Below are 449,129 nucleotides of genomic sequence, written 5' to 3' on the forward strand. Positions count from 1 at the left end.
TGGTGGCCGACCTCGCGCGCGACTTCCACGACACCGACGTCGAGGTGAGCTGGGATCCCCCTCAGGAGCCCTGGTCATGGACGGCACAGGTCACCCTCGCGCCCGGAGCCGAACCGCCTCCGCCGGAAGCAGAAGGTTGAACGCGGGCTCAGGGCTCGTTCTTCATCAGGTCATCCTTCATGGCGTCCCGTAAGGCCTGATGGGCTTGCTTGTAGGCAGTCCGTGTCCGCGTGTACTCGCCGCTTTCCGCTGCCGCCACTCGCGACGGCGCCGTGATGCCGATCTCGAAGCGAAGACTGATGCACGGCTCGATGGCGTCCCACACGGCTTTGCTGCGGTGAGCAGCAGGCCGTTCGGTTTCGCGCACTTGGGCACCGCATTCGTGCCTGGCCTTCGCCACTGCAGCGAGATACGCGCCGCAGAGAACACGCTTGGCCTCCGTGCGGTGGTCGACCCGCTGGCGCTTCCATCGCCAGTACTCAAGGACGACCGCCGACAGAGTGGCTATGCCCCCACCAACAACCGTGCTGATCAACGCAGTCCACTGCATGTTCCCCCCGCATCGCTGTGGTTCCGCCGAGCGATCCGATACAGACGGGCGGCCCCCGTCCCGCCGCGAACGGGGCCGCCCTCGTCCACGTGCCCGCCTCGACCGGACAGTGGAGTCTCCAGAATGACCTGGCCCACCGACATCTGGCGAGCGGCCGCACCCGGCCCCGGGGGCGGCGCGGGCGTCAGGGGCCGGGGGCCAGGAGGAGCGCGGCCAGGGCCGCCAGTACGAGGACGGTGTCCGGCTGTTGGGACTGGGCCCACATGAGGACGGTGCTCAGGGCAGCCAGCCACTCCAGATCCGACTTCGAGCGGGGACCTTCCGGAAACGCGGGTTCCGACACGAGACCACTCCCTAGCATTGACCGGGGAGCCGGGTGGCTCCCACCCACAACCCTCGCCCTGACCACGGGTGTTGCCGCTACTGGCACACGTTGCCAACCAGCGGCAACACCCGAAATCAGTTCAAGGAGCGCCGACTTGGCCGACCATTCATCCCCGCTCCAGCCCCTCGGCGAGGGCGTGCCGGAAGACGCCGCCCGGCTGGCGGCGGCCCTCCGGGAGCTCTTCTCGTCCCTCGGCCTCTCCGTGCGCCGATACGCCTCGCGCACCCACCGCAACGCCGGGGCGGTCTCGCGGTACCTCAACGGCACCAGGGTTCCCCCGTGGGACTTCGTCACCGAACTCTTCATCGAGGTGGCGAAGCAGAAGAAGGCCCCGCTGCGGCAGGAGGCCATGGAGCTGATCAAGGAGGCCCACCGCAACGCCCTGAAGGTGAGCAACAAGCGGCTCCACGAGGTCCAGACGCTCCAGGACCAGCTGGAGGAGGCGGACGCGCGGGTGCAGCAGGCGGCGATCCGGGAGCAGGTCCTCATGGAGGGACTGCAGCTGAGGGAACAGCGGATCGCCGAGCTGGAGACGCGGCACGTCGAGCTGTCGGCCCGCCGCGACAAGGAGATCCGCGAGCGCGAGGGCACGGTCGCGGAGCTCGCGCCCGCCCGGGAGACCGACTCCGACGAGCTGGCGCGGCTGAAGTCCGAGGTGGATCAGCTGCGCGTGGAGCTGCAACGGGCCAAGGAGTCGAGCGCCGCCGCCGAGGAGCGCTGCCGAGCCCTGGAGGAACGCCTGGCGGCAGCGGAGGAGCAGGCCCAGGCGGGCCGCGATGCGATGGAGTCCGACAGGCTGGAGGAGGCGCAGCGCTCGGCGGAGGAGGCGAAGGCACTCGCCGACGAGCTGAGGCGGCAGCTCGATGACCTCACGGCCAAGGCCGCGCCGCCTCCTCCGGCACCCTCCGTCGACTTCCGGCGGGTCCGGTGGGAGAGGACGGAAGAGGAACAGCGGGAGCTGGCGGGTCGCCCCATCGACGTGACCATCCTCGAATTGATCAAGCATGCGGTGAAGGACGAGTTCGGTGACACATTCGCGCTGGCCGCTCCGATTGCGAGGTGGTCGCCCCCGGAGACTCTCCGGGAGATCTGCCGGAGGCTCTGGGGCAGGGGGTACGACTTCATGGCCACGGAGCTGGCAGGTCACGCGGCAACGGAGATGGGCCTGCAGTCGCTACTCGATTTCCTCCTGCTCGCGGCCGACGGAGACGACGCCCGACAGGTGCGCTACCTGACGGATCGGGTGCTCTACCACTTCGCCTATTTCCGCGAGGCCTCGGAAGTCGTCACCTTCATGGACATGCTGGACGAAGCGGGCTGGGCGCCGTGGGTGATCCAGATCAAGAAGAACTGCGCTTCGGACCGGAAGCCGGTCAGACTCGCGGAACTTCTGCGCGTGTTGGACGCGGACGCCGCATACGCGCTGATCGATACGATCGCAGCAAGCCGTGCGGCCAAGGAGATGCCGCTGCTCCTCGTACACATGGAAGCGCTCCGGCTCGACGCGTATCTGGAGCGGCTCCTGTCCCGGCTGGCGGATCAGCGCCCCGGCGAATACGCCGGCTTCCTGGAGGCCATGGAGCTGGCCAAGGAGTAGGAGCCGGAGCCGTGGGGCCCAGCGGTCAGCGGGAGGCTTCGCAGGCCGAGTTCGCCGCGTCCTTGCTCGCGCCGACCGCGACGAGGCTGGAGACGCAGCTGGTCTGGTTGCCGATCTGGCCCTCGTAGCACGCCTCCGCGGCGCCGTCCGTGGCCTTCGGGGCGTGCTGGGCGACGTACTGCTCGCAGGCCTTCACGTCCGCCTGGGCGGACGGGGCCAGGGTGACGGCGCCGCCGACGGCGAGGGCCAGGCCGGCGAGGATGCTGGGGATACGAGCCGACGGACGCATGCGGATGCACCTGCTCTCTCGGTCGGTCACGCGATCCGCGGGTGCGCCGGACCACGGGCGGGGGCGGCGGCGCGGAGCGGGGACTCCGGGGCGGGCGACCGGCTCGACGCATCGGTCGCCCTCGCCCTTCCGACGCTAGAACACCACCCCGGTGCGTGCACTTCGGCCGCTCAGGAGGGTTCGTCGTCCCAGCCGGGGGTCGTGGTCGTGCCGGCGAGCCAGTCCCGGCGCAGGATCGCGTAGCCGACGGCGTCGTGGACCGCGCTGCCGTCGGCGGCGGGCCATCCCTCGCGATAGTGGGCCTCCTTCACATAGCCGCACCGCCGGAAGGTGCGCCGCATCGCCGCGTTGTCCTGGCGCGTGGTGCCCTCGATCCGCCGGATCCCCGGGAACTCGGCGAACAGGTACGCCGTCAGCCAGTCCAGGGCGTGGCCGCCGACGCCCCGCCCCCGGTAACGGGTGCGAATCCGCAGGTCGAAGACGGGCGTGCTGTCGCCGAGGTCCATGAGGCGAATGAGCCCGAGGGTGTCTTCGCCGTCGGTGATCCAGAAGGTCCTGGTGTCGTCGCCGTCGAAGCGGCCGTCCGCGATCCAGCGCCGGGCCTGGTCGGCCTCGACCACGGCCGCGCCGTGGAACGGCCAGGTGTCCGCGGTGAGGAAGGCGACGAGGGCGTCGGCCTCGGAGGCCGCGCAAGGGTCGAACCGCCGGTATGTGAGCTCCACGGCCGCACGCTAGGGCCGATACCCGCCGGCCCCAAGCGGTTTTCGGACGGGAACTCCGGCGGGCTGCCCTCCGGATGTTCCGGTCCGGTAACAACTGCACACCGTCCGACTCCGCAGAGTAAGGTCGGAGCCAAGGGCTCTTTGAACGCGTTCAGCGAGTCGTGACCACGGGGGAGGACGAAAAGTGAACGGGGCAGCGAAGGGCGCCGTCATCGGCGGTGTGTTCCTGGCGATGCTCGGCGGAGCCGGGTACGGGGTGTACACCCTGGTCGGGGACAGCGGCGAGGGGGCCGACTCGGACACCACCGTCCAGTCCGGCAAGGGCAGCGGGCCGGTCGGCGAGAAGGAGGCCGCCAAGACCGCCAAGGCCTTCCTGGCGGCCTGGGCGGCAGGGGACGAGCGGGGAGCGGCCGACCTGACCAACAACGCCGCCGCCGCGCAGACCGCGGTCGGGGAGTTCAGGACCAGGGCGTACGTGTCCAAGGCCGTGATCACCCCCGGCGAGGCGAACGGCGCCACCGTGCCCTTCAAGGTCGAGGCGGAGATCACCTATGAGGGCACCACCAAGCCCCTCGCCTACGACTCCCAGCTGACCGTCGTACGCGGGCTGACCAGCGGGAAGCCGCTGGTTGACTGGCAGCCCTCGGTGCTCCACCCGCAGCTCCAGAAGGACGAGAAGTTGCGCGCGGGCGCCCCCGCGACCCCGCCCGTGAAGGCCGTGGACCGCAACGGCGAGGAACTGACCGCGGAGAAGTTCCCCTCGCTGCGCCAGGTCCTCGACGAGCTGCGCCAGAACTACGGCAGCAAGGCGGGCGGCAAGCCCGGGGCCGAGGTGTGGATCGAGCCGGCCGCGAAGGAGGCGCCCAAGCGGACGCTGCTGACCCTCGTCGAGGGCGAGCCGAGCACCCTCAAGACCTACCTCGACGCGAAGGTGCAGGCGGCGGCCGAGCAGGCGGTCGTCAAGTTCCCCGAGGCCTCGGTGGTCGCCGTCAAGCCGAGCAACGGGCACGTCCTGGCCGTCGCGAACCACCGCAAGGACGGCTTCAACGCGGCGATGCAGGGCAACCGGGCGCCCGGCTCCACGATGAAGATCGTGACGGGGGCGATGCTGCTGGACCGCGGCCTGGTCGCCGCCGACAAGCCGGCAGAGTGCCCGAAGGAAGTGTCCTGGGGCGGCCGCGCCTTCCACAACCTGAAGAACTTCGACCTGCCGGCCGGCACGAACTTCTCGACCTCCTTCGCCCGGTCCTGCAACACCGCCTTCATCAAGCAGATCAAGCCCGTCGACGACGACTCCGCGCTGCCCAAGGAGGCCACGGAGGTCTTCGGCATCGGCCTGGACTGGAAGACGGGCATCAAGTCCACCGACGGCAAGGTCCCGCCGGCGACGGGCGCGTCGGCGGCCGCCGCGTACATCGGGCAGGGCCAGATCACGATGAACCCGCTGAACGTCGCGTCCATCACCGCGACCGCCCGCACCGGCGTGTTCCGCCAGCCGCTGCTCGTCTCGCCCGAACTGGACGGCAGGACGGTCGCCACGGCCCAGCGCCGGATGAAGCCCTCCGTGCAGCAGCAGCTCGTCTCCATGATGAAGCTGACGGCGACCAGCGGCACCGCCCGCGAGGCGATGGCCCCGGTCCGCGGCTCGGACAAGGGCGCGAAGACCGGCTCGGCGGAGGTCGGCGGCGCCGGGGACAGCCCGGACAGCTGGTTCACCGGCTTCAGCGGCGACGTGGCCGCGGCCGCGATGGTCGAGGGCGGCGGCCACGGCGGCGAGGCGGCCGGCCCGATCGTCGCCCAGGTCCTGAACGCGGGCTGACGCCGAGCCCGATCGCAACCCGGCGCGGCCCCCGTACGGCCCCGTCCCGCTCCCGGCCCCGCCCGGGCGCGCCGGGACCGAGCCGGGCCGACGGTCCGGCCCGAGCAGGGCCGACGGTCCGGCCCGAGCAGGGCCGACGGTCCGGCCCGAGCAGGGCCGACGGTCCGGCCCGAGCAGGGCCCCGGGCCCGCCGGGGAGCGGGCGTCTCGCGTGGGGTGGCCGGGCCGCGCCAGCGTCCCCGCATGACGACCACCGCGCACCCCCGATTCGCCGAGGCCCTGGCCGCGCTCGGCATCGACGCCGAGGTACGGGCCTTCCCGGAGGCCACCCGGACCGCGGCCGAGGCGGCCGCCGCGATCGGCTGCGGCTCGGCCAGATCGTCAAGTCGCTGATCTTCGCGGCGGACGGCGTCCCCGTCCTGGTCCTCATGGACGGGGCCTCCCGCGTGGACCTCGCGGCGGTCGGCCGCGAGCTGGGCGCGGCCCGGGTGACGCGGGCGGACGCGGCCGTGGTCCGGGAGACCACGGGCTACGCCATCGGCGGGGTCCCGCCGTTCGGGCGCCGTACGCGCACCAGGGTGCTGGCCGACCGGTCACTGCTGGCCCACGACACGGTCTGGGCGGCGGCCGGGACCCCGCACACGGTGTTCCCGATGGCTCCCGGCGAGCTCGTCCGGCACGCCGGGGCCACCGTGGCCGACGTACGCGAACGGCGCGCGGACCTCGCAGCCGTCAGAGGGCTGACTTCAGGGCCCGTACCAGGGCCTGGGCCCGGGGGTCGGCGGTGACCGACTTGGCCAGGGCGTTGGTGACGTAGCCGAAGCCGATGCCGGCGTCCGGGTCCGCGAAGGCCAGCGAGCCGCCTCGGCCCGGGTGGCCGAAGGAGGCGGGCGAGAGCAGCGGTGAGGCCGGGCCGTGCAGCATGTAGCCGGCGCCGAAGCGGGTGTTCACGACGAGCACCCGGTCCGGGCCCGCGGAGTGCTCGCGGGCGGCGATCCCGGTGGTGGCCGGGGTGAAGATCCGTGCGCCGTCCTCGACCACGCCGATGGTGGCCCCGTAGAAGCGGGCCAGGGCGCGGGCCGTGCCGATGCCGTTCGAGGCGGGAAGCTCGGCGGCCCGGTACGCGGGGGCGTTCTCGTCGGGCAGCGGATCGATGGCGGCGAAGGCGCGGCGGGTGAGGGAGGCGGGGTCGGCGTAGGCCTCGGAAACGTTTCTGCGCGGGCGGGTCCTCAGCATGCCGGCGCTCTCCGGCGGCTCGACGGGGGCCACCCGGCCCACCCGGCCGGCGTCGGCCTCGGCGTCCGGCAGGCCGATCCAGAAGTCCAGGCCGAGCGGCTCGGCGATGTCCTCCGCCAGGACGGAGCCCAGCGTGCGGCCGGTCACCCGGAGCACCAGCTCGGACAGCAGCCAGCTGTAGGTCTGGGCGTGGTAGCCGTGCCCGGTGCCGGGCTCCCAGAAGGGGTGCTGCGCGGCGACGGCGCGCGGCCCGGACACCCCGTCCGCGGCTTCGGCGGCGGTCAGTCCCCGGTCCAGGGCCGGTATGCCGGCACGGTGCGCGAGCAGGTCCCGTACGAGGATCCTCTCCTTGCCGCCGGCCTTGAACTCCGGCCAGTAGGCGCCGACCGGGGCGTCCAGGTCGAGCAGCCCGCGCTGGTGCAGGAGCAGCGGGACGGCTGCGGCCACGCCCTTGGTGGCGGAGCGGACGATCTGCGCGGTGTCCTCGGTCCACGGGTCGGTGCCGTCGGCGTCCCTGGTACCGCCCCACAGGTCGACGACCTTGCGGCCGTCGCGGTAGACGGCGACGGCGGCGCCCCGGTCCCCGAGCACCTCGAAGTTGCGTACGAACGCGTCCCTGACGGGCTCGAAGCCCTCCGCCACCACACCCTGGATGTCCACGTGCGGTGCAACAACCTCGGACCGGTCCTTATGCCACCGATACCGAACGCGGGTCGAAGCCGAAGGGGAGCTCCAGCCGGTGGGCGCGCATCAGCTTCTCGTCGCACAGCAGGTCCTGGGTGCGGCCGTCCGCCGCGATGACCCCCTCGCTGAGGATCACCGAGCGCGGGCACAGCTCCAGCGCGTACGGCAGGTCGTGCGTCACCATCAGCACGGTCACATCGAGCGAGCGCAGGATGTCGGCGAGCTCGCGGCGGGAGGCCGGGTCGAGGTTGGACGAGGGCTCGTCCAGGACCAGGATCTCCGGCCGCATGGCCAGTACGGTCGCCACGGCCACCCGGCGGCGCTGCCCGAAGGAGAGGTGGTGCGGCGGCCGGTCGGCGAAGTCGGCCATGCCGACCTGCTCCAGGGCGGCCCGGACCCGCTCCTCCAGCTCCGCGCCCCGCATGCCGGCGGCCGCCGGCCCGAAGGCCACGTCCTCCCGCACGGTCGGCATGAACAGCTGGTCGTCGGGGTCCTGGAAGACGATCCCGACCCGGCGCCGGATCTCGGCCAGGTTCCGCTTCTCCACCGGGAGCCCCGCGACGGCCACCGAGCCGACGCCGCCGGTGAGGATGCCGTTGAGGTGCAGCACGAGGGTGGTCTTGCCGGCGCCGTTGGGGCCGAGCAGGGCGACGCGCTCGCCGCGCCCGACGGTCAGGTCGACGCCGAACAGGGCCTGGTGGCCGTCCGGATAGGCGTACGCGAGCCCGGCGACCTCGAGCGACGGGGCGGGCGGAGGCGTGGGAGAGGGTGCGGGCGAGGGCGAGGGGGTGCTGGTCACAGGGTCCATCCCATCAGACAGACGGCGAGGGCCGTCACCGGGAGGACGGCCGCGTAGGCCCACTGGCCGCGTGTGGCCACGGCCTCGTCGATGACCGGCATGGAACCGGCGTAGCCGCGGCTGACCATCGCCAGGTAGACCCGTTCGCCGCGCTCGTAGGAGCGGATGAACAGCGCGCCGGCCGTCTTGGCGAGCACCCCCCAGTGCCGGATTCCGCTCGCCTCGAAGCCGCGTGAGCGGCGGGCGATGGACATCCGGCGCAGCTCGTCGCCGATCACGTCGCCGTAGCGGATCATGAAGGAGGCGATCTGCACGAGCAGCGGCGGCAGCTTGAGCCGCTGCAGGCCCAGCAGGAGGGCCCGCAGCTCGGTCGTCGAGGCGAGCAGGACGGACGCGGCCACGCCGAGGGTCCCCTTGGCCAGGACGTTCCAGGCGCCCCACAGACCGGAGACGCTGAGCGACATGCCGAGGACCTCGACCCGCTCGCCCTCGGCCACGAAGGGCATGAGCACGGCGAAGGCGACGAAGGGGATCTCGATCAGCAGCCTGCGCAGCAGGAAGCCGGCCGGGATCCGGGCCACGGCCGCGACCCCGGCGAGGAGCAGTGCGTACAGGCCGAAGGCCCACACCGCCTCCCGCGGCGTGGACACGACGACCACGACGAAGCCGAAGGTCGCGGCGAGCTTGCAGTGCGGGGGCAGGGCGTGGACCGGCGAGCTGCCCGGGCGGTAGAGCCTGTGGGCGTGGCCGGCACCCATGTCAGGCGACCGGGGCGGAGGTGGAGGCGGCGGTGGGCTCGTCCGAGGAACGGCGGCGCACGGCCCAGAAGACCCCGGTGCCGGCGACGACGGTGACGCCGACGCCGATGACTCCGGCGAGGCCGCCGGACAGGCGGGCGTCGTCGACGTCCTTGACGCCGTAGTCGGCGAGCGGCGAGTCGGCTGCGGCGTGCTCCTCGACCTTCTCGTCGATGCCCTTGTCGGCGGCGACCTTCTCCAGGCCGTCGGGGTTGGCGGAGGCGTAGAAGGAGACGAACCCGGCGAGGACGAGGGCGGTGACCAGGCCGGTCGCCCACACCTTCTTCGTCGAGCCGCCGGCGGCGGCGGGAGCCGGGGCGGGGGCGGCGGCGGGCGCGTCGACGAGCGCGCCGTCGACGCGCAGCTTCAGCGGCGCGGACAGGCCGCGGGCCCCGTGCACCAGGTCGGGACGTACGGCGATCACGGCGCCGACGGTCGCGGCGGTGATGAGCGCCTCGCCGATGCCGATGAGGACGTGCACGCCGACCATGGCGGTGAGGACCTTGCCGAGGGGCACGTCGGTGGTGCCGCCGACGGCGTAGACGGCGGTGAAGGCGGCGGCCGCGGCGGGCACCGAGAGCAGGGCGGCGACGAAGCCGGCCGCGGTCACGGAGCGGCGGGTGGGCGGCAGGATGCGCAGCAGCCCGCGGAAGAGCAGGTGCGCGGTGACGACGGTGACGACGCCCATGACGGTGATGTTCACGCCGAGGGCGGTCAGGCCGCCGTCGGCGAAGAGGATGCCCTGCATGAGCAGGACGACGGACACGCACAGCACGCCGGTGTAGGGGCCGACGAGTATCGCCGCGAGCGCGCCGCCCAGCAGGTGGCCGCTGGTGCCGGCGGCGACCGGGAAGTTCAGCATCTGCACGGCGAAGATGAAGGCGGCGACGAGGCCGGCGAGCGGGGCGGTCCGTTCGTCGAGTTCGCGGCGGGCGCCGCGGAGGCTGACGGCCACCGCCGCGGCTGCCGCCACTCCGGCGGCCACCGAGACGGGTGCGTTGATGAATCCGTCGGGCACATGCATGGAGTGGGCTCCGCTTCTTATACGGTCTTTAACCGTTCAAGAATAGTGCCCAGTTGCAAACCGTTGGCAAGAGCGAGTGCATCACAAATAGTCGCGCGCGTTTTCGTGGGAATGTGCGAGGCTGGAGGACAAACGGACGGATATGTTCCGATTCGAGGAGTCTGGTCGATGTCAGCCCCCGCCGAGAATCTCCCAGCGACCGCGACCGCGGCCCCCGTCGAAGAGCGGGTCCGCGCCCGTGTGATCACGGACGACCCCCTCTACCGGGCGATCCCCGTTGCCCTGCGCTTCGCCCCGGCCGAGCCGCTGGCCGTGCGGATCGTCTTCCCCGCCGATCTGTCCCCCGAGGGGACCGACAACGAGTGGGTCTTCCCCCGGGCCCTGCTGGAGGCGGGCCTCCAGGCGCCTACGGGGACCGGGGACGTGCGCGTCTGGCCCTGCGGCCGCGTCCAGGCGGTCGTCGAGTTCCACTCCCCCGAGGGCGTCGCAGTGGTCCAGTTCGACATCGCCGCGCTGCGCCGCTTCCTGCGCCGCACCTACGCCGCCTCCGCCTCCACCCGATAGGCGCAACGGGCCCGGCCCCGTACCCCCGGTCGACCGGGGGTACGGGGCCGGGCCGCCGTTCTGACGCGGTGGTCAGGCGTTGACCAGCTCGCGGTCCTTGTCCGGGCCCTCGCCCTCCGCGGACTCGGTGGCGAGGTGCTTGCGCAGGCTCTCGCCCTCCACGTCCACGTTCGGCAGCAGCCGGTCCAGCCACTTCGGCAGCCACCAGGCCTTGTGCCCGAGCAGGGCGAGCACCGCCGGGACGATGGCCATGCGGACCACGAAGGCGTCGAAGAAGACCGCGACGGCCAGACCGAAGCCGATCATCTTGACCATCTGGTCGCTGGCTCCCATGAAGCCCGCGAACACCGCGATCATGATGACGGCGGCGGCCACGACGACCCGCGCGCTGTACTGGAAGCCGGTGACCACGGCCTGGCCCGGGCGCTCGCCGTGGACGTACGCCTCCCGCATGCGGGTGACGAGGAAGACCTCGTAGTCCATGGCCAGGCCGAAGACCACGCCGACCATGAAGATCGGCATCATCGACATGATCGGACCGGTCTGCTCCACCCCGAAGACCGAGCCGAGCCAGCCCCACTGGAAGACCGCGACGACCGCGCCGAGGGCCGCGACGACCGACAGCAGGAAGCCGAGGGCCGCCTTGAGCGGGACCAGGATCGAGCGGAAGACGAGCATCAGCAGCAGGAAGGCGAGGCCGACGACGAGTGCCAGGTAGGGCAGCAGCGCGTCGTTCATCTTCTGCGAGAAGTCGATGTTCATCGCGGTGGCGCCGGTGACGAGGACGTCGTCGCCGCTGCCGTCGCGGATCTCGTGGACCAGTTCCTCGGTGTGGGTGGAGGAGGGGCGGTCCTTCGGGACAACGGTGATCACCGAGGCGTCGCCTGCCTCGTTGGGGTTCGGCGGCATGACCGCGGCGACGCCCTCCAGGCCCTTGATCCGGTCGACGGTGGAGTCCGCGAGGGCCTTGTCGCCGTCGACGACCACCATCAGCGGGCCGTTGAAGCCGGGGCCGAAGCCCTCGGACAGCAGGTCGTACGCCTGGCGCTGGGTGGTGGAGACCGGCTGGGCGCCGTCGTCCGGCAGGCCCATCTCCAGCTTGCTCGCCGGGATGGCGATGATGCCGAGGCCGATCACACCGGCCAGCAGCACCATGACGGGGCGGCGCAGGACGAAGCGGGCCCAGCGGGTGCCGCCGTTGGCCTTCTTCTCGGCTCCGGCGGGCTTGCCCTTGCCGAACAGCCTGCTCTTCTCGCCCGCCGGCAGGACCTTCTTGCCGGCGAAGCCGAGGATGGCCGGGACCAGGGTGAGCGCGACGAGCACGGCGATGACCACGGTGCCCGCGGCCGCGACGCCCATCTTGGTCAGCATCGGGATGTTGACGACGGCCAGGCCCACGAGGGCGATGACCACGGTCAGGCCGGCGAACACGACGGCGGAGCCGGCAGTTCCGGTGGCCCGGCCCGCGGCCTCGTCGCGGTCGCGGCCGTCGGCGAGCTCCGCGCGGTAGCGGGAGACGATGAAGAGGGCGTAGTCGATGCCGACCGCGAGGCCGATCATCGTGGCCAGGGTGGCGGTGGTGTTGCCGAGGTCCAGCACGTTGGCGAGCGCGGTGATGGAGGAGACGCCGATGCCCACGCCGATGATCGCCGTCAGCAGCGGCAGACCGGCCGCGACGAGCGAGCCGAAGGTGATCACGAGGACGATCGCGGCGACGAGGATGCCGATGATCTCGCCGGAGCCGGTCTCGGGGGCCACCATCAGCGCGTCACCGCCGATCTGGACGTTCAGGCCCGCGGCCTTGGCACCGTCGCCGGACTCCTTGAGCGCGTCGCGGGTGGCGTCCTTCAGCTCCATACCGCTGACGGTGTACTTGGCGCTGACGTAGGTGGTGGAGCCGTCCTGGCTGACCGCCTGCACCTCGTACGGGTTGACCACGGAGGCGATCTGCTCCGCGCCCGGACCGGTCTTCAGCCCGTTGACGATCTTCTCGACCTCGGCCTTGGGGCCGGGGTCGGTGACCTTCGCGCCCGCGGGGGCCTTGACGACGATGCGCGCGGTGGCGCCGTCGGCGGCCATGCCCGGGAACTTCTTGTCCAGCAGGTCGAAGGCCTTCTGGGCCTCCGTGCCGGGTATCGAGAACGATCCGGAGGTCGGGGCGGCCGCTGTCGCGGCGCCGAAGCCGGCGGCGAACAGCAGCGCCACCCAGAGGAGGGCGACGAGCCCGCGGCGCCTGAAGGCGCCCCGGCCGAGTCGGTAGAGGAAGGTGGCCACGTCGGTGGTTCTCCCGTTCAGGTCGTGGGATGGATCCGGAGGGATCAGGGCGTGGGGAGCCGGCCCGACGACGAGAGCGGCGTGTCAGGAGCAGCAGGGCGGCATCGTTGCCGTGGACGGGGGACGGGACTGGGACTGAACCGGAGAGGTTCAGACGCCGAGGGCGGGGAAGACCACGGCGTCGATGAAGTCACCGAGGAACGCCCGGTCCACCGGCCGGTCCTCGATCAGCGGGAGCGCGATGAACGCCCCGATGAGCATGTGCGGTACGAACTCCAGGGCCGGGCACCCCGGGACGATCTCGCCCCGGTCCACCGCGCGCTGCAGCATCACCTGCAACCCGGTGATCTCCGGGTCGACCAACAGGTCCCGCAGTGCCTTGTGGAGCTCCGGGCTCTCGTGGACGGCATGGGCCAGACCCCGCATCAGCGCGGTGTCCTTGGCCATCTGCGCATCGTCCGAGTGCTCCACCATGAGCGCGAAGTCCCCGCGCAGGCTGCCCGTGTCGATCTCGCGCAGCGAGACGGGCTGCGTACACCGCAGGGCCTTGGCGACCAGCTCCGGCTTGCTCCCCCACTGGCGGTAGAGGGTGGCCTTGCTGGACTTCGTACGGGCGGCGACCGCGTCCATGGTCAACGCCTCGTAGCCGACGTCACGCAGGAGATCGAGGACCGCCTCGTGCAGTTCGGCCTGCCGTTCGGGGGTGATCCGGGTGCGCCGGGCCGCCATCGCCTCGGTCATCTCCGCGCCTCCATCCGAACGAAACTGTTCCGTACGCTTCCTACGATACCCCTCCCTCAAGCGAAACGAAACCGTTCCGTTTCGCTCGCGGGGGTGGCATGGATCACCAGTACGAGTTGCCGCGCCCCCCTCACGCGGAAAGCATTGGGGGGTGAGTCACGACGTCGCGTACCTCCGGTTCCCGCACCTGCACGACGACCTCCTGTGCTTCGCCACCGAGGACGACCTCTGGGTCGCCCCGCTGGTCCCCGACGGCCGGCCCCCCGGACGTGCCTGGCGGGTCACCGTCGACCGGACCCGGGTCGGCCACCCCCGCTTCTCACCCGACGGGCGGCACATCGCCTTCACCACCTGGCGAAGCCTCGACCCCGAGATCCACCTGGCGCCCGTCGACGGCGGCCCGGCCCGGCAGCTGAGCCACTGGGGCGCCACCGACACCCGCGTCTGCGGCTGGGACCCCGACGGCAACATCCTCGCCGTCTCCTCGCACGAACAGCCGTTCTCCTACTTCTCCTGGGCCTACAAACTGCCCACCGACGGCAGCCCCGGCGGGCGCCTGCCCTGGGGCCCCGTCTCCGACATCCAGGTCGCCGACATCGACGGCGAGCACCGCAGCCTGCTGCTCACCGGCAAGCCGCCGCACGAGCCCGCCGCGTGGAAGCGCTACCGGGGCGGCGCCATGGGCCGGCTCTGGCTGCACGGGCGCCAGCTCCTGGAGGACCTCGAAGGGCACCTGGACGCCCCGATGTTCGTGGGCGGCCGGATCGCCTTCCTCTCCGACCACGAGGGCATCGGCAACCTCTACTCCTGCCTCCCCGACGGCACCGACCTGCGCCGGCACACCGACCACGACGAGTTCTACGCCCGGCACGCCTCCAGCGACGGCTCCCGGGTCGTCTACCAGTGCGCCGGGGACATCTGGCTCGTCGACTCCCTGGCCCCCGACGCCACCCCGCGCAAGCTCCAGGTCCGCCTCGGCGGCCCGCGCGCCGGCCGGCGCACCTACCAGGTGCCGGCCGCAAGCCACGTCGACTCCCTCTCCGTGGACGCCACCGGGCGGGCCAGCGCGGTCGTGGTACGCGGCAGCCTGTACTGGCTGACCCACCGCGACGGGCCGGCCCGGACCATCGCCGACACCCCCGGCGTGCGGGTACGGCTGCCGGAGATGCTCGGCAGCGGCGGACAGGTCGCCTACGTCACCGACGCCGAGGGCGAGGACGCGATCGAGATCGCCTACCTGCCCCGGGCCTCCGGGGAGCGGCAGCCGCGCCGGCTGGCCTCGGGCGAGCTGGGCCGCGTGACCGAACTGCTCTCGGACCCGGACGGCGAGCGCCTCGCCATCGCCTCCAACGACGGGCGGCTACTGCTCGTCGACGCGTCGGAGGAGTCGAACGGCGAGGTCACCGAGCTGATCCGGTCCATCAACGGCCCCGTCACCGACCTGGCCTTCTCCCCCGACGGAAGCTGGCTGACCTGGTCGCATCCCGGCATCGGGCGCTCGCTGCGGCAGATCAAGATGGCCCGCATCTCGGGGCCCGGCGCACGTACCGTCGTCGACGTCACCAACGGCCGCTTCGCCGACGAGAACCCGGTCTTCACCCGGGACGGGCGCTACCTGGCCTTCCTGTCCTGGCGCGGTTTCGACCCGGTCTACGACGTGCACACCGGCGACCTGTCCTTCCCGCTGGGCTGCCGCCCGTACCTGGTGCCCCTGTCCTCCGCGACCCCCTCGCCCTTCGCGCTCTCGGCCGAGGGGCGGCCCGCGGCGGGCGGCCTGGACCCGGTCGAGGGCGAGTCGGAGAACGCGGGCGACAGCGGCGCCGTGACCGTGGAGGTGGAGGGGCTGGAGAGCCGCGTCACCCCGTTCCCGGTGAGCGCGTCCAAGTACTCGGCCCTGTACCCGGTGCACGGCGGCGGACTGGTCTGGCTGCGCTGGCCGATCTCGGGCGCGCTCGGCGAGACCTTCGCCAACCCCAACGACATCAGCGGCAGGCCCACGCTGGAGCACTTCGACCTGACCAAGGCCCGCAAGAGCGAACTGGCCTCGGGACTGGACTGGTTCGCGGTCAGCGGCGACGGCACCCGGCTCGTGGTCAACGACGACGGCGATCTGCGCGCCGTCCCTGCCACCGAGTCGGGCGACAGCGACTCGACGGTCTACCTGGACCTGCGGCGCATCCTGCACGAGGTGGACCCGGCGGCCGAGTGGCGCCAGGCCTTCGAGGAGGCCGGGCGGATCATCCGCGCCTACTTCTGGGAGCCGAACATGTGCGGCATCGACTGGGACGGCGTACTGCGCCAGTACCGCCCCCTGGTCGAACGGATCGCCTCCCCCGACGAGTTCGCCGACCTGCTGCGCGAGGTCCTCGGCGAACTCGGCACCTCGCACGCCTACGTCTCCCCCGCCCGCCGCAACGAAGGCCCCCCGCACTACCAGCGGGCCATCGGCCTGCTCGGCGCCAACCTGGTCCCCCGGGACGGGACATGGGTGGTGGCCAAGATCCTGCCCGGAGAGTCCTCCGACTCCAAGGCCCGCTCCCCGCTCGCCGGCACCGGCATCCGGGAGGGCGCGGTGCTCACCCACGTCGACGGCCGGCCCGTGGACCCGGTCACCGGCCCCTACCCGCTGCTCGCCGGCGCCGGCGGCACCACGGTCGAGCTGACCTTCCAGCCGGCGGAGGGCTCGGGCCGCTCCCGCCGGGTCGCCGTCGTCCCGCTGATCGACGAGCGGCCGCTGCGCTACCAGGACTGGGTGTCCAAGCGCCGCCAGGTGGTCCGGGAGCTCAGCGGCGGGCGGTGCGGCTACCTCCACATCCCCGACATGGGCGGCTCGGGCTGGGCGCAGTTCAACCGCGACCTGCGCATGGAGATGTCCCGGCCCGCGCTGATCGTGGACGTACGCGGCAACGCCGGCGGCCACATCAGCGAGCTGGTGGTGGAGAAGCTCACCCGCTCCATCCTCGGCTGGGACCTGACACGTGACGCCCAGCCCGTCAGCTACGCCTCCAACGCACCCCGCGGCCCGATCGTGGCGCTGGCCGACGAGGCGACCTCATCGGACGGCGACATGATCACGGCGGCCTTCAAACTGCTGGGCCTGGGACCGGTGGTGGGCCAGCGCACCTGGGGCGGGGTGGTCGGCATGACCGGCCGGCACACCCTCGGCGACGGAACGGTGATCACGGTGCCGATGAACGCCGCCTGGTTCCCCGAGTACGGGTGGTCGGTGGAGAACCACGGCGTGGAGCCGGACTTCGAGATCCTGCGCACCCCGCTCGACTGGGCGGAGGGGCGGCACGCCCAGATGGACGACGCCGTCCACCTGGCACTGGAGCTCCTCGAACAGGACCCGGCCGCGATGCCGCCCGGCTACACGGACGTGCCCGACCGGCGCCGTCCGAAGCTGCCGCCCCGGCCGTGAGGGGCATGCGGAAAGGGGCGCGGCCGCCGGTGGCGGCCGCGCCCCCTCGCGGGCGTCCCGGTCAGCGGCTCTGCGTGCGCTCCCGCTCGTCCGCCGCGCCGCCCGCGCCGACGAGTCCCGTGGAGACGCCCGACAGCCGGGGCTCGAAGCGCTTCATCTCGCGCTGCCCGACCGTCGCGATGATGCCGGGCAGGTAGCCGCGCACGCCCTGCATCCCGCGCAGCCACCACTGCGCGTACACGTGCGGCGAGCGCCGCTCGATGCCCGCGACGATCCGGTCGACGGCCGGCCCCAGCGGGTAGGTGCGGTTCGACGGCCACGGCAGCCGCTGCCGCAGCTCCCGCATGACCTCGTCCTGGTCGGCGCCGCGCACCATGTCCGTGTCGGTCCACGAGAGGTAGCCGACGCCGACGCCCACGCCCTTGTACCCGACTTCGGCGCGCAGGCAGTGGGCGAAGGCCTCGACGCCGGACTTGGAGGCGCAGTAGGCGGTCATCATCGGCGCCGGGGTGATGGCGGCGAGCGAGGCGATCTGGAGGAAGTAGCCGCGGCTCTCCGTCAGCACGGGCAGGAAGGCCCGGGCGGTGACGGCACCGCCGATCAGGTTGACCTCGATCACCCGGCGCCAGGCGTCGGGATCGGAGTCGGCGAACGGGCCGCCCGCGGCGACGCCCGCGTTGGCGACGACGATGTCGACCTTCCCGAAGCGCTCCTTGACCTCCTGCGCGACGCGCGCCATCGCCTCGTGGTCGGTGACGTCGGCGTACCAGTGCTCGCTGTCGGTGTGCAGGCGCTCGGAGACCTCCTTGAGGGCCTCCGGCTCCAGGCCGACGAGCGCGATCCGCGCGCCCCGGGCCGACAGCTTGCGGGCGAGCAGCTCGCCGACCCCGCGGGCGGCCCCGGTGACGACGGCGACCTGGCCTTCCAGACTCCTGCGAGCACTCACGGTGTCTTCTCCTTCTCGGTCGTGTCGAGAGCGTCGAGATAGCGCGCGGTCAGTTCGGACACGGCCCGGGTGACGGCCTCGGGCGCCTCGACCGGGGTCATGTGCCCGATGCCGGTGAGCTCGGTGAGGCCCACGCAGTGCGGCAGCGCCGCGGCGAGCCCGCGGGCGTGGACGACCGGAGTGAGCCGGTCGGCGGTGCCGCCGATCACGGCGGTGGGAACGGTCAGCCGTGCCACGTCGGCGTCCAGGTCCAGCCCGGCCAGCACCTGGGACCAGGCGTGCCGCACCCGGGTGGGGCAGGCGTGGACGATTGCGGCGCACGCCTCGACCCGGTCGGGCGCGGAGCCGGGGCCCATGGTGGCGTACTTGAGGACTGTGCGGGCGACGGGCGTGACCGGCCCGAGCGGGGCGCGCGATCCGAGGACCGCGCCGGTGATACGGGTCCGCACCCGCCCGGCGCGCCCCGGCAGCACCGTGGCCTGCTCGACCAGCCGGGAGCTGCCGGTGCTGCACAGCAGCGCGGCGGCGGCGTGCTCGGCGAACTCCGGCCGGGCCGCGGCCGCCATGATCGTCATGCCGCCCATGGAGTGCCCGGCGACGACCGCGCGCTCCCCCGGGGCGAGGGCGGCGCCGAGCACCGCCACGAGGTCGTCGGCGAGCGCGGTGGTGCTGTGTTCCCGGGCGGCGGGGCTGCGCCCGTGTCCGCGCTGGTCGTAGGCGACGACCCGGTGGGTGGTGGCCAGGGCCCGTATCTGGGCGGCCCAGAACGCCGTGGAGCAGGTCCAGCCGTGGGCCAGCACCACGGCCGGCGCGCCCTCGTCCCCATGCACCTCGACGTGCAGTCGGGCCCCGTCGGCGGAGACGGCGACGAGTTCGCGGCGGGCGGTGGGCGGGGCGTAGGGACCGGAGGTGACGTGCGCAGCCCGGCTCACGCGGCACCCTCGGCGGCCGTACCCACCCCGGCCTCGCCGGCGGTCGAGGCGCGGGGGTCCGGGGGCAGCACCTCGGGCAACGGCGCCGCAGCGGTGGCGGCCGCGACGACCACCGGCTCGCGCTCCCGTACGCGCACCACCTCGTACTCCGCCAGATCGACGCTGCGCGTCTCCCGGCGGAACTCGCCGGTCGTGCCCGGCCAGACCGTCGTGTTGCGGCCGTTCGCGTCCAGGTACCAGCTGGTGCAGCCGCCGGTGTTCCAGACCGTCCGCTCCATCCGGGCCTGCACCTGCCGGTTCCACTTGTTCACGGCGGAGGGGCGGGCGGCGAGCGCGACCTTCCCGCCCAGCATGCCCAACTGCCGCAGGTAGTCGGCCATGTAGTTCAACTGCGACTCGATCATGAGGATCATCGAGCTGTTCCCGAGCCCGGTGTTGGGGCCGATGATCGTCATCCAGTTGGGGAAGCCGGCCGCGGTCGCCCCGCGCAGCGACTGCATCCCGTCCTTCCACTGGTCGGCGAGGGTCCTGCCGTCCGCACCCACCACCCGGTCGGCGATCGGCATGTCCGTGACGTGGAACCCCGTACCGAAGACGATCGCGTCGACCTCGGTCTCGGTCCCGTCGGCCGCGACCAGGACCGAGCCCCGGATCTCCTTCAGCCCGGAGGCGACCAGGTCCACGTTGGGCCGTGCGAGCGCCGGGTAGTACTCGCTGGAGAGCAGGATCCGCTTGCAGCCGATGCGGTAGGAGGGCGTCAGCTTGGCACGCAGCTCGGGGTCCTTGATCGACCGGGCCATGTTGGCCTTCGCGAGCGCCTCGACGAGTCCGAGCTGGTTCGGCCGCTTGGTGAAGGCGCTGACCTGGAGTTCCCGGATGCCCCAGAGCAACCCCCGGCGCGCGGCCCGGGTGAAGGGCAGTTGCCGGTGCAGCCAGCGCTCCACCGTCGAGATCGCCCGGTCGGTGCGCGGCATGACCCACGGCGGGGTCCGCTGGAAGAGCGTCAGGCGCTCCACGTCGGGGGCGATGGCCGGCACGATCTGGATCGCGGAGGCCCCCGTACCGATCATGGCGACGCGTTTGCCGGCGAGGTCGTAGTCGTGGTCCCAGCGCGCGGAGTGGAAGACCTTGCCGGGGAACCCGGCGAGCCCGGCCACCTCGGGCAGCTTCGGCTCGGACAGCGGCCCGGTGGCCGAGACCACCACGTCGGCGGTCAGCTCGCCCTGCGCGGTCTCGATCTCCCAGTGCAGCTCGTCCGCGTCCCAGCGCATCATCCGGACCTCGGAGTCGAGCCGGATGTGCCGGCGCAGCCCGAAGGTGTCCGCGACGTGCTCCAGGTACTCCCGGATGGCGGGCTGCCCGGAGAAGGTCCGCGGCCAGTCCGGGTTCGGTGCGAAGGAGAAGGAGTACAGGTGCGACGGGACGTCGCAGGCGCACCCCGGATAGCTGTTGTCCCGCCAGGTTCCCCCGACCGAGTCGGCCCGCTCCAGTACGACGAAGTCCGTGATCCCCTCGCGCCGCAGCCGAACGGCGGCCCCGAGTCCGCCGAATCCGGACCCGATCACCGCCACTCGTACGTGCTCGCGCCCCTCGCGCCCGCCCTTGCCGCCCATGCCCGCCGCCTTCCGCCTCATCCGCAGTTCCAGCCACGCAACGCCGCAACGCACCACACCATCGAAACACTGCCAGCAATCACTGGCACAATCGGGAGGGTAGAGCAGCGCCGTACTCATGGGTAGGGGGCGGACCCGGAAAGTTACCGCCGGTACGCCATAGGCTGCGTCTGTGGCGAGGGATGAGATGCAAGCGAAGCCGGTGCGCGAGTACCGCACCGAGGAGCTGGCCGAAGCGGCCGGCATACCGGTGCGCACCCTGCGCTTCTACCGTGAGCGCAAGCTGCTCCCGCCGCCCCGGCGCGAGGGCCGCATCGCCTGGTACGACGACCACCACCTGGCCCGGCTGCGCACCATCGCCGGCCTGCTGGAACGCGGTCACACCCTCGGCGGCATCGCCGAGCTGACCGCCGCCTTCGAGAACGGCCGCGACGTCGGCCAGCTGGGTGAGCTGCTCGGCATCGGCTGGTCGGAGGAGACCCCGGTCCGCCTCACCCCGGAGGAACTGGCCGACTACTTCGAGGGCGAGGTCACCCCGGAGAACCTGGCGGCCTCCCTCGACCTCGGCTACCTCGCCGTCGACGGCGACGCGATCGTCCACGTCAGCCGCCGCCTGCTGGACGTCTCCTCGGCGCTGGTCCGCGAGGGCGTGCCGCTTGCCGCGGTCCTGGAGACCGGGCGCCGCGTCCGCGAGCACGCGGACGCGATGGCCCTGCTGTTCACCGAGCTGATCTCGGACCACATCTCACCGGAGGCGCTCACCCGGCTGCGCCCGCTCGCCAAGAGCGTGGTCGAGGCGGAACTGACGATGGCGATGGACCGCCTCCTGGCGTCCACCGCCCCGCCCTCCGGTCAGGCGCCGAGCTCGTAGACGACGGTCACGGGCGCGTGGTCGGACCAGCGCTCTGGATGCGTCTCGGCCCGCTCGACGAAGGCCTTGACGGCCTTGGCGGCCAGCCCCGGGGTCACGACCTGGAGGTCGATCCGCCAGCCGGCGTCGTTGTCGAAGGCCCGGCCGCGGTAGGACCACCAGGAGTACGGGCCCTCGGTGTCGGGGTGCAGCTCGCGCACCACGTCGACGTAGCCGGCCTCCGTGTAGACCTTCCCCAGCCACTCGCGCTCCTCGGGGAGGAAGCCGGCGTTCTTGCGGTTGGTCTTCCAGTTCTTGAGGTCGGCCTCCTGGTGACAGATGTTCCAGTCACCGCAGACCACGACCTCGCGCCCTTCCGCGGCGGCCCGCACCTTCAGCCCGGCGAGGTAGGTCAGGAACTCCCCCATGAACCGGTACTTCTCGTCCTGCTTCTCCGTGCCCGCCTCACCGGAGGGCAGGTAGAGGCTGGCCACGGTCACTCCGGGCAGGTCGATCTCCAGGTACCGGCCGGCGGTGTCGAACTCCTCACTGCCGAACCCGACCTGCACCCGCTCCGGCGCGCGCCGCGTGTACAGCGCGACCCCGGCCCGCCCCTTCGCGGCGGCCGGCGCGAAGACGGTGTGCCAGCCCTCGGGAGAGCGCACCTCCTGCGGGATCTGCCCTTCCTCGGCCCGTACCTCCTGCAGGCAGACCACGTCGGCGTCGGATCCCGCCAGCCACGCCCCGAAGCCCTTCTTGGCGGCGGCCCGAATCCCATTCACATTCACGGAGGTCACAGTGAGCATCCCAGCACCATAGCGGGAGGGTTCCGTACGATGTTCGGATGTCTCATGGGATCGACTTCCGCACCGTGCCGTACGATCACCCGGACGCGGTCAAACTCAACGACCGGGTGCAGCTCGAATACCAGGAGCGGTACCAGGGCGAGGGCGACGCGACCTTCCTGGATCCGGCGATGTTCGCCCCGCCGCGGGGCCTGTACATAGTGGCGTACGACACGACCGGCGCCCCGGTGGCGACCGGTGGCTGGCGCACCCAGGAGAAGAACGACGAGGGCTACTCGGACGGCGACGCCGAGCTGAAGCGGATGTACGTCGTCCCGGAGGCCCGCGGCCTGGGCCTGGCCCGCCGCATCCTCGCGACCCTGGAGGCGGACGCCCGCGCGGCGGGCCGCCTGCGGATGGTCCTCGAAACGGGCGACCAGCAGCCGGAGGCGATCGCCCTCTACCTCTCCGAGGGCTACACCCCGTCGCCGAAGTTCGGCTTCTACCGCTTCTACGACTCCAGCCGCTGCATGGCCAAGCCCCTCCAGGCGCCCGCGGCGGCCGCCTCCCAGCCGTAGCGGGGGCTACCGCGGGAGCCAGACGGCCGGGTCCGTCCCCCACCGGGACGGGCCCCCGGCCCACTCCCCGAAGGGGCTGGCCGCGTGCCGCAGCACCCCGTACCCCGACCCGGTCTCGCTCAGCCACGGCTCGGCCGCGTACGGCGGAGCCCCGGCGCCCCCCGCGGCCCGAGCGCCGGCCAGACCGCGGACCAGCCACGAACCCGTCCCGGCCAGGGAGAACCGCAGCCCCCGCCCGCCGCCCTCGGCCAGGGCCCGCATCACACCGGCCGCCACCAGGTAGCCCGTCCCGTGGTCGAGCGCCTGCGCCGGCAGCACGCCCGGCGCCCCGTCCGGCCCCGCGCACGCGCCGGCGATCCCGTAGCCCGCCTGCACCAGCGAGTCGAATCCCCGCCGCCCGGCCCACGGCTGCGGTGCCCGCCACCCCCATGCGCACAGCTCGGCCACCACCAGCCCCGGCCACCGCTCCAGCAGGTCCCGCGAACCGAACCCGTGGCGCTCCAGCGCCCCCGGCCGGTACCCGCTCACCACCACGTCGGCCTCGGCCAGCAGCCCCTCGAAGACCGCCCGGTCCGCGGGCCGCGCCAGGTCCAGCAGCGCCGACCGCTTCCCGAAGCCGGTGTCCGCGTACGCGTCGTCCGCCTCCGGCAGGCCCGGCGTATCGATCCGCAGCACGTCCGCGCCCAGCAGGCCGAGCGTGCGTGTGGCGACGGGCCCGGCGATGACCCGCGTCAGGTCAAGCACCCGCACCCCCGTGCCGGGCCGACCCGGCGGGGCCGCGCCGAGCACCCGCCCCCGCTGCCCCGTGGCGGGTACGGACTCCACCAGCGGCTGGGGATCCCCGTACCGCCGTGCCACGGCGACGGCGAGACCGCCCGCCCCGTACACGAGTTCCTGCACCTCGACGGCCGTCCGTCCGGCGACCGCGGCGCGCAGCGCCTCCGGCGTCGGGGAGGGCAGCCCCAGCGCCCGTACGAGCGCGGCCTCGTGGTGCGGGTAGTTGGCGTGCGTGCGGACCCAGCCGTCCGCGGCCCGCCAGAAGCCGGACAGCGGAGCGAACGTCACCGCGGGCCGGCCCGCCACCCTGAGATGGCGTTCACTGACGAAGGCCGTGGCCACCGCCGCCTCGTGCACCACGAAGGGACGGGGATCCCCCGCCGCGCCCCCGGCCCGCACCGCGGCGAGCTCCCCCGCCGCCAGTCCGCAGGCCGCGACCGTGGCGCGCGCCAACTCCCGCACCGGAAGCGGCCCTTCCGCGAGGTTGCCGGCCCCCTCGAACCGGACTCGTCCCACGAGCTCCGGCGCGCCACCGACGGCCTCCCACGCCTGGGCCGTCCCGCCGTCCCGTTCCCCACCGATCGCCATGAGCGCATCTTCGCCCAACCGCCCCCGAAAACGCCGAAATCCCGCCCGGTCTTTCGACCGGGCGGGATTTCGTGACGTTCACGAGAGCTACTCGCGAACTGTCGTCTGTGGACCTGTGGGGATTTGAACCCCAGACCCCCTCGATGCGAACGAGGTGCGCTACCAGACTGCGCCACAGGCCCTTGCGACGTGTGAAACATTAGCACCCCTGCGCCGGTGCTCCAAAACGCGTTTCCGCGGGGGTCCGCGCAGGTCACCGATCACTCGTTCGCGGCGCGCGGGCGGTCTTCGCTCTCGTACTGGTCGAACAGCGGAGTGCGGCCGCGGCCCTGGCCGCGGGGGCGCTGGGGGGTCCGGTCCTGCGCGTCGTCCTCGGCGGGAGCCGGGGCGGGGACCGCCGGCTGGGCGCGCAGGCGGGGCTCCGTCGGCTCGGCCGTGCTGGAGCGGGTCGCGCTCCAGGCGTCCGGGGTCACGGGGCCCGTGGCGCGGGGGGCGACCGGGGCCGTCACGTAGGTCGGCAGCGGAACCGGGACCGGCTCCCAGCTGTCACCCCGGACGGGGCCGCGTTCGCGTTCGCGCTGCTGGTCCACCCACTCGGCGTGGTCGGTCTGCTCGACCAGCGCGCGCCGTCCGGCTTCCTGGGGGGAGACCGGTGGAGCAGGGTCCGGTTCGCCGGCCGCGGCCGCACCCTCCTCGGGGTGGCGGCGGCGCGGGCGCTCCTCGCGCAGCTGCCGTGCGGCCGCCTCGGCGCGCCGCCGGTCCATCGTGAACTCGTAGCGCCGGCGCTCCTGGACCCGCAGGTGGGCGATGTACGTGCTCAGCAGGAGGGCGGGAACGGCGGGGGCCCACAGGTAGCGCAGGCCGCCCACCGCCGCGACGACGGCGCCGGCGGTGAAGACCAGGAAGAGGAGTGCGGTGGTGCGCCGGCGGCGCGCGAGGACCTGGAGGCGTTGTTCGCGCCGGGCCCGCTCCGCGCGCTGCTCCCGCTCGGCGGCCGCCTTGCGCGGCTCCGCCCTGGTCGGGGACACACCGATGGCCCGGGCGTCGGCTTCGACGGAATTGACCGTCTCCGTCGCGGCGTCCGGGTCCGCGGGGGGCTCCGCCTCCTCGTCACCGCGCTCACGCAGCCCCTTGGCGTAACGGCGCTCCATTCCCGCCCGGCCGGAAAGCAGCCGAATGGCGGTGGAGAAGCGTTCCGTCGGACGGGCTTCGTTCAGCTCGTCCTGCCTCCGGAGCCACATGGGCACCAAGTAGGCGGCCCAGGCCCCGACAATGACTGCGTAGATGAGGCCGCTGCTGCTCACACCTCACACCGTAGAGGGGCGCGGGCGAGGGGATCGGCCAATTGGGCCGGTGTGTCGCGCGATCTCGCTGATATCACGGACTTTTTTTGTGATTCTTCGGATCAGGTTATGGGCGAATCGGTTACCTCGGGCCATTAATTCGAACAGATATTCGTTTATCGCGCGGGCGGACATCCGCGGGCCGACCCTATTTCGGCGGGGACTGCGAGTGGCGCGCGCGGTGCCAGCGGCGCAGCAGCCCCTCCGGCACCTCCTCCGCCGTGATCGCGTACACGAGGTGGTCGCGCCAGGCGCCGTCGATGTGGAGGTAGCGCGGACGCAGCCCCTCCTCGCGCAGGCCCAGCTTCTCCACGACCCGCCGGCTCGGCCCGTTCTCGGGGCGGATGCACACCTCGATGCGGTGCAGGCCGACCTTCCGGAAGCAGTGGTCGACGGCCATCGCGACCGCCGTGGGCATCACGCCGCGGCCGGCCACGTCGCGGTCCACCCAGTAGCCGATGTGCCCCGCGCACATCGACCCCCAGGTGATCCCGGCCACCGTCAGCTGGCCGACCAGCCGCCCCTGGTACTCGATGACGAAGGGCAGCATCCGGCCCGCGTTCGCCTCCGCCCGCAGGTGACGGACCATCTGGCGGTACGTGGGCCGCTGGATCACCGGCCCCCAGGGCGCGGGCGGCGGGATCGTCGCCTCCCACGGCCGGAGCCAGTCGCGGTTGCGCCGGTTGACCTCGCGCCAGTCCTTCTGGTCGCGCAGTTTTATCGGCCGGAGCGTGACATCGCCGTCGGTCAGGACCACCGGCCAGGTGGGGCCGTTCAGCTCGCGCTCCCGGTGGGTCCCGCCGGCCTGGGGTGGTCGCCGCCACGGATCTGGTCCACCGCGTGCGGCAGGATGCGGGACAGGACGGCGAGGCCGTCGCGCACCCCGCCCGTGGAACCGGGCAGGTTGACGATCAGGGTGCGCCCGGCGACGCCCGCCAGGCCCCGGGACAGGGCCGCGGTCGGCACCTTCGCCAGGCCCTCGGCGCGGATGGCCTGCGGGATGCCCGGGACCTCGTAGTCCAGGACCCGCGCGGTGGCGTCCGGGGTGCGGTCGGTCGGCGAGATCCCGGTGCCGCCCGTGGTCAGGATGACGTCGTAGGCGGCGGCCACGCCCTCGCGCAGCGCCTGCTCGACGGGATCGCCGTCCGGGACGACCCGAGGGCCGTCCACCGCGAAGCCGAGCTTCTCCAGCGCCTCGGCCAGCAGCGGGCCGCCCTTGTCGGCGTACACGCCCTGCGAGGCCCGGTTGGAGGCCGTCACGACGAGCGCCCTGCCGAGGGACCCGTCCGGGGCCGCACCGGCCTCCGGCGCCGCCGCCGCGCGGTGGCTGTGCACCTCCCCGCCGCGCGGGGCGTTCACGAGCGGGCCCAGTCGCCGGACTTGCCCCCGGTCTTCTCCTCCACCCGGACGTCCGTGATGACGGCGCCCTTGTCGACCGCCTTCACCATGTCGATGACGGTGAGTCCGGCGACCGCGACGGCGGTCAGCGCCTCCATCTCGACGCCCGTGCGGTCGGTCGTCTTCACGGTGGCGAGGATCTCGACGGCGTCGTCGGCGACCGACAGGTCCACCTTCACGCCCGAGACGGCCAGCGGGTGGCACAGCGGGATCAGGTCCGGGGTCCTCTTCGCCCCCATGATCCCGGCGATGCGCGCGGTGGCGAGGGCGTCCCCCTTGGGCACTCCCTCGCCGCGCAGCAGCTCGATCACCCGGGGGGAGACGAGTACGCGTCCACTGGCGCGCGCCGTCCGGGTGGTGACGTCCTTCGCGGAGACGTCGACCATCCGGGCCGCACCGGCCTCGTCGATGTGGGTGAGCCTGCTCTCGGTACTCATTGCTGTGCCGCTCCGCTCTGGGCCCCCGGGGGCCTGTGTGGTGCGACACACGCTACCCGCACAGGCCGCCGGAGGGGCGCGCCGGGGGAACGGGGCCGGGCGCGCGGAAACGGATGCCGCGGATCAGCCGAGCAGGACCACTTCCAGCTCGGTGCCGGGCTCCACCGAGGTGACGTCTTCCGGTACGACCATCAGCGAGTCGGCGTGCGCCAGTGCGGCGATCAGGTGGGAGCCCGATCCCCCGACCGGACTGACCGTGCCGCTCTCGGCGTCGTACTTTCCGCGCAGGAACTGGCGGCGGCCGGCCGGGGAGCCCAGTGCCTTGTCGGCCTTGAGCACGGCCCGCACGCTCGGCCGCCGGACCTCGGACTCCGGCAGCCCCATGAGGGCGCGGATCGCGGGGCGCACGAACAGCTCGAAGGAGACGTACGAGGAGACCGGGTTGCCGGGCAGCGCCAGCAGCGGGGTGTGGTCGGGGCCGATCGTGCCGAAGCCCTGCGGCTTGCCGGGCTGCATGGCGAGCTTGCGGAAGTCGATCCGGGTCGCGTCCACCTCCACGTCGTCCTCGCCCTGGCCGGCGGAACCGGACGACGGGACCGAGCCGACCGAGGAGAGCGCCTCCTTGACCACGTCGTAGGCGCCGACGCTGACCCCGCCCGTGGTGACCAGCAGGTCGGCCCGGATCAGCTGGTCCTCGATGGTGGAGCGCAGGGTGTCGGCGTCGTCCGCGACGGCGCCGACCCGGTAGGCGATGGCTCCGGCGTCCCGCGCGGCCGCCGCCAGCGCGAAGCTGTTGGAGTCGTAGATCGTGCCCGCGGTGAGCGGCTCGCCGGGCTGGACCAGCTCGCTGCCGGTGGACAGGACCACCACGCGCGGGCGCGGGCGCACCCGGACGGTGCCGCGCCCGATGGCGGCCAGCAGGGCGATCTGGGGCGGGCCGAGGACGGTCCCGGCCGCGAGGGCGAGGTCGCCCGCCTGGACGTCGCTGCCGCGCGCGCGGACGTGCGCCCGCGCCTCGGCCGCGCGGTGCACCCGCACCTCGCCGCCCGCCTGCTCGGGGGCGGCGCTGGCCGGGGTCATCCCGGCGGCGGCGCCGCCTCCGGTGCCGCCGTCGGTCCACTCGACCGGTACGACGGCTTCCGCACCGGGCGGCAGCGGGGCGCCGGTCATGATCCGGGCGGCCTCGCCGGGGCCCACGGTGGGCAGCTCGCCGCTGCCCGCCGCGACGTCCCCGATGACCGTCAGCACCGCGGGGAACTCCTCGCTCGCACCCTGGACGTCGGCCGTGCGGACGGCGTAGCCGTCCATGGAGCTGTTGTCGAAGGGCGGGAGGGCGACGGGCACGGTGACGTCCTCGACCAGGACACAGCCCTGGGCGTCCAGCAGCTGGAGCTCGATCGGCTCCAGCGGCCGGACGGCCCCGAGGACGTCCGCGAGGTGCTCGTCCACGGACCACAGACGGTGGCCAATGTCCTGCGGTGCGGAACTGCTCAAGGTGCTACATCTCCTCCGTGACGTAACGGTGAAGCCAGGTGCGGAACTCGGGGCCCAGGTCCTCGCGCTCGCACGCGAGGCGGACGATGGCCCGCAGGTAGTCGCCGCGGTCCCCGGTGTCGTAGCGACGGCCCCGGAAGACCACGCCGTGCACCGGGCCGCCCACGCTCTCGTCGGCGGCCAGCTTCTGCAGGGCGTCGGTGAGCTGGATCTCCCCACCGCGGCCCGGCTCGGTCTCCCGCAGTATGTCGAAGATCGCGGGGTTGAGGACGTAGCGGCCGATAACCGCGAAATTGCTGGGGGCGTCCTGGGGCTCCGGCTTCTCGACGAGGCCGGTGATGCGGACCACGTCCGCCTCGTCGGTGGCCTCGACGGCGGCGCAGCCGTAGAGGTGGACGCTGGCCGGGTCGACCTCCATGAGGGCGATGACGGTGCCGCCGGTGCGGGCGTGGATGTCGGCCATCTGACGCAGGAGCGGGTCGCGCGGGTCGATCAGGTCGTCGCCGAGGAGGACGGCGAAGGGCTCGCGGCCGACGTGCGGCTCGGCGCACAGCACCGCGTGCCCGAGGCCCCGCGGGTCGCCCTGGCGGACGTAGTGCATGGTCGCGAGGTCGCTGGATTCCTGGACCTTCTTCAGGCGGTCGTCGTCGCCCTTGGCGATGAGGGCCGACTCCAGCTCGTAGTTGCGGTCGAAGTGGTCTTCCAGGGCACGCTTGTTACGCCCAGTGATCATGAGGACGTCGTCGAGCCCGGCCGCCACGGCCTCCTCGACCACGTACTGGATGGCCGGCTTGTCCACAACCGGGAGCATTTCCTTCGGGGTCGCCTTGGTCGCCGGAAGGAAGCGGGTGCCGAGGCCAGCGGCCGGAATGACGGCCTTCTTGATCACGGGGTGCAACATAGTCATGGCCAGAACGATAGTGGGTCCTGCCGAACGCCCGACGAAGTCGTGGTTGGTAGGTCCATATATGCCCTGATTCGAAGGAAATTTGATTCTCGTGGCAGAGAACCCGCCCACCGAGTCCGCCAAGTCCGAGCTGCGCCGGGAACTCCTCGCGGCCCGTCGCGCCTTGTCCCCCGACGCCCGCCGCACGGCGGCCGCGGCGCTCGCCGTCACCGCCCTCGAACTGCCCGAACTGGCCGGTGCGCGCACGGTGGCGGCGTACGTCTCGGTCGGCGGCGAGCCCGGCACCCGCGCACTCCTCGACGCCCTGCGCGCGGCCGGCAAGCGGGTGCTGCTCCCCCTCCTGCTGCCCGACAACGACCTCGACTGGGCGGCGTACGAGGGACCCGGCAGCCTCGCCGAGGCCGCCCACCCGGGCAAGATGCGGCTGCTGGAGCCGTCCGGCCCCCCGCTCGGGCCGGACGCGGTGACGCAGGCCGACGCGGTGCTGCTGCCCGGGCTCGCGGTGGACGGGCGCGGCATGCGGCTCGGCCGCGGCGGGGGCAGTTACGACCGGGTGCTGCAGCGGCTGGAGCGGGCCGGGGCGCACCCGGCGCTCGTCGTGCTCCTCTACGACGACGAGGTGGTCGCGCGGGTCCCGGAGGAACCGCACGACCACCCCGTCCAGGCGGTGGCCACCCCGTCGGGGGTGCGCCGCTTCAGTTCGTGACCCGGCTCACGACCCGGCCGGCTTGAGGGTCAGGGTGTCGACCGTGGCCTTCTCGACGGCGTCCTTGCCGAAGGGCCACTCCAGCAGCTCGCCCTTGGCCCACATCTGCGTCTGGTCCGTGTAGTGCGCGTTGTACGCGTGGCCCGAGGCGCCGGTGAGGTTGATCCAGCGGGACTTGTCGAGGTCGTTGAGGTTCACGACCATCCGCATCGACGGCACCCAGGTGACCCCGTAGCCGCTGGAGGCGTTCCAGCCGGTGGCGTTGACGGTCGCCTCGCCGCCGCCCACGTTCCACGGGCCGCGGTTGAGGAGCCACTGCATGAAGCCGGGGCCCTCGGTGCCGATCGTCTGGTTCTTCAGGTTCAGCTGGTGCAGCCGGCCCCAGCTCCAGGTCGACTGGTCCTTGCCGAGCTTGGCGGTCAGCTCCCAGCGGGCGTCCGCCATCGCCCGCGCGAACAGCTCGTCGCGGGTGGTGGCGGCCGGCTTGTTCAGGCCCTTGGCGGGTGCGCTCCACCACGGCGACTTCTCGTCCTTGACCAGGCGGCGGACCACCTCGAACCAGCGGTCGCCGCCGTCGGGCTGCGCCGAGTCGGCGTCGCGGGTGCCGCATTCGCGGACGGTCTTGGCGAGGTCGTCGGCCGGGCCGCTGCCGTTGCCGAGGACGTTCATGCAGCTGTCCTCGATCCGCAGCTCCTTGGGCATCTTGTCGCCGAAGGCCAGCTTGAGGATGTTGCGCCAGACCGCGTTGAAGTAGGCGGCGGCCGCCGAGTCGGACTCCTGGGTGTAGTTCCAGCCGTCCAGCAGCTTCTGCGCCTCGCGCACGCCGGGGTCCGACACCTGGATCTTCGACAGCATCGGGGTCAGCAGCGCGGCGATCTCGCTGCTGTTGTCCATCTGCATGGTCCGCATGTCGTCGGTCGAGATCTTCCCGCCGTCCTTGATCTTCGCCTCGATGAGGTCGTTGATCCGCTGGCTGCGGGCGCCGTAGCCCCAGTCGGTGGTCAGCAGGTGCGGGTACTTGCCCGCGCCGGTCCCGTTCTCCGCGACGGCCTGGTTGGCGGTGACGATGTAGCCGCGCGAGGGGTTCTGGTCCCAGGGCAGCTCGTTCTGCGGGATGTAGCCGGCGTTGCCGTCCCGGGCGCCCTTCCAGGCGTACTTGGAGTCCCAGCCGGGGGCGGGCATCCGGCCGTCGCCCTGGCCGCGGACCGGGAGGCGGCCCGGGGCCTGGTAGCCGATGTTGCCGGTGGCGCCCTTGTTGTCGGCGTAGATCAGGTTCTGGGACGGCACCTCGAAGTCCGCGGCCGCCTTGCGGAAGTCGTCGAAGTTCTTGGCCTGGTTGAGCTTGAAGACCGCGTCCATGCTCTTGCCCGGGTCCAGCGCGGTCCAGCGCAGGGCGATGGCGTAACCGTCGCCCCGGTCGGGCGCGGAGCTGTCGACGGGGGCGCGGGTGCCGACCGTACCGAGCTCCGTGCTGCGGTCGGAGACGAGCGGGCCGTTGTTGGTGGTGCGGACGGTGATCTTCTTGCTGGCGCCGCCCGCGATCTTGATGACCTCTTCGCGGGAGGTGAAGGGGAGCACCCGGTTGTCGTAGACGTAGCCCTCGGGCTTGATCTGCTCGAGGTAGAGGTCGGTGACGTCGGCGCCGAGGTTGGTCATGCCCCAGGCGATGTCGGTGTTGTGGCCGATGATCACGCCGGGCATGCCGGAGAAGGTGTAGCCGGCCACGTCGTACTTGCACTGGGCCGAGACGGCGCGGCAGTGCAGGCCCATCTGGTACCAGACCGAGGGCAGTTGCGGCGACAGGTGCGGGTCGTTGGCGAGCAGCGGCTTGCCGGTGGTCGTGTACTTGCCCGAGATGACCCAGGAGTTCGAGCCGATGCCGCTGCCGTTGGGGCCGAGGATGGCCGGGACCTTCTCCAGGGTGTCGGCGAGGGCGCTGAGCTGGGTGCGCAGGCCCACGGTCGCGCCCTGGGCGGTGGCGTTGCCGGCGAGGCCGGTCGCGTCACCGGCGGCCGGGGCGGTGGAGGCCTGGTTGGCGACGGCGCCGCCGGAGCCCGACCCGCTGCCGGAGCCGCTGCCCGAACCGGAGCCGCTGCCGGAGTTCCCGGTCTGGCCCTGGGGGGTGTACTTGCCGCCGTCGACCTTGCCGCCCTCGACGATCGGCTTGTTCCGGTCGAACGGGTAAGGCGGGTAGAGCTCGGCGATCTGCGCCTGCGAGAGCTTGCTCGCCATCAGCGCGCGGTCGATCTCGTCCTGCATGTTGCCGCGCAGGTCCCAGGCCATCGCCTTGAGCCAGGCCACCGAGTCCACCGGGGACCACTGCTCGGGCTGGTAGCCGTCGCTGAGCTTGAGGGCGGCGTGCTCGACCGAGAGGGTCTTGCCGGACTTCCCCTTCAGGTACGCGTTGACCCCGTCGGCGTAGGCCTGCAGATTCTTCTTCGTCTCGGCGGAGAGCCTGGTGTCGTACTCCTCCTGCGCGACCTGGCGCCAGCCCAGCGTGCGCAGGAAGGCGTCGGTCTCGACCTGACCGGCGCCGAACATCTCCGAGAGCCGCCCCGAGGTCATGTGGCGGCGTACGTCCATCTCCCAGAAGCGGTCCTGCGCGTGCACGAAGCCCTGCGCGCGGAAGAGGTCGTCGTCGCTGTCCGCGTAGAGCTGGGGAATGCCGTTGGCATCGCGCTTCACCTCGACCGTCCCCTTCAGGCCGGGCACGTCGAGGGAGCCGGTCGTCTGGGGGAAGGAGGCGCGCACGCCGTCCACGCTCCAGTACGCCCCGTAGCCGAGGCCCGCGACGAGTCCCAGGACCAGTACGAGCACGATCAGACGGGCGCGTCGTCCCTTCTTCTTGGCGGGAGGAGCGGTTTCGTTGGCGGGCATCGCTGTCCTTAGAGGGGCAGGGTGGTCCTGGGAGTGCTGGGAGCAACCATAGGCGCAGGACCGACTCCGTTGATCCGCCAGGGGTGGAGGCCGTGTGGAGGGCCTGTATCCCGCGCAGGTCCGGGAGGCGGTCCGCAATGGATCTACAACGGGTCCCGCGGTCCCGAGGACAGGGGCGAACAGCCGTTTCACAATGTGGTTATCGCGTAAAGGGCGCGTCAAAGATTAGGTAAGGTAACGAACTACTTGCCGAACTTGTCGCCTGGAGGATCGATCCGCCGGGCGCATTGAGGAGGGCCGCCCGCTGACTGTCCACACGCTCAATGAGCTTCTGCTGGTCTGCTCGCTCGTACTGCTCGTCGCCGTGGCCGCGGTGCGGGTCTCGTCACGCAGCGGCCTGCCCAGCCTGCTCATCTACCTCGGCATAGGCGTCGCCATAGGCCAGGACGGCATCGGGAACGTCGTTTTCGACAATGCCGAGCTGACCCAGGTCATCGGCTACGCCGCCCTCGTCGTCATCCTCGCCGAGGGCGGTCTGGGCACCAAGTGGAAAGAGATCAAGCCGGCCCTGCCGGCCGCGATCATGCTGTCCCTGGTGGGTGTGGCGGTCAGCGTGGGCGTGACGGCGGCGGGTGCGCACTACCTCGTCGGACTCGAATGGCGCCAGGCGCTGCTGATCGGCGCGGTCGTCTCCTCGACCGACGCGGCGGCCGTCTTCTCGGTGCTGCGCAAGGTCCCGCTGCCGTCCCGGATCACGGGCGTCCTGGAGGCCGAGTCCGGCTTCAACGACGCGCCCGTCGTGATCCTGGTGGTGGCCTTCTCCACGGTCGGCCCGGTGGACGACTGGTACGTCCTGATCGGCAAGATCGCCCTGGAACTCGCGATCGGCGCCGCGATCGGGCTGGCCGTCGGCTTCCTCGGCGCCTACGGCCTGCGGCACGTGGCCCTGCCCGCCTCCGGCCTCTACCCGATCGCCGTGATGGCCATCGCGATCGTGGCGTACGCGGCCGGCGCGATGGCGCACGGCTCCGGCTTCCTCGCGGTGTACCTGGCGGCGATGGTCCTGGGCAACGCCAGGCTCCCGCACTGGCCGGCCACGCGCGGCTTCGCCGACGGGCTCGGCTGGATCGCCCAGATCGGCATGTTCGTCCTGCTGGGCCTGCTGGTCACGCCGCACGAGCTGGTCCGCGACTTCTGGCCCGCGGTCGTCATCGGCCTGGTGCTGACGATGGTGGCGCGGCCCCTGGAGGTCTTCCTCAGCCTGCTGCCCTTCCGGATCCCCTGGCAGGAGCAGGTCCTGATGTCGTGGGCGGGCCTGCGCGGCGCCGTGCCCATCATCCTGGCGACCATTCCGATGGTGTCCGGGATCGAGGGCAGCGACCGCGTCTTCAACATCGTCTTCGTGCTGGTCGTCGTCTACACCCTGGTGCAGGGGCCGACCCTGCCCTGGCTGGCGCGCAAGCTGGACCTCGGACAGAGCATGGAGACCGCGTCCGACCTCGGCATCGAGTCGGCGCCGCTGGAGAAGCTGCGCGGACACCTGCTGTCCTTCGCCATCCCGCAGGCCTCGCGGATGCACGGCGTCGAGGTGAGCGAGCTGCGGCTGCCGCCCGGGGCCTCGGTCACGCTGGTCGTCCGGGACGCCAAGAGCTTCGTACCGGCGCCGTCGACGGTGCTGCGGCGCGGGGACGAGCTGCTCGTGGTGGCCACGGACCCGGTCCGGGACGCGGCGGAGGCGCGGCTGCGGGCGGTGGCCCGGGGCGGCAAGCTGGCGGGCTGGCTGGGGACCGGAAACGGGCACGCACCACATTAGAGCGGCGTTCTAATTCGGTCGGGTTCGGTGAGATCTGACCGCCCTTATCCGGATATATGGCTTTCTTCATCTGCGAAGCTCCCGTTAATCGCAGGTGAAGACACGGATTGTCGGCGCAATCACAGGGCGTGATATCGCCCTTCCCTGTACGATGAAGGCACAACAGATCGAACCAACTCTGCCTGACGCAGAGCTGGCGCGACCGCAAAGCGGCCGTGGCACCCTCCCGCAGTGGGCGCCCAGGTATCACTCGGTTCTGCGCAAGAGGACAGCTCTCGGGGCTCCCACCACGTACGGGTGCGACCGCTCACAAAGCACGGCACCGTCCGCAGACGGGGAGTTCTACCAGGCAGCGGAAAGGCAAGGCCGTGACATCCGCGGTCACGACCGACACGTCCGCCCGCCCCGGCTACGGGCAGCTCCTGCGCACACCCGGCGCCCTCGGCTTCGTACTCCCCGGCTTCGCAGCCCGGCTCCCCTTCGGCATGCTGACCATCAGCATCCTGCTGCTGGTCCAGCACACCACCGGCTCCTACGGCAGCGCCGGCATCGTCGCCGCCGTCACCGGTATCTCGATGGCCCTCTCCGCCCCGCTGATGGGCATCTTCACCGACCGGTTCGGCCAGAGCGCCGTGCTGGTTCCCGTGGTCCTCGCGCACTCCGCCGCCGTGGGCGGCCTCGCCGCCCTCGCGCTGGCCGACGCCCCCGTCTGGGCGCTGGCGCTGGCCGCCGTGCCCACCGGCGCCTCCGTGCCGCAGGTCGGGCCGATGGTCCGGGCGCGCTGGGCCGCCAGGCTGGAGGGCTCGCCGCTGCTGCCGACGGCCGCCGCCTTCGAATCCGTCACCGACGAGTTCACCTTCGTCGTCGGCCCGGTCCTGGCGACCGCGCTGTGCACCGGCGTCCACCCGGCGGCCGGCCTGGTCACCGAAGCCACGCTGACGCTGATCGGCGGTCTGCTCTTCGCGGCCCGTCGTGCCTCCCAGCCCACGACGCACGCCCCGTCGGCCTCCGGCGAGAAGCGCGCCTTCGCGCTGTCCCACCCGGGCCTGCGCGTCCTGATCTTCGCCTTCCTCGGGATCGGCGCCGTCTTCGGCGGCATGCAGGTCTCGCTCGCCGCCTTCTCCAACGAGATCGGCAACCCCGGCGCCAACGGCCTGCTCTACGGCGTCTTCGCGGCCGGCAACATGATCGCCGGCATCGCCATGGGCGCCGTCGCGTGGAAGATCGGCCCGCGTCGCCGGCTGATCCTCGGCTACGTCGGCCTCACCGCCGCCGCGTCCGTCCTGTGGGCCGCGAACTCGATGATCCTGCTGGGCGCGCTCGGCCTGGTCGTCGGCCTGTTCATCGCCCCGGCCCTGATCACCGGCTACACGATGGTCGAGCAGCTGGTCCCCGCGAACGCGCGGACCGAGGCCTTCACCTGGCTGACCGGCTCGATCGCCTTCGGACAGGCCGTCGCGGTCATCCTGGCCGGCCGCCTGACCGACGCGCACGGGTCCTCGTACGGCTTCCTGGTGCCGATGGCGGCCACCGCGCTGGCGCTGGCCACCCTGCTGGCGCTGCGCGCGAAGCTGGCCCCGAAGGCTCCGAGCCGGATCGTGAACGCTTCCGCATCCGCTTCCGCTCCCGCGTCCGTGACCGAGGACGCCGCCCGCGCCGAGATCACGGCTTCGGCCACCCCCTCGCAGGCGCCCGCGCCGACGTCCCGTAACCGGGTGAACGAGCGTGGGATGGGTCACCGCGTGCCGGTGACGGTGGACTGATCCGCCGGAATACGTCACCATGGAGCGTCGTTAGCACTCATTGAGTCAGAGTGCCAGGAGGAAATTCGTGCCGACCTACCAGTACCAGTGCACCGAGTGCGGTGAGGGCCTTGAGGCCGTGCAGAAGTTCACCGATGACGCGCTGACCGTGTGCCCGAACTGCGACGGACGCTTGAAGAAGGTGTTCTCCGCGGTCGGCATCGTCTTCAAGGGCTCCGGTTTCTACCGGAACGACAGCCGCGGCGCCTCGTCGAGCAGCACCCCTGCATCGAAGCCCGCGTCGAGTTCGTCGTCGTCCTCGACGTCGACCGCCGCAGCCGCTCCCGCCGCCTCGTCCTCCTCGACGTCGTCGAGCACGAGCAGCAGCTCCACGTCGGCCGCCTGACCGCTCTTTGCCGAGGCCCCGCCCGCCCCTACCGGGCAGCGGGGCCTCAGGCATGCCCGGTTAGGGTGAGTGACATGGTGAACGCAGAGATCGGTGTCATCGGCGGCTCGGGCTTCTACTCCTTCCTGGAGGACGTCTTCGAGATCCAGGTGGAGACCCCGTACGGCCCGCCCAGCGACTCCCTGTACATGGGCGAGCTCGCCGGCCGACGGGTGGCCTTCCTGCCCCGGCACGGGCGCAGCCACACGGTCCCGCCACACAAGATCAACTACCGGGCGAACCTCTGGGCCCTGCGCTCGGTCGGTGTCCGCCAGGTGCTCGGCCCGTGCGCGGTCGGCGGCCTGCGGCCCGAATACGGGCCGGGCACGCTGCTCGTTCCCGACCAGCTGGTCGACCGTACGCAGAGCCGCGTGCAGACCTTCTTCGACGGGGTGCCGCTCCCGGACGGCTCGGTTCCGAACGTCGTGCACACCACCTTCGCCGACCCGTACTGCCCGGTGGGCCGGTCCGTGGCGGTGGCCGCGGCCCGCGGGCGGAACTGGGAGCCGGTGGACGGCGGCACCATGGTCGTCGTCGAGGGGCCGCGCTTCTCGACGCGCGCCGAGTCCCGCTGGTACGCCTCCGCGGGCTGGTCGGTGATCGGCATGACGGGGCACCCGGAGGCGATCCTCGCCCGTGAGCTGGGGCTCTGCTACACCTCGATGGCGCTGGTCACGGACCTGGACGCGGGCGCCGAGACCGGTGAGGGCGTCTCTCACACGGAGGTGCTGAAGGTGTTCGGCGAGAACGTCGGCCGCCTGCGCGAGGTCCTCTTCGACGCGGTGGCGGCGCTGCCCCCCACGGCGACCCGAGACTGCCTGTGCACGCACGCGCTGGACGGCTGGGACCTGGGCATCGAGCTCCCGTAGCCCGGGCCGTCCCCTCGGGGCAGTCCCGTGGGGGCTGTCCCCTCGGCGCTGTCACATCCGGGGCGGCTGTCCTGTCTTCCTCTGTGAAGGCCCAGTCGGGACAGACCGCTCCGGGAGATGACCGTCATGCCGCGTATCTCGCTCACCCCGCCCCGCACCCTGCTGATGCGCATCGGTGCCTGGTACTCGCGCCGCACCTACGGCAAGGTGCTCGACCCCGGCCAGGCCTACGGGCACAACGCGCGCGTGCTGTTCTCGTACGTCCGCCTCGAACAGCGGGCGGCGAAGTGGAACGCGCTGGACGCCGGTCTGAAGCACCTCGCCGTGATGGCGGCGGCGGCCCGCATCAACTGCTCGTGGTGCATGGACTTCGGCTACTGGGAGGGCCACGAGCAGGGGATGGCGGCGGAGAAGATCGAACGGGTACCGCAGTGGCGGGAGGCCCGTGAGGTGTTCACCGAGCCTGAGCTGCTGGTCATGGAGTACGCCGAGGCCATGACGGAGACCGAGCCGACGGTCACCGACGAGCTGGCCGCTGCACTGATCGCGCGGCTCGGGGAGGCGGCGTTCGTCGAGCTCACCGCGGTGGTCGCGCTGGAGAACTGGCGCTCGCGCGTCAACAGCGCCTTCGGCCTGACCAGTCAGGGCTTCTCGGAGTCCTGCCGGGTGCCGGCGAAGCGGTGACGCCGACCGGCAGCGGCCGGCCGTGCCGACCGACCGACCGACCGATCGACAATGACGGCGTGAACAACGACTTCTCCGCCTCTGAGGGCCGGGTCATCGTCGCCCTCGACTTCGCCGACCGCCGCTCGGCCGAGGCGCTCGTGGAGCGTCTCGGCGACGCCTGCGGCTCCTACAAGATCGGTCTGGAGCTGCTGACCGCGGCGGGCCCCGGACTCGCACGGGAACTGGCCGGGCGCGGCCACGAGGTCTTCCTCGACCTGAAGCTCTTCGAGATCCCGAACTCGGTCGCGGGCGCCGTCCGGGCCGCCGGCGCGCTGGGCGCGTCGATGGTCACGGTGCACTCCATGGGCGGTACGGGGATCATGGCGGCGGCGGTGGAGGCGGCGCGGGAGTTCCCGCGGCTGCGGGTGCTCGCGCTGACCGTGGTCACCAGCATGACCGGGAGCGACCTCGCCGACATCGGCGTCGGTGCGGGCCCGGAGGAGCAGGTGGTGCGGCTGGCCCGGCTGGCGGTGGGCGCGGGGTGCGACGGGGTCGTCGCCTCGCCGCAGGAGGCAGGGCCGCTGCGGGCGCTGCTGGGTCCGGAGCCGCTGATCGTGACGCCGGGGGTGACGCCGGGGCCGTTGGAGGGAGGGCTGGGCGGGGTGGGTGGGCACGCGCGGCCGGGGACTGCTGCGGCGGCCTTCGCGGCCGGGGCCTCGCACGTCGTGGTGGGCCGCTCGGTGGCGCGGGCGGCCGATCCGGTGGCCGCGCTGCGGCAGGTCCGGGAGGCCCGTGGGGCGGAGGCTCTTCGCTCGGACGGGTGACGGGGTTTTCCACAGGCTGGGGACCGTCCACAGGCGTGAGCGGGACGGGCGGGGAGGCCGGATCGTGGGGTGTGCCCGGACGGTGGGTCCGGGCACAGGAACTCGATCCGTCTGGTGGTGCTCGCCATGTCCCGTACGTCCGCGGCCTTTTCGTCCGCTCCTGCGACCTGCTCTCCGGCCTCGGCTCCGGCCTCGGCTCCGACCTCCACTCCGGCTTCCTCCACGTGCCCCCCGTCGCGCCCCGTGCCGCCGTTCCCGCCGCTGCGGGTGGGGCGGGGATCGGGGCGGCTGCGCCGGGCCGTGCGGCGCCGGCGGCGGGCCGCCTCGGCCGCCCTGGCCGTCGTCGCGGCGGCGCTGGCCGTGGGAGGGACCGAGGCTCAGGCCTCCCTGGGCGCGCCGCCGCCCGTGGTGAAGCCGCCGCCGGCGGCGGAGCGGATGGTCTCGGCGCCCGTGCGCATCGCGGACGCCGCGACGGTGCGGCTGCTGCGGCCCGGGAACCGGGTCGACGTGGTCGCGGCGGAGCGGGCGCAGCCGCCGAGGGTGGTGGCGGCGGGGGCCAGGGTCGCCGAAGTCCCCGATGCCGACAAGGGCGTTGGGGACGGCGGGGCGCTGGTCGTCCTGTCCGTGCCGCGGGACACCGCCCGGGCCCTGGTGGGGGCGGGCGCGACGGCGCGGCTGGCGGTGACGTTGTGCTGATCCGTACGCACCATCAGTCCATTCACCTCAAAGTGACGGCCGATTGGACACACCTCTCCCGGACTGCCGTAGCTTTCGGAACCGTTGGCTCCGTGTTTGGCTTCCGTGAAGAAGGACGCAGTGATGGGCGAGAAGAAGAAGGAAAGCGTGCTGGCGGGCTTCAAGGCCTTCCTGATGCGCGGCAACGTGGTCGACCTGGCCGTGGCCGTGGTGATCGGCGCCGCGTTCACGAACATCGTGAACTCGGTGGTCAAGGGGATCATCGGCCCGGTGGTGGGCGCGGTGGGCACGAAGAGCCTGGACGGCTACAAGTCCTGCCTGAAGGCCCCCTGCGCCATCGGCCCCGACGGGCAGCCGACCGGTGTCGAGATCCTCTGGGGGTCGGTGCTGAACGCCACGCTGACCTTCGTGATCACCGCGGCGGTCGTGTACTTCCTGATGGTGCTGCCGATGGCGAAGTACCTGGCGCGCCAGGAGGACCGCCGCAAGGCCCGCGAGGGGGTCCAGGAGATCGTCGAGATCACCGAGCTGGAGGTCCTCAAGGAGATCCGGGACCACCTGGTCGCGCAGCGCGCGGGTGGCGGCGGCGGTGTCGGCGGTCAGCCGGGTTCGCGCGACACCTTCTGACCGCGCCGGACGCCCCGGCCGGTCAGATGTGGTGCGGCGGCTTCTCGTCGAGGAAGCGGGCCAGGTCGGCCGGGCTTCCGCCGGTGGGCGGCCGCTCGCCCCAGCCCCGGTCGGTGTCGTCCGACGACTGCTGGTCCAGCGGGTCGTCGAAGACGATCCGCGGCTTCGGTCGGGGCGGCCGGGCCTCGGGCGCGGGGCGCGGGGGCTGCGGGTCGGAGGCGGGGGTGCTGCTCATGCCTCCAGGGTACGGCCGCCCCCGGAGGCGGCCCCGCTCAGCTGGGCGCCTCGGCTCCCTTGCGGGCGTAGAACCACCAGCAGACTGCCAGGCAGGTGGCGTAGAAGCCGATGAACAGCCACAGCGCGCTGGTGACGGCCATGGCCGCGAACATCGCCGGGATGAAGAAGAAGCCGTAGGCGGCGATGGCGGAGGAGAAGCCGGTGACGGCGCCCGCCTCCATCTCGGACTGCTTCAGGGCCGCCGCCTGCGCCTCGGGCCCCTTGCCCTCGGCCTCCCGCATGTGCTGGTCCCGGAAGATCACCGGGATCTGCCGGAAGGTCGAGCCGTTGCCGAGGCCGGAGAAGGCGAAGGCCGCCAGGAAGCCGATGAAGAAGGCCCAGAAGCTGCCCTGGTCCCCGCTGTGCGGAAGCGCGAAGATCACCACCACCAGAGAGGCCGCCATGCCGACGAAGGACAGCAGGGTGACCCTGGCGCCGCCGAACCGGTCGGAGAGCCAGCCGCCGGCCCAGCGCATCAGCGCGCCGATGAAGGGACCGATCCACGCGTAGGTGGTCGCCTGGTAGCCCTGGGACTCGAAGTTGTTCTTGATCAGCAGGGGCAGGCCCGCGGCGAAGCCGATGAAGGATCCAAAGGTGCCGACATAGAGCCAGGTCATCAGCCAGTTGTGCTTGCGCTTGAAGATGATCTTCTGCTGGCTGAAGGGGGCGGCGGCGACCTTGAGGTCGTTCATCAGGAACCAGGCGAGCAGCGCCATGACGACCAGCAGCGGCACCCACAGGAAGGCGCCGTTCTGCAGCCAGATGTCGGTGTCCTCCTTCGCGTCGCGCTGCGGACCGCCCGCCGGGGCGCCGAGCACGGCCGCGGTGACCACCAGTGGGGCGACCAGCTGGACCACGCTCACGCCGAGGTTTCCGAGGCCGCCGTTGAGGCCGTTGGCGCTGCCCTTCTCCCGTTTGGGGAAGAAGAAGCCGATATTGGCCATGGAGGCGGCGAAGTTCGCGCCGCCGATGCCGCAGACGGCCGCGATCAGGGCCAGCTCCCAGTAGGGCGTGCCGTTGTCCTGGAGCGCGAAGCCGAGCCAGAGCATCGGCACGACGAGGATGATCGTGCTGAACGCGGTGAACTTCCGCTCGCCGAAGTTCGGCCCGATGAAGGTGTAGAGGATCCGGAAGGTGCCGCCGGTGATGCCGGGGATCGCGGTCAGCCAGAACAGCTGCGACTGCGTGAAGCCGAAGCCGACGTCGTTCAGTTTGACGACGGTGACCGACCAGACCTGCCAGACCACGAAGCCGAGCATCAGGGCGGGGATGGAGACCCACAGGTTGCGCTGGGCGACCCGTTGGCCGGTGGTCTCCCAGAAGCCGTCGTCCTCGGGCCGCCAGTCGCCGATGGTGGCACCCGGTTTGTAGGTCTCCCGGCGGTGCGAGCGCACCGTGCCGGGGGTGGGTGGGGGCGAGGGTATCGACATGGTCATCGGTCCTTGGGGTCGAGGAGCCACAGTCCGATCACGACGAGGAAGGACAGGACCAGGAATCCCGCACCCCACCAGGCCGTGCCGGTGTTGCCCTCCATCCACTCGTTGACGGTGACGGTCAGCGCCCACAGCTGTCCGACCACGACGGTGAGGGCCAGGAACAGACGGGCGTTCAGCTTCGAGGACCGCTCCGGCTCCTGCTCGGTGCCGGCGCCGGGGCCGGGGCCCGTGTGCCGGATCCGCGGATCTCCGTAGCCGCTGGTGGGGCGGATCTGCGGATAGCGTTCCCGCACGGGCCGGTTGAGCCGCGGCTGGGCGCTGCCGGGCCGGTAGTCCGGGCGCGGGGGGATCCGGTCGCCGCTCATGTCCGTTTCCTCTCGGTCGCCGCGGCCCGGTCGACGCCGGGACAGCCCAGTTGCCGGGCCATCTCGGGGCGGGAGTCGCCGAGCTGCCGGCAGAGGGCCTCCCGGGCCGTCTCCCCGGACCGGGCGGTGGCGATGGCCCACACGCTGCCGTCGGCCTGCTCGGTGAGGAAGATCCTGGGGAGCGGGCGGGGCGGGGGACCCGCTGTCACCTCACCGGTACGGGCATCGAAGACGCCCTCGTGGCAGGGGCAGTACAGCTCTCCGTCGGCGCCCCGGTCCTCGCGCCACAGCACGGCGCAGGCCAGGTGGGTGCAGACGGCGGAGTAGCCCACGAGCGTGCCGTCGGAGAGACGGACGGCGAGGGCCCGGTCCTCGTCCTCGGGGTAGCGGAAGGCCACGGACTCGCCCGGCAACAGCTGGTCGGCGACCCTCTTCGGCGCGGGCATCGACTCGCTGTCGCCGTGCCGGTGCAGGATGCCGGCGGCGACGCCGACACCGCCGATGGCCAGTCCGCCGGAGACGGTGGCGACGATCCGCAGGTAGTCGCGGCGGGTGGTGAGGGAGTCGGCACTGATCCGGTCCCGCAGCCGTTCGGCGGCCTCGTCGCCGTCGGATTCCGGTCCCGGTGCGGGAGGAGGCTGTTCGGTGACGCTCATCGGACGTCGACTCCATTCACCTCGACGACGGGCAGCCCGCCGGGGACGGGCCACTGGACCTTGTCGGCGGGGACGACCATGGCCACCCCGGTGCTGACCACCACGTCGCCGAAGGCGAAGGAGTCGGCGACCTGGACGCCGGGGCGCTCGGCCTGGAGCTCCTCGAGGGTTCCGTAGAAGAGGGCGCCGGTGGGGCAGACGGTGGCGCACATCGGGGCCAGGCCGTAGGCGGTGCGGTCGTAGCAGAGGTTGCACTTCATCTGGAGCTTCGCCTGGAGGTCGATCTTCGGGACGCCGAAGGGGCAGGCGTTGACGCAGTTGGCGCAGCCGATGCAGCGGGTGGTGTCGGCCTGTTGGACCACTCCGTCGGCGGTCACCAGGATCGCGTCGGCGGGGCAGACCTCGGCACAGGGTGCGACCGGGTCCTCGCAGTGCATGCAGACGGTCGGGAGGGAGGCGACGGACACGCCGGCATCGGTGTAGTCCAGGTGGATCATCGACTTGCCGCGGTGGGAGTCGCATTCGCTGCAGGCGGAGACGCAGGCCTGGCAGCCGATGCAGCGACCCGGGTCGATGAAGATCGTGCGGCCCATCATGGCGGGTCAGCTCCTCTCCGCCGTGCCACGGCCCTGCGAGGACGTGGGGGGCAGGGGGTCGGTGCGGGAGACCTGGGCCTGCGGGTAGGCCTCGTGGCCGGGTGCCGTGGGCGGTGCGGGGACCTCGTCGATCTTCTCGGCGGGCTCGATGCGGGCGGCGCAGACCTTGTACTCGGGGATCTTCGACCGGGGGTCGAGGGCGTCGATGGTCAGGGCGTTCGCGGCCGTCGGCACGGGCCAGTGGTACGGAATGAACACGGTGTCCGGGCGGATGGCCTCGGTGACCAGTGCGGGGAAGACCTCGCTGCCGCGGCGGGTGACCACCCGCACCGGGTCGCCGGTGCGGTAGCCGTGCGAGGGGTGGACCTCCACCCAGGGGCGCGGGGTCTGTTCGACGAGGCCGCCCAGGCGGCGGGTCTGGTTGCCGGAGAGGAAGTGCGCGACGGTCCGGCCGGTGGTGAGGGAGAGGGGGTACTCCTCGGTGTAGGGGTCCATCGGCGCGTGCCACTCGACGACCTGCAGGTGGACCTTGCCGTCGGGGTGGTAGGTCCTGCCGCCCTCGAACAGCCGGGGGGTGCCCGGGTGGTCGGTGCTCGGGCAGGGCCACATGATGCCGCCGGTCTCCTCCAGGCGTTCGTAGGTGATGCCGTAGTAGTCGTTGACCGTGCCGGCCGAGGCGACGCGGAGTTCGTCGAAGACCTCGCGGGAGCCGGCGAAGTCGAACTTGTCGCCGGCTCCGAGGCGTTTGGCGAGTTCGCACATGACCCAGGTGTCGGTGCGCACGCCGGCGGGGGGCTCCTGGGCCTTGTTGTGCTTGACGACGCGGGCCTCGGTGTTGGCCATGACGCCCTCGTCCTCGGCCCAGACGGTGACGGGGAAGACCACATGGGCGTTGGTGGCGGTCTCGGAGAGGAAGAAGTCGAACTGCGCGTGGAACTCGAGGGTGTCGTAGCCCTGCTTGACCACGCCGTAGTTGGGGAGGGAGACGAAGGGGTTGTTGCAGATGCCGATCAGGCCGCGGATCTCCCGGCGCTGCATCTGCCAGACCATCTCCATCATGGAGGTTCCGGCGGCGGGGAGTTCGGACTCCTCGATGCCCCAGATCTCACAGATCTGGCGGCGGTGCTCCGGGTTCGTGATGGAGCGGCCGCCGGGGAGGAGGTCGGCCTTCTGGCCGTGCTCGCGGCCGCCCTGGCCGTTGCCCTGGCCGGTGATGGTGCCGTAGCCGGCGCCGGGCCTGCCGAGGTTCCCGGTGGCCACGCACATGTTGATGATGGACAGGCAGTTCTCGACGCCCTGGGAGTGGTGTTCGACCCCGCGGGCGTGGAAGGCCATGGCCTTCTCCGCTCCGCCGAACATCCTGGCCACCTGGACGATCTGCTCGGCGGGGACGCCGCAGATGCCGGCTGCGCGCTCGGGCGGGTAGTCCTGGACGGTCTCCTTGACCTGCTGCCAGCCGGTGGTGTGGGCGGCGAGGTACGCCTCGTCGGTCAGCCCCTCGGCGACGATCACATGGAGCACGGCGTTGAAGAAGGCCGAGTCGGTGCCCGGCTTGAGGGCGACGTGGACGTCGGCGGTGCGGGCGACGGCCGTCTCGCGGGGGTCGACGACGATCAGCGAGGCGCCCCGGTCGCGGGCGCCCCAGAGGTACTGGGTCATCACCGGGAAGCACTCCCCCACGTTCGACCCGGCGATCAGCAGGCAGTCGGTGAGGAGGATGTCGGAGAAGGGGTTGGCGGCCCGGTCGATGCCGAAGGAGAGCTTGTTGGCGCCCGCGGCGCTGACCATGCACAGCCGGCCGTTGTAGTCGACGTGCCGGGTCCCCAGGGCGACCCGGGCGAACTTGCCGACCAGGTAGGTCTTCTCGGAGTAGAGGCTGGCGCCGCCGAGCAGGCCGAAGGCGTCCTTGCCGTGGGCACTCTGGATGCGCCGGACCTCGGAGACCGTGAAGTCGAGCGCCTCCTCCCAGGACACCTCCGCGAAGGTGTCCTCGCGGGAGCGGCGCATCAGCGGCGCGGTCAGCCGGTCGGGGTGGTTGACCTGCTGGTAGGCGTTGATGCCCTTGGGGCACAGCCGCATCCGGTTGATGTCGTGGTTGCGGGGCTCCACGCCGAAGACCTTGCCGCCGGAGTCCACGCGCAGGTACATCCCGCACTGCACGCCGCAGAAGCAGCAGTGGGTGGGGACGAGGGTCTCGCCGTTCTGGTCGGCGTGCCAGCGGTCGGCGGGGATGCCGCCCGCGTCGCGGAAGTTGCGGGTGCCGGGCGGGGCGATGGAGGGGTCGAGCGGGATCGGCGCGGGCCGGGACGCGGACTCCGCAGGGTCGGTCGCGGTCACTTGAAGCCCTTCTTCACTTGGCTCAGGTAGGCATTGCCGCGCAGCACCCGCTTGCAGCGCGGGCAGTATTCGACGAAGGCGTTGTAGTCGAGCTTCAGGTCCTGCATCGTGCCGCGCAGGTTCTCCACGTACGGGGTGGTGTCGATGGGCTCCCCGCAGCGCTTGCACGCGAAGACCTGCTCGTCCTGGCGGGCCGTGTACTTGAACAGCTGCATGCCGACGGCGGCCGGGCGCTGGACGATGTGGAAGAACTTCCCGAAGGGGATGTAGATGAGGGTGAAGACCACCGAGACCATGTGCAGGATGGCCAGGAACTCGTAGCCCCCGCCGTGCAGGAAGATCGACGAGAACGTCAGCAGCAGCCCGGTCACCGAGATCACGATCAGGCAGATCAGCGGCAGCAGGTCGTAGGCGAAGCGCTGGCCGGTGATGGCGCCGCGGTCCTTCATCCGGCGCCACAGGAAGTAGCAGGCGCCGGGGATGACCAGCACGGCGGCGATGTCCAGGCCGTGGAACATGAGCCAGCCCACGATGTTCAGCGCGTTGAAGCCGAGGACCTTGAACCCCCAGATCCGCATCTCGTAGCCGGGGCCCGAACCGCTGTCGGAGGTGAAGGTGAACCAGCCCCAGGTCAGCGGGAAGGTGATGAGTGCGGCCAGGATGCAGCCCCAGAAGATGAGCTGGTGGGCGATCCAGCGGGCGCGTGAGCGGGCGCCGAGGAACTTCTGGAAGCCGAGGTAGGTCGCGATCATCCTCGGCAGCGCCGTGGGCGCCTTGCGGAAGTTGTCGGCGGAGAAGAAGCTGCCGAACCCCTTCCTGAACAGGCGCCGTGCGCCGGGTGCGGAGACCCAGACCGTGTACCGGTAGGCCACGCCGAAGGCCAGGAAGACGGTGGCGACGGCATACGGCAGCAGCGCCGAGTCGAAGTCGCGCAGGAGCCGGCTGCCGAGCACGATCGCGGCGACGAGCAGGAGCGAGACGACCGCGCCGGCCAGGGTGGCGCGCGCGGTCACCGACCGCCGTGCGCCGGGTCCGGGCGGGCTCGGTGCCGGCGGGGTCTCAGCGGCCTCGGCGGCTCCCGGCGTCCCGGGAGGCGGAGGCGGGACGGCGAGGGCTTCTGATGGCTCGGGCACAGCCCCACGCTAGGTGATCTATACAGTTTCAGCCCGTTATGGGGTGTTCAGGGTTAGGCCGAACGGGGTCTGCTGCCGTCATACCGCCGTCAGGCCCCGCGCCTCGAAGACCGCCCTGGCCGCCGCCGTCTGCCCGGCCGTGGGCGCGGGGGTGTCGTGGAGGGTGAAGTCCATGCCCAGCGCCTGCCACTTGCCCTCGCCCAGCTTGTGGAAGGGCAGGACGTCGACCCGGGTGACGTTGCCGAGGGATCCGGCGAAGGCGGCGACGCCGTCGACGTTCTCGGGGGCGTCGGTCAGGCCCGGCACCAGCACGAACCGCAGGTTCACCTCCGTGCCCAGGTCCGCCAGGCGCCGCGCGAAGTCCAGGGTGGGCGCGAGCGGACGGCCGGTGACCTTCCGGTACGTCTCCGGGTCCCAGGACTTGATGTCGAGCAGCACCAGGTCGACGTCGCGCAGCAGCGCGTCGGTGGCCCGCGCGCCGAGGAAGCCGGAGGTGTCCAGGGCGGTGTGCAGGCCCAGCTCGTGCTTCATCCGGTGCAGCAGCTCGCCCGCGAACACGGGCTGGAGCAGGGGCTCGCCGCCGGAGACGGTGGCTCCGCCGCCGGAAGCGGCGATGAACCCGCGGTACTTGGCGGCTTCCGCGATCACGTCGTCGGCCGAGGTGCGCCGGCCGCCGCGCATCCGCCAGGTGTCGGGGTTGTGGCAGTACAGGCAGGTCAGCGGGCAGCCGGCGAGGAAGGTGGTGAAGCGGGTGCCCGGCCCGTCCACACCGGTGGACAGGTCCCAGGAGTGCACCGAGCCCTCGCTGGGCCGCCGGGTCACGGCGGCCGCCGGGGTGGCGGCGCGGCTGGGGTTCGGGCCGAGGAGGACGGTCATGGCGGGCACTCCTGTTCCTGCGGACACGGCCTAGAGCGAGCCGTGGAAGGTGCGGCCCAGCACGTCGAGCTGCTGGTCGCGGGTCAGCCGGACGAAGTTCACCGCGTAGCCGCTGACGCGGATGGTCAGCTGCGGGTACTTCTCCGGGTGCTCCATGGCATCGAGGAGCGTGTCGCGGTTGAGCACGTTCACGTTCATGTGGAAGCCATCGCTGACCATGTAGCCGTCGAGGACGCCCGCCAGGTTCCCGATCCGCTCCTGCGGCGTGCGCCCCAGGCCGTCCGGCGTGACGGTGCTGGTCAGGGAGATGCCGTCCTCGGCGTCCTCGTACGGCAGCTTCGCGACCGACAGGGCCGAGGTGACGTAGCCGTGCGTGTCGCGGCCGTTCATCGGGTTGGCACCCGGCGAGAACGGCTCGCCGGCGCGGCGTCCGTCCGGGGTGTTGCCGGTCTTCTTGCCGTAGACCACGTTCGAGGTGATGGTCAGCACGGACTGGGTGTGCTCGGCGCCGCGGTAGGTCTCGTGCCCGCGCACCTTCCTCATGAACTCCTCGACGAGCCACACCGCGATGTCGTCGGCGCGGTCGTCGTTGTTGCCGTACGCCGGGTACTCGCCCTCCACCCGGTAGTCGACGGCGAGGCCGGTCCCGTCGCGCACCACCGTGACCCTGGCGTGCTTGATCGCGGAGAGCGAGTCGGCGGCGACCGACAGCCCGGCGATGCCGCATGCCATGGTCCGGCGCACGTCGCGGTCGTGGAGCGCCATCTCGATCCGCTCGTAGGCGTATCGGTCGTGCATGTAGTGGATGACGTTCAGGGCGTGGACGTAGGTCGCGGCGAGCCATTCCATCTGCGCGTCGAACTTGGCGAGCACCTCGTCGTAGTCGAGCACCTCGGAGGTGACGGCGCCGGTCTCGGGGCCGACCTGCTCCCCGGACTTCTCGTCGCGGCCGCCGTTGATCGCGTAGAGGAGGGTCTTGGCGAGGTTCACCCGGGCGCCGAAGAACTGCATCTGCTTGCCGACGGGCATCGCCGAGACGCAGCACGCGATGGCGGTGTCGTCCCCGAACCGGGGGCGCATCAGCTCGTCGGACTCGTACTGGACCGAGGAGGTGTCGATCGACACGCGGGCGCAGAACTCCTTGAATCCCCGCGGCAGCCGGGGCGACCAGAAGACCGTCATGTTCGGCTCGGGGGCCGGGCCGAGGTTGTAGAGGGTCTGGAGGTAGCGGAAGGAGGTCCGGGTGACCAGCGGCCGGCCGTCCTCGCCCATCCCGGCGATCGATTCGGTGACCCAGGTCGGGTCGCCGGAGAAGAGCTCGTCGTACTCCGGAGTGCGCAGGAAGCGCACGATGCGGAGTTTGATGATGAAGTCGTCGACGAGCTCCTGGGCCTGCTCCTCGGTCAGGACTCCGGCCTCGATGTCGCGCTGGAGGTAGACGTCGACGAAGGTGGAGGTGCGGCCCAGCGACATGGCGGCGCCGTTCTGCTCCTTCACGGCGGCCAGGTAGGCGAAGTAGAGCCACTGGACGGCCTCTCGGCCCGTGGCCGCCGGCCGGGAGATGTCGTGTCCGTAGGAGGCTGCCATCTGCTTGAGTTCGGCGAGCGCGCGGATCTGCTCGGCGAGCTCCTCGCGCAGCCGGATGGTCTCCTCCAGCGAGCGGTTGCGCGCGGGGAGGGGGTTCAGCTCCTCCTTCTCCTCCTCCTTGAAGGCGATGAGGCGGTCGACGCCGTAGAGGGCCACGCGGCGGTAGTCGCCGATGATGCGGCCGCGCCCGTAGGCATCGGGCAGGCCGGTCACGACGCCGGCCTTGCGGGCGGCGCGGATCTCGGGGGTGTAGGCGTCGAAGACACCGGCGTTGTGGGTCTTGCGGTACTGCGTGAAGACCTTCTCCAGCTCCTCGGAGACCGGGTAGCCGTACGTCTCCAGGGCGCCGGCGACCATCCGCCAGCCGCCGTACGGCATGATCGCCCGCTTGAGCGGGGCGTCGGTCTGCAGGCCGACGATCAGGTCCTTGTCGCGGTCGATCCAGCCGGGGGCGTGCGCGGTGATCGTCGACGGGATGTCGTGCGCGACGTCGAGCACGCCCTTGCGCCGCTCCTCCGGGAACCTGTCCGTGATCGCCTTCCACACGGCGGTGGTGCGCGCGGTGGGGCCGGCGAGGAAGGAGTCGTCGCCCTCGTAGGGGGTGTAGTTCTGCTGGATGAAGTCGCGTACGTCGACGGTGTCGCGCCACAGCCCGCCCTTGAAGCCCTCCCAGGCCCCGCCGTTCCTCGTGGTCTCCGCAGGGGTGGCAGTCATCGTCCGCACCTTCCCATCAGCTTCGTCGCGTGCCTCCATTCCACGCGTTTTGATCGATCATTTGCCGCCGCGTTGGTCCCCTCTTGCGGACCGAAAGTCCTGCGGATTCCGGCGGACGGTCAGGCGAACCCGCCCTGACCTGGGATGTCACTGAGGGCGAAAGCCCTGCGCGCGCTTGTGAATCCATTCACGACATTCGCCCTCACGCCTCGTCGTCAGCGCCGGCCGAGGGCGTTTCCGCCGCCACATAAAGGATGTCGCGGGCCTGCTCCGCGGCGCGGGCGAGGCTTTCGGCGACGAAGTCGAGGAAGCGGGCGACGTTCTCCAGGCGGACGGCGGCCGGGGTGCCGGGGCCGAGGACACCGGCGCCCTGGCGTGCGATGTCGACCTGCTGGTTGAGGGAGCGGACGCTGGCGACCATCGACTGGTACCAGAGGTTCTCGTCGATGACATAGCGCTCCCGGCGGCCCTCGTCGCGCTCCCGGCGGACGAGGGCCTGCCCCTCCAGGAAGGCGATCGACTTGGAGATGGACGCCGGGCTGACCTGGAGGCGCCGGACGAGCTCGGCGGCGGTCATGCTGCCGGAATCGGCGGTGAGGAGGCAGACCATCACCCGCGCGGTCATCTTGTTGGACAGACCCGACTGCATCATCACGGTGGTGAACTGCTCTTCGTACTCGGCCACGGCCTCGGGGTCGCGGCCGTGCGGCAGGGCGGCCCGATCCGCGTCCCGGGGTGCGGCGACCTGGCGCCGGCGGGCACGGCGCTCGGTGGCGCGGTGGGCCTGGTCCGCGCGGTAGCCGGAGGGGCCGCCGTTGCGCATGACCTCGCGGGTGACCGTGGAGGTCGGACGGTCCAAGCGCCTGGCGATCTCGGCGTAGGCGAGGCCGTCGGCCACCCCCAGGGCGATCTGCTGGCGTTCCTGCTGAGTGAGCCTGCCTCCCGGCATCGCGGTCTCCTTCTGTGGCCTGTGAGGCCTCCACCATAGCGTTCACCCCTAGTCCATTGCAACGCAACACGTTTCACCATTGCTTTAACCGCGAAACCGTTGCAACGATTTCCCTGCCTTGACCTGCAATTTCAACAGTTTTACGCAACGACACAGTTGCCGACGCTGCGAACGCAACGTAGCTTTTCCCCTATCGGAAACAGCGGCCCGCAAGGCGCCGCTGACGGACAAGGAGAAGCACCATGCAGAAGTTCGCCACCACCGCCCCCATCGCCGCCGTCCTCGACATCCCCGCCGGACGCATCCGCTTCATCGCCGCCGACCGCACCGACACCACCGTCGAGATCCTCCCGGCCGATGCCGCCAAGGGCCGCGACGTGAAGGCCGCGGAGCAGATCACGGTCGAGTACGGCGACGGCGTCCTGCGGATCGAGGCCGCGGAGCCGAAGAACCGGATCCTCGGCACCCCCGGGGCCGTCGAGGTGACCGTCCAGCTCCCCGCCGGCTCCCGCGTCGAGGCCAAGACCGCCAGCGCCGAGATCCGGGGCGTCGGACGGCTCGGCGACGTCACCCTCGACAGCGCGCACGGCGAGGTCAAGTTCGACGAGACCGCGAGCGCCCGCCTCACCCTCCAGGCCGGCGACATCACCGTCGGCCGCCTCGGCGGCCCCGCGGAGATCAGCACCCAGAAGGGCGACCTGCACGTCACCGAGGCCGCCCACGGCACGGTCGTCCTGCGGACGCAGGCCGGCGACATCTCCATCGGCGCCGCCCGCGGAGCCGACGCCACCCTCGACGCCGGCACCTCCTACGGCCGCGTCCGCAACGCCCTCAAGAACACCGGCGGCGGCACGGCCCTCGCCATCCACGCCACCACCGCCTACGGCGACATCACCGCCCGCAGCCTCTGACCCGCAGCCCCCGACCCGCAGCCCCCGAAGGAGCTCCCCCCATGACCGACCCGGCCATCGCAGCCCGCGGGCTGCGCAAGTCCTACGGCGACAAGACGGTCCTCGACGGCATCGACCTGGCCGTACCGGCCGGCACGGTCTTCTCCCTGCTCGGCCCGAACGGCGCCGGCAAGACCACCGCCGTCAAGATCCTCTCCACCCTCGTCACCGCCGACGCCGGCGAACTGCGCGTGGCCGGCCACGACCTGGCCGCCGACCCGCAGGCCGTGCGCGCCGCGATCGGCGTCACCGGCCAGTTCTCCGCGGTCGACGGACTGATCACCGGCGAGGAGAACATGCTCCTCATGGCGGACCTGCACCACCTGTCCAGGCGGGAAGGGCGCCGCGTCACCGGCGAACTCCTGGAGCGCTTCGACCTGGTGGAGGCCGCGAAGAAGCCCGCCGCCGCCTACTCCGGCGGCATGAAGCGCCGCCTCGACATCGCCATGACCCTGGTCGGCGGGCCGCGCGTGATCTTCCTCGACGAACCGACCACCGGCCTCGACCCCCGCAGCCGCCACACCATGTGGCAGATCATCCGCGAGCTCGTCACCGGCGGCGTCACCGTCTTCCTCACCACCCAGTACCTGGAGGAGGCCGACCAGCTCGCCGACCGCATCGCCGTGCTCCACGACGGCAGGATCGCCGCGGAGGGCAGCGCCGGCGAACTGAAGCGGCTCGTCCCGGGCGGGCACGTCAGGCTCCGCTTCACCGACCCGGCCGCCTACCGGTCCGCCGCCGGAGCCCTGACCGGGACCACCCGCGACGACGAGGCCCTGTCCCTGCAGATCCCCAGCGACGGCAGCCAGCGCGACCTGCGCTCCGTGCTCGACCGGCTGGACTCCGCCGGCGTCGAGGCCGACGAGCTGACCGTGCACACCCCCGACCTCGACGACGTCTTCTTCGCCCTCACCGGCGGCACCGCCATCCCCGACCAGCCCAAGGAGAACGTCCGATGAGCTCCCTCCCGCTCGCCGTCCGCGACTGCTCGACGATGCTGCGCCGCAACCTCCTGCACGCCAGGCGCTACCCGTCCCTGACGCTGAACCTGCTGCTCACCCCGGTCATGCTGCTCCTGCTCTTCGTCTACATCTTCGGTGACGTGATGAGCGCGGGCATGGGAGGCGGCGGCGCCGACCGCTCCGAGTACATCGCCTACGTCGTCCCGGGCATCCTGCTGATGACCATCGGCTCCACCGTGATCGGGGCCGCGGTGTCCGTCGCCACCGACATGTCCGAGGGGATCGTCGCCCGCTTCCGCACGATGGCGATCCACCGGGGCTCCGTCCTCGTCGGGCACGTCGTCGGCAGCGTGCTGCAGTCGGTCGCCAGCGTGGTCCTCGTCGGCGCGGTCGCCGTCGCCATCGGCTTCCGCTCGAAGGACGCCACCGCCCTGGAATGGCTCGCGGCCTTCGGCCTCCTCGCCCTGTTCGCCCTCGCCCTGACCTGGATCGCGGTCGGCATGGGCATGGCCAGCCCGAACGCCGAGGCCGCCAGCAACAGCGCGATGCCGCTGATCCTCCTCCCGCTGATCTCCAGCGCGTTCACCCCGATCGAGGCGATGCCGGGCTGGTTCCAGCCGATCGCCCAGTACCAGCCCTTCACCCCCGCCATCGAGACCCTCCGCGGCCTCCTCCTCGGCACCGGGATCGGCAACAACGGCTGGATCGCTCTCGCCTGGTGCCTGGGCCTCGCGGTCCTCGGCTACCGCTGGTCGGCCTCGAAGTTCGGCCAGGACCCGAAGTAGCCCGTGACCGCCGCACCCGGGGGCGGCGTACTCCGACACCGTCGGAGTACGCCGCCCTTCCGCGTTGCGCGGGCCCGGCAGGATCCGGGAGAGGCGGCCTAGCTCGGGGCCTCGGCGCCGGGGCGGGCGTAGAACCACCAGGCCACCACGACGCAGGACGCGTAGAAGCCCACGAAGCCCCACATCGCGCTCGTCACCGAGAAGTTGGCGAACATCGCCGGGATGAAGAAGAAGCCGTAGGCAGCGATGCCGGCCGTGAAACCGGTGACGGCACCCGACTCGATCTCCGCCTGCCGCAGGGCCGCCGCGTACCTCGGGGTGCCCTCCGTCAGGCCCTTCAGGTGCTGCCCCCGGAAGATGACGGGGATCTGCCGGAAGGTCGAGCCGTTGCCGACGCCCGAGAAGAAGAAGGCCGCCAGGAAGCAGAGGAAGAAGCCGGTGAAGGAGCCCTGGCCGGAGCCGGCCGGCAGGAAGGTGATCACTCCGATGATCGAGGCGGCCATGCCCACGAACGACAGGATGGTCACGCGGGCGCCGCCCAGCTTGTCGGCGATCCAGCCGCCCGCCCAGCGGGCCAGCGCGCCCAGCGCCGGGCCCATCCACGCGTAGGTCGCCACGGAGTACGCCGGGAAGGTGGTCTTGATCAGCAGCGGGAGGGCCGCCGCGAAGCCGATGAAGGAGCCGAAGGTGCCGACGTACAGGTAGGTCATCAGCCAGTTGTGCTTGCGCCTGAAGATGATCTTCTGCTGGCTGAAGGGGGTGGAGGCGACCTTCAGGTCGTTCTGCCCGAACCAGGCCACCGCCGCCAGCACGACCAGGACCGGCACCCACACGAAGGCGGCGTTCTGGAGGTAGATCTCCGAGCCGTTCGCCTTCTTCTGGCCGGCGCCGATGGCCAGGACGGAGGAGGTGATCAGGATGGGGGTCAGCAGCTGGACCACGGAGACGCCGAGGTTGCCCAGGCCGCCGTTGATCCCGGTCGCGTTGCCCTTTTCCTGCTTCGGGTAGAAGAAGCCGATGTTGGCGAGCGAGGAGGAGAAGTTCGCGCCGCCGATGCCGCACAGTGCCGCGATCATGACCATCGTGGCGTACGGGGTGGAGGTGTCCTGGACCGCGAAGCCCAGCCACAGCAGCGGGACGACCAGGACGATCGTCGAGAGTGCGGTGAAGCGGCGCTGGCCGATCCGCGGGCCGAGGAAGGTGTAGAAGATGCGCGCGGTTCCGCCGGTGAGGCCGGGAACCGCCGTCAGCCAGAAGAGCTGGGACTGCGAGAAGCCGAAACCGACGTCCCCCAGGTTGGTGGCGGTGATGCTCCAGACCTGCCAGACGACGAAGGCCACCAGCAGCGCCGGCACCGCGATCCACAGGTTGCGGGTGGCGACCCGCTTCCCCATGGAGCGCCAGAAGACCGGGTCCTCGGGCGACCACTGGGTAATGGTGCGGCCGGGGCGGTACTGCGCCTGATCGGCGAGCGGCGGCCGCTGCACTGCTTCCTGGGTGGCGGTACTCATGGCGGGGTCCTGAACTGCGAGGGGAGTCCTGACGTATCCACCTTCCGGGAAGGGCACCGTCCCGCGGCAGAGCAGAAGGCACCGCGGGCGACGGAACAAGGTCCCGCCGCCCCCAGTGCGTTGGTCCGGCCGTCTCCGGGCCGTGTGGGCCACCTCGCCCGCCCGCAGGCACGGCGCCATCCCGGGCACAGCGTCCGCCCGGGGCACAGCCGCCGCCCGGGGCAGCGCGCCTGAGCTGCGGCGCCTCACCGCCCTGGTCTCCTGGCCGGTATGGCCTACACCCCCATGACCGCCCGCAGCCGGGACGAGGACCACCGCGCGTCGACCCCGCTGGAGCTGTTCTTCGACCTCTGTTTCGTCGTCGCGGTCGCACAGGCCGGCGCCCGGCTCGTGCACGCGCTCGCGGAGGGCCATCCCGGCACCGGGGTGATCGGCTACTTCTTCGTCTTCTTCGGCGTGTGGTGGGCCTGGATGAACTTCACCTGGTTCGCCTCCGCCTACGACTGCGACGACGTGCCGTACCGGATCGCGACGCTCGTCCAGATCGCCGGCGTCCTCGTCTACGCGGCGGGGGTGAGCGAGGCCTTCGACGAGAACGACTGGACGATCGCCGTCGTCGGCTACATCATCATGCGCGTCGCGCTCACGGCGCAGTGGCTGCGGGCCGCCGCCGGTGAGAGCGGCTCCGCCCGCACCGCGGCCCTGAAGTACGCGGCCGGGCTGGTGATCTGCCAGGCCGGCTGGGTGGCTCTGCTCTTCGCGCCGGACGACGCCAAGCGCTGGCTGTTCCTGGTGCTGGTCGCGGCCGAGCTGCTGGTCCCGGTGATCGCCGAGCGCGGCCACCAGACGCCGTGGCACGCCCACCACATCGTCGAGCGGTACGGGCTGTTCACCATCATCGTGCTCGGCGAGACGATCGCGGCGAGCACGGTGGCCGTGAAGTCCGCGCTCGACGAGCACGAGGCCCTCGACCTGCTGCTGCCCCTCGCCGGGGGCGGGCTGCTGATCGTCTTCGCCGCGTGGTGGATCTACTTCGCCGTACCGATGCACCAGCACCTGACCTCCAACCGGGAGGCCATCCCGTGGGGTTACGGCCACCTGCTGATCTTCGCCTCGGGCGCGGCGATCGGCGCGGGCATCGAGGTCGCGGTCGAGCACGCGGTCGGCAAGGCGCACATCTCCCAGGTCTCCGCGAACGCCTCCGTCATGGTCCCGGCCGCGGCCTTCCTCTTCATGGTGTGGCTGCTGCACTCGCGCCACTTCAAGCGCGGCCTCGCCCAGCAACTGGTGCTGCCGGTCGCCGCCCTGGTCACCCTCGCCTGCACCTGGACGGGTGCCTACGCCGTGCTCTACGCGGGACTCGTCGCGGTGGTCACGGTCACCGTCGGCGTGGTCCTGGCCGGGCGGCGGGGCGGCGAGGCCCTGTAGCGGCCGCGGCGGCAGGGGCGGCCGAACCGTCACTCCCGCGCCCCCGCCGCCGTTCTCCAGCGCAGAACGAGCAGGACGATCCGCACCGACTGGAGGCCACGGCCATGACACTCCCGCCGCAACGCCACGGCACCGACCCCGGCAGGGAGCTGGCCGAGCCGGGCTTCTGGCAGCAGCCGCCCGCCCACCGGCTGGCCGCCTTCGCCCGCCTGCGCGCCGCCGAAGGCCCCGTGTTCGTGCCCGAGGGGTCCGGCCACTGGGCCCTCGTCCGGCACGCCCACGTGCAGGAGGCCAGCCGACTGCCCAAGGTCTTCGCCAGTGCCCCCGGTGTGACCACCCCGGAACCGGCCCGCTGGGTCCGGGCCCTGTTCGGCGACTCGATGGTCAACCTCGACGGCCCGGACCACGCCCAGCTCCGCAAGATCGTCCAGCGGGCCTTCACCCCGCGCCTGCTGGCCGCCGCCGAGGCCGACATCCACGCCGTGGCGGCCCGCATCGTCGACGACGTACTGGCCGACCGGCCGGACGAGTTCGTCTCGGCCGTGGCCTCCCGGCTGCCGCTGGAGGTCATCTGCAACATGATGGGCATCCCGGAGCACTTCCGCGCCGAGATCGCCGACCGGGTCAACCACGCCTCCGAGAACATCGGCGTGGAGCGCGGTCTGGCCTCCCGGCTGCGGATGCCCGGTCGCGGGCTGCGCGCGCTCGCCCGGATGCAGCGGATGGTGGCGGGCATCGGCCGGGAGCGGCGCAGGAACCCCACCGACGACCTGATCTCGGCGCTGGTCTGCGCGAACGTCGACGGCCAGGCCCTCGGAGCCCGCCAACTCGGCGCCTTCTTCTCCCTCTTGATGGTCGCCGGGGTGGAGACCACCCGCAACGCCATCACCCACGGGCTGACCCTGCTGACCGACCACCCCGACCAGCGGGACCTGCTGCTGTCGGACTTCGAGACGTACGCGGACGGCGCGGTGGACGAGATGATCCGGCACTCGACGCCGATCATCCAGTTCCGCCGGACGGTGGTCGCCGAGCACACCATGGGCGGCCGCGTCTTCCGGCCCGGCGAGAAGGTGGTCCTGTACTACGCCTCCGCCAACCGCGACGAGGCGGTCTTCCCCGACCCCGACGCCTTCGTCATCACCCGCTCGCCCAATCCGCACCTGGGCTTCGGCGGGGGCGGACCGCACTTCTGCCTGGGCGCGCACCTGGCCCGGGTCGAGATGAAGGCGCTCTTCCGCGAGCTGCTGACCCGGCCGGTCGGGCTGCGCGCGGTGGGCCTGCCGGACCTGGCGGGCTCGAACTTCGACAACCGGGTCCGCTCGCTCAGGTTCGCCTTCGAGCGGCCCTGAGGCGGGCCCTGCGCGGGACCCCACGGGAGGAGGGGCCGGCCACCGGGCAGGCTGGGAGCCCGGCGGCCGGAGCGGGTGGGGCGGTGGCGGCCGCCCGGCGAGCGGCTACTTCTGCAGGCGCCGCACGGAGAGCACGCAGTGGGCGCTGCCCGTGAGGACCTCCTCGTCGCCCGCGAAGGCCTGGAGGGTCTTCGCGTCGACCGGCCGCCCGGGGACCGCCTCAGGCCAGGCGCGCGTGGCGAAGAGGAAGTACGCCTGCCCGCTCTCGTCCGCCGCGGCGACCCACTCGTCGGGGGCGGTGCACTGCGCGTTCATCCCGGGCAGGGTGAGCGCGATCTGGTTGCCCTCCAGCAGGATCTGCACCGGGAAGCCTGCCGGGTTGCGGGTGCCGTCCATGACGACGTCGCCGATGGGCAGGCCGATCTCCTCCAGCAGCCCGCGGGCCGCCGCCTCGCCCGCCTCCCGGCCGCCCGGGCCGTCGCCCAGGGTGTAGGCGAGGAGGTACGGGATGTCGTGCGCCTCGGAGGGGTCGCCGATCCAGGCGAGCACCGAAAGGGTGCCGAGCTGGGACCGGTCGATTTCGGCTTGAGTAGAAGTCATGCGCCGCACCCTAGTGGTCCCGCGCCCGGGCCTTTCACGGCCTTTCACCCGGGCGGGCTAGACGGCCCAGAAACCCTCTCCGGTATTCGCCCTGATGTTCGCGTCCTGGTATTCGAGCCGCACAATGCGCGCGTTTTCCGGGATTTCGAACACCACCCACCCCTCTGCCCGCTCACCGACCTCCAGGGAATCGAAGACGATCGGTTTGCCGGTCGTCAGCTCACCGGTGGGCACCACCGGGTGGCGCTGTCCCGCGCCGTCGTGCGCCCACATGCGTCCGAGAGCCCCGTACGAGGCACCGCCCACGTTGACGAAGGACATCGAGGCGGCCACCCAGCGCTTGCCGGCGGGCGGGGCGAAGTTCTTGTCGGCACTGATCGCCGGGTCCACGTAGGCGCCGAGCACGACTTCCAGGTGACGGCCGACCTGCGTGCCGTGCACCCGTACGGCGTCACCCACATGGGCATCCTTCGTGCCCGGCCGTACGGGACCCGCCTCGCCGCCCGGAGCACCGTCGTCCACCGGGACGGCCGGCGCCGCGGCCGGGGCGAGGGCGGCTCCCTCGGGGACGCTCTGGCAGGCGGAGGCTCCGAACAGCAGCAGCGGGAGGAGGGCGAGGGCGGGGAGGGCGGGCTGGCGCATGCAAGATCCCTTCGGGGACGTATTGCGGCCAGTTTCACGCGCCCGGGCAGGCAATTGCACACACCGACACGAGTGCGGGGAGCGAGTGCGTACGCCCACCTGCCAGCACAATGCGTTCCGGTGGAATACCGCCGCCCGCACCCCCTGGAGGAAGAATGCGCGTCTCCCCCCGCCGAATGGCCCTTGCGGCCTTCTCGGCACTGGCCGCCACCACGTTGTTCTGCGCCCCGGCCGGCGCCACCGTTTTCAATCAAGGTATTTCCGTACATCACGACGCGTACGTCGCGGGCGACGGCACCGTCACCCTTTCCGGGTCCTACCACTGCGAGCAGGCTTCACCCACGGGGGCGATGCAGATCAAGGCGACCGTCGAGCACGAGGGCGGCCGGCTGAGCATCGGCGCGGAGCAGCCCGTCTGCGACGGCACGGAGCGCCGGTGGGTGGCCACGGCCCCGGGCCACTGGGTGAACGTGCGCCCGGGCGACGCGGTGGTCACCGCCGAACTCCAGGAGATCCACCTCTCGGGCCTGATGCCGAGGTCGGTCACCACGGTCGCCCAGGACAGGCAGGACGTCGAGGTCCGCAGGCACTGAACCCGTGCGCGGCCGTGGCGTCTTCCCGGTAGCCGCCGCTACCGGGACCGGCACTCGGGCGCGACGCCCGTCATCGACATGAAGGCCACCGCCTGGCACCCGGGGTCCGCGTGCGGCCGTCCCGTCGTCCAGTCCACGACCGTCGGCACTCCGGCGGCCAGCAGCAGCACGGCGAGGATGCCGGTCACGGCACCCTTGCTCAGCCTGCGCACAGCGCGTTCCGTTCCATGGTCGGCATCATCGCCCCGGCATCCGCCGCCCACAACTCGGCGTGTCCGGCCGGTCACCCCGCGCTGCGGGGGCTGTCGGCGACGTCGAACTCGCACCACACCGCCTTGCCGTCGCCCCGGGACTCCACGCCCCAGTGCGTGGCCAGGGCGTCCACCAGCAGCAGCCCGCGCCCCGTGGTGGCGGCCTCGCCCGGGCTGCGCCGACGCGGCCACACGCTGGAGCGGTCCTTGACCCACAGCCGGATCCGCCGCACCGGCTCCGGCAGCACCTCCATGGTCAGCACCGCCCCGCCGTCGGTGTGCAGCAGGGCGTTGACCAGCAGCTCCCCCGCCGCGAGCTCCACGTCGTCGGCGAGTTCCGGCACACCCCAGTCGCGCAGGGCCTGGCGCAGGGCGTAGCGGGCGTCCGAGAGGCCTTCCGGGTCCGCCTGGTGGATGTACTGGTGGATGCGCGGCGCCCGGTGGGTGCCGGGGTCGGGGGCCCGGCGCAGCACCAGCAGGGCCACGTCGTCCCCGGAGCCCCAGCGCTCCCACAGCCGGTCGGAGAGGTGGTCGGCGAGCGCGCCGGCGCCTTCGGGGCCGCTGCGCACCGCGTGGGCGAGGGCGTCCATGCCCGCGGTGATGGTCGTGCCGGGCTCCTCCACGAGGCCGTCGGTGCACAGCACGAGCGTCTCGCCGGGGACCAGGTCGAGCTGGGTCTCGGGGAACTCCTCCTGCTCGAAGGCCGAGGCCAGGCCCAGCGGCAGACCGCCGCGCACGTTGGGCCAGCCCGTTCGCCCGTCCGTGTGCCGGATCAGCGGGCCGAGGTGGCCCGCGCGGACCGCCCGTACGCCGCCCGTCTCCAGGTCCACCTGTGCGTACATGCAGGTGGCGAAGCGCTCGGTGTCCAGCTCGGCGAGGAAGCGCGAGGCGCGTGCCAGCACGGTGGACGGCGGGTGGCCCTCGCCCGCGTACGCCCGCAGCGCGATCCGCAGCTGGCCCATGATGGCCGCCGCGTGCGTGTCGTGGCCCTGTACGTCGCCCACCACGATGCCGACCCGGTTGCGGGGCAGCGCAATCACGTCGTACCAGTCCCCGCCGACCTCCCGCCCGCTCCACGCGGCGTGGTAGCGGACCGCGATCTCCCCGCCGGAGATCTCCGGGATCCGGCGCGGCAGCATGGCCGCCTGCAGGCCCGTCGCGAACTCCCGCTCCTGGTCGAACAGGAGCGCCCGCTGCAGCGACTGGGCCACGATGCCCGCCAGTCCCAGGCACAGGTTGCGCTCCTCCGGGCTGAACTCCTCGCGCTGCCGGTAGAAGAGCACCAGTCCGCCGATGGCCTTGGCCTGGGCGATCAGCGGCAGGTAGGCGGCGGCGTCGAACCGGATGCGGTTCAGGTAGTCCGCGAGGAGCGGGAACTCGCCGCCGAGTTCGCTCAGTGAGGTGACGAAACGTGCCTGCCTGGTCAGCACCGCGTGCGAGAGCGGCAGCGACCCGTCCATCCGGGTGAACCGGCGCTCGCTGAGGATCTCCAGCGACTCCCCGCTCAGCGCGATGATCTTCATGGTGCCGCCCTCGACCAGCCCCAGGGCCAGCCCGTCCGCCCCGAGCCGCTCCAGCGCGCCCGCTCCGGTCAGCGCGGCCGTGACGTCGTCGACCGTCACCGCCCGCGACAGGGCCTCGGTGGTCCGCTGCACGATCGTCGTCTGCTGGGCGCGCGCCGCCTCCAGCTTGCGCAGCAGCGTCGCGTGGGCCAGCTCCGCCGCCGCGTCCCGGACGATCCCGGCGATGTGCAGCGCCTGGCCCCCGGCGTCCCGCACCACCCGGCCCGTGGTGTGCGTCCACTGGTCGCGGCCGTCGCGCCGGTGCACCGTGAAGTACGCGCCGAACGTCTCCCCGCCCTCCGCCAGGACGCCGGCGATGGTCGCGCGCAGCCGGGCCGCGTCCTCGGGCCGCACGCGCAGCGCGGCGCCCTCCGCGGTGCCGTCGTACTCCTCCGGCTCCAGGTCGAACACCGCCATGGCGGCCGCGTCCAGCGCCACCGTCCCGGTGCCCAGGTCCCACTCGAAGCTGCCCATGCCGTTCAGCGCGAGCCGCTCCCCGGCGTCGGTCACGGGGGTCCGCCGGGCCGGCCCGGGTCCGTCGCGCTCCGCCGCTGCCACCGTCCGCACCCCCTATCGGCCGGGCCAGCAGGGCTGGGAGATCAGCCGCTCCCACTCCTCGTCGGGATGCCCCGGAAGGGTGCGCCCGGCTTCCCGCCAGCGCTTGACGACGGAGAGGTAGATCGTGGCCTGGTCCGTGGCGGCGGCCGTCGCGTACGGACCCGGGTGCGGGCCCGCGTACGGTCCCTGGTGCGGGCCCCCGTACGGCCCCGGGTACGCGGACCGGTCGTGCCCGGCGGTCATGCCCGTGGCGGACTGTTCGCCGCGGCTGGCGGGAATGCGTACCCAGCCGCGGCCCTGCGCTCGCTCCGTGCTCATCACGGACCCCTTCTCACTGCGGATCTCACCGCAGGTACGTCTTCGGATGCCCCGGGGGTACCCCCGGGGCCGGCCCGGGGGAAGCAGCCCGGACGAGCCGGGCGACACCGGGGGAGCCCGGCCGCGGACCCCGGGCACCGAGGCGCTTGCGGACTCCTCTCACCAGTCTCCCCGCCGTGAAGCCCGCGCCGTGCACGAATCGCATGGAAGGGCCGAATGAGGGAGCCGCCAGCAGCCCCGCGAAGAACAGTCCGGGCCACGAGGACTCGAAGCCGGGGTCCAGTTCCGGGGCGCTGCCGCCGCCCACGGTCGTCAGCGCGGCGCGCAGCCCCGCGTCGAGCATTCCCAGCCGGGCCAGGTCCGGAACGAAGCCGGTGGCCGCGATGACGTGGGCGACCTCCAGGACCACCGATTCGCCCGCGGGCGTGGTCAGCCCGAGCCGTGTCCGGTCCCCCGCCACCACCGCCCGGTGCAGCCGGTGCCCGAGCAGCGCCGGCACGCGCCGCTCGAAGCGGTCCCGCAGCCACCAGGCGCCGGCCGGGCCCAGCGCGGTCGCCGCGATCCGCTCCCGGGTGTGCGCGGGCAGCCGGCGCACCGCCCAGGGCAGCTCCGACCACGCCCAGCTGCGCCAGCCCGTGCCGAGGCCGCTGTGCGGCTCGCGCAGGGCGCGCAGCGCGGGCCTGCTCAGCGGCTGCGGGACGGTGTTCCAGTTCAGCCGGGACCGCCGGGCCACCAGACACGGCCGCGCACCCTGCTCGGCCAGCAGGGCGGCGGTCTCCAGGGCCGCCTGCCCCGCGCCGAGCACGGCGACCTCGCGGCCGGCGAAGCCGGAAAGGTCCCGGTGGCCGCTGCTGTGCGAGTAGTGGGCGGGCGGGAGGCCGGCCAGCGCCTCGGGGTGCCGGGTGAAGGGCATCACCCCGACCGCGACGGCGACCGTGCGGGCGAGCAGGGGCGGTCCCTCGGCGGTGCGGACGCGGAAGCCGTCGCCCTCGGGGGTCACCTCCGTGACGGTCACCTCCTCCACCTGCGGCCCGGCGTGCCGGGCGAACCACATCCCGTACGCACTGAACGTGCCGATCGGCAGCGGAGTGCCGTGTTCCGCCACGGTGCCGAGGGAGGCGCAGTACTCGGCCAGGGTGTGCCGCCCGTCCGGCGCGGACAGGTTGGAGGACCACGGCTCCGACTTCAGATACATGCCCTCGGGCATGTGGTCGCGCCACGAGGCCATGGGCCGCCCCAGCACCCGTACGCCGAGACCCGCGCCGGCCGCGTGGGCGGCGATCGACAACCCGTACGGGCCCGCGCCGATCACCACGAGATCGTCGATCCGCGTCACGACCGCTCCTCCAGCACCTTGGTCACCTGCCCGGCCCCGACCGCCGGTCCGGACCCGGTCAACGGGTCACCAGTTCGTCCGGCTCGGCCGAGGCCTCCGGCGGGACGGGGCGGGAGACCGCCCCGGGAGTGGTCACGCCCGGCTGCTCCCGCCCGCGCTGCCGGGGCGTACGGACGACCGCGCGCGCGGTGCGGCGGCCCTGCGCCGGCACGCCCCGCAGGACCCGGACGCCCTTGGCCGCGCCGCGCCCCAGGAACGCCGCGAGCATGGCCAGGAACGGCCGGAGGTCGTCCGACGCGAACCAGGCCGCCTCGACCTGCGCCCGCTCGGCGACCTGCCCCCGCTCGGCGACCTGCCCCCGCTCCGCGGCCGGTCCCGGCTTCGGGGGCGCGGGGTCCGCCGCCCGGCTGCGGCGCGGCAGCGAACGGCCCCGGACCGCCGCCAGCAGCGCGTAGTTCTCCGCGACGAAGACGCGACCCGCGCCGCCCGAGGGCCGCGGGACCCGTTGGCCCGTCAGATCCAGGTACATCGCCTGCACCACGTCCAGTCCGGCCGTGTCCGTGAACAGCCTGAACTGTGCGCCCGGGCGGGGGTTGAAGTCCACCAGCCGGAAGACCCCGCGCTCGTCCCGGCGGAAGTCCAGGTCCAGGATCCCCTGGTAGCCGAGGCGTTCGGCGAGCCGCAGCGCCGCCTCCTCCACCGCCGGGTCCGGCAGCCACCGCCCCACCGCCGTCAGCCCCGTGCGCACCGGCCAGGACAGCTCCTTGCGGCCCGATCCGGCGAGCAGCGGATGCCCGCCGCGGGTGAAGGCGCCGTGGAAGAACCAGTCGGTGTCCGGACCTGCCGGAAGGAACCGCTGGAGCAGCAGCCGGCTCCCCGCCTCCGCGGAGCGCTCGTACAGCCGGCGCGCCTCGGCCGCGGTGTGCACGAGCGTGGTGCTGCGCAGCCCGTCCGCCTCGGAGGGGAGCAGCCAGGGACGGCTCCACTTGGCCACCACCGGCAGGCCCAACCGCCAGGCCGCCTCCGCCGCCTCGGCCCCGCTCGCCGGGACCACGGTCTCCGGATGCGGCACGTCCCACCGCGCGCACAGGCGCGACAGCTCGGCCTTGTCCGCCACCCGGGCGGGCAGGTTGTCGGGCTGATGGGGGATCCGGAATCGCTCGCGGAGCACTGGGGCGACCCGCGACACGGCGATGGCGCTCAGGTCGTCCATCGCGATGAGCACGGCCGGGCGGCCGATCAGCTCCGACACCCCGGTCAGGCACTCCAGCAGTGCCTCGGGCGCCTCCGGGTCCAGCCCGCCGACGGGCCCGGGATGCACAGCGCGCAGGTACCGCGAACGCCCCATGGGACCTCCCCCGGCCTCGACGACGGCATGGACCTCCACGCCCTTGCGGCCAAGGGATCTGACGGCGCCGAGGGTTCCGTGGTGGAACGGATTGCGGTCGAGTCTGAGCACAACGGCGGGCACATGGTTGGCGAACGCGTGCATGGCAACGGTGTCTTTCACCTAGTCGGACCAAGCGGGGGTGGTGTGCAGCTGCTAATGGCCTACGCGGCAGTCACCGAACAGGCCATTCGTCAGATCTGATGCCTAACGTCTTTGGCAAGCACACCGATTCAGGAAAGCTCGGGAGACGCCATGCCCACACCACGCCGCCGACTGGCGAGCACCTGCATCGGTACGGTCACGGCCGGACTGCTCGCCACCGGGGCCGCCCTCGCGACGCCGGACGAGCACCGGACCGAGGACTCCGGCGCCGCCATGGGCGCCTATCTCGACTACGGGCCCGACGGGGTGGCCCGTATCCCGCACCTCTCGCGCTGGCTCGGCGGGAGGCAGATCCGGGTCGGCCACACCTATCTCCCGGGCGACCAGTGGGCGGGCATCGAGGGCCGGGTCTCCTTCCTGGAGGACTGGGCGCGGTGGCGCCTGGCGGACGACGACCGGATGTTCGTCCTCAACGTGCCCATGCAGGCGCGCAACGAAGCACGGGTGCCCGACCAGCAGGTGGCCCGGCTGATCCGGGCGGGCGCGCAGGGCGAGTACGACGAGCACTTCCGCAGGCTCGCCGAGCGGCTGGTGTCGCTGGGCGTGCCGGACACCGTGATCGTGCTCGGCTGGGAGATGAACGGCATCACCTACACCCACCGCTGCCGCCCCGATCCGGCGAACTGGAAGCTGTACTGGCGGCGCATCGTCACCGTGATGCGCGCCGTGCCCGGCCAGAAGTTCAAGTTCGACTTCGCCCCGAACCGGGGTACGGACGCGATCGGATGGACGAAGTGCTACCCGGGCGACGACTACGTCGACATCATCGGGATGGACTCGTACGACCAGGGTCCCGGGGAGGACTTCGACGACCAGATCTCCCAGCCGTACGGGCTCCAGAAGCACGTCGACTTCGCACGGGCACGCCGCAAAGCGATCTCGTACCCGGAGTGGGGCCTGTTCCGGCGCGGCGACAACCCGGAGTACGTGCGGCGCATGCTGCAGTGGATCGCGCAGCACAAGCCGCTCTACCACACCATCACCGACTACTGTCCGCACGGCGTGTGGCAGTGCAAGCAGAACCCGGAGTCCGCGAAGGTGTTCCGGGACGCGCTGACGCCCGAGGTGCCCGGCCCTGTGGTCCCGACGCCGGTCGTGCCCACGCCCGTGGTGCCGACCCCCGTGGTGCCGACCCCGGTCGCGCCGAGTCCGGCCGTGCCCACGCCGCAGGTCCCGACGCCGGAAGTCCCGACCCCGCAGGTCCCCACCCCTCAGGTCCCGACGCCGGAAGTCCCGACCCCGCAGGTCCCCACCCCTCAGGTCCCGACGCCGGAAGTCCCGACCCCGCAGGTCCCCACGCCCCAGGTCCCGACCCCGCAGGTCACCGAGCCCGCGCCGGTGGAACCGAGTCCGGTCGTGCCGAGCCCGGCGGCGCCGAGCCCCGAGGTGCCGACTCCGGCGGCCCCGAGCCCGCTCGTGCCGACGCCCGTCGGCCCGAGCCCCGAGGTCCCCGAGCCCGTCACCCCCAGCCCCGAAGTGCCGAAGCCCTCGCCCGTGACTCCCTCGCCCGTGGCAACGGCGCCCGTCACGCCGGGCCCGGTCGTGCCGAAGCCCACGCCCACGCCCACTCCGACCCAGCCCCTGCCGCAGCCGCAGCAGCCGCCCCTCAACAGCAGGCAGTGGTGCGTACCGATCAACTTCGGCGGGTGGCTGTCCGAGCTCGTCGGCAAGCAGTCGGTCTGCATCAAGATCGACCTGGGCGACGACTTCGGCTTCTGGCCCTTCTAGACGGGTCATCGCACCCGCAGTTCGTTGAGCCGCGCCCGCCAGTCCCTGGCGGCCGGCAGCGCCTCGCGCAGCGCGTCGACCGCCCGCTCGCGCCCCGTCACCTGCGACTCGTGCAGCCGCAGCAGGGGCGCGAGCGCGCTCGTGGCCAGCAGGAAACGCTGGTTGACGACCGCCTGGGGACGCCAGTGGTTCTTGTACGGCTCGTTGCCCCGCAGGAAGCTCACCACCGGCCGGCCCTCCGCCAGCGCCCGCCGCGCCTCGTGGCGCAGCAGCAGCGTCGCCACGTCCACCTTGCGCGCCCGCAGGTCCGGGTCCGCCCCGTAGAGGTAGCCGCCGCTGAGTCCCGCCGACAGCAGGGTGACGTTGGCCGCCACCACCTTCCCGTCCAGCCGGAACTCCGTCAGCCTGCCCTCCCCCGCCCGCACCATCCGGCGGGTGGCCCGGGTGAGGTGCTCGGCGAAGCGGGGGCGCAGGTGCTCCGGGGTCACGCCGCGGCCGCGCCACTGCTTCTCGTGCAGCCGCAGCAGGTTCCGTACCGCGCGCGGCACTTCCTGTTCGGTGGCCTCGTGCTCCTCGATCCCGGCCGCGTCGGTCTTGCGCAGCTTCGCCCGGACCCGCTGGGCGCCGGAGGCCGGCATCCGCTTGACCAGGTCGTCGAACGGCAGGGTCGGCAGCTCCATGCACGTGGAGTCGGCCAGCCTGCTGCCGGTCCCGGGCCACTGCCTGAACAGCTCCTCGGCGGCGGCCCCGGGACGGACCTCCCGCAGGTCGACCACCGCACTGCGGGCGGCCCGGTGCAGACCGTGGGCCAGCGCCGGGACGACCTGGGCGGCGTGCTCCGCGGCCACGAGCACGTCGAAGTAGTCGGTGATCGGGCCGCCGAGGGGCACCAGCAGCGGAATCGGCCGGTGCACGAGCATCAGGGCGGCCGCGCCGACCAGTTCCCCGCCGCGCCGGACGAGGACGATCCGCAGCCGGCCGTCCTTCCCGTACGACAGCCACCAGGAGTGCAGCCAGGCGTGGCTCTGGAAGGGGGTGGCGGTGGGACAGGCGCGGACGAGCCGGTTCCACGGCTCTTCCAGCGCGGCGAACTGCCGGGGGTCTCGGCACAGCGTCACCGACAGGGCCCCGGCGGAGCCCGAACTCATCGCACGGACTCCTTCTCCTTGGCCGAGGCCGGCTCACCCTGGGCGGGGAGAGTGGCGTACTCCTCGGCGACGTGCTCCGCGACCGGCTCGGCCACCGGTCCGGCCGCGGGCGCGGCAATGCCCTCCTCGGGGCGTCGGGCGCGGCCGGGCCGGGCGAGCAGCCACAGGCCGCCCAGCAGCCCGCCGGCGCACAGCCCCACGGCACCGCTGATGGCGGCGGACGGGGAGGCGGGGTCGGTGGGGGCCACGGCTTGGTTGAAGAGGAGGAGCTGGACGCCGGTGTTCTTGGCGGCCTGGTTGCTGCTCAGCGAGAGGGCGTCGGCGACGGCGTTGGCGATGTCGGCGGCCTCGGCGGGGCTCTTGGAGGTGCCGGTGATGGCGATCATCGGAGACTCGGGCGAGGTCTCGGCCCGCACCTGCGTGCGCAGCTCCCGCGCGGTGATGCCCGCGCGGGGCTGCGCGTAGGCGAGGGTGGAACTGCTGGTGGCGATACGGGCGTAGGCCTGCGCGAAGCCGAGGGCGGTGGCGGGCTCGGTGGTGTCGTCGGGAACGGCGACGACATAGCTGGTGGCGGCGTACTCGGGGGCCTTGAGCACCCCGTACGCGCCGCCGGCGGCCAGCCCCAGCACGGCGCAGGCGGGCAGCGGCCACCACACGGGGGGCCGGCCGAGCCGCCGCCTGGGCCTCTTCCCGGAGCGGTGGTCGGCCTTGCGCTCCTGCTTCCTCTCGGGGTTCTCCGGCTTCTCTGACTTCTTCGCGGCGGTGTCGGCCATGGTCGTGCTCGCTTCCTGGAGGGAGGTGGGTTCCTTCGGGTCCCGGCCGGGACCCCTTCGGGGGTGGGGATCAGCCACGGGCGCCCGGCGTCTGCCGGGGGGAGCCGGGCCCGGGCACGGTCAGCCCCGCCGCCGGTCGCGCCGCGGGGTCCGGGGCCGGAGCCCCGGCCGGGTCCGCGCCCGGATCCGTGAGGGGGCCCGGCACCCGCGGTCCCGGCGCGGCCGAGAGGGCGAGGTCGTACACGTCCAGCAGCCGGCGCGCGCTGCCGGCGATGTCGTAGCGGCGCACGACGGGCGGCGGGGGCAGCCGGCGCGCACCCGCCTCCATGTGGCCGCGCAGCGCCGCGACGAGTTCCTCCGTGCCGGTGCCGATACGGCGCGCCCCCGGGGCCTCGGCGGCGGGCAGGTCGTCGATGGCCGGGCAGGTCACGTGCAGGACCGGAAGTCCGGCGGCCAGGGCCTCGACGACCGCGAGCCCGAAGGCCTCCTCCCGCGACGGCGAGACGAAGACGTCCATGGCGGCCAGCAGGGCCGGGATGCCCGGGGTGCGGCCGTCCGCGCTGTCCCCCAGCGGGTCCCGCTCGCCCAGCAGGTGGATCCGGCTCTGCGCGCCGAGCTCGGCGGCCAGCCAGCGCAGCCCCGCCCGCTCCGGGCCGTCACCGGCCAGCAGCAGGTGTGCGCCCGGCAGCGCGGCCACGGCCCGCACCAGCACGTCGAACCGCTTGCCCGGGACCAGCCGCCCGACCCCGCCGACCACGAAGGCCCGCTCGGGCAGTCCGGTGCGGGCCCGGGTGGCCCGGCGGACGCCCTCGTCGAAACGGAAGCGGACGGCCTCGATGCCGTTGGGCACGACGTGGACCCGCGCGGCCGGCACCCCCCAGCCCTCCAGCCGGGCGGCGACGGTGTCCGACACGGCCACCGTCGCCGCGCCGAGCCGCTCGCTGGCCAGGTACAGCGCGCGGACCCCGCCCGTGAGGGGCCGGCCCTCGATCTCGCCCTCGCCGAGGGAGTGCTCGGTGGCGACGGTCGCCCCGGTGCCCGCGAGGCGGGCCGCGAGGCGCCCGTACACGCAGGCCCGGTACAGGTGCGTGTGGACGAGGTCGTACTGGCCGCGCCGGATGAACCGCACGAGCCGGGGCAGCGCCCCCAGGTCCCGGTTGCCGCGCATCCCCAGGTGCACGACCCGTACGCCGTCGGCGCGCAGCCCCTCGGCCACCGGCCCGGGATTGGTCAGCGTCAGCACGTCGCACCGCATGGGCATGTGCCGCAGCAGCAGCCGCAGTTGCTGCTCGGCGCCGCCGACGCCGAGGCCGGTGATGATGTGCAGGGCCTTGACGGCCTCGATCTGCTTCACCGGTACACCGCCCGCCGCAGCTCCCCGACCCGGTGGCGCACCTGCTTGACCCGCAGCCGGGTGCCGCCGTCGGCCTGGCTGACGTGCGTGCGCGGCAGGGCGTGCGGGCCGGCGAGCCGCCCGGGGTCGATGGCGCAGGCGTAGCCGTAGCCGGCCGCCCGCGTCGCGTCGACGACCCGGGCGTCGAGGTGCCCGTACGGGTAGCAGAAGCCCTCGGGCAGGGTCCCGGTCAGCTCGCGCAACAGGTCGCGGCTGCCCCGCAGTTCCTGCTGGAGCACGTCGTCGGGGGTGGCGGTGAGGTCCTGGTGGAGGAGGCCGTGCGAGCCGATCTCCTGCCCGGCGGCGGCGACTTCGCGGATTCCCTCGGCGGTGAGCAGGGACTTGCGCGGTCCCAGCGGGTCCCACACGTTGTCCACGCCGAGCCGGCCGGGCAGCACGAAGAGGGTCGCGGTGCAGCCGTGGCGCTGGAGCAGCGGCAGCGCGTGGGTCAGGAAGTCGGTGTAGCCGTCGTCGAAGGTCAGGCCGACGAGCCCGGCTCCGCGTCCGGCCGCCCGGGCCCGCAGCAGTTCGCCGACCGACACCCCGCGCAGGCCCCGGGAGCGCAGCCACAGCAGCTGCGCGTCCAGGGCGAGGGGGGTGACGGTGATGCCGTACGGGTCCTCGGCGGGGTCGGTGAACTCGGCGACCGAGTGGTACATCAGGACCCACGGCGAGGCGGTCCGGCGGGCGGGGACCACCGCGGCGGCGGGCGCCGTGTCGGTGTCAGCGGGCATTGCGGAACCTCTGCGTGAACTGGGAGATCTGACCGGGCAGGGCGGTGACTTCGAGGGCGCGTATGGCCATGCCGGTGGCGCCGAACATGGCCGGGACGAGCAGGCAGCCGAGTGCGGCGCTGAGCAGCGGATCGGGGATCATCGGCCCGGCGATCCAGCCGGTGGCGCAGGCGGCGACGGCGGCCACCGCGAGCCGTCCGATGCTGACGGAGACCCGGCGGACGTGGATGGCGATGATCCGCGGGCCGAGGCCGGTGAGCAGCAGGGCGGCGGCGGTGGAGATGCCGGCGGCGTTGGCGGCGGCGATCCCGTAGGTGCCCCACCAGCGGACGGCGAAGGCTCCGGCCACGATGTTGACGAGCAGTCCGGCACCCATCGCGAGCGCCGGGAACCAGGTGGGCCGGGCGGTCGAGAAGAAGGGCCGGGACAGTGCCCCGACGAGGCAGTGGCCGAGCAGTCCGAGTCCGTAGACCCGCATGACGGAGGCGGTGGCGAGGGTGTCCTGGTGGGTGAAGGCGCCCCGTTCGAAGAGGACCTGGATGATCTGGGGGGCGTAGCCGATGACGAGCGCGGTGCCCATCAGGACGGCGAGCGAGGCCAGTGCCAGGTCCCGCTCCACCCGTCGGCGGGCCTTGTCCCGCTCGCCGCCGGCCATGGCCTGGGCGACGACGGGGAAGGTGACGGTGCAGATCATCAGCGACAGCACCATCGGCATCTGCGCGACCTTCTGCGCGTAGTTGAGGTGGGAGATCGCCCCGGACGGGAGCGAGGCGGCCAGGAACCGCTCGACGAGCACCTGTGACTGGCGGAAGACGGCGAACAGGATGACGGGGGCGATGACCCCGAAGGCGATGAGGGTGGGGCGGTCGCGGTCGCGCTGGCTGCGCGGGGCGGCGGCGCGTTTGGCCCGGGGCGGGCCGAATCCCACGTTCCTGATGAAGGCGGGGAGTTGGACGAGCGCCATCAGCAGTCCGCCGACGGCGACGCCCGCGGCGGCGGCCCGCACGCCCCAGAGGGTGTGGAGGGCCACCATCGTGCCGATGATGCCGATGTTGTACGAGACGTAGATCGCGGCGGGCGGCAGGAAGGAGCGGTGCGCGCGCAGGGCGGCGCTGAAGTAGCCGGCGACTCCGAAGGAAAGCACGGTCAGCGCGGTCAGCCGGGTGCACTCGACGGCCAGTGCGGGGTCGGGCAGGCCGGGCGCGAGCACGGCCACGACGGCCGGCGCGGCGACGACGAGGACGGCGGCGACGGCGGCCAGGAGCACGACGAGCCGCGGCAGGGTCGCCCCGACCAGCATCCTCACGGGGTCCTGCGCGCGGGCCTCCCTGCGGGTCAGCCCGGCCCGGCTGGCGGCCCGCCGGGCCAGGGCGTGGCTGAAGGCGGGGACCATCAGCAGCGCCATGGCGTCCTCGATCAGCAGCGTCGAGGCCATCTCCGGGACGGTCCAGGCGATGAGGAAGGCGTCGCTGTCGTGCCCGGCGCCGAAGAGGTGCGCGATGGTCTGGTCGCGCACCAGCCCGAACAGGGCCCCGGCGGCGGTGAGCCCGGCGGTCACGGCGGCGGCCTTGGCCAGGAACCGCCCGAGCGGAGCGCCCGCCGCGGGCTCGGCCGGCCTGCTCCCGCCCGGTCCGGCGGGCTCGCCGGGCTCGCCGCGGCGGCGGGCACGCCGGAACCGGCTTCCGTCGGGGGTGGCGGACACGGCGGACTCCTGCCCGCGACGCTCGCCGTCGAACCGGCTCCCGTCGGGGGCGGACCGTACGGATGCCGCGACGCGGCGCCGGGCGGCCCCGGGCCGCACCCCGCCGGGCGCGGCGGCCGCATCCCCGCGCCGCACCCCGCCGACGGCGGACACGGCGGGCGCGGCGGCCTCGGAGCCCGGCCGGCCGCCGGCCGATGGCGGGGCTCCGGGCGCGTCGGCGGCGCCGCTCGCGACACGCGCCGCCACCCGCACGCCGCGATCGGCCGGGGCCCCGCCCGGAAATCCCGCGGAGCCGAACCGCGGTTCCCGCACGGCGGGCCCGCCGCCCGGCAGACCCCCGGCGACGAATCCCGGGTCCGCCGGTACCGGCGCCGCCGGGTGGGGTGTCGCCCGGTGGCCGTCGTGGCCCGGCCGACCGGGGGCCGCCGGGCCCGGACCACCGCCGCGCGCCTCGGCCGCGGACGCATTCGCTGCGTACCCTGCGGAACCCGGGACGCGGGTGGGGCCCGCCCCGGCCTGAGGGCCGGGGGCGGGCCGCCAGGGCGTGGTGCCCGTCACCGGCCGCTCGAACTCTCGGGGACCGGGCCCCGTGTCCCGATGCCCGCGCCGATGCCGGTGCCGGTGCTTCCGGACGCCCTCCCCCGGACAGCCGCCGGGCCGGAAACGGTGCCCGAGGCGACGCCACGCCCGCGCAGCGGATCCGCACCACCCGGGGAGGGAAGCGCCCACCAGGCCGCCAGGCCGACGATCACGCCGGTCAGGACGGTGGACGGGCCGCCGATGTCCGCGTAGAGGAAGTCGGTCAGCTGCCAGACGAACAGCCCGGTCGCGACCAGCCCGCAGTCCCGCATGCGCGCCCCCGCGCCGGAGGCGAGCCGCCGCAGTCCGGCGACCAGCAGGGCCGCCCAGCCGCCCGCCAGCGCGACCAGCCCGATCAGTCCCTGCTCGCTCAGGATCAGCAGGTACATGTTGTGCGGGGAGAGCAGCGGCTGGCGGATGTACGCCTGGCCCGCGCCGGCGGTGTCGCTGCCGGAGGAGAGCCCGAGCGAGGAGTGGCCGTCGCGGTGGGCGGGAAAGCCCTTGAGTCCCACGCCCGCCGCCGGCCGCTCGCGCCACATCGACTCGGCGGCGGCCCACATCGTGTAGCGGTCGGTCACCGACTGGTCGGGGGCACTGGAGACCTGGGTGATGGAGTTCAGCCGCTCGGCGACCATCTCGGAGCCGACGCCGAGCCCGCCCACCAGGACCACCCCGGCCGCGGCCAGCGCGGCGAGCACCGTGAGCGCCCGCCGGATCCCGGCCAGCGCCATCACCAGCAGGGCCGCGCCGAGGGTGGCGATCCAGGCGCCGCGGCTGAAGGAGAGGACCAGCGGCAGGACGAGCACCAGCGCGCAGCCCGCGGCGATGCGGCGCAGGCGCGTCGGCAGTCCGGGGGCGAGCGCGGCCGCGGTCGCGACGATCAGCCCGTAGGCGACGACCGTGGCCATGCCCATCACGTCGCCGGGGCCGAAGGTGCCCACGGCCCGGATGTCCTCGCCCTGGTAGGAGGCGCCGGTGTGGGTCGCGTACTGCACGACCCCGACCGCGCCCTGCACCAGCGCCAGGACCACGAAGCAGCCGGCCGCGATCCGGAACTCCCGCGCGTCGCGCACCAGCAGCACCACGGCCGCCGGGACCAGCACGAAGACCTGGAGGTAGCGGACGAAGCCCGGCAGGGCCGCGTACGGGTCCCCCGCGGTCACCGTCGCGACCGCGAGGCCGACGGCCGGCGCGCCGAGGACGAGGACGCCGAGTGGGGTCAGCGCCCGCACCCGGCCGCGCAGCGCCTGCACGGCGCAGACGAGGACCAGCAGCAGCGAGGCGGCGTCGGCCGGGCCCACCTTGCCGGATGCGGTCGCGTCCCCGGCCGGCAGCGGGGCGAGCAGGAACAGCACGGTCGCGGCGAGCGGCAGCAGCGGCCAGTGCCGGCGCAGCATGCCCGCCGCGTCCGGCCGGGCCCAGTGTCCGGGGGCGGCGAGGCTCATCAGCTGCCCCCCAGCCGGAAGCGGAAGAAGGAGGCCGCGGTGCGGGCGAGGATCCACAGGTCCTGCCACAGCGACCAGGTGTCGATGTAGTGGTTGTCGAAACGGGCCCGGTCCTCGATGGAGGTGTCCCCGCGCAGGCCGTTGATCTGGGCGAGGCCGGTGATCCCGACGGGCATCCGGTGGCGGGCCTCGTAGCCGGGGTGCACGGTGGAGAACTTCGCGACGAAGAAGGGCCGTTCGGGGCGGGGCCCGACCAGGCTCATGTCGCCCCGTACGACGTTCCACAGCTGGGGCAGCTCATCGAGGGAGGACTTGCGCAGGAAGGAGCCGACCGGGCTCATGCCGCGGTCGCCCGCGACCGTCCAGCGGGTGGCGGCCTCGTGCGCGTCGGCACGCAGCGTACGGAACTTCAGGAGGGTGAAGGGGCGCCCGTACAGGCCGACCCGCTCCTGACGGAAGATCACCCCGGGCCCGTCCCAGAGGCGTACGGCCGCCGCGCAGAGCAGCATCACGGGCGCGGCGCCCACCAGGGCGACCAGGGCGAGCACGGAGTCGATGGCGCGCTTGGCCCAGCGCTCCAGCGGCCGGGCGGGGCGCGGCAGCAGCGGCTGAACGGCGTACCCCCACAGCTGGTCGGCGGGGTGGGCCGACCGCATGCCGGTGACCTTGGCGGTGCCGGCCGGGTCCGCGAGCCACAGCCGGCAGCCGTGGTCGTGGAAGAGCCTGACCAGGGAGGCGGTGCGCTCGTCGGCCTCGGGCGGACGGGTGAACACCGCGTGCCGGACGGTGTTCTGGATGACCGCGCGCCGGATGTCCTCGTGGGTGGACAGGAGCGGGAGGGTCCCGGTGTCCCCGTCTCCGGGGGCCGCGGTGTCTGCGAGTCCGACCGGGCGCAGGCCGAACTCGGGGCGGCCGTGCAGGGCGGCGGCCACCGCGCTCGCCCCGGCGCCGGGTCCGACCACGAGGGCGGAGGCGGGCCGGCGTACGGCGGCGCGGCGGTGCAGCTGGTTGACGACGCCGCGGCCCGCGCAGACCAGTACGGCCTGCAGGCACACGGCGGTGAGCAGCGCGGTCCAGCCCATGGCGCGCCCGGGATCGAAGGCGGCCGCGACGGCGGCGGCCGCGCACCACAGGACGGCGGAGCGCCCCACCAGGGCGGGCAGTTCGAGGAGGGCGGAGGGGGCGAGGCGCGGCCGGTACAGGCCCGCCTGCGCGTGCAGGGCGACGAGCAGGGCGGGCAGCGCGGCGGCTGCCGGCGCCGCCGCCAGGACGGGCAGCGCCGGTCCGGGCAGGGTGGCCGCGGTGAGTACGGCGGCCAGGGCGTCGGCGGTGAGCAGGGGGAGCACCCGGCTGCGGCGGCGGACGCGCTGCGGGCGTACGGCGGACCGGGCCCGGTCGACCCGGGGTCCGCGCGGCGGGTGGATGGCGGTCGCGGAACGGCGGGCTGCTGCGTGGGGCGCGGGCGCGAAGGCGCTGCCGCCGGGCCCTGTGCCGCCCTGCCCGGAGTGCCGGGCGGGTGCGCTGTCCATCGTCATCGGCTGATGCGCTCCTGGTTCAAGGGCCGGGGCCTGCCCAGCAGTTCGTGGTACAGGCCGCTGACCGCGTCCGTGGTCCGCCGCACGTCGAAGTCGGTCCGGGCGTGCTGCCGGGCCTGCTCCCCCAGTTCGGCGAGGAGCCGCGGCTCGGCGAGCAGCCGTCCCAGGGCCTTGGCCAGTGCCGTCGGGTCCTCCGGCGGCACCAGGCACAGGCGTCCCTGGCCGGGCGGCAGGCTCTCCCGGGCACCGCTGACGTCGGAGACCAGGACCGGCCGACCGCAGGCCATGGCTTCGAGCGGGGCGAGCGCCATGCCTTCCCACCGCGACGGCAGTACAACGAGATCGGCGGCCCGAAGCCACGGTCGGATGTCGGCTGCGGCGCCCGCGAAGTGCACGGCGGTGCCGGACAGCGCCGCGGTGCGCCGCAGCCGTTCGGTGTCGGGTCCGTCGCCGACGAGGGCGAGGCGGGCCGTGGGGACGGTCGCGAGCACCTCGGGCCAGGCCTCCAGCAGGAGGTCCTGGCCCTTCTGGGCGCAGATCCGGCCGACGCAGACGGCGAGCGGCCCGTCGGCCGGGAAGGAGGGCGGCAGCGGCAGTGCGGCGCGGGACTCGGCCCGGTCCTGGCCGGGGTCCGGTGCGCCGGGCCGGAAGTGGTCGAGGTCCACGCCGTTGCGGATCACCGTCCAGTGGGCGGTGATGCCCTCGCTCTCGCCCGCGCGGCGTTCGGCCTCGCTGACGCAGAGCACCCGGTCGGCCCAGCGGGCGCCGTACCTCTCCCAGCGCAGGGCGAGCGCGGCGGTGGCTCCGCCGACGGCGTCGAAGGACCAGGCGTGGGGCTGGAAGACGGTGGGCAGTGTTCCGCGTGCGGCGAGCCGTCCGGCCAGTCCGGCCTTGGCGCTGTGTGCGTGCAGCAGGTCGGGCCGGACCCGGCGCAGCAGCCTGCGGGCGCCGGCCACTTCGGCGGGCAGCCCCGGGCCGGGGGAACGGCCGGCCCGCCAGGTGAACACCTCGGCCCCGGCGGACCGGGCCGCGTCGCCGAGCGTGCCGCCGGGCGGGCAGCCGACGACGGCGCGGATGCCCTGCGCGGTCTGGGCGCGGACGAGGTCGGTGACGACCCTGGCCACACCGCCGTCGACGGGCTGTACGAGGTGGAGGACGGTCGTGGGCTGTGCCGCCCGGGAGTGCGTGGGCACGTGGAGTGGTCTCCTGCGTTCAGCGGCGCGCGTCTGTCTGAACGAAGAGCACACCGAGGAAATAACCCTGACTTTCACCCGTGAACCTGAAGTTCAGGCTGCGGGCACCACCGGACAGGGCGGGACTCAGGTCGAACACGTCCGCGTCATATCCGAGATTATTCATATGATCTGGCTGTCGCACGAAAGATTGGCCGCCGAATTCCGTGATCGTGGAATTCATGACGTCGTTGAAAGGGTTCTCGCCGTCACTGAGGCTCACCCGGCGGCCGCTGTCGGCCGTCACGGTGAGTGAGTCCCCGAGGGTGCCCCGGTCGCCGTCGTACGCGACCACGCCGGCCCGGCCCGCCGAGCCCGCGGGCGCGTCCACTCCCTCGATCTCGACCGTTCCGTCGCCGGCCCGGGCGGCGAGCGACTCGAAGCCGTCCCACAGGGAGATCCGGCGCAGCGGCTCCTGCGGGTGCTCGTAGGCGACGACGAGCGTCCAGCCGCCCCAGGCGCCGACCTCGGAATGGCCCATGGCGATGTTCAGCTGGGAGACCGTCCACATCCCGGCGCCGCCCTTGCGCACCAGCGGGGTCACGTCCGCGGAGGCCTGGTAGGCGTCGCTGCCCGCGTCCGTGCGGTGGCCCATCACCGTGTCGGCGAGGACCTCCTTGTACGCCCCGCCCGGCTCGGCGACCAGCACCCGGCCGTTGTCCTGCGGCGGCTTCTGCTCGCCCACCCGCAGGTTCCCGCCCCAGTAGAGCCGGGCGTACGAGACCTTCGCGCCCTGGGGGACCTTGAGCTCGGCCCGGGTGGAGTTGTAGGTGTCCGGGTCCTTGTCGACCTCGCTGTAGAACATCTCGAACTCGCTGTTGACCCCGGCCGCGCCCCGCTTGACCTCGGCGCACGGCTCCGCCTGCGGGGACTCCTCCTTGCGGCAGCTGATGCCCGAGTTGGAGGCGCGGACCAGCCCGCCGTGCTGCACGGCCTGGTAACGCTGGGTGAACGGGACTCGGGGCAGCTCCTTGGGCGCGGGCGCCGCTGCGGCCGCCGCGGGAGCGTTCACGGAAAGTGCGAGGCAGGACAGCACGCCGAGTGCGCCGAGGATTCTGCCGGAGGAACCCATGACCCTGTCTCCATTTTCGATCAAGGGGACAAAACAGGAGTGAACTTTGTCAGAAATCGGGCTGGAAATCACGTCGGACTCGCTCGTACGGCCTTTTGGGCGATAGCACGCACCCTCGCAACGGGCGGGTCGTTATGAGGAGCACCATTGTTCGAACCGAAAGGAAATACGCAGATGAAGAAGAGGCTGGTGCGCGGCACCACCATCGCCGCCGCGGGTGTCGCCGTGCTGATGGGCGGCGCGGGCCTCGCCTCCGCACACGGCGGCGGCGCCACGGCCGAGGGGCTCGCCGCCGGCTCCCCCGGTGTGGCGAGCGGCAACCTGGGCCAGATCCCGGTCCACGTACCCGTGAACGTCTGCGCCCTGACCGTGAACGTGGTCGGCGCACTGAACCCCGCGTTCGGCAACACCTGTGTGAACGCCTGAGCGTCAATCGCGCCGCCCGAAACGGCTGCATCCGGGTGAAGCCTCGCAACCCGCGCCGGGTCGCGGCCGTTGATCCGGGTGCTCCACTACCGGGCAATCCTGCAAAAAAGGGACGACAATGATCAAGAAGATGATGGCCTCGGCCGCGGTTGCCGCCTCGGTCGTGGGCATGGGTGCCGCGATGGCCCCGCAGGCGATGGCGGTCGGCAACGACAACGGCATCAACACCGTCAACGGCAACAACTCCGCGCAGATCTACGGCAACCAGGCCACCTACGGCAACATGAGCCCGCAGATGGCGCTCATCCAGGGCTCCTTCAACAAGCCCTGCATCGCGCTCCCCGCGAAGGCCAACGTCCAGTCCGTGCTGGCCCTGGTCAACGTCGGCGTCCAGGACATCCCGGTCCTGTCCAGCCCGCAGAACCAGCAGTGCACCGAGAACTCCACCCAGGCCAAGGGCGACGAGGCTCTCTCGCACATCCTCAGCAACATCCCGGTCCTCTCCGGCAACGCTTCGGCCGGCAGCTGACCGCACCCCGCGCCTGCGAGGCCGTCGCACCTTCGGGTCGCGGCGGCCTCGCCGCATGTCGGGCGGATCCCCACCCCGGAATTGGCGGCGCAAATCACCGTCCGATCTCCGTCCGAATTCTCCCGGGCATCGGGGTGAATTTCCGGGCGATCGCCGAAAATGCGCGGTTTCTTTTCCCTCGTCTGCTCGTTGTCAATTCTGCAGCGGATACGCCTCTGCGGGAAGGATCGAAAAGAAAATGACGTACAAGAAGGCAGTGGTGCTGGCCGCCGGCGCTCTGATGGCCGCCGGTGCCGCCTCCCCCGCCATGGCCGACTCGGTCGCCGGCGGCACGGCCGCGGGCTCCCCGGGCGTCGCGTCCGGCAATGTCGCCCAGATCCCGGTCAACATCCCGGTCAACGTCTGCGGCAACAGCGTCAACATCGTCGGGCTGCTGAACCCCGCGTTCGGCAACACCTGCGTCAACGCCTGACGCAGCGCGTGCGCCCGCAAGGGCAGACCTCCTCGCAGGTGGCCTCGGAGTGCACGGCGGTGCACTCCGAGGCCACCTTCGATTCACCACCGGCGCCTGCCGGTAGACAGGGAAGGACCCATGCGACAGGTACTGAGCCGACAGGTACTGGGCAAGGGCATGCTCACGGCGGCAGCCGCGTCGAGCCTGTTGTCGATCGCGACCGGGGCGGCCTACGCGCACACCGGTGCCACGGCCGAGGCCTCGCATTCGCCGGGGGTGCTGGCCGGCAACAGCGTCTCGGTACCCATCACGTTCTCCCCGAACGTGTGCGGCAACAGCGTGGACGGCGGTGCGGCCCTCAACCCCGCGATGGGGAACACCTGCGTCACCGGCGGCGGATCGCACACCGGCGCGGGCCACGACTACGAGCGCTACCTGAGCCCCGAGCAGGCCGAGGCCTTCGAGCGCTACCTCGACGAGCGCGCCGGCCGCCACGCGGTCCCCGAGCAGCGTCAGGAGTCGCGCCCGTACGAGGTGCCGCGGCAGCAGGTGGCACGGCCGGAGCAGGCACGGGAGGAGCAGGCACGGCCGGAGGCCCCTAGGAAGCAGGGCCCCCGCCACGCCAAGCCGCGCCACGAGGAGCCGCGCCACGAGGGCGGCTACGGCGGTCCCGGCGGACAGGAGAACCGGGAGGAGGAGTGCGACGACCACCCCGCACCGCCTCCGCCGGCGCACCACGCCCCGCCCGCACCCGAGCACCCGCACCCGAAGCCGGAGCCGGTGGAGTACCACCCGGCCCCACTGCCCGTCCCGGAACCGGTCCAGGAGGCTCCGGCCCCGCCCGCCGAGCAGCCCGTACCGCTCCCGGCGCCCGCCCCGCAGCCCCCGGCCGAGGAGGCCCCGAAGCCGCTGCCCGCCCCGCAGGCGCCGGCCGAGGAAGCCCCGCACACGCTGCCCGCCCCGGCGCCGGGCCCGGCGCCCGTGGCCGAGGAGGAGGCGCCGCCCGCGCCGCCGCGCGGCAGCCACCCCGTGGTGCGCCCGGCCCCGGCACCCGGCCCCGAGGCGGCGCCGCCGGCGGACCAGCCGCCGGCCGCCCCCGCCGGGGACACCCCCGTCCACGTACCGCCGGCACCCGCCCCCGCACCGGCGCCCGAGCCCGCGCCCTGGGACGCGCCCGCACCGGTTCCGGCTCCGGCCCCCGCCCAGGCGGATGCGCCCCAGCTGGCCGAGACCGGCGCGGGTCAGCCCGCGGCCGCGGCGGCCCTCGCCTCGGCGCTGATCCTGGGCGGCGCCATTCTGTACCGCCGCTCGCGCATCGCCTGACCGGCAATACCGGTAATCGGAAGAAATGCCGGCCGGAGAATCCCTCGTCGGATTCTCCGGCCGCTGTCATGTACCCGCGCTTTCGCGTTTCCAGGGCGCCCGGGAATCGTTACGCATGGTGAAAGCGGCGCCGGTCGCCGCCCACGCCTCTGTCCACGAAAGAAGAGGATTTCGATAATGAAGCTCACGAAGGTCGCCGCTGTCGTCGTCGGCTCCGTCGCCGCCCTCGGCGCCTCCGGTACCGCGTTCGCCGCCGAGCCGACGGCCGCGATGCCCCCCATGAGCCTGACCGGCGGGGTGACCCAGACGCTGGACTCCTTCGTCCCCGTCACCGAGAACCTTCCGCAGACCGTGGGCAACGGCCTGGCCGAGCAGGGGGACACCGTCAACAAGGTCGTGGGCACGGCCCAGAAGGTCAACAAGGTCCGCAACGACGTCCCCGGCACCGTCCTGGGCCTCGCGAACGGCGCCACCCAGGCATCGCCGATGCTGGGCGGCGTACAGCTCAACGGCGGCAAGGGCTGAACCACCCCGGCCGACTAGATCCGGCGGGGCTGCCGTCCGCACCCGCCGACAAGACTGTGGGCGCCACCGGCAAGGCCGGGGCGCCCACGGTCAGTTGTACGACCGACGTCAGTCGTTGACGCAGACGTTGCCGAACGCCGGGTTCAGCAGGGCGATCACGTTCACGGTGTTGCCGCAGACGTTGACCGGGACGTGGACCGGGACCTGGAGCAGGTTGCCGGAGAGGACGCCGGGGGAACCCACGGCCGCGCCCTCGGCCGACGAGTCGGCGACGGCGGAGCCGGCGGCACCGGCCGCGGCGAGACCAGCGGTGGCCAGGACCAGGGCGGCCTTCTTGGCAGAGTTCATGGGAAGTGCACCTTCTGTTCGACGTTCCGCCCCGTTCCGGGGCTCACACCGAGCGAAACGTTCCACGCTCCCAGACGACACGGTTTCGCGCACGATCAGACCTGTTCGGCTCAATCGCCGTCACCGTGTTGCCGTTCCGGGCCCGTTACGGGAGGGCGGGGAGCTGTACCTCCGGGAGTTGGACGTCGGGGATCTCCGGCACGACTTCGACCGGCGCCGCCGGATCCGGCAGCGCCGGCGGGGTGAGCGGCACCTGCGGGAGCTCGACCCCGGGGATCTCGGGGAGCTGCACGCCCGGGAGGCTCGGCAGGTTGATCTCCGGCAGCTTGATGTCCGGCAGCTTGATCTCGGGGAGCTTGATTTCCGGGATCTTGATCTCCGGCAGCGTGACGCCCGCCGGCAGCAGGGCCTTGATCTGCTCCAGGAGCCCGTTGACGAGGTCGTCGATCGGGCCGGCCGGGGCCGCCTTGGTGGACACCGCACCTGAACCGGCGTCGACAGCGCTCGCGGGTGCCGCCGCGCCGGTCAGTATGACGACGGCGAGCGCCGAGGGGACGAGGAGGCGGGCGCGGGACGGCTTCGTGCGGTGCATTGGGGTTCCTTCGCGTGGGGACACGGGGACACGGGAGCGGCCCGGATCGGACCGCTCCTTACTCACCGTGGGAACACCTCTCACGGAGCGCAACAGGAACCCGGGCGACTGGGGCCCCGTACGGGCTTCGCGCACGTGTCCGCAGGCGGCTCACCCGGGGCGGGGAAAACATCGGGACGCGCGGGCCGTTTGAGTGAAGCAGCGGAACCAACCCCCTGGCTGGGCAGTTGACCAGGGCGCTCCATCAGCGGGCACTCGTGCGACAAAAGGATCAAGATGTTCAAGAAGTTCATGACCGCCGCCGCGGTTTCCGCCGTTGCCGTCGGCGCGGGCGCTGCGGCTGCGGCCCCGGCCATGGCCATCGGCAACGACAACGGCGTCAACACCGTCAACGGCAATGGTGCCCAGCAGATCTACGGCAACCAGAAGACCCACGGCGACCAGAGCCCGCAGCTCAGCCTGGTCCAGGGCTCCCTGAACAAGCCCTGCATCGGCCTGCCGGCGAAGGTCAACGCCCAGTCGCTGATCGCCGCGCTCAACATCGGTGTCCAGGACATCAACGTCCTGTCCAACCCGCAGAACCAGCAGTGCACCGAGAACTCCACCCAGGCCAAGGGCGACGAGCCGCTCTCCCACATCCTGGACAACATCCCGGTCCTGTCCGGCAACGCCTCCGTCGGCAGCTGATTTCCGCTCCCCCCGCCCCGCGCGGGGGTCCGGGCCGACGAGCCCGCGGCAGTGCGTGACAGGGCCCCGGCAGCGTCCAGCTGCCGGGGCCCTCGCACGTGCCGCGCACGCGGCGGTCAGCCGGTCCAGAAGTCCCACCACCGGGTGAGGACCAGCATCCCGATCACCCCGGTGTGCAGGGCGGGCGGGGCCCAGCCGAACTCGGTGAAGAAGACCCGCAGCGGGCCGGGGGCGGGGAGCACCCGCGTACGGACGTTGTGCGCGGTGACCGCCCAGAACATCAGCAGCGTCGCCACCCAGGCCAGGCAGCACCACAGGCAGAGCGCGTTGATCTCGTAGAGCGACTGGACCATGAGCCAGCTGCAGAAGCCGACGCCGAAGAGCGTGCCGGCGTTCAGTCCGAGCCAGAACCAGCCACGGTGGCGGGCGCCCGCCAGGAGGCCGGCGCCGACGCAGACCACGACGGCGTAGCAGACCAGCCCCAGCATGGGATTGGGGAAGCCGAAGGCCTGCGCCTGCTCGCTCTGCATCACGCTGCCGCAGGAGACCACCGGGTTGAGGCTGCAGGCGGGCTTGAAGTTCGGGTCCTCCAGCAGGAGGAACTTGTCGAGGGTGATCACCCAGGAGGCCAGCACCCCGGCGGCGCCGGTGACGGCCAGCAGCCAGGCCAAACCCCTTGGTGCGGCGTCCCGTTCGTCTGCGTCTGCGCTGCGGGGCCGCCCCTGTTGGCGCGGGAGGCCCACTGTATTCGTTGCCATGTGGCCCATATTCCCCCGTCTCCACCCAGAGCGGACCCAACCATGCCCATCCGTATGCAAGTTGACCTGAAGGTGTGGCGGGAACCTCCGATGCTTCCCGGACGTTTTACCGAACCCCGGACGTGATGTCAGAGCCAGGGGTTACGTTGAGCTTCCGCTAAGTGACAAGCTGCGACGGCCTGGAGACCCACCTTGAGCGATCCGTACGAGACAACCGAGGCGCACCTCGACCGACTCCTCGGCCGCGCCCTCAACTCCTTCGACCTGCCGGACAGGCTGGTCGAGCGCCTCGGCACGGCGCTCGCGCACAGCTCGTCGCTCTACACCACCCACCACAGTCCGGCGGCGGGCGTCTGGCGGGAGACGCACCGGCACACCTACCTGCTGGCCGACGGCGGTTCCGTCTCGCTGTGGGAGCTGTCGTACCGGCCGGAGGGCGACGGCGCCGTGCGGCACGAGGTCTTCGCGAGCAAGGCGGAGACGTGCCTGGCGGTGGCCCGGCTGTTCGGGGAGTCCGCCGCGGGGGCGGTCCCGGATCCGGTGCCGCTCGCGGGCGAGGAGGATCCGTACGACGACACGTCGGCGCTCGGTGCGCTGTTCGCCTCCGCGGCTCCGGTGCCCCGGCACCGGGAGTACGTGGTGGAGGATTCCGCCGACCACGCGCGCCGGGTGCTGCGCCGCGCGGAGAATCCGGACCGGCCCGGCGAGCGGGTGGCGGCGCTGCTGCGCGCGGCGTACGGGCACCAGATCACCCAGGCGTTCGGGACGCGGCAGGCCCTGCCGAACGGGCGGGACGCGGGCTTCAGCCTGTACGAGCACGCCTTCGTGCTGCTGGACGGGACCGAGCTGAGCCTGTGGGAGGTCGAGCACACGGCGACGCCCGACGGGCGGCACATGTGCGAGGTGTACGAGAGCGAGGCCGTCGCGCGCGGGGCGATGGAGCTCCGCGCCCGGGTCGGCTGAGCCTCCTCCCCCGTCCCGCCTCTTCACCTCCCGGCCGCGTCAGGGTGTCCCGGGGTCGGTGAGCGGGAGGTCCAGGGGCAGGTCCCGCGTGATGCGGACCTGGTCCGGCCGCAGGTCCGAGGGGGCCGGCATGACGGAGCCCGGCAGCCGGCCGGCGGCCGCGCCGTGGGCCACGGCCGAGCGGAGCGCGCCGGGTCCGTCGCCGCCGGCGATGAGGAAGCCGGCCAGCGCCGCGTCGCCCGCGCCCGCGGCGGCGCGGGCCGCCCCGGCGGGCTCGGCGGCGCCGTGGCAGACGCCCTGCTCGCTCACCAGGAGCAGGCCGTTGCGGCCGAGGGAGGCCAGGACCGCTCCGGCGCCCAGGGCGAGGAGTTCCTGCGCCGCCCCGACCGCCTCGCCCAGGGTGGACACCGGGCGTCCCACGGAGGCCGCGAGCTGGGACGTGTCCGACTTGATCACGTCGGGCCCGGCCGGCAGCGCCGCGCGCAGGGCCGGGCCCGAGGCATCCAGGGCGACGCGGACGCCCGCCGTGCGGGCCGCGGCCACCAGGTCGGCGTACCAGTCGGGCGGGAGGCCGCCCGGGAGGCTGCCGCAGCCGGCTACCCAGGAGGCGCCGGCGCGGGAGGTGCGGACGGTGTCCAGGAGGAGGTCGGACTCCTGCCGCGAGAGCTCGGGTCCGGTGGCGTGGATCTTGGTGAGGGTGCCGTCCGGTTCGGCGAGCGAGATGTTCGAACGGGTCTGGCCGGCGATGGAGACGGCCGTGACGTTCACGCCCTGCCCGCCGAGGAGTTCGGCGAGGAGGACGCCGGGGGCTCCGCCGAGCGGGAGGACCGCCGTCGTGGGGACGCCCGCGGCGGCCGCGGCGCGGGAGACGCCCACGCCCTTGCCGCCGGGGTCGGTCCGGTCCCCCGCGGCGCGCAGCACCCGGCCCCGGTCCAGCGAGGGGAGCTCGTAGGTCCGGTCGAGGGAGGGGTTGGGGGTGACGGTGAGGATCATACGAGCACGACTTCCGTACCGGCGGCCTCGATGGCCGCTTTGTGAGCGGGGGCGAGCCCCGTGTCCGTGAGGAGGAGGTCCACGTCCGCGAAGGAGCCGAAGCGCGCGAAGTGCTCCTGGCCGGCCTTCGTGGAGTCGGCGAGGAGGACGACACGGCGGGCGGCGGCGATCGCGGCGCGCTTGACGGCGGCCTCGGCGAGGTCGGGGGTGGTCAGGCCGCCTTCCGCGGAGAAGCCGTTCGTGGCGAGGAAGGCGACGTCGGCGCGGATCTCGGCGTATGCGCGCAGCGCCCAGGCGTCGACGGCGGCACGGGTGCGGTGGCGGACGCGGCCGCCGACGAGGTGCAGGTCGATGCCGGTGTGGTCGGCGAGCCGGGCGGCGACGGGCAGCGCGTGGGTAACGACGGTGAGGGCGAGGTCAAGGGGGATCGCGGTCGCCAGGCGGGCCACCGTGCTGCCGGCGTCCAGGACGGCGCTGCCGCCGTCGGGGAGCCGCGTCAGCGCGGCGGCGGCGATGCGGTCCTTCTCCGCGGCGGCGGTCGCCTCGCGCTCGGTGAGGTCCGGTTCGAAGTCGAGGCGGCCGAGGGGGATGCCCCCTCCGTGCACCCGGCGGACCAGACCGGCCCGGTCCAGGGCGGTGAGGTCGCGGCGCACGGTCTCGGCGGTGACCTGGAAGCGGTCGGCGAGGGAGAGCACGTCGACGCTGCCCGCCTCGCGGGCGAGGCGGAGGATCTCCTGGCGGCGCTCCTGTGCGTACATGTGGATCTGCGTCCGTTCGATGCCCGGGGCTGTGACTTTCCCCCACCGTACGCATATTTACGGACAGAAACAAAGAAAAACGGACATGCCCACCCAGGGCGGGCGGGCATGTCCGCGGCGAAGGCCGAGGTCAGGGCCTAGACGGCGGGCACTTTCTCGGGGGTGTTCGCCGTGTGCTCGGCGGCGCCTTCGCGCTCCTCCATCGGGATCGCCTTGCGCGGCAGCATGAACATCACCGCGGAGATCACGACCAGCACGCCCACGACCCACCAGAGCGCGCCGCGGAAGGCCTCGACGTAGGGCGGGCCGAAGACCATGTCGTCCTCGATCAGCCCGAAGAAGACCACGGAGGTCAGGGCGAGGCCCAGGGCGTTGCCCATCTGGCCGGTGGTGTTGATCAGCCCGGAGGCCGAGCCCGCGTCCCGGCGCGGCACCTCGGACAGCGTGGTGTCGTTCAGCGGGGCGACGATCAGGCCCATGCCGATGCCCATGAGGACCAGCGGGGCGGCCATCTGCCAGGAGGCGATCTCCATGCCGTAGTGCTCGGACTCCCAGATGTAGAGGACCAGGCCCGCGGCCATGACCAGGGCGCCCGCCTGGAGCACCTTGCGCCCGAAGCGCGGCACGAGCTTCTCGACCGAGAGGCCGGCGGCCACGGAGACGGCGATGGAGAAGGGGATGCCGGTGGTGCCGGCACGCAGGGCGCTCCAGCCGAGGCCCATCTGCATGTAGAGCGTCCAGACCAGGAAGAAGATGCCGGTCGCGATGCCGAACGTCAGCTGGACCGCGATGCCGCCGGCGAAGCTCTTGACCTTGAAGAGGGAGAGCTCGACGAGCGGGGAGCCGTCCTTCTTGATCTTGTACTTCTCGTACGCGATGAACGCGGCGAAGACGAACGGCGACGCGATCATGAGGGCGAAGCCCCACGCCGGCCAGTCGTTCTCGCGGCCCTGGGTGAGCGGGAAGATCAGCATGACGAGGGCGAGGGTCGCGAGGACGACGCCGACCAGGTCCAGCCGCAGGGCCTGCGGGGCCTTGGACTCACTGATGAACTTGCGGCCCAGGATCACGCCAGCGATGCCGACGGGCAGGTTGATCAGGAAGATCGGGCGCCATTCGAGACCGAAGAGGTTCCACTCGGTGAGCAGCGCGCCGAGCATGGGGCCGGAGACGGCGCCGAGGCCCACGATCGCACCGAACATCCCGAAGACCTTGCCGCGCTCCTGCGGCGGGAAGGTGACGTGGATGATCGCCAGGACCTGCGGCACCATCATGGCGGCCATGCCGCCCTGGAGGATGCGGGAGGCGACGAGCATGCCCGGGTCGGCCGCGATGCCGCAGAGCAGCGAAGCCACGGTGAAGCCGGATATGCCGATGAGGAAGAGGCGCTTGCGTCCGTAGATGTCACCGAGACGGCCGCCGGTGATGAGCCCTGCGGCGAACGCGAGCGCGTAGCCTGCGGTGATCCACTGGATCGCGCTGGTGGACGCGCCGAAGCTCTGACGCAGGGTGGGTATCGCGATGTTGACGATCGTGACGTCGACCAGGTCCATGAAGGCCGCGGTCATCACGATGGCGAGCGCCAGCCAGCGGCGGCGGTCGGGGGGTGAGCTGGGTGCGTCGTGGGCTGCGTCGTTCCGCTCTTCTTGTACGGGCCCGTTCTCTCTTTCGGGCGATGTCTTGGACGTCTCGGTGGTCATGAGGAGAAACCTAGACGGGATGTAGGTCAAGGAGTGTCCTATTTCGCTGGCAATCTGGATCACATGACCGACACACCGGCACGGCTGCTGTCCCTGCTGTCCCTCCTGCAGACCCCGCGCGAATGGCCCGGGAGCGAGCTGGCGGAACGGCTGCGGGTGAGCTCGCGGACCATCCGGCGCGACATCGAGCGGCTGCGGGAGCTCGGCTACCCCGTGGAGGCCACGCTCGGGGCCGAGGGCGGCTACCGACTGGTGGCGGGCGCGGCGATGCCGCCGCTGCTGCTCGACGACGAGGAGGCCGTGGCGATCGCGGTGGGGCTGCGGGCGGGGGCCGGGCACGCGATCGAGGGGGTCGAGGAGGCCTCCGTACGCGCCCTGGCGAAGCTGGAGCAGGTCCTGCCGTCGCGGCTGCGGCACCGGGTGGGCACGCTGCAGTCCGCCACGATCGCCCTGACGCGGGGCGACGGCGCCAGCGTGGACCCGCGGACGCTGACAACGATGGCATCGGCGGTGGCCGGACCGGAGCGTCTCCGGTTCGCCTACCGGGCGCGCGACGGGGCCGAGTCCCGGCGGCTGGTGGAGCCCTACCGGCTGGTCAGCACGGGCAGCCGGTGGTACCTGGTGGCCTACGACATGGAGCGGGAGGACTGGCGGACCTTCCGGGTGGACCGGGTGGCCGAGGCCTTCGCGACGGGGGCGCGCTTCGCGCCGCGGGAGCTGCCGATGGACGCGGAGGAGTTCGTACGGCGGGGGCTCGGCGCACACGGTTCGCGGGCGTACGCGGTGGAGATCGCCTTCGAGGCGGGAGCGGCCGAGCTGCCGGAGTGGCTGCGGGCGGCCGTCGTGCCGGGCGGGGCGACGCCGGCCCTGGTCCGCTTCGAGAGCCGGGACGCGCCGGAGTGGCTGGCGGCCCGGCTGGCGCTGACGGGGCTGGCCTTCTCGGTGCGGGAACCTGCGGCGCTGCGGGCGGCGGCCGGCACGCTGGCCGCGCGGCTCTCGTCGGCGGTGGCGCCCGGATAGGTGGCGGCGGCCCGGGCGGCGGCGGGGCGCCCGGGCAGGGGGGAGCCCCGGCGCCTGGGGGGGATAGGCACCGGGGCTCGTTCAGGGGGCTCGACGGCGGGCTAGGCCACGGCGTCGAAGCCGGTGTCGCGCGCCATCCGCTTCAGCTCCAGCAGCGCGTGCTTCTCGATCTGGCGGATCCGCTCACGGGTCAGGCCGTGCTGCTTGCCGACCTCCGTCAGGGTCCGCTCGCGGCCGTCGTCGATGCCGTACCGCATCTTGATGATCGACGCGGTGCGCTGGTCGAGCTTGCCGAGCAGGTCCTCCAGCTCCTCGCTGCGCAGCAGCGAGAGGACGGACTGCTCGGGGGAGATCGCAGAGGTGTCCTCCAGGAGGTCACCGAACTGCGTGTCGCCATCGTCGTCCACGGACATGTTCAGGCTGACCGGGTCGCGCGCCCAGTCCAGCACGTCGCCGACGCGCTTCTCCGTCGAGTCCAGCTCCGCGGCGATCTCGGCGTGTTCGGGGTCGCGGCCGTTCTCCCGGTTGAACTCGCGCTGGATCCGGCGGATCCGGCCGAGCTCCTCGACGAGGTGCACGGGGAGGCGGATGGTGCGGGACTGGTCGGCGATCGAGCGGGTGATGGCCTGGCGGATCCACCACGTGGCGTACGTGGAGAACTTGAAGCCCTTGGTGTAGTCGAACTTCTCCACCGCGCGGACCAGACCGGCGTTGCCCTCCTGGATCAGGTCGAGGAGGGGCAGGCCGCTGCGCGGATAGCGCCGGGCGACGGCGACGACGAGGCGGAGATTGGAGCGGATGAAGACTTCCTTGGCCCGCTCCCCTTCGGCGGCCAGCGCCTCCAGCTCCTCGCGGGAGGGCTTGTCCCCGTCACGCTCTATCGCGCCGTCGAGGATCTGCTGGGCGTAGACACCGGCCTCGATGATCTGGGAGAGCTCCACTTCCTTGGCGGCGTCGAGGAGCGGGGTGCGCGCGATCTCGTCCAGGTACATGCCGACCAGGTCGCGGTCTGCGATCTCCCCGCCCACAGCGCGTGCGCTGCTCGTGGACTGACGGCGGGCGACGGCGCGGGTTGCCATGCGTGCTCCCTTGCGAAGAGTTCGGTCGCGGTGCGGCTGTCGGTCGGCCACCGTGGTGCGGTGGTCGCCCTCGGACACTCTCCCGAGTGCCCGCATCCGAAGGAAACAACGACTGGAATCGGGACAGAATTCCCACGCTGGTCCCTCTTTTCCGAGATCTTGCAGTATCCTGCCCCGCCACGAGAGGGGGACGAATGTCGCACGATCGCGAAGAGGTGCAGGTCAGGCCCGGAATGGGGCCCGGCCCGACATCGCCCGTGGACTTGCGCCCATGAGACGACCGTCACGCTCGGCGTCGGCGCCATCACTCGGAACAGCGCCGCGCCGGCTGCACTCCCACCCCTGAGGACGGCCACCGCGGGCTTCTGGTTGCCTGGACTGACGAGCGAATGCCCGAATATGCCGCAACCAACCCTTTCCGGGCCGGGTCGGGCGCCCTAGTGCTGTGACCGGAAAGGTTCACCGTGTCGCGGCGCCCGGCACGGCACCTCGCCGCGTTGTCGGACCACGCGAGTACGTCCGGTACGGGCCGCGGCCCTCCGCCTTGCGATCCACCGCACCGGACACCGCGACCCGGCAAACCTGCCCGGCCACAGCACTAGCCGAACTGGAGGGAGCGCTTCGAGAGGCCCATCCAGAAGCCGGACACCGGGTCGCGGCGGGATGCGAGGTCGCCGGTGGCGTCGGCGGCGCCGAGGGTGACGAAGAGCGGGGCGAAGTGTTCCGTACGGGGGTGGGCCAGGCGGCCGGAGGGGGACCTGGCCTCGAAGTCGAGCAGGGAGTCGACGTCGCCGGCGGCCAGCGCCTCGTGGCCCCACGCGTCGAACTCCGCGGACCAGCCCGGGACTCCGGGGCCCGTGTGGCGCAGCGCGGCCAGGTTGTGGGTGAAGAAGCCGCTGCCGACGATGAGGACGCCCTCGTCGCGCAGGGGCGCGAGCTTGCGGCCGATGTCCATCAGGCGGCGCGGGTCCAGCGTCGGCAGGGACATCTGGAGAACCGGTATGTCGGCCTCCGGGAACATCTCCACCAGCGGGACGTACGCGCCGTGGTCCAGGCCGCGGTCCGGGATGTCCTGGACCGGGGTGCCCGGGGCGCGGAGCAGCGCCCGGACCGACGCGGCGAGCGCGGGGGCGCCGGGGGCGTCGTAGCGGACCCGGTAGTAGTGCTCGGGGAAGCCCCAGAAGTCGTGGACGAGCGGGACCGGTTCGGTGGCACCGAGGGCCAGGGGGGCCTCCTCCCAGTGGGCGGAGACCATGAGTATCGCCGCGGGGCGGGGCAGGTCCGCCGACCAGGCGGCCAGTTCGCCCGGCCAGACGGGGTCGTCGGCGAGCGGCGGCGCCCCGTGGCTGAGGTACAGCGCCGGCATGCGCGCCGCCTGCGGGGTCGCGCCCGTCGGGGCCTGGGGGGCGGGGGCCGGGGTCATGGGGCGCTCCTCCGTCGTCGTACAGGGCTGCCTCGAAAAGACTAACCCCGCTTGGTTCAAATTTGAACCAAGCGGGGCGTCCAGTCATTCCCGCGGGCGTGCGGCCCTGGTCAGTGGGCGATCACCGGGACCTTGATCGCGGCGTCCTCGGCGGAGCCGGCCCCGGAGGCAACCGGGTCGCCCGCACCCGGACGGCCGGTGTTGATCAGCGTCAGGGCGATGGCCGCGCTGGCGGCCAGGATGCCCACCGCCCACCAGATGGCGGAGGCGTAGCCCTCGACCATGGCCTGCGCCTGCACCAGCTGGGCCGCGGCACCGCCACCGGCGGCCTCGGCCGCGTGGTCGGTCAGGTACGCGGTGGTCGCCGAGGCGGCGATGGTGTTCAGCAGCGCCGTACCGATGGCGCCGCCGACCTGCTGCGAGGTGTTGACCATGGCGGAGGCGACACCGGCGTCGGCCGGGTTCACCCCGTGCGTGGACAGGGACATGGCCGGCATGAAGGCCGTGCCCATGCCGAGGCCGAGCAGCAGCTGCGCCGGCAGGATCAGCGCCGGGTACGAGGATCCGACCTCCAGCTGGGTCAGCAGCAGCATGCCGACCGCGGCGACCAGGAAGCCCGGGCCCATCAGCAGGCGCGGTGCGACGCGGGTCATCAGCCGGGCGCCGATCTGGGTGGAGCCCAGGATCATGCCCGCGATCATCGGCAGGAAGGCGAAGCCGGTCTTGACGGGCGAGAAGCCCTTCACGACCTGGAGGTAGTAGGTGAGGAAGAGGAACAGGCCGAACATCGCGATGACGGCCAGGCCGAGCGAGAGGTAGACACCGCCGCGGTTGCGCTCCAGCAGGACGCGCAGCGGCAGCAGCGGGGACTTCACCTTGGACTCGACGAAGACGAACGCCGCCAGCAGGGCCGCCGAGGCGATGAACATGGCCACGGTGACCGCGTCCGACCAGCCGGCCGACTCGGCGCGGGTGAAGCCGTACACCAGGGCCACGAGCCCGGTGGTGGACAGGACCACACCGGGGATGTCCAGCGGGGCGCGGTTGCGGGAGCCGGCGGGCTCGCGGATGACCATCCAGGCACCCACGGCCGCGACGATCGCGAAGGGGATGTTGACGAAGAAGGTCCAGCGCCAGTTGAGGTACTCGGTGAGGAAGCCGCCGAGGATCAGGCCGACGGCGCCGCCGCCGCCCGCGATCGCACCGTAGATGCCGAAGGCCTTGGCGCGCTCCTTGGCGTCGGTGAACATCACCGCGAGCAGGGAGAGGGCCGCCGGTGCGAGCAGTGCGCCGAAGGCCCCCTGCAGAGCGCGGGCGCCGAGCATCATGGCCTCGCCGTTCGCGGCGCCGCCGAGCGCGGAGGCCAGGGCGAAGCCGATGAGACCGACGACGAAGGCGTTCTTGCGGCCCCACTTGTCGGCGATGCGGCCGCCGAAGAGGAGCAGTCCGCCGAAGGCCAGCGCGTACGCGGTGATGACCCACTGGCGGTTGCCGTCGGAGATGCCGAGGTCGGTCTGGGCGGAGGGGAGGGCGATGTTCACGATGGTCGCGTCGAGGACGACCATCAGCTGGGCCAGGGCTATGAAGACGAGAGCCTTCCAGCGGCTGGGATCGGCAGCCGACGGGAGCGTCGCGGCTGTTTTCGGCATGGGGGTACCCACTTCACTGTGCGGAATGACTGGAAAAGGCTAGTTCGTAAGGTTTTGCGGTGTCACATGGTTTTCAACGTGGTCTACAGCGCGGTCCTCAGCGTCAGGTCCTCCAAAGTGGCCGCCGAACCGGGCAGTTCGGAGCGTGCCGGGGCCTTCAGCCCGTCGAGGAAGAGCTGGAGATGGCGGTGGGCGAAGCGGTCGGTGTCGAAGCAGGCGGTGCCCGGGAGGGGGCGGCTGAGCTGGGAGAGGGCGACCATCAGGTCGCCGACCCCGATGTCCGCGCGGACCAGCCCCGCCTCCTGGCCGGCGGCCAGCAGGGTCTCGACGGCCGCCGCCAAGGCGGTGCGCGCCGCGAGGAGTTCGGGGTGGTCGCGGTCGAAGCCGTCGGCGAGCATCGGGCACAGGGCGCCGATCCGCTCGTCGGCGGCGGCGTGCGTGAACCGGCACAGCGCGGCGAAGGCGTCGGACTCCTCCGCCAGCGAGGCCTCGGCCGAGGCCGTGACCCGCTCCGTGGTGAAGAGAACGACGTGGTGGACGAGGGTGTCGCGGTCGGGGAAGTGCCGGTAGAGGGTGGCGTTGCCGATGCCCGCCCGGCGGGCCACCTCGTCGAAGGGGGCCGCCGAGCCGAATTCGACGAAGGCCTCGCGGGCCGCCGCCAGGATCCGCTCGCGGTTGCGGACGGCATCGGCGCGGGGGCGCGGTACGGCGCCGCCCCCGCCGGAAGCGCCGGACCGGCCGGCCTTGGGGGCCGCCGGGTCCCCTGCCGGGACGTACGGGGCCGCCGCGGCGGTCGTGGTGGGGCGCTTCATTCCGGGGCCTCCCTGGGGCGGTGACGAGCAGTTCGGGACGTACGGGCCGGCTCGCCGAAACGGGGAGCAGCTCCCCGCTTGGCGGGACTCACGTACAAACGGGGAACCGCTCCCCGGTTATTTCACTCCTGCGTGTGAGCCGGGTCACGCTGCCGAGGGTGGCCCGTCACCGTTTGGCCTCTCCCGACGCGCGGGCGCGGCGCGCCCGGCGGAGGGTGAATCGCACAGGGCGCAGACCGGACAGGGCCGGCTGCCGCGGACCCGAAGGCGATCTCCATGACGCAGACCCGCCGCCGGATACGCAGACCACGCCTGACCGGCGCGTACATCGGACTGACCGCGCTGGCGATCGGCGTCACGGCGACGGCGAGCACGGGGATATCCGGCCGCGGCCAGTCCGCTGCCGGACCGGTGGCCACGACCGTCGAATCGGCGCTCGCGCCGTGCCGGATCGCCGGGACGATGGGCGTGCAGATGTCCGAGGGCATGCCGACCCCGCCCGGGTACTCGCGCTCGACGGGAGAGGTCCGGGCGCTGAACCTGATGATCGACTTCCCCGATGCCAAGGGAGAGGGCACGGCCCTGGACCGGATGGCGGAGTTCTTCCCCCAGACCTCCGACTGGTTCCGTACCAGTTCCTACGGCCGGCTGGCCTACCGGGCCGAGGCTCCGATAAGGACCTGGCTGCGGATGCCGATGCCCTTCGCGGCGTACGGGATCGAGCGCGGGTCCTCGTACGAGCCGGGCTACCGGCAGCTCGTGGAGCACATCGCGAAGGCCGCCGACTCCGAGGTGGACTTCAGCCGGTACGACCTGATCAACATCCTGGTCACGCCGAACGCCGGGCCGTCCGCCCTGGACACCGTCCTGTCGGTGACCTTCTCGGGCAACGGTGAGGCGCCGATGGCCGACGGGGTGCCGCTGTCCAACACGTCCTTCGTCTACAGCCGGCAGGACGACGGCTCCGGGACCTACCGGGAGACCGGCTACCGGGTGCTCCCGCACGAGAACGGGCACGTCTTCGGGCTGCCCGACCTCTACACCGCCGACGGCGGGAACACGGTCGGGCACTGGGACATCATGAGCGAGGACTGGGGTGCCAACAACGACCTGATGGGCTGGCACAAGTGGAAGCTGGGCTGGCTGGACAGCACGCAGATCTCCTGCGCGTCGAAGTCCGGCACCAGCGACCACATACTGACCCCGCTGGCGGTGGAGGGCGGCATGAAGCTGGCCTTCGTCCCGCTGTCGGAGAGCGTCGGCTACGCCGTGGAGGTGCGGACGAGGGCCGGCAACGACGAGGCCGTCTGCCGGCCCGGCGTCCTCATCTACAAGGTGGACTCCGACGTGGACACCGGGCACGGCCCCGTGACCGTGTCGGACAGCGCGAACGCGAGTGGCGGTTGCACCCGTCGGCCCAACGTGCACGCCGAACTGTCGGACGCCCCGTTCCGGCCGGGTGAGACCTTCACCGACGAGAAGGCCGGGATCAGCATCTCGGTGGTGGGCGAGCTGCGCGACGGCAGCTACCAGGTCCGCATCATCCGCCCGTAGCCCGGGGCCCGGGCCGCACACGGCGCGGCCCCGGCCCCTTCGCATTGCGGGCGCAGGCTCCCGGGCACAGGTCAGTGCGCGAGGGCCTCGCGCAGGACGTCCACGACCGCGCCGCGGTGTGCGTCGGCGAGGAGGAAGAAGTGGTCGCCGTCGAAGCGGCGGACCCGGCAGGGCCCGGTCGTGTGGTCGGCCCAGCCGTCGAGCGGCTCGTGCGGGACCAGCGGATCGGCCGTACCCCCGATGACGTGGAGGGGCACGTCGAGCCGTACGTCCTCGAAGCCGACGGCGGCCTCCCGGCTGAGGTCGATGTCGGCACGCAGGACGCGCGTGACGTGGGCGAGCATCTCCGGATCCTGCATGACCCATTCCGGCGTGCCACCGCCGTCCCGCAGCAGCCGGACGGCGTCCTCCTCGCTGCTGGTGGCGTGGGCGCGGCGCCGGGTCCGGCCGGGCACCTGGCCGCTGACGACGGCGGCCCGGCAGTGCGGGCCGAGCAGCTGCGCGGTGCGGGCGGCGAGGAGCGCCCCGAGGCTGTGGCCGAAGACCACGGTGGGCAGCGGGTCCCGGCCGAGCACCTCGTCGGTGACGGAAGCCAGCACCTCGTCGAGGCGGCAGCCGGGGGTCTCGCCGAAGCGGCGCTCCCGGCCGGGCAGCGAGAGCCCGAGCACCTCGACGTCGTCGGGCAGCGGTTCGACGAGGGGGAAGAGGGTGTTGGGGCCGGCGCCGGAGTGCGGGAACAGGAGCAGGCGCAGCCTGGGCGCGGCGGTCGGCCGGAGCCGCAGCTCCGGCCACCAGGGGGCGGTGGAAGAGGACTTCATCGTGGTCACGTCGTCCGTCCCGGTCACGGGCAGTGGATGATCTGGCCGGCGTAGGACAGGCCGCCGCCGAAGGCGAAGAGCAGTACGGGCGCCCCCTTCTTGATCTCGCCGCGCTCGATGAGCTTGGAGAGCGCGATCGGGATGCTGGCGGCCGAGGTGTTGCCGGAGTCCACGACGTCCTTGGCGACGACGGCGTTGACCGCGCCGATCTTGCGGGCCAGCGGCTCGATGATGCGCAGGTTGGCCTGGTGCAGGACGACCCCGCCCAGGTCCTCGGGCTTGACCCCGGCCCGCTCGCACACCTCGATCGCGACCTTCGGCAGGGCGGTGGTGGCCCAGCGGTACACCGACTGGCCCTCCTGGGAGAAGGTGTGGGACGGCGCCTCGATGCGGACGGCGTGGCCCATCTCGGGCACGGATCCCCACACGACCGGGCTGATCCGCGACTCCTCGGAGGCGACCACGACGGCCGCTCCGGCTCCGTCGCCGATGAGCACGCAGGTGGTGCGGTCCGTCCAGTCCGCGAAGTCCGTCAGCTTCTCCACGCCGATGACCAGGGCCTTCGTGGCGGAGCCGGTCCGGATGCTCTGGTCCGCCAGGGCCATCGCGTGCGGAAATCCGGAGCAGGCGGTGTTCACGTCGATCGCGGCCGGAGCCTTGGCGCCGACGGCCGCCGCGACGCGGGCCGCCATGTTGGGAGAGCGGTCCTGCGCGGTGCAGGTGGCCACGATGACGAAATCCATGTCCTCGCCGGTCAGCCCCGCGTTGGCGAGGGCGTTCGCGGCGGCCTTCGCGGCCATGTCCGCAACCGACTCGTCCTCGGCGGCCACCCGGCGGGTCTTGATCCCGACCCGGCTCTGGATCCACTCGTCGCTGGTTTCGACCATCTGCTCCAGATCGGCGTTGGTCAGAACCTTCGCCGGCTGATAGTGCCCGAGGGCTAGGACGCGGGACCCGACCATCAGTGTTTCTCCTCGCTCCATGGACCCTGACCCGGATCCGGGTTGACCGATGGTCAGCCTATGCAGCGAGCCGACCGCGCTCATATGACTTTCGGGGATCGGAGAAGGGCTCCGGAGAACGACTCCGCCCCGGCCCCTTCACGGGGACCGGGGCGGGACCGCGTACATCCGAGCGGCTCAGTCCCGCCGGGACCCGGACAGCGCGGGCTCGGACTCGGACTTGGAGCCGGCCGTGGACGGAGCGGCGGCCGCGGCCGCGGGCACGGTCGCCGGACGGCGGCGGTCCACCGCCTTCTGCACGCGCCGGCCCAGGCGCTGCATCGGCATCTCGACCAGGCGGTACATCAGGTGGCTGACGGCCACCACGACGCCGAGGAAGATGGCCGTCCAGGCGATCTTGCCGAGCGTCGAGGACGGCTGCGGCGGAATGCCCAGCAGCGGTTCGATGGTGCGCAGCAGCGGGATGTGCAGCAGGTACACGGAGAAGCTGATCGCGCCGAGCCACGTCAGCACCTTCGGGAAGCGGCGCTCCCGAAGGAGGAAGCCGACGCCGAACAGCACCCAGGCCGCGAGGTAGGCGACCGACCAGGCCTTCCAGCCGGAGGACCAGGTCAGCTCAAGGACCTTGCCGTGGTTGTAGAGCCGGCCGACCAGCACGCCCGCGACGATGACGAACCCGCAGGCGAGCAGGGCCGGGACCCGGGCGAGCTGCCCGTGCTGAGCCCGGTAGACGACCGTACCGGCGAACATCGTCGCGAAGATCATCCAGGTCTCGAAGGCGGGGGCCCGGCTGTTGAGCGTGACCAGGACCAGGCCGATGCCGCCGAGCAGCAGCGCGCCCGCCCCGGTCAGCCTGCGGTTGCCGCTGAGGACGCCCGCCAGGCCCAGGAGCACGATCGGCGTCACGATCAGCAGGAGCTTGCGGGTCGAGCCGAGTTCCGCGTTCAGGAGCTGGATGCCGACGGCCGTACCGGTCAGCAGCGCCACGCCGGCCATGCCCACCGCGATCGGCCCGCTGTGCCGGTGCAGGCCACGGGTGAACAGGGCGGTGACGAGGAAGTAGAAGACCATCTCGTAGCAGAGCGTCCAGGTGACGTTCATACCGTTGATCACACCGAGCAGGTCCTGGAGCATCAGGCCGTTCGCCACCAGCGAGGCCAGGTTGTCCCCGGTGCGCAGCAGCGCGACCGAGCCGTCCCCGGCCGGCAGCATCAGCATCGACAGGACGAACGCGGCGATCAGGGCCGGGTAGATCCGGAAGATCCGGCCGATCCAGAAGGCGCGGACGTCCCCCCGCCGCTCCAGCGAGGCGGGGATGATGTAGCCGCTGACGATGAAGAAGAGCATGACGCCGAACAGGCCCATGTCGAAGTTCCGCCAGACCGCGCCCCCGAAGGGCAGCATCCGCAGGACGTCGAAGTGGTGAAGTGCCACGACCAGCGCGGCGATGCCGCGCAGCGCGTCCAGCCAGCCGAGCCGGGCGCCCGGCGTGGCTGCCCGTGGCACATCGGACGCGTCGGACGTCCGCCGGGTGAGTTTGGGTATGAGCTTCACCGCAGGGACGATATCCGACGCCCGCCGCCCGACCACCGCCCACGGGGCCGAGTGCAGGTCACAGGCCCCCGCCGCACCACAGGGGAATCGGGGCGACCTCGGCCAACCTGATCCGCTAGGCTGTCAGCGGTCACGAGGCGGTCTCCGCCGAGGCCCCGCCTTCGTGGGGCTTGACGGAAACCCCAAAGGCCCAGGTCAGAGGCTCACTGCGGAAGCTGCCGGAAACGCTCCGCTCCCCATCTCGAAACGCTCAGCACATCACTGCAGCTCAGAGGCCTATCGACGGCACCGTCGACACCCAACTCACCGGATGGCCGAGACGGCCCTGTCAGCCCGTCTCGGCCATCCGCCATTCAGGGCACCAGGGATAAGGCGCGTCGAGGCTCCGACGCGGGCCGCTGGCCGTCGCCGTCGCCCATCGTCATGGTCAGGCCGAAGAGCATCTTGTTCACGTGTGAAAGCTGGCTCGCTTAACTCCTACCTCCCCTGTCCAAACATGATCAAATAGCGCCATGGTGTGGGACGAATGGGAAAAGGCAAAGGTGGATGTGGCTGGCGAGCGCCAGGTGTCTATGCGCCTCAACCAGGTGACCAGCGGACCTGGTGGCGGTCAGGCCGACCTGGTCGTACACCAGAATGACCTGGGCGAAGTGGGTCATGAGGCTTTCCTGCTGCATGGCCAACTGCAGAAGCAGGCCGACATCGCCGGCGCCGGTGCCGACGGCTCAGGAAGCGGCTCCACGTTGCGGGCCGCAGCATCCTTGAAGACGGCCGGCTTCTCACTCGGCGGCGAGCTGGAGACCACGGTGTCCGTGTGGACCTCTCAGGTTAAGACGGTCCTGCAGGCATGCGCCCACATCTCGAACCACCTGGACTACTCCAAGAAGGCGCACGCCGCGGACGACGAGGCCATCGCGGCCTCGCTACGCAACCGCGACGGCTCGGCCGTGTCCGTCTCCCGTATCGACGAGTACCTCAAGTAGGGAGCACGGCATGGACTACTCGGACCTCATGGAACTGGACCTCACGAAGCTGGGATCCGCCGTTCAGGACTGGAAGCGGACGGCCGACGCTCTGCAGAGCCTGGGGGGACAGGCGCGCGACGGGGCAAAGGCCAAAGCCGAGAAGGCCCGCTGGGAAGGTGTGAACGCCGGTGTGACCCGCGCCTTCGTCGGCAAGACGGTCAAGGAGATAGAGGACCTCCACGCGGAGGCCAAGAGCATCTTCAGCGTCCTCCAGGACGCCCACTCCGAACTGGTGGCCATCCAGCAGCAGGCGAAGAACGTGACCGCCGACGCCAAGGAGGCAGGCTTCAACGTCCGTGTGGGGCACGGCGGAGCGGTGACGATCGAGGATGCCCTGGTCTGCGAGGTGGACGGTCCCGGCCAGCGCAAGCAGGACCTCATGCGCTGGTACGCCGACACCCTGAGCGGAGTGGTGAGCCATGCGGCCGAGGTCGATGCCGCTGCCGTACGCGCTTTGCGCGGCAGCCACGGCGCGGATCCGCACAACGCCGGCCAAGCAACGTACACCTCCCTCGACCAGGAGATGCTCCCCCGAGCACTGAAACTGGCCGGGCTCGGCGAAGAGGCCAACACCAAGCAGCGGAAGGAGCTGCAACGGCTCTGGCAGTCACTCGGGCCCGAGACCCGGGCCCAGTTGTGGACCCGGCACCGAGACGACCTCCTTGCCGCCGGCCTGCTCCGGCCTCAGGTCAAGCAGGTCTCCGCGGACGACGGCGCCGGACCGTACGACGTCGAATCCCCGGGGCTGTCGGACTACTGGAAAGAGATCCAGGCCAACGGCATCTCGAACTCGGGCGACGCCATGGGCAAGACCGACGCCGCCCGGCACATGGACCACTACCTCAACGGCAGCGGCAAGACGCTCGATCTGGACGTCGACCGCATGCTCGCCGACGACCCGTCGATCCGAGACGCGGTGGCGAAGATCCGGGCCGCAGAGCAGGACGAGTGGCGGCAACAGGCGCTGGAAGCCTTCGAGAAATCGGGCGGCAAGCCCGTCGCCATCCCCGTGGAATCCAGCAGTACGGGATACGAGCACGAAAAAGGGCCGGACGGCACGAACAACTGGTACCTGGCCGTAGGCAGCGGCATGACCAATACGACCGGGGTGGTCACCGCCGTCCCCGGCCCCGACGGGAAACCGCAGGTCAGCATCGACTATCAGGTCAATGTGTGGGACCGCTACAACTGGGACGAAACGAAGGCCACGCCGATCGGACCGACCACCGTCACCGACGCCGACATGGCCCGCATGCACACAACGGGACTGGCCAGGGAGTTCGACATGCGAGGAAGCAGCTCGGTACAACGGCACGACCTGTCGGCAGGAGGATCCTGGCCCGCACCCGAGGACACCGGGCGGAGCGGCACCCGCACGGACATCGGCCGCAATTCGGCCGCCCGATGATCCGCGCACGACGACCGGGGCGCACCCCGGCACTCGCCGTGGCAACGGTCCTGCTCGGCGCACTCGCCGCCGGATGCTCTGGAGCGTCCGGCGGTAACGGCAGGGAGACCGGCCGCTCCGCAGCCCCGGGGACGTCCGACTGGGTCGAGGGAGCCACCGCCGAGTCCGTCGCCCGGACCCTGCACGTGGAGGTCCCCGCGACAGCGACCCAGACCGCTGCGGCGCACCGCAGGGGGTTCCAGGACGACGGGTTGATCCTGTCCTTCGTCCTACCCGCAGAATCAGTCGACCCCTTCCTCACACAGCTGAAGCCGGAGCAGCCCCTCAGACTGCGCGAGCAGCCCTTCCCCGCGGAGGCAACACCGGCTACGCCCTTCGCACGCCTGGGGCTGCCGGAACCGGATTCCCTTCCCAAGGTCAGGGAAGGGCAGGTATGCGCTCCCTGCAAGGGCGACCTGAACTGGCTCAAGATCGCGGTGGCACAGATCGACGAACGGAGCAGCCGCGTCTACCTGAGAGCGGTCGACTGACGTCCGTAGGAATCCACGGTGCGGCAGACGCCCAGACGTCCGAGGAGACCGCGACGGCGTGCCTACCGGTCACGGCCGCCTTCGCGTCCCCGGGCACAGACAGGGCCAAAGCCACCCGGGGCGCGAAGCGGATGCCGCGGGACCTTGCTGAGTAAGCCTGCCGCGATCGCAGAGAAGATCGATGCAGTGAATCCTTCAACCAGCATCGGTGCCAGGTTGTGGCTCTGGGAGTGCTTTGCCGAGTCGCTCGCTGCCGCGTGTCGACCGACCGCGTCCGCCCCTCCGGAGATTGCAAACGCTGTTAACGGACGCGAGATCTCAGCAGAGGTGGCAACCGCGCAGGATGTCGTCTACGAGTGGATCCTCCGAAGCTAAGAAATCGATCTTGAGCACCTCTCTCTGCCTCTCCCCCGCTAGAAGTGCGGCCGGTCAAGGCTGCTATTGGTGGGCGAAGTCTGACAGCTCAGGCGCGAGGCCGGCCTAGGCCCCCGGAGACGCACTCCGGGGGCCTAGGTGTATCGGCCGGGCTTGGTTCCTGCTGCGTTACCGACGAGGCTCCATGAGCAATCGAGACTAGAGCAGACGAAGGCCCGGCGTACGGAGGAAGTGGGCCATTTCAGCCCACTCGAATAGACATGCAGCCAGAATGGCGGGTGCTGTGGGAGCGGAGAACTCCCAGCCACCGCCCCTTCTCACGCCCCGCACGACACCGTCTTCCGCCAAGCTCATGGCCAGGCCTGTCGTCGTAAACGCGAGCTCGCCGCGGTCCCCCCGGAGGCAGACCGAACGCTTCGACCAGAGGTAGGCAGACGAGACCGTGACTCGACAAGGCCGACCCTCCACACTACCGGCCACACCCATCCGAAGTCGCTTGCGGACCGGATATCCCGGCGCTGCCAGCCCGTGGACTTCCAGCCGCTGCCCAGCCCGGAGGGTTACGACCCAATCCTCCCACGCCTCTCCGGCCGATTCGGCGCGCCCGCGGTCCCCAGGCCCCCTGGTCAGGATTACAGAACCCAGAGGCGTATGACCGCTCGCATACACAGCCTCCTGGTGTGCAGGCGCCCGCCAGGTGGTCAGGGAGACGTCTCTCTTCAGTTCCACGTGCCATATCCTCGCGTCTGTGCTCGACCGGTTACTTCCAGGGCCCTGTACGCAGCGTGGCCTACCGCTTTCCCCCCTTGGACCAGCCCTCGGCCCACGACTGGTGCCATCTGTCGGACCCCCTGAACTCCAACCCCAAGCGGGCCTGCGCCCATGATCTGACGGAATCCTCCCTGGAAGCCGCCGCCTACGGCAGACCCAACGAGATACTTGGCCGCTTCACCACCGGACGTCTCATGCCCCATTGCCTTGTCGGCAATCAAGTGTGCAGGAGTCCCAACCAGCACCCCCACCGCCGCACCTGCGATGATGGCGCAGCCGATACCGGCCGTTCCGGCACAGATCGCAACTGCAGCGAGGCCTGCTCCGAAACCGACGCCGATACTGATGGCTCGATGGACAATTCGGCCCTTGTTCTTGTCCCACCAGCTCTGCTTCGGTGGAGCCTTCGCCGCCTTCTTAGCAGTGGGGGCGTTGTAGCCGTAGGACGACTTGCAGCTGGATTCGAAGCGGCACGCCCTCTGGTAGCTCTTCTTGCGGGCCACATACTTTGCATCGAGCGTGCCGCCAGCGATGGCGACTTCCTTCTCGTAATTGTGGCCGTAGTCGTATGCGTTGCTGCCGTTGGTGCATTTGTACATGCCGCTCTGGCACTCCGGGAGGGCCTCACCCGTCGGATCCCACTCGGTGAGCGGGCTGTTGTTGCCGTACTGGTAGCCGTTGTGCTGGCGCGGGTCGTCCGCCACCATCAGCGGGTCCACGGAGAGGAAGCGGCCCATCACCGGGTCGTATTCGCGGGACTTCAGGTGGATGAGTCCGGTGATCTTGTCCTGCGTGCCTCCGACGAAGCCCCGTTCTCCGGGCCACGAGGCCGGCCCCGAGCCGCGCTCCTCGCCGAAGGGCTTGGTCGCGCGGCGCTGGACCTGGAGGGTCGCGGCGTCGACGGCGGTGGTGCCGGTGTTGTGGTGGTCGGCGGCGACGTAGGAGATCTTGCCGTCGGATGTCCGGACGATGGTGGTGCCGCCGGGGGCGGCGTAGTAGCGCGTGCCGGACACCGCGTTCGTGCTGGTGTTGAGGATCAGTTCGTTCGAGCCGAGGTAGAGCGTGGTCTTTCCCGGATCCTTGCGCAGCAGCCGATTGCCATCGGCGTCGTAGAGGTACGTGGACGTGCCGTCAGCGGTTGTCGCCGAGGCGAGTTTGCCTTCAGGCGTCCAGGTCAGTGTCTGTGTGGTGTCCGCGGCACCAGGGCGGGTGAGTGTGTTGCCTGCCGCGTCGTAGGTGGTCGCCTTGCTGACGGAGGGACCTGCCCCTGTGTTCTTGGTGGTGGAGGTCGGGGCGTGGGGGCGCGAGGAGCCGGGCGCCGGGTAGGTGTGAGTGGTGGTGACGGTCTTGGCCGGGTCGCCGGCGGTGTCATGGTCGGTGGATGAGGTGCGGTTGCCGGTCACGTCGTAGGTGAAGGACTGGTGGTATGGCGCGATGCCGCCGATCTTGCCCGGCTGCGGAGCGGCGTTGGCACAGGCGCCGATGCCGGGGACGGACGGTCCGGGCTGGGTCGTGGTGGTTCCGGTGTCGGTCCAGGCCTGAGTCAGGCGGCGCAGGTAGTCGTGCGTGAAGCACTGGGTCTCGCGTGCGGCGCCCTGGGTGCTGGTGACCGAGGTGACATCGCCGACCGGGTTGTAGGTGTAGTCCGTGATGTCAACAGGTGACCCGGAGTCCTGTTTCTTGAGCTGAGTATTCAGGAGACGTCCGGTGGCCGGGTCGCGGGTCTGGGTAAAGCTGACCTGCCGCGGGTCGTCACCGAAGGTCGTGCGCTGCACCATGCCGAACTCGTCGTAGTCGGTGAAGTTGACGTAGGCGACGTTGTCCGATCCGTAGGAGACCGGCAGGCCGTTGACATTGCGTCCTGTGCTCAGGCGCTCCTCGGGGAGGCCGCCCATGGCGGGCAGCGTGGTGCGGCGCTCCAGCCCCGTGATGGGGTCGTAGGTGGTGGCGGAGGTGTAGGTGCCGGTGAGCGCACCTTCGCCTGCGGGCACCGTGAGTTTGGTGCCGGTGGACCGATACCCGGTGTCGTAACCAGTGGTTTCCTGCCGCCAGGGCTTGCCTTCCACCCAGCTGGTGGAGGCGGTGAGCTGGCCAGGGAGCAGGGTGTCGTACTCGTACGTGGCCAACTTCGTGCCGTCGAAGGTGTTCAGGTTGCGGGATGTGGGGCGGCCGAGAATGTCGTAGCTGGTGAAAACTTTAGTGCCGCGCGCATCCTCTGTGGATACGGGACGCCCGGCGTCGTCGTACGTGACGCTCGAGGCGCCCTTGTCGGGATCCAGCGAGCGGATCTGGCGGCCGCGGAGATCGTATTCGTAGGTCCAGACGTTCCCGGCCGGGTCTGTGATCCGGGTGAGCTTCCCGTCGAGGTTGTACGCGTACCGGGTGCTGTCGAAGTCCCCCTCGGGCTTGGCGGACTTGTACTTGCGCCGCTCGACCGTGTGCCCGAGGGTGTCGGTGATGACGCTGCCGGCCGTTTCTCCCTTCGGCGGTGTGGTGTCGGTGCGGTCGGCGCCGGGGTAGGCGGTGGTGGTGCGCCACTGCTCGATCGCCTTGGCCGAGAAGGTCTTGGCGACCGGACGGCCGATTCCGTCGTAGAAGGTGCCGTTCTGGGCCGGAACCATGTTCTCGTCGGCGATGAAGCGGGTCTTCACCGGGTCTGATGTGGTGTTGAAGTACTGCTCGTTGGTCTTGAAGGCACGGCCATGGCTGTCGTAGTACGTGTCAGTGATCAGACGGCTGGTTGCCGCTCCGTTCTGCGGGGTCGATTGGACCTGGACCTGCTGTCCGAACGCGTCGAGGATTGCGATGGAAGTCGCGTAGGACTGGTTCGAGCGGAGCGTCCGGGTGGTGACGGAACTCGCGGCCGTGTTGGTGAGGTCGTATTCGAAGACCTTGCTGGCGCCGGCGCTGCGTGCGCGGCCGGGGAGCCAGACGCCCGTGGTCCTGCCGAGCGGGTCGTAGGCCACCTCGGTGGTGCGGTTGTTCTGGTCGACGGTCTTGACCGGCACGGCACGCAGCGGGTGCAGGGTCGTCGTGGTCGTCCAGTCCTTGGCGTTGGTGACCTTGACCGTGGTGGCGGGAGCGGGCCCGGCCGGCTCGTAGACAGTGGTGGTCTTGGCGCCGACGGCATCGGTGGCACTGGTGACGCGACCGTAGGCGTCGTAGGTGGTGGCGCTTTTCACGCTGTACTTCGGCCGCCCGGACTCGAAGCGGTCCAGTTCCTCAGTACTGGTGACCTGGCCGGATCCGGTGAGAGTGCCGTGGGGCTGGCCGTCGTAATAGGTGCGGTTGCGACCGAGGGTGTTCGCCTCCGTCGCGTCCGCGGTGCAGTCGCTGCTGCGGGTCTCGACGGTTTCGGAGACGCGGTCGATCATCCAGGCGCCGGTGTTGCGGGCGTAGGACGTCACGGTGCATGTGTCCGGGAAACCATCGGCTCGGTCCAGGGTCCATTGCTCCGTGCCGTAGGCGTCGTCATACTTCACGGTCTCCGAGGTGGTCTGCCACGTCTTGTCGGCACGCAGCTTCTTCTCCTGGGAGGAGCCCTCTCGTTGCATCTGGGCCGTGAGAGCGGGAAGTTTCGTACCGCGGCTGTGTGTCGCGGTGGCGCCGGAGAGCCACGGCTCGTTCTGGGTCACGGTGACGAGTTCGCCGCCCTCGGAGGCGAAGGTCTGGGTTTCGCGAAGGGTGCCGGCAAGGGGGTTGCTGTCCTTGACCGTGTTACCTGTGAGGCCGGTGAATGTGGCGGTGCGCTTGCCGCCGTCGGCCTTGACGTCTCCGTCCATGCCGCGCAGGTAGAAAGCCGCAGTCTTGGAGACGGCGTCGGGGGCGGTGCCAGCGCGGGTGATGACCTGTTCGTATCCGCGGAACTGGTTCCAGGTCCGGCGCTTGTCCTCGGTCAGCTCCTCGTCGTCCCGGTGCCAGGCGGCGCCGCCGACGTACTCGTACCGCGTCTCTTGGGGGCGGGAACCGCCGAAGGGGTCGATCTCGGTGACGCGGGTGACGACGTACTTGTGGAACCAGTCCAGGGTCGGATCATTGGGACTCTTGTCGTCCGGGTTCCAGTAGACCGGGAAGCACCGCGTGGTGTTCGCGTCCTTCGAGGACGGCAGGCCGGCTCCCCGCGCGCAGTCCGGGTCCGCGTATCCGACGTCGATGACCTGGCCGGTTTCGGAGGTGATCCCGACGATGCGGCGCCGGTTCAGCGCGGGCCTGTTGTCGACACTGGAGTCGACGCGATTGTTCCTCAGCTTGCCCGTGAAAGTGACGGGCTTGGTCTCGAACTTGGTCTCGCCGTCGTAACCGGTGCGGGTCAGCGAGGAGAGCCACAGGGCGGGCGCCGTGTGGTCCTCGGGGTTGGGGAACTCGTGCTTGAGCTCGTAGAGGTCGACGTTGTCGTAGCCGCCAGCGGTGTTCAGGACCTGGGTAGTGATCTTGGTGAGGCGCTTGGTGGTCCAGAACGTGGCGGAGTAGTTCTCACAGGTGCCCGTGCCCGCGCACTTCTGGTCGAAGGGGACATCGGGCCACTTGGTTGCGTTTGCCTTGGTCAGCTTGGCCGAGGCGCAGTCGAAAACGTCCTTCTCGGGAAGGCAGCGCTCGGAGGTGCCGAAGAGCACCTGGGCGGTCGGCTTGACGGTGTCCGCGTCGGCGAGCTTCGAGCCATATGTGATCTTGGTCAGACTGCCGCCTCGGATGTACGGGGTGAGGTCGCCGTTGGGCGTCGCAGCCGATGCCCCGCGCTTGTAGTGATTGGTTTCCGTGTCGTACCAGTGGGTGATCAACCCGCCGCGCGGGTCGACCACGAAGTCCAGATTCCAGCGCCAGGCCTGCTGGCACCAGGACGCGGCAAAGGTGGACTGGTGGCACTCCTCGCCGGAGTTGTTGCCGTAGACCGGCGTGGTCCAGGCAGAGTTCGTCGCCGGAGCGGTCGTACTGCCCGGCTTTCGGCCCACGCCGAAGTAGTACTGGGTACCGTCTGCGGTGGTGACCTTCCAGTACTCACCGTTGTTGTCGCCATTGACCGCGCCGGTCAGCCGTTCGACCTTCGATGCGTCGTCGTCCTCGAGCCGCCAGGTGCCGGTCGCGTCATTCCGCACGAGGGTCGAGGACTTGCCGTTGAGGGAGAGGGTGGCGTTGTGGCCGGCCAAGCACTGCTCGCTCGATTCGGCCTGGCCGTCCTTGGCGCATGGCTTGAAGGCTCGTTCGACGAACCCGGGAGAGTAGTCCCATCCTTCGCCGATCCATGAGGCCTGGTTGTTCGTGGCAGCGGTGCGACCGTCAACTGACTGGGAGTTGTAGGCGAGGGAGACAGCAGGCTTGGCACCGCCCAGCCCGTCGGGAACGTTGATCGGGTACGACCAGGAGAAGCCGCCCGCGTTGCTGCCACTGGTCCACTTGCCGGAGGGGGCAAGGCTGGTGGCCGTGTAGGTACCAGCCGGGCCGCCCGGAGCCGCTGATGCGGCGATCACGGTTGCCCCGCCTGCGGCGTCCGAGGCGCTGCTGGCGCGTTCGCCGCCCGCTGGTGAGGCGCCCTTGAGAGTCACTTCCGTGCTGAGCAACCCGGCTCGGTTGCCGTCCTTCGCGGTCGGCAGGGGTGTCTGCGTACGGCACTCCGCCCGCTCGGGAGACGTCAGCGCGCACTCGGGCAGAGCAACCAGGCGAGCCCGGGACAGCCAGTCGCCGCCGAAGGCTCCCGCAACGTACGAGGCGTCCACCGAAACCCTGACAGGGCCGCCCTTCGACGCTTCCCCGACTGGTCGGACTGCGAGCAGCAGCCCTTGCACACCAGCCTTCTCCGCCCCCGACCTGTCCGTGACTTGCACGGCGGCCTTACCGGTGCGCAGCGCGTCCTTGTCCCGCGCCGAGCTCACCCAGACGGGAGCAGCACCCGCGCGGCTCGGGTCTGCGGCGGGAGGTGCCGCTACGCCAGAGGGCGCAGGCGCGGCGAGAAGATCGCTGCGCGGAGGAACGGACGCCACCGCCCCCAGGTCCACTTCCGCCCGTGAAGCGGGTGGCCAGTACACGTCCACCGGCCGCCATGCTCGCGCCCCGTCACCCTTCGGATTTTTAACTTCCGCTTTAGGGGCATTCTTCCCGGCGACCGATTCGGTCTTCTTCAGGCCGCCCGGTGACCAGCGACGCTGCTCTGTGGGCTGCCACTGCGCGGCCTCGGCCGTGCCTGTTCCGACAACTAACGAGAGCGCCACTAATACCGGAATCGCGACGCTCTGTTTAATCTTCGATTTTCTTCTAACTGGCTGAAATCCAGCCGCTGGCACCGACACGGCATTCCCCCCACGGTCGCCGAGTGGATCAATTGGCCTGGCAGCCTAGCGTGTTAGCAAATCGCAAAATCGAGAGCAATTCAGACAAGGGGTGCCCCACCGGCGTGCACATAGACGAAAGATGACCGAAAGTTGCCCGTCAGGCTGCAGGGTGTCTCGATCGCGTCAGTCAATTGATCCCGATTACGGAAATAAGAGCCAGGGAATCTGCGATTCCAGATTCGCACCCGCAGCGGCTGGGAGTAAAGGGCTGTTAGCGTTCACGCCCAGTTGACAGCCATCTATCAGACCGGGGAGTTTGCCGTGGGGGGCACACTGAGAGAGAGGCGACCAGCCAGTCGGCCGATCGCCGTTGCAGGGATGGTCTTGCTGGCCCTGACCATCACATCCGTGGGCGGAGCGCCCACCGTGTTAGCGGCATCCGGAGTGGGCACATCGGCAGCCCCCGCCGCCCAAACGCCACCAAAGCGGCCTAGTACCGAACGGGAGCGAGCAGAGGAGGCCGCCCTCGCGGAGGCCAAACGCACCGGAAAGCCCGTACCCGTGGCGGCAGCGACGACCGAGACCGACACCGTGGTGGCCAATCCGAACGGTTCCCTCGGCCTGACGCGCAGCGTCACACCCCTGCGCAGCAAGCGCGACGGCAAGTGGGTCGATCTCGACGCCACCCTCGTCAAGGCGACCGACGGCACGCTCCGTCCGAAGGCTTCAGTGGGCAGCCTGACCCTGTCGGGCGGAGGCACCACGCCGCTCGCCACGCTGGACCAGGACGGCAAGCAGTTGGTGCTGACGTGGCCTGAGCCGCTCCCCACCCCTGCGTTGGAGGGCGACAGCGCCCTCTACCGCGAAGTGGTGCCGGGCACCGATCTGAAGGTGACGGCCGACAAGGCCGGCGGAATCTCGCAGATTCTCGTGGTCAAGTCGGCGGAAGCCGCCAAGCATCCGAAGCTCGCCAAACTGACCACGGGACTCAAGGGCCAGGGCGTGACCGTTTCCTCCGATGGCCACGGCAACCTGAAGGCCTCCGACACCTCCGGCCGTACGGTCTTCCAAGCACCCACCCCGACGATGTGGGACTCCACTGCCCCGGTCCGGGCGCCGCTGACCAAGTCCTCCGGCTCCACCACATTCTCCGAGTCGGCCAAGAACACGGCGCCGACCGGTGCGGACGACGAGCCTGCAAAGTCCCTCTCCGGTACCGACGGCCCCGGGGACTTCGCAAAGGTGTCCCGACTCCGGACCGAGCTGGGCAAGGAGTCTCTCGTCCTGACCCCTGACCAGGCCTTCCTGACGGACCCCGCCACTGCGTACCCGGTCTACATCGACCCGGCCTGGCAGCCCACCAGCCGCGGCACGCAGCACTGGGCATGGGTACAGGAGGCGTACCCCACCACCGTCAGCTACGACGATTACGGCGACACCTACGACCCCGGCGTCGGCTACCAGCACTGGCGGACCAGGACCGGGCTGGAGCGCTACTACGTCCAGCTCGACACCAGCGACCTGGGCGACAAGAGCATCAAGAAGGCGTCCTTCTTCGCCACCCAGTCCTATGCGGCGGACGCGACGTGCAGCAGGACCTACAACGTGGACCTCCACTCCACCGAACCGCTGCTCTCCGACATCACCTGGAACACCCAGCCGCGCGACTGGGAGGTCCTGCGCACCACTGCCCTCAACAGCGCCGGCGGCCCCGGCTGTCCCGGCTCCACGACCCGCGGCGAGTGGGACGTGCGCGACCACATTGCCGCCAACCACTGGCGCGGCAGCGTCACCTACGGCCTCTTCGCCTCCAACGAGTCGAAGAGCAGTGGGAACAGTTCCTTCAAGCGGTTCACTCGCGACAAGAACAATCTGCCGTTCCTGTACGTCGAGTACAACCGGCGCCCGTACAACCCATGGGAGCTGGGTACGTACCAGACTCCGAAGAACCCGAACGGCAACGGCTGTGGCTGGGTCGGCGCCACCAACTACGCCGGCCTCGTCCTCGGCGCATGGATCGGCGACCCGGATGGGCAACCCAACGACGCGCGCTTCGTCGTCCGCGACACCGCGGACTCCAGCCTCGCCTTCGACAGCGGCTGGGTCGGAGCCGCAAGCGGAACGCACTGGGTGTCCGCCCACCCCACCAACCTCGCGGACGGCCACACCTACAAATGGGACGTCCAGAGCGGCGACGGCGACATGACCTCCAACTGGGTCACCGGGTGCACCTTCACCATGGACACCCAGCCACCGTCGGTTCCCGTGGTGACCTCAGCCGAATACCCGCCGTCCGGCACCCTGCCAGGCTCCACGCAGCGTATCGGCCAGCCGGGGACCTTCACGGTGAAGTCCACCGACTCCCTCAGCGGAGTCATCTCCTACGAGTGGGCTCTCAACGGAACCATCCCGGTGGGCGGCGCGAATTCGGTCGACGTCAGCGCTGATGAAAGCGCCACCATCAGACTCACCCCCACGACCTGGGGCACCAACATCCTTCGCGTCCAGTCAGTGGATCGCGCTGGCAACCGCTCGCAGCAGCACACGTACGCCTTCTACGTACCCGACAACCCGAACGCCAAGACGACCCTCGGCGACATCACCGGCGACGAACGGGTCGACTTCATCGCCCCCACCGACAACGGCGATCTCGTCGTCTACCCGACCGCCGTCGACCCGGCCGCCGGCGGCGTCATCGCCTCCAACGCGGCCAACAGCCCTGGGGGCAAGGGCTGGGGCAAGGGCACGCTGACCACCCACCGCGGCGGCAACGGCATCCGCATCGACGACCTGTGGGCCTACCGCGACGGACAGCTCACGCTCTACCGCAACTCTCTCACCCAGGGCGGGCTCGCAGCCAATGGCGGCCTCTACTACCACGCTGCCAAAGCCATGCCCGTCCAGCGGCCCTACACAGAGGACTGCACCGTCGCCGCGACAGGCCGGCCGTGCGGAAGCGAGTACGCCGAGAACTGGACCCGGGTAAACCAGATCCTCGCCGTCGGGGACGCGCTGCCGGAAGCAGGTGTCGCACCTCGTAATGACCTGCTCACGGTGGAGAACGACGGTACGAGTAGCTCGCTGGTGTTGTTCCAGGGCGCCGGTGCAACGGGCGAACTGCGCGATCCGGTGGTACTCGTGCTCAGCCCCTCCGGTTGGGACAACCTCACCCTGCTGGCCCCTGGCGACGCTACCGGCGACGGGCTTCCCGACCTCTGGGCCCGCAACAACATCACCGGCGACGTCTACCAGTACGCGAACGTCGCCGGAAACCCTGCAGCCCTCGGCGACCACACCAGGCGCACCAAGATCGGCTCTGGCCTCAAGGCGGCCGACCATCCCGTCGTCGGCTCGTCGGGCGACACCAGTGCTGATGGCATTCCCGACCTCTGGGCCCTGGACAGCCTCCACCGGCTGCGGACCTGGGACGGAGCCGCGACCTCCGGAAAGGTCACCGGACTCGGGACCGGCCGCACCATGGGCGACGCCCGTATCTCCAGCTCTCACTGGAGGCTGAACGAAGGCACCGGAAGTGCGGCCGCCGACTTGCGCGGCAGGAACCACGCCACGCTCAGCACCACTGGCGCCACCTGGGCCGACGACACCGTGGCGGGCGCGGCTACCAAGGTCGTCGCCCTCGATGGCACAGGGTCCGGAACCGTCACCACTGCCACCTCCGGTCTCGACACTTCCCGCAGCTTCACCGTCTCCGCCTGGGTCAAGTCCAAGGAGAAGTCTGTCGTCCTCAGCCAGGACGGGCAGCGCTCCAGCGGCTTCGCGATCTGGCACGACCAGGACGGCACGTGGCAGTTCGGACTGTCGAAGAAGGACGACGACAACTGGGACTACGACCGGACCCATGTCGTCAACGACGCCGCCAAGGTCCGAGTCAACGAGTGGACCCAGCTCACCGCCACCTACGACGACCGGACGGGACTGATCGCCCTCTACGTCAACGGCACCCTCGTCGGCACGGGCCACCACGCCAAGGGCAATGCCTGGAACGCCACCGGCTCTCTGGTCCTGGGCCGCTTCAAGAATGCCGGCCAGCCCTCGTCCTTCTTCCAGGGGCGCATCAGCAACGTGACGATCTTCAACCACTCCAGCGTCCCCTCGGCCACCGGCACCACCCTCGTCTCCGCGGTCAGCGCCACCAAATGCGTGGACGACAACCACGGAAGCACTGCTGAGGGCAACCGCATCCAGATCTGGGACTGCAACGCCGACCCGGGCGCCCCCCAGCTCTTCGATATCCGTGAGAACGGCGAGATGCGCGTGGTCGGCAAGTGCGTGACCGCCGCAGGCGGTGGCATCGCGAACGGAACCCCCGCCCAGCTCTCGGCCTGCGACGGAACCGGGGGCCAGCAATGGCTCCCCACCGCCACGAGCGGCTTCTACAACCCGCAGTCCGGCCGCTGCCTCGACCTTCCGAACGCACGGATCGACAACGGCAACCAGCTCGTGTTGTTCGACTGCAACAGCTCCAACGCACAACGCTGGCATGCCTTCGGTCTGGCCTCTCCTCTGGGAGCTGCCGGCTGACCCCTGACGGATGCCTTGGGCCCGCTGTCTCCGGTTTCACCTGGGGCAGCGGGCCGCTTCCTGCCTGCGGAAGCCGTGGACTCCTCCCTCACCCAGCTGAATCCGGAGCAGCCCCTCAGACTGCGCGAGCAGCCCTTCGTCGCGGAGGCAACACCGGCCACGCCGTTCGCACGCCTGGGGCTGCCGGAACCGGATTCACTTCCCAAGGTTCGGGAGGGGCAGGTGTGCGCTCCATGCACGGGCGACCTGAACTGGCTCAAGGTCGCGGTGGCACAGATCGACGAACGGAGCAGCCGTGTCTACCTGAGAGGGGTCGACTGACGCCCGCAAGAGCCGCGGTGCGGTCTGACGCCCAGCCGTCCGCGGAGACAGCGGTGTTGCAAGCACACGTCAACCCGGTCGCGCCCCGGCAGGGGGGAGGCCGGTCCAGTCGGCCTTCGTCACCAGGACGCCGGCCCATCAGAACCCCCCAGGCCTCGCGCCTGCGGCAATCCATGCGACCACTCCCAGCACAATCCAAGACGGCTCACATCACGCAAGCGATGTCTGGCACTCCTCGCACCGCCTGATCGCCTGCCGTGTGATGTTTCCCTCGGTCGCGGTCGCCGGATAGCTACTGCTCAACCGGTGCCACAGCCCGGGCGGAGGTGTGGGGATCCATCCCCAGCGTGGGGCGGTCACCAGTTCCTCGGTCAGATGGGTGCAGGCCCCGGGAATGTGCGCGTACTGCGTCGGTGAGATCAGAATCGTGTCCGCAGGGAAACGTCGCCACTCCTGCCGGGGCGAGGTGATTGGGCGGGCTTTTGGCGTGGATCCGTCGGGCGGGCACGCACAGCCCAGCCCGATGATGACGTCGCAGTGCTCGCAACGCCATTCCTTCACGGCCCCGCCCCACTCTCACGTCGTACCGGTGTCCACACGGTAGACGATCTTCCCGTCGAACTCCGCGAACCCCAACGACTTGTAGAAGGCGCGCGCGTCGGGGTTGTTGCGGTCCGTCATCCACTCGACCCGGCTGCATCCGGGACGTGCTGAGGCCAGGGCGCGGAGCTCGTCCATGAGGCGGGCGCCGACGCCCTGGCGGCGAAGGGTGCCGCGGACATAGAGCTCTTTCAGAAACAGGGAGTGGGATGAGCCGGCTGCTGGCCAGAGGAACGAGTAGGCGGCCAGCCCGACGAGATCACCAGCCTCGTCCTCGACCAAGAGAGCGGACGCCAATGGCGGGGAGCCGAAGAGCGCCTCCTCCACCTGGGAGCGGCGCTCCTCGAGCGGCTGGATCTCGGTCGATCCGTAGAACCGTTCGATCTCCTCGATCAGATCGGCCACTGCCACGGTGTCGCGCCCTTCGGCGGGGCGGATCGTCACGGTCATCGAGATCTCCTGTCGCTCTTTCATCGCTTCACTCGTTCGTTTCAATACGTGATCCTGGCGTGGCGGCACGGCTCGTGGCTACAGGGGCGTCAGTGCCTGAGGAGCCCAGCCGTGCTGGCGCAGGGAGTCCTGAACATGCCGGATGAGGTACTCCAGATCCGCGCAGTAGACCGAGGGGTTTCGGTAGCCGCGGTCAGTGCTGAAGCGGTGCGGTAGATAGCCCCCACCGCACACCTCCACCAGAGGACAGCTCTGGCACTGATCGGCGAGCGCGGCCTTCCCGTTCTGCCGGTGCAGGAGCTTCGGATGGTGAAGGACCTCATTGAAGGACTGGCTGAAGACGTCGCGTCCCAGCCAGGAGGCGCCTTCCTCGACGGACCGCAAGGTGTCCACGCCCTCGATCGTGCCGTCCGACTCGATCACGATGCTCGTCGGCGGGGCGAGGCCGAGGGACTCCACCGAGCTGTGCACCCCGGAGCTCAGCGCCACGATGTCCTCCAGCATCCGCACGCTGTGCTGCTGCTCCGGCCGGGCGAGCCAGGCGTCGTAGACGCGGCTCATCCACAACCCGTACTCGGGCACACTCGGGTCGTCGCGACGCGGCGGCTCGTCGTGCGTCCCGTGCGGCAGGCCGAAGTCGATCACAGGCGGCTCGAACGACGCCAGGTAGTCGTGGACCTCGACCGGGTCGTTGGCCAGGTCGACGACCGCGAGCAGCCCTGCGAACAGGTGCGGCCGGGACCGCAGAAGTTCGATGCCTCGTACGGCCGAGGCGGCGCTCGATCGCGAGGCGTGTGTCAGCCGGTGCCGGTCATTCGCGGTCGGCGGTCCGTCGAGGCTGACGCCCACGACGACCTCGTACCGCTCGAAGAGGTCCAGCCACGGCTCCGTGAGGAGCGTCCCGTTGGTCTGAAGCTCGAAACGGACCGCCACACCGGCCGGAACACCCTCCCGTACGGCGCCGAGCAGGTCTGCCATGTGCCGGGGGCCGGCGAGCAACGGCTCACCGCCGTGCAGTACGACGTGCACGCTCCCCAGGCCGTGCACCGCTGCGTGCTCACCGATTCGCAGCCCAGCCGCCCGGGCCACGTCCGCACTCATCCGAGCAGGCAGGTGCCGCCACGCCTGGTCAGCGGAGTTGAAGACGTAGCAGTAGTCGCAGTCGATGTTGCAGCGATTGGCAACCTTGAGGATGAAAGACCGAAAGGGGGCAACGTCCGCGCGCGGTGTCATCGAGCGGAACGGCTCAAAGAGGCCAGGTCCAGATCAGCGAAGCGTGGTGACCACCCTCGCCGGCGGGGTTCGATGCCGTCTGCTCGGCCGCCAGCCGCCGCCGTACGCGGACGGCGACACGATCCAGGACGACCGAACCGTTGATGGACTCCGCGACGACAGGCGCCGGAGCATGTGGTGCGGGAACGGGCGTACGTGACGGCATTCGACGCTCCTCGGGGCAGTGCAACGGCGATTGAGGCGGCAGACCAGCCCGCAAGGTAGCAGCGCCGCTACCCTCGGCGACATATCGAATCCGGCCACGTGCCCGGCTACTCGGACCGCGGCGCAAGTAGCCGCTCGACGGCATCTGCCGCCCCGCCCACACCCAACCGTCGGTACACATCGCGCGCTTCACGCAGCGCCCCTTCGCCCCGCGCCCGTTCGCCGGCCGTCCAGTCGCAACGGCCGATCCCCTCCAAAGCCCGTGCCTCTTCAAGCGGGCAGCGGATGTCGCGGGCCAGCCCCAGCGCCTGCTCGAAGAGTCCGCGGGCGGCAGCCCAGTCACCGGAGGAGTGCAGCAGCGTACCCCAGTGGTTCAGGACCTCCGCCTCACCGCACCGGTCGCCGAGCTCTCGGAGGATGTCCAGACTCCGCCGAAACAACTCGACGGCACCGTCCCGCTCGCCGGCGACCCCGCGCGCCGCACCCAGCTCGCCCAGAGCGGCGGCTTCGCCACCACGGCTGCCGAGATCGCGGTACGAGCCCAGGGCGTCGTCCAACAGCAGGATCGCCTCCGTGACGTTCCCGTCCATGCGGTCCAGTACCCCGAGGTGGCGAACGCTGTTCGTGCGGCCGAACCGTTCGCCGAGCTCGGTGAAGTACTCCAGTGCCTGGGTGTGAGCCTCCCGCGCTCCGGTGGGATCGCCGGTCAGGCGCCGTACGACTCCGAGCTCGTTGAGGGCATACGCCTGGTGGACCCGGTCGTCGAGTTCCTGGTAGATGTCGAATGCCTCACGGTGGCGCTGCCCAGCCAGCTGATACTCGCCCAGGAGACAGTGCACGATGCCAAGGTCCCGCAGTGAGTTGGCCTCCCCGTACCGGTCGCCCAGCTCCCGGTAGATCGCCAGCGCTTCGGTCTGTGCCGCCACCGCTGTGTCGAAGCGGCTGGTCTGGCGGCGCACCATGCCGAGGTCCGCGAGCGCGTTCGCCTGGCCGAGACGGTCGCCGACTTCCCGATAGAGCGCGAGGGCCTCGGTCTGCGCCTGGGCAGAGGCGTCGTTGTCCGCGGTCATGTACCAGACGATGCCCACCTGGTTCAGAGCGTCAGCCTTGCCTCGCTTCTCGCCGACCGCCTCGTACTCCGTCACCGCTTCGTTCAGCGCCTCGATGGCCTCGGGGTAGGCCGCCATGAAGCGCCGTACGACTCCGAGCTCGGCCAGCGCGTTGGCCAGCGCCCGCCGGTCGCCGGTGTGCCGGGCGGCCTCGGCGGCGGTCCGGTGGAGGCCAACGGCTTGGTCCCAGGGCCCGGCCTGCCGCAGGAAGGGCGCCATCGCCGCAGCCATGTGGATCACCAACTCGTGCAGCGCGAGGTCGTTCGCCCTTCGGATGCAGGCCAGGACGTTGGCCCGCTCGTCCTCCAGCCAGCCGAGAGCCGCCGTACGTGAATCGATGGGAGGGGTCTCGACCTGGGCGGCGCCATCCGGAGAATTCGGAGTGGAGGCGCCGTTGCGGGCAATGTGTCTGTTCGCGACAGCGAGGACGGCCAGGTAGTAGGAGCACACGCGCTGAACGGCATGAACAGGGGTCATGCTGCCTCCCTCGTCGGCGAGACCGCGGGCATAGTCGCGTAGGAGGTCGTGAAGCCGGAACCGGCTCCCCGGGTGTTCCTCGATCAGATGAGCGTCGTAGAGCGTGTCGAGTGCCTCGCGTGCCGCCGCCACCGAGACCGAGCCGAGCGCGGCCCCGGAGAAGGCATCGAGCTCGGTTCCAGGGTAGAGGCCGAGACACCGGAAGAAGTGCTGCCGCTCAGGTGTGAGGTCCTGGTAGGACAGACTGAACGTCGCGGCGACCGCGCGCTCCCCAGCTCGGAGCTCTCCCAGCCGGTCCCCGGCGGTGACCAGACGCGCACGGAGATCCTCGGCGCTCCACGACGGGCGATGGCGCAGCCGCGCGGCGAGCAACGACACCCCCAGTGGCAGGTACCCGCACAGCTCCACCAACTGCTCGAGGACGGACCGATCGAGCGACTCCGCCGATCGCCCGCTGAGGCGTATGAACAGGTCGACCGCATGCTCCGCCGGCAACGCCTCCACTGGCAGGACCACCTCCTCGTACGCAGCCAACCGCTTCCGGCTCGTCACCAGCACGAGACAGTCGCTCCCGCCGGGGAGCAGGGGCTCCAGCTGGCGATAGCTGGACGCGTTGTCGAGGATGAGCAGTGCCTTCTTGTTCGCGAGCTGGCTCCGCCACATGGCCGCCCTCGCCTCGGTGACCGCACCCAGGTCGTCGCCGACAGGGATCCGCTGCGTCGGCACTCCGGTCGCCGCCAGCAACGATGCGAGCGCTTCCGTGGCCTGGACGGGAGGCCTTCCTGTCGTGTGCCCGTTGAGATTCACGAAGAGCTGGCCGTCCGGGAACCGCTCCGACAGCACATGTCCTGCGTGTACGGCGAACGTCGTCTTCCCGACTCCTGGCATTCCGTCGATCACATGCACAGGCAGCGCCTCGCCGCTTTCCTGCGAGTTCCGTACGGACCGCACCAGCGCCTCGAGCTCGGCAGTCCGGTCGGTGAACGCGGTGGTGTCGCGCGGCAGGGACCGCAGCACGAGGGCAGCACCCGGAGGCACCGTCCCTTCCTCTGGCTGGGGCGTCGGCTCAGCGCGGCGTTCCGACGCCCCCGACTCCGACAGTGCGGCAAGCAGCACCGCCAGCCCGACCATGGCCCCGCCGAGCAAAGCGAACGAGAACCAGCCATGCCGCTGCAACCACCCCAGCCAACCGGGCCACTCCGACTCGGACACCGCGTTGGTGACGAGCCCCACGAGCATGGTCGTAACGGCTCCGCCGGCGGCCACGACGGCGACGGAAATTCCCCGCCGGAGCCTCATACGTGGGTCGTCTTGACGAAGCAGGGATTGGCCCGTTCGGGCTGGCCGCCTGTGGCGCGGCACAGCTTTCCAGCTGTAGCTCTGGTCACGAACGCAACCCCCGAATCCGACGCCCTATCGCGCACAAGCGGACCAGCTCTCACGGCCCCTGGTCAAGGTCAGCTCCCCGCCACACAGCGGCTCGTATCAGCCAACCTGTGCGTGGCTTCTATGCCGGGCGCACCGACGCCCCTTTCACCGAGCCGGCCAGATGACCAGGTGAACGTGCTGCTGATCGCCAGCGGAGAGTGATCCTCGGCAATGGGTGTGTAGTCAGCCCTGGTAGCGTCGCCGAACGCATGATCACGGGCGCCCCTGAGGGGCCATGGGGGCGAAGAGGGAGAGCGACATGCGTGTGGCCAGGTCGGTAGGCGGGGTCGTATTGGCGGCAGTCCTGGTGGCGGGCTGTAGCGGCGGCAGCGGTGACAGCCGAGCCCAAGACAAGAACGGGATCCCTCAGCCGGGCCATAAGGCGAAGCCGCTTGCGGAGCTGAAGGTGCCGTCGGCCTACGACCCGGCCAAGGGCTGGGATGCAACCCTGAACTGGGTTCCAGGCGTGGTGCGGACGATTCCCGTGACTGCCGCACCGCGCTCGGGTGTGATTGCCATGATGCACGCCGCCTCCAACGGGTACACCGTCGAGGCGCGTGCCGCCGATACCGGTGAGGTCCGCTGGATCTCCGGGCCCTGGAACCCTCCCACGCCGATCAAGGGTGCGGAGGGCGACGCGGAATCCGGTCAGGCGGGGGAGATCCCGGACGTGATGGCGGTCGAGCAGGACGGGCACGAGTACGTGCTCGCCTACGCGCACGGAATGCGGGGCAAGGACTCTCTCCACGAGGGGGCTGAGGTGGTGCGGCTCGCCGTGTATGCCGCCGATGCCTCGGGCGCCTCGGTCAAGCCGCTACGGGAGATCGACGTCCCCGTTTCGGCTGACCCCGGTGAAGTACGTGTGGGATTGACGGGTGGGCGGATCCTCGTCGCCTGGGGCGACTATGACGCCTTTCCCGGTTCGGCTGCAGCGGTGGACGTGGCGACCGGAAAGGTCGACGCGTACGAGAAGCCGAACGGCATGCTTTCTCAGTGCGCGACGACGGTGGCTTGCGCCAGCAGCCGCGTGATGGCGGCCACGGCAGACGGCCCGCTGGTAGGCATGGGTACCGGAGGCTTCGGCATTCCGGGCCGCTGGTTCAGTGACGCCGTACGCCCGAGTGGCATCGAAGCGAAGACGGGCATTGTCGGCTCGTGGAATGGCGATGTGTACGGCGTCGCCGGTGGCCACATCCTCGCAGGCTGGTCGACAGGCGGCACGTTCGGCGCTCCGAACGCCCCGCTGTGGTCGGTGCACGATGTGCGAACGGGCCAGCTCCAGGCCAGCATGACCTGTGCGCACCAAGTCCCGGGCTCCAATAAGGCTCGCGACTACCCCGTGATTACTTCGCCGGACCGCCGCTATCTGGCAGCTGGGCCTGTTGTCTTCGATCTGAAGCTCGGCAAGGGCATCTGTCTGGAAGGTGACGGGGACCGCAAGACGATCGCGCTCGCCTCGATCCGCGACGACGGCACGGCCTACGGGGCGGTCCAGGACAAGTCGGCGGCCGATGGCGCGGAAGCGGTCGTCGCGGAGCTGAACCTGACCACCAGCACGGGTGACCCGAAGGTTCTCGGGGTAGGTGTGGATGTTCCGTACCTCACCAGCGTGAACGGGTCAGGCCTGTTCCTTGACCGCGATGACGACATGAGTGTGCGGGTATCGCTGCGGCGTGAACGCTGATCTCACTCCTCGGCTGAGGCAAATGGCTGGCAGGGGCAGGCGCGGCGCTTCGGTCGGCGAACGCTGCGGTGTCACCCGGCGGCAGAGACCGGACGACCAAGGCGGCCCTGAAGGTCAGCCCCACCCTCCTGGCTGGGGGCGTCGGCTCAGCGGGGTGCTGGCGCCCGAGGTTCCATCTCCCAACCCCGCGGTGTCACCTGCTTCTGCTTCGCCTGCTCCAGCAGGCGCAGGCGAGAACTGAACGACGGCTACTGGTGATTGCTCACCCCGGAGGAGCCGAAGGCCGTGTGCGCGTTCTCGCCGCCCCAGCCGGTCGGGCTGCGCCAGATGACATTGACACGGAAGACATCGCGAATCGTGTCTGCGGACCAGTCTTCGGCAGGCGGTTCGGAGAGGACAAGGTAGAGACCGTCGGCCGGCGCGGGCAGCGTGTGGTTGATCTCGAGCAGGCGGGTCGCGCCCGATCGCAGGTCCGCATAGGTGGAGCAGCCTGCGCCCAGGGCCTCGTAGAGGAAGAGACCGTGCTGGGTGAGGCAGCTGACGTCGACGACCGGGGAGTCGGCCGGCTGGAGGTCCGCCCAGAGAAGTGACGACTTCAGCGCATGCCGGACCGCCTCGTGCTTCTTGCACGTACGGTCGGCCTCGGCAGCCGCTCCCAGCGCGCGGAGGAAACCGTCCTTCGTGGTCGCAGCCGGTGTTGCGGCGGCGGTGTCCGCGGTGGTCATCTGCACCTGTTCCTTCTGATCGGGTTGCGTCGGGGCGACGGGGACCGCGCCGTCGGAGTTCGGCTTCGTCGCCGTGCCGAAGCGCTCCTGGAGATCTTGCCGTGCTGCAGCGAGGGGCCCTGCCCAGCCGGAGGCATCCAGCCCCTCCGCAAGCCGGCCTGCGTCGAAAGTGCCCTCCTTGAGCGCACGGTTGGTTGTCGCGGCCAGGTCTCGAAGAACTCCGAGTCGCTCCCTGTCCGGATCACCGAACAGATGAAGTACATCGACCCAGTCGGCCTGGTCCCGGCGAAGGATGCGGTTGGCCATGCCCTGGAGTTCGGAGAGGCGGCTGCGGGCGTCGGGAACGTCGCCGTCACTGCCGGTCAGCTCTCCCAGCACGTCCAATGCCGCGATATAGCGCCCCGCCATCCGCTCCGAGACGGGCGACCGGCCACGCTGATCGGCAGTGAGCACCGTCTGACTCGTGTCGTTCGCGAACACCCAGCAGTCCAACTGGTCACCCCGGCGCGGGGGAACCGAGCCCTGGCGCACGGTGAGCACTAGCGGCCGACCGATCACCGGAGACAGCGGCCTGACCTTGTACCGGCCGCCGGAGACGTGGCCCACGACCTCGACCCGGACATCGCTGCCGATCCGGGGAAGGCTTTCCGCCGCGCCGGCCGGCCGGACGTCCGGTGCCGCGGGTTCGGCGTCGTCCGCGGAGGCGGTGAGCGCCTCCGGCAACGCGGCGGTGTACAGGACGGTCAGGCTCTGGGTGCTGCGGGTGAGGGCCACGTAGAGCTGGCGCAGCCCGGCCGGACCGCGGTCGGCGATCGTCGCGGGCTCGACGACCAGGACGTGGTCGTACTCCATTCCCTTGGCCTGCGCGGCGGCCAGTACGGACACGGCATCGCGATCGCGCTCGGCGATGTCTCCGCCCTCGTGGATCCGGTGGCTGATGGCGTCCAGCCAGTCGGAATCGTCGGGGACGATGACGGCAACGGAGCGGGGGCTGTGGCCGTCGCTGGTGCGCACCAGGCGTGCCACGTGGGCGACGGTGTCGTCGAGCAGCTTCCACGGTTCGGTCGCCACGGTCCGCACGGCGTCCGCGCCCGCCTCACGGACGGCCTGGGGGTAGGGCAGGGACGGGGCGACCACGCGGGCGAGAGGGGCGACGAACTCCATGATCTCGGCGGGGACGCGGTAGCTGGTGGTGAGCTGAGCCACGCTCCAGTCGCCGTGGTCGGAGAGGAGTGCGCCGAGCAGGTCCCAGCTCGTCGGGGTGTGGGCGCCCGTCGCCTGCGCGAGGTCGCCCAGGACGGTCATGGAGCCGCCCACGGCGCAGCGCCTCCGCAGGGAGCGGGCCTGCATGGGCGTGAGGTCCTGGGCCTCGTCGACGACGATGTGGCCGTATCGCGGCGGGGTCTCGCCGCTGATCAGCACGCCAAGCTCTTCGAGGCAGACGTGGTCGTCGAGGGTCCAGGGGTCGGCGTCGGCGCTGGCGGCGCGCGCCCGCAGCAGGGCCGTCTGCTCGTCCTCGTCGAGGATGCCGTCGGCGCATTCCCGCAGGAGGTCGGCCGAGTCGTAGAGGCTGCGCAGGGCCTCGCGGGGGCCGGGGGACGGCCAGACGCGTTCGACGAGGCGCTCGACCCGGCGGTTGCGCTCCAGGTCGCGGCGGATCGTACCGGCCTGTCCGCGGCGCGGTGCGACATCGGCGAGCTCCTGGAGAAGCCGGTCGACGAACAGGCCGCGGAAGCGGTCCCGCCGCTCCCGGAAGGGCCCGTCGCCGGCGTGAGCCTGATCGAGGAGGACGAGGACCTCGGACTTCGGCACGCGGAGGGTCGTACTGCCGGCGGTGACGACGACCCCGGGCTCGTCGCCCTCGTAGGAGGGGGCGACGGTGAGGGCGTCGAGGGCCTCGGGCCGGTAGTCGCTCTCGACCCGGCGCCGCAGTACGGCCGCCATGCCTTCCCCCGACTTCGCCAGACGCGCCTTCGCGGAGTCCACACCGAGGATCTCGCCCTCCCACAGGCGGTCCAGCTGGACGGCGTTGACATCCCGGGTGCCGAGGGTGGGGAGGACCTGGCCGACGTAGTCGAGGAACCGCTGGTGGGGGCCGATGACGAGGATGTCCTGGGCCTTGAAGTGCTCGTTGTTGACGAGCCAGGTCACCCGGTGGAGACCGACCGCCGACTTGCCGGTACCGGGGCCGCCCTGCACGACGAGGATGTCCGAGGGCGAGCCGGTGACCAGCGCCATCTGGTCACGGCGGATGGTCTCGACGATGTCCCTCATCCGGCCGCCGCGCGACCGCTGGAGCTCTTGCAGCAGGAAGTCGTCCGGCTGGGGTGCCTTACGCCGCTGCCGTCGTACGACATCGCCGGGCGTGGGGGCCGACGCAGGTTCCGGGGCGGGGGACGCGTCCGCCTCCTCCGCCGCGCTGTCGTCGGCGGCCTGACGGGGCACCGGTACGGTGGCGGACTCGGGTGCGCCGACGGGCTCGGGTACGGGTACGGGTACGGGCTCGGGTACGGGAGCGGGTGCCGCCGGGGAGATCTCGTCGAAGTAGCCCTCGACGATCCGCTGTACGCAGCGGAGCTGCCGGCGCAGGACCACCTTGCCCGGGCTCTCGGGCCGGGCCTCGATCCAGGTCTTCGCCAGGGGGCTGGTCCACAGCAGGACAACCGGATCGTTGTCGCTGTTCTTCACCCCACGGCGCCCGATGTACCACGGCCGTGGCTCTCCGCCCGGGTCCTCCGGGGCGTCGACGCGAGAGAAGACCAGTGCCTCGTCGCCCAGTCCCCCGTACGCCTCGGCCCGCGCCTCCGCTGCGGCCCGGTTGGCGATCCCGTCCTTGCCGCTCGCCGAGGCGGTGGCCGCCGAAGTGCCGCTCAGTTCGGCCAGTTTCGTGGTGTAGCAGTCGTACGCGTGGTCCACCGCCTGCTGCTCGCCGGCGAGGATCTCGTCCCGAGTGGTGGTGCTCATGTGCGTCCTCCCTGCGGTGCCGGGGGACACCGCCGCGGGCATGTGCCCGTACCCCGTGAAACAACTATCAGAAACCGGACGGTGACGAACGATCAGTTGCCGAGTTCGCGGACGAGACCGCCGGCTTCGGCCCGCCAGACCCGCACCTGGTCGTACGTGGGTCCGAACTCGTACAGGTGGTAGTGGCATCCCAGACTCAACTGGGACCAGAGGGCCTTCGCCCGCCGGGCCGTTCCGGCCGGCGCGACGAAGTGCAGCAGGAGCAGCTTGGCGCGCCCGGTGGTGCGGGGCAGCCCGGGCATCACGGCGTCCAGCACCTGCTCGACGCGGAGCTCCAGTGCGGTCCGCAGCGCGAGGCAGGCGCCGCGGTGCCGGCCGGCGGTAGTGGCGTCGGCGAGTTCGCCGTCGAGGAGGCGGTCGGCCGTCAGCAGCAGGCCTTCGACGGACGCGGGCACGGGGGTGGTCATGCGGTCACCTCCGGCTTGCGGATCTTCTGCGCCAGGTCCGCCACGTCCGAGACGAAGCCGTGCGGGTCGGGGATGGAGGCACCGCCGGCGTGGGACCCGTTCTGGCACTGCTTGATCAGCGACCATGCCGCGTTTCCGTAGCGGCGGAGCACCTCCCCCGTGACGTCGCCGCCGCGCTTCACGTCGCCGAAGAGGGCGAAGGCGGCGACCTCCAGGAACCTCTCCGCGCTGTCGATCGCGGCCTGGAGGTCGTGCTCCGAGCCGCCGGTGCGGTGGTGGCGGATCCACGCGGCTTCCAGGAACGCGTTCTCCAGGGCGATCCGGCACAGGCCGGGCAGCACGTGGCGGTACGTCTCGGGGGGAAGCCCAGGAGTGGCGGCGATGGCCCGGGCGTCGCCGATGGCCTGCTTGACCGGGTCGTCGACGCAGTCGACCTTCACCCGGGACCCCTCGCCCCGCGTCACATGGAAGACCGTGACCGGCAGCTCCTGGTCGGTGAACGCCTTCTGCAGACGGGGATCGTGGGTGAAGACGACGATCTGCCGGTGCCTGCCCAGCTCGTGCAGCACCTGGGCGAGTCCGTGCACCTTGGTCGGGTCCATGGACTGCACGGGGTCGTCGATGACGAGGAAGCCGAACGGGCTGTCCGCGGTGGTGGCCCTCGGCAGGAAGAGGGAGAGCGCGAGGGAGTGCAGCTCCCCCTGGCTCATGACGTCGAGCGCCGGAGCGTCCTGGCCGTCGACGGAGGCCGACATCACGAGCCTGCGGACGTTCGCCTTCTCGCCGCCCTTCAGGCTCACGGCCGTGAGGTCGACGTTGCTCTCCTGCCGCAGGCGCTCCCAGATGCCCTGCGTGGCGTCGGTGAAGCGCTCCATGCGCTGCTCCCGCAGCTCGGTGGAGAGGTCCTTGAGCCACTTCAGCGCCTTCCGGAGGTCGCTCAGCAGGGGCTTGTCCCGTTCGGTCTGGCGCGCCTTGTCCGCCCAGGTGGCGAGCCGGGTGATGAGCGCCCGCCACCGTTCGTCGCGCTCCTCCAGCTGGTGGGACGCATGGCTCCTGACGGTGTCGCAGGCGTCGGTGAGGACCTTGGCGGCTTCTTCGGCGCGCCTGGCGAGCTCGGTGGGTTCGGTGATCCGCCGGCAGTCGGTCCACTCCTTCCACGGGTCGGCCAGTGCGGCGGGGATCAGCTGGGGGTTCTCGATGAGGTTGTGGAGGTTCCGCTTGGCGGTCCGGACGGCGTTGTGGGCGTCCTCGGCGGGCTTCGCCTCGTGGCGCAGCTCCGCCGCCTGGTGGGAGGCGCGCTCGCACCACTCCCGTCCGAGGACCCGTTCCGTTCCGCACGTCGGGCAGACGTCGTCGTCGGGGTGCCGGTGGGCGTGGTCGAGGGCCTTTTCCAGCAGGTCGGCGCGCAGCCGAGCGTTCTCGGCGTCGGTGCCGTGCAGGTCCTCTACGTCGGCGAGGGCGTTGCGCAGCCGCCGGACGGCCTCCTCGACCTCCGCCAGGTCGGGCCCCTGCACCCCGGCCTCGATCCGGAGCTCGGCGAGCCGGCTGTCATCGGCCGGGGGAAGACCGGCGACGAGGGCATCGATGGTGTCGAGGTCCAGGGCGCCCGGGGTGTCCACGGCGAGCAGGGCCTGTACGGCGCGGTCGTCGTTCCCCAGCGCGTAGAGGGCCTCCTTGAGGCCGGGCAGGGCGTCCTTCACCTCCTTCGCCGTGTTGGCGAGGGCCTTCTCCCGGGCGCTCAGCCGGTTGGTCGCGGTGGAGAGCAGCTCCATGCCGAGGATGGTGGCGATCGCGTCGTACCGCTCGGACGGCTTGCCGGTGAGCATGAGGTCGAGGTCGGTGTACGAGAGGAACGGCCGGTGGTCGGCGAGGGCCGTGTCCCAGCCCGCCTCGGCCCCAGGAACGGTGCCGTGGCCTGGGCGCTTGAAGGTGGCCTCGGAGCTGCCGAACTCCTGGCTCGCCCAGGTGCGGGTGAGGGTGCTATTGCCGGTGTCGCCCTCGATCGCCAGCTTGAGCTCGATCTTGGGGCTGTCGGCGTTGTGGAGGTTGTACCAGTGGCCGCCGCGCGTGGCGTCCTGGCCCGGCCGGTGGGCGCGGGTGCCGGTGAAGCCGACCTCGATGGCATCGGCGAGGCTGGACTTGCCGGAGCCGTTGCGGCCCACGACGAGGTTGACGCCCGGGCGGGGGCTGAGGCTCAGCCGGGCCCGGGGCCCGATGCCGCGAAAGCCGTTGACGGCGAGGGAGCCGAGGTAGATCCGGCCGCCCGGGGAGGTTCCACGGGTCTCGTTCTCGCCCAGCGCCTCCGTCAGCAGCGCCTTCACGGACTCGGGGAGTACCGCCTCGACCAGACGGGTCCGGACCAGATCGGCCAGGGGCGGGGGCTGGTCGGCGGGGTGCGGCCGAGTGGGGTCGGTGCGTTCGTCCGCGTTGAGCTGGGGCTGTTCCGTCACGGTCATGTGCGTCTCCCGGGGGGCGGATGCTCGTTCGGAGTGTGGGGCGGACAGCGGCACGTGCTGGGTGCGGACGTCGCCCCGGCGTTCGCGTCGGGGGTCCACAGTGCGGTTGCGTAGCCCGCTCACGCTTCCACTCGGAACCATGACTAGATAAGCATGACACTGAAAGCACTGTCAAACAGCTTGACGAATTTGACGACTGTTGTAATCTGTTAACCGTCCCTGTCCGACTGGCCCGAGAGGTGCGGAGCCCCACGCCATGCCCCAGCAGCCACCAGCCCGACCGGCGCCCTCAGCGCACGTGACGGCCGCCGAGATCTCCCGTATCGCAGGGGTCACGCGCGCCACCGTCAGCAACTGGCGCCGCCGCCACGACGACTTTCCGGCTCCCAGCGCAGGCACGGAATCCAGCCCGCTCTACGACCTGCCGGCCGTCCAGGCGTGGCTGCGGGGCCGTGGGCACACCTCCACCGCCTCGCCGACCGAGGAACTGCGTACGTCGCTCCGGCTGCTGGGACCCGGCTCGGGAGTGGCCTCGCGTCTGTTCCCGCTGGCGGCTGCCGCGTCCCGCCGCACACCAGAGGAGCTGGCAGAACTCGCCGCCCTGCCCGACGACCGGTTGATCGCCCTAGCGGAGAAGACCGCGGGCGAGCTTCCGGCCGCCGTGCCCGAGGCCGAGCCGGTCCGCTACGGTCCGGACGACGCGGAGGCGGTCCGCGCGCTGCTGGGTTGCGTCCGTGAGGCGGGGCCGCAGGCCGCCGTCGACGTCCTCGCCGAACGCGAACTGGACGAGGGCGCCGTCAGCGGCGTCTACCAGACCCCGGAGGGCCTGGCTGTGCTCATGGCACGGCTCCTGCCCGCCGACACGTCCCGCGTCCTCGATCCCGCTTGCGGCAGCGGCACGCTCCTGGCTGCCGCCGCCCGGCGGGGCGCGCGGGAGCTGTTCGGGCAGGACTCGCTCCCCGTCCAGGGCCGGCGCACCGCGGTCCGGCTGCTGCTCACCGCACCCGAGGCCGAGACGGCGATCCGCGTCGGCGACAGCCTGCGCGACGACGCCTTCTCCGACGTCACCGTGGACGCCGTCCTGTGCAACCCGCCGTTCGGCGACCGGGACTGGGGTCACGACGAGCTGGCCTACGACCCGAGGTGGGCGTACGGACTTCCGCCGCGCTTCGAGTCCGAACTGGCCTGGGTGCAGCACGCCCTCGCGCACCTGGAGCCCGGCGGCCACGCCGTCATGCTGCTGCCGCCCGCGCTCGCCTTCCGCTCCTCCGGCCGCCGCGTCCGCGCGGAACTCATCCGCGGCGGGGCCCTGCGCGCCGTCGTCTCCCTTCCGGCGCGTGCCGCGTATCCGCTCCACATCGGCCTGCAGATCTGGGTGTTCCAACGCCCCGAGCCGGGCGGCACGGACCGTACGACGGTGCTGTTCGTCGACGGGGAGGGCGAGCAGCGCGACGGTGCCCCGGGCACGGCGCCCGCGACCGACACGGCCACGGCCACGGCCGACGCCGGCACGCGTGGCAGCTCACGCCCGCGCCGATCCGGCTCTTCGTCTTCCTCTCCCGCCACCTCTTCCTCCGCCGCCGCCTTCGACTGGGCGGGGCTGACCGACCGGGTCCTCGGCCAGTGGGCCGCGTTCACCGCCGCACCCGACGCCTACGCCGACGAGCCCGGCGTCGCCCGCGCGGTGCCGCTCGTCGACCTCCTCGACGACGTCGTCGACGTCACCCCGGCCCGCCATGTCCGGGCGACCGCGGCCGACATCGACCCGGCCGCGCTGGCCCGCCGTGTTGACGACCTGCGCGGGCAGCTGGCCGAGCAGGTCGCCGCGCTGGCGGCCTCCTCCGCCTCCGGCGGGTGGCAGCCGTCCGGGGCCTCGGCCCGCGAGTGGCGTACGGCGACCGTCTCCGACCTGGCACGCGGCGGCGCCCTCACCGTGCTGCGGGCTGCGACGCCCGGCACACGAGGCTCCAAGGGCTCCGGCGCCCCCGCCGTTGAGCGGCCGGTCCTCACGGCCCGCGACATCGCGGCCGGAAACCCGCCCTCCGGCACGGCTGTCGACATCCACGCGGACGCCGCGCAACCCGTAGCCGCCGGGGACGTCCTCGTACGCGCCGTCGCGAACGGCGGCAACGCGGCGGCGATGACCCGGGTAGCGGACGACCGGGACGCCGGCGCCCTGCTGGGCCAGCACATCCACCTCCTGCGCCCCGACCCCGCACGCCTCGATCCGTGGTTCCTGGCCGGGTTCCTCGGCGCCGAGGACAACATCGCCTCCGCCTCGACCGGCAGCAGCCTCGTGCACGTCACACCGGGCCGCCTGCGCGTACCGCTGCTGCCCCTGGAGGAACAACGGCGCTACGGGGAGGCCTTCCGCCGCGTGCACGAACTGCGCGCGGCCGTCCGCCGAACCGCCGACCTAGCCGCCGACACCGCGGCCACCCTGACCACAGGCCTGACCGCCGGGGTACTCCTGCCACCGGCCGGCCCGGGCACTCCGGGTAGCCGTTCTGTCTGAAACGCCCTACGCGTCCCACCGCACACGACCACACTAAATCCCAGCCGTCCCACGCCCGGACGGTGCTCTTTCGGAAGGAAGCCGGGACCTCTTGAACAGCAGCAAGCACACGGAGCTGGCGAACCACGCCTGGTCCGTCGCCGATCTCCTGCGCGGCGACTACAAGCAGTCCGACTACGGCAAGGTCATCCTGCCGTTCACCGTGCTGCGCCGCCTGGAGTGCGTCCTGGAGCCGACGCGCGAGAAGGTCGTCGAGACCGTCGACAGGTTCGCGGGCCAGGACATCGACACCGGCCACTTCCTGCGCAGGGCCTCAGGTCACTCCTTCTACAACCGGAGCGACCTCACGCTCAAGAAGATCGCGGCCGACCCGCAGAACGCGGCGAAGAACCTGCAGATCTACGTTGGTGCCTTCTCCGAGAACGCCCGTGAGGTCCTCGACAAGTACGAGTTCAACCAGCAGGTCAGGAAGCTCGACGGCGCGAACCTGCTCTACCAGGTCATCGGCAGGTTCACCGACCTCGACCTGCACCCCGATGTCGTGCCCAACCACAACATGGGCTACATCTTCGAGGAGCTGATCCGCCGCTTCGCCGAGCAGTCGAACGAGACTGCGGGTGAGCACTTCACGCCGCGCGAGGTCATCAAGCTGATGGTGAACCTGCTGGTGGCGCCCGACGCGGACGCCCTCAGCCTGCCCGGTGTCGTCCGCACCGTCATGGACCCGGCCTGCGGCACGGGCGGCATGCTCAGCGCCGCCGACGACCGTATCCTCGCTCTCAACCCGGACGCGACGGTCGAGGTGTACGGGCAAGAGCTCAACCCCGAGTCCTGGGCGATCTGCCGCTCCGACCTGATGATCAAGGGCCAGGACCCGGAGAACATCCGCTTCGGAAACTCGTTCAACGACGACGGCCACGCTCGCCGCAAGTTCGACTACATCCTCGCCAACCCGCCGTTCGGTGTGGAGTGGAAGAAGGTCAAGGAGGACGTCGAGTACGAGCACACGTCGCTCGGCGACGCCGGCCGCTTCGGCGCCGGCCTGCCGCGCATCAACGACGGCTCGTTGCTCTTCCTCCAGCACATGATCTCGAAGATGAAGCCAGTGGACGTCAACGGCGGGGGAGGCTCTCGCATCGCGATCGTCTTCAACGGCTCCCCGCTGTTCACGGGTGCTGCCGAGTCCGGCGAGTCCAACATCCGCCGCTGGATCCTGGAGAACGACTGGCTGGAGGCGATCGTCGCCCTCCCGGACCAGCTCTTCTACAACACCGGCATCTCCACGTACTTCTGGATCCTTACGAACCGCAAGGACGCCGACCACAAGGGCAAGGTCGTCCTGCTCGACGCGCGCGACCAGTGGGTGAAGATGCGCAAGTCGCTCGGCGACAAGCGCAAGGAACTGGGCGACGGGACGAACGGCCGCCCCGACCACATCGGCGACATCACCCGCCTGTACGCGGAGGCCCTCCAGGTCGCGGGCGACCCGGAGCACGCTCTGCACGGCAAGGTCAAGGTCTTCGCCAACGAGGACTTCGGCTACCAGCGCATCACCGTCGAGCGGCCGCTGAAGCTGCGCTTCGAGGTCACCGAGGAGACCGTCTCCGCGCTGGCGGAGGCCAAGCCGGTAGCCAGGCTGGAGCGGAGCGAGGAGTTCGTGGCGGCGGTGCGTACGCTGCTCGGCTCGTCCTGGACGACGAAGTCCGACGCGTTCATCGCCCTCAAGGACGCGGTGGTCGCGGCTGGCCTGACCTGGCCGTCGGGAGCGCCGTTCACGAAGGCGGTCCGGGAGACGATCGGCGTCCGGGACCCGGAGGGCGAGGTCCAGAAGATCAAGGGCGCGGCTGAGCCGGACACGGATCTGCGGGACTACGAGAACGTCCCGCTCGGCGAGGACGTCGAGGACTACCTCAAGCTCGAGGTGCTGCCGCACGTGCCGGACGCGTGGATCGACCACACGAAGACGAAGATCGGCTACGAGATCCCGTTTACGCGGCACTTCTACGTGTATACGCCGCCGAGGCCATTGGCGGAGATCGACGCAGAGCTGAAGGCTCTGGAGACGGAGATTCAGGCGCTGCTGGGTGAGGTGACGGAATGACCGTTGAACTACCTGTGCTGCCTGCGCACTGGCGAAAGAGTCGAGTTGACCGGGTGACTTCGGTCAACGCCCGGATTGGCTGGAAGGCCCTCACTGCGGCCGAGTATCAGCCACAAGGATTCACATTTCTCTCGACACCCAACATCAAGGGTCGCGAGATCGACTTCGAGAACGTTAACTACATCACCGAATTTCGATATCAAGAGTCGCCGGAGCTGAAGCTGCGGGAGGGCGATGTCCTTCTCGTTAAGGACGGCAATACACTCGGGATTGTCAATCTGGTCAAATACCTCCCTCGGCCAGCGACGGTCAACGGTTCAATCGCGCTTATTCGCCCAACTGGGATTGACGGCGCGTTCTTGCGCTACGTCCTGGAAAGTCGCGTGACACAAGCCGCGATCAATATGCTGAAGGGAGGGATGGGTGTTCCACATCTCTTCCAGTGGGATATTAACCGCCTACCCATCCCAGTGCCCCCGCTGGAGGAACAGCGACGCATCGCCGACTTCCTCGACTCCGAGACCGCCCGCATCGACCGCTTGGCTGATCGTTACCAAAAGTTGTCAGATTTGGCAGTAGAGCGGGCGCGAGCAGTAATCGACAAGGCTTTGATTGGGTTCTCCGCAGAATTTTCCGTCCCGGCATCTGCCGTCTGTAGTGCCATTGTCGACTGCGTGAACAAGACAGCCCCAACATCGGCAGAAGCCACGCCATACAAGATGATCCGAACATCCAACATCCGGAACGGAGACGTGGATCTATCGGAGACTTTCTCCGTGGAGCGTCCAGTGTTCATCGAATGGAATCGTCGCGGCGCCCCCCGAAACGGAGACATCCTCTTCACGCGCGAAGCTCCGCTTGGGCAAGTAGGCATGCTGCGCACGGACACCTCGGTCTTTCTCGGACAGCGCATCATACTATATCGGGCAAATGAAAATGTAATCAAGAAGGAGCTACTGCTCTACAACTTCTTGGGATCACATATGGACCGGCAATTTCGACTCCTCGGCGCAGGTTCGTTGCACGAGCACATGCGTGTTGGAGATTGCCTGAAGCTGCGCATCTACTGTCCGCCGCGAACACAGCAAGATGTACTCGTGGCAGAAATTGAGGCCGGAAGGGCGAAGAGCCTTCACCTCGCCAAGCTCGCAAAGCGACAGCTTGCTCTCCTCGCCGAACGCCGCCAAGCCCTGATCACCGCCGCCGTAACCGGCCAGTTCGACGTATCCACCGCCAGCGGGCGCAACGTAACGGACGGAGTCACCGCCTAGCCATGAGCCCCATCCACACGGAGTCCGCCTTCGGCGACGCCATCGTCGCCGCCATGGTCGAGCGCGGCTGGCGCGAAGCCCGCCCACAGGACTACCGGGCCGATCTCGGCCTGGACACCAACGAACTCTTCACCTTCATCGGAGCGACCCAGCCCGATGAGTGGAGCGAGCTGCTCACCGTCTACGGCGGCGACCCGAACGAGGCGCAGCGCGGGTTCGCCGGCCGTCTCGACCAGGCCATCGCCACCAACGGGCTTCTCGACGTCCTCCGCAACGGCGTCAAGGACCGAGGCGTCCACCTCCGCGTCGCGTACTTCAAGCCCAACCTCGTCGCCCACGACTCCGTGCTGGACGGATACCGGGCCAACCACCTCACCGTCGTCCGCGAACTGGAGTACGCGACGAAGCAGGCCGACTGGGGCAACCGGCTGGACCTCGCCCTCTTCCTCAACGGAATCCCCGTCGCCACGGCCGAGTTGAAGAACCCGCTGACCAAGCAGGGGGTGGAGCAGGCCAAGGAGCAATACCGCACCGACCGGGACCCCACCGAGCTGATCTTCACGCGCCGAGTCGTCGCGAACTTCGCCGTGGACCCGGACCTGGTCTTCGTCGCCACCCAGCTCAAGGGCAAGAACACCCGCTTCCTCCCCTTCAACACCGGCTCCAACGGCCCCGGCCAGCCCGGCGGCGCCGGCAACCCGGCCCCCACCGCCTACGGCACGTACGCGACCTCCTACCTCTGGGAGCAGGTCTGGCAGCCGGACAACTGGCTGGACCTGCTCCAGCGGTTCGTGCACCTGCACAAGAGCAAAACGCCCGGCGGCGGCACCACCAAGACGATGGTCTTCCCCCGGTTCCAGCAGTGGGACGCGGTCAAGAAGCTCACCGCGCACGCCGCCACCCACGGCGCGGGCCACGACTACCTGGTCATGGCCTCGGCCGGTTCCGGCAAGTCGAACACCATCGGCTGGCTCGCGCACCGCCTCAGCGACCTGCACACCCCGACCGACCCGCGCGAACTCGACCCCGAGGCCCTCGGCAAGGGCCTCAAGCCGGGCGTGCCGGTGTTCGACAAGGTCATCGTCATCACCGACCGCCGCAACCTGGACGCCCAGCTCCGCGAAACGGTCGGCAACTTCGAGCAGACCGCGGGCCTCGTCGTGAAGATCGACGAGAAGTACGGAGCCAAGGGCGAGCAGCTCGCCAAGGCCCTCTCCCGCGACACAGGGAAGATCGTCACCGTCACGCTGCACTCCTTCCCGGCGCTGCTCGACTACCTCCAGCGCAACCCCACCGAGATCCGGGGCAGCAGCTTCGCGATCATCGTGGACGAGGCGCACTCCTCGCAGTCCGGCGACGCCGCCACCGCCGTACGGTCCGCCCTGCGCGACCTCGGCCTGGACTCCGACTCGGACGACGCGGGCGCGACCACGGTCAAGGCCCCGGCCGCCGCAACCCTCGACGAGCAGCTCAAGAAGAGGGCCGAGCAGCGTTCCCGTGCCGCGAACCTCTCCTACTTCGCGTTCACCGCCACGCCGAAGGCCAAGACGCTCGAACTCTTCGGCACGCTCCAGGACATCGACGGCAAGGCGGCCTACCGGCCCTTCCACACGTACTCCATGCGGCAGGCGATCGAGGAGGGCTTCATCCTCGACCCGCTGCGGAACTACGTCACGTACAACACGTACTGGAAGCTGGTGAACCAGAACCCGGACGAGCGGGAGGTCGACCCGTCGAAGGCGAACGGCCTGCTCGCCCGGTACGCGCTGACCCATGACTCGACGGTCGCCCAGCACGCTCAGGTGATCGTGGAGCACTTCGTGGCGCACAGCCGGGGCCGTCTCGGCGGCCGGGCCAAGTCCATGGTGGTGACTGCCTCCCGGCAGTCCGCCGTGCAGATGGCGCGCGCGATCAAGAGCTACCTCAAGGACCGGGACTACGACACCAAGTACCCCGACCTGGGGGTTCTCGTCGCCTTCTCCGGCTCGCTCACGGTCGACGGCGAGGAGACCACCGAGCCGAAGGAGAACGGCGGGCTGTCGGAGAGCGCGCTGCCGAAGGCATTCGCGTACACGCGTGCCGACGACAAGGCCGCCCGGGCCGGCGGCGCGGGCCAGCGCGAGTACCGGATCCTGGTCGTGGCGGAGAAGTACCAGACCGGCTTCGACCAGCCGCTGCTGACGACGATGTACGTCAACAAGTCACTGACCGGCATCTCCGCCGTCCAGACCCTGTCCCGGCTGAACCGGACCGCCGAGCGCAAGACCCAGGCGGACCTGGCGGTCCTGGACTTCGTCAACGACGCCAACGACATACAGGAGTCCTTCCGCCCGTATTTCGAGGAGGCGAACACCCTCCCCTCCGACCCCAACCTGCTCTACACCGCGCAGAGCCGGGTCATGCAGGCGGCGATCCTGTCCGGGCAGGAGATGGACGAGTTCGCCGCCGCGTACTTCGCCGCCAAGGAGAAGGCCGCGGGCTCACAGTCCAAGTGGGAGAAGCTGCACGCCGAGCTGTACCGGCAGCTGTCCCCCGCCGTCGCCCGCTTCACGCTCCTGCTCGAAAGCGAGGACACGGACGACCAGGAAGCCGCGGAGGACTTCCGTGCCGCCCTCAACGACTACGTCAGGAAATACGGCTTCCTCGCGCAGATCGTCCCCTACCAGGACGCCGAGCTGGAGCGGCTGCACCTCTACGGCCGCTACCTCCTCAACCGGCTGCCACGCCGGGCGGACGGCGGCGTGGATATCGGCGAGATCGACCTCAGCCACATGCGGGTGGAGAAGACCGGCGAGTACGACGTCTCCCTCACTTCCGAGGGGCCGACGACGATGCAGGGCTTCGGTGACGGCACGGGCGGTGCCAAGGAGGCGGAGAAGTCGCTGCTCTCGAAGTTGATCGACGACTTCAACGAACGCTTCGGCACCGAGTTCACCGAGCAGGATGTCATCCGCCCGTTCGAGGAGGCAAAGGCCGACCCGAAGGTGCGGGCGGCAGCCGTCGTCAACGACGAGGAGAACTTCGGCCTCGTCTTCGACAACGTCTTCGCGGACAAGATGGCCGACCACATCGACACCATCGCGGGCATGGGCCGCCAGTACTTCGGGCCCGACAAGGGCTTCAAGTCCAGCCTGGACCGCAGCGCCCGTAAGGCCGCCTGGCGGATGATCCGCCGCGAGGAGGGCTTGGACGACGACGTCTGAGACGTCTGATGTGTACGTACGCCCCGGCCGGAAGCGCCGGCCGGGGCGCCCTTTGGAGGAAGACCTTGGCCCCTGCACGGCGATCGCCGTGCTCACCGCACTACCCCTCAACTGCGAAGCCACTTCAGGAGCGGGCAATGGACAACGCGATTCAGCTGATCAGTGACGGTGATGGACTGGCGGTCATCGGGAATCCGACGGATGTCGAACGTTTCCTCGCCTCGGAGGGACTGCCGTCGAAGGACATCGGACCAGGACGGCTCAGGTCCGTCTTCGGCACCGGGGCTGCAGTCGCGCAGGCAGGTTCGGAGATCGCCGGCAACTCCGGTCGCTGGGTGAAGCTGACCACGGAGTCCGCGCAGCGTCTCAAGAAGTTCGGGCTGATGGAAACCAAGACGCCAGGCGTCAGCCATGCGATGTTGGGCAAACCCGGCTCAATCAAGTCATGGCTCCAGATCGAGAAGGGGGTCGGCTCGTTCCTGACCAACCCGGCGCGTCTGGCTGGTGCCGCGGGGATCATGGCGCAACTCGCGATGCAGCAGACCATGGACGAGATCACCGACTACCTCGCCGCGATCGACGAGAAGGTCGACGACGTGCTCCGCGCCCAGAAGGACGCTGCGTTGGCCCGCATGATCGGCGTGGACCTCGTGATCGAGGAGACCATGACCATCCGAGAGCAGGTGGGGCGGGTCTCCGACGTCACGTGGTCAAAGGTGCAGGCCGCGCCGACGACCATCGCGGAGACCCAGGCGTACGCGCTGTGTCAACTCGACGCACTCGCGGAGAAGGTGGAGCACAAGAGCAAGTCCAAGATCGGCGATCTCGCCACGGCGGCCAGCGAAGCCGAGTCCAAGGCTCAGGAGTGGCTCGCCGTGCTGGCTCGTTGTTTCCAACTTCAGGACGCGATCGCCGTGCTCGAACTCGACCGGGTGCTGGACGATGCTCCGGAGGAGCTGGACCGGCATCGCCTCGGGCTTCGGGTCGCTCGACAGAACCGGCTCGATCTCATCGCGCGGAGCACCGAGCGTCTGGTGGCTCGGATGAATGCGGCTGCTGACACCGCCAACGCGAAGGTGCTGCTGCACCCGACCAAGTCCCCGGCCATAGTCCAGTCGAGCAACCACGTCGCAACCGGCGTCCATGACTTTCACGGGCGACTCGGGATCGAGTCCGGCCGCCGGTCATCGGACGCGAGACGATGGGTGCACGCGGCCACGGAGGTGAGGGACAAGGCGCTCGAGACAGGAGCAAAGGGCGTCGGTGCCGCCAGAAGCCTCGGCAACGAGACCCTCGACCGGGCCGGCTCGATGAAGGGGAAGGTCTCCAGCGGGATCGCCGAGCTGGCGCGCCGTCGGCGCGGGGACGAGGAGGAACGCGACCAGGAAGGCTGAGCCTGATCCGTGGGTCGCCCACGGATCTCCGGAGTAGTGGCGTTCTCCGTCTCAGCTAACCGTGCCAGGGCGCGGGTGCCGGTCCCAGCAGTCGGCGGCCCCCGTGGCGCCTTGCGCGCCGTAACCGCTGGACGGTCGATCGCCCCTGCGGCCACACTTGACCCCTGACCATGACTGTTCATCACGCACACCGGGGGCAAGGTGCCGCAGGAGGCGATCTCCGACCGTTACGAACTCCTGGAGGAGCTCAGCCACGGCGGCATGGGCGACGTCTGGCGCGGCTACGACGCCGTGCTCGACCGGCCCGTCGCCGTGAAGCTCATCCGGCAGGCGTCGGTCACCTCCCCGCAACTGGCCGAGGAGTTCGCCAAGCGCTTCCGCCGCGAGGCCCGCATCACCGCGCGCATCCAGCACCCCGGCGTACCGCAGGTGTACGACGCGGTGCTCGACGCGTCGTACGAGCGGCTGTTCCTGGTGATGGAGCTCGTCGACGGTGTGCCCCTGTCGGCCTACCTGGGCCCCGACCGGCCGCTGCCGGTCAGCTGGGCCGCCGCCGTCGCCGCGCAGGTCGCGACCGTACTGTCGTACGCGCACGACGTCCCGGTGATCCACCGCGACCTCAAGCCGGGCAACATCCTCGTCGCACGCGACGGCACTGTGAAGGTCCTCGACTTCGGCATCGCCGCGATCCTGCGCACCGACGTCACCAAACTGACCGCCACCGGCAGCCCCATCGGCACCCACCAGTACATGTCGCCCGAGCAGGTGCGTGGCGGACGCATCACCCCGCAGACCGATCTGTACGCGCTGGGCTGTGTGCTGCACGAACTCCTCAGCGGACGACTCGCGTTCGAGGCGGAGAGCGAGTACCTGCTGATGTACCAGCACGTCAACGCCGCCCCCACCCCGCTGCGACAGCTGCGGCCCGACGTCCCCGAGCCACTGGAGGAGCTGGTCCTGCACCTGCTGCGCAAGGCGCCCGAGGCGCGGCCCGCCGACACCCAGGAGGTGTACGCGCGGCTGCTGCCGTTCCTGCCGCCTCCGGGCCAGGAACCCGGCACGACGGACGCCGGGCCGGCCGGTGCGCCCGACCCGACGGGCGTCTTCCGTCGTCCTTTCGCGCCCCGTGCCCGCGCCCAGTCGCCCGTACCTGATGATGTGCCGCCCACGGCCGTCCTCCCGGGGGCCCGGCCGGTGCCCGTTCCCGCCCAACTGCGCGAGGACATCAAGGCGGCGTACGCCCATTCCGACGCCCTGCTGGCGGAGGAGCGGTTCACTCAGGCCGCCGAGGTGCTCGGCGAGATCATCGAACCCGCGGCCCTCGCCCTCGGCTCCGAGAGCAAGGCCGTTCTGGCGCTGCGCCGCCAGCGAGCGGCCATCCGCCTCCTCGGCGGCGACTACCGCGCCGCCCTGCCCGAGTTCGAGGCTCTCTCCGACGCCTACGCCCGCATCGCCGGGCCCACGGGCGAGCAGTCCCGCGCCTGCCGCGCCCAGGCGGCCCGGTGCCGCGCCGAACTGGGTCAGGTCACCGATGCGCTCGCCGCGCTCCAGGGCGTGCTGAACGTGGTGCGGGCCGTCGACAGTGACGTGAGCGAGGAAGCGGTGGAGCTGCGGCACAACATCGGGATACTGCTGCTCGCCCAGGGCCAAACCGCCGAAGCCAGGCAGGTCCTCGAACCGCTCCATCAGGACATGTGCATGGTGTTCGGCCCCGACGACGAGATGACCGTCGAGATTGCCGAGGCGCTGGCCCTGATCCGCCTGGACCTCGACGGCGACGCTGCCAGGTAACCCGCTCGTACATCTTGCAGGCTCGGCTGGAGTGGCGCCATCTTCGTACCTGCTACTCGTGATGCCGCAGGACGAGCCATCGCCTGGGTGATCAAACAGCGCGCCAGCCTCGCTGCACCGGTTGCGAGGCAGGAACACGTACACCCTGCATCGAGGCCCTTCTGCCCCCTGTGCCGGTCGCCGGGTCCAGCTCCTCGACGACCGCCTTCGAGCCGCGGGCCGCCGGCTTCCCCATTCCTCGGGCGTGCGCGCGGCGTCCGGTCGTCGCCCCGAGGCCTGGCGACCTCGCTCATCCCGCGCCGTCCGGTGCGCTCGAACCTTCGGCGGTCATCCCTTCCACCTCATCGTTGCGGTCCTCAGGAGCCCCTGCAGGAACGGAGCGCCAAAGGGCGAAAGCGAGGATGAGCATTGGCCGTTCAGGGCACCAGGGACAAGGCGCGCCGAGGCTCCGATGCGGCTCGCTGGCCTCCGCCGCCGACCATCGTCATCGTCAGGCCGAAGAGCATCTCGTTCATCTCGTCCGACGTGAGGCCCAGCTCGGCTGCCACCGCCGCCGGCTTCATTCCCGTGGACCGCAGGCCCTGGAAAACCTTGGTGAGCACCTGAGAGGTCTCCCGCTTCTTCATGCCTTCGGGCTCCGCCTTGCGGTAGCCCCGCTGGCTCAGCTCGGTGCAGGCGGAACGGTACTGCCAGTCGGTGAGTAGTCCGAGGTCGTGCATGCGGTAGGTCAGGGCCATCGCGGACACGTTCCAGATGGCCTTGCCCTTGAGGATCTGATCGACGTGTGCCCCGGCCGGCATGTGTCCCAGCACGCTCGAAGCGGGCATGAGGAAGGCGCTGACGAAGTCGTTCGCCTGCCGCTCGGCCTCGGGGCCGGCGCACTCGCGGTCGGTGCCGTGCATGACGAGGTGCCCGAGTTCGTGGGCGGCGTCGAAGCGGCTGCGCTCGGCGGACTTCATCGCGTTCAGGAAGACGAACGAGGTTCTCCCGCGCCAGACGGCGAAGGCGTCGACCTCCGCGTAATCGGGCGCGAGCGAGAAGACTCGGACGCCGTGCGCCTCCAGGAGGTGCACCATGTTGGGTGCTGGGGAGCTCCCCAGCACCCACGTCGTGCGGACCATCTCGGCCGCGGTCTCAGGGTCGGGCTTGCCGAGAGAGAGGAGGTCGGCGACCGGCAGACGGAAGCGTTCCTTGATCCAGTCATAGAGGAGCGCGGCCAGCGTTCCGGCCGCGCGCGGCGTCGAGAGTGCGGGCCGGGTCTTGCTTCGAGCACGCCACGAGATGCCCTCGGCGGGCAGCTCGTCGATCTCCGGACCTGTGAAGAAGTCTCCCGGGAAGCCGAGCCCGCCCGCGAGCCGCTGCACGGTGGTACGTCGGGGTGCCGTCCGGCCGGTCTCATAGTTGGACAGGCTCTGAAGGGAGACCCCCGCGAGTTGGGAAAGCTCGGCGAGCGTCAGGCCCCGGCGCTTTCGGGCCAGCGTGATGCGGGATGGGGTCACCAAGGTGGGACTGCCTCGGGATCCGGATGGTGCGGGTGGGGCGGCCAGTATCGCGGCCACCCCACATGATGGGCCTCAGCGAAACTGGGCCGGAGCCGCCTTCGCCACGCAGTTCGGCGGGTACTCCCCGCTCTTCGCAGCCCTCGTCGCCACTTCGTTGCTCGCGACGGTGCTCGCCGTGGCATCAGCGGCGAGGAAGCCCCACCCGGTCAGGTCTGCCGATCCGAGGTGAGCGTGATCCAGCCGTCCGGGATCCAGCCTTCGAGGTAGCCCTCCAGGAACGGCTCGAACTCCGGGATTCCGAGGTGCGCCACTTCCCCGAGCGCCTGGCGCCACGGAAGCCACAACTGTGATGGCCCGGGGTCGCCTTCGACGTGCATCGTGAACAGACGTGCCTTCCGATGTGCGCCGTCACCGGGCGCGGAACAGAACGGACGCTCCAGCAGCCTACCCACACCCGTGCAGCACCCCCGGCCTCCCCACCCACCACCCCAGACGCTCAGAAACCCCAGGTCACGACGATGCCTTCACCTCAGACCCACTCCCACGGCAATCCATGCGACCACTCCCAGCACGATCCGCTAGGCTGTCAGCGGTCAGACGACTACCAGGCGTGTGCCGGGGAAAGTGTCCGCGAGGGCAGCTCCACCCGGGCGGGCGCACGTCATCTGACCAGCACGCTTGCCGAAGCGGCTCGGGTGATCCCTCTGGGGTTTCCGGCAGCGTTTCCGACAAGCCCCCGCCTTCGTAGCTCAGGGGATAGAGCACGGCTCTCCTAAAGCCGGTGTCGCAGGTTCGAATCCTGCCGAGGGCACAGCAGAGGACCCCCCGCCGCAAAACGGCTGGGGGTCCTCTTCGCGTTGTGGTTGTATGGCGTCCGTGTCGCGTGACGCCGCCTACTGAGATGTGGGCCGGGCGGTGGTTGGGCAGGCACCCGCTTGTGAAGGACCGGGCCCATGGGCACATATGCCACCGGCTACGGGTGATTTCCCCGGTTGTAACGCTGCCGTCGCACGCATACACACCGTGAGGAAATCCGCACTCCGTGTCATCTTTCCATCAGAACATCATCGAAGAGTTCCGAGCCAACGTCGGCAAGGTCGGCGGCCCCTTCGAAGGGGCCGAGCTGCTCCTTCTCACCACCACCGGCGCCCGGTCCGGGAAGCCGCACACCGTCCCCCTCGGGTTTCTGCGCGACGGCGGCACGCCGCTCGTCGTCGCTTCCGCCGCAGGGGCCGACCGGCACCCGGCCTGGTACCACAACCTCCTCGCACGCCCCCTCGTCCAGGTCGAGACCGGGACCGAGGAGTACGAGGCCGTCGCCGTGCCCGCCGCGGGCGCGCGCCGCGACGAGCTGTTCGCTCAGGTCGTCCGGGCGGAGCCCGGCTACGGGGAGTACCAGGGCCGCACCGCGCGGGTGATCCCCGTCGTGGCCCTCCAGCGCACGCACGAGGTCCCCGAAGCGGAGGGCGGGATCGCCGGGAAGCTGCTCTCCGTGCACGGCTGGCTGCGGGCGCAGCTGGTCCACGTACGGGAGCTCGCGGGGGACCGTGCACGGGAGGGCGGGGCGGCCTCGCTCGGGCTGCAGCTGCGCCAGCACTGCCTGGCGTTCTGCCACACCCTGGAGTTCCACCACCGCAGCGAGGACGCGGGGCTCTTCCCGTACCTGGAGCAACAGCACCCGCACATGGGGGAGTTCTTCCGGCGCATCGGCGCCGAGCACGCCGTCATCGCGCGGCTCCAGGAGGAGCTGGTACGGGCCCTGGACGCGCCCGGCGACGGCGCCGGCGGCGGGTTCAGCGACCGCGTCGAGCGCATGAGCCGGGAGCTGGAGTCCCATCTCGACCGGGAAGAGGCTCAGTTGCTGCCGGTGCTGCGGGCTCTGGAAGGGTGACGCGGGCCTCGGCGCCGCCCTCCGCCCGGTTGTGGAAGGCGAGGGTGGCGCCGAGGACCCGTGCCTGGCCGACGGCGATGGTCAGACCCAGCCCGTGGCCCTTGCTCGTGCCCTCCGTACGGAACCGCTGCGGCCCGGTCGCGATCAGGTACTCCGGGTAGCCGGGCCCCGCGTCGGTCACCGTCACGGTCGGGCCGTCCACCGTGACGGTGACCGGGGCGGCGCCGTGGCTGTGCGCGTTGGCCACGAGGTTGCCCAGGATCCGCTCCAGGCGGCGCCGGTCCGTCTCCACCCGCGGGGAGGCGACCACCGTCAGGGCCGTGTCGGTGCCGGACGCGCGGATCGTGCGGGCCGCCAGGCCGGCGAGGTCGTGCGAGTCCAGCTCCACGCGTTCGCTGCGGGTGTCGAGGCGGGAGATCTCCAGCAGGTCCTCGGTCAGCGAGCGCATCGCCTGCACCCGGTCCCGTACGAGTTCGGCCGGGCGGCCCGGTGGCAGGAGCTCGGCGGCGGCGTTCAGGCCGGTCAGCGGGGTGCGGAGTTCGTGGGCGACGTCCGCCGTGAACCGCTGCTCCGCCTCCAGCTTGCGCTGGAGCGAAGAGGCCATGGTGTCCAGGGCCCGGGAGACCGCCGCCACCTCGTCCTTGGTGCGGGCCTTGTCGCCGACCCGGGCGTCCAGGTCGCCGGCGCTGATCCGGCGGGCCACCTGCGCGGTCACGTGCAGGCGCCGGGTGATCCGCGTGACGCCGAGCGCGCCGATGAGGAGGGTGACGCCGATGGCCAGGCCGGAGGAGCCGAGGATGGCACGGTCGAGGTTGGCGATGGTCCGCTCGGCCACGCGGAAGTCCACGGACACGGCGAGCGCGGTGCCGTCCTCGGCGGGCGCGGCCGCCCACATCACCGGGCGCCCGCGGTACCGGCCGACCGCCGTGCCGCGCTTGCCGTCGAGCGCCAGGGCGCGCAGCTCCGGGGGCAGGCCCGCGGGGTCGATGCCCTCGCCCCGGGGCAGGCGGGCGCCGGTCTCGTACCCCTGGACGGTCCGCTCCAGCTTGACGAGCGCCTTCTCGCGCGCCGTGCCGACGGTCTGGCGGGTCATGGCACCGTGCACGAGGCAGCCCAGCAACGCGGCGAGCCCGCAGCACATCAGGGTGATGAAGACCGTGGCCTTCCAGGTCAGGGTCGAGGTCCAGGCGGGCAGCCGCAGGCTCGGCCGCAGCCGCGCTCTGCGCTGCATCTCGTTCATGGTCTGGTCACGGTAATGCGCCCGCCGGGGCGGGCGAGCGGCGGGTTCCGGCCGGATCCCGCGAGATCCGGCCATATCGCACCCCCAGGCGGCTCGAAGCCCTCCCGGCCGGAGCCGGAAGGGCTGCGCCATCACGGATGCGCCGTCCCGCGGGACCCCCCGGGGATCAGCTCAGGCCACTGCTGCGTTCGCCGATGCGGTCGCCCTGCGGAGTGCCGGCCCGCTTGAGGGCGGCCTTCGTGTGCAGTCCGCCCTTGACCTTGGTCCGTACAGGACCGTCGAAGCCGTGACCCGGGGGGCGCGGCGGCTGCGAAGCCTCCTGCGCCTTTGCGATGGCCGCCCGGACGTCCCGCCTCTGCTCTTTGTTCATCCCGTCGTCAACTCCCTCAGGAAGCACCCAATCGGACTACTGGGATCGTATGCATATATACGGAGCAACGCACCCGGACCGGAACGTAAAGAAATCAGGGAGTCGAGCCGGTCGCCGGAGCCGGACGCTCCGGAGTCCCCAGCGTCGCCCGGACGACCTCCTCCGGGCAGGGCGTGCCCCGCGGCAGCTGGTACTTCGCCGCCACCCGGTACTCCCCCGGCGCCGGGACCAGCAGCTCCGTCCACACATCGCCCTCGCCGTCCGGCAGCGCCTTGAACAGGCACCCGGCCGTGTTCGCGAACTCCTTGGGCACGGCTCCCCGCGCCTTCGACTCCGCCGTCTCCTGCGGCGGCGGCACGGGCTTGCCCGCCGCGTCCACCAGCCCCAGCCACGGCGAGTGCGGGATCCGCACCAGCACCCGGCCGGGCTGCTTCGCGTCGATGACCAGCTGGTCGGCGCCCGCCCGCACCACGCTCGCGGGCCCCTTCACCAGGTTCGTCGGCGCGTCGACCTTGAAGAGCTGCCAGTTCGCGTCGCCCCACACCTGCTGGAGGTACGGGAGCCCCGCGCGCACCAGCTTCGCCTCGTCCTCACCGCCCGAATCGGGTTTGTCGGCCGGCAGCACCACGTAGTGCACGGCCCAGCGCTCCAGCCAGGCCCGGTAGCTGTCGGCAGTGAGGGTGTCGTCGTAGAAGAGCGGGTTGCGCTCCAGGTCGGCCTGCCGGTTCCAGCCGCGCGCGAGGTTCACGTACGAGGGGAAGGCGGAGGACTCCCGGTGGCTGCTCACGGGGACGACCTCGACCCGGCCGCGGTCGGCGCCGGCCTTCTGGAGCTGGTCCACGAGCGGGGCCAGCTCCCGGTTCCACGCGGCGACCGGGGTGGTGCGGACGATGTCCGTGACGCTGTTGGTGGTGATCCAGGCGTTCAGCCCGACGAACGCGAGCAGCACCCCGTACCAGCGCCGCGAGCGCGGGACCTCGTACGGGAGGGCCGCCAGCAGTACGGCGCCGCCGAACAGCATCACCATCCTGGTGACGTTCGAGCCGACCTGGGAGTCGATCACCCAGGTCAGGAAGACCCCGAGGGCGTAGACGGCGGAGGCGATCCGGACCGTCTTCCAGCGCCGCGGCACGAGGAAGAAGATCAGCAGCCCGAACAGGAACGGCAGCCCGGCCGAACCGATCTTCATCGGCTGGGTACCGGAGAACGGGAAGAGCCAGGCCGACAGCCCGACCACGGCCACCGGGGCCAGCCCGAGCGCGTACGCACCCGGGCGCCGCCCGCTCAGGAACAGCGCGGCCGCGATCACCCCGAGGAAGAGGCCCGCGACGGGGCTGGCGGCGGTCGCGATCCCGGCCAGCGGGGCCGCGACCGCGGCCTTGGCCCAGCGTCGCCGCGCCCACTTGCGGGGCCAGCAGAAGACCGCCGCGACCGCGCCGAGGGCGAACATCGCCCCCAGCCCGAAGGTGACCCGGCCCGAGAGCGCGTTGCAGAACAGCCCGTACGCCCCGGCCAGGGCGGGCCACAGCGGCTCGCGCACGGCCCCGCGGCAGCGGGTCAGGATCAGGGCCAGCAGCCCGGCCGAGACGGTGCCGGCGATCATCATCGTGGTGCGCACGCCGAGCATGTGCATGAGGTACGGCGAGACCACGCTGTACGAGACGGGATGCATGCCGCCGTACCAGGCGAGGTTGTACGCGGAGTCGGGATGCCGGCCCACGAACTCGGCCCAGGCGTCCTGCGCGGCGAGGTCGCCGCCGCTGTTGGCGAAGCTGAAGAACCAGACGACGTGCAGCACGGCGGCGAGCAGGGTGGTGACGGCCACGGGGTGCCGGCGCAGCGGATCGAGGGCGCGGGTGCGCCGCCGGGGCTGCCCGTGCGGCCCCTGCTGCGGCGGCACGGCGCCACGGTCCGGGCCGCCGCCGTCTGCCGACCGGATGGCTGCCCCGGGCCGGCCCTGCTGCTCAGCGGTGGTCACTGCCGCACTCCCCAACATGGATCCCCACCGGCACGCATCTGGCGTTCCGGGTTCCTAGGTCGCGTCCGGTCGGCGGGACCGAGCGGACACTCGCTAGACGCGCACCGGCGCCCCGGGGTTGCCCGGGGCGCCGGATCAGCGCTCGCTCCCGCACGGTCCGCGGACGGCCGCGGTCGGCTGCGGACGGCTGCGGACGGCTGCGGACGGCGGTCAGCCGATGCGCGTCAGCTTGCTGCCGATGCCCGGCGAGGCCAGGTCGCTCTTCAGTGCCACCGGCACCTTGACCTGGCTGGCGCCCTCGCCGACGGTCAGCATGCCGACCTCGGTACCGGCCGTCGCGGTCTGCGGCATCGCGCCACCGCCGTCCGCGAGCTTCACGGTCACGGTCAGGGACGCCCACCCGATGGCCTGCACGTCGGCCGTGGCGACGACCGGCGTCCGACCGCCGAGGCCGTCGTCGACATAGCCCACGACGTCGCCCTTCTTCACGACGGTCGCGCCGTCGAGGGCCTTCTGCGTGGCGGTCATCAGCTGCTTGCTCGCGGCGAGCACGGTGTCGATGATCGACGGCTTGTGCTGGCCGAGGACGGCTCCGACGATCAGCTGGTTGGTGTTGCCGATCTTCTTCTGCGCGGCGAAGAGGAGGTTTCCGCCCGCCTTCGTCGTCGTACCGGTCTTGATGCCGAGCGCGCCGCCGGGTCCGGTCAGGCCGTTCCAGTTGCGCCAGCTCTTGCCGGACGGGTCGACCCAGTTCGGCTTCTTGGTGATGTCGAGCAGGGTCTCGATCTCGACCAGCTTCAGGCCCAGCTTGACCTGGTCCTCGGCGGTGCTGACCGTGGTCGCGTCCAGACCCGAGGGGTCCGTGTACGTGGTGTTGGTCATGCCGAGTTCCTTGGCGGTGTCGTTCATCTTCTTGACGAACGCCTCCTGGGAACCGGCGTCCCAGCGCGCGAGCAGCCGCGCGATGTTGTTGGCCGACGGGATCATGAGGGCGGCGATCGCGTCGTACTCGGAGATCTTGTCGCCCTCCTTGACCGTGTCGAGGGTGGACTCGTTGTTGACGGAGTCGTTCTTCTTGCCCTCGGTCTCGGCCGTCTTGTCGACGTCGATCATCGCGCCCTGCTCACCCTTCTTTATCGGGTGGTCGCGCAGGATGATGTAGGCCGTCATCGACTTGGTGACGCTCGCGATCGGCACCGGCTTCTGCTCGCCGGACTGGCCGAGCGTGCCGAGGCCGGCGGCCGCCATGTACGCCTGCCCCTCGCTGGGCCAGGGCAGCTGCGGCATCGCGCCCTCGAAGGTGTACGAGGACTTCGCGGTCATCACGAGCTTCGGCTCGGGCAGCGGGCGGACCAGCTGCACGATGGCCAGGATGATGCCCAGGAGCACGACCAGCGGCGCGTAGATCTTGAACCGGCGGACGGCGGTGCGCAGCGGGCTCGGCGGCGGGGGCGGGTTGTTCGTGAGGTCCGCCAGCATGTCGAGCGGCGGCTTGGGCGGCAGCGGCTGCTGGGTGGTCCGCTCGCTCCGGTCGCTGCGGTCCAGGCGCTCGGTGGTGGTCGAGGCGGCGGCCGAGACCGACGGGGTCGGCGGGACCGGCGGCTTCGGCTGCGGCTTCGGCTGCGGCTTCGGCTTCGGCTTCGTTTCCGTCGAGCCGTCGCCGTCGGTACGCAGCGGCACGAAGGTGCTGGCCTTGGGGGCCTCGGGCGCGGGCGCCTCCGGCTTCGGGGCGCGGAAGACGGCGGTGCGCTCGCTGTCCTCGGCCGGGGCGGAAGCGGAAGGCGAAGCGGAGCCCGACTTGGCAGCGGCGGGCTTCGACTTATGCCCGGCGTCGGGCTTCAGCGCGTCCACCTTCGGCACGCGGAACACGGCGGTGCGCTCACTGTCCGCAGCCCCGGCGGCCGGAGCCGCCGGCTTCCCGCCCTCGGGCTTCGCCTCGACGGAGCCGGGCTTCACGGCACGGAACACGGCCGTACGCTCGCTGTCCGCGGGCTCATCGACCGGAGCCGACGCCTTCGACGGCTTCGCCACGGCAGGCTTCGGCCCACCGGAAGCGGAACCGGCCACGGCCGGCGGCTTGCCCGCCCCGGCGGAAGTCGAGCCGGAAGCCGCGGCAGAGCCCGGCTTCACCGCACGGAACACAGCCGTACGCTCACTGTCCGCGGGCTCATCGACCGGAGCCGACGCCTTCGACGGCCGCTCCACGGCAGGCTTCGCCTCGGGGGAGCCCGACTCACCGGCCCGTCGCCCCTCGGCATCGGCCGCCGGCCCTCCCGCCTCGGCGGAAGCCGCGGCAGAGTCCGGCTTCACGGCGCGGAACACGGCCGTGCGGCTGCTGTCCGCGGGCGCGTCGGCCGGAGCCGACGCCTTCGACGGCCGCTCCACGGCAGGCTTCGCCTCGCCAGAACCGGAACCAGCCTCGCCGACCGGCCGCACCTCGGCTTCGGCCGCCGGCTTGTCCGCCCCGGCCGCACCCGGCCTCACCGCACGGAACACGGCCGTACGCTCGCTGCCCGCAGGCTCATCGACCGAACCGGTCGGCTTCGCCACGGCCTCGGCCGACGCCTTGTCCTCACCCGCGGGAGTCCGCGCGGCGGAGCCCGGCTTCACCGCGCGGAACACGGCCGTGCGGCCGCTGTCCGCCGGCTCGGGCTTCGGGTCGGCCGGAGTCGAACCGGAGGCCGAAGCGGAATCAGCCTCGGCCTCGGGGGCCGCGTCCTCGTCGGCATCGCGCGACGCGGCATCGGCATCGTCCGCCGTCGTGGCGACCCAGGCCGCCACGGCCTCGCGCAGCGCATCCCGCCCGCCGGCCTCGGCCTCGGCTCCGCTTTCGCCCGCACGGGCGACACCGGCACCGTCCTCGGATTCCCTCGGCCGGAACACCGACAGCCTCGGGTCGCGCCCCGCGGACGACTCCGCCGCCCCCGGCGTTTCTTCATCTACCGACTTGTCGGGGGACTCGCCCGCCACCGCTCCTCCTCATCGCCGCCGTGTTCGGCTGTCCGAATGTCTAACAGTGTCCCGTCTCGGGAGCATCGCCCCCGTGCCAGACGAGAACGACATAGCTGCGGGTTCCCCCACAAAGCGGCCACGCGCTCTCGACAGATGAATGTGAGAGGCGTCACCCTGTCACTCATCCACGCGGGGAGGCATGGATGGGCAGGAGCCGCAGAACAATTCCGGAGGAGCTTCTGCTGCTCGCCTTGGACCCGGCCACGGGTACCACGGCGCAGCCGCAGTCGCTCGACCTCGGCCTGGCCGGGGCACAGCTAGTGGAGCTGGCTCTGGCAGGACGGATAGCCCCTGATGGGGATCGTATCGCCGTGGTGATGCCACGGCCGACAGGAGATCCGACTCTGGACTCCGCACTGGAACTGCTGCGCAGGCGCGGCAGCCCGGTACGGGCCGTCCACTGGATCGGCGGACCCCGGCTGGGGCTTCGTCAGATTTACCTCGCGCACCTGGAGCGCTGCGGCATGGTTCATGCCGTCGCGGGACAGATGTGCGGAGTGTTGCCGACGACTCGCTACCAGGCGACGGACACGGAGATCAGCCGGGAGATCCGAGCCCGGCTGGACAGTGCGATCCGCACCGGCGTACCGCCGGACCCGCGGACCGCGGCGCTCGCCGCGCTGGCCCACGCGGTCGGACTCGGCAAGCACCTGTACCCCGGCAACGAGGGGCGCTCGTCCAGGTCCCGACTGCGGGACCTGATCAGGCACGACCCGATGGGCGGACTAGTGGCGCACGCCGTGATGGACGTCCAGAACGGTGTGGCCGCACAGCCACGCCGGGACCGCGCGCCGGCACCGCAGGCCCGGCCCGCGCCGGCGGGCGGCGTCCCGATGCAGCCACGCCGCACGGGTGCGATGGCACGCGTGCCCGCGCACTGATCCACCCCCGGTGAGGCCCGGACAGGATCCCGGGTCCCCAGCTCGACAGCTCGACAGTTCGGCAGGTCCCCCGTTCCACCGTTCCACCGTTCCACCACCGCACCGCAGAGCAACGCCACCGCCGGGACCGGCATCCGCGAGGATCCGGTCCGGGAGCCGCCAGCGCGCGGGGTGGCGGAGCCGGTCCGCCGGCTCCGCCACCCCGCGCGTCTGTGTTTTCCCTGCCGTTCCCCAGCGGCACCGCCCGCTTCGGTGGCAGTCTGCTGAACATCAGACACGCAGAGAGACAGCTGCACGACAGAAGAAGGCGGAGGTGCCGTTCACGTGGCGTCCAATGTCAATCCCACCGTCCGACGCCGCCGACTGGGAATGGAGCTGCGCAAGCTCCGCGAGGACAAGGGCATGACGGCCGAACAGGTCGCCGAACGCCTCCTCGTCTCCCAGTCGAAGATCAGCCGGCTGGAGAACGGCCGCCGTTCCATCAGCCAGCGCGACGTCCGCGACCTGTGCGACGTGTACGAGGTCGAGGACCGCCGGCTCATCGACTCCCTCATGCAGATGGCGAAGGACTCCCGCCAGCAGGGCTGGTGGCACGCCTTCGGCGACATCCCGTACAGCGTGTACATCGGGCTGGAGACCGACGCCGCCAGCCTGCGCACGTACGAACCCCTGGTCATCCCGGGCCTGCTCCAGACCACCGAGTACGCGCAGGCCCTCGTCCGCGGCGCGTGGCCGGAGACCGCCCCCGCAGATGTGGACAAACGCGTCCAGGTCCGCATGCACCGCCAGAAACGGCTCTCCGAGACGGAGAACAACAACCCGGACCTCGGGCCCCTGCGCCTGTGGGCGGTCATCGACGAGGCGGCGCTGCGCCGGCACGTGGGCGACGCCCAACTGATGACCCGACAGCTCGAATACTTGATAGAGCAGTCGGAGCAGCCGCACGTCACCGTGCAGGTGATGCCCTTCGAGCTGGGCGCGCACCCCGGCGTGAACGGCCAGTACGCGATCCTGGAGTTCCCGGACGCGTCCGACTCGACGGTCGTCTACATCGAGGGCGTCACCAGTGACCTGTACCTGGAGAAGGCCAACGACGTCCAGAAGTACAGCGTGATGTACGAGCACTTGCGCGCCCAGGCCCTCGGAGTCGACAAGACACGGGAGTTCATCTCGCAGATCATCAACGAATATGCCGACAAGGGTGAATAGTCCTGTGACTCAGGAGGCTGGCGGGCGAGGGGGCGGCACCGTACACCGTCACTCCCCGGCCACAGAAGGCTTGAATGGAATATGCCACTCGGTCGGGTGAATGCTTCCTTCACCCGTCAGGAGCTGCGGGTAGCGTCGATCAGGTCAGCCGGAAATGGCCGACAAGACACCCGAACTACTCGTGCACCGGAGAGAAACATGGCTATTCGCCAGGGCGCCACCGACAACTGGGTCAAGTCCTCCTACTCCGCCAACGGCGCCTGCGTCGAGGTCAAGTCCCCCGTCATGGAGGCGATCGCCGTACGTGACTCGAAGGTGCAGGACGGCCCGTCCCTCACCTTCGCGCCCGGCTCCTGGACCTCCTTCGTCGCAGACGTCACCGAAGGCCGGCTGGGACGCCTCGTCTGAAGATCACGACGCGTCCCGACCGTCCCGCCACCACCGCCTGCAGCCCTCTCGACCGGTCCGCCGTCTTGGCCGAGGGGGCTCGGCCATGCCCGGGTCAGCGCAACTGATCGACGTACCGGTCCGTCCCCGGCACCGTCGGGATGAACGGAGCCACGAGCTCCACCCGCCCCAGCCCCGCCTCCGCGACCTCCGCGTCCAGCCCCTGGAAGCGGTCCCAGCAGGCCCGGGGGTCCTCCTCCAGGAACCACAGCAGGGTGAGGCGTGTGTCGACCCCCTCCACCTGCTTGACGTACGTCATCCGGTCACCGGGCAGCGGCGTCGGCCGGAAGACCGTCACCATCGCCGCCGGGGAGCCGTGCAGCCGCTTCGGCAGGGCCCGCGAGCGCAGCCACTCCAGCAACTCGGCCCGCTGCTCCGGACCGTCGGCGTCGACCACCTGCACCACCAGCCCCGCGTACGGGTGATCGAGCGCGTGGTGGTCGCGCGGGCCGGCGGCGCCGTCGCGGTAGACGGTGGCCGCGTGGTCCTGGAAGGCCGTGAAGACGTGGGTCCGGTCCTGGTAGACGCGACCGTCGCGGTTCAGCCGCTTGTTGATGCCGACCGTCCACTTCATGTGCTCGTCGTAGCGGCCCGCGGTGACCCAGTACGTCGATATGTAGCAGCCGGCGGTGACCGGCTGGGCGACGGCCGACTTCTCGGGGTAGCGCAGCTCCTGGAGCTCGCGGGTGGCCACCCAGCGGCGGCCCGCGTACATCCACGGCATGGCCATGGCGCCCGCGTAGTAGTGGTCGTCCTCGTACCAGCGGTTGTACGCGTACTCGTGGCCCGGGTGCGGCTCCACCATGGTGATCAGCGCATGGCCGGGGCGGACGCCGTAGGGGCCGACCGCCGCCAGCGCGGCGTAGTCGTCGACGCGGGTGTCCTGCTGCGGGTCCTGCTCTGCTGTCGTCATGGGACCGGTCTAGCTGATGTGGCGTCAGATCGGGAGGGGGCGGGCGGAGTCGAGGGCGGCCGGGTGGCAGGCGTCCACCTCCTGATACATACATGCCGTCTACACCTTTCTGTCGCTACGATGCGCGCACCCGTCTCCCCGAGGAGCTCCCGTGCCCGCTGCCGCTGCCGCTGCCAGCACCGCCACTGCCGCCGTGCCCACCGCCGCCGCACCACCCGCGTTCGCCGTCCGCGCCACCTCCGTCGAGGGCTCCCCCGTACGCGAGATCCTCGCGCTCACCCAGCGGCCTGGGACCGTCTCCTTCGCCGGCGGCCTCCCCGCCCCCGAGCTCTTCGACACCGAGGGCCTGCGCGCCGCGTACGACGCGGCCTTCACGCTGTCGGCGCGCCGCGCGCTCCAGTACTCGACCACCGAGGGCGCACCGGAGCTCCGCGCGGCGGTCGCGGCGCGGGCGACGGCGCGCGGGCTGCCGACCGGCGCGGACGACGTGCTCGTCACCTCCGGCTCCCAGCAGGCCCTCACCCTCATCACCGCGGCCCTGATCGAGCCGGGCGACGTGGTGCTGACCGAGGACCCCACCTACCTCGCCGCCCTCCAGTGCTTCGGGCTGGCGGGGGCGCGGGTGGTGCCCGTGCCCTGCGACGAGGAGGGCCTCCTGCCGGACGCGCTGGCGGAACTCGTCGCGCGGGAGCGGCCGAAGCTGCTCTACACGATCCCGACCTTCCAGAACCCGACGGGCCGCACCCTGCCGGCCTCCCGCCGGGCAGCGGTCGCGCAGACCGCGGCCCGGCTCGGCCTGTGGCTGGTGGAGGACGACCCGTACGGGGACCTGCGCTACGAGGGCCGGGACGTGCCGTGGCTCGCCGCCCACCCGGGCGCGGAGGACCGTACGGCCCTGCTGGGCAGCTTTTCGAAGATCATGGCTCCGGGGCTGCGTCTGGGCTGGCTCCGTGCGCCGGCGGCGCTCCTGCGGGCCGCGGCGGTCGCGAAGCAGGCGGCGGACCTGCACACCTCCACGGTGGACCAGCTGGCCGCGGCGCACTACCTCGCGGCGGTGGACCTGGACGCGCACATAGCCGCCGTGCGCACCGCCTACCGCGAGCGGCGCGACGCCCTCCTGGGCGCCCTGAGCCGGACGCTGCCGGCGGACTGCGCCTGGAACCTGCCCGAGGGCGGGATGTTCGTGTGGGCCCGGCTCCCGGCGGACCACGACGCGACGGCCCTGCTGAGGACGGCCGTGGCGCACGGCGTCGCCTTCGTCCCGGGAGCCCCCTTCCACGCGTGCGCGCCGGACCCGCGCACGCTGCGCCTGTCCTTCACCACGCATGCCCCAGGGGAGATCGCCGAGGGCGTCGAGCGGCTCGGGGCGGCCCTGGCGGAGTACGGCGCGACGCCGCGGGGTCTCAGTGCTGGAGCCCGACCTTGAGCAGCACGATGAGCAGCCCGAGGAGGAGGTTGACCACACCGGCGACCACCATCAGGCGGCGGGAGGCTCCGGCGCGCTTGGCGGCCACGGTCGCCCAGCCGACCTGCCCGGCCAGGGCGACCAGGAGCGCCAGCCACGCGATGCCCTGCGGCCCCAGGTCGAAGAGCGGGGTGATGGCCGCGGCGGCGGCGGGCGGGACGGCCGCCTCGATGATCGGGCGCTCCTGCCGGGAGACGCGGCGGATCACGCTCCAGCTCAGCCTGCCCACGAGGAGCCGGGCCCCGAAGAGGCGGGCGAAGACGTGCGCGGCCCAGAACACCACACCGGTGCCCAGCAGGAGGGCGATGAGCTGCAGCCTCGGGTGGGAGCCGAGGGTTCCGGCGCCGACGACGACGGAGGCGGCGAGCAGCGAGCCGTAGACGGCGCCGGTGTAGTCGCCGCGGGCCTCGTCCGAGTCCGGCTCCGCGGCTGCCTCCGCAGCCGCCGCGGCGGCCTCCGCAGCTGCGGCCTCCGGGTCGGGCTCCGGCTCCGCGGCCGTCTCCGGGGTCTTCCCGGGGCCGTCCGGGGCCACTATGACGGGGCTCCGGAGCGCGAGGTGGGCCACTTGAGCTCGATCTCCATCTCGATCTGCCCGTCGCCGACCTCGACCTCGATCTCGGTGCTGAGTTCGTCGGGGACCCGCAGGCTCATCGTCCCGGGGCCGAGTTCCAGTTCGGCGTTGCCGCCGTGCCGCAGCGCCTCCGCGAGCGCGGCGAGCTGGTCGGCGGCCTCAAGGCGTGAAAGGGAACTCTTCTGCTCGAACTTGAGGTCCTTCACGGCTGTCTCCTATCCGCGCACGACCAGCGGGAACAGCAGGGGCAGCGCACCGGGCGCACCCGGCACAGCGGGGGCGCCGGGCACCCGGCACACCGGGTAAGCCTCATTGTGACGCCGCACCGGGGGCCGGGCATCCCGGGGGAAGCGAGCCCCCGCCGTCACCGCAGGCGGTTGAAGGCCAGCGCGAGGACGTCGCGCCACTCCATGGGCGGACCGGCCACCGGGGCGCCGGGGCGCTCCCTCGGCACCAGTACGCGCAGGGCGCCCGGGCGGACGGTGCAGGTGACGGGCGTGGGCAGGGTCAGGGCCTCCCCGTCCACGGCCACCGGGATGCTTTCCGCCTCCGATGCGACGACGACCTGCCGGGAGGTCAGGATGTGCAGGCCCGCCGCCCGTGCGCCCCGCAGGGCGACGTCGGCCGCCTGGGCGGCGTTGTTCACCCGGATCCCGACGACGCCCAGCACGCCGAGGTCGAGGCGGGCGCGGCGGGCGCCCACGGCCATCGGTTCGGGCGACGAGTAGGGGTTGTTGCTGATCAGCAGTGCCTGCTGGGCCTCCAGGCGCGTCTGGTCGGTCGCCGCTTCGAGGGTGCGGCCGGCGTAGCCGATCAGCAGGTCGGGCAGTGCGTTCAGGGCCGAGTCCGCCTTGGCGTCGCGGTACTCCGGGCGCTGCACGACCTCCGCGTAGACGCCGAACGAGGCCGTGTTCACGAAGGCGCGGCCGCCCACGAAGCCCAGGTCGATCCTGAGCTCCTCCCCGTCCGCCAGGGCGTCCAGGCACCGGGCCGGGTCCTCGCGGTCCAGGCCGAGGTCCATGGCGAAGTGGTTCCTGGTCCCCGCGGAGATCACCAGGAACGGCAGGCCGTGCTCGGCCGCCACCTCGGCCACCCGGGCCTGGGTGCCGTCGCCGCCGGCCACCCCGAGCAGGTCCGCCCCCTCGGCGACCGCCCGGCGGGCGACGGCGGCGACGTCCGTGACGGCCTCCGTGTCGAGCAGCACCACCCGGGCGCCGAGCGCCTCGGCCTTCTCGACGAGGCCGAAGCGGCCGACCTTCCCGCCACCGGACTTCGGGTTCATGATCAGCACCGGGTGCCGGGGGCGGTCGGCGGCGACCGCCCGCATGCCGGCGGACGGCCGCGCGGCACGCAGCGCCGTCCGCGCGCACACCACGGCGGCCGCCCAGAGCACGATGGCGGCCAGGGCCGTGGGCCACAGGTCGGCGCGGGCGTAGATGACGAGGATGGCCAGCGGTGCGGCCACGGCCAGCACGGTCCCGGCGAGCCGGACCGGCCCGCGGTGGGCGACCACCCACCACGTGCCCACGGCGGTGAGCGCCGCGCCGGCCATCCCGACCGTGACCACGATCAGCCCGCCGCCCTCGCCGGACGCCACCAGCACGACCACCGCGCCCAGGACGCAGAACAGCGCCAGCAGTGCGAACAGCCGGGCGCGCGGCGGCGCGCCGACAGGGTGCGAGAGCGACATGGTCCTCACGTCCTCCGACCGGGTCCCGGCGCGGCGGATCGTCCCCGCCGGGATGCGTTCCCATCCGATCATCCCCCGAACACCCCCCACCGTCGACGCGGACCGAAGGCCCCGGTGCGGGCGGGGGGGCGGCTCACTTCGCAGCAGTGCGTGAAGGGGCGGTCCGGGCGGCTCCGGCACATCGGCTCCCACGGGTGGCACGCGGCCCTTCCCATAGGGAGCGCGGCACCCTAGCCTGACGCACCGTCAGATATGGTTGCGCCCGCCTGGAGGTACGTCGTGCTGTTGCGAGGGAAGACCGTCATCGTCTCCGGCGTCGGGGCCGGGCTGGGGCACCAGGTGGCCGCCGCCGTCGTGCGGGACGGCGGGAACGCCGTGCTCGGGGCGCGGACCGAGGCGAATCTCGCCAAGTCCGCCGCCGAGATCGACCCCGACGGCACCCGCACCGCCCACCGGCCGACCGACATCGGCGACGAGGCGCAGTGCGAGGCCCTCGCCGCCCTGGCCGTGGAGCGGTTCGGGGGCGTCGACGCCGTCGTGCACGTCGCCGCCTGGGACTCCTACTTCGGCGGTCTGGAGGACGCGGACTTCGGGACCTGGCAGCAGATCATCGACGTCAACCTGCTGGGCACCCTGCGCATGACCCGGGCCTGCCTGCCCGCCCTCAAGGAGCGGGGCGGATCCGTGGTCATCATCGGGACGCAGTCCGCCGTCGCCGCGCCCAACGAGGTGCAACAGGCCGCCTACGCCGCCTCCAAGGGGGCACTGACCTCCGCCATGTACTCCATGGCCCGCGAGCTCGGCCCGCACCGGATCCGCGTCAACACCGTGCTGCCCGGCTGGATGTGGGGCCCGCCCGTTCAGGCCTTCGTCACCTTCACCGCGCACACCGAGAACGTCCCCGAGGCCGAGGTGCACGCCCGCCTCACCCAGCGCATGGCACTGCCCGACCTCGCCACCGACGGGGACGTCGCCGACGCCGCCGTCTTCCTCGCCTCCGACCGCGCCCGGGCGATTACCGGCCAATCGCTGCTGGTCAACGCCGGTGAGCTGATGCGATGACCCACTCCACCGCCGTCGCGTCGGATCGTATGCTCGCCCCATGACCACTCCGAGTGAGGCTCCGACCGAAAACGCGATGCGCCGCGCGCTGCGGCGGGCCCGAGACGGCGTCGCGCTCGACGCGGCCGAGGCGGCCGTGCTGCTCCAGGCACGCGGCGAGGCCCTCCGGGACCTCGCCGCCTCAGCCGCTCGCGTCAGGGACGCCGGGCTCGCCGCCGCCGGGCGGCCCGGTGTCATCACGTACTCGCGCAAGGTCTTCATCCCCCTCACCCGCCTCTGCCGCGACAAGTGCCACTACTGCACCTTCGTCACCGTCCCCGGCAAGCTCCGCAGGAGCGGCCACGGGATGTACCTCTCCCCCGACGAGGTCCTCGACATCGCCCGCCAGGGTGCGGCGATGGGCTGCAAGGAGGCCCTCTTCACCCTCGGCGACCGCCCCGAGGACCGCTGGCCCGAGGCCCGCGAGTGGCTGGACGCGCACGGCTACGACGACACCCTCGCCTACGTCCGCGCCATGGCGATCCGCGTCCTGGAGGAGACGGGGCTGCTGCCGCACCTCAACCCCGGTGTCATGTCGTGGTCCGAGCTGCAGCGCCTCAAGCCCGTCGCCCCGTCCATGGGCATGATGCTGGAGACCACCGCCACCCGCCTGTGGTCCGAGCCGGGCGGCCCCCACCACGGCTCCCCCGACAAGGAACCGGCCGTGCGGCTGCGCGTGCTGGAGGACGCGGGCCGCTCCAACGTCCCCTTCACCACCGGCGTCCTCATCGGCATCGGCGAGTCCTACGAGGAGCGGGCCGACGCCTTCTTCGAGCTGCGCCGCATCCAGCGCAGCTACCACGGCATCCAGGAGGTCATCGTCCAGAACTTCCGCGCCAAGCCGGACACCGCCATGCGCGGCATGCCGGACGCGGAGCTGGAGGAGCTGGCCGCGGCCATCGCGGTCGCCCGCCACATCCTGGGCCCGAGCGCCCGGATCCAGGCCCCGCCGAACCTGGTGGACGCCGAGTACGCCCTGCTCATCGGCGCGGGCATCGACGACTGGGGCGGCGTCTCCCCGCTGACCCCCGACCACGTCAACCCCGAGCGCCCCTGGCCGCACATCGAGGAGCTGGCCGCGCGGACCGCGGCCGCCGGCTTCGAGCTGCGCGAACGCCTCACCATCTACCCGGAGTTCCTGCAGCGCGGCGAGCCCTGGCTGGACCCGCGGCTGCTGCCGCACGTACGGGCGCTGGCCGACGCGGAGACCGGCCTGGCCGACGAGCGGGCCGCCGTCGAGGGCAGGCCCTGGCAGGAGCCCGACGAGGGCTTCGCCGCGTACGGGCGCAGCGGCACCGGGCGCACCGACCTGCACACCGCCATCGACACCGAGGGCCGCACCGCCGACCGGCGCGAGGACTTCGACCACGTCTACGGCGACTGGGAGGCGCTGCGCGAGGCGGCCGCGCCCGGCATGGTCCCCGAGCGCATCGACACCGACGTGCGCGCCGCCCTGGCGCAGGCCGCCGACGACCCGACGAAGCTCACCGACGCGCAGGCGCTCGCGCTGCTGCACGCGGACGGGCCGGCTCTCGACGCCCTGTGCCGGATCGCCGACGACCTGCGCAGGTCGGTCGTCGGCGACGACGTCACCTACATCGTCACGCGGAACATCAACTTCACCAACGTCTGCTACACCGGCTGCCGTTTCTGCGCGTTCGCGCAGCGGCGCACCGACGCCGACGCCTACACCCTCTCCCTCGACCAGGTCGCCGACCGGGCCGCCCAGGCCTGGGACGTCGGCGCGGTCGAGGTGTGCATGCAGGGCGGCATCCACCCCGACCTGCCGGGGACGGCGTACTTCGACATCGCGCGGGCGGTCAAGCAGCGGGTGCCGGGCATGCACGTGCACGCCTTCTCGCCGATGGAGGTCGTCAACGGCGCCACCCGCACGGGCATGTCCGTACGGGACTGGCTGACGGCGGCCAAGGAGGCCGGCCTGGACTCGATCCCGGGCACGGCGGCGGAGATCCTGGACGACGAGGTGCGCTGGGTCCTGACCAAGGGCAAGCTGCCGACGGCGGACTGGATCGACGTCGTCACCACGGCGCACGAGCTGGGGATCCGCTCCTCGTCCACGATGATGTACGGGCACGTGGACCAGCCCAGGCACTGGCTCGGCCACTTCCGCACGCTGGCCCGCATCCAGCAGCAGACGGGTGGTTTCACGGAGTTCGTGACGCTGCCGTTCATCCACACCAACGCCCCCGTGTACCTGGCGGGCATCGCGCGTCCCGGCCCGACGGTCCGCGACAACCGCGCGGTGACGGCCATGGCCCGGATCCTGCTGCACCCGCACATCCCCAACATCCAGACGAGCTGGGTGAAGCTGGGGGCGGAGGGCGCGGCCGAGATGCTCCGCTCCGGGGCCAACGACCTCGGCGGGACGCTGATGGAGGAGACCATCTCCCGCATGGCCGGTTCGAGTTACGGCTCCTACAAGTCGGTCCGGGACCTGGTGGCGGTCGCCGAGGCGGCGGGGCGGCCCGCGAAGCCCCGTACGACGCTGTACGGGGAGGTGCCCGAGGAGCGGCAGCGGGCCGCCCTCGCCTCGGACGGCCACCTGCCGGAGCTGCTGCCCGTACTGGACTGAGCGGGGCGGAGGGGGTCCGCGGCGCGGGCCCCCTCCCGTCCGGCCGTCATCCGAGGAGCAGGTCCTTCTTGAGCTGCTTCAGCTCGCGGGCGTCGATGCCGAGTCCGTCCTGGAGGTAGCGGTCGAAGGAGCCGTACGTGGCCGCGACCTCGTCGTAGCCGGCGTTCAGGTACTCGGGGCGCACGTCGATGAGCGCGGAGGCGACGACGGTCGCGGCGCGGAGAGCCTTCTTCATGCGGTCGAGGCCGGGCGGCCGCGGAGAACGCCGGATGAACGCGGTATGGCCGAAACCGGCCGCCCCGAAGCAAGTGACAAAACGTGCCATTGGCCAGGCCTGCGGCCGGAACTGTTCGGATTCCGGCCTATCTCTGGTCACTTACGGACCTCTTGGCGTACCGCTTCCGGTTTCGATCGAACGTGTCCACTACAGTGCGGATTTCGCATGCGCGGCGGTTACAGGTCATCGGGGGGGCGCGGTGCCGGGGGTGGACGAAGTGGTCGGTACGGACGACAACAGGGGCACGCCCGGCGGTCCCGGCCCCTCCGACGGGGCGTCGGGCCCCGCCTACCTGCCCCCAGGCTTCGCCCCCGCCCCGGCCGGAGCGTCGGCCCCGGGCCCGGCGAACACCCCCGGCACGTCGGCCCCGCACAACCCCGCCACGCCGGCGGGCGGTACGGGCACCGTTCCCGGCCCCGCCGGAGGGCCGCGCCCGGCCGGAGGCCAGGGGCAAGCGGGCGGGGCGCCGGGCACCGGCGCGGCCAACCCGGCCGGAGGCCGGGGGCCGGACGGCGGCCCGGCCACTCCGGCGGGCGGTACGGGCACCGTTCCCGGCCCCGCCGGAGGCGAAGGCGCGACCACCGCCGAACCGGCCGAAGGGCCGACCCCGCCGGCAGGCGGTACAAGCGGACCCGGCCCGGCGGAAGACGCCCGCGCAGCCACCACTGGCGCAGGCCCGGCCGCAGGCCAGGGGCAGGGAGTAAACCCGGCCACGCCGGCGGGCGGTACCCTCGCCGCGGCCACGCACAGCACCGCCAACCCGGCCGGAGGCCAAGCGCAGACCACCGCCGACCCCGCCGGAGGCAGGACGCTCGGGCGGGGGATCGTCACCGGGCTCTGGGGGCGGGTCGAGCAGCAGGACTTCCGCAGCCGGATCCGCGGCACCCTTCTCGGCGCGGCCCTCGGCGACGCCCTCGGCGCGCCCCTCGCCGGCCTCCCCCTCGACGCCATCCGTGCCGCCCACGGCCCCGACGGCCTCACCGCCCCCGCCGTCGCCCACGGCCGCCTCGGCCGGGTCACCGCGGCCACCCAGCTCACCCTCTTCACCGTGGACGGGCTGATACGGGCCCACGTACGCCGGGACACCGGCGTCTGGCACCCGCCCACCGACGTGCACCGCGCGTACCGCCGCTGGGCCGCGACCCAGCACGACTGGGGCCCCGACGAGCGCCGCAAGGACAACGGCTGGCTCGCGCAGGAGGAATGGCTCTACGCCCGCCGCGACCCCGACCGCGCCTGCCTGACCGGCTTCGGCGACGACGTCCTCGCCACCCTCGACCGGCCCAAGAACCCGACCGCCCGCGGCGCGGCCGCCGCCGCCCGCTCGGCGCCCTTCGGGCTGCTGGTCGGCTGGGAGCCCGCCCTCGTCCTCCAACTCACCGTCGAGTGCGCCGCCCAGAGCCACGGCCATCCCACCGCCCACCTCTCGGCCGGCGCCCTCGCCGTCATCGTCCACGGCCTGACCCGCGGCGACTCCCTCGACGCCGCCGTCCAGCGCACCCTGGGACTCCTGGGCGCCCGCCCCGGCCACCAGCCCATCACCGACGCCCTCCAGCGCGCCATGTCGGCGGTCACCCGGGGCGCGCCCGGCCCCGACGCCGTCGAAGCCCTCTCCCCCGGCAAGGCCGCACCCGACGCCGCACCCGCCGCACCCGCCGCCGGCGACGCCTCGGACGCCCTCGCCGTCGCCGTCTACTGCGCCCTGGTCGCCGAGGACGTCGCCCACGGCCTGCGCCTCGCCGTCAACCACGGCGGCGACTCCGTGGCCGCCGGCGCCCTGTGCGGGGCGCTGCTCGGCGCCCTCCACGGCGAGACGGCCCTGCCTCCCGCATGGCTCGCGGAGCTCGAAGGCCGTGCCACGCTCCTGGAGCTGTGCGACGACTTCGCCCTGGAGATGACCCAGGGCCCGACCCTCCACAGCCCCTCCGCCGCTTCCCCCGGCTGGCTGGCCCGCTACCCGCGCGGCTGACGCCGTATCCCCACCGCCTGACGCCCCCTCAACAATCCTTGCCTCAGCCCGTACCGTGGCGTTCCCACGTCCCGGCTGCCGGAGGTGCCAGCACCCATGCGGATCGCCACGACCGTCTTCCTCACCGACCGCACCGTCTCCCCCGTACGTCTCGCCCGCAGCCTGGAGGAACGCGGCTTCTCGGGCCTCTACCTGCCGGAGCACACCCATATCCCGACCTCCCGCGAGACCCCCGCCCCGATGGGCGGCGAACTCCCCGAGATGTACGGGCGCACCCTCGACCCCTTCGTGGCCCTCGGCCAGGCCGCCGCCGTCACCGAACGGCTGCAGCTGGGCACCGGCATCACCCTGGTCGCCCAGCACGACCCGATCGGCCTCGCGAAGCAGGTCGCGACCCTCGACCACCTCTCCGGCGGCCGTTTCACCCTGGGCATCGGCTACGGCTGGAACGTCGAGGAGGCCGCCGACCACGGCGTCGAGTGGCGCACCCGCCGCGACCTGGTCCGCGACCGGATGGCCCTGATGCGCGCCCTGTGGGCGCCCGAGCCGACGGCGTACGTCGGCCAGTACTGCTCCGTGCAGGCCAGCAGCGCCCACCCGAAGCCGGCGCAGGCCCCGCGCGAACTCGGCCCCGGCTCCACCCTGCACGGCCCCCGCACCCTGATCGGCGGCGCGGCCGGCCCGAAGCTGTTCGCCGCGATCGCCGACCACGCCGACGGCTGGCTCCCGATCGGCGGCGGCGGCCTGACCGAGTCCCTCCCGGTGCTGCGCCAGGTATGGGAGACCGCCGGACGCGACCCGAAGTCCCTCCAGGTGGTCCCGTACGCCGTGCACCCCAGCCCGGGCAAGCTCGCCCACTACGCCGACCTCGGCATCGAGGAGGTCGTCCTCCAGCTCCCCTCGGCCCCGGAGCCGGAGATCCTGCGCACCCTGGACGACTTCGCCCAGTACCTCTGACCACCCGAGCGGCGCGCTTTATGTACATCCGGTACATTGGTTGCATGAGTGAGCCGGTCATCGAATCCATGGCAGAAGTGCGCAGCCACCTGGCCGACGCCATAGACCGCGCCCGCCGCGAGGGAGTGCCCACGATCATCACGCGCCGCGGCAAGCAAGAGGCCGTCGTGATCGACATCGACGAATACCAGCGTCTCCGCCGCCTCGCGGACGAGACCGAGGACGCCTGGCTGAACGCCATGGCCGACGAGGCCGAGGGCGAGGGCGTCGAGGGATCCGTATCCCTGGAGGAGATGGCCGCCATCCTCCGCGATCAGCAGGCATGACGGATGGGCTACGTCACCCGGTTCACGCCGCACGCGCAACGCGATTTGCTCAAGATCCCCCGCCCTGACGCCGTGCGCATCCTGCACCGGCTCGCCGAACTGCAGAAGGCCCTCACGGCGGGGGACACGGCAGCGTTCGACGTCAAGGCGCTCCAGGGACACGCATCGCGCTGGCGCCTGCGCGTCGGCGACTACCGCGTCGTGTACACCGTCGAGGACGGTCAGCTCATCGTCTGGGTGCTGGCAGCAGGGCACAGGCGCGAGGTGTACCGGGGCCACTGAGGCCGGGGTGCGAAGGGCGGAACTCAGGAAGCGTCCGCGAGATCGGGCATCTCGTCCACGACCACCACCACACCGACCACGTCCCCGTCGGCCGACCGCCCCACCCAGACGGGGTGGCACCCGTCCGAGCACACGGCGAAGGCCACCAGCTCCGCTCCGGATTCGGGCTCGCGGGTCCGCAGCAGGAACATGGAGCCGGTGAAGTCCTCGCCGTCCTGGTCGGTGTGGTCCACCACCTGATGGACGCGTTCCTGGAGGGGCACCCATGCCCCGGCGTCGGCGAAGGCACCCGTCGCACCGTCCGTGCCGAAGCCGTACACGTGCCCGTCCTCCAGCAGCCGGACGTCGTCCTCGGGCGCCAGCGCCATCTCCCAGGACACGGCGGGCTCCTCACTCACGCGTAGCCGTACCGCCGTCGGCTCCGTCGTGTCCACCCAGCGGTCGTCGTACATGCAGTGGTACCCGAAGGCGATCTGTCCCTCTTCCAGCACGTGCTCCCCCGGCGGCACGGCGACGGTGAGACGCGGCCCTCTCGCGTCCAGGGGGCAGTCGATGGCCAGCAGCCCGCTCGGCACGTTCAGGGTTCCCATCCGCCGGGGCCTTACGACCGTCATGTCGGGGTGTTGCGGCGTGGTCATCCGTGTCCCGGGCCGGAACAGCGCGTCCATCGGCCCGGCCGTGCCGGGCCGCGGCGCCCGCCACAGGCCGGCGGGCGCGCCTTCGGCGTCCCGATCGGCGACGGTGGCGGCCGCCCGGAGGGTGACGGGCTCCGCCAGCCCCTCCACCTGCGCGGAGATCACGGGCCAGTCCTCGAAGGCGGGCCGGTCCCGCCACTTCTCCTCGTCGGGCACGTCGGCCAGGGTGTCCCGCCTCGATCCCTTCGAGCCGCGCGGTTCGTGCGACACGATGCCCCTGGTGTCGGGGTGCAGGGTGTAGGTGACCCGGGGGGCCTCCGCGTCGAACTCGGCCACCTCGGGCCCGCCGTACCGCCAGATGCGCGTGATCCGGGTCAACAGCCGGTCCCCGTCCAGGAGCCTGTAGTCCGCCTGATGGGTGCGGCGGCCCTGCTCGTCGTAGACCCAGAGGCCTACGTGGTGGTCCGGCCAGGAGACGAGCCGGACCTCCACAGGAGCCTCCCGGCCCGGTATCCGGTACTCCGCGACGTACGGGAGCCCGGCCGCGTCCCGCTCCCGCGCCTCCTCGGCGGAGATCGGCCGCCAGGGTGCGCGGGCCGTCAGGTCCCAGCCCTGCGCGTACCCCACCTCGACGACCGTCCCCGGTTCCCGCCCCATGTGCCACCGCCCGCTCGTGCCCGCCCGATCCTTCAGAGCGGAAGGTAGCCGGTGCCACTGACAGGGCCCGCCCGGCGGGTCAGCTCGGCCCAGACCGTCTTGCCGACGATGCGGTCCGAGACGCCCCAGTCGGCGGCGACGGCGTCCACAATGCGCAGCCCGTAGCCCGACTCCGCCTGGTAGGCGTGTGGCTGGACGGCCGGGCGGCGGTCGCGGCGCGCATCGGAGACTTCGATGCGCAAGAGCTCCTCCAGCAGCGTCATCTTCAGCTCGAAGTCCCGCCCCGGGACGCGGCCGTGCCGGACGGCGTTGGCGGCGAGCTCGGCCACGAGGAGCCCGGCGTCGGCGGACAGGGCGGTGGATTCCGGGAAGCCCCACGCGTGGAGCTCGACGAGGGCCAGCTGTCGGGCCAGCCGGGCCCCGCGGCAGGTGCTGGTGAAACGCTGAGTGAACACGCGTACGAGGGTCCGGGCGCGGCCGGAGGGTGCGGTCATGGCGCCAACATCCCGCCTGGCCAGCCTCGTTCAACACCACCCGGACTCGTACAAACCAACTGTACGAGTCCACTTCCTGGACAGGCGCGGTCACCGTGCGTGAGTCTGCTGTCGGGGATCGGGGAGGTGACCGCCATGGTGAGTGCCGACGGCAGCGGTGACGGCGAGGTCGAGCCGGACGACAACCTGCGCAGCTTCGGCGAGACGGTCAAGGCCTCCCGCAAACGGGCCGGCCTGACCCAGGAGCAACTGGCTCCGCTGATCGGGTACTCGGTCCAGTACGTCGGCTCGGTCGAGCAGGGCCGCCGCCACCCGTCGCAGAAGTTCGTGAACAAGACGGAAGCGGTCCTGGACACCTTCGGCGTCATCGACATCGCCGCGAAGCAGCTGACGCGGCGGCGCGGCCTGGCGACGTGGTTCCGGCGGTGGGCGGAGCTGGAGGAGGTGGCCGTCACCCTCAACACCTACGAGTGCCGGTCCGTACCGGGCCTCCTCCAGCCGGAGTCCTACGCCCGCGCCCTCATCGAGAACGTGCCGCCGCTGGCCACCCCGGAGGAGGCGGAGGCCCGCGTCGCCGTGCGGTTGGAGCGGCAGAAGCTGCTGCACCGCACCCCGTACGCCCTCTTCAGCTTCGTCATCGAGCAGGCGCTGATCGAGCGGCGGACGGGCGGACCGCAGGTGACGCGGGAGCTGGTCGACCGGCTCCTGGAGTGCGGGGACCTGCCCAACGTGGACGTACAGGTCATGCCGCTGGTCCAGCCGGTCCACGCAGGCACCGACGGCCCCTTCCAGCTCCTGGAAACCGATGAGCACGAGTGGCTCGGCTACAGCGAGGGACAGAAGACGGGCCAGGTCATCACCGACCCGAAAGCCATCAGCGTGCTCCACCAGCGGTATGCCAAACTTCGCATCCAGGCCCTCAATCCTGCTGACAGCACGGGCCTGTTGATGCGAATGCGAGGTTCCCTGTGAACAGCTCCGACTTGCGATGGTTCAAGAGCAGCTACAGCGGAAGCGAGGGCGACAGCTGCGTCGAGGTCGCCCTCTCCTGGCACAAGTCCACGTACAGCAGCGGCGACGGCGACAACTGCGTCGAGGTCGCCGCCTGCCCCGGCGCCGTGCACGTCCGGGACTCCAAGGTGACGGCCGGCCCCGAGCTGGCCGTCACCCCGGACGTCTGGACCGCGTTCCTGGGCGGCGTCACCGCCACCCGCTGAACGGCGGCGCGGCTACCGCTCCCCGGTCTCCCCCTCGGCGGGGAATCGGGCGAGCGGGGCCTCGCGCTCGAAGAAGGTCTTGGCGCGGGTCATCGCGCGCTCGTCGCTGCGCACCTGGCCGGGGCGGGAGCCGTTGCCGAGCAGGACCCCGCCGAAGCGCATCCCCATGTACGCGGCCGTGTTGTTGAGGCTGGCGATCAGCCCGTCCGCGGTGGCCTCGTTCTCCTCGGCCATCGCCGTGACGCCCCACAGCGTGCGGCCGCCCATCCGCTTCTTGAAGTCCAGGCCGGGTACTCCGAGCCAGCCGGACCAGTAGTCGAGGTAGCGCTTGGTGCTGGCGGAGACCGCGTACCAGTACAGCGGCGAGGCGATGACGACGTCGGTGGCCTCCAGCGTGAGCCGGCGCAGCTCCTCCTCCTGCTCGCCCACCGGCCAGGTCCCGTCCTCGTGCCGGCCGTCCTGGAAGTCGGGCAGCGGGTCCTTCGCGAGGTCCACCCAGCGCTGCGGGATTCCGGCGGGCAGTTGCTCCGCCGCCGCCCGGGCGAGGATCTCGGTGTTGCCCTCCGGCCGGGAGCTGCCGAGGACGAAGAGGAACGAGCGGTCGGCTTCGGTGAGTATGTCGGTCGTCATGCGGCGTGCAACTGCCGCCACACTCGGAGCTATTCCGTCCGGCTGCGGGACGGGCGAAATCCCCTCGACGGCGGGGCCGGCCGCCATGGACCATGACAGCCGGACGGATCGAGGGGACGGACCGGGCATGCCCGCAACACAGCCGCAGGACGAGGACCACTGGGATTCGCTCCCTGCAGGGATCCGGACCCAGGTCGACGGGTACGTCCTCCAGGACTCCCTCTTCCCGGCCGTGAAGCTCGTGTGGGCCGCGGGGCGCGCCCGCGGGATCGGCCTGCGCGAGGCCCAGTTGGTGGTCCACGAGCGGTACGTCCTCCTCGGCGACCGGATCGCCCGTACCCCCGAATGTCCGCTGGACCTGGAGTCCCTCACCGCCCTGACGAGCGGCCTGCCGGGGCGGGTGGAGGCGATCGAGGCCGTCTGGGACGGGGACACCGTCCACGGCTGGTTCGTGAACCTTCTGGCGATCACGGACGATCCCGCCGAGGAGCGGGCCCTCGCCACGGTCCACGGCCGCCGCGACCGCGACCCGGCCGAGGCCGCCACCGGGGCGGGCCGCACCCTGGCGAACCACCTCGGCGTACCGTTCCACTTCGGCAACCCCGACGACCCGGGCTACGACGCCCCACGCTGGCGCGCCTGAGAGGACGCCGGTCCCGTGCCCGGACAGCGCAAACGCAGGCAGAGCCAGCAGCGGCACGACGAACGCCACCGGCCGGAGCTCGTCCCCGGCCGGTGGGAGCCGCTGTTCGAGACGCAGGAGCACACGGAACTGCAGCAGTTCCTGCGCCGCCTCCAGGACGAGGGCAGGGTCACCGACCCGGCGCGCCTACGGATCGACACCTTCTGCGGCCGCCTCACCCACCCGACGGCCTACCGGGTCAGCGTCTACGTCCACGACGGGGAAATCCCCCGTCGACCTGGGGAAGCGGGCGGATAGGATCTGCTCACTTTGCGGTGGGGGCGCAGGGCGGCGGGCACGACGACCGCCGCAGACCCCACCCGTGTCCAGGGGGTCGGAACACACGTGAGACTGTCCCGTGCCGTGGGAGCCGCCGCGCTCGCACTGGCCACATCCATCGGGGCGCTGGCCGCCGCCCCAACGGCCGCCACCGCCGCCGCTCCGGCGCCGGGGGGCGAGGCGGTACTCGGCGCCGAGCCGGGTGCATACGCGCCGGAAGTGGTCCTCCATGCCGCCGGAAAGGGCATGCTGCTCAGGGAGAGGCGCAACGGGCAGCCGACGTCCTGGCAGCATGCGGACGGCAGGAAGACGGCGGCCGACTGCGGGCCCGGCATCGCCGCGTTCGGGGACGAGGTCGCCTGTACGAGCGCGACGGATCTGAAGATCCGCGACTTCTCCACGGGAGCGACCGAGTCGGTTCCGGCTGTGGCGAACCGGGCCTGGGGCAACGCCTTCTCTCCGACCCAGGTCCTGGCGACCGAGAAGGACGCCAGGGGCTGGAGTGTGCTCCACCTCCTCGGCCGCGCGAACGAGCCGCGCAAGGACGTACCGGTGACGGGCTCCGGGCCCATGTCGACCTACGCCGTTGTCGGATCGGACGCACGCGGCGCGATCTTCGAGTACTGGAACCCGGCCGAGGAAGGCGGGCACGGGCACCGCTACCTCGACTACGCCACGGCCACGCTCCGGGAACTGCCGCGCCCCTCCGGCGTGGACTCCGCCTACAACAAGGTGGCACTCGGCTCGAAGTGGATCGCCATGCTCCAGTTCGATGACGTGGTCATGGTGTCCAGGACCGACCCTTCCGTGGTCCGCCCCCTGTCCGTCCCCGGGCCGAAGCAGATCATGCCCGTCGGCGACTGGCTGATCGCGGACACCACGAGGGGCTGGGACGACACGGTGTCGGCCTACCCCGTGGACGGCGGTGCGTCCCGACCGGTGCTGAGCCGGCTGGACGGACCGCTGGTGCTGGGCGCGGACGGCGGAGCCTACGGTCTCTCCACCGCCGTCGGAAGCGGCCGCTGGGCCGTGAACGGCATCTCCGCGGACGCCCAGGGGGCCCCTCGGGTCCAGGAAGCCCTGCCGCTGCCGACCCGGCCCTCGGACCGCAGGAGCATCGCCTTCGCCCAGGGCGACCTCTCGGCCCTGCACATCGACCAGACCCAGTCCGTCCTCGGCTACCGGGTGTCGGTGGCGGGTCCGCTGTCGGTCGCCCAGGCGCCCGCGTGGCGCTGTGACACCTCGCCCGAGGACCCCTCCTGCCAGCACGCGGCCGCCCGGCAGGGCGGCAACGCCGCCACGGGAGACGGCCGGATCGTCGGACTGGCCGCCGACAGCACGTCGTGCTCCGGCGGATGCGTGTTCACGGCCTACGTCCGGGAGGCCCGCACCGGCGGCGCCCACCGCGCCATCAAGCTGCCCGGCGCACCGCAGTGGGCCGGGATGGAGACGGCCTCGGGCCGCCATGCCCTGATCCGTGTGAGGGAGAACGGGAGCGACCGGCTCCTGGTCCTCGACATCGACGCCGGCAAGGTCCTGGACGTCAAGCCCGCCTCGACCGCGGGGCTCTGGGGCTCGCTGCTCTGGCAGCCGGAGGGCGACAAGGGCGTCGTGGCGGCGACGGATCTGCGGACCGGTCAGGTCACGCGGCGCGTCGACCTCGGCTCGGGCTGCCGCCCGTACGAACTCCAGGCCAACGGCGACTGGTTCTACTCGACCTGTTCCGCCGAAGTCGCCGCCGCGGCCGCGTACCACGTTCCTACACAGAAGCGGATCCCGGTGCCGTTCATCGCCGAGAAGCCGCACGGCGCCGTCCAGCTCGGCGACGGCTACCTCGCCCACGACGGCGACGGCCGGCTCGACGTCTACAACCTGCGGTCCGGCACGGCGGTGAAGGAGCACCGTGTCGACGAGTTCGCTGCGGGCGGCCCCGGCATCGGATTCGCCGTCGACCGCTTCGGCGGCCGCCTGGCCCACCTGGCGCAGGACGAGACCGTCCACGTCGTCGGAGTCACCGGCTCCACCTCGCCGCTCGCGGTCATCGACCAGAGCGTGCCCGGCACCCTCGACTCCAGGAGCGCGACCGGCCGCCAGGCCCGCTGGTGGCTGTCGAAGCCGGCCTCGTCCTGGAAGCTGCTCGTGCGCAACCCCGCGTCGGGCATCTCGACCGTCGTGCGCACCGGCGGTGAGACGCGCGGCGCGATCGACCTGACCTGGGACGGCAAGGACCAGTCGGGACGTGCCGTGGGCAACGGGTCGTACGAGTGGACGCTGCTCGTCAACCCGGCGGACGGCAAGGGAGGCCAGCACAGCACGACGGGCTCCGTGACCCTCAGCGGCGCGACCTCGCAGGCGGGCCGGCCGACCCGCCCCTGAAGCACAGGTGGGGCCCCTCGTCACGACGAGGGGCCCCACCGCTCTGCGTCGGCCGTCCAGAACTGCGCGAGGACCGCCTCCTTGTACGGCTCCGGGCTCACGCTCAGGTCTCCGGCGAAGGGCCGGTCCAGAGCCACGACCAGCAGCAGGCTGAAGCCGATCAGTCCGGCCACCGCCGACACGAAGAGCAGCTGCATCTTCAGGCTGCGCAGCCCGAAGAGGAAGGTGAGCGGGACGATCACGAACGCGCCGCCGTACACGAGCACCTGCAGCAGGACCGGCAGCGAGCTCTCGGCCATCGTGATCCGGGCGCGGCGCTGCGAGTTGAGGTCGCTCAGGCGGGTGACCGCTTCCGCATAGAAGGTCTCGGCGCGCGGGCCCTGCGGCTCGTAGGCCAGCAGGGCCCGGTACAGGGCGTGCGTCTGCGCGCCGGTCGCCTCGTAGCTGGGCCGGCCCTCGCGCATCAGCGGCCACTGCACCTCGACGACGGCGTGCGAGTAGGCGCCGACGGCCGTGTGCACGCGCGCGCGATCGGCGGCGGGGAAGGCGTCGGCGCTGCGTACGACGGCGGCCAAGTCGCTGGCCTCGGCGGCGACGATGTTCTGGGTGTTCTCCCGCTGCGTCCACAGGGTGACGACGACGAAGGCGAGGATGATGCCGTAGATCGCGCCGAACATGCCGAGCGCGACCCCGACCATCTCGTTGTGCTCGCCCTGGGCGAGGTGCGGGAAGCGGCGGCGGGCGGCCGCGCTCCCGGCCGCGGCGAGGCCGGTGAGGCCGCCCACGAGCAGTACGGCGATGACGAAGGTGCTGACGTGGTTGAGCAGCCAGAGGATCATGCGCTGCTCAACGAACGCCTCCGGCCGCCGTGTCGCTGCCCGTACCGCTGCCCGTGCGGGGCCGGGCTCATTCGACCTTCGGGGTCTTCGGCAGGCCGGCGTCCAGGGCCGTACCGGCACCGCCGAGGGAGCTGTCGGTCGCCTTCGTGGCGGAGCCGACCGCGCCCTGGGTCACCGCGACCGCCGTCTTCGCGTCCTGGACGGTCTGCGCGGGGTGGTCGGCGATGTCGACGACGCGGCCGACGAGCGGCGCCGCCCCGGACGGCTCGTCGGCGGCGTGCGCGGCGGGAACGAGTGCGAGGGCGGCCCCGCCGGACAGGACCAGGGCGGCAAGGGTGCGCTTCATGGCAGTCATGCCCGGCCCAACGACCTCCCGCACCCGAGGTCACCGCCAGGAACGCCGGCGGCCCCGGATCGGGGGGATCGATCCGGGGCCGCGGGGATGACTCGGCGGGTGGCGTCGCGGGTGCGGGCCGGGGGTGGGGGTGGGGGTGGGGTCAGTCCTCGACCACCAGGGACGGGGTGGACTTCGTCAGGACCTCGCCGCGGAAGAAGGCGGGGCTGCGGCGCTCGGTGACGAACATGATCACCAGGCCGAGGGCCAGCAGGCCGACGCCGATGATGAAGACACTGCCGACGCCGAGGACGGTGGAACCGGATCCGTAGGCCGGGTCCCACATGTCGAAGAGGGTCTTGCAGAAGACCGCGGCCAGCAGCAGTCCGCCCAGGACCGGGAAGACGCCCTTGAAGAACAGGTCGCGGGAGGAGCGGCGCAGTTCGGCGCGGAAGTACCAGGCGCAGGCGAACGCGGTGAGCGAGTAGTAGAAGCAGATCATCAGGCCGAGCGCGAAGATCGTGTCGGTCAGGACGTTCTCGCTGACCAGGGTCATCACCGTGTAGAAGAGGCCGGTGGCGGCGCCCGCCATGACGGTGGCGCGGCCCGGGGTCTTGAACTTGGGGTGGACCTTGGCGTAGGAGGGCGGCAGTGCCTCGTACGTCGACATGGCGAGGACCGTGCGGGCCACCGGGATGAAGGTGGTCTGCAAGGAGGCCGCGGCGGAGGCCAGGACGGCGATGAAGAGCAGGATGCCGAGCACCGGGCCCATCACCGGGCCGGCGAGGGCCGCGAAGACGTTGTCGGAGGTCTCCTCGTTGGCGAGGCCCAGGCCTTCGCCGCCGGAGCCGACGGCCATCTGGGCGGCGACGCCCGTGGCGAGGTAGGAGCCGACCAGGACGACCATCGCGATGAGCGAGGCGCGGCCGGGGGTCTTCGTGGATCCGGTGGTCTCCTCGTTGGTGGCCAGGCACGCGTCCCAGCCCCAGTACATGAAGATCGAGAGGGAGAGTCCGGCGGTGAAGGCCGCCATGGACTCGACCGCGAAGGGGTTCATCCAGGACCAGGAGAAGTCCAGGCCGGTGTCGAAGGAGCCGGCGGAGGCCTTCTGGAAGGCCATGGCGACGAAGACGGCGAGCACGACGAGCTGGAGGCCGACGAGGGCGTACTGGACGCCCTTGGTGGCGGTCATGCCGCGGTAGCTGATGGCGGTCGCCAGGGCGATCAGGGTCAGGCAGGTGGCGATGTGGACGAGCTTGTTGTCGTCCAGGGCGGCGATCGACGGATTGTTCGTGATCTCGCCGGCCAGCAGCCAGAAGTAGGAGGTGGCCACGCCCGCCAGGTTGGAGAGCACGATGATCGTGGCGATCACCAGGCCCCAGCCGCACATCCAGCCGATCCGCGGGCCGAAGGCCTTGACGGTCCAGGTGAAGGAGGTGCCGCAGTCCGGCATGGCCTTGTTGAGCTCGCGGTAGGCGAAGGCGACCAGGAGCATCGGGAGGAAGCCGGCGAGGAAGATCGCGGGCATCTGCATGCCGACCTCGCCGGCGGTGGAGCCGAGGGTCGAGGTCAGGCAGTAGACGGGGGCGACGGTGGAGATGCCGATGACGGCGCTGCCCACGAGCCCTACGGACCCCTTGCCGAGGCCCTTGCCGCGAACGTCGCCGTCGGCGACGCCGCTTACCGTGTCTCCGGCCTGAGGCCGAACGTCCAGCTGAGTCATGAGTCAGGACGTTAGATGCTGCGCATTCCACATCTGGAGGATCGAAGTCCGGAAGGGAACAGCCCTCGGCGCCTTGGAATCTTGAGCCCGAGACAGTTCATGAGCACTTAATGAAAGGTTCACTCAGGCACCCAACCGCGAATCAGCAGGATCGACCAAGAAGGTTTCGGCATGCGGAAACCGCAGGCATGTCCGATTTGCACTTTTCCAAACTTTCCCTCGTGACTTTGCGGTGACCAGTGGTAACGGGGTATGTGAGCTGCGGCCCGGCAACACGATCCGCGAGACTGTCCCCATGCCCACGGCCGATGAGCTCCTCAGCGCGGACACCGTCACCACCCTGGCCGACCTGCTGGCCCGGGCCGGCGGACGCCGGTCCGCGCCCGCCCTGACCGCCCGCGCCGCCGCGCTCGACGGGCTGTCCTACAGCGGCCGGGTCGGCGCGATCCGCGACGCCGTGCTCGCCGACCTCCCCGAGGACTGGCCCGGCTTCGAGGCGGTCGTGCGCACCGCTCTCGCCGAGCCCGCCTTCGAGGGGTGGATGACCTTCCCCGTCAACGAGGCCGTCGCCGTCCGCGGGCTGGAGGTGTTCGAGCCCGGCCTGGAGCTGCTCCACGACCTCACCCCCCGGCTGACCGCCGAATCCGCGGTACGCCCCTTCCTGCGCGCCGACCCCGGCCGCGCCCTGGCCGTCGTACGGAAGTGGACGGACGACCCGGACCCGCACGTACGGCGCCTCGCCAGCGAAGGGACCCGGCCCCGGCTGCCGTGGGCCCCGCAACTCCCCGCGTTCGTCGCCGACCCGCGGCCGGCGCTGCCGGTGCTCGACGCCCTCTACCGCGACGAGTCCGAGTACGTGCGCCGCTCCGTCTCCAACCACCTCAACGACATCGGCCGGGACCACCACGCCCTCGCCGTCGAGACCGCGGCCCGCTGGCTGGCCGAGCCCGCCAGTACGACGGACCGCGTCGTACGGCACGGACTGCGCACCCTGATCAAGGCCGGCCGGCCCGAGGCGCTGACCCTCCTCGGCCACGCCCCGGACGTCCCGGTCACCGTGCACGGGCCGGTGGTCACCACGCCGCGCGTCGCCGTCGGGGAGTACCTCGTCTTCGACTACGCGGTCACCAACACGGGCGAGCTCCCGGCCGAGCTGGTGATCGACTACGTCGTGCACCACACCAAGGCGAACGGCACCCGCACCCCGAAGGTCTTCAAGCTCGTCACCCGCCCGCTGGCCCCGGGCGAAACCCTCGGCGGCACCAGGCGGCACTCCTTCAAGCCGATCACCACCCGCCGCTACCACTCCGGCGAGCACCTGGTGCAGCTCCAGGTCAACGGCCGCGTCCGCGGCGAGGCCGTTTTCTCGCTGGACGCCGGATGATCACTGCGGCATGCTGCGGAGCATGACCTACGGAATCGAGTCCCACCCCGCCCGGTGAGCGCCCGCGAAGAGCGCACGGCGCTCACCTCCCGGACGACCTCCCTCTACGACTACGCCCTCTTCCGCCACGGCATCGAGCCGGAAGGCCGCGTTCCACGCAAGGGCTTTCCCCTGCCTGACGGGTCGCCTCCACCGGAGCCCGGCCGCAACGACCTGACCCGGCAACAGGCGCAGGCCGAAGTCACCGACGCCCTCACGCCCCTCCTCGCCGACCCCGACCCGGTACGAGCCGCCCAGGCCGTCCACCGGCGGGTCGCCGAACTGGCCGTGAACCGCCGCTCCCTGCGCGCCCACACCGCACGGCTGGCACTCGCCGACGAGGACGCCGCCCGGCGGACCGCCCGGCAGCTGATCCGCACGGGTACGGACGCGGCGGCCGTCGGCGTCGGCATGACCCTGCTGGTCCGCCTCGGCGGGCCCGAGGACGTGCCCTGTCTCAAGGCCCTCGGCATGCTGCGAGGTCTGGAGGACGCCGCGATCGCCGCACTCGACCCGCTCGACCGGCAGGCCGCCGCCCTGCTGTACATCCGCTGCCGAGACCGGTCCGGGGAGCTGACCCCGCTGACCGACGCGGTCGCCACCGGCGACGCGGAGACCACCCGGTCCGCGCTGGTCTCGCTGACGGACGAGTCGCAGGCCATGTGGCTGGGCCGGCGCATCGCGGAGGCCGCCGACCTGCACGGGCTGCTCCGGGCCCGGCCACAGGACGCCGAACTGCTCGCGCTGACCGGCCGGCTGCTGCACCGGATGGCCGACCAGCTGGAGGGCCGCGCCGACATCCTCGGCTACCTGCCCGCCCGGGCCGTGTACGAGGCCCTGGTCCGGCACGCCGACCGGCTGCCCCGGACCACGGAGTACCGGTCGCTGCTGCTGTCGATCGCCCTCGACCTGCACAGCGGACCCGCCGTACTGCTGAACTGGCGGCCCGGGCGGCGCCGGGCCCTGCTCGACGCCCTGGACGGGCTGCTGCCCGCGGCCGCGCCGGAACCCGTACCCGTACCCGGCGACCGTGAGGCGGACTGGTTCCGGCGCAACCGGGAACTCCCCTTCGCCCGCGCCGAGGACGGTGGCCGTCCGCGGTGGGAGGTGGTCGTCGTCCACGGGTCCGCGGACTCCTCCGCCGTCGAGACCCGGATCCTGGCCGACGGAGACCCGCTCGTCGCCGCGCTCTTCGGGAAGGGGCGGGGCAACCCGCCCGAGCACCTGCTCGACAGCGGGCGGCTGCGCGCCGCACCGGAGCCCCGGGAGGTGCAGCTCGCCGAGGCGTACTGCACCGAGGGCTGCTGCGGCGCCCTGTACGTGACGATCCGCCGGGACGGCGACGAGGTGGTCTGGGACGGCTGGCGCGGAGCGGTCGGCCCGCCGCCGCCCCCGTACCGCTTCGACGCCGCCGCCTACGACGCCGAGCTCGCGCGGGCCGAAAGGGACCACTCCTGGTGCTGGCCGGCCCGCAGCACCGCCCGGCTGATCGCGGCGGGCCTGCGGGAACGTCCCGAGCTGACGGCCCGGTGGGAGCTTTCGCAGCACTGGGTCGGCACCGACTGGCGCAACCCGGACACCGTGGTGCTCCACTTCCGCTACGAACCGTCCGCGCCGCCTCCCGGCACCGGGGGATCGCTCTCCTTCCATTGGTCGCTGCCCGACGACGACGGCCCGCCCCGGGACCGGGCGGCCGCCGTCCTGCGACGGCTGGAGACGGACGACCCGAAGGCCTTCGCCACCTTCGGCGGGGGCAACGCCGAATTGGCCGAGTCCCTCGGCCACCGCACGACCCCACCCGCGCCGCGGGCATGACCCGGCTCCGGCCGGGGGCCGTCCGCCCCCGGCCGGAGCCACCGGGTCTCAGCCCGGCCAGACGATCGACTGGATCTCGCTGTAGGCGTGCAGGGCGTACGAGCCGACGTCGCGTCCCACACCGCTGCGCTTGAAGCCGCCGAACGGGGCCTCCATGTTGCGGCCGATGGTGTTCACGCCGACCCCGCCCGCGCGCAGTCGCCGCGCGATGCGGAAGGCGCGCGCCGAGTCCCCCGACCACACGTAGCTCAGCAGGCCGAAGTCGCTGTCGTTGGCCAGCCGGACCGCCTCCTCCTCGTCGCCGTCGAAGGGGACGACCACGACGACCGGGCCGAAGATCTCCTCGCGGACCACCCGCATGTCGTTCGTGCAGTCCACGAGCAGGGTCGGGGCGACGTAGAAGCCCCGGCCGTCGCCGACCACGGGCCGCTCGCCGCCGTACGCGATCCGGGCGCCCTCCTTCTTCCCCAGCTCGACGTACGACTCCACGCGGTCGCGGTGCGCCGCCGAGATGACCGGGCCGACGACCGTGCCGGCCGCCGCCGGGTCGCCGACCTTCATGAAGGCCAGGTAGCCGGTGAGCTTCTCGATGAGCTGCGCGTAGACCGACCGGTGGACGATCACCCGGGTCGGGGCGGTGCAGATCTGGCCGGAGTAGAAGGAGAAGGTGGTGCCGATGCCCATCACCGCCGCGTCCAGGTCCGCGTCGTCCATGACGACGGCCGCGCCCTTGCCGCCGAGCTCCATCAGCTGCCGCTTCATCGTGCGGCCGCAGACCTCCGCGATGCGCTGCCCGACGCCCGTGGAGCCGGTGAAGGACACCATGTCGACGTACGGGGAGTCCACGGCGGCCTCGCCGACCTCCACCGCCTGCCCGCCGACCACGTTGACGACGCCCGCCGGGACCCCGGCCTCGTGCAGCGCCTGCGCCATCCTGAAGACGGACAGCGGGTCCTGCGGGGCCGGCTTGACGACGACCGTGTTGCCCATGGCCAGGGCGGGGGCGACCTTGCCGGCCGGGTTCGCCCACGGGTTGTTGTAGGAGGTGATGCAGGTGACCACGCCGACCGGCTGGCGGACCTCCAGCGCGCCCAGGATGCTCGCCCGCCCCATCGGGCCGGCCTCCGTGACCTGCGGCGGCAGCCCCTTCTCCACGGGCTCCAGCGCGCCCTTGGCGTACCTGCGGAAGCGGGCCACGCCGACGCCGACCTGCATGCCGCGCGCGATCCCGGTCGGCGCGCCCGTCTCGGCCTGCGCCAGGGCCGTCCACGGCTCGAACTCGCGCTGCATGATGTCCGCGGCCCGGTCGAGGATCGCCGCCCGTGCCTCCGGCGCCGTGCGCGACCAGCTCTCGAAGGCCTCGGCCGCGGCGCGGGCCGCGTCCGCGACCTGTTCGCGCGAGGCCTCGGGGGCGAGCCCGACCACCGACTCGTCGGCCGGGTTGACCACGTCGTAGTGGCCGCCGGCCGGCTCCACCCACTCGCCGCCGATGTAGAGGGGTTGTGCGTTCAACGGGTGCTCACCGTCCTCGTGTCCCGGCCCGATCGCAGCACGATGCCGGGGACGGCCCCGGTCACCTCGTCGTCGCGGACGGTCTCCACGCCGTTGACGCGGACCGAGACGATGCCGATGGCCCGCGCGTCCAGGCGGGGGCTGTCTCCGGGCAGGTCGTGGACGAGGGTGGCCGGGCCCGCCTCGATCCGTTCGGGGTCGAAGAGGACCAGGTCCGCGTGGTAGCCCTCGGCGAGGCGGCCGCGCTCGCGCAGCCCGAACAGCCGGGCCGGGTCGTCCGTGAGCATCCGTACCGCCTCTTCCAGAGGCACCAGCTTGCGGCCGCGCAGGCAGTCGCCGAGGAAGCGGGTCGTGTACGGGGCGCCGCACATCCGGTCCAGGTGGGCGCCGGCGTCGGAGCCGCCGAGCATGACGTCCTCGTGCTGCCAGGTCTCGGCACGCAGCGCCCAGCTCGCCGGATCGTTGTCGGTGGGCATCGGCCAGAGCACGGTGCGCAGGTCGTCGTTGGCGCAGATCTCCACCAGGCACTGGAAGGGGTCCTGGCCGCGTTCGGCGGCGATGTCGTTCACGACCCGCCCGGAGAGGCCCTCGTTCTCCTTGCTGTAGGTGTCGCCGATGACGTAGCGGCCGAAGTGGGCGAGGCGCCGGAAGACGCCGGCCTCCTTGCTGTCGGCGCGGCGCAGCAACTCGGCGCGGACGTCGGCGTCGCGGAGCCTGGCGATCCGCTCGGGGACGGGCAGGCCGAGGACCTCGCCCCAGCCGGGGATGAGGTTCAGCGCGCAGAAGGTGCCGAGCGACATGTTCATGGGGGTGAGGATGGGCATCGTGAGCGCGACGATGCGGCCGCCAGCCTTGCGGGCGCGCTCGCTGGGGATCAGCTGGCGCGGGACCCGTTCGGGGACGGCGGCGTCGATGGTGAGGACGTTCCAGTTCAGGGGCCGGCCCGCGGCGGCGCTCATGTCGACGAAGAGGTCGATCTCCTCGTCGGAGAACTGGTCGAGGCAGCCGGCGACGATCGCTTCGAGCTGGGTGCCCTCGTGTTCGGCGACGGCGCGGGAGAGCGCGAGCAGTTCGGCGGGCCCGGCGTGCCGGGAGGCGACGGGGGCGCCGGCTCCGTCGGAGTGGGTGGAGGACTGGGTGGTGGACAGGCCCCAGGCGCCGGCGTCCATGGCGTCGTGGAAGAGGTCGAGCATCTGCTGCATCTGCTCGGGGGTGGGCTGTCCGCCGACGGCGTCCTCGCCCATGACGTGGCGGCGCAGGGCGCAGTGCCCGACCATGAACCCGGCGTTGACGGCGATCCGGCCCTCCAGGGCGTCGAGGTACTCGCCGAAGGTGGACCAGGTCCAGTCGACGCCCTCCTCCAGGGCCTTGAGGGCCATGCCCTCGACCTTGCTCATCATGCGGCGCGTGTAGTCGGCGTCCTCGGGGCGGGCCGGGTTGAGCGGGGCCAGGGTGAAGCCGCAGTTCCCGCCGGCGACGGTGGTGACACCGTGGTTCATGGAGGGCGTGGCGTACGGGTCCCAGAAGAGCTGGGCGTCGTAGTGCGTGTGCGGGTCGACGAAGCCGGGGGTGAGGACGAGACCGGTGGCGTCCTCGCTGGTGCGGGCCTCTTCGGTGACGGTGCCGGGTTCGGCGATGACGGCGATGCGGCCGTCGCGTATGCCGAGGTCCGCGACGCGGGCGGGGGCGCCGGTGCCGTCCACGACGGTCGCGCCCTTGATCAGGTGGTCGAGCATGACGTCCCTTCGCGCTATCAGCCTCGCCGGCGTTTGAGGCGCGGGGTCCGGGGCGCCGCCCCGGACCCCGCGCCTCAAACGCCGGCGAGGCTGGATCTGTGCCCCGGCCGGAGGCCGCCGGGGCGACCGCGGCCTCGGCATTGCCTCCGGCCGGGGCCGGTGCGGGACGGCGGTCCGGGAAGACGCCGTCCCCGTCGGTGCGCCCCGCAGGGGTCAGGCGGACTGCCGGAAGCGCGTCGTGCGGTGGACCGGGTCCGTGTCGATCTGCGGGATCACGTGCTCGCCGATCAGCTTGATCGTGGTCATCGTGTCCTCGTACGAGACGCCGGTCGGCAGACCGAAGGACAGCTGGTCCGCGCCCGCCTGCTCCCAGCGCTTGCACTGGGCCCGCACCTCCGACGGGTCGCCGCAGATGAGGAGTTCCTCGGCGATCAGCAGTTCGATGATCTCCGCGTTGTACTCCGGCAGGGTCTCGGGCCACTCGGGGATCGCCTCGGGCCGCGGGAAGGTGTCGTGGTAGCGGAAGACCAGCGACTGGAAGCGGTTCATGTTGGCGTTGACGGCGATCTCGACGGCCTTGTCGTGGGTCTCGGCGCAGATCGCGGTGGAGGTGACCATCACGTTGTCGTTGACGAAGGCGCCGATGGCCTTCGCCTCCCTGATGGCCGTCTTGTACTGGTCGAGGACCCACTCCATGTCGGAGACCTTCTGCACGCTGAAGCCCAGCACGCCGAGGCCCTTCTTGGCCGCCATCGCGTAGGAGGAGGGGGACCCGGCGGCGTACCACATGGCCGGGTGGGCCTTGCCGTACGGCTTGGGGAAGACCTTCCGCGGCGGCAGCGACCAGTGCTTGCCCTGGAACCCCTCGTACTCCTCCTGGAGGAACATCTTGGGGAATTCCGCGATGGTCTCCTCCCAGATCTCCTTGGTGCCGTTCATGTCCTCGATGCCGGGCAGGAAGCCGAGGATCTCGTGGCTGCCCGCGCCGCGGCCGGTGCCGAACTCGAAGCGGCCCTTGGAGAGGTGGTCGAGCATGGCGACCTTCTCGGCCACCTTGACCGGGTGGTTCACCGGGGCGAGCGGGTTGAAGATGCCGGAGCCGAGGTGGATGCGCTCGGTGGCGTGCGCGAGGTAGCCGAGGAACACCTCGTTCGCCGACAGGTGCGAGTACTCCTCCAGGAAGTGGTGCTCGGAGGCCCAGGCGTACTTGAAGCCGGACTTGTCGGCCTGGATGACGTACTCGGTCTCCTCGACCAGCGCCTTGTGCTCTGCCTCGGGGTCGACCTTGGACCGCGCCTCAGGCACGTATCCCTGCACGAAGAGCCCGAATTCCAAGGGGTTCACCGTCCTCTGTTTTCTGACGTTGCGTCAGATTCGATGTCTCGACTGTTCCACCGCGGAGCCGGGAGCGTCAATACCTGACGCCCCATCAGCTGGCTTCCGCTACAAGATGCTGACGCCCGCCATCCAGCCGCCGTCGATGACGAACGGCTGGCCGGTGATGTACGAGGAGTCGTCGCCGGTCAGGAAGAGCGCCAGCCTGGCGATCTCCTCGGGCCGGCCCACCCGCCCCATCGGGACCACCCGCCGGTAGAGCTCCGCCATGGCGTCGCGGGCCTCGTCGGTCATGTTCGCGGGGTCCAGCAGGCCGGGGTTGGCCATCGGGGTGTCCACCGCGCCCGGGCACATCGCGTTGACCCGGATCCCCTTGCCCGCGAGCTCCAGGGCGGCCACCCGGGTCAGGCCCAGGATGGCCGCCTTGGTCGCGGCGTAGGCGCCGACGTACGCCATGCCCGTCAGACCGGTGTAGGAGGAGGTGTTGACGATGGTGCCGCCGCCGGCCGCCTCGATCTCGGGCGCCACCGTCTTGATGCCGAGGAAGGCGCCCACCTGGTTGACCTCGACCACCTGCCGGAACTCCTCCAGCGGGGTCGAGGCCAGCTCGTTGAAGCGCAGGATGCCGGCGTTGTTGACCAGGCCGTCGACCCGCCCGAAGGCCTCCTTCGCAGCGGCGATCGCGGTCGCCCAGTCCTCCTCCCGGCTCACGTCCATCCGCACGTATCGGGCCCGGTCCTCGCCGATCTCCTTGGCCACCGCCGCGCCCTGCTCGTCCAGCACGTCCCCGAGGAGGACCTTGGCCCCCTCGGCGGCGAAGAGCCGCGCCTCCTGCTCGCCCTGGCCGCGCGCCGCACCGGTGACGATGACGACGCGCCCGTCCAGCTTGCCCATGCCCGTGCTCCTAGTCGTTGAGGTGCGGGGCGACTTCGGCCCCGAATGCGGTGATCTGGTCGACGAGTTCGGCGCGGTCGCGGCTGCGGAAGCGGACCTGGATCTGGTCCACGCCGAGCGCCCCGTACTCGCGCAGGGACTCGGCGAGCGCCTCCGCCTTGCCGGTCAGGGTGCGGCGGCCGGTGTCCCAGCCGGGCTCGCCGACGTACAGCGCCTCGGTGATCGCGCCGACCTCGAACGGGCCGGTGACGCCGGCCTCGGCGCGCAGCTGTGCGATACGGGCGATCTGCGCCGGGAGCTTCTCGCGCGGGTCGCCCTGCGGGAGCCAGCCGTCCCCGCGGACGGCGGCCCGGCGTACGGCGACGGGCGAGGAGCCGCCCACCCAGACGGGGATCCGCTCCTGGGCGGGCCGGGGCAGCTGCCCGAGGTCCTTGAAGGAGAACAGCTCGCCCTCGAACTCCGGGTACTCCTGCGGTCCGAGCGCGGCCCGCAGCGCGTCCAGGGTCTCGTCGAGGACGGCGCCGCGGCGGGCGAAGTCCACGCCGAGGATCTCGAACTCCTCCTGGACGTGGCCGGCGCCTACGCCGAGGATCAGCCGGCCGCCGCAGAGGTGGTCGAGCGTGGCGTACTGCTTGGCGCTGATCAGCGGGTGCCGCAGGCCGAGGATCGCCACGTGGCTCAGGAGCCGTACGTTCCGGGTGATCCCGGCCAGGAAGGACAGGGTGGCGACCGGGTCGTACCAGACGGTGCTCATGGGTCCCGCGAGCCGCCGCGGGATCGCCACGTGGTCGCAGGTGGCCACGTAGGCGAAGCCGGACCGGTCGGCGGCCCGCGCGATCTCGGCGAGATCGGCGGCGCCGGCCGACGCCTCCCAGGGTTCGGCGTAGATGGTGCTCTGCGACTGGACCGGGAGCTGCATCCCGTAGACCAGCCGACCTTCCGGAAACACGCGCGCCATGGCGGGCCCGCCTCGCCTTCGTCTGCCGATTCGTCATATCGGTGCCGGGCCATCGTGATACCTGACGGCCCGTCAGACAAGAGGTGGAGTCGATCCCGCAGACCCCGGGGCCGCGGATGCCGACCGGGAAGGCTGCGGGTACGGGTGCGTACCCGCACTCTCGAGTCACGGGAAGGAGCACGCTCATGGCCGACGCCAACATCCGCATCCCCGAGGAAGCGAAGGACAGGCTCGCCGCCATAGCCGCAGCCGAGGGGCTGTCGCTGCGCGCCTACCTGGCCCGCCTTGCCGAAACGCTGCTCACCCCGGCCGAGCGGGCGGAACGCGCCGAGAGGGCCCGCGCCGCGCTGCACGCCTGGAACGGCTACGCCCCGTCCGCGTCGCAACAGCACGAGCTGGTGACCGAGTTGGACCGGCGCCTGGCGGAGGCGAGGGGCAGGCGACGGAAACGCACATCGTGCTGGACGAGACGGCGATGCCGGCAGCAGGACAGGGCAACGTCCTCGCGTCCCGGCTCATCCACCGCGCGCACGCCGAAGCCGGCTGGTTCCTCTACGCGCCCACCTGCGCGCTGGTCGGGGCGGACCGCGCCCGGCCCGGCACGGCGGAGCACCTGGCCGCCCTGCCGGGCGTCATCATCCTGAACCTGGACCTGCCCACCGCACTGGCCCTCACGTGCCAGGAGACCTGGGCCGCGGCGCACACCCGGCACGCGGCACAGCCCACGCCGGATCGCCCCGACGGGGCGATCGCAGCCACCACCTTCCCCAAGCGCTGGGAGGGCGAGTCGGTCCGCGTCCTGGACCTCGGCGACTGACCGACCCCCGCGTCAGAAGCCTTCCGGCCCCATCACGATGACCGGCTTCGCCGCCGGGTCCAGGGTCTCCAGGACCTTGCGCATGGCCTCCTTCGGGATGCCGACGCAGCCCTGCGAGGGGCCGTCGTGGTCCACGTGCAGCCAGATGTTGCCGCCCCTCTCCTCACCGTCCGGCTTGACCGGGTCCAGCGGCGAACGGCCCGGGCGGCGGTTGAAGTCGATGGCGACGACGTAGTCGAAGGAGCCCACCAGGGACTCCCCGTTCACCCCGCGGCCGGTGGCGACGAAGCCCCGGTCCTCGTCGTACGGGAGCCGCGTGCCCGGCGGCGGGGACAGCAGGCCGCCCGCGTCGGTCAGCGCGAAGACGCCCTGGGGCGACGTCAGATCGCCGTACGTGCGCTCCGTGGACCAGCCCCTGGCCCCGTTGCGCGCCGGCCAGCTCTCGGCCTTGACCCAGTCGGCCCCGGCCTCGGGGCGGGTGTACAGCGCGGCGGTGGACTCCGAGGAGTCCACGGCCCTGCCGGTGACCAGGATGAGCTGGCGGGACTCGGCCGGGATTTTCGCCCGGGTCTGTTCGCTGATCCCGGTCAGGCCCTGCGTGGGCGACCGCGGCGTGTCGCGCGCCACCCGGTCCACGGGCTGCGGGCGGGAGTCCGTACTGGCCTGCGCCGCGCCCGCGGCCTGTTCAGGATCCTGGGCGACGTACACCCAGCCGGCCGTGAAGGTCACCAGGCCGAGGGTGGCGGCGAGCGCGGCGCGGCGCGCCGCACGACGGTTCGTACGGGCGGGGCGGGAGCGTGCTCGGGCGTGCTTGCTCATTCACCCGACCGTACATCAGCGCACCTTCAGAGCTGGTTTGTCCGCGATGTGCGCGCCACGACGGGCACCGGGAAGCGGACACAGACCGTCAGGCCGCCCTCCGGCCCCGGGTTGGCGGCGGCCGTCAGCTCCGCCTCGTGCGCCCGTGCGATCGACGCGGCGATCGAAAGGCCCAACCCGGCGCCCTCACCTGCGGTGTGCTGTCGTTCGGCGCTCCTGCGGAAGGGCTCCAGGAGGCCCGGAACGTCCGCCGGATCGATCACCGGTCCGGTGTTGCACACCGTCAGTTCCCCGTCGGGGGCGGTGGACACGGCGATCCGGCCCCCCGCACGGTTGTGACGCACCGCATTCATCAGCAGGTTCCGCAGCAGGTGGCCGAGCAGCACCCGGTCGCCCGTCACGGTCAGCGGCGCGAAGGTCCGTACGACCGTCAGGCCCTCCTGCGGGCAGGCCGCCAGCTCGGCGGCCGCGAGTTCCGCCAGGTCCACCGGCCCGGTCGCCTCCAGCCCCTGCTCGGAAACCGCGAGGAGCAGCAGCGACTCGATGAGGTGCTCGCTGGAGTCGGCGACCCCGATCAGCCTGTCGCGGATCCGGGCGACCCTCTCCGGCGACGGGTCCCCGGCCAGCCCGATCTCGGCCGCCGCCCGCTGCACGGCCAGCGGGGTGCGCAGCTCGTGCGCCGCGTTCGCCGCGAACCGCCGCTGGGCGGAGACCAGCTGCTCCATCCGGCCCAGCATCGCGTCGAAGGTGTCGGCCAGCTCCTTGAGCTCGCCGGGCGGCGCGTCGAGGGAGATCCGCTCGTGCAGGTTCTCCCCGGACAGGCGGCGCGCGGTCCCGGTGATCACGCCGACCGGGCGCAGCACCCGGCCGGCCATCCACCAGGCGAGCCAGATCGACAGCACGGCGAAGACGGCCAGGGCGAGCAGCGAGTACATCAGCAGCCGGTGGCGGGTCGCCTCGGTGACGGCGTCCGAGAGGTTCTGGGTGTAGGCGTACGTCTTCAGTTCCTCGGCGGTGGGCGCCTCGCCCGGTGGCCGCCGCTGCGCCGGCTCGTACGGGGGGTGCGGCTTCAGCAACCGGCCGGGCGAGGCACCGGGCGAGGGCAGGACGTAGGCCGGGCTGACCGTGCGGACGGCCCCGCTGACGCTCGCGTACAGCCCCTGGCCGACCATGACGTACACCAGCGCGACCAGACCGCCGCCGGCCAGGAGCAGCAGCGAGCCGTACAGGGCGGTGAGGCGGCCGCGCTCGGTCCGCGGGACGCCCGGGAGCCGCAGGGCGCGGCCCGAGCGCGGGAAGCGCCGGACGCGCAGGGCCTTCGTGTCCTTCGTGTCCCTCGGGAGGCCGTTCACCGGGCCGCGATCCGGTAGCCCGCGCCCGGCACGGTCTCGATCAGCGGCGGCTCGCCCAGCTTGGCTCGGAGCTTGCTGAGGGTGACGCGGACGGCGTTGGTGGAGTAGCTGGTGTCCGCCTCCCACACCTGCTCGATCAGGTCGTCGTTGCTGACCACGGCGCCCTCGGCGCGCAGCAGCGCCTCCAGCACGGCGAACTCCTTGCGCGACAGCGCGAGCCGGTGCCCGTCCCGGGTCGCGCTGCGCCGGGCGGTGTCGACGGCGACGCCCGCGCGCTCCAGTACGGGCGGCAGGGCGGGGCGGGCGCGCCGGCCCAGCGCCAGGACCCGGGCGAGGAGCTCGTCGTAGGCGAACGGCTTGGTGAGGTAGTCGTCGGCGCCGACGCCGAGGCCCTCGACGCGGTCGCGCACGGTCCCCGACGCGGTCAGCATCAGGACGCGGGTCAGCAGCCGCATCCGCACCACCTGGCGGCAGACCTCGTCGCCGTGCAGCCCCGGCAGGTCGCGGTCCAGGACCATGACGTCGTACTCGCCCAGGCGCAGGCGCCGCAGCGCCTCCAGGCCGTCGCCCGCCTCGTCGACGGCGAGCGCGTCGCGGCGCAGCCCCTCGGCGATCATCTCCCGGAGGAATTCCTCGTCCTCCACCACCAGTACGCGCATGCCGTCCTCTTTACCGGAGGTCGGTGTTTCGCCGTTGTAAGCAAGGTGCGAGAGGGAAGCGAAAGGCCCTTGCACCGCAGGCTCGGGCCCATGAAGCGAACCCTCATCATGTCCACGGCCGCGGTCGTCACCGGGCTGACCCTGTTCGCGACGGCCTGCGCGAACGACTCGTCGAAGGGCAAGGACTCCTCCGCGAGCGGCGGGGGCACCGGCTCCGCGGGCGGGGCCGGCGCGGACGCCGACCGCGCCGTGAAGATGCGCCAGTGCCTGCGCGAGCACGGCATAGACGTGCCCGACCCCGAGCCCGGCCAGGACCCGCGCGGGATGACCCTGGGCGGCGGAGCCGACCCGCAGAAGATGCAGGAGGCGATGAAGGCGTGCGGCATGCAGGGCCCTGGCTCCGGCAAGGAACCCACGCAGGAGGAGAAGGACAAGGAACTCAAGTGGATCCAGTGCATGCGCGAGAACGGCGTCGCCCTCAAGGACCCTGAGTACCAGGGCGGCGCCAGAAGCGCCGTGGAGATCCCCAAGGGTCAGGAGAAGGCCTTCGAGGAGGCCCAGAAGAAGTGCGAAGCGGCCCGATGAGGACACGCACCAAGTGGCTGCTGGGCTCGCTGGCCGCCGTACTGGCCGTCTCGGGCGGCGGCTACGCCGTCACCGCCCAGCCCCAGCGAGAGGACGGCGGGCAGGAGCGTCGCACGGGCGGACTGCCGCCGGCCACCGCGCCGGTGCAGCGCGGCGACCTCAGCGCGGGCCTGCAGGTCGAGGGCACCCTCGGCTACGCGCAGGAGCGCAAGGTGAACGCCGGCGGCCCGGGCGTCCTGACGTGGGTCGCGGGCGAGGGCTCTGCGGTCGAACGGGACGGGAAGCTGTACGAGGTCAACGGCCGGCCGGTGCGGCTCCTGTACGGGGCGACGCCGATGTACCGGCAGCTCAAGGCCGGCGACAAGGGCGAGGACGTCAAGCAGCTCAAGCGGAACCTCCTCGCCCTCGGGTACGGCACCGGGCTCGACCCGGAGGACCCGCTCTTCACCGCGGGCACGACGACGGCCGTCAAGCGGTGGCAGAAGGCGCACAGGGCGGCGGAGACGGGCGAGGTCGGCAAGGAGGACGTCGCCTTCGCCTCGGGGCCGCAGCGGGTGCGCGGGAAGGACGCGGCGGTCGGCGACGAGGCGGTGCCCGGCAAGCCGGTGCTGACGGTCACGGGCACCGAGCGCACCGTCCGCTTCCAGATGGACGCGGCGAAGGCGTCGGCGGCGAAGGCGGGCGAGCCGGTCACCGTACGGCTGCCCGGGGGCGGCAGCGCCACCGGGAAGATCGACTCGGTGGGCGGGGCCCAGCCCGACGACAAGAACGGCGGACCGGGTGCGGGCGGCGGGGGCGGAGCCGGGGGCGGCGACAAGAAGGCCAAGGTCGAGGTGGTCGTCACCTTCGACCAGCCGGCCGAGATCACCGCCCCGGACCAGTCCCCGGTGACCGTGGCCCTGACCGGCGAGACCCGCAAGGGCGTGCTCTCCGTGCCCGTGAACGCCCTGCTGGCCCTCGCGGGCGGCGGCTTCGGCGTCCAGGTCGTGGAGGACGGCCGGGCCCGCGAGGTCCGCGTCGAGCTGGGCATGTTCGGCAACGGCCGGGTCGAGGTGACCGGCGACGCCCTCAAGGAGGGCATGCAGGTGGGGATCCCCAAGCTGTGACGGCCACGACGCACCCCCCGGAACCGGTCGTGGAGCTGACCGGGGTCACCAAGGAGTACGCGGGCGGGGTCACCGCCCTGCGCGGGGTCGACCTCAGCATCGGCGGCGGCGAACTCCTCGCCATCGTCGGCCCGTCGGGCTCCGGCAAGTCCACCCTGCTGCACATCGTCGGCACCCTGGACCGCCCGACGGCGGGCGGCGTACGGATCGCCGGCCACGACATCGCCGCCCTGTCGGACCGTTCGCTGTCGGCCCTGCGGTCCCGCCACGTCGGCTTCGTCTTCCAGTCCTTCCACCTGGTGCCCGGCATCAGCGCCCGCGCGAACGTCGCCGAGGGGCTGCTGTACTGCGGCCTCTCCCGGGCCGAGCGCGGCCGCCGGGCGGCCGAGGCCCTGGAACGGGTCGGCCTCGGCGACCGGATGGACCACCGGCCGCACGAACTGTCCGGCGGCCAGAAGCAGCGCGTGGCGATCGCCCGGGCGGTGGCGGGCGCACCGGACCTGCTGCTGGCCGACGAACCGACGGGCGCCCTGGACACGGCGTCCGGCGAGTCGGTCATGGAGCTGCTGCACGAACTGAACCGGGACGGGGCGACCATCGCCGTGATCACCCACGACAACGAGATCGCGGCGAGCCTGCCGCGGCAGGTGCGCATCCGGGACGGGGAGATCGTCGCGGACGTCCGCTCCGGCCCGGCCGCCCCGATCGGGGCTGCGGGGGCGGCGCGATGAGCCGTACGAGAGCACGCGCCCGCAAGCCGGCCGCGCGGCTGCGCCCGCCGAGACTGCGCCCGCCGAGGTTGTCCCCGCGGGACGTCCTGCACGTCGGCTCGGCGGGGCTGCGCGCCCGCCCGATGCGGGTCTTCCTGTCCGCGCTCGGCATCGCCATCGGCATCGCGACGATGATCGCCGTGGTCGGCATCTCCTCCTCCAGCCAGGCCAAACTGCTGCGCGAGCTCGATCGGCTCGGCACCAACATGCTGGTCGCGACGCCAGGCCAGGGCATGTTCAGCGGCCAGGACACCACGCTCCCCAAGGAGGCCCCCGGCATGGTCTCCCGTATCCCGGGGGTCGAGTCGGTCGGCACCACGGGCGATGTCGCGGAGTCCGTACGCCGCTCCGAGAACATCCCCAAGGAGGAGACGGGCGGGGTCGCGGTCAAGGCGGCCAAGGACGACCTGCTGGGCACCCTGCGCGCCTCGATGGCGAGCGGCACCTGGCTCAACGACGCCACCGGCCGCTACCCGGCGGTGGTGCTCGGCGACGTCTCCGCACGCCGCCTGGGCATCACCGCGCCGGGGCAGCAGGTCTTCATCGGCGGCCGGTACTTCACGGTGATCGGCATCCTCGGACCGGTCCCGCTGGCCCCGGAGATCGAGCGCTCCGCCCTGATCGGCTGGGACGCGGCCGAGCGGCTGCTGGGCTTCGACGGCCACCCGACGGCCGTGTACGAACGCTCCGCGGACGACCGGGTGGCGGCGGTCCGCGAGCTCATCGCGCGGACGGCCAACCCGCAGACCCCGAGCGCGGTCTCGGTCACCGACCCGTCGGCTGCCCTGCAGGCGAAGGCGGCCACCGAGGGCGCCTTCAGCACGCTGCTGCTGGGCCTGGGCGGTATCGCACTGCTGGTGGGCGGGGTCGGCGTCGCCAACACCATGATCATCTCGGTGTTGGAGCGCCGCCACGAGATCGGCCTGCGCCGCTCGCTGGGCGGCACGAAGGGCCAGATCCGGATCCAGTTCGTGACGGAGTCCCTGCTGCTGTCCGGACTCGGCGGGCTGGCCGGGATCGTCCTGGGCGGGGCGGCCACGGCCGTCTACGCCCGCACGGGCGACATGCCGTGGGTGGTCCCGCTGTGGGCGGTGGGCGGCGGCTTCGCCGCCACCCTGGTCATCGGCACGCTGGCCGGCCTCTACCCGGCGGTGCGCGCGGCCCGCCTGTCGCCGACGCTGGCACTGGCTGCGGCGTAGGCGTGTCCGCGTGGCGGTCGGCTCCGGGGCAGACGGGGGGCGCAAGCCCGTCCCCCGGAGCCGATCACGGACGTACCCTGAATCGATGAGGCGAACTCCACGTCACGCGGCACGCGTTGTCATCCTGTCCCCCACCGGGTCGGTGTTCCTCTTCCGCGAGAACAACGTGGAGGTGGGCATCCACTGGCTGCCGCCCGGCGGCGGAATCGACCCCGGCGAGAGCCCCGAGGACTGCGTGCGGCGCGAGCTGCGCGAGGAGACCGGGTGGACCGACCTGGAGCCGGAGCGCCTGCTGTGCACCTGGGAGCACGACTTCACCCACCAGGGCGTACCGGTGCGCCAGCACGAGCACATCTACGTCACCACGGGCCCGCACCGGGAGCCGGTCCTGGAGGAGCCCGGCATCCACTGGCAGTGGCTCTCCGCACAGCGCCTGGCCACCCTGGGCGAACCGGTCTGGCCGCCCCGCCTCTCGGACCTCCTCACGAACACCCCACCCGAACCGGTCCACCTGGGCCTCCTGGCCTGACCCCTCCCGGGCGGTGCCGGGCCCACTATCGTGGAGGGCGCCGACCGGAAGAGGAAGCACTGATGACCACCGCCCCGGGGCCCGCCCACGGTGTCCCCCCGATGCCCGAGCGCAGTATTCCGGCGTTGCGGGCGGCGATCGCCGCCCACGCCCCGCAGCTGCTGGACGACTTCGAGGCCAACTGGCGGTCGAAGGTCGCCGACACCTACGACATCGGGGCGGCACCGGCCTTCCTGGCACGCTGGTGGGGCGAGTACGCGCTCGCCAGGGACCCCCACCTCGACCACCACGTACGTGACCTCGAACGGCGGGCGGCCGAGTGCGCGGACCCGGACAAAGCCAGGGACCTGCTGGAAGAGGCCTCGCGCATCCACCACCGGGTGGCCACGCTCGGGCCCGGCGAGTGAGCGCGGAGTTCACCGGACCCCCATGGGCCACCGACTGGACCAAGCTCGCCGCCGAGTACCGGGACACGCTGCCCGCAGAGGTGCGGGATCTGATCGTCGACGCGGTCACGGACCTGAAGTCGTCACTGCACCCCTACCGCGACGACCATCTCGACACCACGAAGGTGAGCATCGATCCGGTCCGCTCCACCGACCCCCGCGGCGCCCACGTCCTCTACTTCGACCGGGGCCACGGCTGGCTGCGCTACACCTTCGTCCACCGCACCGCCGAACCGCAGATCGTCATCGAGCAGGTCTTCTGGCAGTAGCCCGGGCCGCAGGCGGTCGGGGGGGCCGGGACGTCGTCGCCGCTCCCGTCGCAGGACGGGCTAGCGGGGCGCGGGGGACTTCGACGTGGCCTTCGTGTAGAGCGAGGCGGCGTACTCCCCCAGCACCGTGCTGGTCGAGACGTCGTCGGTGTCCCCGCCCGTGAGGATGCCGATGACCTTCCCGTCGCGGGCGATCCACGCGCTGCCGCTGGTGCCGCCCGGGAAGTCCGCGCAGTCGAAGCGCTGCTGGGTCGCGCTCTCGCGGACCGCGGTCGCCGTGCAGGTACGGGGGATCTTGCGGTCGGCGGGGTAGCCGGTGACGGTGACCTCCTCGCCGGCCCGGCCGGTGGTGTCCAGCACGGCCGCGCCGGTCACGTCCTCGATGGAGCGGCCCTGTGCGTCGGGGGCGAGCGTGGCGAAGGCGAGGTCGTAGTCGTCGTCCGTGCCCTCGGCCCAGCGTTCGTCCTCGAAGACCTCTTCGATCTTCCATGTGCCGTACGGGGCGGTGTCGTTGGCGTAGGCGGGCGCGAAGACGGCGGTCCCGTCACCCTGCTTCCCGGCGAGCAGGCAGTGCCCGGCGGTGACGATGAGGTTGCGGCCGGGGCTGTGCACCACGGTGGCGGTGCAGAAGTGGTCGCTGTCCAGGCCGTTGGTGAACAGGGCGCCGGTGAAGGCGGCGGGCCCGCCGGGCGGGGGCGTCACGGCCGGCGGCAGGGTGATCCCGGGCTGAGCCGACAGCTGGGGCTTCGGCGCGTGCGAGCGCGAGGGGCCCGTGGGCGGGAGGGAGGGCTGCGCGGCCTTCGCCCGCACGGGCGCGGCCGCCTCGGGCGGCGGCGCGAGCTCGGCCACCGCCGCGGAGGCCCCCAGGGCCGCCACCGCACACAGCACTGCCGTCACGACGCTCCGCTTGTCCACCGGCATGATGATCCTTCCGCTTTGCCCTGGCGAAGCATGCCTTGACCGCGGGGCCGGGTGCAAGGCACGCGACAACCCCTGCGTAGCCGACCCGTCACCGCCGGCAGTCCATGCCGCGCCGTCAACTCAGGCCTCAAGGAAGCTCTTTGGCCGATTGACCTATCATCTTTTCGATTCTCGCCGCCCCCGCCGCCGCGCGGGCCCGCGGAAAGAGATTCTTGACGAGAGGGCAACGAACACTTGCGATTCCCAGGCAAGCACCGGATATCCATCGTTGCCGCGGCGGCCGCGGCCGCGATCGTGGGAACCCTCCAGCTCCCCTCCACCGCATTCGGCACCGAGGACACCGCGGGGGCCGAGGACAGCGCCCCGTACAGCGCCCCGCCGACCGGTGAAGGGCCCGATGCCCACGCGGAGGACTCCACCACCCACGGCAGCGACGGCACGGTCTTCAGGAACGGCGTCATGTCGCTCGGCACGCAGGCGGCGCCGAAGGCCGCCACGAGGTCGGCCGCTTCCGCCCCTGCCGCCGCTTCCGCCGCGGCCGCCGCACCCGCTCCGCCGCAGGGCGAGGGCTGGAAGCTGAGCGGTGCGACCAAGTGGCTGGCGACCGGCTACACCATCAAGTTCTACGACCAGAAGTCCGCGGACTGGCTGGGTCCGTACGTCCAGGCCTCCGCCGCGGACCTGCGCCGCATCACGAACCTCCCGGTCACCGTCGACACGAAGCCGGTCGGCTGGGAATACGTCCGGCCCAAGGGCGAGGTGATCGTGGGCGTGCTGCACCGCCCGTGCGTCCCGCCGGCCGGCGAAGGCAGCATGGGCAGCACGGGCTGGAAGATCGTCCGCGACGGTACCGGCACCGCCAACCTCAGCTGCGGCTTCACCAGCTCCTCCGTGGCGGAGACCGTGACCAGCGGCCACGCCTACATCGACGACTCGTTCTTCACCGCGGCCGGCAAGCCGACCGCCGCCATGGGCGAGACGTACATGCGCAACCACGTCAGCCACGAGCTCGGACACACGCTGGGCCTGGCGCACGCCAACCGCAGCCTGACCAAGAGCGACTGCGTCAAGGGCACCGACTCGGGCCAGTTCCCGGTCATGTGCTCCCCCACCTACGCCTACCAGGACAAGCGGGCGGGCACCTACGTCCAGCAGTACGACGTCCAGGGCCTGCGCCGCCTCGCGGCCGGCGCCGGGGCGACGCTGTCCCCTCAGGGCAAGGTGACCGGGATCGGCTCCAAGTGCCTCGACGTCAAGGGCGGCAAGGCCGCCAACGGCACGCAGATCCAGCTCTACTCGTGCAACGGCTCCGCGGCCCAGTCCTGGATCCTGGGCAAGGACGGCACCTTCCGTGCCTTCGGGAAGTGCCTGGACAACGCGCGCAACGCGAGCACCGACGGAAACAGGATCGGCCTCCACGACTGCAACGGCACGGCGGCGCAGCGCTGGTCGGTGAATGCCAAGGGGCAGATCGTCCATGTCGCGTCGGGCAAGGTCCTCGACGTGACCGGCGGCGCGACCGCCAACGGCACGGCGGTCCAGCTCCACACGGCGAACACGAACAAGCGCCAGGTCTGGGCCACCCCGAAGTAGTCCGGCCCCGGGCCGCCCGCAGGCAGCGGGCGGCCCGTCCGCGTAGGGAAGGTGCCCGATCCGCACCGGCCCGCCTTAGAAGCACGCTGGCACCATGGGCGACTGGGGAAGCGGACGGGTCCTGCGGGACCGCAATGCGGGGCTCTACCTGCTCGGGGTGGTGGTGTCGGGGTTCGGCACGACGGCCATGTGGCTGGTGGCCGGGGTCTGGGTGAAGTCGCTCACCGGCTCGGACAGCCTCGCGGCGCTGACGGTGTTCACCATGTGGGCGCCGGTCCTCGCCGGTCCGGCCCTGGGCGTGCTCGCCGACCGGCTGCCGCGCCGGCCCCTGCTGGTGGCCGCCTGCCTGGTGATGGCCGTACTGCTGCCCGCCCTGTGCCTGGTCGACTCGGCCGGCCGGGTGTGGCTGCTCTTCGCCGTCCTCCTCGTCTACGGGATCTGCGGCACCCTCCACGAGGCCGCGGAGGCAGCCCTGGTGGCGAGGGCGGTCGACGTCCGCCTCCTCGGCGACTTCAACGGGCTGCGGATGACGGCCGGGGAGAGCATGAAGCTGCTCGCGCCGCTCGCGGGCGCCGCCCTGTTCACGCGGTTCGGCGGAGCGTCGGTGGCCCTGCTCGATGCGGTGACGTTCGCCCTGGCTGCGGGCCTGTTCGTGCTCCTGCGGGTGGACCGGGACGCGCCCCGGCCAAAGGGTCCGCCGACGGATCCGAGGGCCGGCGGCTTCGCCCGGGCGCTGGAGGGCGGCCGGCAGCTGTGGGACTCACCGGTGCTGCGCCCGCTGGTGTCGGCGGCCGCCGCCGTGATGTTCCTGGCCGGGATCAACGGCGCGGTGGTCTACGCGGTCGCCGACGACGTCCTCGGCCGCACACCCGCCTACGTGGGGGTGCTGTACGCGGTGCAGGGCGCGGGTTCCGTCGTGAGCGGGCTCCTCGCGGGCCCGCTCCTGCGGCGGATGCCGGTGCGTGTGTTCACGGCGGCCGGCACGGCCCTGTTCGCGCTGGGATGCGGCGGGCGGGCGCTGCCGTACGAGGCGGCGGCCCTGGTGGGCAGCGCGCTGATCGGCGCGGGCCTGCCGTGCGTGCTGATCGCCGCGCTGACCACCGTGCAGCGCGAGGTACCGGACTCCGTCGTGGGCCGCACCGCGGCCACCGCCAACACCCTGGTCTTCGTACCGAACGCGCTGGCCCTGGTACTGGGCGCCGGGCTCGTCGCCCTCGTGGACGTGACGCTGCTGCTGCCGGTGCTCACGGCGGCGGGCCTGGCCGTCTCGCTCCTGCTCGTGACCGCACCGGTCGGCACGGTCACGAGCGGTCGGGCACCGGCCTGACCGGGTCGGGCCGGGTCGGGTCAGGTCGGGCCGGGCCGGGTCGGTCAGGCAGCCGAGCCCGGTCCCGGCCACAGGCCGTCCGGGGTGAGCCCGAGGAGGTCGATCGCGTTGCCGCGCACGATGCGGTCGACCGCGTCCGGCGCCAGGTGGCCCATCTGCGCCTCGCCGACCTCGCGGGACTTCGGCCAGGTGGAGTCGGAGTGGGGGTAGTCCGTCTCGTAGAGGACGTTGCCGACGCCGATCGAGTCGAGGTTCTTCAGGCCGAAGGCGTCGTCGAAGAAGCAGCCGAAGACGTGCCCGGCGAAGAGTTCGGACGGCGGCCGGAGCACCTTGTCCGCGACCCCGCCCCAGCCGCGGTTCTCCTCCCAGACCACGTCCGCGCGCTCGAGGATGTATGGAATCCAGCCGATCTGGCCCTCCGCGTACATGATCTTCAGATTGGGGAAGCGCTCGAACTTGCCACTCATCAGCCAGTCGACCATGGAGAAGCAGCAGTTGGCGAAGGTGATGGTGGAGCCGACCGCCGGCGGGGCGTCCGCGGACGTGGACGGCATGCGGGACGAGGAGCCGATGTGCATGGCGATGACCGTGCCGGTCTCGTCGCACGCCTGCAGGAAGGGGTCCCACTCGTCGGTGTGGACGGACGGCAGGCCCAGGTGCGGGGGTATCTCCGAGAAGGCGACCGCGCGCACGCCGCGCGCCGCGTTGCGGCGGACCTCGGCGGCGGCCAGCCGGGCGTCCCAGAGCGGGATCAGGGTGAGCGGGATGAGGCGGCCGTGCGTCTCGGGGCCGCACCACTCCTCCACCATCCAGTCGTTGTAGGCCCGTACCCCGAGGAGCCCCAGCTCACGGTCCTTGGCCTCGGTGAAGGTCTGGCCGCAGAAGCGGGGGAAAGTCGGGAAGCAGAGGGCCGACTGGACGTGGTTGACGTCCATGTCGGCGAGGCGGTCGGGAACCGAGAAGGATCCGGGGCGCATCTGCTCGTAGGTGATGACTTCCAGTTTGATCTCGTCGCGGTCGTACCCGACGGCGGTGTCGAGTCGCGTGAGCGGCCGGTGCAGGTCCTCGTACACCCACCAGTCGCCGATCGGGCCGTCGTCGCCGGGGGCTCCCATGACGGGGGCGAACTTGCCGCCGAGGAAGGTCATTTCCTTCAACGGGGCGCGGACGATACGGGGGCCGATGTCGCGGTACTTGGACGGGAGCCGGTCCCGCCAGACGTTGGGGGGCTCAACCGTGTGGTCGTCCACCGAGATGATCTTCGGGAAGGTCTCCATGGCTCATACGGTAGCGCCGATCTGACGAACCGTCAGCTAGTTGGTCTGTGATCGGTCATGGACGGGCTGACGTGTACGCGCGAGACAGGGCAGACTGACCCTTACACCGACGGAAGGCAGGGGGACGACAGATGGACGGCGTACCGGCCATCCCGCACCCGCGGAAACACCCCGAGGCCCGTGCGGCTGCCGCCGCGTCCCAAGCCGGCCCCACCGCCCGCCCCGCCGGTCCCGTACCGCCGACGGCCACCCCCGGTACACGTCCGGAACCCGGCACGGCCGACCCCGCCGCCACGGGTACCGCAGCCCCGCGCCGGCCCGCGACCCGCGCCACCGGGCCCGCCTCCGCCGGGACCACGTCAGGCCGGGGCACCGCCGCAGCCGCGACCGGCCCGGCGCGCACCGGCACCCCCGCGGGCAACCCGCACACCGCACGCCCCGCCGGCGCCGGTGCCACATCCGGCCAGGGCCACGCCGCCGACGCGGCAGGCCCCGCGGCCCCGGCACCCGCTGCCGCGGGCCCCACCACCGACGGCTCGGACCCGACCCGCGCCTCGGAGCCGGCCCGCGCCTCGGAGCCGGCCCGCGCCACCGCCGCCGGCGGGACCCCCGAGCCTGCCGAGACCCCCGAGCCCGCCGCGGACGGCACGGCCCCGGCCCGCGCCGGAGCCCCCGCCGGAGGCGACAGCGCCGGGCCCACCACGGACCGGGCCGCCGAGACCGCCGCAGCGGGCACCACCCCGGGTGCGGCAGAGCCCGCCGCAGCCGAATCGCGGTTCGCCGTCCTCGGCCCCGTGCGCGCCTGGCGGGGCGGCGAGGCCCTGCCCTCCGGCACCCCCCAGCAGCGCGCCCTGCTCGCCGTGCTCCTGCTGCGCGACGGCCGCACCGCCACCGCACCCGAACTCATCGACGCCATCTGGGGCGAGGACCCCCCGCAGCAGGCCCTGGCCACCATCCGCACCTACGCCTCCCGCCTGCGCAAGGTCGTCGCCCCCGGCCTGCTCGTCACCGAGTCCGGCGGCTACGCCATCCGGCTGCGCTCCGCCGCCACCCTGGACCTCGGCGTCGCCCGCAGCCTCGCCGCCGACGCCGACAGCGCCCGCGCCGCCGGGGACCGCTCCCTCGCCCGCACGCTCCTGGCCCGCGCCCTCGACCTGTGGGAGGGCGAACCCCTCGCCGGGGTCCCCGGCCCGCACGCCGAGACCGAGCGCACCCGGCTCGCCGAATGGCGCCTCCAGCTGCTGGAGACCCGCCTCGACCTCGACCTGGAGGTCGGCCACCACGCCGAGGCCGTCTCCGAGCTCACCGCCCTCACCGCCGCCCACCCGCTGCGCGAACGGCTGCGCGAGCTGCTCATGCTCGCCCTCTACCGCAGCGGCCGGCAGGCCGAGGCCCTCGCCGTCTACGCCGACACCCGCCGGCTCCTCGCCGACGAACTCGGCGTCGACCCGCGCCCCGAACTGGCCGCGCTCCAGCAGCGCATCCTGAACGCCGACGCCGACCTGGCCCGCGCGGAAGACCCCGCCCCGGCAGCCACCGCCGCTCACGTGAGGCCCGCCCAATTGCCCGCGACCGTACCCGACTTCACCGGCCGCTCCAGCTTCGTGCACGAGCTCGGCACGATCCTCTCCGGCGGCGCCCAGGACCAGGTCATGGCCGTCTCCGCGCTCGCCGGCATCGGCGGCGTCGGCAAGACCACCCTCGCCGTGCACGTCGCCCACGCCGCCCGCCCGCACTTCCCCGACGGCCAGCTCTACGTCGACCTCCAGGGCACCGACGCCCGCCCCGCCGAGCCGGAAGCCGTCCTCGGCTCCTTCCTGCGCGCGCTCGGCACCCCCGACACCGCCATCCCCGACTCCCCGGCCGAGCGGGCCGCGCTCTACCGCTCCACCCTCGACGGCCGCCGCGTCCTCGTCCTCCTCGACAACGCCCGCGACGCCGCCCAGGTCCGCCCGCTGCTGCCCGGCACCGCCGGCTGCGCCGCCCTCGTCACCAGCCGCGTCCGCATGGCCGGCCTCGCCGGGGCCCATCTCGTCGACCTCGACGTGATGAGCCCGGACGAGGCCCTCCAGCTCTTCACCCGCATCGTCGGCGAGGAACGCGTACGCGCCGAACGCCAGGCCGCCCTCGACGTCGTCGGCGCCTGCGGGTTCCTGCCGCTGGCCATCCGCATCGCCGCCTCCCGGCTCGCGGCCCGCCGCACCTGGACCGTCTCCGTCCTCGCCGCCAAGCTCGGCGACGAACGCCGCCGCCTCGACGAGCTCCAGGCCGGCGACCTCGCCGTCAAGGCCACCTTCGAGCTCGGCTACGGCCAGCTGGAGCCCGCCCAGCAGCGCGCCTTCCGCCTCCTCGGCCTCGCCGACGGCCCCGACATCTCGCTGTCCGCGGCCGCCGCCGTCCTCGACCTGCCCGAGTACGACACCGAGGACCTCCTGGAGGCTTTAGTCGACTGCTCCCTGCTCGAATCCGCAGCCCCCGGCCGCTACCGCTTCCACGATCTCGTACGCCTCTACGCGCGTGCGTGCGCCGAACGCGACGAGCAGCCGCCGAGCGGGCGCGAAGCGGCCCTTGACCGCCTCCTGGACTTCTACCTCGCCACCGCCTCGGGGGTGTACGCACTGGAGCGCCCCGGCGACCGGCTGCCCGCGCACCTGTCCGACACCCACTACCCCGGTCTGGTCTTCGCAGAGCCGCGCTCCGCCCTGGACTGGCTGTACACCGAGGCCGGCCCGCTGCTGGCGTGCGTACGGCAGGCCTCCGTACGGGGCGGCGACTCACCGGTGCTGCGCCGGGCCGTCGACCTGCTGTGGGCGGCCAAGGACCTGGCCGAGTCCGGGGCCAACTCCAAGCAGTACGAATCCGCGGCGACCGCCCTGCGCGACGCCGCCCAGGCCGCCAAGGACCCGTACGCCGAGGGCCGTGCCCGCACCACCCTCACCAACGTGCACCTGGTCGCCGGCCGCTTCGCCGAGGCCGACGACGAGGCCCGCCAGGCCACGGCCCTGGCCCGCGAGGCCGGCGACCCGCTGCCCAGCTGCTGGGCGCCCAACGACCGCGGGATCATCGCCCTCTACGAGGGACGGCACGCCGACGGCGAGCGCCACCTGCTGCAGGCCATCCGGAACTTCCGCGCCGACGGCAACAACGTCGGCGAGGCGAGCGCCCTGTGCAACCTGTCCCGCATCCATGTGGAACTGGGCCGCCTCACCAGCGCCATAGACCTCGCGCAGCAGGGCATCGCCATCTACGACCGGATGGGCCTGTCCCTGCGGCTGGCCAACGGCCGCTACGCGCTCGGCATCGCGCTCACCCAGGCGGGCCGGCTCGGCGAGGCCCTCGCCCAACTCACCGAGGCCCTGGCACTGTTCCACGACAACCGGCAGCCGCTGTGGGAGGGCGTGACCCACTTCCGGCTCGCCGAGGCCCATCTCGCGGCGCGCCGGCCCACGCTGGCCGCCGCGCACGCCGAGCAGGCCATCGCGCTGCGCGGCATCGGCGGGGAGTGGCGGCGCGCGACCGTCCTGACCGTGCTGGGCAAGGCGCTGCGACGGCTGGGCCAGACGGACCGGGCGCGGGTCTGCTGGCGGGACGCGGAGACGGTGTTCACACAGCTCGGTTCGGCCGAACTGGGCGAGGTGCAGAACCTGCTGGCCACGGAGATCGCGGCCTGACCTGCGCAGACGCCTGTTGAACGAGGCGTTCATCGTTCGTTTATCGCCGGACGGCACGATAGGTGCATCGACCCGGTGCGTCGGGGGACATCCGGGCCGATTGGAAGGATCACCCGTTCGGCGGTCATCGGGGGAATCGCCGAACGGGTCCCACCCATCCATCAGGAGAAACCGATGACGACGAACGAGAACATCCTGCCGAACGACGGCACCGTCAAGCCGCTCGACAACCACGCCTCGGGCGTCGAGATCGAGACCCTGGACAACCACGCGTCGGGCATCGAGATCAAGCCGCCGACCGAGGACCAGGCCGCGGGCGAGGAGATCCAGACGCTGGACAACCACGCGTCCGGCCCGCGCCCGTAACAACCGCACGACGTACGGGGGAGCCCACGGGGGAAACGGGGGGCTCGGGGGAGCAACGGGGGGACGGCGGTCGCGGTGGCCCGGAGGGGGAGCCACCGCGACCGCCGCACACGTGTGTCCGCCAAGCCCGGCCGGGCTCCGCGGCGCGGCATAGGCTGGGGGCGTGTTCTCCTCCCACGGGCCGAGCGTCCGCGAACTGGCAGTGCAGGGCCTCTCCTCGGTCGAGCGGGGCTACGACCTGCTGGCGCCGAAGTTCGACCACACCCCTTTCCGCACCCCGGACCGGATGCTCGACGCGGTCGAGGAGACCCTCGCCCAGCGGGAGGGCACGTTCGGCGCCGGCCTGGACGTCTGCTGCGGCACGGGCGCCGGCATCGGCATGCTGCGGCGGCTGTGCCGGGACCGGGTCACCGGGGTGGACCTCAGCGCGGGCATGCTCGCCGAGGCCGGGCGCACGCACCCCGGCGACGACCGCGTGGACTTCGTACAGGCCGACGCGCGGGCCCTGCCCTCCGGCCTGGCCGGCTCCTACGACCTGGCGGTCAGCTTCGGGGCCTTCGGCCACTTCCTGCCCTCCGAGCGGCCCGCGCTCTTCTCCGGGATCCACTCCGCGCTGCGCGGGGGCGGGGTCTTCGCCTTCCCGATCGGCGCCCCGATCCCGCCGAGCTCACCGGTGTGGTGGGCGGTGGCGGGCTTCGACGCCGCGATGCGGGTGCGCAACGCGGTGTGGCGGCCGCCGTTCGTCATGTACTACCGGACCTTCCCGCTGAGCGGGGTGCGCGCCGACCTGCGGGCGGCCGGCTTCACGGTGGAGACGGTCCCGCTGGAGCACTTCGGCCGCCAGGCCGGCGGCGCTCCGCGCTGGCGGCTGGTCCTGGCCCGCCGGCTCTGAGTCGGCGGAACGGCTGCGTCACCTTCAGGACACCGGGCACAATTCGTGAGGAACCGTCAGGCAGCCTGCGTACCGCCCTCACTCCTTGGAGCAGCCGGTGTCGTCACAGGAAATGCTCATAACGATCACTCCTCAGCAGGCCGCCCACGGCGTGATCCTCCCCGTGGAGCTGCCGTCGGGACCGGTCCGGCTGCGCATACCGCCCTGCCGGCACGGCGACCTCGTCAGAGTCCGCGTCGGCACCGAGGAGGTGCGCTTACGCATCCACGTGTCCGGTGCGGGGGCGGCCTGGATCGCGGGCGCCGGCGGCATCACTCCCCCGCCCACGACCGCCGCCGTACCGCAGCAGCCCGTCCCGGCCCCGTCGACGGGTGGCGGGCGCGGCTGCCTGGCGGGGCTGGCCATCGCCGCGGTCCTGGTCATCGGCTTCTTCGTGCTGGTCGGCAATGACGACGACTCGGACGCCAAGCCCACCGGCGACTCCACACCCACCCGGTCGTCCTCCCGGTCCCCGACCCCCACGCCCACGCCGTCCCCCTGGCCGTCGACGCCCGAAGCGGCCGTCACCACCCCGTACGACCCCGGACCGAGCGCCGAGCCGAGCCCCGAGCCCAGCCCGTTCGACCGCGGCACCTGCCTGAACGGGCAGCTGCCGGACTCCACGACGCCCCGCAGCGTCAGCGGCGTCGACGAGGTCCCCTGCTCGGCGTCCGACGCGCACTACCGGGTGATCGAGAGCATCCCCGGCACCTCCGACCTGAACAGCTGCAACGACAACCCGAAGACCCAGTACGCCTTCTCCTACCGCTACATGCGCGGCTCGATCGTCCTCAACCAGTACGTCTACTGCCTGGTCGGCATAGGCTCCTACGCCCGCTGACCCGGGCCGCCCCGGCCCTGCCCGCCCTCGCGGGCTCGGAGTTCGCGTTTGAGGACCTTGCCGCTCGCGTTGCGCGGCAGTTCGGTGACGAACTCCACCGCCCGCGGGACCTTGTAGTTGGCCATCTCCCGTCGGGACCAGGCGATCAGGTCGTCGGCGGTGAGGGTGGAGCCGGGGCGGCGGACCGCGTAGGCCTTGCCGATCTCGCCCAGGCGCGCGTCGGGGACGCCGACGACCGCGACGTCCGCGATGTCCGGGTGCAGTCCGAGGAGTTGCTCTATCTCGGCCGGGTAGGCGTTGAAGCCGCCGACGATGAACATGTCCTTGATCCGGTCGGTGATGCGCAGGTTGCCGTGCTCGTCCAGGACGCCCACGTCGCCGGTGAGCAGCCAGCCCTCCGGGGTGATCGCTGCGGCCGTCTCGTCGGGGTCCTCGAAGTACCCCTGCATGACGTTGTAGCCGCGGACCGCGATCTCGCCGGCCCGTCCGGCGGGCAGGGGCCTTCCGCTGCCGTCCAGGACCGCGACCTGTGTGTCCGGGATGGCCCGGCCCGAGGTGGCGGAGATGACCTCGGCGGGGTCGCCTCGGCGGCACATGGTGACGATGCCGCCGGCCTCGGAGAGCCCGTAGGCGGTCAGGACGGTGGCGATGTGCAGTTCCTCGCGCAGGCGCTCGACGAGCCGGAGCGGGACCACGGCCGCGCCGGTGACGACCAGGCGCAGGGCGGAGAGGTCGTGGTGGCCGCGCTGCGGGTGGTCCAGGAGGGACTGGTGCAGGGTGGGCGGGCCGGGCAGTACGGAGATCCGTTCCGCGGCGACGTTGGCGAGGACGGTGTCCACGTTGAAGACGGGCTGCGGGACCATCGTCGCCCCGCGCATCAGGCAGGCGATGATCCCGGCCTTGTAGCCGAAGGTGTGGAAGAAGGGGTTCACGATCAGGTAGCGGTCGCCTTCGCGCAGGCCGGCGAGCCCGCTCCACACGTCGTAGCAGCGCAGGGACTGGGCGTGGGTGATGACCGCGCCCTTGGGGCTGCCGGTGGTGCCGGAGGTGAAGATGATGTCGGAGGGGGCGTCGGGGCTGATGGCCTCGGCGCGTTCGCGGACCGCCTGCGCCGTGACCCGGTCCCCGCCCGTGAGGAAGTCCTTCCAGGTGCGGAAGGTGTCGGGAGCGTCCTCGGCGAGGACGACGACCTGTTCCAGGTGCGGCAGCCCGGGCAGGGGCCCGCGTCCGGGCCCCTCTGCGGCGGCCCGGCGCAGGGAGGCGACGTAGGAGGTGCCGAGGAAGGTGCCGGTGACGAAGAGCAGCCGGGCCCGGCTGCGCCGCAGGACGTACGCGGCTTCCGTCCCCTTGAAACGGGTGTTGAGGGGAACGAGGACCGCGCCCGCCGAGACGGCGCCGAGCGCGGAGACGATCCAGTCCAGGGTGTTGGGCGCCCAGACGGCGACCCGGTCGCCCGGCTCCACCCCGGCGGCCACGCAGGCCGCGGCGGCGCGCTCGACGCGCTCCCCGAGCTGTGCGTAACTGATCCGGACGCGCCCGTCGACGACGGCTTCGAGCTCGCCGTACTGCGCCGCGGCCGACCGGACGAGCCCCGCGATGGTGTCCCAGCGCAGGTCTCCGCGCGCGTCCTCGCGCACGCCTCCGAGCGCGTCCTCCGTCACGTCCTCGCGCAGCGCCTCGTCGCCCATGCGTGCCACCCTCCCGCGAACCCAGTAGCTGACTATCCGTCAGATTAGCTGTAGCCTTCGCGGCTGTCAGTACTGGCGCACTCCCCGGAGGTGGCGATGGCGGCAACGCTCAAGGACGCTACGGCGATAGTCGGCATCGGCCAGACCGCCTTTGCCAAACAACTGCCGCAGTCCGAGAAGGAACTGGCCTGCCGGGCGATCCTGGCCGCCCTGGCCGACGCCGGCATCGACCCCGGCGAGGTCGACGCCTTCTCCTCCTACACCATGGAGGAGACCGACGAGGTCGAGGTCGCCAAGGCCATCGGCGCCGGCGACGTCACCTTCTTCTCCAAGATCGGCTACGGCGGCGGCGGTTCCTGCGCCACCGTCGGCCACCTCGCCGCCGCCGTCGCCACCGGCCAGGCCACCGTCGGCGTCGCCTGGCGCTCCCGCAAACGCGGCTCCGGCCCGCGCCCCTGGAAGAACACCGCCGTCCAGCTGCCCACCCCCGGCCAGTGGACCCGGCCCTTCGGCCTGCTGCGCCCCGCCGACGAGATCGGCATGCTGGCCCGCCGCTACATGCACGAGTACGGCGCCACCCGCGACCACCTCTTCAACGTGGCCATGGCCTGCCGCAACCGGGCCAACGAGAACCCCGCCGCGATGATGTACGAACGCCCGCTGACCCGCGAGATGTACATGACCTCCCGCATGATCAGCGACCCGCTCTGCCTGTTCGACAACTGCCTGGAGACCGACGGCGCACTCGCCTGCGTGATCGTCTCCGCCGAACGGGCCCGCGACTGCCGCCACAAGCCCGTCTACGTCCACTCCGCCGCCCAGGGCCTGCCCTCCCAGCATCACGGGATGGTCAACTACTGGAACGACGACCCCCTGTCCGGGCCCGCCTGGACCGCCGCCCGCCACCTGTGGAAGCAGGCCGACTTCGGCCCCCAGGACGTGCACGTCGCCCAGATCTACGACGCCTTCACCCCGCTCATCCCGCTCTCCCTGGAGGGCTACGGCTTCTGCGGCCGCGGCGAGGGCGCCGCCTTCACCGAGGGCGGCGCCCTGGAGCTGGGCGGCCGGCTCCCCATCAACACCGGCGGCGGCGGCCTGTCCGAGGCGTACGTGCACGGCTTCAACCTGATCAACGAGGGCGTCAAACAACTGCGCGGCGTCTCCACCGCCCAGGTGCCGGACGCCACCACCTGCCTGGTGACGGCGGGCGAAGGCGTCCCGACGTCCGCGATCCTGCTGAGGAGCTGACCGACCGATGACCACCGCACCCGAAGCCGCCGCGTCCGCGGACGCCCTGCTCCTGCCCGTACCCGACGAGGACGGCGCCCCCTTCTGGGAGTACGCCGCCCGCGGCGAACTGCGCGTCCAGGCCTGCACCGCGTGCGGCAGACTGCGCTTCCCGCCCCGCCCCTGCTGCCCGCACTGCCGGTCCTTCGACAGCGAGTGGCGCCGCATGAGCGGCCGCGGCCGCATCTGGTCCTACGTCCGGCCGCACCCCCCGCTGCTTCCCGCCTACGCCGCACAGGCCCCGTACAACGTGATCCTCGTCGAGCTCGCCGACGCCCCGCACATCCGGCTCGCCGGGAACCTGGTCACCTCCGCCGACGCCCCCCTCGACTCCATGGACCCGGCCCGGCTGCGCATCGGCGCACGGGTCCACGTGGTCTTCACCGAGACGGGCGCAATGGCCGTGCCGCGCTGGCTCCTGGAGAAGTCGTGACCCTGCGGGTGGAGCGGGACAAGGCGACCGGGGTCGCGGTCGTCACCCTGGACCGGGAGCACCGGCACAACGCCGTCGACCTGGCCACCGCCGCCGAACTGGGCGAGGCGTGGCGCGAGCTGCGGTTCGCCGGGGAGGTACGGGCGGTCGTGCTGACCGGCGCCGGAACGGCCGCCTTCTGCACCGGCATCGACCGCGGCGTCGACGTGCCGCAGCCCGCCTCCCCCTACTCCGCCGACGACCCGCTGATCGCGATCGGCCCGAAGTCGTGCGACCTGTGGAAGCCGGTGATCGCCGCCGTCAACGGCATGGCCTGCGGCGGGGCCTTCTACCTGCTGGGCGAGTCGGAGTTCCTCATCGCCTCCGAAACGGCCACCTTCTTCGACCCGCACACCACGTACGGGATGGTCAGCGCCTACGAGGCCGTGTACATGGCGCAGCGCATGCCCTTCGGCGAGGCCGCACGGATGTCGCTGATGGGCACCGCCGAACGGCTCTCCGCGCGCCGGGCCCACGAGATCGGGCTGGTCTCGGAACTGGCCGAGCCGGACGGGCTGCTCCCGGCGGCCCTGCGGGCGGCGCAGACCCTGGCCGGCTTCCCCACGGAGGCCGTGCAGGGCACCGTACGGGCCCTGTGGTCGGCGAAGCAGGCCGCACTCCAGCAGGCCCTCGCCCAGGCCCCGGCGCTGATCGCCCTGGGGAACCTCCCGCCGGACCGCCAGGCGGAGCTCTTCACGAACCGCCGCACCGCCCCGGAGCCCCGCCTGCGCTGACCCCGCGGGCCGTCGCCCCCGGCCCCCGGCCCCCGGACATGGCGGCGGCCCCGGCCCCCTGGTGGGGGCGGGGCCGACCGGCCGTGCAGGCGGGTGGGGATCAGGCCTCGACGACGCCGGAAGCGGCGATCTCGACCTTGCCCTTGGGGGCGCCGGACTGGGAGCCCAGGCCCTCGATCTGGTCGACGAGCTCCTGGCCGGAGACGACCTCGCCGAAGACGACGTGCTTGCCGTCGAGCCACGGGGTGACGACCGTGGTGATGAAGAACTGCGAGCCGTTGGTGTTGCGGCCGGCGTTCGCCATCGACAGCAGGTACGGACGGTCGTGCTTCAGCTTGAAGTTCTCGTCCGCGAACTTCTCGCCGTAGATGGACTTGCCGCCGGTGCCGTTGTGGTTGGTGAAGTCACCGCCCTGCAGCATGAACTGGGGGATGACGCGGTGGAAGCCGGAGCCGGCGTAGCCGTAGCCGTTCTGGCCGGTGGCCAGCTCGCGGAAGTTGCGCGCGGTCTCCGGGACGACATCGTCGAAGAGGTTGAAGACGATGCGGCCGGCGGGGGCGCCGTTGATGGTGATGTCGAAGTAGACGTTGCTCATGGGGTCCATCCTGTCACTCCCGGTGCGGTGCGCTACCCGGCGGGGCCGGACCCGGCCCCGGTCGGGTCACCCGCTCGTACGGGTGCCCGTGCCCTTCGCCGCGTCCAGGGCGTACACGCAGCGGTCCTTGCTGCACGCGTACACCACGCCCGCCTCGGCGACCGGGGCGCCCGTGATCTCACCGCCCGTGGCCAGCTTCCAGCGGAGCTGGCCGCCCGCCGCGTCCAGCGTGTACAGGCAGTGGTCGGCCGACCCGAAGTGCACCCGGCCGTCCGCGACCGCCGGCAGGCCCGTGATCTCGCCGCCCGCCGCGAACCGCCACTTCGGGGTGCCGGTGACCGCGTCGAGCGTGTAGAGCGCGCTGCCCGCCCCCAGGTGGACGTTGCCGCCCACCACGAGCACCGGGTCGGAGGACTGCCGCGACTCCGTCGCGATCCGCCAGCGGTCCTGGCCGGTGGCCGCGTCGAGGGCGTAGACGGTGCCCAGGTAGTCGGCGAGGTAGACCCCGCCGCCCGTCACGGCGGCGCCCGGCGCGAAGGCCGGCGGGGCCAGGAAGACCGCGGGGGCCTCGAAGTGCCAGCGGACCCGCCCCGAAGCCCGGTCCACCGACAGCACCCGGGTGCCGGCCGCGACGTACACGTTGCCGTCGGGGGCCGGCGTGACCCGGACGGGCACGTTCCCGCAGGATCCGGCGTCGCCCACCGGGTAGGACCAGGACTCGCGGCCGCTGCGGGCGTCCAGGGCGCGCAGCCGCGCGTCCTGCCACACGTACACCGTGCCCTCGTGGAGGACGGGAGCCGCCTCCGGGGTCTCGAAGTCGCTCTGCGCGCCCGTCAGCTCCCACAGCTTCTGGCCGCTGGACGCCTCCCAGCCCTGTACGCCGCCGCCGCGCGTGGCGGTGACGACCGTGCCGCGCTCGGCGCGCAGCGCGTACACCCAGGCATCGGTGGACAGCCGCCACCGCTCGGAGCCGTCGGAGGCGTCGAGCGCGTAGAGGGAGGGCCCGTCGGAGGCGTGGATCCGGCCGTCGGCGACCGCCATGGACCAGGCGACGTCGCGCGTCTTGAACTGGCGGCGGCCGCTGGCCACGTCCAGGGCGTGGACCTCGAAGGAGGTCACGTACAGCAGGTTGCCCGCGACGGCCGGGGCCCCCCAGACCTCGTTCGACATGCGGAAGCGCCACGGACGCCAACGGCCGCTGTCCGGAGCCGCGCCGGGCCCCGGAACGGACGGGGTGACCGGCCCGGTGGCATGGACCGGGGCGGACCCGTCGGGCTGGCGCACCCAGCCGGTCGCCGAGTCCGCGGCGGGGGTGTGCGCCGCCGACGCCGAGGCCGTCGCGAACGGGCCGGGCCCGATCGGCACCGGCGAGCCGCCCAGGCGCACGGGCTCGCCCGACGGCACCGGGGACCGCGGCGGGTGGTGCGGGCGCTGCGGCACGGCCTGGCCGGTACGCGGGTCCACCCAGCCCTCGGCACCCCGCGGACGGCGGTGCGTGGCCTGCTCGGACACCGGACCGCGGGCCCCGCCGCCGCCACGGGCGTCGCGGCCGGGCGCGGGCACGGCCGCGGCGGGCGTACGGTTCCCCGCGCGCCGGGCCTCGATCATCGCGACGGCCCGCGACGGCAGCCACGCCGAGGCGGTGCCGCTGTCGTCGCCGCCGTCGAAGAGGTGCGGGGCCAGCTGCGCCTGCAGGTCGGCCGGGGTGGGCCGCAGCGAGGCGTCCATCTGCATACAGGACTCGATCAGCGGCCGCAGCTCCTCCGGGAGCCCCTCCAGGTTCGGACCCTCGCGCAGCAGCATGAAGACCGTCTCGACCGGGTTCGCCCCGTGGTAAGGCGGGTGCCCCGTCGCGGCGAAGACCAGCGTGGAGCCGAGCGAGAAGACGTCGCTGGCGCCCTTGACACTGCGCGAGTCCTTCGCCTGCTCGGGCGACATGTAGGCGGGGGTGCCGACGGCGACGTTCGTCATGGTCAGGCGGGTGTTCGAGACACCGCTCGCGATACCGAAGTCGATCACGCGCGGGCCGTCCTCGACCACGAGCACGTTCGACGGCTTCAGGTCGCGGTGCACCAGCCCGGCGCCGTGGATGGACTGCAGGGCCTCGGCGATGCCGGCGGCGAGCCACCGTACGGCCTGGGCGGGCATGGGCCCGCACTCGTTGACGATCTCCTCCAGCGAGGGCGCCGGCACGTACGCGGTGGCCAGCCACGGCACGGCGGCACGCGGGTCGGCGTCGACCACGGCCGCGGTGTAGAAGCCCGACACGGCACGCGCCGCCTCCACCTCGCGGGTGAAGCGGACGCGGAAGAGCTGGTCCTCGGCGAGCTCGGTGCGCACCGTCTTGATCGCGACCCGCCGTCCGGACGCGGACCGCGCGAGATAGACCAGCCCCATGCCGCCGGCGCCGAGCCGTCCCAGCACCTCGAAGGGGCCGATCCGTCTCGGGTCGTGCTGCGTCAGCTGCTCCACCACTCGCCTCCACACCTCCCCGTACGGGCCACCCACCGGGCCCGCTCCCACCGGCACGGGGCCATGCCCCGTGCAGCGTCTCATCCCGGGGCGCAGCCCGGGTCGCGCAACCCCGATTCTGTCAGGCCCGGGCCGGGTCCGGCCCCGGCACGGCGAGCAGCGCGGTGTGATCTGCCCGGCGATCCGCCGCCGGCGCCTACGCGTCCGCCCCGGCGCGGGGTTCCGAGAGGAGCCCGAAGACCGCCCCCTGATTGTCCGCGACGACCGCGATCCGTCCGTAAGGGGTGTCGAAGGGGTCCGCGGTGACCCGTCCGCCGAGCCGCCGCGCAGTCGCCACCGCCTGGTCGCAGTCCGGGACGGCGAAGTAGACGAGGAAGTGCGCCGGCATGATCTCAGGGAAGGCGTCGGTGATCAGGCTGCGCCCCAGGACGGCGGTGTCCGTGCCGGGCGCCTTGCCGGGCGGCGACCAGATGCGGTACTCGACGCCGGCGTCGTCCTGGTCCTGCGGGACGTAGCCGAAGACCTTGGCGTAGAAGACGTCCACGGCGTCGCGGGCCCGTGTGTAGACCTCGCTCCAGCAGTACGTGAACGGCTCCTGCTGGGCCTCGAAGCCGTGGTGGGTGCCGGGCTGCCACAGCCCGAAGACGGCCCCGCCGGGGTCGGCGGCCATCGCGGCCGTGCCGTACGGGCCGACGGGCATCGGGTCCATCACCATCTGGCCGCCGGCGGCGCGGATGCGCTGGGCGCAGGCGTAGGCGTCGGTGGTGTAGAGGTAGACGCCCCAGACCGTGGGCATCCGGCCGTCGGGCTTGGGGGCGAGGGCGGCGACGTTGCGGCCCCGGCTGTAGGCCTGCGTGTAGTGGCCGTACTCGGCGCCCGCGCTGTCCGCGAAGGTCCACCCGAAGAGCTCGCCGTAGAACCGCTTGCCCGCCTTGACGTCCGGAAGCGAGGCGTCCACCCAGCAGGGTGCGCCTTCCACGAATGCGGCCATGGGCCCGGTTCCTTCCGTTCTGCGGGGGTGTGTACCCTCCCACCCTCTCCCAGCCATGATCCGCCCGAAAACTTGTCCACAGCCTGTTGATAAGACTATTCGGGGGAAAGCTCGCGGAACGGGGCGACACACCCGGACCGTGACGGCGCAGGGGCTACGGGCCGACGACGGGGCGGCTACGGGGCGACCACGGGGTGCATCCGGCCGGAATCCGCCTCCGCGGCAGCCCCGGGACGGCCTCCCGCCCAGGCCGGGGACCCCGTAACCCCATTTGCAGGCGGCCGAATAGCGCGCCGATCACCCCTCGGTAAGCTGACGGCATGACAGGACAAGTACGCACCGTCGACGGGCGTGTCGCCGGCCGGCGCGGCCAGGCGACGCGGCAGAAGCTGCTCGACTGCCTCAGCGAGATGCTCAGCTCCTCGCCGTACCGCGACGTCAAGGTGATCGACGTCGCCCGCAAGGCCGGCACCTCCCCCGCGACCTTCTACCAGTACTTCCCGGACGTCGAGGGCGCCGTCCTGGAGATCGCCGAGCAAATGGCCACCGAGGGCGCGCAGTTGACGTCGCTCGTCGAGGGCCGGACCTGGGTCGGCAAGTCCGGGTGGTCAGCCGCCGAGGAACTCGTCGACGGCTTCCTGGAGTTCTGGCGTCGCAACGACGCGATCCTGCGCGTGGTCGACCTCGGCGCGGCCGAGGGCGACAAGCGGTTCTACAAGATCCGCATGAAGATCCTGAACTCGGTCACCAACTCCCTCACGGAATCGGTGAAGGAGCTCCAGGCCAAGGGCAAGGTCGACAAGGACGTCAGCCCCGCCGCGATGGCCGGCTCCCTGGTCGCGATGCTGGCCGCGGTCGCCTCGCACCAGAAGGGCTTCCAGACCTGGGGCGTCAAGCAGGCCGAGCTCAAGCCGAACCTGGCCCTGCTCGTCCACCTCGGCATCACGGGCAAGAAGCCGACCAAGTAACGGCGGACCCGCTCCGGGTCCGCCGCCCCGGCCGGCTCCGCGCCGGCGCCACACCGCAACCACACCGCAACCACACCGGCACCCCGCCGGCGCCACTCCACGGTCCGCCCGGGGTCAGCGACGCTCCAGGCGGAACAGCCGGATCTCCCGCTCGATACGTGCCTGGTACGTCGCGTACGGCGGCCAGAACGCCAACACCGCCCGCCACGCCGCCGCGCGCTCCTCACCCGCCAGCAGCCGGGCCCGTACGGCTATGTCCTCGCCTTGCCAACTCACGTCCGCTTCCGGGTGCTTGAGCAGGTTCCCGGTCCATGCCGGGTGCCCGGGGCGGCCGAAGTTGGACCCGATCAGGATCCAGCTCGTCCCGCCGTCCTCCGGCATGCACGCGAGCGGCGTGGTGCGCGGTTCGCCGGTCCTTGCCCCCTTGGCGGTGAGGATCACGCCCGGCAGCATCTGCGCGCTGAGCATGACCTTGCCCCGGGTGAGCTTGTGCACCGCCTTGTCCATGGCGGGGATGAAGTGCGGTGCGATCTTGGCGAACAGCATGGTCGAGGAGACCTTCTGCATCAGCTTGACGCCGGGAGCCACGCGAGCCATCAGACGGCCACCTTCTCTTGTGCGGGCGAGGACGCGGCGACCGCCGCGGCGGAGGATGCGGATGCGGGTGCCGGTGCGGGTGCGGCGACAGCGGCCGGAGCCGGCCCGAACAGGCCCGCGCGGTCCGCGGCGTGCGCCCGCAGCCGGTGCACCGGACCGAACAGCAGCTCGTCGGAGGCCGCCCGCTTGAAGTACAGGTGCGCGTCGTGCTCCCAGGTGAAGCCGATGCCGCCGTGGAGCTGGATCGCCTCCCCCGCCGTCATCCGCAGCGCCTCCAGGGCCTGGGCGAGCGCGAGGCCGCCCTGCTCCGGGTCCCAGGCGGCGTAGTAGGCCGCCGAGCGGGCCGCCTGCACCTGGACGTACAGGTCGGCGAGCCGGTGCTTGACCGCCTGGAAGGAGCCGATCGCCCGGCCGAACTGCTCGCGCTGGCGCACGTACTCCACGGTGCGTGCGAGCGCCTGGCCGGCCGCCCCGACCGCCTCGGCGGCGAGCACGGCGGCGGCGGTGCGCCCGGTGGCGGCGAGGGCCCCGAGCACGTCGACGCCCCGCCCCTCGCCGTCCGGCCCGCCGAGCAACTCGGCTGGAGCATCGCGCAGTTGGATCCGGGCCTGCGGTCGGGTCTCGTCGAGCACGGCCTGCCGGGACCGGACGAGGCCGGGTGCGCCCTCCCGTACGAGAAACAGCAGCGTACGGCTGCGCGCGAAGCCGCCGGTGTGTGCGGCGACCAGCAGCAGCGGGGCGCTGTGGCCGTCGAGCACCTGGGCGGCCTCCCCGTACAGCCGCCAGCCCTCGCCGGCGGCGCCTTCGCGGGCCTGCACCCCGCCCGCCCGGCCGCCGCCGGACCACTCGCCCGCGGCGTCCTCTCCGGTCAGCGCGAGGGCGGTGGCCAGCGCCGGGCCGGGCACGGCGAGGGCGGCGGCCAGCCCGCCCGACGCCAGCGGCGGGAGCAGTGCGGAGCGCTGGGCGTCGGTGCCGAGGGCGGTGATCAGGGGCGCACACAGCGCGGCGGTGGCCAGCAGCGGCGAGGGCAGCAGTGCCCGCCCGGTCTCCTCGCAGGCCAGCGCCAGGTCGGCCGGGCCGCAGCCGACCCCGCCGTACTCCTCGGCAACGGCGATGCCCGGCAGCCCGAGCTGCCGGGAGAGCTGCTGCCACAGCTCGCGGTCGTACCCGTCGGCGGTGCGGACCGCGGCCTTGACCTCGTCGGGGCCGCAGCGCTTGCCCAGGATCTCGCGCAGGGTGCGCCGTATCTCGTCCTGCTCCGCGGTGAAGGCGGCATCCATCGTCGAGCTCCTCCCGGGGGCACCACCCGGCGGGCAGCCGGGGGCGTTTCTGACGGGCCGTCATGTTAGGGCGGCGGGCGACAGATGCACAGGGGGCGACGGGGGCGGGTTGCGCGGGGCGGCGGGGCGGGGTGCGCGCCGGGGGGGGGCCGGGGGTATGGCATCTGACGATACGTCAGATGTACCGTCCTCGCATGCCTGGACTCACACCTGGAACCACCCCCCGCCCCCGCCGGCGGGTCGCGGTGGTCGGCGTCGCCCTCTCCGACTGCGGCCGGGTGGACGGCCCCACCCCCTACGCCCTGCACGCACAGGCCGCCCGCCGCGCCCTGGCCGACTCCGGCCTCGACCGCTCCGTCATCGACGGCTTCGCCTCGGCCGGCCTCGGCACGCTCGCCCCGGTCGAGGTGGCCGAGTACCTCGGCCTGCGCCCCACCTGGGTCGACTCCACCTCCGTGGGCGGCTCGACCTGGGAGGTCATGGCCGCGCACGCGGCGGACGCGATCGCCGCCGGACACACCAACGCCGTGCTGCTGGTCTACGGCTCCACGGCCCGTGCCGACATCAAGGCCCGGCGCCGCACGTCGAACCTCTCCTTCGGGGCGCGGGGACCGCTGCAGTTCGAGGTCCCGTACGGCCACACACTGATCTCCAAGTACGCCATGGCCGCCCGCCGCCACATGCACCAGTACGGAACCACCCTGGAGCAGCTCGCCTCCGTCGCCGTACAGGCCCGGGCGAACGCGGCGACCAACCCCGACGCGATGTTCCGCGACCCGATCACCGTCGAGGACGTCCTCTCCGGCGAGATGATCGCCGACCCCTTCACGAAGCTGCACTGCTGCATCCGCTCGGACGGCGGCTGCGCGGTGCTCCTGGCGGCGGAGGACTATGTACCCGACACCGCGAAGGCCCCGGTGTGGATCCTGGGGGCGGGCACCTCCGTCTCGCACACCACCATGTCGGAGTGGGAGGACTTCACCGTGTCCCCCGCCGCCGTCTCGGGCCGCATCGCCTTCGAGCAGGCGGGCCTCACCCCCGCGGACGTGGACCTCGCGGAGATCTACGACGCCTTCACCTACATGACCCTGGTGACTCTGGAGGACCTCGGCTTCTGCGCGAAGGGCGAGGGCGGGGCCTTCGTGGAGAAGGGCCGCCTGCTGCGCGACGGGGAGCTACCGGTCAACACCGACGGAGGCGGCCTGTCCGCCTGCCACCCCGGCATGCGCGGGCTGTTCCTCCTGGTCGAGGCGGTCCGCCAACTCCGCGGCGAGGCGGGGCAGGGCCAGGTCACCAAGCGCGGCGGCCACCTCCCCGAGGTGGCCCTCACCTCGGGCACAGGCGGCTGGTTCTGCTCCTCGGGCACGGTCCTACTGGGGCGGGGTTAGGAGGGGAGGAACAGCGCGAGGCGGAGCAAGGCAGGAACGGCATCGAGGAGCGGGGCCCCGGCGGGACGGGGGCCGGCGGGACGGCGGCCTGGCGGGACGGGGGCCGGCGGGACGGGGGGAACCCGCAGGCGGGGAACCGGCGGGGCGGGGAACCGGCAGACCGGGGTACCCGCAAGCCCAGAACCGGCGGCGCGGGGAACCGGCGAAGCGGGGTCTGAGCGGGCCGGGTAACCGGTGGGACGGGGAACCCGCGGGCCGGGGTCTGAGCGGGGCGGGTAACCGGTGGGCCGGGGTCTGAGCGGGGCGGGGTTTCACCGGGGCAGGGGCCGGGGGGTGCGGTAGCAACGCGGAGAGCGGTGTTCCGGCGGGGCGGGGTCGGAAGGTACAGGGTGGCGGCGCGGGAGCGGGGTTCCGGCGGGGCGGGGGTGGGAGGCGCGGCGGGGCGGGGGTGGGAGGCGCGGCGGGGCGGGGGTGGGAGGCGCGGCGGTGGTGCGGAAGGGGCGGGGCCTGAGTGGGGCGGCATCACAGTTGTGCTGGGGGTTTCCCGTCCGTCCTATCGTCTTCCGTGTCGGGCCGGTCCCTCAAGGGCGCTCCTTTGTCGCGTCGCTTCGCGATGGCCTTCGGCCACCCTTGACCGCCCGTCCCGCCCCGGAAAATCGAGGACAGCCGGGAAGCCCCCAGAAGAACGGGCCGGGGGACAAGACACCTTCGGGGCGTCGGAGAGGCCCGGGCAGAGCCCGCGCGCCTCAGATCGCTACGCGGTCCTGCCCGACGGCGTCCGCAGGCCTCTTGGGCTGGGTATAAGCCGCCATCGATCGCTACACGCGTCTCCGAGACGGCGTCTGCAGGCCTCTTGGGCTGGACATAAGCCGCCATCGCTCACCAGGCGCTTCCCCGAGACGGCGTCCGCCCCTCGTTCGGGGCTGAGAGGGGCGGATTCGAGGGAGGGAGGGCCGATGGATCGGCTCAGCCGATGCCAACCCCCATCAGAGCCGGAATGGCATCGCAACCGCACGCCCAAACATGGGTAATTGGGGCAAACGGGCGGCCGTGTGAGGTGCACGCCCTCCCAGACCTGGATGGGCATCGCCTCAGCCGTCATCTGGCGCTTTTCCCTCTCCCAAACCGGCCGCAGACGCCGTCCAAGTTAGGCGCATCAGGGCGTCTGCGGCCTATGTCCAGCCCCAGACGGTCTGCAGTCGCGTGATCGAAAAGCCCCCCATCGCTGGCGGCTTATGCCCAGCCCAAGGGGCCTGCGGACGCCGTCGGGCGGGACCGTGTAGCGATCTGAGGCGTCCCCCGACCGCCCCGCGCATCGCTGATGTGCCCGTCCCTCTGTCTCTCCCCCGGCCCGTTCTTCTGGGGGCTTCCCGGCTGTCCTCGATTTTCCGGGGCGGGACGGGCGGTCAAGGGTGGAGCGCAGCGACATCGCGAAGCGACGCGACAAAGGAGCGCCCTTGAGGGACCGGCCCGACACGGAAGACGATAGGACGGACGGGACACCCCCAGCACAACCCTGATGCCGCCCCGCTCAGGCCCCGCCCCTTCCGCACCGCCCCGCGCTCAGCCATCCCGCCCCGCCGGAACACCGCTCTCCCGCCACCGCCCCGCGCTCCGCCATCCCGCCCCGGCGAAACCCCGCTCCCACGCCACCACCGCCGCGCCTCCCACCCCGCCACACGGACCCCACCCCCGAAGCCGTTCCCGCGCCCCCATCCCCGCCCCGCCGGAACGCCGCTCCTCGCGTCGCTCCCGCGCCTCACGCCCCCGCCTCGCGCAGACGCCGCTCCCCGCGTCATGCCCGCACCTTCCGCCCCCGCCCCGCGTCGCGCCCGCGCCCGTGCCCGCGCCCGTGCCCCGGCGGAGTGCCGGCCCCTATTTGCCCTCCGCCAGCGTGTCCGCCACGAGGGCGTTGGCGTGGCCGTGGCCCAGGCCGTGTTCCGCCTTGAGCCAGGCGACGAGTTCCATGTGCTTCGTCAGCGGCGAGGACCTGATCAGGTCCTTCCACTCGGCGATCGGTCGGCCGTACTTCTTCTCGATCGACGGGAAGTAGCTGGCGGGGCCCTTCACGGTGTCTGCCACGACAAGTCTCCTTCGTTGCTATGTCGTCGTAGGTATGACCGCCGGCTGAGCGACAACTGAGCGGCCCGTCCGTGTGAGCTGCACCACACGACGGCTCCGCGTCCGGGTTCCGGCGGCTGCTGGGCAACGGCACGCCCGCCCCGTACGGTCAGCCCACTCCACCCGGCGGCCGGCACCCCGCTACGTCACACCCGCGCAGGGTGGCGGCCCGACTTGCCGAACCGACTGCGGTGCAGGGCTGGTGCCGCGCTTACCCGACGAGGTGCGCGCCGGGAGCGGCGCGTTCGGGCCGGCCCGGCTCGCGGCGTGCCGAGGCCGGAGCGTCCGACCCTGCCGCTCCGGCGCCCGGTCGCGCTTAGCCTGGGCGCCATGAGCAGCGAGATCAGCGACGAGGGCAGCAGCGGGGTCGGCGGTGAGGAGTTCCGCGCGGTCCTGCACGCGCTGCGCGTGTGGGACTCCCCGCTCCCCGGGTTCGACACCGGGGCGGCGCCCGGCGAGCCGGTGGCGCTGTTCCGGGAGTGGTTCGTGCACGCCGCCCGGGCCGGGCAGCCGGAGCCGCACACGATGAGCCTGGCCACGGTGGACGGCGAGGGGCGGCCCGACGTACGGACGCTGATGCTGCACGACGTCGACGCGCGGGGCTGGCACTTCGCCTCGCACGCCACGAGCACCAAGGGCGTGCAGCTGGCGGCGCGGCCGGATGCGGCGCTCGGGTTCTACTGGCCGTCAGTCGGCCGGCAGGTCCGGGTCCGCGGCGAGGTCACCGCGTGCGGCCCGGAGGAGAGCCGGGCGGACCTGGCGGTCCGTTCGCGCGGTGCGCTCGCGGCCGCGCTCACCGGCCGGCAGAGCGAGGTGCTGGGCTCCGTGGAGGAGTTGCTGCGGGCTTCGGAGGCCGCCTGGGAGCGGGCCGGGTCCGAGCCGGACGCGCCGGCTCCGACCTGGACGCGGTACGTACTGGCCCCCGCCGAGGTGGAGTTCTTCCAGGGGGACGCCTCCCGCAGGCACACCCGTCTGCGCTACCGGCGCACTGCCGGCGGCTCCTGGGTGCGCGAGCTGCTCTGGCCCTGAGCGGGCCGGAAGACCGCCACCCACACCCCGTCCGCCGCCTCGCGGAATGTGGCCGTCAGCGGCATGCCGATGCGCAGGCCGACGGCCTCGCAGTCGACCACCTCGGTCATCATCCGCGGGCCTTCGGCCAGGTCGACGACGGCCGCCGTGTAGGGGACGCGGGTGCCGAACGGCGGGAGGTCGTTGCGGTGGATCACCGACCACGTGTAGAGGGTGGCCCGGCCGCTCGCGTTCTCCCAGGTCACGCGGTCCTCGTCGGCCCAGCAGTGGGGGCAGAACTCGCGCGGGTAGTGGTGGGCGCGCCCGCAGTCGGCGCACCGCCGCAGCAGGAGCCGGCCCTGCGCCGCCGCGTCCCAGTAGGGGCGGGTGAAGTCGTCCGCCTCGGGGAGGTCGTAACGGACGCCGGTACCGCCGCCGGTGCCGGTACCGCCGCCGGTGCCGGTGCCGGTACGGCCGCCGCTCCCGCCGTTCCCGCCACCGCCGCTCACAGGAACAGTCCGATCGCCGCGTCGAGGGACCAGGTCTGCCAGGACATGGCGAGGAGCGCGACGAGCGAGATGAGCGCCATCATCGCGTTCTGCCCCTGCTCCGCCCAGTCGTGGATCATCAGCACGAGGTAGAGGAGGTTCAGCAGGAGTCCGCCGATCAGGGCGACCGGGGTCAGGAAGCCGAACACCAGGCCCAGCCCGAGGGCGAGTTCCGCATAGACGACGAGGTACGCCATCGCCTTCGGCCGTGGTGCGACGACCAGCTGGAAGCCGCCCTTGACGAAGGTCCAGCGATGCTTGTTCGCGACGTCGGCGGCCCACGCGATGCCGGTGCCGCGTTCGAACCAGCCCTTCTTGTCCTTGTGCCGCCAGCTCTCCAGCCACCACAGGCCGAGGCCTATCCGGAGCACGGCGAGCCATTCGGCCCCACTGAGCCAGATGGTCTGCATCGGCAGCCCCCACCCCTTCTCACCCTTGATCTGCCTCGATCCGCTTTGATCTGACGGTACGTCAGTTCAGCGGATGCGGGCCGATCCCGCAAGGCCCCGGCCCGCCGCGGCTTGCGCGCACGCGGCCGCAAGCCCCGCCCGTGACCGATCCGCAATCGATTCCCTCCTTGTCCGAGACCCATCAACCCAGCGTGGCGATACGATCACACCTCATGCCCGCAGTCCCCGCAGTCCCCGCACCAGCAGTCGACATGACCACCCAGCCCCGCCCCGTGTACGTCATCGGGGCCGGCCCCGGCGGCCTCGCCGCCGCCGCCGCCCTGCGCGCACGCGGGATCCGCGCCGTGGTCGTCGAGAAGTCCGACACCGTCGGCGCGTCCTGGCGGCGCCACTACGACCGGCTGCACCTGCACACCACACGGCGGCTGTCCGCCCTCCCGGGCCTGGCGATGCCGCGCCGCTTCGGGCGCTGGGTGTCCCGCGACAACGTCGTGCGCTACCTGGAGAAGTACGCCGAGTTCCACGAGCTGGAGCTCGTCACCGGCGTCGAGGTGACCCGGATCGAGCCCGACCCCGGCCAGGAGGGCGGCTGGATCCTGCACGCCAGCGGCGGGCGGGTACTGACCGCCGCGGCCGTCGTCGTGGCCACCGGCTTCAACCACACGCCCCGACTGCCCGACTGGCCGGGCCGGGAGTCGTACGGCGGCCAACTGCTGCACGCCGCCGACTACCGCAACCCCCGGCCGTACGCGGGCCAGGACGTCCTCGTCGTCGGTGTCGGCAACACCGGCGCCGAGATAGCCGTCGACCTCGCCGAGGGCGGCGCGGCCCGGGTGCGGCTCGCCGTGCGCACCGCCCCGCACGTCATGCGCCGCTCCACGGCCGGCTGGCCGGCCCAGCGCAGCGGGATCCTCGTCCGGCGGCTGCCGGTGCGGCTCGTGGACCGGCTGGGCGCGCTCGTGGCCCGGGCCTCCGTCCCGGACCTGTCGGCGTACGGGCTCCCGCGCCCCTCCACCGGCCTGTACAGCCGGGTCGAGGAGGGGGCGATCCCGGTCCAGGACGTGGGCCTGATCGACGCGGTGCGCTCCGGGAAGGTGGAGCCGGTGGCCGCCGTGGAGTCCTTCGACGGGCCGGAGGTGGTCCTCGCGGACGGCTCGCGGATCACTCCGGACGCGGTGGTCGCGGCCACCGGCTACCACCGCCGGCTGGAGGGGCTGGTCGGCCACCCCGGGGTTCTGGACGGGCGCGGCCGGCCCCGCGCGCACGGTGCCCGCACCGCGGCGGAGGCCGACGGCCTGTACTTCACCGGCTTCTCCAACCCCATCAGCGGGATGTTCCGGGAGATGGCCCGGGACGCGGAGAAGATCGCCAAGGCGATGGCGCGTCGGGCGGCCGGCGGCTGAGTCCCGCCCGCCTGCGCGTCACAGGAGGTGGTCCAGGTCGTAGAGCCGCCGGCGCCACCAGGCTCCCCTGCGGTGCGGCTGCCGGGCGAACGGGTCGGGTACGGTCCGCCGCCGCAGCTCCTCGTCCAGTACGGCCAGCAGGGCCTCCAGCTCCCGGCGGGGCCATGGCGCAAGCCTGCTCGCGACCAGGTCGAGGAGGTCGCGCGCCACGGCGATGTCGTGGCGGAGGTCGCACGACTCGCAGCCGCAGTAGTCCCGCCGCAGATACAGCCAACGGCCCGGCAGGGCGAGGAAGGTGCGGCAGGTCCGGAGGGCCGTTCGGGTCGCCCCGGGCCAGAGCCCCTCGTCGTAGGGGCGCCGGCACTCCTCGCGGTGGATCGCGGCGACCGTCCGCGGGGAGAGGCGGTCGATACGGGTGGGCCACGGTCTGGGCGGTTCGGCATACCAGCAGCGGCCGGAATCCGTGTACCTCTGCAGGGGCAGTGCTCGTTGCGCGCGAAGCGCGCCGGGCCGCTTACGCGGCATGGGCCTTTCGGACAGCAGTCATGGAATCGATCATGGCACGGCCGCGGGCGGACATCCAGGGCCGCGGCGCACGCTGCCGGACGCGGGTGATCTCGGCCGGAAGTGCACTCTGGACCCGCTCGGCGGCCATCTGCCACCGTTCACCACATCACCTCCACCAGCTTTCCTGCGCAGCCCTGTTCCTGACGGCACGTCAGTTCAGTAATCTGACTACACGTCAGTTATCGAGTTCCATCGAGGTTCATCGAGCAGGAGCGGGCGGAACGATGCTTGGATCTACTCACGGCACCCTCACCACCGACTTCCGCGCACGGGTCGAGGCCTGCGGGGAGACCCCCAGGACGGCCGTCCATTCGTCTGCGGCGCCCTCCGCCGACGACGCGATCCCCATGGACGTCAGCGGACGGCCGCTGCACGCCGACGTACCCGACCTGGACCGGTTCTTCCGGCCCGAGTCCGTGGCCGTCATCGGCGCCTCCGACGCCGAGGGCAAACCCAACACCGGCATCACCCGCCAGCTCATCGCCTGGGCGGACCGCGTCGGCGCCCGGATCCACCCCGTGCACCCCACCCGCCCCACCGTCTTCGGGCTGGCCTGCCACGCCTCCGTCGCCGATCTGCCCGAACAGGTGGACCTCGCCGTCCTGCTGGTCTCCGACCCGCTGCCCGTCATCGAGGAACTCGCCGACACCAAGGTGAAGTTCGCTGTCGCCTTCGCCTCCGGCTTCGCGGAGACCGGCGGTGCGGGAGCCGCCGCCCAGGACCGCCTCGCCGCCGCGGTCCGGCGCTCCGGCCTGCGCCTGCTGGGGCCCAACACCAACCTCAACGCCTTCGAGGAGTTCCGCGACGACCTCGACGGCCCGGCGATCGCCCTGATCACCCAGTCCGGCCACCAGGGCCGGCCCGTCTACACCCTGCAGGAGCTGGGCATCCGGCTGTCCCACTGGGCACCCACCGGCAACGAGGCCGACCTGGAGACCTCCGACTTCATCTCCTACTTCGCCGAGCAGCCCGAGGTCGGCGCCATCGCCTGCTACGTCGAAGGCCTCAAGGACGGCCGGTCCTTCCTCCTGGCCGCCGACCGGGCCGCCCGCAACGGCGTCCCCGTCGTCGCCGTCAAGGTCGGCCGCACCGAGACCGGCGCCCGCATGGCCGCCTCCCACACCGGGAAGCTGACCGGCGCCGACACCGTCGTGGACGCCGCCATGCGCCAGTTCGGCGTGATCCGCGTCGACGGCCTGGACGAGCTCCAGGACACGGCCGCCCTCCTCGCCCGGGCCCGCAGGCCCGAGGCCGACGGCGTCGTCGTCTACTCCATCTCCGGCGGCACCGGGGCCCACTTCTCCGACCTGGCCACCGAGGCGGGCCTGCACCTGCCCACCCTCTCGCAGGCCAAGCAGGACGAACTCCACCAGTGGATCCCGCCGTACCTGAACGTCGCCAACCCCGTCGACAACGGCGGCCACCCCGTCGGCGACTGGCGCGGCCGGAAGATCATCGACGCGATCCTCGCCGACCCGTCGGTGGGCGTCCTCATCTGTCCGATCACCGGCCCCTTCCCCCCGATGAGCGACAGGCTCGCGCAGGACCTGGTGGACGCCGCCGAGCAGACCGACAAGCTGATCTGCGTGATCTGGGGCTCCCCCGTCGGCACCGAGGACGCCTACCGCACCACCCTCCTCGGCTCATCCCGCGTGGCCACCTTCCGCACCTTCGGCAACTGCATCACCGCCGTCCGCGCCTACCTCGGCCACCACCGCTTCACCGCCCGCTACTGCTCCCCCTTCGAGGACGCACCGCGCACCCCGTCGCCCTCGTACCGCAAGGCGCAGGCCCTCATGCGGCCGGGACAGCAGCTCAGCGAGCACGCCGCGAAGCAGCTCCTGCGCGCCTACGGGATACGCGTGCCCCGCGAGCAGCTGGTGACGAGCGCGGCAGCCGCCGTACGCGCCGCCGGGCTGGTCGGCTACCCGGTGGTGATGAAGGCCTCCGGCCCGCAGCTCGGCCACAAGACCGAACTCGGCCTGGTGAAGATCGGCCTGACCTCCGCGAGCCAGATCCGCGACGCGTACCGGGAGCTGACCGACATCGCCCGCTACGAGAACGTCCCGCTCGACGGGATCCTGGTCTGCCAGATGGTGGAGCGGGGCGTGGAGATGGTCGTCGGGGTCACCCAGGACGACCTCTTCGGCCCGACCGTCACCGTCGGGCTGGGCGGCGTCCTCGTCGAGGTCCTGCACGACGCGGCGGTGCGCGTCCCGCCCTTCGGCGAGGACCAGGCCCGGGCGATGCTCACGGAGTTGCGCGGCCATGCCCTCCTGGAAGGCGTGCGGGGCGCGCCCCCGGCCGACGTGGACGCGCTGGTGGAGGTCGTCCTGCGGATCCAGCGGATGGCCCTGGAGCTCGGCGACGAACTCTCCGAGCTGGACATCAACCCCCTGATGGTCCTCCCCCGCGGCCAGGGCGCGGTCGCCCTGGACGCCCTCGCCATCTGCCGCTGACCCCACGGGGCGCTGTCGCCTCCGCTGCCGGGCTCCGCCCCGGAACCGGTTCTCAAGCGCCGGACGGCTGGAAATCCGGCCCCGCCCGGGGGCACCTCCCAGCGGTAGCCGGGGGAGTTCGAGGCGCGGGGCTCGGGGGCAGCGCCCCCGCCACGGCGCCGCACCCGCCGCACCCGATCGCCCCGAACGGAGTTTTCGCATGACCGCCGCGCCCGAGGACACCGTCCTCCACCGCACCGAGAGCAACGTCTCCTGGATCACCCTCAACCGCCCGGAGGCGATGAACGCCGTCACCTGGGCCCAGCGCGAGCGCGTCATCGCCCTGCTCGCCGAGGCCTCCGCCGATCCCGCCGTCCGGGCGGTCGTCCTGACCGCCACCGGCAAGGGCTTCTGCGCGGGCGCCGATCTGCGCGGCGCCCCCGCCACCGACGGCGACCGCGTCGCGGGGGACGTGGCACGCATGATCCGGCTCGGCGCGCAGCGCCTGATCACCGCGGTGCTCGACTGCGAGAAGCCGGTCATCGCCGCCGTCAACGGCACAGCCGCCGGCATCGGTTCGCACCTCGCCCTCGCCTGCGACCTCGTCATCGCCGCCGAAGGGGCCCGTTTCATCGAGGTGTTCGTGCGCCGCGGCCTGGTCCCGGACGGCGGCGGCGCGTACCTGCTGCCCCGCCTGGTCGGCCCGCAGAAGGCGAAGGAGCTGATGTTCTTCGGCGATGCCGTCCCGGCGGCCGAGGCCGAGCGGCTCGGCCTGGTCAACCGGGTGGTTCCGGCCGAGGAGCTGCAGGCCGCCGCCCGGGAGTGGGCCGAGCGGCTCGCCCAGGGCCCGACCAGGGCCCTCGCCATGACGAAGCAGCTGGTCAACGCCTCCCTGGACGGCGACCGGGCAGCCGCACTGGCCGCCGAGGCCACCGCTCAGGAGATCAACATGACCACGGCCGACGCGAACGAGGGTGTGGCGAGCTTCGTGGAGCGCCGCACGCCCAAGTACCTCGGCCGCTGATCAGGGCCCGTCCTACATCCGCGCGTCGGGCTTCAGCAGCGCGAACACCGCGCCGAAGGGGTCCGCCAGCCACCCGAGACGCCCGACGTCCGGTACGTCGGCGGCCGGCATGAGGACGGTCCCGCCGTTCTGCTCCGCCCGGGTGATGGTGGCGTCGACGTCGCTCACGTGGAAGTAGGGAACCCAGCGCGCGTCCTGCTCCCCGCCGCCGGCCCCCTCGCCGAGCGGTGCGACCCCGCCGAAGGAGGCGTCCTCCTGGTCGCCGTCGGCGGTGCTCAGGACCCGGTACGTCATCCCGGGCGCCTGCATCTCGGCGTGCCGCCAGCCGAACAGCCCGGCGTAGAAGGCGATGTCGGCGACCGGGTCGGGTACGTGCAGTTCTGCCCACACCAGCGTGTTCTCGGCGGAGGCGATCCCGAACCCGGCGGTGTTGCCGGGCTGCCAGCATGCGAACTCGGCGCCCTGCGGGTCGGTGAACTGCGCCAGCCACCCCTCGCCCATGACGTCCATGGGCTCCGTCCGCACCGTCCCGCCGCCGGCCCGGACGGCCTCGGCGGTGGCCTGGATGTCGGGGGTCATGAAGTGGTGCATCCAGGCCGAGCGGGCACCCTCCTCGGTGAGCGGCCCGAGGGCGGCGACGGTCTTGTCGTCCTGCCGGAAGAAGCCGTACCCGCCGGCCTCGGGTCCGGCGGAGACGAACTCCCAGCCGAAGACGGCCCCGTAGAACGCGGCGGACGCACCGGTGTCGGGGCTGCCGAGGTCGAGCCAGTTGGGTGATCCGGTGCGGAAGTCGGTGCCGAGCATGTGCCCTCCGGGGTGCGGCGGCGGTACGGGTCGCAGCCACGATGCCGAGCCTCCTCCCCCGGCCGGGCCCGCAGAGCCGCCCGCCCGGCCGGTTTCACCCGTGCGGGTGCGTCGGCACCGCCGGCCACCGGATCCCGTCCATCCGGAGCGGGCCCGGAGGCCGCATCACCCTTCCAATCTGACGCCCCGTCAGCTTCAATCGGAGGTGTGATGGGACATGCAGGGATGGCGGCCACCGTCGTCCGATACCTCAGGTCAGTCGGCTCCCCCACCTCCGCCCCGGCGGAGCGGGAACCCGAGTCCGTCGACGCCCTGCCGCGTCCCGATCTGCGCGCCGTCGGCGACGACGAGCGCGCGCCGGTCGGTCCCGCCGAGTTCCGGGCCGTGCTCGGGAACTTCGCCAGCGGTGTCACGGTCATCACCGCGCCGGCCGACGCGGACGAGCAGGGGGACGGGAGCGGCCCGGCCGGCTTCGCCTGCCAGTCCTTCGCCTCGCTGTCCCTGGACCCTCCCCTGGTCACCTTCATGGTGGCCCGTACGTCGACCACCTGGCCGCGGATAGCCCGCGCCGGGGTGTTCTGCGTCAACATCCTGGGAGCCGAACAGGGCGAGCTGTGCCGGTCCTTCGCCGTCAGCGGCGCGGACAAGTTCGCCGGGGTGGCCCACAACCCGGCCCCCGTCACCGGATCCCCGCAGCTCGACGCCGTGCCCGCGTGGATCGACTGCCGGATCCACGCCGTCCACACCGGCGGGGACCACCTCATCGTCGTGGGCCGGGTCGTGGCCATGGGCGCGGCCGGGGAGGACGGTCCGCTCCTCTTCCACAAGGGCCGTTTCGGCCGCCTCGCCGACTGACGAACGTACCGGGGGCCGACCGCCGAAAGCCCGCTGCCGGCCCGCCCCCCGGGGAGGGGCGGGCCGGCAGTCGTGCCCCCGCGCCCGTCAGAAGGTGAGCACCCCGCGCGCCACCCGCCCGTGGTGGGCGTCGTCGACGGCCTTGGCGAAGTCCTCGACCGGGTAGACCTCCGTCACCAGTTCGTCCAGCAGCAGCCGGCCCTGCCGGTAGAGCTCCGCGTAGAGGGAGATGTCGCGCTGCGGGCGTGAGGACCCGTACCGGCAACCCATGATCGTCTTGTCGAGGTACATGGACGAGACGAGGAAGGACGCCTCCTCCTTGAAGCCCGGCACACCGAGCAGGACCGCCTGGCCGTGCCGGTCGAGGAGGTCCACGGCCTGGCGGATCAGCTTGACGTTGCCCACGCACTCGAAGGCGTGGTCGGCGCCGGTCGGCAGGATCTCGCGGACCGCCGCCGACGAGTCGGCCACCGCGGACGCGTCGATGAAGTGCGTGGCCCCGAACTGCCGGGACACCGCCTCCTTCGCCGGGTTCGCGTCCACCGCCACGATCGTCGCGGCCCCGGCGATGCGGGCGCCCTGGAGCACGTTGAGCCCGATGCCGCCGGTACCGATGACGACCACCGTTTCGCCGTGGTCGACGCGGGCCCGGTTGAGCACGGCCCCCACCCCGGTCAGGACCCCGCAGCCGATGAGCGCCGCCGACGTCAGCGGGATGTCGGCCGGGATCTTCACCGCCTGCACGGCCTTGACGATCGTCTTCTCGGCGAAGGCGGAGTTGGAGGCGAACTGGAAGAGGGGTTTGCCGCCGCGCGAGAACGGCTGCCCGGGCATCCCGATCGCCTTGCGGCACATCGTCGGCCGGCCCCGGTCGCAGTCCGCGCACGCCCCGCAGTTGGCCAGCGTGGACAGCGACACGTGGTCGCCGGGCGCCACGTGCGTGACACCCTCCCCGACGGCCTCCACGACCCCCGCGCCCTCGTGCCCCAGCACCACCGGCGGCGGGAACGGGATCGTCCCGTCCATCACCGACAGGTCGCTGTGGCACAGCCCGGCCGCGCCGATCGCGACGAGCACCTCCCCCGGCCCCGGGTCCCGGATCTCCAGGTCGTCGACCACCTGGGCCTGCTTGCCGTCGAACACGACGCCTCTCACCTGGACTCCTTAGGCAGGCCGAGCACGCGCTCGGCGATGATGTTGCGCTGGATCTCGTCCGAACCGCCGTAGATCGTGTCGGCGCGGGTGAACAGGAACAGGCGCTGCTCCTCGTCGAGTCCGAGCTCGTAGGGGACCTCCGGCGCCCAGGCGCCCGGCCCGGCTGCGGCCGCCGCCCCCCGGACCTCCACCGCCAGCTCGCCGAGCCGCCGGTGCCAGCCGCCCCACAGCAGCTTGGCCACGCTCGGCGCGCCCGGATCGCCCTGCGCGCCCAGGGTCCGCAGCGCGTTCCACCGCATGGTGCGCAGCTCGGCCCACTGCCGTACGAGGCGGTCGCGGACCACCGGGTCGGCCGTCCCCGAAGCCGCGTACAGGCCGAGGACGCGTTCCAGCTCGGCCGCGAAGCCGATCTGCTGGACCAGGGTGGAGACGCCCCGCTCCAGGGCGAGCAGCCCCATGGCCACGGTCCAGCCGTCGCCCTCCGCGCCGACGACCTCCGCGGCCACCGCCCCGTCGAAGAACACCTCGTTGAACTCCGCCGTCCCCGACATCTGGCGGATCGGCCGGACCTCCACGCGGCCGGGCTGGTCCATGCGTACGAGGAGGAAGGACAGGCCGCGGTGGCGCCTCGCACCGGGCTCGGTGCGGGCCAGGACGAAGCACCAGTCGGCCTCCCGGGCCAGGGAGGTCCAGATCTTCTGCCCGGTGACGCGGAAGAGCCCGTCGGCCGGGTCGCGCACGGCCGCGGTACGGATGCCCGCGAGGTCGGAGCCGGCGCCGGGCTCGCTGTAACCCTGGCACCACAGCTCCTCGCCGCGCGCGATGGCGGGCAGGAAGCGGCGCTGCTGCTCCGGGCTGCCGTAGGCGATCAGGGTGGGCGCGAGGAGGTTCTCCCCGATGTGGCCGACCCGGCCGGGGGCGCGCAGCGCAGCGTACTCCTCGGCCCACACCACCTGCCCGGTCAGCGAGAGCCGGCGCTGCCCGTACGCCCCTTCCGGCGCATCCCAGCCCTGCCCGATCCAGCCGCCGCGCCCCAGCTCGCGCTCCCAGTCGCGCCGGGGCCCGGCGCCCTCGTGCTCGCTGCCCGGCCCGCCGAGGCCGAGGAGTTGTGCGTACGGGCCCACGAGGTGCTCAGCCAGCCAGGCCCGGGCCCGGCCGCGCAGCTCCTCGTCCTCGGCCCCGAAGGCGAAATCCATGCCGCGCCCCCCGTCAGGCGTTGGGGCGGTCCTTGGCGGCCGCCGCCTTGGCCATGGCCTCCAGCTGCGCCAGCATCGGCATCGGGTCGGTACCGACCGTCCCGGGCAGGAAGTCGGCGATCTTCTCCGGGGTCCAGGAGCCCTCGGCGTATCCGGCGCGCAGCTCGCGCGGCTGTGCCCAGACGGCGATCTTCGGGCCGGCGATCGTGTAGACCTGTCCGGTGATGCGTTCGCCGCCGACGGCGACGGCCTTGTCGGAGAGCAGGTAGGTGACCAGCGCCGCGACGTCCTCGGGCTCGCCGATCTCCTTGAGCTCCATGGGGACGTTCGCGGACATGCGGGTGCGGGCGACGGGTGCGACGGCGTTGGCGGTGACGCCGTACTTGGCGAGGCCCAGCGCGGCGGAGCGGACGAGGGAGATGATCCCGCCCTTGGCGGCGCTGTAGTTGGCCTGGGCGACGGAGCCCTGGTGGTTGCCGCTGGTGAAGCCGATCAGGGTGCCCGATCCCTGGCGGCGCATGACGGCGGAGGCGGCGCGGAAGACGGTGAAGGTGCCCTTGAGATGGGTGGCTACCACCGGGTCCCACTCCTCCTCGCTCATGTTGAACAGCATCCGTTCGCGCAGGATGCCGGCCACGCAGACGACCCCGTCGATGCGTCCGTACTGCGCGAGGGCGGTGTCGACGATGCGCTGGCCGCCCGCCATGGTGGAGATGTCGTCGGCGACGGCGACGGCCTCGCCGCCGGCGGCCTGGATCTCCTTCACGACGCCGTCGGCGATCTCGCTGGTGGGCTCTCCGCCCTCGATGCCGACGCCGTAGTCGTTGACGACGACCCTGGCGCCCTCGGCGGCCGCGGCGAGTGCCACGGCCCGTCCGATGCCCCGGCCGGCGCCGGTGACGGCGACGACCCTGCCTGCCAAGAAGTTCCCCACGTCCGGCCCCTTCCCGCGTTTTCTGACGGACCGTTAGATTCTATGGGTAGTCAGATGTACGCGCACAAGCCCTCGTTGCCGCATTCACGCAAGGAGCTGTCGACGCCCATGACCCTGCCCGCCGAGTTCCACGACATCGCCAAGCGCGTCAACAACTGGGGACGCTGGGGCGCCGACGACGAGATCGGCACCCTGAACCTGATCACCGACGAGGTCGTCCGGGGTGCGGCCGCGGAGATCCGCAGCGGCCGCCGCGTCCCCCTGGCGCTGCCCCTGAAGGAGGACGGGGTCCAGGTCGGCATGATCCCCGGCCGGATCAACCCGCTGCACACGATGGTGCAGATCAACCAGGAGCTCTTCGGCCCGGGCACGGTGGCGTGCAGCGACGACGCCGTCAGCATGGGCCTCCAGGCGGGCACCCACTGGGACGCCCTCACCCACGTCTCGCACTCGGGCCGGATCTACAACGGCCGCCCCGCCGGCAGCATCACCGCGCACGGGCGGGCCGAGTTCAGCGGCATCGACAAGGCCACCCCCATCGTCTCGCGCGGGGTGCTCCTCGACGTCGCCCGCGCCAAGGGCCTCGACCGGCTGCCGGGCGACCACGCGGTGAGCCCGGCGGACCTGGCGGAGGCCGAGGAGTTCGGCCGGGTCACGGTCCGCCCCGGCGACATCGTCCTGGTCCGCACCGGCCAGATCCAGGCCTACCTGGCGGGCGACAGGCACGGCTACGGCTTCCCCTCCCCCGGGCTGTCCGTCCGTACGCCGGAGTGGTTCCACGCCCGGGACGTGGCGGCCGTCGCGAACGACACCCTGACCTTCGAGATCTTCCCGCCGGAGATCGAGAACCTGTGGCTGCCGGTCCACGCCCTCGACCTGGTGGAGATGGGCATGCACCAGGGTCAGAACTGGAACCTCGAAAAACTGTCCACAGCCTGTGCAGAAGAAAACCGGTACGCCTTCCTCCTGTCGGCCATGCCCGAGCCCTTCGTGGGCGGCACCGGCACCCCGGTGGCCCCGGTGGCCATCCTCTGAGACGCGTCCGCGCAGGTGGCGAGGGGCGGGGCGACCCCGGCGGACCGGGCCCCGCGCCGGGTGGAACCATGTTGTGTCCATGACGCGTCACCGTTCTCGCGTCACCCCCCGCTCCTCACCACCCTCAGCACTGGAGAAGCGCATGTCCAACCCGTACCAGGCGTCCCCACCCCCGCCACCGCCGCCCTTCACCCCGGGCGCCCCGCAGCGACGCGGGAACAACAAGTTCGTCACCTTCCTGGTCGTCGCCCTGGTCGTCGTCGGCGCCTACGGCGCCTCCAAGGTGCTGGGCGAGGACAAGGGCAAGACGTCCGGTTCCGGTTCCACCTCCGCCTCCGCGTCGCCGTCCGCCAAGCCCACGGCCAAGGACCCCGGCTCCCCCGAGTCCTCCTCCGACACCTCCAGCGCGTGGAAGGTCGGCGACTGCGGCGGACCCGACCCCTCCAAGGGCGCCGACGCGTACAAGCGGACGAGCTGCTCCGACTCCGGGGCCTCCTTCAAGGCCATCGACATCAAGGACGCCAGCATCCTGCCGGGCTCCATCCAGTGCCCGGCCGGCACCGACGTGATGATCGAGGTGAGCATCTCCTACAGCGGCGGCAAGTCGAGCGGCATCCCCACCAACACCGTCTGCGGCCGCAACCTCTCCAACGAGCACCCCGGCGACGCGGGCGCCGGCGGCGGCCAGCTCGTCAAGGGCGACTGCGTGACCTCCCAGGCCAAGGAGGTCCCCTGCGGCGGCTCGGGCGCGCTCAAGGTCCTCGGCCTCGTCAAGACCAAGGAAGAGTGCCCCTCCGGCACCACGGACCCCATCCGTCTGACCATCTCGGTGGGCCGCCCCTACGACGTGATCTGCACCGACGGCTGACCTCCCGCCCCGGCGCCCTGCGCCCGCCGCGCTCCGCCGCCCGTACCTCAGGGCCGCGGAGCGCGCCGCGGTGTGCTGCGGGTGGCGGCGGCGCGCATGCACGCCCCGAGCGCGGCACGGCGGCCGCCACCCCGCGACCCGCACTCGTCAAGGCGTGTCCTTGGCGTCCCCTCGCGTCGAATCGCTCCACACCAGGGTGATCAACAGGTGACGAACCGTCAACACCTCGTTAGAGGTACACGCGCGGTTCCCGCACCGGAGTGTGAACCTCGGGCGGACAGCACGGGGCCGTCTCGGCCGAGGCGCCACTCGCAGCGGCGTCCGCCTCCGCCTTCCGCGCCCGGTCGATCTCGCACCAGATCCGCTTGCCCGCGCCCTCGCGCTGCCAGCCCCACCGGTCCGCCAGGCCGTCCACCAGCTCCAGGCCGCGCCCGCCCGTGTCCTCGCCGCAGGCCTGCCGGCGGGCCGGGGCCCGGTCACTGGCGTCGGCCACCTCGACCCGCACCCCCGGTCCCCCGAAGAGCATGCGCAGCACGGCCGGACAGCCCGTGTGCACGACCGCGTTCGTGACCAGTTCGGAGATCAGCAGGATCAGCGTCTCGGCGAGCGGCTCGTCGTCCCCTATGCCGGACCCCGCCAGCCGGGACCGAGCCCACCGCCGCGCCCGGCCGACCTCGGCCGGATCCGCGCCTACCTCCAGCTGAACCTGAAGCACCTGCACCGCTCACACCATCCGAACCGGCGGACACTTCGCCTCGCGACAGGACGGGATCACCGACCGTGACCCCCTTCCGTAGCAGCATGGTTGACCTACAGTCACCACAACAAGCGCTTCGGGCATATTCACGCGCGAAGAAGTAGGCGTAGTGCATACTGTGCGGCCACGCCGCTCAACCACTCGTATGCGTGGGAGCGTACCGGAGCAGGCACCCGACTCCGGGCCGTAACGGGGTAGGCGCAGGACACAAACCGATATCAACTCTCTGTAATCGGACATGCGTCCCGCGTCGTTGCTCCCGTACCCCTCCCGTGCGGCTCACGGGCCCCTCACGGCCCGCCCGTCACACGCCTCCCGGCACACCTCCGGCCGCGCCCCCACCGCGCCTCCCGACGCGCCGCCTACCGCGTCGAGTCCAGCAGTTCCTGCGCCAGCAGCTCCTCCGCCGCCGCCGTCGTCCGCCACTGTTCGGCCCGCACCCAGGCCCGCTTCAGGTGCAGGTGCACGTCCGCCTCCCACGTGAAGCCCATCCCGCCGTGCACCTGCAGACAGTCCCGCGCATTGCGCACGGCCGCCTCGTCCGCCAGCAGCTTCGCCCCCGCTGCCTCCCCCGGATCCCCCGTCACCGCCGCCGCGTACACCGCCGTACGGGCCACCTCCGCCCGCACCAGCATCTGCGCGCACAGGTGCTTGACCGCCTGGAACGCCCCGATCGGCTGCCCGAACTGCTCGCGCTCCCCCGCGTACCGCACCGCCAGCTCCACCGTCCGCAGCGCGCTCCCGACCTGGAGCGCGGCCGTCAGCAGCGCCCCCTCCGACACGTACGCGGACTCGCACGCCGACACTCCGGCGCCGCCCGGCCGCGCGACCCGGTACAGGGGTGTCAGCGGGTCCGCCGCGCGCACCGGCTCGCCGACCGGGAGCACGGCCGCCCCCAGCACCGCGTCCGCCTCCCCCAGGTACGCGACCAGCTCCCCGCCCAGGTCGAAGGCGGTCACCACCGCCGCACCCGCCGCGGCCCCCGGCACCACCCCCGCCGCCAGGTGCGTCGCCACCAGCGGCCCCGGCACCAGGGCCCGGCCGGCCTCCTCGAACACGAGCACCGCCTCCGGCAGCGCCAGCCCCACGCCGCCCTCGGACTCCGGCAGCCGCAGCGCGAAGAAGCCCGCCTCGCCCAGCTCCCGCCACAGGCCGCGGTCCACGGCCACGGCCGCGCCCGCTCCCGCGCCCGCGCCCGCGTCCGCCGCGGCGTCCACCGAGGCGCGCAGCGCCTCCCGCCCGTACCGGCCCTCCAGCAGCTCCCTTACGCCCGCCCGCAGGGCCCGCTGGTCCTCCGTCGGCTGGAAGTCCATGCCCTCACCGGCCCTTCGGAAGGCCGAGGATCCGCTCGGCGACGATGTTCCGCTGGATCTGCGAGGTCCCCGCCGCGATCGTGTACGAGAGGGAGGAGAGCCGGTCCAGGGTCCACTCCTCCTCCAGCGACAGCGACGACGCCCCCAGCACCTCGGCCGCCACGTCGTACAGCTCCTGGCGGGCGTGCGAATAGGCGAGCTTGAAGACCGAGCCGCCGATCCCCGGCACCCCGCCGGAGCGCTCCGACTCGCTGACGTTCCACTGGGTCAGCCGCCACAGCGCGCCGAACTCCCCGTAGAGCCGGCCCAGCCGGCGCCGCAGCGCCGGATCGTCCCAGCGGCCGTTCGCCCTCGCCGTACGGGCCAGTTCGCCCAGGGTCCTGCGGCACGCGACGACCTCGCCGACGAAGGCGGTGCCCCGCTCGAAGGACAGGGTGACCATGGTGACCCGCCAGCCGTCGTTCTCCGCGCCCACCCGGTTGGCGACCGGGACCCGTACCTCGTCGAGGAACACCTCGGCGAACTCCGTCGACCCGGCGAGCGTGCGCAGCGGCCGTACGGTCACCCCCGGCGCGTCCATCGGCATGGCCAGCCAGGAGATCCCGCGGTGCTTGGGGGCGTCGGGGGCCGTGCGTACGAGCAGCTCGCACCAGTCGGCGACCTCCGCGTGCGAGGTCCAGATCTTCGAGCCCGTGATCACGTAGTCGTCGCCGTCGCGGACCGCGCGCGTGCGCAGGGTGGCCAGGTCGGAGCCCGCGTCGGGCTCGCTGAAGCCCTGGCACCACACCTCGTCGCCGCGCAGTACGGGCGGCAGCCAGCGCGCCCGCTGCCCGGCCGTGCCCTCGGCGGCGATCGTCGGGCCGGCGTGCAGCAGCCCGACGAAGTTCGCGCCCACGTACGGGGCCCCCGCGCGCTCCGTCTCCTCCAGGAAGATCAGGTGCTGGGTCGGGGTGGCGCCGCGGCCGCCCGCGTCCACCGGCCAGTGCAGGCCGGCGTAACCGGCCTCGTACAGCCGGCGCTGCCAGCCCAGGTCGTAGGCGCGGCGGCCCGGCCAGTCGTCCGGGGACGGCCGGGCGGGCAGCTCGGGCAGCGCCTTGAGGAGCCACTCGCGCAGCCGCGCCCGGAAGTCCTGCTCCTCCTCGGTGTACGTCAGGTCCATCAGCGGCCCTTGTCCTTGGCCAGGTGCTTGTCGAGGTCCAGGCCGAGCATGCGGATGGCGTTGCCGCGCATCAGCTTGTAGACGGTCTCGTCGTCCAGCCCCTGCACGTGGTCGAGGGCGACCTCCTTGGTGTGCGGGAAGGTCGAGTCGACGTGCGGGTAGTCGGTCTCGAAGGTCGCGTTGTCCCGGCCGACGACGTCGAGCGAGGCGATCCCGTGCTTGTCGCGGAAGAAGCAGCAGAACATCTGCCGGTAGTAGTACGTCGACGGCGGCTCGGGAATCAGGTCGCGCACCCCGCCCCACGCCCGGTGCTCCTGCCACACGTCGTCCGCGCGCTCCAGGGCGTAGGGGATCCAGCCCATCTGCCCCTCGCTGTAGGCCAGCTTGAGCGTCGGGAACTTCACCAGCACGCCGCTGAAGAGGAAGTCCATCATCGAGGCCATCGCGTTGTTGAAGCTGAGCGACGCCTGGACGGCGGGCGGCGCGTCGGGGGACGCCGCGGGCATCTGCGAGCTGGACCCGATGTGCATGTTGACCACCGTGCCGGTCTCCTGGCAGACGGCGAAGAAGGGGTCCCAGTAGCCGGAGTGGATCGACGGCAGTCCCAGGTAGGTCGGGATCTCCGAGAAGGTCACCGCGCGCACCCCGCGGGCCGCGTTGCGCCGGATCTCGGCCACGGCCAGGTCGATGTCCCACAGCGGGATGATGCACAGCGGGATCAGCCGGCCGCCGCTGTCGCCGCACCACTCCTCGACCATCCAGTCGTTGTAGGCGCGGACGCAGGCGAGGGCCACCTCCTTGTCGTGCGCCTCGGCGAAGGTCTGCCCGCAGAAGCGCGGGAAGGTCGGGAAGCACAGGGAGGCCTCGACGTGGTTGAGGTCCATGTCGGCGAGGCGCGCCTTGGGGTCCCAGCACCCCTGGCGCATCTCCTCGCGGGTGATCCCCTCCAGCGTCATGTCGTCGCGGTCGAAGCCGACGGCGGCGATGTTGCGCTTGTACGGGAACTTCAGGTCCTCGTAGATCCACCAGTCGGTCGGCGGGCCGTCCGGGTCCATGGAGATCACGTACTTGCCGCCCGTGTACTGCAGCTCGCCGATGCCGGCCGTGAGCGCTTTGGGCCCGCGGTCGCGGTACTTGGCGGGCAGCCAGACGTCGAACAGGTGCGCGGGCTCGATCACGTGGTCGTCGACGCTGATGATCCGAGGCAGTTCCATGGGCTCCCCAATCCGGTGCCAATCCCGTGCCGATCTGATGGATCGTCAGAAACAAGCTAGCCCCGCCACCCCTGGACCGACAAGCGCATGCGCTCTACGCTCTGCGCTTGATCTGACTAACCGTCAGCTATGGCTATGGGGAGGTCTGGGATGACGGACACCGCGACCGCGACAGAACTGAGCCGTTCCCGCACCCTGTGGGAACTCGTCTCCCGCCGGGCCGCACTCACCCCGGACACCGCCGTCCTCATCGAAGCGGCCGAAGACCCCGCCGACGACCGGAGCCTCACCTTCGGAGAACTGCGCGACCGCTCCGAACGCGTCGCCGCAGGCCTCCACGACATGGGAGTACGCCCCGGCACCGTCGTCGCCTGGCAGCTCCCCACCCGCATCGAGACCGTGCTGCTCACCGTCGCCCTCGCCCGGATCGGCGCCGTCCAGACCCCCGTCATCCCCTTCTACCGCGACCGCGAGGTCGGCTTCGCGCTCCGCGAGGCCAAGGCGGACTTCTTCGCGACACCCGGAACCTGGCGGGGCCACGACTACCCCGCCATGGCCCGCCGGCTCGGCGCCCGCGGCGTCTTCGAGGCCTACGCCTCCCTCCCCGACGGCGACCCGGCCGTACTGCCCCCACCGCCCGCCACCGGCACCGACGTCCGCTGGATCTACTGGACCTCCGGCACCACCTCGGACCCCAAGGGCGTCCTGCACACCGACCGCTCCCTCATAGCCGGCGGCTCCTGCCTCGCGCACGCCCTGCACCTGACCCCGTCCGACGTCGGCTCGATGGCCTTCCCCTTCGCGCACATAGCCGGACCGGACTACACCGTGATGCTGCTGCTCTACGGATTCCCCGCGGTCCTCTTCGAGAAGTTCGCCATGCCGGACGCCCTCGACGGCTACCGCCGCCACGGGGTCACCGTCGCCGGCGGATCCACCGCCTTCTACTCCATGTTCCTCACGGAACAGCGCATGGCCCCGAACGTCCCCCTCATCCCCACCCTCCGCCTCCTCGCGGGCGGCGGCGCCCCCAAACCGCCGGAGATCTACCACGCCGTGGTCCGCGAACTCGGCTGCCAGCTCACCCACGGCTACGGCATGACCGAAGTCCCGATGATCACCATGGGCGCCCCCGACGACACCCCGGAGCGCCTCGCCACCACCGAGGGCCGACCCCCGGAGGGCATGTCCATCCGCATCACCACCCCCGACGGCACCCCGCTCCCTGCGAACACCGACGGCGAGGTCCGCCTGCGCGGCGAGGCGGTCTGCCAGGGCTACCTGGGCCACGACCAGTCCGCCGAGGCCTTCGACCCCGACGGCTACCTGATCACCGGCGACCTCGGCCACCTCACCCCGGACGGCTACCTCGTCCTCACCGGCCGCAGCAAGGACGTGATCATCCGCAAGGGCGAGAACATCTCCGCCAAGGAGATCGAAGACCTCCTCCACCGCCTCCCGGGCGTCGCGGACGTGGCGGTCATCGGCCTCCCGGACAAGACCCGCGGCGAACGCGTCTGCGCGGTCGTCGAACAGCCCGCGGGAGCAGCCCCCCTGACCCTCCACCAGGTCACGGCCTACCTCCGCACCGAAGGCCTGGCCACCCACAAACTCCCGGAACAACTCGAACTCCTGGAAGCCCTCCCCCGCAACGAAGCCCTGCGCAAGGTCCTCAAGTACAAACTGCGGGAGCGGTACGCGTAGGGGGCGGGGCGCGGGCGGGGCACGGCGGGAGCCGATGGGGCGGGGGCGGTAGGCGCGGCGGTGTGCTGGGGGCGGGATCTGCGCGGGGCGGGATCTGCGCGGGGCGGGATCACGGAGGTGCTGGGAGTTTCCCGTCCGTCCTATCGTCTTCCGTGTCGGGCCGGTCCCTCAAGGGCGCTCGTTCCTCGCGTCGCTTCGCGATGTCGCTGCGCTCCACCCTTGACCGCCCGTCCCGCCCCGGAAAATCGAGGACAGCCGGAAACCCCCCAGAAGAACGGGCGGGGAGTTCTTTTCAGGGACGGGCACATCAGCGATGCGCGGGGCGGTCGGGGGCGCCTCAGATCGCTACACGGTCCTGCTGGTAGGCGGCCGCAGGCCTCTGTGGCTGGGCATAAGCCGCCCACACTCGCTACGCACTTCTCGATCACGCGACCGCAGACCGCCTGGGGCTGGACAACGGACGCGATCGACCGCCACACACGAATTGAGTTCGGCGTCTGCGTGTCAGTGGCGGCGTCAGCGAACTACGGGACCGCGACCTGCGCGCCAGTCGTCGATGCGCTTGCGGATGCTGGGCACCATCGGGAGATTGTCCGTGTCCTCGGGCGCGAACCAGGCGACCTCGAGAGACTCGTCGGACGTCCGGAGGGTGCCGCCGGTGGGCCGGGCGAGAAGACAGATTGAGAACTCCTGGCGGACTTCTCCGTCGTCGTAGGCGAAGACGTGTCCGGGGTTCGTGTACGTACCGACGATCCCCACGATCTCAACCGCAATGCCGGTTTCCTCGAGCGTCTCTCGAACCGCGCAGTCTCCGATGCTCTCCCCAATCTCCATCTTGCCGCCGGGCAGAGCCCACATCTCGTTGTCCGTGCGCCGTTGCAGCAACACCCGACCGTCGTCGTCGACGACGATCGCCGAGGCCGCCGGCACCAAGCTGTTCGCCACCGGCGCGTGGGGATCGTCCTCGTAGTCACGCCTGGGCATCTCGCCTCGCCTCTCTGATGTCACGTCCACGGCTCCACAGCTCTTCGACATGAGCCGCGAAGCGGTCGAACATGCCGTCCGCCTGCCTGCGGCGGAGGTGCATCATTGGCGAATCGTGGCCGACCCTGCGCGCCAGAATCGGGGTGACGATTGCTCCAGCCAAAGGAAGTAGTTGGTGTATCCGGCGAACACCAGCTCGCTCTGCGCCTTCGCCACAAGGGACTTCCACAGGCTGGCAGGTGCGGCCGACCTATACGGAAAGACCTGGACGATCTCCCGGTCCGGCCCGGTGGTGAGTGCCGATCGTACGGCGTTGGGCCACAAGGCTGCCTCCTCCTCCCCTAACGCTTCAGACGCCGCCCAACGGTGGCGGGCGTGAGGAATGCGGTGTGGCTCGGTGATCCATCGACCGACCGTCTTCGCATCGACTCCACAAGCTTCTGCGAGGTGCGTCTCCGTCATCTTGGCATTCGCCATTGCCCGGCGCAGCACGTGATTCATGATTCGCCTCCATGACCCGTCAAGGACGGAGCGAACCGTACCGACGAAACGTCTCAAACGTCCCGAGAACGCGGTGGCAACGCTCCGACGGGGGCCGCAGCATCGGCACAGACCCAACCGCGCACTACGGAGGAGTGATCTGCATGCGGCCGCGCATTGACGAGTTCGGCGTCTGCACGGAGGACAGCCGCTTGACGACTGCCATTGGAGAGCCGAGTTCGGATCTGTTCAACCGGGCCCTGGTCGGGTGGGAGCGCTTCCTCAGCACCTTGAAGCGCGAAGTCGATGAGTGAGCGCTACGAATACGTTCCCCACCACCTCCTACGCCGACCCGTCCGCGACATCGCCTCTGGCGTAGAGGGGGGAGCTGATGGCAGTGATCAATGAAAACGTCTCGGGCTCAGCCCACGAACTCTGGGTTGAACTGGCTTACATCCGCGGTTCGTCTGGATGTGAATTCACAACGGCGATCTCCAACGTCGAGTCCGTCGAATGACGTTCGAGGCGGCGCTCCGTCTTCCTGTCAGGGCGCGTAGACGCGGAACGCAGCTCACACCTGGGTGCTTGTGGGCGCCTCACACCCGCCCATGGGGCTTGCAGACGCGTGATCGAGAAGCACGTAGCGATCGATGGCGGCTTATGCCCAGCCACAGAGGCCCGCAGACGCCGACGGACAGGCGTGCGTAGCGATCTGAGGCGCGCTCCCGACCACCCCGCGCCTCGCTGATGTGCCCGTCTCTCCGCCTGTCCCCGGCCCGTTCTTCTGGGGGCTTCCCGGCTGTCCTCGATTTTCCGGGGCGGGACGGGCGGTCAAGGGTGGCCGAAGGCCATCGCGAAGCGACGCGACAAAGGAGCGCCCTTGAGGGACCGGCACGACACGGAAGACGATAGGACGGACGGGAAACCCCCAGCACGTCACTGATACCGCCCCACTCAGACACCGCCCCCACACCACCCCGCGCGCTGCCGGTCCCGACCCGCCCCCGCCGGCTTCCGCCGTGCTTCGATGCCGCCGCGCCCGGGGGTGGGTGGGCAGCCGCCGGCCCGGGGGGTGGGGCCGCGGGGGTGGAGGCGCCGGGTGCGCGGGTGACCGTACCCCCCTACAGGCGGCTCAGGGAGGCTGCCGCGAACAGGACGTCGCGGATTGCTTCGCGGTCGCCGTGCTGGCCGGCCGCCACGTCTTCCGGCGAGATGTGGCCCGCGGCCAGCTGGCAGAACTCGATGCCGTCCAGGGCGATCTCCGCCACCGTCCGTTCCGGCGACGGTTTCGCTCCCGGCGAGTCCAGCGCGATGTCCCAGCCGCCGCCACCCGCGCCCTCGATCTCCAGGTGCAGGGTCCGCCCGGGCGCTCCCGCCGCGACCAGGCCCCGCGCCGGGGCCGCCAGGCCCGCGCGGCGGCGCTGTGCCAGCGCGCCCGGCAGCAGTCGCGCCGCCAGGTCGATCATCCCGTGCAGGTGCGGCCCGGAGGGCGGCTCGTACGGGTAGTCCACCGCGTCCGCGATGTCCCACGCGTGCACCCAGCACTCGAAGGCCCGCTCCAGGAAGGCGTCGCCGAGCGGCAGTGCGAAACCGCCGTAGTCCACGGCGAGTTCGGCGACGCCACGGCCTGCGAAGGACACCGTACGGACCAGGGTGTGGCCCTGTTCCCGCCACGGCTCGCGCACCTGCCGCGTCGTCGGGTACGCGGACGCGCCCCAGAAGTACTCCGTCCGTACGGTCGGACCGCCCGGCGGCGCTTCGGAGCCGAGCGGGTCGTCCAGGCCGAGCGCGGTGGCGATCAGCCCGTCGACGGTCATGAGGTGTCCGATCACACCTGCGACCGTGGTCCGCTGCGACCGGCTCCGTTCCTCCTCGAACCACTTCAGGCGCACCGGGGTGTGCCATTCGGAGTCGCCGAAGTCCTGCAGCAGGGCGTCGAGCCGCGCGGTCTCGGTGTCGTACGGGCTCGCCCACACCGGCACCGGGATGCGGGCCGGCCGCTTGCCGAGGCAGTCCTCCAGGACGCGCGAGCGCAGCAGCGGTTTGAGGTCGAGGGTCTCCTCGGGGTGCAGCAGTCCGACCGCGTCGCGCAGCCGCAGCGCCTCCTCCGCGCAGGGTGCGCACTCGGTGAGGTGGTCCTCGACCGCCCGGGTCTCCTCGGTCGAGCAGGCGGCCAGCGCCCACGCGCCGAGGAGGGACTTCAGCACGGCGTGCGAGGGCGGCGGTGACGGCGGCGGCGTCGGTTCGGCGGGCAGCGGCAGCGGGCGCGGTGCGTGCCCCGGGTCGAGGTCGTCGGCGGCCCCGCGCGGGCCGGGTATCCGCGCCCGGCCGCCGGGACGCTCGTATCCGTCGTCGGGCGACTGGGCGGGGCCGTTCATCGGGGTGTTCCGTATTCGCGCGGGCCGTAACCGGGCTGGGCGGCGTCCTCCTGCGGGAGGGCGTTGGCGGTCGACAGCAGTTGGAGCCCGAGCCGCAGCCTGCGGCGGGCTTCGTCCTCGCTGATCTGGAGGTCGGCGGCAGCCTGCCGGTAGTCGCGCCGCTTGAAGTAGGCGAGTTCCAGCGCGGCCCGCAGCGGTGCGGGCATGGAGGTGACGATGTAGTCCGCGCGGGCAGCGGCGTTGGCGCTGCGCACCTTCTGTTCCAGCTCCTCGCGGGAGCCGCGGCCCAGTTCGGCCTGGCGCAGCCGGGCCACCGCCTGGCCCTGGGTGATCCGGGCGACCCAGGAGCGCATGGAGCCCTGCTTGGGGTCGTAGGCGTCCGGGTTCTCCCAGATGTAGCCGAAGACCTCGCGGGTGATCCGGTCCGCCGCCTTCTCGTCGCCCAGCACGCGGTGCGCCAGGCTGTGCACGAGCGAGGCGAAGCGGTCGTAGAGCTCACCGAGTGCGGCGGCCTCGCCGCGGGCGAGGCGCTGCTGCATGCGGCGGTCCCACCGCGGTGGTACGTCCTTCGGCATAAGTGCCCCCAGCCGTGTGTCGACGCAACGAATGTAGTGGGCACATGGCGGATCGCGCCTGTTTTGGACGAAGCTCCCCTCGGAAGTAGGCCCTGCGTGATAGGGGCGTTGCAGGGCGTGAACGGTGGTGCGGCCCAGGGCACATGGGTACAGGCGTACGCGCCCCGCCGCGCTCCCCGTGCGCGGGTTCGATGCGGCCGCCTGCTTGACCACTTCGCTTAACGTGCAGGCCACCAAGGCCTTACGCTCCTGCCTTGTCTTGATCTGAACCCCACGCACACGTGAAGGTGGAACGCCGCATATGGACAGCGCAGAATACGAGCGCAAGATCGCCGCCCGATTCGCCACCTTCGACCAGGACGGGTCCGGCTTCATCGACCGGGAGGACTTCAGCGCGGCCGCGAAGGCCGTCCTGGCCGAATTCGGTACCGCCGCACGGTCGGAGAAGGGCCAGGCCGTCTTCGGCGGCGCCGAGGCGTTCTGGCAGGGTATGGCCGGGATCGCGGACGTCGACGGGGACCAGCGGGTGTCCCGCGAGGAGTTCATCACCGGCGCGGCCAAGCGGCTGCGCGACAACCCGCAGCGGTTCGCGGAGATCGCCAGGCCGTTCCTGCGGGCCGTGATCGCGGTGGCGGACGAGGACGGCCTCGGCGCGACGCCGACGGCCGCGGCCCGGGTGCTGCGCGTCCTCGGGACGGCGCCCGAACTCGCCGAGCAGGTGGCGCAGGGCCTCGACACCGACGGCGACGGCCGCATCTCGGAGGACGAGATCCTGGCCGCCTTCGCGGGGTACTGCGGCGTGGAGGCCCCGGACGCGTAACGCCTGCGGCTAGGCCGTCTCTTTCGGATCTTGCCGGGCCGCGCCGCCCGGCACCGCACCTCATCCCCCGGACTCCGTCCGGGGGGGGACCCCCAGGTTGTCGGGGCACCCGAGTACGTCCAGTACACGGGCGCCCCTCCGCCTTGCGATGCAACGGCACCGGACGACGCGGGCTCGACCGACAAGATCCGAAAGAGACGGCCTAGTGCTGTGACCGGGTGGACCGCCCGACGCCACGCCGCCCGCACAGCGGTGACGGACAGGCGGCCCCACCGGGTGCTGCCGTGCGACCGGCCGGGCCGGAGGACCGGGACCGGGGCAGGCCCCGCCGTCCCGCGCCCGGCACACCACGGCCCCGACCCCGGCCAGGGCGAACCGCGACCCCGGGCCGGCGTGCGCGCCCCGTGCGCCCGAGGACGCGGGCCGGACGGCCGACGCGCCGCGAGCCGGTCACCGTCGGCGCGAGCTGCGAGCTGCGAGCTGCGAGCTGCGAGCTGCGTAGCTGCGAGCCGCAGGTCCCGAGCCGGGGGCCGCCGGTCACGTCATGGCCGGACCGGGCCCGCCCTGGGCGCGGCCCGTTCCCCGCGCGGCGCCCGTCAGGCGAAGACCACCGTGCGGGAGCCGTTCAGCAGTACGCGGTGCTCGCTGTGCCACTTCACCGCGCGCGCGAGCGCCTGGCACTCCACGTCGCGGCCGACGGCCACCAGCTGGTCCGGGGTGACCTCGTGGCCCACCCGCTCGACCTCCTGCTCGATGATCGGCCCCTCGTCGAGGTCGGCCGTCACGTAGTGCGCGGTCGCGCCGATCAGCTTCACACCGCGCGCGTGCGCCTGGTGGTACGGCTTGGCGCCCTTGAAGCTCGGCAGGAACGAGTGGTGGATGTTGATGATCCGCCCGCTCAGCTCCTTGCAGAGGTTGTCCGACAGCACCTGCATGTACCGCGCCAGCACCACCAGCTCGACGTTCTCGGCGCGTACGAGTTCCAGCAGCTGCGCCTCGGCCTGCGCCTTGGTGTCCTTCGTCACCGGGATGTGCACGAAGGGCACCTCGTACGAGGCGACCAGCTCGGCGAAGTCGGTGTGGTTGGAGACCACGGCCGCGATCTCGACCGGCAGGGCCCCGATCCGCGAGCGGAACAGCAGGTCGTTGAGGCAGTGCCCGAACTTGGACACCATCAGGACGATCCGCATGCGCTCCTCGGAGCGGTGGATCTCCCAGTCCATCTTGAAGGACTCACCGATGGCGGCGAAGCTCGCCCGCAGCTTCTCCACCGTGACCGCAGGCTCGGCCTCGAAGTGCACCCGCATGAAGAAGAGCCCGGTCTCCCGGTCTCCGAACTGCTGGCTGTCCACGATGTTGCAGCCGGTCATGAACAAGTAGCTCGACACGGCGTGCACGATGCCCTGCTTGTCGGGGCAGGACACGGTCAGGACGTACTGGGGCTGCTGCTGGGCCTGGGCCTCGGTGTGCGGGTCGCTCATGACCGCACAGCCTTTCACACCGCGCGGGTGAGGATCTTCAATACTTCCAGCGAGGTGGGCCGTACGTCCGGGTCGTCCCCGTCGGCCTGCGCGAGCCGTACGTGCGCCTCGCGCGCGGCACGGACCGCCTCGGGCCACGCGTGGTGCTCCAGGTAGACGGAGACGGGGGCGTCGGGGCCGACCTGGTGGAGGATCCGGAGGACGCGCAGCACGGCGAGGTCGACGAGGGCCGCCTCCTGCGAGTCGCGGAAGATCGTGCCGACGTACTTCTCCGCCGACCAGCTGTCGAGCCACGTGTCCTCGACGAGCCGGTACACGGCGTCGGTGACGTCGCCGTACCCTTCGTCGCCGGCCAGCCAGGTGTCCTCGTGGAAGGCCGGATCGGAAAGCATGTGCAGCGCCGAGCGCACGTTGCTGCGCCAGCGCCACCACGGCATGTCGTTCAGGGGCATGCCGCCCATGGTGGAGGAGCGGCCGCCGCGTTTGGAAGAGTTCTTCGAACCTTGGGCGAATGTCACGCTTTCGATCGTACGTTCCTGTTCAGTGCGATCTTGAGGCGCCTGCAAGCGACCGCGCCCCCGCAATTCACCTCGACGTCACCCGATGTTGTGTCCATCTCACTCGACAGTTACCGGTGGGGCGGAATGGTGCGTGGACATGACCATCTCGCGACGCGCAGCATCCCTCTCCCGCACCGTCGTGGCCACGGCGATGGGTGCCTGCCTCGTGGCCGGGTGCGGGACCCTCCCCGGCGGCTCGGGGGGCTCGGGGGGAACCATCACCGTCATGACCTTCGCCCCGGAGGGGACCGGCGCCACGAACATGCCCGGGATGACCGGAATGGCCAAGGCCTACGAGCGCTGGGTCAACGCCAAGGGCGGTATCAACGGGCACAAACTCCGCGTATTGACCTGCAACGAGAAGAACACCCCCAGCGGTGCCGCCGACTGCGCCCGCAAGGCGGTCGCGGAGAAGGCCGTCGCCGTCGTCGGCTCCTACAGCCAGCACGGACGCGCCTTCATGGCCCCGCTGGAGGCCGAGGGCATCCCCTTCATCGGCGGCTACGGCGTCTCCTCGGAGGAGTTCCAGTCCCCGCTCTCCTACCCGGTCAACGGCGGCCAGTCCGTCCTGATCGCCGGCGCCGGCCACCAGCTGGGACGCGTCTGCGACCAGGTAGCGCTCGTCCGCCCCGACACCATCGCCGGCGACACCCTGCCGGTCCTCCTCAACGCCGGACTGCGGGCCAACAAGATGGCCGACGCCGCCGACATCCGGGCCGCCGAGGACTCCGCCGACTTCAAGCCGCAGGCCAGCGAGGCCCTCGCGCACACCAGCGGCACCGGCAAGGAGAAGGAGAGGGACAAGGGCTGCGTGACCGCCGTCCTCGGCGAGCGCACCGAGACCTTCTTCGACGCCTTCCGCCGCACCGAACCGCAGCGCAGGAAGCCGCAGATCTCCTCCGTGCTGGGAAGCGTCAGCCAGTCCCTGGTGGACCGCACGGGCGGCCGTGAGAGCCCCTTCGAGGGCGCGTACATCACGAGCTGGTACCCGGTGTCCTCCGACCCCCTCTGGGAGCCGATGCGCAAGGTCGTCACCGACTTCGCCTTCGGCGACGACACCGTCGACCCCGACGACAGCGGGGCGCAGACCACCTGGATCGCGTACACGGTGCTGAGCGAGATCGTGAAGCGCTTCGGGGAGGGCGAGGACATCGACGCCCGCAAGGTCAAGCGGTCGCTGAACGAGTCCCAGCCGGTGAAGACCGGCGGCCTCACCCCCGACCTGAGCTGGCGCTACCAGGACATGCGCGCCGTCGCCGGCTTCCCCCGCATCGTCAACGGCCAGGTCACCTTCCAGATCGTGCAGTCCGGACGCCTCGTGGCGCAGCCCGGCGAGAAGAGCCAGGACATGACCCCGACGCTGGTGCAGGCGCCGCGCACGGCCTGAGCGCGGGCGGGGCCGGCGACCGGTCCGGCCGCCGGTCACCGGCTCAGAGCTGGGACTTGTCGCGCTTGGTGAGGCCGTACTTGGCCGCGATCGTGTTCCACATGGTCGCGGCCGACTCCTTGGCCTTGGTCGCCTCGCCGCTCGACCTGTTGCCTTCGGAGGCGTTCTTGGTGGCCTTGGCCTTGCCGTCCTTGCACTTGTCGTCGTCCACGTCGTCCGCCCACGCGGCATAGCTGTTGTCGGCGTCCGCCGAGGCCTGCCAGGCCTTGTTCAGGGCGGCGGACAGCTTGGCGTGGTCGGGCAGCTTGTCGACCTTCAACTCCTGCAGCCGGGTGATGAGTTCCTCGCGCTGACGGGCCGCGCCGCGCAGGTCCGCGGCCGCCTGGTCGAGGTTGGCGCAGCTCTTGATGTCCTCCACGGCCTTGATCACCGCGGCCCGGCTGTCGTTGCTGTCCGCGAGGAGCTTGTCCAGCTGGACGGCCTGCGGACGGGCCGGGTCGACCGGGGCCTCGCCGGGCTCGGCCGAGCCGCCGCTCGCGGTCGGCGCGGCGGGCACGGCGCCCGGGTCGTTGTTCTGGGGCTTGCCGTCGGGGAGCAGCGTGCCGACACCGAGGCCGACGACGGCGAGGCCGATGACGACGGCGCCGATGATCGCGGGCGAGACCTTGCGGGAGGGCTCCGCCGGCGGGGGCGGGGCGTACTGCTGGTGCGGGTGCGGCTGGTGCGGCTGGTGCGCCTGCGGCGGTACGGGGCCCTGCGCGCGCGGCGGGTAGGGCCGCTGCGGCGGCCGGCCCCGCAGCACGGGCTCCTGTACGGGCGGCAGGTGCTGGGTGTGCCCGGCGGAGTCGTCGTCGCCGCGGAACAGGTTGTCGAAGCCCTCCACGCCGGAGGCGGCGGGAGCGGCGGGGCCCGCGGGGACCGGCGGGATGTACTGCGTCGCCGCCTCCTCGTGCCCGGGGGCCGCGGGGCCGGCCGGCACGGGCGGTATGAACTGGGTCGCGGCCTCGTCGTGCCCGGGATGCCCGGGTTGTCCTGGCTGTCCGGGGTACGCGGGGACGGGCGCGATGTACTGCGTCGCCGCCTCCTCGTACCCGGGAGCCGCGGGATCGGCCGGGACGGGCGGGATGTACTGGGTGGCGGCCTCGGGCAGCGGCGGATAGCCGTAGCCGTGCGGCGCGCCGGGCCCCTCGTAGCCGGGCCCGACCACGTGCCCGGGCGGGGCTTCTGCCGAAGGGTAGGCCTGCGGATACCCGTAGGCGGCCCCGGGCTGCGCCTGCTGCGGCTGCTCCGGGTACGCCGGATACCCGGACGCCGGGTCCGGATCCCACGGAGCACCCGGCTGGGGGGCGCCCCCTTGTCCGCTCTGCGTCACCGGGACTCCTTCTCCGACTCGCCCGACCGTACGGAACGTCCGGCAACGCTACCTGCTCCCGGGGCGCAGCGGGGCGGCCCCCGGCCCCTCGCACCGTCCCCGCCCTTCCGCCCCCTCCTTTCCACCCCTCCCGCACGGCCGGGCCGCCTCCAGCCGGCCCCGCCGGCGCTTGAGGCGCGGATGGGCGGGCCCGGCCCGGCCCCCGGATCGTCGGCCGAGTCCGCCGTCAGGCGACCCGCGCGGCGAACTCCCGTACCGCCGCCTCCTCCCGGTACGGCTCCAGCCGCGTCCTGAAGTCCTCCAGGTACTCCGCCCCCCGGTTCGAGCGCAGCCCCTCCAGCAGGTCCGCCGCCTGCACGGCCGTCTGGCAGGCCTGTTCCACCTCCCGCTGCTGCACCCGCGCCGCCGCCAGCAGCAGCAGCCCGATGGCCCGGCGGCGCGCCTTGCCCGCCGGGAGGCCGCGCAGGGCCTCCTCGGCCTGCCGGGCCGCCGCGTCCGCCTGCCCCAGGTCGCGGTGGCAGTGGGCCAGCTCGTCCGCCAGGTACGACTCGTCGAAGTGGCGGATCCACACCGGGTCGTCGCCCGACTCCGGCTCCGCCCGCTCCAGCGCGCTCAGCGCCCGCGCGGACAGCACCCCCGTCGCCCGGCCGTCGCCCAGCAGCGCGTGCCCGCGCGCCTCGGCGGCGTAGTACATGGCCTCGACCCGAGGGGTGACCTGCCCGCGCGTCCCCTCCTGCGCGGCCCGCGCCAACTGCGCGATCTCCCGCGGGTTCCCGAGCTCCGCCGCGAGGTGGCTCATGGACGCCGCCAGTACGTAGCCCCCGTACGCGCGGTCCCCGGCCGCCTGGGCCAGCCGCAGCGCCTGGATGTAGTAGCGCTGCGCCAGGCCCGGCTGCCCCGTGTCCACCGCCATGTAGCCCGCCAGCTCCGTCAGCCGGGCCACCGCCGCGAACAGGGCCCGCCCGACGGGTTCCCGGTAGGAGCCGCCGATCAGCCCCGACACCACCGAGTTGAGGTAGTGCACGACCACCGGCCGTACGTGCCCGCTGCCGAAGCGGTGGTCGAGTTCCTTGAGGGCCTCGGTGGTCGCCCGTACCGCCTCCACGTCCGACATGCCGACCCGCGAACCGCCGCTGCGCGCCACCTGGGTGTCGGCGCCGGTGATCAGCCAGTCGCGGCTCGGCTCGACGAGCGCCGAGGCGGCCACGCTGGAGCCCGCGAGGAAGTCGCGGCGGCCGACGTCGCTGCGCCACAGCTCGCAGACCTGCTCGATCGCGCCGACGACGGTCGGGGAGAACTGCAGGCCGACACCGGAGGCGAGGTTCTTGCCGTTGGCCATGCCGATCTCGTCGATGGTGACGGTCCGGCCGAGTTTGCGCCCCAGCGCCTCGGCGATGATGCCGGGTGCCCGGCCGCGCGGCTGCTGGCCGCGCAGCCATCGGGCCACGGAGGTCTTGTCGTAGCGCAGATCGAGGCCGTGTTCGGCCCCGCACATGTTCACGCGCCGGGCGAGCCCGGCGTTGGAGCACCCGGCTTCCTGGATGAGCGCCTGCAGCCGTTCGTTCGGCTGGCGGGCGACGAGAGGCCTGGCTGCCATGAAAACCCCCTGCTGACCGCGGGTGATCCGTTGGAATGATCACTTCCCGCCTGATGTGCGGAGAATCTTCCGCTCTGCGTCGTGTCGCTACCCAGCAACAGCGCCCCGGCCTCCTACGCGCCCCCACACGTGCATCAGTGCGCCCCATATGCAGGATCGATGCTCCGCCCGCGGGCGGGTTTACCCCCGTAACCCCGGGTGACCCGGGCAGTTGTGATGGGCGTGGAAGAGACCATGGGAGTCACGGAGACCGCACCCATCCCCAAGCAGCGCGGCGAGCAGCTGCTGGACCATGCCGTGCGGTACGCGGAAGAACGGCACTGGGATGTCTTCGCCGGCACCTGGTTGGAGCCCGGGGACGGCCGGGAGCTGTGCTCCTGCGGGGCCGCGGACTGCCCGGCGCCCGGCGCGCACGCGGCCGTGAAGGACTGGGCGGCGCACGCCACCGGCAGCGCGGTGCAGGTGCGCCGGGTCTGGGGGAAGAACCCGCAGGCGTCGATCCTGCTGCCGACGGGCCGGAGCTTCGACGCGCTGGACGTGCCGGACTCGGCCGGCTTCCTGGCGCTGGCCCGGCTGGAGCGCATGCAGCGCACCCTCGGGCCGGTCACGCTGACGCCCGACCACCGGATGCTGTTCTTCGTGCTGCCCGGCGCCGGCGTCAAGGTCGCCGACCTCGTGCGCAAGCTGGGCTGGACGCCGTCCGCGATCGACCTGACCGCCCGCGGCGAAGGTGAGTACGTCGCTGCCCCGCCGACCCGCTTCGGCGGCCGGGGCGCGGTCCAGTGGGCGCGCCGCCCCACGCCCGCGAACCGCTGGCTGCCCGACACGGAGGAGCTGATCGACGCGCTGGCGTACGCGTGCGGCAGCGAGGCGGCGGCGGAACGCAAGCGGCGCCAGGGATGACGGCGCGACCGTCGTGACGCGGTCCTGTGGGACCGGGCCCGGAACTCATGACATAAGTAACTGATGAAGCCTCTCCCCCTCCTCCTATCGTGAAGAGAGAACGACCAACGGGGACGTGTGACGAGAGGCAGGCGCATGCCGGACCAGGGCGATGCGACGGGTGGAACGTACGGCACGGAGGGCGCGCGAACCGCGCCGTCCGCCGTGCGCGTGGAAGGTCTGTGGAAGCGGTTCGGCGAGCAGGTGGCCGTCGCCGGCATCGATCTGGAGCTGCCCGCGGGGAAGTTCATCGGCCTGGTGGGGCCGAACGGCGCGGGCAAGACGACCACCCTGTCCATGGTGACGGGGCTGCTGCGCCCCGACATGGGGCGGGTCCTCGTCGCGGGACACGACGTGTGGGCCGACCCGACCGAGGTGAAGGCCCGGATCGGCGTACTGCCCGAGGGACTGCGGCTCTTCGAGCGGCTGTCCGGGCGCGAACTGCTGGGCTACATGGGCCGTTTGCGCGGACTCCCGGGCGAGGAGACCGACAAGCGGGCCACGCAGCTGCTGGACATCCTCGACCTCGCCGGTTCGCAGCACAAGCTGGTCGTCGACTACTCGACCGGCATGCGCAAGAAGATCGGCCTGGCCGCGGCCCTGCTGCACAATCCCGAAGTGCTCTTCCTGGACGAGCCGTTCGAGGGCGTCGACCCGGTGTCGGCGCAGACCATCCGCGGAGTGCTGGAACGTTACACCGCGTCCGGTGCGACGGTCGTCTTCTCCTCCCACGTGATGGAGCTCGTCGAGTCGCTGTGCGACTGGGTGGCCGTGATGGCCGCCGGACGCATCCGCGCCGCGGGCCCGCTGGCCGACGTACGGGGCTCCGCGCCCTCCCTCCAGGCCGCCTTCCTCGAACTGGTCGGCGCGCACGGGCGCAACACGGCCGGGGACTCGCTGGACTGGCTCGGCGGCAACTCCGGCAACTCCGGGACGGTCGCGCGATGAGCGCGCCCGCCGCCCCCGCCGGGATCGTCACGGGAGCGACTCCTTCCGCCGCGCCGCCCGCGCTGACCCCGATCTTCCTCCGCATCAAGCTGTCCCTGCTGCGCAACGGGCTGAAGGGTTCCTCGAAGCGCAAGGCCGCCTACTTCTCGACGCTGGCCTTCGCGCTGGTGGTCGGCTTCTTCATGACGCTCGGCCTGGGCCTGCTGCACGGCAACGCGCACGCGGGCACCGTCGTGGTCCTGCTGGCCGCGATCCTGGCGCTCGGCTGGGCCTTCATGCCGCTGTTCTTCCCCGCCGGGGACGAGACGCTGGACCCGAGCCGGCTGGTGATGCTGCCGCTGCGGCCGCGTCCTCTCGTACGGGCCCTGCTCGTGAGCTCGCTCGTCGGCATCGGGCCGCTGTTCACGCTGTGCCTGGCGATCGGCTCGGTGATAGCCGTCGCGCGCGGCGCCGCCGGCGCGGTGGCGGCCGTGGTGGCCGTTCCGCTCCTGCTGCTCGGCTGCGTCACCCTCGCCCGGGCCGTGGCGACGGCCAACGTGCGCCTGCTGACCAGCCGCAAGGGCCGGGACCTGGCGCTCCTCAGCGGCCTGGTGATCGCGGTGGGCGCGCAGCTGGCCAACTTCGCCAGCCAGAGCCTCTTCCAGTCGGGCGGCCTGTCGAAGCTGGAGCCCGTCGAGGCGGTGGTGCAGTGGCTGCCGCCGGCGACCGCCGTCGGCATGGTCGACTCCGTGAGCGAGGGCGCGTACGGGCGGGCGGCGGCCCAGCTGGTGCTGACCGTGGCTGCCCTGGCCGGCCTGATGTGGTCCTGGGAGCGCAGCCTGACCAAGCTGATGGTCGCTCCGGACGGGTCGACGATCGCGGCCTCCGGGCCGGTCAAGGAGCGCGGTGGCGCCGGCGGCGGCTTCTGGGCGCTGCTGCCGGGCGGCCGGACGGGCGCCTCCGCGCAGCGCAGCCTGCGCTACGCCGTACGTGACCCGAAGACCAAGTCGGCCTGGGTGACGGCGCTGGCGATCGGCGTGATCGTGCCCGTCTTCAACGCGCTACAGGGCACCGGGTCGGTCTACCTCGGCAGCTTCGGCGCGGGCATGCTCGGCATGATGATGTACAACCAGTTCGGGCAGGACACCTCGGCGTTCTGGATGGTCGCGCAGACCATCTCCAGCACCCGTGACGCGTACGCGGAGCTGCGCGCCCGCGCGGCAGCGCTGGCCCTGGTCACGCTCCCGTACACGGTCCTCGTCACGGCGGTCACCGCCGCCCTGCTGGACGACTGGCAGGGCTTCCCCGCCGGGGTGGGCGTGGCCCTGGCCCTGCTGGGCTCGATGCTCTGCACGGGGGCGCTGGCCTCGGTCCGCTTCCCGTACTCCATCCCGACCGACGGTGCTTTCAAGAACGTCGCGCCGGGGCAGGGCGGGCTCGCCTGGGGCGGCATCGCCGCCGGAATGCTGGTGTCCGCGGTGGTGGCCGCGCCGGTGATCGCCCTGGCGATCTGGCTGAACGCGGCCGAACACCGTGACGTGTCCTGGGTCCTGCTCCCGATCGGCGTGGCCTGGGGCTGGCTGGCCACCTGGGCGGGCCTGCGGCTCGCGGCCCCGACGCTGTCGCGGAAGCTGCCGGAGATCCTGCTGGCGGTCAGCAAGGGCTGACGCGGCCCCCGCCGTCCCGCGCGCCCGGCGAGCAGGCCGGCGCCCCGAGCGTCGCCGTGCGGCGACTCGGGGCGCGGGAGGCGGCGGGGGGACCGGCCGGGTTCAGTGGGCGGCGAGCAGGACGAGCGCGGCGGCGGAGCCGGCGAACACGATGCCGTGGCGGAGGTTCTGCAGGTACGGCATCACCCAGCGGGGGAATCCCTGCTCGGCGGCGCGGAGCATGGACCTGACGTCGATGCGCCGGAGTTCGGCGTCCTCGGACTTGGCGAAGGCGGCGGTGACGGACGGCACGGCGGTCAGGTTGGAGTGGAGGATCACGCAGTTCACGAGGATGACCAGCGGCTGGACGATCCAGGTGAGCGTGTCCGCCCAGGAGTTGCCGGCGAGCGCGAGGACGGCGGGCACGGCCAGGGCGGTGGCGATCCCGGCGGGCGCCCACGTCTCGTGGCCTCCCGCGTCGAGGCGCATGCCGTTCTCGGCCATGACGGTGGTCCGCACTCCCTGACGCCCCAACTCGGCCTCGACGGCGGCCTGGGCGCGGCTGCCGTAGCGGCTGCGGACGAGCGGGATGCTCAGGAAGGCGAGGGCGATCAGGAGCTGCAGGGCGGCGACGGCGTTCACGGGGGTCCTCGTTTCTCAGGTGTTCTCCTGGCGACGTGGACACCATGGCCCTCCCCCCTGACACCCCCCGAACACCCGCCTGACATCCCGCTGACACGCCCTCCCCACCACCGCCGACCGGTGCCGGGCGGCCCGGTGGGGCCGGGGGTCAGGGGGTGGGGGCCCGGATGTCGTCCAGGAAGGGTTCCAGGACGGAGCGCCAGGCCGCGGGCTGGTCGTAGTGGAGGTAGTGGCCGGCGTCGGGGATCTCCGCGTACCGCCCGGCCGGGAGGACGCGGACCATCTCCTGGGCCTCGGCGCGGCCCAGTTCGCCGTCCAGGCCGCGGACCACGAGGGTCGGGCAGCGGACCTGGGCCAGCTCCTCCCAGTGCGCGTCGTGGACCCACGTCTCGCGGGCCGTCAGCATCTGGCGGCGGGAGAAGAGCGGCCGCCAGCCGTCCGGGGCCTCGTGCATGACCTCGGCGAAGAAGGCGCCGCGGCCGGGGTCGGGGCGCTCCACGCGGGGATCGTCCTCGCCGAACCAGCGACGGGCCGCGTCCTGGGTGGGGAAGGGCAGGGGCCAGAGGTGGAACCAGTCCTCCCATTCGCGCTGGGAGGCCGCGCCGAGGGCCGAGGCGCGCATGTCGCAGATGACGAGGGCCGCGACCAGGTCGGGGCGGCGGGCGGCGAGCTGCCAGGCCGTGAGCGCTCCCATGGAGTGGCCGATCAGGGTGACGGGGGCGAGGCCGAGCTGCTCCACGGCGGCTTCGGCGTCGGCCACGAAGGCCTCGCGGCCCAGGGCCGTGTACGGGGCGGCACCGTCGGGCGGGCGGTCGCTGTGGCCGTGGCCGCGCTGGTCCAGGGCGACGACGCGGCGGCGTTCGCCGAGCCAGTGGGCGGTACCGGCCCAGTGGGAAGCACGGCCCATCAGGCCGTGCAGTAACAGCACGCCGGGGCGGGGGTCTGCTTCGGCGACCGGTTCTCGGAACTGCCAGGCGGCCAGACGGACACCTTCGGCCCCTGTCACATCGATGCGCTGTACCACCGCAGATGCACCCCCTTCGCTCCCCACCAGACTATCGAACCCCCATTCGAAAACGGGGTTCCCGCCCACAACACCGCTCTTTCGAGTGACCTTGCTCAAGGATTGGCCGCCCCTGCCGATGGAGATCCTTTCAACAGGGAGGCGGGCCGCTCGGGGAAGACGGTCCGAGGGGAAGACCTTGAGAGCTCGGGGCTCCAGGTCACACAGGGGAGGACCGGTCCCGGCGCCGCAAGGCGCCGGGACCGACCACTACCGAGGACCGATCCGTACGGCTGGGGACCCTACGAGGTCAGCGCTTCGCCACGAACACGTGCGAGGCGATCTCCGCCTCGAGCTCGGCGGCCTCACCACCACTGCCCACCAGCACACCACCCGGCGACTCGGTCACGCTCACCACAGAACCGGGCTGCACACCCGCACGGCGCAGCGTGTACATCAGCTGGGCGTCCGTCTGGATCGGCTCCCCGATCCGCCGCACGACCACCGTCTTGCCCTCGGTGCCCGGGTCCAGCTCGGACAGGCTGATCATGCCGTCCTCCAGGAACGGCTCCGCCTCGGCCTTCTCCCCCAGCTCCTCCAGCCCCGGGATGGGGTTCCCGTACGGCGACTCGGTCGGGTGGCGCAGCAGCTCCAGCACCCGCCGCTCCACCGCCTCGCTCATCACGTGCTCCCAACGGCAGGCCTCGGCGTGGACCTGCTCCCACTCCAGCCCGATGACGTCGACGAGCAGGCACTCGGCGAGCCGGTGCTTGCGCATGACGCGCGTCGCCAGCCGCCGGCCCTCGTCCGTCAGCTCCAGGTGCCGGTCGGTGGCGACGGCCACCAGGCCGTCCCGCTCCATGCGCGCCACCGTCTGGCTCACCGTCGGCCCGCTCTGGTCCAGCCTCTCGGCGATCCGGGCGCGCATGGGCACCACGCCTTCCTCTTCCAGCTCGAGGATGGTGCGGAGATACATCTCCGTGGTATCGATCAGTCCGGACATTCGTGCCCCTCGGATTGCGTGCGCTGGCCCTGCCCCCAATTCTGACGCATCAGGCCGACAACCGTCCCGTGCCCAGGGGTCAAGACCGGTCCCGTACATGTCCCGGCCCTTCCCACACGGGATTGACGCCCGTATTGACACGCCCTTGGTCCAGACCGCACGGTGAGCGGCGGACACGGACGCACCCCACCTCTGGAAGGGCCTTCGGCGCATGAGCGAGAGCAAGCTGGCCGGTCAGTTCTTCGACGCCGCCATCGGCCTGCTGGAGCGGGTACGGGACGAGGAGGCCCCGCACATCGCCGAGGCCGGCACCCTCATCGCCGACGCCGTAGCCGCCGGCAACCGCCTGTTCGCCTTCGGCGCCGGACACTCCTCGCTGCCCGCCCAGGACGTGGTCTACCGGGCCGGCGGCCTGGCCCTGATGAACTTCCTCGCCGTCCCCGGCACCGCCGGCGTCGACGTCATGCCCGCCACGCTGGGCAGCGCCCTGGAGCGGGTCGACGGCCTCGCCGGCGCCGTCCTCGACAGCAGCCCCGCCGCCGACGGCGACGTCCTCGTGATCATCTCCCTCTCCGGGCGCAACGCCCTGCCGGTCGAGATGGCCATGAACGCCCGCGCCATCGGCCTCAAGGTCATCGGCGTCACCTCCGTCGCGTACGCCACCGACACCCGCTCGCGGCACGTCTCCGGCACCTTCCTCAAGGACCACTGCGACGTCGTCCTCGACAGCAAGATCGCCGTCGGTGACGCCGAACTGAGCATCGACGGCATCGACGCCCCCTTCGCCCCCGCCTCCACCGTCGTCACCAGCGCGATCATGCAGGCGGTCATGGCGACGGCGGCCGGGGAGCTCGCCGCCCGCGGCCTGGAGCCCCCACTGCTGCGCTCGGGCAACGTCGACGGCGGCCACGAGTGGAACGGCCGCGTGATGCAGGAGTACGGCGACCGGATCTTCTTCCGGCACTGACCGGCTTCCGGCACCGACCGGCACCGGTCAGGGACCGGAGCCGGTCACGGGCCCGACGGGCGCGCCGCCAGGTCCAGGTCCGCCGCGACCCGGGCCGCGACCTCCTCCGCGTACGCGGCGTCCGCGCGCTCGAACGCCACCCGCGAGGGCCCGCGCAGGAAGGTCAGCGCGCCCAGGGTCCGCCCCCGGCTGCGCAGCACCGTGCACAGCACGTGCGCCGCGCCCTCGGGCCACTGCCGGGCCCGCGCCCACTCCGCGTCCGCCTCACCGCGCGGCGCGCTGGTGCGCACCGAGCCGATCCGGTCCAGCGCCTGCAGCGCCGGATGCCCGGCCGCGTAGCGCACGGGGATCGAACCGGGCGCCGGCAGCTCGGGCGGCGACGCGGCGCACCGTACGAGCCTTCGCCGCTCGGAGTCGGCCGCGGGGGCCAGTACGTCCAGCAGCGCGTGCTCGGCGAAGCCGGCGAGCGCGAAGTCCAGGCGTACGCCGGCCGCCTCCGCCGGATCCTCGCACTCGGCGGCGGCCCGCCCCGCCCGGTGGAGCTGGTGGGACCGGAACCGCGCCTGCGCGGTGTCGAGCTGTTCCTGCCGGGCCTCGGTGACGTCCTGGATCAGCCAGCCGACACCCAGCGGCACCGGTTCCTCCGCGAGCGGCGAGGCCAGCCGCAGGAACCCGCACCGCCAGCACCGGCGCCGCACGCCCTCCGCCGTGCGCACCGACACCCACATCTCGACGGGCGCGGGCGGCGCCCCCTCCGCGAGCACGTGCTGGAGCGCGCCCTCCAGCTCCTCCACCCCCTGGGTCAGCAGCTCCCCGAGGGGCCGGCCGAGCAGAGCGGTGCGGCCGGTCCCGAAGGCCCGGGCGGCGTGCGTGTTGACCACGGCGGGACGCAGGTCGACGTCGACGAGGACGACGCCCCAGGAGGCGTCCTCCATCAGGGCCTCGCTGAGCGCGATGGACCGCTCCAGGTCGATCTGCGCGTGCACCTCGCTGAAGGCGCAGTACACCCCCGCGGGCGAGCCGTCCGCGGCCGGCACCCCGGCGGACTGCGTCCGTACGAGGACCCGCCCGCCGTCCTTGGTGAGCAGCGCGAACTCGTGGACCTGGCGTCCGGGCACGTGCTGGGCGGACATCAGTCTGTCCTGCACGTCCTGCGCGTCGGCGGCCCGTACCGCCCAGCCCTCGAACCCCTTGCGCCCCACGGCCTCCCCGGGCGACCAGCCCAGGATCCGCTCGGCCTCCCGGTTCCAGTGGGTGATCACCCCGTCGGAATCGAAGGCGCACAGCGCGGCGTCCATCCCGTCCAACAGCGCGGCGAGCAGGTCGTCGGCGGTCTCGTCACGTCCGGAAGCACTCACCTGGAACCCCCAGCAGGTGTTCGCGTATGCGGCACGTCAGATCATTGAACTCGAACGTGACCCACACCACACCGCTTTCGCCGGATTGGGGACACGAAATCCGGTCGGAACGGAGCGGTCGGCGCGCCCAGACGGCATCGGAAGCACCCCGCGGAAGGGCGGGCGCCGGCTCCCAATAAACAGTTGTGACCGTCGGCGTGCATGCCTAGGCTCTGACGTACACGAGAAGGGAGGTGGTTGCCGCAATGTACGGAAACCGGACGCGTGAGGTGGCTGCGGGCTAGGGCCCGTCGTCAGTAGCGCACCCAGTGCGGTGCCCGGCGGATCGCCCGGCGCCAATCCCAAGCAGTCACCCGACCCGCGGGCTCGCCGGTAACGTCCGGCCGGCTCCTCTCACTGCAGGAGAGGACCCCGAGCCCGCGGGTCGTCTGTTTTCCCCTCGGCTACGGGCAGAGCCGTTCCAGGCGCCACTTCTCGCCCTCCAGCACGTAGTGGAGGCGGTCGTGCAGCCGGTTCTCGTGGCCCTGCCAGAACTCGATCTCCTGCGGCACCACCCGCAGCCCGCCCCACTCCGGCGGGACCGGGACCTGCTCGCCCTCCGGATAGCGCTCCGCGAGCTCGGCGTAGCGGCTGTCCAACTCCGCGCGCGAGCCGATCACGCTCGACTGCTCGCTCGCCCAGGCACCCAGCTGCGAGCCGTGCGGCCGGGACCGGAAGTACGCCGCCGTCTCATCGCGGCCGATACGGGCCGCCGTACCGGTCACGATCACCTGACGGGCGATGGGGTGCCAGGGGAAGAGCAGCGCGACCTGCGGGTTCTCCGCGAGCTCCCGGCCCTTGCGGGACGCGTAGTTGGTGAAGAACACGAAGCCCCGGCTGTCGAACTGCTTCAGCAGCACCGTGCGCGAGCTGGGCCGTCCGTCGGGGGTGGCGGTCGAGACGACCATGGCGTTCGGTTCGAAGAGGTGCGAGTCGGCCGCCTGCTGGAACCACCTGGCGAACTGCGCCATGGGGTCCTCGGCGAGGCTCTCCTCGTGGACGATCTCCGAGCGGTACTGCTTGCGCATCATTGCGGGGTCAATGTCCTGATCGGTCACGCCAGCCATCCTGCCGCAGGTGGACCGGCGGCGGTGTGCCGTATGTCACGCTTCCGCAGTCGGGGCGTAGCGGCCAAAATCTTGGGGCCGGTCCGAAGGTCCCCGCACGGGTGACCATCGGCCGTGCCGGGCATCAACGGGGATGACCGCGCCGGACCGCGAGTCACGCCGGGAGCCGCGCGTGTTCGCACTATCTGAGGAGCCGCCTGATGTCCGACTTCGTACCCGGGCTCGAAGGGGTCGTCGCGTTCGAGACGGAGATCGCCGAGCCCGACAAGGAAGGCGGATCGCTCCGCTACCGGGGCGTCGACATCGAAGACCTCGTCGGCCACGTCTCTTTCGGGAACGTCTGGGGCCTGCTGGTCGACGGTGCTTTCAACCCCGGCCTGCCGGCCGCCGAGCCCTTCCCCATTCCGGTCCACTCCGGTGACATCCGCGTCGACGTGCAGTCCGCGCTCGCGATGCTCGCGCCCGTGTGGGGTCTGAAACCGCTGCTGGACATCGACGTGCAGACCGCCCGCGACGACCTGGCGCGCGCGGCCGTGATGGCCCTGTCGTACGTCGCCCAGTCAGCCCGCGGCCAGGGCCTGCCCATGGTCCCGCAGCGCGAGATCGACAAGGCCGAGTCCGTGGTCGAACGGTTCATGATCCGCTGGCGGGGCGAGCCGGACCCGAAGCACGTCAAGGCCGTCGACGCGTACTGGACCTCCGCCGCCGAGCACGGCATGAACGCCTCCACGTTCACCGCGCGCGTCATCGCCTCCACCGGCGCGGACGTGGCCGCCGCCCTCTCCGGCGCCGTCGGCGCCATGTCGGGCCCGCTGCACGGCGGCGCGCCGTCCCGCGTGCTCGGCATGATCGAGGAGATCGAGCGCACCGGCGACGCCGTCGCCTACGTGAAGAAGGCCCTCGACAAGGGCGAGCGCCTGATGGGCTTCGGGCACCGCGTCTACCGCGCCGAGGACCCGCGCGCCCGCGTGCTGCGGCGCACGGCCAAGGAGCTGGACGCGCCGCGCTACGAGGTGGCCGCCGCGCTGGAGAAGGCCGCCCTGGAGGAGCTGCACGCGCGCCGCCCCGACCGGGTGCTCGCCACCAACGTGGAGTTCTGGGCCGCGATCATGCTGGACTTCGCGGAGGTCCCGGCGCACATGTTCACCTCCATGTTCAGCTGTGCCCGTACCGCCGGCTGGTCGGCGCACATCCTGGAGCAGAAGCGCACGGGCCGCCTGGTGCGTCCGTCGGCCCGCTACACGGGCCCGGGCCGACGCAACCCGCAGGAGATCGAGGGCTACGCGGACATCGCCGAGACCGCCTGACCGGCCCGGCCGCCCGCCGCGGGGGCGCCGCGTCCCGGACTCCACCGGGGCGCGGCGCCCTCGCCGCGTTCTCCCCCGAACCCTTGCCGTCCGCCGCCCGCCGCCCGCCGGAGCACCCGTGCACAAGATCCCCTACCTCGTCCTCGGCCTCGGCGCGCTGCTGTTCGCCGTGCTCGCGCTGCGGCGCCGCCTGGTGCTGCGTCGGCGCGGGGTCGCCGTACGGGCCCGCTGCTCCGCCGTACAGCGGCCCGCACAGGGCGGTTCGGCCCGGCTCACGCTGCGCTACCCGACGCCCGACGGACGCACCCGCACCCACCTGGCGTGCGAGGGCGACTGCCCGGCCGGGACCCGTGAGGGGGACACGGTCGAGGTGCTGTACGACCCGCGGGACCCGTCCCGGGCCGAGACCGCGCTCGCCGCCCGGCGGGCCCCCTGGCGCAACTACGACCTGTTGGGGCTCATGGGGGTGTCCCTCGCGATCGTGCTGGCGTCCGTGTCCGCATTCGGCTGAGCGGGCGGGCTCAGCCGAGAGAGGCGTCGAGGATGCGCGACCACTGGGCCACGACACGGGCCCGGCGGGCCGCGTCGTCGGTCAGGACGTTCGCCAGCCCCAGGCCGCGGGCCATGTCGAGGAGGCCCTGCACGGTCTCCCGTACGCCCGGTACGGACTCGTCGGCGCCCAGCAGCTCTACGGCGATGCGGTGGGTCTCGCGGCCGACCCTGGCCTCCAGCTCGGTGACCCGCGGGCGCAGCTGCTCCTCGTTGGAGGCGGCGACCCACAACTGGAGCGCCGCCCGGAAGAGGGCTCCCGTGTACAGGTCCACCAGCGCCTCCACGACGGCCGGGCGGGCGGCCGGGCCGGCGTGGAAGAGGTCGCGCAGGGCGGTGGAGCGTTCCTCGGCGACGTACTCGACTGCGGCGGTGAACAGGTCCTCCCGGGTCGGGAAGTGGTGCTGGGCGGCTCCGCGGGAGACGCCGGCGCGTTCGGCGACGACGGAGACGGTGGAGCCGGCCCAGCCGTGCTCGGCCAGGCAGGACACGGCCGCCTCCAGGAGGTGGCGGCGGGTGACGCGACTGCGCGCCTGCTTGGGGCCGGTGGCGGTGGCAGCGGTGGCTGTGGCGCCCGTCGGGCCGGTGGCGCCGCCGGTCACCGTGCCCATGACGGGTCCCGGCGCTCGAAGCGGGCGGTGATGCCCTCGCGGGCCTCGGCGGAGCCGAAGTGGTGCGCGGACAGTTCGGTGAGGGCAGCGCCGTCCTGCGCGAGGGCCGCGCGCACGGGTGCGGTGACGAGTCGCTTGGTCGCGGCGAGCGCCTGCGGGCCGGCCTTGCGCAGGCCCGCGAGGACGGGGGCCAGGGTCTCGTCGACGTCCTCCCCGTGCAGGGTGAGCAGGCCGATCCGTACCGCCTCGGCGGCGTCGAACGCCTCGGCGGTCAGGAAGTAGCGGGCTGCCGCGCGCGGGTCGAGGCGGGGCAGGAGCGGGGCGGAGATGACGGCCGGGACCACGCCCAGGTGCGTCTCCGTGAAGGCGTACGAGGACTGCGGGCCGGCGGCGGCGATGTCGCAGACGCCGAGCAGGCCGAGGCCGCCGGCCCGGACATGGCCGGTGACGCGGGCGACGACGGGCCGGGGCAGCTCGGCGATCTCGCGGAGCAGCGCCACGAAGTCGGCCGGGGCGGACGGGGACTTGAGGTCGGCACCGGAGCAGAAGGTGGAGCCGGTGTGCGTGAGCACGACGGCGCGCACGGCCGGATCCGCGGCGGCCGCGGCGAGGGCGGCGCGGAGTGCGGCGACGAGTTCGGCGGAGAGCGCGTTGCGGTTGGCCGGGGAGTCGAGGGTGAGGGTGGTGACTCCGGCCGCCGTTGTGGCGTGGACGGGTGTGGCCATGGCTCCTCCGGAGCGGTGGGCGGGGTGGTACGGGGTCCTCCGGGGGGAGGCTATGCGGTGTCCCCTGCGGGGGGCTCGGCGGTATCCGGGTCGCGGCTGCGGGGTCGCTGCGGGGTCGCTGCGCGGGGCTCGGCGGTGTCGGGGGGGCTTGGCGGTGTCGGGGGGGGGCTTGGCGGTGTCGGGGGGGCGGTGTCGGGGGGTGGGGCGGTGCCCCGCACGAGGATCTCCTCGGCTCGCGCCAGGCGGCCGCGGTTCTGCCGTTCGGCCTGGGTTGCGCGCTCGTCCTGCGGGGACCCTCCTGCGTGTCCCCACCCCACGGCAGCGCTCCGGCAAGTACCCGGGAAGCCCCTGGCACGGCCCGGCCGAGGGGGGTGGGGACGTGGCGGGGTGTCCCCGCAGGACGAGCGCGCAACCCCCGGGCCACAGCCGAGACATCCCCGCACGCGCCGAGCCGAGGAGACACCCCGGCGGCGGCCCCGCACCCCGACCGAACCGATCCCGCCGAGCCGAAACCAGCCCCCACCCCGCCGAGCACCCCGCAAGGGAAGGGCCGAGGAGACACCCCGGCGGCGGCCCCACACCCCGACCGAACCGATCCCGCCGAGCCGAAACCAGCCCCCACCCCGCCGAGCACCCCGCAAGGGAAGGGCCGAGGAGACACCCCGGCGGCGGCCCCACACCCCGACCGAACCGATCCCGCCGAGCCGAAACCAGCCCCCACCCCGCCGAGCACCCCGCAAGGGAAGGGCCGAGGAGACACCCCGGCGGCGGCCCCACACCCCGACCGAACCGACCCCGCCGAGCCGAAACCAGCCCCCACCCCGCCGAGCACCCCGCAAGGGCGCCGTTGGGGCTAGTAGGACTTGGGGAGGCCCAGGGTTTGGTGGGAGATGAAGTTGAGGATCATCTCGCGGCTGACCGGGGCGATGCGGGCCACGCGGGAGGCGGTGATGAGGGAGCCCAGGCCGTATTCGCGGGTGAGGCCGTTGCCGCCGAGGGTGTGGACAGACTGGTCCACCGCTCGGACGCAGGCCTCGCCCGCCGCGTACTTCGCCATGTTCGCGGCCTCGCCCGCGCCCATGTCGTCGCCCGCGTCGTACAGCGCGGCCGCCTTCTGGGTCATGAGGCGGGCCAGTTCCAGTTCGATGTGGGCCTGGGCCAGCGGGTGGGCCACGGCCTGGTGGGCTCCGATCGGCTCCTTCCACACCTGGCGGGTCTTCGCGTACTCGATGGCGCGGGCGAGGGCGTAGCGGCCCATGCCGATGGCGAAGGCCGCGGTCATGATGCGTTCGGGGTTGAGGCCCGCGAAGAGCTGGAGGAGGCCCGCGTCCTCGTCGCCGACCAGGGCGGAGGAGGGCAGCCGGACCTCGTCCAGGGTCAGTTCGAACTGCTTCTCCGCCGCCTGGAGTTCCATGTCTATGACCGAGCGGCCGAAGCCCGGGGTGTCGCGCGGGACGATGAACAGGCAGGGCTTGAGGCGGCCCGTGCGGGCGTCCTCGGTGCGGCCGACGATGAGGGTGGCGTCGGCGATGTCGACGCCGGAGATGAAGACCTTGCGGCCGGTGAGGATCCAGTCGTCGCCGTCGCGGCGGGCCGTGGTGGTGATGCGGTGGGAGTTGGATCCGGCGTCGGGTTCGGTGATGCCGAAGGCCATGGTGCGGCTGCCGTCGGCGAGGCCGGGGAGCCAGGTCCGCTTCTGGTCGTCCGTGCCGAAGCGGGCGATGACCGTGCCGCAGATGGCGGGCGAGACGACCATCATCAGCAGGGGGCAGCCCGCCGCCCCGAGTTCTTCGAGGACGATGGCCAGTTCGGCGATGCCGCCGCCTCCGCCGCCGTACTCCTCGGGGAGGTTGACGCCGAGGTAGCCGAGCTTCGCGGCGTCGGCCCACAGTTCGTCGGGGTGGCCGCCCTCGCGGGCGACGCGGGCGAGGTACTCGCGGCCGTAGCGCTGCCCGAGGGCGGCGACGGCGGTGCGCAGGGCCTTGTGTTCGGCGGACTCGATGGTGGAGCTCATGACTGCGGTTCCTCCTGGACTACGGCGAGCAGGGCGCCGTACTCGACCTGTTGGCCGGTGACGGCGTGGAGCGCGGTGAGCGTGCCGGAGGCCGGAGCGAGGATGCGGTGCTCCATCTTCATGGCCTCCAGCCAGAGCAGGGGCTGCCCGGCGGTGACGGGGCTGCCGGGGGCGAGGCCTTCGGCGACGCGGACGACGGTGCCGGGCATGGGGGCGAGCAGGGAACCCGGTTCGGTGCGGTCCTGGGGGTCCGGAAACCGCGGTACGGGGGTGAGGGTGTGGGCTCCGAGCGGGGAGTCGACGTAGACCTCGGTGCTGTTCGAATTTCGTTTCACGTGGAACATCCGGCGGATGCCGTCGACTTCGAGGGTGACGAGGTGCCGCGCGGCCGACAGGACGCGGACGCCGGGGTGGTCGACGGGGTGGTACTGGACCTCGTACTCGGCGCCGGCGGCGGTGTAGCGGCGGGTCTGTGGCTGGGAGCGGAGGTTGCGCCAGCCGCCCAGGCGGGCGGCGAGGGGGGCGTCCGGGGCGGGGGCGGCGTCGGCGAGGGCGGCGGCGAGGGCGGCGGCGAGGGCGGCGGTGCCGGCGTCCGGGGTCGTCCCGGTGAGGGCGGCGAGGTGGCGCTCGTAGAAGCCGGTGTCGAGCTGTGCGGCCCTGAACTCCGGGTGGCGCAGGGAGCCGACGAGGAGGGCGCGGTTGGTGGTGAGCCCGTGGATGCGGGCTCCGGCGAGGGCGTGCGCGAGGGCGCGTACGGCTTCGGCGCGGGTGGGGGCGTGGGCGACGACCTTGGCGAGCATGGGGTCGTAGTGGATGCCGACGGTGTCGCCGTCGGTGAAGCCGGTGTCGACGCGGACCGTGCCGGGGATGTCGAGGGTGTGCAGGACGCCGGTCTGGGGGCGCCAGTCCTGGGCGGGGTCCTCGGCGTAGAGGCGGGCCTCGACGGCATGGCCGCTGGGCTCGGGGGGTGCCGGGGGCAGGGCCCCGCCCTCGGCGACGCGCAGTTGGAGGGCGACGAGGTCGAGGCCGAAGACGGCTTCGGTGACGGGGTGTTCGACCTGGAGGCGGGTGTTCATCTCCAGGAAGTAGGGCCGCCCGTCGGCGGTGACGAGGAACTCGACGGTGCCCGCTCCCCGGTAGGAGACGGCGCGGGCCGCGGCGACGGCGGCGGCGTGGAGGCTCTCGCGCAGGGTGGCCGGCAGGCCGGGAGCGGGGGCCTCCTCGATGACCTTCTGGTGACGGCGCTGGAGGGAGCAGTCGCGGGTGCCGAGGGCCCAGACGGTGCCGTGGGCGTCGGCGAGGATCTGCACTTCGACGTGGCGGCCGCGCTCCACGTAGGGCTCGGCGAAGACCTCGCCGTCGCCGAACGCGGAGGCCGCTTCGGCGGACGCGGCGTGGAGGGCCTCCTTGAGGGCGTCCAGGTCGCGGACCACGCGCATGCCCCGGCCGCCTCCGCCGGCGGCCGCCTTGAGCAGGAGCGGCAGTTCGGCGGGGGTGGCGGTGGCCGGGTCGACGGGGTCGAGGAGCGGGACACCGGCGGCGCGCATGAGTTCCTTGGCCCGGGTCTTGGAGGCCATGGCCTCGATGGCCTCGGGGGGCGGGCCGATCCAGGTCAGGCCGGAGTCCTGGACCTGGCGGGCGAAGTCGGCGTTCTCGGAGAGGAAGCCGTAGCCGGGGTGGACGGCGTCGGCTCCGGCGGCGAGCGCGGCCTTGATGACCAGGTCGCCGCGCAGGTAGGTGTCGGCGGGGGCCGCGCCCGGCAGCCGTACGGCCGCGTCGGCGGCGCGGACGTGCAGGGCGTCGGCGTCCGGGTCGGAGTGGACGGCGACGGTGGCCAGGCCCAGGTCGCGGGCGGTGCGGAAGATCCGTACGGCGATCTCGCCCCGGTTGGCGACGAGGAGGGAGGTGATGGGCTGCTGGGTCATGTGCGGGCTCACATCCGGAAGACGCCGAAGCCGCCACGGGCGCCCTCGACAGGGGCGTTGTGGACGGCCGACAGGCACAGGCCGAGGACGGTACGGGTGTCGCGCGGGTCGATGACGCCGTCGTCGTACAGCCGCCCGGACAGGAACATCGGGAGGGACTCGGACTCGATCTGCGCCTCCACGAAGGCGCGCATCCCGGCGTCCTGCTCCTCGTCGTACGGGAGTCCCTTGGCGGCGGCGGACTGCCGGGACACGATGGAGAGGACCCCTGCGAGCTGCTGGGGGCCCATGACGGCGGACTTGGCACTGGGCCAGGCGAAGAGGAACCGGGGTTCGTAGGCGCGGCCGCACATGCCGTAGTGGCCGGCGCCGTAGCTGGCGCCGATGAGCACGGACAGGTGCGGGACCTTCGAGTTGGAGACAGCGTTGATCATCATCGAGCCGTGTTTGACGATGCCGCCCTGCTCGTACTCCTTGCCGACCATGTAGCCGGTGGTGTTGTGGAGGAAGAGGAGCGGGATGTCGCGCTGGTTGGCGAGCTGGATGAACTGCGCGGCCTTCTGGGACTCGGCGCTGAACAGCACGCCCTGGGCGTTGGCGAGGATGCCGACCGGGTAGCCGTGGAGGGTGGCCCAGCCGGTGACGAGGCTGGTGCCGTAGAGCGGCTTGAACTCGTCGAAGTCGGAGGCGTCGACGATGCGGGCGATGACCTCGCGGGGGTCGAAGGGGGTCTTCAGGTCCGGCGGGACGATCCCGAGGAGTTCCTCCGGGTCGTAGAGGGGCTCCTCGGCCTTCGGCGGGTCCTGGTGGGGCTTGCGGTGGTTCAGGCGGGCCACGATGCGGCGGGCCTGGCGGATCGCGTCGTACTCGTCGAGGGCGTAGTGGTCGGCGAGTCCGGAGGTGCGGGCGTGCATGTCGGCCCCGCCGAGGGACTCGTCGTCGCTCTCCTCCCCGGTGGCCATCTTGACCAGGGGCGGGCCGCCGAGGAACACCTTGGACCGGTCCTTGATCATGACGGTGTGGTCGGACATTCCGGGGACGTACGCGCCTCCGGCGGTGGAGTTGCCGAAGACGACGGCGACGGTCGGGACGCCCTCGGCGGAGAGCCGGGTGAGGTCGCGGAAGATCGCACCGCCCGGGATGAAGATCTCCTTCTGGGAGGGCAGGTCGGCGCCGCCGGACTCCACGAGGCTGATGACGGGGAGGCGGTTCTGCCGGGCGATCTCGTTGGCCCGCAGCGCCTTCTTCAGCGTCCACGGGTTGCTGGCGCCACCGCGGACGGTGGGGTCGTTGGCGGTGACCAGGCACTCGACGCCCTCGACCGTGCCGATGCCGGTGACCATGGAGGCGCCGACGGGGTAGTCGCTGCCCCAGGCGGCGAGCGGCGACAGCTCCAGGAACGGGGTGTCGGGGTCGAGGAGCAGCTCGACGCGCTCGCGCGCCAGGAGCTTGCCGCGCTTCTTGTGCCGGGCCGTGTACTTGTCCCCGCCGCCCTCCAGGGCCTTGGCGTGCTCGGCGTCGAGGGCGTCGAGGCGCTCCAGTGCGGCCGTACGGGCCCTGGTGTGCTCGGGGGCTTGGGGGTCGACGGTGGTGCGCAGGCGGGTCATGGGCCGGTCCCCTCCGGGGGCGGGAGCAGGTGGGCGGGGATGTCGAGGTGGCGGGCGCGCAGCCATTCGCCGAGGGCCTTGGCCTGGGGGTCGAAGCGGTGGCCGGAGGCGACTCCGTCGCCGAGGATCCCGGTGACGGTGAAGTTCAGGGCGCGGAGGTCGGGGAGTTCGTGCCGCTGCACGGCGAGGCCGCGGGTCTCGGGGAGCAGGGCCTGGAACCGGTCGACGGTCAGGGTGTCGCGCAGCCAGGCCCAGGCGGGGCCGGAGCGGACCCAGACGCCGACGTTGGCGTCGCCGCCCTTGTCTCCGCTGCGGGCCCCGGCCAGCGCCCCGAGGGGGGCGCGCACGGTCCCCTCGGGCTCCGCCGCTGGGACTCGGGGCACGCCGGGTTCCGTCTGCGGGGCGGAGGGCGGCTCCGCCGCCGGGGCTGCGCCTCCCGGGGCGGGCATCGGTACGCGGGTGCCGTCCGGGAGGACCGCGGTGTGCGGGACCTCGTCCGCGGGGACGAAGGCCGAGGAGAAGACCCCGTAGGGCTGGGCCGGGCCGGGTGGGGCGCAGACGTGGAAGCCCGGGTAGCTGCCGAGGGCCAGCTCGACGGCCTTCGAGGTCAGGGTGCGGCCCACCCGGTCCGGGGACGGGTCGCGGACCACCAGGCGCAGCAGGGCGCTCGCAGTCTCCTCCGTGTCGGCGTCCGCGTGGTCGGTGCGGGCCAGGGTCCAGGCGGCGTCGGCGACGCCCTCCAGGGTCTCGGCGAGCTGGGACCGGACCAGTTCGGCCTTCGCCTCGATGTCCAGGCCGGTCAGGACGAAGACCACCTCGTTGCGCCAGCCGCCGATCCGGGTCACGCCCACCTTGAGGGAGTCCGGCGGGCGCTCCCCGCGCACTCCCGTGATGCGCACGCGGTCGGCGCCGTCGTCGGTCAGCCGGACGGTGTCCAGGCGGGCGGTCACGTCCGGGCCCAGGTAGCGGACGCCCTGGGTCTCGTAGAGGAGTTGGGCGGTGACGGTGCCGGTGGTGACGGCCCCGCCGGTGCCGGGGTGCTTGGTGATGACCGCCGAGCCGTCCGCGGAGATCTCCGCGAGCGGGAAGCCGGGGCGCCGGACGTCGTGGGCGGTGAAGAAGGAGTAGTTGCCGCCGGTGGCCTGCGTGCCGCATTCCAGGACGTGGCCCGCGACCACCGCCCCCGCCAGCCGGTCGTGGTCCTCCGGCGCCCAGTCGAACCACCAGGCGGCCGGGCCGCTGACCAGTGCCGCGTCCGTGACCCGGCCGGTGACGACCACGTCCGCGCCGGCCCGCAGGCAGGCGGTGATCCCGGCGCCGCCGAGGTAGGCATTGGCCGTCAGGGCGCCGTCCTCGCGCGAGGTGAGGTCGTCGCCCTCGACGTGGGCCACGGAGACGGGCACGCCCACCTTGGCGGCCAGCGCCCGTACCGCGTCGGCGAGTCCGGCCGGGTGCAGGCCGCCCGCGTTCGTGACGATCCGTACGCCCCGCTCGTGTGCGAGCCCGAGCCCCTCCTCCAGCTGGCGCAGGAAGGTCTTGGCGTAGCCGAGGTCCGGGTTCTTCAGGCGGTCCCGGCCCAGGATGAGCATGGTCAGCTCGGCCAGGTAGTCCCCGGTCAGTACGTCGAGCGGGCCGCCGGTGAGCATCTCGTTCAGGGCGCTGAAGCGGTCGCCGTAGAAGCCGGACGCGTTGCCGATGCGCAGCGGCCGCCGGCTCATCGCCCGGCCCCCCGGTCCGGTCCGGCGCCCGGCTCCCGTCCGGCGCCCGGCTCCCGTCCCGTGCCCGGCTCCCGTCCCGTGCCGGCCGGGCCGGCGAAGGCCTGGGCGATGTCCAGCCAGCGGTCCGCGTCGGGGCCGGTCGCGGTCAGGCCCAGGTCGGCGCGGTGGGCGCGCTGGGTGGCCAGTAGGCAGAAGTCGAGGGCGGGACCGGTGATCCGCTGCGGGGCCTGTGGCGGCCCGTACGCCCAGACCTCCGCGCCGTCGGGCGCGGTCAGCTCCACCCGGAACTCCGCTTCGGGGGCCGGCAGTCCGCGTACGGCGTAGGCGTAGTCGCGGGCCCGTACGCCGATGCGCGCCACGTGCCGCAGCCGTGCGGTCGGGGTGCGGCGCACTCCGAGGGCGTCGGCGACGTCCTGGCCGTGCGCCCAGGTCTCCATGAGGCGGGCGCTGGCCATCGAGGCGGCCTTCATCGGCGGCCCGTACCAGGGGAAACGGGTGTCGGGCGAGGCCGCGGCCAGGGCCTGCGCGAGCGCGTCGCGGGTGTCCCGCCAGCGGGTGAGCAGTTCGGCGGGCGGCAGCGCCGCGCCCTCGCGCGCGCCGTCGTCGACGAAGGATTCGGGGGCTTTCAGCGCCTCCTCGACCATGGCGCCGAAGCCCGTGGCGTCGGTGAGGGAGAGCAGCGAGGCCCGGTCGGTCCAGTGCAGGTGGGCGATCTGGTGGGCGACGGTCCAGCCGGGTGCGGGAGTGGGCCGGGCCCAGTCCGGGGCGGGCAACCCCTCGACGAGGGCGTCGAGTTCACGCCCCTCCTCGCGCAGATCGGTGAAGACGGCGACGGCGTCGTCGACGGCGGACGGATCGGGCACGGTGCGCTCCCCTTCTCGGCGTGAGGGGAAGACTGGCAGCACCCAAGAAAACAATCAAGCACGCTTGCATGATTTTCTCGACGGGCGTCGAACGGGGTGGCACCTTCCCGCCACCCGCACCAAACCACCCGAATCCACCGGCAGTTGATCCACATCCGCACCGGCCGCAGGTCTCGCAGCCCGACCGCACCGGGGACCGCGGAAAGCGATTCAGGCCGTAAGCCGGAAACTCGCGAAACGTCACCGGATGTCCCGCCGATACTGAACGCTCCGCTCCGGGCCCGGGCGGGCGCCCACGTTCGTATCACTCGACGCAGAGGATGAACCGACGTGACCCCAGCCGCCCGACCCCCTTTCTCCCTCTATCCCGAACTCGACGCGACCGCCCTCGGCGCCTTCGTCTCCGCCCTGGAGAGCGGCGACGTCACCGGCCTGCCGCCCGCCCGCGCCGCCGAGGTCGCCGAGGCGCGCGCCCTCGCCGTCTTCACCCGCGGCAAGGTCACCGGAGCCGATGGCGACCTCCTCGACGCGGCGCTCTGGCGGCACACCGGGGCGCAGCCGCGCCCGATGATCGTCATGCCCTCGCCCTGGACCGGCCTGGGCTGGCTCGCGTACGCCGTCCAGGCCACCCTGTTCGCGGCCCGCGGGTACAACGTCATCGCCTACTCCGCCCGCGGCTTCGCCGGATCCGAGGGCCAGGTCGACGTGGCCGGCCCGCTCGACGTCGCCGACGGCAGCCGCGCCCTGGACCACCTGATCGAGCGCAGCACCGGCCCCGTGACGAAGGTCGGCTTCCTCGGGGACTCGTACGGCTCCGGCATCAGCCAACTGGTCGCCGCCCACGACACCCGCGTCGACGCCGTGGTCGCGCTCAGCACCTGGGGCGACCTCGGCGAGGCCTTCTACGAGAACTCCACCCGCCATGTCGCGGCGGTGCGGGCCCTGCTCAAGGCCGCCGCAAAGGCCCGGTTGAGCCCGCAGACGCAGAGCGTCTTCGACAACGTCCTGACCGGCAGCGACGTCCGTGGCACCCTGCGCTGGGCCGAGGTCCGCTCGCCCTTCACCCACATCAAGGAACTCAACCGCCGCCAGGTGCCCGTCTTCTTCTCGCACGCGTGGCACGAGACGCTCTTCCCCGCGAACCAGACGCTGCGGATGTTCAACGAACTGACCGGACCCAAACGCATCGCGCTGTCCATCGGCGACCACTCGGGCCCCGAGATGTCGGGCGTCCTCGGCCTGCCGAACCGGATCTGGACGGACGCCCACCGCTGGTTCGACCACCACCTCAAGGACATCGACAACGGCATCGGGGACGAGGGGCAGTTCATCGGCGAGGTCATGTGGAGCAAAACCCTCGAACCCCGCCCCACCTGGCCCTCCGTCACCGAGCACCTGCAACGCCTCTACCTCGCCGACGGCGGCGAGCTCGGCCCGGAGGCGGAGGCCGGCTGGACGGCGACCGTGCTGTGCGGGATGGACACCCCGGCGACCGTCGCCGACAAGGTCGTCGAGTCCGGGTACGCGGAGATGGCCGGCCGCCCGAAGATCTACCTGACCGAGGACATCGACCGCACCGTCGCCGCCGTCTGGACGGCCGAACCGGCAGCGGAGACGGTCCGGCTGCGCGGCACGCCCCGGCTCCGCGTGACCTACCGCGCGGCGAACCCGGGCTCCACCTTCGTCGCGTACCTCTTCGACACGGCCCCGGACGGCTCGGCCCACCTCGTCACGCACGCCCCGTACAGCGACCTCGACTCGCCGCCCGACAGCCTGATCAGCGCGGACATCGAGCTCCAGGCCACGGCGTACGACGTGCAGCGCGGGCACCGCCTGATGCTGGTGATCGACGCCCGGGACCCGTTCTACGCCGACGCCAACCTGCCCCGCGCGACGCTGGCCTTCACCTCCCCGGAGGCCACCCCGTCGTACCTGGACCTCCCCCTCGGCTGATGCCGTACGCCCGCCCAGCCGGTCCCCCGCGGCCGTCCGGGCGGGCGCACGCTCCAGGGATGACGCACGGGAGGCGGCTCCGGTTGCGGACTTTCTGCGGGGCGGGGGTGGGAGGTGCGGGGTGGTGGCGTGCGAGCGGTGTTTCGGTGGGGCGGTATCAGAGTTGCGCTGGGGGTTTCCCGTCCGTCCTATCGTCTTCCGTGTCGTGCCGGTCCCTCAAGGGCGCTCCTTCGTCGCGTCGCTTCGCGATGGCCTTCGGCCACCCTTGACCGCCCGTCCCGCCCCGGAAAATCGAGGACAGCCGGGAAGCCCCCAGAAGAACGGGCCGGGGGAGAAGACACCTTCGGGGCGTCGGAGAGGCCCGGGCAGAGCTCGCGCGCCCCGGATCGCTACGCGGTCCTGCCCGACGGCGTCCGCAGGCCTCTTGGGCTGGACATAGGCCGCCATCGATCGCTACACGCGTCTCCGAGACGGCGTCCGCGGGCCTCTTGGGCTGGGCATAAGCCGCCATCGATCGCTACACGCGTCTCCGAGACGGCGTCCGCGGGCCTCTTGGGCTGGGCATAAGCCGCCATCGATCGCTACACGCGTCTCCGAGACGGCGTCCGCGGGCCTCTTGGGCTGGGTATAAGCCGCCATCGATCGCTACACGCGTCTCCGAGACGGCGTCCGCGGGCCTCTTGGGCTGGGCATAAGCCGCCATCGCTCACCAGGCGCTTCTCCGAGACGGCGTCCGCCCCTCGTTCGGGGCTGAGAGGGGCAGATTCGAGGGACGGAGAGCCCATCCATCGGCCCAGCCGATGCCAACCCCCATCAAGACCAAAGCAAGGTCACAACCACACACCCAAACAAGGGCAATTGGTGCAAATGGAAGCCCCTTTGGGGTCCCTGCCCGCCCAGACCTGGATGGGCATCGCCTCAGCCGTCATCTGACGGTTTCCCTCCCACGGCAGGGGTCAGATCGCCTGCGTCATGTCGCTGATGTAGCGGCGAAACCCTTCCGCTCGGGTCTGGAAGCCGCACGACTCGTAGAAACTGTGGACGTATTCGTCGTCGGCTGCCAGCAACTGCACCTTGTAGCAACCGGCGGACGCTCCCAGCCGAACGACCGCCTCCATCAGTTCACGCCCGACGCCTCGCCGCTGAAACGCCTCGGCGACCACGACGTTTTCCACGAAGAGGATCGCCCGGCCACCACGGGTGAGGTTCGGCAGGACCAGGCAGTCTGTGCCGACCACGACACCTTCGGCGTCCGCCACCAGCACGGTCCGCCCCTGCTGACTGGAGATGGTCGCCCATATGACATCGGCCTTCTCCTGAAGCAGTGGTGCGTCGTCAGGGTTCAGCTCCCCGTAGAGAGTCAGCAGGGATGGCAGGTCCGCCCCGACAGCCGACCTTACGATGATCTTCATGCGCCAAGCTTAGAGTGACCAAGACATCCCAGGTCAGCAGGCTAATGGCCAGCTCTGGGCGGTCTGCAGTCGCGTGATCGAGAAGCACGTAGCGATCTGAGGCGGCCTATGTCCAGCCCAAGAGGCCTGCAGGCGCGGTCTCGGAGACGCGTGTAGCGATCGATGGCGGCCTATGTCCAGCCCAAGAGGCCTGCGGACGCCGTCGGGCAGGACCGCGTAGCGATCCGGGGCGCGCGAGCTCTGCCCGGGCCTCTCCGACGCCCCGATGGTGTCTTCTCCCCCGGCCCGTTCTTCTGGGGGCTTCCCGGCTGTCCTCGATTTTCCGGGGCGGGACGGGCGGTCAAGGGTGGAGCGCAGCGACATCGCGAAGCGACGCGACAAAGGAGCGCCCTTGAGGGACCGGCCCGACACGGAAGACGATAGGACGGACGGGACACCCCCAGCACAACCCTGATACCGCCCCACCGAAACACCGCCCCCGCACCACCGCCCCACGATCAGCCATCCCGCCCCGGCGAAACACCGCTCCCCCGCCGCCACCCGCCGCGCCTCCGGCCTCGGTCGGGGTCAGGTGCCGGCTGCTGCGGGTTCCCTCAGCACGCCTGGCCCGGGCCCGCCTGGGACGTGGCGCGGAGGAGGTCGCGGACGAGGTCGAAATCGACCTTGGCGGGGTTGCGGAAGCGGAGGCAGGCTTTGCCCATGTCGTGAGCTGCCAGGCGGTCCGCGAAGGCGTCCCGTACGTCCGTGCGCATCAGGTAGAAGGAGATGTACTGCTTCTGGTTCGCCCAGGCGATCTCCCCGTCGGTCCCGCCCGGCCGCACGTACACCGGCATCCCGTAGGCGATGCGCTCCTCGAAGCCCTTGAGCTCCGTCACGCACAGCTCGCGCAGGCGGGCGAGGGCCGGGCGGCGGGCTTCCGGGGCGGCGTCCAGGTAGGCGGCGACATCCATCAGGCGGGCTGCTTTCTGATCTGGGAGCGGACCGCGCCCATGCTGGCCGCGATGACGAGGGCGATGGCCAGGGCGTCCAGCGCCGACATGGCCTGGTTGAGGACGAGGAAGCCCGCGGTGGCTGCGATGGCCGGCTCCAGGCTCATCAGGATCGCGAAGGTCGGGGCCGGCATCCGCCGCAGGGCGAGGAGTTCGAGGGTGTAGGGCAGTACGGACGACAGTACGGCCACGCCGAGGCCCAGGGCCAGGGTGCTCGGGACCAGCAGGTCCGAGCCCGCTTCGTAGACGCCCAGCGGCAGCGAGAGGACGGCTGCGGCGGCCATCGCGAGGGCCAGGCCGTCCGCCTGCGGGAAGCGGCGGCCGGTGCGCGCGCTGAACACGATGTACGCCGCCCACATGGCGCCCGCCCCGAGCGCGAAGGCCGCGCCCAGCGGGTCGAGGGAGCCGAAGCCGAGGCCGCCCCCGCCGTGCCCGGACAGCAGGGCCACGCCGCCGAGGGCGAGCCCGGCCCACAGGAAGTTCACCAGGCGGCGGGAGACGACGACGGACAGCGCGAGCGGCCCGAGGACCTCCAGGGTGACCGCGGGGCCGAGCGGGATCCGGTCGATGGCCTGGTAGAAGAGGCCGTTCATGCCGGCCATCGCCACGCCGAACGCGACGACCGTGCCCCAGTCGGAGCGCGTGTACCCGCGTACCTTCGGCCGGCACAGGAGCAGCAGCACGATCGCGGCGGCCGCGAGGCGCAGGGTGACCACGCCCGCCGCGCCGGCCCTCGGCATGATCATGACTGCGAGGGCGGCCCCGAACTGGACCGAGATGCCCGCCGAGATCACCAGTGCGACCGGGCCGAAGCGGGACCGGGCCCCCTCGGCGGAGGGGTCGGCGGGGAGTGCGGCGGCGGGGGTGCTCGTCGGGGACGCGGTAGGTGCGGGCATGCATCCACCCTAAGCCCCGGTAAGGAGTGTCGCCGCCTCTCTTGCCTTACATCTTCGCTACGGCCGTGTGTCGTCCGCCAGTGCCTCCGCGAGGAGTTCCACGAGGTGACGGGCCCGGACCCCGCCCAGCTGGGCGATCTGGGTCCGGCAGGAGAACCCGTCCGCCTGGACCAGCGCGCCCGGCGGGGCCGCGCGCAGCGACGGCAGGAGCTGTTCCTCGGCGCAGGCCACCGACACCTCGTGGTGGCCGGGCTCGAAGCCGAAGTTCCCGGCGAGGCCGCAGCAGCCTCCGGCGGGCTCGCCCACGAGTCCGGCGCGCTCGCGCAGCCGGCGGTCCGCCGCGTCGCCGAGGACGGCGTGCTGGTGGCAGTGGGTCTGGCCGACGAGCGGACGGTCGAGGCGGGGCGGCCGCCAGGCCGGCGCGTACTCCTCCAGGGTCTCGGCGACGGTCCGTACGGCCGCCGCCAGGCGGGCCGCGCGGGGATCGTCGGGGAGCAGGGCGGGCAGGTCGGTGCGCAGGGCGGCGGCGCAGCTCGGTTCGAGGACGGTGACGGGGCCGGGGACCTCGCCGAGGGTGTCCAGGGTGCGGCGCAGGACCTTGCGGGCGCGGTCGAGGCGGCCGGTGGAGAGGTAGGTCAGGCCGCAGCAGATCCGGCCGCCGCCGCGGGGGACGGTGACGTCCAGGCCGGCCGTCCGCAGGACGAGGAGCGCGGCGTGGCCGACCTCGGGGGCCAGGTACTCCGTGAAGGTGTCGGGCCACAGGATCACGGCGGTGCCGGGTCCGGGCGCGGCACCGGACGCCCCACCGGACGCGGACGAGAACGCGGACGAGGACGAGGACGAGGAGCCGGAAGCGGAACCGGATCCGGCCTCGACCCCGGCCCCCGCTCCGGCCCCGGCCCCCGGCACCCGTCCGGCCACCCCCGCGTCCCGCGTGAACGGCCGCTTCGCGAGGTGTGGCAGGGCTCGTTCCCGGGCCAGGCCAGGCAGCGGGACCGGCAGGTGGCGCGCAGCAGCGTTGACGGCGCCCGCCGCCCGCAGGCGGGCGATCAGGCGCAGCCAGCCGGGCAGTCCGCCCAGCGTGTAGTGGGCGAGCGGCCGGATCCGGCCGGCCCAGTGGTGGTGCAGGAACTCCGACTTGTACGCGGCCATGTCCACGCCGACCGGGCAGTCGCTGCGGCAGCCCTTGCACCCCAGGCACAGGTCGAGGGCCTCGGCGACCTCCGGCGAGCGCCAGCCGCCGGTGACGATCTCCCCGGCGAGCATCTCGTGCAGCAGCCGGGCGCGGCCGCGCGTGGAGTGCTTTTCCTCGCCGGTGGCCCGGTAGGAGGGGCACATCACGCCGGGGCCGCCCGTCTCGGTCGTACGGCACTTGGCGACGCCGACGCACCGTGCGACCTCCCGGGCGAAGGGGGTGGCCGGGAGCACCTCGAAGCGGAGGTTCTCGTCCAGCCGGGCGGGCCTGACGAGCGTCCCCGGGTTCATCCCGCCCGCTGGGTCCCACACGTCCTTGTATGCGCCGAAGAGCCGGATCATGTCCGGGCCGTACATCTTCGGCAGGAGTTCGGCCCGTGCCTGCCCGTCGCCGTGTTCGCCCGAGAGGGATCCGCCGTGGGCGACGACGAGGTCGGCCAGTTCCTCGGAGAAGGTGCGGAAGCGGGCCACGCCGGCGGCGGAGGCGAGGTCGAAGTCGATGCGTACGTGGACGCAGCCCTCGCCGAAGTGCCCGTACGGGGTGCCGCGCAGGCCGTGGGCGGCCAGCAGCGCCCGGAACTCCCTCAGGTACGCGCCCAGCCGGGCCGGCGGGACGGCGCAGTCCTCCCAGCCCGGCCAGGCCATCCGCCCGTCGGGGGTCCTGGTCGCGGTGCCGGCGGCGTCCTCGCGGATCCGCCACAGGGCCCGCTGCCGTGCCGGGTCGGTGACGACCAGGGTGTCGAGTGCGTCGGCGCCCCGTGCGACGGCCCGCGCCCCGCCCTCGTCCGGCATCTCCACGAAGAGCCAGGCCCGCCCGCGGGGCAGCCCCGCGGCTCCCCCGCCGCCCGCTCCCCCGCCGCCCGCTCCCCCGCCGCCGTCTCCCCCGCCGCCGGCTGCCGCCGCCCCGCCGAGCAGGTCCTCTGCCATGCCCTCGACGGTCAGGGGCCGGTACGGGAGCAGCCCGGCGGCAGCGTCCGCCGCCGCGCTCTCGTCCGCGTACCCGAGGACGGCCAGGGCGGGCGCGGGCGGCAGCTCCACCAGGCGCACCACGGCCTCGGTGACCACACCGAGGGTGCCTTCGCCGCCGCAGAAGGCCTGCGCGAGCCGCACCCCGCGTTCGGGGAGCAGCGCGTCGAGGCCGCCGTAGCCGGAAATCCTTCGCGAGAAGGCGGGCGGCATGCCGGTGCGCAGCAGCCCGAGGTGTGCGCCGACGAGTTCGCGCAGGCCTCCGGGGGCGCCGTCCCAGCCGGTGCCGATGCGGTGGGCGGCGCCCGCGTAGGTGGTGACGGCGAGTTCGGTGACGTTGTCGGCGGTGGTTCCCCAGGCCACGGAGTGGGCGCCGCAGGCGTTGTTGCCGATCATGCCGCCGAGGGTGCAGCGGGAGTGGGTGGAGGGGTCGGGGCCGAAGGTCAGCCCGTAGGGGCGCACCGCGTCCCGCAGCCGGTCGAGGACCAGGCCGGGCTGGACGACGGCGGTGCGGGCGCCCGGGTCGACGGACAGGAGGGCGTTCATGTGCCGGGTGAGGTCGAGGACCACGCCGACGCCCGTGGCCTGTCCGGCGATGGAGGTGCCGCCGCCCCGCGGGACGACGGGGACGCCGGCCTCGGCGCACACGTGCAGGGCGGCCGCGACGTCGTCGGCGTCGCGCGGGGTGACGACGCCGAGGGGGACGCGCCGGTAGTTGGAGGCGTCCATGGTCACGAGGGCGCGTGCCGCGGCACCGAAATCCACCTCCCCGCGCAGCTCCGCCCGCAATGTCCGCTCGACTTCACCGGGTGTCGTCACGTCGCCCAGCCTGCCACCGTCCTGTCGGCGTCGCGCCGCGTCTCATCCGGTGGACGCGCTTCTGGAGCGTGGACCCGGACCCGATACGCTCCGCTCGTGGCTGAGATCCAGATTCCCGCTGACATCAAGCCCGCCGACGGACGCTTCGGCGCGGGCCCCTCCAAGGTGCGGACCGAGGCGCTGGACGCCCTCGCCGCCACCGGTACCTCCCTGCTCGGAACCTCACACCGCCAGGCCCCGGTCAAGAACCTGGTCGGATCGGTGCGCCAAGGCATCCGGGACCTCTTCTCCCTCCCCGAGGGCTATGAGGTGATCCTGGGCAACGGCGGCTCCACCGCCTTCTGGGACGTCGCGACCGCCGGCCTCATCGAGCGGAAGTCCCAGCACCTGACCTTCGGCGAGTTCTCCTCGAAGTTCGCCAAGGCCGCGAAGCTCGCGCCGTGGCTGGACGAGCCGTCCGTGATCTCCTCCGAGCCGGGCACGCACCCCGAGCCGGTGGCCGAGGCGGGCGTGGACGTGTACGCGTACACGCACAACGAGACCTCGACGGGTGTCGCGGCGCCGGTCAAGCGGGTCGCGGGTGCGGACGCCGGGTCCCTCGTTCTGGTGGATGCGACCTCGGGCGCCGGCGGCCTGCCGGTGGACATCACCGAGACGGACGTCTACTACTTCGCGCCGCAGAAGTCCTTCGCCTCCGACGGCGGGCTGTGGCTGGCGGCGTTCTCCCCGGCGGCGCTGGAGCGCGCGGCCCGCGTGCACGCGTCGGGCCGGCACATCCCGGAGTTCTTCTCGCTGCCGACGGCGATCGACAACTCGCTGAAGAACCAGACGTACAACACTCCGGCGCTGGCCACGCTCTTCCTGCTGGACCAGCAGCTGGAGTGGATGAACAGCCAGGGCGGCCTGGAGTTCACCACGGGCCGTACGGCGGCCAGTGCGCGCAACCTGTACGGCTGGGCGGAGGCGTCCAAGTACGCGACGCCGTTCGTCGTCGACGCCGACAAGCGCTCCGCGGTCATCGGCACGATCGACTTCTCGGACGACATCGACGCGGCGGCCGTCGCCAAGGTGCTGCGCGCCAACGGGATCGTGGACACCGAGCCGTACCGCAAGCTCGGCCGCAACCAGCTGCGCATCGCGATGTTCCCGGCGATCGACCCGGCGGACGTGCAGGCGCTGACGGCCTGCATCGACTACGTCATCGAGAAGCTCTGACCTTCGTACATCCGGCTCTGCCGAAGCCCCCGGTGACTGCTCGTCACCGGGGGCTTCGGCCTTTCCGGCGTCGGCGCGGCGCGGCGCGGCGCGGTGCGGTGCGGTGCGGTGCGGTGCGGTGCGGTGCGGTGCGGTGCGGTGCGGTGCGGGACTTTGGTCCCAAAAATCTGGGCAAAGAGCCAGCCGGCGAGGCGGGCGCCGCCGCGATCGTCGGCCACATGGCCCCCCCCCCCCCGCCGCCTTCTTCTTCCGCCTCAAGGAGCTGAAGAAGGACGCCCGGATCGAGGTCCACCGCGAGGACGGCACCACCGCCGTCTTCACGGTCGACGCGATCGACACCTTCAAGAAGGACGCCTTCCCCACCGACAAGGTCTACGGCGGCACCCACGGCCGGCCCGAACTGCGCCTCATCACCTGCGGCGGCAACCTCGCCAAGGACCGCCACTGGGACTCCGACGTCGTCGTGTTCGCCCACCTCACGGGCAAGGCGTAGCCCCGCACGCGATACCTTCAGGAGTTCGTTGGGCGATTCTTGGAGGCAGCGGCGTGAGCGTGCGAGTGACGGCGGCCCAGAGCGGCGTGGACCCCTTCGGCACGGCCCGGCTGCGGCGCGGCGTGCTCGACGCCTGGGGTGCCGGCCCGGCCCGGTTCCGCGAGGACGCCAACGCCGAGGAGGACCTGTCGCTCGGCGGCTACCGCGACCGGCTCGTCGTCGAACTGGCCCAGAACGCCGCCGACGCCGCGGCCCGGGCCAAGGTGCCCGGCCGGCTGCGGATCACCCTCCACGAGGGGGAGGGCGGCCACGCGCTGCTCGCCGTCGCCAACACCGGTGCCCCGCTGGACGCGACGGGCGTGGAGTCCCTGAGCACCCTGCGGGCCTCCGCCAAGCGGGAACCCGCCGCGGAGAGCGTCGGCCGCTTCGGCGTCGGCTTCGCCGCCGTCCTCGCCGTCTGCGACGAACCGGCGGTGCTCGGCCGCCACGGCGGTGTCCGCTGGTCCCTCGCCGAGGCCCGCGAACTCGCCCGCGAGGCCTCCGTGGGCAGCCCCGGCCTCGGCGACGAACTGCGCCGCCGCGACGGACACGTGCCGCTGCTGCGCCTCCCGCTGCCCGCCGAGGGCACCGCCCCCGAGGGCTACGACACCGTCGTGGTCCTGCCGCTGCGCGACACCGCCGCCGAGGACCTCGTCGAGCGGCTCCTCGCGGGCATCGACGACGCCCTGCTGCTGACCCTGCCCGGACTGTGCGAGATCGTCGTGGAGACCCCGGCCGGCTCGCGCACCCTGGGCCGCCGGGACGAGGGCGCGTACACCGTCGTCGAGGACACCACCGAATCCGGTACGCGCACCAGCCGCTGGCGCACCGTCCGCCACGGCGGCGCCATCGAGCGGGCGCTCCTCGCCGACCGGCCCGTCGAGGAGCGGCTGCGGCCCGCCTGGGCGGTGTCGTGGGCGGTGCCCGTCGACGCCGACGGCGCCCCGCTGCGCCCGACCACCGCTCCCGTGGTGCACGCCCCGACGCCCACCGACGAGCCCCTGGGCATCCCGGCGCTGCTCATCGCGACCCTGCCGCTGGACACCAGCCGCCGCCACCCCGCGCCGGGGCCGCTGACCGACTTCCTCGTGGAGCGCGCGGCCGACGCGTACGCCGAACTCCTCGGCGCCTGGGACCCGGTGAGCACCGGCCTCGTGGACCTCGTCCCCGGCCCGCTCGGCAAGGGCGAGCTGGACGGCGCCCTGCGGGCCGCCGTGCTGGAACGGCTGCCCCGTACGGCGTTCCTCGCACCGGCCGCACCGCCCGAGCACGCGGAGGAGCGGGGCGCCCTGCGCCCCTTCGAGGCCGAGGTGGTGGAGGGCGCGGGCGCCGACACCGTACGCGTCCTGGCGGAGGTCCTGCCGACCCTGCTGCCGGCGGGCCTGGAGCGCCGCGCCGAGCTGCGCACCCTGGGCGTGGGCCGGCTCCCGCTGGGCGATGCCATCGAGCGGATCGCGGGCATCGAGCGGACCCCCGAGTGGTGGTACCGGCTCTACGACAGCCTCGCCGGGGTGGACCCCGACCGGTTGTCGGGGCTGCCCGTGCCGCTCGCCGACGGCCGCACGACGATCGGGCCGCGCCACGTCCTGCTGCCGTACGCGGAAACGCCCGCGGACCTGGCCCGGCTCGGGCTGAAGGTGGCGCATCCGGAGGCGGCGCACCCGCTGCTGGAGAAGCTCGGCTCCCTCCCGGCGACCCCGCGCGCCGTCCTGACGACCCCGCAGGTGCGGGCCGCGGTGGCCGCCTCCCTGGACGCCGGGGAGATCTGGGACGAGGACGCCGACACCCTGGACGCCGACGAGCTGGCCGAGGTGGTCCTCGGGCTGGTCCGCGACGCGGAGCTGGCGCCGGGCGACGAGCCGTGGCTGGGTGCGCTGGCCCTGCCGGACGAGGACGGGGAGCTGACCCCGGCGGGCGAACTGCTGCTGCCGGGCTCGCCGCTGGCCGCGGTCATCCGGGAGGACGAGGTCCCGTACGTGGACGCCGAGTTGGCCGAGCGGTGGGGTGGGGCCCCGCTGACCGCCTGCGGGGTCCTGGCGTCCTTCCAGCTGGTGCGCGCCACCGACGTGGTCCTGGACCCGGACGAACTGGAGCCGCGGGAGGGCGACTTCGCCGAGCCGGACGACGCGGGGCTGCTGGACGCGGTGGACGTGTGGTGCGAGGACGTGCTGGACCAGCTGCCGGACCTGCCCGTCCCGCCGGTGGCGACCGAGCTGGTCGCCGTCCGCGACCTGGACCTCGTCGACGACGACTGCTGGCCGCAGGTGCTGGCGATGCTGGCGCAGCCGCCGCTGCGGGACGCGCTCACCCAGCCGGTGCGGATCCTGCTGCCGGACGGCACGACGCAGTCGGTGCGCCCGTACACGGCGTGGTGGCTGCGCGACCACCCCGTGCTGGACGGCCGCCGCCCGGCGGGCCTGCGCGCGGCGGGCGGCGACCCGCTGCTGGAGGGCCTGTACACCTCGGCGGACGCCACCGGTTTCGAGGACGAGCAGGTGCTGCGGGCGCTGGGCGTACGGACCACCGTGCCGGCCCTGTTGGACGAGCCCGGTGGTGCGGCCGAGCTGCTGGGCCGGCTCGCCGACCCGGACCGCGAGGTGACGGACCGGCAGCTGCACGGTCTGTACGGCGCGCTGGCCGATCTCGACCCCGAGCAGGTGACGCTGCCGGACGAGCTGCGGGCGGTGGTGGACGGCGAGGTACTGGTGGTGGACGCGGCGGACGCGGTGATCGCCGACGCCCCTGACCTGCTGCCGCTGGCGGCGGGCCTGCCGCTGCTGCCGGTGTCGCCGGTGCGGGCGGCGGACCTCGCGGAGCTGCTGCAGGTGCGCCGGCTGTCGGAGACGGTGCCGGCGGAGGTGACGACGCCGGGCGAGGAGCACGAGGTGCCGGAGTCGGTGCGGGTGCTGCTGGGTCCGGCGACCCCGGTGACGTACTTCGAGCACGAGGAACTGGTCGCCGGCGGCACGGAACTGGACTGGCGGCGCACGCCCGACGGCACCCTCCACGCGTCCACGCTGGAGGGCGTGGCGGCGGGCCTGGCCTGGTCGGCGGGCCAGTGGCCGCGCCGCTTCGAGGTGGCGGCGCTGCTGGAGGACCCGTCCCGCACGGCGGAACTGGCCCGGGACCGCTGGTTCGACTGAAGCCATTCCGAATCTCACACAAAGGACCCCGGCCCCGACCCTAAAGTGGACTCGTACGGTTCAGCATGGGGGGAGACGGCTTGTACGAGGATCCGCGCACGCCGCAGGACTGGGAGGACGTGGCCTTGGAGCGCCGCTCGGACGCGGTGCAGTTGCATCTGGCCGAGCGGCAGGTCGCTTGCCTCTACTACCTGGGCTTCACAGCTGAGTGCTTTGCCAAGGCTCTGTGCGTGGCGCAAGGGCGTACCGTCCCGAGAGGTCGAGACGGGCACAACGTTATGGCCATCCTGATGCATGCGGGCTTCAGCCCCAGTGTTCTACCGCCCGAGGTACGGCGCTTCCTCACGGACCGCGATGTCGGACTGCGCTACCAGCCGGCCCTGCCGGAGGATGTACGCATCGAGGACGAGATCAAAGCCGCAAATCGGTTCGTGAGCTGGTGCGCGAAACAACTGCGCCGTCGCACGAAAGGGCAGAGGAGGAAAACGCCGTGACACAACCTGACGACATCGCCCGCATCGAGGACGCCCTCCAAGGCTCCCTGGGTGGCCAGGTTCGGGTGAGCGCAGACCCCTTCTCCGGGATCCGGGTCATGGCGATCTCGGTTGCATTCGCCGGGCTGACACCGCGTGCCCGACGGGAGCGGATCGAGGCCGTCCTACCGGACGCGGACATCGTCCGGTACGACCTGCTCACACCCGAAGAGGCGACGTTCATCGAACTTGAAGACTTGAACGCTGCTCCTGCAGCAGATCAGTTGCCCCTGTGGCCCGAAGCTCTGGCGAACGGACGGGCTGACGCGATCACGGTGCGCTTTCCCTCTGAGGACTACGGGACGCTGCCCTCGCCGGTTGTTTCGACGTTCTATTCCCTACGTGGCGGCGTCGGCCGGTCGACCGCCTTGGCACACGCCGCGCGCATTATCGCCGACCAGGGCCTGACCGTGCTTTGCATCGACATGGATCTTGAGGCCCCTGGCCTGGCCTCGCTATTCGACGTGGAAGATAGCGTCACCGAGGGAATCGGCGTCGTACCTCTGCTGGCACAGGCCGAGATGACCGGTGAAATCGGAGCACTCGACGAGCATGTTATGCGCGTCACCGAAGAGGTCGGACTGTTCTTGCTTCCCGCCGGCTGCCCCGGTCCAGAATATGCCCGGCTGCTCTCCCACCTCGACCCAACGGCCTGGTACGGGCAGGATGAAGTCAATCCTCTGAGACTCCTCGTGGAGGCGGTCTCTGAGCTCGCAGAGCGTCCCGACGTTGTACTGATCGATTCGCGGACCGGAATCAGCCCCCTTGCTGCCCCGCTCTTGTTCGACGTATCCGACATTAACGTCATCGCCTTCTATCCACACCCCCAGGCGCGAACTGGCACTCGAGCGCTCACCCGAGCCCTGCTCGCTGCCAGTTCCCGCCGGTCCACTCAGGAAAGCCAGCTCACGCCCGAGGTTCGCTTCGTGGTCTCGCCGGTTCCGGCCACCCCCGAAGTCAGAGAGCTCTACGCCGAACGCGCGCAGGACTGGATCAGGGAATGGCTGTCCGTAGCACGCAACACTTCCGGCGGTTCAGCTTTCGGGGCGCTTGAGGAAATTGTCCAGGTGGTCGGCTACCAGGAGAGCCTGGCAGCCTCGGATTCCGTGATGCGAGTACAGGGTGCCGATGACTTCGCCGTCGTAGCTGACTGGATCACCGGCCTCGTAGAACCTCGTGACGCTCTTGGAGAGCGTGAAGAGGAGAAGTACGCGGAGCCGAGTAAGGAGCAGGTCCTCGCCTCGCTCCAGTTCGCCGGGGAGACCGCTGAGAACCAGGAGTGGAACGAGCTTCACGACACGTTCTTGAGCACATCGGACGTAGACCGTGCGCTCGACCTGGACACCGTCGTTGTCATCGGGCGCAAGGGAACCGGCAAGACGGCGGTGTTCCGCAAGCTGGCAGAGACTCCGACAGCCATCGTTGTCACGAGCCCCCCTGGATTGGACACACACCAGAGCTGGACTCCTGATGCGGATGTGTACGAGCTGCTCGAGGACGAGCTGCAGAGCAAGGGAATGGAGTGGCGGCAGGTGTGGCCGGTACTCATCGGGCTGGCCATTCACCAGAACCTTCCAGGCGCCCCCCAGCCGACCTGGGCAGCGGCTCCCATCGGGCATGCGGCAGGAGGCGGCGAATATCTGAAGACAGACCTACTCAATGACGTGCGGGCACTGCTCTCCGTATCGCAGGCTCCTCTACTCATTGGTGAATGGCTCCAAGACATCGACAGCAGCTTGACAGCCGACCACGTCCTGCTGTTCGACGCGCTGGACACAGGATTTGGAAACACCGAGAGAAGTCGTAGGCGCCGAAATGAGGGTGTCGCTGGCCTGCTCACCATGGTGGGGTCGCTCGGCCCTCAGTTGAGCCGCCTAAAATTCAAGGTCCTTCTCCGCGAAGATATTTGGCGTGAAGTAAGTGTGCCCAACAAGTCTCACCTCAGTGCCCGATCAGCCCGCCTAAGCTGGTCCAACAAGACGGACTATCTCCGAATCGCCATCAAACAGGCGTGGCGGTCAACTGCGTTCAAGCAGCTGGTGACGTCACGCCTGAACAAGCCAGGTTTCCGCCTTGAGGACACTCCCGTCGAATACTGGCCAGAGGAGTTCGTCCGCAATGCTTGGGTAATTCTGGCGAGTGAACGGGTGTCGGGTGGTCGCACCGCCTACACCGACAACTGGGTTTGGTCCCGGCTCGCCGACGCCAACGGCGATCATGCTCCGCGAGCGCTGGCCCAGATGATGACAGTGGCCGTTAGCCTGGAACGTGGCTTCGAAGCCGGTAATCGCTACTCCCGCTCCATCATCCGTCCACGCGCCTTGGTGGAGTCCCTGGACGAGGTCAGCTCGTCGGCGTTGGACGCACTCCAGCGCGATGAGTTTCCTGAACTCGATCCTTTGTTGGCCCAGTTGCGGCGAATCGGGTCCACTCCGTTTCCAGCCGAGCAGCTCGAAGACGCCTCACCTGATCTCGTGCGGCTCGCCCGCGACGTCGGGCTGCTGGAAGCCGTGTCGGGCCCCCGGGACAAAACTGAGCGCTATCGCGTGCCAGAGGTATACCGCAAGGCACTCAGCATGACCCGGAAGGGCCAGCTGTAACCGGCGCCCTCCGTCCTGTCTTCCTCAGGCCGGGAAGCGACGGTCGGCCCGGCCGGATGGTGACCCAGATCAGGGTCGAGGCGGCGGCGATCGCCACCGCGATCCATGGCACGGTCGTGCCCACCCGCAGGCAGTCGGCCGCGGGTCCGACCGGGTGACGTCGGGAGCTCCTCGTGACGGGTGGCCCGGCGCGTCGGGTCAAATGCCGGCAGCGCCGCCGTCCGCAAATGGCAGCAGGTCGGGGCGTTTGGCGGTGCGGCCGTCGCCGGAGGAGCGGCCGCGCAGGCGGCGGCCCAGCCAGGGGCCGAGGAAGGCGGCCGCCCAGCGCAGTTCGGCCGCGACGGCCGCCCCGGGCGCGGCGGCGGCCTGCGCCGGCAGCGGGTGCGTCCAGGTGTCGTCGCTGCCGGGGAGGCCGACGGCGTGGGCGAGGGCGGCGGCGATGCGTTCGTGGCCGAGGGAGCTGGCGTGCAGCCGGTCCGTGGTCCACATCCGCGGGTCGGCGACGGCCTCCGGCAGCGCGGTCTCGGCGACGGCGACGCCGTGCCGGGCGGCCGCCTCGCGGACGCGGTCGTTCAGCTCGGCCAGACGGGGCACGAGGGGCCGGGCGAGCGGCACGATCCGGCCGAGGTCGGGGAAGGTCACGGTGGCCACGTGCGTCCCGGCGGCGGTCAGCGCGGCGAACATGGCCTCCAGGTGGCCGGCGACCTCCGCCGCGTCGAACCGCGGCCGCAGCACGTCGTTGACCCCCGCGACGACGGTGGCGATGTCGGGCCGCAGGGCCAGGGCGGGGCCGAGCTGTTCGGCCCGGACCTGGCCGGCGAGCCGCCCCCGCACGGCGAGGTTGGCGTACTGCAGGCCGGGGCGCGCGGCGTCGAGGTGTCCGGCGAACCGGTCGGCGAAGCCGCGCAGGCCCGTGGTGTCGTCGCCGTCGCCGAGGCCCTCGGTCTGGCTGTCGCCCAGGGCGACGTAGCGCCGGTACTCAGTGCTCGGCACGGGTGGTCCGCCTCTCTCGCAGGATCGCCGCGCTGCGGCGGCACCAGTCGCGGTGGCCCTGCTCGAAGGCGATGCCGCGCAGGCAGGTCAGGTACCCGCCGATGCGTTCGCCGCGGAGCAGGAACTCCTCCTCGTCCAGGTCGCCGCGCATCTTGCGCAGGACCCTGCCGAGGAGTTCGAGCTTGGCGTCGGCCGCGGACGCCCGTTCCTCCAGCTGTTCGATCACCGGCGCGGTGCCGATCCGGTCGGCGTTCTGGACCTTGACGAGGAGGTCGTCGCGGATGACGGAGGGCTTGGACGCGGCGGCCGCGAACTCCTCCAGCTCGGTCCGGCCGGCGTCGGTGACCTGGAAGAGGCGCTTGTTGGGCCGGGTCTCCTGCACCACCTGCCGGCCCTCGACCAGGCCTTCCTTCTCCAGCTTGGCCAGCTCGGTGTAGAGCTGCTGGGGGGAGGCGTGCCAGAAGTTCGCGACGCCGATGTCGAAGGACTTCGCCAGCTCGTAGCCGCTGAACTCGCCGTCCAGCAGCGCCGCCAGTACGGCATGTCGCAAGGCCATCGCGGCTGCCCCTTCCCTTTTCCTCGTGCTCCCCCGCATGATACTCACGAAACTGACTAGTCAATTCCTTGAGTATCAGTAGGAGGAGCCGTGGAGTCCGTGACGGAGACCGCCGAACGCTTCCGTGCCGCCGTGGAGAAGCGTGACCTCGCCGCGCTTGGGGACCTGTTCACCGAGGACATCAGGCTGTACAGCCCGGTGAAGTTCCGGCCCTTCGAGGGCCGGCCGATGGTGCTGGGCCTCTTCGGGGTCCTGCTGCGCGTCTTCGAGGACCTGCGCTACGTCGGCCACTTCGACGGCGCGACGGAGACGAGCGCGGACGGCGCCGAGGCCCCGGCGGCGGTCCTGCCGTTCCGGGCCACGGTGGACGGCAAGCAGATCCACGGCATCGACATGCTGCACTTCGACGAGGCGGGCCGGATCAAGGAGTTCACCGTGATGGTCCGCCCCCAGTCCGCGGTCCACACCCTCGGCCAGGCCGTCCTGACCGGCCTGCAGCAGGACGGCCTGGCCTAGGCCGTCTCTTCCGGATCTTGCCGGGCCCGCGCCGCCCGGCACCGCACCCGGCCGCGTTACCGGACGACGCGGGCCCGACCGACAAGATCCGAAAGAGACGACCTGGTCCCTGTCGGGATCCCCGCCGGTCAGGCGGCCGGGCCGAAGCCCGTCACCGTCGGGTGCGGGGCGGCCGTCCCCGTACCCGGGAAGACCGTGACCCGGCCGGCGGCGTCCGCGGACCAGAGGTCCGGCAGGCCGTCTCCGGTGAGGTCGCCGTCGGCGCCGACGCGGGGGTGCCCGGCGGGGGCCAGGGTGGTCAGGACCGGCCCGGCGGCCGGGTCGGCGAAGGCCGAGAACACCGGGGCGGCCGGGGTGCCGGTGATGGAGAGGGCGCGGACGGTGCCGTCCTTCACCGAGCGGGCCCACAGGGTGGGGAAGTCGGTCCCCTGGGCACGGCCCGGGGTGAGCAGTTCGTAGCCGGCCCAGCGGGTGTCGTTGCCCGAGAGGAGGACGGCCTCGTCGTTCAGGTCGCTGCCGAAGCCCCGTTCCGCCAGCCACAGGCGACCGTTCTCCACGAACAGCACCGAGGTGCCGGGCAGGATCCCGTTGACTGCGCTGTCGCCGCGCGGGGAGCCGTAGGCCGCGATCTGCGTGACCTGCGACCAGTCCGGTCCGAGCCCGTGCTCGCCGCAGTCGATGGTCAGGCGCTGCGCGTCGCGGCAGACGCCCGGCTTGCCGACCGTCATCGGCGCCCGCCCCGTGAAGCGGCCGGCCCCGTCGTTGCGGTACAGGGACAGGTACGGGTCTCCGGGGGCGTGCGCCAGCAGGTCGTCCACCTGCTGGTATCCCAGGGTGCCGCGGTGGGTGTACTGGACGTCCGCCCAGCTCCCGCTCTCTCCGGGAGCGGCCCCGGCCCGCGCGTTCGGGGCGGCCGGCGGAGTCGAACCGGGCTTGCGCAGGTTGCCCGCGGCGTCCGGGACGAGCACGTCCGGCCTGCCGTCGGCGTCGATGTCGCCGAAGGAGGCGGGGGCGGTGCTCGGCTGCGCGTAGTAGTCCAGCCGGGCCGGCTGGGAGACGTTGCCCGCGTTGTCCATGGTCTGGAGGTGGACGGACTGGGTGCCCCAGGCGGCGGGCTTGACCTTGATGTCGGCCGCGCCGTCCGTCAGCCGCACGATGCGGAGGTCGGTCGCCTCGTCCGCGCACGTCCAGCCGACGCTGAAGACGGGCGTGTCCTGCCAGCGGGCACAGGCCGTCCCGGAGCCGAAGCCGGTGTCGGTGCCCTGCAGCGTGAACGTCGCCTCCTGGCCGACCTTCTTGGGAGACGTGTCCGTGGCCACTTCGGCCGTCGGCGGGGTGTGGTCGACCCGGAAGTGGCACCACGCCGAGTACGGACCGGTCAGCTTCCCGTCGGTGGCGCGGGCGCGCCACGCGTACTGGCCGCCGTCCTTCAGCAGGTCGCGGGAGACGACTGCGCTCACCTCGGGATACGTGGACCAGGAGGTCGACTGCTCCGTTTGGGCACCCCCGTACGAGGTGTCCCACAGCTGGAACGTCGTGCGGAGCTGGGCACCGGACGGGGAGGTGGCGGTGACGCGGGTGGTGACGTCGTTCAGTCCGACCCAGCCTGCACCGGATCCGGAGTACGGGTCGGTGTAGCAGTCGGAGGACAGGCCCTCGCCGGCGAAGCCGGGGGCCGGGACGGTCCGGGGCGCCGTGACCGCGGGCGCCGCCGGGTCCGTGGCGGCGGCCGCCGGCTGCGCGCCGGCGAGGCCGAGTGCCACGGTCAGAGCCACTGCTGGCAGTGCGCGGGCAGATGTCATGTACTGGTCCCCCCTGGGAGATACGGCTGTGGATCAACCGAACCTTTCAGAAGGAGTACCGGTTCGCACTGACAAGCGAACAACGAGCCAACTAGGCCGGGAACTTGCGGTCGACCCAGCGGAAGGTGAACTCGATGAGGGTCGCGGCGGCCGCCGCGACCGCCACCGCGGCCCAGGGCATCGTGGTGCCGACCAGCTTGAGCTGGAAGAACTCCTGGAGCCACGGCACGATCAGGACGATCAGGAAGGCTCCGCCCATCGCACCCACCAGGGCCACGCGCCACCAGGTGTACGGGCGGGCGATGATCGCCAGGACCCACATCGAGGTGAGGAACAGCGTCAGCGTCGCCGCGCTGGCCTCCGCGGGCAGGGCGTCCGCGCCCGTGTAGTGGTGGCGGGCGATCAGGTAGGTGACGAAGGTGGCCGTCGCCGCGATCACACCGCCGGGGATGGCGTACCGCATCACCCGTTTCACGAAGTGCGGCTTCGCGCGTTCCTTGTTCGGGGCCAGCGCCAGGAAGAAGGCCGGGATGCCGATGGTGAGGGTCGACAGCAGCGTCAGGTGGCGCGGCAGGAAGGGGTACTCGACCTGCGAGCAGACCACCAGGATGGCCAGTAGCACCGAGTAGACCGTCTTCGTGAGGAAGAGGGTGGCCACGCGCGTGATGTTGCCGATGACGCGGCGGCCCTCGGCGACCACCGACGGGAGGGTGGAGAAGCTGTTGTTGAGGAGGACGATCTGCGCGACCGCGCGGGTGGCCTCCGAGCCGGAGCCCATGGAGACGCCGATGTCGGCGTCCTTGAGGGCGAGCACGTCGTTGACGCCGTCGCCGGTCATGGCGACAGTGTGGCCCTTGGACTGGAGGGCGCCGACCATGTCCCGCTTCTGCTGCGGGGTGACGCGTCCGAAGACGGAGTTCTCGTCGAGGACCTCGGCCATCTCGGCCTGCTCCGTGGGGAGCTTGCGGGCGTCGACGGTGTTCTGCGCGCCGGGCAGGCCCAGCTTGCCGGCGACCGCGCCGACGGAGATCGCGTTGTCGCCGGAGATGACCTTCGCCTTGACGTTCTGGTCCTCGAAGTAGCGCAGCGTGTCGGCGGCGTCGGGGCGCAGCCGCTGCTCCAGGACGACCAGGGCGGTCGGCCGGACGCCGGTGGCGACGGCCTCGTCGTCGAGCTCGCGGGCGGAGCGGGCGAGCAGCAGGACCCGCAGGCCCTGTTCGTTGAGGTCGTTGATCTCGTCGAGGGCGGGGTCCCCGGCGGGCAGCAGCACGTCGGGGGCGCCGAGCAGCCAGGTGTTGTTCTCGCCGTCGCCCTCGCTGAAGCTGGCGCCGCTGTACTTGCGGGCGGAGGAGAAGGGCAGGGACTCGGTGCACCGCCACTCGGCGCTGACGGGGTAGGCGTCGATGATCGCCTGGAGGCTGGCGTTGGGGCGGGGGTCGGATTCGCCGAGGGCGCCGAGCACCTTCTTGACGTACGCCGGGTCCGCGCCGCCGAGCGGGCGGAGCTCGGTGACGTCCATGCCGCCCTCGGTGAGGGTGCCGGTCTTGTCGAGGCAGACGACGTCGACACGGGCGAGGCCCTCGATGGCGGGCAGTTCCTGGACGAGGCACTGCTTGCGGCCGAGGCGGATGACGCCGATCGCGAAGGCCACGGAGGTGAGGAGGACGAGCCCCTCGGGGATCATCGGGACGATCCCGCCGACGGTCCGGGCGATGGCGTCGTTGAGGTTGTTCTCCTTGACGACGAGCTGGCTGATGATCAGGCCGATGGAGGTCGGGATCATCATCCACGTGACGTACTTGAGGATGGTGGAGATGCCGGAGCGCAGCTCGGAGTGGACGAGCGTGAAGCGGGAGGCCTCTTCGGCCAACTGGGCGGCGTAGGCCTCGCGGCCGACCTTGGTGGCGGTGAACGCGCCGCCGCCGGCGACCACGAAGGAGCCGGACATGACCTGGTCGCCGGGCTTCTTCAGGACGGGGTCGGCCTCGCCGGTGAGCAGGGACTCGTCGATCTCCAGGCCTTCTGCCTCGCCGACGGAGCCGTCGACGACGACCTTGTCGCCGGGGCCGAGTTCGATGACGTCGCCGAGGACGATCTCGGAGGTGGAGATCTCCGCGGTCCGGCCGTCGCGGCGCACGCTGGGTTTGGCCTCGCCGATGACGGCGAGGCCGTCGAGGGTCTTCTTGGCGCGCAGTTCCTGGATGATGCCGATGCCGGTGTTCGCGATGATCACGAAGCCGAAGAGGCTGTCCTGGATCGGGGCGACGATGAGCATGACCACCCAGAGGACGCCGATGATCGCGTTGAACCGGGTGAAGACGTTGCCGCGGACGATGTCGGTGGTGGAGCGCGAGGAGCGGACGGGGACGTCGTTGACGTCGCCGCGCGCCACGCGCTCGGCGACCTCGGCGGTGGTCAGCCCCCCCGGCTTGAAGCGGGGGGCCGGTGGCCGCACGGGGTGCACGGGGTCGAGCTCGGCCCCTGCGTCGATGGCCGTGCCGGGGCCGCTCGGCTCCGGCCCGTCGTGCTCGATGCTCGCCCCATGCGTCATGGTTCCGACGGTAAGCGGGGTTCGAACGCTTCACCCGCCGAAAAGTCCGAAGATCCGACTTGGGGATGACCCGAATCGTCCGCTGGTCGCGGCCCGGCGGATCCCGCATCAGGGAGGGGCCCGGACCCTGGCCTACGGGACCCCTGGCCTACGGAGCCCCTGACCTACCGGGCCCGTGACCTACGGGGCCCCTGCGGCTTCGCCCGGCTCCTGCGCGGCCTGAGCGGCGGAATGCCGCTTGAGGGCCGCCTCGCGGCCGCGGACGTACCAGATGCCGATCAGGCCGAGGAAGCCGCCGGCCGCGCAGGTCCAGACCCACCACAGCTGGCCGCGGTCGGCGAACCACCCGTAGAACGGCAGCTGGACCACGAAGAGGGCGAACCACAGGATCGTTCCTCCCGTGACCGTCGCGACGACGGGGCCCTCAAGGGGCTCGGGCGCCTCATGCTTCGCAGTCCATTTCGCCATGCCGCAAGTTTAAGCGGGAGCCGTCCGGCCAGGGCCTTCGGCCGCCCCGCGAGGGTCTACGCGCGGAGATGGACGGCCTTTCCCTTATGTGTTCATACTGAAACGGTTTGGGCGCGGCCCATTTTCTTCGTATGAACCACCAATGAGGACCGTATGAGCACCCCTGCTCCCGCCCCCGCATCCGCCACTCCGGAGCCCTCCCGGGAGCCCTCCGGCGGGCTGGACCGCTACTTCAAGGTCTCCGAGCGCGGCTCGACCGTCGGCCGCGAGGTCCGCGGCGGCTTCGCGACCTTCTTCGCGATGGCGTACATCATCGTGCTGAACCCGATCATCCTGGGCAGCGCGAAGGACATGTACGGCCACCAGCTCGACAGCGGCCAGCTCGTGACGGCCACCGTCCTGACGGCCGCCTTCACCACCCTCCTCATGGGCGTGATCGGCAACGTCCCCATCGCGCTCGCCGCGGGCCTCGGCGTGAACACCGTCGTGGCCCTCCAGCTCGCCCCGCGCATGAGCTGGCCCGACGCGATGGGCATGGTGGTCCTGGCCGGCTTCGTGGTGATGCTGCTGGTCGCCACCGGACTGCGCGAGCGCGTCATGAACGCCGTCCCGCTGGGGTTGCGCAAGGGCATCGCCATCGGCATCGGCCTGTTCATCATGCTGATCGGCCTCGTCGACTCGGGCTTCGTCTCCCGCATCCCGGACGCCGCGCACACCACGGTCCCGCTCCAGCTCGGCGGCAACGGTCACCTGGACGGCTGGCCCGTCCTGATCTTCGCGATCGGCACCCTGCTCACCCTCGCCCTGCTGATCCGCAAGGTCCCCGGCGCGATCCTGATCTCCATCGTGGCCATGACCCTCGTCGCGGTCGTCGTGCAGCTCGTCGCCGACCTGCCCGACTCCGGCTGGGGCCTGACCGTCCCGGCCTGGCCCGGCAACCCGGTGGCCCCGCCGGACTTCGGGCTCGTCGGCCAGGTCAGCCTCTTCGGCGGCTTCGACAAGGTCGGCCTGCTCACCGGCATCCTCTTCGTCTTCACCGTGCTGCTGTCCTGCTTCTTCGACGCCATGGGCACGATCCTGGGCGTCGGCGACGAGGCCAAACTGATCGACAAGAAGACCGGCGAGTTCCCCGGCATCAACCGGGTCCTGTTCGTCGACGGCCTCGCCGTCGCCTCGGGCGGCGCGACGTCCTCCTCGGCCACCACCTGCTTCGTGGAATCCACGGCCGGCGTCGGCGAGGGTGCCCGTACGGGTCTGGCGAACGTCGTGACGGGCGCCCTATTCGCCGTGGCGCTGTTCCTCACCCCGCTGGCCACCATGGTCCCGTCGCAGGCCGCCACACCCGCGCTGGTCGCGGTCGGCTTCCTGATCCTGGCGGGATCGGTCAAGGACATCGACTGGAGCGACTTCACCATCGCCGTCCCGGCCTTCCTGGCCATGGTGATGATGCCCTTCACCTACTCGATCACCAACGGCATCGGCATCGGCTTCATCACCTTCAGCGTGCTGCGTCTGGCGACCGGCCGGGGCCGCGAGGTCCCGACTGCCATGTACGTCGTGTCGGCGGTGTTCGTCTTCTACTACGCGATGCCCGCGCTCGGCCTGGGTTAGGCCGCCGGGCGGGGCTCACGTCAGCCCGTAGAACTTCTCCGTCTCGTCGACGGCCGCCTTGAAGCGCTCGTCGAAGTCGTCGCGAATGAGCGTCCGGACCACATAGTCCTGGACGCTCATTCCGCGTTTGGCGGCGTGGATCCGGAGCCTGTCGAGGAGCTCCCCGTCTATGCGCATGCTCAGCACATGTGTCCCCATGGCGAAAGAGTCGGGGCACAGGGTGCGTACGCGGGTCACTTTCGGCCGCCGACTCACCCGTACGAGTGACCTGGCACATACCGGGTGCATGACCGGGAAACCCGGTGTTCTTTAGCGAGAGTAATGAGTTATTCTAAGTACATGCCTGACCTCTCCCATGGCGACGATGCTGCCGCCGTGAACGACCTCCGCTCCGCCGTCATGCGGCTGGGGCGGCGCCTGAAGCACCAGCGCGTCGACGAGTCGCTGAGCCCGACCGAGATGTCGGTCCTCGGCACCCTCGCCCGCTGCGGCCAGGCCACACCCGGTGAACTGGCGCGGCGCGAGCACGTCCAGCCGCCGTCCATGACGCGCATCGTCGCGTTGCTGGAAGCCAAGGGACTGGTCACGCTGGAACCGCACCCCGACGACCGCCGCCAGAAGGTGGTCCGCCAGACGGAGGAGGCCGAAGCGATGCTCGAAGAGAGCCGCCGCAAGCGCAACGCCTTCCTGGCAGGGCTCGCGGCAGAGCTGACCGAGGACGAATGGGCCAAGCTGCGCGCGGCCGCACCCGTCCTGGAGAAGCTCGCGCACCTGTAGGAACGACGCCAGGAGGCGAACGCTTTTGAGTACGGGAAACGGAGCAGACTCCGCACCCGGCCACATATCCACCCCCACGACCGCCGCGCGGCCCGCGGCACCCCCGAGCGCGAATCGGGGGATGTTCAGCTCGCTGAAGATCCGCAACTACCGGCTCTTCGCGACCGGCCAGGTCGTCTCGAACACCGGCACCTGGATGCAGCGCATCGCCCAGGACTGGCTGGTCCTGTCGCTGACCGGCTCCGCCTCCGCCGTCGGCATCACCATCGCCCTGCAGTTCCTGCCGATGCTGGTGTTCGGCCTCTACGGAGGCGTACTCGCGGACCGGCTGCCCAAGCGGCCCCTGCTCCTCGCCACCCAGAGCGCGATGGGCCTGACCGGCATCGCACTCGCCGCCCTCACCCTCGCGGGGCACGTCGAGGTCTGGCACGTCTACCTCGCGGCCTTCCTCCTCGGCCTGGTCACCGTTGTCGACAACCCGGCCCGGCAGACCTTCGTCTCGGAGATGGTCGGCAAGGACCAGGTCGCCAACGCCGTCAGCCTCAACTCGGCCAACTTCCAGTCCGCGCGGCTGGTCGGCCCGGCGATCGCCGGCGTGCTGATCACCGCCGTCGGCTCCGGCTGGGCCTTCCTGCTCAACGGCCTGTCCTTCGCCGCACCCATCGCCGGCCTGCTGATGATGCGGACCAAGGAACTGCACCCCGTCGAGCCCCGGCCCCGCGCCAAGGGACAGCTGCGCGAAGGCCTGCGCTACGTCGCCGGCCGGCCCGAACTGGTCTGGCCGATCGTCCTCGTCGGCTTCATCGGAACCTTCGGGTTCAACTTCCCGATCTGGCTGTCGGCATTCGTGAGCGACGTCTTCCACGGCGACGCGGGCACCTACGGGCTCTTCAACACCCTGATCGCGGCCGGCTCCCTCGCGGGCGCCCTGCTCGCCGCCCGCCGCGGGCACTCCCGTCTGCGACTGCTGGTGGCCGCGGCCGCACTGTTCTCCGTACTGCTGCTCGTGACGGCCTTCGCACCCGGCTTCTGGCTGTTCGCCGCACTGCTCGTGCCCATCGGCGTCTTCGGCCTGACGGTCAACGTCACCGCCAACTCCAGCGTGCAGATGGCCACCGACCCCGAGATGCGGGGCCGGGTCATGGCCCTCTTCATGATGGTGTTCACCGGCGGCACCCCGCTGGGCGCCCCGCTGCTGGGCTGGATCACCGACACCTACGGCGCGCGCATCGGCATGGCCTCGGGCGCGCTGATCTCCCTGGCCGCGTCCGTGACCATCGCCGTGGTCCTGGCCCGAGTCGGCAACCTCCGGCTGCGGGTCGACCGCCACGGGGTGGCGTTCGTCCCGGCCGTCTCGCGCCGCCGCGAACTGGTGACGGTGGCCTGACCCGACGGGGCGCCGCCCCCGACCGGCTCCGCCCGGACCCGGTCGGGGCAGGGCCCTGCGGCGCCGCCGCACCCGGATACGCTCGCCGCATGAGACTGTTCGCCGCCGTACTGCCGCCGGAGGCGGCCGTCGCCGAGCTGCGGGAAGCGGTCCGGCCGCTCCGCGACGACCGGCTGACCTGGACCGCGGAAGCGGGCTGGCACTTCACGCTCGCCTTCATGGGCGAGGTGCACGAAGACGTGCTCCCCGAACTGCACGCCCGCCTGGAGCGGGCCGCCCACCGCACGGCGCCCTTCGCGCTGCGCCTGCACGGCTGCGGGCACTTCGGCGACCGCGCCCTGTGGGCCGGCGCCGCCGGGGAGCTCGGCGCCCTGCGGCTGCTCGCCGACCGGGCCGATGCCGCCGCGCGGCGGGCCGGGGTACCCATGGAGCAGCACCGCCGGTACACGCCGCACCTCACCCTGGCCCGCAACCACAACCACCGGCACGGCGAAGGCCACGGGCACGGCCACGGCACGCCCCTGCGTCCCTACCTGGACGCCCTCGCCGACTTCGAGGGCACGGCCTGGCAGGTGGACACGCTCAGCCTGGTCCGCAGCAACCTGCCCGTGAGCGGGGTGCCGGGTGAGCAGCCCCGCTACGAGACCGTGCGCGCCTGGCCGCTGTCCGGCTGACCCGCGTACGCGGCCCGGGTACGCGGCCCGCGAACGCCGTGAGGCGGCCCGTCCTGCAGGGACGGGCCGCCTCACGCGTCTTCACTTCGGGTGCTTACCAGCCGCCGGTGCCGATCTCCTTGCGGGCACCCAGGGTGCCGGCGCCGGTACCCGGGTAGAGGAAGAGCTTGCCCGTGGAGTTCTGGACGGCGATCAGGTCGTCCGACAGCTGCGAGTTCAGCAGGTCGCCGCCGATCAGGTCGGACATGCCGTTCCAGCCGCCCGAACCGATCATGATGCGCGGGCTCAGGTAGCCCTTGTCACCCGGGTACATGAACAGCTTGCCCGTGGACTTCTCCACCGCGACCAGGTCCTGGCGGCCGCTGTTGTTCAGGTCCATGCCGGTCAGGTTCGACATGCCGTTCCAGCCGCCCGAGCCGATCTCCTTGCGGGCGGCGAGCTGGCCGCTGGACGTGCCCGGGTAGAGGTACAGCTTGCCGGTGGACTTCTCGACGCCGGCCAGGTCGGCGATCTTGTCGCCGTTGAGGTTGAGGGCGGTCAGGTTGGCCATGCCGTTCCAGCCGCCCGTGCCGATCAGGACGCGGCTGCCGCCGGAGGCGATCGTCGAGTTGTCGGCGCCCTTGTAGAGCCACAGCTTGCCGGTGGACTCCTCCACCGCGACGATGTCGTCCTTGCCGTCGCCGTTGAAGTCGCCGCCGGTCAGATTGGTCATGCCGTTCCAGCCGCCGGAGCCGAGCAGGACGCGGTTGCCGCCGGAGGCGATGGTGCCGTTGGAGGCGCCCTTGTAGAGCCACAGCTTGCCGGTGGAGGCCTCGACCGCGGCGACGTCGACCACGTTGTCGCCGTTGAGGTCGGCCGAGGCCAGGTCGACCATGCCGGTCGAGCCGGTACCTCCGTCACCGGGGCCCTCGGGCTTCGGGTCCGGGGTCTTGGTCTCGCAGTTCTTGCTGGTCAGGGACTTGGACCAGCTTCCGGATCCGCTGAAGGGGGTGCCGTTGAAGACCGTGCGCTGGTCCACCAGGTCGTGGCGCTGCTCGAAGTGGAGGTGCGCGCCGGTCGACCGGCCGGTGCTGCCGACGATGCCGATCTGCTGGCCCGCCTTGACCGTGGACCCGCTGGAGACATTGAAGCCGTTGAGGTGGGCGTAGACGGTGGACCAGCCGCCGCCGTGGTTGATGACCACGTACTTGCCGTAGCTGTCGTTGCCGAGGTCCCTCACCTTCGACACGACGCCGTCGGCGCTCGCCACGACGGGGGAGTTGAGCGTCGAGCCGCCCTGCGTCCAGTCGATCGCGTTGGGGGTCGGGGTGTGGCCGGGGCGGGAGGCGCCCTGCCAGGTCTCACCGCACTTGAACGGCATCTGGAAGTCGGGGCGTTCATCGCCGAAGGTGGCCGCCATGGCCGTCATCATCTGCGGGCTCTCGGGCAGCCCGAGGTCCTCCGCGGTCAGCACGGGCAGGTCGCCGTGCGGGTCCTCCGGACCGCCGTCGGCGTTGGCGCCGCCGGCCGAGAGGGCCACGGCGGCGACGGTGGCGCAGACGAGGCCGGTGGCTATGCGGACCCGGCGGGACATGAGACGGGAGAAGGCGGAGGTGGAGCCGGCGGGGGTGGTGGAGTCGGCGGTGGTGGGCTCAACAGACATGGGAGTGCTTCCAAACCGGCACGGAGGTGCCACAAAGGGTGTCAGGGAAGGGAGTTGCGAAAGGAGAGCGGGGAGATGCGTCGGACGGGCGGGCTACCAGCCGCCGGTGCCGATCTCCTTGCGCGCCCCCAGACCCGTGCCGGTGCCCGGGTAGAGGTAGAGCTTTCCGGTGGCCTTCTCGACGCCGACGAGGTCGTCGTTCGCGTTCGAGGTGAAGTCGCCGCCGGTGAGGTCGTTCATGCCGTTCCAGCCGCCCGAGCCGATCTCGGTGCGGGCGTTCAGGCCGGTGCCGTTGCTCTTGTAGAGGAAGAGCTTGCCCGTCGAGGTTTCGGCCCCGACGATGTCGGTCCTGCCGTCGTTGTTGATGTCCATGCCGACCAGGTCGTGCATGCCGTTCCAGCCGCCGGACCCGATCAGGACGCGGCTGCCGCCGCCGCCGATGGAGCCGGCGCCGTTGCCCTTGTACAGCCACAGCTGGCCCGTCGACTTCTCGACGCCCACGATGTCGGCCTTGCCGTCGCCGTTGAAGTCGCCGCCGACCAGGTCCTTCATGCCGTTCCAGCCGCCGGAGCCGATCTCCTTGCGGGAGCCGACACCGCTGCCCGTGCCCGGGTAGAGGTAGAGCTTGCCGCTGGACTCCTCGGTCGCGACGAGGTCGTCCTTGCCGTCGCCGGTGAAGTCTCCGCCGGCGAGGTTGGACATGCCGTTCCAGCCGCCGCTGCCGATCTCCACACGGGTGCTGCCGGTCGCGATGGTTCCGGCGGAAGTGCCCTTGTAGAGCCACAGCTTGCCGGTCGAGGCCTCCACGCCGACCACGTCGTCCACGGCGTCGCCGTTGATGTTGACCGCGACGAGGTCGGTCATGCCGGGTGCGGGCGTCGGCGGCGTGGTCACGTCGTCCACGACGTTCTTGTTGCGCACCGGGACGAAGGGTCCGTAGCCGTCGTAGTACGGGTAGTCGTAGACGCGGTGGTGGACTCCGCTCGGCGTGAAGTCGAAGCCCCAGTACTTGGTGCGGCTGGAGTCGACCCACTTCTCGAAGAGGACGACGTGGCCGCTCGGACCGGAGTCGTCGTCGAGGAGGGCGTCGCCCGCCTTCAGCTCCCCCTTGGAGATCTGCTCGGTCACGCCGCGGGGGCCGAAGGTGTCGGTGAGCAGCGAGGAGTCCAGGTCCCAGGCCATCGAGACGAATCCGGAGCAGTCGGTGCGGTAGCCGCCGTGGCGACCGCCCCCGCTGTAGCGCAGGCCGATGCCGACCCAGCTCTTGGCCCGGGCGATCACCGAGCTTCGGGTGATCGTCGTGCTGGCCGCGGAGTAGAGCGACGCCCGGACTTCCCCGTCGACCGGCTCCTCCGCGCCCTGGCCGGTGCTGCCGTAGTCGTCTGCGACGGGGATGGGTGTTTCGGCGGTGGCGGCCGCCGGGGCGGCGAACGCCGCGGTGTCGACGGCGACCACGGTGCCGACGGCGACGGCCCCGGCGATGAGGGCGGCTACGGCGGCATGGCGGGTGTGCAACCCGTATCGGGACATGGCTGTGCTCCGGTTCTGGCAGGCGAGGTCTGGGGTGGCCGGGAGCGCGGGCTCGACCGGCGGTGACGCGACGTACGAGGTGTGGCGTGTGGCGTGCGAGGTGTGGCGGACGGACAGCTGTCCTGCAGGTACAGCGGTCCTGGGGATCCTGCGGGTGGCTCAGGTGGCGCGGGTGGCGCGGGTGGCGCGGCCGGGCGGGCTAGCGGGGGCCGGTCACCGCGGTGACCGGGGCGAGCGGGGTGCCGGCCGGGCCGGCCGTTCCGGTCGCCGGGACCGGGTGCGCCGGGGCGTGGGCGGAGGCCATCGGCGCCACGGAGGTGATGCCGAGGGTGAGGGCGACGACCGCGGTGGCCCGGAGGATTCCAGTACGCATGGGTGTGGTTCGTCCTTCCGAAACGAATGGGCTGGTGGCGTGAACCCGTCGCCCTCGGACGTCCCGCGGTGGCGTCCGTTCAGGGCTTTCAGGGCCTTCAGTGCTCGTCTCCGGGGGGCTGCCCCGGTGACAAGCAATAGATTCGCCCCGGCCCGGGCCGGGCGGAAGAGAGATCGACTGGCCCGAAAGGGCCATGGCCGGACCTGGCCACACTGGCCTGATCCGCACCCCCCGCACACACGAAAGCCGCCGGGCGGGACCAATCTCGTGGTCCCGCCCGGCGGCTTTGGCGCTGCGCGGGGCGACTAGGCCATCTCTTTCGGATCTTGTCGGTCGGGCCCGCGTCGTCCGGTGCCGTGGCCGGCAAGGCGGAGGGGCGCCCGTGTACTGGACGTACTCGGGCGCCTCGACAACGCGGCCGGGTGCGGTGCCGGGCGGCGCGGGCCCGGCAAGATCCGAAAGAGACGGCCTAAGCCCGCGTGGGCAGCCAGCCCTCCTGGACGGCACGGACCCCGGCCTCGAAGCGGCTGCGGGCGCCGAGGCGTTCCATCAGCTCGTTGGCGATCCGCCGGGCCGTGCGCGAGGAGACCCCCAGCCGCTTGGCTATCGCGTCGTCCGTGTGCCCTTCCGCCAACAGCCGCACAGCGGCGGCCTGTTGCGCGGTGAGGCCGTCCGGCCCCAGGACCGCCACCTCCGCCAGCGGCTGCGCCTGCGCCCACGTCGACTCGAAGAGCGCGCAGAGGGCGACCAGCATGCCGTGCCCGGTCAGGACGACCGCGCCCGCCGCGGAGTCGTCACTCACGGGGATCAGCGCCGTCCTGCGGTCGACGATGAGCATCCGCGTCGGCAGCGACGCCACCGTACGGACCTGCCCGCCGAGCTCCGTGAGCCAGTTGGCATGCTCGACGGAGGGCCGGCTGTTGCGCACGCTGTCGAGATACAGGGTGCGCATGCGGACGCCGCGTTCGAGCATCGTCCGGTTCAAAGGGCGCGAGGCGGCCAGCGCCGACTCGCTCAGTGTGGCGTCCGGAGAGAACGCCAGCAGCTCCTCCTTCGTCTCCCGGGTCAGCGCGACCAGCCGGTCGCGGACGGCGTCGAGGCCGATCAGCTGCTCCACACCGGGATGGCTGGCGGCCGGCCGCAGCTCCGAGTACTCGGAGATCAGCCTGGCCGCGGCGGCCCGGGACGCCTCCAGCCGCTGCTGCTGCGCGGCGAGTTCGGCCTGCCCCCGGGCCATCAGGATCTCCATCCCGATGTCCGGGGAGACGGCGCGCAGCCGCCCGCTGTCGTCGGCGGACGGCTGGACCAGGGCCAGCTCGCTCAGCAGGTCCAGGGCCTCGCGTACATCGCCCTCGCCGATCCCCACGGCACCGGCGAGCGCGGTGACGCCCGACCCGGGTTCCATGAGCATGGCGCGGTAGACGGCCTCGGCTCTCGCGTCGAGGCCCAGTTCGGTCAACATGTGGTTCCCCCCACCCGTTGGCACTTCGATGGAAAGATCATCTCAAAGAAGCGCCGGTTGGACTCATGTGTCCACGGCCACAAACGGCCAGTCGGATCGGTGTCCCGCACCGGTCCGCCGGGGCGACGGTGGAGGCATGTACCTCGTCCATGCCCGTCTGCGGACGGTGCCTCCGGTGGAAGTGCCCGATGATCTGCGCGAGGCGGCCCGTGCCGGGCTGCGCGCCAGGGACCGGGTGGAGCACCTGGCCGTGCACCCGCAGTCCGCGGAGCACTTCACCCTCGGCTTCTACCTGCTCTCGGACTCCCTGGAGGAGGCGGAGCAGCACGCCGAGGCCGTCTGCCGGCGCCTGCTCGGCGTGCGGGCCCTGCCCGCCGCACGCCTGCTGGACGTGGGCGTCCCCCTGATGCCCCTGTCCGTGCTGGAGCAACGGAGCCACTGACGGCGCCGTGCCGTGCCGCGGGCGGGGGCGCGGGCGGTCCGTGTCCTCATCCGTCCACGGACGGTTTGGGCCAGCCGATACCCCTTCTCCCCCTGCTGAGCTGCGGCTTAGCTAGGTCTCACCGGAAAGGGACAGCGCCACCGCGGGGTGCGGGACCGACCGGCAAGCCACCGTCGATACGCCTCACGGCACCCCGAAAGGACACCGGACATCATGAACACCACCCGAATCTTCAAGGCCGCCGCGGTCGTCGCCCTCGCCCTGGTCCTCGGCGCCCCCGCCGTCGCCTCCGCCGCCCCGCTCACCGCCGCGAAGCCCCCGGTCGCCGCGCAGAACGGTGACATGAGCTGGCAGTGACCGTCCGGCCACGGCCGGCAGCGCACCCACCACGGCACAGCCCCTGCGTCCACGATGCGGGGGCTGCCGCGTTAGGCTCGACGGGTGGATCCCAAGACCAGAAACCGTGTGATGGCCGGCGTGCTCGTGCTGATGTTCCTCGTCGTCGCCGTGGCGGCCGCCACCGGCCAGTAGTCCCGACCGGCGGCGGCCCCCGGACGCCGGCTACCAGGCGAAGGCCTCCGGGGACGGCCCCGGCCCGGGAAAGACCTCGTCCAGTCCGGCCAGCACCTCCTCGCCCAGCTCCAGCTCCACGGCGCGCAGCGCCGAGCCGAGCTGCTCCGGCGTACGCGGCCGGCCCCACGCAGCGGTGACCCCGTGATGGCCCCGAGCCCGTACTCCTCGGCGGCTCGGTGCGGCCCTTGTCCATAGCTCCATCCGTACACGTTCGAGGTACCGAACCAACCATTTTGCCGCCACGCGGACCCGGGCTCCCTAGCGTCTGTCTCCGAGCACCGCAGGGGACGGGAGAGCGCGTGGCAAGGGTCCTTGGAGTGGTCCGCCTGTCAAGGAACTCCGGGCGGCCGGAGTCAGGGTGGTCATCCACGCCGAGGAGCCGCCGCCGATGACCGTTGTGGCAGCCATGTCCGTGGAGGGGCATGCCGGCATGCAGCAGGAAGGACGGGGCCGCGTACAGGTCTTGATCCCGCTGGACTTCAGGCGTCGGGTCCGGGACTTGGTGGCGGACCACAGCGAGAGCTGACCGTCTCCTCCTTGTGTCACGACGGGCGAGGCCTGCGTGAGCCGCTCTTGCCTGGAGTGGACTCGAAGCAGTTGGCTTGGGTCCCATGAAGTACACGCAGCTCGGACGCACCGGACTCAAGGTCAGCCGACTCGTCCTCGGCACGATGAACTTCGGTCCGCAGACAGACGAACCGACCAGCCACGGCATCCTGGACTCAGCCCTCGACGCGGGTCTGAATTTCGTGGACACCGCCAATGTCTATGGATGGGGTGAGAACAAGGGCCGCACCGAGGAGATCATCGGCACCTGGTTCGCGCAGGGCGGTGGCCGACGCGAGAAGACGGTCCTGGCCACCAAGGTCTACGGTTCGATGTCTCGCGAGGGGGACACCTGGCCCAACGAGGACCGGCTGTCGGCCCTGAACATCCGCCGGGCCGTCGAGGCCAGTCTCAAGCGGCTCCACACCGACCACATCGACGTCTACCAGTTCCACCACATCGACCGCCGGACCCCCTTCGAGGAGATCTGGCAGGCCGTGGACGTACTCATCCAGCAGGGCAAGATCCTCTACGCAGGTTCCTCCAACTTCCCCGGCTACAAGATCGCCCAGGCCAACGAGACGGCTGCCCGGCGCGGGATGGTCGGCCTGGTCAGTGAGCAGTGCCTCTACAACCTCGCCGAGCGGCGCGCCGAGATGGAGGTCATCCCGGCGGCACAGGACTACGGCCTCGGGGTCATCCCGTGGTCGCCACTGCACGGCGGACTGCTGGGCGGGGTCATCAAGAAGGAGGCCTCGGGCGGCCGCCGCGCCTCGGGGCGGTCGGCGGACGCGCTGGCCAACAGTTCGGTACGGGCGCAGGTGCAGGCGTACGAGGACCTGCTCGACAAGCACGGCCTGGAGCCCGGTGAGGTCGCCCTGGCCTGGCTGCTCACCCGGCCGGGAGTGACGGGCCCCATCGTCGGCCCGCGGACCGCCGAGCAGTTGGACAGTGCCCTGCGGGCGCTGGAGCTGGAACTGAGCGAGGAGGTGCTGGCCGGGCTGGACGAGATCTTCCCCGGCCCGGGACCGTCCCCGGAGGCCTTCGCCTGGTGATCGGACAGCTGGAGGGGTAAGTGCTGCCGTAGCCCCCTGGTGGGCTGCGGCAGCCGGCCCGGTGCAGGCGGTGAAGCTGGTCGAATCAGCCGTGCTCGGGGCGGTAGGGGCCTCCTATGCCCCAGGCCTGGTGCAGGACCGCGGCGAACTCCCCCGCCAGCCGGTGCTCGCCGGAGGCGTTGGGGTGGGTGCCGTCGTAGGTGTCCCGGTGGATGTCGTACGAGGCCGGGCGCGCGGCCAGCAGGATCGGCGAGGCGTCCGTGGTGAGGTCGGCCACGGCCTTGGCGAGGAGCTCGTTGAAGCGGGCCACCTCGGCCGCGAAGGGGGCGTCCTCCTCGGCGCGGCTGTTCGGGATGACCGGCAGCAGGACCATGCGGACGCCGGGGTGCGCGGAGCGGGCTCCCGCTGCGAAGCGGCGGACGTTGTCGGCGGTCTGCTCGGCGTCGGTGTAGAAGCCGAGGTCGATCAGCCCCAGGGAGACCAGCAGGACGTCCGGTCGGTGCGCGGCGACGGCCTCGGCCATGACGGGCGCCATGTGCTGCCAGCCCTCGCCCCAGCCGGCCAGGTGGCGGCGGGCGTGGTCCGGGAAGCCCGGGTCGGCGTACACGTGGCTGACGGCCGCGTCGGCGGTGGTGTCGTAGACCTCGCAGCGCGGGCCGACGATGCGGTAGGGGCCGCCGAAGGTCGAGTTGAGGTGCTGCCACATCCGGTAGCGCCAGGTGTAGTCGCCGGCGCGTCCGATGGTCATGGAGTCGCCGACGAACATGAAACGCATCCGGTCATCATCGCGGATCGCGCGACAGAAACCCCTGTGACGCCGGACACGCGGCACGTACTGGCAGGCTGGGAGGATGCGCCTGCCCCTGCCGTCCGCCGCCGCCCTCGCGACCGCCGCCACCGCGACCGCCACCGCCCTCGCCGCCGCCGTCGGCGTCGTCGTGGCCGTGCTGCCGGGGACGGCGTCCGCCGCGCAGTCCCCCGGGTCGTCCTCGTTCACCATCTCCGATCCGCGGATCAAGGAGTCGAGCGGGCTGGCGGCCAGCCGCGTCCATCCGGGTGTCTACTGGACGCACAACGACAGCGAGGACGGCCCGTACGTCTACGGGGTGGACTCGGCCACCGGCAGCACCGTGGCCCGGGTGACGCTGACGGGGATCGGCCGGCCGCGCGACGTCGAGGCGATCTCGCTGGGTCCGGACGGGCAGCTGTACGTCGGGGACATCGGCGACAACCGGGGCGGCACCTGGGACCACGTGTGGGTCTACCGCTTCCAGGAGCCGCGGCAACTGGGTGATGTCACGGTCAAGGCGACGCAGTTCACGGTGCGGTACGAGGACGGTCCGCGCGACGCCGAGTCCCTGATGGTCCATCCGGTGACGGGCCGCGTGTACATCGCGAGCAAGAACGAGAGCAAGGGCGGCCTGTACGAGGGTCCCTCGGAGCTGTCGACGGGCGGGGCCAACGTCTTCCGGCGGGTCGCCGACGTCCCGTGGGTGACGGACGGGGCGTTCTCCCCGGACGGGAACCGGCTGACGCTGCGCGGCTACTTCACCGCCCGGACGTACCCGTGGAAGGACGCCCGGCCGGAGGGCGAGGGCGAGCGGGTGGACGCGCCGTGGCAGGGGCAGGCGGAGTCGGTGACGTACACGGCGGACGGCTCCACGCTCATGTTCGGCTCGGAGGGCGCGAGCAGCCGGGTGATCGCGGTTCCGGTGGCCGCGGCCCCCTCGTCCGGCGGTTCGGCCTCGCCGCAGCCCGGGTCGCCCCCGGACGCGGCGACCTCGCCGGAGCCGACGGCCAGCTTCGGCAAGGGCGCGCTGGTCCTGGCGGGCGGCCTGGTCCTCGTCTTCGGTGCCAAGCGTCTCTTCCGCCGCCGCGCGCGGGACTGACGGCGTCGGCGTCCTCCGTCGGCCGCCGCGGGTCCCGTACTCCCTCCGGCGGGCCCGCGGGCCCCTTACGGGTTACGAGTGGCCGAGGTCCAGGTCCGCGGCCTGGGCGTCCGGGACCGGGACGGAGCCCGTGTCGGCGGCCGGCCGCAGGACGAACTCGTCGGAGGCCATCGAGTCGAGGACCGGCGGGGCCGGCCGCAGCGGCGCCGGCATGACCGCGGCCTCGGAGTGGCCGCCGCAGCCGTAGGACAGCGACACCAGGCGGCCGTCGGCCGGGCTGAACTCGTTCGCGCAGACACCGAAGGCCTGGCCGAGGGAGCCTCCGACGGCGACGAGGAAGCCGCAGGAGACGCAGGACGCGGGGGCGGCCTGCGCCATCGGGGTCTTCGCGCCGAAGGACTCGTCCCAGCGGTCGGCGGCGCTGTGCAGCCCGTAGCGGGAGAGCACGCGGGCCCGGCGCATGCCGAGTTCCTCGGCGACCGCCGTGATGGAGCCGCGTACGGGGACGGTCACGCGGTCGGTGACGTCGGCGTCCTCGGCCTCGACGAGTTCGGCCATCTCGGTGGAGACCACGGAGTTCGGCGGCGGGGCGTCCTCGCCAGACCAGCCCGGCTCCAGCCGCAGGTCGTCGGCCTCGGTGGGCAGCAGGTCGCCGGGGCCCATGTCACCGGGGCGCAGCCGCTCGCTCCACGGCACCCACTCGGGGGCCAGGAGGGCGTCGTCGCCGGGGAGCAGCACCGTTTCGTCGAGGGTGACGTTCTTGGCGCGGGAGGCGCGGGCCACGGTGACGGCCCAGCGCCAGCCGCGGTATCCCGGTTCCTTGGACTCGAAGAAGTGGGTGACGACGCGGTCGCCCTCCGCCACGGCGGAGACGTGGGCGCCCACCACGCCGGGGAAGGCTGCCTCTTCGGCGGCCGCGCGGGCGAGTTCCACCGCCTCGACGCAGAGGCGGTCGGGGGTACGCGGGGTACGGCTTCGCGTCGTCGCAGCACTCACTGGTCTCGTTCTCTCCTACGCCGTCTCACGTGTGCGCCGTCCGTACTGTCGTCCACAACGACCCGGTGGTGCTGTCCGTACGAGGCGCGGGCGGAGCGGACCAGAGGGCCGCGTCGACGTCCGCACCCGATCGGACTCCGGGCGCACCTCACTGCGATCCATTCTGCGGGATCACGAAGAGGCGCGCGGCCAGGAGCAACCGCCGGTGGCGCGCTACGCACGCTACCTCCTCTTAAGCCCTGGGCACACATGCAAGGTCCGATTCGCGGACAAGCCGCCGGTTCCGCGACGCGCCGGGAGGCGCTCGTGGGGGGCCGTGTGGGGCACTATGTCGAGTGTGGCACCCGTACGGTCGTCCGACGACGGCTCGGGACCGGCCAGGCGGGCCGGCCGGGCTGTCGGGCGTGCCCTGCACCGTCCGATCACCGGTCCGGCCAAGGGGATCCGGCGGGCCACGCACGCGCACGGGGCGGGCGAGTCGGGTCTGGGCAAGCTGATCGAGCTGCACGCGATCAACGGCGCGGGCGACATGATGATCACGGTGGCGCTGGCGTCGACGGTGTTCTTCTCGGTGCCGACGGACGAGGCGCGGGGCCGGGTGGCCCTGTACCTGGCGATCACGATGGCGCCCTTCACCGTGCTGGCCCCGGTGATCGGTCCGCTGCTGGACCGGCTGCCGCACGGCCGCAGGGCCTCGATGGCGGCGGCGATGCTGGCGCGGGCGCTCCTCGCGGTGATGATGTCGGGCGCGGTGGCCACGGGGGGTCTGCAGCTGTATCCGGCGGCGCTGGGCGTGCTGGTGGCGTCCAAGTCGTACGGGGTGGTGCGCAGCGCGGTGGTGCCCCGGCTCCTCCCACCGAATTTCTCACTCGTCAAGGCGAACTCCCGGGTCACGCTGGCCGGTCTGCTGGCGACGGGGGCCGCGGCGCCGGTCGCCGCCGGGCTGAACTCGATCGGGCCGCAGTGGCCGCTGTACGGGGCCTGCGTCGTCTTCTTGGGCGGCACCTTCGCGGCGTTCACGCTGCCGCACAAGGTGGACGAGGCGAAGGGCGAGCGGCGCGCCCGGCTGTCGACGCACGAGGCGCACTCGAAGCGGCCGGGTCTGCGGACGGTGAGCCGCAGCGTGCTGTGCGGGCTGCTGGCGAACGGGGCGATGCGCGGGCTGTCCGGGTTCCTGATCTTCTTCCTGGCGTTCCTGCTGCGGGAGCATCCGCTGGCGGGGCAGAGCGCGGCGGTGTCGCTGGGCATCGTGGGCGTGTCGGCGGGTGTGGGCAACGCCTGCGGCACGGCGGTGGGCGCGTGGCTGCGGGCGCGGGCGCCGGAGGCGATCATCGCGTCGGTGCTGTGCGTGACGCTCGGTGTGGCGGTGCTGGCGGCCGTCTTCTTCAGCGGGCTGTTCGTGGCGGTGCTGGCCGCGACGGCGGGCTTCTGCCAGGCGCTGGCGAAGCTGTCGCTGGACGCGATGATCCAGCGGGACGTGCCGGAGGCGGTACGGACGTCCGCGTTCGCCCGTTCGGAGACGCTGCTCCAGGTGGCGTGGGTGCTGGGCGGGGCGATCGGCATCGTGCTGCCGCTGAACGGCGTACTGGGCATGTCGGTGGCGGCGGCGATCGTCGCGCTGGGCGCGACGATGGCGGTCCGCGGCTTCCTCTCGGCCCCCCGCCACCACCCCCAGCAGCGACCGTCCCGCCCCAGAGTCGCGTGACCCCTGCTCCCGCCCCACCACCCCGGTCCCGTCGGCGTTCGAGGCGCGGGGGGCCGGGGGGCAGCGCCCCCGCACCGGCGGCGCGCCGGGCACGCACACCGTCACCCCGGCGGGCGCCGAAGGGCGCCGCGCCCACGCGAACGGCGGCCCCGGCGGGAGCCACGCCGCAGGCCAGCGGTACCCCATGCAGCGGCGCGGCCCAAGGGCCCGATAGCCTTCGGCTCATGACCGCACCGCTTTTCTCGGGTAGGGCCCGCCGCAGCGTCGCGGCCCTCGGAGCCGTGTCCGCCGGCCTCCTCCTCCTCTCCGCCTGCGACAAGCCGACCCCGCTCGCGACCGTGACGGTCGGCAGCGAGTCGGTTTCCGCCGAGGCCTCTTGCCACAACGACGGCAAGGAGCTCTCCGTGGACGAGGTCCAGGAGTGCCTCACGAACCTGAAGAACCCCAAGACCATCGAGTACGCCCGTGGCGACACGCTGCGGCTCGGCGTCGAGCCGGAGATCGTCGAGGACGGCAAGCGCTGGTCGGCGGTGCTCGACGGCCAGCCGATCACCGAGCCCTCGTCGAACACGTACCGCAGCTTCCCGGGCGCCGACGTCTTCGCGACGGGCGGCCAGGGCGAGGCGCCGACCTCGAAGAAGCTGGCGTTCCTGCAGATCGACGCGGCCGGCAAGCCGCTCGCCGTCTGGTCCTTCAACCTCAAGCTCAAGTAACCGGACGACACCGGTGCGCGCGCTCGTCGTGACGGCGGTGGGGGCGGAGTCGGACTCCGTCCTCACCGGTCTGACCCCTCATCCGGACAGTCCCGGCCCTGAGCCGCGCACACTCCCCGGGGGTTACCTCATCACCCGCCGGGACCTGCCGGGCATCGCCTTCGACGTGCTCGTCGGCGGCGTCGGTCCGGCGGCGGCCGCCGCGGGCGCCGCCACGGCGCTGGCCCTTGCCGGAACCGAATACGGGCTCGTCGTCAGCGCCGGCATCGGCGGCGGGTTCGCCCCCGCCGCACCGGTCGGTTCCCTCGTGGTCGCGGACGCGATCGTCGCGGCCGACCTGGGGGCGCAGACCCCCGACGGGTTCGTCGACGTGGCGTCGCTGGGCTTCGGGCGCAGTGTGCACCTGCCGCCCGCCGAGCTGGCCGCCCGGGCCGCGGAGGCGACCGGGGCGCTGCTGGCGCCCGTGCTGACCGTTTCCACCGTGACCGGGACCGCCGACGGGGCGGCCGCTCTCGCGGGCCGGCATCCGATGGCCGGGGCCGAGGCCATGGAGGGCTTCGGGGTCGCGGAGGCCGCCGCCGCGCACGGGCTGCCCGTACTGGAGATCCGTGCCGTGTCCAACGCCGTGGGGCCGCGCGACCGTGCCGCCTGGCGCATCGGGGACGCACTGGCGGCGCTCGCCGAGGGCTTCCGCGTGCTGGGGCCCGTACTCGCGAACTGGGGAGAACGCCATGAGCAACACCGTGGTCGAAGCTGAACCGCTGAAGATCGCCTATTCGCCCTGTCCGAACGACACCTTCGTCTTCGACGCGTGGGCGCACGGCCGGGTGCCCGGCGCGCCGGCCCTGGACGTCACCTTCGCGGACATCGACATCACCAACGGCATGGCCGAGCGCGGTGAGCTGGACGTGCTGAAGGTGTCGTACGCGGTGCTGCCGTGGGTGCTGGAGGAGTACGCGCTGCTGCCGTGCGGCGGTGCCCTCGGGCGCGGCTGCGGTCCGCTGGTGCTGACCCGCGAGCCGGGCCTGGACCTGGCGGGCAGGACGGTCGCGGTGCCGAGCGAGCGCTCCACCGCCTACCTGCTGTTCCGGCTGTGGGCGGCGGACGTGCTGCCGGAGGGCGTCGGCAAGGTGGTCGTCCTGCCGTTCCACGAGATCATGCCGGCGGTGCGCGACGGCCGGGTGGACGCCGGACTGGTCATCCACGAGGCCCGGTTCACCTATCAGGACTACGGGCTGCACTGCCTGGCCGACATGGGCGAGCACTGGGAGTCCACGACCGGCCTGCCGATCCCGCTCGGTGCGATCATCGCGAAGCGGTCGCTGGGCGAGGAGCGGCTGCGGGCGCTGGCCGCGTCGGCGCGCACCTCGGTCCGGATGGCCTGGGACGACCCGCAGGCCTCCCGCCCGTACGTCCGCGCGCACGCGCAGGAGCTGGACCCGGCCGTGGCCGACCAGCACATCGGGCTGTACGTCAACGAGTTCACGGCGGACCTGGGCGACTCCGGCTACGCGGCGGTGCGCGGGCTGCTGACGCGGGCGGCGGCCGAGGGTCTGGTACCGGCCATCGCGCCGGGCGCGCTCACCTTCCCGTAGCCGCCTTCGCGCCGCGCGCGGCTGCGCCCCGCCCCTCGTGCGGGGGACGGGGCGCAGGTGCGCGTATGCGGGTCAGACGTCGAGCTGGTCGGCCACGGCGCGCAGCAGTCCGGCGATCTTCGTGCCGTGCACCTTGTCGGGGTAGCGGCCGCGTTCGAGCATCGGGGTGATGTTCTCCAGCAGGGTGGTGAGGTCCTGCACGATCGAGGCGAGCTCGTCGGGCTTGCGGCGCTGGGCGGCCGCGACGGAGGGTGCCGGGTCCAGGACGGTCACCGAAAGTGCCTGGTCACCGCGTTGTCCGGCGACGACGCCGAACTCGACTCGCTGACCGGGCTTGAGGGCATCGACCCCGGCAGGGAGTACCGACGAGTGGACGAAGACGTCACCGCCGTCGTCGCGGGAGAGAAAGCCGAAGCCCTTCTCACTGTTGAACCACTTGACCTTGCCGGTAGGCACGTCCGTCCTCTGTCCTTGTGCTCGTCGGGGTCCGGAGGGCCGCGAACGGCTCCGGACAACAGCGCAGCGGGCCATGTGTGACCCGCCACCTCAAGGCTAATGGTCGGGGGCCGGGTGACAAGACGTTCCCCGGTCCTTCACGGTCGGCTGCTTCGGCCAGGGAACTACCCTGGTGAGGTGACTGTTACTCCTCATTCGGACGAAGCGCGGCCCGGCGACGGTTTGGTCAAGGCCGGCGGCATCGTGTTCATCGCCGGGGCGGTGGCCACGCTGGCCACGATGGCCCCGCTGTTCCTCGACGTGGACCCGTTCCCGTCGTACGCGTGGGCCGTGTGCATGCTGATGGGCGTCGGCTTCGCGATCTCCGCCGCGGGTGTGCTGCGCTCGGCGGCCGCCCAGCGCAGGGCGGCGCGGGCCTCCCAGGAGGCCTGATGGCTCCTGCGTGACGGCTACACGGGCCGTGCGGCGACGTACTGTGCGAGCCATTCGGGCAGGGCGGTGAGGTCCGGCAGGACCACGTCCGCGCCCGCCGCGCGCAGTTCCGTTTCCGGGCACGGGCCGGTCGGGACGGCCACGGACAGCGCGCCGGCCGTGCGGGCGCCGCGTACGTCGCCGATGTGGTCGCCGACGTAGACCTGTGCGCCGTGCTCGCGCAGCGCGCCCGCCTTGGCCTCCGCCCACAGCCAGCCGATGACGGCGTCCGGCTCGATGCCGAGGTGCTTCAGGTGCAGGCGGGCGTTGGGTTCGTGCTTGGCGGTGACGACGATCGCGCGGCCGCCCATGGCCTGGACGGCGGCGACGGCCTCGCGGGCGCCGGGCATCGCCGGGGTCGGCTCGATGGCGTGGTCGGGGTAGATCTCCCGGTAGCGGTCCGCCATGGCCGGGATCTCGGCCGGCGGGAACCAGTGCGCGAGCTCCTCGTCCAGCGGGGGGCCCAGGCGGGTGACCGCTGCGTCGGCGTCGATGTACGTGCCCGTCTCGGCCGACAGCGCCCGGTAGGCGGCCCGGATCCCCGGGCGGGAGTCGATCAGGGTCATGTCGAGGTCGAAGCCGACGGTCAGGTTCATACCGTCCATTGTGCCGAGGCGGGCGGACGGCCGTGAACGGTGCGGCGAACCTTCCCGGAACCTTCCCGGAACTCGTGTTCAACCTTTTCGGCGCGGCGGCGCTCAGGGCAGGGGTGACGGACACGACGTGAGAGGGAGGGCGGATGCCACCAGGCGCCGAACACAACGCAGCGCGGGACTTCGGGCCCGAGTACGGGCAGGGGCACGGGCCCCGAGCAGGGCACGGTCCCGGGCCGGTGGCCGAGCGTGACGCGGCGACCGGCGGCCTCGACTTCGAGACCTTCGCCCGGACCTCCCAGCGGGGCCTGTACCGGACCGCGTACCTGCTGTGCGGGAACGCCGAGGGCGCCCGCGATCTGACCCAGACGACGCTCGCCAAGCTGTTCCAGCACTGGCAGCGCGTGGCCGCCGCCGACCACCCGCAGGCGTACGCGAGGACCGTGCTGACACGCACCTTCCTCGCCGAGCGGCGCCGCCGGCTGCGGGATCTGCTGGCCCACCGGCGGGCCGACCCGCCACCGGCCCCGCACCACGCCGACCTGCGCGTCACGCTGCTCGCCGCGCTGGCCGAGCTGCCGCCGCGGGCCCGCGCGATGGTCGTCCTGCGCTACTGGGAGGACCTGAGCGTCGAGACGGTCGCGGAGCTGCTGCGGTGCAGTGAGGGGACGGTCAAGAGCCAGTGCTCGCGCGCGCTGGCGAAGCTGCGCGTGCGGCTGGGCGACGCCCACGTCTACGCCACCGACTACGCCACCGAGAGCTGAGGAGACGTCATGGGTACCAATGAGGACACTGCCGACGCCCGTACCGCTCTGCTGGTGCGCGAGGCGATGGACCGGGCGACCGCGGAACTGCCCGCGCTGATGGACCTGGCGGGCCCGGCCCGCGCGGAGGGCCGCCGCCGCAAGGCGCGCGTACGGGTGGCGATCGGCGCCGGGGTGCTGGCCGTCGCGACGCTCGGCGCGGTCACGGCCTCGCTGCTGCCGGGCGGTGGCGGGCAGCGCCCGGTCGAGGTCGTGGTGGCCGCGCCGCCGTCGCCGACGGCTCCGCCGCAGCCGGTCCACATCGAACCGACACCCGGCGAATCGTCGATGGCCGGACTGCCGCCCGCCGAGCGGGCCCGGCAGGAGGACTTCCAGAACAGGGCCGTCGGCGTGCTCCAGAGCCTGCTGCCTCCGGCCGTGGGCACCGTGCAGCGCACCGACCTGAAGGTGAACTTCTTCCAGGCCACCAAGGACGGCAAGGCGTTCCCGCTGATCTTCTCCGTGCGGCCGTCGGGCGAGAAGCCCTCGCCCTGCCAGGAGGTCCGGGGCCGCGTCTGCGCGAAGGCAACCCTGCCCGGCGGCATCGAGGCACACGCCTCGACGATCCCGACCGGCGCGGCCACCGAGACGGAGGTCTCCTTCCGCTTCGGGAAGTGCAACGTCAGGCTGTCGGTGTTCCCGCACGAGGCGTCGAACACGTCGGCGCCCGTCACCCCCGCCCAACTGCTGGAGGTGGCCCAGGCGCCCGCCTTCCTCGACCTGGTCAGGGCCGCCGAGGCGCAGCCGATGGAGAAGGAGCAGCGGAGCATCCCCGGCGGCTGAGCGTCGGCGGGCCGCCGGCGCTCTTCCCGGCGCCGGCCTCAGCGCCGGCGTGCCCGCCACACCAGGTACAGCACGGACGCCAGCGCGGCGCCCCGCAGCAGCCACGGCCACATCCCCTGGACCGCACCGCCCACCTGGTCGTCGGCCAGGGTCTCGCCCCACTTGCCGTTGGTGCGGCCCCACAGCCACACCGCGGCGCCCGCGAGGACCACGCCGGGCGGCCCGAAGACGGCCCACTTGCGTTCGGCGGGCCGCAGCACCCGGGAGGCGTACGGCAGCAGCCAGCCGATGACCAGCAGCAGCCAGTGGCCGCTGACGACGCCGACGACGAGGACCGCCGCGGCCAGCAGCAGGAAGGCGTTGGGGCGCGGGCGGGCCGGGGCCGCTCCCGCCTCCGGCTGTGCCCCGGCCTCCTCGGCGGCCTCCGCCTTCGCGCGCCGCCGCTCGCGCAGGAACCGTACGAGGGTCCGCTGGCGCGAGTCCGGCGGCCCGGGCGGGGTGCCGTCCTCCTCCTCGGCGTCCTCCTCCGGCCCTTCCTTGAACAGGTCCGGGAACTCGATGCCGCCCGCGAAGCCGTCGACCTGCGGGCCGCGCCCGTACGTGCCGGGCGTCATCCGCCACCAGTCGGGCTCGGCGCCGCCGGACGGGCCGAGTTCGTCCAGCCCGGCCAGGTGCGGCGGTACGTTCTGCGCCTCGGGCTCCCGTTCCGGCGTCGGCCGCGGCGGGGGCATGCCGGGCAGGCGCAGGCGGCCGGGGGCCCGTTGGGAGGGCACCGACGGGGCCGGTTCGGCGGGGGCGGCGGCGGGGGCGGCGGGGGCCGCGCCCTGCCGGGAGCCGAGGGTGTCCAGGACCTCCTCGGGGGTGCCGATGCGGTCCAGGATGCGGCGGACGGCCGCCGGGGTCTCCGGGTCGTACTTGGCGCGCCGACGGTCGATCTCGTCCCGCAGCCCCGCCACGAGCCTCATCCGGTCGCCGGAGGAGAGATGGCGGCGCTGCGCCAAGTCCCCGACGGCGCTCAGATATTCGTAGACCAGGTGGTCGCTTTCGATCCCCACGCCCAGGCTCCTCCCGTACCGCCTCTCCCGAAGGTAGCGCGTGCGCCCGTGGAGCCGCCCCGGGCGCAGCGGATACCGTTGGCCGGATGGGGACCGGCCGATTCGACCGGCCGACGCGACCGGGAGGCGACTGTGCCCGAGCCAAGCACTGCTGCGGGAGCTCCGGAGAGCGGGACCGGGGCGAGCTCCCCGCGTTCCCTCGCCGAGGCACTGCGCGCCCGCGACGACGCCGCGCTCTCCGCCCTGCTGCACTCCCGCCCGGACCTGCTGAACCCGGTGCCGGGGGACGTGACCCAGCTCGCCACGCGCGCCGGGACCCGGGCGTCGGTGGTGCGGGCGCTGGAGCGCCTGGACCGGTTCACGCTGCAGACGGCCGAGGCCCTCGCCGTGGCCCCGGACCCGTGCCCGTACCCGGTGCTGGAGGGGCTGCTGACCGGTGGCGAGGACGAGCGGGCCCGTGCCGCGCTCCCCGGCGCCCTGGGCACGCTGCGCGACCAGGCGCTGGTGTGGGGGGACGAGGACCGGCTGCGCCTGGTGCGCACCGCCCGCGAGCTGCTCGCGCCGTCCGCGCAGCGGCCCTCGCCGACCGGGCTCGGGCCGACCGTCGCCGAGGCCACGGCCGGGATGTCGCCGACGCGGGTGCAGGAGATCGTGGCGGCGGCCGGGCTGCCCGCAACCCATGACCCGGTCTCCGCGGTCGCGGCGCTGACCGGGCTGTTCACCGACCCGGAGCGGATGTCGGCGCTGCTGGACGAGGCCCCTGCCGAGGCGCACCAGGTGCTGGGGCGGCTGGTGTGGGGGCCGCCGTACGGGGAGGTGACCCCGAACCCGGCGCCGCCGGTGCGCTGGCTGCGCGACCGGGGGCTGCTGCTGCCCGCGACGGCGCGGACCGTGGTCCTGCCCCGGGAGGTGGCGCTGCACCTGCGGGGCGGCCTCGCCCACCGGGACACCGCGCCGATGGCTCCGCCGGTGACCGTGCACCGCGAGCACCGTCCACAGCTTGTGGACGCGAACGCCGCCGGTCAGGCGCTGGCCGCGCTGGCCACCGTGGAGGAGCTGGTGAAGTCCTGGGAGCACACCGGTCCGCCGGTGCTGCGGGCGGGCGGGCTGTCCGTACGGGACCTGAAGCGGGCGGCGGCCGGCCTGGACGCCACCGAGGCGTCGGCGGCGTTCTGGATCGAACTCGCCTACGCGGCCGGGCTGCTGGCCAGCGACGGCGAGGCCGACGAGCGGTACGCGCCCACCCCGGCCTTCGACGACTGGCGCGAACTGCCGCCCGCCGAACGGTGGTCGGTGCTCGCGGCCGCCTGGCTGCCGGCGACCCGGACGGCCGGCCTGGTCGGCGAGCAGGACACGAAGGGGCGCACGCTGTCGGTGCTCGGCCCCGAACTGGACCGTTCCGCCGCGCCCGAGGTGCGCCGGCGGGTCCTGGAACTCCTGGCGGACCTGCCGGAGGGCGGCTCGCCCGACATGGAGGCGGTGCTGGCGCGGCTCGCGTGGGAGCGTCCCGTGCGTACGGCCGGCGACCTGCGGGCCCGGCTCGCGGGCTGGGCGACGACCGAGGCGGAGGTCCTCGGCGTGACCGGCCGGGGCGCCCTGTCGGGGCCCGGCCGGGCCCTGCTGGAGCACCGGGACCCGGCGCCGCTGCTGGCGCCGCTGCTGCCGGAGCCGGTGGACCACGTACTGCTGCAGGCGGACCTGACGGCGGTCGCGCCGGGACCGCTGCGACGTCCGCTCGGGGACACCCTGGCCGTGCTCGCGGACGTGGAGTCCAAGGGCGGGGCGACGGTGTACCGGTTCACGCCGGGGTCGGTGCGGCGGGCGCTGGACGCCGGCCATGCCGCCGCCGATCTGCACGCCTTCCTCAAGGAGCACAGCCGTACGCCGGTGCCGCAGCCGCTGGCGTACCTGATCGACGACGTGGCCCGCCGGCACGGGCACCTGCGGGTCGGCGCGGCCTCCTCGTACGTGCGCTGCGACGACGACGCGATGCTGGGCGAGATCCTGGCGGACAAGCGCTCGGCGGGGCTGGGTCTGCGCCGGCTGGCGCCGACGGTGCTGGCCGCGCGGGCCGAACCGACCGTGCTGCTGGAGGGGTTGCGGGCGATGGGGTACGCGCCGGCCGCGGAGTCGGGCACCGGCGACGTGCTGGTGGCGCGGGCCGACGCCCACCGCACGCCGGCCCGCTCGGCGCCGGTCCCGGTGCCGGACGGGCCGCCGGTGCCGGACGCGACGCTGCTGGGGGCGGCCGTACGGGCGATCCGCGCGGGCGACCTGGCGGCGACGGCGGTCCGCAAGGAACCGGGGCCGGCCTCCGCGGTACCGGGCGAACTCCCGCGCACGAGCGCGGCGGAAACCCTGGCGACGGTCCAGGCGGCGGCGCTGACCGGGTCGGTGGTGTGGATCGGCTACGTGAACGCGGACGGCGCGGCGAGCCAGCGGGTCATCGCCCCGGTGCGCGTCGAGGGCGGCTTCGTCACCGGCTACGACCACACGGCGGACGAGGTCCGCACGTACGCCCTCCACCGCGTCACGGGCGTCGCAGAACTGGCGGACGACCACCTCTGACCCCATCAGCCCCGCCCGGGGGCAGCGCCCCCGCCAATCCAGCCCCGCCGGCGTTCGAGGCGCGGGGGCCCGGGGGCAGCGCCCCCGCAATGGCGCCGCACCCGCAGGGAAAACGGCTGGCCCCGCGGCCGAGCGCTCGGCACGCTGGGCCCATGCAAGCCGTACCGCACCGCCAGATCCGCGCCGCCCACACCGACACCACCGTCACCGTCTACCAGGCCTACGCGCCCCGCCTCGGGGTCCCGGCGGCCCGCGACAACCGCTTCCCGCCCGCCTGGAAGCGCGAGCGGATGACGTGGATCAAGCCGTCGTTCCTGTGGATGATGTACCGCTGCGGCTGGGCCACCAAGGCCGACCAGGAGACGGTGCTCGCGGTCGAGATCACCCGCGAGGGCTTCGACCGGGCCCTGCGCGAGGCCTGCCTGTCGCACTACGAGCCGGACGTGCACGCCGACCGGGCGGCCTGGCAGGAGTCGCTGCGCCGGGCGCCCGCCCGCGTGCAGTGGGACCCGGAGCGCAGCCTGCGCCTGGGCCCGCTGCCGTACCGCTCGCTCCAGTTGGGCCTGTCCGGTCCGGCGTCGCGGGCGTACGCCGACGAGTGGACGGTCTCCATCCGCGATGTGACCCCGCTGGTCCACGAGGTCCACGGCCTGCTCCGGTCGGGCGCGGAGGGCGCCGAGGACGCGGCCCGCGCGCTGCTGCCGGTGGAGACGCCCTACCCGTCGGGTCCGCTGGAGCACCTGGGCGCCTGAACGCGCCCGCCCTGCCGTCAGTCCCGGATGAGCAGGACGATGAAGCCGACGACGGCGCCGACCAGCAGTGCGAGCAGGGAGTAGCGGGGCCGTGATGCGCGCAGCACCGGGAGGTAGTGGTCGGCGGCGTAGCGGCCGGGCCCGGTGAGCGTGAGGGCGACGACCGAGGCGAAGAGCACGACTTCGAGTTCCACGCCCTTGGGCGGGAAGTAGGCGTCGAGGCCTCGGACGTCGAGGATGTTGATGAAGACGCCGGTGAGGGCCGCGCCGGCGAGCGGGGTGAGCAGGCCGAGGGCGAGGCCGAGGCCGCCGAGGGTCTCGGAGAGGCCGGCGATGACGGCCATGGCGTCCCCGGCGGGATAGCCGGCCATGGAGAAGCCCTTGCCGGTCGCGGTGAGGCCCGGGCCGCCGAACCAGCCGAAGAGCTTCATCGTGCCGTGGCCGGCCATCGTGAGGCCGACGACGAGCCGCAGTAGTAGCAGGCCGAGGTCGTGGACGACGGTGGCGGCGGGGGGCGAGGAGTCGAAGAGGAGCGAGCGGTCGAACCGTGTCTGCGTCATGAGCGTCCGTTCGTCAGGAGCGTCCGGTCCCCCCTGGTCGCCTGAGCGACGGCCACCCTATGACGGCGCTTTCACGATCATCCGTCCGCAACGTCGTGGGGTGCCGTCCTCGACCCGTTCGGCCCCGGCGCGCTCACCTGGGCGCGTCCGCCGGGCGCCGTGTTCCCAGCCCCGGCCCCGTACGGCACACTGGAGGTTTGACCTGAGTGAAACGGGGCGCTGCGCGTGAATGGTCCACTAATCGTCCAGAGCGACAAGACCCTCCTGCTCGAGGTCGACCACGAGCTCGCCGGAGCCGCGCGCCGCGCCATCGCTCCGTTCGCCGAGCTGGAGCGGGCGCCCGAGCACATCCACACCTACCGGATCACCCCGCTCGGGCTGTGGAACGCCCGGGCCGCCGGGCACGACGCCGAGCAGGTCGTCGACGCGCTCGTGGAGTACTCCCGCTACCCGGTGCCGCACGCGCTGCTCGTGGACGTCGCCGAGACCATGGCCCGCTACGGCCGCCTCACCCTCTCCAAGCACCCCGTGCACGGCCTGGTGCTGACCAGCACCGACCGGCCGGTGCTGGAGGAGATCCTGCGGTCGAAGAAGATCATCCCGCTGGTCGGGACCCGGCTCGACCCCGACACCGTGGCCGTGCACCCCTCCGAGCGCGGGCAGATCAAGCAGACGCTGCTCAAGCTGGGCTGGCCGGCCGAGGACCTCGCCGGCTACGTCGACGGCGAGGCGCACCCGATCGACCTGGCCGAGGACGGCTGGGCGCTGCGCCCGTACCAGCAGCAGGCGGTCGAGGGCTTCTGGCACGGCGGCTCCGGCGTGGTCGTCCTGCCCTGTGGCGCCGGCAAGACGCTGGTCGGCGCGGGCGCGATGGCGAAGGCCAAGGCGACCACGCTGATCCTGGTGACGAACACCGTCTCGGCCCGCCAGTGGAAGCACGAGCTGGTGAAGCGGACGTCGTTGACGGAGGAGGAGATCGGCGAGTACTCCGGCACCCGCAAGGAGATCCGGCCGGTCACGATCGCCACGTACCAGGTGCTGACGACGAAGCGGAAGGGTGTCTACCCGCACCTGGAGCTCTTCGACTCCCGGGACTGGGGCCTGATCGTCTACGACGAGGTGCACCTGCTGCCCGCGCCGGTCTTCAAGTTCACCGCCGACCTCCAGGCGCGGCGCCGGCTCGGCCTGACGGCGACGCTGGTGCGCGAGGACGGGCGCGAGTCGGACGTCTTCTCGCTGATCGGGCCGAAGCGGTTCGACGCCCCGTGGAAGGAGATCGAGGCGCAGGGCTACATCGCGCCCGCCGACTGCGTGGAGGTCCGGGTCAACCTGACCGAGTCCGAGCGGCTGGCGTACGCGACCGCCGAGACGGAGGAGAAGTACCGCTTCTGCGCGACGACGGCGACGAAGCGGAAGGTGACCGAGGCGCTGGTGCGCAAGCACCGGGGCGAGCAGACGCTCGTCATCGGGCAGTACATCGACCAGCTCGACGAGCTCGGCGAGCACCTGGACGCCCCCGTCATCAAGGGCGAGACGTCCAACGCGCAGCGCGAGAAGCTCTTCGACGCCTTCCGCCAGGGCGAGATCAGCGTGTTGGTCGTCTCGAAGGTCGCGAACTTCTCCATCGACCTTCCGGAGGCGACGGTCGCCATCCAGGTGTCGGGCACCTTCGGTTCGCGCCAGGAGGAGGCACAGCGCCTGGGCCGCGTCCTGCGCCCGAAGGCGGACGGCCACGAGGCGCGGTTCTACTCGGTCGTCGCGCGCGACACGATCGACCAGGACTTCGCCGCGCACCGCCAGCGGTTCCTCGCCGAGCAGGGGTACGCCTACCGGATCATGGACGCCGACGAGCTGCTGGCGAACGACTGACCGACCGGCCGCGGGCGGTGCGGACCCGCGCGACGAGTACGGCGAGCAGCGGGACGCACCAGACCCACAGGCCCGGCCCGTCCAGCACGAGGGCGCGGCCGGTGGTGGCCAGGTGCCGGGACCAGAACGCGGCGGACTCCTCGGGCAGGACCAGCCGCCCGAGCAGCGCGGTCCCGGCCAGGGCGGCCAGCGCCGTCAGCCCGGCCCGCACCCGGCGGGTGGCCAGCAGGTACGGGACGAGGACCGCCGGGGTCAGGGTGATCCCGGCGGCGATGCCCAGCGCGAAGCCCTTGCCGAGGGCGGCACCGGGGCGGGTGAGGTCCCACACGACCAGACCGGCCAGGGCGAGGTTGATCTGGCCGGGGAGCGGAGCCTGGAAGACCGGCTCCAGCCACAGTCCGGCGATGGTGGCGGCCAGGACGGGCCCGGTCCTGGCCGGCAGCCCCGCGAGGCGGCAGGACAGGGCGATCAGCAGGGCGAGCAGTCCGGCGTTGCCGAGGACGAGCACGGCCTTCAACAACCCGCTCGGAAGCCAGGCGGCGGGCGTGAACAGGATCGCCGCGAACGGCGGATAGCCGGCGGGCGGGCGCCACTCGGCGGCCGAGAAGCCCTCGACGAGGTCATCGGCCATCGGGACGCGCAGGGCGATGCAGAGCACGCCCAGCACGAGCAGCGAGCCCGTCAGCAGCACACCGGCGAGCGGCGACGGCGAGCGCTGGGGGCGGGGCTCAAGGTCACGCGCGTGACCCTAGTGGATCTAGGCGTTCACTCACAGCTCATTGCAACGCATGGCCAACCAGGCCATTGCATTCAGCATCACAATCATTGCAACGATTGGATCCAACTCCCGCATAGATAGGCCATGTAGACCCTAGATGATCGTTGACTGATCAGTGAACGCAATGTAGCGTCGGAGTCGTTCAGCACTTCTCGAACATCGACCACGGGGGATCATCATGGGTGGGAGCAACGGCGGCTTCTCCGGCGCAGGGCTGCGCAAGGTGCGCGACGTGCTGACGCGGCACGTCGACTCGGGGAAGATCCCCGGGGTGGTCGCCCTGATCGGCCGCGGCGAGGAGACGTACGTCGAGGCGATCGGGACGATGCGCCACGACGGCGGCGCGCCGATGGGCCGGGACACGATCTTCCGGATGGCGTCCACCTCGAAGCCGGTCACCATGGCGGCGTCGATGGCCCTGCTCGACGACTGCGCGCTGCGGCTGGACGACCCGGTGGACCGGTGGCTGCCCGAACTCGCCGACCGTCAGGTGCTCAAGCGGATCGACGGCCCCGTGGACGACACCGAGCCCGCGCGGCGCCCGATCACCGTACGGGACCTGCTGACCTCCACCTTCGGCCTCGGCATCGACCTGACGGCCCTGGGCTCCCCGGTCATGAACGCGATCTTCGAAGGAGGCGTCTTCAGCCAGGGCGCCGTGCCGCTGCCCGAGCAGGACGAGTGGATGCGCCGCCTCGGCGCGCTGCCGCTGATGCGCCAGCCCGGCGAGCACTGGCAGTACCACCTCAGCCACGACGTCCTCGGCGTGCTGGTCTCACGCGTCACGGGAAAGCCGTTCGAGACGTTCCTGCGCGAGCGCGTCCTCGACCCGCTCGGGATGAAGGACACCGCCTTCCACGTGCCCGCCGACAAGATCGACCGGCTGCCGCCCAGCTACGCCCCCAACCCGCAGACCGGGGAGTTCACCGTGTGGGACGAGGCGAAGGGCGGGCAGTACAGCGCGCCTCCCGCCTTCCAGGCGGGCGGCGGCGGGCTGGTCTCCACCGTGGACGACTACCACGCCTACTTCCGGATGCTGCTGAACCGCGGCACGCACGGCACCGAGCGGATCCTGTCGCGGCCCGCCGTCGAGCTGATGACCACCAACCGCCTCACCCCCGAGCAGGAGGCCACCCGGTCGGCCCTGGCCCGCGGCGCCGTCCACGTGTCCTTCGGCCAGGGACAGCAGGGCGGCTGGGGCTTCGGCATGGCGGTGCGCACCTACCGCGGCGACTACGCGCCCCTCGGCCAGTTCGGCTGGGACGGCGGAACCGGCACCTCGGCATACGCCGACCCGGAGAACGGGCTCACGGGCGTCCTGCTCACACAGGTCGGACTGACCACCGCGGCTCCGGCGCAGCTCATCCACGACTTCTGGACCACGGTCTACCAGGCGGTCGACGCCTGACACCGGGGCGCGGACCGGGGTCCGGGCGCCGGCCGGGCGCAGGGCGCGGTCCGGGGACCCGGGCGCGCGGCGCCTCAGCGGCGTATGACGCCCGCGTCCTCGGCGTACTCGCCCAGCACGACGACGCTCACGGCGGCCGCCGCGAACACCTTCGCGGCGTGCAGCATGCTGCCGAGGCGGTGGCGGGGCGTGGAGTCGGAGATGGCGGTGGCGCCGCTCGGGCGGCCGCCCTGAATCGGGGTGAAGGTTGCGGTGCTCATGAATCCATGGTGCTCCGCCGCCGCCGGATCCACATCGCTCCGGAGGCCTAATCCCAAGGCCCCCGGCCTCCTCCTCCCGTCGCATACCGCCCCCTAGGGCCCCTCCCCAAGGTCTGACACTCCCGGGTATGACACCCGTACGGAGGTCCCGGCCCCGACGGATTTCCGGCCCGGTGAATCTCGTTCGCGCGGGCGCGCCGCGCTGGCTAGAATCTCCGCTCTTGCCGCCTCCCACCGCCTCATCGGGGAGAGCCGCCCGCCGGCCGGAAACCGGGGGCTTCTGTTCCGTACCAGCAGCTGGAGGCATCCCCGTGCCCGCGCACGCCCCCGAGACCACCCCCGACGACGCGACCCCGCCCGCCGACCCGCTGGGCCGCGAACGGGCCCACCTCGCCGCCTCCCGCTCCGCCCTGCGCGCCATGCGCGAGGACGTCGAGGCCCTCGACATCCGCGACGTCACCGCGAACTGGGTCAACGCGATCGTCCTGCAGGCCCAGATCGACGACCGCATCAAGGCCCTCGCCGACCTCGCCCACACCCCCCTCTTCTTCGGCCGCCTCGACTACCTCCACGCCCCCGGCGCCGACCTGGCCGAAGGCGCGGAGGGCGAGCAGTTCTACATCGGCCGCCGCCACGTCCACGACGCCGACGGCGACCCGATGGTCATCGACTGGCGCGCGCCCGTCTCCCAGCCGTTCTACCGGGCCTCGAAGAAGGACCCGCAGGACATCGCCCTGCGCCGCCGCTTCGGCTACACCGGCGGCGAGCTCACCGCGTACGAGGACGAGCACCTGTCCGACCCGGCCGAGGCGGCCGCCGTCAGCAAGCTGCTCCAGCAGGAGATCGAGCGCCCGCGCGTCGGCCCCATGCGGGACATCGTGGCCACGATCCAGCCGGAGCAGGACGAAATCGTCCGCTCCGGCCTGTCCGGCTCCGTCTGCGTGCAGGGCGGCCCCGGCACCGGGAAGACGGCCGTCGGCCTGCACCGGGTGGCGTACCTGCTGTACGCGCACCGCGAGCGCCTCGCCCGCACCGGCACCCTCGTCATCGGGCCGAACCGTTCCTTCCTCCACTACATCGAGCAGGTCCTCCCCGCCCTGGGCGAGCTGGAGGTCAAGCAGGCCACCGTCGACGACCTGGTCGCCCGCGCGGGCCTGGAAGTGCGGGGCACCGACCCCGCCGAGACCGCCGTCGTCAAGGGCGACGCCCGCATGGCGGAGGTGCTGCGCCGCGCCGTCCGTTCGCATGTCGGCCGCCCCACGGAGCCGCTGATGGTGGTCCGCGGCTCACGCCGCTGGCGGGTGCCGGCTTACGAGCTGGAGGAGATGGTCGAGGAACTGCAGAACCGCGACATCCGCTACGGCGCCGCCCGCGAGGCCCTGCCCCAGCGCATCGCGCACGCCGTCCTGGTCCGCATGGAGCAGGCGGGCGAGGCCCCGGACGACCGCGTCCAGGACGCGGTGGCCCGCAACGCGGCCGTGAAGGCAGCGGTCAAGGAGGTCTGGCCGCTCGTCGAACCGGCGAAGCTGGTCCTGCGGCTGCTCTCCGACCCGGACTTCCTCGCCGAGCACGCGCAGGACGTCCTGACGGCGGACGAGCAGAAGCTCCTGCTGTGGCCCAAGCCGTTCCGGAGCGTGAAGTCGGCGAAGTGGTCGGCCGCGGACCTGGTCCTCATCGACGAGGCGTCCGACCTGGTGGAACGCACCCACTCGCTCGGCCACGTCGTCCTCGACGAGGCGCAGGACCTCTCCCCCATGCAGTACCGAGCGGTGGGACGGCGCTGCACGACCGGCTCGGCCACGGTCCTGGGCGACCTCGCGCAGGGCACCACGCCGTGGGCCACGCGCAGCTGGGACGAGGCCCTGGCACACCTGGGCAAGCCGCAGGCGGTGCTGGAGGAACTGACGGCGGGCTTCCGCGTGCCGCGCGAGGTGATCGCCTACGCCTCCCGCCTGCTGCCGGAGATCTCCCCGGGCCTGGCCCCGGTCTCCTCGGTCCGCGAGACGCCCGGTTCCCTGCGGATCGCCGAGATCGCCGAGGTCGCGGACCTCGATGCGGCCGTGCTGGAGGCCTGCCGGGAGTCCCTGACCCACGAGGGCTCGATCGGCCTGATCGCGGCGGACGCCCGGATCCCCGCCCTGGCCGAGGCCCTGCTGGCGGCGGGGCTGCCGTACCTGTCCCCCGGTGAGGAGACGACCGCGCAGTCCCGCCTGACCCTCGTCCCGGCCTCGCTGGCGAAGGGCCTGGAGTACGACTACGTGGTCCTCGACGAGCCCGCGGCGATCGTCGACGGCGAACCGGACGAGCGGACCGGCCTGCGCCGCCTGTACGTCTGCCTCACCCGAGCCGTCTCCGGCCTGACGGCGCTCCACGCGACCCCCCTCCCGCCGGCCCTGGCCTGACCGGCGGACCCGGCCGGGGGGATCGCCCGCGGCACCACCGCGCATCCGTCCCCGGCCTCCGGCGGGCCTCCCGAGGCTCCGCCCCTGACCCCGCGCCTCAAACGCCGGCGAGGCTGGAGTTCCGGCCTCGCCGACGGACAGAGCGCGGGGTGACGCCGGCCGCGCTCCCATGGCCGGCCGGGGGCGGGGACGGGGTGGTCGCGGTCAGACGCCGACCGGGCCGGAACCGTCCAGTACGGCCCGCCACTCGGCGACCGACGCCGCCGAGACGGGCCGCCCCCACCCGTCGGGGCGCGCCGCGCCGCCGATGTGGAAGGCGTCGATCCCGCCCGCCCGCAGCACCGGCAGGTGCGCGAGGGTGAGCCCGCCGCCGACGAGGATCCGCGGCCCGTACCCCGGCTCGCCACCGCGCGCCGCCTCCGCCAGCAGCACCGCCAGCCCCTCGTCGACCCCGGCCGCGGAGCCCGCCGTCAGGTAGGTGTCCAGGCCGGGCAGGTCGGCCAGCGCCTTGCGCAGCTGGTCCCGGTCCGCCGCGCGGTCGATCGCCCGGTGGAAGGTCCAGGCGCAGCCGTCCAGCTCCGCGACGACCGCCTCGACCGCGGCCAGGTCGGGGCTGCCGTCCGCGTTCAGGAAGCCGAGGACGAACTCCCGCGCCCCCTCCGCCCGCAGCTCGCGCGCCGTCGCCGCGAGGACGGGGACGTCGCCCGCGGCGAAGCCGTCCGCCTTGCGGATCATGACGCGCAGCGGGATGTCCACCGCCGCCCGGATCGCCGCGAACGTCTCGCGCGCCGGGGTGAGGCCGTCGGCGGCCATGTCGGTGACCAGCTCGAGGCGGTCCGCCCCACCTGCCTGGGCCGCGACCGCGTCCTCCACGTCGAGGGCGATCACCTCCAGGAGCGCACGGTTGCTCATTCGATCCCATCCTTCGGAAGAACGCACAAAATAGGTCTAGTCCAATATCCAGGGTACGGGCCTCCGGCCGCGCTCCACCAGCACAATCACGCCACCCCCACAATGTGCGCATGGACATAGGCATCCCGAGCACCGACACCACGGACCTCCGCGCCCGCTGGCGGGCCACCGTCGCCGAGGCCGGCGCCCCCGCCGACCGCGATCCCGCGCCCTACGCCGACCGCCTCCTCACCGCCTGGGCGGAGCCGCAGCGCCGCTACCACACCACCGCGCACCTGGCCGACGTACTCGCGCGGGTCGACGTACTGGCGCCGTACGCCGCCGACCCCGCCGCCGTCCGGCTCGCCGCCTGGTTCCACGACGCCGTCTACCGCCCCGACCGCTCCGAGAACGAGGAGCGCAGCGCCGCCCTGGCCGAGCGCGCCCTCCCCGAGCTGGGCATCGACGCCGCGCGCACCGCCGAGGTGGCCCGCCTGGTCCGGCTCACCGTCACCCACGACCCCGCCCCCGGCGACACCGACGGCGAGGTGCTCTGCGACGCCGACCTGGCCGTCCTGGCCGGCACCCCGCAGGCGTACGCCGCCTACGCCGCCGCCGTCCGCGACGAGTACGGCTTCGTCCCCGACGACGCCTTCCGCACCGGCCGCGCCGCCGTGCTCCGCCAGCTCCTCGCCCTGCCCCGGCTCTTCCGCACGCCCCACGGCACGGCGCACTGGGAGGCCCCGGCCCGCGCGAACCTCGCCGCCGAACTGGCCGAGCTGGGGGTTGAGACGGAAGATCGGAACAGCAACCGGCGCTGACCTGGATCGTCGAAGATGTCCGAAGTCCGGGAATGACCGCAGGCCGACCGTCCTGACCCGCTGAGGCGCCGAGGTGCACCGCGCCAAGGAGTGCTTATGCCCGAGAAGGTCCTCGCGAGCTGGAGAGACGGCCCGGCCAGAGGGGCGATCGTGGACTTCGTCGCGGCCGCGACGACGCCGGGGCCGGCGTTCGTGGAGCCCGCCGATCGAATCGCCACGTTCGACAACGACGGAACCCTGTGGGTCGAGCAGCCGCTGCCCCCGCAGTTCGACTTCGTGTTCCGCACGTGGGCGGAGGAGGTGAAGGCCGACCCCTCGCTCGCGGCGCGGCAGCCGTACAAGGCGCTCATCGAGAAGGATCCGGAGTTCTTCAGCGGCCTGGGGAAGCAGGACCCCGATGTGGTGGAGACCCTGCTGGAGGCCTTCACCCGGTCATGGGCCGGCACGACGCCCGAGGAGTTCGACGCGCAGGTGCGCGAGTGGACCGGGACGGCGAAGCACCCGAAGCTCGGAGTTCCGTACAGGGAGCTGGTCTACCGGCCGATGCTGGAGCTCTTCGCCCTGCTGCACACGAACGACTTCCGCGTGTTCGTGTGCTCCGGCGGTGGCCGCGACTTCATGCGCGTACTCGCCGAGGAGACCTGGGGGATTCCCAAGGAGAACGTCATCGGCTCGGCCGCCGCGTACACCTACGCCGACGGGAGACTCGTCCGCTCCCGCGAGCTCCTGGGCAGCCTGGACCTGGGCGCGGGCAAGCCCGAGCACATTTTCGCCCACACCGGCCGACTGCCCGTCTTCGCGGGCGGCAATGCCGACGTGGACATCGAGATGCTCGCCAGCGCCCGGTTCGCCCTGCTCGTCAACCACGACGACGAGGAGCGCGAGTTCTCCTACACCCGGGGTGCCGACGCCTCGCTCGCGAAAGCCGCAGAGCTCGGCTGGACGGTCGTGAGCATGAAGGACGACTGGGTCACCGTCTTCTGACCGGGGCCGCAGAAGCCACCTGGACGCCTCGGCACGCCCGCCGTATCCGTACCCCGTGGAGTTCGAATGAACGACCTCATCGCCGTCGACGTCCTGCTCAACCCGGACGAGAGCATGATCGCCCTCGCGAAGCGGGTCAACGCCCGGATGCTCACCAGCGTGCCCGCACCGACGGGATTCGCCCTCGACGAGCACCACCAGCCGCACATCACCACACTGCAGCGCTACGTGCGAACCGCGGCCCTTGACCAGGTGTACGCGGCCATCGACGACGCGATCGCCTCCGTGGACCTGTCGACCCTGAAACTGACCACCCACAGCATCGCCCACCTGGCAGTGCAGTCCTCGATCGGGCTGGCCGCGATCGTCGTCACACCCGGGCCCGAGGTCCTCGACTTCCAGGCCCGCCTGATCGACGCCCTGCGCCCCTACACCGGCAGCGGCGGCACCGCGGACGCCTACGTCCGCACCGACGCCGAACCGGAGATCAACACACCCACCCTCACCTACATCGAGAACTACGTCCCCGACCACAGCGGCGAGAACTACCTCCCCCACGTCACCGTCGGCCTGGCCACCATCGAAGCCGAGCCGCTCGATCCGCTCACCTTCTCCGCGAGCGGCATCAGCATCTACCAGCTCGGCAACAACGGCACCGCCGCCAGAGCGCTCAAGACCTGGGGCGTGTAGAGCGAGGATCCACGGCCTGCCCGAGCAGCTCACCGATCAGGAGACTGCCGGGTGCGTCCGAGCCCGGTTCACACGGCCGTGACACGCCGGGGGGAATTCGACGGCGTTCACACCGGTTGGTGACAGTCATGCCCGCAGATGCCGTACGCCCCCGCCCCCGCATGCCCGTGGCCGTCTACGTGCTCGGTCTGTCCGTCTTCGCACTCGGCACCAGCGAGTTCATGCTCTCCGGGCTGCTGCCGCCGATCGCCGACGACATGGGCGTCAGCATCCCGCAGGCGGGCCTGCTCATATCCGCCTTCGCGATCGGCATGGTCGTCGGCGCACCCCTGCTGGCCGTGGCCACCCTGCGCCTGCCCCGCCGCACCACCCTCGTCGCCCTGATCGGCATCTTCGGCCTCGGGCAGGTCGCAGGCGCGCTGGCCCCCTCCTACGAGCTCCTCTTCGCCTCCCGCGTGGTCGCGGCCCTGGCCTGCGCCGGCTTCTGGGCCGTCGGCGCGGCCGTCGCCATCGCCATGGTCGACAAGGACCAGCGGGCCCGCGCGATGGCCGTGATGATCGGCGGCCTGTCCATCGCGAACGTCCTCGGCGTCCCGGCCGGCGCGTTCCTCGGCGAGCACCTGGGCTGGCGCTCCGCCTTCTGGTCGGTCGGCGCGGCTTCCGCGGTCGCCCTCGTCGGCATCCTGGCGCTGATTCCCAGGATCCCGCTGCCCACCGAGCGGCCGACGCTCCGCCGCGAGCTGCGCATCTACGGCGACCGCCAGGTGTGGCTCGCGATCGGCATCACCGCGCTGGCCGCGGGCGGCGTCTTCTGCGCCTTCAGCTACCTGTCGCCGCTGCTCACGGACGTGGCCGGGCTGGACTCGAAGTGGGTCCCGTGGATCCTCGGCCTCTTCGGCGTCGGCGCGCTGGTCGGCACCACCATCGGTGGCCGTGTCGCCGACGCGCACCTGTTCGGCGTGATGATCTGGGGCATCACCGCCTCCACGCTCTTCCTGACCGTGCTCGCCCTGCTGGCATCGGCCGCGGTCGCCGCGATCGCCCTGTCCTTCCTGCTCGGCGTCTCGGCCTTCTTCACCGCTCCGGCGCTCAACGCCCGCATGTTCAATGTGGCCGGCGCCGCCCCGACCCTGGCCGGGGCCACCACCACGGCCGCCTTCAACCTGGGCAACACCGGCGGCCCCTGGCTGGGCGGCACCGTCATCGACGCCGGCCTGGGCTTCTCCGCGACCGCCTGGGCGGGCGCCGCCATGACGGTCACCGCGATCGCCCTCACCGTCCTCGCCCTGCGCCTGGACCGCCGCACCCCGCCGCGCCCGACCCACGTGATCACCGGCGGCGGAGCCCCCCTCCCCGCCGAAACCCCGGCCCACGCCTGACGGAACCGCACCGTCGTGCGGCGGCCCGTCGGCTGCACCGCTGCGGAGCCCGGCGGGGCCGCCCTTCCGGACGGGCAGGTTGGGCCCGTAGCACGCAGCGGAGCGGGCCGTCGCCCTGTGGGGCGACGGCCCGTGTGTGCGTGCCGGTCAGTGGCCGGTGGCCGTGTGGGCCGGCTGGGGGTGGGGGTGGGGGTTAGCGGCGGCGGCCCCAGGTTTCCGTGTCGACGGTGCGGCCGCGGTCGTCGCGGAGGGTGGCGGTGTCGGAGCGGTTGTCCCAGACGTAGTCGCGGCGGTCCTGGAAGAGGTCGGTGCGGGTGTCGCGGCCGTTTCCGGTGTGGATCCGGATGGTGTCGCGGCCGCCGATGCGGACGTTGTCGAAGCGGTAGCGGTTGCCGTCGTTGTCGCGCAGGGTCCAGCCGCGGAGGTTGATCGGGTTGCGGGTGGTGTTGCGGATCTCCACCCACTCGGCGTTGAGGGAGCGGTTGGAGCGGTCCTCGCGTCCGGGGCTGTCGGCCTGGACCCGGCTGATCTCCACCCGCGGCCGCTGCTGGTGGTGGCGGTCGCCGTCATGGGCGGCGGCCGGCAGTGCGGCGGCCGAGACGATCGCCCCGGCGGCCAGGACGGTGGCCGCGATACGGCGTACGGAGGAAGAAGCGGAAGACATAGGTGGCGCCCCTCAAGAACAGTCCCCCACCAGCCGAAACACGGTGGTGAAGGCCTTTGCGGTGTCGGCCCGGTTGAGCCGAGGGCCACACTCTCGACCCGACACGAGCCCCGGCGCAGCCCCCGCCGACGCCGGTTACCGGACACGGACATATCCGTCACAGTCGACTTCCGGATGCACGCATTCCGCCCGAACGTGCCCCTGACATTCACTGACCGCTACACCCACCCGCCCCGCAAACCGGACATCAGGGTCAACATGCTCCGGCGCACCACCGGGCGCACTCCTCGGTCGCCTCACCCGCTCGGACCAGGCGGTCACGTAACAGCCGTTCTGCGGAATTCTTCGTACGCATGTTCGTGATGCGTGCAGGTGTCCCGTCCAGAAGGGCGCGAAAAGGCGGGGCCGGGCGGAGCGGGATGATGCGGCCGTGGTCAGCCTGCGGGGTGGGGTCCCGGGGGGTCGGGTCGGCAGCCGCGGCAGCGGCCGGGGGTGGGGGCGCGGAAGGCGCGGTCGCAGGTCTCGCAGGTTCGGAGCGGATGCCTGACGGCGTCCGGCGCTGCCGCCGGGGCGCTGAACCGCGGCACCGGCGGGAGCTGGGCGGCGAGGCGGTGGGCCAGGAGGGCGGCCGGACGGTGCAGGGGCTCCGACGGCAGGCCGGCCGTCAGCGCGTGGTGCACGGCGCTCGGCGGCAGGTCGCGCTCCAGCCAGGCCGCGACTCCGGGGGCGAGGTGCCCGGCCTCCGTGGCGGAGAGCAGCAGGCGGGGATCCCCGCGGCGCAGGCCTGCGAGGACCTCGACGGCGGTCCCCAGCAGGTCGGGGGCCGGGTATGCGGGCTGCGGCACGGCGGGGAGGGCGCGGCGCGGCGGCTCGCCCTCCCGGCGCACGGGGCGCCGGGCCCGCGGCTTCGGCTCCGGTTGCGGCCCGTCCGCTGCGGCACCGGACCGGCGGCCCGGCTGGTTGCAGGAGACCGTGCGGGTCACGACGCGGCCGCTGCTGGTGCGCTCGCAGGTGCGGCGCAGATAGCCGTGCGCCTCCAGTTCGCGAAGGGCTGCGGCGATCCGCGTCTTCCCCTCGGGGAACCGGGCCGCCAGGGTCCTGATGTCGATGAGCGCGCCGCCCGGCAGGGACTGGATGTGCACCGCCAGGCCGATGGCCAGCAGCGACAGCTCGGCGTGCTGGGCCAGGTGGTTGCCGATCACCGTGAAGCGGCTGGCGTGGCGGGAGTTGTCGTGGATGACGCCGCCGGAACGGGCTTTCGCTCGGGTGCCCCGGGAAGGGTGGTTTTCCTCGCCGTTACGGGGCTGGGCGTGCGGACGCACGCTACTGTTCTGGGTATCCATCAGGAAGCTGTTCTCTTCCTCGGTGGTCAGGCCCCCGCACCGGGATTCGCAGTCCCGGCGGGGGCCGACGCATGTCAGCAGTGGTGTGCTCTGTCGCGCTGAGCGTAGATCAGGCAACCCGCCCCGAAGCCAGTCAAGTTGGTCTTTTTCACTCAAGCGAGTGAGCTTGCGCCATGGGCAGGACCGGCAGGGTCCGGCGGGGCCGGTGGGGCTTGGTGGGGGGTTCTTTCTGCCCGTGTCTTGAGTACCGGGACCGTCCCCGCCACCGGCGTCCCACCGCACGGGCTCCGGTCCCGGTCGCCGCTGCGGACCCCGGTTCCTACGATGGGAAGGTCGGCTCGGGGACCGCACACCGCTCGGGGACGTGCCTCCAGAGGGGATCCTCCATGGGCCGGTACCGCACGCCCACCGTCCTGGCCGCCGCCTCGCTGCTGCTGACCGCACTGTGCGCGGGCCAGGCCCCGGCCGCCGCACCGCCGGGACGGGTCGGCATCGACGACGTGATCGCCGAGAAGCTCGACGACGCGATCACCACGGCCATGCGCGAGGCCGGCATCCCCGGTGTGGGAGTCGGCCTGTGGATCGACGGCGACGACGCCTACGTGCGCGCCTTCGGCACCTCCGACAAGACCACCGGCGTCCCCATCAAGACCGACATGCACACCCGCATCGGCAGCGTCACCAAGACCTTCGCCATCACCGGCGTCCTCCAGCTCGTCGACGACGGCAAGGTACGGCTCGACGCGCCGATCTCGACCTACCTCGACGGGGTGCCCGGCGGCGAGAAGATCACCGTCCGGCAGCTCGCCGAGATGCGCAGCGGCCTCTACAACTACACCGAGGACACTCGCTGGCTGGCCGCCCTCAAGGCCGACCCGTACCGCTCCTGGACCCCGCAGCAGCTGCTGGACATCGCCTTCCGGCACCCCGCCGAGTTCCCGCCGGGCGCGCGCTGGGAGTACTCCAACACCAACACCGTCCTGCTCGGCACGCTCGTCGAGAAGATCAGCGGCCGGCCCCTGCACACTTACCTGGAGCAGGAGGTCTTCGAACCGGCCGACCTGGAATCGACCTCGCTGCCCACCGGCGCGGAGATCACCAGCCCGTACGTGCACGGCTACACCAACTTCACCCCGGACGGCGCGACCGTCGACGCCTCCCGGTGGAACCCCTCCTGGGGCTGGGCGGCCGGCGCGATGATCTCCACCATCGACGACCTGCACTCCTGGGTCCCGACCCTGGTCAGCGGACGGCTGCCGGACGGCGACCGGATGCTGGAGCCCGCCACCCAGGCGCAGCGGCTGCGCATGCTGCCCACCGGGCACCCCGGGGTGGGCTACGGGCTCGGCATCGCCGACATCGCCGGCTGGATCGGCCACAACGGCGAGCTGCCCGGCTACGAGACCATCGCCGTCCGGCTCCCGCAGGACCGGGCCACCATGGTGATCGTCGTGAACTCCGACGTCGACGGGAAGTTCGGCAGCCTGAGCAGCCTCATCGCCAACGCGGTCACCGAGATCGTGACCCCGGAGCACGTCTGGTCGCTCCCGACGGCAGCCCAGCCCAACCCGGTCCCGCAGCCGTCCAAGCCCTCCACGCCGGCCCCGACGCCGGCCCCGAGCAGCTGAGCAGTCGGGCCGTTCGGGCCGACCCGTCGGCCCTTCGGCCCTGCCCCCCGTGACCTGCGGATTCCTAGACTCGCCGCATGATCGACAACAGGCTCCGCTTATCGCGCACTGTGCTGCCCTCCGCCGCCTGCCTCGCCCTCGCGGCCGCCGCTCTCATGCCGGTCGGGGCGCACGCCACCCCGACCGCGGCGACGGCCGGCGGCCGGCGGCACCACGCTGTCCCCGGCCGGACACCGCTTCTCCGCCGTGGCCGAGGGGCCCGTGGTGTTCGAGGCCGGCCCCATCGTGGTCACCTGCACGTCCTCTTCCACCCTCCCGGGTGCCGAAGGCCGCAACACCGTCCCGGACCGTCCCAGTCCCACCGGACCGGCGAGCGTCCGCATCAGCCCGCCCGGCTTCAAGGACTGCACCACCGACGCACCCGGGCTGCGGGTCTCCGTCGAGACCAACGAGCAGACCCGCCCCTGGCAGGTACTGCTCCGGCACGGCTCCCCCAGCACGGCCCGGCTGTCCACCCCCGCAGGCGGCTTCGTCCTGCGCACCAGCGGCCTGCTGGCCTGCACCGCGGTCGCCGCCCCGACCCGGCGCATCACGGTGGGTCCCTAGTGCTGTGACCGGCAAGGTTCATCGCACTAGGGGATATCGGCCGGGCGGCCCTTCGGGCGACGCAGGCCGGCCGCCGTGAGGCGGCGGACCAGTTCCTTGCTGCCGATCTCGACCGCGCCCGCGCGGACCGCGTCGGCGTAGCGGTACGAGGGCACGTCGTAGTGGTCCCGCTCGAAGGCCCGCGGCGGACAGCCGATGCCCGCGGCGAAGGCGTGCAGCTCCTCGTACGAGACGTCGCTGACCAGGTGGGACCACATGCGGCCGTGGCCCGGCCAGGTCGGCGGGTCGATGTAGACGGTCACCGGCGGCTCACCCGAGGCGGAGGACGGGACCCAGGCCGCCGACCGCGGCCACTCTCACGCCCGCCTCCGAACACACCCAGTGCGGGTCGGGTCCCAGCTCCGGCTCCACGTCCAGGGCGTGCGGATCACCGTGCGTGCAGACCGGGCACAACGGCCAGCGCCCGTACTTCTCCAGCAGCGAGTCCTGTACGTCCTGGGCGACGAGCCCCGGCAGGTAGTCGACCCCCTCCGGCCACTGCTCCACCCACCACCGGCGGTGCGTGACCGAGTCCTCGACGAGGGAGACGACATCGGCGTCGGCGACCTCACCTGCGGCGAGATCGGCGAGCACGAGTGCGCGGGCGACGTGCAGCGCCTGTTCCAGGGGGGTCGTTTGGTCCATGGGGACATTGTGGACCTGCCGGGTGCCGGTGAAGAAGGCCGGCCGGTCGTGGGCCCAATGGCGGATTGACCGCCACCCCGCCTGAAAATAGCTTTCGAACGTGACGAGGGAGCCGAGAGAGACCTCCGCCCGACATGGCCGGCGCCCCGGCGAAGGTGCTGCCCGGGACACGTCCGCCGGGGGCCCGGCAGTACGCCGCCCGGCCGCCGGCCGCGAAGACCTCGGCCGCACGGGCGGGGGCGTGACCGGGCCGCCGGTCCCCGTCCGCGGCCCGCGCGCCCACCCCGAAGCCGTCACCACCACGAACCCGGCCCTACGTGTCGCAGTCCGGGCCCCCCGCCCCCGCGGCGACCGCGCCGACCCGGGCCGAGCCGTGCGGAGCGCGTCGCGCACACCGGCCAGGCCCGGGTACGTCGAGCCCCGCCCGCCCGCGGCGCGCCACCGCACCTCGCCGCACGGGCCGCACGGGCCGCAGGATCTCCTGCGCCCCGGGACGCTTCCGGGCGGCCCTGCCTGCCCGGGCCGCCCCCGTGGCACCGGAGGCCGCGCCGCCCGCCACCCCGGGGGTCCCTCCCGGTCCGTGCAGTCCCACCCGCCCGGGCCGGCTCACCACCCTGCAGCACCAGCCGGTGGCCCTGCATGCCCCGGAAGACCCCACGGCACCGGACGCCGCACCGCAGGACGCCCGAGCGGGCGCCACCCCGCCGCGGACCCGAGCACGTGCCGCGAACGGCAGGATCCGCCGGTACCCGGTCCAGGCCGGGCACCGCACCGCACTGCCCCGGTGGGCCGCGGGGGCGTACGCCGGGCCGTGCCCCGCACCGCCACCTCGGCCCCACCGGGCCGACCCTGCGGCGCCCGGCGCCGTACCTCACCAGTCGGAGGGCCGCCCCGCACCGGACGGGCGCCACCACCACACGGCGGGACGCAGGCCCCGGAGCCGCCGGCCTCCACCTCGCGACACCCCCGCTCCCCGCCCGCGAGCCCCGGGCCGGTCCCGCACAACGGCCAGCCCCGCGACCGGAGGCACCGCCCGCGCGGGACCCTGCCGACGCGGGGCGCCACGACAACAGAAGCCCCACCCAACGCCGAACCGCCGGAGGCCCCCGCCATGACCGCGTACGCCGAACTCCGCGCCCAGCTGGAGACGCTGACCACCGAGGCCTTCCGCCCCGAACTCGCCGAGATCGACCGGCTGTCCACCCTCGACATCGCCCGCACCATGAACGCCGAGGACGCCACCGTCCCGGCCGCCGTCGCCGCCCGGCTGCCGCAGATCGCCGCCGCCATCGACGCGATCGCGGAGCGCATGGCCCGCGGCGGCCGCCTCGTCTACGCCGGAGCCGGCACGGCCGGCCGGATGGGCGTCCTGGACGCCAGCGAGTGCCCGCCCACCTTCAACACCGACCCGACCGACGTCGTCGGCCTGATCGCGGGCGGCCCCTCCGCGATGGTCAAGGCCGTCGAGGGCGCCGAGGACTCCAAGGAGCTGGCCGCCGAGGACCTGGCCGCGCTGCGCATCGGCCCGGACGACACCGTCATCGGCATCTCCGCCTCCGGCCGCACCCCCTACGCGATCGGCGCCGTCGAGTCCGCCCGCGCCCGCGGCGCGCTCACCGTGGGCCTGTCCTGCAACGCCGGCTCCGCGCTCGCCGCCGCGGCCGACCACGGCATCGAGGTCGTCGTCGGCCCCGAACTGCTCACGGGCTCCACCCGCCTCAAGGCCGGCACCGCGCAGAAGCTCGTCCTCAACCTCATCTCGACGATCACCATGATCCGCCTGGGCAAGACCTACGGGAACCTCATGGTCGACATGCGCTCCTCCAACGAGAAGCTGCGCGCCCGCGCCCGCCGCATCGTCGCCCTGGCCACCGGCGCCCCCGACGAGGAGATCGAGGCCGCGCTCACCGCCACCGGCGGCGAGGTCAAGAACGCCATCCTCGTCGTCCTCGGCGAGGTCGACGGCCCGGCCGCCGCCGAACTCCTCGCCGCCTCCCGCGGCCACCTCCGCGCGGCCCTCGCCCACGCCCGGACCCGCTGACCCCACCCCCTACGGCAAGGCGACCACGACATGCCCACGCAGCCCACGGAACCCTCCGACCCCTCCGACCCCACCAAGCCCACCAAGCCCACCAAGCCCACCAAGCCCACCGAGCCCACCGATAAAAACCGCGCCACAGCCGCCGCGATCCTCCCCCTCGTCGGCGGCCCGGACAACGTCACCTCGATCGCGCACTGCATGACCCGCCTGCGCATCGCGCTGCGCGACCGCTCGCTCGTCCAGGACGAGGCCCTCAAGGCCCTCCCGGCGGTCCTCGGCGTGGTGGAGGACGACACCTACCAGATCGTGCTCGGGCCGGGCGCGGTCGCCCGCGTCACCCCGGAGTTCGAGGCGCTGGTCGAAGAGGGCCGCTCGACGGCACCCCCCGCCCCCTCCCCCGCCTCCCCCCACCCGGTCACCGCGGACGAACTGGCCGCCCAGGGCGCGGCCCTGAAGGAGGCCCGGAAGGCGCGCAACGCGACTCCCTTCAAGCTGATGCTGCGCCGGATCGCGAACATCTTCGTGCCGCTGATCCCGGCCCTCATCGGCTGCGGGATCATCGCGGGCCTGAACGGCCTGCTCCTGAACCTGGGTTGGCTGCCCGGCGTCGTCCCCGCGCTCGCCGCCATCGCGTCCGGCTTCATGTCGCTGATCGCGGTGTTCGTCGGCTACAACACCGCCAAGGAATTCGGCGGCACCCCGATCCTGGGCGGCGCGGTCGCCGCGATCATCGTCTTCCCCGGCGTCGCGAAGATCACCGCCTTCGGTACGGAGCTCAGGCCCGGCCAGGGCGGCGTCCTGGGCGCTCTCGCCGCCGCACTCCTCGCCGTGTACGTCGAGAAGCGCTGCCGACGCCTGGTCCCGGAGGCCCTGGACGTCCTGGTCACCCCCACCCTCACGGTCCTGATCTCCGGCCTGGTCACCCTCTTCGGCCTGATGTTCCTCGCCGGTGAGGCCTCCGCCGCCATCGGCGCCTTCGCCGACGGGCTGCTGTCCACCGGCGGGGCGTTCGCGGGCCTGGTCCTGGGCGGGCTCTTCCTCCCGCTGGTGATGCTCGGCCTGCACCAGGCCCTGATCCCCATCCACACCACCCTCATCGAGCAGTCCGGCCACACCGTCCTGCTGCCGATCCTCGCCATGGCGGGCGCGGGCCAGGTCGGCGCGGCCCTCGCCGTCCACTGCCGGCTCCCGCGCAACGGCTCCCTGCGCGCCACCATCAAGTCGGCCCTCCCCGCGGGCTTCCTCGGCATCGGCGAACCGCTGATCTACGGCGTCTCCCTGCCGCTCGGCCGCCCCTTCGTCACCGCCTGCGTCGGCGGCGCGGCCGGCGGCGCCTTCGTCGGCCTCTTCAACCAGCTGGGCATCGCCTTCGGCTCCACCGCCATCGGCCCCTCCGGCTGGGCCCTCTTCCCCCTGCTGGACGGCACCTCGAACCCGGGCGTCACCGTCGCGATCTACGCGGGCGGCCTGCTGACCGGCTACCTCGTGGGCTTCGCCGCCACCTACTTCTTCGGCTTCACCAGCCAGATGCTGGCCGACCTCAACACCGGCCCCGACCCGGACACCCCGGACACGGTGTCCGGCCCCCCGAAGGAACGGGTCCTGACCTAGGCCGGGCGTGCCCCGAGGGAGACTGTCCGCATGAAACTCCCCGCCACGGCCGTCGGCGCCACCACCCGCGTCGACGTCGTCCGCATTCGCGTCGGCCCCGAACGGTGGGGCGAACCGATGACCGGCGACGTGACGGCCCGCTGGGAGGGCGCCGAGGCGTCCGGGACTCTGGCCCTGATCGGGAAGTTTCCCACCGCTCAGCAGAACCTCTGCGGCTTCGCCCCCGGCTGGGGCGTCCGCGCGTACGGCGCCGACCCGGCCGCACCGCCCCTCTTCGAAGCCGCGTTCTGCTACGGCTGCGACGAGGCCTGGCTCTGGGGACCGGCGGTTCCGCAAGGCCTGGGCCGCCAGTTGTTCGACTCGGACTCCCCCAACGCCCAGTACCTCCTGCTGCGCTTCCGCGAGGCGGCAGGGATGATCGGACCATGATCGATCCGATACCTCCCGTGGTCCCGGCCGGCCGGATGCGCGCACTCGCCCAGCCTGAACTCGCCCTCCCCGGCGGGATGCTGCTGCGCCCCTGGACCCCGTACGACGCCCCCACGCTCGTCGCGGCCCACGGGGACCCGGACATCCGGCACTGGAACCGCCCGAGCCGGCTGGACCTGGCCGGGGCCGAGGCCCGCATCGCCCTCTGGCACGACCGCTGGCAGGCGGAGAAGGCCGGGACCTGGGCGATCGCCCCCGAAGGCGGCCGGGCCGTCGGCCTGATCGGCCTGGCCGACATCGACCTGGCGGGCGGCAGCGGCGAGATCCTCTACTGGCTGCTCCCCGCCGGACGCGGCACCGGCGCCACCGTGAAGGCCACCGACCGCCTGGCCCGCTGGGCCTTCGACGACCTCGGCCTGCACCGCGTACGCATCACCCACTCCGTGGCCAACCCGGCGTCCTGCGCCATCGCGACGAAGGCCGGCTTCCTCCTGGAAGGAACCATGCGCGGCGCCCTCCTCCACGCGGACGGCTGGCACGACGAACACCTCCACGCCCGCCTGCGCACCGACCCCACCCCGTAGAGGACGGCATGGACACCTCAGTACTCCAGCAGACGCTGAACGTGACCATCGGGCACCTGGTCGTGCACCACGGGTACACGCCCTACATGCGCGACTACGAGCTCGTCATCTACGTGTGGGACGGACCCCAGGGTCCGAGCTACCGGCGGTATCTCTTCCGGTACTGCGTCGAGGCCCGATGCGAGACGTTCCTGCCCACGGATACCTGGCGGGCCTCCCTGGACGACCGCCTCCTCGACCGCGAGACCGCCGACCCCGACCTCGGCGGCTACGTGTGGGGCGCGAAGTACCACGAGATGTACGGAGCCGAGCTCCGTCGCGGGTCGGAGGCTGCCCACCGCTGGTCGAAGGCCATCGGGATCGACTTCCACGAAGTGCACATCGAGACCAACGCGCACGATCTGACCCTGCTCTTCTCGGAACTCGAAGTGAGCGAAGTCCCGGTCGGATACGCCCCCTTCGTAGCGGACTGAGGAACAGGGCTCCACCTGCGGCCCAGGTGGTCAGCGCCACGCAACCCGCATCACCTCCGGGGCGCGCAAGTCGTCGCGGTCGCCGGGGCCGTCGGCGCCCGGTCCGGAGATCAGCAGCCCGCACTCGTCCCGTACCGCGTCGTGGCGCGGATCGTCCTCCCCGTCGTGGACCGGGCTGAACTGCTGCCGCCCCGGCGGAGGGGTCGGCGGACCGCCCTTCCACCCGGCATCGGCGAAGCCCTTCTCCAGCCAGCACAGCTTCCATGCCAGCTCGAACTCCCAGCTCTGCGCCACCTCGAAGAAGCCCGCCAGCGCCGCCTCCACCCGGGGCCGGTCGCACGCGCTCACGGGTTGGCCCGCTCGTGGAGTACGGCGGCCAGCCGGAGGGCGGTGTCCAGGTTGCAGCGGCCCAGGTCGACCAGCGGCAGCCCGTACGTTCCGGCCGCCGAGACCCGTTCCACGCCCAGGGAGGGAAAGACGACGCCCACCCCGTCGAGGGCCTCCTTCAGTTCCCGCACGGCCTCCTCGGCCGCCCGGATCCGTTCCGTGGGGGTGAGCACCATGACATGTCACCTTTCTACTCTGAGTGGTCAGGTTCTGCACACAGAGTGGTGATCACCTGGCTAGCCTTTCAAGGAAGCACCGAGAACAACCCCACCTGTTGGCCTTGGAGTTGCCGTGGCAGGTAAGAACCTCGACCCTTCCTCCTCACCCCGCGCCCTACTCGGCGCCGAACTGCGCGTGGCGCGCGAGCGGGCGGGCATGAGCCAGGCCGAGTTGGGCGAACCGCTTTTCGTGAGCGGCTCGTTCATCGGCCAACTCGAAGCGGGCACGCGCCGGATGCACATCGAATTCGCCCGCCAGATCGACGACATCCTCGACACGAACGGCTTCTTCGCCCGCAACTGCGGCGCGGCGGCCAAGTCCAAGTACCCCGACCACTTCGCCGCCGCAGCCGAAGCGGAGGCTCTGGCGAAGGCCATCCGCGAGTACGCGCCCCAGCTGATCCCCGGGCTGCTCCAAACGGAGGCGTACGCGCGGGAGGTGTTCCGCGCCTACCAGCCGACCGCTCCCGAGTCCGTCATCGACGAGCTCGTCGAAAACCGGCTCGCGCGGGCCGCACTCCTGCGTGATCCAACCACGCCTCTGTTGTGGTGCGTCCTCGACGAGGCGGTTCTTCGGCGGGGCGGAGAGAACAAAGCGGTAGTGGCCGAGGCCCTGCGGCACGTTGCGACCCTGATCCGGTCGCACCGGATCATCGTGCAGGTGCTTCCGTTCAGCGCGGGACCACACGCCGCCATGGAGGGCTCGCTGAAGCTGATGTCCTTCGAGGACGCGCCTGCGCTCGCCTACGTTCAAGGCATCGGGATGGGCCAGTTGTTCGACGATCCGGCCACTGTCACGCACCACACCCTGGCCTACGATCTGCTCACGGCCAGCGCGCTGTCACCACGCAAGTCACTGGCCATGATCGAGTCGGTGGCGGAGGATTACGAACATGATCAGCACGCCTGAGTACGACCTGTCGGCGGCCGTATGGCACAAGTCGAGCTACAGCGGCGGAAGTGGCGGCGACTGCCTGGAGATGGCCACTTGGCCGGCGCCGACCCACAGCGGGGCCAGCGCCAGCGTCACGGTTCCCGTCCGGGACTCAAAGGTGCCGGACGGGCCCCACCTCACGTTCCGCGGGCCCGCCTGGAAGGCGTTCCTCACCAGCCTGTGACCCGCTTCAGGGCCACGTACGACGGCAGTTCACCCGCCGGGTCCAGGTTCACGAACGTGTAGCCCTCGGTGCCCGTCGGGTAGATCTCGAACCGGCGGCCCAGCGGGACGTCCCGCAGGATCGTGGGCTCGGCCTTCGGCCTGCCCGTGGTGCCGGCCAGGTGCCACAGGTGCGTCCGCGCGGCGGTCGACGTCACCACGTCGACCCCGCCCGGGGCGCGGCCCCGCGCCAGGCCGAGGACCGTGGCCCCGTCGAGCCCGGCGTGCCATGCGCGGCGGCCGTCCAGCAAGGAGTACGCGGAGATCCCCGGGACCCTGCCCTTCACCGGGAGGACCAGCAGGTCACCGCTGACCAGCGGGCCCGGTTCGGCGAGGAGGTCCTCCTCCGGGCCCGCCACCGGGACCGCGCCGCGCTCGCGCCCCGCGTCGTCGAACAGCCGCACCGCGTCCCCCGCGCGCAGCGCGATCGGGTGCGCCGACAGCAGCCGCAGCTCACCCGCAGGGATCCGCAGCGGGGTCTGCCAGGCCGGGGTACCGGTCCGCGCGTCCAGTGACGTCAGCCGCGCGGTGCCGGTGCCCGTACCGGCGCCCGGGCAGTCCTCCACGTACAGGACCCGGTCGGCGGCGCCGTCGAGCGCGCGGGCCCGGCAGTCGGCCGGGACGGGCATCCGCCAGCGTTCTTCGCCGCTCCGCAGGTCCAGGCCGAGGAGGGCGCCGTCCGCCACGACGACGGCCGTGGCGTCCACGACCGCGACGGCCGGTGCGTCCCCGGCGGCGGGCGGGGCGGCCGGGAGGTCCTTCGCCCACAGCTCCTCGTCCTGCTTCAGGTCCACGGCCGAGACCCGCGTGCCGCAGCCGCCCGGGGCCCGTGCGGCCGCGACGAGCCCGACGTCGTGCGCGGTGGTCCGGCTCAGAGCGCAGAAGGCAGTGCCCCCGGGAGCGGCCCGCCCTCCGGCCGAGCGGCCCTCACCGTTGTAGATGTGCAGCCCGTCGGTGCGGGCCCGTACGAGTCCCGCCCCGGGGAGCTGCCAGGCGCCGATCGGCCGGGCGGGCTCCGGGTTCTCCGCCTGCCACCACGTCCACACGTACGCCTGCGGGCCGCGCATCCACGCGTACCCCTGCCAGGCCGGCCACAGCGCGGCCAGCGCGACGGCCGCCGCCAGCCAGCGGACCGCCGCGCCCCGGGAACCGGCGCGCCCGCGCGCCAGCAGTGCGTACGCGAGGACCCCCAGGGCCGGGGTGAGCAGGAGCAGCCATCCCCGGCCGCGGGTCCAGTCCACGGAGACCAACTGGCTCAGCAGGAACAGGTACAGGACGGTCACGGCGGCGACGGCGGTGCCGGAGACGAACAGGGCGCGCGGCAGCCACCGCGCGCCCTGGAGTGTGCTGTTGTTCATGATCCCCCTCGGGCGCAGCCTAGTCGGCGCGCCCGGAAGGAAGACCGGTCACCGGGGCCCGGTCAGAGGCCGTTGGTGAACAGCAGCTTGTCGGGGCCGTTGTCGCTGAGGTTCTGGATGACGTCCTCGGTGGCCTCGTTCTTCAGGAAGTTCGCCACCTCGACCGGACGGGCGGTGGGGTGCGCGGCCTTGTAGAGGGCGGCGACGCCGGTGACGTGCGGGGCGGCCATGGAGGTGCCGTTCAGGGACACCGTGCCGCCGCCGAGGCGGGCGGAGAGGATGTCCTGGCCGGGGGCGTAGAGGTCGAGGAGCTCACCCCAGTTGGAGAAGTCGGTCTCCTGGTCGAAGCGGTTGGTCGCGCCGACGGTCACCGCGTTGGGGGTGGAGGCGGGCGAGACCAGGCGGGCGTCCCGGTTGTCGTTGCCGGCCGCGACGATCGGCAGGACGCCCCGGTCGAACAGGGCGGCGGTGGCGTTGTTGACCGGCTCCAAGCGGTCCCCGCCGAGCGAGGCGTTCAGGACGGCGGGCTGGCGGGCGTTCGCGGCAACCCAGTCCAGGCCGGCGATGATCCCCGACCAGGAACCCCGGTTGTCGCAGCCGAGGACGCGGACGCTGACGAGGGTCACCTTGTGCGCCACGCCGACGTTCGCGCCGCCGACCGTGCCCGCGACGTGCGTGCCGTGGCCGTTGCAGTCCTGGCCGTTGCGGCCGTCCCCGATCGCGTCGAAGCCGAAGAGCGCCCGGCCGCCGAACTCGGGGTGGCGGTAGTCGATCCCGCTGTCGAGGATGAACGCGGTCACGCCCTGCCCGTTGGTGTTGAGGCTGAACTCGTTGTCGAGCGGCAGGAAGCGCTGGTCGATGCGGTCCAGGCCCCAGGAGTTCGCGGGTGCCTTGGTGGCGACCCCGGCCGGCGGCGCCGGCGGGCCGGTCACCTGCCCGTCCTGCGCCACGGACAGCACGCCGCGGGTGTGCCGGACGGCCTTCAGCTGCTTCTCGGTGAGGGCGGCGGCGAAGCCGTTGAGCGCCGTCTCGTAGGTGAACTTCGCCTTCACCCCGACGGAGTCCGCGACCTCCACGGGATCGACGGACTTGGCGAGGGTGACGATGTAGCTGCCGGCGATGGCGTTCGTGGAGGTGATCAGCGGCGCCGGGGTCGGCTCCGGTCCGGCGGCGGAGGCCGTACCGGCCGCCACCGGGGTGACGGTGAGCAGGGCGGCGGTGGCGAGGCGGGCGAGCAGGCGCATGAAAGGGAGCTCCCTTGCGGGGTGGAGGGGGTGGAGGGGCGGAAAAGACGGCATGGGGGAGCCGCGCCCGCGGCGTCGAACACCTCCGCGGGAGCGGCCCCTCCTTGCATCGGGCGGCGGCTCGGCGGGGCTTGAACCGCGGCCCCCGCCCGGCCCAGCCGCCCGCGGCGCCGACAACACGGCGCGTCGACACGCTGCAGAAAGGGTTAGCCGCTTCTGCCGCCGGGCCCGTCGCCCGGAGCCGCCCGGCCGGTGCCGGCCCGGGAAAGATCACCCGTACGGTCCGCCGCCACCCCAGGGGGGCGCACAGCCGGTGCGCCGCCCGTGCGCCCGCCACACCCCCGGACGTCGTTGACCCGCACCGCGGCGCGTGATGGCCTCCCCCCATGCGCATCCTCCTGAGCCGAGCGGGCCGAGCCCTGCCCGTGGTCGCGGCCGCCGCCGCGCTGGCCGCCGTCACCGCCCTGCCCGTGGCCACGGCCACCGCCGCCGTGGCCTCGCCCGTGGCCCGTGCGGCCGTCGGCGACGAAGCCCCGTACATCGTCACCGTGCACAAGGACGTCGACCCGGCGACGGTGGCCCGGATGGTCGGGGCCTCCCCGGACTACGTCTACCGCACCGCCCTGCACGGCTTCTCCGCCCGGCTGAGCCCCGGCCAGGTCGCGGCCCTGCACGTCATCCCCGGTGTGGAGTCCGTACAGGAGGACGGCGGCGTGTCCTCCTTCGGCACAGCCGGCTGACCGGAGCGCCTCCCCGGCACGGTCCGCCCCCGACCCGGCGCTTAGGGTTGCGTGGATCAACTCACCGGTTGGTCACGGGGGACCGGGGGGAGACCGATGAACAGCGCGACCGATGTGTTCCAGCCGCTGCGGGCCGACGATCCGCAGACCGTGGGCGGCTACCGCCTCGCCGCCCGGCTGGGCTCGGGAGGCATGGGCCGGGTGTACCTGTCGCACACCCAGGGCGGCCGCCCCGTCGCGATCAAGGTGGTGCATCCCGAGCTGGCGGAGGACCCGACCTTCCGGCGGCGCTTCCGCCGGGAGGTGGAGGCCGCGCGGCGGGTCCGGGGCGCGTACACGGCCGAGCTGATCGATGCCGACGCGGAGGCGACGCCGCCGTGGCTGGCCACCGTCTACGTGCCCGGCCCCTCGCTGTCGGAGGCCGTCGCCCGGCGCGGGCCGCTGCCCGACGCCGCGGTGGTGTGGCTGATGGCGGGCGTGGCCGAGGCCCTCGTCGCCGTCCACGGCGCGGGCATCGTGCACCGGGACCTGAAGCCGTCGAACGTGCTGCTGGCCGCCGACGGGCCCCGGGTCATCGACTTCGGCATCTCGCAAGCCTCCGGCCTGACGGCCACCGCCACGGGCAACACCATCGGCACGCCCCAGTACATGGCCCCCGAGCAGGGGCTGGCGGGCGAGACCACGCCGGCCACCGACGTCTTCGCGCTGGGGCAGACCGCGGCGTTCGCGGCGCTGGGCAAGCCGCTGTACGGGGACGGGCCGTCCATGACCGTGCTGTTCCGGATCGTGCACTCCAAGCCCGACCTGACCCTGCTGCCGGAGCCGCTGCGCCCGCTGTTCGCGCTGTGCCTGGCCACCCAACCGGAGGAGCGGGCCACCCCGGCGGAGGTCCTGGCGTGGTGCCGCGCGTACCTGGGCGAGGAGGCCACCGCGGGCGGCGGACCGGCCGTCTGGCGGGAGGTGGCCGGCCTGGAGCAGGAGATACCGGAGCCGCTCGCACGGCCCGCCGCGGCGGGCACGGCACCGGGGAGCGGCACCTCGGGCGGCGCGGGACCCGTGACGGCCGCCCCCGCGGGAGCCGCGGCGCAGGAAGCGGGACACCTCACCACCGCCCCGGCCGGAGTCGCGGCGTCGTCGGCGACTCCGGCCGGGGCGGCCGTGTCGGCAGCGGCGACGGCCCGGGTGCGGCGGCGACGGGCCTCCCGGATCGTCACCGTGGCGGCGGCGACGGGCGCGCTGACGCTCGGGGGCCTGGGCTGGAAGCTCTTGGACATGACGGACCGGGACGCCGAACGCGAGGCGACCGCGGCCCGATCGGCCGCTCTGACACCGTCGGCCGTGCCCACCCCCACGCCCACCCCGACGCCGAGCGCGTCCCAGCCGCCCAAGCCCGTCCCCTACCCGGGCCTGAAGCTGAACGAGGAGAACTCGATCAGCATCAAGGAGCCCGTCCAGCACGACGACGGCGACCGCACGGGGGACATCCGCATGGAGTGCGGGCTGGCCAGCGGCTGCACGATGAAGAGCGACGCGGTCGTGTTCTCCATGCCCGAGAAGGCGGGCACCGGAAATCTCGAAACGTGCCGCGAACAGCTCGCCAACGCCCGACAGAACAAGCTGACTCTGCACGTCATGGCGGCCGGCAGCGAGGTGTGCATGAAGCACCCGTCCGGTGACATCGCGCTGTTCGTCATCGGCATCAAGTCGGCCCCGGGCCTGTCGAAGGACCCCAGCTGGATCAGGGCCGACATGACGGTCTGGCGCGCGGCCTCCTGACGCAGGGCGTCGAGCCTGCGCTCACGCCGCCCGCTGCGGAGCGTCCGCGTCGAGAGCCACGACGAGGAAGGCGTCCCGGTCGAGGTCCATCACCACGGTCGCCCGCTGGCCCCGCTCCCGGCACCTGGCCGCGTACTCCTCGGCGGGCCAACTGCCGTAAGGGTCACCGGCGGGAAAGGAGTTCAGCACCTTCGTACGGCGCACGGCTTCCACCTCCTGCTGCTGAACGGCGATCCGTCCTCACCGCCCGGATGCCCCGCCCGCAGCGTCCCATGCGCCGCCGACGGGGATCGTGGCGGCAACACCAGGGGTGTTGGCTAGCCGCGAGCCGCCTCGACGAAGGCGCGGATCAGCTCCGGCGACTTCACGCCGCGTTCCCGCTCGACGCCGCTGGACACGTCCACGCCCCACGCACCGGTGGCGGCGAGCGCCTCGCGCACGTTGCCCGGCTTCAGCCCGCCGGCCAGCAGCCACCGGCCGTCGGGCGCGGTGAAGTCCGCCGAGCCCCAGTTCCACGGCCTGCCGGAGCCCGGGTCGGGGGCGTCGAGCAGCAGCAGGTCCTCGCCGTACTCACCGCAGCGCTCCACGCGCCGGGCCGTGGCCCGCAGCAGGGTGCGGCCCGCGGCGCGCAGCGCCGCGAAGTCCTCGGGGCCCTCCTCGCCGTGCAGCTGTACGCCCCGTACGCCGCTCTCCTCCGCGAAGCGGCGCACCTCCTCGACGGACTGCCCGCGGAACACCCCGACGGTCAGCACCCTGTCCGGCACCCGGGCCGCCAGCTCGCGCGCGGTGGCGGCGTCGACCGTACGGGGGCTGCCGGGCGCGAACACGAAGCCGACGGCATCGGCCCCGGCCGCCACCGCGGCATCGACGTCCGGCGCGGTCCTGAGCCCGCAGATCTTGACGAAGAGGTCAGCCATGCGTCCAGCCTATGCGGACCCGGACGGCCGGGCTTCGCTCACCGCCCCACCTGCACAGGACCGAGCACGGTCCCGCCGACGAAGGCCGCGAGATGGGCGGCGCCCGCGTCGTCGGCGGTCACGAAGTGCACGTACACGGTGTGCCGCCCGTCGGGATGCGCCTCGTTGAGGTCCAGCTCCACCCGCTGGTTCGTCGGGTCGGCCGACGAGGACGGTATCCCGGGCACGTCCGGCCAGGCCCCCCGCCACAGCATCGTGGCCGCCCCGCCGCGCAGCGCCCGCAGGAACGCCTGCTCCACCGGCCCGGGAGCCGCGTACGCGTCGACGGTCAGCGGCAGCGCCGCCGCAAGTTCGCGGTCGTCGCGCGGCAGTTCGGCACCCAGGTACCAGGTGTCCGCCGCCGCCCAGTAGTCCGACGGATCGAACATCCCCGCCGGCAGCAGCGCCGCCATCCCCCGTGCCTCGGCGACGCTCTCGGTCCGCGCGCACAGCCACATCTCCGGCTCCAGCGGCCGCATCCGCCCGCACAGCAGCCGGGCCCGCCGGTACGCCTCGGCGAGGTCGTCGGTCCGGTAGACGGGGTACGCCCGCGAACTCCCCATCCCGCCCTCAGCCCTGCTCCGGCTCGCCCAGCACGGCCCCGCCGATCGCGGCGGCGAGCCGCTCGGCCCGGCCGGGGTCGCCGTGCTTGGTCACGTGGACGTAGAGCGTGTGGACCCCGGTGACCTGCCGGCACCATTGGCTCTCGTCGCTGTTGAGGACGAGCTGCACACCGTCGTAGGCGGGTGAGGGGTACGAGCCGAACTCGGGCTCGTCGGGCCAGTGGCCCTCCCACCGCACCGAGGCCGGCCCGGCGCCCACGGCCCGGACGAAGCCCTCGTCGCTGACCCCGACCGGCAGCTCCTCCACGGCGCAATGGAGCGGGAGCTCTGCAGCCAGCTCGGTGTCGGCGGCCGTCGCCACGTCCAGAGTGAAGTAGAGGGTCTCGCCCGTCGCCGGATCGCTGCGCCCCTCCACGTAGTCGTGGATCGCATCCGGCAGCAGCCCCGCCAGCCGCCGCAGGTCCGCGACCGTCAGCGCCACGGCGCCCACGTACACCTGCGCGTACCTCTCGGCCAGCAGCTCGCACAGATGTCGCGCCTTGGCATAGGCCTCGGCCGGATCGGCGGTGCGCAGCACGGGATAAGCGACGGAGTTCCCCATGGCCGTACGGTCACACGCCCCCACCCGCCCCGGCCAGCGGTTTTCACCGCCCGATCGGGGAGACCGCGCCGAGGGCCGGGCAGGGCCCCGGCCGCGGCACTAGCCTGAAACGAGGCACGGGCTCAGCGCTGCACGCCATCCGGAGGAATACGGTGACCATCATGATCGAGCGGGCCACACCCATAGAGACGTCGCCGGCGCCACCGGACTTCGAGGACCTTCTGCGCACGGTCGCGGAGATGGACACGCCAGACGGCTTCAAGGCCGAGCTCATCCGGGGGAAGATCGTCGTGTCACCGTTTTCGAGGCTGCGTTACTCCCGTCGCATGCGCCTGCTGCGCGAGCAGCTGCAGGCGCACGTGCCCGAGGGGCACTTCGCGGATACCTCCCCCTTCCTCTTCCGGTTCCCGGACGCGAAGCGCGGCTACGGGCCCGATCTGTACGTCGCGGACGAGGCGGCCTTCGAGGAGGACGGGCTGCACGCGGACGGAGCGGCGCTCTCCCTGGTGGGAGAGTTCACCTCCGTCTCCACCAAGGACGCCGACTGGAACGAGAAGCTCGACGTCTACGGACGCCTCGTTCCGATCTACCTGGTGGTCGACATGCAGGACGCGGAGATCACCTGCTTCCACGATCCGTCGCCCCACGGCTACCGCGCCCGCACGACGGTGTCCTTCGGTGAGCCGCTGCCCGTCCCGGCGCCGTTCGGCTTCACTGTCGACACGACCGGCTTCTGAGGACTCCGCGGGCCCGGGAACGCCCGAGGGCGGCACCCCCGTGGGGGTGCCGCCCTCGTTCGAGAACAGCCGATCGACCAAGGTCGATCAGAAGTCCATGTCACCGCCCGGCATGCCACCCGGAGCGGCCGCGGCCTTCTCCGGCTTGTCGGCGATGACGGCCTCGGTGGTCAGGAACAGCGCGGCGATCGACGCGGCGTTCTGCAGCGCGGAGCGCGTGACCTTCGCCGGGTCGATGATGCCCTCGGCGATCATGTCGACGTACTCGCCGGTCGCGGCGTTCAGGCCGTGACCGATCGGGAGGTTGCGCACCTTCTCGACGACGACGCCACCCTCGAGACCACCGTTGACGGCGATCTGCTTGAGCGGGGCCTCCAGGGCGAGCTTCACGGCGTTGGCGCCGGTCGCCTCGTCACCCTCGAGCTCCAGCTTCTCGAAGACCGCGGAGGCCTGCAGCAGGGCCACGCCACCACCGGCGACGATGCCCTCCTCGACGGCCGCCTTCGCGTTGCGAACGGCGTCCTCGATGCGGTGCTTGCGCTCCTTGAGCTCGACCTCGGTCGCGGCACCGGCCTTGATGACGGCCACGCCGCCGGCCAGCTTCGCGAGGCGCTCCTGGAGCTTCTCGCGGTCGTAGTCCGAGTCGGAGTTCTCGATCTCGGCGCGGATCTGGTTCACGCGACCGGCGACCTGGTCGCTGTCACCGGCACCGTCGACGATGGTGGTCTCGTCCTTGGTGATGACGACCTTGCGGGCGCGGCCGAGCAGGTCGAGACCGGCGTTCTCCAGCTTGAGGCCGACCTCCTCGGAGATGACCGTGCCGCCCGTGAGGATGGCGATGTCACCGAGCATGGCCTTGCGGCGGTCGCCGAAGCCCGGGGCCTTGACGGCGACGGACTTGAAGGTGCCACGGATCTTGTTGACGACCAGGGTCGACAGGGCCTCGCCCTCGACGTCCTCGGCGATGATCAGCAGCGGCTTGCCGGACTGCATGACCTTCTCCAGGAGCGGCAGCAGGTCCTTGACCGAGCCGATCTTGGAGTTGACGATCAGGATGTACGGGTCGTCCAGGGACGACTCCATGCGCTCCATGTCGGTGGCGAAGTACGCCGAGATGTAGCCCTTGTCGAAGCGCATACCCTCGGTGAGCTCCAGCTCCAGACCGAAGGTCTGGGACTCCTCGACGGTGATGACGCCTTCCTTGCCGACCTTGTCCATGGCCTCGGCGATGAGCTCGCCGATCTGGGTGTCGGCGGCGGAGATGGAGGCCGTCGAAGCGATCTGCTCCTTGGTCTCGACGTCCTTGGCCTGGGCGAGCAGGGCGGCGGAGACGGCCTCGACGGCCTTCTCGATACCACGCTTGAGGGCCATCGGGTTGGCACCGGCGGCCACGTTGCGCAGGCCCTCGCGGACGAGCGCCTGGGCCAGGACGGTGGCCGTGGTCGTACCGTCGCCGGCGACGTCGTCCGTCTTCTTGGCGACTTCCTTGACCAGCTCGGCGCCGATCTTCTCGTACGGGTCCTCGAGCTCGATCTCCTTGGCGATGGAGACACCATCGTTGGTGATCGTGGGGGCGCCCCACTTCTTCTCAAGGACGACGTTGCGACCCTTGGGGCCAAGGGTGACCTTGACGGCGTCGGCGAGCTGGTTCATCCCACGCTCGAGGCCGCGGCGGGCCTCCTCGTCGAACGCAATGATCTTGGCCATCTGAAGTGGTCCTCCCGGACAGCGGTGGATTGCTCCCAGGACCGCGCCCGCGCCCGCGACGGACGGCCTGCGTGCCCGGCGGTTCCTTCCCACCGGACCCTGCGGGCCTCACCGACCCGGTCCTCGTTTCAGTAGCACTCTCACTCGTAGAGTGCTAACGCCAATGATTAGCACTCGACCCCCTGGAGTGCAAGCGGCTTCGACGAAGGCCCAGGTGACACGCGAGGGGCCCACATCCCGTGTCCGGGATGTGGGCCCCTCGTAGGTCTTCCGGGTCTTCGACGGAAGACCGAGCGTCTGTGGTCGATGCTCCGGGACTAGCCGAGCGCGAGCTTGACCATGTCCGCCTGCGGACCCTTCTGGCCCTGCGAGATCTCGAACTCGACCCGCTGACCCTCTTCAAGGGTGCGGTACCCGTCCATCTGGATGGCGCTGTAGTGGACGAACACATCCGCACCACCGTCGACCGCGATGAAGCCGTAGCCCTTCTCCGCGTTGAACCACTTGACGGTGCCCTGAGCCATGCCTAACTCCCCTATTACTGGCCCTTGCGCGGGAACGCACTTCGCGTTACCGGGTCAGAACTTGCGTCGGAACGCTTCGACCGAGGCTGAATGTATCTGCGCGAGTGCTGTCTGCAACAGGTCAATCCGACGAGAATTCTGGACACCGAGAAACATTGAAATAGAGTGAAAATTTGACATATTCCAGGGCAACTCGGGCCGGGCAAATTTCGCCAAAGCCCCATACCGCACCTGCACATTGACCCGATGTCGACCCTCACGCGACCCGTTCATATGCGGCGGGCAAGTCCAGCGGAGGGGACTTCCCCAACTCTACCGTGCCCAATCAAGCAGAATTACCCCCTCCGCTTTTAGCGGAGGGGGTAATTTCGGTTTACCGGGAGGGTCAGCAGCCGCCCGCGACGGCCGGAATGATCGAGACGCCGGCGCCGTCCGGCGTCACCGCCGCCAGCCCGCCCTCGAAGCGCACGTCGTCGTCGTTGACATAGACGTTCACGAATCGGCGGAGCTTGCCCTGGTCGTCCAGGACGCGCGCGGCGATGCCCGGGTGGTTCTTCTCCAGGGACTCGATGACCTCGGCGAGGGTCGCGCCCTCGGCCGGGACCTCGGCCTGACCGCCGGTGTAGGTGCGCAGGATGGTGGGGATGCGGACGTTGACGCTCATGGCGCTACTGCCTTTCCGGGAGTGAGGAGATGTGGTCAGGCCAGGCCGGCGGCGCGGAACGCGTCCAGGCTGGGGCGGATGGTGGCGGTCTGCCCGCTGTCCGCGGCCACCGCCTCCAGGGTCTTGAGGCCGTCACCGGTGTTGAGGACGACGGTGGTCAGCGCCGGGTCGAGCTGCCCGTTCTCGATGAGCTTCTTCGTCACGCCGACGGTCACGCCGCCCGCGGTCTCGGCGAAGATGCCCTCGGTCTGCGCGAGGATCTTGATGGCCTCGACGACCTGCTCGTCGGTCACGTCCTCGACGAAGCCGCCGGTGCGGCGCGCGATGTCCAGGACGTACGGGCCGTCCGCCGGGTTGCCGATCGCGAGGGACTTGGCGATGGTGTTCGGCTTCTGCGGGCGGACCACGTCGTGACCGGCCTTGAAGGCGGTCGACACCGGGGAGCAGCCCTCGGCCTGGGCACCGAAGATCTTGTACGGCTTGTCCTCGACGAGGCCGAGCCTGATGAGCTCCTGCAGGCCCTTGTCGATCTTCGTGAGCTGCGAGCCGGACGCGATCGGGATGACGATCTGGTCGGGCAGCTGCCAGCCGAGCTGCTCGCAGATCTCGTACGCCAGGGTCTTGGAGCCCTCGCCGTAGTACGGGCGGAGGTTGACGTTGACGAAGCCCCAGCCCTCGCCCAGCGGGTCGCCGATGAGCTCGGAGCAGAAGCGGTTGACGTCGTCGTAGTTGCCCTCGATGCCGACCAGGTCGCCGCCGTACACACCGGCCATGACGACCTTGCCCTGCTCCAGGTCGTGCGGGATGAACACGCAGGAGCGGAAGCCGGCCCGGGCGGCCGCCGCGCCCACGGCGCCGGCCAGGTTGCCGGTGGAGGAGCAGGACAGGGTGGTGAAGCCGAAGGCGCGGGCGGCCTCGACGGCGATGGCCACGACGCGGTCCTTGAAGGAGTGCGTCGGGTTGCCGGAGTCGTCCTTGACGTACAGCTTGCCGGTGACGCCCAGCTCCTTGGCCAGGTTGGCCGCGTCGACGAGCTTGGTGAAGCCGGGGTTCAGGCTCGGCTTGGACGCCACGTCCGCAGGGACGGGCAGCAGCGGCGCATAACGCCAGATGTTGTTGGGGCCGGCTTCGATCGCGGCGCGCAGGGCCTCGGGGTCACCGGTGGGAAGCTCGTAGGCGACTTCCAGAGGTCCGAAGCACTCGGCGCACGCGAAGATGGGACCGAGCTCGAAGCGGGTACCGCACTCGCGACAGGAAAGGCCCGTGGCAGGTCCGAGATCGACAGAGGTGGCGACAGTCTGTGCAGCCATGATGGCGAGGCCCTTTCTCCTCATCTTCCCCATGGCGCATTTCGCCATGAGACGGAATTGGCACCTTCCCTAGCCGGGGACCTCGCTGACGAGCGCTGCTGCGCGATCGCGAGAACCGACTGGAGGGTTGCCGGGGCTTCAACGGGCCGTGTCCCTCTGCCCCTCTGGATGAGCGGTATGGCACCGGCACACGCGCTCTGTGGCGCGCCGGTGCGTTTGTACGCGGGGGACCCCGGCATGCGGTGGTCCTTCGCGTTGTTCAAGACTGTAACCGAAGGGGCGGGCGGTTGAGACAGCCGTCCGAACCGCGAGATGGATCACATAACGGACGATAACGCCGACGAGCAGGGAGTGCTGAGGGTGCTGGAAGAGGTGGAGCGATGGCTGGCCGACCGCTCCTGGTCCGCCGCCGACCGACCGCTCGACCAGCTGCTCGACCTCAAACGGGCGGCCGGGACCACGGTCAGCGTGGTGCTGCCCGCGCTGGACGAGGAGGCGACGGTCGGCGCGATCGTCGAGGTCATCCGGCGTGAGCTGATCGAGGGACTGCCGGTCCCGCTCGTGGACGAGCTGGTCGTGGTCGACTCGGGCTCGGCCGACCGGACCGCCGAGGTCGCGGCGAAGGCCGGGGCCCGGGTGGTGCACCGCGACGAGATCCTGCCGAGGATCCCGGCACTGCCCGGCAAGGGCGAGGTGCTGTGGCGCTCGCTGCTGGCCACCACCGGCGACATCGTCTGCTTCGTCGACGCCGACCTGCGGGACTTCTCGGCCTCCTTCGTCTCCGGGATCGTGGGCCCGCTGCTGACCGACCCCGGCGTGCAGTTCGTCAAGGCCATGTACGACAGGCCGCTGGGGGACGCCCCCGGCCAGGGCGGACGGGTCACCGAGCTGGTCGCCCGCCCGCTGCTGAACCTGCACTGGCCGCAGCTGGCCGGCTTCGTCCAGCCGCTGGGCGGCGAGTACGCCGTACGGCGCTCCCTGCTGGAGCGGCTGCCGTTCCCCGTCGGCTACGGCGTCGAGCTGGGCCTGCTGGTGGACGCCCTGCACACGGTCGGGCTGGACGCGCTCGCCCAGGTGGACGTGGGCGTACGCCTCCACCGCCATCAGGGCGGGCAGGCGCTCGGCCGGATGGCCGCGGCGATCTACCGCACGGCCCAGGTACGGCTCTCGCGCGGGCACCTCGTACGGCCGGAGCTGACGCAGTTCGAGCGGGGACCGGAGGGCTTCGTACCGCGCACCTACGCCGTGGACACCGAGGAGCGGCCGCCGATGCTGGGCGTGGCGGAGTACGGCCGGCGCCACGTGGCGTGACCGTGTCCATACGTTTGAGCGAGCGCGGGCCGGGCTAGGTTCGGCGCATGGCTTCTCAGGTACTCGTCGCGGCGAACCGCGGCCCGCTCTCCTACGCCCTCTCCGACGACGGCACGCTCAGTGCCCGGCGCGGCGGGGGCGGTCTCGTCTCCGGACTCTCGGCGGCCCTCGCGGAGCAGCCGGGGGCGCTGTGGATCTGCGCGGCGCTGTCGGACGCGGACCGGGAGGCGGTCCGGCGGGACGTCTCCGAGCCCGGCGTCCGGATGCTGGACATCGATCCCACGATGTACGACGACGCGTACAACGGCATCGCGAACTCGGTGCTGTGGTTCACCCACCACCACCTGTACGACGTGCCGCGCGAGCCGGTCTTCGACGCGGAGTTCCGGCGCCGCTGGGCCTCGTACACCGCGTACAACGAGGCCTTCGCGCGCGCCCTCGCCGAGGAGGCGGAGCAGGGGGCCCGCGTGCTGGTGCAGGACTACCACCTGGCGCTGGTCCCGGGGCAGCTGCGGGAGCTGCGGCCGGACCTGCGGATCGCGCACTTCACGCACACGCCGTGGGCCTCGCGGGAGTTCCTGGAGATGCTCCCGGCCGACGTCGCGGAGCAGTTGGTGCGGGGGATGCTCGGGGCTGACGTGGTGGGCTTCCACACCCGGGCCTGGGCCGACGCCTTCGTAAGCGCCGCGCACGAGGAGGGCGGACGGCGCGCGGCCGTCTTCCCGCTGGGCGTGGACGCGGACGAGCTGCGGGCGCTGGCGCACCGGCCGGAGGTGGACGAGAAGCTGGCCGAGCTGCGGGCGGAGGTCGCGGGCCGCAGGACGATCGCCCGGGTGGACCGGACGGAGCTGTCGAAGAACATCCTGCGCGGGCTGCACGCCTACCGGGAGCTGCTGACGGTCCACCCCGAGTGGCGCGGCCGCGTGGTGCACCTGGCCTCGGCATACCCGTCGCGGCAGGACCTGAAGGTGTACCGGGACTACACGGCGGCCGTCTCGGAGCTTGCCGCGGAGATCAACGCGGAGTTCGGCACGGAGGACTGGCAGCCGGTGCTGGTGTCGGTGAAGGACGACTTCGCGCGGTCGCTGGCGGTCTACCGGATGGCGGACGTGGCCCTGGTGAACCCGGTGCGGGACGGGATGAACCTGGTGGCCAAGGAGATCCCGGTGGTGTCGGAGGCGGGGTGCGCGGTGGTGCTGTCGACGGGGGCGGGGGCGTACGAGGAGCTCCGCGGGGACGCGCTGACGGTGAACCCGTACGACGTGTCGGCGACGGCGGAGGCGCTGCACACGGCGCTGTCCATGCCGGATGAGGAGCGTGCGGAGCGCACCAAGCGCCTGGCGGCGGCCGCGACGGCCCTCCCCCCGTCGGCCTGGCTCACGGCCCAGCTCGCCGCCTTGGCCTGATCCACTGCCGGGGCTCCGCCCCGGACCCCGCGCCTCAATCGCCGGCGGGGCTGGATTTTCCAGCCGTCCGGCGTCTGGGGACCGCGTCCGGGCAGCGCCCGGGTGTCAGCGTCGCCCGGGGGCGGCGTCGCGCCCGGCAGCGGACGGTCAGCCCCGCAGGGCGGCGGCCAGGGCGGCCAGGAAGGCGGCCACGGAGCCCGGTCCGGGGAGGACCAGGTCGGCGCGGGCGGCGAGTTCGGGGACCTCGGCCGAGCCGCTGCACACCAGCAGCCCCGGCAGGCCGTCGGCCCTGCGCTTCTCGACGGCCGAGTACGCGGCGAGGTCGCCCAGGTCGTCCCCGGCGTACAGCACCGTCTCCGCGTCCCGCTCCGCCAGGAACTCCGTCAGAGCCACGCCCTTGTCCATTCCCGGGGGCCGCAGCTCCAGCACGGCCCGTCCCGGTTCGACCATCAGGCCGTGCCGGGCGGCCAGGTCCGTGAGGGGTTCGCGCAGTGCCGCGAAGGCCGCCGCCGGGTCCTGCGCCCGCCGGGTGTGGACGGCGAGTGCCCGGCCCTTCTCCTCGATCCAGGTGCCGCGCCAGGCCCCGATGGAGTCCAGGAACCCGGGCAGCTCGGCCCGTACAGCCGCCACTCCGGGGTGCTCGGCGGGTGCGTGGACGATGCCGGACACGGCGTCCCAGCGTTCGGCGCCGTAGTGGCCGAGGACGACGAGGTGCTCCAGTCCGGGCACCCCGGCGAAGCCGCCGTAGCGGACGGCGACGCCCGCGGGCCGCCCGGTGACCACGGCCACCGAGTCCACCTCGGGGGCGAGCGCAGAGAGCGCGGGAACGGCTTCGGGATGTGCCCGGGCCTGGTCCGGGTCCGGGACGATGTCGGCGAGGGTGCCGTCGAAGTCCAGGGCGACCACGGACCGGCGGGGTGCGCGAAGCAGGGCTTCGAGTCCCTCGCGTCCGGCTGCGGTGACGGGCATCGGCAGATCGTGCGGATGGCTCCCCATACGCACGACCCTAACGGCCCGGCGGGTCGACGGCTACGGCTATCGCCGGGCTCGCTGGGCCTCGCGGATCCTGCGCAGGCGGTTGACGGTGCCCGGGGCGTGGGCCAGCGCCCGCGGGTCGTCCATGAGGGCGTTGAGCAGCTGGTAGTAGCGGACGGGGGTCATCCCCAGTCCTTCCCGTATGGCCCGTTCCTTGGCTCCGGGCCCCGGCCAGGTGCGTCCCTCGTACGCGAGCACCGCGGCCTCCGTGGCCGTCAGCTGCCCCTCGTCCGTCATACCGCCAGATTAACGCCGCCGTCCGACAGCCGGCGGCGTCCCCCGGCTCGGCCCGGGTCGGCCTTGGTCAGCCCTTGTCCGCCGCGCGCGCCGCGGTGGCGATCTCCTCCAGCACCTTGGTGGGCTGTCCGCCGGGCTGGACGGTCGTGCCGATCCTCTGCTTGATGTCCTCGCTGACGCCCGCCCAGGACTTCTTGCCGACCGGGTAGAGCCGCGAGCTGGGCAGCGCCGCCAGGAAGGGCTTCAGCTGGGCGGCGGAGCCGTTGGTGGCGGCCTGCTTGGCCTGGAAGCCGCTGGTGGTGGCGGGCAGCAGGTCGTACTTCTCGGTGAAGGCCGTCACGTTCTTGGGCTGGTACAGGTAGTCCAGGAACTTGCCGGACTGCTCGCGGTGGCCGTTCTTGAAGGCCATCACCCAGTCCGCGACGCCCATCGCCGGCTGCGGGGAGCCGTCGGAGGTCGGCAGCGGCACCATGCCGAACTTCACGCCCTTGGCCTCGGCCTGCTTCATCAGCGTCGGGTGGCCGTTGAGCATGCCGACCTCGCCCTTGGTGAAGGCCTCGAAGGCGGCCTGGCGGTCCAGCTTGCCGGGCTCGACGGGCCCGACGAGCTGCTGCCCGACCATCTTGTCCCGCAGGAACTCCAGCGACTTGACGTTGTCGGCGGAGTCGATGGAGTAGCCCTCTTCGTTGTCGGTGTAGCCGCCACCGCCCGCGAGCATCCACATCATCGTCTCGGCCTGCGCCTCCTCGCGGCCCAGCGGCAGCGCGAAGGGCACGGGCACGCCCGCGCCCTTGAGCTTCTTCGCCGCGGCCTCCAGGTCGGCCCAGCTCTTGGGCTGCCAGCCCTTGCCGTCCTTGCCGATCACGCCCGCGTCGGCCAGCAGCTTCTCGTTGTAGAAGAGCAGCCGGGTGCTGGAGACGAAGGGCATGCCGTACTGGGTCTGCTTGACCTTCCCGGCGTCCGCGAGCGGGGCGAGGAAGTCGGCCTCGGTCTTCACCGAGAGCAGCTCGGCCGTGGAGTACAGCTTGTCGGCGGCGGCGTAGTCGGCGTAGGCGCCGATCTGCGCGATGTCGGGGGCCTTGCCGGCCTTGACCATCTCGGCGACCTTGGCGTCGACCTCGGACCACGAGTAGACGCTGACCTCGACCTTGACGTCGGGGTGGTCCTTCTGGAAGCCCTCCGCGAGGCCCTTCCAGTAGCCCGCCGAGGAGTTCTGCGGATTGTCCCCGTAGTCGGCCGCCACGACCCGCAGGGTCACCTCGTTGTCTCCGGTGAGTCCGCCGACGGCTCCGCAGCCCGTCAGCGTCACGGCGGTCAGGCACAGCGCGGCGCCGGACGCGGCCAGGCTCTGGTAACGGCCCTTCACAGGTATCGATCCACCCCTTGTTGTACGTACGATCCACGTAAGGTCTACACCACTTTGGCGGCTCGTCCACATCAGGCCCCCCACCAGGGCGCCCGATTTGTATGGCCACTCAACAATCCCCCTCAATGGACTAGACCTTTCCCCGCCGAGCACGCGAGACTGTCTCTGTGAAACCCGTGAAACACGTCATCGCCCTCGATGTGGGCGGCACCGGGATGAAGGCCGCCCTCGTCGCCGACGACGGCTCCCTGCTGCACGAAGCGCGCCGCGCCACCGGCCGCGAGCGGGGCCCCGACGCCGTCGTCGAGACGATCCAGGACTTCGCCGCCGAGCTCCTCGCCACCGGCCGGGAACGCTTCGGACGGGCCGCCTCGGCCGCCGGCGTCGCCGTCCCGGGCATCGTCGACGCCGACAACGGGATCGCCGTCTATGCGGCGAACCTCGGATGGCGCGACGTACCGCTGCGCGCGCTGCTCACCGGGCGTCTCGGCGGCATCCCCGTGGCCCTCGGCCACGACGTGCGCACGGGCGGGCTCGCCGAAGGCCGCATCGGCGCCGGCCGGGGCGCCGACCGCTTCCTCTTCGTCCCGCTCGGCACCGGCATCGCCGGCGCCATCGGCATCGCCGGCCGCATCGAGGCCGGCGCCCACGGGTACGCGGGCGAGATCGGGCACATCGTGGTCCGCCCCGGCGGCCCCGACTGCGGCTGCGGCCAGCGCGGCTGCCTGGAGACCCTCGCCTCCGCCGCCGCCGTCAGCCGCGCCTGGGCGGCCGCCTCCGGCGACCCCGGGGCCGACGCCGCCGACTGCGCCAAGGCTGTGGCATCCGGTGACGCGCGCGCCCGCGATGTCTGGCTGGCCGCCGTCGGAGCCCTCGCCGACGGACTGGTCACCGCCATCACCCTGCTGGACCCGCGCACGCTGATCATCGGTGGCGGGCTCGCCGAGGCGGGGGAAACCTTGTTCACACCACTACGGAAGGCCGTGGAGGAGCGCGTGACGTTCCAGCGGCTCCCCCACATCGTGCCGGCGGCCCTCGGGGACACCGCCGGCTGCCTGGGCGCAGGGCTGCTCGCCTGGGACCTACTCGCCACGGAGGTACCGGCCTGATGTCCGGAAGCGCACACAGCACTGTTCTCTCCGGCGCCAGGGTGGTGCTGCCCACCGGGACCGTGGCGGGCGGCCGTGTCATCGTCGACGGCGACCGCATCGCCGGCAGCGCCCGCGAGGGCGCCGAGATCGTCGACCTGACCGGGCACTGGATCGTGCCCGGCTTCGTCGACATGCACAACCACGGCGGCGGCGGCGCCTCGTTCACCTCCGGCACCGCCGAGGACGTGCTCCAGGGCGTGCGCACCCACCGCGCGCACGGCACCACCACCCTGGTCGCCTCCACCGTCACCGGGGACCTCGACGAACTCGCCCGGCGGGCCGGGCTGCTGGCCGAGCTGACGCAAGCGGGCGAGATCGCCGGCATCCACTTCGAGGGGCCGTTCATCAACGCCTGCCGCAAGGGCGCCCACAAGGAGGACCTGCTCCGCGACCCCGATCCGGCCGAGGTCCGCAAGCTCATCGACGCGGCCCACGGCGCCGCCCGCATGTTCACCCTGGCCACCGAACTGCCGGGGGGCCTGGACTCCGTACGGCTGCTGGCCGAGCACGGCGTCATCGCCGCGATCGGCCACACCGACGCCAGCTACGAGCAGACGCGCGCCGCCATCGACGCGGGCGCGACCGTCGCCACCCACCTCTTCAACGCGATGCCCGCGCTCGCGCACCGCGAACCCGGCCCGATCGCCGCCCTCCTGGAGGACGAGCGGATCACCGTCGAGCTCATCAACGACGGCACCCACCTGCACCCCGCCGCCCTCGAACTGGCCTTCCACCACGCGGGCGCACACCGCGTGGCACTGATCACCGACGCCATGGACGCGGCCGGCTTCGGCGACGGGACCTACCACCTCGGCCCGCTGGAGGTCGAGGTCAAGGCCGGTGTGGCGCGCCTCGTCGAGGGCGGTTCCATCGCCGGCTCGACGCTCACCCTGGACACCGCCTTCAAGCGCTCGGTGACCCTCGACAAGCTGCCGGTGGAGTCCGTGGTCCAGGCGATCTCCGCCAACCCGGCCAAGCTGATCGGCCTGTACGACGAGATCGGCTCGCTGGAGCCCGGCAAGTACGCGGACCTCGTCGTCCTGGACGCCGCCTTCGACCTCAAGGGCGTGATGCGGCGCGGCGAATGGATCGTCAGCCCGGCTCTCCGAGGGCCTTCCTGACGGCCAAGCGGCTGGACAGGACGAGGCGGTCGGCCCGTGGGACTGGGCCGACCGCCTCGTGTTTGGCATGATCCCGGCAGCAACAGACCCGGGGGTGCCCATGATCCTGACCGTGACGCTCAACACCGCACTCGACGTCACGTACCGCGTGCCGCGGCTGCTTCCGCACGCCTCGCACCGGGTCACCGCCGTGACCGAACGGCCCGGCGGCAAGGGGCTCAACGTCGCCCGCGTCCTGGCCGCCCTCGGCCACAAGGTCACGGCGACGGGCTTCGCCGGCGGCCCGGTCGGCTCCGTCGTCCGCAGCGCGCTGGCCACCTCCCCCGGGGTGGTGGACGCCCTGCTCCCCTGCGAGGGCGCCTCGCGCCGCACCCTGGCCGTGGTCGACGAAGCCTCCGGCGACACCACGCAGTTCAACGAACCGGGCCCGCTGATCACGCCCGCGGAGTGGTCGCGGTTCCTCACGCACTACGAGGAGCTCGTGGCCGGGGTACGGGCGGTCGCCCTCTGCGGCAGCCTCCCGCCGGGCGTGCCGGTGGGCGCGTACGCGGTGCTCGTGCGGACGGCCCGCGCGGCCGGGGTCCCCGTCCTCCTGGACACCAGCGGCGAGGCCCTGCGCCGCGGGGTCGCCGCCCGCCCCGAGATCATCAAGCCGAACGCCGCCGAACTGGCCGAGCTCACCGGATCCCGCGACCCGCTCCCCGCCAGCCGCGACGCCCGCCGCCGCGGCGCGCACGCGGTGGTCACCTCGCTGGGCCCGGCCGGCCTGCTGGCCGCCACCGCGCAGGGCACCTGGCAGGCGGCCCCGCCGCGCCCGCTGTCCGGCAACCCCACCGGAGCCGGCGACTCCGTCGTCGCCGGCCTGCTGTCCGCCCTGGCGGAGGGACTGGACTGGCCGGACCGCCTCACCCGCGCGGTGGCCCTCTCGGCGGCCACGGTCCTGTCCCCGGTGGCGGGAGAGTTCGACCCCCGCACCTACGAGGAGGTACGGGGGTCGGTGAAGGTACTGCCCGCCTAGTGCTGTGGCCGGGCAGGTTTGCCGGGTCGCGGTGTCCGGTGCGGTGGATCGCAAGGCGGAGGGCCACGGCCCGTACCGGACGTACTCGCGTGGTCCGACAACGCGGCCAGGTGCCGTGCCGGGCGCCGCGACACGGTGAACCCTTCCGGTCACAGCACTAGCCGGCGGGGGGCCTGGTCAGCCCTGTTCCAGCCAGAGCTGGTCCAGGACCACGTCGCACTGGTTGCCCGCCTCGCACGAGATCTTGATCGTGTTGGCGCCCTGCTTGAGGTCCACCAGCGAGTAGGTGTTCGTCCAGCCCTTGGCCCAGTCGCCCGGGGCGGCCTTGGAGAAGTTCGCCATGTTGACCGGCCGGGTCTGCGCCTCGCCGTTGATGGTGAGCGTGGTGCTGGCGTCCTTGCCCGGCACCCCGTAGGTCATCTTCAGCTTGTACTTGCCCGTCTTCGGCACGTCCACCGACCACGTGGCCGCCGCGCCGATCGCGTTCAGGCCGGTCACGTACTGGCCGTTCTCGCTCTTCGCCCCCGAGAGGCTGCTCTGCAGGTTCGCGCCGCCCGTCAGGGACATGCCGCTGCCGCCGAAGTCGGCCTTCGGCAGCGGGGCCTGCGAGGGCTTCGTGCTCGGGGTCGGGCTCGCCGGGTCCTTCGGGGCCTGCGACTGCTGGCCCCCGTTCGCGGTGTCGTTGCCCTTGTCCTCGGACTTGTCCTTGTCGCCGAAGGCGAGGGCGGCGCCGATGCCGATCACGACCGCGCCGACCACCGCGACCGCCGCGATCAGCAGGCCGCGCCGGCTGGAACCGCCGCCTCCGTGGCCGCCGTGGCCTCCGTGGCCGCCGGGCTGCCCCATCGTCTGGGTCTGGTGCTGCGCGGGCTGGGGCTGCTGCGGAACGCCGTAGCCGCCCGCCTGGAGCGCCTCGGGGGCCTGGTACTGGGCCTGGTAGCCGGGGCTCTGCTGCTGCGGGACAGGGCCGCGCTGGCCGCCGTTCCTGCGGTCGCCGACCGTACGCACCTGGTGGTGCGAGGTACGGGGGACACCGGGCTGTGCACCGGGGTGACCGCCGACCGACGCGCCGGGGTAGCCGTACCCGCCGCCCGACGCGGGCGGGGTGGCTCCGGCCGCCTGGCCGTCCTCGTAGAGGTAGCCGAACGGATCGTCGTCCTCGGGCTTGCTCGCCCCACCGTGCGGACCGTTGTTCGCGGGCGTCGTCATCGCAGGTCACTCCTTTCGACCCCCGGGAGCCTACCCCGAACAGGTGCGCCCACGGGTGACGGACCGCCTCAGCCCGCCCGGCGGTGCGCCTTGGAGCGGGACCGCTTCTCGATGTACATCCGCTGGTCGGCGGAGCGCAGCACCTCGTCCGCGGACATGCCGCAGCTGGCCCACCCGATGCCGAAACTCGCGCCGACACGCACCGCACGGCCGTCCACGCGGATCGGCGGGATGATCGCGTTGCGCAGCCGGACGGCGAGGTCCGCGGCGTCCGCGGCACCGAGGCCGTCGGCAAGAACGACGAATTCGTCACCACCCAGCCGGGCGACGGTGTCACCGTCCCTGACGCCCGTCGTCAGCCGCCGGGCGACCTCGATCAGGACCGCGTCACCCGTGTGGTGCCCGAACCGGTCGTTGATCGACTTGAAGCCGTCGAGGTCGCAGAAGAGCACCGCGAGCCCCTTCGTCCCGTCGTCGACATCGGTCGCGGGTGCCACCGTGTGCACGTGGTGGTCGTACGGTCCGTCGGTCGGGGCGGTCGGCGCCCCGGGGAAGTCGAAGGGATCGGACGCGGTGTACCGGTCGGGACCGTCGGGCTGAAACCCGTGCTCACCCGCACCACCCGCCTCCACCCGCACCTCGTGTCCGTCGTGCCCGCCGTGCACCTCGCGCCCCTCGTAGGCCGCGTCCAGGGCCTCGATCGCGCTGGCCCGCGCGGACTGTGGCCTGCGGCACAGCCGCGCGCCGAGCCGGGCCCGCAGCTCGGCGCTGTTGGGGAGCCCGGTCAGGGAGTCGTGGCTGGCCCGGTGGGCGAGCTGGAGTTCGTGGCGCTTGCGCTCCTCGATGTCCTCGACGTGCGTGAGCAGGAAGCGCGGCCCGTCTGCGGCGTCCGCCACGACGGAGTTGCGCAGCGAGACCCATACGTACGTGCCGTCCCGGCGGCCCAGGCGCAGCTCGGCGCGGCCGCCCTCGGCGGAGGTGCGCAGCAGGGTGCCGATGTCCTCGGGGTGGACCAGGTCGGAGAAGGAGTAGCGGCGCAGTACGGAGGCGGGGCGGCCGAGCAGCCGGCACAGCGCGTCATTGGTGCGCAGCAGCCGGCCGTGCTGGTCGCCGCCCATCTCGGCGATGGCCATGCCGCTGGGCGCGTACTCGAAGGCCTGGCGGAACGACTCTTCACTGGCGCGGAGCGCCTGCTGCTCGCGTTCCAGCCGGACGAGGGCGCGCTGCATGTTCGCGCGGAGCCTGGCATTGCTGATCGCAATCGCCGCCTGGAAGGCGTACATCTGGAGCGCTTCGCGGCCCCAGGCGCCGGGCCGGCGGCCGTTGCGCGGTCTGTCCACCGAAATGACACCCAGAAGTTCCCCGCCGGACGCGTACATGGGTGCGTAGAGCCGGTCCTCGGGATGCCACTCGTCCTCGAAGCGCGGATCGGGGCCGTCGGTGTGCCACTGGGGGACGTCGTCCTCCAGCAGGACCCAGCCCTCCGTGTGCGGGATGAAGCGGAGCCCGTCCCAGCACTCACCCATCGTCAGACGGCGCTCCCAGGAGGCGCGGGAGCCCACGCGACCGGTGATGAGGGCTTCCGCGGCGGGGTCGCCCGCGAAGGCGGCGACGACGAGATCCCCGTCGGGGCGAACGAGGTTGACACAGGCGAGCTCATAGCCGAGGCCCACGACGATGCCGTCCACGACGGTCTGCAGAGTGTCCGCCAGGCTCCGGGCCGTGTTGAGATCGGCCACCACCCGGTGGAGCTGCCGCAGGGTCGCAAGACGGACGTACGGCTCCGACTCGGTCTCCATTGCTCGCTCTCCCCGAGACCTCGACAGCAACTCCAGGTTTGTCATCGGCGTTTCGTTGCGGTGTCCCGTCCACTGAATCACAGTGAGCTGTGCGGCAGGTACACAGGGTCAACAAATCTTGCCCTCTGTGACTCAAGTCACATGAGATGAATAACGGTACGCGCTGGGACGGTTCGGACTGGGAGCGCTCCCCCGACCTTCTCGTGAGCAAACGATACGCCCGGGCCTAGGCCGAGGGGCGGGGGCACGACTCGGACCAGGGCCCGATGTGCCCTACGGGAGGGCGAGATTAGCGTTCCAAGGGTGCTGAAGACGACCCCCGTACCCGCCCCGCCCGACACGAACCCCCATGCTGAGGGAGTGAGCAATGACGAGTTCCGCGCCGCGATGTCCCGGCTGGCCGCGGGCGTGTGCCTGATCACCGCGCACGAGGCCCCGCTGACGGCCGGCGGGCCGCGCGGCGAGGACGTCGGCATGACGGCGACCGCCTTCATGTCCGTGTCCCTCGACCCGCCCCTGGTCCTGGTGAGCCTGCGCGAGGGATCCCGCATGGACGACCTCCTCGCGGAGCAGCCGCTGTGGGCGGTCTCCGTCCTCGCCGACCACCAGCTCCAGATCGCGGGCCGCTTCGCGATGAAGGGCCGCATCAGCGACCGGCTGCTCTTCGCCGACCTCCCCTACGCACGCGGCGAGGCCTCCGGCGCGCCCCTGCTGAGCGGCGCCCTCGCCACCCTGGAGTGCCGTACGGAGAACCGCGTCGAGGCGGGCGACCACACCCTGGTGATCGGCCGGGTCCTGACGGCCGCCCTGCCGTCCCCGGACTCCCCGCCGCTGACGTACTTCCGCGGGCGCTACCGGCACCTGGGCTGATCCCGCGGACCGCGCCCGGACCGTGCCCCCGCCGCGGAGCGGGCCGTGCCCCCGGCGCGGCTACCAGTCCCGGCCGGTCCGGCCCCGCTTGGTCTCGGCCCGCGCCTTCTTCTCCCGCAGCCGCCGCTCGTTGATCCCGCGCGGGATCTTCGTCGCCCGGCGCTGCTTGGGCGGCGGCGCCGTCGCCTCGGCCAGCAGCGAGGCCAGCCGGACCAGCGCCATCTCCCGGTTGCGCAGCTGCGAGCGGTGCTCGGAGGCCCGTACGGTCACCACCCCGCCCACCAGCCGGCCCGCGAGGCGCTCCAGCGCCCGCTCCTTCCAGACCTCGGGCAGCGCTCTGGTCGCCGCCAGGTCGAACAGCAGCTCCACGCGCGAGTCGGAGGTGTTCACGTGCTGCCCGCCGGGCCCGGAGGACCGCGAGAAACGCCAGGAGAGCTCCCCCTCGGGGAGCGCGACCGAACCGCGGATGACATAGGGACCAGGCATGCCCCCTATGATCCGTGCCCGCCCGGCCCGCGTCACCCGCATTTGTCGTCATCCGGAATTCAGGACGGGAACCCGACCGGCCTCTCGTCGCGTTATAGAGGTCAGCGGTACCTTGACCGCCTGTACGTGCATGTTGGATGAGGAAAGGGACATTCCCATGGCTGTCAGCCTGTCCAAGGGCGGCAACGTCTCGCTCACGAAGGAGGCCCCGGGCCTCGCTGCCGTCACGGTCGGTCTCGGCTGGGACGTCCGTACGACCACCGGTGTCGACTTCGACCTCGACGCCTCCGCCATCGCCGTCAACCCGACGGGCAAGGTCGTCTCCGACGGCCACTTCGTCTTCTTCAACAACAAGTCCACCCCGGACCAGACCATCGTCCACACCGGTGACAACCGCACCGGCGAGGGCGCGGGCGACGACGAGGCCATCAACGTGAACCTCGCCGGCCTGCCCGCCGACGTGGACAAGATCGTCTTCCCGGTCTCCATCTACGACGCCGAGAGCCGCAGCCAGAACTTCGGCCAGGTCCGCAACGCCTACATCCGCGTCGTGAACCAGGCCGGCGGCGCCGAGATCGCCCGCTACGACCTCTCCGAGGACGCGGCGACCGAGACCGCCATGGTCTTCGGCGAGCTCTACCGCAACGGCGCCGAGTGGAAGTTCCGCGCGGTCGGCCAGGGCTACGCCTCGGGCCTCACCGGCATCGCCCAGGACTTCGGCGTCAACGTCTGAGTCCGCACGGTCCGTCCGACGTGACGGACACCAGCGCGGGCGAAGCCCCCTCCCGGCCGTCCGGGGAGGGGGCTTCGCTACCGTTCCACAGGTGATCCTCCAACCCCTGGTCCCCGTGGACGGCGCCCTCCCCGGCCCGGTCCTGACCGAGATCGCCGCCCTCTACTCGACCAACCACGCGTTCTTCGAACTCAGCGGCGACTTCCCCGATCCGAACCGCATCACGGTCGAACAGGTCGCGGCCTCTCTCGCCGACGAACTCGCCCACGACAGCGCGGAGATCCTCCTCGCCCGCAGCGCCGGCCGCCTCGTCGGCCTCGCCGCCACCCTGGACCGCAACCCGGCCGCCGCCCCCGGGGACGACGACCCGTGGATCGGGCTGCTCCTCATCGACGCCACCGCGCACCGCGAGGGCTACGGCCGCGCCGTGGCCACCCTCGTCGAGGACCGCTTCCGCGACGCCGGACGCACCGGCGTGCAGATCGCCGTACTGGACAACAACCCCAGGGGCCTGGCCTTCTGGCAGTCCCAGGGGTACTCCCCCGTGCGCCGCGCCAAGGACCGCGAACTGGGCCGCGACTGCACGGTGCTGCGCAAGCCCCTCGACGCGGCGTAGGACGGACGGCGGCAAAGGCACGGCGGCAAAGGGACCGCGGTCCTACTTCGGGCGGTCCTTCCCGTAGAGCCAGACGTCCCAGACCTGCTTCAGGTCATGGCCCGTCTTCTGCTCCGCGTAGGCGGTGAAGTCGGCCGTACTCGCGTTGCCGTACCGGTGGTCGGCCGCCCAGTCGCGCACCAGGGCGAAGAACTTCCCGTCGCCGACCTCCTGCCGGATCTTGTGCAGGACCATCGCGCCGCGCTGGTAGACCGGGCTCGCGGAGATGTCCTCCGGCCCGGGCGGGTCGGCCGGCGGGAAGGCGTCCCAGCCGGAGTCGGCCGCCGCGTCGACCTCCGTGTCACCGGCCAGGAGGGCGTCGAAGTGCGCCTGCGCCGTGGGCCCGCCGTGGTCCTCGTCCCACAGCCACTCGGCGTAGGTCGCGAAGCCCTCGTTGAGCCACATGTCCTTCCAGGTCTTCGGCGACACCGAGTTGCCGAACCACTGGTGGGCCAGTTCGTGCAGCACCAGCGCCTCGTCCTCGGGCGCACCCGGGTACACCGGCTTGGTCTGCGTCTCCAGCGCATAGGCGAGGGTCCCGGCCGGCAGCACGACCGCACCCGCCGTACCGAAGGGGTAGGGGCCGAACCGGCCGCTGCCCCACTCGACCATCTCCGGCAGCCGCGCCAGCGACCGCTCGCTCGCGGCCGCCTCCTCGGGCGACACCGCGTTGTAGACCGACACCCCCGAGGGCGTCTTCCCGGTCGTCACCTTGTACGGGCCGACGACGGCGGTGGCCAGATAGCTGGCCATCGGCTCCGGGCTGTGCCACGCGAACCGCGTGCGCCCGCCGGCGACTTCGGTGCGGGAGCTCAACTCCCCGTTCGACACGGCCTCGTAGCCGTGCGGGACGGTGATCGTGATGTCGTACGCGGCCTTGTCGCTCGGGTGGTGGTTGCCGGGGAACCAGGTCATCGAGCCGACGGGCTCCCCGACGCCGACGGCACCGTCCTCGCCGGTGATCCAGCCCTCCCTGGAGCCGTCCGCGTCCGTGAGGGCCTTCGGCCTGCCGCTGTAGGCGACCTCCGTGCGGAAGACCCGGCCCTTCTTCAGGTCGTCGGCCGGGCGCACGGTCAGCTCGTTGCCGGTCCGGTTGAACCGGGCTCCCTCACCGTCGACGTCCACGCTCTCGACGCGCAGGCCGCTCAGGTCGAGGTTGAAGGAACTGAGCCCCTGTTGGGCCCGCGCGGTGATGACGGCCTTGCCGTGCAGCACCCCGTCCGAGGGGTCGTAGTCCAGGTCCAGCCCGTAGTGCTCGACCTGGTAGCCGCCGTTGCCGGCCTTGGGGAAGTACGGATCGCGCAGCCCCGACGCACCCGGCCGCCCCTGCACCGGGCCCCCCGTGCACGCCGTGGTGACGGCGAGCAGGGTGGCGACGGCAGGAGCGGCGAGGCGGGGCAGTGCGCGGTGGTCCACACACTCGATCCTAAGCGGGCAAAGCGCGCGATTTACTTGCCCAGCGCGTCCACGCCGGCCTTGGCGAACTTCTCGTCCAGGTCGCCGCTCGGGGCGCCGGCCACACCGATGCCGGCGACGGGGGCGCCGTTCGCCTGGACCGGGGTCCCGCCACCGAGGAAGAGGGTGCCGGGGATGTCCTTCAGGTTCGGGGTCTGGGCCAGACGGCCCGCGAGCACGGAGGTCGGGGCGTTCCAGGACACGGCGGTGTAGGCCTTGCGCTGCGCCGACTCGTAGGACTGCGGGCCCGCACCGTCGCCGCGCAGGGTGACGATGGTGTTGCCGTTGCGGTCCACCACCGCGACGGTCACCTTCTGGTTCTCCGCCGCGGCGGCCTTCAGGGCGGCCTGGGCGGCGCGGGTGGCGGCATCGACGGTCAGGTGGGTGGTCGTGGTGAAGTCCTTGCCGCTCGGGCCGTCCTTCTTCGCCGAGACGGCGGCGGCCTGGGCGGTGGCGGCGGGGCTCGCGCTGGCGCTCACGGCACCGAAGGCTCCGGCGCCCAGGGCGACGGCGAGGGCGGTACCGGTGAGAACGCGGGTGCGGGTCTTCATCTCTGCAGCTCCTGAGAACGGTGACATCGGTGACATCGGTGACGCGGTGAGGGCATCGGATCGGCCCGGGCCGGTCGGACCGGCTCCTTCACTGCTCCAAGCCTGTGCCCCGGACCCCCGCCACCCCGTCCCCGTACCGGCTCGCCCCGCCCACCGCACCGGCTGACGCGGGGGTCAACCGATCGGCCGATGCGCGTCGCCTCCGGCGCGGGAAACCATCAGCCTGACGGGGTGCCCTGCACGGCCCTGATCAGCCCCGCACAGAGACACCCGACCCCCGCCGGGGCGCGTCGGCCCCGGTCCCGGGCAGCCGAAGCCGTCCTGGCGCAGCCGGTCCGGTTCCGGCACAGGCCGGTGCGGTTCCGGCGGCGGCCGATGCGGTTCCGGCACAGGCCGGTGCGGTTCCGGCACAGGCCGGTGCGGTTCCGGCACAGGCCGGTGCGGTTCCGGCACAGGCCGGTGCGGTTCCGGCACAAGCCGGTGCGGTTCCGGCGGCGGCCGATGCGGTTCCGGCACAGGCCGGTGCGGTTCCAGCACAAGCCGGTGCGGTTCCAGCACAAGCCGGTGCGGTTCCAGCACAAGCCGGTGCGGTTCCAGCACAAGCCGGTGCGGTTCCAGCACAAGCCGGTGCGGTTCCAGCACAAGCCGGTGCGGTTCCAGCACAGGCCGGTGCGGTTCCGGCACAGGCCGGTGCGGTTCCGGCGGCGGCCGGTGCGGTTCCGGCGGCGGCCGATGCCGTCCCGGCGGCGGCCGATGCCGTCCCGGCGTAGCCGGAGTCGTCCCGGCGCGGGCCTGATCAGGCCCGCGCAGAGACACCCGGCCCGCGCCGGGAGGACGTCGGCGGCGGCCCGCGGGCGGCCGGCGGCAGCCCGGCGGCAGCCGGGGTCGTCCCGGCGCAGCCGGTGCCGTCCGGGGCGGCCGGTGGCGGGCCGGCGCGGGCCGGTGCCAGGCGGTCCCGACCGGGGAGCGGCCGGGGAGGCGCGGGGTCCGGGGCGGAGCCCCGGGAGCGGCGCCGCGCCTGCCGGCCCACAGCCCACGCGCCGCAGGCAACCGGCGCCGAAGCCCACAATGGACGCACGCCCCCGACCGAGGAGCACCGAGTGCCACCCGCCCCGCCGCGCGACGACACCCGCACGCTGGCGACCGTCGCCCACACCGCGTTCTTCCTGCTCCTCGGCGCCTCCGTGGCCCGCTTCCTGCTGCGCCACCCCGGCGAACCCCGCACCCCGTGGGTCATCGCCCTCAGCGTCACCCTGGCCCTGCTCTACGTACTCGGCCCCGCCCTCGGCGCCGCCCCCACCCGCCGCCGCCTCCTCTGGCTCGGCCTGGTCGTCACCACCTGGGTGGTCCTCGTCGTCCTCGCGCCCAGCTTCGCCTGGTGCGCCGTACCCCTCTTCTTCACCGCCCTGCGCACCCTCCCGCCGCGCGCCGCCATCGTCCTCGTGGCCCTCCTCACCGCCTTCGTCGTCACGGCCCAGCTCCAGCTGTCCAAGTCCTTCGACCCCAACCTGCTCCTGGCCCCGCCCGCCGTCGCCGCCCTCGCCACCGCCGTATTCGTCCACATGGAACGCCAGGCCCGGGCCCAGCGCGCGCTGATCGACGACCTGATCCGCACCCGCCGCGAGCTGGCCGCCACCGAACGCCGCGAAGGCACCCTCGCCGAACGCCAGCGGCTGTCCATGGAGATCCACGACACCCTCGCCCAGAACCTGTCCAGCCAGCAGATGCTGCTCCAGGCCGCGGACCGGACCTGGGACGCCGACCCCGCCACCGCCCGCGCGCACGTCCGTACCGCCACCGGCATCGCCGCACACGGCCTCGCCGAAGCCCGCCGGCTGGTCCACGACCTGGCCCCCTCCGAACTCGCCGACGGCGCCGGCCTCGCCGAAGCCCTGCGCGCCCTCGACGCCGGACCCGACATCGAGGTCCGCTTCCACCTCGAAGGCGCCCCCGCCCCGCTCCCGGCCCGGGTCCAGTCGGCCCTGCTGCGCATAGCCCAGGGCGCCCTCGCCAACGTCCGGGAGCACTCCGGCGCCCGTACGGCCGCCCTCACCCTGAGCTTCCTCGGCGACCAGGTCGTGCTCGACATCGCCGACGACGGCCACGGCTTCACCGAACCCCGCACCGACGCCGACCGGCGCGGACACGGCCTCCCCGCGATGCGGGCCCGCGTCCGCCAGCTCGGCGGCACCCTGACCATCGAATCCACGCCGGGCGAGGGCACCGTCCTCTCCGCGGCCATCCCCCTGGAGCCCGCTCCATGACGACGATCCTGCTCTGCGACGACCACGTGGTGGTCCGCGCCGGCCTGCTGGCCCTCCTCGGCAGCGAGCCCGACATCGAGGTCCTCGGCGAGGCCGGCAGCGGCGAGGAGGCGGTCGCCCTGGCCGCCAAGCTCCACCCGGATGTGGTCCTCATGGACCTCCAGCTCGGCGAGGGCATCGACGGCGTCGAGGCCACCCGCCGCATCACCGCGCTCCCGCAGCCCCCGCACGTCCTGGTCCTCACCACCTACGACACGGACGCGGACATCACCCGGGCCATCGGCGCGGGCGCCACCGGCTACCTCCTGAAGGCCGAACGCCCCGAGGAGCTCTTCGCCGCCATCCACTCCGCCGCCCAGGGCCGCACCACCCTCTCCGCGCCGGTCGCCAGCCGCGTCATGGCCCACATGCGCGGCGGCCGCCCCACCCTGACCGACCGCGAACTGGACATCCTCGGGCAGCTGGCCCGCGGCCTCGGCAACCGCGACATCGCCCGCGCCCTGTTCATCAGCGAGGCCACGGTCAAGACCCACCTGGGGCGCATCTACGACAAGCTCGGCGTCGACACCCGCGCGGGCGCCGTGTCGGTCGCGAAGGAACAGCGACTCCTCCCCTCCTGACGACCGGGGCGGGGACCCGCACGACCGGGGTGGGGAGCGCCGCGTACCCGTGACACCATCGGGTACGTGCTCGACATCGGCTACTCCCTCTCCCGGCGCTTCCCCGACCCCCCGCAGACCGACTACCGCTCGGCGGACGTCCACACGCTGCGCCACGACCTGTTCTGCGGGGACGTGTACCTCGCCGACACCAACTCGGACCGGGAAGTATCCACAGCCTGGGGATGGGTGCCCGTGCTGGACTTCGCCTGGGCGCTGTGCGACATCGTCGAGCAGCTCGACCAGGACCCGCGCGGCAGCCGCTCCGCCAACCGCCAGTACGCCGAGCTCGACTTCACCGAGTCCACGGACCGCATGCTCTTCGAGCGCCGCTTCGGCTGGGTCGACGTCGAGGCCGACTGGATGCCGGCCGAGGAGGCCCCGCTGACCTTCAGCCACCGGCTGCTGCGCCGCGAGGCCCGCGACTTCCTGCACGACCTGCTCGCGGACCTGATCGACATGCACGACGGCCTCGGCGACAACCCGGCCGTCTGGACCCTCCAGGCCCGCTTCCCGCGCGTCCCGGCGTAGCCGGAGCGGTCCTCGGTCAGAGCGGACGTCCGGTCAGAGCGGTCCTCCGCCGGACAGGAACTCCCGGAACACCTGCGCGGAGCGCGGGTTCTGCGCGCACTGCCACACGCCGTGCGGGCAGTAGTCGGTGATGCTGTGGTAGAGCGGCTCGTGCTCGGCGAACCAGGCCAGCATGCCCCGCACGTACTCGGGATTGTCGCCGCGGCGGAACAGGCCCCATTCGGGGTACGAGATCCGCTTGCCGTGCGCCTTCGCGAAGTCGACCTGCTGCTGGAGCCCGTACGGCTGGGTGACCTGCTCGTCGAAGGTACGGCCGGGCTCCTGGTCGTAGGAGTCCATGCCGACGACGTCGACCACGTCGTCACCCGGATAGCAGCGCGTCCAGGCGATCGCGTCACCCCCGCGGTTGGGGGCGTAGTCGAACCGGAACCGCTGCCCCTGCACGGACCGCATGGCGGCCACGACGCGCCGCCAGTACGTCTTCCAGTTCTCGGGGTCGGGACTGCAGCGGTGGGCGTAGTCGAAGCCGTTCATCTCCCAGCCGAGGACGATCACCGTGTCCGGCACCCCGAGGTCGACCAGCCGCCCCGCCAGCCGCCGGAAGTGGTGGTCGTTCGCACCCCGGGCGCCGGCGCGGATCAGCTCCGCGACCCGGGCGTCGGGGACGCCGGCCTCGTTGCGCTCCTGCATGGGCACGTTCAGGACGAACAGCCGGTCGGCCCTCTCCTTGCGCCACCGCGCCCAGGTGCGCAGGGAATCCGGGGCCCCCTCGATGTTCGCCCAGGTGTCGCCGGGGAGGTACGTGTGCCCGGCGCGCAGCTCGGTACCGCCGAGCCAGCGCGAGAGCTCCGCCATCCGCTCGACGCCGGGCGAGCCGTAGTGCAGGTAGGCGCCCACGGCCGTCCCGGCGGCGCCCTCGCCGCCCCCGGCGCCCTGCCGCGCCGGCCGCGGCCCGGGGCCGCCGACCGCGAGGAGCAGGGCGACGGCGACCGTACTGGCACCGACTCCGACCAGCCATCGGATCCGGCGGCTCCGGTGGGACATGACACCTCCACAGGCCTCGTGCACCGGTGTGTCTGCCAGCACGTTAGGCACCGGCCCCGACTCCCCGCCCGCCCGGACACCGCCCGCTCGGCCATTCGCCCCAACCCCACCGGCCGCAACGACCCCACCGGCCCCGCGGGCCCCGCCCCGCAATGGGGCACCTCCCTGCGGCAGCCGACGGCGTGCGAGGCGCGGCGCGGGGTCCCGGGGACAGCGGCCCGCTCCGGCGCAGTACCCGCGCCACCGGCGGCCCCGCTACGGCACCACCCGTACCCCCAGCTGGGAAGCAAGCGCCGGGGCCAGGTCGAACAGCTGCGCCGGGCTGATCACCGCACCGGCCAGCGCGTCCACCCCCCGCGCGATCTCCAGTACGGCGGCTTCCCGCAGATCCACGTCCGCCATCCGGACCCCGCTGAAGTCCACCCCGCGCAGCGCGCAGTCCCGGAACTCCACCCGCTCCAGCACCGCGCCCCCGAAGTCCGGCTCCACCAGCACGCACCCCTCGAAGACCACGTCCCGCAGCCGCGCCTTCCGCAGGTTCAGGTAGTCGATCTTGCCTCCCCGGACCACCACCCGTTCCAGCCCGGCCCCGTGCAGCTGCACCCCGCCCAGGCGGGCGTCCACCAGCTCCACGTCCCGCAGCGAGGCCCCCGACAGGTCGGTCCCCACCCCGCGGACCCCGTCCAGCACCGAATCCAGGATCCGCGCCTTCGCCAGCCCCGCCTCGTCCAGCGCGCAACGCCGCACCGCGCAGTCCATGAACCGGGCCCCGACCCCCTCCTGCCCCGCCAGGTCCAGGTCCGCGAACTCCAGCCCGTCGTAGTCCCCGTCCGGCTCCAGCTCGCGCCCGTCCCAGGGCGCCAGCTCCGGCAGCCGCAGCTCCGGCCTGCGCGCCGCCTTCACCGACTGCTGCCGCTCGTTTCGCACCATGCCCCCATCGTGACCGACCGCACCGACAACGGCCCGCGCCCTTGACCTCAACCGAACTCGAGGTCGCAGCCTGGGTCCATGCCCACCGACACGGACACCACCACGCACGCCACCTCACACGCCACCGCACACGCCACCATGAACGCGGTCCGCCTCCACGCCTTCGGCCCCGCCGAGAACCTCACCCACGAACGCACCGCCCTCCCCGTCCCCGCCCCCGGCCAGGTCCGCATCGCCGTCGCCGCCGCCGGCGTGCACCTCCTCGACACCAGCCTCCGCCAAGGCATCCAGGGACCGCCCGCCCCACTCCCCGAGCTCCCGACCGTCCCCGGCCGCGAGGTCGCCGGCACCGTCGACGCCCTCGGCCCCGGCACCGACCCCGCATGGCTCGGCCGCGACGTCGTCGTCCACCTCGGCTTCGCCCCCGGCGGCTACGCCGAGTACGCGGTCGCCGACGCGGCCCGGCTGCACCCCGTACCCGACGGCCTCGACGCCGCCCGGGCCGTCGCCATGATCGGCACCGGCCGCACCACCCTCGGGATCCTCCAGTTCGCCGACCTCGGACCCGGCTCCGTCGCCCTCGTCCCGGCCGCCGCCGGCGGCATCGGCACCCTGCTCGTCCAGTACGCGAAGAACGCCGGCGCCACCGTCGTCGCCCTCGCCGGCGGAGCCGCCAAGACCGCCATGGCCGCCGCGAACGGCGCCGACCTCGCCCTCGACTACACCGACCCCGCCTGGCCCGAAGCCGTCCGCACCCGCCACCCCGACGGCGCCACCGTCCTCTTCGACTCCGTCGGCGGACCGACCGCCCGCGCCGCGCTCGGCCTGCTCGCCCCCGGCGCCCTGCACCTCGTCTTCGGCTGGTCCGGCGGCCCCCTCGACCTCACCGACGCCGAACGCGCCGACCTCACCGCCCGCGGCATCACCACCCGGGGCGTACTGGGCCCCGCCATGCTCCAGCGGGCCGGCGGCGAAGACCCCCTGCGCCTCCTGGAGACCCGCGCCCTCGCCGAAGCCGCCGCCGGCCGCCTTCGCCCCGCCCTGACCCGCTACCCCCTCGCCCGAGCCGCCGAAGCCCACCGCGACCTCGAAACCCGCGCCACCACGGGCAAGGTCGTCCTCGAACCCTGAAGCCGACGGGGCGATGCACGGTCATCGGGTCGTCCACCACGCGGTGAGTCCGGAACAGCCCACCGCGACCAGCACGCTCATCAAACGCACGGGCGCCTTCTGCATCACCAGGTGGAACCCTCCCGCGCGGAGTTCCAGAAACGGTTTCTGCGACTTGATCTCGGACACGGCACGCTCCGGAAGGTCAGCCAGCCAGCGGGACGATTCCTTGCCGATCGGCGGCATGCACACCCGCCTCAACCACACTGCACAGTAAGCCAGTTGTGACTATCCGAAGATAGCCCGTACGGGCTATACGCAAAAGGGCAACGACGCCGTAGCAAGGTCGCCCCGTCCTACGCCCGGCCGAGCGCGGCCAGTGCTCCGTCCGCCAGCCGGTACACCGACCACTCCTCCTGCGGCCGCGCGCCCAGGGCCTCGTAGAAGGCGATGGTCGGTGCGTTCCACTTCAGCACCGACCACTCCAGCCGCTCGTAGCCGCGCTCGACGCACGTACGCGCCAGCTCCGCCAGCAGCGCCTTGCCGTGACCGCCCCCGCGCACGCCCGGCCGTACGTACAGGTCCTCCAGGTAGATGCCGTGCACACCGCGCCAGGTGGAGAAGGACAGGAACCACACCGAGAAGCCGACCGCCTCCCCCTCCTCCGTCTCCGCGATGTGCGCGAACACCGCAGGGCGCTCCCCGAACAGCGCCTCCCGCAACTGCTCTTCGGTGGCCCGCGCCTCGTGCGGCACCTTCTCGTACTCCGCGAGCTCACGGATCATCGCGTGGATGACGGGGACATCGGCGACTTCGGCGTTACGGATCATGCCCGCAGCCTAGGGCGGATCACCGGCCCAGCAGCAGCCGCGCGACCGCCAACTGCTCGTCGTCCAGCCGCTCTTCGCCGTCCTCCACGTCCCACAGGCAGTTCTGCAGCACCCGGCCCAGCGTCCAGGCCCGCGCCCGCTCCCGGTCGAGCCCGGCCGCCTCCGTCAGCAGGTCGAACCGCCACCGCACGTCCTCCGCACGGAAGTTGTTGATGATCGCCGGCATCAGGTCGAAGCCGGGATCGCCGGCCAGCGGCTTCGGGTCGATCGCCAGCCAGGGCTCGCGGCCGCCCGCGAGCACGTTCTCGTAATGCAGGTCCCAGTGCAGCAGCCGGTCCCCGGGCTCGCCCGCCACCTCCGCGACCGCGGCCGCGCAGTCCCGCAGCAGCCGCCGGTCCCGCTCGTCGACCAGCCGCGCCAGCGCCTGCGGCACCTCCTCCAGCATCCCCGCGGCCATGTCCCCGAGCCCGCGCAGCCCCGGCGGAGCGGGCACCGCCGTCAGCCGCGCCAGCAACTCCCCGATCACCCGCACCGCCTGGCGCGCGTCCCGCCGCGCGAGGTCCGCCAGGTCGCGCCCCGCGTCCAGCCGCTCCAGCAGCAGCGTGCCGGTGTCCGCGTCGTGGTCCAGCAGCCGTACACAGCCGTCCCCGTCCCAGGCGCGCAGCGCGACCGGCTCCCCCACGGACTCCTCGTCCAGCGCCACCAGCTTCAGCACGGCCCCGCTGCCGTCGGCCCGCTCCACCGGCAGCACCAGGGCCGTCACGCCGTGCATCACCGGCCCGGTGCGCCGCAGCCCCCACCGCTCAAGGAACTCCGCCGCCCGCGCGGGCAACGCGGCGATGAACTCCCGCCCGGCATCGCCGTTGAACCCGACCTGCGCCTCGACCAGCCCGTCCGGGATCTCAACCATGGCCCGACGCTACCCCCCTGCGGGGCGCTCGGCGGAGTGACGGGCCTGCTCCGGCGCGACCGGGCCGACCCGGTCGGGGTACGGGGCCGCCGGGCCCCTGCGGGATGCTCGGCGAGGTGGGGGGCTTGTTTCGGCGCGGCGGGATCGGTCCGGTCGGGGTACGGGGCCGCCGGGCCCCTGCGGGATGCTCGGCGGGGTGGGGGCTTGCTCCGGCGCGACCGGGCCGACCTGGTCGGGGTACGGGGCCGCCGGGCCCCTGCGGGGTGCTCGGCGGGGTGGGGGCTTGCTCCGGCGCGACCGGGCCGACCTGGTCGGGGTACGGGGCCGCCGGGCCCCTGCGGGGTGCTCGGCGGGGTGGGGGCCTGCTCCGGCGCGACCGGGCCGACCTGGTCGGGGTACGGGGCCGCCGGGGCCCCTCGGCGGGGTGGGGGGCTTGTTTCGGCGCGACCGGGCCGACCCGTCGGGGTACGGGGACGCCACCGCGGTGTCCCCTCGACCCCTCCCCTGCGGGGTGCTCGGCGGGGTGGGGGGCTTGTTTCGGCGCGGCGGGATCGGTTCGGTCGGGGTGTGGGGCCGCCGCCGGGGTGTCTCCTCGGCTCGGCGCGTGCGGGGATGTCTCGGTTGTGGCCCGGGGGTTGCGCGCTCGTCCTGCGGGGACACCCCGCCACGTCCCCACCCCCCTCGGCTCCGGGGTACTTGCCGGAGCGCTGCCGTGGGGTGGGGACACGCAGGAGGGTCCCCGCAGGACGAGCGCGCAACCCAGGCCGAACGGCAGAACCGCGGCCGCCTGGCGCGAGCCGAGGAGATCCTCGTGCGGGGCACCGCCCCACCCCCCGACACCGCCAAGCCCCGCACGCGGCAGGGCCCGTCACACCGCGCAGCCCCCGGCACGGGAACCGCGCCTCACCACACCGCCGAGCCCCGCGCAGCGACCCCGCACGCGGCAGGGCCGTACATCACGCAGCCCCGGCACGGGCACCGCACCGCCCCACCCCCCGACACCGCCAAGCCCCGCACGCGGCAGGGGCCGTCACACCGCGCAGCCCCCGGCACGGGCACCGCGCCTCACCACACCGCCGAGCCCCGCGCAGCGACCCCGCACGCGGCAGGGCCGTACACCGCGCAGCCCCCGGCACGGGCACCGCACCCCACGACACCGCCGAGCCGCCCGCAGGGCAACCGGCATAGGGCAAACCTCCCGGCCCCGCCGCGCGACACCCCGTCCCTGGCACCCCGTGAGGGAAAGGGTGTAGCAACTCCCCCATGACGATCAACGGCGGCATCTCCTTCTGGTACGCGACCGACCACGGCACCACCCCGGCCACCCCGGCCAACCCACCCCGCACGCCCCTCACCGCCCACACCACGGCCGACGTCGTCATCGTCGGCGGCGGCTACACCGGCCTGTGGACCGCCTACTACCTGAAGCGGGCCGCCCCCGACCTGCGCGTCACCGTCCTGGAGCAGAAGTTCTGCGGCTACGGCGCCTCCGGCCGCAACGGCGGCTGGCTCTACAACGGCATCGCCGGCCGCGACCGCTACGCCGCCCTCCACGGCCGGCAGGCCGCCCGCCGCCTCCAGCAGGCCATGAACGAAACCGTCACCGAGGTCATCGACGTCGCCGCCGAGGAGGGCATCGACGCCGACATCCACCGCGGCGGCGTCCTCGAAGTCGCCCGCACCCCCGCCCAGCTCGGCCGCCTCAAGGAGTTCCACGCCGCCGAGCTCGCCTTCGGCGAGACCGACCGCGAGCTCCACGACGCGGCCGCCACCCGCACCCGCGTCGACATCGCCGACGCCGTCGGCTCCAGCTGGAGCCCGCACGGCGCCCGCATCCACCCCCTCAAGCTGGTCAGGGGCCTGGCCGGGGCCTGCGAACGCCTCGGCGTGGTGATCCACGAATCCACCCCGGTCACGGAGATCTCCGCGGGGAAGGCGGTCACCCCATACGGGACGGTCCGCGCCCCGTACGTCCTGCGCTGCACCGAGGGCTTCACCGCCGCGCTCAAGGGCCAGAAGCGGTCGTGGCTCCCGATGAACTCCTCGATGATCGCGACCGCCCCGCTCTCCGCCGAGACCTGGGCACGACTCGGCTGGTCGGGCCGGGAGGTCGTGGGCGACATGGCCCACGCCTACATGTACGCGCAGCGGACCGCCGACGACCGCATCGCGATCGGAGGCCGCGGGGTCCCGTACCGCTTCGGCTCGCGCACCGACAACGACGGCCGCACCCAGCCGGCCACCGTCGACTCCCTCCGCGCCCTCCTCTTCTCCTTCTTCCCGGTCCTCACCGGTACGGAGATCACCCATGCCTGGTCGGGGGTCCTCGGCGTGCCGCGCGACTGGTGCGCCACCGTCACCCTGGACCGCACCACGGGCGTGGGCTGGGCGGGCGGGTACGTCGGCTCGGGCGTCGCCACCGCCAACCTCGCCGGCCGCACCCTGCGCGACCTGGTCCTCGGCGAGTCCACCGAGCTGACCGCCCTGCCGTGGGTGAACCACCGCGTCCGCCGCTGGGAGCCGGAGCCCTTCCGCTGGCTCGGCGTACAGGCCCTCTACGCCGCCTACCGCGAGGCGGACCGCCGGGAGGCGGCCACCCACACCCCGACGACGGCCCCCCTGGCCCGCCTGGCCGACCGCATCTCGGGCCGCCACTGACCCCACGCGGACGGCAGCGGGCCCGGCACCTGTGACGCGTGCCGGGCCCGCTGCTCCACTGCCGGAAGGTGCCCGTCCCGCTAGGCGGCCCGGCCCTCGCGACCGGGCCTGCCGCCGTGCCCGGGCTGGTGACCGTGACCGTGCTCGTGCTCGTCGCAGTCCTTGTGGTCGTGCCTCTTCTTGACGTGGATCGTGACGGAGCAGGTGCGCGCCGACGAGCAGGAGCCGCCCGGGGCGGTGGGCGCGACGTAGTTCACCAGGGTGTGGTCGCCCCTGTCCGGGGTGTCGACCCACACCTGGTAGGTGACGGTCGCGGTGCCGCCGGGTGCCAGGGTGCCGGTCCAGGTCAGCGTGTTCCCGGCGAGGTTCGCGGAACCGCTGGTGGAGGTCAGCGAGCCGGGCACGAAGGTGGCGTCGTCCAGGACGTCGCTCAGGTCGTCGGTGAAGTCGCCGTTCGCGGCGACGGTGCCGGTGTTCGTGACGGTGAGCCGGTAGGTGATGGTGTTGCCCTCGTTCACCGGTCCCGTCGGCGATGCCGACTTCGCCACCGTGTAGGCGGGCACGACGCAGCTGCCGCTGTCCTGCGCGGAGGTGGCCCCGTAGAAGCCTCGGCCCGTCGCCTCGACGGTCGTCACCGGCAGCGGCGAGGTCGACGGCGTGGTGGGCAGACTGGTCAGCAGGTTGATGTCGCCGTTGGAGGCGAAGGCGTAGACGCTCCCCGCGGACTTGGCCGCACCGAAGGTCTGGGGGACCGTGCCGATCTGGACGATCGTGTTGTCGGGCCGGATCCGGAAGACCGGGGACGGGCCGGCCACGTCGGAGGTCCCGAAGGCCAGGACATCGCCGTCGTCCAGGGTGATGAAGTCGCCCGCCGAGACGACGCCGGCCGGGAAGGAGACGGGGAACAGCGTGGAGACGCCCGTGGCGGGGTCGATCAGGAAGATCTGGCTCGTATTGAACGAGCCGGCGATCAGCATTCCGTCCGCGCGGGCGGTCAGGCCGTTGACGGCCGGCGTCGATGTGACCGCCGCGAGCGGTCCCGAGATCGGCTGGCCGGCCGTCTCCGCACCGGTGACCGGGTTGATGGTGTAGAGCGTGGTCGCGCCGGCGGATCCGGGGAAGTCCACCCCGTACAGCGTCGATCCGTTGGGGCTGAACGCGATGTCGCCGTAGTCGCGGGCCAGCGGGACGTTGCTGAGCGTGTTGCCCGTCGTGTCGTACTGGATGAGCCGCTGGTCGTTCCCGCCGGTGTTCGCCCACAGCGGCGTCGGCGGGCACACCGCCCGCGCCTTCGACGCGCCGACTCCGGTCGCGGCCGACGCCGTCCCCGTCTGCGCCTGCGCGAGTCCCGCGGAGCCGGTGACAGCCAGGACGAGGCCGATCGCTGCTCCGGTGAGCACACGCCGCAGGCTGTTCTGCCCGTAACACGCCATGAAGGTTCCTCACTTCTCCCGTTCTTCCCGGGAAGAACGGATCGCGCCCGCAGCCGGCCGGGAACCCCGAGGGGCACCGGGCCGGCAGAACCAGTCGACGCAGAGTTCCCGAAGCGGAGCCCTCGGATCATGAAGGGCAGCGGGAGCCCCCCTTCCGGCCCATCACCACCACTCGAACAGGCTGGCGCACGAGGCCGCGGTCCCGATCCCGGTCCGGATCCGGCGACAGTCGCCGGCGCCCCCCGGGAACGAAAAACCCCAGGTCACGGGGCACGTGACCTGGGGTTCGCGGAGCCCCCTGTCGGATTCGAACCGACGACCTACGCATTACAAGTGCGTTGCTCTGGCCGGACTGAGCTAAGGAGGCACGACCCTCTCGCGCACACGGCGAGCGAAGCCGCCATCACTCTACACAGCGCGCGAATCCCCCTGCCATCACATTCATGGCCCCTCCACGGGGTACCCCGTCGCCGCCACCGCCCCCGTCACGACCCCCAGGTCCGCCTCCGGGTTCAGCGCCTTGACCACGTCACCCGTGAGGGGGCGCAGGGCGAACACGTGGCGGATCGCTTCGAGGTCCACGGACCGCTCGTAGTACTCCTCGGCGAAGTCGCGGTAGGCCTCCGGGGTGCCCGCCGCGAGTACCTCGAACAGGTCCCGGGCTCCGTCGCCGTAGCCGCCCGGGCTCTGGGGGATCTTCACCGGTCCCGTGTGCCAGGCCTCGTCCGCCGCCTCCCGCCAGAACACGACGGTGACGCGCGGGACGGGTCCGTCGCCGTCGTCGTCGCAGAACGCCGGCTCCGTCACGTACGGCCGGAACGCCTCGGGCACGGCGTCGACCAGGCCCGGCCAGACCTCGACGTCCTCGCCGCCCCACGGGCTCATCAGGGATTCGTGGGCGAAGCCGCGCGCGTAGGCGCCCGCCTCCGAGAAGACAATGGCGTAGTCGTCGCCGGAGCGGTTGTCCATCAGGGCGGCCTCCTCCGTCTCGGACCAGTCTGCGGCGTACGCGAAGAACTGCTCCCAGGGGTCCATCACCGTCTCCAGCACGGCCAGGGCCCGGCAGCGGTCCCGCAGGGCCGGGATGCCGGGGAGGACCGGGAGGATCTCGTACACGCTCATGGGCGCATCGAAGCAGGTCGCACCGACAATCCCACACGCCCGCGGTGCTGACAGACGCCGTCGCGGCAGGTAGCGTCGGGCGGAGTCCGATTTCTGGACTAGACCTTCCACTCGGATCGTCCGGCACGTTCCTGCCGGTAGAAGGGATTCATCACCATGGCTTCTGTCACTTTCGACAAGGCGACCCGTCTGTACCCCGGCGGCGACAAGCCCGCCGTCGACCAGCTGGAGCTGAAGATCGAGGACGGCGAGTTCCTCGTCCTCGTCGGCCCCTCCGGCTGCGGCAAGTCCACCTCGCTGCGCATGCTCGCCGGCCTGGAGGACGTCAACGGCGGCGCGATCCGCATCGGTGACCGCGACGTCACCCACCTGCCGCCCAAGGACCGGGACATCGCGATGGTGTTCCAGAACTACGCGCTCTACCCGCACATGACCGTCGCCGACAACATGGGCTTCGCGCTCAAGATCGCCGGCGAGGACAAGGCCACCATCCGCAAGAAGGTGGAGGACGCGGCGAAGATGCTCGACCTCACCCAGTACCTGGACCGCAAGCCGAAGGCGCTCTCCGGCGGCCAGCGCCAGCGCGTCGCCATGGGCCGCGCGATCGTGCGCAAGCCGCAGGTGTTCCTGATGGACGAGCCGCTGTCGAACCTCGATGCCAAGCTCCGCGTGTCGACGCGTACGCAGATCGCCGCCCTCCAGCGCGACCTCGGCATCACCACCGTCTACGTCACCCACGACCAGGTCGAGGCCATGACCATGGGCGACCGGGTGGCCGTGCTCAAGGACGGTCTGCTGCAGCAGGTCGACACCCCGCGCAACATGTACGACCGCCCCGCGAACCTCTTCGTCGCCGGCTTCATCGGCTCCCCGGCCATGAACCTGGTCGAGGTCCCGATCACCGACGGCGGCGTGAAGTTCGGCGACAGCGTCGTCCCGGTGTCGCGCGCCGCGCTGTCCACCGCGGCCGACGCGGGCGACCGCACCGTCACGGTCGGCGTCCGCCCGGAGCACTTCGACGTCGCCGAGAGCGGCGGTCTGACCATCACCGTGAACGTCGTCGAGGAGCTCGGCGCCGACGGCTACGTCTACGGCTCCACCTCGGCCGCCGAGGGCTCGCAGGACCTCGTCGTCCGCGTGGGCGGCCGCCAGGTCCCGGAGAAGGGCTCCAGCCTGCACATCGTTCCGCGGGCCGACGAGATCCACGTCTTCTCGACCTCGTCCGGGCAGCGGCTGTCCGACTAGTCGTACCGGCACGGAGGTTGGAGGGGCGTCCCGTCAAGGGGCGCCCCTCCGCCGTTCGTTGCCTGAAGGCACCCCGCAGGAACCCCGGCAGACCGGGCCATTCGGGCGGCGGCGTCAACCCGGAATTCGAAAAGCCACGTCGAACCATCCCCCGACAGGGTGACTAAATGTCGCCAAATCCTCACCGAGCGCTACTCTCGCCCTCGTGACCCACACTGCCCGCCGAATCGGCCGTTCCCTCGCCCTGGTCCTGCCCGTCGTCCTGGTCCTGTCCGGGACCCTCGCGGTCACGATGGTCCCCTGGGCGGACACTTCCTCCTCCCAGCTCGTGACCGCTTCCGCCGAAGGCGTCTCCACGCCCGCGAAGCCGCGCGCCGCCCACGAGGTGCTGCGCACGCAGCTCGTCGGCGAACTGCAGCAGGGCCAGGAGCCCGACGACGTCCTGACCCACCTCCAGCAGGAGGTGAACCGCCGGCCGTCGCTCGCCGAGCACTGCGTGGGGATCGCCCGGGCGCTCGGCCGCGCCGCCGTCGAGGCGTACGGCCCGACGAAGGCCCAGTCGTTCGCCCGCCCCGTCTGCGACACCTCGTACGCCACCGGCGTCGCCTCCATGGGCTGACACGCGCGCCGTCCCTACGCTGGCCGCCATGACCGACGACCCCCGATCCGCCTCCTCCGCAGCCGCGTTCCCCGCCGCACCCACCCAGGCAGTCGTCCTGGCGGGCGGCCAGGGTTCGCGGCTGCGTCCGTACACCGACGACCGCCCGAAGCCGATGGTCGAGATCCCGGGGACCGGGCTGCCGATCATCGGACACCAGCTGGCCTGGCTGGCGGCCGAGGGGGTCACCGACGCCGTCGTCTCGTGCGGGCACCTCGCCGGGGTGCTCCAGGAGTGGCTGGCCGAGGCGCCGTTGCCGCTGCGTGTGACCACGGTGGTCGAGGAGGAGCCGCTGGGACGCGGCGGCGGACTGAAGTACGCCGCACGCCACCTCCCGGACCCCGAAGGGGCCTGGTACGCGACGAACGGCGACGTCTGGACCCGGTTCTCGCTCCGCGAGATGGCCGCCTTCCACGACGAGCGCGGGGCCGTCGCCACGCTCGCGCTGGCCCGGCCGCGGATCCCGTGGGGGGTCGTGGAGACCAACGAGTTCGGGCACGTACTGGACTTCATCGAGGCCCCGCCGTCGCCCTACCCGGTGAACGCCGGCGTGTACGTCTTCGGGCCCGAATTCGCCGCCCTGCTCCCGGATTTGGGCGACCACGAGCGCACCACCTTCCCGCGGCTGGCGCGGGAGCGGCGTCTGGCGGGCTTCCCGCTGCCCCAGGGCGCCTACTGGCGGGCGATCGACACGGCCAAGGACCTCACCGAGGCCGCACGGGAGTTGGCGGCGCAGAAGGGCCCCTGAGGCCCCGCACGGACCTCGCGGCGCCCAGCCTTCCGCCCCGGCCCCCTTCCACCGCTCTGCGCACCTCCCCGGACACACCACAGGGGCCCGGCACGCTCGCGCGTACCGGGCCCCTGTGGGCCGGCCCCTGGCGGAGGGCTCAGCCGATGAGCCCGCCGATCAGGCCGGGCTGCTTGGTCGGAGCGGTGCCGCCCCCGCGGGTGCCGCTGCCCGACGAGGAGGACGGCGACTTCGGCGCCGTCGACTGCCGGGGGGTGCTGCGCGGGGTCTGCTGCTTGCCGGTCGTGCTGCCCCGGGTCGCGGTGGGCGACTCGGAACCCGTGCCCGCCGACTCCCGGGAGGGCGCCCCCGAAGCGGTCTTCCCGGCCTTGGCGGAAGGCTCGGACGGGGAGGGCGTCGGCGAGGACTGCCGGGTGGGCTGCTGCTGCGCGGGCTGCTGCCTGGCCGGCGCCTGCGGCAGCGGACGGCCCGGCAGGTAGTTGCTGGGGGCCTCGCCGGGACCGGGGACGGTGACCACGGTGGTGGAACGGACGGCGCCGCCCAGGAGCGAGCCGACGAGCAGGGTGAGCCCGCACACCACGGTCGCCATGACGGCCCCGCGCCGCAGCACGCGCCGGCGCAGCCGCCAGACCTCGGAGCGCGGTCCGAGGGTGCGCCAGGCCTCGCCGGCCAGGCGACCGTCGAGGGAGTAGACCGGCGCGCCCGCGATGATCAGCGGGCTCCAGGCGGCGAGGTAGATGATGTCGGGCGCGTCGTAGGCCGGGACGGTCTTCCAGCTCACCGTCATCAGCAGTGCGGCGGACAGCAGCGCGCCGAAGCAGGCGGCGAACCGCTGCCACAGGCCGAAGACCGTCAGCACGCCCACGATGACCTGGAGGAAGGCCACGCTGAGGCCCGCACCGACCGGGTGAGCGAGCGCGAAGTCGCGCAGCGGCTCGGCCAGCGCCCACGGGGTCAGGGTGTGCAGCCAGGTGACCATGGAGCCGCGCTCGCCGCCGTCGAAGTAGACGGGGTCGCACAGCTTGCCCATGCCGGCGTAGATGGAGATGAAGCCGAGGAAGACGCGCAGCGGGAGCAGCACGACGCCGAGGTTCATCCGGCGGCCGGGGTAGTAGGAGGCCTGGCCGCGGTTGTCGGCGGCCGGGCGCCGGGCGTCCGGCCCGGAACCGGCCCCGGGGCCGTGCGGCTGCTCGTACGGGAGGTCCCGTACGGCGGCCAGGGGGCGGGTCTCGGCGGGGTCCCCGTAGCTGCGCTGACCGATGACGGTCGGCGTGGCCAGGGTGTCCTCGGCGAGGTCGTGGTCCAGGTCGATGCGCGGGATGACCTGGGTGGCGCCGCCGTCGTGCTCGTCGTGGCCGCGTACGGCCTGGAGCAGTCCGCCCATGGCCGCGGCGGCGTCGCCGGTGTCGGACTTGCCGCTCCAGACCACGGGGGCCCGGCGGCGGGTGGCCCCGGCGGCGGCCACCACGGCGCCGCCCAGGACGGGCGCGCGGCCGGGTGCCTTCGCGGGCTTGGAACGCGCGCTCGGGCTCGGTGCGAGCCGCACGCGGAAGCTGGCGTGGTTGACGATGACCTGTGCGGGATCGCACGGCACCTTGACCATGCTCAGCGCGGGCTGGTCGTCGAACCCTGACGTTCTGGTGTCCACACTCATCTAACCGAGTGATCAGTGTTTAGGACACTGCCTTGACATCAGGGATCTGTCCGAGACCCGTCAAGATCAAGCCACCCCGCCCTAAACGGGCGGGGTGACACGCTCACGGGTCATATGCGGTGAGCCAAGTGGATCAAGGCGATCAGGTGCGGGGCTGCGTGGCGCGGCGGCGGGCCGCCTCGTAGAGCACGACGCCCGCGGCGACACCGGCGTTGAGGGACTCGGCGCCGCCGGGCATCGGGATGCGCACGAGGTAGTCGCAGTTCTCGCCGACGAGGCGGCCGAGGCCCTTGCCCTCGGAGCCGACGACGATGACGACGGGGCCGCCCAGGGCTTCGAGTTCGTGGACCTCGTGCGTGCCTTCGGCCGCGAGACCGACGACGGTGAGGCCTTCCTTCTTGTAGTCCTGGATGGCACGGGTCAGGTTGGTGCAGCGCGAGACCGGGGTACGGGCCGCGGTGCCCGCCGACGACTTCCAGGCGCCTGCGGTCATGCTGGCGGCCCGGCGCTCGGGGACGACCACGCCGTGGCCGCCGAAGGCGGAGACGGAGCGGATGATCGCGCCGAGGTTGCGCGGGTCGGTGATGCCGTCGAGCGCGACGATGAGGGGGTCCTCGCCGTTGTCGTACGCGGCGGCGGTGAGCTCGTCCGGGAGCGCGTACTCGTAGGGCGGGACCTGGAGGACCAGGCCCTGGTGGTTGAGCCCGTTGGTCAGCCGGTCGAGCTCGGGGCGCGGGGCTTCCATCAGGTTGATGTTGCCGCGCTCGGCCGCGAGCTGGAGGGCCTCGCGGACGCGCTCGTCGTTGTCGATGAACTGCTGGACATAGAGCGTCGTGGCCGGGACACCGTCGCGCAGCGCCTCGAAGACCGGGTTGCGGCCGACGACCATCTCGCTGGTGCCCTTGGGGCCGCCGCGGCGGGGGGCCGGGCGGCGCTTGGCGGCCTGGCGGGCCATGGCGTTGGCGATGCGGTTCGCCTTGTGCTTCTTGCGGTCCTCGGCCTTGGGCGTGGGGCCCTTGCCTTCCAGGCCCTTGCGCCGCTGGCCACCGCTGCCGACCGTGGCGCCCTTCTTGTTGGACGTGCGGCGGTTCCTGCGCTGGCTGTTCCCGGCCATGACCTCTACCTGTTTTCGTTGATGCTGCGATATGTACGTATGAAGAGTGTGCCGCCCGGGAGGCCGGGCGGCACAGTCGGACTGCTCCGGGCGGCGACGGCTCAGCGGGGGCCGAGCGTCCAGCGCGGACCCGTCGGGCTGTCCTCGATGACCAGACCGGACTGCTGGAGCTGGTCGCGGATGGCGTCGGCGGTCGCCCAGTCCTTGCGTGCGCGGGCGGACTCGCGCTGCTCCAGGACCAGGCGCACGAGGGTGTCGACGGCGCCGTGGAGGTCCTCTCCGCGGTCGGCCTCGCCGGCCCAGTGCGGGTCGAGCGGGTCCAGACCGAGGACGCCCAGCATGGCCCGCACCTCGGACAGGCGCGCGATGGCGCCGTCCTTGTCGTCGGCGGCGAGCGCGCTGTTGCCCTGGCGGACGGTGGTGTGGACGATGGCGAGCGCCTGCGGGACACCGAGGTCGTCGTCCATGGCCTCGGCGAAGGCGGGCGGTACCTCCTCCGCGGCCTCGACGGGGCCGCCGGCCTTCTCCACCACGCGCTGGATGAAGCCCTCGATGCGGGCGAAGGCCGACTCGGCCTCGCGCAGCGCCTCCTCGCTGTACTCGATCATCGACCGGTAGTGCGGGGTGCCGAGGTAGTAGCGCAGGACGATCGGGCGCCACTGCTTGACCATCTCGGAGACGAGGACCGAGTTCCCGAGGGACTTGGACATCTTCTCGCCGGCCATGGTGACCCAGGCGTTGTGGACCCAGTAGTTCGCGAACGCGTCTCCGAAGGCCTTGGCCTGGGCGATCTCGTTCTCGTGGTGCGGGAAGATCAGGTCGAGCCCGCCGCCGTGGATGTCGAAGGCCTCGCCGAGGTACTTGTGCGCCATGGCGGAGCATTCGAGGTGCCAGCCCGGACGGCCGCGGCCCCACGGGGTCTCCCAGGAGGGCTCGCCCGGCTTGACGGACTTCCACATGGCGAAGTCGCGGGGGTCGCGCTTGCCCGTCTCGCCCTCGCCGGAGGGCTGGAGCAGGTTGTCGAGCTCCTGGTTGGACAGGCTCAGGTAGCCGGGGAAGGAGCGCACGTCGAAGTAGACGTTGCCGTCGGCCTCGTAGGCGTGGCCGCGCTCGATCAGGCCGCGCATCATCTCGATCATCTCGGGGATGTGGCCCGTGGCGCGCGGCTCGTAGGTGGGCCGCAGGCAGCCGAGGGCGTCGTACCCGTTGTTGAAGGCCTGCTCGTTGTCGTAGCCGATGGACCACCAGGGGCGGCCCTGCTCGGCCGACTTCGTGATGATCTTGTCGTCGATGTCGGTGACGTTGCGGATGAAGGTGACGTCGTAGCCGCGGTACGCGAACCAGCGGCGCATCATGTCGAAGTTGAGGCCCGACCGGATGTGCCCGATGTGCGGAGCCGCCTGCACGGTGGCGCCACAGAGGTAGATCGAGACGCAGCCCGGAACGAGCGGGATGAAGTCGCGGATCTGCCGGGCGCTGGTGTCGTACAGGCGAATAGTCACGGCATCCAGGGTAGTGCGCCTGTAGCAGTGCCCCGCGACCTTTGGGGGCGCGGGGCCGCTTTGGTTGCCGAAGATGTGCCGTCCCCCCGGGCGTTCAGGCCCGGTTCGTCCGGTACACGAGGGCGGTGGCGATCGCGGCGAGGCCCTCGGCCCGGCCGGTGAGGCCCAGTCCGTCGGTCGTGGTGCCCGATACGGAGACGGGGGCGCCCGCGGCGGCCGCGAGCGCCTTCTGTGCCTCTTCGCGCCGCTTGCCGATCTTCGGGCGTACGCCGATCACCTGGATGGCGATGTTGCCGATCTCGAAGCCCTCCGCGCGCACGATCCGGGCGGCCTCCGCGAGGAGGGTGGTGCCGGCGGCGCCGGACCACTCGGGGCGGGAGGTGCCGAAGTGCGCGCCGAGGTCGCCGACTCCGGCGGCCGAGAAGAGGGCGTCGCAGGCGGCGTGCGCGGCGACGTCGCCGTCGGAGTGCCCGGCGAGACCGTCCTCCCCCTCCCAGAGCAGGCCGGCGCACCACAGTTCGCGGCCGGTCTCGAAGGCGTGCACGTCGGTGCCGATCCCGACGAGCGGGATCAGCGGGACGTGCGAGGCGTCCGAGGCGTGCGAGGCGTGCGGGGCGTCGGTGCTAGAACCCATCGTTGGCCCTCCTGCGGGCGAGTACGGCCTCTGCGAGGACCAGGTCGAGCGGTCGGGTGACCTTGAAGGCCTCTTCGTGTCCCGGGATCACCACGACGGGGACGCCGAGGCGCTCCACCATGCCGGCGTCGTCGGTGGCGCCCTCGCCGGCGACGGCGATCGCGGCGTGCGCCTCCAGGAGCGTGGCGAGGTCGAACCCCTGCGGGGTCTGCACGGCGCGCAGCCGGGCCCGTTCGGGCGTGGCGACGACCGGCTCGGGCTCGCCCGGCCTGCCGGGCTCGACCTCCTTGACGGTGTCGGCCAGCGGGAGCGCGGGCACCACGGCGCGGGCGCCGTCGCGGACGGCCTCGACGACGGCGTCCACGGTGTCCACGGGGACGAGCGGGCGGGCCGCGTCGTGGATGAGTACGGAGGTGACGTCCTGCGGCAGCACGTCCAGGCCGGCCCGTACGGACTCCTGGCGGGTCTCCCCGCCGGGCACGACGAGCACCTCGGTGCGCTCGGGCAGCGCGTGCTCGCCCAGCAGGAGGCGTACCTCGGCCGCTTCCGCGGCGGGGGCGACGACCACCACGACGGACACCGCTCGGGAGCGGGCCATCGCGCGGACGGCGTGGACGAGCATCGGGGTGCCGCCGAGGGCCCGCAGGGCCTTGGGCGCGCCGGGACCGAGGCGTACGCCGCGGCCGGCGGCCGGGATCACCGCGGCCGTGCGGCGGGGGCGCGTTTCGTCAGACATCAGTAGCTCCGAGCCAGGTTTCCGAGCCAGGTTTGTGACTTCGGCCGACATGGGTATGGCCTGAAGGGTGCCGGGTGCGACGCCCCTCGCCCCTTCCGTGACGACCGGTCGAGCAGGCCGCCCGGACCCGGCACGCCAGTGGGAAGTACGCGTACGGATCACGATGACGGGTACGAGTGGGCGAGGGGTGCGGTCAGCAGGCACGGATAGCACGGATACAGACATGCCGCAGCGCCCGGCAACAGGCCTCTCGTGGAGGAGGGACCTTGTCATCGGGCACCGCGGCAAGCTGTGCACACCGTGCACGGGGCCTCGCGTCAGGACGCGAGAACCTCGTCGAGGAGGGCCTCGGCCTTGTCCTCGTTCGTGTTTTCAGCGAGCGCGAGCTCGCTGACCAGGATCTGGCGCGCCTTCGCGAGCATGCGCTTCTCGCCCGCGGAGAGCCCGCGCTCGCGCTCACGACGCCACAGGTCACGCACCACTTCGGCGACCTTGATGACATCGCCAGAAGCGAGCTTCTCCAGATTTGCCTTGTAGCGCCGGGACCAGTTCGTCGGCTCTTCTGCATACGGTGCACGAAGCACCTCGAAGACCCGGTCCAGCCCGTCCTGGCCGACTACGTCGCGAACGCCGACGAACTCCGCATTGTCCGCAGGCACACGAACCGTCAGGTCGCCCTGGGCGACCTTGAGCACCAAGTAGGTCTTGTCCACGCCTTTGATCTGGCGAGTCTCAATGGCCTCGATCAGCGCGGCCCCGTGATGGGGATAGACCACGGTGTCGCCAACCTTGAACGTCATGTGACAGGTACCCCTTCCGTGGCTATCCAGGGTAACACGAGAACTGACTGTTATGAATGGCGTTTTCGCAGGTCAGGGCACATCTCGGGGCTTGACAACAGCAACAGGAACGTGCTGCGGAAGGCTTCCGGAAGGGGGTATTCGCAGGTCGGGGGCGCTGCGCGGACCGGGCGAAAGGGCCACGCTACACCTGCTCCACACCCCCACCAGTGTGACGTACGTCCCGTTTTGCCGGGTTGAGAGTCGCGAAACCCAACTGCTCCGTTCGGCTGGCGAGCACCCGTACGGGAGCCGGTTCCGGCCCAATCCGGAATTGATCACCGAGTGGCGTTCGGGGAATCCCGGAATTGATCAACGGACGGCGGTCGCACGATATGCGAGCGCCACATGATCGGCGAGGGGAACGGCAAGGTGAACCCCGGGGGGAATGCAAGATCGAGGACCACCCCCACGGCGGCGGCCCCCCTGCGGAGGGTCGGGTGCGGGGGCGGGGCGGCGGCTCGGTAACCTAAGCGCGCTGACACACCCTTAGAGCGGCTTCGCCTCGGCCTCTCCGGGGGTACCTCCCAGCGGTTGCCGGGAGAGCCCACCCTTCCGTTCCGTTCGTCCAAGGAGTTGCCGCCGCCGTGAGCCGCAGCCTTCGACGCGGCGCCCTCGCCGCCACTGCCGTCGTGTTCTCGATCGCCTCGCTGGCCGCATGCGGTGCGGGCAACGACGCGCAGACTCTCCAGATCAAGCCGGACAATGCCGCCGCCACCAAGGGCGACATCGAGATCCAGAACGCTCTGGTGATCACCCAGGGCGAGAAGGACAAGAAGGGCCCGGCCGTCGTCTCGGCGACCGTCTTCAACAACGGGACCAAGGCACAGACGCTTGACGGCATCACCCTTGCGGATGGCAAGGGCAAGGTCGTGCTGAAGCCGGCTGGAGGCGCCGGCAAGATCACCGTGCCGGCCGGCGGCTCCGTGGTGCTCGGCGGCAAGGACAACGCCTCCGCCGTGATCGAGAACGGCTCCGAGGCCGCCAAGAACGGCGACGTGCAGAAGGTCGTCTTCCAGCTGAGCAGCACGGGCGGCGTCGAGCTGCAGGCCTTCGTGGTCCCGGCCGTCGGCATGTACGCGGGCTTCGGCCCGTCCGCGGCCCCCGCCCCGGCCGGCAGCCCGTCCGGCAGCCCCTCGGGCACGCCGTCGGGCTCCCCGTCCGGCTCCCCGTCCGGCTCCCCGGCGGGTGCGGCCTCCGGCAGCCCGTCCGGGTCCCCCTCGGGCGCCGCGGGCGCGTCGCCGTCGGGCTCCGCCTCGCACGCCGCGGGCCACTGACGCACGCCGTACGCGTACGCACACGGGAAGGGCCCCGTCCGCAGCTGCGGACGGGGCCCTTCCCGTGCGGATCCACGCTGCGCCGGCCTCCGACCGGCCGCCGTGGCAGCGCCTCGATCCCGGCCTACGGCTCGAACTTGTAGCCCAAACCGCGAACCGTGACCAGGTAGCGCGGCGCGCCCGGGTCCGGCTCGAACCCCTCCCACGTGCGCCCCTCGCACGACGAGGCCCCGGGGGGCCTCACCGGCTTCGGCACGCTGCGCCGGCCTCCGACCGGCCGCCGTGGCAGCGCCTCGATCCCGGCCTACGGCTCGAACTTGTAGCCCAAACCGCGAACCGTGACCAGGTAGCGCGGCGCGCCCGGGTCCGGCTCGATCTTGGCGCGCAGCCGCTTGACGTGGACGTCGAGGGTCTTGGTGTCGCCGACGTAGTCGGCGCCCCAGACCCGGTCGATCAGCTGCATGCGGGTCAGCACGCGGCCCGCGTTGCGCAGCAGCATCTCCAGCAGGTCGAACTCCTTCAGCGGGAGGTCCACCTTGCCGCCGGCGACGGTGACCACGTGGCGGTCGACGTCCATCCGTACGGGGCCCGCCTCCAGGGCCGCCGGGGTGACCTCCTCCGGCTCGCCGCGGCGGCGCAGGACCGCGCGGATGCGGGCGACCAGCTCCCGCGAGGAGAAGGGCTTGGTGACGTAGTCGTCAGCTCCTATCTCCAGCCCGACGACCTTGTCGATCTCGCTGTCCTTGGCGGTCACCATGATCACGGGCACGTTGGAGCGGCCCCGCAGCTGCCGGCAGACCTCGGTGCCGGGCAGGCCGGGGAGCATCAGGTCGAGGAGGACGAGGTCGGCGCCGTTGCGCTCGAACTCGTCGAGCCCGTCGGGGCCGGTCGCCGCGATGGCGACCTCGAAGCCCTCCTTGCGGAGCATGTAGGACAGGGCGTCGCTGAAGGATTCCTCATCCTCGACGACGAGCACTCGGGTCACGGAAGGACCTCCGGGGCAGGGATGGCTGGAGCGGTTCTGGTTCAGGCTGGGGTCGGGTGGGTGCGGGGGGCGGCCGCCGGGGACGACGCGGCCGCTTCGGGGAGTCGCAGGGTGAAAGTGGAGCCCTGGCCCTCCGAGCTCCACACCGACACCTCCCCACCGTGCGAGGCCGCCACGTGCTTCACGATCGCAAGGCCGAGGCCGGTGCCTCCCGTGGCGCGGGAGCGGGCCGGGTCCACACGGTAGAAGCGCTCGAAGACGCGCTCGCGGTCCTTCTCCGGGATGCCGATGCCCTGGTCGGTCACGGCGATCTCGATCAAGTCTCCCCCGGGAGCCGTCACCCGGCGCGCGGCTATACCGACGCGTGTGCGGGCGGGACTGTAGTTGACGGCGTTCTCGACGAGGTTGCCGAGGGCGGCCGCCAGCTGGCCCCGGTGCCCCCATACCCGCAGGTCGGCGGTGCCGCCGGCGGCCATGGTGATCTGCTTGGCGGTGGCCGTGTGGCGGCAGCGGTCGATGGCCTCCGCCACCAGCGTGTCCACCCGTACGGGCTCGGCGTCCTCCAGGGCCTCGTCGTTCTGCACCCGGGAGAGGTCGATGAGCTCCTGCACGAGGTTGATCAGCCGGGTGGACTCGATCTGCATCCGGCCCGCGAAGCGGGTGACCGCCTCGGGGTCGTCGGCCGCGTCCATGACGGCCTCGGACAGCAGGGAGATCGCCCCGACCGGGGTCTTCAGCTCGTGGGACACGTTGGCCACGAAGTCGCGGCGCACGGCCTCGATGCGGCGGGCCTCGGTGAGGTCCTCGACCAGGAGGAGCACCAGGCGGGAGCCGAGCGGGGCGACGCGCGCCGAAACCGCGAGGGCCTCGCCCCGGCCCGTGCCGCGGCGGGGCAGGTCCAGCTCGACCTGGCGTATCTCCCCGTCCCGGCGGGTGTCGCGGGCCATGTGGAGCATGGGCTCCACGGCCAGCTTGCCGCCGCGTACGAGCCCGAGGGCGTAGGCGGCGGACGAGGCCTTGACGACGGCGTCGCCCTCGTCGAGGACCACGGCGGAGGAGCGGAGCACGGACAGCACGGTGTCCACGCCGGGCGGCAGCACCGCGTTGATGTCGGGGCGCATGGAGCTCCGGGTGGGGCGGGCCTGGTCGCGCTCGCTCCAGCGGAACGCCAGCATCGCGATGACGCCGGTGCAAAGACCGGCGATCGCTGCAGCTGCGGCGACCGCCGCGTTCACGTCCATGGATCCAGGTTAAGCAGGCGCGACGACACTTCCACAGCCGTTCGGGTGGCACCTCGAACAGTCGTCGCCCAGAGTTCACCCTGGCGACGGGGTTGATTCACTTGTGGTGCCGGAGTCGGACGCGTTTGCGGCTCACCGTGTCAACGTGGGGCAGCAGGCCGCCCCGGCCCGCCCCGGGCATCACCGCAGCAGTAGGTCGAGAGAGGGACACGAGACATGCGCGACGCGTACCACGAGGAACTGGACTCGATCGGAGAAGGCCTGGTCGAGATGGCCCGGCTCGTCGGTTCCGCGATCGGGCGAGCCACGACGTCCATGCTCGATGCCGACCTCAAGCTCGCCGAGAGCGTCATCGCCGCCGACCAGAAGGTCGACGACCTCCAGCACGACCTGGAGGCCCGTGCCATCGCGCTGCTGGCCCGCCAGCAGCCCGTCGCCACCGATCTGCGCATCGTCGTGACCTCGCTGCGCATGAGCGCGGACCTGGAGCGCAGCGGCGACCTGGCCCAGCACGTCGCCAAACTCGCCCGGCTGCGCTTCCCGGACCGTGCCGTCCCGCGGGACCTGCACGCCACGATCCTGGAGATGGGGCAGCTCGCGCAGCGCCTGATGGCGAAGGCGGCCGAGGTCATCATCACGAAGGACGTCGACCTGGCGCTCCAGCTGGAGCAGGACGACGACGAGATGGACCAGCTGCACCGGACGCTGTTCCAGCACCTGATGGACGACCGCTGGAAGCACGGCATCGAGACGGCGGTGGACGTGACGCTGCTCGGCCGCTACTACGAGCGCTTCGCGGACCACGCGGTGTCGGTGGCCAAGCGCGTGGTCTACCTGGTGACGGGTGAGCACGCGGACGACCTCCAGCAGCCCACCCAGGTCGAGGGCGTCTGACGCCGCGTGCGGGCGTGCGACGGCGCCGAGCCACTTCGAGCTCCCGTGCGCCGTTGACGCGCCGGTGCGGCTGGGCATGAATGAGGGCGAGGGCGGTCAGTCGCACGAAGTCCCGTATGCCGCGGGGCACCGCCTTGCCGAGGAGGAACCATGCCCGATTCCCCCGTCCCCATCACCCCGGAGCAGGAGCAGCCGCCGAGGCCCGAGCCGCTGCGGCTCCCGTTGCTCGCGGCCTGTGGCTGCGGCTCCGGCTGCGGCTGCGGCTGCCAGTCCGGTGCCCCCTGCCAGTGCGGCGGCTGACCGGGGCCACCCGGTTCGCCACCCCGCTGCCGCACGTCACCGCACCCGGTGCGACGAGAGGCCCCCTGCCCGCGGACATCCCGCAGGCGGGGGGCCTTTCTCCGCAGGGCGCGGAGCGGGCACCCGGGAGCGGGGAGCGCGGACCGGACGGCCCGCAGCCTCACCTCAAGAGCCATTTCCGGGTCAGCTCCATGACCTCCGCACGGCTGCGACCGCCGTGGTCGGCGGCGATGAAGTGGGAGCCGATCCGCAGCGAGAAGGTGATCAGGGAGCGGACCTCGACGTCGTCCTCGTCCACGCAGAAGGCGCGGAACAGGGAGCGCAGGTACTCCATGCGCCGGCTGTCCGCGCGGCGCAGCCGCGCGGCGACGGTCTCGTCGCGCCGGGCCCAGTCGCGGATGGCCAGGTCGGCGTCGACACCGACCACCGGCCCCTCCTCGTAGGAGGCGACGATCGTGAACAGCCGCTCCAGCCTGGCCCTGGCGTCTCCCCCGCCGCTCTCGACCAGCTCGATCACCGCCTCGGAGACCTCGCGCTCCCAGGTGTCGAGCATCTCGGCGAGCAGTGCGCCCCGGCTGCCGAAGTATCCGTAGAAGCCGCCCTTGCTGACGCCGAGCGCCTGCGCGAGCACCTCGACGCGGACGGCCTCCGGACCGCCGGCGGCCAGCGCCCGCAGCCCTTCCTCGATCCACTTGCCGCGCGGTGTGCGGGTCGCGCCCATGGTGTGTCCCTCCTCACGCACCTCCGTCTATACGGTGCCGTATAGGTGAGTGCTAGCCTCGATCTATACGGCATCGTATAGACAGGGGCTTGCTCATGAGACTCCCCAGAACCGCGCACACCTCCCGTCCGTGGCGGATCCACGAGATCGCCGCCGACTTCCGGGTCGAGGACGTGTGGGCGCTCCCGACCCCGGGCGGTCCGGACGACCTCGCGCGACTGGTACGCCAGTTCGCGCGGGACACGGGGGACCCCGTCCCCTCCCGCGTGGGGCGCGCGCTCTTCGCGATCCGGTGGAAGCTGGGCGCGCTGCTCGGCTGGGACGCGCCCGCCGACGGGCTCCGCTCCCGGGTGCCGACGCTCCGCGACCGGCTGCCGGCGGACCTCCGCGCGGGCGACCGCGGACCCGACCTCCCGTCGCTGCCGTTCACGTCCGTCTACCAGACGCACGACGAGTGGGCGGCGGAGACGGCGAACAAGACGATGCACGGGGTGCTGCACATCGGCTGGGTCCAGGACGCGAACGGCGGCCACCACGGCCAGATGACCGTCCTGGTGAAGCCCAACGGCCTCCTGGGCGCGGCCTACATGCTGGCCATCAAGCCCTTCCGCTACCTGGGCGTCTACCCGGCCCTCATCCGCTCGATCGGCGCGGAGTGGCAGAAGACCGCGCCGACGCCCGCGCCGCCCACCCCGAACTGACCACCCGCGAATCCGACCGGTCGGACCACACCAGGACCGGGACCGGCACCGGCACCGGCACCGGCACCGGGCAGACGAAAGCTCCCGACCCGCACCGCACGCGCAGGTCAGGAGCTTTCTCGTACGTCAGGGTTACTTCTTGCCCTGGTTCTTGACGGCCTCGATGGCGGCCGCGGCCGCGGCCGGGTCGAGGTAGGTGCCGCCCGGGTTGAGGGGCTTGAAGTTCTCGTCCAGCTCGTAGACGAGCGGGATGCCGGTCGGGATGTTCAGGCCCGTGATGTCGGCGTCCGAGATGCCGTCGAGGTGCTTGACCAGACCGCGCAGCGAGTTGCCGTGGGCGGCCACCAGGACCGTGCGGCCCGCGAGCAGGTCCGGGACGATGCCGTCGTACCAGTACGGCAGCATGCGCTCGACGACGTCCTTGAGGCACTCGGTGCGCGGACGCAGCTCGTTCGGGATCGACGCGTAGCGCGGGTCCTCGGACTGCGAGAACTCCGTACCGTCCTCGAGCACCGGCGGCGGGGTGTCGTAGGAGCGGCGCCACAGCATGAACTGCTCCTCGCCGAACTCCGCGAGGGTCTGTGCCTTGTCCTTGCCCTGCAGCGCGCCGTAGTGGCGCTCGTTCAGGCGCCAGGAGCGGTGCACCGGGATCCAGTGGCGGTCCGCGGACTCGAGCGCGAGCTGCGCGGTGCGGATGGCGCGCTTCTGGAGGGAGGTGTGCAGAACGTCGGGCAGCAGGCCGGCGTCCTTGAGCAGCTCACCGCCGCGGACCGCCTCCTTCTCGCCCTTCTCGGTGAGGTTGACGTCCACCCAGCCGGTGAACAGGTTCTTCGCGTTCCATTCGCTCTCGCCGTGGCGGAGGAGGATCAGCTTGTACGGTGCGTCGGCCATGCGTACGAGCCTAGTGGACGCGCGGGCGCGCTCGCGCGCGGTGTGGGGCGGGCGACGATTGACGGTCCCGGTCAATTGACTGGCGCCCCGAGCCCCCGCCCTCGCAATGTGCACCTCGCCATAGCGACGCTTACACCCTCGGGGGGATCAGGTATGTCCGCTGCCAGTCTGAGACGGGCCGCCCGGGAGAGCGTCTCGGGTCTGCCCCGAGCGTTCTGGTGGCTCTGGACGAGCACCCTGGTGAACCGGCTCGGCGCTTTCGTCGCGACCTTCATGACCTTGTACCTGACCCTGGACCGGGGGTACTCGGCCTCCTTCGCGGGACTCGTGGTCGCCCTGCACGGACTGGGCGGCGTGATCTCCTCGCTCGTCGCGGGCGTGATGACCGACCGGCTGGGGCGGCGCCCCACGCTGCTGGCGGCCCAGGCCTCGACCGCCTTCTCGGTGGCGCTGCTGGGCTTCATGGAACACCCGGCGGCGATCGCGGCGGTGGCCCTGCTGGTCGGCATGACCTCGAACGCCTCCCGCCCGGCGGTCGCGGCGATGATGGCGGACATCGTCCGTCCCGAGGACCGCGTGCGGGCCTTCGCGCTCAACTACTGGGCCATCAACCTCGGCTTCGGCGTCAGCGCGGCCGCGGCCGGCCTGATCGCCGAGTACAGCTACCTGGCCGGCTTCCTGGGCGAAGCGGCCCTCACGCTGGCCTGCGCCGTGCTCGTGTACGTCAAGCTGCCCGAGTCCCGGCCGCAGCGCGGGGCCGACGGATCCGGCGCCGGCGGCGGGCCCGGCGCGTCCTCGGACAAGAGCGGCGGGGAGCCGGAGATCGGGCTCGGGTCCGTGCTGCGGGACGGGCGGTTCATGGGCGTGGTCGGCCTGTCGTTCCTGATCTCGCTGATCTTTACGCAGGGGTCGGTCGGCCTGCCGGTCGCGATGGGCTCCGCCGGGTTCTCGCCCGGGGACTACGGGCTCGTGATCGCCGTGAACGGCTTCCTGATCGTCGTCCTGCAGATCCCCGTCACCCGCCTCATCGAGCACCGCGACCCGCAGAAGCTGCTGGTGGTCTCGGCGCTGCTGGCCGGCTACGGCTTCGCGCTGACGGCCTTCGCCGGACCGGTGTGGGCGTACGCGCTGACGGTGTGCGTGTGGACCCTCGCCGAGATCGTCAACTCACCGACCCAGATGGGCCTGGTCGTACGGCTCTCGCCGGTGCACGGGCGCGGGCGCTACCAGGGCGTCTACACGATGTCCTGGGCGGTGGCCGCGCTGGTGGCGCCGCTGATGGCCGGCTTCATGATCGACCGGTGGGGCGCGGACTGGCTGTGGGCGACCACCGGCGTGCTCGGCACGGTGGCGGCGGTCGGCTACTGGCTGCTCATGCGGGGGCTCTCCGAGGGTGGGAGGGAGACGACCCCGGCGGCGGCAGGCGGCGGCGAACCGAAGGCGGGCCAGCCGCTGCCCACCGCACCGGTTCCGCCCGAGTCGCTCCCCACCCCGGGCCCGGTCGCGACGAACTGACCACCCGGGGCCGCAGGTCGCCTGCCGGAGCCCCGAGCCGGGCCGGGCACAGGCCGGGGCCGGGCCGGGCGGCGCCAGGGCGAACCAGGCGTGCACGAGTGCTCCGGCCGTGGTCCCGCTCATCCCGTCACGGTGCGGTGCGGTGCGGTGCGTCAGCCGGTCGGAGTGCCGCCGGGCCCGGCGGCCGGTTCGCCCTGCGGCCGCGTCAGGTGCTTGAAGGCGTCCAGGTTGAAGGTCGGCTCGCCGCGGGAGACCCGCCATTCGTACTCGCGCCGGATCGCGCTCGCGAAGCCCAGCTCCAGCAGCGTGTTGAACGAGCCGTCCGCGGCCTCCAGCACCGTGCCGAGCAGCCGGTCCAGCTCCTCCGGGGTGACGACCGACAGCGGCAGGCGAGCCGTCAGGTAGATGTCGCCGAGCCGGTCGACCGCGTACGCCATCCCGTACAGCTTGAGGTTGCGCTCCAGCAGCCAGCGGTGGACGCCCGCCTCGTTCTCGTCGGGGTGGCGGATCACGAAGGCGTTGACCGACAGCGAGTGCCGGCCGATCTTCAGCGAGCAAGTGGTGCTCAGCTTGCGGGTGCCGGGGAGCTGGACGACGTACGTCCCCGGCTGCGGGCTCTCCCAGCCCAGTTCCGCGGCGGCGAGGGCGCTCTCGATGATCTCGGCGGTGTCAGCCATGGTGGGAGCGTACGCGACGGCGATGATCGTGCATCGCCGCCGTGTAGACGTCGGCCGTGCCGCTCGCCGCGGTGTCCCAGCCGAAGAACTGCGCGTGCCGGGCCGCCTCGGCCCCCATCCGGTCGGCGAGCCCGGGCTCGTCGACGAAGCGGCGCAGTTGGCGTGCGTAGTCCGCCGGTTCGTGCCCGGGTACGAGGATCCCCGTGACGCCGTCGTTGACGGCGACGGGCAGCCCTCCGACCTCGGCGGCCAGTACCGGGGTGCCGGCGGCCTGGGCCTCTATCGCGACGAGCCCGAAGGACTCGCTGTAGGAGGGCATGACCAGCACGGACGCCGCCCGGAACCAGTCCGCGAGCCCGTCCTGGGAGACCGGCGGGTGGAAGTGCACGAGGTCGGCGATGCCCAGCTTGGCGGCGAGCTTCTGCAGGCCCTCGGGCTTGGCGAGGCCGCTGCCGCTGGGGCCGCCGACGACGGGGACGAAGAGGCGGCGGCGCAGTGAGGGGTCCCGGTCGACCAGGACGGCGACGGCGCGCAGCAGGATGTCGGGGGCCTTCAGGGGCTGGATGCGCCCGGCGAAGAGGGGGATGACGGCGTCCTGCGGGAGCCCGAGGCGGGCGCGGGCGGCGGCCCGGCCGTCGCCGACGGTGAAGCGTTCGAGGTTCACGCCGGGGTGGACGACGGCCACCTTGGCGGGGTCGGCCTCGTAGTGCCGCACGAGCTCGTCGGCCTCTTCGGCGGTGTTGGCGATGAGCCGGTCGGCGGCGGAGACGATCTGCGTCTCGCCTATGACACGGGCGGCCGGCTCGGGGGTGTCCCCCTCGGCCAGTGCCGCGTTCTTGACCTTGGCCATGGTGTGCATGGCGTGCACGAGGGGCACGCCCCAGCGCTGGGCGGCGAGCCAGCCCACGTGCCCGGAGAGCCAGTAGTGGGAGTGGACGAGGTCGTAGTAGCCGGGGCGGTGGCCGGCCCAGGCCTGCATCACGCCGTGGGTGAAGGCGCACAGCTGGGCCGGGAGCTCCTCCTTGGCGAGGCCCTCGTACGGGCCGGCGTCCACGTGCCGCACGAGGACGCCGGGAGCCAGCTCCACCACGGGCGGCAGCCCGCCCGTGGTGGCCCGGGTGAAGACCTCGACCTCGATGTTGATCGCGGCGAGCCGCCTGGCCAGCTCCACGATGTAGACGTTCATCCCGCCGGCGTCGCCGGTCCCGGGCTGGTGCAGCGGTGAGGTGTGCACGCTGAGCATGGCCACGCGGCGCGGTTTGCGGTGGTGGCCGACGGCCGGCAGGCGCAGCCGGGGCGGCTCGTGGCGGGTGGCGGCGCGGGCGGCCGCGAGGCGCCCGCTGAGACTGCCGCCGAGGCGGGACACGTACTGGCTCAAGGAAGCGCTTCCTCTCGGCTCGGACGGTGCGCGCGCGACGCTCGGACGACATGACGGACGGCATGACTGCGGGGGCGCGTAGGGCGCCCTGCAAGGAGTGCAACCCGGATGGCCGTCCCCCGCATTCCGGGGGATCCGCATTTCCTCCGGGTTCCTCGTTTTTCTTGGAGCTGCCTTGGAGCTGCCTTGGAGCTGCCTTGGGACTCCCTCGGGGCTCCCTCGGGGCTCCCTTGGCGTTCCCGCCGGCGTTCCCCTCGGGCTTCTTCGGCTTCCTTGCGGCGCCGGGCGGTTTTCATGGGGTGCGGGCCCTCCGCTTACCCTCGGCTCATGGCCTCCCGCAGCACCCCTCCACCGTCACCCGGACGTGCCTCCGGCCGTCCTGTGGGCTCGGTGACGCGCGGGACGACGAACCCGAACCGGTTGCGCCGGATGGACCGCTGGATCGCGGCCACCCACGGGCCCGCATTGCGGCGTGCGGGGGATCCGGTGGCGGTGGACCTCGGCTACGGGGCCGCTCCCTGGACCGCGGTCGAGCTGCTGGCGCGGCTGCGGGGCGCGGCGCCGCGGGTGCGGGTGGTCGGCATCGAGATCGAGCCGGCGCGGGTGGCGGGGGCGAAGCCGTACGAGTGCGAGGGGCTCAGCTTCCGGCACGGCGGCTTCGAGGTGCCGCTGGAGGGCGGGGAGCGGGCGATGCTGATCCGCGCCGCGAACGTACTGCGCCAGTACGACGAGGAGCAGGTCGCGGAGGTCTGGGCGCGGCTGTGCGCGCGGCTGGCGCCGGGCGGGCTGCTGGTGGAGGGGACCTGCGACGAGATCGGGCGGCGGCACGTGTGGGTGGCGCTGGGGCCGGAGGGCCCGCGCACGGTGACGTTCGCGACGCGGCTGGGCTCGCTGGAACGTCCCTCCGACCTGGCGGAGCGGCTGCCGAAGGCGCTGATCCACCGGAACGTGCCGGGCGAGCCGGTGCACGCGTTCCTGCGCGACTTCGACCGGGCCTGGGCGGCGGCTGCCCCGTACGCCTCGTACGGGGCGCGGCAGCGCTGGATCCGGACGGCGCGGGCGCTGTCCGCCGACTGGCCCCTGGCCGACGGAACGGGACGGTGGCGGCAGGGGGAACTGACCCTGCGCTGGGAGGCGTTGCGCCCGGTGGGGTGAATGCGGCGCGGTGGGGAACCGGGGGCGGGTGTGCCCCGTTTGATCCGTGAGGGGCAGGGCTCGGGGTCCGTTGGGGCAGACAAGATCGAAATGGCATCCGCAAGGGTGTCGGAATTCATCGACTCGTGGCACCATCCCGATGGCAGTGCGAAGTTACTGATGAATAGTCAGATCTGATGTCAGGTCTGGCTCGGGTGCCTGGGGGGACCATGGGGTCGGTAAGGCGACGACGAGGCGCAAGCTCTCTCGTGCTGCTGTGTGCGATGGCGGTGCTGACGGCGGGCCTCACGACGGGCACGGCGTACGCGGCGCCGGCCGCACCGGGGGCTCCGGCCCCGGCACCGGCCGTACCGGGGGCTCCCGCGCCCGCGCCGGGGCCGGGCGGCAAGTCCCTGGAGCAGGTCCGCAAGGACATCGAGGAGCTCTACCGGCAGGCGGGCACCGCGACGGACGCCTTCAACCTCGCCGAGGTCGAGACCAAGGCCCAGTCGGACAAGATCGTCGAGATCGCCAACCTGATCGTCGCCGGCAAGGAGCGGATCGCCACGCTGAAGAGCCGCGCCGGCGCAGCGGCCCGTGCGCAGTACCGCGCGGGCGGCCTGCCGCCCGGCGCACGGCTGGCGTTGAGCGACGACCCGAACCAGTTCCTCGACGGGGCGGACCGGTTGCGCCAGGGCGAGAAGGCCGCCTCGGACCTCCTGAGCGAACTGGACCGCACCCAGACGGACTTGCAGCGCTACGCGGAAGAGGCGAGCGAGCGCTGGCAGAAGCTGGAGGCCAACCGGGTCAAGCAGGAGGAGTCCAAGAAGCAGATCGAGGAGAAGATCAAGGCCGCGGAGGAGCTGGAGAGCAAGCTGGAGGCCGAGGAGAAGGCCCGGCTGATCCAGCTGGAGCAGGAAGCCCAGTACCGCGCGCAGACGGCGTGGCTGTCCACGGGCGCGATGAAGGACGTCAACGGCAAGGCGACGGACGCCGGCAAGCGGGCCGTCCAGTTCGCCACGGCCCAGATGGGGAAGCCGTACAAGTGGGGCGCCGTGGGCCCCGACTCCTTCGACTGCTCCGGACTCACCTCCCAGGCCTGGCGCGCGGCGGGCCGGGGCATCCCGCGCACCTCGCAGGAGCAGCTGCGGCTGCTGCCGAAGATCGCGGTCAAGGACATGCGTCCGGGCGACCTGATCATCTACTTCGACGACGCGAGCCACGTCGGCATGTACGTGGGCGACGGCGCGATGGTCCACGCCCCGCGCCCCGGCCGCAACGTGACGATGGCGGGCGCGGGCTCCATGCCGATCAAGGCGGTAGTCCGCCCGGACGCCTGACCCCTCCCGGGCGGGGCGGCCGATCCCGGGACCACGGCCCCGCCCGCAGCCGCCGCCGGCCGTACGCCGGGCCGGGCGCGACCCGGCGGTGCCCGACCCGGGGGCCGGATCCCGTTCACCGGGCCCGCCCGAAGCCTCGGTCCGTACGGCGCCCCCGGTTGCCCATGACCGCAGGTCGGCGCCCACAGGATGCCCGGCCCTGAGCCGCCGGCCGAGCCCGGGCCACGGGCCGTACCGGCCCCGCAGGCGGCCGCCGACAGGCCGTCGGCCTCCCGCATGGGCCGCCGGCGGCCGGACGGCGGTCCCGGCGCGGGCCGGGGACAACGGGTGGTGGGGCGAGGCAACCCGGTGGGGGTGGGCGACGTCTCGGTAGACGGGACGGAACGCGGCCCCGCCGTGACCTTTGTCATCAGTGAGGCCGATTTTCCCCCGTGATGACGGCATATGACGGAGGCCCCCGCCAAGAACGGCATTCCGTTCGCGGGGCCGGGACCGCTAGGGTCTGCCGGAGCGCACCCTCGGGGGGAGGGAAGGAACCGGAAACGATGCCCGTACCCGTACCGCGGCAGAGGGACACCCCCGCCACGGAGAGCGGTCAGGCCGTTCTGCACACCGCCGCACCGCCCGCCTCCCTCGGCGCCGGTGTCGCGCAGGCGACCCCTCAGACCACCGCCCTGACCCTCCTGGTCATCGAGGACGACCCCGCAGGCGGGCTCACCGTCCCCGAGATCCTCGACGCCGACGGCCACCGCATCCGGCTCCGCACCGCCCGCAACCTCACCGAGGCCGAGCGGCTGCTCACCCCCGACGTGCACTGCATCCTGCTCGACCTGTCCCTCACCGGAAGCGGAAACGGAACCGGAAACGGAACCGGAAACGGGAGCGGAAACGGGAGCGGGAGCGGCACCCGTGTCGGCGGCGGAGCCACGACCACCGCCACGCTGGACCAGCAGCTCGCCGTCCTCCACCAGGTGCTGCGCCTCGCGCCCCGCCACGCCGTCCTCGTCCTCACCGACGAGGACGACGCCGAGCGCGCCGCCGAGGCCGTCCGCGTCGGGGCCCAGGACTTCCTCTTCCGGGACGAGCTGGACGGCCGCCTGCTGAGCCGCGCCATCCGCTACGCCGTGGAGAGAAAACGGGCCGACATCGCCCAGTACAAGCTTGCAGAATCGAAACTGCGCGCCCAGGAGAACGCCCGCCTGGAGCGCGGCCTGCTCCCCACCCCTCTCCTTGAGGGCTCCGATCTGCGCTTCGCCGCCCGCTACCGCCCCGGCCGCAGCCGGGCCCTCCTCGGCGGCGACTTCTACGACACCGTCCGCACCCCCGACGGCACCGTCCACGCCATGATCGGAGACGTCTGCGGCCACGGCCCGGACGAAGCCGCCCTCGGCGTAGAGCTCCGCATCGCCTGGCGCGCCCTGACCCTGGCCGGGCTGTGCGGCGACGACCTGCTGGCCACCCTTCAGGAGGTGCTGGAGGTGGAGCGCCCCTGCGAGGAGATATTCGCGACGCTGTGCACCGTCGACATCGCCCCGGACGGCCGCCGCGCGGGCCTGTGCCTGGCCGGCCATCCGGCCCCGCTGATCTCCCGTCCGGGCCGCCGCGCGCAGCTCCTCCCGTACGAGAACAGCGGCCCGGCCCTCGGGCTGCTGCCCCGGGCCCGCTGGCCGCGCCGGCAGGTCGAGCTCGGCGGCACCTGGAGCCTGATGCTCTACACCGACGGCCTCATCGAGGGGCGGATCGGTGAGGGCAAGGAACGCCTGGGCCAGGACGGCATGGTCGAGATGATCAACCGCCACCTGGACCGCGGCCTGAGCGGCGAAGGGCTGCTGGAGGCCTCCGTCACCGAGGCCCGCCGTCTCAACGGCGGCGAGCTCACCGACGACGTGGCCGTGGTCCTGCTCTCCCGCGCCGAAGGCTGAGCCGGCCCCCGGACGAGGAGCGGCTACCGGCCGCCGTTGTAGGGGCCGTACGGCCCGTCGCTGCTGCTGCCGCCCTTGCGGCGGCCGCCGCCCGAGACCTGCTTGAGGGCGGGCCGTACGTCCACGAAGAACACGATGGTCGCCACCAGGCCCGCGATCTGGAGGAAGAGCATCCCCAGGAAGGCGTCCACGAGCACGGTGATGCCGAGGATGACCAGCCAGAAGGTCTTGCTCTGCTTGTCGGCCGCACGGTACGCGTCGTCACGGGCCAGCAGCGCGAACCCGAAGGCCACCACCGCGAGCACCAGCATGGCGAGCCCGAGCAGCGGGACCACCCCTCGATCGAACCCGTCCATCAACATCGCTTCGACCGCCTTCTCATGCTTCCGCTTCGCACTTCCGATGCCGCCTCAGTCCACGCTACCGGCACACGCCCCTCCATCAACCACAACGGGCCGGGCCCTGTAAGGGTGCCCGGCCCGTGGTCGCCCATGCGGGCGCGGTTCAGCTCGCGTCGTCCGCGGTGACGACGGCCTTCTTGGCCGTGCTCTTGCGCGCGGCGGGCTTCTTGGCCGCGGGGCGCTCCTCGGCAGCGGCCTCGGCCGCCGGCTCGGCCTGCGCCTCGGGGGTCGGCTCGGGCCGCGGCTCGACGACGACGGCGATGTCGACGATCTCGTCGGAGACCTCGCCGCGCCAGGCCCTTACGGCCTGCTCACCGTGCTCGGCGACCTTGTCGTAGGTCTCCTTGGCGCGCACCGCGTACTCGGCGGCCACGCCGACACCGCGCAGCGCCAGGTCCTGGGCGGTCTCCCCGATCTTCTTCGGGTCGATCGCGCCGAACACCTCGGCCACCTTGGCGGTGACCGCGTCCTGCACGGCCTTCGGGTCCGTGTTCTTCACGGCCTCGATGCGCGCGGGTGCCTCGGCGCGCAGCTGCTCGATGAGCTCCGGCACCTTCTTCGCCTGCTGGACGGCGAGGTCGGCGGTGCCGGCGGCGAAGTAGAGGGGAGTGGGGTCGGTGAGGGTCTTCTTCAGGTCATCGGCGATGGCCATGTGCTGGTCCTCCCGGATCAACTTCAGTCGGTCTTCGACGGCATCTCGTCGGCGGGCTTGCCGGGCGTGTCCGGCGCGTCGGGCGTGTCCGGCCCGGCGGGAACGGCGGGCGCGTCGAGCGCGTTCTCCTTGCGGAACGACTCGTAGATCTGGAGCAGCACCTGCTTCTGCCGCTCGTTGATCGACGGGTCGGCGAGTATGACGGCTCGCGTCTCCACCTCGTCGCGGTCCCGCTCGTCCAGGATCCCGGCCTGCACGTACAGCGTCTCCGCGGAGATCCGCAGCGCCTTGGCCAGCTGCTGGAGGATGTCCGCGCTCGGCTTGCGCAGCCCGCGCTCGATCTGGCTCAGGTACGGATTCGACACTCCCGCGGCATCGGCCAGCTGCCGCAGCGAAAGCTGCGCCTGCCGCCGTTGCTCACGGAGGTATTCGCCGAGGTTTCCGACGTTGAGCGATGCCATGCTGCAGATCCTGCCCGACCCCGCTAACTTTTGCAAGCAGATGCTTGCAACATCTCCCGCCCCTCAGCCGCCGAAACCGAGGGCCAGGGCGACCACCGCCGGCGCCGCGTAGATCACCGGGAACGCCACGTGCGCGTATGCCCGGGCGCGGACCACCGTGACCACCGCCCCCGCGAAGTACGCCGCGACACCGATCGCGGCCGCGACACCGACGGCCGGTACGAACAGACCCGCCACCAGGCCCACCGCACCCGCCGCCTTCGCGACTCCCAGCCACACCCACCAGGCCCGCGGGACCCCGTACTCCGCCAGCGGCTCGACCACCCACTTCGCCTTCAGGAACACCGAAGCCGCCGAGAACCCCACCATGAACGCACCGACCAGAGCGAAAACAACAGCCGTCGTGGACATCCGGCACTCCCCTCGGGCGGACGCCGGCGCGGACCGCGCCGGTCGGGAACCCCGCCCTCACTCCACTGACCCGCCCCGCGCCCCACGTGTGACAGGCGGATCCGACTGAGTACTCCGCGCACGAAATCCCTTGGCGGGACGGCGGGCCGCCGACGGAGACTGGCCGCATGCCGCACCGCTCCGCCCATGTCTGCCTCGACTGCCGGGTGTCCTTCAAGCACTCCGCGTACCGCGAATACCGCTGCCCCCGCTGCCGCCGGGTACTCCTCTTCGCCGGGGACGCCTTCGAGGCGCCGCCGCGGCGGGACCGGGACGCCTGGCGGGTCCTGTCCGTGCTCCTGCACGCGGGGCTCGACTTCCGGCAGGCCTGCTGCGGCTGCGGGCCCGGCTACCGCCCGCGGAGCCTGCGCGAGGTGCGCGAGCGACTCGCGTACGCCCGACGCACCGGGGTACCGGCCTCCCGAGCGCTCGCCACCCCGTAGGCCTGCCCTCAGGACGTGCCGATCACCACCGTCGCGTACCGCTCCTCCGAGCTCACCGCCCGGACCGTCAGACCGGCCGAGGTCAGTGCCGACGCCGTCGACGGGGCCTGCCGGACGCTCGTCTCGATCAGCAGGCGCCCTCCCGGGGCCAGCCAGGCCGGGGCCCCCGCCGCGACCCGGCGGTGGATGTCCAGCCCGTCGGCCCCGCCGTCCAGCGAGACCAGCGGCTCGTGGTCGCGCGCCTCCGACGGCATCAGCCCGATCTCCTCCGTCGGCACGTACGGGGCGTTGACCACCAGCACGTCCACCCGGCCGCGCAGCTCGGGCGGCAGCGCGGCGTACAGGTCGCCCTCCCACACCCGGCCGCCGTACGGGGCCACGTTGCGCCGCGCGTACGCCAGCGCCGCCGGGTCGATGTCGGCGGCGTGCAGCTCCACCCCGCCCGGTGACTGCGCCGCCACCGCCGCGCCCAGCGCGCCGACCCCGCAGCACAGGTCCAGCACCACCGCACCCGGCCGGGTCAGCGCCACCGCCTCCTCCACCAGGAACTCGGTGCGCCGGCGCGGTACGAACGCCCCCGCGCCCACCTGCACGCGCAGCCCGCAGAACTCCGCCCATCCCACGACATGTTCGAGCGGCTCGCCGCCCACCCGGCGGGCCAGCAGCTCCGCCAGGTGCGCATCGTCCCGGGCGGCGCCGCTCAGCAACTCCGCCTCCTCCTCCGCGAAGACACAGCCGGCCGCGCGCAGGGATTCCACAAGTGACGCCACAACTCCAGCCTTTCGATCCGCCGTCCGCGATCTCAGAAGACGTCCGGACACCACGGACGGCGCGCGGTGCGGAACACCGCCTCCGCCAGCGCGACCGCGCCCGGCCGCTCCTCGGCCAGCTGCCCGAGCGCGGCCAGCCGTACCGCGGACGCCTCGCCGAGGTACAAGGATCCCAGCACGGACACATCCAGCCGCAGGTCGGCCGCCTCCTGCGTGCGCTCGCACACGCCCGCCCCCGCGTCCAGCCGGTAGCGGCCGGCCGCCGGGCCGGCCTCGTCCGCGACCTCCAGTACGAGCACCCCGGGCACCTCGTACGTCCGCGCGCCCAGCGCCCGTACGACGTCCAGGACCCGCACCCACAGGAAGTCGGCGGAGGTGACGACACGGGCCGAACGCGGATCGGGCAGCAGGTGCGGGAGCAGGTCGTCGGGGGCCCGGTAGCCGGTGCGGACCTTCAGCACCCAGTCGATGGAGCACAGGAAGTGCCACAGCGCCCGCTCCGCCTGCGGGGTGAGCGCCAGCAGGTCCTGCACCTGCACGGTGTTCTGCGGGACCTTCGCGTCCGTCCAGTGGTCGTCGGCGGTGTAGACGGCCACGCCGGCCACCTCGCCCTCCGCCGTCCGGTACACGGCGTGGAACTTCTCCTTGTAGGGCCGGTGCGACATCTCCTCCAGCCCGGTCGCCAGGTTCCACCAGCGCTCGTCGCGGTTCACGGCGCCCGGCACGGCCGCCCGCACCCTGTCGTGCAGCCCGGGGCCGAACCGCCGGAACTCGGCGGCGTCCACCAGGTCGATCCGGCCGCCGTCCGCGGGCGCCGACCAGCGCCGGTCCAGCCCGGTGCGCGGTACGTCGATCTCCCATTCCGTGAGGGCGGTGGCGGGCCCGAACCCGTACCGCCCGTAGATCGGGTACTCGGCGGCGATCAGCGTCGCCAGGGCGTCGCCGCGCTCCCCGGCCGCGGCGAACTCGGCGGCCATCATCCGGGTCAGCAGGCCCCGGCGGCGGTGGGTGGGCAGCACGCCCACGTTGGAGACCGCGGAGACGGGGACGACGGCCCCGCCGGGCACGGTCAACTCCTGCGCGAAGGACCGGAAGGCCCCCACGCAGCGACCGGTGTCGGCATCGAACGCGCCCTGGATGCGGGCGAGATCGTTGTACTTGGCGCGCTGGGCGAGATCGGAGTCGGTCACCCGGGTCGCGGTCAGGAAGCCGGTGTGAACGGCGCGCACCCAGTCGTGGAGTTCGGATTCGGCGATCGGCCGGACGTCAGCACTCATAGCGGCCCACGCTAATCGCCCGACCGGCGCGGGTCGCCCGAATTTCCTACGCGAGCAGGTCGTCCACCTGCGCTTCTCCCTCCCGGTACCGGCGGGTGATCTCCGCGCTGCATTCGTCCGCCGTGCGCTGCAGCTGCTGCCGGCGCCGCGAGACCTGCTGCTCGTAGCGCACCAGCCGCCCCATCCCGTCGTGCAGTTCGCCGTCGGTGCGGGCCTCCAGGTCCGACAGCTCCACGTCGGCGAGCATCTCCGCCGCCAGCACCCGGTACTCCTCGCTGTGCGGGGTGCCGAGCGTGACGTGCCGGGCGGAGGCGCTGCGGCTGGAGGGGGCGTCGGCGAGGATCACCGAGAGCCGGTCCACCACCGGCGCCTCGGGATCGGTCCGCCGGGCCAGCTCGGCGCGCAGGATGTCGATGCGGCCCTGGAGCAGTCTGCGCACGTAGCTCAGATCGGCCTCGTCGCGCTGGGCGTCACGGCGCAGCGCGCGCAGTTCGGGCAACCCGAGCGCGGTGGCCGGGGCCGCGGGGCCCTGCTCCTGCGTCTCGGCCGTGCGCTGCGCGGGCGGTCGTACCGCGGCAGCTGCGACGGAAGCGGGTGATGCAGGTACGGAGGTACCAGAAGTATTCATGTCGTTCGGGTCCGTCCCCTCGACCGGTGCGGCGCACCCGCACCGCCTGCGTGCATCGTGCCACTCTCCGTGGCCCCGGTGCAGTCCCACTCCACCCGATCGGCCCCGGACGGGTGCACGGCTGGTACACAGGTGGTATGCGAGCTGTGGTGCAGAGGGTGGACGGCGCGAGCGTCGTCGTGGGCGGCGAGACCGTGGGCGAGGTCGTCGGCGAGGGGCTGTGCGTGCTGGTGGGGGTGACCCACGACGACACGCCGGAGAAGGCGGCGCAGCTGGCGCGCAAGCTGTGGTCCGTGCGGATCCTGGAGGGCGAGAAGTCCTGCAGCGACAACGGGGCGCCGCTGCTGGTCATCTCCCAGTTCACGCTCTACGGCGACGCCCGCAAGGGGCGGCGCCCCACCTGGAACGCGGCGGCGCCCGGGCCGGTCGCCGAGCCGCTGGTCGACGAGGTCGTGGCGCAGCTGCGCGCGCTGGGCGCGACGGTGGCGACGGGCCGGTTCGGGGCGGACATGCGGGTGTCGCTGACCAACCACGGCCCGTTCACCATCGTCGTCGACGTCTAGGCCGGCCGCTGGGCCCGGCTCGGGCGTCAGGGGGCTACGACGACCTCCTGGGCGGCGGCCGTGCCGCCCACCAGCAGCGGGGCGTCGACCGGGACATTCCGCTTGACCAGGGCGAGGGCGATCGGGCCCAGCTCGTGGTGGCGGACGGCGGTGGTCACGAAGCCCAGCTGGCGGCCCTCCTCACCGTCGGCGGCGAGCCGGACCGGGGCGCCGTGGGCCGGGAGGACCACCTCGGAGCCGTCCAGGTGCAGGAAGACCAGGCGGCGCGGGGGCTTGCCCAGGTTGTGGACGCGGGCGACCGTCTCCTGGCCGCGGTAGCAGCCCTTCTGCAGGTGCACGGCGGTGCCGATCCAGCCCAGCTCGTGCGGGATGGTGCGGTGGTCGGTCTCCAGGCCGACCCGCGGCCGGTGTCCCTCGACGCGCAGGGCCTCGTAGGCGAGGAGGCCGGCGGCCGGTCCGTGCGCGGCGGCGAAGGACTCCAGCTCGGCACGGGGCAGGAAGACGTCCCGGCCGTACGCGGTCTCGCGTACGGCGAGGTCCTTGGGGACCTCGGCGATGGAGCCGGCCGGAAGGTGCACGACCGCGAACTCCTCGGTGCGGTCGGCGACTTCGACGCGGTAGAAGAACTTCATCGACTCCAGGTAGGCGATCAGCTCGCCCTGGGTGCCGGGCTCCACGTGCGCCCACGTCGTCTCGCCGTCGTCGACGAGGTAGAGCGCGTGCTCGATGTGGCCGTTGGCGGAGAGGATCAGCGCCTCGGTGGCCTGCCCGGCCGGGAGCTCGGTGACGTGCTGGGTGATCAGCAGGTGCAGCCAGCTCAGCCGCTCCGGGCCGGTGACGGCGACGACCCCGCGGTGCGAGAGGTCGACGAAGCCGCGGCCGCCGGCGAGGGCGCGCTGTTCGCCGTACAGCTCGCCGTAGTGGGCGGCGACGCCCTCGTCGCGGCCTTCGGCCTGGACGGCGCCGGGAAGATGGAGCAAGGGGCTGCTGGTCATGCGACCAAGCCTACGACCCTGCTACGCGTGGGCGGCACGCTGCTTGGCGGCGCACTTCTTGCACAGTCCGAAGATCGCGAAGTGCTTCATGTCCGTCTCGAACCCGAAGGTCGTACGGAGCTTCGCGGTGAACTCGGCGGCGATGTCGAGGTCCGCCTCGATCACGTCGGCGCAGTCGCGGCAGACCAGGTGGATGTGGTGGTGCCGGTCGGCCAGGTGGTAGGTGGGGGCCCCGTGCCCGAGGTGGGCGTGCGAGACCAGGCCGAGCTCCTCCAGGAGCTCCAGCGTCCGGTAGACGGTGGAGATGTTGACCCCGGAGGCCGTCCTGCGCACTTCCGCCAGGATCTCGTCCGGGGTGGCGTGCTCCAGCGCGTCCACGGCCTCCAGCACGAGCTGGCGCTGCGGGGTCAGCCGGTAGCCGCGCCGCCGCAGGTCGGTCTTCCAGTCCGCGCCCGGGGTTCCCTCGGTGCTCTCGGTGCTCACCACCCCGTCAGTGTATGTGTGCGAAGGGGACCGCGGTCGAGCCCGCGGTCCCCTTTCGTGCACAGCCTGTGGAGGTTTCCGCTCAGCGGAAGAAGGCGATGCCGTCGTCCGGCATGTCGGGGAGGTTGCGCGCCATCTCGGCGACCTCCTCGGGCGTGACGACCTTCTTGAGCTGGGCCGACATGTACGGGCGCAGTTCGACGTCCGGGGTGGCCTTCTCGCCGACCCACATGAGGTCGCTCTTGACGTAGCCGTAGAGCCGCTTGCCGCCGCTGTACGGGCCGGAGGCCGCGGTACGGGCGACCGCGTCGGTGACCAGGTCGATCTGGGGCTTCTGGTCGGCGAGCTCGCCGTACCAGACCTCGACGACGCCCTGGTCGCGGACCATGACGATCTCGACCTTGCGGTCCTTGTCGATGCGCCAGTAACCGGACTCGGACTCCAGCGGCCGCACCTTGTTGCCCTCGGCGTCGAGGACCCAGGTGTGGGAGGTGTACTCCAGGAAGTCCCGGCCGTCGTGGCTGAAGACGACTTCCTGGCCGAAGTTGCACTTCTCCTCACCGGGGAAGTCGAAGACTCCCGCACCCTCCCAGTTGCCGAGGAGGAAGGCGAGGGGGACGAGGCCCGGGTTCAGGTCGGACGGGATCTGGATCATGTGTGGCTGCTCAGGCGATCTGTGGGAGGGGTTCCGGGGCGGTCAGCTGAGCCGGTGCTCAGCGCTGACCCTGGTACAGCTTCTTGACGGCCAGGCCGGTGAAGGCCATGACGCCGACGCAGACCAGGACCAGCAGGGAGGTGAAGACTGCCTCAAGCACGGGGTGCTCCTCGGAATCGTTTCGGGGCTGTACGGGGCCGGTCCCCAAGCCTACTGGCCCGGGGACCGGCGCACGGTGTGAGGTGGGCCGTACCGGTCGGCCCCCGGCCGTCAGCTCAGCAGCTGGCTCTGCAGGATCACCGTCTGGTGGAAGGGGACGGGGGCCACCTCGCCCTTGCGGGACTGGATGACCATGCCCAGGACGTCACCCGTCCGGAGGCAGCCGACCTTGGTCTGCTCCTCGCCGGTGACGGGCTTCATCTCCTGGTACACGCTGAGGTCGGTGCCGTCGAAGTACGCGGCGCCGGGGAAGTCCAGGGCGGTGCTGTTCATCTGCGTGCCCTTGGCCTTGCTCCAGACGTCGTCCAGGTCCAGGGCCGAGACTCCGTTCAGCTGTGCGTTGGCGTCGCAGCCCTTGAAGGCGTCCACGAAGCCGGACGAGTGGAAGCGCAGCAGGTAGACGTGCGTGCGCGTGCCGTCCGGCATCGTCCAGCCCCGGCCGACGATCTGCCGCAGCCCGTCCCATTCGAGGGACGTCTTGAGCTTCTCGCGGGCTTCGGGCGCGTACTCCTCCAGGAAGGAGTCGACCGGCACCGCACCGTCCTTGTCCGCCTTGACCGCGTCGTCGGCCCCGGCGCCCCGGGGAGCGGGCAGGAGCAGGCCGGTGAGCTGCGCGTAGTGCGTCCCGTCCTTGTTGTCCGGGCCCTGGGGCAGGGGGGCTCCGGCGGGCAGCGCGGGCTGGGAGAGCTTCGGGAACGTCCAGCGGCCGTCGCCTTCGGTGGACAGGCCGGGGACGTCGGTGCGCTCCGGCACGGTGATCCCGTACGCGACCCCGGCGCCGACCGCGGCGAAGACGGCGACGGCGGCGGTCCAGCGCAGGGCGGCGCGCAGCGCCCGCCGGTCCTTCGGCGGGGCGGGCGGGGCGGCCCAGGGGGAGGCCTCGGCCGAGGCCTCGGCGGCGGCCACGGGCCGGGGCTCCGGAGCGGCCTCGGTCACGGCCTCGGTCACGGCCTCGGTCACGGCCTCGGGCTCGGCGGCCGGCACGGGCGACGGCTCGGCGGCCGACACCGGCTCGGGCGAGGACGGGGGCGTGGGCTCCGCCTCGGGGCCGGTGGTGGTCTGCTCGCTGCTCACGCGGACTCTCCGGGGGACTTGAGGTGGTCGAGTTGCTGCTTGAAGAGGCCCGCGGCGTCCTTCACCGCGAATCCCTTGCTCCCGTACATGCGGAAGGTCACCAGGACGTCCCCCTCGACGGCCACGCAGTCGAGGGCGTCGATCTTCTCCTTGCCGTCCTTGCCGCCCTTGAGCGAGTCGTCCAGCCCGCACTTGGCCTGCGGGTAGCCCTCCACCTGCGGCGCCTCGCCGCCGGCGGCGGTGAGCTCGATGAGCTTCTTGGTGAACTCGGCGAACTTGGCCACCTGCTGCGGGTCGGCCTGCATGAGCCGGATCTCGGCGACGGCGGCGCCCTCGCCCTCGCCGCGGGCGTAGCTGCGCCCGGCCATGCCCTTGAGCTTCAGGTCCGCCAGCGCCTTGTCCCGTTCGGCCCGCTCGCTGCTGGAGAGGCCGGTACGGGCGTCCTTGAAGTTCTGCAGCGCCTTGTCGCTCGGGACGAAGTAGTGGTCGCCTTCGCGGTCGAGGTCGGGGCCCGGCCAGTAGTTGGCGGGCAGCGGCATCAGCTTGCCCGTCAGCTCGTTCGGGGGCACGGACGGCACCGGGGCCGCGGTGCCGCCGGTCGTGTGGTCCTCGGGCACCCAGTACCGCGTCGGCGAGGTCCGGTCGGCGTCCGCGAGCGCGGCCGCGGCGGCGACACCGCCGCCCGCGAGGACGACGACGCCGACGGCCGCCGAGATCAGGGCGAGCGTCCTGCGGTTCCTCCTGCGCACGGGCGCGCCCGCGGACTGGACCGCGGGCTCGGGCGCGGGCTCGGCCGCGGGTGCGGGATCCGCCTCGGGCCCGGTCGTGTTCTGCTGCTCGCTCACAGCCGCTCCATCTGTCGCTTGGCGATCTCGACCAGGGCCTTCTCGTCGACCTCACCGCGGTTGTTCGTGTACTCGACGACCGTCACGATGTCGCCGCGGCGGATCAGGGCACGGGCCTGCCGGATCGGGTGGTAGCCGGGCTCCTCGTGCGCCTTGGAGTCGATCCACAGGTGCCCGAAGTCCGCCGGCACGCCCGGGAAGTCCTTGCCCGAGTTGCCCGCGTAGCCCTTCTCGGGCATGTAGGCGACCATGCCCGCCTGGAAGCCCTCGGCCCCACTGCGGTCGCGGAACTGGAGCAGGTGGACCTGGACGAAGTTCCGGTCGTTCTCGGCCCACCGCGCGGTGGCGACGTTCTTGACGCCGTCCCTGATGAGCGAGCCGACCGCCTGGGAGGGTTCCAGGTACCAGCTCGCGGCGAACGCGTCGGCGGAGACGGCACCCGAGAAGCCGTCCTTCGCGCCGCCGGGGAGGTCCACCAGCTTCTTGGCCAGTTCCTCGTCCGTCTTGTGCCAGCGGGTGGCGTTGATCGAGCGCCGGCTCGTCGCGTCGTTCATGGCGGCCGGCTTCGGCCCGTCCACCTTCTGCTGGGCCAGCGGCGGCAGGGGGGTGGGCTCGCGGTGGTACTGGACCGCGTAGCCGGTGACGGTGCCGGCGAGTACGCCGAGCACGGCCGCGCCCGCGATCAGGAGCGTGGTGCGTCCCGCGCGGCGCCGGCGCGGGACCGCAGTGGCCGAAGTGTCCTGCTCCGGTGCGCTCTCCCCCTCTTTCCGCTGCTCAGGGATGGTCTGTTCGTGTTCCAACGGGGTCCCCCACAAAACCGGAAGCGCGGGTTGGTTACCCGCGCGTACCCCATGACCGACAGCCCGGTGGAGCAGTTGTACGAAGCCTGATCACGTTCTTGTCTCGTGGGGGTTTCAGTCCTCGCGGCGCCGTTTTCCGTCCAGTTCGTCCCACCATTCGTCGGACTTCGGATCGCCCGAGGGGTCGTCCCACCAGCGGTCGTCCGGCCCGCGCCGGTTCGCGATCATCGCGGCGACCGGCGGGATCACCATGGCGACGACGCACATGGCCACGGCGGCCTCGACCGACCACAGGCGCACGAAGGCCCAGGCGGAGACGAAGAGGACCAGGCATCCGCCCATCATCAGGAAGTAGGCGCGTCGGCGCCGGGCGTACATGCCTCCAAGGGTAGGACGGCCCGTCCGGGCAGGGAACGGCACGAAGGGCCGCACCCCGTTCCAGTGGCGTCCAACCCCCGGGGGTGCGGCCCTTCGGCCGATCAATCAGGCGATCACATGTGCGGTGCTCAGACCGCGATCGCCACGTCCGTCACGCCGCCGGCCTCGGCGACCACGACGGCACGGTCCGCCTGGGCACCCGGGACGAGCGCGCGCAGCGTCCAGGAGCCGGTGGCCGCGTAGAAGCGGAACTGGCCGGTGGCCGAGGTCGGGACCTCGGCGGTGAACTCGCCGGTCGAGTCCAGCAGTCGCACGTAGCCGCTGACGGGCGCGCCGTCCTGGGTCACCTGGCCCTGGATCGCGGTCTCACCGGGCTTGAGGGTCGCGAGGTCGGGCCCGCCGATCTGTGCTCCACACATATTCTCTGTCCTGTCCTGGAGAGGTCGTACTACGAGGGCGTCGCGTGCCCGGGATTACTTGTTGGGGCCGAGCTCGATCGGCACGCCGACCAGCGAGCCGTACTCGGTCCACGAGCCGTCGTAGTTCTTGACGTTCTCCTGGCCGAGGAGCTCGTGCAGCACGAACCACGTGAGCGCGGAGCGCTCACCGATGCGGCAGTAGGCGATGGTGTCCTTCGCCAGATCGACCTGCTCGGCCTCGTAGAGGGCGGTCAGTTCGTCGTCCGACTTGAAGGTGCCGTCGTCGTTGGCGTTCTTCGACCACGGGATGTTGCGGGCGCTCGGCACGTGGCCGGGGCGCTGCGACTGCTCCTGCGGGAGGTGCGCCGGAGCGAGCAGCTTGCCCGAGAACTCGTCGGGGGAGCGGACGTCGACCAGGTTCAGGGAGCCGATCGCGGCCACGACGTCGTCGCGGAAGGCGCGGATCGAGGTGTCCTGGGCCTTGGCCTTGTACTCGGTGGCCGGGCGGTTCGGGACGTCCTTGCCGTCGACCAGGTCGCGGGAGTCGAGCTCCCACTTCTTGCGGCCGCCGTCGAGGAGCTTGACGTCCTGGTGGCCGTAGAGCTTGAAGTACCAGTAGGCGTAGGAGGCGAACCAGTTGTTGTTGCCGCCGTAGAGGACGACGGTGTCGTCGTTCGAGATGCCCTTGGCGGAGAGGAGCTTCTCGAAGCCCTCCTGGTCCACGAAGTCACGGCGGACCGGGTCCTGGAGGTCGGTCTTCCAGTCGATCCGGACGGCGTTGGTGATGTGGTTCTTGTCGTAGGCGGACGTGTCCTCGTCCACCTCGACGATGACGACGTCGGCGTCGTTCAGGTGGGCCTCGACCCAGTCGGCGTCTACGAGGACGTCGCTGCGGCTCATGGTGATCTCCTCCGGGGCAGTGTGCGGCGGGGCGGTGCGGGGTGCGCTGTGCTGCGTGCCTGCGGGTGCACTCGATTCCTGCGCGGGGAGGCGTCAGGGGTCAGGAGGCAGGTGCGGTCACGCGGGGATGGGCCTGTCGGGCCGTCGTCCGGCTGATGGAGCGGATGCGCTCACACGTCACATGGATCGACAGAGCATGGCGGCGACGCGACACAGGTCTACTGCCCGTCGCTTCGTGAGGTCCGCCTGCTGATGCTTCATAGCCATGGATCGTAGGGACGAATCAGCCGCCCTGTCACCGGTGTGTCATATTCCGAGACAGGATCGTCCGAATGCTGGGATGAGAACACCCTTTCCGGGCGCCCCGGCGCCTCCGGGGCCCGCCGCGCGGCCCGTCCTTCTGCGGATCGGACCGCCCTGTCTCACGATCCGGCCAGCGCCACGTTCGAGCCGCCCAGCGTGAGGTGCACACCGGCCTCGTCCGAGGTCAGTGCCGAGAGCTGGAGGCCCGCCGGGAGGCCGCCCTCGAGGTTGCGGTCGAAGTCGGTCTGCCGCCGGACCAGCCGCTCCAGGCCGGGAATCCCCTCGCCCGGCACCTCTTCGGCGTGCACCCGGACGATCTTGCCGCCCTTTCCGCCCTTGGCGTCCGGCGCGTCCACGAGCGTGATCGTCGAGATCACGCTGCGCGACAGCTTCCGGCCGGCGATGTCCACCGACGCGGTGACCTTCACCTTGCCGGGCGCCCCGCCGTAGGACAGGGTCGCGCCGGTCTGGGAGGCCGCGGTCAGGTCGGCGTAGGTGATGAGCGCGCTGCCCTCGGCGCGCTCGGCCGTGCCGCCGCTGTAGTCACCGTCGAGCCGCACGCCGCGGAAGCTCGCGTCGAGCTCCGAGAGCCGCGTCTTGCGGCCCTCGGCGGCGACCTCGACGCCCGTGAGCTTCAGATCGACCCGGTCCAGGTCGCGGCTGAGGGCCTGGGTCAGGAAGGGGAACCCGTGGATCTCCACCTCCGTGCTGCCGGCCAGGCCCTGGCGGGCCTGTATTCGGTCGGCCAGCTGGTTCTCGGCGTAGCCGACCGCCCAGCGGTCCGCGCCCACGAACACGGCTCCGAGCACCACTGAGATGATCACAACGACGCGCAGGATACGCACGTGCCCTCCCCCTACTTATCGGTACGTGCGGTCTAGTTGACCATGTCCGCCCGTCAGGAGACCGTCAGCGGTGGTGTGAGGCGCGGTGTGACGGCGCAGGTCAGCCCACCACCCGTCCGATCAGGTAGACGGCGGGGGCGGCGGCCGCGAGCGGCAGCGCGACACCGGCCGTCATGTGCACGAACTTCGACGGGTAGTCGTACGCCGCCACGCGCAGCCCGACCAGCGCGCACACCCCGGCGACCAGGCCCAGCAGCGCCCCGCCGACACCGACGGAGGTGATCCCGCCGACCGCGACGCCCGCGCCGGCGGCCGAGGCCAGCGAGACCCCGACGGACGTGGCGGTGGGCAGCGGCAGGGCGCGGACGAAGACGGCGACGGCCACGGCGGCCGCGCCGACCGTGACGGCGGCGGTGTCGGCGGCCAGGTAGCCGGCGCAGATGATGGCGAGGGCGGCCGAGGCCACCGAGGCCATCAGCCCGTACATCCGCTCGTCGGGATCGGCCTGGCTGCGCAGCTGGAGCACGAGCGTGAGCAGCACCCAGGCGCCGAGGGTGCCGACGATCGCGCCGGCGCCGTACGCCTCCTCCACCGCGAGCACGGCCGCGTCGGCGGCCAGGGCGCCCGCGAAGGCGAGGGCGATGCCCTGCCGGGCCGGCCACATGCCGTTCAGGCGGAACCAGCCGGCCGCGGTGAGGCCCTGGAGGGCGATCAGCGGTACGAGCAGGGCGTACTGCCCGAGGGCGGCGGCCGCGGCGAGCAGCAGCCCGAGGGCGGCGGTCAGTACGGCCGGCTGCGGGCCGGGATCGATGATCGGCGACCGGCCTTCGGCGCGGGCCTGGGCCGGGTCCACGGCGCGCACGGTGTTCCCGGCGAGGGTGGGCGGGGACCAGTCGGTGGCCTCCGACGCCTCGGCGGCGTTGCCGGCCTGGGCCGGTACCGGGGCCGGTACCGGGCTGTCGGCGGCGGCGCCGGCCTGGGGCGGAAGGAAGGCGGTCTGCTCGGCCGCGGACACGTGGGGCTCCTGCTGCTCGGGGCCGGGGAAGGGCGGGAGGTACGCCGTCTGCTCGGCGGCGGCGCCCTGCTGCTGATCGGGACCGGGGTACGGCGGGAGGTACGCCGTCTGCTCGGCGGCGGCGCCCTGCTGCTGATCGGGACCGGGGTACGGCGGAAGGTACGCCGTCTGCTCCGCGGCGGCGCCCTGCTGCTGATCGGGACCGGGGTACGGCGGAAGGTACGCCGTCTGCTCCGCGGCGGCGGACGCACCGCCGCCCGGGCCGCCGCCCTGCGACCAGTCCTGCACCGGGGCGGCCGGGGCCTCGTCCCGGAACCAGCCCTCGGGAGCCACGGCCTGCTGCTGCCCGGGGTGGGGGTAGGGCGGCAGGTATGCCGTCTCGGCGGCGGACGCCGGCTCCGGCACGCCCCGGCCGCCCTGGGGCACGCCCTGGCCGCCCTGGGACCAGTCCTGCGCCGCAGGAGCCGGGGCGGCCGGAGCCTCGTCCCGGAACCAGCCCTGCGGAGCCGGCGCCTGCTGCTCCGGACCGGGGGCGGGCGCGCCCCAGGCCGCCTGCCCCTCGACCGGAGCCTGGGCGTGGCCCTGGGCGTGGCCCTGGGCGTGGCCCTGGGCGTGGCCCTGGGCCTGGTAGGGCGGATAGGCCTGGGCCGGGCCGGGTACGGCTCCCGCACCCGGCCCGGCGGCGGCCTCGTCGCGGAACCAGCCCTCGGGCGCGACCGGCTGCCCGGGCACCGCGCCCAGCGGCGGATGCACCGGCTGGTATCCGGTGTCCCAGGTGTCGGCCTGCCAGGTCTGGGTCCCGTACGGGTCGTGCGGCTGCTGCTGTTGCCGCTGCGGCTGCTGCTGTTGCTGTTGCTGCTGTTCGTCAGGCGTGCTCATCGGCTCCCGCTCACCCGCCCGCGAACGGCGGGAGCACCTCGACGGTGCCGCCCTCGGTCAGCGGTACGGAATCGTGCGGGCGCTTGCCCACAGGTTCTTCGTTCACGAGGAAGGAGCAGCGCAGCAGGACCCGGGTCAGCTCCCCGGGGTGGCGTTCCCGCACGCCATCGAGCGCCTCGGCCAGTGTCCTCGCCGAGTACGGCTCCTCCGCAGTCCCGGCCGCGGCCTTGGCCGCCGCCCAGTAGCGGATGGTTCCGGTTGCCACTGCAGCTCCTATCGTCGGCTCTCTACCGTCGGCCTCCATGATGGCCCCTCCGGCCGCCGCCCCCGGCGTGCCCCGACGCGCCGTGTGTGCGCCGGGCCGGACCGTCCCCGCCGCCCCGCATGCCTCCGTTCCGGTGAAAACGGTGCATACGCAGGGCGGGAACGTGGCAGGAGGGTGGCATGAACCACAGAAGCGGAAGCAGGAGAGCCCCGGACGGGAAACAGCGGGTGGGCTATTCTGCTGGCGAGAGGATCCGGGCAATGTGGCCCCCGGGTCCTTTTGTGCTTTCAGCACGTTGAACGAACCGAGAACAGTGGTGACCGGGCGGATCCCCAGGGCGCGGGGCCGGACGGGCACCAGGCGACACGTACGAAGCAGTACCGCGCATGTCCTCGACGGGACCGAGGAGGAACCGACGTGATGGACCAGCGAACCGTGCACCACCGTCCGGCCCGGGCAGGTGGTCGGTCATGAGCTCGCTCCTGCTGCTCACCAACGCGCTGCAGCCGTCCACCGAAGTGCTGCCCGCACTCGGCCTGCTGCTGCACAACGTCAGGGTGGCGCCCGCCGAGGGCCCGGCCCTCGTCGACACCCCGGGCGCCGACGTCATCCTCGTCGACGGCCGCCGCGACCTGCCGCAGGTCCGGTCGCTGTGCCAGCTGCTGCGCTCCACCGGCCCCGGCTGTCCGCTGATCCTCGTCGTCACCGAGGGCGGCCTGGCGGCCGTCACCGCCGACTGGGGCATCGACGACGTACTCCTGGACACCGCCGGCCCCGCCGAGGTCGAGGCACGCCTGCGGCTGGCCACGGGCCGCCAGCAGCTCGGCTCGGACGACTCCCCCATGGAGATCCGCAACGGCGACCTGTCGGTGGACGAGGCCACGTACTCCGCCAAGCTCAAGGGGCGGGTGCTGGACCTCACCTTCAAGGAGTTCGAGCTCCTCAAGTACCTCGCGCAGCATCCGGGCCGGGTCTTCACCCGCGCGCAGCTGCTGCAGGAGGTCTGGGGCTACGACTACTTCGGAGGCACCCGGACGGTCGACGTGCACGTACGGCGGCTGCGGGCGAAACTCGGCCCCGAGCACGAGTCGCTGATCGGCACGGTCCGCAACGTCGGCTACCGATTCGTCACGCCGGAGAAGGTCGAGCGGGCGGCGGCGGAGGCCGCGGCCCAGGCGGCGGCCAAGGTCGCCGCGGAGTCGGCCGCGGAGGGCTCCGCGCGGGCCTCCGGGGCGACCACCCGGTCGGCCTAGGCGCCCGATGATCGTCCGGTCTTCAGGACGGCCTGCCCAGAGGTAGGTCACCCCGCGTAGACTGCCGCGCGTGGCCAAGGTGACGCGGGATGACGTAGCGCGACTTGCGGGTACTTCTACCGCCGTCGTGAGCTATGTCATCAACAACGGACCCCGGCCGGTTGCCCCGGCCACGCGCGAGCGTGTCCTCGCCGCGATCAAGGACCTGGGCTACCGCCCGGACCGGGTCGCCCAGGCGATGGCGTCGCGACGCACCGACCTCATAGGCATGATCGTCCCCGATGCCCGCCAGCCGTTCTTCGCGGAGATGGCGCACGCGGTCGAGCAGGCCGCCGCCGAGCGCGGAAAGATGGTCCTGGTCGGCAACTCCGACTACCGCACCGAGCGCGAGGTCCACTACCTGCGGGCCTTCCTCGGGATGCGGGTATCCGGGCTGATCCTGGTCAGCCAGGGCATGAGCGAGCAGGCGGCCAGCGAGATCGAGGCCTGGGACGCCCGCGTGGTGCTGCTGCACGAGCGCCCGGAGGCGATCGACGACGTCGCGGTCGTCACGGACGACATCGGCGGCGCCCAGCTCGCCACCCGGCACCTGCTGGAGCACGGGCACGAGTACGTCGCCTGCATCGGCGGCATCGAGAACACCCCGTCGGTGGGCGACCCGGTCGCCGACCACGTCGAGGGCTGGCGGCGGGCCATGCTGGAGGCGGGCCGCTCCATCGAGGGCCGCGTCATCGAGGCCCCGTACAACCGCTATGACGCGTACACGGTCGCCCTGGAGGTCCTGGCGCGCCCGGACCGGCCGACGGCCATCTTCTGCGCCACGGACGACCAGGCGATCGGCGTGCTGCGCGCGGCGCGCGAACTGCGCATCGACGTGCCCGGGGAACTCGCGGTGGCCGGCTTCGACGACGTGAAGGAGGCGGCCCTCACGGACCCGCCGCTGACCACGATCGCCTCGGACCGCCCGGCGATGGCCCGCGCGGCGGTGGACCTGGTCCTCGACGACGGCCTGCGCGTGGCCGGCTCGCGCCGCGAGCGCCTCAAGCAGTTCCCGTCGGCACTGGTGGTCCGCCGCTCCTGCGGCTGCCGGTAGCCGACCGGCCTCAGGAGTAGAGGCAGAAGGCCAGCGGGAGGAACACGAGCAGCGCCCCCGCCAGCGCCACCGTCAGACAGCTCGGGTGGTGGTCGGGGTCGGCGACGGAGGCGGCCAGCAGCAGGAGCACCGCCGCGGCGACGGGCCGGAGCCCCGCGGTCCCGAACATCGGCACCCACAGCAAGAACATGGCGATGACCAGGCAGGTTCGGGTGAAGGCCGCCGGCGCGTCGCGCGCGAGGAGCGGAAGGCCGGCGACGAACAGGAGCAGCAGTAGTCCGCGGGCCGAAACTCCCCCCGCGGACACGGTCGCCGACCACACCGTCGTGACGACCGTCACCGACGCCGCCGTCACGGCCAGCCTCCACGGCAGGCGGGCCACCCGTTGCTGCACGACCTCGTCCACGATCCCCCCGAGAGATGTTTGAACGCGTTTATTTGAACATGTTCAAGGTAGCGGACGGGGGTGGCGCAGGGAAGCTCCCTTACATCGGGCATACGCGGTTCTGTCGGGCTTCTCAGGCCGGACTCAGGAAGCTCTCATCAACGGCCAGCACAGTCATAGCCATGACCGAGAGCTTCCGCCGCGAAGGCGAGTACCCGCAGGAACACCGCCCCCAGTACGCGCCGTTCGGCGAGGACTGGCAGCGCGGACGCGACCGGCTGGCGCACGAGGCCGGAGCCGATGCCGGGACCGGGGCGTATCCGCCGCCGCCCGCCTATCCGCCGGCCGCGCCCGGCTGGCACGAGGCGCACCAGCCGCCGGTCATCCGGGGCGAGACGGTCCCGGCCGCGGCCGACGGCGGCGAGGGCGGCGCCGGCCTCCCGCCGGGGCCCGCCCACGCCGCGCCCGCCCGGCGCGCGAAGAAGCCCGTGGCCCTGCTCGCCGCCGTCGCACTCGCCGCGGCCGTGGTCGGCGGCGGCACCGCGGCCGCCGTCCAGCAGCTGATGGACCGGCAGGCCGGCACCCCCGGCGGCATCAACGGCACGAACGTCTCGCGGTCCAGCACCGGCACCGTCGCCGGCATCGCCGACCAGGTCAGCCCCTCGGTCGTCCGCATCGACACCCGCACCGGTTCCGGCCAGGGCACCGGCTCCGGCTTCGTGCTCACCGCCGACGGCGAGATCGCCACCAACAACCACGTCGTGGACGGTGCCACCCAGATCCAGGTGACGACGAGCGACGGCAAGAAGTACACCGCCAAGATCGTCGGCACCGACCCCGACAAGGACCTGGCCCTGATCAAGCTCGACGGCGCGAGCGGCCTCAAGCCCGCCAAGCTCGGCGACTCGGGCAGTGTCAAGGTCGGCGACCAGGTCGTCGCCATCGGCTCCCCCGACGGCCTCACCGGCACCGTGACCAGCGGCATCGTCTCGGCCCTGAACCGCGAGGTGAAGGTGCCCAAGTCGGAGCAGAGCGCCCCGCAGGGCCGCCAGCAGGGCGAGGACAGCTGGCCCTTCTCCTTCGGCGGCCGCCAGTTCAACGGGGACACCGGCTCGAACACCACCTCGTACAAGGCCCTCCAGACGGACGCCTCCCTCAACCCGGGCAACTCCGGCGGCGCCCTGGTCAACATGAACGGCGAGATCGTGGGCATGCCGTCCGCGATCTACTCGCCCTCCACCGGCAACTCCACCGCCGGCAGCGTCGGCCTCGGCTTCGCCATCCCCGTCGACACGATCAAGGCCGACCTGGACTCCCTCCGCAAGGGCGGCCCCGGCGGCAAGGGATCCGCCGGCACCTCCGACACCTCCGGCAGCGGTTCCTTCGCAGGCGGCTTCGGCACGTCCTTCTAGCCTGCCGTGCGAGGCTGGAGGCGCCGTCACCCGCCGGACCCCGCAGCCGGCCACCACACCTGGGAGACCCATCCATGAACCCCGCCGAAGGCGAAGCGCGGATCCTCGTCGTCGACGACGAACCGGCCGTACGCGAGGCCCTGCGCCGCAGCCTCGCCTTCGAGGGCTACGCCGTCCAGACCGCCGTCGACGGGCTGGACGCCCTCGACAAGGCGGCCTCGTACGCCCCCGGCCTGATCGTGCTGGACATCCAGATGCCGCGGATGGACGGGCTCACGGCAGCCCGTCGGCTGCGCGCCTCCGGCAGCGTCACCCCGATCCTGATGCTGACCGCCCGCGACACCGTCGGCGACCGCGTCACCGGCCTCGACGCGGGCGCCGACGACTACCTCGTCAAGCCGTTCGAGCTCGACGAGCTCTTCGCGCGCGTGCGCGCCCTGCTGCGCCGCAGCTCCTACGCCGCCGCGCAGGCCGGCGCCGGCCCCCACGAGGACGCCCTGACCTTCGGCGACCTGCGCATGGACCTCGCGACCCGCGAGGTCACCCGGGCCGGACGCCCGGTGGAGCTGACCCGTACCGAGTTCACGCTGCTGGAGATGTTCCTCGCGCACCCGCGCCAGGTCCTGACCCGCGAGCAGATCCTCAAGACCGTCTGGGGCTTCGACTTCGAGCCCAGCTCCAACTCCCTGGACGTGTACGTGATGTACCTGCGCCGCAAGACCGAGGCGGGCGGCGAGCCGCGCCTGGTCCACACCGTGCGCGGGGTGGGCTACGTACTGCGCGCGGGCGAGGGCGGGCCCGAGTGAGCCCGGCCGCCCGCTTCCGCGCGCTGCCGCTGCGCTCCCGGCTGGCCCTGCTGGTCGCCGTCGCGGTGGCCCTGGCCGTGGCGGGCGTCGCGGCGGTGTCCTGGGTGATGGTCCGCACCCAGCTGCGCGACCAGCTGGACAGCGCGCTGCGCGCCACCAACGCCGAGGCCCAGGCCAACCAGGTCTACCGCTCGCTCGGCTGCGTGTCCGTCACCGGCGCCCTCCCGGAACGGCCCGCCAACAACCTCAGCGCCCAGGTACAGATCGTGCTGCCGGACGGCGGCCACTGCTGGGTCGACGGCCGGAGCACGCTGCGGATCAGCTCCACCGACCTGGAGGTGGCCCAGCGGCGGCGCGGGGCCGCCCTCTACGACGCGACCACCTCCGACGGGGTGGCGGTCCGCGTCTACACCCAGCCCGCCCTGCTGGACGGGCGGGCAGCCGCGCTGACCGTGGCCAAGCCGCTCTCCGACATCGAGAAGCCGCTGTCCACCCTGGCCTGGGTGCTGCTCCTGGTCTGCGGCGTCGGCGTGGTCGGCGCCGGAGCGGCCGGCCTGTGGGTGGCCCGGACGGGCCTGCGGCCCGTCGACGAGCTGACCGACGCCGTCGAGCACATCGCCCGCACCGAGGACCTGACGGTGCGGATCCCAGACGAGGGCGACGACGAGATCGCCCGCCTGTCGCGGTCCTTCAACTCGATGACCGCGGCCCTGGCCTCCTCCCAGGACCGGCAGTCCCAGCTGATCGCGGACGCCGGACACGAGCTGCGCACCCCGCTGACCTCGCTGCGCACCAACATCGAGCTCCTCGCGCGCAGCGAGGAGACCGGCCGGGCCATCCCGCCCGACGACCGGCGGGAGCTGCTGGCCTCGGTCAAGGCGCAGATGACGGAACTGGCCTCGCTGATCGGGGACCTCCAGGAGCTGTCCCGGCCGGACGCGGCCTCGCCCGGCCCGCTCGGGGTGGTCGCCCTGCACGAGATCGCCGCGACCGCGCTGTCCCGGGCCCGGCTGCGCGGCCCGGAGCTGGCCTTCGCGTCGGACCTGGAGCCCTGGTACGTACGGGGCGAGGCGGCGGCGCTGGAGCGGGCCGTGGTCAACGTCCTGGACAACGCGGTGAAGTTCAGCCCGCCGGGCGGCTCGGTCGAGGTGACCCTGCGGGCGGGCGAGCTGACCGTACGGGACCACGGGCCCGGCATCCCGGCGGCGGACCTGCCGCACGTCTTCGAGCGGTTCTGGCGGTCCGAGTCGGCCCGCGCCCTGCCCGGCAGCGGGCTGGGCCTGTCGATCGTGGCCCGTACGGCCGCCCGCGCGGGCGGCAGCGCCGAGCTGCGGGCGGCGGCGGACGGCGGCGGAGGCACGGAGGCGGTGCTCCGCATCCCCGGGGCGCCGACCCCGCCGCCCTCCGATCCGTCAGTTGTGCCGGATCAGTGAGGCGACCAGGCCGGAGCGGGTGTTCGGGAAGTCCATCGGGACGATCCCGAGCCCGGTCCGGCCGGCCATCTCCCCGCCGTCGACGAAGCCGTGGACCTGCGGGTTGAGGCGGTCGGAGTTCCAGCGCGGCGGCATGTACGCCGCGGTGCTGACGTAGTTGACGAAGAGCTTGCCGGGCTGCTGGACGGCCTTGCGGAAGTGGTTCTCGATCCGGCCGCGCTTGGCGAAGGGCTCGGTGTTGTAGTCGTCCTGGATGTCGAAGACGTTGCCGTCGCCGTAGCGCAGGCCCGGCAGGCCGCCGTTGTCGGCGAGCAGGACCACCTTGCCGCGGGCCTGTCCGAGCGTGGGCAGGGTGTCGGCGATCCGGAAGAGGGAACGCCAGCCGCGGTTGTTCAGGTAGTCGTCGAAGACGGCGCGGAAGGTGGCGTCGCTCTCCCCCGAGTACTCCTGCTTGACGCGCATCAGGACGGTCTCGCCAGGGTGCGCGGCGAGGAAGTTCGCGCAGGCGACGAGGACGTCCCCGAACATCAGGTCCTGGAAGAACGCCGCGTGGTGGATGGCGAAGGAGCCGCCGGTGACCCGGCAGCGGACGTCGAGGAAACGGATCCCGGAGTCGAGCTGCTGGGCGATCGAGGTGTTCTGGCAGGCGACGTAGAGCCCGCCCTTGGTGGCGCCGGAGTCGTGGGTGCCGGGGATGGTCATCCGCTGGAGGGCGGTGGAGTCGCCGAGGCCGGCCATCCAGTCCTGGGTGCCGAGTGCGGCCGCCGAGGCGGGTGCGGCTCCCAGTGCGACGGCGGCTCCCGCGGCCAGCGCTCCGGCCAGGAACGCCCTGCGGCCGATGCCCGCGCCCCCGACCGCGCCCGGGCCCGTGACCCTGCCCGCGCCCGTGACGCTGCCCGTGCCGGTGACCCTGCCCGTGCCCATGCCGATGTCCATGCCCGCCCCTTTGCCGACCCGGTGATGGCCGGATTATGGCGTGCACACGTCAGGTTTGCTACCCGTCGGTAGTGGTCAGCTTCCGAGCAGCTCGACCATGGAGCGCAGCCCCTGGAGGAGCTCACGGCCGTCCGGCGCCTGCTCCGGGTCGGTCAGGGTCTGCACCATCACCCCGCTGAGCAGCGCGATATGCATCGAGCCGAGGGCCCGTACGTCCTCCTCGGAGACCTCCTCCGGCGGCACCCCGCGCAGGGCCGCGGCAACCGTCCGCCGGTTGCGGCGCTGCCCCTCGGCGAGGATCGCGAGCAGCTCGGGCGAGGACTGCGCGTGGACGAAGGCCTCGACGGAGGCCAGCCAGAGCCAGCGCATCTCGCCGAAGTCGCGGATCTTGCGGTCCCAGGTGTCGGCGTAGCGCTCCCCCGCGGTCCCGCCCTCGCCTGCGAGGCGGCCGGAACCCGCGGCCCACTCCTCCATGGCGGCGAACAGGGCCTGGTTGAGGAGGGCCTCCCGGGACCCGAAGTGGTAGCCGATCGCGGCCATGCTCACCCCCGAGGCCGTGGCGATGTCGCGCACGGTCGTGCGCAGGTAGCCCTTCCCCTCCAGGCAGCGCCGCGCTCCGGCCAGCAGGTCCTCGCGATTTCCCATGCCGGGATCGTATCCGCGACCACTCGCCGACATTTGGGCAAGCGCGCCATACAACTGTATTGCGCGCTTGCCCAAACGCTGGCAGGGTGGAGCCACCGACACGATCCGCAGGCCCACGGAAGGCAGGACCATGCGCCACGACCTGAAGATCGACGACCGGACCCTCTCCTACCTGGACTTCGGCGGCACCGGCCGGCCGCTCCTCGCCCTGCACGGCGGCATGTCGGAAGCCCTCGCCTTCACCGGCCTCGCCGCCGCCCTCGGCGACGGCTGGCGGGTCATCGCCCCCGACCAGCGCGGCCACGGGGACTCCGACCGCGCGCCCGACTACCGCCGCGAGGGCTACGTGTCCGACGCCGTCGCCCTCCTCGACCACCTGGGCCTCGACACCCCCGTGCCGCTCCTCGGCTACTCCCTCGGCGGGCTCAACGCCTACCACCTGGCCGCCGCCCACCCGGACCGGATCTCCGCTCTCATCGACGTCGACGCCACCGTCGAGATCCGCATCCCCGACGGACCGAACTGGTACGACTTCCTGGACGGCCTCCCCCACACCGCCCCCACCCGCGAGGAACTCCTCGCCGCCGCCGGACCGGCCGCGCCCTTCGTCGCCGACGGGCTGCGCCCCCTCCCGGACGGCAGCGGCTGGCGCCTGGCGTACCACCCGCAGGACATGCTCGACTCCATCCACGCCTGCGCCGGCGACCACTGGGACACCTGGCTCGCGAGCACCTGCCCCGCCCTGCTGATCCACGGCACCGGCAGCCGGGCGCTCACGCAGCCCGTCGCCGACGCGATGGTCGCCCGGCGCCCGAAGACCTCGTACGCGCCCCTGGACGGCGACCACTTCGTGCCGTTCACGAACCCGGACGGCTTCCACCGGGCCGTCGGGACCTTCCTCGCGGCCCTCTGATCCCCGCCGGTCCCCGCGTCACGGGGGTGCACCGGGGGGAAACGCCGAAGGGGCGGCGGGCCTGTCGGCCCGCCGCCCCTTCGGGCACGCTGTGCGCGAGTGCTACTTGATGACGGTGATCCGGTTCGCCGCCGGCGGGGCGATCGGCGCGGACGCCGAGGAGTTGTTCGTCAGGTAGGCGTTGAAGCAGTCCAGGTCGGACGCGCCCACGAGCTTGTTCTTGTGCTCCTTCAGGACGGTGAAGCCGTCACCGCCGCCCGCGAGGAACTCGTTCATCGCGACCCGGTAGGTCTTGGCGGGGTCGATCGCGGCACCGTTGAGCCTGACCGAGTCCACGACGATGCGGTCGGCACCGGCCTTCGTCATGTCGAGGGTGTAGGTGAAGCCCTTCGACACCTGCAGGATCTTCGGGCTGACCCCGTTGACCGGGCCGCTGACCTGCTGCTGGAGCGCGGTGATCAGCTGCGCGCCGGTCAGGTCCACGATGTTCATCATGTTGGTGAACGGCTGGACCGTGAAGGACTCGCCGTAGGTCACGACACCGTCGCCCTCGGCCCCCGAGGCCTTGTAGGCGAGGTCCGAGCGGATGCCGCCCGGGTTCATGATGGCCAGCTGCGCGCCGCCCTTGTCCGCCGGGGCGAGCGCCTCCAGCTGGGCGTCGGCGATCAGGTCGCCGAGCGGCTTCTCGGGCTCGGCCGAGCCGCGGCCCGGGATGTCCGCCGAGATGAACCCCTGCGGACGGTTGGCGATCGGGGCCGCGAGGGCGTTCCAGCGACCGATCAGCTCGGTCATGTCCGCAGCCTTGGGCTGGTCGCGGTGGACGACCTTGTTGACCGGCTTGGGCGAGCTGATCGGCGTACGGACGATGTCCTTGGTCTGCCGGTCGTAGGTGAGCGTGGTGTCCGTGAACAGACGGCCGATGGAGGCCGCCGAGGTCACCGCGCGCGGGTTGCCCGCCGGGTCGGGGATGTTGCAGGCGTACGCCTGGTGCGTGTGGCCGGTGACCAGCGCATCGACCTTGGCGTCCACGTTCTTGGCGATGTCCACGATCGCGCCCGAGATGCCGGCGCCGGCGCCCGGGACGTCGCAGTCGTAGTTGTACGCGCCGTTCGCGGGCAGACCGCCCTCGTGGATCAGGGCGACGATCGACTTCACGCCCTGCTTGTTCAGCTCGGCGGCGTACTTGTTGATCGTCTCGATCTCGTCGCCGAACTTGAGGCCCTTGACGCCCTCGGCGGTCACGACGTCCGGAGTGCCCTCCAGGGTGACGCCGATGAAGCCGATCTTCACGTCGCCCTTCTTCCACACGTAGGTGGGCGACATCAGGGGGCGCTTGGTCTTCTCGTCCGTGACGTTCGCGGCGAGGTACTGGAAGGTGGAGCCCGTGAACTCCTTGCCGAACTCGTAGCAGCCCTCGACCGGGTGGCAGCCGCCGTACGCCATGCGGCGCAGCTCGGTCTTGCCCTCGTCGAACTCGTGGTTGCCGACGCTGGAGACATTCAGCCCCAGCTTGTTCAGCGCCTCGATGCTCGGCTCGTCGTGGAAGAGCCCGGACAGCATCGGGCTGCCGCCGATCATGTCGCCGGCCGCTGCGGTGACGGAGTACTCGTGGCCCTTGCGGGCCTCGCGCAGGGCGGTCGCGAGGTACTCGACCCCGCCCGCGGGTATGGCCTTGGTGGTGCCGTCGGCCTGACGTTCGGTCACGGTGCCGGAGGACCCCTGCGGGGGCTCCAGGGTGCCGTGGAAGTCGTTGAACGACAGCATCTGCACATCGACGGTCCGGCTCTTGGCCGCACCGCCACCACTCGCGGCTCCGGCCGGCAGTGCGGCGGCCACCATCGCGCCGGCCCCGGCCGTGACGGCGAGGGCGGCGAAGGTCAACCGGCGGGTTCGGCGGTGCCGTTGTGGCGTCGCTGACATTTAGTCCCCTTTGTGGACAGCGATACTGCTCGGGAGGTCCGCCGAAGCCTATGGTCAACGCGCGTAGCTCTACCAGGGGGTAACGGGTATCGCGTTGGTTACACGCAGAAGAAGGCCCGACCCCGTGCCCGTACTCCGCTCGGCGGCCCGGACGGTCGTAGGCTCGTTCCATGACTGACGCAAGCGCGGCCCCGGAGCCGGGACGGCAGATTCAGACCCTCGACGAGCTGACGGGGGAACAGGCCGACGCCGTCCTCGACCTGATCGAGGACGCGGCGCGTACGGACGGCACCACCGCCGTGTCCGAACAGGGAAGGCTCCAGCTGCGCGGAGGACCGCGCCCGGGGATCCGGCACTTCCTGCTCACCGACGCCGGCCGGCTCGCCGCGTACGGGCAACTGGAGGACACCGACCCGGTGGAGGCCCCGGCCGCCGAACTGGTGGTCCACCCGGCACTGCGCGGCCGCGGCCACGGCCGGGCGATGGGCATGGCCCTGCTGGCCGCCTCCGGCAAGCGGCTGCGGGTATGGGCCCACGGCGGCAAGTCCGCCGCCCGGCACCTCGCCCAGGTGCTCGGCCTGACCCTCTTCCGCGAGCTGCGCCAGCTGCGCCGGCCCCTGGCCGAAGGCGCCCCGCTGCCGGATCCGGTGCTCCCGCCCGGCGTGACCGTACGGGCCTTCCTGCCCGGAACCGACGACGCGGCCTGGCTCGCGGCGAACGCGGCCGCCTTCGCCCACCACCCCGAGCAGGGCTCGCTCACCCAGCGCGACCTCGACGACCGGATCGCGCAGCCCTGGTTCGACGCCAAGGGCTTCTTCCTCGCCGAGCGCGACGGCGAGCTCGTCGGCTTCCACTGGACGAAGGTCCACGCGGAACAGCAGCTCGGCGAGGTCTACGTGGTCGGCGTCCTGCCCGGCGCCCAGGGCGGCGGCCTCGGCAAGGCCCTCACCGCGATCGGCCTCCAGCACCTGGCGGCCCAGGGCCTGCCGACGGCCATGCTCTACGTCGACGCCGACAACCCGGCGGCCCTCGCCGTCTACGAGGGCCTCGGCTTCACCACCCACGAGGTCGACCTGATGTACCGCACGGAGAGCTGACCCGCCGGCGGGTCCTGCGCCGGCCGGCGCAAGGGGCGCGGGGGGTCCGGGGGCGGCCCCCGGCAACCGCGCCCCACCCGCGCCCCCGGGAGGCACTCGTGCGCCAGCCGGAGCCGGGAAGCCATGCGCCATTAACCGGGCATTCAGAAGCGCTTGCGACTCTCCCCCAATGCAGCCCCGACTCCGACTGACGGCAGACCCGTCCGACGCGCCTGTCCTGCCGCTTGCGCGGAAGAATGGAGTCATGAGTCACAAGCCCAGCGCCGGTCCCACCGAGGTCCCCGCCCAGCACCCGTCTCACACGTCCGCCTCCGCCGCCGACAAGGCGACCGGCAAGGCGACAGGCAAGGCCGCCAGCAAGGCCGCCGCCCAGGCCCCCGTCGCCGCGGCCCACGCCCGCATAGGCTCCATCGCCGCGCACCGCCCGCACATCGGCCTCGACCCCGATCTCGACGCCGACCTGGACGCCTACGACGACAAGGACGGCGGGGAGCTCCCCCCGGACCGCTTCCTCGACCGGGAGCGCAGCTGGCTCGCCTTCAACGAGCGGGTGCTGGAGCTCGCCGAGGACCCGACGACCCCGCTCCTGGAGCGCGCGAACTTCCTGGCGATCTTCGCGAGCAACCTCGACGAGTTCTTCATGGTCCGCGTGGCCGGCCTCAAACGGCGTATCGCGACGGGTGTCGCCACCCGATCGGCCTCCGGCCTGCAGCCCCGCGAGGTGCTGGACCTCATCTGGACGCGCTCGCGCGAACTCATGGCCCGCCACGCCGCCTGCTTCCAGCAGGACATCTCCCCGGCCCTGGCCGAGGAGGGCGTCCACCTGATCCGCTGGCCCGACCTCACCGAGAAGGAGCAGGCCCGCCTCTTCACGCTGTTCCGGAACCAGATCTTCCCGGTGCTGACTCCGCTGGCCGTGGACCCCGCGCACCCCTTCCCGTACATCTCCGGCCTCTCCCTGAACCTGGCCGTGGTCGTACGCAACCCCGTCAGCGGCCACCGCCACTTCGCCCGGGTCAAGGTCCCGCCGATCCTCTCCCGCTTCCTGGAGGCCTCCCCGCAGCGCTACGTCCCGCTGGAGGACGTCATCGCCGCGCACCTGGAGGAGCTGTTCCCGGGCATGGAGGTGCTCGCGCACCACATGTTCCGCGTGACCCGCAACGAGGACCTGGAGGTGGAGGAGGACGACGCCGAGAACCTTCTCCAGGCCCTGGAGAAGGAGCTCATGCGGCGCCGCTTCGGCCCGCCGGTGCGCCTGGAGGTCGAGGAGTCCATCGACCCCGGCGTCCTGGACCTCCTCGTGCAGGAGCTGAACGTCAACGCCTCCGAGGTGTACCCGCTGCCCGGGCCCCTGGACCTGACCGCCCTCTTCGGGATCGCCTCCCTGGACCGGCCCGAGCTCAAGTACCCGAAGTTCGTCGCCGGCACCCACCGGGACCTCGCCGAGGTCGAGTCCGCGCACGCGCCCGACATCTTCGCCGCCCTGCGCGAGCGGGACGTCCTGCTGCACCACCCGTACGACTCGTTCTCCACCTCGGTCCAGGCCTTCCTGGAGCAGGCCGCCGCCGACCCGGACGTCCTCGCCATCAAGCAGACGCTCTACCGCACCTCCGGCGACTCCCCCATCGTGGACGCCCTGATCGACGCCGCCGAATCCGGCAAGCAGGTCCTCGTCCTCGTCGAGATCAAGGCCCGCTTCGACGAGCAGGCCAACATCAAGTGGGCGCGCAAGCTGGAGGAGTCCGGCTGCCACGTCGTCTACGGGCTCGTCGGCCTCAAGACCCACTGCAAGCTGTCGCTCGTCGTCCGCCAGGAGGGCGACCAGCTGCGCCGCTACGCCCACGTCGGCACCGGCAACTACCACCCCAAGACCGCCCGGCTCTACGAGGACCTCGGCCTGCTCACCGCCGACCCGCAGGTCGGCGCGGACCTCTCCGACCTGTTCAACCGGCTGTCCGGCTACTCGCGCCGCGAGACCTACCGCCGGCTGATGGTCGCGCCCCGCTCGCTGCGCGACGGACTGATCGCACGGATCGACAAGGAGGCCGCCCACCACAGGGCCGGCCGCCCCGCGTACGTGCGCCTGAAGATGAACTCGATCGTCGACGAGGCCCTCATCGACTCGCTCTACCGGGCCTCCCAGGCGGGAGTGCCCGTCGACATCTGGGTGCGCGGCATCTGCGCCGTGCGCCCCGGCGTCCCCGGACTCTCGGACAACATCCGGGTCCGCTCGATCCTCGGCCGCTTCCTCGAACACTCCCGGGTCTTCGCCTTCGGCAACGGCGGCGAGCCCGAGGTGTGGATCGGCAGCGCCGACATGATGCACCGCAACCTCGACCGCCGTATCGAGGCACTGGTCAGGGTCGCCGACCCGGCCCACCGCGCGGCACTGGACCGGATGCTGGAAACCGGCATGTCCGACTCCACCTCCTCCTGGCACCTGGGCCCGGACGGTGAATGGACACGGCACAGCACGGACGCGGACGGCCAGCCGCTGCGGCACGTACAGGAGACGCTCATAGACGCCCGGAGGCGCCGGCGTGGCTCAGCCAAACCATGACCCTGTGGCGGACGCGGGTGACGTGCTCGGCACGTACCTGCGCTCGCAGGCCACGGCCTTCCTGCGAGGCCTTCGCCTGCATGAGGAGAGCGGGGCCGACGCCGCGGAGAGCAGCGACGCGGCGCGCAGCCTGCGGGGGGCCGCGCGCCGCATCAGCGGATCACTGGCCACGTTCCGGGTGGTGACCGAGTCGTCCTGGGCCGACAGACTGCGCGCCGAGCTGGTGTGGCTGTCCTCGACCCTGGCCGACGAGCACGCGTACGCCGCCCGGCTGGCCCGGCTCATGGACGCACTGCACCGGCTGTCCGGGTCCCCGGACCTCCCCGCCCCGCGCGGCTCGGCCGGCGCACTGACGGTGGGCTCGGCGCGCGCGGGCGCACTGCTGGACCGCCAGCTGACCCTGGCCCGTACGCGCGCCCACTCGGCCACCCTCCAGGCGCTCGGCTCGTCCCGCTTCCACGCCGTGGCGGACGCGGTGGCCGTGCTGGCCTCCGAGGTCCCGCTCGACGCCGTCGCGGCCCGCGGACGGGTCGCGGAGGTCCTCGTACCGCTCGCGGCCGTGGCCGAAACCCGCCTGTCGGCCGCGGTCTCGGCACTGCCGCCGATCAGCGGCTGCGAGGCGGCGCCGAGTCCGTACGACGCGGACCACGACGGCCTCTGGCACGAGGTGCGCCGCCTCCTGCGCATCCACCGCTACGCGCGGGAGGTCCTCGGCGAGGACGTCACCCGGCCGGCGGCCGCGGGCGAGGCCCTGGACCGCCACCGCGACGCCGCCGAGGCCGCCGCCGCCTCCGCCACGGCGGCCCGCACCCCGCGCATCGCCCCGGCGACGGCCTACGCCCTGGGCGTCCTGCACGCCGACCAGCGGCACGAGGTCGAGGCGGCCCGGGCAGACTTCCAGCACCTGTGGCTGCGGGAGCCCGCCATCACACCACGGTAACGGCGGGATAACGGATGATGGCAAGCGTGTGCGGACGCCCCGGAACGCACCGGGTCGTCCGCCACGGTTCACCGTCCGTTCACTCGGGCCGGTCGGCTGCTTCACCTGTTCTGCCTAATTTCGGTCGTGCACGGAGAAGGCGCCCGCAGACGGAGCGGCCGGACCGGGCACCCGACGTAGTAGTCCTCTTCGCACGCCGCCCGGTACGAACGGAAAGCGGCCGGCGGCTTCTGGAAGGAACACCCGAAAGTGAAGCTTCAGCGCAAGAACATGCTTCGTGCCTCCGCCCTCGGTGCGCTTGTCGTGTCCGGCGCCCTGGTCCTCACGGCGTGCGGCTCGGACGACAACACCAAGACCGGCGACGGCGCGTCCAAGGCCGCCGCTCCGGCCGCGGGCGACATCAAGTGCGAGGGCGCCAAGGGCAAGCTGCTCGCCTCCGGCTCCTCCGCGCAGAAGAACGCGGTCGACCTGTGGGTGAAGAACTACATGGCCGCCTGCTCCGGCGTCGAGGTGAACTACAAGTCCTCCTCGTCCGGTGAGGGCATCGTCGCCTTCAACCAGGGCACCGTCGGCTTCGCCGGCTCCGACTCGGCGCTGAAGCCGGAGCAGGTCGAGGAGTCGAAGAAGATCTGCACCGGCGGCCAGGGCATCGACCTGCCGATGGTCGGCGGCCCGATCGCCCTTGGTTTCAACGTCGCGGGTGTGGACAAGCTGAACCTCGACGCGGCCACGGTCGCCAACATCTTCAACGACAAGATCAAGAAGTGGGACGACGAGGCGATCAAGAAGCTCAACCCCGGCGTCACGCTCCCCTCCACCGCGATCCAGCACTTCCACCGCTCCGAGGACTCGGGCACCACCGAGAACCTCGGCAAGTACCTCAAGGCCACCGCCGGTGACGCGTGGCCCTACGAGGCCGCGAAGAAGTGGCCGGCCCCGGGCGGCCTCGGCGCCTCCGGCTCCTCCGGTGTCGCGACCCAGGTCAAGCAGGTCGACGGCGCCATCGGCTACTTCGAGCTCTCCTACGCCAGCGCCCAGGGCATCAAGACGGTCGACCTGAACACGGGCGCCGCCGCCCCGGTCAAGGCCACCGGCGAGAACGCCTCCAAGGCCATCGCCGCCGCCAAGGTCGCGGGCACCGGCTCGGACCTCGCCCTCAAGCTCGACTACACCACCAAGGCCGAGGGCGCGTACCCGATCGTCCTGGTCACCTACGAGGTCGTCTGCGACAAGGGCAACAAGGCGGAGACCCTGCCGACCGTCAAGTCCTTCCTGAACTACACCGCGTCCGACGCGGGCCAGAAGATCCTCCTCGAGAACGGCTACGCGCCGATCCCGGCCGAGATCAACGCCAAGGTCCGCGAGGTCATCAACTCGCTGAGCTAGTCCTCAGCTCCGAGGCCCGGTCCGCCCCTCCCCCCGTCCGGGGACCGGGCGGACCGGCCCCGGAGCCCCTTCCCCTCCACCCGGGGGAATCCGGTGCACCGCCGCCAGGGGGCCTGCCCCCCACACAGACCGGAAAGACCATGGCTTCCACCACACCCACCCAGATAGACACGGCTCCGCCGGTCTCCATGAGCAAGGGATCCACCGGCCGCGCCGGTGACAAGATCTTCGCCGGGCTCTCCAAGGGCTCCGGCATCCTGCTCCTGGTGATCATGGCGTCGATCGCCGTCTTCCTCACCTACCGCGCCTCGATCGCACTGTCGAAGAACGAGGGGAACTTCCTCACCACCTTCGACTGGAACGCCTCGGCCAACCCGCCCGTCTTCGGCATCGCCGTCCTGCTCTTCGGCACCGTCGTCAGCTCGATCATCGCGATGGCCATCGCGGTTCCGATCGCCGTCGGCATCGCCCTCTTCATCTCGCACTACGCGCCGCGCAGGCTCGCCGCGCCGATCGCCTACGTGGTCGACCTGCTGGCTGCCGTACCGTCGATCATCTACGGCATCTGGGGCGCCCTCTTCCTCGTCCCGCAGCTGGCCGGCCTGAACCTCTGGCTCGACGAGTACCTGGGCTGGACCTACGTCTTCGACAAGACCCAGGTCGGCGTCGCACGCTCGCTCTTCACCGTCGGCATCCTGCTCGCGATCATGATCCTGCCGATCGTGACCAGCGTCAGCCGCGAGGTCTTCCTCCAGGTCCCGCGCATGAACGAGGAGGCCGCCCTGGCCCTCGGCGCGACCCGCTGGGAGGTCATCCGGATGTCCGTGCTGCCCTTCGGCCGCTCCGGCGTCATCTCCGCCTCGATGCTCGGCCTCGGCCGCGCGCTCGGCGAGACCATGGCCGTCGCCACCGTCCTCTCGCCCAGCTTCCTGATCTCCGGCCACATCCTCGACCCGGGCGGCGGCACGTTCGCACAGAACATCGCCGCGAAGTTCGACGAGGCCAACGAGTTCGGCCGGGACGCGCTGATCGCCTCCGGCCTGGTCCTCTTCCTGCTCACCCTGCTGGTCAACGGTGCAGCTCGCCTGATCATCGCTCGCCGCAAGGACTTCTCGGGGGCGAACGCCTGATGAGCCACGCACTCCAGGACCACCGGCCCTCGCGGGCCCCCCGGTCCGCCGCACCCACCAGCCTGACCCGGGGCGGCCTGCCCCGCTGGGCCCCGGCCGGCATCGCGGTCCTCTCGATCGCCCTCGGCAGCGGCACCGGCGTCGCCTTCGGCCTCGACAGCAAGATCCAGTGGGGTCTGATCGCCGCCCTCCTGTTCCTCGTGATCACGTACACCGCCAGCGCGGTGATCGAGAACCGCCGCCAGGCCAAGGACCGCATCGCGACCTCCGTCGTGTGGGTCTCCTTCGTCCTCGCCGTCATCCCGCTGCTCTCGTTGATCTGGACCACCGTCAGCCGCGGCATCGAGGTCTTCAGCGGCGACTTCCTGACGCACTCGATGAACGGCGTGACCAGCTTCGAGGAGGGCGGCGGCGTCTACCACGCGCTGCTCGGCACCATCGAGCAGATCGCCCTCGCCACCCTGATCGCGGCGCCGATCGGCCTGCTGACCGCCGTCTACCTCGTCGAGTACGGCAAGGGCACGCTCGCCAAGGCCGTGACCTTCTTCGTCGACGTCATGACCGGCATCCCCTCCATCGTCGCGGGCCTGTTCATCCTGACGACCTGGAACCTGGCCCTCGGCTTCGGGCCCTCCGGCTTCGCCGGCGCGATGGCCCTGTCGATCCTGATGATGCCCGTCGTGGTCCGCTCCACCGAGGAGATGCTCAAGCTCGTCCCGAACGAGCTGCGCGAGGCCGCCCTGGCCCTCGGCGTGCCGAAGTGGCGCGTGATCCTGAAGGTCGTCCTCCCCACCGCCATCGGCGGCATCGCCACCGGTCTGATGCTGGCCGTCGCCCGCATCGCCGGTGAGACCGCCCCGATCATGCTGCTGGTCTTCGGTACCCAGCTGATCAACGGCAACCCTTTCGAAGGCGCCCAGTCCTCGCTCCCGCTCTACATTTGGGAGCAGTACAAGGTCGGCAGTGACGCCTCCTACGACCGGGCATGGGCCGCAGCGCTCGTCCTGATCGCCTTCGTCATGATCCTCAATCTGGTGGCCCGCGGCATCGCCCGCTGGAAGGCCCCGAAGACCGGTCGCTGACGCGACTGTATGAAAGCGAAGTGACCCCTCATGGCGAAGCGAATCGACGTCAGCGGACTGTCCGCCTTCTACGGCAACCACAAGGCCATCGACGACATCTCGATGACCGTCGAACCCCGCTCGGTGACGGCCTTCATCGGCCCCTCCGGCTGCGGCAAGTCCACCTTCCTGCGCACCCTGAACCGCATGCACGAGGTCACCCCCGGCGGCCGCGTCGAGGGCAAGGTGATGCTGGACGACGAGAACCTGTACGGCGCCGGCGTGGACCCCGTCGCGGTCCGCCGCACGGTCGGCATGGTCTTCCAGCGCCCGAACCCCTTCCCCACCATGTCGATCTTCGACAACGTGGCGGCGGGCCTGCGGCTGAACGGCAGCTTCAAGAAGTCCGAGCTGAACGACATCGTCGAGCGCTCCCTCCAGGGCGCCAACCTCTGGAACGAGGTCAAGGACCGCCTGGGCAAGCCCGGCTCGGGCCTCTCCGGCGGCCAGCAGCAGCGGCTGTGCATCGCCCGCGCCATCGCGGTCGAGCCCCAGGTCCTGCTGATGGACGAGCCCTGCTCGGCCCTCGACCCGATCTCCACCCTGGCGATCGAGGACCTGATCGGCGAGCTCAAGGAGCGCTTCACGATCGTCATCGTGACGCACAACATGCAGCAGGCCGCCCGCGTCTCCGACCGCACCGCCTTCTTCAACCTCGCGGCGGTCGGCCAGCCCGGCAAGCTCATCGAGATCGACGACACGGACCGGATCTTCTCGAACCCGTCCGTGCAGGCGACCGAGGACTACATCTCGGGCCGCTTCGGCTAGAGCGAGATGTGAGAGCGTCCTGCGGTGCTGCATGGCGGTGCCACCGCAAGGGCGGAAGAAAGAAAGAGGGCCGGCTCCCCCTGGGTGGGGGGAGCCGGCCCGCTTTCGTGTCCGTGCGGCGCCGCGGCCGGCATGGCGATGCTGCATCCCCCGGGGGACGACCCCCGGACCCCCGGCAGGGGGCGGCAGCACCGCTAGCCGAAGGCCAGGTTCACGATCCAGAAGCTGATCGCCGCGACCAGCGCCGCGGCCGGCATGGTGATGAACCAGCCCAGGATGATGTTCTTGGCGACACCCCAGCGCACCGCGTTGACGCGCTTCGTCGCACCCACACCCATGATCGCCGAGGTGATCACGTGGGTGGTGGAGATCGGCGCGTGGAACAGGTAGGCCGAGCCGAACATGATCGAGGCGCCGGTGGTCTCCGCCGCGAAGCCCTGCGGCGGGTCCAGTTCGATGATCTTGCGGCCGAGCGTGCGCATGATGCGCCAGCCACCCGCGTACGTACCCAGCGACAGCATCACGGCACACGCGACCTTGACCCACACCGGGATCGGCGCGTCGGAGGTCTGCACGTCGGCGATGACCAGGGCCATCACGACGATGCCCATCGTCTTCTGCGCGTCCTGCAGGCCGTGGCCGAGCGCCATCGCCGCCGCCGACACCGTCTGGGCGATACGGAAGCCGTGCTTGGCCTTGTGCGGGTTGGACCGGCGGAACATCCACAGGATGACCACCATCACCAGGTAGCCGACGACCAGGCCGACGACCGGCGAGACGAACATCGGGATGACGACCTTGTCGACCACGCCCGACCAGATCACCTCCGTGCCGCCGGCCAGGGCCGCGCCCACCATGCCGCCGAAGAGGGCGTGCGAGGAGGACGAGGGCAGGCCGAAGTACCAGGTGATCAGGTTCCAGACGATCGCGCCGACCAGCGCCGCGAAGAGGATCCACATGCCCGTGGAACCGTGCGGCGTCTCGATCAGACCCTGGCTGACCGTCTTGGCCACCCCGCTGCCCAGGAAGGCACCGGCGA

The 449,129-nt window shown here is 72.2% G+C and carries 403 protein-coding genes, 3 tRNA genes, 4 pseudogenes and 1 riboswitch (1 of these 411 running past the window's edge); of the genes and pseudogenes, 183 read left to right on the forward strand and 227 right to left on the reverse strand.

What is annotated here, in order from left to right; translation table 11 throughout:
• Nucleotides 1-148: 148 nt before the first annotated feature.
• The gene (locus tag E6U81_RS05430; RefSeq protein ID WP_136228953.1) at nt 149-550 is read right to left on the reverse strand and encodes a hypothetical protein; all 402 of its coding nucleotides are present in this window, start codon (nt 548-550) and stop codon (nt 149-151) included.
• A gap of 184 nt (nt 551-734) precedes the next feature.
• Complete coding sequence (locus E6U81_RS39660) at nt 735-893, reverse strand: hypothetical protein (RefSeq protein WP_168714567.1); 159 nt, start codon at nt 891-893, stop codon at nt 735-737.
• 136 nt (nt 894-1,029) lie between these two features.
• Between E6U81_RS39660 and E6U81_RS05435 the strand changes: the two genes are divergently transcribed.
• Nucleotides 1,030-2,532: a hypothetical protein gene (locus E6U81_RS05435; protein ID WP_136228954.1), complete on the forward strand. Its 1,503-nt coding sequence runs from the start codon at nt 1,030-1,032 to the stop codon at nt 2,530-2,532.
• 25 nt (nt 2,533-2,557) lie between these two features.
• Here E6U81_RS05435 and E6U81_RS05440 read toward each other — a convergent pair whose 3' ends face one another.
• Nucleotides 2,558-2,821: a hypothetical protein gene (locus E6U81_RS05440; protein WP_136228955.1), complete on the reverse strand. Its 264-nt coding sequence runs from the start codon at nt 2,819-2,821 to the stop codon at nt 2,558-2,560.
• A 170-nt stretch (nt 2,822-2,991) separates the two neighbouring features.
• The gene (locus E6U81_RS05445) at nt 2,992-3,543 is read right to left on the reverse strand and encodes a GNAT family N-acetyltransferase (protein ID WP_136228956.1); all 552 of its coding nucleotides are present in this window, start codon (nt 3,541-3,543) and stop codon (nt 2,992-2,994) included.
• A 184-nt stretch (nt 3,544-3,727) separates the two neighbouring features.
• On the opposite strand from E6U81_RS05445, the gene E6U81_RS05450 reads away from it, so the two are divergent.
• Both E6U81_RS05450 and E6U81_RS05455 read left to right on the forward strand, forming a co-directional pair.
• On the forward strand, nt 3,728-5,362 hold the full coding sequence (locus tag E6U81_RS05450; RefSeq protein WP_136228957.1) for a penicillin-binding transpeptidase domain-containing protein: 1,635 nt from the start codon (nt 3,728-3,730) through the stop codon (nt 5,360-5,362).
• Nucleotides 5,363-5,604: 242 nt separating this feature from the next.
• Nucleotides 5,605-6,080, forward strand: a pseudogene (locus E6U81_RS05455) (YbaK/EbsC family protein); the annotation flags it as partial.
• 13 nt (nt 6,081-6,093) lie between these two features.
• Here E6U81_RS05455 and E6U81_RS05460 read toward each other — a convergent pair.
• Genes E6U81_RS05460 through E6U81_RS05475 form a run of 4 tightly spaced genes read right to left on the reverse strand, consistent with a single transcriptional unit; the run spans nt 6,094 to nt 9,901 of the window.
• On the reverse strand, nt 6,094-7,257 hold the full coding sequence (locus E6U81_RS05460) for a serine hydrolase domain-containing protein (RefSeq protein WP_136228958.1): 1,164 nt from the start codon (nt 7,255-7,257) through the stop codon (nt 6,094-6,096).
• A gap of 28 nt (nt 7,258-7,285) precedes the next feature.
• The gene (locus E6U81_RS05465; RefSeq protein ID WP_206309848.1) at nt 7,286-8,089 is read right to left on the reverse strand and encodes an ABC transporter ATP-binding protein; all 804 of its coding nucleotides are present in this window, start codon (nt 8,087-8,089) and stop codon (nt 7,286-7,288) included.
• Nucleotides 8,077-8,838, reverse strand: coding sequence for a cobalt ECF transporter T component CbiQ (gene cbiQ / locus E6U81_RS05470; protein ID WP_136228960.1), 762 nt, complete (start codon nt 8,836-8,838; stop codon nt 8,077-8,079). Before cbiQ ends, E6U81_RS05465 begins: the two co-directional genes overlap by 13 nt.
• A 1-nt stretch (nt 8,839) precedes the next feature.
• On the reverse strand, nt 8,840-9,901 hold the full coding sequence (locus E6U81_RS05475) for an energy-coupling factor ABC transporter permease (RefSeq protein WP_136228961.1): 1,062 nt from the start codon (nt 9,899-9,901) through the stop codon (nt 8,840-8,842).
• Nucleotides 9,902-10,069: 168 nt separating this feature from the next.
• On the opposite strand from E6U81_RS05475, the gene E6U81_RS05480 reads away from it, so the two are divergent.
• The gene (locus E6U81_RS05480; RefSeq protein WP_136228962.1) at nt 10,070-10,465 is read left to right on the forward strand and encodes an SsgA family sporulation/cell division regulator; all 396 of its coding nucleotides are present in this window, start codon (nt 10,070-10,072) and stop codon (nt 10,463-10,465) included.
• Between the two features lie 72 nt (nt 10,466-10,537).
• On the opposite strand, the gene E6U81_RS05485 is transcribed toward E6U81_RS05480, so the two are convergent.
• Nucleotides 10,538-12,739, reverse strand: coding sequence for an MMPL family transporter (locus tag E6U81_RS05485; protein ID WP_136228963.1), 2,202 nt, complete (start codon nt 12,737-12,739; stop codon nt 10,538-10,540).
• Between the two features lie 150 nt (nt 12,740-12,889).
• The gene (locus tag E6U81_RS05490) at nt 12,890-13,480 is read right to left on the reverse strand and encodes a TetR/AcrR family transcriptional regulator (RefSeq protein ID WP_206309849.1); all 591 of its coding nucleotides are present in this window, start codon (nt 13,478-13,480) and stop codon (nt 12,890-12,892) included.
• 151 nt (nt 13,481-13,631) lie between these two features.
• On the opposite strand from E6U81_RS05490, the gene E6U81_RS05495 reads away from it, so the two are divergent.
• Entirely contained in the window at nt 13,632-16,901 is a 3,270-nt protein-coding gene (locus E6U81_RS05495; RefSeq protein ID WP_136228964.1) for a S41 family peptidase, read from the forward strand.
• A gap of 61 nt (nt 16,902-16,962) precedes the next feature.
• On the opposite strand, the gene E6U81_RS05500 is transcribed toward E6U81_RS05495, so the two are convergent.
• The 3 genes from E6U81_RS05500 to E6U81_RS05510 are packed head-to-tail and all read right to left on the reverse strand — an operon-like array spanning nt 16,963 to nt 20,392.
• Complete coding sequence (locus E6U81_RS05500) at nt 16,963-17,847, reverse strand: SDR family oxidoreductase (RefSeq protein WP_136228965.1); 885 nt, start codon at nt 17,845-17,847, stop codon at nt 16,963-16,965.
• Complete coding sequence (locus E6U81_RS05505; RefSeq protein ID WP_136228966.1) at nt 17,844-18,779, reverse strand: alpha/beta hydrolase; 936 nt, start codon at nt 18,777-18,779, stop codon at nt 17,844-17,846. Before E6U81_RS05505 ends, E6U81_RS05500 begins: the two co-directional genes overlap by 4 nt.
• Nucleotides 18,776-20,392 (reverse strand): NAD(P)/FAD-dependent oxidoreductase, encoded by a 1,617-nt coding sequence (locus E6U81_RS05510; protein ID WP_136229286.1) that lies wholly within the window; start codon nt 20,390-20,392, stop codon nt 18,776-18,778. The genes E6U81_RS05505 and E6U81_RS05510 overlap by 4 nt, the downstream gene beginning before the upstream one ends.
• 187 nt (nt 20,393-20,579) lie before the next feature.
• Here E6U81_RS05510 and E6U81_RS05515 point away from each other — a divergent pair, with 187 nt between their 5' ends.
• Entirely contained in the window at nt 20,580-21,263 is a 684-nt protein-coding gene (locus E6U81_RS05515; protein ID WP_031150706.1) for a MerR family transcriptional regulator, read from the forward strand.
• Here E6U81_RS05515 and E6U81_RS05520 read toward each other — a convergent pair.
• Nucleotides 21,245-22,048, reverse strand: a complete 804-nt coding sequence (locus tag E6U81_RS05520; RefSeq protein ID WP_206309850.1) for an exodeoxyribonuclease III — start codon at nt 22,046-22,048, stop codon at nt 21,245-21,247. The two genes, E6U81_RS05515 and E6U81_RS05520, sit on opposite strands and share 19 nt — an antisense overlap.
• A gap of 38 nt (nt 22,049-22,086) precedes the next feature.
• On the opposite strand from E6U81_RS05520, the gene E6U81_RS05525 reads away from it, so the two are divergent.
• On the forward strand, nt 22,087-22,605 hold the full coding sequence (locus E6U81_RS05525; protein ID WP_136228967.1) for a GNAT family N-acetyltransferase: 519 nt from the start codon (nt 22,087-22,089) through the stop codon (nt 22,603-22,605).
• Between the two features lie 6 nt (nt 22,606-22,611).
• On the opposite strand, the gene E6U81_RS05530 is transcribed toward E6U81_RS05525, so the two are convergent.
• The 8 genes from E6U81_RS05530 to galU form a co-directional block, all read right to left on the reverse strand.
• Nucleotides 22,612-23,970: a CoA transferase gene (locus E6U81_RS05530; protein ID WP_136228968.1), complete on the reverse strand. Its 1,359-nt coding sequence runs from the start codon at nt 23,968-23,970 to the stop codon at nt 22,612-22,614.
• 108 nt (nt 23,971-24,078) lie between these two features.
• Nucleotides 24,079-24,152: transfer RNA gene (locus E6U81_RS05535), tRNA-Ala, on the reverse strand.
• Nucleotides 24,153-24,230: 78 nt separating this feature from the next.
• Complete coding sequence (locus E6U81_RS05540) at nt 24,231-25,274, reverse strand: hypothetical protein (protein ID WP_136228969.1); 1,044 nt, start codon at nt 25,272-25,274, stop codon at nt 24,231-24,233.
• A 187-nt stretch (nt 25,275-25,461) separates the two neighbouring features.
• Nucleotides 25,462-26,070, reverse strand: coding sequence for a GNAT family protein (locus tag E6U81_RS05545; protein ID WP_136228970.1), 609 nt, complete (start codon nt 26,068-26,070; stop codon nt 25,462-25,464).
• Between the two features lie 17 nt (nt 26,071-26,087).
• Nucleotides 26,088-26,573 carry a MogA/MoaB family molybdenum cofactor biosynthesis protein gene (locus E6U81_RS05550; protein ID WP_136229288.1) on the reverse strand — a complete coding sequence of 162 codons (486 nt, stop codon included), beginning with the start codon at nt 26,571-26,573 and terminating at the stop codon, nt 26,088-26,090.
• Nucleotides 26,574-26,668: 95 nt separating this feature from the next.
• A complete protein-coding gene (gene moaC / locus E6U81_RS05555; protein ID WP_136228971.1) occupies nt 26,669-27,148 on the reverse strand; it encodes a cyclic pyranopterin monophosphate synthase MoaC in 480 nt (159 codons plus the stop codon).
• 123 nt (nt 27,149-27,271) lie between these two features.
• A complete protein-coding gene (gene glp, locus E6U81_RS05560; RefSeq protein WP_136229289.1) occupies nt 27,272-28,618 on the reverse strand; it encodes a gephyrin-like molybdotransferase Glp in 1,347 nt (448 codons plus the stop codon).
• A gap of 28 nt (nt 28,619-28,646) precedes the next feature.
• Nucleotides 28,647-29,549 (reverse strand): UTP--glucose-1-phosphate uridylyltransferase GalU, encoded by a 903-nt coding sequence (gene galU, locus E6U81_RS05565; protein ID WP_136228972.1) that lies wholly within the window; start codon nt 29,547-29,549, stop codon nt 28,647-28,649.
• Nucleotides 29,550-29,640: 91 nt separating this feature from the next.
• On the opposite strand from galU, the gene E6U81_RS05570 reads away from it, so the two are divergent.
• Nucleotides 29,641-30,255, forward strand: coding sequence for a 5-formyltetrahydrofolate cyclo-ligase (locus E6U81_RS05570; RefSeq protein ID WP_136228973.1), 615 nt, complete (start codon nt 29,641-29,643; stop codon nt 30,253-30,255).
• Between the two features lie 6 nt (nt 30,256-30,261).
• On the opposite strand, the gene E6U81_RS05575 is transcribed toward E6U81_RS05570, so the two are convergent.
• Complete coding sequence (locus E6U81_RS05575) at nt 30,262-33,132, reverse strand: penicillin acylase family protein (protein WP_136228974.1); 2,871 nt, start codon at nt 33,130-33,132, stop codon at nt 30,262-30,264.
• 262 nt (nt 33,133-33,394) lie between these two features.
• Between E6U81_RS05575 and E6U81_RS05580 the strand changes: the two genes are divergently transcribed.
• The 8 genes from E6U81_RS05580 to mscL all read left to right on the forward strand — a co-directional run bounded on the left by E6U81_RS05580 (nt 33,395) and on the right by mscL (nt 40,814).
• Nucleotides 33,395-34,945 (forward strand): potassium/proton antiporter, encoded by a 1,551-nt coding sequence (locus E6U81_RS05580; protein WP_240803697.1) that lies wholly within the window; start codon nt 33,395-33,397, stop codon nt 34,943-34,945.
• 368 nt (nt 34,946-35,313) lie between these two features.
• Complete coding sequence (locus E6U81_RS05585) at nt 35,314-36,708, forward strand: MFS transporter (protein ID WP_136228976.1); 1,395 nt, start codon at nt 35,314-35,316, stop codon at nt 36,706-36,708.
• A 67-nt stretch (nt 36,709-36,775) separates the two neighbouring features.
• Entirely contained in the window at nt 36,776-37,093 is a 318-nt protein-coding gene (locus E6U81_RS05590) for an FmdB family zinc ribbon protein (protein ID WP_136228977.1), read from the forward strand.
• 74 nt (nt 37,094-37,167) lie between these two features.
• On the forward strand, nt 37,168-38,001 hold the full coding sequence (locus E6U81_RS05595; protein ID WP_136228978.1) for an S-methyl-5'-thioadenosine phosphorylase: 834 nt from the start codon (nt 37,168-37,170) through the stop codon (nt 37,999-38,001).
• Between the two features lie 126 nt (nt 38,002-38,127).
• A complete protein-coding gene (locus E6U81_RS05600) occupies nt 38,128-38,685 on the forward strand; it encodes a carboxymuconolactone decarboxylase family protein (protein WP_136228979.1) in 558 nt (185 codons plus the stop codon).
• 59 nt (nt 38,686-38,744) lie between these two features.
• Nucleotides 38,745-39,491, forward strand: coding sequence for an orotidine-5'-phosphate decarboxylase (gene pyrF, locus E6U81_RS05605; protein WP_136228980.1), 747 nt, complete (start codon nt 38,745-38,747; stop codon nt 39,489-39,491).
• A 126-nt stretch (nt 39,492-39,617) separates the two neighbouring features.
• Nucleotides 39,618-40,187, forward strand: coding sequence for a hypothetical protein (locus E6U81_RS05610; RefSeq protein WP_136228981.1), 570 nt, complete (start codon nt 39,618-39,620; stop codon nt 40,185-40,187).
• 123 nt (nt 40,188-40,310) lie between these two features.
• The gene (gene mscL, locus E6U81_RS05615; RefSeq protein ID WP_206309866.1) at nt 40,311-40,814 is read left to right on the forward strand and encodes a large conductance mechanosensitive channel protein MscL; all 504 of its coding nucleotides are present in this window, start codon (nt 40,311-40,313) and stop codon (nt 40,812-40,814) included.
• Nucleotides 40,815-40,836: 22 nt separating this feature from the next.
• Here mscL and E6U81_RS05620 read toward each other — a convergent pair whose 3' ends face one another.
• From E6U81_RS05620 to E6U81_RS05665, 10 genes are all read right to left on the reverse strand, one after another.
• Nucleotides 40,837-41,049, reverse strand: coding sequence for a hypothetical protein (locus E6U81_RS05620; RefSeq protein WP_136228982.1), 213 nt, complete (start codon nt 41,047-41,049; stop codon nt 40,837-40,839).
• A gap of 37 nt (nt 41,050-41,086) precedes the next feature.
• A complete protein-coding gene (locus E6U81_RS05625; RefSeq protein WP_240803665.1) occupies nt 41,087-42,520 on the reverse strand; it encodes a NarK family nitrate/nitrite MFS transporter in 1,434 nt (477 codons plus the stop codon).
• 2 nt (nt 42,521-42,522) lie between these two features.
• The gene (locus E6U81_RS05630) at nt 42,523-42,891 is read right to left on the reverse strand and encodes a hypothetical protein (protein WP_240803666.1); all 369 of its coding nucleotides are present in this window, start codon (nt 42,889-42,891) and stop codon (nt 42,523-42,525) included.
• Nucleotides 42,888-43,547 (reverse strand): Rieske (2Fe-2S) protein, encoded by a 660-nt coding sequence (locus E6U81_RS05635; RefSeq protein ID WP_136228983.1) that lies wholly within the window; start codon nt 43,545-43,547, stop codon nt 42,888-42,890. Before E6U81_RS05635 ends, E6U81_RS05630 begins: the two co-directional genes overlap by 4 nt.
• A complete protein-coding gene (locus E6U81_RS05640; protein WP_136228984.1) occupies nt 43,544-44,143 on the reverse strand; it encodes a 4Fe-4S dicluster domain-containing protein in 600 nt (199 codons plus the stop codon). The genes E6U81_RS05635 and E6U81_RS05640 overlap by 4 nt, the downstream gene beginning before the upstream one ends.
• A 6-nt stretch (nt 44,144-44,149) precedes the next feature.
• Complete coding sequence (locus E6U81_RS05645; RefSeq protein ID WP_206309851.1) at nt 44,150-46,480, reverse strand: molybdopterin oxidoreductase family protein; 2,331 nt, start codon at nt 46,478-46,480, stop codon at nt 44,150-44,152.
• Nucleotides 46,477-47,613 (reverse strand): MFS transporter, encoded by a 1,137-nt coding sequence (locus E6U81_RS05650; protein ID WP_136228985.1) that lies wholly within the window; start codon nt 47,611-47,613, stop codon nt 46,477-46,479. The genes E6U81_RS05645 and E6U81_RS05650 overlap by 4 nt, the downstream gene beginning before the upstream one ends.
• Nucleotides 47,614-47,691: 78 nt before the next feature.
• Entirely contained in the window at nt 47,692-48,489 is a 798-nt protein-coding gene (gene pflA / locus E6U81_RS05655) for a pyruvate formate-lyase-activating protein (protein WP_136228986.1), read from the reverse strand.
• A gap of 30 nt (nt 48,490-48,519) precedes the next feature.
• Nucleotides 48,520-50,790 (reverse strand): formate C-acetyltransferase, encoded by a 2,271-nt coding sequence (gene pflB, locus E6U81_RS05660; protein ID WP_136228987.1) that lies wholly within the window; start codon nt 50,788-50,790, stop codon nt 48,520-48,522.
• 202 nt (nt 50,791-50,992) lie between these two features.
• Complete coding sequence (locus tag E6U81_RS05665; protein ID WP_136228988.1) at nt 50,993-51,739, reverse strand: helix-turn-helix domain-containing protein; 747 nt, start codon at nt 51,737-51,739, stop codon at nt 50,993-50,995.
• Nucleotides 51,740-51,981: 242 nt separating this feature from the next.
• On the opposite strand from E6U81_RS05665, the gene E6U81_RS05670 reads away from it, so the two are divergent.
• From E6U81_RS05670 to E6U81_RS05680, 3 genes are read left to right on the forward strand one after another with little or no spacing between them, the layout of a single operon-like run.
• Nucleotides 51,982-52,650 carry a DUF4097 family beta strand repeat-containing protein gene (locus E6U81_RS05670; RefSeq protein WP_136228989.1) on the forward strand — a complete coding sequence of 223 codons (669 nt, stop codon included), beginning with the start codon at nt 51,982-51,984 and terminating at the stop codon, nt 52,648-52,650.
• Between the two features lie 41 nt (nt 52,651-52,691).
• On the forward strand, nt 52,692-53,648 hold the full coding sequence (locus tag E6U81_RS05675; protein ID WP_136228990.1) for an ATP-binding cassette domain-containing protein: 957 nt from the start codon (nt 52,692-52,694) through the stop codon (nt 53,646-53,648).
• Nucleotides 53,645-54,436 carry an ABC transporter permease gene (locus E6U81_RS05680; protein WP_136228991.1) on the forward strand — a complete coding sequence of 264 codons (792 nt, stop codon included), beginning with the start codon at nt 53,645-53,647 and terminating at the stop codon, nt 54,434-54,436. Before E6U81_RS05675 ends, E6U81_RS05680 begins: the two co-directional genes overlap by 4 nt.
• Before the next feature lie 98 nt (nt 54,437-54,534).
• Here E6U81_RS05680 and E6U81_RS05685 read toward each other — a convergent pair whose 3' ends face one another.
• The gene (locus E6U81_RS05685) at nt 54,535-55,947 is read right to left on the reverse strand and encodes a NarK family nitrate/nitrite MFS transporter (protein ID WP_136228992.1); all 1,413 of its coding nucleotides are present in this window, start codon (nt 55,945-55,947) and stop codon (nt 54,535-54,537) included.
• 270 nt (nt 55,948-56,217) lie between these two features.
• Between E6U81_RS05685 and E6U81_RS05690 the strand changes: the two genes are divergently transcribed.
• Together E6U81_RS05690 and E6U81_RS05695 are read left to right on the forward strand one after the other, a co-directional pair.
• The gene (locus E6U81_RS05690; RefSeq protein WP_136228993.1) at nt 56,218-57,375 is read left to right on the forward strand and encodes a low temperature requirement protein A; all 1,158 of its coding nucleotides are present in this window, start codon (nt 56,218-56,220) and stop codon (nt 57,373-57,375) included.
• A gap of 104 nt (nt 57,376-57,479) precedes the next feature.
• Nucleotides 57,480-58,727, forward strand: coding sequence for a cytochrome P450 (locus E6U81_RS05695; protein ID WP_136228994.1), 1,248 nt, complete (start codon nt 57,480-57,482; stop codon nt 58,725-58,727).
• Nucleotides 58,728-58,832: 105 nt separating this feature from the next.
• Here the strand turns inward: E6U81_RS05695 and E6U81_RS05700 are convergent, their stop codons facing one another.
• On the reverse strand, nt 58,833-59,327 hold the full coding sequence (locus E6U81_RS05700; RefSeq protein WP_030852554.1) for a DUF5949 family protein: 495 nt from the start codon (nt 59,325-59,327) through the stop codon (nt 58,833-58,835).
• Between the two features lie 57 nt (nt 59,328-59,384).
• The gene (locus E6U81_RS05705) at nt 59,385-59,969 is read right to left on the reverse strand and encodes a DUF4352 domain-containing protein (RefSeq protein ID WP_136228995.1); all 585 of its coding nucleotides are present in this window, start codon (nt 59,967-59,969) and stop codon (nt 59,385-59,387) included.
• Nucleotides 59,970-60,124: 155 nt separating this feature from the next.
• Here E6U81_RS05705 and E6U81_RS05710 point away from each other — a divergent pair, with 155 nt between their 5' ends.
• Nucleotides 60,125-60,562, forward strand: a complete 438-nt coding sequence (locus E6U81_RS05710) for a DUF6299 family protein (RefSeq protein WP_136228996.1) — start codon at nt 60,125-60,127, stop codon at nt 60,560-60,562.
• A gap of 38 nt (nt 60,563-60,600) precedes the next feature.
• On the opposite strand, the gene E6U81_RS39665 is transcribed toward E6U81_RS05710, so the two are convergent.
• The 5 genes from E6U81_RS39665 to E6U81_RS05730 all read right to left on the reverse strand — a co-directional run bounded on the left by E6U81_RS39665 (nt 60,601) and on the right by E6U81_RS05730 (nt 66,079).
• Nucleotides 60,601-60,774 carry a hypothetical protein gene (locus E6U81_RS39665; protein WP_168714568.1) on the reverse strand — a complete coding sequence of 58 codons (174 nt, stop codon included), beginning with the start codon at nt 60,772-60,774 and terminating at the stop codon, nt 60,601-60,603.
• A gap of 71 nt (nt 60,775-60,845) precedes the next feature.
• A complete protein-coding gene (locus E6U81_RS05715; RefSeq protein WP_240803698.1) occupies nt 60,846-62,885 on the reverse strand; it encodes a SpoIIE family protein phosphatase in 2,040 nt (679 codons plus the stop codon).
• A gap of 60 nt (nt 62,886-62,945) precedes the next feature.
• Nucleotides 62,946-63,251 carry a hypothetical protein gene (locus tag E6U81_RS05720; RefSeq protein ID WP_240803667.1) on the reverse strand — a complete coding sequence of 102 codons (306 nt, stop codon included), beginning with the start codon at nt 63,249-63,251 and terminating at the stop codon, nt 62,946-62,948.
• 25 nt (nt 63,252-63,276) lie between these two features.
• Entirely contained in the window at nt 63,277-64,578 is a 1,302-nt protein-coding gene (locus E6U81_RS05725; protein ID WP_136229295.1) for an NAD(P)-binding domain-containing protein, read from the reverse strand.
• Between the two features lie 67 nt (nt 64,579-64,645).
• On the reverse strand, nt 64,646-66,079 hold the full coding sequence (locus E6U81_RS05730) for an ATP-grasp domain-containing protein (RefSeq protein ID WP_136229296.1): 1,434 nt from the start codon (nt 66,077-66,079) through the stop codon (nt 64,646-64,648).
• A gap of 150 nt (nt 66,080-66,229) precedes the next feature.
• Here E6U81_RS05730 and E6U81_RS41650 point away from each other — a divergent pair, with 150 nt between their 5' ends.
• Nucleotides 66,230-67,867: a glycosyl hydrolase gene (locus E6U81_RS41650; RefSeq protein WP_136228998.1), complete on the forward strand. Its 1,638-nt coding sequence runs from the start codon at nt 66,230-66,232 to the stop codon at nt 67,865-67,867.
• A gap of 5 nt (nt 67,868-67,872) precedes the next feature.
• On the opposite strand, the gene E6U81_RS05740 is transcribed toward E6U81_RS41650, so the two are convergent.
• The 9 genes from E6U81_RS05740 to E6U81_RS05780 all read right to left on the reverse strand — a co-directional run bounded on the left by E6U81_RS05740 (nt 67,873) and on the right by E6U81_RS05780 (nt 79,480).
• Nucleotides 67,873-69,015, reverse strand: a complete 1,143-nt coding sequence (locus tag E6U81_RS05740; protein WP_136228999.1) for a GNAT family N-acetyltransferase — start codon at nt 69,013-69,015, stop codon at nt 67,873-67,875.
• Nucleotides 69,012-69,788, reverse strand: coding sequence for a lipopolysaccharide biosynthesis protein (locus E6U81_RS05745; protein ID WP_136229000.1), 777 nt, complete (start codon nt 69,786-69,788; stop codon nt 69,012-69,014). The genes E6U81_RS05740 and E6U81_RS05745 overlap by 4 nt, the downstream gene beginning before the upstream one ends.
• A 70-nt stretch (nt 69,789-69,858) precedes the next feature.
• Nucleotides 69,859-71,133 carry a glycosyltransferase gene (locus tag E6U81_RS05750; RefSeq protein ID WP_240803699.1) on the reverse strand — a complete coding sequence of 425 codons (1,275 nt, stop codon included), beginning with the start codon at nt 71,131-71,133 and terminating at the stop codon, nt 69,859-69,861.
• A gap of 5 nt (nt 71,134-71,138) precedes the next feature.
• Nucleotides 71,139-71,915 (reverse strand): polysaccharide deacetylase family protein, encoded by a 777-nt coding sequence (locus tag E6U81_RS05755; protein WP_136229001.1) that lies wholly within the window; start codon nt 71,913-71,915, stop codon nt 71,139-71,141.
• On the reverse strand, nt 71,905-73,863 hold the full coding sequence (locus tag E6U81_RS05760; protein WP_240803668.1) for a lipid II flippase MurJ: 1,959 nt from the start codon (nt 73,861-73,863) through the stop codon (nt 71,905-71,907). Before E6U81_RS05760 ends, E6U81_RS05755 begins: the two co-directional genes overlap by 11 nt.
• A 308-nt stretch (nt 73,864-74,171) precedes the next feature.
• Entirely contained in the window at nt 74,172-75,593 is a 1,422-nt protein-coding gene (locus tag E6U81_RS05765; RefSeq protein WP_240803700.1) for an O-antigen ligase family protein, read from the reverse strand.
• A gap of 47 nt (nt 75,594-75,640) precedes the next feature.
• Nucleotides 75,641-77,176 (reverse strand): sugar transferase, encoded by a 1,536-nt coding sequence (locus E6U81_RS05770; protein WP_206309852.1) that lies wholly within the window; start codon nt 77,174-77,176, stop codon nt 75,641-75,643.
• A complete protein-coding gene (locus E6U81_RS05775; RefSeq protein WP_136229002.1) occupies nt 77,173-78,369 on the reverse strand; it encodes a glycosyltransferase in 1,197 nt (398 codons plus the stop codon). The genes E6U81_RS05770 and E6U81_RS05775 overlap by 4 nt, the downstream gene beginning before the upstream one ends.
• Nucleotides 78,370-78,388: 19 nt before the next feature.
• Complete coding sequence (locus E6U81_RS05780; RefSeq protein WP_136229003.1) at nt 78,389-79,480, reverse strand: DUF3344 domain-containing protein; 1,092 nt, start codon at nt 79,478-79,480, stop codon at nt 78,389-78,391.
• A gap of 174 nt (nt 79,481-79,654) precedes the next feature.
• On the opposite strand from E6U81_RS05780, the gene E6U81_RS05785 reads away from it, so the two are divergent.
• The 5 genes from E6U81_RS05785 to E6U81_RS05805 all read left to right on the forward strand — a co-directional run bounded on the left by E6U81_RS05785 (nt 79,655) and on the right by E6U81_RS05805 (nt 82,737).
• Entirely contained in the window at nt 79,655-79,906 is a 252-nt protein-coding gene (locus E6U81_RS05785; RefSeq protein WP_136229004.1) for a chaplin, read from the forward strand.
• A gap of 118 nt (nt 79,907-80,024) precedes the next feature.
• The gene (locus E6U81_RS05790; RefSeq protein WP_030031071.1) at nt 80,025-80,435 is read left to right on the forward strand and encodes a rodlin; all 411 of its coding nucleotides are present in this window, start codon (nt 80,025-80,027) and stop codon (nt 80,433-80,435) included.
• 238 nt (nt 80,436-80,673) lie between these two features.
• Nucleotides 80,674-80,907, forward strand: a complete 234-nt coding sequence (locus E6U81_RS05795; RefSeq protein ID WP_136229005.1) for a chaplin — start codon at nt 80,674-80,676, stop codon at nt 80,905-80,907.
• Between the two features lie 120 nt (nt 80,908-81,027).
• Nucleotides 81,028-82,212, forward strand: coding sequence for a chaplin (locus tag E6U81_RS41655; RefSeq protein ID WP_136229006.1), 1,185 nt, complete (start codon nt 81,028-81,030; stop codon nt 82,210-82,212).
• 177 nt (nt 82,213-82,389) lie between these two features.
• Complete coding sequence (locus E6U81_RS05805) at nt 82,390-82,737, forward strand: hypothetical protein (RefSeq protein ID WP_136229007.1); 348 nt, start codon at nt 82,390-82,392, stop codon at nt 82,735-82,737.
• 108 nt (nt 82,738-82,845) lie between these two features.
• Here the strand turns inward: E6U81_RS05805 and E6U81_RS05810 are convergent, their stop codons facing one another.
• Together E6U81_RS05810 and E6U81_RS05815 are read right to left on the reverse strand one after the other, a co-directional pair.
• Nucleotides 82,846-83,085, reverse strand: a complete 240-nt coding sequence (locus E6U81_RS05810; RefSeq protein WP_030845163.1) for a chaplin — start codon at nt 83,083-83,085, stop codon at nt 82,846-82,848.
• Between the two features lie 145 nt (nt 83,086-83,230).
• Nucleotides 83,231-83,677, reverse strand: a complete 447-nt coding sequence (locus tag E6U81_RS05815) for a hypothetical protein (RefSeq protein ID WP_136229008.1) — start codon at nt 83,675-83,677, stop codon at nt 83,231-83,233.
• Nucleotides 83,678-83,953: 276 nt separating this feature from the next.
• Here E6U81_RS05815 and E6U81_RS05820 point away from each other — a divergent pair, with 276 nt between their 5' ends.
• Nucleotides 83,954-84,364, forward strand: a complete 411-nt coding sequence (locus tag E6U81_RS05820; protein ID WP_030649254.1) for a rodlin — start codon at nt 83,954-83,956, stop codon at nt 84,362-84,364.
• 116 nt (nt 84,365-84,480) lie between these two features.
• Here the strand turns inward: E6U81_RS05820 and E6U81_RS05825 are convergent, their stop codons facing one another.
• On the reverse strand, nt 84,481-85,122 hold the full coding sequence (locus E6U81_RS05825; RefSeq protein WP_136229009.1) for a vitamin K epoxide reductase family protein: 642 nt from the start codon (nt 85,120-85,122) through the stop codon (nt 84,481-84,483).
• Between the two features lie 192 nt (nt 85,123-85,314).
• Here E6U81_RS05825 and E6U81_RS05830 point away from each other — a divergent pair, with 192 nt between their 5' ends.
• Nucleotides 85,315-86,085, forward strand: a complete 771-nt coding sequence (locus tag E6U81_RS05830) for a DUF6227 family protein (protein ID WP_136229010.1) — start codon at nt 85,315-85,317, stop codon at nt 86,083-86,085.
• A 39-nt stretch (nt 86,086-86,124) separates the two neighbouring features.
• Here the strand turns inward: E6U81_RS05830 and E6U81_RS05835 are convergent, their stop codons facing one another.
• The 3 genes from E6U81_RS05835 to E6U81_RS05845 all read right to left on the reverse strand — a co-directional run bounded on the left by E6U81_RS05835 (nt 86,125) and on the right by E6U81_RS05845 (nt 89,536).
• On the reverse strand, nt 86,125-87,078 hold the full coding sequence (locus E6U81_RS05835; protein WP_136229011.1) for a 1-phosphofructokinase family hexose kinase: 954 nt from the start codon (nt 87,076-87,078) through the stop codon (nt 86,125-86,127).
• Nucleotides 87,075-87,836, reverse strand: a complete 762-nt coding sequence (locus E6U81_RS05840) for a DeoR/GlpR family DNA-binding transcription regulator (RefSeq protein WP_136229012.1) — start codon at nt 87,834-87,836, stop codon at nt 87,075-87,077. The genes E6U81_RS05835 and E6U81_RS05840 overlap by 4 nt, the downstream gene beginning before the upstream one ends.
• A 137-nt stretch (nt 87,837-87,973) precedes the next feature.
• A complete protein-coding gene (locus E6U81_RS05845; RefSeq protein WP_136229013.1) occupies nt 87,974-89,536 on the reverse strand; it encodes an MFS transporter in 1,563 nt (520 codons plus the stop codon).
• Nucleotides 89,537-89,599: 63 nt separating this feature from the next.
• On the opposite strand from E6U81_RS05845, the gene E6U81_RS05850 reads away from it, so the two are divergent.
• Nucleotides 89,600-90,556, forward strand: coding sequence for a YafY family protein (locus tag E6U81_RS05850; RefSeq protein ID WP_136229014.1), 957 nt, complete (start codon nt 89,600-89,602; stop codon nt 90,554-90,556).
• 101 nt (nt 90,557-90,657) lie between these two features.
• Here the strand turns inward: E6U81_RS05850 and E6U81_RS05855 are convergent, their stop codons facing one another.
• The 4 genes from E6U81_RS05855 to E6U81_RS05870 all read right to left on the reverse strand — a co-directional run bounded on the left by E6U81_RS05855 (nt 90,658) and on the right by E6U81_RS05870 (nt 95,519).
• Entirely contained in the window at nt 90,658-91,635 is a 978-nt protein-coding gene (locus E6U81_RS05855) for a sigma-70 family RNA polymerase sigma factor (protein ID WP_136229015.1), read from the reverse strand.
• Between the two features lie 598 nt (nt 91,636-92,233).
• Complete coding sequence (locus tag E6U81_RS05860; protein ID WP_136229016.1) at nt 92,234-93,058, reverse strand: class III extradiol ring-cleavage dioxygenase; 825 nt, start codon at nt 93,056-93,058, stop codon at nt 92,234-92,236.
• A gap of 110 nt (nt 93,059-93,168) precedes the next feature.
• Entirely contained in the window at nt 93,169-94,707 is a 1,539-nt protein-coding gene (locus E6U81_RS05865; RefSeq protein ID WP_136229017.1) for an MFS transporter, read from the reverse strand.
• An 83-nt stretch (nt 94,708-94,790) separates the two neighbouring features.
• The gene (locus E6U81_RS05870; RefSeq protein WP_136229018.1) at nt 94,791-95,519 is read right to left on the reverse strand and encodes a TetR/AcrR family transcriptional regulator; all 729 of its coding nucleotides are present in this window, start codon (nt 95,517-95,519) and stop codon (nt 94,791-94,793) included.
• A gap of 276 nt (nt 95,520-95,795) precedes the next feature.
• On the opposite strand from E6U81_RS05870, the gene E6U81_RS05875 reads away from it, so the two are divergent.
• Nucleotides 95,796-97,073 carry a M6 family metalloprotease domain-containing protein gene (locus tag E6U81_RS05875; RefSeq protein ID WP_136229019.1) on the forward strand — a complete coding sequence of 426 codons (1,278 nt, stop codon included), beginning with the start codon at nt 95,796-95,798 and terminating at the stop codon, nt 97,071-97,073.
• Nucleotides 97,074-97,144: 71 nt separating this feature from the next.
• Here the strand turns inward: E6U81_RS05875 and E6U81_RS05880 are convergent, their stop codons facing one another.
• The 3 genes from E6U81_RS05880 to E6U81_RS05890 form a co-directional block, all read right to left on the reverse strand.
• Nucleotides 97,145-97,918: an alpha/beta fold hydrolase gene (locus E6U81_RS05880; RefSeq protein ID WP_136229020.1), complete on the reverse strand. Its 774-nt coding sequence runs from the start codon at nt 97,916-97,918 to the stop codon at nt 97,145-97,147.
• A complete protein-coding gene (locus E6U81_RS05885; RefSeq protein ID WP_136229021.1) occupies nt 97,915-98,853 on the reverse strand; it encodes a beta-ketoacyl-ACP synthase III in 939 nt (312 codons plus the stop codon). The genes E6U81_RS05880 and E6U81_RS05885 overlap by 4 nt, the downstream gene beginning before the upstream one ends.
• A gap of 177 nt (nt 98,854-99,030) precedes the next feature.
• Complete coding sequence (locus E6U81_RS05890; protein ID WP_136229022.1) at nt 99,031-100,407, reverse strand: acyltransferase; 1,377 nt, start codon at nt 100,405-100,407, stop codon at nt 99,031-99,033.
• A gap of 512 nt (nt 100,408-100,919) precedes the next feature.
• Here E6U81_RS05890 and E6U81_RS05895 point away from each other — a divergent pair.
• The 3 genes from E6U81_RS05895 to E6U81_RS05905 are packed head-to-tail and all read left to right on the forward strand — an operon-like array spanning nt 100,920 to nt 103,370.
• A complete protein-coding gene (locus E6U81_RS05895) occupies nt 100,920-101,390 on the forward strand; it encodes a hypothetical protein (RefSeq protein ID WP_168714569.1) in 471 nt (156 codons plus the stop codon).
• A 10-nt stretch (nt 101,391-101,400) separates the two neighbouring features.
• Nucleotides 101,401-102,840 carry a hypothetical protein gene (locus E6U81_RS05900; RefSeq protein WP_136229023.1) on the forward strand — a complete coding sequence of 480 codons (1,440 nt, stop codon included), beginning with the start codon at nt 101,401-101,403 and terminating at the stop codon, nt 102,838-102,840.
• Nucleotides 102,837-103,370, forward strand: a complete 534-nt coding sequence (locus E6U81_RS05905) for a hypothetical protein (protein WP_136229024.1) — start codon at nt 102,837-102,839, stop codon at nt 103,368-103,370. Before E6U81_RS05900 ends, E6U81_RS05905 begins: the two co-directional genes overlap by 4 nt.
• Nucleotides 103,371-104,464: 1,094 nt before the next feature.
• Here E6U81_RS05905 and E6U81_RS05910 read toward each other — a convergent pair.
• The gene (locus E6U81_RS05910) at nt 104,465-110,719 is read right to left on the reverse strand and encodes an RHS repeat-associated core domain-containing protein (protein WP_136229025.1); all 6,255 of its coding nucleotides are present in this window, start codon (nt 110,717-110,719) and stop codon (nt 104,465-104,467) included.
• Nucleotides 110,720-111,340: 621 nt separating this feature from the next.
• Here E6U81_RS05910 and E6U81_RS05915 point away from each other — a divergent pair.
• Both E6U81_RS05915 and E6U81_RS05920 read left to right on the forward strand, forming a co-directional pair.
• A complete protein-coding gene (locus E6U81_RS05915) occupies nt 111,341-115,321 on the forward strand; it encodes a LamG-like jellyroll fold domain-containing protein (RefSeq protein ID WP_168714570.1) in 3,981 nt (1,326 codons plus the stop codon).
• A gap of 75 nt (nt 115,322-115,396) precedes the next feature.
• Entirely contained in the window at nt 115,397-115,642 is a 246-nt protein-coding gene (locus tag E6U81_RS05920) for a hypothetical protein (protein WP_136229027.1), read from the forward strand.
• A 576-nt stretch (nt 115,643-116,218) separates the two neighbouring features.
• Here E6U81_RS05920 and haaN read toward each other — a convergent pair.
• The 4 genes from haaN to haaT form a co-directional block, all read right to left on the reverse strand.
• A complete protein-coding gene (haaN, locus tag E6U81_RS05930; protein ID WP_136229029.1) occupies nt 116,219-116,692 on the reverse strand; it encodes a cyclophane-containing RiPP N-acetyltransferase HaaN in 474 nt (157 codons plus the stop codon).
• 78 nt (nt 116,693-116,770) lie between these two features.
• Nucleotides 116,771-117,925, reverse strand: coding sequence for an FxsB family cyclophane-forming radical SAM/SPASM peptide maturase (locus E6U81_RS05935; protein WP_136229030.1), 1,155 nt, complete (start codon nt 117,923-117,925; stop codon nt 116,771-116,773).
• A 13-nt stretch (nt 117,926-117,938) separates the two neighbouring features.
• Nucleotides 117,939-118,130, reverse strand: coding sequence for a HaaA family cyclophane-containing RiPP peptide (gene haaA, locus E6U81_RS05940; protein WP_136229031.1), 192 nt, complete (start codon nt 118,128-118,130; stop codon nt 117,939-117,941).
• Nucleotides 118,131-118,236: 106 nt separating this feature from the next.
• Nucleotides 118,237-121,014 carry a cyclophane-containing RiPP biosynthesis TPR protein HaaT gene (gene haaT, locus E6U81_RS05945; protein WP_206309855.1) on the reverse strand — a complete coding sequence of 926 codons (2,778 nt, stop codon included), beginning with the start codon at nt 121,012-121,014 and terminating at the stop codon, nt 118,237-118,239.
• 388 nt (nt 121,015-121,402) lie between these two features.
• Here haaT and E6U81_RS05950 point away from each other — a divergent pair, with 388 nt between their 5' ends.
• A complete protein-coding gene (locus E6U81_RS05950) occupies nt 121,403-122,827 on the forward strand; it encodes a hypothetical protein (protein ID WP_136229032.1) in 1,425 nt (474 codons plus the stop codon).
• Nucleotides 122,828-123,075: 248 nt separating this feature from the next.
• Here E6U81_RS05950 and E6U81_RS05955 read toward each other — a convergent pair whose 3' ends face one another.
• The 3 genes from E6U81_RS05955 to E6U81_RS05965 all read right to left on the reverse strand — a co-directional run bounded on the left by E6U81_RS05955 (nt 123,076) and on the right by E6U81_RS05965 (nt 129,439).
• On the reverse strand, nt 123,076-126,516 hold the full coding sequence (locus E6U81_RS05955) for an ATP-binding domain-containing protein (protein WP_136229033.1): 3,441 nt from the start codon (nt 126,514-126,516) through the stop codon (nt 123,076-123,078).
• Nucleotides 126,517-126,608: 92 nt separating this feature from the next.
• Nucleotides 126,609-126,983: a hypothetical protein gene (locus E6U81_RS05960; protein WP_136229034.1), complete on the reverse strand. Its 375-nt coding sequence runs from the start codon at nt 126,981-126,983 to the stop codon at nt 126,609-126,611.
• Complete coding sequence (locus E6U81_RS05965; protein WP_136229035.1) at nt 126,980-129,439, reverse strand: AAA family ATPase; 2,460 nt, start codon at nt 129,437-129,439, stop codon at nt 126,980-126,982. Before E6U81_RS05965 ends, E6U81_RS05960 begins: the two co-directional genes overlap by 4 nt.
• A gap of 298 nt (nt 129,440-129,737) precedes the next feature.
• Between E6U81_RS05965 and E6U81_RS05970 the strand changes: the two genes are divergently transcribed.
• The 6 genes from E6U81_RS05970 to E6U81_RS05995 all read left to right on the forward strand — a co-directional run bounded on the left by E6U81_RS05970 (nt 129,738) and on the right by E6U81_RS05995 (nt 141,714).
• Nucleotides 129,738-131,954, forward strand: coding sequence for an N-6 DNA methylase (locus tag E6U81_RS05970; RefSeq protein WP_136229036.1), 2,217 nt, complete (start codon nt 129,738-129,740; stop codon nt 131,952-131,954).
• 91 nt (nt 131,955-132,045) lie between these two features.
• The gene (locus E6U81_RS05975; RefSeq protein ID WP_136229037.1) at nt 132,046-134,055 is read left to right on the forward strand and encodes a class I SAM-dependent DNA methyltransferase; all 2,010 of its coding nucleotides are present in this window, start codon (nt 132,046-132,048) and stop codon (nt 134,053-134,055) included.
• Complete coding sequence (locus tag E6U81_RS05980; RefSeq protein ID WP_240803670.1) at nt 134,052-135,326, forward strand: restriction endonuclease subunit S; 1,275 nt, start codon at nt 134,052-134,054, stop codon at nt 135,324-135,326. Before E6U81_RS05975 ends, E6U81_RS05980 begins: the two co-directional genes overlap by 4 nt.
• Before the next feature lie 2 nt (nt 135,327-135,328).
• Nucleotides 135,329-138,529 carry a type I restriction endonuclease gene (locus E6U81_RS05985; RefSeq protein WP_136229038.1) on the forward strand — a complete coding sequence of 1,067 codons (3,201 nt, stop codon included), beginning with the start codon at nt 135,329-135,331 and terminating at the stop codon, nt 138,527-138,529.
• Nucleotides 138,530-138,666: 137 nt separating this feature from the next.
• Nucleotides 138,667-139,923, forward strand: a complete 1,257-nt coding sequence (locus E6U81_RS05990) for a hypothetical protein (RefSeq protein ID WP_136229039.1) — start codon at nt 138,667-138,669, stop codon at nt 139,921-139,923.
• A 201-nt stretch (nt 139,924-140,124) separates the two neighbouring features.
• Nucleotides 140,125-141,714 carry a serine/threonine-protein kinase gene (locus E6U81_RS05995; protein ID WP_136229040.1) on the forward strand — a complete coding sequence of 530 codons (1,590 nt, stop codon included), beginning with the start codon at nt 140,125-140,127 and terminating at the stop codon, nt 141,712-141,714.
• A 416-nt stretch (nt 141,715-142,130) separates the two neighbouring features.
• Here E6U81_RS05995 and E6U81_RS06000 read toward each other — a convergent pair whose 3' ends face one another.
• Nucleotides 142,131-143,213, reverse strand: a complete 1,083-nt coding sequence (locus E6U81_RS06000; RefSeq protein WP_240803702.1) for an XRE family transcriptional regulator — start codon at nt 143,211-143,213, stop codon at nt 142,131-142,133.
• A gap of 741 nt (nt 143,214-143,954) precedes the next feature.
• On the opposite strand from E6U81_RS06000, the gene E6U81_RS06005 reads away from it, so the two are divergent.
• A tRNA-Arg gene (locus E6U81_RS06005) sits at nt 143,955-144,027 on the forward strand.
• A 231-nt stretch (nt 144,028-144,258) separates the two neighbouring features.
• Nucleotides 144,259-145,107, forward strand: a complete 849-nt coding sequence (locus E6U81_RS06010) for a nitroreductase/quinone reductase family protein (protein ID WP_136229042.1) — start codon at nt 144,259-144,261, stop codon at nt 145,105-145,107.
• On the opposite strand, the gene E6U81_RS06015 is transcribed toward E6U81_RS06010, so the two are convergent.
• The 4 genes from E6U81_RS06015 to E6U81_RS40895 all read right to left on the reverse strand — a co-directional run bounded on the left by E6U81_RS06015 (nt 145,010) and on the right by E6U81_RS40895 (nt 151,665).
• The gene (locus E6U81_RS06015) at nt 145,010-146,338 is read right to left on the reverse strand and encodes a HAMP domain-containing sensor histidine kinase (protein WP_136229302.1); all 1,329 of its coding nucleotides are present in this window, start codon (nt 146,336-146,338) and stop codon (nt 145,010-145,012) included. The genes E6U81_RS06010 and E6U81_RS06015 overlap by 98 nt on opposite strands.
• 175 nt (nt 146,339-146,513) lie before the next feature.
• Nucleotides 146,514-146,717, reverse strand: coding sequence for a hypothetical protein (locus E6U81_RS06020; RefSeq protein ID WP_240803671.1), 204 nt, complete (start codon nt 146,715-146,717; stop codon nt 146,514-146,516).
• Between the two features lie 94 nt (nt 146,718-146,811).
• A complete protein-coding gene (locus E6U81_RS06025) occupies nt 146,812-148,557 on the reverse strand; it encodes an MFS transporter (RefSeq protein WP_136229303.1) in 1,746 nt (581 codons plus the stop codon).
• A gap of 348 nt (nt 148,558-148,905) precedes the next feature.
• Nucleotides 148,906-151,665, reverse strand: coding sequence for a hypothetical protein (locus tag E6U81_RS40895; RefSeq protein WP_240803672.1), 2,760 nt, complete (start codon nt 151,663-151,665; stop codon nt 148,906-148,908).
• A 185-nt stretch (nt 151,666-151,850) separates the two neighbouring features.
• Between E6U81_RS40895 and E6U81_RS06035 the strand changes: the two genes are divergently transcribed.
• From E6U81_RS06035 to E6U81_RS06045, 3 genes are all read left to right on the forward strand, one after another.
• Complete coding sequence (locus tag E6U81_RS06035; protein ID WP_136229044.1) at nt 151,851-152,588, forward strand: GPP34 family phosphoprotein; 738 nt, start codon at nt 151,851-151,853, stop codon at nt 152,586-152,588.
• A 324-nt stretch (nt 152,589-152,912) separates the two neighbouring features.
• On the forward strand, nt 152,913-153,797 hold the full coding sequence (locus E6U81_RS06040) for a helix-turn-helix transcriptional regulator (RefSeq protein ID WP_136229045.1): 885 nt from the start codon (nt 152,913-152,915) through the stop codon (nt 153,795-153,797).
• Between the two features lie 198 nt (nt 153,798-153,995).
• On the forward strand, nt 153,996-154,205 hold the full coding sequence (locus E6U81_RS06045; RefSeq protein ID WP_136229046.1) for a DUF397 domain-containing protein: 210 nt from the start codon (nt 153,996-153,998) through the stop codon (nt 154,203-154,205).
• Nucleotides 154,206-154,299: 94 nt separating this feature from the next.
• Here the strand turns inward: E6U81_RS06045 and E6U81_RS06050 are convergent, their stop codons facing one another.
• Entirely contained in the window at nt 154,300-155,157 is an 858-nt protein-coding gene (locus tag E6U81_RS06050; RefSeq protein WP_136229047.1) for a hypothetical protein, read from the reverse strand.
• Nucleotides 155,158-155,350: 193 nt separating this feature from the next.
• Between E6U81_RS06050 and E6U81_RS06055 the strand changes: the two genes are divergently transcribed.
• A complete protein-coding gene (locus E6U81_RS06055) occupies nt 155,351-156,583 on the forward strand; it encodes a PLP-dependent aminotransferase family protein (protein WP_136229305.1) in 1,233 nt (410 codons plus the stop codon).
• Here the strand turns inward: E6U81_RS06055 and E6U81_RS06060 are convergent.
• From E6U81_RS06060 to E6U81_RS06070, 3 genes are all read right to left on the reverse strand, one after another.
• Nucleotides 156,561-157,187 (reverse strand): hypothetical protein, encoded by a 627-nt coding sequence (locus E6U81_RS06060; RefSeq protein ID WP_346766126.1) that lies wholly within the window; start codon nt 157,185-157,187, stop codon nt 156,561-156,563. The genes E6U81_RS06055 and E6U81_RS06060 overlap by 23 nt on opposite strands.
• Entirely contained in the window at nt 157,154-157,399 is a 246-nt protein-coding gene (locus E6U81_RS06065) for an amphi-Trp domain-containing protein (protein WP_136229048.1), read from the reverse strand. The genes E6U81_RS06060 and E6U81_RS06065 overlap by 34 nt, the downstream gene beginning before the upstream one ends.
• Before the next feature lie 158 nt (nt 157,400-157,557).
• Nucleotides 157,558-158,883 (reverse strand): diacylglycerol kinase family protein, encoded by a 1,326-nt coding sequence (locus E6U81_RS06070; RefSeq protein ID WP_136229049.1) that lies wholly within the window; start codon nt 158,881-158,883, stop codon nt 157,558-157,560.
• Nucleotides 158,884-159,135: 252 nt separating this feature from the next.
• On the opposite strand from E6U81_RS06070, the gene E6U81_RS06075 reads away from it, so the two are divergent.
• Together E6U81_RS06075 and E6U81_RS06080 are read left to right on the forward strand one after the other, a co-directional pair.
• Nucleotides 159,136-159,945 carry an SDR family oxidoreductase gene (locus tag E6U81_RS06075; protein WP_136229050.1) on the forward strand — a complete coding sequence of 270 codons (810 nt, stop codon included), beginning with the start codon at nt 159,136-159,138 and terminating at the stop codon, nt 159,943-159,945.
• A 40-nt stretch (nt 159,946-159,985) separates the two neighbouring features.
• Nucleotides 159,986-162,577, forward strand: a complete 2,592-nt coding sequence (locus tag E6U81_RS06080) for a bifunctional FO biosynthesis protein CofGH (protein ID WP_136229051.1) — start codon at nt 159,986-159,988, stop codon at nt 162,575-162,577.
• 46 nt (nt 162,578-162,623) lie between these two features.
• Here the strand turns inward: E6U81_RS06080 and E6U81_RS06085 are convergent, their stop codons facing one another.
• Entirely contained in the window at nt 162,624-162,812 is a 189-nt protein-coding gene (locus E6U81_RS06085) for a tyrosine-protein phosphatase (protein ID WP_240803673.1), read from the reverse strand.
• Nucleotides 162,813-163,677: 865 nt separating this feature from the next.
• Here E6U81_RS06085 and E6U81_RS39670 point away from each other — a divergent pair.
• From E6U81_RS39670 to E6U81_RS06105, 4 genes are all read left to right on the forward strand, one after another.
• Complete coding sequence (locus E6U81_RS39670) at nt 163,678-164,823, forward strand: ADP-ribosylglycohydrolase family protein (protein ID WP_168714578.1); 1,146 nt, start codon at nt 163,678-163,680, stop codon at nt 164,821-164,823.
• A gap of 96 nt (nt 164,824-164,919) precedes the next feature.
• Nucleotides 164,920-165,780 carry a TIGR03619 family F420-dependent LLM class oxidoreductase gene (locus E6U81_RS06095; protein ID WP_136229054.1) on the forward strand — a complete coding sequence of 287 codons (861 nt, stop codon included), beginning with the start codon at nt 164,920-164,922 and terminating at the stop codon, nt 165,778-165,780.
• Between the two features lie 44 nt (nt 165,781-165,824).
• Nucleotides 165,825-166,106 (forward strand): type II toxin-antitoxin system Phd/YefM family antitoxin, encoded by a 282-nt coding sequence (locus E6U81_RS06100; RefSeq protein ID WP_240803674.1) that lies wholly within the window; start codon nt 165,825-165,827, stop codon nt 166,104-166,106.
• A 3-nt stretch (nt 166,107-166,109) separates the two neighbouring features.
• Complete coding sequence (locus E6U81_RS06105; RefSeq protein WP_136229055.1) at nt 166,110-166,388, forward strand: type II toxin-antitoxin system RelE/ParE family toxin; 279 nt, start codon at nt 166,110-166,112, stop codon at nt 166,386-166,388.
• Between the two features lie 23 nt (nt 166,389-166,411).
• Here the strand turns inward: E6U81_RS06105 and E6U81_RS06110 are convergent, their stop codons facing one another.
• A complete protein-coding gene (locus E6U81_RS06110) occupies nt 166,412-167,680 on the reverse strand; it encodes a DUF4241 domain-containing protein (RefSeq protein ID WP_136229056.1) in 1,269 nt (422 codons plus the stop codon).
• 32 nt (nt 167,681-167,712) lie between these two features.
• Complete coding sequence (locus E6U81_RS06115) at nt 167,713-168,174, reverse strand: ATP-binding protein (protein WP_136229057.1); 462 nt, start codon at nt 168,172-168,174, stop codon at nt 167,713-167,715.
• Nucleotides 168,175-168,309: 135 nt separating this feature from the next.
• Between E6U81_RS06115 and E6U81_RS06120 the strand changes: the two genes are divergently transcribed.
• Nucleotides 168,310-169,146 carry a helix-turn-helix transcriptional regulator gene (locus E6U81_RS06120; RefSeq protein WP_136229058.1) on the forward strand — a complete coding sequence of 279 codons (837 nt, stop codon included), beginning with the start codon at nt 168,310-168,312 and terminating at the stop codon, nt 169,144-169,146.
• Complete coding sequence (locus E6U81_RS06125) at nt 169,143-169,391, forward strand: DUF397 domain-containing protein (protein WP_136229059.1); 249 nt, start codon at nt 169,143-169,145, stop codon at nt 169,389-169,391. Before E6U81_RS06120 ends, E6U81_RS06125 begins: the two co-directional genes overlap by 4 nt.
• A 12-nt stretch (nt 169,392-169,403) precedes the next feature.
• Here the strand turns inward: E6U81_RS06125 and E6U81_RS06130 are convergent, their stop codons facing one another.
• A complete protein-coding gene (locus tag E6U81_RS06130) occupies nt 169,404-170,021 on the reverse strand; it encodes an NAD(P)H-dependent oxidoreductase (RefSeq protein WP_136229060.1) in 618 nt (205 codons plus the stop codon).
• A 127-nt stretch (nt 170,022-170,148) separates the two neighbouring features.
• Here E6U81_RS06130 and E6U81_RS06135 point away from each other — a divergent pair, with 127 nt between their 5' ends.
• From E6U81_RS06135 to E6U81_RS06145, 3 genes are all read left to right on the forward strand, one after another.
• Nucleotides 170,149-170,664 (forward strand): hypothetical protein, encoded by a 516-nt coding sequence (locus tag E6U81_RS06135; protein WP_136229061.1) that lies wholly within the window; start codon nt 170,149-170,151, stop codon nt 170,662-170,664.
• Between the two features lie 15 nt (nt 170,665-170,679).
• Nucleotides 170,680-170,961 carry a hypothetical protein gene (locus tag E6U81_RS06140; RefSeq protein WP_240803675.1) on the forward strand — a complete coding sequence of 94 codons (282 nt, stop codon included), beginning with the start codon at nt 170,680-170,682 and terminating at the stop codon, nt 170,959-170,961.
• A gap of 87 nt (nt 170,962-171,048) precedes the next feature.
• A complete protein-coding gene (locus E6U81_RS06145) occupies nt 171,049-173,358 on the forward strand; it encodes a hypothetical protein (RefSeq protein WP_136229062.1) in 2,310 nt (769 codons plus the stop codon).
• Nucleotides 173,359-173,378: 20 nt separating this feature from the next.
• Here E6U81_RS06145 and E6U81_RS06150 read toward each other — a convergent pair whose 3' ends face one another.
• From E6U81_RS06150 to E6U81_RS06160, 3 genes are all read right to left on the reverse strand, one after another.
• Entirely contained in the window at nt 173,379-174,197 is an 819-nt protein-coding gene (locus E6U81_RS06150) for a DUF4239 domain-containing protein (protein ID WP_136229063.1), read from the reverse strand.
• Nucleotides 174,198-174,264: 67 nt separating this feature from the next.
• Nucleotides 174,265-174,552 carry a hypothetical protein gene (locus E6U81_RS06155; protein WP_136229064.1) on the reverse strand — a complete coding sequence of 96 codons (288 nt, stop codon included), beginning with the start codon at nt 174,550-174,552 and terminating at the stop codon, nt 174,265-174,267.
• Between the two features lie 142 nt (nt 174,553-174,694).
• A complete protein-coding gene (locus E6U81_RS06160) occupies nt 174,695-176,254 on the reverse strand; it encodes an APC family permease (protein WP_136229065.1) in 1,560 nt (519 codons plus the stop codon).
• A gap of 295 nt (nt 176,255-176,549) precedes the next feature.
• Between E6U81_RS06160 and E6U81_RS06165 the strand changes: the two genes are divergently transcribed.
• Together E6U81_RS06165 and E6U81_RS06170 are read left to right on the forward strand one after the other, a co-directional pair.
• Nucleotides 176,550-177,638 (forward strand): DNA alkylation repair protein, encoded by a 1,089-nt coding sequence (locus E6U81_RS06165; RefSeq protein WP_136229066.1) that lies wholly within the window; start codon nt 176,550-176,552, stop codon nt 177,636-177,638.
• 54 nt (nt 177,639-177,692) lie between these two features.
• Nucleotides 177,693-179,492 carry a hypothetical protein gene (locus tag E6U81_RS06170; RefSeq protein ID WP_136229067.1) on the forward strand — a complete coding sequence of 600 codons (1,800 nt, stop codon included), beginning with the start codon at nt 177,693-177,695 and terminating at the stop codon, nt 179,490-179,492.
• Nucleotides 179,493-179,540: 48 nt separating this feature from the next.
• Here the strand turns inward: E6U81_RS06170 and E6U81_RS06175 are convergent, their stop codons facing one another.
• From E6U81_RS06175 to E6U81_RS06195, 5 genes are all read right to left on the reverse strand, one after another.
• Nucleotides 179,541-181,004, reverse strand: a complete 1,464-nt coding sequence (locus E6U81_RS06175) for an aldehyde dehydrogenase family protein (RefSeq protein ID WP_136229068.1) — start codon at nt 181,002-181,004, stop codon at nt 179,541-179,543.
• Nucleotides 181,001-182,740, reverse strand: a complete 1,740-nt coding sequence (locus E6U81_RS06180) for a D-aminoacylase (RefSeq protein ID WP_136229069.1) — start codon at nt 182,738-182,740, stop codon at nt 181,001-181,003. Before E6U81_RS06180 ends, E6U81_RS06175 begins: the two co-directional genes overlap by 4 nt.
• A gap of 213 nt (nt 182,741-182,953) precedes the next feature.
• Nucleotides 182,954-184,075, reverse strand: coding sequence for an LLM class flavin-dependent oxidoreductase (locus tag E6U81_RS06185; RefSeq protein ID WP_136229309.1), 1,122 nt, complete (start codon nt 184,073-184,075; stop codon nt 182,954-182,956).
• A 108-nt stretch (nt 184,076-184,183) separates the two neighbouring features.
• Complete coding sequence (locus E6U81_RS06190) at nt 184,184-184,969, reverse strand: glucose 1-dehydrogenase (RefSeq protein ID WP_136229070.1); 786 nt, start codon at nt 184,967-184,969, stop codon at nt 184,184-184,186.
• Nucleotides 184,970-184,979: 10 nt separating this feature from the next.
• Nucleotides 184,980-185,927: a TIGR03619 family F420-dependent LLM class oxidoreductase gene (locus E6U81_RS06195; protein ID WP_240803676.1), complete on the reverse strand. Its 948-nt coding sequence runs from the start codon at nt 185,925-185,927 to the stop codon at nt 184,980-184,982.
• Nucleotides 185,928-186,112: 185 nt separating this feature from the next.
• On the opposite strand from E6U81_RS06195, the pseudogene E6U81_RS40900 reads away from it, so the two are divergent.
• Nucleotides 186,113-186,367 (forward strand): annotated as a pseudogene (locus tag E6U81_RS40900) (hypothetical protein); the annotation flags it as partial.
• 35 nt (nt 186,368-186,402) lie between these two features.
• The gene (locus E6U81_RS06205) at nt 186,403-186,744 is read left to right on the forward strand and encodes a hypothetical protein (protein WP_136229071.1); all 342 of its coding nucleotides are present in this window, start codon (nt 186,403-186,405) and stop codon (nt 186,742-186,744) included.
• Nucleotides 186,745-186,756: 12 nt separating this feature from the next.
• On the opposite strand, the gene E6U81_RS06210 is transcribed toward E6U81_RS06205, so the two are convergent.
• The 3 genes from E6U81_RS06210 to E6U81_RS06220 are packed head-to-tail and all read right to left on the reverse strand — an operon-like array spanning nt 186,757 to nt 189,574.
• Nucleotides 186,757-187,563: a hypothetical protein gene (locus E6U81_RS06210; protein ID WP_136229072.1), complete on the reverse strand. Its 807-nt coding sequence runs from the start codon at nt 187,561-187,563 to the stop codon at nt 186,757-186,759.
• Between the two features lie 26 nt (nt 187,564-187,589).
• Nucleotides 187,590-188,915, reverse strand: a complete 1,326-nt coding sequence (locus E6U81_RS06215) for an ATP-binding protein (protein WP_346766127.1) — start codon at nt 188,913-188,915, stop codon at nt 187,590-187,592.
• Complete coding sequence (locus E6U81_RS06220; protein ID WP_136229073.1) at nt 188,912-189,574, reverse strand: response regulator transcription factor; 663 nt, start codon at nt 189,572-189,574, stop codon at nt 188,912-188,914. The genes E6U81_RS06215 and E6U81_RS06220 overlap by 4 nt, the downstream gene beginning before the upstream one ends.
• Nucleotides 189,575-189,664: 90 nt before the next feature.
• Between E6U81_RS06220 and E6U81_RS06225 the strand changes: the two genes are divergently transcribed.
• The 7 genes from E6U81_RS06225 (at nt 189,665) to E6U81_RS06255 (ending at nt 194,478) form a co-directional block, all read left to right on the forward strand.
• Nucleotides 189,665-190,159 carry a hypothetical protein gene (locus E6U81_RS06225; protein WP_136229074.1) on the forward strand — a complete coding sequence of 165 codons (495 nt, stop codon included), beginning with the start codon at nt 189,665-189,667 and terminating at the stop codon, nt 190,157-190,159.
• Nucleotides 190,156-191,265, forward strand: coding sequence for a peptidoglycan-binding protein (locus E6U81_RS06230; protein ID WP_136229075.1), 1,110 nt, complete (start codon nt 190,156-190,158; stop codon nt 191,263-191,265). The genes E6U81_RS06225 and E6U81_RS06230 overlap by 4 nt, the downstream gene beginning before the upstream one ends.
• Nucleotides 191,262-191,996 carry an ABC transporter ATP-binding protein gene (locus tag E6U81_RS06235; protein WP_136229076.1) on the forward strand — a complete coding sequence of 245 codons (735 nt, stop codon included), beginning with the start codon at nt 191,262-191,264 and terminating at the stop codon, nt 191,994-191,996. The genes E6U81_RS06230 and E6U81_RS06235 overlap by 4 nt, the downstream gene beginning before the upstream one ends.
• Nucleotides 191,993-193,234: an ABC transporter permease gene (locus E6U81_RS06240; RefSeq protein WP_136229077.1), complete on the forward strand. Its 1,242-nt coding sequence runs from the start codon at nt 191,993-191,995 to the stop codon at nt 193,232-193,234. The genes E6U81_RS06235 and E6U81_RS06240 overlap by 4 nt, the downstream gene beginning before the upstream one ends.
• A gap of 85 nt (nt 193,235-193,319) precedes the next feature.
• The gene (locus E6U81_RS06245; RefSeq protein WP_136229078.1) at nt 193,320-193,763 is read left to right on the forward strand and encodes an NUDIX domain-containing protein; all 444 of its coding nucleotides are present in this window, start codon (nt 193,320-193,322) and stop codon (nt 193,761-193,763) included.
• Between the two features lie 62 nt (nt 193,764-193,825).
• Entirely contained in the window at nt 193,826-194,170 is a 345-nt protein-coding gene (locus E6U81_RS06250) for a hypothetical protein (RefSeq protein ID WP_136229079.1), read from the forward strand.
• Entirely contained in the window at nt 194,167-194,478 is a 312-nt protein-coding gene (locus E6U81_RS06255; RefSeq protein WP_136229080.1) for a hypothetical protein, read from the forward strand. The genes E6U81_RS06250 and E6U81_RS06255 overlap by 4 nt, the downstream gene beginning before the upstream one ends.
• Nucleotides 194,479-194,538: 60 nt before the next feature.
• Here E6U81_RS06255 and E6U81_RS06260 read toward each other — a convergent pair whose 3' ends face one another.
• Nucleotides 194,539-195,393: a trypsin-like serine protease gene (locus E6U81_RS06260; protein WP_240803677.1), complete on the reverse strand. Its 855-nt coding sequence runs from the start codon at nt 195,391-195,393 to the stop codon at nt 194,539-194,541.
• Between the two features lie 240 nt (nt 195,394-195,633).
• Between E6U81_RS06260 and E6U81_RS06265 the strand changes: the two genes are divergently transcribed.
• Together E6U81_RS06265 and E6U81_RS06270 are read left to right on the forward strand one after the other, a co-directional pair.
• The gene (locus E6U81_RS06265) at nt 195,634-196,992 is read left to right on the forward strand and encodes a ricin-type beta-trefoil lectin domain protein (RefSeq protein ID WP_136229082.1); all 1,359 of its coding nucleotides are present in this window, start codon (nt 195,634-195,636) and stop codon (nt 196,990-196,992) included.
• A 94-nt stretch (nt 196,993-197,086) separates the two neighbouring features.
• Nucleotides 197,087-198,319, forward strand: a complete 1,233-nt coding sequence (locus E6U81_RS06270; protein ID WP_136229083.1) for an MFS transporter — start codon at nt 197,087-197,089, stop codon at nt 198,317-198,319.
• A 44-nt stretch (nt 198,320-198,363) separates the two neighbouring features.
• Here the strand turns inward: E6U81_RS06270 and E6U81_RS06275 are convergent, their stop codons facing one another.
• Nucleotides 198,364-199,596, reverse strand: a complete 1,233-nt coding sequence (locus E6U81_RS06275) for an amidohydrolase family protein (protein ID WP_136229084.1) — start codon at nt 199,594-199,596, stop codon at nt 198,364-198,366.
• Between the two features lie 131 nt (nt 199,597-199,727).
• Here E6U81_RS06275 and E6U81_RS06280 point away from each other — a divergent pair, with 131 nt between their 5' ends.
• From E6U81_RS06280 to E6U81_RS06295, 4 genes are all read left to right on the forward strand, one after another.
• Nucleotides 199,728-203,267 carry a BTAD domain-containing putative transcriptional regulator gene (locus E6U81_RS06280; RefSeq protein WP_240803678.1) on the forward strand — a complete coding sequence of 1,180 codons (3,540 nt, stop codon included), beginning with the start codon at nt 199,728-199,730 and terminating at the stop codon, nt 203,265-203,267.
• 174 nt (nt 203,268-203,441) lie between these two features.
• Entirely contained in the window at nt 203,442-203,633 is a 192-nt protein-coding gene (locus E6U81_RS06285) for a hypothetical protein (protein WP_136229085.1), read from the forward strand.
• Nucleotides 203,634-203,796: 163 nt separating this feature from the next.
• Complete coding sequence (locus tag E6U81_RS06290) at nt 203,797-204,525, forward strand: class I SAM-dependent methyltransferase (RefSeq protein ID WP_136229086.1); 729 nt, start codon at nt 203,797-203,799, stop codon at nt 204,523-204,525.
• A gap of 97 nt (nt 204,526-204,622) precedes the next feature.
• Nucleotides 204,623-205,405 carry a hypothetical protein gene (locus E6U81_RS06295; protein WP_136229087.1) on the forward strand — a complete coding sequence of 261 codons (783 nt, stop codon included), beginning with the start codon at nt 204,623-204,625 and terminating at the stop codon, nt 205,403-205,405.
• Here the strand turns inward: E6U81_RS06295 and E6U81_RS06300 are convergent.
• Nucleotides 205,393-207,093, reverse strand: coding sequence for a FadD3 family acyl-CoA ligase (locus E6U81_RS06300; RefSeq protein ID WP_136229088.1), 1,701 nt, complete (start codon nt 207,091-207,093; stop codon nt 205,393-205,395). The genes E6U81_RS06295 and E6U81_RS06300 overlap by 13 nt on opposite strands.
• 96 nt (nt 207,094-207,189) lie before the next feature.
• Here E6U81_RS06300 and E6U81_RS06305 point away from each other — a divergent pair, with 96 nt between their 5' ends.
• The 3 genes from E6U81_RS06305 to E6U81_RS06315 are packed head-to-tail and all read left to right on the forward strand — an operon-like array spanning nt 207,190 to nt 209,586.
• Nucleotides 207,190-208,341, forward strand: a complete 1,152-nt coding sequence (locus E6U81_RS06305; RefSeq protein WP_136229089.1) for a lipid-transfer protein — start codon at nt 207,190-207,192, stop codon at nt 208,339-208,341.
• A 7-nt stretch (nt 208,342-208,348) separates the two neighbouring features.
• Entirely contained in the window at nt 208,349-208,813 is a 465-nt protein-coding gene (locus E6U81_RS06310; RefSeq protein WP_136229090.1) for an OB-fold domain-containing protein, read from the forward strand.
• A complete protein-coding gene (locus E6U81_RS06315) occupies nt 208,810-209,586 on the forward strand; it encodes an enoyl-CoA hydratase/isomerase family protein (RefSeq protein WP_136229091.1) in 777 nt (258 codons plus the stop codon). The genes E6U81_RS06310 and E6U81_RS06315 overlap by 4 nt, the downstream gene beginning before the upstream one ends.
• Before the next feature lie 100 nt (nt 209,587-209,686).
• Here E6U81_RS06315 and E6U81_RS06320 read toward each other — a convergent pair whose 3' ends face one another.
• The 3 genes from E6U81_RS06320 to E6U81_RS06330 form a co-directional block, all read right to left on the reverse strand.
• On the reverse strand, nt 209,687-210,181 hold the full coding sequence (locus E6U81_RS06320; protein WP_136229092.1) for a peptidylprolyl isomerase: 495 nt from the start codon (nt 210,179-210,181) through the stop codon (nt 209,687-209,689).
• 66 nt (nt 210,182-210,247) lie between these two features.
• Nucleotides 210,248-212,656 (reverse strand): PQQ-binding-like beta-propeller repeat protein, encoded by a 2,409-nt coding sequence (locus tag E6U81_RS06325; RefSeq protein WP_206309857.1) that lies wholly within the window; start codon nt 212,654-212,656, stop codon nt 210,248-210,250.
• A gap of 193 nt (nt 212,657-212,849) precedes the next feature.
• A complete protein-coding gene (locus E6U81_RS06330; protein WP_136229094.1) occupies nt 212,850-213,644 on the reverse strand; it encodes a VOC family protein in 795 nt (264 codons plus the stop codon).
• A gap of 320 nt (nt 213,645-213,964) precedes the next feature.
• Here E6U81_RS06330 and E6U81_RS06335 point away from each other — a divergent pair, with 320 nt between their 5' ends.
• Nucleotides 213,965-214,612: a TetR family transcriptional regulator gene (locus E6U81_RS06335; protein WP_031150426.1), complete on the forward strand. Its 648-nt coding sequence runs from the start codon at nt 213,965-213,967 to the stop codon at nt 214,610-214,612.
• Nucleotides 214,613-214,726: 114 nt separating this feature from the next.
• Here E6U81_RS06335 and E6U81_RS06340 read toward each other — a convergent pair whose 3' ends face one another.
• Nucleotides 214,727-215,209, reverse strand: coding sequence for a nitroreductase family deazaflavin-dependent oxidoreductase (locus tag E6U81_RS06340; protein ID WP_206309858.1), 483 nt, complete (start codon nt 215,207-215,209; stop codon nt 214,727-214,729).
• Nucleotides 215,209-216,489 carry an acyl-CoA dehydrogenase family protein gene (locus E6U81_RS06345; RefSeq protein WP_136229095.1) on the reverse strand — a complete coding sequence of 427 codons (1,281 nt, stop codon included), beginning with the start codon at nt 216,487-216,489 and terminating at the stop codon, nt 215,209-215,211. The genes E6U81_RS06340 and E6U81_RS06345 overlap by 1 nt, the downstream gene beginning before the upstream one ends.
• A gap of 194 nt (nt 216,490-216,683) precedes the next feature.
• On the opposite strand from E6U81_RS06345, the gene E6U81_RS06350 reads away from it, so the two are divergent.
• Entirely contained in the window at nt 216,684-217,877 is a 1,194-nt protein-coding gene (locus E6U81_RS06350) for an acetyl-CoA acetyltransferase (RefSeq protein WP_136229096.1), read from the forward strand.
• Nucleotides 217,878-219,752: 1,875 nt separating this feature from the next.
• Here the strand turns inward: E6U81_RS06350 and E6U81_RS06360 are convergent.
• Nucleotides 219,753-219,959, reverse strand: a complete 207-nt coding sequence (locus tag E6U81_RS06360; RefSeq protein WP_136229098.1) for a DUF4287 domain-containing protein — start codon at nt 219,957-219,959, stop codon at nt 219,753-219,755.
• A gap of 369 nt (nt 219,960-220,328) precedes the next feature.
• Here E6U81_RS06360 and E6U81_RS06365 point away from each other — a divergent pair, with 369 nt between their 5' ends.
• On the forward strand, nt 220,329-221,027 hold the full coding sequence (locus E6U81_RS06365) for a pyridoxal 5'-phosphate synthase (protein WP_136229099.1): 699 nt from the start codon (nt 220,329-220,331) through the stop codon (nt 221,025-221,027).
• Here E6U81_RS06365 and E6U81_RS06370 read toward each other — a convergent pair.
• Both E6U81_RS06370 and E6U81_RS06375 read right to left on the reverse strand, forming a co-directional pair.
• Complete coding sequence (locus E6U81_RS06370; protein WP_136229100.1) at nt 220,976-221,515, reverse strand: Zn-ribbon domain-containing OB-fold protein; 540 nt, start codon at nt 221,513-221,515, stop codon at nt 220,976-220,978. The two genes, E6U81_RS06365 and E6U81_RS06370, sit on opposite strands and share 52 nt — an antisense overlap.
• Nucleotides 221,512-221,964, reverse strand: coding sequence for a DoxX family protein (locus tag E6U81_RS06375; RefSeq protein ID WP_136229101.1), 453 nt, complete (start codon nt 221,962-221,964; stop codon nt 221,512-221,514). The genes E6U81_RS06370 and E6U81_RS06375 overlap by 4 nt, the downstream gene beginning before the upstream one ends.
• Before the next feature lie 212 nt (nt 221,965-222,176).
• Between E6U81_RS06375 and E6U81_RS06380 the strand changes: the two genes are divergently transcribed.
• A complete protein-coding gene (locus tag E6U81_RS06380) occupies nt 222,177-223,367 on the forward strand; it encodes an NAD(P)/FAD-dependent oxidoreductase (protein WP_206309859.1) in 1,191 nt (396 codons plus the stop codon).
• A gap of 18 nt (nt 223,368-223,385) precedes the next feature.
• Here E6U81_RS06380 and E6U81_RS06385 read toward each other — a convergent pair whose 3' ends face one another.
• Nucleotides 223,386-223,892, reverse strand: coding sequence for a hypothetical protein (locus tag E6U81_RS06385; protein ID WP_136229102.1), 507 nt, complete (start codon nt 223,890-223,892; stop codon nt 223,386-223,388).
• Between the two features lie 266 nt (nt 223,893-224,158).
• On the opposite strand from E6U81_RS06385, the gene E6U81_RS06390 reads away from it, so the two are divergent.
• Nucleotides 224,159-226,393: an acetate--CoA ligase family protein gene (locus tag E6U81_RS06390; protein WP_136229103.1), complete on the forward strand. Its 2,235-nt coding sequence runs from the start codon at nt 224,159-224,161 to the stop codon at nt 226,391-226,393.
• 199 nt (nt 226,394-226,592) lie between these two features.
• Nucleotides 226,593-227,396: an enoyl-CoA hydratase-related protein gene (locus tag E6U81_RS06395; RefSeq protein WP_136229104.1), complete on the forward strand. Its 804-nt coding sequence runs from the start codon at nt 226,593-226,595 to the stop codon at nt 227,394-227,396.
• A 12-nt stretch (nt 227,397-227,408) separates the two neighbouring features.
• On the opposite strand, the gene E6U81_RS06400 is transcribed toward E6U81_RS06395, so the two are convergent.
• Nucleotides 227,409-228,200, reverse strand: a complete 792-nt coding sequence (locus E6U81_RS06400) for a VOC family protein (RefSeq protein WP_136229105.1) — start codon at nt 228,198-228,200, stop codon at nt 227,409-227,411.
• Between the two features lie 225 nt (nt 228,201-228,425).
• Here E6U81_RS06400 and E6U81_RS06405 point away from each other — a divergent pair, with 225 nt between their 5' ends.
• Nucleotides 228,426-229,055, forward strand: coding sequence for a flavin reductase family protein (locus E6U81_RS06405; protein WP_136229315.1), 630 nt, complete (start codon nt 228,426-228,428; stop codon nt 229,053-229,055).
• An 87-nt stretch (nt 229,056-229,142) separates the two neighbouring features.
• Here the strand turns inward: E6U81_RS06405 and E6U81_RS06410 are convergent, their stop codons facing one another.
• From E6U81_RS06410 to E6U81_RS06420, 3 genes are read right to left on the reverse strand one after another with little or no spacing between them, the layout of a single operon-like run.
• Entirely contained in the window at nt 229,143-230,210 is a 1,068-nt protein-coding gene (locus tag E6U81_RS06410) for a Zn-dependent alcohol dehydrogenase (protein ID WP_136229106.1), read from the reverse strand.
• Nucleotides 230,207-231,406, reverse strand: coding sequence for an acyl-CoA dehydrogenase family protein (locus E6U81_RS06415; RefSeq protein ID WP_136229107.1), 1,200 nt, complete (start codon nt 231,404-231,406; stop codon nt 230,207-230,209). Before E6U81_RS06415 ends, E6U81_RS06410 begins: the two co-directional genes overlap by 4 nt.
• Before the next feature lie 13 nt (nt 231,407-231,419).
• A complete protein-coding gene (locus tag E6U81_RS06420) occupies nt 231,420-232,340 on the reverse strand; it encodes an SDR family oxidoreductase (RefSeq protein ID WP_136229108.1) in 921 nt (306 codons plus the stop codon).
• 108 nt (nt 232,341-232,448) lie between these two features.
• Here E6U81_RS06420 and E6U81_RS06425 point away from each other — a divergent pair, with 108 nt between their 5' ends.
• Both E6U81_RS06425 and E6U81_RS06430 read left to right on the forward strand, forming a co-directional pair.
• The gene (locus E6U81_RS06425) at nt 232,449-233,375 is read left to right on the forward strand and encodes a cyclase family protein (protein WP_136229109.1); all 927 of its coding nucleotides are present in this window, start codon (nt 232,449-232,451) and stop codon (nt 233,373-233,375) included.
• A gap of 142 nt (nt 233,376-233,517) precedes the next feature.
• Nucleotides 233,518-234,243: a hypothetical protein gene (locus E6U81_RS06430; protein WP_240803679.1), complete on the forward strand. Its 726-nt coding sequence runs from the start codon at nt 233,518-233,520 to the stop codon at nt 234,241-234,243.
• 229 nt (nt 234,244-234,472) lie between these two features.
• Here E6U81_RS06430 and E6U81_RS06435 read toward each other — a convergent pair whose 3' ends face one another.
• From E6U81_RS06435 to E6U81_RS06450, 4 genes are all read right to left on the reverse strand, one after another.
• Nucleotides 234,473-234,964 (reverse strand): ATP-binding protein, encoded by a 492-nt coding sequence (locus E6U81_RS06435; protein ID WP_136229110.1) that lies wholly within the window; start codon nt 234,962-234,964, stop codon nt 234,473-234,475.
• Nucleotides 234,965-235,362: 398 nt separating this feature from the next.
• Nucleotides 235,363-236,313, reverse strand: coding sequence for an acyl-CoA dehydrogenase (locus E6U81_RS06440; RefSeq protein WP_136229111.1), 951 nt, complete (start codon nt 236,311-236,313; stop codon nt 235,363-235,365).
• Between the two features lie 4 nt (nt 236,314-236,317).
• Complete coding sequence (locus E6U81_RS06445) at nt 236,318-237,472, reverse strand: acyl-CoA dehydrogenase (protein ID WP_136229112.1); 1,155 nt, start codon at nt 237,470-237,472, stop codon at nt 236,318-236,320.
• Entirely contained in the window at nt 237,472-238,686 is a 1,215-nt protein-coding gene (locus E6U81_RS06450; RefSeq protein ID WP_136229113.1) for an amidohydrolase family protein, read from the reverse strand. Before E6U81_RS06450 ends, E6U81_RS06445 begins: the two co-directional genes overlap by 1 nt.
• A 150-nt stretch (nt 238,687-238,836) precedes the next feature.
• Between E6U81_RS06450 and E6U81_RS06455 the strand changes: the two genes are divergently transcribed.
• On the forward strand, nt 238,837-240,390 hold the full coding sequence (locus E6U81_RS06455) for an AMP-binding protein (protein ID WP_136229114.1): 1,554 nt from the start codon (nt 238,837-238,839) through the stop codon (nt 240,388-240,390).
• Nucleotides 240,391-240,906: 516 nt separating this feature from the next.
• On the opposite strand, the gene E6U81_RS06460 is transcribed toward E6U81_RS06455, so the two are convergent.
• Nucleotides 240,907-241,374: an NUDIX domain-containing protein gene (locus E6U81_RS06460; protein ID WP_136229317.1), complete on the reverse strand. Its 468-nt coding sequence runs from the start codon at nt 241,372-241,374 to the stop codon at nt 240,907-240,909.
• A gap of 102 nt (nt 241,375-241,476) precedes the next feature.
• Entirely contained in the window at nt 241,477-241,875 is a 399-nt protein-coding gene (locus E6U81_RS06465; protein ID WP_346766128.1) for a helix-turn-helix transcriptional regulator, read from the reverse strand.
• Nucleotides 241,876-242,160: 285 nt separating this feature from the next.
• On the opposite strand from E6U81_RS06465, the pseudogene E6U81_RS40905 reads away from it, so the two are divergent.
• Nucleotides 242,161-242,371 (forward strand): annotated as a pseudogene (locus E6U81_RS40905) (hypothetical protein).
• Nucleotides 242,372-242,975: 604 nt separating this feature from the next.
• Here the strand turns inward: E6U81_RS40905 and E6U81_RS06480 are convergent.
• Both E6U81_RS06480 and E6U81_RS06485 read right to left on the reverse strand, forming a co-directional pair.
• Complete coding sequence (locus E6U81_RS06480) at nt 242,976-244,232, reverse strand: zf-HC2 domain-containing protein (RefSeq protein ID WP_136229116.1); 1,257 nt, start codon at nt 244,230-244,232, stop codon at nt 242,976-242,978.
• Nucleotides 244,229-244,807: a sigma-70 family RNA polymerase sigma factor gene (locus E6U81_RS06485; RefSeq protein WP_030666174.1), complete on the reverse strand. Its 579-nt coding sequence runs from the start codon at nt 244,805-244,807 to the stop codon at nt 244,229-244,231. Before E6U81_RS06485 ends, E6U81_RS06480 begins: the two co-directional genes overlap by 4 nt.
• Nucleotides 244,808-245,108: 301 nt before the next feature.
• Between E6U81_RS06485 and E6U81_RS06490 the strand changes: the two genes are divergently transcribed.
• On the forward strand, nt 245,109-245,627 hold the full coding sequence (locus tag E6U81_RS06490; protein ID WP_136229117.1) for an EF-hand domain-containing protein: 519 nt from the start codon (nt 245,109-245,111) through the stop codon (nt 245,625-245,627).
• Nucleotides 245,628-246,223: 596 nt separating this feature from the next.
• Here the strand turns inward: E6U81_RS06490 and purU are convergent.
• Entirely contained in the window at nt 246,224-247,108 is an 885-nt protein-coding gene (gene purU, locus E6U81_RS06495) for a formyltetrahydrofolate deformylase (RefSeq protein ID WP_136229118.1), read from the reverse strand.
• 14 nt (nt 247,109-247,122) lie between these two features.
• Nucleotides 247,123-247,569 carry a hypothetical protein gene (locus E6U81_RS06500; RefSeq protein WP_030902465.1) on the reverse strand — a complete coding sequence of 149 codons (447 nt, stop codon included), beginning with the start codon at nt 247,567-247,569 and terminating at the stop codon, nt 247,123-247,125.
• A 196-nt stretch (nt 247,570-247,765) separates the two neighbouring features.
• Between E6U81_RS06500 and E6U81_RS06505 the strand changes: the two genes are divergently transcribed.
• Complete coding sequence (locus tag E6U81_RS06505; protein WP_136229119.1) at nt 247,766-249,055, forward strand: ABC transporter substrate-binding protein; 1,290 nt, start codon at nt 247,766-247,768, stop codon at nt 249,053-249,055.
• Between the two features lie 43 nt (nt 249,056-249,098).
• On the opposite strand, the gene E6U81_RS06510 is transcribed toward E6U81_RS06505, so the two are convergent.
• Nucleotides 249,099-250,427, reverse strand: a complete 1,329-nt coding sequence (locus tag E6U81_RS06510) for a hypothetical protein (RefSeq protein WP_136229120.1) — start codon at nt 250,425-250,427, stop codon at nt 249,099-249,101.
• Nucleotides 250,428-250,653: 226 nt separating this feature from the next.
• On the reverse strand, nt 250,654-252,024 hold the full coding sequence (locus tag E6U81_RS06515; protein WP_136229121.1) for a transcriptional regulator: 1,371 nt from the start codon (nt 252,022-252,024) through the stop codon (nt 250,654-250,656).
• Between the two features lie 234 nt (nt 252,025-252,258).
• On the opposite strand from E6U81_RS06515, the gene E6U81_RS06520 reads away from it, so the two are divergent.
• From E6U81_RS06520 to E6U81_RS06530, 3 genes are all read left to right on the forward strand, one after another.
• Nucleotides 252,259-252,927 (forward strand): bifunctional DNA primase/polymerase, encoded by a 669-nt coding sequence (locus E6U81_RS06520; RefSeq protein WP_240803680.1) that lies wholly within the window; start codon nt 252,259-252,261, stop codon nt 252,925-252,927.
• Between the two features lie 135 nt (nt 252,928-253,062).
• Complete coding sequence (locus E6U81_RS06525) at nt 253,063-253,914, forward strand: ABC transporter ATP-binding protein (RefSeq protein ID WP_136229122.1); 852 nt, start codon at nt 253,063-253,065, stop codon at nt 253,912-253,914.
• Entirely contained in the window at nt 253,911-255,560 is a 1,650-nt protein-coding gene (locus E6U81_RS06530; RefSeq protein ID WP_136229123.1) for a transporter, read from the forward strand. The genes E6U81_RS06525 and E6U81_RS06530 overlap by 4 nt, the downstream gene beginning before the upstream one ends.
• 102 nt (nt 255,561-255,662) lie before the next feature.
• Here the strand turns inward: E6U81_RS06530 and E6U81_RS06535 are convergent, their stop codons facing one another.
• The 3 genes from E6U81_RS06535 to E6U81_RS06545 all read right to left on the reverse strand — a co-directional run bounded on the left by E6U81_RS06535 (nt 255,663) and on the right by E6U81_RS06545 (nt 258,187).
• Entirely contained in the window at nt 255,663-256,181 is a 519-nt protein-coding gene (locus E6U81_RS06535) for a hypothetical protein (protein WP_136229124.1), read from the reverse strand.
• Between the two features lie 148 nt (nt 256,182-256,329).
• The gene (locus E6U81_RS06540; RefSeq protein ID WP_136229125.1) at nt 256,330-257,205 is read right to left on the reverse strand and encodes an alpha/beta hydrolase; all 876 of its coding nucleotides are present in this window, start codon (nt 257,203-257,205) and stop codon (nt 256,330-256,332) included.
• Between the two features lie 289 nt (nt 257,206-257,494).
• The gene (locus E6U81_RS06545) at nt 257,495-258,187 is read right to left on the reverse strand and encodes a metal-dependent transcriptional regulator (RefSeq protein ID WP_030665907.1); all 693 of its coding nucleotides are present in this window, start codon (nt 258,185-258,187) and stop codon (nt 257,495-257,497) included.
• 211 nt (nt 258,188-258,398) lie between these two features.
• Between E6U81_RS06545 and E6U81_RS06550 the strand changes: the two genes are divergently transcribed.
• On the forward strand, nt 258,399-259,154 hold the full coding sequence (locus tag E6U81_RS06550) for an SIS domain-containing protein (RefSeq protein WP_136229126.1): 756 nt from the start codon (nt 258,399-258,401) through the stop codon (nt 259,152-259,154).
• Between the two features lie 44 nt (nt 259,155-259,198).
• Here E6U81_RS06550 and E6U81_RS06555 read toward each other — a convergent pair whose 3' ends face one another.
• Both E6U81_RS06555 and pdxH read right to left on the reverse strand, forming a co-directional pair.
• Nucleotides 259,199-260,512, reverse strand: a complete 1,314-nt coding sequence (locus tag E6U81_RS06555; protein ID WP_136229127.1) for a PAS domain-containing protein — start codon at nt 260,510-260,512, stop codon at nt 259,199-259,201.
• Nucleotides 260,513-260,955: 443 nt separating this feature from the next.
• Nucleotides 260,956-261,618 carry a pyridoxamine 5'-phosphate oxidase gene (pdxH, locus tag E6U81_RS06560; protein WP_240803681.1) on the reverse strand — a complete coding sequence of 221 codons (663 nt, stop codon included), beginning with the start codon at nt 261,616-261,618 and terminating at the stop codon, nt 260,956-260,958.
• Between the two features lie 200 nt (nt 261,619-261,818).
• On the opposite strand from pdxH, the gene E6U81_RS06565 reads away from it, so the two are divergent.
• The gene (locus tag E6U81_RS06565; protein ID WP_031155218.1) at nt 261,819-262,925 is read left to right on the forward strand and encodes a citrate synthase 2; all 1,107 of its coding nucleotides are present in this window, start codon (nt 261,819-261,821) and stop codon (nt 262,923-262,925) included.
• A gap of 118 nt (nt 262,926-263,043) precedes the next feature.
• Nucleotides 263,044-263,436, forward strand: coding sequence for a DUF3592 domain-containing protein (locus E6U81_RS06570; RefSeq protein WP_136229128.1), 393 nt, complete (start codon nt 263,044-263,046; stop codon nt 263,434-263,436).
• Nucleotides 263,437-263,446: 10 nt separating this feature from the next.
• On the opposite strand, the gene E6U81_RS06575 is transcribed toward E6U81_RS06570, so the two are convergent.
• From E6U81_RS06575 to E6U81_RS06605, 7 genes are all read right to left on the reverse strand, one after another.
• A complete protein-coding gene (locus E6U81_RS06575) occupies nt 263,447-264,085 on the reverse strand; it encodes a TetR/AcrR family transcriptional regulator (protein WP_240803682.1) in 639 nt (212 codons plus the stop codon).
• Entirely contained in the window at nt 264,073-264,810 is a 738-nt protein-coding gene (locus E6U81_RS06580; RefSeq protein WP_136229129.1) for an enoyl-CoA hydratase family protein, read from the reverse strand. The genes E6U81_RS06575 and E6U81_RS06580 overlap by 13 nt, the downstream gene beginning before the upstream one ends.
• 853 nt (nt 264,811-265,663) lie before the next feature.
• On the reverse strand, nt 265,664-266,824 hold the full coding sequence (locus E6U81_RS06585) for an acyl-CoA dehydrogenase (RefSeq protein ID WP_136229130.1): 1,161 nt from the start codon (nt 266,822-266,824) through the stop codon (nt 265,664-265,666).
• Nucleotides 266,821-268,749: a biotin carboxylase N-terminal domain-containing protein gene (locus E6U81_RS06590; RefSeq protein WP_136229131.1), complete on the reverse strand. Its 1,929-nt coding sequence runs from the start codon at nt 268,747-268,749 to the stop codon at nt 266,821-266,823. The genes E6U81_RS06585 and E6U81_RS06590 overlap by 4 nt, the downstream gene beginning before the upstream one ends.
• Before the next feature lie 8 nt (nt 268,750-268,757).
• Nucleotides 268,758-270,356, reverse strand: coding sequence for a carboxyl transferase domain-containing protein (locus E6U81_RS06595; protein WP_136229132.1), 1,599 nt, complete (start codon nt 270,354-270,356; stop codon nt 268,758-268,760).
• Nucleotides 270,353-272,074 carry an acyclic terpene utilization AtuA family protein gene (locus E6U81_RS06600; protein WP_136229133.1) on the reverse strand — a complete coding sequence of 574 codons (1,722 nt, stop codon included), beginning with the start codon at nt 272,072-272,074 and terminating at the stop codon, nt 270,353-270,355. Before E6U81_RS06600 ends, E6U81_RS06595 begins: the two co-directional genes overlap by 4 nt.
• Nucleotides 272,071-272,937 carry a TIGR03084 family metal-binding protein gene (locus E6U81_RS06605; RefSeq protein WP_136229134.1) on the reverse strand — a complete coding sequence of 289 codons (867 nt, stop codon included), beginning with the start codon at nt 272,935-272,937 and terminating at the stop codon, nt 272,071-272,073. The genes E6U81_RS06600 and E6U81_RS06605 overlap by 4 nt, the downstream gene beginning before the upstream one ends.
• Nucleotides 272,938-273,267: 330 nt before the next feature.
• Here E6U81_RS06605 and E6U81_RS06610 point away from each other — a divergent pair, with 330 nt between their 5' ends.
• Complete coding sequence (locus E6U81_RS06610) at nt 273,268-274,890, forward strand: CocE/NonD family hydrolase (RefSeq protein ID WP_136229135.1); 1,623 nt, start codon at nt 273,268-273,270, stop codon at nt 274,888-274,890.
• Between the two features lie 956 nt (nt 274,891-275,846).
• On the opposite strand, the gene E6U81_RS06620 is transcribed toward E6U81_RS06610, so the two are convergent.
• The 4 genes from E6U81_RS06620 to E6U81_RS06635 all read right to left on the reverse strand — a co-directional run bounded on the left by E6U81_RS06620 (nt 275,847) and on the right by E6U81_RS06635 (nt 281,166).
• The gene (locus E6U81_RS06620; protein ID WP_136229136.1) at nt 275,847-276,302 is read right to left on the reverse strand and encodes a GNAT family N-acetyltransferase; all 456 of its coding nucleotides are present in this window, start codon (nt 276,300-276,302) and stop codon (nt 275,847-275,849) included.
• A 593-nt stretch (nt 276,303-276,895) separates the two neighbouring features.
• A complete protein-coding gene (locus E6U81_RS06625) occupies nt 276,896-277,252 on the reverse strand; it encodes a DUF1801 domain-containing protein (RefSeq protein ID WP_136229137.1) in 357 nt (118 codons plus the stop codon).
• Nucleotides 277,252-278,187: an EamA family transporter gene (locus E6U81_RS06630; protein ID WP_136229138.1), complete on the reverse strand. Its 936-nt coding sequence runs from the start codon at nt 278,185-278,187 to the stop codon at nt 277,252-277,254. Before E6U81_RS06630 ends, E6U81_RS06625 begins: the two co-directional genes overlap by 1 nt.
• 57 nt (nt 278,188-278,244) lie before the next feature.
• Nucleotides 278,245-281,166: an FAD-binding and (Fe-S)-binding domain-containing protein gene (locus E6U81_RS06635; protein ID WP_240803683.1), complete on the reverse strand. Its 2,922-nt coding sequence runs from the start codon at nt 281,164-281,166 to the stop codon at nt 278,245-278,247.
• Between the two features lie 96 nt (nt 281,167-281,262).
• Here E6U81_RS06635 and serC point away from each other — a divergent pair, with 96 nt between their 5' ends.
• From serC to E6U81_RS06660, 5 genes are all read left to right on the forward strand, one after another.
• Entirely contained in the window at nt 281,263-282,381 is a 1,119-nt protein-coding gene (gene serC, locus E6U81_RS06640) for a phosphoserine transaminase (RefSeq protein WP_031158295.1), read from the forward strand.
• Between the two features lie 133 nt (nt 282,382-282,514).
• On the forward strand, nt 282,515-282,874 hold the full coding sequence (locus E6U81_RS06645; RefSeq protein WP_240803684.1) for a sortase: 360 nt from the start codon (nt 282,515-282,517) through the stop codon (nt 282,872-282,874).
• 53 nt (nt 282,875-282,927) lie between these two features.
• A complete protein-coding gene (locus tag E6U81_RS06650) occupies nt 282,928-286,056 on the forward strand; it encodes a molecular chaperone Hsp90 (protein WP_206309860.1) in 3,129 nt (1,042 codons plus the stop codon).
• Between the two features lie 80 nt (nt 286,057-286,136).
• The gene (locus tag E6U81_RS06655; protein WP_136229140.1) at nt 286,137-286,550 is read left to right on the forward strand and encodes a hypothetical protein; all 414 of its coding nucleotides are present in this window, start codon (nt 286,137-286,139) and stop codon (nt 286,548-286,550) included.
• The gene (locus tag E6U81_RS06660; protein ID WP_136229141.1) at nt 286,547-289,189 is read left to right on the forward strand and encodes a CpsD/CapB family tyrosine-protein kinase; all 2,643 of its coding nucleotides are present in this window, start codon (nt 286,547-286,549) and stop codon (nt 289,187-289,189) included. The genes E6U81_RS06655 and E6U81_RS06660 overlap by 4 nt, the downstream gene beginning before the upstream one ends.
• A gap of 198 nt (nt 289,190-289,387) precedes the next feature.
• On the opposite strand, the gene E6U81_RS06665 is transcribed toward E6U81_RS06660, so the two are convergent.
• Nucleotides 289,388-290,182 carry an SGNH/GDSL hydrolase family protein gene (locus tag E6U81_RS06665; RefSeq protein ID WP_136229142.1) on the reverse strand — a complete coding sequence of 265 codons (795 nt, stop codon included), beginning with the start codon at nt 290,180-290,182 and terminating at the stop codon, nt 289,388-289,390.
• Nucleotides 290,169-290,738 carry a PadR family transcriptional regulator gene (locus E6U81_RS06670; protein WP_136229143.1) on the reverse strand — a complete coding sequence of 190 codons (570 nt, stop codon included), beginning with the start codon at nt 290,736-290,738 and terminating at the stop codon, nt 290,169-290,171. Before E6U81_RS06670 ends, E6U81_RS06665 begins: the two co-directional genes overlap by 14 nt.
• Before the next feature lie 99 nt (nt 290,739-290,837).
• On the opposite strand from E6U81_RS06670, the gene E6U81_RS06675 reads away from it, so the two are divergent.
• Nucleotides 290,838-291,254 carry a nuclear transport factor 2 family protein gene (locus E6U81_RS06675; protein WP_136229323.1) on the forward strand — a complete coding sequence of 139 codons (417 nt, stop codon included), beginning with the start codon at nt 290,838-290,840 and terminating at the stop codon, nt 291,252-291,254.
• Nucleotides 291,255-291,382: 128 nt separating this feature from the next.
• Here the strand turns inward: E6U81_RS06675 and E6U81_RS06680 are convergent, their stop codons facing one another.
• The 3 genes from E6U81_RS06680 to E6U81_RS06690 form a co-directional block, all read right to left on the reverse strand.
• Nucleotides 291,383-293,056: a VCBS repeat-containing protein gene (locus E6U81_RS06680; RefSeq protein ID WP_136229144.1), complete on the reverse strand. Its 1,674-nt coding sequence runs from the start codon at nt 293,054-293,056 to the stop codon at nt 291,383-291,385.
• Between the two features lie 91 nt (nt 293,057-293,147).
• A complete protein-coding gene (locus E6U81_RS06685) occupies nt 293,148-295,607 on the reverse strand; it encodes a cation-translocating P-type ATPase (protein ID WP_136229145.1) in 2,460 nt (819 codons plus the stop codon).
• A 180-nt stretch (nt 295,608-295,787) separates the two neighbouring features.
• A complete protein-coding gene (locus E6U81_RS06690) occupies nt 295,788-296,075 on the reverse strand; it encodes a DUF2530 domain-containing protein (RefSeq protein ID WP_136229146.1) in 288 nt (95 codons plus the stop codon).
• A gap of 153 nt (nt 296,076-296,228) precedes the next feature.
• On the opposite strand from E6U81_RS06690, the gene E6U81_RS06695 reads away from it, so the two are divergent.
• Nucleotides 296,229-297,686 carry an NCS2 family permease gene (locus tag E6U81_RS06695; protein ID WP_136229147.1) on the forward strand — a complete coding sequence of 486 codons (1,458 nt, stop codon included), beginning with the start codon at nt 296,229-296,231 and terminating at the stop codon, nt 297,684-297,686.
• 15 nt (nt 297,687-297,701) lie between these two features.
• Here E6U81_RS06695 and E6U81_RS06700 read toward each other — a convergent pair whose 3' ends face one another.
• A complete protein-coding gene (locus E6U81_RS06700; protein ID WP_030010567.1) occupies nt 297,702-297,884 on the reverse strand; it encodes a hypothetical protein in 183 nt (60 codons plus the stop codon).
• Nucleotides 297,885-298,025: 141 nt separating this feature from the next.
• Here E6U81_RS06700 and E6U81_RS06705 point away from each other — a divergent pair, with 141 nt between their 5' ends.
• From E6U81_RS06705 to thpR, 3 genes are all read left to right on the forward strand, one after another.
• The gene (locus E6U81_RS06705) at nt 298,026-298,463 is read left to right on the forward strand and encodes a MarR family transcriptional regulator (RefSeq protein ID WP_030662370.1); all 438 of its coding nucleotides are present in this window, start codon (nt 298,026-298,028) and stop codon (nt 298,461-298,463) included.
• 25 nt (nt 298,464-298,488) lie between these two features.
• Nucleotides 298,489-299,850: an MFS transporter gene (locus E6U81_RS06710; protein ID WP_136229148.1), complete on the forward strand. Its 1,362-nt coding sequence runs from the start codon at nt 298,489-298,491 to the stop codon at nt 299,848-299,850.
• 89 nt (nt 299,851-299,939) lie between these two features.
• On the forward strand, nt 299,940-300,524 hold the full coding sequence (gene thpR / locus E6U81_RS06715) for an RNA 2',3'-cyclic phosphodiesterase (RefSeq protein ID WP_136229149.1): 585 nt from the start codon (nt 299,940-299,942) through the stop codon (nt 300,522-300,524).
• A 94-nt stretch (nt 300,525-300,618) separates the two neighbouring features.
• On the opposite strand, the gene E6U81_RS06720 is transcribed toward thpR, so the two are convergent.
• The 4 genes from E6U81_RS06720 to E6U81_RS41660 all read right to left on the reverse strand — a co-directional run bounded on the left by E6U81_RS06720 (nt 300,619) and on the right by E6U81_RS41660 (nt 305,531).
• Complete coding sequence (locus E6U81_RS06720; protein WP_136229150.1) at nt 300,619-302,166, reverse strand: peptidoglycan DD-metalloendopeptidase family protein; 1,548 nt, start codon at nt 302,164-302,166, stop codon at nt 300,619-300,621.
• Between the two features lie 93 nt (nt 302,167-302,259).
• Nucleotides 302,260-303,696, reverse strand: a complete 1,437-nt coding sequence (locus tag E6U81_RS06725) for an FG-GAP-like repeat-containing protein (RefSeq protein WP_136229151.1) — start codon at nt 303,694-303,696, stop codon at nt 302,260-302,262.
• Nucleotides 303,697-303,895: 199 nt separating this feature from the next.
• Complete coding sequence (locus E6U81_RS39675) at nt 303,896-304,069, reverse strand: hypothetical protein (RefSeq protein ID WP_168714571.1); 174 nt, start codon at nt 304,067-304,069, stop codon at nt 303,896-303,898.
• A gap of 469 nt (nt 304,070-304,538) precedes the next feature.
• A complete protein-coding gene (locus E6U81_RS41660) occupies nt 304,539-305,531 on the reverse strand; it encodes a LuxR family transcriptional regulator (protein ID WP_136229152.1) in 993 nt (330 codons plus the stop codon).
• Nucleotides 305,532-305,667: 136 nt separating this feature from the next.
• Here E6U81_RS41660 and E6U81_RS06735 point away from each other — a divergent pair, with 136 nt between their 5' ends.
• Nucleotides 305,668-305,973: a hypothetical protein gene (locus tag E6U81_RS06735; protein WP_136229153.1), complete on the forward strand. Its 306-nt coding sequence runs from the start codon at nt 305,668-305,670 to the stop codon at nt 305,971-305,973.
• Between the two features lie 213 nt (nt 305,974-306,186).
• Nucleotides 306,187-306,330 (forward strand): hypothetical protein, encoded by a 144-nt coding sequence (locus E6U81_RS39680; RefSeq protein ID WP_168714572.1) that lies wholly within the window; start codon nt 306,187-306,189, stop codon nt 306,328-306,330.
• Nucleotides 306,331-306,534: 204 nt separating this feature from the next.
• Here the strand turns inward: E6U81_RS39680 and E6U81_RS06740 are convergent.
• Nucleotides 306,535-306,663 (reverse strand): annotated as a pseudogene (locus tag E6U81_RS06740) (aldo/keto reductase); the annotation flags it as partial.
• 271 nt (nt 306,664-306,934) lie between these two features.
• Between E6U81_RS06740 and E6U81_RS06745 the strand changes: the two are divergent.
• Nucleotides 306,935-307,072 (forward strand): hypothetical protein, encoded by a 138-nt coding sequence (locus E6U81_RS06745; RefSeq protein ID WP_206309861.1) that lies wholly within the window; start codon nt 306,935-306,937, stop codon nt 307,070-307,072.
• 85 nt (nt 307,073-307,157) lie between these two features.
• Nucleotides 307,158-308,147 (forward strand): aldo/keto reductase, encoded by a 990-nt coding sequence (locus E6U81_RS06750; RefSeq protein ID WP_136229154.1) that lies wholly within the window; start codon nt 307,158-307,160, stop codon nt 308,145-308,147.
• Nucleotides 308,148-308,232: 85 nt separating this feature from the next.
• Here the strand turns inward: E6U81_RS06750 and E6U81_RS06755 are convergent, their stop codons facing one another.
• Nucleotides 308,233-308,922, reverse strand: a complete 690-nt coding sequence (locus E6U81_RS06755) for a GDSL-type esterase/lipase family protein (protein WP_136229155.1) — start codon at nt 308,920-308,922, stop codon at nt 308,233-308,235.
• Between the two features lie 76 nt (nt 308,923-308,998).
• On the opposite strand from E6U81_RS06755, the gene E6U81_RS06760 reads away from it, so the two are divergent.
• A complete protein-coding gene (locus E6U81_RS06760) occupies nt 308,999-310,036 on the forward strand; it encodes a WD40 repeat domain-containing protein (protein WP_136229156.1) in 1,038 nt (345 codons plus the stop codon).
• A 72-nt stretch (nt 310,037-310,108) separates the two neighbouring features.
• Here E6U81_RS06760 and E6U81_RS06765 read toward each other — a convergent pair whose 3' ends face one another.
• Nucleotides 310,109-311,032, reverse strand: a complete 924-nt coding sequence (locus E6U81_RS06765) for a DUF3027 domain-containing protein (RefSeq protein ID WP_031158250.1) — start codon at nt 311,030-311,032, stop codon at nt 310,109-310,111.
• Between the two features lie 328 nt (nt 311,033-311,360).
• Here E6U81_RS06765 and E6U81_RS06775 point away from each other — a divergent pair, with 328 nt between their 5' ends.
• The 4 genes from E6U81_RS06775 to E6U81_RS06790 all read left to right on the forward strand — a co-directional run bounded on the left by E6U81_RS06775 (nt 311,361) and on the right by E6U81_RS06790 (nt 315,045).
• On the forward strand, nt 311,361-312,737 hold the full coding sequence (locus tag E6U81_RS06775) for an MFS transporter (RefSeq protein WP_136229157.1): 1,377 nt from the start codon (nt 311,361-311,363) through the stop codon (nt 312,735-312,737).
• Between the two features lie 224 nt (nt 312,738-312,961).
• Nucleotides 312,962-313,450: a DUF2771 domain-containing protein gene (locus tag E6U81_RS06780; protein WP_136229158.1), complete on the forward strand. Its 489-nt coding sequence runs from the start codon at nt 312,962-312,964 to the stop codon at nt 313,448-313,450.
• Between the two features lie 13 nt (nt 313,451-313,463).
• Nucleotides 313,464-314,207 (forward strand): futalosine hydrolase, encoded by a 744-nt coding sequence (locus tag E6U81_RS06785; RefSeq protein ID WP_136229159.1) that lies wholly within the window; start codon nt 313,464-313,466, stop codon nt 314,205-314,207.
• On the forward strand, nt 314,182-315,045 hold the full coding sequence (locus E6U81_RS06790; protein WP_136229160.1) for a 1,4-dihydroxy-6-naphthoate synthase: 864 nt from the start codon (nt 314,182-314,184) through the stop codon (nt 315,043-315,045). The genes E6U81_RS06785 and E6U81_RS06790 overlap by 26 nt, the downstream gene beginning before the upstream one ends.
• A gap of 72 nt (nt 315,046-315,117) precedes the next feature.
• On the opposite strand, the gene E6U81_RS41665 is transcribed toward E6U81_RS06790, so the two are convergent.
• Nucleotides 315,118-315,501: a cold-shock protein gene (locus tag E6U81_RS41665; protein ID WP_030012939.1), complete on the reverse strand. Its 384-nt coding sequence runs from the start codon at nt 315,499-315,501 to the stop codon at nt 315,118-315,120.
• Nucleotides 315,502-315,678: 177 nt separating this feature from the next.
• Between E6U81_RS41665 and E6U81_RS06800 the strand changes: the two genes are divergently transcribed.
• Nucleotides 315,679-315,933 (forward strand): hypothetical protein, encoded by a 255-nt coding sequence (locus E6U81_RS06800; RefSeq protein ID WP_136229161.1) that lies wholly within the window; start codon nt 315,679-315,681, stop codon nt 315,931-315,933.
• A gap of 17 nt (nt 315,934-315,950) precedes the next feature.
• Here E6U81_RS06800 and E6U81_RS06805 read toward each other — a convergent pair whose 3' ends face one another.
• Nucleotides 315,951-316,568 (reverse strand): HAD family hydrolase, encoded by a 618-nt coding sequence (locus tag E6U81_RS06805; RefSeq protein ID WP_240803685.1) that lies wholly within the window; start codon nt 316,566-316,568, stop codon nt 315,951-315,953.
• Nucleotides 316,569-316,804: 236 nt separating this feature from the next.
• Between E6U81_RS06805 and E6U81_RS06810 the strand changes: the two genes are divergently transcribed.
• On the forward strand, nt 316,805-317,329 hold the full coding sequence (locus E6U81_RS06810) for a SigE family RNA polymerase sigma factor (RefSeq protein ID WP_240803686.1): 525 nt from the start codon (nt 316,805-316,807) through the stop codon (nt 317,327-317,329).
• Between the two features lie 9 nt (nt 317,330-317,338).
• On the forward strand, nt 317,339-318,151 hold the full coding sequence (locus E6U81_RS06815; protein WP_136229164.1) for a hypothetical protein: 813 nt from the start codon (nt 317,339-317,341) through the stop codon (nt 318,149-318,151).
• Between the two features lie 38 nt (nt 318,152-318,189).
• Here E6U81_RS06815 and E6U81_RS06820 read toward each other — a convergent pair whose 3' ends face one another.
• Complete coding sequence (locus E6U81_RS06820; protein ID WP_136229165.1) at nt 318,190-319,206, reverse strand: hypothetical protein; 1,017 nt, start codon at nt 319,204-319,206, stop codon at nt 318,190-318,192.
• A gap of 132 nt (nt 319,207-319,338) precedes the next feature.
• Between E6U81_RS06820 and E6U81_RS06825 the strand changes: the two genes are divergently transcribed.
• A complete protein-coding gene (locus E6U81_RS06825; RefSeq protein WP_240803687.1) occupies nt 319,339-321,774 on the forward strand; it encodes a helicase C-terminal domain-containing protein in 2,436 nt (811 codons plus the stop codon).
• A gap of 152 nt (nt 321,775-321,926) precedes the next feature.
• The gene (locus E6U81_RS06830) at nt 321,927-322,526 is read left to right on the forward strand and encodes a DUF4291 domain-containing protein (RefSeq protein ID WP_136229167.1); all 600 of its coding nucleotides are present in this window, start codon (nt 321,927-321,929) and stop codon (nt 322,524-322,526) included.
• A 17-nt stretch (nt 322,527-322,543) separates the two neighbouring features.
• Here E6U81_RS06830 and E6U81_RS06835 read toward each other — a convergent pair whose 3' ends face one another.
• Nucleotides 322,544-323,086, reverse strand: a complete 543-nt coding sequence (locus E6U81_RS06835) for a DoxX family membrane protein (RefSeq protein ID WP_136229168.1) — start codon at nt 323,084-323,086, stop codon at nt 322,544-322,546.
• A gap of 225 nt (nt 323,087-323,311) precedes the next feature.
• Here E6U81_RS06835 and E6U81_RS06840 point away from each other — a divergent pair, with 225 nt between their 5' ends.
• A complete protein-coding gene (locus E6U81_RS06840; protein ID WP_136229169.1) occupies nt 323,312-324,955 on the forward strand; it encodes a DNA repair helicase XPB in 1,644 nt (547 codons plus the stop codon).
• On the opposite strand, the gene E6U81_RS06845 is transcribed toward E6U81_RS06840, so the two are convergent.
• Nucleotides 324,921-325,646 (reverse strand): glycosyltransferase family 87 protein, encoded by a 726-nt coding sequence (locus E6U81_RS06845; protein WP_240803688.1) that lies wholly within the window; start codon nt 325,644-325,646, stop codon nt 324,921-324,923. The genes E6U81_RS06840 and E6U81_RS06845 overlap by 35 nt on opposite strands.
• Before the next feature lie 265 nt (nt 325,647-325,911).
• Here E6U81_RS06845 and E6U81_RS06850 point away from each other — a divergent pair, with 265 nt between their 5' ends.
• Nucleotides 325,912-327,141, forward strand: a complete 1,230-nt coding sequence (locus E6U81_RS06850) for a serine hydrolase domain-containing protein (RefSeq protein ID WP_136229170.1) — start codon at nt 325,912-325,914, stop codon at nt 327,139-327,141.
• Between the two features lie 74 nt (nt 327,142-327,215).
• On the opposite strand, the gene E6U81_RS06855 is transcribed toward E6U81_RS06850, so the two are convergent.
• Nucleotides 327,216-327,401: a hypothetical protein gene (locus E6U81_RS06855; RefSeq protein WP_030662445.1), complete on the reverse strand. Its 186-nt coding sequence runs from the start codon at nt 327,399-327,401 to the stop codon at nt 327,216-327,218.
• Nucleotides 327,402-327,712: 311 nt separating this feature from the next.
• Between E6U81_RS06855 and E6U81_RS06860 the strand changes: the two genes are divergently transcribed.
• Nucleotides 327,713-329,803 (forward strand): AAA family ATPase, encoded by a 2,091-nt coding sequence (locus tag E6U81_RS06860; RefSeq protein WP_136229171.1) that lies wholly within the window; start codon nt 327,713-327,715, stop codon nt 329,801-329,803.
• A 204-nt stretch (nt 329,804-330,007) separates the two neighbouring features.
• On the opposite strand, the gene E6U81_RS06865 is transcribed toward E6U81_RS06860, so the two are convergent.
• Entirely contained in the window at nt 330,008-330,715 is a 708-nt protein-coding gene (locus tag E6U81_RS06865; RefSeq protein WP_136229172.1) for a copper homeostasis protein CutC, read from the reverse strand.
• Nucleotides 330,716-330,825: 110 nt separating this feature from the next.
• On the opposite strand from E6U81_RS06865, the gene E6U81_RS06870 reads away from it, so the two are divergent.
• From E6U81_RS06870 to E6U81_RS06885, 4 genes are all read left to right on the forward strand, one after another.
• A complete protein-coding gene (locus E6U81_RS06870; protein ID WP_136229173.1) occupies nt 330,826-331,515 on the forward strand; it encodes a hypothetical protein in 690 nt (229 codons plus the stop codon).
• A gap of 96 nt (nt 331,516-331,611) precedes the next feature.
• Nucleotides 331,612-332,499 carry an HAD family hydrolase gene (locus E6U81_RS06875; RefSeq protein WP_136229174.1) on the forward strand — a complete coding sequence of 296 codons (888 nt, stop codon included), beginning with the start codon at nt 331,612-331,614 and terminating at the stop codon, nt 332,497-332,499.
• A 66-nt stretch (nt 332,500-332,565) separates the two neighbouring features.
• Entirely contained in the window at nt 332,566-333,189 is a 624-nt protein-coding gene (locus tag E6U81_RS06880) for a hypothetical protein (RefSeq protein ID WP_136229175.1), read from the forward strand.
• A gap of 161 nt (nt 333,190-333,350) precedes the next feature.
• Nucleotides 333,351-334,568: a Cmx/CmrA family chloramphenicol efflux MFS transporter gene (locus E6U81_RS06885; protein ID WP_168714579.1), complete on the forward strand. Its 1,218-nt coding sequence runs from the start codon at nt 333,351-333,353 to the stop codon at nt 334,566-334,568.
• 193 nt (nt 334,569-334,761) lie between these two features.
• Here the strand turns inward: E6U81_RS06885 and E6U81_RS06890 are convergent, their stop codons facing one another.
• Nucleotides 334,762-335,232: a lamin tail domain-containing protein gene (locus tag E6U81_RS06890; protein ID WP_136229177.1), complete on the reverse strand. Its 471-nt coding sequence runs from the start codon at nt 335,230-335,232 to the stop codon at nt 334,762-334,764.
• 434 nt (nt 335,233-335,666) lie between these two features.
• Nucleotides 335,667-336,575 carry a helix-turn-helix domain-containing protein gene (locus E6U81_RS06895; protein ID WP_206309862.1) on the reverse strand — a complete coding sequence of 303 codons (909 nt, stop codon included), beginning with the start codon at nt 336,573-336,575 and terminating at the stop codon, nt 335,667-335,669.
• A 386-nt stretch (nt 336,576-336,961) separates the two neighbouring features.
• Between E6U81_RS06895 and E6U81_RS06900 the strand changes: the two genes are divergently transcribed.
• Nucleotides 336,962-338,203 (forward strand): serine hydrolase domain-containing protein, encoded by a 1,242-nt coding sequence (locus tag E6U81_RS06900; protein WP_136229178.1) that lies wholly within the window; start codon nt 336,962-336,964, stop codon nt 338,201-338,203.
• 246 nt (nt 338,204-338,449) lie between these two features.
• Nucleotides 338,450-338,809 (forward strand): hypothetical protein, encoded by a 360-nt coding sequence (locus tag E6U81_RS06905; protein ID WP_136229179.1) that lies wholly within the window; start codon nt 338,450-338,452, stop codon nt 338,807-338,809.
• Nucleotides 338,810-338,835: 26 nt separating this feature from the next.
• Here E6U81_RS06905 and E6U81_RS06910 read toward each other — a convergent pair whose 3' ends face one another.
• A complete protein-coding gene (locus E6U81_RS06910) occupies nt 338,836-339,111 on the reverse strand; it encodes a DUF4031 domain-containing protein (RefSeq protein ID WP_136229180.1) in 276 nt (91 codons plus the stop codon).
• Between the two features lie 7 nt (nt 339,112-339,118).
• Nucleotides 339,119-339,493 carry a hypothetical protein gene (locus E6U81_RS06915; protein ID WP_136229181.1) on the reverse strand — a complete coding sequence of 125 codons (375 nt, stop codon included), beginning with the start codon at nt 339,491-339,493 and terminating at the stop codon, nt 339,119-339,121.
• 1,111 nt (nt 339,494-340,604) lie between these two features.
• Between E6U81_RS06915 and murQ the strand changes: the two genes are divergently transcribed.
• Genes murQ through E6U81_RS06940 form a run of 5 tightly spaced genes read left to right on the forward strand, consistent with a single transcriptional unit; the run spans nt 340,605 to nt 344,631 of the window.
• Nucleotides 340,605-341,534 (forward strand): N-acetylmuramic acid 6-phosphate etherase, encoded by a 930-nt coding sequence (murQ, locus tag E6U81_RS06920; RefSeq protein WP_136229182.1) that lies wholly within the window; start codon nt 340,605-340,607, stop codon nt 341,532-341,534.
• Between the two features lie 30 nt (nt 341,535-341,564).
• On the forward strand, nt 341,565-343,145 hold the full coding sequence (locus E6U81_RS06925; protein ID WP_136229183.1) for a PTS transporter subunit EIIC: 1,581 nt from the start codon (nt 341,565-341,567) through the stop codon (nt 343,143-343,145).
• Between the two features lie 30 nt (nt 343,146-343,175).
• Nucleotides 343,176-343,574, forward strand: a complete 399-nt coding sequence (locus E6U81_RS06930; protein WP_136229184.1) for a hypothetical protein — start codon at nt 343,176-343,178, stop codon at nt 343,572-343,574.
• Nucleotides 343,571-344,158 (forward strand): GNAT family N-acetyltransferase, encoded by a 588-nt coding sequence (locus E6U81_RS06935; protein WP_136229185.1) that lies wholly within the window; start codon nt 343,571-343,573, stop codon nt 344,156-344,158. Before E6U81_RS06930 ends, E6U81_RS06935 begins: the two co-directional genes overlap by 4 nt.
• Nucleotides 344,159-344,166: 8 nt before the next feature.
• Nucleotides 344,167-344,631: a hypothetical protein gene (locus E6U81_RS06940; protein ID WP_136229186.1), complete on the forward strand. Its 465-nt coding sequence runs from the start codon at nt 344,167-344,169 to the stop codon at nt 344,629-344,631.
• Between the two features lie 30 nt (nt 344,632-344,661).
• Here E6U81_RS06940 and E6U81_RS06945 read toward each other — a convergent pair whose 3' ends face one another.
• Both E6U81_RS06945 and E6U81_RS06950 read right to left on the reverse strand, forming a co-directional pair.
• On the reverse strand, nt 344,662-344,979 hold the full coding sequence (locus E6U81_RS06945) for a hypothetical protein (protein WP_136229187.1): 318 nt from the start codon (nt 344,977-344,979) through the stop codon (nt 344,662-344,664).
• Nucleotides 344,976-345,194, reverse strand: coding sequence for a hypothetical protein (locus E6U81_RS06950; RefSeq protein ID WP_136229188.1), 219 nt, complete (start codon nt 345,192-345,194; stop codon nt 344,976-344,978). The genes E6U81_RS06945 and E6U81_RS06950 overlap by 4 nt, the downstream gene beginning before the upstream one ends.
• Nucleotides 345,195-345,309: 115 nt before the next feature.
• Here E6U81_RS06950 and E6U81_RS06955 point away from each other — a divergent pair, with 115 nt between their 5' ends.
• A complete protein-coding gene (locus E6U81_RS06955) occupies nt 345,310-346,146 on the forward strand; it encodes a helix-turn-helix transcriptional regulator (protein ID WP_136229189.1) in 837 nt (278 codons plus the stop codon).
• Nucleotides 346,130-346,354: a DUF397 domain-containing protein gene (locus E6U81_RS06960; RefSeq protein WP_136229190.1), complete on the forward strand. Its 225-nt coding sequence runs from the start codon at nt 346,130-346,132 to the stop codon at nt 346,352-346,354. The genes E6U81_RS06955 and E6U81_RS06960 overlap by 17 nt, the downstream gene beginning before the upstream one ends.
• On the opposite strand, the gene E6U81_RS06965 is transcribed toward E6U81_RS06960, so the two are convergent.
• Both E6U81_RS06965 and E6U81_RS06970 read right to left on the reverse strand, forming a co-directional pair.
• Nucleotides 346,341-347,750, reverse strand: coding sequence for a PQQ-binding-like beta-propeller repeat protein (locus E6U81_RS06965; protein WP_136229191.1), 1,410 nt, complete (start codon nt 347,748-347,750; stop codon nt 346,341-346,343). The two genes, E6U81_RS06960 and E6U81_RS06965, sit on opposite strands and share 14 nt — an antisense overlap.
• A gap of 62 nt (nt 347,751-347,812) precedes the next feature.
• Complete coding sequence (locus E6U81_RS06970) at nt 347,813-348,994, reverse strand: S8 family peptidase (RefSeq protein WP_136229192.1); 1,182 nt, start codon at nt 348,992-348,994, stop codon at nt 347,813-347,815.
• Nucleotides 348,995-349,380: 386 nt separating this feature from the next.
• Here E6U81_RS06970 and E6U81_RS06975 point away from each other — a divergent pair, with 386 nt between their 5' ends.
• Both E6U81_RS06975 and E6U81_RS06980 read left to right on the forward strand, forming a co-directional pair.
• Nucleotides 349,381-349,734, forward strand: coding sequence for a protease inhibitor I9 family protein (locus E6U81_RS06975; RefSeq protein WP_136229193.1), 354 nt, complete (start codon nt 349,381-349,383; stop codon nt 349,732-349,734).
• A gap of 96 nt (nt 349,735-349,830) precedes the next feature.
• The gene (locus E6U81_RS06980) at nt 349,831-351,510 is read left to right on the forward strand and encodes a serine/threonine-protein kinase (RefSeq protein WP_136229194.1); all 1,680 of its coding nucleotides are present in this window, start codon (nt 349,831-349,833) and stop codon (nt 351,508-351,510) included.
• A 21-nt stretch (nt 351,511-351,531) separates the two neighbouring features.
• Here E6U81_RS06980 and E6U81_RS06985 read toward each other — a convergent pair whose 3' ends face one another.
• The 4 genes from E6U81_RS06985 to E6U81_RS07000 all read right to left on the reverse strand — a co-directional run bounded on the left by E6U81_RS06985 (nt 351,532) and on the right by E6U81_RS07000 (nt 353,630).
• The gene (locus E6U81_RS06985; protein ID WP_051893959.1) at nt 351,532-351,714 is read right to left on the reverse strand and encodes a hypothetical protein; all 183 of its coding nucleotides are present in this window, start codon (nt 351,712-351,714) and stop codon (nt 351,532-351,534) included.
• Between the two features lie 113 nt (nt 351,715-351,827).
• Nucleotides 351,828-352,427: a phosphoribosylanthranilate isomerase gene (locus tag E6U81_RS06990; RefSeq protein ID WP_136229195.1), complete on the reverse strand. Its 600-nt coding sequence runs from the start codon at nt 352,425-352,427 to the stop codon at nt 351,828-351,830.
• 38 nt (nt 352,428-352,465) lie between these two features.
• On the reverse strand, nt 352,466-353,029 hold the full coding sequence (locus tag E6U81_RS06995) for a hypothetical protein (RefSeq protein ID WP_136229196.1): 564 nt from the start codon (nt 353,027-353,029) through the stop codon (nt 352,466-352,468).
• A gap of 7 nt (nt 353,030-353,036) precedes the next feature.
• On the reverse strand, nt 353,037-353,630 hold the full coding sequence (locus E6U81_RS07000; protein ID WP_136229197.1) for a hypothetical protein: 594 nt from the start codon (nt 353,628-353,630) through the stop codon (nt 353,037-353,039).
• A gap of 161 nt (nt 353,631-353,791) precedes the next feature.
• On the opposite strand from E6U81_RS07000, the gene E6U81_RS07005 reads away from it, so the two are divergent.
• Nucleotides 353,792-354,367, forward strand: coding sequence for a Uma2 family endonuclease (locus E6U81_RS07005; protein ID WP_136229326.1), 576 nt, complete (start codon nt 353,792-353,794; stop codon nt 354,365-354,367).
• An 87-nt stretch (nt 354,368-354,454) separates the two neighbouring features.
• Here the strand turns inward: E6U81_RS07005 and groL are convergent, their stop codons facing one another.
• The 4 genes from groL to thrC all read right to left on the reverse strand — a co-directional run bounded on the left by groL (nt 354,455) and on the right by thrC (nt 358,596).
• Nucleotides 354,455-356,074, reverse strand: a complete 1,620-nt coding sequence (gene groL / locus E6U81_RS07010) for a chaperonin GroEL (protein ID WP_030823434.1) — start codon at nt 356,072-356,074, stop codon at nt 354,455-354,457.
• Between the two features lie 317 nt (nt 356,075-356,391).
• Nucleotides 356,392-356,598, reverse strand: a complete 207-nt coding sequence (locus E6U81_RS07015; protein WP_030009783.1) for a cold-shock protein — start codon at nt 356,596-356,598, stop codon at nt 356,392-356,394.
• 385 nt (nt 356,599-356,983) lie between these two features.
• Nucleotides 356,984-357,262, reverse strand: a complete 279-nt coding sequence (locus E6U81_RS07020) for a MoaD/ThiS family protein (protein WP_030854668.1) — start codon at nt 357,260-357,262, stop codon at nt 356,984-356,986.
• 35 nt (nt 357,263-357,297) lie between these two features.
• Nucleotides 357,298-358,596 (reverse strand): threonine synthase, encoded by a 1,299-nt coding sequence (gene thrC / locus E6U81_RS07025; RefSeq protein ID WP_078857899.1) that lies wholly within the window; start codon nt 358,594-358,596, stop codon nt 357,298-357,300.
• Nucleotides 358,590-358,747: riboswitch (SAM riboswitch) on the reverse strand. (Overlaps the previous gene by 7 nt.)
• A 185-nt stretch (nt 358,748-358,932) precedes the next feature.
• Here thrC and E6U81_RS07030 point away from each other — a divergent pair.
• Both E6U81_RS07030 and E6U81_RS07035 read left to right on the forward strand, forming a co-directional pair.
• Entirely contained in the window at nt 358,933-359,883 is a 951-nt protein-coding gene (locus E6U81_RS07030) for a glucosyl-3-phosphoglycerate synthase (RefSeq protein ID WP_136229327.1), read from the forward strand.
• 47 nt (nt 359,884-359,930) lie between these two features.
• Nucleotides 359,931-361,289, forward strand: a complete 1,359-nt coding sequence (locus tag E6U81_RS07035) for a trehalose-6-phosphate synthase (protein WP_136229198.1) — start codon at nt 359,931-359,933, stop codon at nt 361,287-361,289.
• A 147-nt stretch (nt 361,290-361,436) separates the two neighbouring features.
• Here the strand turns inward: E6U81_RS07035 and otsB are convergent, their stop codons facing one another.
• From otsB to E6U81_RS07050, 3 genes are all read right to left on the reverse strand, one after another.
• Entirely contained in the window at nt 361,437-362,285 is an 849-nt protein-coding gene (otsB, locus tag E6U81_RS07040) for a trehalose-phosphatase (RefSeq protein WP_136229199.1), read from the reverse strand.
• Nucleotides 362,286-362,324: 39 nt separating this feature from the next.
• Nucleotides 362,325-362,561, reverse strand: a complete 237-nt coding sequence (locus E6U81_RS07045; RefSeq protein ID WP_030031449.1) for a DUF3263 domain-containing protein — start codon at nt 362,559-362,561, stop codon at nt 362,325-362,327.
• A 67-nt stretch (nt 362,562-362,628) separates the two neighbouring features.
• Nucleotides 362,629-363,927, reverse strand: a complete 1,299-nt coding sequence (locus tag E6U81_RS07050; RefSeq protein WP_240803689.1) for an extracellular solute-binding protein — start codon at nt 363,925-363,927, stop codon at nt 362,629-362,631.
• A gap of 176 nt (nt 363,928-364,103) precedes the next feature.
• Between E6U81_RS07050 and E6U81_RS07055 the strand changes: the two genes are divergently transcribed.
• The 3 genes from E6U81_RS07055 (at nt 364,104) to E6U81_RS07065 (ending at nt 367,217) form a co-directional block, all read left to right on the forward strand.
• Complete coding sequence (locus E6U81_RS07055) at nt 364,104-365,036, forward strand: ROK family protein (RefSeq protein ID WP_136229328.1); 933 nt, start codon at nt 364,104-364,106, stop codon at nt 365,034-365,036.
• On the forward strand, nt 365,036-366,199 hold the full coding sequence (gene nagA / locus E6U81_RS07060) for an N-acetylglucosamine-6-phosphate deacetylase (protein ID WP_136229201.1): 1,164 nt from the start codon (nt 365,036-365,038) through the stop codon (nt 366,197-366,199). Before E6U81_RS07055 ends, nagA begins: the two co-directional genes overlap by 1 nt.
• A gap of 100 nt (nt 366,200-366,299) precedes the next feature.
• Nucleotides 366,300-367,217, forward strand: coding sequence for a 1-phosphofructokinase family hexose kinase (locus tag E6U81_RS07065; protein ID WP_136229202.1), 918 nt, complete (start codon nt 366,300-366,302; stop codon nt 367,215-367,217).
• 177 nt (nt 367,218-367,394) lie between these two features.
• Here E6U81_RS07065 and E6U81_RS07070 read toward each other — a convergent pair whose 3' ends face one another.
• Nucleotides 367,395-368,426, reverse strand: a complete 1,032-nt coding sequence (locus E6U81_RS07070) for a CBM35 domain-containing protein (protein WP_136229203.1) — start codon at nt 368,424-368,426, stop codon at nt 367,395-367,397.
• 68 nt (nt 368,427-368,494) lie between these two features.
• Nucleotides 368,495-370,225, reverse strand: coding sequence for a diguanylate cyclase CdgB (gene cdgB / locus E6U81_RS07075; protein ID WP_136229204.1), 1,731 nt, complete (start codon nt 370,223-370,225; stop codon nt 368,495-368,497).
• Between the two features lie 303 nt (nt 370,226-370,528).
• On the opposite strand from cdgB, the gene E6U81_RS07080 reads away from it, so the two are divergent.
• Nucleotides 370,529-371,095, forward strand: a complete 567-nt coding sequence (locus E6U81_RS07080) for a flavin reductase family protein (RefSeq protein ID WP_168714574.1) — start codon at nt 370,529-370,531, stop codon at nt 371,093-371,095.
• A gap of 60 nt (nt 371,096-371,155) precedes the next feature.
• Here E6U81_RS07080 and arfB read toward each other — a convergent pair whose 3' ends face one another.
• On the reverse strand, nt 371,156-371,581 hold the full coding sequence (gene arfB / locus E6U81_RS07085) for an alternative ribosome rescue aminoacyl-tRNA hydrolase ArfB (RefSeq protein ID WP_136229205.1): 426 nt from the start codon (nt 371,579-371,581) through the stop codon (nt 371,156-371,158).
• A gap of 157 nt (nt 371,582-371,738) precedes the next feature.
• On the opposite strand from arfB, the gene E6U81_RS07090 reads away from it, so the two are divergent.
• Together E6U81_RS07090 and E6U81_RS07095 are read left to right on the forward strand one after the other, a co-directional pair.
• The gene (locus tag E6U81_RS07090; protein WP_136229206.1) at nt 371,739-372,314 is read left to right on the forward strand and encodes a TerD family protein; all 576 of its coding nucleotides are present in this window, start codon (nt 371,739-371,741) and stop codon (nt 372,312-372,314) included.
• A 91-nt stretch (nt 372,315-372,405) separates the two neighbouring features.
• The gene (locus E6U81_RS07095) at nt 372,406-372,930 is read left to right on the forward strand and encodes a GNAT family N-acetyltransferase (protein WP_136229207.1); all 525 of its coding nucleotides are present in this window, start codon (nt 372,406-372,408) and stop codon (nt 372,928-372,930) included.
• A 42-nt stretch (nt 372,931-372,972) separates the two neighbouring features.
• Here E6U81_RS07095 and E6U81_RS07100 read toward each other — a convergent pair whose 3' ends face one another.
• Together E6U81_RS07100 and E6U81_RS07105 are read right to left on the reverse strand one after the other, a co-directional pair.
• The gene (locus tag E6U81_RS07100) at nt 372,973-374,385 is read right to left on the reverse strand and encodes a M1 family metallopeptidase (RefSeq protein WP_136229208.1); all 1,413 of its coding nucleotides are present in this window, start codon (nt 374,383-374,385) and stop codon (nt 372,973-372,975) included.
• A 32-nt stretch (nt 374,386-374,417) separates the two neighbouring features.
• Nucleotides 374,418-374,975, reverse strand: coding sequence for a heme-binding protein (locus E6U81_RS07105; protein WP_136229209.1), 558 nt, complete (start codon nt 374,973-374,975; stop codon nt 374,418-374,420).
• 1,100 nt (nt 374,976-376,075) lie between these two features.
• Between E6U81_RS07105 and E6U81_RS07110 the strand changes: the two genes are divergently transcribed.
• From E6U81_RS07110 to E6U81_RS07120, 3 genes are all read left to right on the forward strand, one after another.
• The gene (locus tag E6U81_RS07110) at nt 376,076-377,239 is read left to right on the forward strand and encodes a sensor histidine kinase (protein ID WP_136229210.1); all 1,164 of its coding nucleotides are present in this window, start codon (nt 376,076-376,078) and stop codon (nt 377,237-377,239) included.
• Nucleotides 377,236-377,859: a response regulator transcription factor gene (locus E6U81_RS07115; RefSeq protein ID WP_030854716.1), complete on the forward strand. Its 624-nt coding sequence runs from the start codon at nt 377,236-377,238 to the stop codon at nt 377,857-377,859. The genes E6U81_RS07110 and E6U81_RS07115 overlap by 4 nt, the downstream gene beginning before the upstream one ends.
• 66 nt (nt 377,860-377,925) lie before the next feature.
• Nucleotides 377,926-378,429 carry a hypothetical protein gene (locus E6U81_RS07120; RefSeq protein WP_136229211.1) on the forward strand — a complete coding sequence of 168 codons (504 nt, stop codon included), beginning with the start codon at nt 377,926-377,928 and terminating at the stop codon, nt 378,427-378,429.
• A 33-nt stretch (nt 378,430-378,462) separates the two neighbouring features.
• Here E6U81_RS07120 and E6U81_RS07125 read toward each other — a convergent pair whose 3' ends face one another.
• Together E6U81_RS07125 and E6U81_RS07130 are read right to left on the reverse strand one after the other, a co-directional pair.
• The gene (locus E6U81_RS07125) at nt 378,463-379,473 is read right to left on the reverse strand and encodes a glycosyl hydrolase (protein ID WP_136229212.1); all 1,011 of its coding nucleotides are present in this window, start codon (nt 379,471-379,473) and stop codon (nt 378,463-378,465) included.
• A gap of 255 nt (nt 379,474-379,728) precedes the next feature.
• On the reverse strand, nt 379,729-380,403 hold the full coding sequence (locus tag E6U81_RS07130) for a pentapeptide repeat-containing protein (RefSeq protein WP_136229213.1): 675 nt from the start codon (nt 380,401-380,403) through the stop codon (nt 379,729-379,731).
• Nucleotides 380,404-380,541: 138 nt separating this feature from the next.
• Between E6U81_RS07130 and E6U81_RS07135 the strand changes: the two genes are divergently transcribed.
• Entirely contained in the window at nt 380,542-381,534 is a 993-nt protein-coding gene (locus tag E6U81_RS07135) for a zinc-binding dehydrogenase (protein WP_136229330.1), read from the forward strand.
• 21 nt (nt 381,535-381,555) lie between these two features.
• Here E6U81_RS07135 and E6U81_RS07140 read toward each other — a convergent pair whose 3' ends face one another.
• The 3 genes from E6U81_RS07140 to E6U81_RS07150 all read right to left on the reverse strand — a co-directional run bounded on the left by E6U81_RS07140 (nt 381,556) and on the right by E6U81_RS07150 (nt 383,253).
• A complete protein-coding gene (locus E6U81_RS07140; RefSeq protein WP_136229214.1) occupies nt 381,556-381,759 on the reverse strand; it encodes a hypothetical protein in 204 nt (67 codons plus the stop codon).
• A gap of 110 nt (nt 381,760-381,869) precedes the next feature.
• Nucleotides 381,870-382,343, reverse strand: coding sequence for a GNAT family N-acetyltransferase (locus E6U81_RS07145; RefSeq protein ID WP_136229215.1), 474 nt, complete (start codon nt 382,341-382,343; stop codon nt 381,870-381,872).
• Between the two features lie 19 nt (nt 382,344-382,362).
• Complete coding sequence (locus E6U81_RS07150; protein ID WP_136229216.1) at nt 382,363-383,253, reverse strand: aminoglycoside phosphotransferase family protein; 891 nt, start codon at nt 383,251-383,253, stop codon at nt 382,363-382,365.
• A gap of 1,263 nt (nt 383,254-384,516) precedes the next feature.
• On the opposite strand from E6U81_RS07150, the gene E6U81_RS07155 reads away from it, so the two are divergent.
• Nucleotides 384,517-385,911 (forward strand): FAD-dependent oxidoreductase, encoded by a 1,395-nt coding sequence (locus E6U81_RS07155; protein ID WP_136229217.1) that lies wholly within the window; start codon nt 384,517-384,519, stop codon nt 385,909-385,911.
• Nucleotides 385,912-385,991: 80 nt separating this feature from the next.
• Here E6U81_RS07155 and E6U81_RS07160 read toward each other — a convergent pair whose 3' ends face one another.
• The 3 genes from E6U81_RS07160 to E6U81_RS07170 form a co-directional block, all read right to left on the reverse strand.
• On the reverse strand, nt 385,992-387,344 hold the full coding sequence (locus E6U81_RS07160; RefSeq protein WP_136229218.1) for a DUF11 domain-containing protein: 1,353 nt from the start codon (nt 387,342-387,344) through the stop codon (nt 385,992-385,994).
• Nucleotides 387,345-387,636: 292 nt separating this feature from the next.
• Nucleotides 387,637-387,711, reverse strand: a tRNA-Thr gene (locus tag E6U81_RS07165).
• Nucleotides 387,712-387,785: 74 nt separating this feature from the next.
• Complete coding sequence (locus E6U81_RS07170; protein ID WP_136229219.1) at nt 387,786-388,466, reverse strand: hypothetical protein; 681 nt, start codon at nt 388,464-388,466, stop codon at nt 387,786-387,788.
• 156 nt (nt 388,467-388,622) lie between these two features.
• Here E6U81_RS07170 and ugpC point away from each other — a divergent pair, with 156 nt between their 5' ends.
• The 3 genes from ugpC (at nt 388,623) to E6U81_RS07185 (ending at nt 391,117) form a co-directional block, all read left to right on the forward strand.
• A complete protein-coding gene (ugpC, locus tag E6U81_RS07175; RefSeq protein WP_136229220.1) occupies nt 388,623-389,711 on the forward strand; it encodes a sn-glycerol-3-phosphate ABC transporter ATP-binding protein UgpC in 1,089 nt (362 codons plus the stop codon).
• A 205-nt stretch (nt 389,712-389,916) separates the two neighbouring features.
• A complete protein-coding gene (locus E6U81_RS07180; RefSeq protein WP_136229221.1) occupies nt 389,917-390,330 on the forward strand; it encodes a hypothetical protein in 414 nt (137 codons plus the stop codon).
• A 28-nt stretch (nt 390,331-390,358) separates the two neighbouring features.
• Complete coding sequence (locus tag E6U81_RS07185) at nt 390,359-391,117, forward strand: nucleotidyltransferase family protein (protein ID WP_136229222.1); 759 nt, start codon at nt 390,359-390,361, stop codon at nt 391,115-391,117.
• Between the two features lie 139 nt (nt 391,118-391,256).
• Here E6U81_RS07185 and E6U81_RS07190 read toward each other — a convergent pair whose 3' ends face one another.
• The 6 genes from E6U81_RS07190 to E6U81_RS07215 all read right to left on the reverse strand — a co-directional run bounded on the left by E6U81_RS07190 (nt 391,257) and on the right by E6U81_RS07215 (nt 397,557).
• Nucleotides 391,257-392,771: a DoxX family protein gene (locus tag E6U81_RS07190; protein WP_136229223.1), complete on the reverse strand. Its 1,515-nt coding sequence runs from the start codon at nt 392,769-392,771 to the stop codon at nt 391,257-391,259.
• A gap of 142 nt (nt 392,772-392,913) precedes the next feature.
• On the reverse strand, nt 392,914-393,885 hold the full coding sequence (rlmB, locus tag E6U81_RS07195; protein WP_136229224.1) for a 23S rRNA (guanosine(2251)-2'-O)-methyltransferase RlmB: 972 nt from the start codon (nt 393,883-393,885) through the stop codon (nt 392,914-392,916).
• 101 nt (nt 393,886-393,986) lie between these two features.
• A complete protein-coding gene (gene cysS / locus E6U81_RS07200; RefSeq protein WP_136229225.1) occupies nt 393,987-395,387 on the reverse strand; it encodes a cysteine--tRNA ligase in 1,401 nt (466 codons plus the stop codon).
• A gap of 94 nt (nt 395,388-395,481) precedes the next feature.
• Nucleotides 395,482-396,021, reverse strand: a complete 540-nt coding sequence (ispF, locus tag E6U81_RS07205) for a 2-C-methyl-D-erythritol 2,4-cyclodiphosphate synthase (protein ID WP_136229226.1) — start codon at nt 396,019-396,021, stop codon at nt 395,482-395,484.
• Nucleotides 396,011-396,757, reverse strand: a complete 747-nt coding sequence (gene ispD / locus E6U81_RS07210; protein WP_136229227.1) for a 2-C-methyl-D-erythritol 4-phosphate cytidylyltransferase — start codon at nt 396,755-396,757, stop codon at nt 396,011-396,013. Before ispD ends, ispF begins: the two co-directional genes overlap by 11 nt.
• Nucleotides 396,758-397,074: 317 nt before the next feature.
• The gene (locus E6U81_RS07215) at nt 397,075-397,557 is read right to left on the reverse strand and encodes a CarD family transcriptional regulator (RefSeq protein WP_003953493.1); all 483 of its coding nucleotides are present in this window, start codon (nt 397,555-397,557) and stop codon (nt 397,075-397,077) included.
• 626 nt (nt 397,558-398,183) lie between these two features.
• On the opposite strand from E6U81_RS07215, the gene E6U81_RS07225 reads away from it, so the two are divergent.
• Entirely contained in the window at nt 398,184-398,873 is a 690-nt protein-coding gene (locus E6U81_RS07225; RefSeq protein ID WP_136229228.1) for a DUF461 domain-containing protein, read from the forward strand.
• 304 nt (nt 398,874-399,177) lie between these two features.
• Here the strand turns inward: E6U81_RS07225 and E6U81_RS07230 are convergent, their stop codons facing one another.
• The gene (locus E6U81_RS07230) at nt 399,178-399,858 is read right to left on the reverse strand and encodes a response regulator transcription factor (protein ID WP_030387286.1); all 681 of its coding nucleotides are present in this window, start codon (nt 399,856-399,858) and stop codon (nt 399,178-399,180) included.
• A 41-nt stretch (nt 399,859-399,899) separates the two neighbouring features.
• On the reverse strand, nt 399,900-401,099 hold the full coding sequence (locus E6U81_RS07235; protein WP_136229229.1) for an ATP-binding protein: 1,200 nt from the start codon (nt 401,097-401,099) through the stop codon (nt 399,900-399,902).
• A gap of 216 nt (nt 401,100-401,315) precedes the next feature.
• On the opposite strand from E6U81_RS07235, the gene phoU reads away from it, so the two are divergent.
• A complete protein-coding gene (phoU, locus tag E6U81_RS07240) occupies nt 401,316-401,993 on the forward strand; it encodes a phosphate signaling complex protein PhoU (protein ID WP_030009600.1) in 678 nt (225 codons plus the stop codon).
• Nucleotides 401,994-402,143: 150 nt separating this feature from the next.
• Complete coding sequence (locus E6U81_RS39690) at nt 402,144-402,293, forward strand: hypothetical protein (protein WP_167344738.1); 150 nt, start codon at nt 402,144-402,146, stop codon at nt 402,291-402,293.
• Between the two features lie 160 nt (nt 402,294-402,453).
• Here E6U81_RS39690 and E6U81_RS07245 read toward each other — a convergent pair whose 3' ends face one another.
• On the reverse strand, nt 402,454-403,014 hold the full coding sequence (locus E6U81_RS07245; protein WP_136229230.1) for a TetR/AcrR family transcriptional regulator: 561 nt from the start codon (nt 403,012-403,014) through the stop codon (nt 402,454-402,456).
• A gap of 95 nt (nt 403,015-403,109) precedes the next feature.
• Here E6U81_RS07245 and E6U81_RS07250 point away from each other — a divergent pair, with 95 nt between their 5' ends.
• A complete protein-coding gene (locus E6U81_RS07250; RefSeq protein WP_136229231.1) occupies nt 403,110-403,715 on the forward strand; it encodes a DUF2867 domain-containing protein in 606 nt (201 codons plus the stop codon).
• Between the two features lie 132 nt (nt 403,716-403,847).
• Here the strand turns inward: E6U81_RS07250 and E6U81_RS07255 are convergent, their stop codons facing one another.
• Entirely contained in the window at nt 403,848-404,606 is a 759-nt protein-coding gene (locus tag E6U81_RS07255) for a phosphoglyceromutase (protein WP_136229232.1), read from the reverse strand.
• Nucleotides 404,607-404,759: 153 nt separating this feature from the next.
• Between E6U81_RS07255 and E6U81_RS07260 the strand changes: the two genes are divergently transcribed.
• Nucleotides 404,760-406,121 (forward strand): MFS transporter, encoded by a 1,362-nt coding sequence (locus E6U81_RS07260; protein WP_136229233.1) that lies wholly within the window; start codon nt 404,760-404,762, stop codon nt 406,119-406,121.
• Nucleotides 406,122-406,273: 152 nt separating this feature from the next.
• Here the strand turns inward: E6U81_RS07260 and E6U81_RS07265 are convergent, their stop codons facing one another.
• Both E6U81_RS07265 and mshA read right to left on the reverse strand, forming a co-directional pair.
• Nucleotides 406,274-406,798, reverse strand: a complete 525-nt coding sequence (locus E6U81_RS07265; protein WP_136229234.1) for a YbjN domain-containing protein — start codon at nt 406,796-406,798, stop codon at nt 406,274-406,276.
• Nucleotides 406,791-408,089, reverse strand: a complete 1,299-nt coding sequence (mshA, locus tag E6U81_RS07270; protein ID WP_168714580.1) for a D-inositol-3-phosphate glycosyltransferase — start codon at nt 408,087-408,089, stop codon at nt 406,791-406,793. Before mshA ends, E6U81_RS07265 begins: the two co-directional genes overlap by 8 nt.
• A 414-nt stretch (nt 408,090-408,503) precedes the next feature.
• Here mshA and E6U81_RS07275 point away from each other — a divergent pair, with 414 nt between their 5' ends.
• The 3 genes from E6U81_RS07275 to E6U81_RS07285 all read left to right on the forward strand — a co-directional run bounded on the left by E6U81_RS07275 (nt 408,504) and on the right by E6U81_RS07285 (nt 412,572).
• Nucleotides 408,504-409,331, forward strand: a complete 828-nt coding sequence (locus E6U81_RS07275; protein WP_136229236.1) for a class I SAM-dependent methyltransferase — start codon at nt 408,504-408,506, stop codon at nt 409,329-409,331.
• A 209-nt stretch (nt 409,332-409,540) separates the two neighbouring features.
• A complete protein-coding gene (locus E6U81_RS07280) occupies nt 409,541-410,650 on the forward strand; it encodes a C40 family peptidase (protein ID WP_136229237.1) in 1,110 nt (369 codons plus the stop codon).
• Between the two features lie 545 nt (nt 410,651-411,195).
• Nucleotides 411,196-412,572, forward strand: coding sequence for a fused response regulator/phosphatase (locus tag E6U81_RS07285; protein ID WP_136229238.1), 1,377 nt, complete (start codon nt 411,196-411,198; stop codon nt 412,570-412,572).
• A gap of 23 nt (nt 412,573-412,595) precedes the next feature.
• Here E6U81_RS07285 and E6U81_RS07290 read toward each other — a convergent pair whose 3' ends face one another.
• From E6U81_RS07290 to E6U81_RS07305, 4 genes are all read right to left on the reverse strand, one after another.
• Nucleotides 412,596-412,934, reverse strand: a complete 339-nt coding sequence (locus tag E6U81_RS07290) for a DUF2516 family protein (RefSeq protein WP_136229239.1) — start codon at nt 412,932-412,934, stop codon at nt 412,596-412,598.
• A gap of 142 nt (nt 412,935-413,076) precedes the next feature.
• Nucleotides 413,077-413,625: a hypothetical protein gene (locus tag E6U81_RS07295; protein WP_136229240.1), complete on the reverse strand. Its 549-nt coding sequence runs from the start codon at nt 413,623-413,625 to the stop codon at nt 413,077-413,079.
• Between the two features lie 23 nt (nt 413,626-413,648).
• Nucleotides 413,649-414,086: a helix-turn-helix transcriptional regulator gene (locus E6U81_RS07300; protein ID WP_240803690.1), complete on the reverse strand. Its 438-nt coding sequence runs from the start codon at nt 414,084-414,086 to the stop codon at nt 413,649-413,651.
• Nucleotides 414,087-414,149: 63 nt separating this feature from the next.
• Nucleotides 414,150-414,497, reverse strand: coding sequence for a DoxX family protein (locus E6U81_RS07305; protein WP_136229241.1), 348 nt, complete (start codon nt 414,495-414,497; stop codon nt 414,150-414,152).
• Between the two features lie 167 nt (nt 414,498-414,664).
• Here E6U81_RS07305 and E6U81_RS07310 point away from each other — a divergent pair, with 167 nt between their 5' ends.
• Nucleotides 414,665-414,979 (forward strand): deoxyxylulose-5-phosphate synthase, encoded by a 315-nt coding sequence (locus E6U81_RS07310; RefSeq protein ID WP_136229242.1) that lies wholly within the window; start codon nt 414,665-414,667, stop codon nt 414,977-414,979.
• Between the two features lie 8 nt (nt 414,980-414,987).
• Here the strand turns inward: E6U81_RS07310 and E6U81_RS07315 are convergent, their stop codons facing one another.
• From E6U81_RS07315 to E6U81_RS07325, 3 genes are read right to left on the reverse strand one after another with little or no spacing between them, the layout of a single operon-like run.
• The gene (locus E6U81_RS07315) at nt 414,988-415,749 is read right to left on the reverse strand and encodes a putative protein N(5)-glutamine methyltransferase (RefSeq protein WP_240803691.1); all 762 of its coding nucleotides are present in this window, start codon (nt 415,747-415,749) and stop codon (nt 414,988-414,990) included.
• 32 nt (nt 415,750-415,781) lie between these two features.
• Nucleotides 415,782-417,026 (reverse strand): GNAT family N-acetyltransferase, encoded by a 1,245-nt coding sequence (locus E6U81_RS07320; protein ID WP_136229243.1) that lies wholly within the window; start codon nt 417,024-417,026, stop codon nt 415,782-415,784.
• 46 nt (nt 417,027-417,072) lie between these two features.
• Nucleotides 417,073-417,654: a hypothetical protein gene (locus tag E6U81_RS07325; RefSeq protein WP_030659024.1), complete on the reverse strand. Its 582-nt coding sequence runs from the start codon at nt 417,652-417,654 to the stop codon at nt 417,073-417,075.
• Nucleotides 417,655-417,791: 137 nt separating this feature from the next.
• Here E6U81_RS07325 and dtd point away from each other — a divergent pair, with 137 nt between their 5' ends.
• The gene (gene dtd, locus E6U81_RS07330) at nt 417,792-418,217 is read left to right on the forward strand and encodes a D-aminoacyl-tRNA deacylase (protein WP_136229244.1); all 426 of its coding nucleotides are present in this window, start codon (nt 417,792-417,794) and stop codon (nt 418,215-418,217) included.
• 26 nt (nt 418,218-418,243) lie between these two features.
• On the opposite strand, the gene E6U81_RS07335 is transcribed toward dtd, so the two are convergent.
• From E6U81_RS07335 to E6U81_RS07395, 12 genes are all read right to left on the reverse strand, one after another.
• Nucleotides 418,244-419,212: a glycine cleavage T C-terminal barrel domain-containing protein gene (locus E6U81_RS07335; protein WP_136229245.1), complete on the reverse strand. Its 969-nt coding sequence runs from the start codon at nt 419,210-419,212 to the stop codon at nt 418,244-418,246.
• 21 nt (nt 419,213-419,233) lie between these two features.
• Complete coding sequence (locus E6U81_RS07340; RefSeq protein ID WP_346766129.1) at nt 419,234-419,698, reverse strand: Fur family transcriptional regulator; 465 nt, start codon at nt 419,696-419,698, stop codon at nt 419,234-419,236.
• Between the two features lie 79 nt (nt 419,699-419,777).
• Nucleotides 419,778-420,350: an FABP family protein gene (locus E6U81_RS07345; RefSeq protein ID WP_030659031.1), complete on the reverse strand. Its 573-nt coding sequence runs from the start codon at nt 420,348-420,350 to the stop codon at nt 419,778-419,780.
• A 270-nt stretch (nt 420,351-420,620) separates the two neighbouring features.
• Entirely contained in the window at nt 420,621-421,643 is a 1,023-nt protein-coding gene (locus tag E6U81_RS07350) for a hypothetical protein (protein WP_240803692.1), read from the reverse strand.
• Complete coding sequence (locus E6U81_RS07355; RefSeq protein WP_240803693.1) at nt 421,640-422,488, reverse strand: hypothetical protein; 849 nt, start codon at nt 422,486-422,488, stop codon at nt 421,640-421,642. Before E6U81_RS07355 ends, E6U81_RS07350 begins: the two co-directional genes overlap by 4 nt.
• The gene (locus E6U81_RS07360) at nt 422,485-423,288 is read right to left on the reverse strand and encodes a hypothetical protein (RefSeq protein WP_240803694.1); all 804 of its coding nucleotides are present in this window, start codon (nt 423,286-423,288) and stop codon (nt 422,485-422,487) included. The genes E6U81_RS07355 and E6U81_RS07360 overlap by 4 nt, the downstream gene beginning before the upstream one ends.
• Nucleotides 423,289-423,402: 114 nt before the next feature.
• Complete coding sequence (locus E6U81_RS07365; protein WP_136229247.1) at nt 423,403-423,666, reverse strand: DUF3099 domain-containing protein; 264 nt, start codon at nt 423,664-423,666, stop codon at nt 423,403-423,405.
• Between the two features lie 128 nt (nt 423,667-423,794).
• On the reverse strand, nt 423,795-424,085 hold the full coding sequence (locus tag E6U81_RS07370) for a DUF1416 domain-containing protein (RefSeq protein ID WP_136229248.1): 291 nt from the start codon (nt 424,083-424,085) through the stop codon (nt 423,795-423,797).
• 54 nt (nt 424,086-424,139) lie between these two features.
• Complete coding sequence (locus tag E6U81_RS07375) at nt 424,140-424,985, reverse strand: sulfurtransferase (protein WP_136229249.1); 846 nt, start codon at nt 424,983-424,985, stop codon at nt 424,140-424,142.
• A gap of 422 nt (nt 424,986-425,407) precedes the next feature.
• Complete coding sequence (locus E6U81_RS07385) at nt 425,408-426,133, reverse strand: DUF2993 domain-containing protein (RefSeq protein WP_136229250.1); 726 nt, start codon at nt 426,131-426,133, stop codon at nt 425,408-425,410.
• 100 nt (nt 426,134-426,233) lie between these two features.
• Nucleotides 426,234-427,553 carry a hypothetical protein gene (locus tag E6U81_RS07390; RefSeq protein WP_136229335.1) on the reverse strand — a complete coding sequence of 440 codons (1,320 nt, stop codon included), beginning with the start codon at nt 427,551-427,553 and terminating at the stop codon, nt 426,234-426,236.
• 484 nt (nt 427,554-428,037) lie between these two features.
• Nucleotides 428,038-428,292 (reverse strand): MoaD/ThiS family protein, encoded by a 255-nt coding sequence (locus E6U81_RS07395; protein ID WP_030964668.1) that lies wholly within the window; start codon nt 428,290-428,292, stop codon nt 428,038-428,040.
• Between the two features lie 470 nt (nt 428,293-428,762).
• On the opposite strand from E6U81_RS07395, the gene E6U81_RS07400 reads away from it, so the two are divergent.
• Both E6U81_RS07400 and E6U81_RS07405 read left to right on the forward strand, forming a co-directional pair.
• Nucleotides 428,763-429,545 carry a response regulator transcription factor gene (locus E6U81_RS07400; RefSeq protein ID WP_136229251.1) on the forward strand — a complete coding sequence of 261 codons (783 nt, stop codon included), beginning with the start codon at nt 428,763-428,765 and terminating at the stop codon, nt 429,543-429,545.
• A 70-nt stretch (nt 429,546-429,615) separates the two neighbouring features.
• Nucleotides 429,616-430,638 (forward strand): LacI family DNA-binding transcriptional regulator, encoded by a 1,023-nt coding sequence (locus E6U81_RS07405; RefSeq protein WP_136229252.1) that lies wholly within the window; start codon nt 429,616-429,618, stop codon nt 430,636-430,638.
• Between the two features lie 10 nt (nt 430,639-430,648).
• Here E6U81_RS07405 and E6U81_RS07410 read toward each other — a convergent pair whose 3' ends face one another.
• Nucleotides 430,649-431,044 carry a hypothetical protein gene (locus E6U81_RS07410; protein WP_136229253.1) on the reverse strand — a complete coding sequence of 132 codons (396 nt, stop codon included), beginning with the start codon at nt 431,042-431,044 and terminating at the stop codon, nt 430,649-430,651.
• 161 nt (nt 431,045-431,205) lie between these two features.
• On the opposite strand from E6U81_RS07410, the gene E6U81_RS07415 reads away from it, so the two are divergent.
• The 3 genes from E6U81_RS07415 (at nt 431,206) to E6U81_RS07425 (ending at nt 434,674) form a co-directional block, all read left to right on the forward strand.
• The gene (locus tag E6U81_RS07415; protein ID WP_136229254.1) at nt 431,206-432,435 is read left to right on the forward strand and encodes a trypsin-like peptidase domain-containing protein; all 1,230 of its coding nucleotides are present in this window, start codon (nt 431,206-431,208) and stop codon (nt 432,433-432,435) included.
• A gap of 74 nt (nt 432,436-432,509) precedes the next feature.
• On the forward strand, nt 432,510-433,241 hold the full coding sequence (locus E6U81_RS07420) for a response regulator transcription factor (RefSeq protein WP_136229255.1): 732 nt from the start codon (nt 432,510-432,512) through the stop codon (nt 433,239-433,241).
• Complete coding sequence (locus tag E6U81_RS07425) at nt 433,238-434,674, forward strand: HAMP domain-containing sensor histidine kinase (RefSeq protein WP_136229256.1); 1,437 nt, start codon at nt 433,238-433,240, stop codon at nt 434,672-434,674. The genes E6U81_RS07420 and E6U81_RS07425 overlap by 4 nt, the downstream gene beginning before the upstream one ends.
• Here the strand turns inward: E6U81_RS07425 and E6U81_RS07430 are convergent.
• A complete protein-coding gene (locus E6U81_RS07430) occupies nt 434,654-435,604 on the reverse strand; it encodes a phosphatidylinositol-specific phospholipase C (RefSeq protein ID WP_240803707.1) in 951 nt (316 codons plus the stop codon). The genes E6U81_RS07425 and E6U81_RS07430 overlap by 21 nt on opposite strands.
• Before the next feature lie 81 nt (nt 435,605-435,685).
• The gene (locus E6U81_RS07435) at nt 435,686-436,255 is read right to left on the reverse strand and encodes a TetR/AcrR family transcriptional regulator (protein WP_136229257.1); all 570 of its coding nucleotides are present in this window, start codon (nt 436,253-436,255) and stop codon (nt 435,686-435,688) included.
• 130 nt (nt 436,256-436,385) lie between these two features.
• On the opposite strand from E6U81_RS07435, the gene E6U81_RS07440 reads away from it, so the two are divergent.
• Nucleotides 436,386-437,168, forward strand: a complete 783-nt coding sequence (locus tag E6U81_RS07440) for an alpha/beta hydrolase (RefSeq protein WP_136229258.1) — start codon at nt 436,386-436,388, stop codon at nt 437,166-437,168.
• A 102-nt stretch (nt 437,169-437,270) separates the two neighbouring features.
• On the opposite strand, the gene E6U81_RS07445 is transcribed toward E6U81_RS07440, so the two are convergent.
• Nucleotides 437,271-439,088, reverse strand: coding sequence for a bifunctional metallophosphatase/5'-nucleotidase (locus E6U81_RS07445; RefSeq protein ID WP_136229259.1), 1,818 nt, complete (start codon nt 439,086-439,088; stop codon nt 437,271-437,273).
• Between the two features lie 170 nt (nt 439,089-439,258).
• Here E6U81_RS07445 and mshD point away from each other — a divergent pair, with 170 nt between their 5' ends.
• The 7 genes from mshD to pstB all read left to right on the forward strand — a co-directional run bounded on the left by mshD (nt 439,259) and on the right by pstB (nt 448,090).
• Entirely contained in the window at nt 439,259-440,185 is a 927-nt protein-coding gene (gene mshD / locus E6U81_RS07450; RefSeq protein WP_136229260.1) for a mycothiol synthase, read from the forward strand.
• A 244-nt stretch (nt 440,186-440,429) separates the two neighbouring features.
• Entirely contained in the window at nt 440,430-442,745 is a 2,316-nt protein-coding gene (locus E6U81_RS07455) for an RNA degradosome polyphosphate kinase (RefSeq protein WP_240803695.1), read from the forward strand.
• Nucleotides 442,726-443,685, forward strand: a complete 960-nt coding sequence (locus E6U81_RS07460) for a CHAD domain-containing protein (protein WP_136229262.1) — start codon at nt 442,726-442,728, stop codon at nt 443,683-443,685. The genes E6U81_RS07455 and E6U81_RS07460 overlap by 20 nt, the downstream gene beginning before the upstream one ends.
• A gap of 249 nt (nt 443,686-443,934) precedes the next feature.
• Nucleotides 443,935-445,071 carry a phosphate ABC transporter substrate-binding protein PstS gene (pstS, locus tag E6U81_RS07465; RefSeq protein WP_136229263.1) on the forward strand — a complete coding sequence of 379 codons (1,137 nt, stop codon included), beginning with the start codon at nt 443,935-443,937 and terminating at the stop codon, nt 445,069-445,071.
• A 140-nt stretch (nt 445,072-445,211) separates the two neighbouring features.
• Nucleotides 445,212-446,201, forward strand: coding sequence for a phosphate ABC transporter permease subunit PstC (gene pstC / locus E6U81_RS07470; RefSeq protein ID WP_136229264.1), 990 nt, complete (start codon nt 445,212-445,214; stop codon nt 446,199-446,201).
• Nucleotides 446,201-447,283, forward strand: coding sequence for a phosphate ABC transporter permease PstA (pstA, locus tag E6U81_RS07475; RefSeq protein ID WP_136229265.1), 1,083 nt, complete (start codon nt 446,201-446,203; stop codon nt 447,281-447,283). Before pstC ends, pstA begins: the two co-directional genes overlap by 1 nt.
• 30 nt (nt 447,284-447,313) lie before the next feature.
• Complete coding sequence (gene pstB / locus E6U81_RS07480; RefSeq protein WP_136229266.1) at nt 447,314-448,090, forward strand: phosphate ABC transporter ATP-binding protein PstB; 777 nt, start codon at nt 447,314-447,316, stop codon at nt 448,088-448,090.
• 194 nt (nt 448,091-448,284) lie between these two features.
• Here the strand turns inward: pstB and E6U81_RS07485 are convergent, their stop codons facing one another.
• Nucleotides 448,285-449,129: the 3' portion of an inorganic phosphate transporter gene (locus E6U81_RS07485; RefSeq protein WP_031154209.1), read on the reverse strand. It continues 154 nt past the right edge of the window; only the last 845 of its 999 coding nucleotides appear in the window; the start codon falls outside the window, past its right edge; its stop codon occupies nt 448,285-448,287.

It is taken from the genome of Streptomyces sp. A0592 (genome assembly GCF_004795115.1).
Classification (GTDB): domain Bacteria; phylum Actinomycetota; class Actinomycetes; order Streptomycetales; family Streptomycetaceae; genus Streptomyces; species Streptomyces erythrochromogenes.

What these genes read in the sequence shown, in the direction of transcription:
- E6U81_RS05430 (WP_136228953.1), bottom strand. Translation starts at nt 550, where the DNA reads ATGCAGTGGACTGCGTTGATCAGCACGGTTGTTGGTGGGGGCATAGCC.
- E6U81_RS05440 (WP_136228955.1), bottom strand. Translation starts at nt 2,821, where the DNA reads ATGCGTCCGTCGGCTCGTATCCCCAGCATCCTCGCCGGCCTGGCCCTC.
- E6U81_RS05465 (WP_206309848.1), bottom strand. Translation starts at nt 8,089, where the DNA reads ATGGACCCTGTGACCAGCACCCCCTCGCCCTCGCCCGCACCCTCTCCC.
- cbiQ (WP_136228960.1), bottom strand. Translation starts at nt 8,838, where the DNA reads ATGGGTGCCGGCCACGCCCACAGGCTCTACCGCCCGGGCAGCTCGCCG.
- E6U81_RS05475 (WP_136228961.1), bottom strand. Translation starts at nt 9,901, where the DNA reads ATGCATGTGCCCGACGGATTCATCAACGCACCCGTCTCGGTGGCCGCC.
- E6U81_RS05480 (WP_136228962.1), top strand. Translation starts at nt 10,070, where the DNA reads ATGTCAGCCCCCGCCGAGAATCTCCCAGCGACCGCGACCGCGGCCCCC.
- E6U81_RS05490 (WP_206309849.1), bottom strand. Translation starts at nt 13,480, where the DNA reads ATGACCGAGGCGATGGCGGCCCGGCGCACCCGGATCACCCCCGAACGG.
- E6U81_RS05510 (WP_136229286.1), bottom strand. Translation starts at nt 20,392, where the DNA reads ATGGGCGGCAAGGGCGGGCGCGAGGGGCGCGAGCACGTACGAGTGGCG.
- E6U81_RS05515 (WP_031150706.1), top strand. Translation starts at nt 20,580, where the DNA reads ATGCAAGCGAAGCCGGTGCGCGAGTACCGCACCGAGGAGCTGGCCGAA.
- E6U81_RS05520 (WP_206309850.1), bottom strand. Translation starts at nt 22,048, where the DNA reads ATGCTCACTGTGACCTCCGTGAATGTGAATGGGATTCGGGCCGCCGCC.
- E6U81_RS05525 (WP_136228967.1), top strand. Translation starts at nt 22,087, where the DNA reads ATGTCTCATGGGATCGACTTCCGCACCGTGCCGTACGATCACCCGGAC.
- E6U81_RS05530 (WP_136228968.1), bottom strand. Translation starts at nt 23,970, where the DNA reads ATGGCGATCGGTGGGGAACGGGACGGCGGGACGGCCCAGGCGTGGGAG.
- moaC (WP_136228971.1), bottom strand. Translation starts at nt 27,148, where the DNA reads ATGAGTACCGAGAGCAGGCTCACCCACATCGACGAGGCCGGTGCGGCC.
- galU (WP_136228972.1), bottom strand. Translation starts at nt 29,549, where the DNA reads ATGACTATGTTGCACCCCGTGATCAAGAAGGCCGTCATTCCGGCCGCT.
- E6U81_RS05575 (WP_136228974.1), bottom strand. Translation starts at nt 33,132, where the DNA reads ATGCCCGCCAACGAAACCGCTCCTCCCGCCAAGAAGAAGGGACGACGC.
- E6U81_RS05595 (WP_136228978.1), top strand. Translation starts at nt 37,168, where the DNA reads ATGGTGAACGCAGAGATCGGTGTCATCGGCGGCTCGGGCTTCTACTCC.
- E6U81_RS05600 (WP_136228979.1), top strand. Translation starts at nt 38,128, where the DNA reads ATGCCGCGTATCTCGCTCACCCCGCCCCGCACCCTGCTGATGCGCATC.
- E6U81_RS05610 (WP_136228981.1), top strand. Translation starts at nt 39,618, where the DNA reads ATGTCCCGTACGTCCGCGGCCTTTTCGTCCGCTCCTGCGACCTGCTCT.
- mscL (WP_206309866.1), top strand. Translation starts at nt 40,311, where the DNA reads ATGGGCGAGAAGAAGAAGGAAAGCGTGCTGGCGGGCTTCAAGGCCTTC.
- E6U81_RS05620 (WP_136228982.1), bottom strand. Translation starts at nt 41,049, where the DNA reads ATGAGCAGCACCCCCGCCTCCGACCCGCAGCCCCCGCGCCCCGCGCCC.
- E6U81_RS05625 (WP_240803665.1), bottom strand. Translation starts at nt 42,520, where the DNA reads ATGTCGATACCCTCGCCCCCACCCACCCCCGGCACGGTGCGCTCGCAC.
- E6U81_RS05630 (WP_240803666.1), bottom strand. Translation starts at nt 42,891, where the DNA reads ATGAGCGGCGACCGGATCCCCCCGCGCCCGGACTACCGGCCCGGCAGC.
- E6U81_RS05635 (WP_136228983.1), bottom strand. Translation starts at nt 43,547, where the DNA reads ATGAGCGTCACCGAACAGCCTCCTCCCGCACCGGGACCGGAATCCGAC.
- E6U81_RS05640 (WP_136228984.1), bottom strand. Translation starts at nt 44,143, where the DNA reads ATGATGGGCCGCACGATCTTCATCGACCCGGGTCGCTGCATCGGCTGC.
- pflA (WP_136228986.1), bottom strand. Translation starts at nt 48,489, where the DNA reads ATGACCGTCCTCCTCGGCCCGAACCCCAGCCGCGCCGCCACCCCGGCG.
- pflB (WP_136228987.1), bottom strand. Translation starts at nt 50,790, where the DNA reads ATGACTGCCACCCCTGCGGAGACCACGAGGAACGGCGGGGCCTGGGAG.
- E6U81_RS05665 (WP_136228988.1), bottom strand. Translation starts at nt 51,739, where the DNA reads ATGCCGGGAGGCAGGCTCACTCAGCAGGAACGCCAGCAGATCGCCCTG.
- E6U81_RS05670 (WP_136228989.1), top strand. Translation starts at nt 51,982, where the DNA reads ATGCAGAAGTTCGCCACCACCGCCCCCATCGCCGCCGTCCTCGACATC.
- E6U81_RS05675 (WP_136228990.1), top strand. Translation starts at nt 52,692, where the DNA reads ATGACCGACCCGGCCATCGCAGCCCGCGGGCTGCGCAAGTCCTACGGC.
- E6U81_RS05680 (WP_136228991.1), top strand. Translation starts at nt 53,645, where the DNA reads ATGAGCTCCCTCCCGCTCGCCGTCCGCGACTGCTCGACGATGCTGCGC.
- E6U81_RS05685 (WP_136228992.1), bottom strand. Translation starts at nt 55,947, where the DNA reads ATGAGTACCGCCACCCAGGAAGCAGTGCAGCGGCCGCCGCTCGCCGAT.
- E6U81_RS05690 (WP_136228993.1), top strand. Translation starts at nt 56,218, where the DNA reads ATGGCCTACACCCCCATGACCGCCCGCAGCCGGGACGAGGACCACCGC.
- E6U81_RS05695 (WP_136228994.1), top strand. Translation starts at nt 57,480, where the DNA reads ATGACACTCCCGCCGCAACGCCACGGCACCGACCCCGGCAGGGAGCTG.
- E6U81_RS05700 (WP_030852554.1), bottom strand. Translation starts at nt 59,327, where the DNA reads ATGACTTCTACTCAAGCCGAAATCGACCGGTCCCAGCTCGGCACCCTT.
- E6U81_RS05705 (WP_136228995.1), bottom strand. Translation starts at nt 59,969, where the DNA reads ATGCGCCAGCCCGCCCTCCCCGCCCTCGCCCTCCTCCCGCTGCTGCTG.
- E6U81_RS05710 (WP_136228996.1), top strand. Translation starts at nt 60,125, where the DNA reads ATGCGCGTCTCCCCCCGCCGAATGGCCCTTGCGGCCTTCTCGGCACTG.
- E6U81_RS05720 (WP_240803667.1), bottom strand. Translation starts at nt 63,251, where the DNA reads ATGAGCACGGAGCGAGCGCAGGGCCGCGGCTGGGTACGCATTCCCGCC.
- E6U81_RS05730 (WP_136229296.1), bottom strand. Translation starts at nt 66,079, where the DNA reads ATGCACGCGTTCGCCAACCATGTGCCCGCCGTTGTGCTCAGACTCGAC.
- E6U81_RS41650 (WP_136228998.1), top strand. Translation starts at nt 66,230, where the DNA reads ATGCCCACACCACGCCGCCGACTGGCGAGCACCTGCATCGGTACGGTC.
- E6U81_RS05740 (WP_136228999.1), bottom strand. Translation starts at nt 69,015, where the DNA reads ATGAGTTCGGGCTCCGCCGGGGCCCTGTCGGTGACGCTGTGCCGAGAC.
- E6U81_RS05745 (WP_136229000.1), bottom strand. Translation starts at nt 69,788, where the DNA reads ATGGCCGACACCGCCGCGAAGAAGTCAGAGAAGCCGGAGAACCCCGAG.
- E6U81_RS05755 (WP_136229001.1), bottom strand. Translation starts at nt 71,915, where the DNA reads ATGCCCGCTGACACCGACACGGCGCCCGCCGCCGCGGTGGTCCCCGCC.
- E6U81_RS05765 (WP_240803700.1), bottom strand. Translation starts at nt 75,593, where the DNA reads ATGCTGCGCCGGCACTGGCCGCTGCTGCCGCTCGCCGCGACCGTGCTG.
- E6U81_RS05770 (WP_206309852.1), bottom strand. Translation starts at nt 77,176, where the DNA reads ATGACGATGGACAGCGCACCCGCCCGGCACTCCGGGCAGGGCGGCACA.
- E6U81_RS05780 (WP_136229003.1), bottom strand. Translation starts at nt 79,480, where the DNA reads ATGGGTTCCTCCGGCAGAATCCTCGGCGCACTCGGCGTGCTGTCCTGC.
- E6U81_RS05785 (WP_136229004.1), top strand. Translation starts at nt 79,655, where the DNA reads ATGAAGAAGAGGCTGGTGCGCGGCACCACCATCGCCGCCGCGGGTGTC.
- E6U81_RS05790 (WP_030031071.1), top strand. Translation starts at nt 80,025, where the DNA reads ATGATCAAGAAGATGATGGCCTCGGCCGCGGTTGCCGCCTCGGTCGTG.
- E6U81_RS05795 (WP_136229005.1), top strand. Translation starts at nt 80,674, where the DNA reads ATGACGTACAAGAAGGCAGTGGTGCTGGCCGCCGGCGCTCTGATGGCC.
- E6U81_RS41655 (WP_136229006.1), top strand. Translation starts at nt 81,028, where the DNA reads ATGCGACAGGTACTGAGCCGACAGGTACTGGGCAAGGGCATGCTCACG.
- E6U81_RS05805 (WP_136229007.1), top strand. Translation starts at nt 82,390, where the DNA reads ATGAAGCTCACGAAGGTCGCCGCTGTCGTCGTCGGCTCCGTCGCCGCC.
- E6U81_RS05810 (WP_030845163.1), bottom strand. Translation starts at nt 83,085, where the DNA reads ATGAACTCTGCCAAGAAGGCCGCCCTGGTCCTGGCCACCGCTGGTCTC.
- E6U81_RS05815 (WP_136229008.1), bottom strand. Translation starts at nt 83,677, where the DNA reads ATGCACCGCACGAAGCCGTCCCGCGCCCGCCTCCTCGTCCCCTCGGCG.
- E6U81_RS05820 (WP_030649254.1), top strand. Translation starts at nt 83,954, where the DNA reads ATGTTCAAGAAGTTCATGACCGCCGCCGCGGTTTCCGCCGTTGCCGTC.
- E6U81_RS05825 (WP_136229009.1), bottom strand. Translation starts at nt 85,122, where the DNA reads ATGGCAACGAATACAGTGGGCCTCCCGCGCCAACAGGGGCGGCCCCGC.
- E6U81_RS05835 (WP_136229011.1), bottom strand. Translation starts at nt 87,078, where the DNA reads ATGATCCTCACCGTCACCCCCAACCCCTCCCTCGACCGGACCTACGAG.
- E6U81_RS05840 (WP_136229012.1), bottom strand. Translation starts at nt 87,836, where the DNA reads ATGTACGCACAGGAGCGCCGCCAGGAGATCCTCCGCCTCGCCCGCGAG.
- E6U81_RS05845 (WP_136229013.1), bottom strand. Translation starts at nt 89,536, where the DNA reads ATGACCACCGAGACGTCCAAGACATCGCCCGAAAGAGAGAACGGGCCC.
- E6U81_RS05850 (WP_136229014.1), top strand. Translation starts at nt 89,600, where the DNA reads ATGACCGACACACCGGCACGGCTGCTGTCCCTGCTGTCCCTCCTGCAG.
- E6U81_RS05855 (WP_136229015.1), bottom strand. Translation starts at nt 91,635, where the DNA reads ATGGCAACCCGCGCCGTCGCCCGCCGTCAGTCCACGAGCAGCGCACGC.
- E6U81_RS05860 (WP_136229016.1), bottom strand. Translation starts at nt 93,058, where the DNA reads ATGACCCCGGCCCCCGCCCCCCAGGCCCCGACGGGCGCGACCCCGCAG.
- E6U81_RS05865 (WP_136229017.1), bottom strand. Translation starts at nt 94,707, where the DNA reads ATGCCGAAAACAGCCGCGACGCTCCCGTCGGCTGCCGATCCCAGCCGC.
- E6U81_RS05870 (WP_136229018.1), bottom strand. Translation starts at nt 95,519, where the DNA reads ATGAAGCGCCCCACCACGACCGCCGCGGCGGCCCCGTACGTCCCGGCA.
- E6U81_RS05875 (WP_136229019.1), top strand. Translation starts at nt 95,796, where the DNA reads ATGACGCAGACCCGCCGCCGGATACGCAGACCACGCCTGACCGGCGCG.
- E6U81_RS05885 (WP_136229021.1), bottom strand. Translation starts at nt 98,853, where the DNA reads ATGGTCGGGTCCCGCGTCCTAGCCCTCGGGCACTATCAGCCGGCGAAG.
- E6U81_RS05895 (WP_168714569.1), top strand. Translation starts at nt 100,920, where the DNA reads ATGGTGTGGGACGAATGGGAAAAGGCAAAGGTGGATGTGGCTGGCGAG.
- E6U81_RS05900 (WP_136229023.1), top strand. Translation starts at nt 101,401, where the DNA reads ATGGACTACTCGGACCTCATGGAACTGGACCTCACGAAGCTGGGATCC.
- E6U81_RS05905 (WP_136229024.1), top strand. Translation starts at nt 102,837, where the DNA reads ATGATCCGCGCACGACGACCGGGGCGCACCCCGGCACTCGCCGTGGCA.
- haaN (WP_136229029.1), bottom strand. Translation starts at nt 116,692, where the DNA reads ATGACCGTGACGATCCGCCCCGCCGAAGGGCGCGACACCGTGGCAGTG.
- E6U81_RS05935 (WP_136229030.1), bottom strand. Translation starts at nt 117,925, where the DNA reads ATGACACCGCGCGCGGACGTTGCCCCCTTTCGGTCTTTCATCCTCAAG.
- haaA (WP_136229031.1), bottom strand. Translation starts at nt 118,130, where the DNA reads ATGCCGTCACGTACGCCCGTTCCCGCACCACATGCTCCGGCGCCTGTC.
- haaT (WP_206309855.1), bottom strand. Translation starts at nt 121,014, where the DNA reads ATGAGGCTCCGGCGGGGAATTTCCGTCGCCGTCGTGGCCGCCGGCGGA.
- E6U81_RS05950 (WP_136229032.1), top strand. Translation starts at nt 121,403, where the DNA reads ATGCGTGTGGCCAGGTCGGTAGGCGGGGTCGTATTGGCGGCAGTCCTG.
- E6U81_RS05955 (WP_136229033.1), bottom strand. Translation starts at nt 126,516, where the DNA reads ATGAGCACCACCACTCGGGACGAGATCCTCGCCGGCGAGCAGCAGGCG.
- E6U81_RS05960 (WP_136229034.1), bottom strand. Translation starts at nt 126,983, where the DNA reads ATGACCACCCCCGTGCCCGCGTCCGTCGAAGGCCTGCTGCTGACGGCC.
- E6U81_RS05965 (WP_136229035.1), bottom strand. Translation starts at nt 129,439, where the DNA reads ATGACCGTGACGGAACAGCCCCAGCTCAACGCGGACGAACGCACCGAC.
- E6U81_RS05980 (WP_240803670.1), top strand. Translation starts at nt 134,052, where the DNA reads ATGACCGTTGAACTACCTGTGCTGCCTGCGCACTGGCGAAAGAGTCGA.
- E6U81_RS05985 (WP_136229038.1), top strand. Translation starts at nt 135,329, where the DNA reads ATGAGCCCCATCCACACGGAGTCCGCCTTCGGCGACGCCATCGTCGCC.
- E6U81_RS05990 (WP_136229039.1), top strand. Translation starts at nt 138,667, where the DNA reads ATGGACAACGCGATTCAGCTGATCAGTGACGGTGATGGACTGGCGGTC.
- E6U81_RS06015 (WP_136229302.1), bottom strand. Translation starts at nt 146,338, where the DNA reads ATGCAGCGCAGAGCGCGGCTGCGGCCGAGCCTGCGGCTGCCCGCCTGG.
- E6U81_RS06020 (WP_240803671.1), bottom strand. Translation starts at nt 146,717, where the DNA reads ATGAACAAAGAGCAGAGGCGGGACGTCCGGGCGGCCATCGCAAAGGCG.
- E6U81_RS06035 (WP_136229044.1), top strand. Translation starts at nt 151,851, where the DNA reads ATGGGCAGGAGCCGCAGAACAATTCCGGAGGAGCTTCTGCTGCTCGCC.
- E6U81_RS06045 (WP_136229046.1), top strand. Translation starts at nt 153,996, where the DNA reads ATGGCTATTCGCCAGGGCGCCACCGACAACTGGGTCAAGTCCTCCTAC.
- E6U81_RS06050 (WP_136229047.1), bottom strand. Translation starts at nt 155,157, where the DNA reads ATGACGACAGCAGAGCAGGACCCGCAGCAGGACACCCGCGTCGACGAC.
- E6U81_RS06070 (WP_136229049.1), bottom strand. Translation starts at nt 158,883, where the DNA reads ATGTCGCTCTCGCACCCTGTCGGCGCGCCGCCGCGCGCCCGGCTGTTC.
- E6U81_RS06075 (WP_136229050.1), top strand. Translation starts at nt 159,136, where the DNA reads ATGGTTGCGCCCGCCTGGAGGTACGTCGTGCTGTTGCGAGGGAAGACC.
- E6U81_RS06080 (WP_136229051.1), top strand. Translation starts at nt 159,986, where the DNA reads ATGACCACTCCGAGTGAGGCTCCGACCGAAAACGCGATGCGCCGCGCG.
- E6U81_RS06085 (WP_240803673.1), bottom strand. Translation starts at nt 162,812, where the DNA reads ATGAAGAAGGCTCTCCGCGCCGCGACCGTCGTCGCCTCCGCGCTCATC.
- E6U81_RS06095 (WP_136229054.1), top strand. Translation starts at nt 164,920, where the DNA reads ATGCGGATCGCCACGACCGTCTTCCTCACCGACCGCACCGTCTCCCCC.
- E6U81_RS06100 (WP_240803674.1), top strand. Translation starts at nt 165,825, where the DNA reads ATGAGTGAGCCGGTCATCGAATCCATGGCAGAAGTGCGCAGCCACCTG.
- E6U81_RS06105 (WP_136229055.1), top strand. Translation starts at nt 166,110, where the DNA reads ATGGGCTACGTCACCCGGTTCACGCCGCACGCGCAACGCGATTTGCTC.
- E6U81_RS06110 (WP_136229056.1), bottom strand. Translation starts at nt 167,680, where the DNA reads ATGGGGCGGGAACCGGGGACGGTCGTCGAGGTGGGGTACGCGCAGGGC.
- E6U81_RS06115 (WP_136229057.1), bottom strand. Translation starts at nt 168,174, where the DNA reads ATGACCGCACCCTCCGGCCGCGCCCGGACCCTCGTACGCGTGTTCACT.
- E6U81_RS06120 (WP_136229058.1), top strand. Translation starts at nt 168,310, where the DNA reads ATGGTGAGTGCCGACGGCAGCGGTGACGGCGAGGTCGAGCCGGACGAC.
- E6U81_RS06130 (WP_136229060.1), bottom strand. Translation starts at nt 170,021, where the DNA reads ATGACGACCGACATACTCACCGAAGCCGACCGCTCGTTCCTCTTCGTC.
- E6U81_RS06135 (WP_136229061.1), top strand. Translation starts at nt 170,149, where the DNA reads ATGCCCGCAACACAGCCGCAGGACGAGGACCACTGGGATTCGCTCCCT.
- E6U81_RS06150 (WP_136229063.1), bottom strand. Translation starts at nt 174,197, where the DNA reads ATGATCCTCTGGCTGCTCAACCACGTCAGCACCTTCGTCATCGCCGTA.
- E6U81_RS06155 (WP_136229064.1), bottom strand. Translation starts at nt 174,552, where the DNA reads ATGACTGCCATGAAGCGCACCCTTGCCGCCCTGGTCCTGTCCGGCGGG.
- E6U81_RS06160 (WP_136229065.1), bottom strand. Translation starts at nt 176,254, where the DNA reads ATGACTCAGCTGGACGTTCGGCCTCAGGCCGGAGACACGGTAAGCGGC.
- E6U81_RS06165 (WP_136229066.1), top strand. Translation starts at nt 176,550, where the DNA reads ATGCCCACGGCCGATGAGCTCCTCAGCGCGGACACCGTCACCACCCTG.
- E6U81_RS06180 (WP_136229069.1), bottom strand. Translation starts at nt 182,740, where the DNA reads ATGCTCGACCACCTGATCAAGGGCGCGACCGTCGTGGACGGCACCGGC.
- E6U81_RS06190 (WP_136229070.1), bottom strand. Translation starts at nt 184,969, where the DNA reads ATGGGCAAGCTGGACGGGCGCGTCGTCATCGTCACCGGTGCGGCGCGC.
- E6U81_RS06195 (WP_240803676.1), bottom strand. Translation starts at nt 185,927, where the DNA reads ATGGCGCGCGTGTTTCCGGAAGGTCGGCTGGTCTACGGGATGCAGCTC.
- E6U81_RS06205 (WP_136229071.1), top strand. Translation starts at nt 186,403, where the DNA reads ATGCCGGCAGCAGGACAGGGCAACGTCCTCGCGTCCCGGCTCATCCAC.
- E6U81_RS06210 (WP_136229072.1), bottom strand. Translation starts at nt 187,563, where the DNA reads ATGAGCAAGCACGCCCGAGCACGCTCCCGCCCCGCCCGTACGAACCGT.
- E6U81_RS06220 (WP_136229073.1), bottom strand. Translation starts at nt 189,574, where the DNA reads ATGCGCGTACTGGTGGTGGAGGACGAGGAATTCCTCCGGGAGATGATC.
- E6U81_RS06225 (WP_136229074.1), top strand. Translation starts at nt 189,665, where the DNA reads ATGAAGCGAACCCTCATCATGTCCACGGCCGCGGTCGTCACCGGGCTG.
- E6U81_RS06230 (WP_136229075.1), top strand. Translation starts at nt 190,156, where the DNA reads ATGAGGACACGCACCAAGTGGCTGCTGGGCTCGCTGGCCGCCGTACTG.
- E6U81_RS06240 (WP_136229077.1), top strand. Translation starts at nt 191,993, where the DNA reads ATGAGCCGTACGAGAGCACGCGCCCGCAAGCCGGCCGCGCGGCTGCGC.
- E6U81_RS06245 (WP_136229078.1), top strand. Translation starts at nt 193,320, where the DNA reads ATGAGGCGAACTCCACGTCACGCGGCACGCGTTGTCATCCTGTCCCCC.
- E6U81_RS06250 (WP_136229079.1), top strand. Translation starts at nt 193,826, where the DNA reads ATGACCACCGCCCCGGGGCCCGCCCACGGTGTCCCCCCGATGCCCGAG.
- E6U81_RS06270 (WP_136229083.1), top strand. Translation starts at nt 197,087, where the DNA reads ATGGGCGACTGGGGAAGCGGACGGGTCCTGCGGGACCGCAATGCGGGG.
- E6U81_RS06275 (WP_136229084.1), bottom strand. Translation starts at nt 199,596, where the DNA reads ATGGAGACCTTCCCGAAGATCATCTCGGTGGACGACCACACGGTTGAG.
- E6U81_RS06280 (WP_240803678.1), top strand. Translation starts at nt 199,728, where the DNA reads ATGGACGGCGTACCGGCCATCCCGCACCCGCGGAAACACCCCGAGGCC.
- E6U81_RS06285 (WP_136229085.1), top strand. Translation starts at nt 203,442, where the DNA reads ATGACGACGAACGAGAACATCCTGCCGAACGACGGCACCGTCAAGCCG.
- E6U81_RS06300 (WP_136229088.1), bottom strand. Translation starts at nt 207,093, where the DNA reads ATGGGCGACGAGGCGCTGCGCGAGGACGTGACGGAGGACGCGCTCGGA.
- E6U81_RS06305 (WP_136229089.1), top strand. Translation starts at nt 207,190, where the DNA reads ATGGCGGCAACGCTCAAGGACGCTACGGCGATAGTCGGCATCGGCCAG.
- E6U81_RS06310 (WP_136229090.1), top strand. Translation starts at nt 208,349, where the DNA reads ATGACCACCGCACCCGAAGCCGCCGCGTCCGCGGACGCCCTGCTCCTG.
- E6U81_RS06320 (WP_136229092.1), bottom strand. Translation starts at nt 210,181, where the DNA reads ATGAGCAACGTCTACTTCGACATCACCATCAACGGCGCCCCCGCCGGC.
- E6U81_RS06330 (WP_136229094.1), bottom strand. Translation starts at nt 213,644, where the DNA reads ATGGCCGCATTCGTGGAAGGCGCACCCTGCTGGGTGGACGCCTCGCTT.
- E6U81_RS06335 (WP_031150426.1), top strand. Translation starts at nt 213,965, where the DNA reads ATGACAGGACAAGTACGCACCGTCGACGGGCGTGTCGCCGGCCGGCGC.
- E6U81_RS06340 (WP_206309858.1), bottom strand. Translation starts at nt 215,209, where the DNA reads ATGGCTCGCGTGGCTCCCGGCGTCAAGCTGATGCAGAAGGTCTCCTCG.
- E6U81_RS06345 (WP_136229095.1), bottom strand. Translation starts at nt 216,489, where the DNA reads ATGGATGCCGCCTTCACCGCGGAGCAGGACGAGATACGGCGCACCCTG.
- E6U81_RS06350 (WP_136229096.1), top strand. Translation starts at nt 216,684, where the DNA reads ATGCCTGGACTCACACCTGGAACCACCCCCCGCCCCCGCCGGCGGGTC.
- E6U81_RS06365 (WP_136229099.1), top strand. Translation starts at nt 220,329, where the DNA reads ATGAGCAGCGAGATCAGCGACGAGGGCAGCAGCGGGGTCGGCGGTGAG.
- E6U81_RS06375 (WP_136229101.1), bottom strand. Translation starts at nt 221,964, where the DNA reads ATGCAGACCATCTGGCTCAGTGGGGCCGAATGGCTCGCCGTGCTCCGG.
- E6U81_RS06380 (WP_206309859.1), top strand. Translation starts at nt 222,177, where the DNA reads ATGCCCGCAGTCCCCGCAGTCCCCGCACCAGCAGTCGACATGACCACC.
- E6U81_RS06385 (WP_136229102.1), bottom strand. Translation starts at nt 223,892, where the DNA reads ATGCCGCGTAAGCGGCCCGGCGCGCTTCGCGCGCAACGAGCACTGCCC.
- E6U81_RS06390 (WP_136229103.1), top strand. Translation starts at nt 224,159, where the DNA reads ATGCTTGGATCTACTCACGGCACCCTCACCACCGACTTCCGCGCACGG.
- E6U81_RS06395 (WP_136229104.1), top strand. Translation starts at nt 226,593, where the DNA reads ATGACCGCCGCGCCCGAGGACACCGTCCTCCACCGCACCGAGAGCAAC.
- E6U81_RS06400 (WP_136229105.1), bottom strand. Translation starts at nt 228,200, where the DNA reads ATGCTCGGCACCGACTTCCGCACCGGATCACCCAACTGGCTCGACCTC.
- E6U81_RS06405 (WP_136229315.1), top strand. Translation starts at nt 228,426, where the DNA reads ATGGCGGCCACCGTCGTCCGATACCTCAGGTCAGTCGGCTCCCCCACC.
- E6U81_RS06415 (WP_136229107.1), bottom strand. Translation starts at nt 231,406, where the DNA reads ATGGATTTCGCCTTCGGGGCCGAGGACGAGGAGCTGCGCGGCCGGGCC.
- E6U81_RS06425 (WP_136229109.1), top strand. Translation starts at nt 232,449, where the DNA reads ATGACCCTGCCCGCCGAGTTCCACGACATCGCCAAGCGCGTCAACAAC.
- E6U81_RS06430 (WP_240803679.1), top strand. Translation starts at nt 233,518, where the DNA reads ATGTCCAACCCGTACCAGGCGTCCCCACCCCCGCCACCGCCGCCCTTC.
- E6U81_RS06440 (WP_136229111.1), bottom strand. Translation starts at nt 236,313, where the DNA reads ATGGACTTCCAGCCGACGGAGGACCAGCGGGCCCTGCGGGCGGGCGTA.
- E6U81_RS06445 (WP_136229112.1), bottom strand. Translation starts at nt 237,472, where the DNA reads ATGGACCTGACGTACACCGAGGAGGAGCAGGACTTCCGGGCGCGGCTG.
- E6U81_RS06450 (WP_136229113.1), bottom strand. Translation starts at nt 238,686, where the DNA reads ATGGAACTGCCTCGGATCATCAGCGTCGACGACCACGTGATCGAGCCC.
- E6U81_RS06455 (WP_136229114.1), top strand. Translation starts at nt 238,837, where the DNA reads ATGACGGACACCGCGACCGCGACAGAACTGAGCCGTTCCCGCACCCTG.
- E6U81_RS06460 (WP_136229317.1), bottom strand. Translation starts at nt 241,374, where the DNA reads ATGCCCAGGCGTGACTACGAGGACGATCCCCACGCGCCGGTGGCGAAC.
- E6U81_RS06465 (WP_346766128.1), bottom strand. Translation starts at nt 241,875, where the DNA reads ATGAATCACGTGCTGCGCCGGGCAATGGCGAATGCCAAGATGACGGAG.
- E6U81_RS06480 (WP_136229116.1), bottom strand. Translation starts at nt 244,232, where the DNA reads ATGAACGGCCCCGCCCAGTCGCCCGACGACGGATACGAGCGTCCCGGC.
- E6U81_RS06485 (WP_030666174.1), bottom strand. Translation starts at nt 244,807, where the DNA reads ATGCCGAAGGACGTACCACCGCGGTGGGACCGCCGCATGCAGCAGCGC.
- E6U81_RS06490 (WP_136229117.1), top strand. Translation starts at nt 245,109, where the DNA reads ATGGACAGCGCAGAATACGAGCGCAAGATCGCCGCCCGATTCGCCACC.
- purU (WP_136229118.1), bottom strand. Translation starts at nt 247,108, where the DNA reads ATGAGCGACCCGCACACCGAGGCCCAGGCCCAGCAGCAGCCCCAGTAC.
- E6U81_RS06500 (WP_030902465.1), bottom strand. Translation starts at nt 247,569, where the DNA reads ATGGGCGGCATGCCCCTGAACGACATGCCGTGGTGGCGCTGGCGCAGC.
- E6U81_RS06505 (WP_136229119.1), top strand. Translation starts at nt 247,766, where the DNA reads ATGACCATCTCGCGACGCGCAGCATCCCTCTCCCGCACCGTCGTGGCC.
- E6U81_RS06515 (WP_136229121.1), bottom strand. Translation starts at nt 252,024, where the DNA reads ATGGCAGCCAGGCCTCTCGTCGCCCGCCAGCCGAACGAACGGCTGCAG.
- E6U81_RS06520 (WP_240803680.1), top strand. Translation starts at nt 252,259, where the DNA reads ATGGGAGTCACGGAGACCGCACCCATCCCCAAGCAGCGCGGCGAGCAG.
- E6U81_RS06525 (WP_136229122.1), top strand. Translation starts at nt 253,063, where the DNA reads ATGCCGGACCAGGGCGATGCGACGGGTGGAACGTACGGCACGGAGGGC.
- E6U81_RS06530 (WP_136229123.1), top strand. Translation starts at nt 253,911, where the DNA reads ATGAGCGCGCCCGCCGCCCCCGCCGGGATCGTCACGGGAGCGACTCCT.
- E6U81_RS06545 (WP_030665907.1), bottom strand. Translation starts at nt 258,187, where the DNA reads ATGTCCGGACTGATCGATACCACGGAGATGTATCTCCGCACCATCCTC.
- E6U81_RS06550 (WP_136229126.1), top strand. Translation starts at nt 258,399, where the DNA reads ATGAGCGAGAGCAAGCTGGCCGGTCAGTTCTTCGACGCCGCCATCGGC.
- pdxH (WP_240803681.1), bottom strand. Translation starts at nt 261,618, where the DNA reads ATGGCTGGCGTGACCGATCAGGACATTGACCCCGCAATGATGCGCAAG.
- E6U81_RS06565 (WP_031155218.1), top strand. Translation starts at nt 261,819, where the DNA reads ATGTCCGACTTCGTACCCGGGCTCGAAGGGGTCGTCGCGTTCGAGACG.
- E6U81_RS06575 (WP_240803682.1), bottom strand. Translation starts at nt 264,085, where the DNA reads ATGGGCACGGTGACCGGCGGCGCCACCGGCCCGACGGGCGCCACAGCC.
- E6U81_RS06580 (WP_136229129.1), bottom strand. Translation starts at nt 264,810, where the DNA reads ATGGCCACACCCGTCCACGCCACAACGGCGGCCGGAGTCACCACCCTC.
- E6U81_RS06585 (WP_136229130.1), bottom strand. Translation starts at nt 266,824, where the DNA reads ATGAGCTCCACCATCGAGTCCGCCGAACACAAGGCCCTGCGCACCGCC.
- E6U81_RS06590 (WP_136229131.1), bottom strand. Translation starts at nt 268,749, where the DNA reads ATGACCCAGCAGCCCATCACCTCCCTCCTCGTCGCCAACCGGGGCGAG.
- E6U81_RS06595 (WP_136229132.1), bottom strand. Translation starts at nt 270,356, where the DNA reads ATGACCCGCCTGCGCACCACCGTCGACCCCCAAGCCCCCGAGCACACC.
- E6U81_RS06600 (WP_136229133.1), bottom strand. Translation starts at nt 272,074, where the DNA reads ATGAGCCGGCGGCCGCTGCGCATCGGCAACGCGTCCGGCTTCTACGGC.
- E6U81_RS06620 (WP_136229136.1), bottom strand. Translation starts at nt 276,302, where the DNA reads ATGAAGATCATCGTAAGGTCGGCTGTCGGGGCGGACCTGCCATCCCTG.
- E6U81_RS06625 (WP_136229137.1), bottom strand. Translation starts at nt 277,252, where the DNA reads ATGGATGTCGCCGCCTACCTGGACGCCGCCCCGGAAGCCCGCCGCCCG.
- E6U81_RS06630 (WP_136229138.1), bottom strand. Translation starts at nt 278,187, where the DNA reads ATGCCCGCACCTACCGCGTCCCCGACGAGCACCCCCGCCGCCGCACTC.
- E6U81_RS06670 (WP_136229143.1), bottom strand. Translation starts at nt 290,738, where the DNA reads ATGGCCTTGCGACATGCCGTACTGGCGGCGCTGCTGGACGGCGAGTTC.
- E6U81_RS06680 (WP_136229144.1), bottom strand. Translation starts at nt 293,056, where the DNA reads ATGACATCTGCCCGCGCACTGCCAGCAGTGGCTCTGACCGTGGCACTC.
- E6U81_RS06685 (WP_136229145.1), bottom strand. Translation starts at nt 295,607, where the DNA reads ATGACGCATGGGGCGAGCATCGAGCACGACGGGCCGGAGCCGAGCGGC.
- E6U81_RS06690 (WP_136229146.1), bottom strand. Translation starts at nt 296,075, where the DNA reads ATGGCGAAATGGACTGCGAAGCATGAGGCGCCCGAGCCCCTTGAGGGC.
- E6U81_RS06695 (WP_136229147.1), top strand. Translation starts at nt 296,229, where the DNA reads ATGAGCACCCCTGCTCCCGCCCCCGCATCCGCCACTCCGGAGCCCTCC.
- E6U81_RS06700 (WP_030010567.1), bottom strand. Translation starts at nt 297,884, where the DNA reads ATGGGGACACATGTGCTGAGCATGCGCATAGACGGGGAGCTCCTCGAC.
- E6U81_RS06705 (WP_030662370.1), top strand. Translation starts at nt 298,026, where the DNA reads ATGCCTGACCTCTCCCATGGCGACGATGCTGCCGCCGTGAACGACCTC.
- thpR (WP_136229149.1), top strand. Translation starts at nt 299,940, where the DNA reads ATGAGACTGTTCGCCGCCGTACTGCCGCCGGAGGCGGCCGTCGCCGAG.
- E6U81_RS06720 (WP_136229150.1), bottom strand. Translation starts at nt 302,166, where the DNA reads ATGTCTGTTGAGCCCACCACCGCCGACTCCACCACCCCCGCCGGCTCC.
- E6U81_RS06725 (WP_136229151.1), bottom strand. Translation starts at nt 303,696, where the DNA reads ATGTCCCGATACGGGTTGCACACCCGCCATGCCGCCGTAGCCGCCCTC.
- E6U81_RS39675 (WP_168714571.1), bottom strand. Translation starts at nt 304,069, where the DNA reads ATGCGTACTGGAATCCTCCGGGCCACCGCGGTCGTCGCCCTCACCCTC.
- E6U81_RS41660 (WP_136229152.1), bottom strand. Translation starts at nt 305,531, where the DNA reads ATGTTGACCGAACTGGGCCTCGACGCGAGAGCCGAGGCCGTCTACCGC.
- E6U81_RS06735 (WP_136229153.1), top strand. Translation starts at nt 305,668, where the DNA reads ATGTACCTCGTCCATGCCCGTCTGCGGACGGTGCCTCCGGTGGAAGTG.
- E6U81_RS39680 (WP_168714572.1), top strand. Translation starts at nt 306,187, where the DNA reads ATGAACACCACCCGAATCTTCAAGGCCGCCGCGGTCGTCGCCCTCGCC.
- E6U81_RS06745 (WP_206309861.1), top strand. Translation starts at nt 306,935, where the DNA reads ATGACCGTTGTGGCAGCCATGTCCGTGGAGGGGCATGCCGGCATGCAG.
- E6U81_RS06750 (WP_136229154.1), top strand. Translation starts at nt 307,158, where the DNA reads ATGAAGTACACGCAGCTCGGACGCACCGGACTCAAGGTCAGCCGACTC.
- E6U81_RS06755 (WP_136229155.1), bottom strand. Translation starts at nt 308,922, where the DNA reads ATGCGTTTCATGTTCGTCGGCGACTCCATGACCATCGGACGCGCCGGC.
- E6U81_RS06760 (WP_136229156.1), top strand. Translation starts at nt 308,999, where the DNA reads ATGCGCCTGCCCCTGCCGTCCGCCGCCGCCCTCGCGACCGCCGCCACC.
- E6U81_RS06775 (WP_136229157.1), top strand. Translation starts at nt 311,361, where the DNA reads ATGTCGAGTGTGGCACCCGTACGGTCGTCCGACGACGGCTCGGGACCG.
- E6U81_RS06780 (WP_136229158.1), top strand. Translation starts at nt 312,962, where the DNA reads ATGACCGCACCGCTTTTCTCGGGTAGGGCCCGCCGCAGCGTCGCGGCC.
- E6U81_RS06790 (WP_136229160.1), top strand. Translation starts at nt 314,182, where the DNA reads ATGAGCAACACCGTGGTCGAAGCTGAACCGCTGAAGATCGCCTATTCG.
- E6U81_RS06805 (WP_240803685.1), bottom strand. Translation starts at nt 316,568, where the DNA reads ATGAACCTGACCGTCGGCTTCGACCTCGACATGACCCTGATCGACTCC.
- E6U81_RS06815 (WP_136229164.1), top strand. Translation starts at nt 317,339, where the DNA reads ATGGGTACCAATGAGGACACTGCCGACGCCCGTACCGCTCTGCTGGTG.
- E6U81_RS06830 (WP_136229167.1), top strand. Translation starts at nt 321,927, where the DNA reads ATGCAAGCCGTACCGCACCGCCAGATCCGCGCCGCCCACACCGACACC.
- E6U81_RS06835 (WP_136229168.1), bottom strand. Translation starts at nt 323,086, where the DNA reads ATGACGCAGACACGGTTCGACCGCTCGCTCCTCTTCGACTCCTCGCCC.
- E6U81_RS06850 (WP_136229170.1), top strand. Translation starts at nt 325,912, where the DNA reads ATGGGTGGGAGCAACGGCGGCTTCTCCGGCGCAGGGCTGCGCAAGGTG.
- E6U81_RS06855 (WP_030662445.1), bottom strand. Translation starts at nt 327,401, where the DNA reads ATGAGCACCGCAACCTTCACCCCGATTCAGGGCGGCCGCCCGAGCGGC.
- E6U81_RS06865 (WP_136229172.1), bottom strand. Translation starts at nt 330,715, where the DNA reads ATGAGCAACCGTGCGCTCCTGGAGGTGATCGCCCTCGACGTGGAGGAC.
- E6U81_RS06870 (WP_136229173.1), top strand. Translation starts at nt 330,826, where the DNA reads ATGGACATAGGCATCCCGAGCACCGACACCACGGACCTCCGCGCCCGC.
- E6U81_RS06875 (WP_136229174.1), top strand. Translation starts at nt 331,612, where the DNA reads ATGCCCGAGAAGGTCCTCGCGAGCTGGAGAGACGGCCCGGCCAGAGGG.
- E6U81_RS06880 (WP_136229175.1), top strand. Translation starts at nt 332,566, where the DNA reads ATGAACGACCTCATCGCCGTCGACGTCCTGCTCAACCCGGACGAGAGC.
- E6U81_RS06885 (WP_168714579.1), top strand. Translation starts at nt 333,351, where the DNA reads ATGCCCGTGGCCGTCTACGTGCTCGGTCTGTCCGTCTTCGCACTCGGC.
- E6U81_RS06890 (WP_136229177.1), bottom strand. Translation starts at nt 335,232, where the DNA reads ATGTCTTCCGCTTCTTCCTCCGTACGCCGTATCGCGGCCACCGTCCTG.
- E6U81_RS06895 (WP_206309862.1), bottom strand. Translation starts at nt 336,575, where the DNA reads ATGGATACCCAGAACAGTAGCGTGCGTCCGCACGCCCAGCCCCGTAAC.
- E6U81_RS06900 (WP_136229178.1), top strand. Translation starts at nt 336,962, where the DNA reads ATGGGCCGGTACCGCACGCCCACCGTCCTGGCCGCCGCCTCGCTGCTG.
- E6U81_RS06915 (WP_136229181.1), bottom strand. Translation starts at nt 339,493, where the DNA reads ATGGACCAAACGACCCCCCTGGAACAGGCGCTGCACGTCGCCCGCGCA.
- murQ (WP_136229182.1), top strand. Translation starts at nt 340,605, where the DNA reads ATGACCGCGTACGCCGAACTCCGCGCCCAGCTGGAGACGCTGACCACC.
- E6U81_RS06925 (WP_136229183.1), top strand. Translation starts at nt 341,565, where the DNA reads ATGCCCACGCAGCCCACGGAACCCTCCGACCCCTCCGACCCCACCAAG.
- E6U81_RS06930 (WP_136229184.1), top strand. Translation starts at nt 343,176, where the DNA reads ATGAAACTCCCCGCCACGGCCGTCGGCGCCACCACCCGCGTCGACGTC.
- E6U81_RS06935 (WP_136229185.1), top strand. Translation starts at nt 343,571, where the DNA reads ATGATCGATCCGATACCTCCCGTGGTCCCGGCCGGCCGGATGCGCGCA.
- E6U81_RS06940 (WP_136229186.1), top strand. Translation starts at nt 344,167, where the DNA reads ATGGACACCTCAGTACTCCAGCAGACGCTGAACGTGACCATCGGGCAC.
- E6U81_RS06950 (WP_136229188.1), bottom strand. Translation starts at nt 345,194, where the DNA reads ATGGTGCTCACCCCCACGGAACGGATCCGGGCGGCCGAGGAGGCCGTG.
- E6U81_RS06960 (WP_136229190.1), top strand. Translation starts at nt 346,130, where the DNA reads ATGATCAGCACGCCTGAGTACGACCTGTCGGCGGCCGTATGGCACAAG.
- E6U81_RS06965 (WP_136229191.1), bottom strand. Translation starts at nt 347,750, where the DNA reads ATGAACAACAGCACACTCCAGGGCGCGCGGTGGCTGCCGCGCGCCCTG.
- E6U81_RS06970 (WP_136229192.1), bottom strand. Translation starts at nt 348,994, where the DNA reads ATGCGCCTGCTCGCCCGCCTCGCCACCGCCGCCCTGCTCACCGTCACC.
- E6U81_RS06975 (WP_136229193.1), top strand. Translation starts at nt 349,381, where the DNA reads ATGCGCATCCTCCTGAGCCGAGCGGGCCGAGCCCTGCCCGTGGTCGCG.
- E6U81_RS06980 (WP_136229194.1), top strand. Translation starts at nt 349,831, where the DNA reads ATGAACAGCGCGACCGATGTGTTCCAGCCGCTGCGGGCCGACGATCCG.
- E6U81_RS06990 (WP_136229195.1), bottom strand. Translation starts at nt 352,427, where the DNA reads ATGGCTGACCTCTTCGTCAAGATCTGCGGGCTCAGGACCGCGCCGGAC.
- E6U81_RS06995 (WP_136229196.1), bottom strand. Translation starts at nt 353,029, where the DNA reads ATGGGGAGTTCGCGGGCGTACCCCGTCTACCGGACCGACGACCTCGCC.
- E6U81_RS07000 (WP_136229197.1), bottom strand. Translation starts at nt 353,630, where the DNA reads ATGGGGAACTCCGTCGCTTATCCCGTGCTGCGCACCGCCGATCCGGCC.
- E6U81_RS07005 (WP_136229326.1), top strand. Translation starts at nt 353,792, where the DNA reads ATGATCGAGCGGGCCACACCCATAGAGACGTCGCCGGCGCCACCGGAC.
- groL (WP_030823434.1), bottom strand. Translation starts at nt 356,074, where the DNA reads ATGGCCAAGATCATTGCGTTCGACGAGGAGGCCCGCCGCGGCCTCGAG.
- E6U81_RS07015 (WP_030009783.1), bottom strand. Translation starts at nt 356,598, where the DNA reads ATGGCTCAGGGCACCGTCAAGTGGTTCAACGCGGAGAAGGGCTACGGC.
- E6U81_RS07020 (WP_030854668.1), bottom strand. Translation starts at nt 357,262, where the DNA reads ATGAGCGTCAACGTCCGCATCCCCACCATCCTGCGCACCTACACCGGC.
- thrC (WP_078857899.1), bottom strand. Translation starts at nt 358,596, where the DNA reads ATGAGGAGAAAGGGCCTCGCCATCATGGCTGCACAGACTGTCGCCACC.
- E6U81_RS07035 (WP_136229198.1), top strand. Translation starts at nt 359,931, where the DNA reads ATGGCTTCTCAGGTACTCGTCGCGGCGAACCGCGGCCCGCTCTCCTAC.
- otsB (WP_136229199.1), bottom strand. Translation starts at nt 362,285, where the DNA reads ATGGGGAGCCATCCGCACGATCTGCCGATGCCCGTCACCGCAGCCGGA.
- E6U81_RS07045 (WP_030031449.1), bottom strand. Translation starts at nt 362,561, where the DNA reads ATGACGGACGAGGGGCAGCTGACGGCCACGGAGGCCGCGGTGCTCGCG.
- nagA (WP_136229201.1), top strand. Translation starts at nt 365,036, where the DNA reads ATGTCCGGAAGCGCACACAGCACTGTTCTCTCCGGCGCCAGGGTGGTG.
- E6U81_RS07065 (WP_136229202.1), top strand. Translation starts at nt 366,300, where the DNA reads ATGATCCTGACCGTGACGCTCAACACCGCACTCGACGTCACGTACCGC.
- E6U81_RS07070 (WP_136229203.1), bottom strand. Translation starts at nt 368,426, where the DNA reads ATGACGACGCCCGCGAACAACGGTCCGCACGGTGGGGCGAGCAAGCCC.
- cdgB (WP_136229204.1), bottom strand. Translation starts at nt 370,225, where the DNA reads ATGGAGACCGAGTCGGAGCCGTACGTCCGTCTTGCGACCCTGCGGCAG.
- arfB (WP_136229205.1), bottom strand. Translation starts at nt 371,581, where the DNA reads ATGCCTGGTCCCTATGTCATCCGCGGTTCGGTCGCGCTCCCCGAGGGG.
- E6U81_RS07090 (WP_136229206.1), top strand. Translation starts at nt 371,739, where the DNA reads ATGGCTGTCAGCCTGTCCAAGGGCGGCAACGTCTCGCTCACGAAGGAG.
- E6U81_RS07105 (WP_136229209.1), bottom strand. Translation starts at nt 374,975, where the DNA reads ATGAAGACCCGCACCCGCGTTCTCACCGGTACCGCCCTCGCCGTCGCC.
- E6U81_RS07115 (WP_030854716.1), top strand. Translation starts at nt 377,236, where the DNA reads ATGACGACGATCCTGCTCTGCGACGACCACGTGGTGGTCCGCGCCGGC.
- E6U81_RS07125 (WP_136229212.1), bottom strand. Translation starts at nt 379,473, where the DNA reads ATGTCCCACCGGAGCCGCCGGATCCGATGGCTGGTCGGAGTCGGTGCC.
- E6U81_RS07130 (WP_136229213.1), bottom strand. Translation starts at nt 380,403, where the DNA reads ATGGTGCGAAACGAGCGGCAGCAGTCGGTGAAGGCGGCGCGCAGGCCG.
- E6U81_RS07135 (WP_136229330.1), top strand. Translation starts at nt 380,542, where the DNA reads ATGAACGCGGTCCGCCTCCACGCCTTCGGCCCCGCCGAGAACCTCACC.
- E6U81_RS07140 (WP_136229214.1), bottom strand. Translation starts at nt 381,759, where the DNA reads ATGCCGCCGATCGGCAAGGAATCGTCCCGCTGGCTGGCTGACCTTCCG.
- E6U81_RS07145 (WP_136229215.1), bottom strand. Translation starts at nt 382,343, where the DNA reads ATGATCCGTAACGCCGAAGTCGCCGATGTCCCCGTCATCCACGCGATG.
- E6U81_RS07150 (WP_136229216.1), bottom strand. Translation starts at nt 383,253, where the DNA reads ATGGTTGAGATCCCGGACGGGCTGGTCGAGGCGCAGGTCGGGTTCAAC.
- E6U81_RS07155 (WP_136229217.1), top strand. Translation starts at nt 384,517, where the DNA reads ATGACGATCAACGGCGGCATCTCCTTCTGGTACGCGACCGACCACGGC.
- E6U81_RS07160 (WP_136229218.1), bottom strand. Translation starts at nt 387,344, where the DNA reads ATGGCGTGTTACGGGCAGAACAGCCTGCGGCGTGTGCTCACCGGAGCA.
- E6U81_RS07170 (WP_136229219.1), bottom strand. Translation starts at nt 388,466, where the DNA reads ATGAGCGTGTACGAGATCCTCCCGGTCCTCCCCGGCATCCCGGCCCTG.
- ugpC (WP_136229220.1), top strand. Translation starts at nt 388,623, where the DNA reads ATGGCTTCTGTCACTTTCGACAAGGCGACCCGTCTGTACCCCGGCGGC.
- E6U81_RS07185 (WP_136229222.1), top strand. Translation starts at nt 390,359, where the DNA reads ATGACCGACGACCCCCGATCCGCCTCCTCCGCAGCCGCGTTCCCCGCC.
- E6U81_RS07190 (WP_136229223.1), bottom strand. Translation starts at nt 392,771, where the DNA reads ATGAGTGTGGACACCAGAACGTCAGGGTTCGACGACCAGCCCGCGCTG.
- rlmB (WP_136229224.1), bottom strand. Translation starts at nt 393,885, where the DNA reads ATGGCCGGGAACAGCCAGCGCAGGAACCGCCGCACGTCCAACAAGAAG.
- ispF (WP_136229226.1), bottom strand. Translation starts at nt 396,021, where the DNA reads ATGGGTTCTAGCACCGACGCCCCGCACGCCTCGCACGCCTCGGACGCC.
- ispD (WP_136229227.1), bottom strand. Translation starts at nt 396,757, where the DNA reads ATGTCTGACGAAACGCGCCCCCGCCGCACGGCCGCGGTGATCCCGGCC.
- E6U81_RS07215 (WP_003953493.1), bottom strand. Translation starts at nt 397,557, where the DNA reads ATGACGTTCAAGGTTGGCGACACCGTGGTCTATCCCCATCACGGGGCC.
- E6U81_RS07235 (WP_136229229.1), bottom strand. Translation starts at nt 401,099, where the DNA reads ATGGACGTGAACGCGGCGGTCGCCGCAGCTGCAGCGATCGCCGGTCTT.
- phoU (WP_030009600.1), top strand. Translation starts at nt 401,316, where the DNA reads ATGCGCGACGCGTACCACGAGGAACTGGACTCGATCGGAGAAGGCCTG.
- E6U81_RS39690 (WP_167344738.1), top strand. Translation starts at nt 402,144, where the DNA reads ATGCCCGATTCCCCCGTCCCCATCACCCCGGAGCAGGAGCAGCCGCCG.
- E6U81_RS07245 (WP_136229230.1), bottom strand. Translation starts at nt 403,014, where the DNA reads ATGGGCGCGACCCGCACACCGCGCGGCAAGTGGATCGAGGAAGGGCTG.
- E6U81_RS07250 (WP_136229231.1), top strand. Translation starts at nt 403,110, where the DNA reads ATGAGACTCCCCAGAACCGCGCACACCTCCCGTCCGTGGCGGATCCAC.
- E6U81_RS07255 (WP_136229232.1), bottom strand. Translation starts at nt 404,606, where the DNA reads ATGGCCGACGCACCGTACAAGCTGATCCTCCTCCGCCACGGCGAGAGC.
- E6U81_RS07260 (WP_136229233.1), top strand. Translation starts at nt 404,760, where the DNA reads ATGTCCGCTGCCAGTCTGAGACGGGCCGCCCGGGAGAGCGTCTCGGGT.
- E6U81_RS07265 (WP_136229234.1), bottom strand. Translation starts at nt 406,798, where the DNA reads ATGGCTGACACCGCCGAGATCATCGAGAGCGCCCTCGCCGCCGCGGAA.
- E6U81_RS07275 (WP_136229236.1), top strand. Translation starts at nt 408,504, where the DNA reads ATGGCCTCCCGCAGCACCCCTCCACCGTCACCCGGACGTGCCTCCGGC.
- E6U81_RS07280 (WP_136229237.1), top strand. Translation starts at nt 409,541, where the DNA reads ATGGGGTCGGTAAGGCGACGACGAGGCGCAAGCTCTCTCGTGCTGCTG.
- E6U81_RS07285 (WP_136229238.1), top strand. Translation starts at nt 411,196, where the DNA reads ATGCCCGTACCCGTACCGCGGCAGAGGGACACCCCCGCCACGGAGAGC.
- E6U81_RS07290 (WP_136229239.1), bottom strand. Translation starts at nt 412,934, where the DNA reads ATGTTGATGGACGGGTTCGATCGAGGGGTGGTCCCGCTGCTCGGGCTC.
- E6U81_RS07295 (WP_136229240.1), bottom strand. Translation starts at nt 413,625, where the DNA reads ATGGCCATCGCCGATGACCTGAAGAAGACCCTCACCGACCCCACTCCC.
- E6U81_RS07300 (WP_240803690.1), bottom strand. Translation starts at nt 414,086, where the DNA reads ATGGCATCGCTCAACGTCGGAAACCTCGGCGAATACCTCCGTGAGCAA.
- E6U81_RS07305 (WP_136229241.1), bottom strand. Translation starts at nt 414,497, where the DNA reads ATGTCCACGACGGCTGTTGTTTTCGCTCTGGTCGGTGCGTTCATGGTG.
- E6U81_RS07310 (WP_136229242.1), top strand. Translation starts at nt 414,665, where the DNA reads ATGCCGCACCGCTCCGCCCATGTCTGCCTCGACTGCCGGGTGTCCTTC.
- E6U81_RS07320 (WP_136229243.1), bottom strand. Translation starts at nt 417,026, where the DNA reads ATGAGTGCTGACGTCCGGCCGATCGCCGAATCCGAACTCCACGACTGG.
- E6U81_RS07325 (WP_030659024.1), bottom strand. Translation starts at nt 417,654, where the DNA reads ATGAATACTTCTGGTACCTCCGTACCTGCATCACCCGCTTCCGTCGCA.
- dtd (WP_136229244.1), top strand. Translation starts at nt 417,792, where the DNA reads ATGCGAGCTGTGGTGCAGAGGGTGGACGGCGCGAGCGTCGTCGTGGGC.
- E6U81_RS07335 (WP_136229245.1), bottom strand. Translation starts at nt 419,212, where the DNA reads ATGACCAGCAGCCCCTTGCTCCATCTTCCCGGCGCCGTCCAGGCCGAA.
- E6U81_RS07345 (WP_030659031.1), bottom strand. Translation starts at nt 420,350, where the DNA reads ATGATCCAGATCCCGTCCGACCTGAACCCGGGCCTCGTCCCCCTCGCC.
- E6U81_RS07365 (WP_136229247.1), bottom strand. Translation starts at nt 423,666, where the DNA reads ATGTACGCCCGGCGCCGACGCGCCTACTTCCTGATGATGGGCGGATGC.
- E6U81_RS07370 (WP_136229248.1), bottom strand. Translation starts at nt 424,085, where the DNA reads ATGTGTGGAGCACAGATCGGCGGGCCCGACCTCGCGACCCTCAAGCCC.
- E6U81_RS07375 (WP_136229249.1), bottom strand. Translation starts at nt 424,985, where the DNA reads ATGAGCCGCAGCGACGTCCTCGTAGACGCCGACTGGGTCGAGGCCCAC.
- E6U81_RS07400 (WP_136229251.1), top strand. Translation starts at nt 428,763, where the DNA reads ATGAGCTCGCTCCTGCTGCTCACCAACGCGCTGCAGCCGTCCACCGAA.
- E6U81_RS07415 (WP_136229254.1), top strand. Translation starts at nt 431,206, where the DNA reads ATGACCGAGAGCTTCCGCCGCGAAGGCGAGTACCCGCAGGAACACCGC.
- E6U81_RS07420 (WP_136229255.1), top strand. Translation starts at nt 432,510, where the DNA reads ATGAACCCCGCCGAAGGCGAAGCGCGGATCCTCGTCGTCGACGACGAA.
- E6U81_RS07435 (WP_136229257.1), bottom strand. Translation starts at nt 436,255, where the DNA reads ATGGGAAATCGCGAGGACCTGCTGGCCGGAGCGCGGCGCTGCCTGGAG.
- E6U81_RS07440 (WP_136229258.1), top strand. Translation starts at nt 436,386, where the DNA reads ATGCGCCACGACCTGAAGATCGACGACCGGACCCTCTCCTACCTGGAC.
- E6U81_RS07445 (WP_136229259.1), bottom strand. Translation starts at nt 439,088, where the DNA reads ATGTCAGCGACGCCACAACGGCACCGCCGAACCCGCCGGTTGACCTTC.
- mshD (WP_136229260.1), top strand. Translation starts at nt 439,259, where the DNA reads ATGACTGACGCAAGCGCGGCCCCGGAGCCGGGACGGCAGATTCAGACC.
- E6U81_RS07455 (WP_240803695.1), top strand. Translation starts at nt 440,430, where the DNA reads ATGAGTCACAAGCCCAGCGCCGGTCCCACCGAGGTCCCCGCCCAGCAC.
- pstC (WP_136229264.1), top strand. Translation starts at nt 445,212, where the DNA reads ATGGCTTCCACCACACCCACCCAGATAGACACGGCTCCGCCGGTCTCC.
- pstA (WP_136229265.1), top strand. Translation starts at nt 446,201, where the DNA reads ATGAGCCACGCACTCCAGGACCACCGGCCCTCGCGGGCCCCCCGGTCC.
- pstB (WP_136229266.1), top strand. Translation starts at nt 447,314, where the DNA reads ATGGCGAAGCGAATCGACGTCAGCGGACTGTCCGCCTTCTACGGCAAC.